Source organism: Paenalcaligenes sp. GW821-LYS-B07-1 (assembly GCF_058803365.1).
The window spans coordinates 2,056,435-2,517,807 of sequence record NZ_CM179516.1; the positions used below are offsets into that span (position 1 = coordinate 2,056,435).

The 461,373-nt window shown below is 49.5% G+C and carries 429 protein-coding genes, 10 tRNA genes, 1 other RNA gene, 6 pseudogenes and 1 riboswitch (1 of these 447 only partly in view); of the genes and pseudogenes, 163 read left to right on the plus strand and 283 right to left on the minus strand.

Translation table 11 applies throughout. The annotated features are described in order from the left end of the window. Window positions 1–318: 318 nt before the first annotated feature. The 3 genes from AC3QL0_RS09790 (at window position 319) to AC3QL0_RS09800 (ending at window position 2,287) form a co-directional block, all read left to right on the plus strand. Window positions 319–1,242 carry a phage exclusion protein Lit family protein gene (locus AC3QL0_RS09790; RefSeq protein WP_493008313.1) on the plus strand — a complete coding sequence of 308 codons (924 nt, stop codon included), beginning with the start codon at window positions 319–321 and terminating at the stop codon, window positions 1,240–1,242. Between the two features lie 19 nt (window positions 1,243–1,261). Continuing rightward, window positions 1,262–1,768, plus strand: coding sequence for a GIY-YIG nuclease family protein (locus AC3QL0_RS09795; RefSeq protein WP_493008314.1), 507 nt, complete (start codon window positions 1,262–1,264; stop codon window positions 1,766–1,768). 132 nt (window positions 1,769–1,900) lie between these two features. Beyond that, complete coding sequence (locus tag AC3QL0_RS09800; protein WP_493008315.1) at window positions 1,901–2,287, plus strand: hypothetical protein; 387 nt, start codon at window positions 1,901–1,903, stop codon at window positions 2,285–2,287. A 65-nt stretch (window positions 2,288–2,352) separates the two neighbouring features. On the opposite strand, the gene AC3QL0_RS09805 is transcribed toward AC3QL0_RS09800, so the two are convergent. Then, on the minus strand, window positions 2,353–2,595 hold the full coding sequence (locus AC3QL0_RS09805; RefSeq protein ID WP_493008316.1) for a DUF2274 domain-containing protein: 243 nt from the start codon (window positions 2,593–2,595) through the stop codon (window positions 2,353–2,355). After that, window positions 2,592–3,033, minus strand: a pseudogene (locus AC3QL0_RS09810) (TraB/TrbI/VirB10 family type IV secretion system protein); the annotation flags it as partial. The gene AC3QL0_RS09805 and the pseudogene AC3QL0_RS09810, both read right to left, overlap by 4 nt. Before the next feature lie 634 nt (window positions 3,034–3,667). On the opposite strand from AC3QL0_RS09810, the gene AC3QL0_RS09815 reads away from it, so the two are divergent. Continuing rightward, window positions 3,668–4,372 (plus strand): hypothetical protein, encoded by a 705-nt coding sequence (locus AC3QL0_RS09815; protein WP_493008317.1) that lies wholly within the window; start codon window positions 3,668–3,670, stop codon window positions 4,370–4,372. Window positions 4,373–4,408: 36 nt separating this feature from the next. Here the strand turns inward: AC3QL0_RS09815 and AC3QL0_RS09820 are convergent. The 6 genes and pseudogenes from AC3QL0_RS09820 to AC3QL0_RS09845 all read right to left on the minus strand — a co-directional run. After that, window positions 4,409–4,516, minus strand: a pseudogene (locus AC3QL0_RS09820) (DUF2958 domain-containing protein); the annotation flags it as partial. 95 nt (window positions 4,517–4,611) lie between these two features. After that, complete coding sequence (locus tag AC3QL0_RS09825; protein ID WP_493008318.1) at window positions 4,612–5,424, minus strand: HNH endonuclease family protein; 813 nt, start codon at window positions 5,422–5,424, stop codon at window positions 4,612–4,614. Further along, complete coding sequence (locus tag AC3QL0_RS09830; RefSeq protein ID WP_493008319.1) at window positions 5,421–7,142, minus strand: AAA family ATPase; 1,722 nt, start codon at window positions 7,140–7,142, stop codon at window positions 5,421–5,423. Before AC3QL0_RS09830 ends, AC3QL0_RS09825 begins: the two co-directional genes overlap by 4 nt. Before the next feature lie 2 nt (window positions 7,143–7,144). Beyond that, window positions 7,145–8,773: a restriction endonuclease subunit S gene (locus AC3QL0_RS09835; protein WP_493008320.1), complete on the minus strand. Its 1,629-nt coding sequence runs from the start codon at window positions 8,771–8,773 to the stop codon at window positions 7,145–7,147. Between the two features lie 99 nt (window positions 8,774–8,872). Next, window positions 8,873–10,288, minus strand: a complete 1,416-nt coding sequence (locus AC3QL0_RS09840; RefSeq protein ID WP_493008321.1) for a class I SAM-dependent DNA methyltransferase — start codon at window positions 10,286–10,288, stop codon at window positions 8,873–8,875. A 134-nt stretch (window positions 10,289–10,422) separates the two neighbouring features. After that, on the minus strand, window positions 10,423–10,743 hold the full coding sequence (locus tag AC3QL0_RS09845; RefSeq protein WP_493008322.1) for a helix-turn-helix domain-containing protein: 321 nt from the start codon (window positions 10,741–10,743) through the stop codon (window positions 10,423–10,425). Between the two features lie 456 nt (window positions 10,744–11,199). Here AC3QL0_RS09845 and AC3QL0_RS09850 point away from each other — a divergent pair. Next, window positions 11,200–11,567: pseudogene (locus tag AC3QL0_RS09850) on the plus strand (helix-turn-helix transcriptional regulator). 15 nt (window positions 11,568–11,582) lie between these two features. Here the strand turns inward: AC3QL0_RS09850 and AC3QL0_RS09855 are convergent. From AC3QL0_RS09855 to AC3QL0_RS09910, 12 genes are all read right to left on the minus strand, one after another. After that, on the minus strand, window positions 11,583–12,107 hold the full coding sequence (locus tag AC3QL0_RS09855) for a helix-turn-helix transcriptional regulator (protein ID WP_493008323.1): 525 nt from the start codon (window positions 12,105–12,107) through the stop codon (window positions 11,583–11,585). A gap of 4 nt (window positions 12,108–12,111) precedes the next feature. After that, the gene (locus AC3QL0_RS09860; protein ID WP_493008324.1) at window positions 12,112–12,387 is read right to left on the minus strand and encodes a hypothetical protein; all 276 of its coding nucleotides are present in this window, start codon (window positions 12,385–12,387) and stop codon (window positions 12,112–12,114) included. A 318-nt stretch (window positions 12,388–12,705) separates the two neighbouring features. Next, window positions 12,706–14,292: a glutamine-hydrolyzing GMP synthase gene (guaA, locus tag AC3QL0_RS09865; RefSeq protein ID WP_493008325.1), complete on the minus strand. Its 1,587-nt coding sequence runs from the start codon at window positions 14,290–14,292 to the stop codon at window positions 12,706–12,708. A 124-nt stretch (window positions 14,293–14,416) separates the two neighbouring features. Next, window positions 14,417–15,877, minus strand: a complete 1,461-nt coding sequence (gene guaB, locus AC3QL0_RS09870; protein ID WP_493008326.1) for an IMP dehydrogenase — start codon at window positions 15,875–15,877, stop codon at window positions 14,417–14,419. 41 nt (window positions 15,878–15,918) lie between these two features. Next, entirely contained in the window at window positions 15,919–20,007 is a 4,089-nt protein-coding gene (gene purL, locus AC3QL0_RS09875) for a phosphoribosylformylglycinamidine synthase (RefSeq protein WP_493008327.1), read from the minus strand. Window positions 20,008–20,065: 58 nt separating this feature from the next. After that, window positions 20,066–20,653 carry a transcription elongation factor GreB gene (gene greB / locus AC3QL0_RS09880; RefSeq protein WP_493008328.1) on the minus strand — a complete coding sequence of 196 codons (588 nt, stop codon included), beginning with the start codon at window positions 20,651–20,653 and terminating at the stop codon, window positions 20,066–20,068. A gap of 23 nt (window positions 20,654–20,676) precedes the next feature. Next, window positions 20,677–21,525 (minus strand): PHP domain-containing protein, encoded by an 849-nt coding sequence (locus AC3QL0_RS09885; RefSeq protein WP_493008329.1) that lies wholly within the window; start codon window positions 21,523–21,525, stop codon window positions 20,677–20,679. Between the two features lie 6 nt (window positions 21,526–21,531). Further along, complete coding sequence (locus AC3QL0_RS09890; RefSeq protein ID WP_493008330.1) at window positions 21,532–22,455, minus strand: alpha/beta fold hydrolase; 924 nt, start codon at window positions 22,453–22,455, stop codon at window positions 21,532–21,534. Window positions 22,456–22,522: 67 nt separating this feature from the next. Beyond that, window positions 22,523–24,898: a DNA internalization-related competence protein ComEC/Rec2 gene (locus AC3QL0_RS09895; RefSeq protein ID WP_493008331.1), complete on the minus strand. Its 2,376-nt coding sequence runs from the start codon at window positions 24,896–24,898 to the stop codon at window positions 22,523–22,525. Between the two features lie 257 nt (window positions 24,899–25,155). Beyond that, window positions 25,156–25,977, minus strand: coding sequence for a TatD family hydrolase (locus tag AC3QL0_RS09900; protein WP_493008332.1), 822 nt, complete (start codon window positions 25,975–25,977; stop codon window positions 25,156–25,158). A gap of 83 nt (window positions 25,978–26,060) precedes the next feature. After that, window positions 26,061–26,753, minus strand: coding sequence for an ABC transporter ATP-binding protein (locus tag AC3QL0_RS09905; protein ID WP_493008333.1), 693 nt, complete (start codon window positions 26,751–26,753; stop codon window positions 26,061–26,063). Next, window positions 26,746–28,020 carry a lipoprotein-releasing ABC transporter permease subunit gene (locus tag AC3QL0_RS09910; RefSeq protein ID WP_493008334.1) on the minus strand — a complete coding sequence of 425 codons (1,275 nt, stop codon included), beginning with the start codon at window positions 28,018–28,020 and terminating at the stop codon, window positions 26,746–26,748. Before AC3QL0_RS09910 ends, AC3QL0_RS09905 begins: the two co-directional genes overlap by 8 nt. Before the next feature lie 39 nt (window positions 28,021–28,059). Between AC3QL0_RS09910 and AC3QL0_RS09915 the strand changes: the two genes are divergently transcribed. Together AC3QL0_RS09915 and recJ are read left to right on the plus strand one after the other, a co-directional pair. Then, a complete protein-coding gene (locus tag AC3QL0_RS09915; RefSeq protein ID WP_493008335.1) occupies window positions 28,060–29,001 on the plus strand; it encodes a hypothetical protein in 942 nt (313 codons plus the stop codon). Continuing rightward, window positions 28,986–30,710: a single-stranded-DNA-specific exonuclease RecJ gene (gene recJ / locus AC3QL0_RS09920; RefSeq protein WP_493008336.1), complete on the plus strand. Its 1,725-nt coding sequence runs from the start codon at window positions 28,986–28,988 to the stop codon at window positions 30,708–30,710. The genes AC3QL0_RS09915 and recJ overlap by 16 nt, the downstream gene beginning before the upstream one ends. Here recJ and AC3QL0_RS09925 read toward each other — a convergent pair. Then, entirely contained in the window at window positions 30,707–31,621 is a 915-nt protein-coding gene (locus AC3QL0_RS09925) for a DMT family transporter (RefSeq protein WP_493008337.1), read from the minus strand. The genes recJ and AC3QL0_RS09925 overlap by 4 nt on opposite strands. Window positions 31,622–31,864: 243 nt before the next feature. Here AC3QL0_RS09925 and prfB point away from each other — a divergent pair. From prfB to lysS, 3 genes are all read left to right on the plus strand, one after another. Next, a protein-coding gene (prfB, locus tag AC3QL0_RS09930) for a peptide chain release factor 2 (protein WP_493010976.1) occupies window positions 31,865–32,969 on the plus strand; the annotation gives its coding sequence in 2 pieces (ribosomal slippage) (window positions 31,865–31,945 and window positions 31,947–32,969; 1,104 coding nt in all). A 4-nt stretch (window positions 32,970–32,973) separates the two neighbouring features. Then, window positions 32,974–33,729 carry an SDR family NAD(P)-dependent oxidoreductase gene (locus AC3QL0_RS09935; protein WP_493008338.1) on the plus strand — a complete coding sequence of 252 codons (756 nt, stop codon included), beginning with the start codon at window positions 32,974–32,976 and terminating at the stop codon, window positions 33,727–33,729. Between the two features lie 14 nt (window positions 33,730–33,743). Continuing rightward, window positions 33,744–35,258, plus strand: a complete 1,515-nt coding sequence (lysS, locus tag AC3QL0_RS09940) for a lysine--tRNA ligase (RefSeq protein ID WP_493008339.1) — start codon at window positions 33,744–33,746, stop codon at window positions 35,256–35,258. An 84-nt stretch (window positions 35,259–35,342) separates the two neighbouring features. Here lysS and AC3QL0_RS09945 read toward each other — a convergent pair whose 3' ends face one another. The 5 genes from AC3QL0_RS09945 to uvrB form a co-directional block, all read right to left on the minus strand. Further along, window positions 35,343–35,663 (minus strand): HesB/IscA family protein, encoded by a 321-nt coding sequence (locus AC3QL0_RS09945; RefSeq protein ID WP_135865514.1) that lies wholly within the window; start codon window positions 35,661–35,663, stop codon window positions 35,343–35,345. 8 nt (window positions 35,664–35,671) lie between these two features. Continuing rightward, a complete protein-coding gene (locus AC3QL0_RS09950; RefSeq protein WP_493008340.1) occupies window positions 35,672–36,055 on the minus strand; it encodes an iron-sulfur cluster assembly scaffold protein in 384 nt (127 codons plus the stop codon). A 13-nt stretch (window positions 36,056–36,068) separates the two neighbouring features. Next, the gene (locus AC3QL0_RS09955) at window positions 36,069–37,265 is read right to left on the minus strand and encodes an IscS subfamily cysteine desulfurase (protein WP_493008341.1); all 1,197 of its coding nucleotides are present in this window, start codon (window positions 37,263–37,265) and stop codon (window positions 36,069–36,071) included. Between the two features lies 1 nt (window position 37,266). Continuing rightward, on the minus strand, window positions 37,267–37,785 hold the full coding sequence (gene iscR, locus AC3QL0_RS09960) for a Fe-S cluster assembly transcriptional regulator IscR (protein ID WP_430223059.1): 519 nt from the start codon (window positions 37,783–37,785) through the stop codon (window positions 37,267–37,269). A gap of 147 nt (window positions 37,786–37,932) precedes the next feature. Next, window positions 37,933–39,960, minus strand: coding sequence for an excinuclease ABC subunit UvrB (gene uvrB / locus AC3QL0_RS09965; RefSeq protein WP_493008342.1), 2,028 nt, complete (start codon window positions 39,958–39,960; stop codon window positions 37,933–37,935). A gap of 139 nt (window positions 39,961–40,099) precedes the next feature. Between uvrB and lexA the strand changes: the two genes are divergently transcribed. Then, entirely contained in the window at window positions 40,100–40,753 is a 654-nt protein-coding gene (gene lexA, locus AC3QL0_RS09970; protein WP_493008343.1) for a transcriptional repressor LexA, read from the plus strand. A 67-nt stretch (window positions 40,754–40,820) separates the two neighbouring features. Here the strand turns inward: lexA and lon are convergent, their stop codons facing one another. The 4 genes from lon to tig form a co-directional block, all read right to left on the minus strand. After that, window positions 40,821–43,265, minus strand: a complete 2,445-nt coding sequence (gene lon, locus AC3QL0_RS09975; protein WP_493008344.1) for an endopeptidase La — start codon at window positions 43,263–43,265, stop codon at window positions 40,821–40,823. A 155-nt stretch (window positions 43,266–43,420) separates the two neighbouring features. Then, a complete protein-coding gene (clpX, locus tag AC3QL0_RS09980) occupies window positions 43,421–44,707 on the minus strand; it encodes an ATP-dependent Clp protease ATP-binding subunit ClpX (RefSeq protein ID WP_493008345.1) in 1,287 nt (428 codons plus the stop codon). 97 nt (window positions 44,708–44,804) lie between these two features. After that, window positions 44,805–45,467: an ATP-dependent Clp endopeptidase proteolytic subunit ClpP gene (gene clpP / locus AC3QL0_RS09985; protein WP_493008346.1), complete on the minus strand. Its 663-nt coding sequence runs from the start codon at window positions 45,465–45,467 to the stop codon at window positions 44,805–44,807. A gap of 4 nt (window positions 45,468–45,471) precedes the next feature. Further along, window positions 45,472–46,779 carry a trigger factor gene (gene tig / locus AC3QL0_RS09990; RefSeq protein WP_493008347.1) on the minus strand — a complete coding sequence of 436 codons (1,308 nt, stop codon included), beginning with the start codon at window positions 46,777–46,779 and terminating at the stop codon, window positions 45,472–45,474. A gap of 283 nt (window positions 46,780–47,062) precedes the next feature. On the opposite strand from tig, the gene AC3QL0_RS09995 reads away from it, so the two are divergent. Next, window positions 47,063–47,147 (plus strand) — tRNA-Leu (locus AC3QL0_RS09995). A 102-nt stretch (window positions 47,148–47,249) separates the two neighbouring features. Here AC3QL0_RS09995 and AC3QL0_RS10000 read toward each other — a convergent pair. The 4 genes from AC3QL0_RS10000 to AC3QL0_RS10015 form a co-directional block, all read right to left on the minus strand. Continuing rightward, window positions 47,250–47,810, minus strand: a complete 561-nt coding sequence (locus AC3QL0_RS10000) for a hypothetical protein (protein WP_493008348.1) — start codon at window positions 47,808–47,810, stop codon at window positions 47,250–47,252. A 324-nt stretch (window positions 47,811–48,134) separates the two neighbouring features. Beyond that, window positions 48,135–48,389 carry a hypothetical protein gene (locus AC3QL0_RS10005; RefSeq protein WP_493008349.1) on the minus strand — a complete coding sequence of 85 codons (255 nt, stop codon included), beginning with the start codon at window positions 48,387–48,389 and terminating at the stop codon, window positions 48,135–48,137. Window positions 48,390–48,788: 399 nt separating this feature from the next. Next, window positions 48,789–49,481: a YjjG family noncanonical pyrimidine nucleotidase gene (locus AC3QL0_RS10010; RefSeq protein ID WP_493008350.1), complete on the minus strand. Its 693-nt coding sequence runs from the start codon at window positions 49,479–49,481 to the stop codon at window positions 48,789–48,791. Window positions 49,482–49,630: 149 nt separating this feature from the next. After that, a complete protein-coding gene (locus tag AC3QL0_RS10015) occupies window positions 49,631–49,843 on the minus strand; it encodes a cold-shock protein (RefSeq protein WP_493008351.1) in 213 nt (70 codons plus the stop codon). 230 nt (window positions 49,844–50,073) lie between these two features. Here AC3QL0_RS10015 and AC3QL0_RS10020 point away from each other — a divergent pair, with 230 nt between their 5' ends. Beyond that, a complete protein-coding gene (locus AC3QL0_RS10020) occupies window positions 50,074–50,577 on the plus strand; it encodes a MaoC/PaaZ C-terminal domain-containing protein (protein ID WP_493008352.1) in 504 nt (167 codons plus the stop codon). 76 nt (window positions 50,578–50,653) lie between these two features. Here AC3QL0_RS10020 and AC3QL0_RS10025 read toward each other — a convergent pair whose 3' ends face one another. Continuing rightward, window positions 50,654–51,073 carry a GNAT family acetyltransferase gene (locus AC3QL0_RS10025; protein ID WP_493008353.1) on the minus strand — a complete coding sequence of 140 codons (420 nt, stop codon included), beginning with the start codon at window positions 51,071–51,073 and terminating at the stop codon, window positions 50,654–50,656. 121 nt (window positions 51,074–51,194) lie between these two features. Next, window positions 51,195–52,064 carry a LysR substrate-binding domain-containing protein gene (locus tag AC3QL0_RS10030; RefSeq protein ID WP_493008354.1) on the minus strand — a complete coding sequence of 290 codons (870 nt, stop codon included), beginning with the start codon at window positions 52,062–52,064 and terminating at the stop codon, window positions 51,195–51,197. Window positions 52,065–52,164: 100 nt separating this feature from the next. On the opposite strand from AC3QL0_RS10030, the gene AC3QL0_RS10035 reads away from it, so the two are divergent. Beyond that, the gene (locus AC3QL0_RS10035) at window positions 52,165–53,100 is read left to right on the plus strand and encodes an AEC family transporter (RefSeq protein WP_493008355.1); all 936 of its coding nucleotides are present in this window, start codon (window positions 52,165–52,167) and stop codon (window positions 53,098–53,100) included. 67 nt (window positions 53,101–53,167) lie between these two features. Beyond that, window positions 53,168–53,632 carry a GNAT family N-acetyltransferase gene (locus tag AC3QL0_RS10040; protein WP_493008356.1) on the plus strand — a complete coding sequence of 155 codons (465 nt, stop codon included), beginning with the start codon at window positions 53,168–53,170 and terminating at the stop codon, window positions 53,630–53,632. Window positions 53,633–53,683: 51 nt separating this feature from the next. On the opposite strand, the gene AC3QL0_RS10045 is transcribed toward AC3QL0_RS10040, so the two are convergent. The 3 genes from AC3QL0_RS10045 to AC3QL0_RS10055 form a co-directional block, all read right to left on the minus strand. Continuing rightward, a complete protein-coding gene (locus AC3QL0_RS10045; protein ID WP_493008357.1) occupies window positions 53,684–53,950 on the minus strand; it encodes a hypothetical protein in 267 nt (88 codons plus the stop codon). Window positions 53,951–54,055: 105 nt separating this feature from the next. Beyond that, a complete protein-coding gene (locus tag AC3QL0_RS10050; RefSeq protein WP_493008358.1) occupies window positions 54,056–54,478 on the minus strand; it encodes a GNAT family N-acetyltransferase in 423 nt (140 codons plus the stop codon). A 143-nt stretch (window positions 54,479–54,621) separates the two neighbouring features. Then, window positions 54,622–54,843, minus strand: coding sequence for a hypothetical protein (locus AC3QL0_RS10055; protein ID WP_493008359.1), 222 nt, complete (start codon window positions 54,841–54,843; stop codon window positions 54,622–54,624). A 440-nt stretch (window positions 54,844–55,283) separates the two neighbouring features. Between AC3QL0_RS10055 and AC3QL0_RS10060 the strand changes: the two genes are divergently transcribed. Both AC3QL0_RS10060 and AC3QL0_RS10065 read left to right on the plus strand, forming a co-directional pair. Further along, window positions 55,284–55,739, plus strand: coding sequence for a GFA family protein (locus AC3QL0_RS10060; protein ID WP_493008360.1), 456 nt, complete (start codon window positions 55,284–55,286; stop codon window positions 55,737–55,739). Window positions 55,740–55,748: 9 nt separating this feature from the next. Then, on the plus strand, window positions 55,749–55,997 hold the full coding sequence (locus AC3QL0_RS10065; RefSeq protein ID WP_493008361.1) for a hypothetical protein: 249 nt from the start codon (window positions 55,749–55,751) through the stop codon (window positions 55,995–55,997). Window positions 55,998–56,018: 21 nt separating this feature from the next. Here AC3QL0_RS10065 and AC3QL0_RS10070 read toward each other — a convergent pair whose 3' ends face one another. From AC3QL0_RS10070 to AC3QL0_RS10135, 14 genes are all read right to left on the minus strand, one after another. Next, window positions 56,019–56,519 (minus strand): DUF2514 family protein, encoded by a 501-nt coding sequence (locus AC3QL0_RS10070; RefSeq protein WP_493008362.1) that lies wholly within the window; start codon window positions 56,517–56,519, stop codon window positions 56,019–56,021. Then, on the minus strand, window positions 56,498–56,956 hold the full coding sequence (locus tag AC3QL0_RS10075; RefSeq protein ID WP_493008363.1) for a lysozyme: 459 nt from the start codon (window positions 56,954–56,956) through the stop codon (window positions 56,498–56,500). The genes AC3QL0_RS10070 and AC3QL0_RS10075 overlap by 22 nt, the downstream gene beginning before the upstream one ends. Continuing rightward, the gene (locus tag AC3QL0_RS10080; RefSeq protein WP_493008364.1) at window positions 56,940–57,161 is read right to left on the minus strand and encodes a hypothetical protein; all 222 of its coding nucleotides are present in this window, start codon (window positions 57,159–57,161) and stop codon (window positions 56,940–56,942) included. Before AC3QL0_RS10080 ends, AC3QL0_RS10075 begins: the two co-directional genes overlap by 17 nt. A 180-nt stretch (window positions 57,162–57,341) precedes the next feature. Then, window positions 57,342–58,433 (minus strand): hypothetical protein, encoded by a 1,092-nt coding sequence (locus AC3QL0_RS10085; RefSeq protein ID WP_493008365.1) that lies wholly within the window; start codon window positions 58,431–58,433, stop codon window positions 57,342–57,344. Next, window positions 58,434–62,975 (minus strand): host specificity factor TipJ family phage tail protein, encoded by a 4,542-nt coding sequence (locus AC3QL0_RS10090; RefSeq protein WP_493008366.1) that lies wholly within the window; start codon window positions 62,973–62,975, stop codon window positions 58,434–58,436. Beyond that, a complete protein-coding gene (locus AC3QL0_RS10095; RefSeq protein WP_493008367.1) occupies window positions 62,966–63,349 on the minus strand; it encodes a hypothetical protein in 384 nt (127 codons plus the stop codon). Before AC3QL0_RS10095 ends, AC3QL0_RS10090 begins: the two co-directional genes overlap by 10 nt. Continuing rightward, window positions 63,349–63,825 (minus strand): DUF1833 family protein, encoded by a 477-nt coding sequence (locus tag AC3QL0_RS10100; protein WP_493008368.1) that lies wholly within the window; start codon window positions 63,823–63,825, stop codon window positions 63,349–63,351. Before AC3QL0_RS10100 ends, AC3QL0_RS10095 begins: the two co-directional genes overlap by 1 nt. 48 nt (window positions 63,826–63,873) lie before the next feature. Further along, entirely contained in the window at window positions 63,874–64,224 is a 351-nt protein-coding gene (locus tag AC3QL0_RS10105) for a hypothetical protein (RefSeq protein WP_493008369.1), read from the minus strand. Next, window positions 64,224–65,153, minus strand: coding sequence for a phage tail tape measure C-terminal domain-containing protein (locus tag AC3QL0_RS10110; protein WP_493008370.1), 930 nt, complete (start codon window positions 65,151–65,153; stop codon window positions 64,224–64,226). Before AC3QL0_RS10110 ends, AC3QL0_RS10105 begins: the two co-directional genes overlap by 1 nt. A 45-nt stretch (window positions 65,154–65,198) precedes the next feature. Continuing rightward, entirely contained in the window at window positions 65,199–65,534 is a 336-nt protein-coding gene (locus AC3QL0_RS10115; RefSeq protein ID WP_493008371.1) for a hypothetical protein, read from the minus strand. 17 nt (window positions 65,535–65,551) lie between these two features. Next, window positions 65,552–65,965, minus strand: coding sequence for a phage-derived protein YdaY family protein (locus tag AC3QL0_RS10120; protein ID WP_493008372.1), 414 nt, complete (start codon window positions 65,963–65,965; stop codon window positions 65,552–65,554). A gap of 11 nt (window positions 65,966–65,976) precedes the next feature. Beyond that, window positions 65,977–66,438, minus strand: a complete 462-nt coding sequence (locus AC3QL0_RS10125; RefSeq protein ID WP_493008373.1) for a hypothetical protein — start codon at window positions 66,436–66,438, stop codon at window positions 65,977–65,979. A 374-nt stretch (window positions 66,439–66,812) separates the two neighbouring features. Beyond that, on the minus strand, window positions 66,813–67,040 hold the full coding sequence (locus tag AC3QL0_RS10130; RefSeq protein ID WP_493008374.1) for a hypothetical protein: 228 nt from the start codon (window positions 67,038–67,040) through the stop codon (window positions 66,813–66,815). Beyond that, window positions 67,037–67,414: a hypothetical protein gene (locus AC3QL0_RS10135; RefSeq protein WP_493008375.1), complete on the minus strand. Its 378-nt coding sequence runs from the start codon at window positions 67,412–67,414 to the stop codon at window positions 67,037–67,039. The genes AC3QL0_RS10130 and AC3QL0_RS10135 overlap by 4 nt, the downstream gene beginning before the upstream one ends. Before the next feature lie 820 nt (window positions 67,415–68,234). On the opposite strand from AC3QL0_RS10135, the gene AC3QL0_RS10140 reads away from it, so the two are divergent. After that, window positions 68,235–68,834 carry a tetratricopeptide repeat protein gene (locus AC3QL0_RS10140; RefSeq protein WP_493008376.1) on the plus strand — a complete coding sequence of 200 codons (600 nt, stop codon included), beginning with the start codon at window positions 68,235–68,237 and terminating at the stop codon, window positions 68,832–68,834. A gap of 57 nt (window positions 68,835–68,891) precedes the next feature. Here AC3QL0_RS10140 and AC3QL0_RS10145 read toward each other — a convergent pair whose 3' ends face one another. Both AC3QL0_RS10145 and AC3QL0_RS10150 read right to left on the minus strand, forming a co-directional pair. Next, window positions 68,892–69,227, minus strand: a complete 336-nt coding sequence (locus tag AC3QL0_RS10145) for a hypothetical protein (RefSeq protein WP_493008377.1) — start codon at window positions 69,225–69,227, stop codon at window positions 68,892–68,894. A 408-nt stretch (window positions 69,228–69,635) separates the two neighbouring features. Further along, window positions 69,636–69,845 carry a cold-shock protein gene (locus tag AC3QL0_RS10150; protein WP_135867011.1) on the minus strand — a complete coding sequence of 70 codons (210 nt, stop codon included), beginning with the start codon at window positions 69,843–69,845 and terminating at the stop codon, window positions 69,636–69,638. Window positions 69,846–70,213: 368 nt separating this feature from the next. Between AC3QL0_RS10150 and AC3QL0_RS10155 the strand changes: the two genes are divergently transcribed. The 4 genes from AC3QL0_RS10155 (at window position 70,214) to AC3QL0_RS10170 (ending at window position 72,508) form a co-directional block, all read left to right on the plus strand. After that, window positions 70,214–70,768: a hypothetical protein gene (locus tag AC3QL0_RS10155; RefSeq protein ID WP_493008378.1), complete on the plus strand. Its 555-nt coding sequence runs from the start codon at window positions 70,214–70,216 to the stop codon at window positions 70,766–70,768. Between the two features lie 114 nt (window positions 70,769–70,882). Beyond that, a complete protein-coding gene (locus tag AC3QL0_RS10160; RefSeq protein WP_493008379.1) occupies window positions 70,883–71,098 on the plus strand; it encodes a hypothetical protein in 216 nt (71 codons plus the stop codon). 76 nt (window positions 71,099–71,174) lie between these two features. Next, a complete protein-coding gene (locus tag AC3QL0_RS10165; RefSeq protein ID WP_493008380.1) occupies window positions 71,175–71,558 on the plus strand; it encodes a hypothetical protein in 384 nt (127 codons plus the stop codon). Between the two features lie 548 nt (window positions 71,559–72,106). Next, on the plus strand, window positions 72,107–72,508 hold the full coding sequence (locus AC3QL0_RS10170) for a pyrimidine dimer DNA glycosylase/endonuclease V (protein ID WP_493008381.1): 402 nt from the start codon (window positions 72,107–72,109) through the stop codon (window positions 72,506–72,508). A gap of 83 nt (window positions 72,509–72,591) precedes the next feature. Here AC3QL0_RS10170 and AC3QL0_RS10175 read toward each other — a convergent pair whose 3' ends face one another. Further along, window positions 72,592–73,635, minus strand: coding sequence for an NAD(P)/FAD-dependent oxidoreductase (locus AC3QL0_RS10175; protein ID WP_493008382.1), 1,044 nt, complete (start codon window positions 73,633–73,635; stop codon window positions 72,592–72,594). Window positions 73,636–73,797: 162 nt separating this feature from the next. Here AC3QL0_RS10175 and AC3QL0_RS10180 point away from each other — a divergent pair, with 162 nt between their 5' ends. Further along, window positions 73,798–74,334, plus strand: coding sequence for a P-loop NTPase family protein (locus AC3QL0_RS10180; RefSeq protein ID WP_493008383.1), 537 nt, complete (start codon window positions 73,798–73,800; stop codon window positions 74,332–74,334). Window positions 74,335–74,463: 129 nt separating this feature from the next. Here the strand turns inward: AC3QL0_RS10180 and AC3QL0_RS10185 are convergent, their stop codons facing one another. The 7 genes from AC3QL0_RS10185 to AC3QL0_RS10215 form a co-directional block, all read right to left on the minus strand. Continuing rightward, window positions 74,464–78,237 (minus strand): sulfotransferase, encoded by a 3,774-nt coding sequence (locus AC3QL0_RS10185; protein ID WP_493008384.1) that lies wholly within the window; start codon window positions 78,235–78,237, stop codon window positions 74,464–74,466. 113 nt (window positions 78,238–78,350) lie between these two features. Continuing rightward, on the minus strand, window positions 78,351–79,280 hold the full coding sequence (locus AC3QL0_RS10190) for a flagellin N-terminal helical domain-containing protein (RefSeq protein ID WP_493008385.1): 930 nt from the start codon (window positions 79,278–79,280) through the stop codon (window positions 78,351–78,353). Between the two features lie 833 nt (window positions 79,281–80,113). Next, entirely contained in the window at window positions 80,114–80,647 is a 534-nt protein-coding gene (locus AC3QL0_RS10195; RefSeq protein ID WP_168246798.1) for an AmiS/UreI family transporter, read from the minus strand. A 252-nt stretch (window positions 80,648–80,899) separates the two neighbouring features. Then, window positions 80,900–81,796: a hydroxymethylglutaryl-CoA lyase gene (locus tag AC3QL0_RS10200; protein ID WP_493008386.1), complete on the minus strand. Its 897-nt coding sequence runs from the start codon at window positions 81,794–81,796 to the stop codon at window positions 80,900–80,902. Window position 81,797: 1 nt separating this feature from the next. Then, window positions 81,798–83,180 carry a tripartite tricarboxylate transporter permease gene (locus AC3QL0_RS10205; RefSeq protein WP_493008387.1) on the minus strand — a complete coding sequence of 461 codons (1,383 nt, stop codon included), beginning with the start codon at window positions 83,178–83,180 and terminating at the stop codon, window positions 81,798–81,800. Between the two features lie 12 nt (window positions 83,181–83,192). Beyond that, on the minus strand, window positions 83,193–83,645 hold the full coding sequence (locus tag AC3QL0_RS10210) for a hypothetical protein (protein ID WP_493008388.1): 453 nt from the start codon (window positions 83,643–83,645) through the stop codon (window positions 83,193–83,195). Window positions 83,646–83,723: 78 nt separating this feature from the next. Next, window positions 83,724–85,010, minus strand: coding sequence for a hydroxymethylglutaryl-CoA reductase, degradative (locus AC3QL0_RS10215; RefSeq protein WP_493010977.1), 1,287 nt, complete (start codon window positions 85,008–85,010; stop codon window positions 83,724–83,726). A gap of 102 nt (window positions 85,011–85,112) precedes the next feature. Here AC3QL0_RS10215 and AC3QL0_RS10220 point away from each other — a divergent pair, with 102 nt between their 5' ends. Further along, window positions 85,113–86,492, plus strand: a complete 1,380-nt coding sequence (locus AC3QL0_RS10220; RefSeq protein ID WP_493008389.1) for an aminotransferase-like domain-containing protein — start codon at window positions 85,113–85,115, stop codon at window positions 86,490–86,492. Here AC3QL0_RS10220 and AC3QL0_RS10225 read toward each other — a convergent pair. The 22 genes from AC3QL0_RS10225 to AC3QL0_RS10330 all read right to left on the minus strand — a co-directional run bounded on the left by AC3QL0_RS10225 (window position 86,489) and on the right by AC3QL0_RS10330 (window position 106,385). After that, a complete protein-coding gene (locus AC3QL0_RS10225) occupies window positions 86,489–87,742 on the minus strand; it encodes a DUF445 domain-containing protein (protein WP_493010978.1) in 1,254 nt (417 codons plus the stop codon). The genes AC3QL0_RS10220 and AC3QL0_RS10225 overlap by 4 nt on opposite strands. 195 nt (window positions 87,743–87,937) lie before the next feature. Continuing rightward, window positions 87,938–88,399 carry a GNAT family N-acetyltransferase gene (locus AC3QL0_RS10230; RefSeq protein WP_493008390.1) on the minus strand — a complete coding sequence of 154 codons (462 nt, stop codon included), beginning with the start codon at window positions 88,397–88,399 and terminating at the stop codon, window positions 87,938–87,940. Between the two features lie 33 nt (window positions 88,400–88,432). After that, window positions 88,433–89,188: a phosphonate metabolism protein PhnP gene (phnP, locus tag AC3QL0_RS10235; RefSeq protein ID WP_493008391.1), complete on the minus strand. Its 756-nt coding sequence runs from the start codon at window positions 89,186–89,188 to the stop codon at window positions 88,433–88,435. Then, the gene (gene phnN, locus AC3QL0_RS10240) at window positions 89,185–89,781 is read right to left on the minus strand and encodes a phosphonate metabolism protein/1,5-bisphosphokinase (PRPP-forming) PhnN (protein WP_493008392.1); all 597 of its coding nucleotides are present in this window, start codon (window positions 89,779–89,781) and stop codon (window positions 89,185–89,187) included. The genes phnP and phnN overlap by 4 nt, the downstream gene beginning before the upstream one ends. Beyond that, window positions 89,781–90,926, minus strand: coding sequence for an alpha-D-ribose 1-methylphosphonate 5-triphosphate diphosphatase (locus tag AC3QL0_RS10245; protein ID WP_493008393.1), 1,146 nt, complete (start codon window positions 90,924–90,926; stop codon window positions 89,781–89,783). Before AC3QL0_RS10245 ends, phnN begins: the two co-directional genes overlap by 1 nt. Then, the gene (gene phnL / locus AC3QL0_RS10250) at window positions 90,916–91,620 is read right to left on the minus strand and encodes a phosphonate C-P lyase system protein PhnL (protein ID WP_493008394.1); all 705 of its coding nucleotides are present in this window, start codon (window positions 91,618–91,620) and stop codon (window positions 90,916–90,918) included. The genes AC3QL0_RS10245 and phnL overlap by 11 nt, the downstream gene beginning before the upstream one ends. Before the next feature lie 9 nt (window positions 91,621–91,629). Beyond that, the gene (gene phnK / locus AC3QL0_RS10255) at window positions 91,630–92,424 is read right to left on the minus strand and encodes a phosphonate C-P lyase system protein PhnK (RefSeq protein ID WP_493008395.1); all 795 of its coding nucleotides are present in this window, start codon (window positions 92,422–92,424) and stop codon (window positions 91,630–91,632) included. Continuing rightward, window positions 92,421–93,299: an alpha-D-ribose 1-methylphosphonate 5-phosphate C-P-lyase PhnJ gene (locus AC3QL0_RS10260; protein WP_493008396.1), complete on the minus strand. Its 879-nt coding sequence runs from the start codon at window positions 93,297–93,299 to the stop codon at window positions 92,421–92,423. The genes phnK and AC3QL0_RS10260 overlap by 4 nt, the downstream gene beginning before the upstream one ends. Continuing rightward, window positions 93,296–94,393 (minus strand): carbon-phosphorus lyase complex subunit, encoded by a 1,098-nt coding sequence (locus AC3QL0_RS10265; RefSeq protein WP_493008397.1) that lies wholly within the window; start codon window positions 94,391–94,393, stop codon window positions 93,296–93,298. Before AC3QL0_RS10265 ends, AC3QL0_RS10260 begins: the two co-directional genes overlap by 4 nt. 3 nt (window positions 94,394–94,396) lie before the next feature. Beyond that, the gene (gene phnH, locus AC3QL0_RS10270; protein WP_493008398.1) at window positions 94,397–94,990 is read right to left on the minus strand and encodes a phosphonate C-P lyase system protein PhnH; all 594 of its coding nucleotides are present in this window, start codon (window positions 94,988–94,990) and stop codon (window positions 94,397–94,399) included. Between the two features lies 1 nt (window position 94,991). Beyond that, entirely contained in the window at window positions 94,992–95,432 is a 441-nt protein-coding gene (gene phnG, locus AC3QL0_RS10275) for a phosphonate C-P lyase system protein PhnG (RefSeq protein WP_493008399.1), read from the minus strand. 22 nt (window positions 95,433–95,454) lie between these two features. After that, window positions 95,455–96,159, minus strand: coding sequence for a GntR family transcriptional regulator (locus AC3QL0_RS10280; protein ID WP_493008400.1), 705 nt, complete (start codon window positions 96,157–96,159; stop codon window positions 95,455–95,457). Between the two features lie 38 nt (window positions 96,160–96,197). After that, window positions 96,198–96,992: a phosphonate ABC transporter, permease protein PhnE gene (gene phnE / locus AC3QL0_RS10285; protein WP_493008401.1), complete on the minus strand. Its 795-nt coding sequence runs from the start codon at window positions 96,990–96,992 to the stop codon at window positions 96,198–96,200. A 17-nt stretch (window positions 96,993–97,009) separates the two neighbouring features. Next, window positions 97,010–97,984: a phosphonate ABC transporter substrate-binding protein gene (gene phnD / locus AC3QL0_RS10290; RefSeq protein ID WP_493008402.1), complete on the minus strand. Its 975-nt coding sequence runs from the start codon at window positions 97,982–97,984 to the stop codon at window positions 97,010–97,012. Window positions 97,985–98,009: 25 nt separating this feature from the next. Continuing rightward, window positions 98,010–98,837, minus strand: a complete 828-nt coding sequence (phnC, locus tag AC3QL0_RS10295; RefSeq protein ID WP_493008403.1) for a phosphonate ABC transporter ATP-binding protein — start codon at window positions 98,835–98,837, stop codon at window positions 98,010–98,012. Window positions 98,838–98,969: 132 nt separating this feature from the next. Beyond that, window positions 98,970–99,449 (minus strand): hypothetical protein, encoded by a 480-nt coding sequence (locus AC3QL0_RS10300; RefSeq protein WP_493008404.1) that lies wholly within the window; start codon window positions 99,447–99,449, stop codon window positions 98,970–98,972. 281 nt (window positions 99,450–99,730) lie between these two features. Next, window positions 99,731–101,278 carry a multicopper oxidase family protein gene (locus AC3QL0_RS10305; RefSeq protein WP_493008405.1) on the minus strand — a complete coding sequence of 516 codons (1,548 nt, stop codon included), beginning with the start codon at window positions 101,276–101,278 and terminating at the stop codon, window positions 99,731–99,733. A 556-nt stretch (window positions 101,279–101,834) separates the two neighbouring features. Continuing rightward, window positions 101,835–101,999 carry a hypothetical protein gene (locus AC3QL0_RS10310; protein WP_493008406.1) on the minus strand — a complete coding sequence of 55 codons (165 nt, stop codon included), beginning with the start codon at window positions 101,997–101,999 and terminating at the stop codon, window positions 101,835–101,837. 480 nt (window positions 102,000–102,479) lie between these two features. Further along, entirely contained in the window at window positions 102,480–102,911 is a 432-nt protein-coding gene (locus AC3QL0_RS10315) for a TOBE domain-containing protein (protein ID WP_493008407.1), read from the minus strand. A 99-nt stretch (window positions 102,912–103,010) separates the two neighbouring features. Beyond that, entirely contained in the window at window positions 103,011–105,287 is a 2,277-nt protein-coding gene (locus AC3QL0_RS10320) for an FdhF/YdeP family oxidoreductase (RefSeq protein ID WP_493008408.1), read from the minus strand. A gap of 238 nt (window positions 105,288–105,525) precedes the next feature. Continuing rightward, window positions 105,526–105,960 (minus strand): LptA/OstA family protein, encoded by a 435-nt coding sequence (locus AC3QL0_RS10325; RefSeq protein ID WP_493008409.1) that lies wholly within the window; start codon window positions 105,958–105,960, stop codon window positions 105,526–105,528. A 125-nt stretch (window positions 105,961–106,085) separates the two neighbouring features. Then, the gene (locus AC3QL0_RS10330) at window positions 106,086–106,385 is read right to left on the minus strand and encodes an I78 family peptidase inhibitor (protein WP_493008410.1); all 300 of its coding nucleotides are present in this window, start codon (window positions 106,383–106,385) and stop codon (window positions 106,086–106,088) included. 141 nt (window positions 106,386–106,526) lie between these two features. On the opposite strand from AC3QL0_RS10330, the gene AC3QL0_RS10335 reads away from it, so the two are divergent. After that, window positions 106,527–106,811 (plus strand): hypothetical protein, encoded by a 285-nt coding sequence (locus AC3QL0_RS10335; protein ID WP_493008411.1) that lies wholly within the window; start codon window positions 106,527–106,529, stop codon window positions 106,809–106,811. A 51-nt stretch (window positions 106,812–106,862) separates the two neighbouring features. Here AC3QL0_RS10335 and AC3QL0_RS10340 read toward each other — a convergent pair whose 3' ends face one another. From AC3QL0_RS10340 to AC3QL0_RS10355, 4 genes are all read right to left on the minus strand, one after another. Then, the gene (locus AC3QL0_RS10340; RefSeq protein WP_493008412.1) at window positions 106,863–107,282 is read right to left on the minus strand and encodes a DUF1090 domain-containing protein; all 420 of its coding nucleotides are present in this window, start codon (window positions 107,280–107,282) and stop codon (window positions 106,863–106,865) included. Between the two features lie 92 nt (window positions 107,283–107,374). Then, a complete protein-coding gene (locus AC3QL0_RS10345; RefSeq protein ID WP_493008413.1) occupies window positions 107,375–108,310 on the minus strand; it encodes a DNA/RNA non-specific endonuclease in 936 nt (311 codons plus the stop codon). 47 nt (window positions 108,311–108,357) lie between these two features. After that, window positions 108,358–108,681 carry a tetratricopeptide repeat protein gene (locus AC3QL0_RS10350; protein WP_493008414.1) on the minus strand — a complete coding sequence of 108 codons (324 nt, stop codon included), beginning with the start codon at window positions 108,679–108,681 and terminating at the stop codon, window positions 108,358–108,360. Between the two features lie 129 nt (window positions 108,682–108,810). Continuing rightward, window positions 108,811–109,464, minus strand: coding sequence for a pyridoxine/pyridoxamine 5'-phosphate oxidase (locus AC3QL0_RS10355; RefSeq protein ID WP_493008415.1), 654 nt, complete (start codon window positions 109,462–109,464; stop codon window positions 108,811–108,813). A 175-nt stretch (window positions 109,465–109,639) separates the two neighbouring features. Here AC3QL0_RS10355 and AC3QL0_RS10360 point away from each other — a divergent pair, with 175 nt between their 5' ends. The 3 genes from AC3QL0_RS10360 (at window position 109,640) to AC3QL0_RS10370 (ending at window position 113,120) form a co-directional block, all read left to right on the plus strand. Next, window positions 109,640–110,179, plus strand: coding sequence for a phosphatase PAP2 family protein (locus AC3QL0_RS10360; RefSeq protein ID WP_493008416.1), 540 nt, complete (start codon window positions 109,640–109,642; stop codon window positions 110,177–110,179). A gap of 95 nt (window positions 110,180–110,274) precedes the next feature. Next, complete coding sequence (gene prmB / locus AC3QL0_RS10365; protein WP_493008417.1) at window positions 110,275–111,195, plus strand: 50S ribosomal protein L3 N(5)-glutamine methyltransferase; 921 nt, start codon at window positions 110,275–110,277, stop codon at window positions 111,193–111,195. Continuing rightward, a complete protein-coding gene (locus tag AC3QL0_RS10370; RefSeq protein ID WP_493008418.1) occupies window positions 111,192–113,120 on the plus strand; it encodes an ABC-F family ATP-binding cassette domain-containing protein in 1,929 nt (642 codons plus the stop codon). Before prmB ends, AC3QL0_RS10370 begins: the two co-directional genes overlap by 4 nt. Window positions 113,121–113,189: 69 nt before the next feature. Here the strand turns inward: AC3QL0_RS10370 and AC3QL0_RS10375 are convergent, their stop codons facing one another. From AC3QL0_RS10375 to purN, 4 genes are all read right to left on the minus strand, one after another. Then, a complete protein-coding gene (locus AC3QL0_RS10375) occupies window positions 113,190–115,484 on the minus strand; it encodes a UvrD-helicase domain-containing protein (protein ID WP_493008419.1) in 2,295 nt (764 codons plus the stop codon). Continuing rightward, window positions 115,481–116,701 (minus strand): DesA family fatty acid desaturase, encoded by a 1,221-nt coding sequence (locus AC3QL0_RS10380; protein ID WP_493008420.1) that lies wholly within the window; start codon window positions 116,699–116,701, stop codon window positions 115,481–115,483. Before AC3QL0_RS10380 ends, AC3QL0_RS10375 begins: the two co-directional genes overlap by 4 nt. Window positions 116,702–116,799: 98 nt before the next feature. Then, on the minus strand, window positions 116,800–118,095 hold the full coding sequence (locus AC3QL0_RS10385) for an RsmB/NOP family class I SAM-dependent RNA methyltransferase (RefSeq protein WP_493008421.1): 1,296 nt from the start codon (window positions 118,093–118,095) through the stop codon (window positions 116,800–116,802). A gap of 28 nt (window positions 118,096–118,123) precedes the next feature. Then, complete coding sequence (gene purN / locus AC3QL0_RS10390; protein ID WP_493008422.1) at window positions 118,124–118,771, minus strand: phosphoribosylglycinamide formyltransferase; 648 nt, start codon at window positions 118,769–118,771, stop codon at window positions 118,124–118,126. A gap of 41 nt (window positions 118,772–118,812) precedes the next feature. Between purN and AC3QL0_RS10395 the strand changes: the two genes are divergently transcribed. The 5 genes from AC3QL0_RS10395 to dut are packed head-to-tail and all read left to right on the plus strand — an operon-like array spanning window position 118,813 to window position 124,818. Beyond that, the gene (locus AC3QL0_RS10395; RefSeq protein WP_493008423.1) at window positions 118,813–119,778 is read left to right on the plus strand and encodes a bifunctional riboflavin kinase/FAD synthetase; all 966 of its coding nucleotides are present in this window, start codon (window positions 118,813–118,815) and stop codon (window positions 119,776–119,778) included. Then, the gene (gene ileS / locus AC3QL0_RS10400; RefSeq protein ID WP_493008424.1) at window positions 119,768–122,611 is read left to right on the plus strand and encodes an isoleucine--tRNA ligase; all 2,844 of its coding nucleotides are present in this window, start codon (window positions 119,768–119,770) and stop codon (window positions 122,609–122,611) included. The genes AC3QL0_RS10395 and ileS overlap by 11 nt, the downstream gene beginning before the upstream one ends. Next, on the plus strand, window positions 122,604–123,143 hold the full coding sequence (gene lspA / locus AC3QL0_RS10405; RefSeq protein WP_493008425.1) for a signal peptidase II: 540 nt from the start codon (window positions 122,604–122,606) through the stop codon (window positions 123,141–123,143). The genes ileS and lspA overlap by 8 nt, the downstream gene beginning before the upstream one ends. A 19-nt stretch (window positions 123,144–123,162) precedes the next feature. After that, window positions 123,163–124,359, plus strand: coding sequence for a bifunctional phosphopantothenoylcysteine decarboxylase/phosphopantothenate--cysteine ligase CoaBC (coaBC, locus tag AC3QL0_RS10410; RefSeq protein ID WP_493008426.1), 1,197 nt, complete (start codon window positions 123,163–123,165; stop codon window positions 124,357–124,359). Window positions 124,360–124,368: 9 nt separating this feature from the next. Continuing rightward, window positions 124,369–124,818 (plus strand): dUTP diphosphatase, encoded by a 450-nt coding sequence (dut, locus tag AC3QL0_RS10415; protein WP_493008427.1) that lies wholly within the window; start codon window positions 124,369–124,371, stop codon window positions 124,816–124,818. A gap of 4 nt (window positions 124,819–124,822) precedes the next feature. On the opposite strand, the gene AC3QL0_RS10420 is transcribed toward dut, so the two are convergent. The 5 genes from AC3QL0_RS10420 to clpS form a co-directional block, all read right to left on the minus strand. After that, a complete protein-coding gene (locus AC3QL0_RS10420; protein ID WP_493008428.1) occupies window positions 124,823–125,443 on the minus strand; it encodes a PqiC family protein in 621 nt (206 codons plus the stop codon). Next, window positions 125,443–127,113: a PqiB family protein gene (locus AC3QL0_RS10425; RefSeq protein WP_493008429.1), complete on the minus strand. Its 1,671-nt coding sequence runs from the start codon at window positions 127,111–127,113 to the stop codon at window positions 125,443–125,445. Before AC3QL0_RS10425 ends, AC3QL0_RS10420 begins: the two co-directional genes overlap by 1 nt. A gap of 2 nt (window positions 127,114–127,115) precedes the next feature. Then, the gene (locus tag AC3QL0_RS10430) at window positions 127,116–128,381 is read right to left on the minus strand and encodes a paraquat-inducible protein A (RefSeq protein WP_493008430.1); all 1,266 of its coding nucleotides are present in this window, start codon (window positions 128,379–128,381) and stop codon (window positions 127,116–127,118) included. A gap of 16 nt (window positions 128,382–128,397) precedes the next feature. Further along, window positions 128,398–130,734 (minus strand): ATP-dependent Clp protease ATP-binding subunit ClpA, encoded by a 2,337-nt coding sequence (gene clpA, locus AC3QL0_RS10435; protein WP_493008431.1) that lies wholly within the window; start codon window positions 130,732–130,734, stop codon window positions 128,398–128,400. Between the two features lie 87 nt (window positions 130,735–130,821). Continuing rightward, window positions 130,822–131,145 (minus strand): ATP-dependent Clp protease adapter ClpS, encoded by a 324-nt coding sequence (clpS, locus tag AC3QL0_RS10440; RefSeq protein ID WP_493008432.1) that lies wholly within the window; start codon window positions 131,143–131,145, stop codon window positions 130,822–130,824. Window positions 131,146–131,302: 157 nt separating this feature from the next. On the opposite strand from clpS, the gene AC3QL0_RS10445 reads away from it, so the two are divergent. Together AC3QL0_RS10445 and AC3QL0_RS10450 are read left to right on the plus strand one after the other, a co-directional pair. Continuing rightward, complete coding sequence (locus tag AC3QL0_RS10445) at window positions 131,303–131,545, plus strand: cold-shock protein (RefSeq protein ID WP_430220234.1); 243 nt, start codon at window positions 131,303–131,305, stop codon at window positions 131,543–131,545. Between the two features lie 30 nt (window positions 131,546–131,575). Then, the gene (locus AC3QL0_RS10450; protein ID WP_493008433.1) at window positions 131,576–132,040 is read left to right on the plus strand and encodes a DUF192 domain-containing protein; all 465 of its coding nucleotides are present in this window, start codon (window positions 131,576–131,578) and stop codon (window positions 132,038–132,040) included. A gap of 109 nt (window positions 132,041–132,149) precedes the next feature. Here the strand turns inward: AC3QL0_RS10450 and sodB are convergent, their stop codons facing one another. Together sodB and xseA are read right to left on the minus strand one after the other, a co-directional pair. Next, complete coding sequence (gene sodB, locus AC3QL0_RS10455) at window positions 132,150–132,731, minus strand: superoxide dismutase [Fe] (protein ID WP_493008434.1); 582 nt, start codon at window positions 132,729–132,731, stop codon at window positions 132,150–132,152. A gap of 59 nt (window positions 132,732–132,790) precedes the next feature. After that, window positions 132,791–134,113, minus strand: a complete 1,323-nt coding sequence (gene xseA, locus AC3QL0_RS10460; protein ID WP_493008435.1) for an exodeoxyribonuclease VII large subunit — start codon at window positions 134,111–134,113, stop codon at window positions 132,791–132,793. Window positions 134,114–134,515: 402 nt separating this feature from the next. Here xseA and AC3QL0_RS10465 point away from each other — a divergent pair, with 402 nt between their 5' ends. From AC3QL0_RS10465 to rpsT, 9 genes are all read left to right on the plus strand, one after another. Continuing rightward, window positions 134,516–135,121 carry a MotA/TolQ/ExbB proton channel family protein gene (locus AC3QL0_RS10465; protein ID WP_493008436.1) on the plus strand — a complete coding sequence of 202 codons (606 nt, stop codon included), beginning with the start codon at window positions 134,516–134,518 and terminating at the stop codon, window positions 135,119–135,121. Next, window positions 135,118–135,525, plus strand: a complete 408-nt coding sequence (locus AC3QL0_RS10470) for an ExbD/TolR family protein (protein ID WP_493008437.1) — start codon at window positions 135,118–135,120, stop codon at window positions 135,523–135,525. The genes AC3QL0_RS10465 and AC3QL0_RS10470 overlap by 4 nt, the downstream gene beginning before the upstream one ends. Beyond that, window positions 135,522–136,565: a tetraacyldisaccharide 4'-kinase gene (gene lpxK / locus AC3QL0_RS10475; protein WP_493008438.1), complete on the plus strand. Its 1,044-nt coding sequence runs from the start codon at window positions 135,522–135,524 to the stop codon at window positions 136,563–136,565. The genes AC3QL0_RS10470 and lpxK overlap by 4 nt, the downstream gene beginning before the upstream one ends. A 70-nt stretch (window positions 136,566–136,635) precedes the next feature. Then, entirely contained in the window at window positions 136,636–136,818 is a 183-nt protein-coding gene (locus tag AC3QL0_RS10480) for a Trm112 family protein (protein WP_430220240.1), read from the plus strand. Continuing rightward, window positions 136,815–137,579 carry a 3-deoxy-manno-octulosonate cytidylyltransferase gene (gene kdsB / locus AC3QL0_RS10485; RefSeq protein WP_493008439.1) on the plus strand — a complete coding sequence of 255 codons (765 nt, stop codon included), beginning with the start codon at window positions 136,815–136,817 and terminating at the stop codon, window positions 137,577–137,579. Before AC3QL0_RS10480 ends, kdsB begins: the two co-directional genes overlap by 4 nt. An 87-nt stretch (window positions 137,580–137,666) precedes the next feature. After that, window positions 137,667–138,323 carry an adenylate kinase gene (gene adk / locus AC3QL0_RS10490; protein ID WP_493008440.1) on the plus strand — a complete coding sequence of 219 codons (657 nt, stop codon included), beginning with the start codon at window positions 137,667–137,669 and terminating at the stop codon, window positions 138,321–138,323. 70 nt (window positions 138,324–138,393) lie between these two features. Next, window positions 138,394–139,152 (plus strand): 3-hydroxyacyl-CoA dehydrogenase, encoded by a 759-nt coding sequence (locus AC3QL0_RS10495; RefSeq protein ID WP_135865487.1) that lies wholly within the window; start codon window positions 138,394–138,396, stop codon window positions 139,150–139,152. Continuing rightward, complete coding sequence (murJ, locus tag AC3QL0_RS10500) at window positions 139,152–140,705, plus strand: murein biosynthesis integral membrane protein MurJ (RefSeq protein WP_493008441.1); 1,554 nt, start codon at window positions 139,152–139,154, stop codon at window positions 140,703–140,705. Before AC3QL0_RS10495 ends, murJ begins: the two co-directional genes overlap by 1 nt. A 52-nt stretch (window positions 140,706–140,757) precedes the next feature. Beyond that, window positions 140,758–141,024 (plus strand): 30S ribosomal protein S20, encoded by a 267-nt coding sequence (gene rpsT, locus AC3QL0_RS10505; RefSeq protein ID WP_166407616.1) that lies wholly within the window; start codon window positions 140,758–140,760, stop codon window positions 141,022–141,024. Window positions 141,025–141,193: 169 nt separating this feature from the next. Here the strand turns inward: rpsT and AC3QL0_RS10510 are convergent, their stop codons facing one another. Further along, on the minus strand, window positions 141,194–141,484 hold the full coding sequence (locus AC3QL0_RS10510; RefSeq protein ID WP_493008442.1) for a DUF3579 domain-containing protein: 291 nt from the start codon (window positions 141,482–141,484) through the stop codon (window positions 141,194–141,196). Between the two features lie 196 nt (window positions 141,485–141,680). Here AC3QL0_RS10510 and argF point away from each other — a divergent pair, with 196 nt between their 5' ends. Continuing rightward, window positions 141,681–142,622, plus strand: a complete 942-nt coding sequence (gene argF, locus AC3QL0_RS10515; protein WP_135867135.1) for an ornithine carbamoyltransferase — start codon at window positions 141,681–141,683, stop codon at window positions 142,620–142,622. Between the two features lie 99 nt (window positions 142,623–142,721). Here the strand turns inward: argF and argG are convergent, their stop codons facing one another. Further along, complete coding sequence (argG, locus tag AC3QL0_RS10520; protein WP_493008443.1) at window positions 142,722–144,053, minus strand: argininosuccinate synthase; 1,332 nt, start codon at window positions 144,051–144,053, stop codon at window positions 142,722–142,724. Window positions 144,054–144,203: 150 nt separating this feature from the next. Here argG and AC3QL0_RS10525 point away from each other — a divergent pair, with 150 nt between their 5' ends. Next, window positions 144,204–144,701: a hypothetical protein gene (locus tag AC3QL0_RS10525; protein ID WP_493008444.1), complete on the plus strand. Its 498-nt coding sequence runs from the start codon at window positions 144,204–144,206 to the stop codon at window positions 144,699–144,701. 4 nt (window positions 144,702–144,705) lie between these two features. Here the strand turns inward: AC3QL0_RS10525 and AC3QL0_RS10530 are convergent, their stop codons facing one another. Beyond that, window positions 144,706–145,872, minus strand: coding sequence for an NAD(P)H-dependent flavin oxidoreductase (locus AC3QL0_RS10530; RefSeq protein ID WP_493008445.1), 1,167 nt, complete (start codon window positions 145,870–145,872; stop codon window positions 144,706–144,708). 24 nt (window positions 145,873–145,896) lie between these two features. Continuing rightward, entirely contained in the window at window positions 145,897–147,327 is a 1,431-nt protein-coding gene (hemN, locus tag AC3QL0_RS10535) for an oxygen-independent coproporphyrinogen III oxidase (protein WP_493008446.1), read from the minus strand. Window positions 147,328–147,531: 204 nt separating this feature from the next. Here hemN and AC3QL0_RS10540 point away from each other — a divergent pair, with 204 nt between their 5' ends. The 7 genes from AC3QL0_RS10540 to AC3QL0_RS10570 are packed head-to-tail and all read left to right on the plus strand — an operon-like array spanning window position 147,532 to window position 155,273. Beyond that, window positions 147,532–150,483 (plus strand): monovalent cation/H+ antiporter subunit A, encoded by a 2,952-nt coding sequence (locus AC3QL0_RS10540; protein ID WP_493008447.1) that lies wholly within the window; start codon window positions 147,532–147,534, stop codon window positions 150,481–150,483. Continuing rightward, on the plus strand, window positions 150,483–150,830 hold the full coding sequence (locus tag AC3QL0_RS10545) for a Na+/H+ antiporter subunit C (RefSeq protein ID WP_493008448.1): 348 nt from the start codon (window positions 150,483–150,485) through the stop codon (window positions 150,828–150,830). The genes AC3QL0_RS10540 and AC3QL0_RS10545 overlap by 1 nt, the downstream gene beginning before the upstream one ends. Then, window positions 150,830–152,461, plus strand: a complete 1,632-nt coding sequence (locus AC3QL0_RS10550; RefSeq protein ID WP_493008449.1) for a monovalent cation/H+ antiporter subunit D — start codon at window positions 150,830–150,832, stop codon at window positions 152,459–152,461. The genes AC3QL0_RS10545 and AC3QL0_RS10550 overlap by 1 nt, the downstream gene beginning before the upstream one ends. Then, the gene (locus AC3QL0_RS10555) at window positions 152,458–152,946 is read left to right on the plus strand and encodes a Na+/H+ antiporter subunit E (protein WP_493008450.1); all 489 of its coding nucleotides are present in this window, start codon (window positions 152,458–152,460) and stop codon (window positions 152,944–152,946) included. Before AC3QL0_RS10550 ends, AC3QL0_RS10555 begins: the two co-directional genes overlap by 4 nt. Continuing rightward, window positions 152,943–153,224, plus strand: coding sequence for a K+/H+ antiporter subunit F (locus AC3QL0_RS10560; protein ID WP_493008451.1), 282 nt, complete (start codon window positions 152,943–152,945; stop codon window positions 153,222–153,224). Before AC3QL0_RS10555 ends, AC3QL0_RS10560 begins: the two co-directional genes overlap by 4 nt. Next, window positions 153,221–153,622, plus strand: coding sequence for a monovalent cation/H(+) antiporter subunit G (gene mnhG / locus AC3QL0_RS10565; protein WP_493008452.1), 402 nt, complete (start codon window positions 153,221–153,223; stop codon window positions 153,620–153,622). Before AC3QL0_RS10560 ends, mnhG begins: the two co-directional genes overlap by 4 nt. Before the next feature lie 58 nt (window positions 153,623–153,680). Further along, window positions 153,681–155,273, plus strand: coding sequence for a TerC family protein (locus tag AC3QL0_RS10570; RefSeq protein ID WP_493008453.1), 1,593 nt, complete (start codon window positions 153,681–153,683; stop codon window positions 155,271–155,273). Here AC3QL0_RS10570 and AC3QL0_RS10575 read toward each other — a convergent pair. The 6 genes from AC3QL0_RS10575 to AC3QL0_RS10600 all read right to left on the minus strand — a co-directional run bounded on the left by AC3QL0_RS10575 (window position 155,258) and on the right by AC3QL0_RS10600 (window position 160,726). After that, complete coding sequence (locus tag AC3QL0_RS10575; RefSeq protein WP_493008454.1) at window positions 155,258–156,373, minus strand: sensor histidine kinase; 1,116 nt, start codon at window positions 156,371–156,373, stop codon at window positions 155,258–155,260. The genes AC3QL0_RS10570 and AC3QL0_RS10575 overlap by 16 nt on opposite strands. 40 nt (window positions 156,374–156,413) lie before the next feature. Beyond that, the gene (locus AC3QL0_RS10580) at window positions 156,414–157,085 is read right to left on the minus strand and encodes a response regulator (protein ID WP_493008455.1); all 672 of its coding nucleotides are present in this window, start codon (window positions 157,083–157,085) and stop codon (window positions 156,414–156,416) included. 111 nt (window positions 157,086–157,196) lie between these two features. Further along, a complete protein-coding gene (locus AC3QL0_RS10585; RefSeq protein ID WP_493008456.1) occupies window positions 157,197–157,682 on the minus strand; it encodes an ExbD/TolR family protein in 486 nt (161 codons plus the stop codon). A gap of 2 nt (window positions 157,683–157,684) precedes the next feature. Next, on the minus strand, window positions 157,685–158,701 hold the full coding sequence (locus tag AC3QL0_RS10590; protein ID WP_493010979.1) for a MotA/TolQ/ExbB proton channel family protein: 1,017 nt from the start codon (window positions 158,699–158,701) through the stop codon (window positions 157,685–157,687). Window positions 158,702–158,713: 12 nt separating this feature from the next. Beyond that, entirely contained in the window at window positions 158,714–159,520 is an 807-nt protein-coding gene (locus tag AC3QL0_RS10595) for an energy transducer TonB (RefSeq protein ID WP_493008457.1), read from the minus strand. A 144-nt stretch (window positions 159,521–159,664) separates the two neighbouring features. Further along, complete coding sequence (locus tag AC3QL0_RS10600; RefSeq protein ID WP_493008458.1) at window positions 159,665–160,726, minus strand: sulfate/molybdate ABC transporter ATP-binding protein; 1,062 nt, start codon at window positions 160,724–160,726, stop codon at window positions 159,665–159,667. Window positions 160,727–160,997: 271 nt separating this feature from the next. On the opposite strand from AC3QL0_RS10600, the gene AC3QL0_RS10605 reads away from it, so the two are divergent. Then, complete coding sequence (locus AC3QL0_RS10605) at window positions 160,998–161,771, plus strand: MipA/OmpV family protein (RefSeq protein ID WP_493008459.1); 774 nt, start codon at window positions 160,998–161,000, stop codon at window positions 161,769–161,771. A gap of 477 nt (window positions 161,772–162,248) precedes the next feature. Here the strand turns inward: AC3QL0_RS10605 and AC3QL0_RS10610 are convergent. From AC3QL0_RS10610 to AC3QL0_RS10645, 8 genes are all read right to left on the minus strand, one after another. Then, window positions 162,249–162,324 (minus strand) — tRNA-Val (locus tag AC3QL0_RS10610). A 343-nt stretch (window positions 162,325–162,667) separates the two neighbouring features. After that, window positions 162,668–162,743: transfer RNA gene (locus AC3QL0_RS10615), tRNA-Val, on the minus strand. Window positions 162,744–162,824: 81 nt separating this feature from the next. Continuing rightward, entirely contained in the window at window positions 162,825–163,097 is a 273-nt protein-coding gene (locus AC3QL0_RS10620) for an HU family DNA-binding protein (protein ID WP_135864891.1), read from the minus strand. A 297-nt stretch (window positions 163,098–163,394) separates the two neighbouring features. Further along, window positions 163,395–164,630 carry a cystathionine gamma-synthase family protein gene (locus tag AC3QL0_RS10625; protein ID WP_493008460.1) on the minus strand — a complete coding sequence of 412 codons (1,236 nt, stop codon included), beginning with the start codon at window positions 164,628–164,630 and terminating at the stop codon, window positions 163,395–163,397. Window positions 164,631–164,765: 135 nt separating this feature from the next. Beyond that, on the minus strand, window positions 164,766–165,515 hold the full coding sequence (gene rlmB, locus AC3QL0_RS10630; RefSeq protein WP_493008461.1) for a 23S rRNA (guanosine(2251)-2'-O)-methyltransferase RlmB: 750 nt from the start codon (window positions 165,513–165,515) through the stop codon (window positions 164,766–164,768). A gap of 14 nt (window positions 165,516–165,529) precedes the next feature. Next, window positions 165,530–167,950: a ribonuclease R gene (gene rnr / locus AC3QL0_RS10635; RefSeq protein ID WP_493010980.1), complete on the minus strand. Its 2,421-nt coding sequence runs from the start codon at window positions 167,948–167,950 to the stop codon at window positions 165,530–165,532. A gap of 258 nt (window positions 167,951–168,208) precedes the next feature. Continuing rightward, a tRNA-Leu gene (locus AC3QL0_RS10640) sits at window positions 168,209–168,293 on the minus strand. 77 nt (window positions 168,294–168,370) lie between these two features. Then, a tRNA-Leu gene (locus tag AC3QL0_RS10645) sits at window positions 168,371–168,455 on the minus strand. Window positions 168,456–168,565: 110 nt separating this feature from the next. On the opposite strand from AC3QL0_RS10645, the gene AC3QL0_RS10650 reads away from it, so the two are divergent. Both AC3QL0_RS10650 and AC3QL0_RS10655 read left to right on the plus strand, forming a co-directional pair. Then, a complete protein-coding gene (locus AC3QL0_RS10650) occupies window positions 168,566–169,363 on the plus strand; it encodes an RIO1 family regulatory kinase/ATPase domain-containing protein (RefSeq protein WP_493008462.1) in 798 nt (265 codons plus the stop codon). Window positions 169,364–169,416: 53 nt separating this feature from the next. After that, window positions 169,417–170,439 carry a PTS sugar transporter subunit IIC gene (locus tag AC3QL0_RS10655; RefSeq protein ID WP_493008463.1) on the plus strand — a complete coding sequence of 341 codons (1,023 nt, stop codon included), beginning with the start codon at window positions 169,417–169,419 and terminating at the stop codon, window positions 170,437–170,439. A 26-nt stretch (window positions 170,440–170,465) separates the two neighbouring features. Here the strand turns inward: AC3QL0_RS10655 and AC3QL0_RS10660 are convergent, their stop codons facing one another. Continuing rightward, window positions 170,466–171,254, minus strand: coding sequence for a siderophore-interacting protein (locus tag AC3QL0_RS10660; RefSeq protein ID WP_493008464.1), 789 nt, complete (start codon window positions 171,252–171,254; stop codon window positions 170,466–170,468). Between the two features lie 135 nt (window positions 171,255–171,389). On the opposite strand from AC3QL0_RS10660, the gene dtd reads away from it, so the two are divergent. The 4 genes from dtd to AC3QL0_RS10680 all read left to right on the plus strand — a co-directional run bounded on the left by dtd (window position 171,390) and on the right by AC3QL0_RS10680 (window position 174,561). Then, window positions 171,390–171,830 (plus strand): D-aminoacyl-tRNA deacylase, encoded by a 441-nt coding sequence (gene dtd, locus AC3QL0_RS10665; protein WP_135864901.1) that lies wholly within the window; start codon window positions 171,390–171,392, stop codon window positions 171,828–171,830. A gap of 11 nt (window positions 171,831–171,841) precedes the next feature. Further along, complete coding sequence (locus AC3QL0_RS10670) at window positions 171,842–172,249, plus strand: HIT domain-containing protein (protein WP_493008465.1); 408 nt, start codon at window positions 171,842–171,844, stop codon at window positions 172,247–172,249. Between the two features lie 383 nt (window positions 172,250–172,632). Further along, window positions 172,633–174,363: an FMN-binding glutamate synthase family protein gene (locus AC3QL0_RS10675; RefSeq protein WP_493008466.1), complete on the plus strand. Its 1,731-nt coding sequence runs from the start codon at window positions 172,633–172,635 to the stop codon at window positions 174,361–174,363. A gap of 121 nt (window positions 174,364–174,484) precedes the next feature. Then, window positions 174,485–174,561: transfer RNA gene (locus AC3QL0_RS10680), tRNA-Met, on the plus strand. Between the two features lie 173 nt (window positions 174,562–174,734). Here AC3QL0_RS10680 and AC3QL0_RS10685 read toward each other — a convergent pair. The 4 genes and pseudogenes from AC3QL0_RS10685 to AC3QL0_RS10700 all read right to left on the minus strand — a co-directional run. Further along, a pseudogene (locus AC3QL0_RS10685) lies at window positions 174,735–175,631 on the minus strand (tyrosine-type recombinase/integrase); the annotation flags it as partial. Beyond that, entirely contained in the window at window positions 175,514–175,840 is a 327-nt protein-coding gene (locus tag AC3QL0_RS10690) for a hypothetical protein (protein WP_493008467.1), read from the minus strand. The gene AC3QL0_RS10690 and the pseudogene AC3QL0_RS10685, both read right to left, overlap by 118 nt. Before the next feature lie 36 nt (window positions 175,841–175,876). Beyond that, window positions 175,877–176,131 (minus strand): hypothetical protein, encoded by a 255-nt coding sequence (locus AC3QL0_RS10695; RefSeq protein ID WP_493008468.1) that lies wholly within the window; start codon window positions 176,129–176,131, stop codon window positions 175,877–175,879. A gap of 17 nt (window positions 176,132–176,148) precedes the next feature. Further along, window positions 176,149–177,087: a phosphoadenosine phosphosulfate reductase domain-containing protein gene (locus tag AC3QL0_RS10700; protein ID WP_493008469.1), complete on the minus strand. Its 939-nt coding sequence runs from the start codon at window positions 177,085–177,087 to the stop codon at window positions 176,149–176,151. Window positions 177,088–177,160: 73 nt separating this feature from the next. On the opposite strand from AC3QL0_RS10700, the gene AC3QL0_RS10705 reads away from it, so the two are divergent. Then, complete coding sequence (locus AC3QL0_RS10705) at window positions 177,161–177,862, plus strand: hypothetical protein (protein WP_493008470.1); 702 nt, start codon at window positions 177,161–177,163, stop codon at window positions 177,860–177,862. 1 nt (window position 177,863) lies between these two features. Here the strand turns inward: AC3QL0_RS10705 and AC3QL0_RS10710 are convergent, their stop codons facing one another. The 4 genes from AC3QL0_RS10710 to AC3QL0_RS10725 all read right to left on the minus strand — a co-directional run bounded on the left by AC3QL0_RS10710 (window position 177,864) and on the right by AC3QL0_RS10725 (window position 181,995). Next, complete coding sequence (locus AC3QL0_RS10710; RefSeq protein WP_493008471.1) at window positions 177,864–178,217, minus strand: hypothetical protein; 354 nt, start codon at window positions 178,215–178,217, stop codon at window positions 177,864–177,866. A gap of 270 nt (window positions 178,218–178,487) precedes the next feature. After that, window positions 178,488–178,766, minus strand: coding sequence for a hypothetical protein (locus tag AC3QL0_RS10715; protein ID WP_493008472.1), 279 nt, complete (start codon window positions 178,764–178,766; stop codon window positions 178,488–178,490). Between the two features lie 622 nt (window positions 178,767–179,388). After that, window positions 179,389–179,832 carry a hypothetical protein gene (locus AC3QL0_RS10720; RefSeq protein WP_493008473.1) on the minus strand — a complete coding sequence of 148 codons (444 nt, stop codon included), beginning with the start codon at window positions 179,830–179,832 and terminating at the stop codon, window positions 179,389–179,391. 282 nt (window positions 179,833–180,114) lie between these two features. After that, the gene (locus tag AC3QL0_RS10725; RefSeq protein WP_493008474.1) at window positions 180,115–181,995 is read right to left on the minus strand and encodes an acyltransferase family protein; all 1,881 of its coding nucleotides are present in this window, start codon (window positions 181,993–181,995) and stop codon (window positions 180,115–180,117) included. Window positions 181,996–182,160: 165 nt separating this feature from the next. Between AC3QL0_RS10725 and AC3QL0_RS10730 the strand changes: the two genes are divergently transcribed. Together AC3QL0_RS10730 and AC3QL0_RS10735 are read left to right on the plus strand one after the other, a co-directional pair. Continuing rightward, on the plus strand, window positions 182,161–182,604 hold the full coding sequence (locus tag AC3QL0_RS10730; RefSeq protein ID WP_493008475.1) for a lysozyme: 444 nt from the start codon (window positions 182,161–182,163) through the stop codon (window positions 182,602–182,604). Next, the gene (locus tag AC3QL0_RS10735) at window positions 182,583–183,089 is read left to right on the plus strand and encodes a DUF2514 family protein (protein ID WP_493008476.1); all 507 of its coding nucleotides are present in this window, start codon (window positions 182,583–182,585) and stop codon (window positions 183,087–183,089) included. Before AC3QL0_RS10730 ends, AC3QL0_RS10735 begins: the two co-directional genes overlap by 22 nt. A gap of 158 nt (window positions 183,090–183,247) precedes the next feature. On the opposite strand, the gene AC3QL0_RS10740 is transcribed toward AC3QL0_RS10735, so the two are convergent. Then, complete coding sequence (locus tag AC3QL0_RS10740; RefSeq protein WP_493008477.1) at window positions 183,248–184,135, minus strand: DUF6236 family protein; 888 nt, start codon at window positions 184,133–184,135, stop codon at window positions 183,248–183,250. 592 nt (window positions 184,136–184,727) lie between these two features. On the opposite strand from AC3QL0_RS10740, the gene AC3QL0_RS10745 reads away from it, so the two are divergent. The 3 genes from AC3QL0_RS10745 (at window position 184,728) to AC3QL0_RS10755 (ending at window position 186,256) form a co-directional block, all read left to right on the plus strand. Then, a complete protein-coding gene (locus tag AC3QL0_RS10745) occupies window positions 184,728–185,237 on the plus strand; it encodes an SUKH-4 family immunity protein (protein ID WP_493008478.1) in 510 nt (169 codons plus the stop codon). Window positions 185,238–185,282: 45 nt separating this feature from the next. Continuing rightward, window positions 185,283–185,585 (plus strand): hypothetical protein, encoded by a 303-nt coding sequence (locus AC3QL0_RS10750; RefSeq protein WP_493008479.1) that lies wholly within the window; start codon window positions 185,283–185,285, stop codon window positions 185,583–185,585. A gap of 140 nt (window positions 185,586–185,725) precedes the next feature. Then, on the plus strand, window positions 185,726–186,256 hold the full coding sequence (locus AC3QL0_RS10755; protein ID WP_493008480.1) for a helix-turn-helix domain-containing protein: 531 nt from the start codon (window positions 185,726–185,728) through the stop codon (window positions 186,254–186,256). A 6-nt stretch (window positions 186,257–186,262) separates the two neighbouring features. Here AC3QL0_RS10755 and AC3QL0_RS10760 read toward each other — a convergent pair whose 3' ends face one another. From AC3QL0_RS10760 to AC3QL0_RS10775, 4 genes are all read right to left on the minus strand, one after another. After that, window positions 186,263–186,682 (minus strand): hypothetical protein, encoded by a 420-nt coding sequence (locus AC3QL0_RS10760; RefSeq protein ID WP_493008481.1) that lies wholly within the window; start codon window positions 186,680–186,682, stop codon window positions 186,263–186,265. Between the two features lie 14 nt (window positions 186,683–186,696). Further along, window positions 186,697–187,809, minus strand: coding sequence for an aminotransferase class V-fold PLP-dependent enzyme (locus AC3QL0_RS10765; protein ID WP_493008482.1), 1,113 nt, complete (start codon window positions 187,807–187,809; stop codon window positions 186,697–186,699). A gap of 19 nt (window positions 187,810–187,828) precedes the next feature. After that, window positions 187,829–189,127, minus strand: a complete 1,299-nt coding sequence (locus tag AC3QL0_RS10770) for an MFS transporter (protein ID WP_493008483.1) — start codon at window positions 189,125–189,127, stop codon at window positions 187,829–187,831. 243 nt (window positions 189,128–189,370) lie between these two features. Continuing rightward, window positions 189,371–190,708: an amidohydrolase gene (locus AC3QL0_RS10775; RefSeq protein WP_493008484.1), complete on the minus strand. Its 1,338-nt coding sequence runs from the start codon at window positions 190,706–190,708 to the stop codon at window positions 189,371–189,373. 257 nt (window positions 190,709–190,965) lie between these two features. Here AC3QL0_RS10775 and AC3QL0_RS10780 point away from each other — a divergent pair, with 257 nt between their 5' ends. Then, a complete protein-coding gene (locus tag AC3QL0_RS10780) occupies window positions 190,966–191,721 on the plus strand; it encodes a maleate cis-trans isomerase family protein (RefSeq protein WP_166407652.1) in 756 nt (251 codons plus the stop codon). A gap of 43 nt (window positions 191,722–191,764) precedes the next feature. Further along, entirely contained in the window at window positions 191,765–192,664 is a 900-nt protein-coding gene (locus tag AC3QL0_RS10785; RefSeq protein ID WP_493008485.1) for a LysR substrate-binding domain-containing protein, read from the plus strand. A 58-nt stretch (window positions 192,665–192,722) separates the two neighbouring features. Here the strand turns inward: AC3QL0_RS10785 and AC3QL0_RS10790 are convergent, their stop codons facing one another. From AC3QL0_RS10790 to AC3QL0_RS10800, 3 genes are all read right to left on the minus strand, one after another. Beyond that, window positions 192,723–193,277 (minus strand): flavin reductase family protein, encoded by a 555-nt coding sequence (locus AC3QL0_RS10790; RefSeq protein ID WP_493008486.1) that lies wholly within the window; start codon window positions 193,275–193,277, stop codon window positions 192,723–192,725. 194 nt (window positions 193,278–193,471) lie between these two features. Next, entirely contained in the window at window positions 193,472–196,291 is a 2,820-nt protein-coding gene (locus AC3QL0_RS10795) for a c-type cytochrome (protein ID WP_493008487.1), read from the minus strand. A 9-nt stretch (window positions 196,292–196,300) separates the two neighbouring features. Beyond that, window positions 196,301–196,771 carry a (2Fe-2S)-binding protein gene (locus AC3QL0_RS10800; RefSeq protein WP_493008488.1) on the minus strand — a complete coding sequence of 157 codons (471 nt, stop codon included), beginning with the start codon at window positions 196,769–196,771 and terminating at the stop codon, window positions 196,301–196,303. Between the two features lie 221 nt (window positions 196,772–196,992). Between AC3QL0_RS10800 and AC3QL0_RS10805 the strand changes: the two genes are divergently transcribed. The 4 genes from AC3QL0_RS10805 to AC3QL0_RS10820 are packed head-to-tail and all read left to right on the plus strand — an operon-like array spanning window position 196,993 to window position 201,761. Continuing rightward, window positions 196,993–199,269: a xanthine dehydrogenase family protein molybdopterin-binding subunit gene (locus tag AC3QL0_RS10805; RefSeq protein WP_493008489.1), complete on the plus strand. Its 2,277-nt coding sequence runs from the start codon at window positions 196,993–196,995 to the stop codon at window positions 199,267–199,269. Further along, window positions 199,266–200,096, plus strand: a complete 831-nt coding sequence (locus tag AC3QL0_RS10810; protein WP_493008490.1) for an alpha/beta fold hydrolase — start codon at window positions 199,266–199,268, stop codon at window positions 200,094–200,096. Before AC3QL0_RS10805 ends, AC3QL0_RS10810 begins: the two co-directional genes overlap by 4 nt. An 11-nt stretch (window positions 200,097–200,107) precedes the next feature. Beyond that, window positions 200,108–201,154 carry a 2,5-dihydroxypyridine 5,6-dioxygenase NicX family protein gene (locus AC3QL0_RS10815; protein ID WP_493008491.1) on the plus strand — a complete coding sequence of 349 codons (1,047 nt, stop codon included), beginning with the start codon at window positions 200,108–200,110 and terminating at the stop codon, window positions 201,152–201,154. Then, complete coding sequence (locus AC3QL0_RS10820; protein WP_493008492.1) at window positions 201,147–201,761, plus strand: isochorismatase family protein; 615 nt, start codon at window positions 201,147–201,149, stop codon at window positions 201,759–201,761. The genes AC3QL0_RS10815 and AC3QL0_RS10820 overlap by 8 nt, the downstream gene beginning before the upstream one ends. A 49-nt stretch (window positions 201,762–201,810) precedes the next feature. On the opposite strand, the gene AC3QL0_RS10825 is transcribed toward AC3QL0_RS10820, so the two are convergent. Continuing rightward, window positions 201,811–202,254 (minus strand): Lrp/AsnC family transcriptional regulator, encoded by a 444-nt coding sequence (locus AC3QL0_RS10825; RefSeq protein ID WP_493008493.1) that lies wholly within the window; start codon window positions 202,252–202,254, stop codon window positions 201,811–201,813. Window positions 202,255–202,376: 122 nt separating this feature from the next. Between AC3QL0_RS10825 and AC3QL0_RS10830 the strand changes: the two genes are divergently transcribed. Continuing rightward, window positions 202,377–203,267 (plus strand): DMT family transporter, encoded by an 891-nt coding sequence (locus AC3QL0_RS10830; RefSeq protein WP_493008494.1) that lies wholly within the window; start codon window positions 202,377–202,379, stop codon window positions 203,265–203,267. 79 nt (window positions 203,268–203,346) lie between these two features. Here the strand turns inward: AC3QL0_RS10830 and AC3QL0_RS10835 are convergent, their stop codons facing one another. Continuing rightward, window positions 203,347–204,660 carry an MFS transporter gene (locus AC3QL0_RS10835; RefSeq protein WP_493008495.1) on the minus strand — a complete coding sequence of 438 codons (1,314 nt, stop codon included), beginning with the start codon at window positions 204,658–204,660 and terminating at the stop codon, window positions 203,347–203,349. 62 nt (window positions 204,661–204,722) lie between these two features. Continuing rightward, window positions 204,723–205,877: an FAD-dependent monooxygenase gene (locus tag AC3QL0_RS10840; RefSeq protein WP_493008496.1), complete on the minus strand. Its 1,155-nt coding sequence runs from the start codon at window positions 205,875–205,877 to the stop codon at window positions 204,723–204,725. A gap of 214 nt (window positions 205,878–206,091) precedes the next feature. On the opposite strand from AC3QL0_RS10840, the gene AC3QL0_RS10845 reads away from it, so the two are divergent. Next, window positions 206,092–206,556: a MarR family winged helix-turn-helix transcriptional regulator gene (locus AC3QL0_RS10845; protein ID WP_493008497.1), complete on the plus strand. Its 465-nt coding sequence runs from the start codon at window positions 206,092–206,094 to the stop codon at window positions 206,554–206,556. Between the two features lie 273 nt (window positions 206,557–206,829). Further along, on the plus strand, window positions 206,830–207,312 hold the full coding sequence (bfr, locus tag AC3QL0_RS10850; RefSeq protein WP_493008498.1) for a bacterioferritin: 483 nt from the start codon (window positions 206,830–206,832) through the stop codon (window positions 207,310–207,312). Between the two features lie 70 nt (window positions 207,313–207,382). Here the strand turns inward: bfr and AC3QL0_RS10855 are convergent, their stop codons facing one another. From AC3QL0_RS10855 to AC3QL0_RS10865, 3 genes are all read right to left on the minus strand, one after another. Next, window positions 207,383–208,138 (minus strand): class I SAM-dependent methyltransferase, encoded by a 756-nt coding sequence (locus AC3QL0_RS10855; RefSeq protein ID WP_493008499.1) that lies wholly within the window; start codon window positions 208,136–208,138, stop codon window positions 207,383–207,385. A gap of 90 nt (window positions 208,139–208,228) precedes the next feature. Continuing rightward, the gene (locus tag AC3QL0_RS10860; RefSeq protein ID WP_493008500.1) at window positions 208,229–209,368 is read right to left on the minus strand and encodes an acyl-CoA dehydrogenase family protein; all 1,140 of its coding nucleotides are present in this window, start codon (window positions 209,366–209,368) and stop codon (window positions 208,229–208,231) included. Window positions 209,369–209,698: 330 nt separating this feature from the next. Further along, complete coding sequence (locus AC3QL0_RS10865; RefSeq protein WP_493008501.1) at window positions 209,699–210,388, minus strand: tellurite resistance TerB family protein; 690 nt, start codon at window positions 210,386–210,388, stop codon at window positions 209,699–209,701. A gap of 132 nt (window positions 210,389–210,520) precedes the next feature. On the opposite strand from AC3QL0_RS10865, the pseudogene AC3QL0_RS10870 reads away from it, so the two are divergent. Next, window positions 210,521–211,025, plus strand: a pseudogene (locus AC3QL0_RS10870) (SDR family oxidoreductase). Window positions 211,026–211,139: 114 nt separating this feature from the next. Here the strand turns inward: AC3QL0_RS10870 and AC3QL0_RS10875 are convergent. Continuing rightward, window positions 211,140–211,910 carry a class I SAM-dependent methyltransferase gene (locus tag AC3QL0_RS10875; RefSeq protein WP_493008502.1) on the minus strand — a complete coding sequence of 257 codons (771 nt, stop codon included), beginning with the start codon at window positions 211,908–211,910 and terminating at the stop codon, window positions 211,140–211,142. 162 nt (window positions 211,911–212,072) lie between these two features. On the opposite strand from AC3QL0_RS10875, the gene AC3QL0_RS10880 reads away from it, so the two are divergent. From AC3QL0_RS10880 to modD, 3 genes are all read left to right on the plus strand, one after another. Further along, window positions 212,073–212,420, plus strand: coding sequence for a two pore domain potassium channel family protein (locus tag AC3QL0_RS10880; protein WP_493008503.1), 348 nt, complete (start codon window positions 212,073–212,075; stop codon window positions 212,418–212,420). Between the two features lie 80 nt (window positions 212,421–212,500). Continuing rightward, window positions 212,501–212,857 carry a DUF6693 family protein gene (locus AC3QL0_RS10885; RefSeq protein WP_430222969.1) on the plus strand — a complete coding sequence of 119 codons (357 nt, stop codon included), beginning with the start codon at window positions 212,501–212,503 and terminating at the stop codon, window positions 212,855–212,857. A 55-nt stretch (window positions 212,858–212,912) separates the two neighbouring features. Next, window positions 212,913–213,776, plus strand: coding sequence for a ModD protein (gene modD / locus AC3QL0_RS10890; protein WP_493008504.1), 864 nt, complete (start codon window positions 212,913–212,915; stop codon window positions 213,774–213,776). A gap of 120 nt (window positions 213,777–213,896) precedes the next feature. Here the strand turns inward: modD and AC3QL0_RS10895 are convergent, their stop codons facing one another. The 20 genes from AC3QL0_RS10895 to AC3QL0_RS10990 all read right to left on the minus strand — a co-directional run bounded on the left by AC3QL0_RS10895 (window position 213,897) and on the right by AC3QL0_RS10990 (window position 237,276). Continuing rightward, a complete protein-coding gene (locus tag AC3QL0_RS10895) occupies window positions 213,897–215,900 on the minus strand; it encodes a DUF4139 domain-containing protein (RefSeq protein WP_493008505.1) in 2,004 nt (667 codons plus the stop codon). Between the two features lie 223 nt (window positions 215,901–216,123). Further along, window positions 216,124–216,487: a transfer-messenger RNA gene (gene ssrA, locus AC3QL0_RS10900) on the minus strand. Window positions 216,488–216,560: 73 nt separating this feature from the next. After that, a complete protein-coding gene (locus AC3QL0_RS10905; protein ID WP_493008506.1) occupies window positions 216,561–217,073 on the minus strand; it encodes a hypothetical protein in 513 nt (170 codons plus the stop codon). Between the two features lie 451 nt (window positions 217,074–217,524). Further along, on the minus strand, window positions 217,525–218,322 hold the full coding sequence (locus tag AC3QL0_RS10910; RefSeq protein ID WP_493008507.1) for a DeoR/GlpR family DNA-binding transcription regulator: 798 nt from the start codon (window positions 218,320–218,322) through the stop codon (window positions 217,525–217,527). A 240-nt stretch (window positions 218,323–218,562) separates the two neighbouring features. Then, window positions 218,563–219,834 (minus strand): N-carbamyl-l-glutamate amidohydrolase ErtE, encoded by a 1,272-nt coding sequence (gene ertE / locus AC3QL0_RS10915; RefSeq protein ID WP_493008508.1) that lies wholly within the window; start codon window positions 219,832–219,834, stop codon window positions 218,563–218,565. Further along, a complete protein-coding gene (gene ertD / locus AC3QL0_RS10920) occupies window positions 219,831–221,201 on the minus strand; it encodes a hydantoin-5-propionate amidohydrolase (RefSeq protein WP_493008509.1) in 1,371 nt (456 codons plus the stop codon). Before ertD ends, ertE begins: the two co-directional genes overlap by 4 nt. A gap of 27 nt (window positions 221,202–221,228) precedes the next feature. Further along, the gene (locus tag AC3QL0_RS10925) at window positions 221,229–222,596 is read right to left on the minus strand and encodes an amidohydrolase family protein (protein WP_493008510.1); all 1,368 of its coding nucleotides are present in this window, start codon (window positions 222,594–222,596) and stop codon (window positions 221,229–221,231) included. A gap of 87 nt (window positions 222,597–222,683) precedes the next feature. Next, complete coding sequence (locus AC3QL0_RS10930; protein WP_493008511.1) at window positions 222,684–223,589, minus strand: polysaccharide deacetylase family protein; 906 nt, start codon at window positions 223,587–223,589, stop codon at window positions 222,684–222,686. Next, window positions 223,576–224,106 (minus strand): ureidoglycolate lyase, encoded by a 531-nt coding sequence (locus AC3QL0_RS10935; RefSeq protein ID WP_493008512.1) that lies wholly within the window; start codon window positions 224,104–224,106, stop codon window positions 223,576–223,578. Before AC3QL0_RS10935 ends, AC3QL0_RS10930 begins: the two co-directional genes overlap by 14 nt. Then, on the minus strand, window positions 224,096–224,770 hold the full coding sequence (locus AC3QL0_RS10940; protein WP_493008513.1) for a GntR family transcriptional regulator: 675 nt from the start codon (window positions 224,768–224,770) through the stop codon (window positions 224,096–224,098). The genes AC3QL0_RS10935 and AC3QL0_RS10940 overlap by 11 nt, the downstream gene beginning before the upstream one ends. Window positions 224,771–224,859: 89 nt before the next feature. Beyond that, window positions 224,860–226,419, minus strand: coding sequence for an amidohydrolase family protein (locus tag AC3QL0_RS10945; RefSeq protein ID WP_493008514.1), 1,560 nt, complete (start codon window positions 226,417–226,419; stop codon window positions 224,860–224,862). Further along, a complete protein-coding gene (locus AC3QL0_RS10950; RefSeq protein WP_493008515.1) occupies window positions 226,416–228,014 on the minus strand; it encodes an ABC transporter substrate-binding protein in 1,599 nt (532 codons plus the stop codon). Before AC3QL0_RS10950 ends, AC3QL0_RS10945 begins: the two co-directional genes overlap by 4 nt. A 28-nt stretch (window positions 228,015–228,042) precedes the next feature. Beyond that, window positions 228,043–229,638 (minus strand): ABC transporter substrate-binding protein, encoded by a 1,596-nt coding sequence (locus AC3QL0_RS10955; protein ID WP_493008516.1) that lies wholly within the window; start codon window positions 229,636–229,638, stop codon window positions 228,043–228,045. Between the two features lie 22 nt (window positions 229,639–229,660). Further along, window positions 229,661–230,641 carry an oligopeptide/dipeptide ABC transporter ATP-binding protein gene (locus AC3QL0_RS10960; RefSeq protein ID WP_493008517.1) on the minus strand — a complete coding sequence of 327 codons (981 nt, stop codon included), beginning with the start codon at window positions 230,639–230,641 and terminating at the stop codon, window positions 229,661–229,663. Then, window positions 230,638–231,627 (minus strand): ABC transporter ATP-binding protein, encoded by a 990-nt coding sequence (locus tag AC3QL0_RS10965; protein WP_493008518.1) that lies wholly within the window; start codon window positions 231,625–231,627, stop codon window positions 230,638–230,640. The genes AC3QL0_RS10960 and AC3QL0_RS10965 overlap by 4 nt, the downstream gene beginning before the upstream one ends. A 1-nt stretch (window position 231,628) precedes the next feature. After that, on the minus strand, window positions 231,629–232,510 hold the full coding sequence (locus AC3QL0_RS10970) for an ABC transporter permease (protein WP_493008519.1): 882 nt from the start codon (window positions 232,508–232,510) through the stop codon (window positions 231,629–231,631). A 14-nt stretch (window positions 232,511–232,524) separates the two neighbouring features. Beyond that, on the minus strand, window positions 232,525–233,439 hold the full coding sequence (locus AC3QL0_RS10975; RefSeq protein ID WP_430220371.1) for an ABC transporter permease: 915 nt from the start codon (window positions 233,437–233,439) through the stop codon (window positions 232,525–232,527). Next, window positions 233,436–234,911 (minus strand): ABC transporter substrate-binding protein, encoded by a 1,476-nt coding sequence (locus tag AC3QL0_RS10980; protein WP_493008520.1) that lies wholly within the window; start codon window positions 234,909–234,911, stop codon window positions 233,436–233,438. Before AC3QL0_RS10980 ends, AC3QL0_RS10975 begins: the two co-directional genes overlap by 4 nt. A 274-nt stretch (window positions 234,912–235,185) precedes the next feature. After that, window positions 235,186–236,439: a polyamine aminopropyltransferase gene (speE, locus tag AC3QL0_RS10985; protein WP_493008521.1), complete on the minus strand. Its 1,254-nt coding sequence runs from the start codon at window positions 236,437–236,439 to the stop codon at window positions 235,186–235,188. Window positions 236,440–236,709: 270 nt separating this feature from the next. After that, a complete protein-coding gene (locus AC3QL0_RS10990) occupies window positions 236,710–237,276 on the minus strand; it encodes a TMEM165/GDT1 family protein (protein ID WP_493008522.1) in 567 nt (188 codons plus the stop codon). Between the two features lie 7 nt (window positions 237,277–237,283). Further along, window positions 237,284–237,454: riboswitch (yybP-ykoY riboswitch) on the minus strand. Window positions 237,455–237,607: 153 nt separating this feature from the next. Here AC3QL0_RS10990 and AC3QL0_RS10995 point away from each other — a divergent pair. Further along, on the plus strand, window positions 237,608–238,240 hold the full coding sequence (locus AC3QL0_RS10995) for an FMN-dependent NADH-azoreductase (RefSeq protein ID WP_493008523.1): 633 nt from the start codon (window positions 237,608–237,610) through the stop codon (window positions 238,238–238,240). Between the two features lie 75 nt (window positions 238,241–238,315). On the opposite strand, the gene AC3QL0_RS11000 is transcribed toward AC3QL0_RS10995, so the two are convergent. Then, entirely contained in the window at window positions 238,316–239,266 is a 951-nt protein-coding gene (locus AC3QL0_RS11000) for a DMT family transporter (protein WP_493008524.1), read from the minus strand. A 148-nt stretch (window positions 239,267–239,414) separates the two neighbouring features. Here AC3QL0_RS11000 and AC3QL0_RS11005 point away from each other — a divergent pair, with 148 nt between their 5' ends. After that, a complete protein-coding gene (locus tag AC3QL0_RS11005; RefSeq protein WP_135865670.1) occupies window positions 239,415–239,897 on the plus strand; it encodes an Lrp/AsnC family transcriptional regulator in 483 nt (160 codons plus the stop codon). Window positions 239,898–239,993: 96 nt separating this feature from the next. Here AC3QL0_RS11005 and ribA read toward each other — a convergent pair whose 3' ends face one another. Beyond that, window positions 239,994–240,596 (minus strand): GTP cyclohydrolase II, encoded by a 603-nt coding sequence (ribA, locus tag AC3QL0_RS11010; protein ID WP_430222942.1) that lies wholly within the window; start codon window positions 240,594–240,596, stop codon window positions 239,994–239,996. A gap of 228 nt (window positions 240,597–240,824) precedes the next feature. Here ribA and AC3QL0_RS11015 point away from each other — a divergent pair, with 228 nt between their 5' ends. After that, a complete protein-coding gene (locus tag AC3QL0_RS11015) occupies window positions 240,825–241,205 on the plus strand; it encodes a COG3650 family protein (RefSeq protein WP_493008525.1) in 381 nt (126 codons plus the stop codon). 82 nt (window positions 241,206–241,287) lie between these two features. Here the strand turns inward: AC3QL0_RS11015 and purB are convergent, their stop codons facing one another. Next, a complete protein-coding gene (purB, locus tag AC3QL0_RS11020; RefSeq protein WP_493008526.1) occupies window positions 241,288–242,664 on the minus strand; it encodes an adenylosuccinate lyase in 1,377 nt (458 codons plus the stop codon). 261 nt (window positions 242,665–242,925) lie between these two features. On the opposite strand from purB, the gene AC3QL0_RS11025 reads away from it, so the two are divergent. Continuing rightward, entirely contained in the window at window positions 242,926–243,540 is a 615-nt protein-coding gene (locus AC3QL0_RS11025; protein WP_493008527.1) for a glutathione S-transferase C-terminal domain-containing protein, read from the plus strand. 59 nt (window positions 243,541–243,599) lie between these two features. On the opposite strand, the gene AC3QL0_RS11030 is transcribed toward AC3QL0_RS11025, so the two are convergent. From AC3QL0_RS11030 to aroG, 3 genes are all read right to left on the minus strand, one after another. Continuing rightward, entirely contained in the window at window positions 243,600–244,616 is a 1,017-nt protein-coding gene (locus tag AC3QL0_RS11030) for a BMP family protein (RefSeq protein WP_493008528.1), read from the minus strand. Window positions 244,617–244,862: 246 nt separating this feature from the next. Further along, window positions 244,863–245,978, minus strand: a complete 1,116-nt coding sequence (gene mnmA / locus AC3QL0_RS11035) for a tRNA 2-thiouridine(34) synthase MnmA (RefSeq protein ID WP_493008529.1) — start codon at window positions 245,976–245,978, stop codon at window positions 244,863–244,865. A gap of 20 nt (window positions 245,979–245,998) precedes the next feature. Continuing rightward, complete coding sequence (gene aroG / locus AC3QL0_RS11040; RefSeq protein WP_430223726.1) at window positions 245,999–247,090, minus strand: 3-deoxy-7-phosphoheptulonate synthase AroG; 1,092 nt, start codon at window positions 247,088–247,090, stop codon at window positions 245,999–246,001. A gap of 417 nt (window positions 247,091–247,507) precedes the next feature. Between aroG and ehuB the strand changes: the two genes are divergently transcribed. From ehuB to ehuA, 4 genes are read left to right on the plus strand one after another with little or no spacing between them, the layout of a single operon-like run. Continuing rightward, complete coding sequence (gene ehuB, locus AC3QL0_RS11045; protein WP_493008530.1) at window positions 247,508–248,365, plus strand: ectoine/hydroxyectoine ABC transporter substrate-binding protein EhuB; 858 nt, start codon at window positions 247,508–247,510, stop codon at window positions 248,363–248,365. Window position 248,366: 1 nt separating this feature from the next. Further along, on the plus strand, window positions 248,367–249,038 hold the full coding sequence (gene ehuC / locus AC3QL0_RS11050; protein WP_493008531.1) for an ectoine/hydroxyectoine ABC transporter permease subunit EhuC: 672 nt from the start codon (window positions 248,367–248,369) through the stop codon (window positions 249,036–249,038). Continuing rightward, the gene (gene ehuD / locus AC3QL0_RS11055; protein WP_493008532.1) at window positions 249,038–249,730 is read left to right on the plus strand and encodes an ectoine/hydroxyectoine ABC transporter permease subunit EhuD; all 693 of its coding nucleotides are present in this window, start codon (window positions 249,038–249,040) and stop codon (window positions 249,728–249,730) included. Before ehuC ends, ehuD begins: the two co-directional genes overlap by 1 nt. Then, window positions 249,727–250,521, plus strand: a complete 795-nt coding sequence (gene ehuA / locus AC3QL0_RS11060; protein WP_493008533.1) for an ectoine/hydroxyectoine ABC transporter ATP-binding protein EhuA — start codon at window positions 249,727–249,729, stop codon at window positions 250,519–250,521. The genes ehuD and ehuA overlap by 4 nt, the downstream gene beginning before the upstream one ends. Before the next feature lie 74 nt (window positions 250,522–250,595). Here ehuA and thpD read toward each other — a convergent pair whose 3' ends face one another. The 7 genes from thpD to AC3QL0_RS11095 all read right to left on the minus strand — a co-directional run bounded on the left by thpD (window position 250,596) and on the right by AC3QL0_RS11095 (window position 256,835). Next, window positions 250,596–251,492 carry an ectoine hydroxylase gene (thpD, locus tag AC3QL0_RS11065; protein ID WP_493008534.1) on the minus strand — a complete coding sequence of 299 codons (897 nt, stop codon included), beginning with the start codon at window positions 251,490–251,492 and terminating at the stop codon, window positions 250,596–250,598. 21 nt (window positions 251,493–251,513) lie between these two features. Further along, entirely contained in the window at window positions 251,514–251,903 is a 390-nt protein-coding gene (locus AC3QL0_RS11070; protein WP_493008535.1) for an ectoine synthase, read from the minus strand. Window positions 251,904–251,927: 24 nt separating this feature from the next. Continuing rightward, entirely contained in the window at window positions 251,928–253,187 is a 1,260-nt protein-coding gene (gene ectB / locus AC3QL0_RS11075; protein ID WP_493008536.1) for a diaminobutyrate--2-oxoglutarate transaminase, read from the minus strand. A gap of 100 nt (window positions 253,188–253,287) precedes the next feature. After that, window positions 253,288–253,773, minus strand: coding sequence for a diaminobutyrate acetyltransferase (ectA, locus tag AC3QL0_RS11080; protein WP_493010981.1), 486 nt, complete (start codon window positions 253,771–253,773; stop codon window positions 253,288–253,290). Between the two features lie 80 nt (window positions 253,774–253,853). Next, window positions 253,854–254,381, minus strand: coding sequence for a MarR family winged helix-turn-helix transcriptional regulator (locus AC3QL0_RS11085; RefSeq protein WP_135865395.1), 528 nt, complete (start codon window positions 254,379–254,381; stop codon window positions 253,854–253,856). A gap of 151 nt (window positions 254,382–254,532) precedes the next feature. Continuing rightward, entirely contained in the window at window positions 254,533–255,996 is a 1,464-nt protein-coding gene (tldD, locus tag AC3QL0_RS11090; RefSeq protein ID WP_493008537.1) for a metalloprotease TldD, read from the minus strand. A gap of 29 nt (window positions 255,997–256,025) precedes the next feature. Next, window positions 256,026–256,835: a carbon-nitrogen hydrolase family protein gene (locus AC3QL0_RS11095; RefSeq protein WP_493008538.1), complete on the minus strand. Its 810-nt coding sequence runs from the start codon at window positions 256,833–256,835 to the stop codon at window positions 256,026–256,028. A gap of 151 nt (window positions 256,836–256,986) precedes the next feature. On the opposite strand from AC3QL0_RS11095, the gene AC3QL0_RS11100 reads away from it, so the two are divergent. Next, window positions 256,987–257,337: an H-NS histone family protein gene (locus AC3QL0_RS11100; RefSeq protein ID WP_493008539.1), complete on the plus strand. Its 351-nt coding sequence runs from the start codon at window positions 256,987–256,989 to the stop codon at window positions 257,335–257,337. Window positions 257,338–257,380: 43 nt separating this feature from the next. Here the strand turns inward: AC3QL0_RS11100 and AC3QL0_RS11105 are convergent, their stop codons facing one another. Next, complete coding sequence (locus AC3QL0_RS11105; protein WP_493008540.1) at window positions 257,381–258,010, minus strand: DUF4136 domain-containing protein; 630 nt, start codon at window positions 258,008–258,010, stop codon at window positions 257,381–257,383. Between the two features lie 178 nt (window positions 258,011–258,188). On the opposite strand from AC3QL0_RS11105, the gene pepN reads away from it, so the two are divergent. After that, a complete protein-coding gene (pepN, locus tag AC3QL0_RS11110) occupies window positions 258,189–260,882 on the plus strand; it encodes an aminopeptidase N (RefSeq protein ID WP_493008541.1) in 2,694 nt (897 codons plus the stop codon). 17 nt (window positions 260,883–260,899) lie between these two features. Beyond that, a complete protein-coding gene (locus tag AC3QL0_RS11115; protein ID WP_430222935.1) occupies window positions 260,900–261,910 on the plus strand; it encodes a class 1 fructose-bisphosphatase in 1,011 nt (336 codons plus the stop codon). Window positions 261,911–262,024: 114 nt separating this feature from the next. On the opposite strand, the gene AC3QL0_RS11120 is transcribed toward AC3QL0_RS11115, so the two are convergent. Beyond that, on the minus strand, window positions 262,025–263,011 hold the full coding sequence (locus tag AC3QL0_RS11120) for a quinone oxidoreductase family protein (protein ID WP_493008542.1): 987 nt from the start codon (window positions 263,009–263,011) through the stop codon (window positions 262,025–262,027). An 86-nt stretch (window positions 263,012–263,097) separates the two neighbouring features. Between AC3QL0_RS11120 and AC3QL0_RS11125 the strand changes: the two genes are divergently transcribed. After that, complete coding sequence (locus tag AC3QL0_RS11125; protein ID WP_493008543.1) at window positions 263,098–263,961, plus strand: DMT family transporter; 864 nt, start codon at window positions 263,098–263,100, stop codon at window positions 263,959–263,961. A gap of 3 nt (window positions 263,962–263,964) precedes the next feature. Here AC3QL0_RS11125 and AC3QL0_RS11130 read toward each other — a convergent pair whose 3' ends face one another. After that, the gene (locus AC3QL0_RS11130; RefSeq protein ID WP_493008544.1) at window positions 263,965–265,443 is read right to left on the minus strand and encodes a helicase HerA-like domain-containing protein; all 1,479 of its coding nucleotides are present in this window, start codon (window positions 265,441–265,443) and stop codon (window positions 263,965–263,967) included. A 140-nt stretch (window positions 265,444–265,583) separates the two neighbouring features. Between AC3QL0_RS11130 and AC3QL0_RS11135 the strand changes: the two genes are divergently transcribed. From AC3QL0_RS11135 to AC3QL0_RS11170, 8 genes are read left to right on the plus strand one after another with little or no spacing between them, the layout of a single operon-like run. After that, window positions 265,584–266,315: a YebC/PmpR family DNA-binding transcriptional regulator gene (locus AC3QL0_RS11135; protein ID WP_493008545.1), complete on the plus strand. Its 732-nt coding sequence runs from the start codon at window positions 265,584–265,586 to the stop codon at window positions 266,313–266,315. Between the two features lie 47 nt (window positions 266,316–266,362). Beyond that, the gene (gene purD, locus AC3QL0_RS11140; RefSeq protein ID WP_493008546.1) at window positions 266,363–267,655 is read left to right on the plus strand and encodes a phosphoribosylamine--glycine ligase; all 1,293 of its coding nucleotides are present in this window, start codon (window positions 266,363–266,365) and stop codon (window positions 267,653–267,655) included. Window positions 267,656–267,675: 20 nt separating this feature from the next. Next, window positions 267,676–268,593 carry an oxygen-dependent coproporphyrinogen oxidase gene (hemF, locus tag AC3QL0_RS11145; RefSeq protein WP_493008547.1) on the plus strand — a complete coding sequence of 306 codons (918 nt, stop codon included), beginning with the start codon at window positions 267,676–267,678 and terminating at the stop codon, window positions 268,591–268,593. Beyond that, window positions 268,572–269,198 (plus strand): nicotinate (nicotinamide) nucleotide adenylyltransferase, encoded by a 627-nt coding sequence (gene nadD, locus AC3QL0_RS11150; protein WP_493008548.1) that lies wholly within the window; start codon window positions 268,572–268,574, stop codon window positions 269,196–269,198. Before hemF ends, nadD begins: the two co-directional genes overlap by 22 nt. Continuing rightward, complete coding sequence (rsfS, locus tag AC3QL0_RS11155) at window positions 269,195–269,602, plus strand: ribosome silencing factor (RefSeq protein WP_430222932.1); 408 nt, start codon at window positions 269,195–269,197, stop codon at window positions 269,600–269,602. The genes nadD and rsfS overlap by 4 nt, the downstream gene beginning before the upstream one ends. Before the next feature lie 48 nt (window positions 269,603–269,650). Next, window positions 269,651–270,121 carry a 23S rRNA (pseudouridine(1915)-N(3))-methyltransferase RlmH gene (gene rlmH, locus AC3QL0_RS11160; RefSeq protein WP_135865592.1) on the plus strand — a complete coding sequence of 157 codons (471 nt, stop codon included), beginning with the start codon at window positions 269,651–269,653 and terminating at the stop codon, window positions 270,119–270,121. A gap of 9 nt (window positions 270,122–270,130) precedes the next feature. Next, the gene (gene pyk / locus AC3QL0_RS11165) at window positions 270,131–271,570 is read left to right on the plus strand and encodes a pyruvate kinase (protein WP_493008549.1); all 1,440 of its coding nucleotides are present in this window, start codon (window positions 270,131–270,133) and stop codon (window positions 271,568–271,570) included. 4 nt (window positions 271,571–271,574) lie between these two features. After that, window positions 271,575–272,192 (plus strand): Maf family protein, encoded by a 618-nt coding sequence (locus tag AC3QL0_RS11170; RefSeq protein WP_493008550.1) that lies wholly within the window; start codon window positions 271,575–271,577, stop codon window positions 272,190–272,192. Between the two features lie 99 nt (window positions 272,193–272,291). On the opposite strand, the gene AC3QL0_RS11175 is transcribed toward AC3QL0_RS11170, so the two are convergent. The 4 genes from AC3QL0_RS11175 to AC3QL0_RS11190 all read right to left on the minus strand — a co-directional run bounded on the left by AC3QL0_RS11175 (window position 272,292) and on the right by AC3QL0_RS11190 (window position 276,835). After that, a complete protein-coding gene (locus AC3QL0_RS11175; RefSeq protein WP_493008551.1) occupies window positions 272,292–273,671 on the minus strand; it encodes a YdgA family protein in 1,380 nt (459 codons plus the stop codon). Between the two features lie 183 nt (window positions 273,672–273,854). Beyond that, window positions 273,855–275,228, minus strand: a complete 1,374-nt coding sequence (locus AC3QL0_RS11180; RefSeq protein ID WP_493008552.1) for a YdgA family protein — start codon at window positions 275,226–275,228, stop codon at window positions 273,855–273,857. Window positions 275,229–275,390: 162 nt separating this feature from the next. Continuing rightward, the gene (gene ispH, locus AC3QL0_RS11185) at window positions 275,391–276,362 is read right to left on the minus strand and encodes a 4-hydroxy-3-methylbut-2-enyl diphosphate reductase (protein ID WP_493008553.1); all 972 of its coding nucleotides are present in this window, start codon (window positions 276,360–276,362) and stop codon (window positions 275,391–275,393) included. Then, entirely contained in the window at window positions 276,359–276,835 is a 477-nt protein-coding gene (locus tag AC3QL0_RS11190; RefSeq protein ID WP_493008554.1) for an FKBP-type peptidyl-prolyl cis-trans isomerase, read from the minus strand. The genes ispH and AC3QL0_RS11190 overlap by 4 nt, the downstream gene beginning before the upstream one ends. A gap of 54 nt (window positions 276,836–276,889) precedes the next feature. Between AC3QL0_RS11190 and radC the strand changes: the two genes are divergently transcribed. The 6 genes from radC to AC3QL0_RS11220 all read left to right on the plus strand — a co-directional run bounded on the left by radC (window position 276,890) and on the right by AC3QL0_RS11220 (window position 283,676). After that, entirely contained in the window at window positions 276,890–277,567 is a 678-nt protein-coding gene (gene radC / locus AC3QL0_RS11195) for a RadC family protein (RefSeq protein ID WP_493008555.1), read from the plus strand. A gap of 181 nt (window positions 277,568–277,748) precedes the next feature. Further along, on the plus strand, window positions 277,749–278,012 hold the full coding sequence (locus AC3QL0_RS11200) for a type B 50S ribosomal protein L31 (protein WP_135865579.1): 264 nt from the start codon (window positions 277,749–277,751) through the stop codon (window positions 278,010–278,012). Between the two features lie 114 nt (window positions 278,013–278,126). Then, entirely contained in the window at window positions 278,127–279,896 is a 1,770-nt protein-coding gene (locus AC3QL0_RS11205) for an ArnT family glycosyltransferase (RefSeq protein WP_493008556.1), read from the plus strand. A 63-nt stretch (window positions 279,897–279,959) separates the two neighbouring features. Then, complete coding sequence (locus AC3QL0_RS11210; RefSeq protein WP_493008557.1) at window positions 279,960–280,319, plus strand: RidA family protein; 360 nt, start codon at window positions 279,960–279,962, stop codon at window positions 280,317–280,319. 215 nt (window positions 280,320–280,534) lie between these two features. Further along, window positions 280,535–282,607 (plus strand): TonB-dependent hemoglobin/transferrin/lactoferrin family receptor, encoded by a 2,073-nt coding sequence (locus AC3QL0_RS11215; RefSeq protein ID WP_493008558.1) that lies wholly within the window; start codon window positions 280,535–280,537, stop codon window positions 282,605–282,607. Window positions 282,608–282,734: 127 nt separating this feature from the next. Then, on the plus strand, window positions 282,735–283,676 hold the full coding sequence (locus AC3QL0_RS11220; RefSeq protein ID WP_493008559.1) for a hypothetical protein: 942 nt from the start codon (window positions 282,735–282,737) through the stop codon (window positions 283,674–283,676). Between the two features lie 50 nt (window positions 283,677–283,726). Here the strand turns inward: AC3QL0_RS11220 and AC3QL0_RS11225 are convergent, their stop codons facing one another. The 3 genes from AC3QL0_RS11225 to AC3QL0_RS11235 all read right to left on the minus strand — a co-directional run bounded on the left by AC3QL0_RS11225 (window position 283,727) and on the right by AC3QL0_RS11235 (window position 288,236). After that, complete coding sequence (locus tag AC3QL0_RS11225) at window positions 283,727–284,911, minus strand: YncE family protein (RefSeq protein ID WP_493008560.1); 1,185 nt, start codon at window positions 284,909–284,911, stop codon at window positions 283,727–283,729. A 208-nt stretch (window positions 284,912–285,119) separates the two neighbouring features. Beyond that, a complete protein-coding gene (locus tag AC3QL0_RS11230; protein WP_135866811.1) occupies window positions 285,120–285,992 on the minus strand; it encodes a prohibitin family protein in 873 nt (290 codons plus the stop codon). Between the two features lie 270 nt (window positions 285,993–286,262). Next, complete coding sequence (locus AC3QL0_RS11235; RefSeq protein WP_493008561.1) at window positions 286,263–288,236, minus strand: ligand-gated channel protein; 1,974 nt, start codon at window positions 288,234–288,236, stop codon at window positions 286,263–286,265. Window positions 288,237–288,541: 305 nt separating this feature from the next. Between AC3QL0_RS11235 and AC3QL0_RS11240 the strand changes: the two genes are divergently transcribed. After that, window positions 288,542–290,632 carry a TonB-dependent receptor domain-containing protein gene (locus tag AC3QL0_RS11240; protein ID WP_493008562.1) on the plus strand — a complete coding sequence of 697 codons (2,091 nt, stop codon included), beginning with the start codon at window positions 288,542–288,544 and terminating at the stop codon, window positions 290,630–290,632. A gap of 117 nt (window positions 290,633–290,749) precedes the next feature. On the opposite strand, the gene AC3QL0_RS11245 is transcribed toward AC3QL0_RS11240, so the two are convergent. Next, window positions 290,750–292,003 carry a class I SAM-dependent methyltransferase gene (locus tag AC3QL0_RS11245; RefSeq protein ID WP_493008563.1) on the minus strand — a complete coding sequence of 418 codons (1,254 nt, stop codon included), beginning with the start codon at window positions 292,001–292,003 and terminating at the stop codon, window positions 290,750–290,752. Between the two features lie 193 nt (window positions 292,004–292,196). On the opposite strand from AC3QL0_RS11245, the gene AC3QL0_RS11250 reads away from it, so the two are divergent. The 3 genes from AC3QL0_RS11250 (at window position 292,197) to rpmG (ending at window position 294,020) form a co-directional block, all read left to right on the plus strand. Then, window positions 292,197–293,411 (plus strand): multidrug effflux MFS transporter, encoded by a 1,215-nt coding sequence (locus AC3QL0_RS11250; protein WP_493008564.1) that lies wholly within the window; start codon window positions 292,197–292,199, stop codon window positions 293,409–293,411. Between the two features lie 171 nt (window positions 293,412–293,582). Then, window positions 293,583–293,819 (plus strand): 50S ribosomal protein L28, encoded by a 237-nt coding sequence (gene rpmB, locus AC3QL0_RS11255; protein WP_135865095.1) that lies wholly within the window; start codon window positions 293,583–293,585, stop codon window positions 293,817–293,819. Between the two features lie 33 nt (window positions 293,820–293,852). Next, window positions 293,853–294,020 carry a 50S ribosomal protein L33 gene (rpmG, locus tag AC3QL0_RS11260; RefSeq protein WP_135865097.1) on the plus strand — a complete coding sequence of 56 codons (168 nt, stop codon included), beginning with the start codon at window positions 293,853–293,855 and terminating at the stop codon, window positions 294,018–294,020. A 103-nt stretch (window positions 294,021–294,123) separates the two neighbouring features. Here rpmG and AC3QL0_RS11265 read toward each other — a convergent pair whose 3' ends face one another. Then, complete coding sequence (locus AC3QL0_RS11265; RefSeq protein ID WP_493008565.1) at window positions 294,124–294,891, minus strand: AraC family transcriptional regulator; 768 nt, start codon at window positions 294,889–294,891, stop codon at window positions 294,124–294,126. 142 nt (window positions 294,892–295,033) lie between these two features. On the opposite strand from AC3QL0_RS11265, the gene AC3QL0_RS11270 reads away from it, so the two are divergent. The 12 genes from AC3QL0_RS11270 to AC3QL0_RS11325 all read left to right on the plus strand — a co-directional run bounded on the left by AC3QL0_RS11270 (window position 295,034) and on the right by AC3QL0_RS11325 (window position 307,328). Beyond that, entirely contained in the window at window positions 295,034–296,128 is a 1,095-nt protein-coding gene (locus tag AC3QL0_RS11270) for an MFS transporter (RefSeq protein WP_493008566.1), read from the plus strand. Window positions 296,129–296,245: 117 nt separating this feature from the next. Beyond that, complete coding sequence (leuS, locus tag AC3QL0_RS11275; RefSeq protein ID WP_493008567.1) at window positions 296,246–298,903, plus strand: leucine--tRNA ligase; 2,658 nt, start codon at window positions 296,246–296,248, stop codon at window positions 298,901–298,903. A 5-nt stretch (window positions 298,904–298,908) separates the two neighbouring features. Next, window positions 298,909–299,565 (plus strand): LPS-assembly lipoprotein LptE, encoded by a 657-nt coding sequence (locus AC3QL0_RS11280; protein ID WP_493008568.1) that lies wholly within the window; start codon window positions 298,909–298,911, stop codon window positions 299,563–299,565. Between the two features lies 1 nt (window position 299,566). Continuing rightward, complete coding sequence (gene holA / locus AC3QL0_RS11285) at window positions 299,567–300,631, plus strand: DNA polymerase III subunit delta (protein WP_493008569.1); 1,065 nt, start codon at window positions 299,567–299,569, stop codon at window positions 300,629–300,631. Window positions 300,632–300,753: 122 nt separating this feature from the next. Next, window positions 300,754–301,992, plus strand: a complete 1,239-nt coding sequence (locus AC3QL0_RS11290; RefSeq protein ID WP_493010982.1) for a glutamate-5-semialdehyde dehydrogenase — start codon at window positions 300,754–300,756, stop codon at window positions 301,990–301,992. 12 nt (window positions 301,993–302,004) lie between these two features. Then, window positions 302,005–302,421 carry a CopD family protein gene (locus AC3QL0_RS11295; RefSeq protein WP_493010983.1) on the plus strand — a complete coding sequence of 139 codons (417 nt, stop codon included), beginning with the start codon at window positions 302,005–302,007 and terminating at the stop codon, window positions 302,419–302,421. A gap of 9 nt (window positions 302,422–302,430) precedes the next feature. Beyond that, window positions 302,431–304,077 carry a THUMP domain-containing class I SAM-dependent RNA methyltransferase gene (locus AC3QL0_RS11300; RefSeq protein WP_493008570.1) on the plus strand — a complete coding sequence of 549 codons (1,647 nt, stop codon included), beginning with the start codon at window positions 302,431–302,433 and terminating at the stop codon, window positions 304,075–304,077. 102 nt (window positions 304,078–304,179) lie between these two features. Further along, the gene (locus tag AC3QL0_RS11305) at window positions 304,180–304,314 is read left to right on the plus strand and encodes a hypothetical protein (protein ID WP_278249020.1); all 135 of its coding nucleotides are present in this window, start codon (window positions 304,180–304,182) and stop codon (window positions 304,312–304,314) included. Between the two features lie 110 nt (window positions 304,315–304,424). Next, the gene (locus AC3QL0_RS11310) at window positions 304,425–304,964 is read left to right on the plus strand and encodes an RDD family protein (RefSeq protein ID WP_493008571.1); all 540 of its coding nucleotides are present in this window, start codon (window positions 304,425–304,427) and stop codon (window positions 304,962–304,964) included. A gap of 43 nt (window positions 304,965–305,007) precedes the next feature. Continuing rightward, on the plus strand, window positions 305,008–305,925 hold the full coding sequence (gene hslO, locus AC3QL0_RS11315) for an Hsp33 family molecular chaperone HslO (protein ID WP_493008572.1): 918 nt from the start codon (window positions 305,008–305,010) through the stop codon (window positions 305,923–305,925). A 31-nt stretch (window positions 305,926–305,956) separates the two neighbouring features. Next, a complete protein-coding gene (locus AC3QL0_RS11320; RefSeq protein ID WP_493008573.1) occupies window positions 305,957–306,307 on the plus strand; it encodes a diacylglycerol kinase in 351 nt (116 codons plus the stop codon). A 97-nt stretch (window positions 306,308–306,404) separates the two neighbouring features. Continuing rightward, the gene (locus tag AC3QL0_RS11325) at window positions 306,405–307,328 is read left to right on the plus strand and encodes a TadE/TadG family type IV pilus assembly protein (RefSeq protein WP_493008574.1); all 924 of its coding nucleotides are present in this window, start codon (window positions 306,405–306,407) and stop codon (window positions 307,326–307,328) included. On the opposite strand, the gene ftsB is transcribed toward AC3QL0_RS11325, so the two are convergent. The 6 genes from ftsB to AC3QL0_RS11355 form a co-directional block, all read right to left on the minus strand. Next, the gene (gene ftsB / locus AC3QL0_RS11330; RefSeq protein ID WP_430220434.1) at window positions 307,325–307,609 is read right to left on the minus strand and encodes a cell division protein FtsB; all 285 of its coding nucleotides are present in this window, start codon (window positions 307,607–307,609) and stop codon (window positions 307,325–307,327) included. The two genes, AC3QL0_RS11325 and ftsB, sit on opposite strands and share 4 nt — an antisense overlap. 50 nt (window positions 307,610–307,659) lie before the next feature. Further along, window positions 307,660–308,946, minus strand: coding sequence for a phosphopyruvate hydratase (gene eno / locus AC3QL0_RS11335; RefSeq protein ID WP_135862895.1), 1,287 nt, complete (start codon window positions 308,944–308,946; stop codon window positions 307,660–307,662). A gap of 196 nt (window positions 308,947–309,142) precedes the next feature. Further along, the gene (locus tag AC3QL0_RS11340; protein ID WP_493008575.1) at window positions 309,143–309,427 is read right to left on the minus strand and encodes a DUF1330 domain-containing protein; all 285 of its coding nucleotides are present in this window, start codon (window positions 309,425–309,427) and stop codon (window positions 309,143–309,145) included. Between the two features lie 15 nt (window positions 309,428–309,442). Next, on the minus strand, window positions 309,443–310,300 hold the full coding sequence (kdsA, locus tag AC3QL0_RS11345; protein ID WP_493008576.1) for a 3-deoxy-8-phosphooctulonate synthase: 858 nt from the start codon (window positions 310,298–310,300) through the stop codon (window positions 309,443–309,445). 90 nt (window positions 310,301–310,390) lie between these two features. Beyond that, window positions 310,391–312,028 (minus strand): CTP synthase, encoded by a 1,638-nt coding sequence (gene pyrG / locus AC3QL0_RS11350; RefSeq protein ID WP_493008577.1) that lies wholly within the window; start codon window positions 312,026–312,028, stop codon window positions 310,391–310,393. Between the two features lie 101 nt (window positions 312,029–312,129). Beyond that, window positions 312,130–313,935 (minus strand): M24 family metallopeptidase, encoded by a 1,806-nt coding sequence (locus AC3QL0_RS11355; protein ID WP_493008578.1) that lies wholly within the window; start codon window positions 313,933–313,935, stop codon window positions 312,130–312,132. A 226-nt stretch (window positions 313,936–314,161) separates the two neighbouring features. On the opposite strand from AC3QL0_RS11355, the gene AC3QL0_RS11360 reads away from it, so the two are divergent. Beyond that, entirely contained in the window at window positions 314,162–315,811 is a 1,650-nt protein-coding gene (locus AC3QL0_RS11360; protein WP_493008579.1) for an electron transfer flavoprotein-ubiquinone oxidoreductase, read from the plus strand. Between the two features lie 143 nt (window positions 315,812–315,954). On the opposite strand, the gene AC3QL0_RS11365 is transcribed toward AC3QL0_RS11360, so the two are convergent. The 4 genes from AC3QL0_RS11365 to AC3QL0_RS11380 form a co-directional block, all read right to left on the minus strand. Continuing rightward, window positions 315,955–316,836 (minus strand): DMT family transporter, encoded by an 882-nt coding sequence (locus AC3QL0_RS11365; RefSeq protein ID WP_493008580.1) that lies wholly within the window; start codon window positions 316,834–316,836, stop codon window positions 315,955–315,957. 1 nt (window position 316,837) lies between these two features. Beyond that, window positions 316,838–318,142 carry an MFS transporter gene (locus AC3QL0_RS11370; protein ID WP_493008581.1) on the minus strand — a complete coding sequence of 435 codons (1,305 nt, stop codon included), beginning with the start codon at window positions 318,140–318,142 and terminating at the stop codon, window positions 316,838–316,840. 103 nt (window positions 318,143–318,245) lie between these two features. Next, window positions 318,246–319,097, minus strand: coding sequence for an S-formylglutathione hydrolase (fghA, locus tag AC3QL0_RS11375; protein ID WP_493008582.1), 852 nt, complete (start codon window positions 319,095–319,097; stop codon window positions 318,246–318,248). 24 nt (window positions 319,098–319,121) lie between these two features. Beyond that, window positions 319,122–320,228: an S-(hydroxymethyl)glutathione dehydrogenase/class III alcohol dehydrogenase gene (locus AC3QL0_RS11380; protein WP_493010984.1), complete on the minus strand. Its 1,107-nt coding sequence runs from the start codon at window positions 320,226–320,228 to the stop codon at window positions 319,122–319,124. 352 nt (window positions 320,229–320,580) lie between these two features. Between AC3QL0_RS11380 and AC3QL0_RS11385 the strand changes: the two genes are divergently transcribed. Further along, entirely contained in the window at window positions 320,581–321,150 is a 570-nt protein-coding gene (locus AC3QL0_RS11385; protein WP_493010985.1) for a C40 family peptidase, read from the plus strand. Window positions 321,151–321,221: 71 nt separating this feature from the next. On the opposite strand, the gene AC3QL0_RS11390 is transcribed toward AC3QL0_RS11385, so the two are convergent. The 3 genes from AC3QL0_RS11390 to lptF all read right to left on the minus strand — a co-directional run bounded on the left by AC3QL0_RS11390 (window position 321,222) and on the right by lptF (window position 323,873). Beyond that, a complete protein-coding gene (locus tag AC3QL0_RS11390; protein ID WP_135862881.1) occupies window positions 321,222–321,554 on the minus strand; it encodes a DUF2325 domain-containing protein in 333 nt (110 codons plus the stop codon). A gap of 177 nt (window positions 321,555–321,731) precedes the next feature. Beyond that, complete coding sequence (locus tag AC3QL0_RS11395) at window positions 321,732–322,679, minus strand: CysB family HTH-type transcriptional regulator (RefSeq protein WP_493008583.1); 948 nt, start codon at window positions 322,677–322,679, stop codon at window positions 321,732–321,734. Window positions 322,680–322,769: 90 nt separating this feature from the next. After that, a complete protein-coding gene (lptF, locus tag AC3QL0_RS11400; protein WP_493008584.1) occupies window positions 322,770–323,873 on the minus strand; it encodes an LPS export ABC transporter permease LptF in 1,104 nt (367 codons plus the stop codon). A gap of 53 nt (window positions 323,874–323,926) precedes the next feature. On the opposite strand from lptF, the gene AC3QL0_RS11405 reads away from it, so the two are divergent. From AC3QL0_RS11405 to AC3QL0_RS11415, 3 genes are all read left to right on the plus strand, one after another. After that, the gene (locus tag AC3QL0_RS11405) at window positions 323,927–325,429 is read left to right on the plus strand and encodes a leucyl aminopeptidase (RefSeq protein ID WP_493008585.1); all 1,503 of its coding nucleotides are present in this window, start codon (window positions 323,927–323,929) and stop codon (window positions 325,427–325,429) included. Further along, entirely contained in the window at window positions 325,426–325,863 is a 438-nt protein-coding gene (locus AC3QL0_RS11410; protein WP_493008586.1) for a DNA polymerase III subunit chi, read from the plus strand. Before AC3QL0_RS11405 ends, AC3QL0_RS11410 begins: the two co-directional genes overlap by 4 nt. Window positions 325,864–325,932: 69 nt before the next feature. After that, complete coding sequence (locus AC3QL0_RS11415; protein WP_135861720.1) at window positions 325,933–326,643, plus strand: Bax inhibitor-1/YccA family protein; 711 nt, start codon at window positions 325,933–325,935, stop codon at window positions 326,641–326,643. A 619-nt stretch (window positions 326,644–327,262) separates the two neighbouring features. Here AC3QL0_RS11415 and rarD read toward each other — a convergent pair. The 19 genes from rarD to AC3QL0_RS11510 form a co-directional block, all read right to left on the minus strand. Next, window positions 327,263–328,168: an EamA family transporter RarD gene (rarD, locus tag AC3QL0_RS11420; protein ID WP_493008587.1), complete on the minus strand. Its 906-nt coding sequence runs from the start codon at window positions 328,166–328,168 to the stop codon at window positions 327,263–327,265. Beyond that, window positions 328,168–328,785 (minus strand): PIN domain-containing protein, encoded by a 618-nt coding sequence (locus AC3QL0_RS11425; protein WP_493008588.1) that lies wholly within the window; start codon window positions 328,783–328,785, stop codon window positions 328,168–328,170. The genes rarD and AC3QL0_RS11425 overlap by 1 nt, the downstream gene beginning before the upstream one ends. Then, a complete protein-coding gene (gene recO / locus AC3QL0_RS11430) occupies window positions 328,782–329,375 on the minus strand; it encodes a DNA repair protein RecO (RefSeq protein WP_493008589.1) in 594 nt (197 codons plus the stop codon). The genes AC3QL0_RS11425 and recO overlap by 4 nt, the downstream gene beginning before the upstream one ends. After that, the gene (era, locus tag AC3QL0_RS11435; protein ID WP_493008590.1) at window positions 329,368–330,261 is read right to left on the minus strand and encodes a GTPase Era; all 894 of its coding nucleotides are present in this window, start codon (window positions 330,259–330,261) and stop codon (window positions 329,368–329,370) included. Before era ends, recO begins: the two co-directional genes overlap by 8 nt. Next, a complete protein-coding gene (gene rnc, locus AC3QL0_RS11440) occupies window positions 330,258–331,016 on the minus strand; it encodes a ribonuclease III (RefSeq protein WP_493008591.1) in 759 nt (252 codons plus the stop codon). The genes era and rnc overlap by 4 nt, the downstream gene beginning before the upstream one ends. Further along, a complete protein-coding gene (lepB, locus tag AC3QL0_RS11445; protein ID WP_493008592.1) occupies window positions 331,016–331,900 on the minus strand; it encodes a signal peptidase I in 885 nt (294 codons plus the stop codon). Before lepB ends, rnc begins: the two co-directional genes overlap by 1 nt. Before the next feature lie 20 nt (window positions 331,901–331,920). Next, window positions 331,921–333,714 (minus strand): translation elongation factor 4, encoded by a 1,794-nt coding sequence (gene lepA, locus AC3QL0_RS11450; protein WP_493008593.1) that lies wholly within the window; start codon window positions 333,712–333,714, stop codon window positions 331,921–331,923. Between the two features lie 134 nt (window positions 333,715–333,848). Further along, a complete protein-coding gene (locus tag AC3QL0_RS11455; protein ID WP_493008594.1) occupies window positions 333,849–335,339 on the minus strand; it encodes a Do family serine endopeptidase in 1,491 nt (496 codons plus the stop codon). Between the two features lie 20 nt (window positions 335,340–335,359). Continuing rightward, the gene (locus AC3QL0_RS11460) at window positions 335,360–336,346 is read right to left on the minus strand and encodes a MucB/RseB C-terminal domain-containing protein (RefSeq protein WP_493008595.1); all 987 of its coding nucleotides are present in this window, start codon (window positions 336,344–336,346) and stop codon (window positions 335,360–335,362) included. 56 nt (window positions 336,347–336,402) lie between these two features. Then, window positions 336,403–336,900 carry a sigma-E factor negative regulatory protein gene (locus AC3QL0_RS11465; RefSeq protein ID WP_493008596.1) on the minus strand — a complete coding sequence of 166 codons (498 nt, stop codon included), beginning with the start codon at window positions 336,898–336,900 and terminating at the stop codon, window positions 336,403–336,405. Between the two features lie 12 nt (window positions 336,901–336,912). Then, on the minus strand, window positions 336,913–337,515 hold the full coding sequence (gene rpoE, locus AC3QL0_RS11470; protein WP_493008597.1) for an RNA polymerase sigma factor RpoE: 603 nt from the start codon (window positions 337,513–337,515) through the stop codon (window positions 336,913–336,915). Window positions 337,516–338,007: 492 nt separating this feature from the next. Then, on the minus strand, window positions 338,008–339,240 hold the full coding sequence (gene fabF, locus AC3QL0_RS11475; protein ID WP_493008598.1) for a beta-ketoacyl-ACP synthase II: 1,233 nt from the start codon (window positions 339,238–339,240) through the stop codon (window positions 338,008–338,010). A 147-nt stretch (window positions 339,241–339,387) separates the two neighbouring features. Next, complete coding sequence (acpP, locus tag AC3QL0_RS11480) at window positions 339,388–339,627, minus strand: acyl carrier protein (RefSeq protein ID WP_135861708.1); 240 nt, start codon at window positions 339,625–339,627, stop codon at window positions 339,388–339,390. Window positions 339,628–339,814: 187 nt separating this feature from the next. Further along, window positions 339,815–340,555: a 3-oxoacyl-ACP reductase FabG gene (gene fabG / locus AC3QL0_RS11485; RefSeq protein ID WP_493008599.1), complete on the minus strand. Its 741-nt coding sequence runs from the start codon at window positions 340,553–340,555 to the stop codon at window positions 339,815–339,817. A gap of 3 nt (window positions 340,556–340,558) precedes the next feature. After that, window positions 340,559–341,491: an ACP S-malonyltransferase gene (gene fabD / locus AC3QL0_RS11490; RefSeq protein WP_493008600.1), complete on the minus strand. Its 933-nt coding sequence runs from the start codon at window positions 341,489–341,491 to the stop codon at window positions 340,559–340,561. Between the two features lie 69 nt (window positions 341,492–341,560). Next, on the minus strand, window positions 341,561–342,535 hold the full coding sequence (locus tag AC3QL0_RS11495) for a beta-ketoacyl-ACP synthase III (RefSeq protein ID WP_493008601.1): 975 nt from the start codon (window positions 342,533–342,535) through the stop codon (window positions 341,561–341,563). Between the two features lie 21 nt (window positions 342,536–342,556). Continuing rightward, on the minus strand, window positions 342,557–343,639 hold the full coding sequence (gene plsX / locus AC3QL0_RS11500) for a phosphate acyltransferase PlsX (RefSeq protein WP_493008602.1): 1,083 nt from the start codon (window positions 343,637–343,639) through the stop codon (window positions 342,557–342,559). A gap of 42 nt (window positions 343,640–343,681) precedes the next feature. Beyond that, on the minus strand, window positions 343,682–343,864 hold the full coding sequence (gene rpmF / locus AC3QL0_RS11505) for a 50S ribosomal protein L32 (RefSeq protein WP_430220464.1): 183 nt from the start codon (window positions 343,862–343,864) through the stop codon (window positions 343,682–343,684). A gap of 73 nt (window positions 343,865–343,937) precedes the next feature. Continuing rightward, on the minus strand, window positions 343,938–344,456 hold the full coding sequence (locus AC3QL0_RS11510) for a YceD family protein (protein ID WP_493008603.1): 519 nt from the start codon (window positions 344,454–344,456) through the stop codon (window positions 343,938–343,940). A gap of 91 nt (window positions 344,457–344,547) precedes the next feature. Between AC3QL0_RS11510 and AC3QL0_RS11515 the strand changes: the two genes are divergently transcribed. Together AC3QL0_RS11515 and AC3QL0_RS11520 are read left to right on the plus strand one after the other, a co-directional pair. Then, on the plus strand, window positions 344,548–345,129 hold the full coding sequence (locus tag AC3QL0_RS11515; protein WP_493008604.1) for a Maf family nucleotide pyrophosphatase: 582 nt from the start codon (window positions 344,548–344,550) through the stop codon (window positions 345,127–345,129). Window positions 345,130–345,146: 17 nt separating this feature from the next. Next, entirely contained in the window at window positions 345,147–345,860 is a 714-nt protein-coding gene (locus tag AC3QL0_RS11520; RefSeq protein WP_493008605.1) for an SAM-dependent methyltransferase, read from the plus strand. A 14-nt stretch (window positions 345,861–345,874) separates the two neighbouring features. Here the strand turns inward: AC3QL0_RS11520 and AC3QL0_RS11525 are convergent, their stop codons facing one another. Then, on the minus strand, window positions 345,875–346,528 hold the full coding sequence (locus AC3QL0_RS11525) for an HAD family hydrolase (RefSeq protein WP_493008606.1): 654 nt from the start codon (window positions 346,526–346,528) through the stop codon (window positions 345,875–345,877). Further along, on the minus strand, window positions 346,525–347,493 hold the full coding sequence (locus AC3QL0_RS11530) for an RluA family pseudouridine synthase (RefSeq protein ID WP_493008607.1): 969 nt from the start codon (window positions 347,491–347,493) through the stop codon (window positions 346,525–346,527). Before AC3QL0_RS11530 ends, AC3QL0_RS11525 begins: the two co-directional genes overlap by 4 nt. Before the next feature lie 492 nt (window positions 347,494–347,985). Between AC3QL0_RS11530 and AC3QL0_RS11535 the strand changes: the two genes are divergently transcribed. Further along, window positions 347,986–351,252: an Rne/Rng family ribonuclease gene (locus tag AC3QL0_RS11535; RefSeq protein ID WP_493008608.1), complete on the plus strand. Its 3,267-nt coding sequence runs from the start codon at window positions 347,986–347,988 to the stop codon at window positions 351,250–351,252. Window positions 351,253–351,574: 322 nt separating this feature from the next. On the opposite strand, the gene accD is transcribed toward AC3QL0_RS11535, so the two are convergent. The 4 genes from accD to AC3QL0_RS11555 all read right to left on the minus strand — a co-directional run bounded on the left by accD (window position 351,575) and on the right by AC3QL0_RS11555 (window position 356,927). Further along, on the minus strand, window positions 351,575–352,450 hold the full coding sequence (gene accD, locus AC3QL0_RS11540; protein ID WP_493008609.1) for an acetyl-CoA carboxylase, carboxyltransferase subunit beta: 876 nt from the start codon (window positions 352,448–352,450) through the stop codon (window positions 351,575–351,577). A gap of 112 nt (window positions 352,451–352,562) precedes the next feature. Further along, the gene (gene trpA / locus AC3QL0_RS11545) at window positions 352,563–353,381 is read right to left on the minus strand and encodes a tryptophan synthase subunit alpha (RefSeq protein WP_493008610.1); all 819 of its coding nucleotides are present in this window, start codon (window positions 353,379–353,381) and stop codon (window positions 352,563–352,565) included. A 16-nt stretch (window positions 353,382–353,397) separates the two neighbouring features. Then, window positions 353,398–354,597, minus strand: a complete 1,200-nt coding sequence (gene trpB, locus AC3QL0_RS11550; RefSeq protein ID WP_135861724.1) for a tryptophan synthase subunit beta — start codon at window positions 354,595–354,597, stop codon at window positions 353,398–353,400. 86 nt (window positions 354,598–354,683) lie between these two features. After that, on the minus strand, window positions 354,684–356,927 hold the full coding sequence (locus AC3QL0_RS11555) for a RelA/SpoT family protein (RefSeq protein ID WP_493008611.1): 2,244 nt from the start codon (window positions 356,925–356,927) through the stop codon (window positions 354,684–354,686). 110 nt (window positions 356,928–357,037) lie between these two features. Between AC3QL0_RS11555 and AC3QL0_RS11560 the strand changes: the two genes are divergently transcribed. The 5 genes from AC3QL0_RS11560 (at window position 357,038) to nth (ending at window position 360,887) form a co-directional block, all read left to right on the plus strand. Further along, a complete protein-coding gene (locus AC3QL0_RS11560) occupies window positions 357,038–357,526 on the plus strand; it encodes a flavodoxin family protein (protein ID WP_493008612.1) in 489 nt (162 codons plus the stop codon). 241 nt (window positions 357,527–357,767) lie between these two features. Next, window positions 357,768–358,091, plus strand: coding sequence for a ferredoxin FdxA (gene fdxA / locus AC3QL0_RS11565; protein WP_135861693.1), 324 nt, complete (start codon window positions 357,768–357,770; stop codon window positions 358,089–358,091). 207 nt (window positions 358,092–358,298) lie between these two features. Then, the gene (locus tag AC3QL0_RS11570; protein WP_493008613.1) at window positions 358,299–359,537 is read left to right on the plus strand and encodes a polyhydroxyalkanoate depolymerase; all 1,239 of its coding nucleotides are present in this window, start codon (window positions 358,299–358,301) and stop codon (window positions 359,535–359,537) included. Window positions 359,538–359,596: 59 nt separating this feature from the next. Next, entirely contained in the window at window positions 359,597–360,238 is a 642-nt protein-coding gene (locus AC3QL0_RS11575) for an RnfABCDGE type electron transport complex subunit B (RefSeq protein ID WP_493008614.1), read from the plus strand. Between the two features lie 7 nt (window positions 360,239–360,245). Continuing rightward, window positions 360,246–360,887, plus strand: a complete 642-nt coding sequence (nth, locus tag AC3QL0_RS11580) for an endonuclease III (RefSeq protein WP_493008615.1) — start codon at window positions 360,246–360,248, stop codon at window positions 360,885–360,887. Between the two features lie 71 nt (window positions 360,888–360,958). Here the strand turns inward: nth and AC3QL0_RS11585 are convergent, their stop codons facing one another. From AC3QL0_RS11585 to AC3QL0_RS11600, 4 genes are all read right to left on the minus strand, one after another. Continuing rightward, window positions 360,959–361,732: an ABC transporter ATP-binding protein gene (locus tag AC3QL0_RS11585; RefSeq protein ID WP_493008616.1), complete on the minus strand. Its 774-nt coding sequence runs from the start codon at window positions 361,730–361,732 to the stop codon at window positions 360,959–360,961. Beyond that, window positions 361,732–363,582, minus strand: a complete 1,851-nt coding sequence (locus AC3QL0_RS11590) for a branched-chain amino acid ABC transporter ATP-binding protein/permease (protein ID WP_493008617.1) — start codon at window positions 363,580–363,582, stop codon at window positions 361,732–361,734. Before AC3QL0_RS11590 ends, AC3QL0_RS11585 begins: the two co-directional genes overlap by 1 nt. A 5-nt stretch (window positions 363,583–363,587) precedes the next feature. Then, a complete protein-coding gene (locus AC3QL0_RS11595) occupies window positions 363,588–364,625 on the minus strand; it encodes a branched-chain amino acid ABC transporter permease (RefSeq protein WP_493008618.1) in 1,038 nt (345 codons plus the stop codon). A 104-nt stretch (window positions 364,626–364,729) separates the two neighbouring features. Further along, window positions 364,730–365,896 carry an ABC transporter substrate-binding protein gene (locus AC3QL0_RS11600; RefSeq protein ID WP_493008619.1) on the minus strand — a complete coding sequence of 389 codons (1,167 nt, stop codon included), beginning with the start codon at window positions 365,894–365,896 and terminating at the stop codon, window positions 364,730–364,732. A 177-nt stretch (window positions 365,897–366,073) separates the two neighbouring features. On the opposite strand from AC3QL0_RS11600, the gene msrB reads away from it, so the two are divergent. From msrB to AC3QL0_RS11620, 4 genes are read left to right on the plus strand one after another with little or no spacing between them, the layout of a single operon-like run. Further along, window positions 366,074–366,478 carry a peptide-methionine (R)-S-oxide reductase MsrB gene (gene msrB / locus AC3QL0_RS11605; RefSeq protein ID WP_493008620.1) on the plus strand — a complete coding sequence of 135 codons (405 nt, stop codon included), beginning with the start codon at window positions 366,074–366,076 and terminating at the stop codon, window positions 366,476–366,478. Next, window positions 366,475–367,035 carry a septation protein A gene (locus AC3QL0_RS11610; protein WP_430220484.1) on the plus strand — a complete coding sequence of 187 codons (561 nt, stop codon included), beginning with the start codon at window positions 366,475–366,477 and terminating at the stop codon, window positions 367,033–367,035. The genes msrB and AC3QL0_RS11610 overlap by 4 nt, the downstream gene beginning before the upstream one ends. Before the next feature lie 18 nt (window positions 367,036–367,053). Then, window positions 367,054–367,320, plus strand: coding sequence for a BolA family protein (locus AC3QL0_RS11615; protein WP_493008621.1), 267 nt, complete (start codon window positions 367,054–367,056; stop codon window positions 367,318–367,320). A 12-nt stretch (window positions 367,321–367,332) separates the two neighbouring features. After that, the gene (locus tag AC3QL0_RS11620; protein ID WP_493008622.1) at window positions 367,333–368,109 is read left to right on the plus strand and encodes a peptidylprolyl isomerase; all 777 of its coding nucleotides are present in this window, start codon (window positions 367,333–367,335) and stop codon (window positions 368,107–368,109) included. Window positions 368,110–368,171: 62 nt separating this feature from the next. Here AC3QL0_RS11620 and ligA read toward each other — a convergent pair whose 3' ends face one another. The 3 genes from ligA to smc are packed head-to-tail and all read right to left on the minus strand — an operon-like array spanning window position 368,172 to window position 374,844. Then, entirely contained in the window at window positions 368,172–370,262 is a 2,091-nt protein-coding gene (gene ligA, locus AC3QL0_RS11625) for an NAD-dependent DNA ligase LigA (RefSeq protein WP_493008623.1), read from the minus strand. Continuing rightward, on the minus strand, window positions 370,259–371,287 hold the full coding sequence (locus AC3QL0_RS11630) for a cell division protein ZipA C-terminal FtsZ-binding domain-containing protein (RefSeq protein WP_493008624.1): 1,029 nt from the start codon (window positions 371,285–371,287) through the stop codon (window positions 370,259–370,261). Before AC3QL0_RS11630 ends, ligA begins: the two co-directional genes overlap by 4 nt. Before the next feature lie 38 nt (window positions 371,288–371,325). After that, window positions 371,326–374,844: a chromosome segregation protein SMC gene (gene smc / locus AC3QL0_RS11635; RefSeq protein WP_493008625.1), complete on the minus strand. Its 3,519-nt coding sequence runs from the start codon at window positions 374,842–374,844 to the stop codon at window positions 371,326–371,328. Between the two features lie 263 nt (window positions 374,845–375,107). Between smc and lplT the strand changes: the two genes are divergently transcribed. Further along, entirely contained in the window at window positions 375,108–376,427 is a 1,320-nt protein-coding gene (gene lplT / locus AC3QL0_RS11640) for a lysophospholipid transporter LplT (RefSeq protein WP_493008626.1), read from the plus strand. A gap of 12 nt (window positions 376,428–376,439) precedes the next feature. Here lplT and AC3QL0_RS11645 read toward each other — a convergent pair whose 3' ends face one another. From AC3QL0_RS11645 to tsaB, 3 genes are read right to left on the minus strand one after another with little or no spacing between them, the layout of a single operon-like run. After that, entirely contained in the window at window positions 376,440–377,369 is a 930-nt protein-coding gene (locus AC3QL0_RS11645) for a uracil-DNA glycosylase (RefSeq protein WP_493008627.1), read from the minus strand. Window positions 377,370–377,371: 2 nt separating this feature from the next. Further along, window positions 377,372–377,833, minus strand: coding sequence for a ribosomal protein S18-alanine N-acetyltransferase (rimI, locus tag AC3QL0_RS11650; protein WP_493008628.1), 462 nt, complete (start codon window positions 377,831–377,833; stop codon window positions 377,372–377,374). A gap of 20 nt (window positions 377,834–377,853) precedes the next feature. Beyond that, window positions 377,854–378,630, minus strand: coding sequence for a tRNA (adenosine(37)-N6)-threonylcarbamoyltransferase complex dimerization subunit type 1 TsaB (gene tsaB / locus AC3QL0_RS11655; RefSeq protein WP_493008629.1), 777 nt, complete (start codon window positions 378,628–378,630; stop codon window positions 377,854–377,856). A gap of 222 nt (window positions 378,631–378,852) precedes the next feature. On the opposite strand from tsaB, the gene ompR reads away from it, so the two are divergent. Together ompR and AC3QL0_RS11665 are read left to right on the plus strand one after the other, a co-directional pair. Next, a complete protein-coding gene (gene ompR / locus AC3QL0_RS11660; RefSeq protein ID WP_135861444.1) occupies window positions 378,853–379,590 on the plus strand; it encodes an osmolarity response regulator transcription factor OmpR in 738 nt (245 codons plus the stop codon). Between the two features lie 14 nt (window positions 379,591–379,604). Next, window positions 379,605–380,996, plus strand: a complete 1,392-nt coding sequence (locus AC3QL0_RS11665; protein WP_493008630.1) for a sensor histidine kinase — start codon at window positions 379,605–379,607, stop codon at window positions 380,994–380,996. A gap of 3 nt (window positions 380,997–380,999) precedes the next feature. Here AC3QL0_RS11665 and ispF read toward each other — a convergent pair whose 3' ends face one another. Together ispF and ispD are read right to left on the minus strand one after the other, a co-directional pair. Continuing rightward, window positions 381,000–381,479, minus strand: a complete 480-nt coding sequence (gene ispF, locus AC3QL0_RS11670; protein ID WP_493008631.1) for a 2-C-methyl-D-erythritol 2,4-cyclodiphosphate synthase — start codon at window positions 381,477–381,479, stop codon at window positions 381,000–381,002. 3 nt (window positions 381,480–381,482) lie between these two features. Continuing rightward, window positions 381,483–382,199, minus strand: coding sequence for a 2-C-methyl-D-erythritol 4-phosphate cytidylyltransferase (gene ispD / locus AC3QL0_RS11675; RefSeq protein ID WP_493008632.1), 717 nt, complete (start codon window positions 382,197–382,199; stop codon window positions 381,483–381,485). A 13-nt stretch (window positions 382,200–382,212) separates the two neighbouring features. Here ispD and mfd point away from each other — a divergent pair, with 13 nt between their 5' ends. After that, entirely contained in the window at window positions 382,213–385,686 is a 3,474-nt protein-coding gene (gene mfd / locus AC3QL0_RS11680; protein ID WP_493008633.1) for a transcription-repair coupling factor, read from the plus strand. 317 nt (window positions 385,687–386,003) lie between these two features. After that, window positions 386,004–386,855: a DMT family transporter gene (locus AC3QL0_RS11685; RefSeq protein WP_493008634.1), complete on the plus strand. Its 852-nt coding sequence runs from the start codon at window positions 386,004–386,006 to the stop codon at window positions 386,853–386,855. A 70-nt stretch (window positions 386,856–386,925) separates the two neighbouring features. Here the strand turns inward: AC3QL0_RS11685 and serB are convergent, their stop codons facing one another. From serB to rpsO, 25 genes are all read right to left on the minus strand, one after another. Continuing rightward, window positions 386,926–387,777 carry a phosphoserine phosphatase SerB gene (serB, locus tag AC3QL0_RS11690; RefSeq protein ID WP_493008635.1) on the minus strand — a complete coding sequence of 284 codons (852 nt, stop codon included), beginning with the start codon at window positions 387,775–387,777 and terminating at the stop codon, window positions 386,926–386,928. 102 nt (window positions 387,778–387,879) lie between these two features. Further along, a complete protein-coding gene (locus AC3QL0_RS11695) occupies window positions 387,880–388,431 on the minus strand; it encodes a DUF2818 family protein (RefSeq protein ID WP_493008636.1) in 552 nt (183 codons plus the stop codon). A gap of 10 nt (window positions 388,432–388,441) precedes the next feature. Next, the gene (gene nuoN, locus AC3QL0_RS11700) at window positions 388,442–389,932 is read right to left on the minus strand and encodes an NADH-quinone oxidoreductase subunit NuoN (RefSeq protein WP_493010986.1); all 1,491 of its coding nucleotides are present in this window, start codon (window positions 389,930–389,932) and stop codon (window positions 388,442–388,444) included. A gap of 9 nt (window positions 389,933–389,941) precedes the next feature. Beyond that, window positions 389,942–391,429 carry an NADH-quinone oxidoreductase subunit M gene (locus AC3QL0_RS11705; protein WP_168246776.1) on the minus strand — a complete coding sequence of 496 codons (1,488 nt, stop codon included), beginning with the start codon at window positions 391,427–391,429 and terminating at the stop codon, window positions 389,942–389,944. A gap of 11 nt (window positions 391,430–391,440) precedes the next feature. Continuing rightward, window positions 391,441–393,447: an NADH-quinone oxidoreductase subunit L gene (gene nuoL / locus AC3QL0_RS11710; RefSeq protein WP_493008637.1), complete on the minus strand. Its 2,007-nt coding sequence runs from the start codon at window positions 393,445–393,447 to the stop codon at window positions 391,441–391,443. 16 nt (window positions 393,448–393,463) lie between these two features. Then, window positions 393,464–393,772, minus strand: a complete 309-nt coding sequence (nuoK, locus tag AC3QL0_RS11715) for an NADH-quinone oxidoreductase subunit NuoK (protein WP_493010987.1) — start codon at window positions 393,770–393,772, stop codon at window positions 393,464–393,466. Continuing rightward, window positions 393,772–394,407, minus strand: a complete 636-nt coding sequence (locus AC3QL0_RS11720) for an NADH-quinone oxidoreductase subunit J (RefSeq protein ID WP_493008638.1) — start codon at window positions 394,405–394,407, stop codon at window positions 393,772–393,774. Before AC3QL0_RS11720 ends, nuoK begins: the two co-directional genes overlap by 1 nt. An 18-nt stretch (window positions 394,408–394,425) precedes the next feature. Then, complete coding sequence (nuoI, locus tag AC3QL0_RS11725) at window positions 394,426–394,914, minus strand: NADH-quinone oxidoreductase subunit NuoI (RefSeq protein ID WP_135861454.1); 489 nt, start codon at window positions 394,912–394,914, stop codon at window positions 394,426–394,428. A 20-nt stretch (window positions 394,915–394,934) separates the two neighbouring features. Continuing rightward, entirely contained in the window at window positions 394,935–396,008 is a 1,074-nt protein-coding gene (gene nuoH, locus AC3QL0_RS11730) for an NADH-quinone oxidoreductase subunit NuoH (RefSeq protein ID WP_493008639.1), read from the minus strand. Further along, window positions 396,009–398,339 carry an NADH-quinone oxidoreductase subunit NuoG gene (gene nuoG / locus AC3QL0_RS11735; protein WP_493008640.1) on the minus strand — a complete coding sequence of 777 codons (2,331 nt, stop codon included), beginning with the start codon at window positions 398,337–398,339 and terminating at the stop codon, window positions 396,009–396,011. Window positions 398,340–398,354: 15 nt separating this feature from the next. Next, entirely contained in the window at window positions 398,355–399,719 is a 1,365-nt protein-coding gene (gene nuoF / locus AC3QL0_RS11740; protein WP_493008641.1) for an NADH-quinone oxidoreductase subunit NuoF, read from the minus strand. After that, the gene (gene nuoE, locus AC3QL0_RS11745) at window positions 399,716–400,210 is read right to left on the minus strand and encodes an NADH-quinone oxidoreductase subunit NuoE (RefSeq protein WP_493010988.1); all 495 of its coding nucleotides are present in this window, start codon (window positions 400,208–400,210) and stop codon (window positions 399,716–399,718) included. Before nuoE ends, nuoF begins: the two co-directional genes overlap by 4 nt. 30 nt (window positions 400,211–400,240) lie before the next feature. Continuing rightward, complete coding sequence (locus AC3QL0_RS11750) at window positions 400,241–401,494, minus strand: NADH-quinone oxidoreductase subunit D (RefSeq protein ID WP_493008642.1); 1,254 nt, start codon at window positions 401,492–401,494, stop codon at window positions 400,241–400,243. Between the two features lie 5 nt (window positions 401,495–401,499). Further along, window positions 401,500–402,111 (minus strand): NADH-quinone oxidoreductase subunit C, encoded by a 612-nt coding sequence (locus tag AC3QL0_RS11755; RefSeq protein WP_430222885.1) that lies wholly within the window; start codon window positions 402,109–402,111, stop codon window positions 401,500–401,502. Between the two features lie 33 nt (window positions 402,112–402,144). Then, on the minus strand, window positions 402,145–402,621 hold the full coding sequence (locus AC3QL0_RS11760) for a NuoB/complex I 20 kDa subunit family protein (RefSeq protein WP_493008643.1): 477 nt from the start codon (window positions 402,619–402,621) through the stop codon (window positions 402,145–402,147). Between the two features lie 49 nt (window positions 402,622–402,670). Then, entirely contained in the window at window positions 402,671–403,030 is a 360-nt protein-coding gene (locus AC3QL0_RS11765) for an NADH-quinone oxidoreductase subunit A (protein ID WP_493008644.1), read from the minus strand. Between the two features lie 657 nt (window positions 403,031–403,687). Continuing rightward, entirely contained in the window at window positions 403,688–404,851 is a 1,164-nt protein-coding gene (locus tag AC3QL0_RS11770; protein ID WP_493008645.1) for a porin, read from the minus strand. 456 nt (window positions 404,852–405,307) lie between these two features. Then, window positions 405,308–405,392: transfer RNA gene (locus tag AC3QL0_RS11775), tRNA-Leu, on the minus strand. A 136-nt stretch (window positions 405,393–405,528) separates the two neighbouring features. Further along, window positions 405,529–406,020, minus strand: coding sequence for a preprotein translocase subunit SecG (gene secG, locus AC3QL0_RS11780; RefSeq protein ID WP_493008646.1), 492 nt, complete (start codon window positions 406,018–406,020; stop codon window positions 405,529–405,531). Between the two features lie 16 nt (window positions 406,021–406,036). After that, window positions 406,037–406,780 (minus strand): triose-phosphate isomerase, encoded by a 744-nt coding sequence (tpiA, locus tag AC3QL0_RS11785; RefSeq protein ID WP_493008647.1) that lies wholly within the window; start codon window positions 406,778–406,780, stop codon window positions 406,037–406,039. A gap of 136 nt (window positions 406,781–406,916) precedes the next feature. Further along, window positions 406,917–407,891: an NAD(P)H-quinone oxidoreductase gene (locus tag AC3QL0_RS11790; protein WP_493008648.1), complete on the minus strand. Its 975-nt coding sequence runs from the start codon at window positions 407,889–407,891 to the stop codon at window positions 406,917–406,919. 98 nt (window positions 407,892–407,989) lie between these two features. Next, a tRNA-Leu gene (locus AC3QL0_RS11795) sits at window positions 407,990–408,076 on the minus strand. 14 nt (window positions 408,077–408,090) lie between these two features. After that, window positions 408,091–408,180, minus strand: a tRNA-Ser gene (locus AC3QL0_RS11800). Window positions 408,181–408,404: 224 nt separating this feature from the next. Continuing rightward, a complete protein-coding gene (gene pnp, locus AC3QL0_RS11805; protein ID WP_493008649.1) occupies window positions 408,405–410,564 on the minus strand; it encodes a polyribonucleotide nucleotidyltransferase in 2,160 nt (719 codons plus the stop codon). Between the two features lie 92 nt (window positions 410,565–410,656). Continuing rightward, window positions 410,657–410,923: a 30S ribosomal protein S15 gene (rpsO, locus tag AC3QL0_RS11810; RefSeq protein ID WP_493008650.1), complete on the minus strand. Its 267-nt coding sequence runs from the start codon at window positions 410,921–410,923 to the stop codon at window positions 410,657–410,659. Window positions 410,924–411,097: 174 nt separating this feature from the next. Between rpsO and AC3QL0_RS11815 the strand changes: the two genes are divergently transcribed. Further along, the gene (locus AC3QL0_RS11815; protein WP_493008651.1) at window positions 411,098–411,607 is read left to right on the plus strand and encodes a hypothetical protein; all 510 of its coding nucleotides are present in this window, start codon (window positions 411,098–411,100) and stop codon (window positions 411,605–411,607) included. Here the strand turns inward: AC3QL0_RS11815 and pssA are convergent. From pssA to ilvB, 4 genes are all read right to left on the minus strand, one after another. Next, complete coding sequence (pssA, locus tag AC3QL0_RS11820; protein ID WP_493008653.1) at window positions 411,604–412,368, minus strand: CDP-diacylglycerol--serine O-phosphatidyltransferase; 765 nt, start codon at window positions 412,366–412,368, stop codon at window positions 411,604–411,606. The genes AC3QL0_RS11815 and pssA overlap by 4 nt on opposite strands. Window positions 412,369–412,520: 152 nt before the next feature. After that, window positions 412,521–413,537: a ketol-acid reductoisomerase gene (gene ilvC, locus AC3QL0_RS11825; RefSeq protein ID WP_430220515.1), complete on the minus strand. Its 1,017-nt coding sequence runs from the start codon at window positions 413,535–413,537 to the stop codon at window positions 412,521–412,523. A gap of 50 nt (window positions 413,538–413,587) precedes the next feature. Beyond that, window positions 413,588–414,079 carry an acetolactate synthase small subunit gene (gene ilvN, locus AC3QL0_RS11830; RefSeq protein WP_135861471.1) on the minus strand — a complete coding sequence of 164 codons (492 nt, stop codon included), beginning with the start codon at window positions 414,077–414,079 and terminating at the stop codon, window positions 413,588–413,590. Then, entirely contained in the window at window positions 414,076–415,812 is a 1,737-nt protein-coding gene (ilvB, locus tag AC3QL0_RS11835; RefSeq protein WP_493008654.1) for a biosynthetic-type acetolactate synthase large subunit, read from the minus strand. The genes ilvN and ilvB overlap by 4 nt, the downstream gene beginning before the upstream one ends. A 421-nt stretch (window positions 415,813–416,233) precedes the next feature. Between ilvB and AC3QL0_RS11840 the strand changes: the two genes are divergently transcribed. After that, the gene (locus AC3QL0_RS11840; protein ID WP_493008656.1) at window positions 416,234–418,498 is read left to right on the plus strand and encodes an FUSC family protein; all 2,265 of its coding nucleotides are present in this window, start codon (window positions 416,234–416,236) and stop codon (window positions 418,496–418,498) included. Here AC3QL0_RS11840 and AC3QL0_RS11845 read toward each other — a convergent pair. From AC3QL0_RS11845 to AC3QL0_RS11855, 3 genes are read right to left on the minus strand one after another with little or no spacing between them, the layout of a single operon-like run. Then, window positions 418,493–418,681 (minus strand): hypothetical protein, encoded by a 189-nt coding sequence (locus AC3QL0_RS11845; protein ID WP_493008657.1) that lies wholly within the window; start codon window positions 418,679–418,681, stop codon window positions 418,493–418,495. The two genes, AC3QL0_RS11840 and AC3QL0_RS11845, sit on opposite strands and share 6 nt — an antisense overlap. Before the next feature lie 31 nt (window positions 418,682–418,712). Beyond that, window positions 418,713–419,492: a peroxide stress protein YaaA gene (gene yaaA / locus AC3QL0_RS11850; protein ID WP_493008658.1), complete on the minus strand. Its 780-nt coding sequence runs from the start codon at window positions 419,490–419,492 to the stop codon at window positions 418,713–418,715. A gap of 18 nt (window positions 419,493–419,510) precedes the next feature. Beyond that, window positions 419,511–420,293, minus strand: coding sequence for a 3-hydroxybutyrate dehydrogenase (locus tag AC3QL0_RS11855; protein ID WP_493008659.1), 783 nt, complete (start codon window positions 420,291–420,293; stop codon window positions 419,511–419,513). A 170-nt stretch (window positions 420,294–420,463) separates the two neighbouring features. Between AC3QL0_RS11855 and AC3QL0_RS11860 the strand changes: the two genes are divergently transcribed. Continuing rightward, a tRNA-Ser gene (locus AC3QL0_RS11860) sits at window positions 420,464–420,553 on the plus strand. Between the two features lie 770 nt (window positions 420,554–421,323). Next, window positions 421,324–422,424, plus strand: coding sequence for a phosphoethanolamine transferase (locus AC3QL0_RS11865; RefSeq protein ID WP_493008660.1), 1,101 nt, complete (start codon window positions 421,324–421,326; stop codon window positions 422,422–422,424). A 20-nt stretch (window positions 422,425–422,444) separates the two neighbouring features. Here AC3QL0_RS11865 and AC3QL0_RS11870 read toward each other — a convergent pair whose 3' ends face one another. Next, on the minus strand, window positions 422,445–423,074 hold the full coding sequence (locus AC3QL0_RS11870) for a LysE family translocator (RefSeq protein ID WP_493008661.1): 630 nt from the start codon (window positions 423,072–423,074) through the stop codon (window positions 422,445–422,447). Window positions 423,075–423,339: 265 nt separating this feature from the next. Between AC3QL0_RS11870 and AC3QL0_RS11875 the strand changes: the two genes are divergently transcribed. Next, on the plus strand, window positions 423,340–424,587 hold the full coding sequence (locus AC3QL0_RS11875) for an NAD(P)/FAD-dependent oxidoreductase (RefSeq protein ID WP_493008662.1): 1,248 nt from the start codon (window positions 423,340–423,342) through the stop codon (window positions 424,585–424,587). A 165-nt stretch (window positions 424,588–424,752) separates the two neighbouring features. Continuing rightward, the gene (locus AC3QL0_RS11880; RefSeq protein WP_493008663.1) at window positions 424,753–425,097 is read left to right on the plus strand and encodes a hypothetical protein; all 345 of its coding nucleotides are present in this window, start codon (window positions 424,753–424,755) and stop codon (window positions 425,095–425,097) included. A gap of 126 nt (window positions 425,098–425,223) precedes the next feature. On the opposite strand, the gene serS is transcribed toward AC3QL0_RS11880, so the two are convergent. The 4 genes from serS to AC3QL0_RS11900 are packed head-to-tail and all read right to left on the minus strand — an operon-like array spanning window position 425,224 to window position 430,975. Beyond that, complete coding sequence (serS, locus tag AC3QL0_RS11885) at window positions 425,224–426,555, minus strand: serine--tRNA ligase (protein ID WP_493008664.1); 1,332 nt, start codon at window positions 426,553–426,555, stop codon at window positions 425,224–425,226. Window positions 426,556–426,603: 48 nt separating this feature from the next. Continuing rightward, window positions 426,604–427,956, minus strand: coding sequence for a replication-associated recombination protein A (locus tag AC3QL0_RS11890; protein WP_135863406.1), 1,353 nt, complete (start codon window positions 427,954–427,956; stop codon window positions 426,604–426,606). A gap of 12 nt (window positions 427,957–427,968) precedes the next feature. Next, the gene (gene lolA, locus AC3QL0_RS11895; RefSeq protein WP_430222868.1) at window positions 427,969–428,592 is read right to left on the minus strand and encodes an outer membrane lipoprotein periplasmic chaperone LolA; all 624 of its coding nucleotides are present in this window, start codon (window positions 428,590–428,592) and stop codon (window positions 427,969–427,971) included. Further along, entirely contained in the window at window positions 428,582–430,975 is a 2,394-nt protein-coding gene (locus AC3QL0_RS11900; RefSeq protein ID WP_493008665.1) for a DNA translocase FtsK, read from the minus strand. The genes lolA and AC3QL0_RS11900 overlap by 11 nt, the downstream gene beginning before the upstream one ends. 46 nt (window positions 430,976–431,021) lie before the next feature. On the opposite strand from AC3QL0_RS11900, the gene trxB reads away from it, so the two are divergent. Together trxB and AC3QL0_RS11910 are read left to right on the plus strand one after the other, a co-directional pair. Next, the gene (gene trxB, locus AC3QL0_RS11905; RefSeq protein ID WP_430220529.1) at window positions 431,022–431,981 is read left to right on the plus strand and encodes a thioredoxin-disulfide reductase; all 960 of its coding nucleotides are present in this window, start codon (window positions 431,022–431,024) and stop codon (window positions 431,979–431,981) included. Continuing rightward, window positions 431,968–432,690 (plus strand): Smr/MutS family protein, encoded by a 723-nt coding sequence (locus AC3QL0_RS11910; protein WP_493008666.1) that lies wholly within the window; start codon window positions 431,968–431,970, stop codon window positions 432,688–432,690. Before trxB ends, AC3QL0_RS11910 begins: the two co-directional genes overlap by 14 nt. A 204-nt stretch (window positions 432,691–432,894) precedes the next feature. On the opposite strand, the gene AC3QL0_RS11915 is transcribed toward AC3QL0_RS11910, so the two are convergent. Continuing rightward, window positions 432,895–433,182 carry a hypothetical protein gene (locus tag AC3QL0_RS11915; protein ID WP_493008667.1) on the minus strand — a complete coding sequence of 96 codons (288 nt, stop codon included), beginning with the start codon at window positions 433,180–433,182 and terminating at the stop codon, window positions 432,895–432,897. Between the two features lie 232 nt (window positions 433,183–433,414). On the opposite strand from AC3QL0_RS11915, the gene AC3QL0_RS11920 reads away from it, so the two are divergent. The 3 genes from AC3QL0_RS11920 to AC3QL0_RS11930 all read left to right on the plus strand — a co-directional run bounded on the left by AC3QL0_RS11920 (window position 433,415) and on the right by AC3QL0_RS11930 (window position 436,166). Then, complete coding sequence (locus tag AC3QL0_RS11920) at window positions 433,415–433,726, plus strand: DUF485 domain-containing protein (RefSeq protein WP_493008668.1); 312 nt, start codon at window positions 433,415–433,417, stop codon at window positions 433,724–433,726. Beyond that, on the plus strand, window positions 433,723–435,387 hold the full coding sequence (locus tag AC3QL0_RS11925) for a cation acetate symporter (protein WP_493008669.1): 1,665 nt from the start codon (window positions 433,723–433,725) through the stop codon (window positions 435,385–435,387). The genes AC3QL0_RS11920 and AC3QL0_RS11925 overlap by 4 nt, the downstream gene beginning before the upstream one ends. Before the next feature lie 119 nt (window positions 435,388–435,506). Then, window positions 435,507–436,166, plus strand: a complete 660-nt coding sequence (locus AC3QL0_RS11930; protein ID WP_493008670.1) for a response regulator — start codon at window positions 435,507–435,509, stop codon at window positions 436,164–436,166. Window positions 436,167–436,204: 38 nt separating this feature from the next. Here the strand turns inward: AC3QL0_RS11930 and AC3QL0_RS11935 are convergent, their stop codons facing one another. Continuing rightward, on the minus strand, window positions 436,205–439,636 hold the full coding sequence (locus AC3QL0_RS11935) for a PAS domain-containing hybrid sensor histidine kinase/response regulator (RefSeq protein ID WP_493008671.1): 3,432 nt from the start codon (window positions 439,634–439,636) through the stop codon (window positions 436,205–436,207). 88 nt (window positions 439,637–439,724) lie between these two features. Here AC3QL0_RS11935 and AC3QL0_RS11940 point away from each other — a divergent pair, with 88 nt between their 5' ends. From AC3QL0_RS11940 to AC3QL0_RS11955, 4 genes are all read left to right on the plus strand, one after another. Next, window positions 439,725–441,644, plus strand: a complete 1,920-nt coding sequence (locus tag AC3QL0_RS11940; RefSeq protein ID WP_493008672.1) for a DUF294 nucleotidyltransferase-like domain-containing protein — start codon at window positions 439,725–439,727, stop codon at window positions 441,642–441,644. A 170-nt stretch (window positions 441,645–441,814) separates the two neighbouring features. Then, on the plus strand, window positions 441,815–443,521 hold the full coding sequence (locus AC3QL0_RS11945) for a sulfate adenylyltransferase (RefSeq protein WP_493008673.1): 1,707 nt from the start codon (window positions 441,815–441,817) through the stop codon (window positions 443,519–443,521). Window positions 443,522–443,718: 197 nt separating this feature from the next. Continuing rightward, window positions 443,719–444,078 (plus strand): DUF805 domain-containing protein, encoded by a 360-nt coding sequence (locus tag AC3QL0_RS11950; RefSeq protein ID WP_493008674.1) that lies wholly within the window; start codon window positions 443,719–443,721, stop codon window positions 444,076–444,078. Between the two features lie 44 nt (window positions 444,079–444,122). Further along, window positions 444,123–445,658, plus strand: a complete 1,536-nt coding sequence (locus AC3QL0_RS11955) for an NAD(P)/FAD-dependent oxidoreductase (RefSeq protein ID WP_493008675.1) — start codon at window positions 444,123–444,125, stop codon at window positions 445,656–445,658. A gap of 88 nt (window positions 445,659–445,746) precedes the next feature. On the opposite strand, the gene icd is transcribed toward AC3QL0_RS11955, so the two are convergent. The 6 genes from icd to AC3QL0_RS11985 form a co-directional block, all read right to left on the minus strand. Beyond that, window positions 445,747–447,003, minus strand: coding sequence for an NADP-dependent isocitrate dehydrogenase (gene icd, locus AC3QL0_RS11960; RefSeq protein WP_493008676.1), 1,257 nt, complete (start codon window positions 447,001–447,003; stop codon window positions 445,747–445,749). Window positions 447,004–447,152: 149 nt separating this feature from the next. Continuing rightward, window positions 447,153–447,797, minus strand: a complete 645-nt coding sequence (bioD, locus tag AC3QL0_RS11965; RefSeq protein ID WP_493008677.1) for a dethiobiotin synthase — start codon at window positions 447,795–447,797, stop codon at window positions 447,153–447,155. Next, window positions 447,790–448,539, minus strand: a complete 750-nt coding sequence (locus AC3QL0_RS11970) for a methyltransferase domain-containing protein (RefSeq protein ID WP_493008678.1) — start codon at window positions 448,537–448,539, stop codon at window positions 447,790–447,792. The genes bioD and AC3QL0_RS11970 overlap by 8 nt, the downstream gene beginning before the upstream one ends. An 11-nt stretch (window positions 448,540–448,550) precedes the next feature. Then, the gene (locus AC3QL0_RS11975) at window positions 448,551–449,702 is read right to left on the minus strand and encodes an 8-amino-7-oxononanoate synthase (protein WP_493008679.1); all 1,152 of its coding nucleotides are present in this window, start codon (window positions 449,700–449,702) and stop codon (window positions 448,551–448,553) included. Further along, on the minus strand, window positions 449,699–450,997 hold the full coding sequence (bioA, locus tag AC3QL0_RS11980; protein WP_493008680.1) for an adenosylmethionine--8-amino-7-oxononanoate transaminase: 1,299 nt from the start codon (window positions 450,995–450,997) through the stop codon (window positions 449,699–449,701). The genes AC3QL0_RS11975 and bioA overlap by 4 nt, the downstream gene beginning before the upstream one ends. Window positions 450,998–451,000: 3 nt before the next feature. Continuing rightward, on the minus strand, window positions 451,001–451,696 hold the full coding sequence (locus AC3QL0_RS11985; RefSeq protein WP_493008681.1) for an alpha/beta fold hydrolase: 696 nt from the start codon (window positions 451,694–451,696) through the stop codon (window positions 451,001–451,003). Window positions 451,697–451,743: 47 nt separating this feature from the next. Here AC3QL0_RS11985 and AC3QL0_RS11990 point away from each other — a divergent pair, with 47 nt between their 5' ends. The 4 genes and pseudogenes from AC3QL0_RS11990 to AC3QL0_RS12005 all read left to right on the plus strand — a co-directional run. Further along, complete coding sequence (locus AC3QL0_RS11990; protein ID WP_493008682.1) at window positions 451,744–452,169, plus strand: DUF1841 family protein; 426 nt, start codon at window positions 451,744–451,746, stop codon at window positions 452,167–452,169. Window positions 452,170–452,187: 18 nt separating this feature from the next. Continuing rightward, window positions 452,188–453,051 (plus strand): AAA family ATPase, encoded by an 864-nt coding sequence (locus AC3QL0_RS11995; RefSeq protein WP_430220546.1) that lies wholly within the window; start codon window positions 452,188–452,190, stop codon window positions 453,049–453,051. Window positions 453,052–453,079: 28 nt separating this feature from the next. Next, window positions 453,080–454,261 carry a vWA domain-containing protein gene (locus AC3QL0_RS12000; RefSeq protein WP_493008683.1) on the plus strand — a complete coding sequence of 394 codons (1,182 nt, stop codon included), beginning with the start codon at window positions 453,080–453,082 and terminating at the stop codon, window positions 454,259–454,261. 182 nt (window positions 454,262–454,443) lie between these two features. Further along, window positions 454,444–457,194: pseudogene (locus AC3QL0_RS12005) on the plus strand (M16 family metallopeptidase); the annotation flags it as partial. A gap of 705 nt (window positions 457,195–457,899) precedes the next feature. Here AC3QL0_RS12005 and AC3QL0_RS12010 read toward each other — a convergent pair. After that, complete coding sequence (locus AC3QL0_RS12010; RefSeq protein WP_493008684.1) at window positions 457,900–459,102, minus strand: MFS transporter; 1,203 nt, start codon at window positions 459,100–459,102, stop codon at window positions 457,900–457,902. 386 nt (window positions 459,103–459,488) lie between these two features. Here AC3QL0_RS12010 and mgtA point away from each other — a divergent pair, with 386 nt between their 5' ends. Beyond that, window positions 459,489–461,373: the 5' portion of a magnesium-translocating P-type ATPase gene (gene mgtA, locus AC3QL0_RS12015; protein WP_493008685.1), read on the plus strand. The gene runs 806 nt beyond the window's last position; 1,885 of the gene's 2,691 nt are visible here — the first part of the coding sequence; its start codon is at window positions 459,489–459,491; the stop codon falls past the right edge of the window.

Sequence of the window (461,373 nt, forward strand, 5' to 3'; positions counted from 1 at the left end):
TTAAATACCTTTACAGATGCTGAGTAAATCGACAAGCGCAATAAAAGTCGAAATGAGCGAATTTTATCAAAGTAGATCAAGTAGAGCCTTGGGCTGACCTGATCGATCTGATCGATTCACATTTTCCAGAACGTGAAAGCGGTGTTCCGATCTTCCGATAAATTAAGCCGCCATAGATACGAAAATTACAAGTTCAGCATCTCAAAGAAAATGGATGAAACTATCAACTCAAAGCCATGATCTACACGCGCGACCAAAGCGAACTTCCTTGGACCCCATTATTCACACTGCCCTAGAGCCACAGAAGAAACAATCAGCATGACGAATGAGACATCTGAACGGACGATCATCCTTCACCTCCTGCGCGGAGCCGTACCAGAGCGAGCTGATGAAATCAGTAGACTTTGGAGCCAATATGGCCATGCCATCGAGGTAGCGCCAAGCAGCAAAGGCGTGACGATGAACGCCGATGCGAAACGCATCCAGTTTGACATGAAGACGATCGACTTCTTCTGGCTACTCGGCTTCAGTTCGTGGCATGCCATCGAGGTATACGCGCCGGCCTTGGTTTTAGCGACATCCAGCGGGATACAAGTCGAACAGGCCCTCTCTATCGATGAAGAACGCGGTCAATATGAATTCGACTATAAACAGCGCATCAATGCCGCGCGGGCACTCATCCAAGCCGAACAGACGGCCGATATCTCCTGGCCGGCAGACATTCCCCAGCCGAGCGCCGACCGAAACGGGCTGCAAAACATCCAGCACATGGCAGCCTTTGACCTAGTAGCACTAGCACTTGCATTCGCGCTGCTACATGAATTTCAGCACGTCATGTTCTGCGCGGATGAAAGTGCGCCATCCACGCTACCGGAAGAGGAGATCGCGTGCGATGCTTATGCCCGAACCTTCATGACGAGTGGAGTCGCCAACTATGCGACAAAGCACGAACACGATTTCACCCAAGCTCAGCAAAAGCGGGCGATGGGCACCGTTCTCGCCGCCGTCATTATTCATGCGATGACGCCGAGCCATGCACACTGGGGTAATCGCCAGTACCCACCAATTGCCCAACGTCTGACAGCGATGATACACGGCTACACTCTGGCACCCGACTCATCATTCTGGGCGTTTACGGCCTGTATGCTAATCGCCCTGATGCGGCAAGAAAACCGTTCGCTCGACATTGTCGCGTATTCGAACAAGGAAATGGTCGAGAAGCTACTCGACCAACTCGCTTGAAATCCAAGGAGAAAACAAGGTGCCAGTCTATTTCATTGGCGAAGATGAAAATGGTTGCTCTACCATCAAGATTGGGGTGGCTAAGAATATCGAGCAACGCAAGCGCAACCTTCAGACAGGCAATTCTACCGATCTGAAACTGCTAGGTTGGATCGAGGCAGCCAACGCCTTTCAGCTTGAGCGTGAGCTTCACCAAAATTTTAAATCGTCACATGTACGTGGTGAATGGTTCAATATCGAGCCTGCAGATATCTTACCCATGCTCATACGCGCTAGTCTCAACGGATTCGTCGCCAAAAATGCTGATGCCTTCCAGATCGTTGGATATGACCGTGATGCAGTGCCGGAGTATCTTGGCGTATGGGAATGGGGTGACCTTGAAATCAACGAATGCTGCCCCTTTTGCGGATGTTTATGCGGCATGAATTTTCAAGATGTGTCACAGATGTACCACTGCCTTAATTGTGACACGCTAACCGACTTCTCTGAACTGGACCCGCGCAACGAAGAGTTGAACGAGTTATGAATGAGAGTGACCTTAGTGCAAGCGAAAAATGGCTTAAAGCACAAGCCCCCCGGTTTTCGGCATCTTTCAGATCTTGATCGTCGCGCTACATTCGACTTCGCTTTTCTCTAGAGTCTTTTCGAGGAACGGATTATGGACAGCTTCGCACGTGCCGACCGAATCCGGGAACGAATCAATACATGGGCATCGGATGGAACGCTCGAAGCTGCTCTCTACTACGCGAAGCTTCTCTATTTTCGAAATCGTTACTTCGCCGACGGGGCTTTCACTTATCACTTCCAACACCTAAACCTTCGCCCCTCAGACCACCGCAACATCGTTGAAGCAGTTATAGGGGGCAATAACGAAGACCGTCGCGATAGGATGCTGGCTCTTCTTATGATCGTCTGGCGTCTTCGCAATAACCTCTTCCATGGTGCGAAGTGGGACTATGAGCTTCGCGACCAGCGCGAAAACTTCACTCATGCAAACGGTGTCTTGATGCGGATACCCGAACGTCATGGTCGGATCGATCATTGACGAAAGTCTGCTCCCCCACGCCCATTCTCAACGGCTTGGCCACCCTCCACCGATAAGCACTACCGTCAGCTTGGTTTCGGCTGCGGTCCCCTCCTCGCGTCGATTTTTTTGCCCCCCCTATCCCCTGCCATGAAGGCATCCAGCATGTAAGGGATCAGTTTTTCGGCATCGACCGCCTCCCCATATGCCTGCGCGTGCAGCGCCGCGTAGCGCTCAAGTTCTACTTTCAGGCTGGCCAGGCAGGTAAAGGTCAGCTTGACACTTTCAGTCTTGGGCAGCGGCCCCAGCCGCAGGTTGCGCGTCGTCATCGTGAAGCCCCCCTGTTGAAGAAAAATGGCTGGTACGGACGCAGCACCAGATCGCGGTTGACGATGATGCGAAACGGCAGGCCCGGCCGCTCGGTCAGCGTCGGCTGGATGTTCATGTTGCGCCGAGTGATCTCCTGGCCGACCTGATTGATGCTGTCTTGGGCTCTGTCGAGCGTGAGCGAAGACGTGTCGGGCAGGATGATCCAGTTCCACACTACCTGCACGCGGCTCTGTCCGTAGCTGACCTGGCTGTTGTATTTGCCCAGAATTCGCGAACCCTGCGGGATCAGCAGAAACTTGCCCGTGGCGATGTCATAGACCGGTTCCGGCCATGACCTGATACGGCGAAGCCGGCAGGGTCAGGTTGCCGGAATTGCGGCTTTCCGTGGTTCCAGCTTTCTGGAACGCCTCTTTCTGGTCTTGCCGATTCTGCACAGCGAGGAGGAACGGGAAGCGAAACGGGATGCGAGTTGCATGGTCTTTCTCCTGACGAAAAGGGTTTGCTGTTCAAACCGCACACCGGATCCCTAGATTCGGAGCCCAGCCTTTCAGCTGTTCTGTGCGGTTGGCACGAGGAACCCGGTTGGCCCTGTTGCCACCGTCTTTCCTGAGTTCATCGCCCACGACCGCGGGCTACAGTCGCGGACAAGGTGATGAGGTCAGGGAAGACGGCTGGACATGACAACCGCCCCTCGATGTGCCGACCGCACGCAAGCGAAGTGCGCAGGCCCGAAGCTGGAAGTCGGGCCGTAGGCGTCAACCGAGCAGAGCGAGGGAACGATGGAAGCCCGCCAATCGCGTAGCGAGGCTCGATGCGGAGCACGAGAGCGCGGCCGGCCGCTTTATGGCCGGCGACGCCCTAACGCTGTAGGTACCTGAAAACCTGATCGGCGATAAAGACTGGGGTAGCGACAAACCAGCCTTGGTCAAATACGCTGTGAAGCGTCTTCAACATCAGGGATAAACCGTAAGTGCACCGCAACCGGCAACTCCGCAGAAAATCTGCGAGAGCATCCTCAACGAGAAAAAGCAGTACAACATCGAGCACGAGATCCTGCCCAGCGAAAACGCAGTGGTAGATCGGTTGCTTTCGCGCGGCCTCGAATTGAAAGAGGCTTATGAAGAACTGCATGAGAAACCGCATAAGCATCCTCCTGCGCTCAAGGTCTTCCTGGGCTTGCTTCTGAGCACAGCAGCGTTTTGGAGTCCACAAAAAATCACGAAAGCACGCTCCGAACGCGACGACCTCGCCAATATCAATCAACAGATCGAGACGAAGGCTGCCGAGCTGGCGGAACTACTGGAGCGTCGTTCAGACTTGCACAACACTTCAGGTTTCAGCAGCAGCACGCACTATCACGTCTGCGATGTGATCGAAGCGACATGTGAAAAGAACTACCTGTTCCAGTCCTATATCAAGGAGCGTCTGGACGCCCTGACCGGGCAGTTCGACCTCAAGTACTGGCCGTCGTTGTGCGAACTACTCCAGGTGATCGCTTCCGATGCCGAACATGCCAACATGGAAGCCTCCGATCCCTTGACCGCAGCGGCCACCGCCGCCGCGCGCCCGTCGCGGGCAGACTTTTTCAAAGCCCTGTTTGCCTCCATCGAGGAAAACAGTGCGGAGAATTACGGCCAGCTTCCTAAGGGCTTCAAATTGACGGACAACACGCTCGCCTCGTTAGGCAACTGCGTGCTGGAATTCGGCTCAGATGACCTGGCCGATGGCGCATACGTCAAGCGACTCCACCAGCGCGAACGCAGCGTAGGAAAATGACTCACGCCGTCAGTCACAGACGTTGGAAAGAAGCCCGCCGGCGTCCGGCGTGAACAGCTTGATCACGGGATCCGGATCGAAGTCCGGCTTCTCCAAGGATTCGCAGCCGTTGTCCAGCAGCAGAATGCGTTGGTCGTCAGTAATGAGGCGCTTATGGCGATCTCCGGTTGCACGGGCGGAACTGCCCGGAACCGTCGCTGCTGCCTCAGGCTATGAGGATTAAAGTGCATCAACCCAAATCATGTTTCTAATAAGGTCTGAATCCATGGATGGCCAATGTCTCTTTCTCCACTCAATAGAAAGCGCATGTCGCCACTAAATGCGCCTTCGAAATGAATAGCTTTTAGTATTCGCGCAGCGGCCTTTTTGAACGCGGGTTCCTGCGCGGCATCTGACTGGGTCGCGATAAACAGCCCCTTTGCATCTTCGATGTCACTCAACAGCTTTACCGCTTCTGAATGTCTAAGCTTGCAAGTCGGCTCATGATGTAAATGGTAGATTTCTATCGAGCCATCTGCGCGTTGACGTTGCTCGAGGTCATCACTGGCAGCGCAAGGCTTGCCATTCTCTTTCTTGCATCCCAAGAGTCGCCAATCTCCGACTTCACAAGGATCAACCAAGAGAGGTCGCTCGCCAGTGATTACGCCAGCCGTGTAAACCCGATGCGTTTCATCCATGAGAGGGAACCTATCAGCTTTCCCTCCAGCAGTACCACCATCAACATCTTTACGACGGGAATTGCAGAAGGTGCAGGCATATCGGAAATTTGACTTGTCGAAAGCAAGCCAGCGGTAGCCTTTGTGCTCATTCGCCGCATCGCCTACCCGCCCTTTTGGTCGAAAATGATCAACGGCGTTATCAGATCGAGGCACTGATACCTCACAATACCAACACTTGTCATTGAACAGGTCAGCCAAGCCATTTTTTAATTCTCTCCATACCGACGCATAATCGTCCGGCTCCGCTCCATTTTCGACCGCGGCTTTTGCTACTGCAGCGCGCTCCAGCCAGCCGTCGGGCAATCTCAGTCGTGTCGGGTCAATGTACCTCATGGTTTGGGACCCGGCTCGTCGTGCTGCTCGGCAAGCAGTTCCCGAATGAGTCGCTGCCCTAACTCCTCGCGCTCTTCAGTCTCCATAGCTATTGACTCGCTGGCCAGCTTCTCAGGGTCATCCGATTCGAATTTGGCACGCATCGCTGCGCTTCTGAGACGGAGATAGCGCGAATACTCTTCGTCTGGATGAAAAAATCGGAACCCCAGGCGTTCTAACTTAGAGTTAATGTCGGACAAGGCTGCAAGCTCTTCCGTCGTAAGATGCTCTTTACCCGCGTACGTCCTTTGGCGCTCCAAAAGTAAATGCGTTGGTTGGTCAAGCGTCGAGGCGATGCCAAACATATCACTAGTTACAATTGCCGCATAACCTAAACCACGAGGATCAAGCTCTGGGTGTACGGCGATAATACGAGACGCTCCTGGTTCCCTCGACAATTGCAGAATCTGCACTTGCTCTCGCACAAGCTCAGCGATTGCCAATGGATTGTGAGTCGTTAGCAATATGTGGCTGTTATCCCGCTCCTCGTCGTTTTGCCCAGCAAAGGTTCGCAGATAGTTAAAATAATCCACTGCCCAACGCGGATTAAGATGAGTATCTGGCTCGTCGAGCAAGAAAAGACTTTCACTCTCGGCGGTAAATCGAAGTAACCCCAAGACAGTCAATAGTTGTTGCTCGCCCTCACTCAATTCACGGAACGTGACTGTGCCATCATTCTTCTGAAGACGTACGCGGATACGTACCTCGTCGATTAGTTGGGACACATGGGTGCTCTCCATGTCTCGGAAAAACTCGGCTGGACGCTGTTCGCCGACAAGCTTACGGAGCGAGGCGATATCTTTTACATATAAATATTTGAATTGAAGAACCTTATCACTCCAAAGAGATACTCGCTCCCGACGACTGATCTCAATTGGTGCTAGGGCGATAGCGTAGAGGCGATCAAGAAACGATGCGACAACTCCCTTAGCTCGCCAAAAGCGAACATCCCCATCATTTGATCTCCAAGGGGGCTCTCGAAGAACAAACATCACTGATTCGATGCCTTCATCTGGATCAATGCCTAAGTGTTCTGCTAAAAAGTTTCTGACGTCATCAGATTGCTGGATCAGGAACGCCAACAGGACAAACTGACTGTGCACTGGCATTGCATAAAAAAGCCGCTTCAGCCCCGGATCCTCGCCGCGCCTCAGCTTCTTATCGAATTCCTCCAAGTACGGGCGAAACACCTGATATAGCCTATCGCTTTCGCCCGAGTAATAAGCAAATACATAACGAGGCAAAAAGCCAAGTGCAGGGTCAAAAAAACTCTTTAGTGATAATTTTTTCCCTCTTAAGACAGAAGTATCCAATCCTCCCTCAGCGGATGTAATGAGCGAGCCCTGCCCCTTCGCCTCTGAATCTGTCGCCACATGAACAATGAGTGCCTCGCGCTGACGATCTGGATCCGCATCGATATTGATGTGCAAGGCGCTCGCGCCTGTTGAAATTCTGTATTCAAGGTTGAACGCGAATGCTGGCTTTCGCACACCCTGAATTAAATCACGAAAGATAGTCGCGAGCGCCTCAAGTACGTTTGATTTGCCGGTACCGTTCCACCCGATAACCACGGTAATCCAATGCCTCTGATCAAACTCAATCGACACATTTTTTAAGTTCTTAAACTGATGAGTAGGACTGTCCTTTGGGCTACCTATCGTAATTCTATCGAGGCGCATATTTACACCCCCTTCAAACGAATACGATCATAAATTTTACGGCCATGCTCGTCATTGACGGCTTCCGCCTCTAATTTCCCAGCCCTATCTAAATCGCGCAGTTCTGAGTAAAGTCGCTCAATCTCTTCCGTAGACGCTCCGGCACCGATACCACAGTGCTGAAAGGCCGCTTGCGCTGAAAGCCAGTCCTTCGCCTCAATCAAAACCTGCTCAATTCTTTTGCCCGCCCCCATAAATTCCTCCTGTTTCTGATCAGGGTTTTTCAGCTTTCTATCCCGAATTTTCCTGGGTCGTGCCAGCCACTCTTTATTAACTCGCTCCACCAGAGCAGATGCCGGCTCATCATGGACGTTCTGAGGCACCAATTTGCCATCGAAAGCCTTTGCTAGCAGTGCAGTGTCTAGTTTTTCCAGCAACTGAAAAGCACCAGAGTGACTAGCAATAGTGCGATCTAGCCATGCGAAAGCTCGTTCTATCCGACGAACAATCTCGACAGCTTCGTTAAATGGAGGCACCGGCAGCGGCAAGGCCGACACCTTTCGTTTGCTGATTGAAGCTAAATTCGTCGTTTGAGTGCCTTCATCAAAGAAGTATTGCTGCCCTCGCTCGTTAGCAAAATGAGAGACAAACTCCGGCGGCAGAGTTCCCTCGTTCAGGCGAATACGAAAAACATGATTTTGGTGAATGCATTCATCAATTTGACCGCTCCAGACCCAGCCCCGTCCCAATTTGTCACGATCGCCGCCCTCGTTCATTAGCACGTCACCTTGTACTAACAAAAGACGGAGTTTCTCCTCTGAAGTGACGAAAATTGTCTTGATCTCATCCAGATTCAACCATCCTCTCTGGACGTTGGCTACACGAAGATACGGAACTTCAACTAGTTCTTCTCGACCACTTCTACGCTTGCCGACTTGAATGCCACTTTGTATTTCGCTGATGTCGCCCAAGCGCTGCATCGCCCATCCCTTAGGAAGGCCAGAGCCACTATCTTCGTTATCACCACGCACATCCGCTGTTAGCTTTCCAGAGAAAGCCAATTCGAGTACCGCAGACTTATACATTGCCAATAGAGCGGGAACTTTTCCAAGTTCGCTACGGGCCCGTGCGGTGCGGGCAATTAGATTTCCGACCTTATCGACAATGCGTACTTGTTCCTGGAGAGGAGGCAGCAATAAGGAATGACTCCTTAAATATTCCGCAGGAACTCTTTGCTGACCGACCGCACCGGTCATTACTTTTCGTGCGTTACCCCGGAAGCTCTGTTGGCGAACGAAATACCACAGGAATTTCGGTAGGACTGCTCCTTTACTTCGGAAAACATGAAACTCGGTAGATCCAAATCCCACCCCATTGACTAGATCTGTAGCTACGGCTGCCTTTCCGTTCTCCATCGAGGGCGTTATTTTTGCAACAATTACGTCGTTCTCGATAAACTGTGTAAAGCCTTTATTGACTTCTCTAAGGGGGCGTTTTGTCGAACTTGCTATCGTTCCTGACGATTCGCTAACGGCCGCCATAGGAACAAATGTAACCATCTCATCTGGGGAAAGATTGACTGATTTTCGCGGATTGACCTCCGCAACATCATCGATATTTACTTTGACCCATCCACGCGGGAGTTTATCCATGCCACGCCTCCCTGCACGCATGACGGTGAATGTGCCCAAGCACGCAAAATTCCCGTGCGATCAAACTCTCATTCACTGTACAAACTAGAGTTACGGACATCATTCCTCAGCCTCCGAGGTCTCAGCCAATTCGTCAGCTATCGCCTCTATCTCGCTTAGCGCCGCGCGCAAGTGAAGTAGAATTGCTGAGGAAATTTCCTCGGGTTCAGGAAGCCCATCCTCGGGATCGATCTCTGTTTCGGCAAGCCAAGAGATATTCAGATTATCGGATTTTTCTGCGATGAGTTCTCGGCTAAAGGATCGCCAACGACTTCCCTCCCCCTGATCTTCACGCAACTTTGTTGCCTCAGGATCGATGCCATACGCGGCTTCAAACGCGGAAAAGTCTGCTGCTTGCAAGGGCCTTTTCTTTCCATATCTCGGGGCATCGTGGCGCATGTCGTAAATCCAAACGGCACGGGTATTCCCTGTGTCCTTTCGGCCGCGTTCGAAGAAAAGAACATTAGTCTTTACTCCCGCGCTATAAAATATCCCCGAAGGCAACCTTAGGATCGTATGAAGATTGCATCGATCCATAAGATCCTGGCGAATTTTTCTTCCCACTCCTTCTTCGAATAAAGCGTTATCCGGCAGTACGACTGCCGCGCGCCCACCCGGTTTAAGACCTAGGTATATATGCTGCAAGAAAGCAAGCTGTTTGTTAGTCGTCGTGTAGGCGATATCGTCTCGCTGCTTGCGGGCGCTTCCAGCCTTTGACCCAAAAGGCGGATTGGCAAGAATAACGTCTGCGGGAGAAAGTTCTTCTGCGTCCTTAGTAAGTGCATCACCAAGAATCAGGCGCGACTCAAGTCTATGAAGAAACGCATTCATGAGGCAAATGCGATACGTCCCCTTCTCAATCTCCACGCCTTCGTATCGTGGAGGCTTATTTTGGTACTTTTTCTCGCTAACCTGAGAACGTATGTAGTGGTCCGCTGAGATTAAGAAGCCTCCCGTACCGGTAGCCGGATCCTGTACGATCTCTCCCAATTGTGGCTTGACCAGCTTAACCATACAGTCCACCAGGGGACGTGGCGTAAAATACTGGCCCGCGCCAGATCGCGAATCCTGTGAGTTTTTTGCGAGCAGCCCCTCGTAAATTTCCCCCATTCCATCAAATGTTATTGAATGCCAGTCAAGCTTTGCAATTCCATCAATAACAGCTTTGAGATTTTCCGAATGCGAAAAAACGGTCGTTGGGAATGCATAAATTCTACGCACCTTCTCGCTCGGCGCGTGAGCGCCAAGATAAGTAAGCATCTCCCGATAATAATCTAGTAAATCGCCACCCTCGTATGCAACAAGGTCTCCCCAGCGCTTTCCCGCCGGGATAAGATTTTCTGTTTTATTTTCTTCTGCTATTTTCAGAAAAAGCAAATAGGTTAACTCGGAAACATATTCGTGATAACTAACCCCATCTCCTCGAAGGACGTGGCACAGTTCCCATATTTTTTGTACGATATTTTCGGTATTCATAAAAATCAGTCTTGATACTTCTAAGTAATCGGAATTCGGAGCATGTCAGCAACTTAAGGCTCGTTGCGTCTTTGCCCTGCCTGTGTCAGCACCGGGCCACTCAACAAACAGTGCTTGCAGCATCAAGGCAGATTTCAGGCTGCTACGGTGATGCCACGCGCAAGAGTTCTCCGAGCAGGAAGCACCACTATTTCCACGTGTTGATCCAGTGACACCAATGCCTGCATCAGACGCTCCAGGGAGATGTTCTGTAGCTTGAACCGGCGTACCTGGGACACCTTCGGCTGAGTCATTCCTGTGATCGCCGCCGCCTCCATTTGGCTCAAACCGCGCTGGTCGATCAGCTCGTTCAACTTAAGTGCAAGTGCGGCTTTGGCTGACAGCTCGTGTGCGTCGTCAAAGTGGACATTCACCGTCAAGTTGCTGGAATCTTGAGAACGGTCACTACGATTCATTGCTTTCTCCAAGCAGGCGAGCGCTGCAGTTGCTTGTCGATCAGCTTCCCTATGAAGCGATGACACAGCAACAACCGATTTGTCAATTCCGACATCCCTACCCCGCCTAGACAATTTTTGAGAGCACAGGGAGCACCTTTTAAGCAGTGCCCTATCATAATTATATCCGTTCAGAGATAGGCCGCAAGTGCCGAGCTTCCGCATCGGCGGCCTTAACAGCTCGATTGGACCGAACGGATCAGGCTCAGTGCGAGACTGCGCTGCGATACGTGGTTGCTGGTTAGATCGCACACGCATGCTCGTCCCTTGAGGCGGCTGGGCGCCAGGTGCGCAAAAAAGCCGTCAATTGCGGAGGAGCCGAAAATCAGGCGGGCATCCACGACTAGTCGAAGCGCTGAGCGCATGTATGTGCTCGGCGATAGTCACCATGCAGCAACCCAAACACCGGGGGCGGCTATGGCTTCCAACACAAAACAGACGGCGGCATCTGCGAAGTTTATCACCTCCTTACACGCCTCCGGCGAGGCACGGTATGAGGAACTTCCACAGTTCCCATCAGTACCGCTCCTACCTTTTCGCCACACAATTCGCCGCAACGAGTTAAAGCAAATTATCCCTTTGGCCGAGACCACGATCTATGAAATGAAGCACCGCGGCGAATTCCCGCGTCGTTTCAATCTGACGCCTCGTTGCGTCGTGTGGGACCTAGTCGAAGTGGAAGCCTGGATCGAAGAACGCAAACAAGCCCACGCGGCAGCAGTTCGAAACCCGATGTCCACCCACGAAAAACCCGCCCTGTTCGGACGGGTTTGAGCGAAGAATGATGCTGGCGATACGCCTCATCCGACCAGGGCCTGCAGTTCTTTAGATGCCGATCGCGGCAACCGCTGGCCCTCCTTCGCCACGTTGACCTGTAGGGCCACCCGCGCCACATCCAGCACGTCCTGGGCCAGCGAATAGCTGCCCTTGGCCTGCAACCAGGTCAGTACGTCGGCCAGGTGCCAAATCGACGCACTGCCCTCGTGCACCGGCGCAGGAAAGCTGCCCGGATGCGCCAGCATGAGCTTGCGCATGTTCTGCCGGGAAACACCCACGATATCGGCCACGTCGGTCAGCCCGACCAGATCGGGTGCAACTTCGATCAGCTTGGCCGTCGGTATGGCACTGCGCACGGCAACCAACGCACTACACACGGCAGCCAACGCGTCGGCTGCCTCGCGGGTGAACTCCAGCGCCAGCCGTCCCGGCTGGCCAATGCCCACCAAGGCATCGTCGCAGTCGGCTTCGCCCAAGCGCTCAACCAGCACGCCCGTGTCGCGGTCGTCGTCGGCAAGCCGATACTTCAAGGTGAAGGTGTATTCCATCGCACTACTCCTTGGCATCGTCACCAGCCTCGCGCTGCTTGCGATGCGTGGTGCAGTTGTCCACGACACGCCGCAGAGCGCGGGCGTGGTTGCCGGGGTTCTTTGGCATACTCCAAATCGACGTGATGCAGAACTCGCCGCAGCGGCATTCCTCGTCGTTGTACGGGCAGTAAATCCGCCCCCAAGCATGGCTGCCGCCTATTTCGACGCGCCAGCCCTGCCCTTCGGCATGTCTGAGAGCTTCCTCAACCTCTTTCTTCGGATGAGACGAACGGGCCATCAGTCATCTCCAGTATGGTGATGATTGAATAGGTTGTCAAGCGACAACCTATTCACCCTGTCAGACCATTGCGCTCAACGTCGGAACGACGACATTTTTCGGCATCAGCTTCGGCACATAGGTCTGCCCGTCAATCCAGGCATCGAAGTGAACGGGACGGTCTTAATCCGGTCCTTGGTTCTTACCGCCAGTTCCACCGCCACCCTGTTCTGCTGGCCGGCGATAGCTCCCGATAGTCGTCGTGACGTATCTTTTTTTGAAATCAACACGTTACGACAATTTTTCGAAAGCCCGCGATAGCCCCCGAAGAAACTGATTTCACTCCCACTCAATCGTCGCTGGAGGTTTGCTGCTTACATCATAGGTCACACGGTTGATACCGCGTACTTCGTTGATGATGCGGCCAGACACTCGTTTCAGCAGTGAGTATGGCAACTCTGCCCAGTCGGCTGTCATGAAGTCGGTGGTTTCTACGGCACGCAGTGCAACCACATATTCGTAGGTACGGGCATCGCCCATCACGCCCACGCTTTTCACTGGCAAAAATACCGTGAAAGCTTGGGAAGTCAGGTCGTACCAGTTTTTACCGGTGGCTTCGTCTACGGTGTTACGTAGTTCTTCGATGAAGATTGCATCAGCTTGGCGCAGCAAATCAGCGTATTCACGTTTGATTTCACCCAGGATACGCACGCCTAGGCCTGGGCCTGGGAATGGGTGGCGGTACACCATTTGTGGTGGCAAGCCCAATGCTACGCCCAGTTTACGCACTTCGTCTTTGAACAGTTCGCGCAGGGGCTCTAGCAGTTTCAGGTTCAGTGTTTCTGGCAGGCCGCCCACGTTGTGGTGCGATTTAATGCCGGTTGCTTTGCCGGATTTAGCAGCAGCGGATTCAATCACGTCTGGGTAGATGGTGCCTTGAGCTAACCAACGGGCGTTGCTGAGTTTCGCGGCTTCTTCTTGGAAGATTTCTACGAATTCACGACCAATGATTTTACGTTTAGCTTCTGGGTCAGTAACACCAGCCAGTTTGCCCAAGAATCGATCTGAGGCATCAATATGGATGATTTTCAGACCCATATTGTCAGCGAAGGTGCTCATTACCTGTGTGGCTTCGTTCAAGCGCAGCAGACCGTGGTCTACAAATACACAAGTCAGTTTTTCACCAATAGCACGGTGAATCAATGCAGCCGCGACCGAGGAATCCACACCGCCGGACAAGGCCAAGATAACTTCTTCGTCACCCACTTGTTCGCGGATGTTAGCAATGGCTTCTTCTACGTAGTCAGGCATGTTCCAGTCACCTACACAACCGCAGATGTCGCGCACAAAGCGTTGGAACAAGGCACCGCCTTGTACGGTATGGGTAACTTCTGGGTGGAACTGTACCGCGTAGAAATTACGTTCTTCGTCTGCCATACCAGCGATGGCGCAGGTAGGTGTGGAAGCCATCAGTTTGAAACCTGGAGGCAATGCGGTGACTTTGTCGCCGTGGCTCATCCATACTTTCAGCATGCCGTGCCCTTCTGGGGTGGCGAAGTCTTGGATGCCATCTAGCAATTTAGTGTGACCGTGTGCACGTACTTCGGCGTAACCGAATTCACGTTTGTCTGCACCTTCGGTAGTACCACCCAATTGGCGCGCCATGGCTTGCATACCGTAGCAAATACCCAGTACAGGTACGTTCATCTCGAATACGGCGGCAGGCACTTGCAAGGCGTCGTCGGCGTACACGGAAGCGTGGCTGCCAGACAGAATGATCCCTTTCAGACCCTCTTGCGAACGGATGAATTCGTCGCTCACATCGCCAGGGTGGATTTCGCAGTAAGCGCCCACTTCGCGCACGCGGCGTGCGATCAATTGGGTAACTTGTGAACCGTAATCAAGAATAAGTATGCGTTGATGCATGATGACTGATAGATAAATGGTGCTTGCTGTTAAGGGGTAACTCTACAGCCAGCGATAGAACGAATACGGCCACGTTGCTGTGCAACGCGGCCGTCTGAATTATAAACCGCAGCAGAATAATAAATTAGTCTGCACGGTAATTCGGTGCTTCTTTGGTGATCTGCACATCATGTACGTGAGATTCGCGTACACCGGCTGCCGTGATTTCCACGAACTCAGCTTTCGCATGCAGTTCGTCAATGGAAGCACAACCGCAGTAACCCAACGAGGCACGTACACCACCAACCAATTGGTGGATAATGGCAATCACGCTGCCTTTGTAAGGCACACGACCTTCAATACCTTCAGGTACCAGTTTGTCGGAGTTGCTGGAAGCATCTTGGAAGTAACGGTCAGCAGAGCCTTCCACCATCGCACCCAAGCTACCCATACCGCGGTAAGACTTGTAGGAACGACCTTGGAACAATACAACTTCGCCTGGTGCTTCTTCTGTACCGGCGAACATACCGCCCATCATGCACGTGGATGCACCTGCTGCCAAGGCTTTAGATACGTCACCCGAGAAGCGAATACCACCGTCAGCGATCAGAGGTACGCCTGTACCTTCCAATGCTTTAGCCACATCAGCAATCGCGCTGATTTGCGGTACTCCCACACCAGCCACGATACGTGTAGTGCAGATAGAGCCTGGGCCAATACCTACTTTCACACCGTCAGCTCCGGCTTCAACCAACGCACGAGCCGCTGCGGCTGTAGCGATGTTGCCACCAATCACTTGGATATGAGGGAAGTTCTGTTTAACCCAACGTACGCGATCGATTACACCTTTGGTGTGACCGTGTGCAGTATCCACAATGATGGCATCTACGCCAGCGCGGGACAGTTTTTCTACACGTTCGTCAGTATCGCCACCCACGCCTACCGCAGCACCTACGCGCAACTGACCGTGTTGGTCTTTAGCAGCCAGAGGGTGAGTGGTGTTTTTAACGATATCTTTAACAGTAGCCAAACCACGCAACTCGAACTGGTCGTTCACGATCAGCACGCGCTCTAGGCGGTGTTTGTGCATCAGTGCTTGGGCTTCATCCAGCGTGGCACCCTCTTTCATGGTCACCAGACGCTCTTGAGGCGTCATGACTTCACGAATAGGCAGCTCAAAACGATCTTCAAAGCGCAAGTCACGGTTGGTGACTATACCTACCAACTTGCCTTCTTTAACCACTGGCAAACCGGACACACCATGCTGACGTTGCAAATTGATTGCATCACGCACCGTCATTTCTGGTGTTACGGTAACAGGGTCGATCACAATACCGAACTCGTGACGTTTCACACGGGATACTTCACGTGCTTGTACATCCGCTGTCAGGTTTTTGTGGATGATCCCCATACCGCCCTCTTGTGCCATAGCAATGGCCAAGCCGGATTCGGTCACGGTGTCCATTGCGGCGGACACCAGTGGGATGTTCAGGGAAATGTCGCGGCTGAATCGTGCTGTCAACGACGCATCGCGAGGAAGAATTTCTGAATATGCAGGCACTAACAATACATCATCGAATGTTAGTGCTCGTTTGATAAGACGCATGCTTTTTACTCCGTCCAAAGCAAGATTATACGCTGTTGCCCTTAACCAATCCAGACCCTAGCGTTCTGGAAGAAACGCATCCAAGGACTAAACCCACCATTTGTTGCCTGTGCGCCACCCTGATCTTGCTCGCCCCAACTTTCTGGTGCCCACGACAACATGACGTTGCGCGTTACACGCTCTGGGTGAGGCATCAATACAGTGAAACGACCATCAGCAGTGGTAGCACCCGCCAAACCGTTGGGGCTGCCGTTGGGGTTGAACGGATATTGCTCTGTAGGCTTACCGTAGTTATCTGCATAATTGGCCACGGCCAATACGCTGCTGGCATCACCTTGTGAAGCAAAGTTAGCAAAGCCTTCACCGTGCGCTACAGCGATAGGCAGACGTGCGCCTTCCATACCTTTAAAGAAGATAGAAGGAGAATCAGCCACGCTCAATGTTGCCAAACGGGCTTCGTATTTCTCGGACAAGTTACGGGTAAATTTAGGCCACGCTTCCGCACCTGGAATCATAGGAGCCAAGGCAGCCATCATTTGACAACCGTTACATACGCCCAGTGCGAAGGTGTCTTCTCTGCCGAAGAAGCCAGCAAACTGGTCATTCAACATGGCGTTGAAACGGATGGTACGAGCCCAACCTTCACCCGCACCTAATACGTCACCGTAGCTGAAACCGCCGGCAGCGACTATACCTTTGAATTGCTCCAAGGTGACGCGACCGCTTAGCAAGTCAGTCATGTGTACGTCAGTCACATCAAAGCCGGCCGTATCAAAGGCCCATGCCATTTCTACTTGGCTGTTACACCCTTGCTCACGCATCACAGCGATACGTGGACGTGCACCGGTGTTAATGAATGGCGCAGCAACGTTTTCTTGTGGGTTGAATGGCACCACAGGGCTAATGCCTGGGTCTTTTGCATCGTTCCACAGCGCGAATTCTGCTTCAGCACTGGCTGGGTTATCACGCAAGTTCATGATGCGGCGTGTAACTTCGCTCCACTCTTTACCCAACTCGGCACGCGGTGCTTGGTATACGCAAGCACCATCGCGGAAGATTTCCACTTGGTCGCGGTCGTTCAAGCTACCCACTACGTGGGCGTAAGGGGACAAGCCTGCTTCACGCAAACGCTGCAACACGTTGTCGCGGTCAGCTTGTTTCACCTGAATCACAGCACCAATTTCTTCGTTGAACAGCGCTTTCAGTGTGAGTTCTTCGCGTTGAACCGCTACTTGTTCTGGACGGATTTTGTAGTCGCCCCAGTCAGCCGCATGCGGATCGATAGTCAGCATGTCTACGTTCAAGGACACACCTACGTGACCTGCAAACGCCATTTCGGCAACTGTCGCCAACAAACCGCCATCAGAACGGTCGTGGTACGCGTGTACCAAACCATCGTTGTACAAGGAACGTACAGCATGGAAGAACGCCAACATCAGTTCAGCGTTGTCCATATCAGGGGCTTCGTCGCCCACTTGGTTAAAGGCTTGCGCCAGTACGGATGTACCCATGCGCTGTTTACCCAAGCCCATATCCAGCAAGATCAAGCAGCTTTCGCCGATATCGGTACGCAACTGAGGTGTCAGTGTTTTACGTACATCGCCCACTTGCGCAAAGGCAGTCACGATCAGGGAAACTGGCGATACCACGTTGATGGACTCGCCGTCTTGTTCCCACGATGTACGCATAGACAAGGAGTCTTTACCTACAGGAATAGACAAGCCCAGTTTCTGACACCAGTGGCTTACAGCCTCTACGGTGTCAAACAGAGCAGCATCTTGACCGGCAGTACCGCAAGCGGCCATCCAGTTAGCAGACAACTTAACGTCTTTCATGCTGCTGACATCAGCAGCGGCCAAGTTAGACAAGGCTTCTGCTACGGCCATACGACCTGATGCTGCGGCATCTAACACAGCCACAGGTGTACGTTCCCCCATGGACATGGCTTCACCACGTACGCCTTCAAAGTCGGCCAAGGTAACCGCACAATCCGCCACGGGAATCTGCCATGGGCCAACCATCTGGTCGCGGCTGCACAGCCCGCCCACGGTACGGTCACCAATGGTGATCAGGAAGTTTTTGTTTGCTACTGTTGGGTGGCGCAATACGCGTGTTACTGCTTCCGCCAATGGGATCAATGGCAAATCTACAGGCTCTGTAGGCAACTCTACGTGCTCTACATCACGCAACATGCGTGGTGCTTTACCCAGAATCACGCTCATCGGTACATCAACAGGGCGCTCTGCTGCTGGTTTGATGTCAGCATCTACACCAGGTAGACCTTCGCCTACCACTACGCGCAATTGACGCTCTTCAGTCGCTACACCCACAACAGCCCATGGGCAACGTTCGCGGTCAGCAATAGCGGTAAAACGTTGCAAATCGGCTGGCGAAATCGCCAATACATAACGTTCTTGAGATTCGTTACTCCAGATCTCGGCTGGAGACAAACCGGACTCTTCCAACTGTACGTGGGTCAGATCAAAGATCGCACCACGCTCTGCATCGTTTACCAGCTCTGGGAAGGCGTTAGACAAACCACCTGCGCCCACGTCGTGGATAGCAATAATGGGGTTTTCAGCGCCTTGCTGCCAGCAGCGATCAATCACTTCTTGGGCACGGCGTTCCATTTCTGGGTTACCACGCTGTACAGAGTCGAAATCCAGCTCGGCCAAGTTCACACCGGAACTCATACTGGAAGCAGCGCCACCGCCCATACCAATACGCATACCTGGACCACCAATTTGCACTAACAAGGCCCCTACTGGCAGTGGGTCTTTGTGTGTTTGGCTAGCGTCGATAGAGCCTAGACCACCGGCGATCATGATGGGTTTGTGGTAACCCCAACGTACACCACCCGCGCTTTGTTCAAAGGTACGGAAGTAACCCAACAGGTTAGGACGGCCAAATTCGTTGTTGAATGCTGCGCCCCCAATAGGGCCTTCGATCATGATGTCCAAAGGTGAGGCAATACGGCTGCAATCACCGTGAGAGTCTTGTTCCCAAGGCTCTGGAAAATCAGCAAATTTCAGGTTAGAAACGGTAAAACCAGTCAAACCTGCTTTAGGTTTAGAACCACGACCGGTTGCACCTTCGTCACGGATTTCACCACCAGAACCAGTGGACGCGCCAGGGAACGGAGCAATCGCTGTAGGGTGGTTGTGTGTTTCCACTTTCATCAAGGTGTGCAGCGTAGTATCCATACGCTGGTATGTACCCTCGCCTTCAGAATCAGGCAACGTGGCACGGAACACTTGTGCTGGACCGCCTTCCATAATGGCGGCGTTATCCGAGTAAGCAACAACGGTTTTTTCTGGCTGCGCCGCGTGTGTGTCGCGGATCATGCCAAATAGTGTCTTGTCTTGTGGCTTGCCATCAATCACCCACTGGGCGTTGAAGATTTTGTGACGGCAATGTTCGCTGTTTGCTTGCGCAAACATCATTAGTTCTACGTCGGTAGGATTGCGTTTCAAGCCTACGAAAGCTTCCAGCAAGTACTCTACTTCGTCTTCAGACAGCGCCAAACCCATAGTACGGTTGGCTTCTTCCAGTGCAGCTTGGCCATTTGCCATCACGTCTACGTATTGCATGGCTTTGCCTTGCAACTCTACGAACAACTGCTCTGGTACAAAATTGACGTCTACAACAGTTTCCGTCATTTTGTCGTGCAGCATGGCTGAGATTTGAGCCAACTGCGCTTCATTAATGTTCTTGCTACCCAATAAACCACGCTCAGGAGTGATCACATAACGCACACCACGTTCAATGCGGCGCACACCTTGGATACCACAGTTACGGGCGATATCAGTGGCTTTACTGGCCCACGGAGAAATCGTGCCAATACGCGGAATGACTCGCAATACCAAAGCGTTTTTGGCTTGATCCTGTGCATCAAAACATGGACGAGAATCATCCAGCAACGCTTCCAACTGGCTCAGGTTTTGCTCATTTTGCGCACTGTCATCTGCCCAGACGTAGTGCTCATAAAAACCCTGTACATCAGCAACAGGGAGATCCAATGCCTTCAAGCGTTGCAGCAAGCGCTCGCGGCGGAAATCGGAAAGGAAAGAGGAGCCGGGATAATGCAAGAAAGAGTTCACGGTTCTGGTGGAGAAGTAAAAAGAAGACAAGAAATGTGACTATTTTAACCACAAGCGCGGGAAGAATCCCGCGCTTGTGGTTTTACGGTTAATGTCCTAGCTCGTCATCTGGCGGGGCTGGTTCCGTGGGATAGTGCACTTCCAGAATATCCAATTCTTCCTTGCCACCCGGTGTACGCAAAGTAATGGTGTCGCCCTCGCGCGCTTTGAGCAAAGCACGAGCCACTGGGGATATCCAACTAATTTTGCCGTTTAGCGGTTCGGCTTCATCTATACCCACAATGGTAATGGTGGTTTCTTCACCACTAAGGTTGGCATACACCACGGTTGCCCCAAAGAAAATTTGATCTTTATTGGGCTGCAACGCGGGATCCACCACTTCGGCAATTTGGATGCGCTTAGTCAAAAAACGAATACGCCTATCTATTTCGCGCAGGCGTTTTTTACCGTATAAGTAGTCGCCGTTTTCAGAGCGGTCGCCATTAGACGCAGCCCACGACACCACCTGCACCACTTCAGGGCGCTCTACGTTCATCAGGTGATTAAATTCACGGCGCAAGGCGCGGTAGCCCTCTACCGTAATGTAGTTCTTGGTACCAGCCGGTATGCTAACGGCGGGTGCTTCCAAGTCATCATCAATATCTTCTGTGTCTTCTTTAACGAAAGCTTTATTCATTTTCTGTACTCCACTTCAGCTGGCTAGCCCAGCCACTCATCCCATACGGTAGGCAAATCGGTGGGCGAAGGCGGCAACTTGCCTAAGTCCAAACGCCCTTCACCTGGCGCATGAAAATCCGAACCGCAGGAAATCTCAAACCCGTAATGGCGTGCTACCTGCGCATATTCCGCATATTGGTCGGCTCGGTGACTACCTGTGACCACCTCAATCCCTACACCGCCCAAGGCTTTGAACTCATCAAACAACGCCCCAAACTGCACTGGCGTAAATTCGTAGCGACCGGGGTGCGCAATAATCGCCTTACCTCCCGCCTCACGTATCCAGTTTACTGACTGCGCAAGCGTTGCCCATTGCATGGGCACATAGGCTGCTTTATGGTCGCCAAGATAACGTTTAAACACCTCACCCACGTTGGCGCAATGCCCTTCTTCCACCAGAAAACGAGCAAAGTGCGTACGACTAATGAGCGACGGATTAGACACATAACGCAAGGCACCTTCATAAGCATTAGGAATACCTAAACCACCTAGCTTTTGCCCTATTTCTTGCGCACGCTGCTCCCGCCCTGACCGTATATATGCCAACTCATCATTAAGCTGCATTTGGTGATCATCTACATTTAAACCCACGATGTGCACGGTACGCCCCGCCCACGTCACGGAAATTTCTACGCCGGGAATAAACTGCATACCCAAACGTGTGGCCTCGGCCCGCGCTTCTTCTAGCCCACTAAGCTCATCATGGTCGGTCAACGCCCACAACTGCACGCCATTGGCGGCCGCGCGTTGCGCTACTTCCTTGGGTGGCAACAAACCATCGGACGCTGTGGAATGGCAATGTAAGTCCACATTAAGTGTTTGGTTTCTCATGCCTTACTACCCTATCAAAAACTGTTCTACTATCGCGATTTGATCCGCATGACGCAACGTGGGCGCATGCCCTACTCCGGCCACTTCCACACTATGCGCAGCAGGATGCTTAGCAAGCATGTCTTGCACCGTATCAGCACTTAACAAATCAGACTCATGCCCGCGCATGATCAGCACCTGATGTGGCCAACTTTGGTACGACTGCCATAGCACCTGCTCAGCTAACTGCATAGCGGCTTCGGTTTGTGTAGTGAAAGGCAACGCGATACGTAAATCATAATGCTTAATCCATTCCCCCTCTGCTGTACACACAAAGGCAATACGCGTCATGTCTTCCCACTCAGCATCCGTATGCGGCCCGAAACCAGCCAAGGTTTGGCGCACGTAGGCTACGGCTTGCTCAAAGCTAGCAAACTGCACTGGAATACCGACGTAATCGCCAATGCGCTGTAAGCCTTCCCAGCTTAGAGCTGGCCCCACATCATTCAACACCAATTTACCTAGCGGGATTTGCTGCGATGCAGGCAGACTCAACGGGTGCGACAATCGCAGTTGAGCGGACACTGCCACGCTACCTGCCAACCCCATACCTATTAATCCGCCCATAGATGTACCCACCCAATCCAACGTAGTGGGTTTCAAGCGAGCAATTAAGGTCAGCATATCGGCCACGTACTGAGGAATAGCGTAATACGTAGGATCTAGCAGCCAATCGGACGCACCGCGCCCCACCACATCAGGACATACCACACGGTAATGGCTGGATAAGGCCTGCGCTAAGGCATCGAAATCTCTGCCGCTACGGGTCAAACCGTGCACACACAACAGAATATTGTGATTATCAGGATCACCCCATTCCCAATACGCCATACGATGCGTACCGGCAGGTGATGCGCACATCACATAATCCAAACGAGGTTCAGAGCTCATAGCAGAGTGGCTGTTCATGGGCAGGCTGCGCCAAAGTAGGAAAAGAGTAATGTCCATTCTACACGCATCATTGACTCTCTCTAAGCGTCTGATCGCAGGATGCTTGTAGTGTTGAACTTGGATGCTGCCAATAACGAGCACGTACTTGGCGCTGACACTGTACCTGTATACGCGAGCCTTCCGTTACGATGCGCACGGCCCCAGCATAATCGGTACGAATAAACACTGACTTAAATCGCTGCCAACGCCGTACCACTTCGGTATGCGGGTGCCCAAACCTATTTCCCCAACCAACTTGCGCGATCGCCCAAGTCGCCTGCATGGAAAGCACCCAATTTACTGATGATGAGGTACGGGAACCATGATGCCCAACGACCACCACATCATGTGGTTCCAGGCCCTGTTTTAACAACACTGCTTCTTGAGCCACGCCTATATCCCCCATTAGCAGCAGACTTTTCCCTTGCGCGCTACGTATACTCAATACGCAACTACGTGCATTGCTGTCTTTAGTCCTTAACGCCGACGCATCAGGCCACACAAAGCTAAAGCGCACACCATCCACCTGCCATGACACACCTTGTTGGCAGAGTTGTTGCGCAGTTGTAGGCAACAACGGCGATGGCACCCCGAGCAATGCCGCTTCACGCCCAAAATACGCTCGCGCAGAAAAGCTCGTATAAAGAGCCTGCACCTGGATGGCTTGCAGCACACTAAACGCACCGCCAGTATGATCTAAATCGTCGTGGGACAAGACCAGCCAATCTAGTGTAGTAATGCCTTTGGCCCGCAATAACGGCACAATCACTCTATCGCCCGCATCGTTTTGATAACTTAAACGCTGCCCCGTATCAAAAAGCAAAGCATGGCGACGTGTTTGCACCAACACCGCACCGCCTTGCCCTATATCCAAGACGTCCGCGCGCCACTCACCTTCAGTAATTGGTGTGCGCCCCCATAGCAAACACGGCAGTAATCCTATCCAGCCCCAATGTCTGCCAGGCAACCCCTTAGGCAAGAAGGCATACCCCATTCCTAACGCCGCTATCCCATACGTCCACCATGGTGCCCACGCTACGGCCATACTGGCAGCCGGAAGTTCACACAGCCACTCTGTGGGCCGCATCATAAGCTCCAACAATGCATGAGCTAACCACGCCACACCTTGTGCCACCGTAGAAAGACCCTCTATGGGCGCAACCAACATCAACAACAAGGACAGGGGTGTAATCACCATCCCTATAAGCGGAATGGCGTAGGCATTACTAACAGGCGAGATGAGTGAAATCTCATGAAACTGCCAGCCCAATGCAGGAAATAGCGCCAAGCTAATCACTACTTGCCATGCCGACACCTGCAGCACATAACTCACAAGGGCCACCCACCCTTGTTTAGGTTGCATAGCATGCCCCTGCCAGTGATAGCACAACAACAGTACGGTCACGGCCCCAAACGATAGCCAAAACCCACTGGCCACTACCGCCCATGGGTCTAACCACACCACCAAGACGGCGGCTAACGCTAAAGTTTGCGACGGTTGCCACGACACACTGGCTAAACGGGTACCTACCACCACCGCTAACATTAAAAAAGTACGTTGTGCAGGCACGCCCCAGCCAGCCACCGTGCAATACAAAGCCGCCACAAGCAATGCTACACACGCCGCTATTTTTTGAGCAGGCCAATATTCCGCCAATGCCACCCGTTTATATCGCAAGCGTCGCCAACACCACGACATAACAGTAGCTACCAGCACCGCCATCAGCGTGACATGCGAGCCGCTAATAGACACTAGGTGCGTAAGCCCCGCCCGGTTAAACACCAACCAGTCTTGGCTTTGTATGCTGTTTTGATCGCCCACACTCAACGCCAACAGCACACCGCCATAACGATAGGACTGTACATAGGGCAACATGGCTTTACGTAATTCATAACGCAGGCTTTGCGCCATCACCGACCACGATCGCTGCCACCACGAAAGCGTGAATAACAGCTTGGGTTCACCGCGCACGTTACCTAAGGCCCGAATCCCATGACTAAAACTGTATTGCTCGTAGTCAAAACCCTCTTCGTTCTGATAACCATGCGGTGTTTTGACCAGCATATTACTTTGCCAGACTTGCCCAGGCGACACAGTAGGGAAGTCAACACTCATAGGCTTGCCATAAGGCCCCGTCCACGCAGCGGCCGACCAACTCACCTGTATGGTGCTAGGCAATCCCTCTGGTTTGCTCTGACGTACTCGTGCGGTGAAATGTAGGCTACTAGGCGTTTGCTGCGGTAAACCTATAACCTCAAACTCTACACGCGAGACTCTGTTTTCATCTACCGCAGGTAAGACTTGCGCCAAGCGCTGGTGGCAGCCACGCTTACCCACCACACAGTTATAGCGACTGCCATCAACGGCACCATCACATAGGCAGATGCCGGTCTGCGCCAACACACCACACACCCCAGCACAACCAACAACCAGAGGCTATACAACAGCCAATCTGCCGGCAATTCAGAAAATGTGTGCACCCATATAGCGACGGCCACCATGGCCAGCACGGTAACTCGTCCAGAGAATTGTCGTTGTAGCAATCGCATTGGCGCTATGCAAAAGCTGTAGCCTACCGCCGGGCAGCGGCGACTAGGCTCCCGTATGAACCGTTATGTCAGTGCGATTATGTACGTAGGTACTGAGAACAGCGCGGCGCTTTACTGGGCTAATCGCGGCAAGACTTCCAGCACATTGTTTCCTGTCTGCTGGATAACAGTCTCTAGCGGCACAGCACGTAACTCTGCCAGCACTTGAGCCATACGCGCCAAGTGGGCTGGTTCATTACGCCGCACCAATGGGGAGTCATCCTCTTGCCCCGCTTTACCCAACCATGCTGGCGGAATATCGGGCGCATCAGTTTCCAGCACAATGGCCGTGAGCGGTAAATCGCTGGCCAAACGGCGTATTTGTTTGGCACGCTCAAACGTCATGGCTCCGCCAAAACCTAATTTAAAACCCAAATCCAGCAAAATTTCAGCCTGTTGCTGGCTACCATTAAACGCATGTGCTATACCGCGTAGCGTAGGGTGCTGACGCAGGTATTTAGTGATGACATCCACAGAGCGACGCACATGCAAGATCACCGGCAAGTGATAACGCGCTGCTAGCTTTACTTGTTGCCCATAAAAAGCCAACTGGCGCTCACGCATCTCAGGTGTACACAGCTCAGGCACGAAAAAATCTAGCCCTATTTCACCGATGCCCACAAAACAGGGATCCTCTAGGGCCTGCTGTACGGTTTCTTCTAATAATCTTAAGTCGCTCGGCTGTGCGCGCGGTACATATAGGGGATGTATACCTAGAGCGTAGTAAACGCCGTCGTGTTGCTGAGCCAAATCACGCACAGTCTGGAAGTTACTTGCCTCTACCGCTGGCACTACCACTTTTTGCACCCCTGCTGCCTGTGCTCGCCACCACACCTGGTCGCGGTCCGCGTCAAACTCTGGTGCATCCAAATGGCAATGACTATCTATCAGCATGGCTTTCCCCGTGATACGACCTACACAGTGCCATACATACAGAGTATTGATAACACCCTGTACGCATGCTTATGCGGTTTAGCTTATTGTAGATTGCCATCCACCATGTGCAACTGCCTATGCGCGAGGGACGCCAAGGCCACGTCGTGCGTCACGATCACAAAAGCCGTGCCCAACTCACGATTCACTTCCTGCAACAAGCCAAACATTTCATCAGCGGTGTGGCGATCTAAGTTACCCGTAGGTTCGTCAGCCAACACACATGCCGGGTTAGACACCAACGCACGTGCCAAGGCCACACGTTGGCGCTCACCGCCTGACAATTGCCCAGGGAAGTGATCCAAGCGCTCCCCCAAACCCACTCGTTCTAGCAACGCCTGCGCTTGTGCGCGTGCGTCATCGCGTTTCAAGCCACGCACAATCAACGGCATGGCAGCGTTATCCAACGCATGGAACTCGGGCAGCAGATGGTGAAACTGATACACAAACCCCAACGCCTGATTACGCAAGCGACTACGCTGCTTTTCGTTCATATTATCGGTAGCTTGGCCTTGTACCCATACTTGTCCTTTCGTGGGTTTATCCAGCAAACCCAGTATGTGCAACAGCGTACTTTTACCCGAGCCAGAGGCCCCCACAATAGCAACCATTTCACCCGCCTGCACTTGCAACGACACATCATGCAAAATGCTGATATCGCGACCCGCTTCGCTATAGCGCACGCCCAAGTCACGGGCCTCAATCACGGGAGTAGAAGACATTACAAAATCAGTCATGACGCAATACCTGTGCGGGTTGCAAACGCGAGGCACGCCAGCTGGGGTACAGCGTTGCCAAGAACGACAAAATCAACGAGGTCACCGCAATAATAACAATATCAGCCACTTGCGGATTAGAAGGTAAGGAGCTGATGAAATAGATCTGCTCAGGCAAGAACTGCAGGCCAATAAGGTTTTCAATAAAGGGAACGATGACATCTACGTTATAGGCGATCAACACACCTAACAGCACACCAAGACCCGTTCCCAAGAAACCAATTAAGCTGCCCTGCACCAAGAAGATACGAGCAATCTCACCGGGCGTTGCCCCTAACGTACGCAGAATAGCAATATCACTGCGCTTATCCTTTACCGCCATCACTAACGACGACAACAAGTTAAACGCCGCTACCGCCACAATCAGTGTCAAAATCAAGAACATCATGCGCTTCTCGGTTTGCACAGCCGCAAACCATGTACGGTTATTACGTGTCCAGTCGCTGGCAATCACGCCACTAGGCAGTTGCCCCTGCAGCTCTACTGCTACCTCTGGAGCTTTCTGCATATCCTTAATACGCAAACGCACGCCACTCACACCGCTGTCACGGAAAATACGCGCTGCATCTTGCACATTCACAAAAGCCAGCGACGCATCGTATTCATAGTGGCCTGATGAAAACAACCCCACTACCGTGAACTGGCGCATACGCGGCGAAAAACCAGCCGGAGAAATAGTGCCCTGAGGCGCCATCACCATTAAGGTATCGCCCTGCCCCACCCCCAGCGTATTTGCCAGTTTTTGCCCTAAAATAATGCCAAAACTGCCATCTTTTAAGGCATTCAAACTACCGGCATACAGTTGATCTGCCAGCTCAGAAACCTGCGTTTCCACACTAGGATCTATACCTCGAATCTGCGCACCACTCAATACGTTATTGCGCACCAACATGCCTTGCGCCCCCACGAATGGCGCAGCACCTTGTACGGCTGAATTCTGTTTTGCTTCTTTGGCAATATCGGGCCACATTTCCAGTACACGCTGATGCGGCTGCCCAGGATAAAACAACTCTATATGCGGCAAAACCGACAACATTCGATCACGCACCTGCGTTTGAAAGCCATTCATGACTGAAAGCACTACAATAAGAGCCGCAACCCCTAGAGCGATACCCGCCATGGAACTCGCTGCGATGAACGAAACGAACCTGTCCCCTCGCTGCCCTGTTCTACGCTTCGCTCGGGTTAATCCCGCATAGCGCGCTCCAACCCACCATTCAAACGACATAAATTTTGCCACCGCACGTGTATTAGACAGAAAACTTCTATGCAAATAGTACTCTCAGGTGCCCTGCCTGAACCACCCTACGCATCAAAACTTTTGCCTGAGCTGGAAAAAGCTGCCCCCACCCTGACTCATTGGCTTAATCAAAGCCAAAGCACAGTGCAGGTTCTGGATAGCAATCAAGAACGCTGTACTGCTCTGGAGTATTGGCAACTGCAACAGGCAGGATTCCAACCCAAACCCGCTCAGCATAGTAGCGCAGGTCTAGGGGTTTTGTGGATGCAATCGCAACAAAACCTAACTTTAGCGCCCGAAGCTGCTGTTTGGTTAGGCGAGCTGGTACATATCTCCCCCTCACGCGATGGTGCAGCGCTGATACCCGCCTCTGATCTCGCTATCACGCCAGAAGAAAGCGAAGCATTGTTCAGCAGTAGCGTGGCTTGGTTCGAAGACACTGGTTTTTCTGCTGAATACGTGAATACCCGCTATTGGCGCATTCAGCCGCCCGAAGATTTCCACGCACGTACGGTAAGTTCAGCCTTAGTCAGCCAAAGCGCTGTTAATCACTGGTGGGAACAAGATGCCGCAACGCGCCCATGGCGCAAGCTCGTGAATGAGTTGCAAATGTTCTGGTTCAACCACCCCGTTAACCAGCAACGTTCTGCCGAAGGCAAACTGCCCATCAATAGCTTATGGCTACAAGGTGGTGGTTCTGCAGAGCAATTCCAGAGCACACACGCCGCACCCTATCAGCTCTTTACAGACTTGGAAGACTCTTTACTGCAACAAGACTGGTCGCGTTGGCTAGAGGCTTGGCAGCTTTTAGAAAAAAATTGCTTTGCCCCTCTGCAACAGCAGCCACCTTCTATTGTGCTATGCGGTCAAAGCCGCTTGCTGAATGTAAACCCGCGCCCTGCTGGCTTTCTGCGTAAACTCTTTGCCTCCAAGCAAAATGATTGGAAGAAACAATGGTCATCCCAGTAATACAAGATCGTACGATCAACCCCGACTACGTCAACACACTTACCAGTGCAGGCACACACCCGCTGCTGGCAAAACTGATGGCGGCCAGAGGGGTGTCCAGCACAGAAGAACTTTCTACCGATTGGGCACAAATGCTTTCGCCAGCCCTGTTGCGCGACCTGCAACAGGCCGCGTGCTTTCTGGCCGATGCTATTGTCGCCAACAAACGACTGCTGGTCGTAGCGGATTACGACTGCGATGGTGCCACAGCATGTGCCGTAGCCGTACGAGCATTACGTATGATGGGCGCCACCGTTAGCTTCTTAGTACCGAATCGTTTTGAAACAGGCTACGGCCTATCGCCAGCCATTGTTGATCTAGCCTTAGTACACGAAGACGGCAAACCTGATGTACTGATCACCGTGGATAACGGAATTGCTAGCGTAAGCGGTGTGGAAGCAGCCAAAGCCGCTGGTATGGAAGTCATTATTACCGACCATCACTTACCCGGAGATGAACTACCTGATGCATCAGCCATCGTGAACCCCAACCACCCCGACTGCAATTTTGCCTCTAAGAATTTGGCAGGTGTGGGCGTGGTGTTTTATCTGATGTTGGGCTTGCGCGCTGAATTACGCCAACGCGGTGTGTTTGATGCCAAAACTCAGCCCCGCTTGAATCGCTTAAGCGATCTTGTTGCTTTGGGCACCGTCGCCGATGTGGTGCGCTTAGACAGCAATAACCGTTTACTGGTGAACCAAGGCTTGCAACAAATACGTTCCGGCATCATGCAACCCGGCATTGAAGCGCTATTTCGCGTTGCCGCACGTCATCCAGGATTAGCCAGCACCTTTGACTTGGGCTTTGCACTAGGCCCCCGTATTAATGCCGCAGGTCGTTTGGCAGATATGGCATTGGGCATACGCTGTTTGCTTAGCGACGATCCAGCTGAGGCCATGCTATTGGCACAAGAGCTGGAGGACATGAACCAAGATCGTCGCCAAATTGAACAACACATGCGCCAAGAAGCATTGGTTGCTGTGGAGCAGCACGTGAGCCACAACCCCGAGCAGCGAGCCAGCTTGTGCGTGTATCACCCAGACTGGCATCAAGGCGTAGTAGGCTTGGTAGCATCGAGGCTAAAAGAACAATTCTGGCGTCCCGTGCTAGCTTTTGCTCGCAGCGACGATGGCATCATGCTGAAAGGCTCGGGGCGTTCAGTACCCGATGTACACCTGCGTGATGTGTTGGATTTAGTCTCTAAACGCCAACCCGGCATCATTGCCCAATTCGGCGGCCACGCCATGGCGGCCGGCCTAAGCATCAAGGAAGAAAACTATGCAGAGTTCATGCTGCTCTTTGATGATGCCGTGCGTACCTTAAGCGGACGTGAGTACTTTGAACCCATCATTGAAACTGATGGCAGCCTGTCTCTTGACCACTACAGTGTAGAGACTGCCTACCTGTTGCAATCACAAGTATGGGGAGCCGGTTTCCCCGCCCCCTTGTTCCGTGACCGCTTTATTATTCGCCAGCAACGCTTGCTGAAAGACCGCCATCTGAAACTGCAAGTAGAACGTGGCACCCAAGTATTGGATGCCATCTGGTTTAATCACGATCAATTGCTAGATGGCGTTATTGAAGTGGTGTATAGCTTGGCCCCCAACACATGGAATGGCCAAACCTCATTGCAACTGATTGTGGAGTACGCTGCCAGCGTTAATCCTTAAGCAACGTTTCGTTTGCGGGATGCCAACATAATCCCACCCACAATCAGGGCAAATGCGATAGCGTGGAAGGTTTTAGGCAGCTCATTCAAGAACACTGTAGACAACAACGCCGCAAACAGGGGAATAAAGTTGGTAAAGAACCCGGCGGTTGCGGCGCCTGCGCGCTGCACCCCTTCCCCCCAGCAGTACAGGGCCACAATGGCAGGACCTATCGCCACATACGCCATCGCCCAATACAGTTCAGTGCCCCAGTGAATGTGCACATCAAAGGCAGCCCACTCGCCCCAGGCAAACAAGCCAGACCACACCGTTCCAAATGCCACTTGCGACATCAGTAAGGTGGCCCAGTTACGACGCACATCTTCAGGGTGTTTTTTAGCCAACAAGAGCCAGCTGTACAACGCCCATGCGATGGTGGATAGGATCATATAGAAATCCCCTATCACTAAACGCATAGACATGATCTGTGTCAGATCGCCACGCGTCAGAATAATCACCACACCACATAACGATACGAGGCCACCCAGCAACTGCCAGCGGTTCATCAATGCACCAAAAAATACGCGCCCGATCAGCAGCATCCAGATAGGCATGCTGGCCCCTACTAGGGTCACGTTGATGGGTGTAGAACTTTGCAATGCCATGTACTGCAAAGTGTTGTAAAGACCAATACTCAGCAGACCTAAAATGGAATAACGTTTCCACTCTTTCCATAATTGACTGCTAGGTCGCAAAACCGAATAACCAAACGGCAACAAAATAATCAGCGCAATAATCCAACGCACAAAATTCAGCGTCACCGGGGGAATCATGTCGCTCACGATACGCCCTACGATGGCATTGCCCGCCCAAAGCATGGTTGGAATAACAAGAAAAGCCACCGTGGCTGGGGTAAGTTTTGACTGACTCATTACGACATATATGCCCCATTATGTCTCCGTAATAGGGCTAATTTCTTATGGTTAAAAACTTAGTATAGTGAAAGCCACTTTTAAAAACGAATGATAATAATTCCTTAAAATCAGCTGAATGCACACAAAAAGCCGCACTCACCCTGCCCTTATATGATCTAACAGGTTAAAATTATTCCTTTTGACTGAATTTTGGGCATAGCACTAATCATGGCTATGCCACCACACAGGAAGTACATCGCTATGGAAGCCGAACGTCAAAACGCCATTGAATCGCACCTGGAAGATTACATCAGGCGCGAGGCTGAACTACGGAGGTATCTTTGACTACGATGAAAAAGCACACCGCTTAATCGTAGTTAATGCTGAGCTAGAAAGCCCAGACGTCTGGAACGACCCTCAACACGCCCAAGAACTTGGCCGTGAAAAGAAAAGCCTTGAAGGCGTGGTGACCGAACTGGACGAAATCCGTAGTGCGTTGCACGACAGCAAAGAGCTGTTTGACTTGGCCGCCATTGATGACGACGATGACACCCTGCAAGCCGTAGAAGAAGACATTGCCAGTGCCTGCGAACGTATTGAAGAGCTAGAGTTCCGCCGCATGTTCTCCAACCCTGCCGATCCGTCCAACTGCTTTATGGACATTCAGGCGGGTGCTGGCGGCACAGAAGCTCAAGACTGGGCCTCTATTTTGCTGCGCCAATACTTGCGCTACGCCGAACACAAAGGTTTCAAAGCTGAAGTCCTAGAGATTTCAGATGGTGAGGTAGCGGGTATTAAATCAGCTACCATCAAAATTGAAGGCGAATATGCTTACGGTTTGCTGCGCACCGAAACTGGCGTGCACCGTCTTGTACGTAAAAGCCCATTTGACTCCAACAATGGCCGTCACACCTCGTTCAGCAGCGTGTTCGTCTACCCCGAAGTAGACGACTCCTTTGAAATCGAAGTGAACCCTGCCGACTTGCGCGTAGACACCTACCGCGCCAGTGGTGCGGGTGGTCAGCACGTGAACAAAACCGACTCAGCAGTACGTTTGACTCACTTGCCTTCCGGTATTGTGGTGCAGTGTCAGAACGACCGTTCCCAGCACCGTAACCGTGCAGAAGCTATGCAAATGCTGCGCTCTAAGTTGTACGAAAAAGAGCTGCGTGAGCGTATGGCTGACCAGCAGAAACTGGAAGACGCCAAAAGCGATGTGGGTTGGGGTCACCAGATTCGCTCCTACGTGCTGGATCAAAGTCGTATTAAAGATTTGCGTACCAACTTGGAAGTATCCAACACACAAAAAGTGCTGGATGGCGACCTTGACCCCTTTATTCAGGCCAGCCTGAAGCAAGGTCTATAACACCATGAGTACACAGCGCGTTGTTATCATCACAGGCACATCAAAAGGCTTAGGTGCAGCAATGGCACAGCAAGTGCTAGACGCTAACACTACCCTCTTTGCGGTTGCCCGAGGTGATAACCCCTCTTTAGCCGCCCTTGCTGATCAGCAAGGAGCCACGCTGCATGCCTTGCAAGCAGACTTATCCTCTGCTGAGGGTGTACTGGCTACACAAGAGTGGTTACAACACACGCTGCCCCGCACTGCCCAGCACTATTGGCTGATCAATAACGCTGGCACTGTAGAACCAGTTGCACAAGCCAATCAGCTAAGCGATGCAATGGCTATACAACAAGCCCTGCAGTTAAATGTAGGCAGTGCCATCGCCTTATGTGCCACGCTGCTGTCCGCTACAGATGCCAGTGCTGCCGAACGCCGTATCTTGAACATTTCTTCAGGTGCCGGCAGACGCAGCGTCGCTGGCTGGGGCGTTTATGGAGCAACTAAAGCAGCGTTAGATTTCTACACACAAACTCTGGCGATGGAAAACCACCCTCGCCTGCGTTGCGTATCCCTCGCCCCCGGTGTCATTGATAGCCCAATGCAAAGTGTCATACGTCAACAGAAAGTCTCTGACTTTCCAGACCTACAACGCTTTCTTAACCTACATGCCGAGCAACAACTCAGCTCCCCAGAGGAAACGGCTGCACACATTCTGCGCCACATGGGTAGTGATGTGTTCGGCAGCACCCTCCTGGATGATATCCGTCGTTATTTGTAAAGTTTACTGAAACCATGACTCAACCTACTCCTGCCCCGCATGCCGACGAAAACCATTTGATTACCGAGCGTCGTGGCAAGCTTCAACAGCTTCGTGAAAATGGTGTGGCTTACCCCAACAATTTTCGCCCTGCCGACCAAGCCGACGCTTTGCACGCTAACTTCAGCGAGCACGAAAAAGAAGCACTGGCCGAATTGAAACACCCTGCATCCGTTGCTGGGCGCATGATGCTGAAGCGAGTAATGGGTAAGGCCAGTTTTGCCACGCTGCAAGACGGTAGCGGCCGCATCCAGATTTATCTGGATAAAAACTCGGTAGGCGAAGACGTTTACGAACAATTCAAAACTTGGGATATTGGTGACATGCTGGCCGTTGAAGGCATCATGTTCAAAACCAATAAAGGCGAACTCTCCATTCACGCCAGCAGCATTCGCCTGCTGGCCAAATCGTTGCGCCCCCTGCCCGATAAATTCCACGGCTTGGCTGACCAAGAACTGCGTTACCGCCAACGTTACGTTGACCTCATCATGAACGAAGAGGTACGTGGCACATTCTTGGCACGTAGCAAGATCATCAACAGCATCCGTCAGAACATGCTGCAAGAGCGTTTCCTTGAAGTGGAAACACCCATGCTGCACCCTATTCCAGGTGGCGCATCGGCTAAGCCTTTTGTGACGCACCACAATGCGCTAGACATGGAAATGTACCTGCGTATTGCACCAGAACTGTACTTAAAACGTCTGGTAGTGGGTGGCTTTGAGCGTGTATTCGAAATTAACCGCAACTTCCGTAACGAAGGGGTGAGCCCACGCCACAACCCTGAGTTCACCATGATGGAGTTCTACGCGGCTTACACCGACTACCGCTGGTTGATGGACTTCACTGAAGAACTGATCCGTAACGCAGCAATTGCTGCACACGGTACAGCCGTACTGACGTACCAAGACCAAGAGCTAGACCTGAGCAAACCGTTTGAGCGTTTGACCATTATCCAAGCCATTCAGAAGTACGCCGAAGGCTACCAAGAAAGCCAGTTGCAAGACATCGCTTTCTTACGCACCGAATTAAAACGCCTGAAAGTAGACGTAGACAACCCTCCTCTGGCAAACGCTGGTTTGGGTGCGCTGCAATTGGCACTGTTCGAAGAGGTCGCTGAGTCCAAACTGTGGAATCCTACTTACATCATCGACTACCCAGTTGAAGTGTCTCCATTGGCTCGTGCATCGGATTCCGAAGCAGGTATTACTGAGCGTTTTGAGTTGTTCATCACAGGTCGTGAAATTGCTAACGGCTTCTCAGAGTTGAACGATCCAGAAGACCAAGCACAACGCTTCCAAGCTCAAGTAGCCGCCAAAGATGCGGGTGACGAAGAAGCCATGTACTACGATGCCGACTACATCCGTGCGTTGGAATACGGTATGCCTCCTACAGGTGGTTGTGGTATCGGTATTGACCGTTTGGTAATGCTGCTGACAAACAGCCCAAGCATCCGTGACGTAATTCTGTTCCCGCACCTACGTCGCGAGTAATCCATGCTTCGCCAGCCTCGTGCTGGCAGCAATAAAAAAGGCTCAATGTTTTTCAACATTGAGCCTTTTTCTTATACGTAGCACTTAAATGGTGAAGGACTCACCGCAACCGCAACTTGCCGCTTCATTAGGATTATGAAACTTAAAGCTGCTACTTAAGCCTTCGCGTACAAAATCAATTTCCGTGCCATCAATAAACGGCAAAGCTTTAGGGTCTACGTACACCGTAATGCCGTGCTCTTCAAAGACTTGATCGCCTTCGTTGCCAGCACTCACGTAGTCCCACTTATAGGCCATGCCGGAGCACCCTGTTAGTCGTACGCTCAAACGCATCGCTTGCGCATCATTTTTGCTTAAATGATGGTTGATATGTTTAGCCGCACTTTCAGTTAATGTAATCGCCATTTTTTACCTCATTCACCCTGTGACGGTACAATTTTGCTACCCGCATCGCGTAGCACCTCTACAGCCAAAATTGCACTGTGCAACTTCACGGCTGGCAAATCCAAGGCCTGCATCAGCTCAGCGCTAGTTAAGGATGCCAATTGCTCTACAGGCTTACCTTCTGCCCATCTACAGGCATATTCTGCCGCAGCAATAGTGGCACCACAACCATAAGCTTGAAACCTAGCTTGTTGGATCACACCGCTTTCATCCACACCTAGCGACAACTTAATTGCCGCACCTTCTTTCACTGAGCCTGCCAGTGCACTACCCGCTTTTGCCGTCGCAATCGCTATCACACCCGCATGTTCGGGCTGTTTGAAATATGACTCTACCTGCGCGTTATACCGCATGATATCCCTTTACCTACGACACCAACGAGCTGCTTTGCTCGTGTTCCCAGAAGGGAGACAAGTTACGCAAACGCTCTACACTGTGGCGTATGGCCGCAATCGTAGTATCTACATCTTCTTTTGTAGTCTGACGCCCTAAGGAAATACGCAACGAGCTATGTGCTTGTTGATCCGTGCGACCTATAGCTTTCAACACAAAAGAAGGCTCTAAACTGGCGGATGTACAGGCTGAGCCGCTGGATAACGCCAAGCCAGACAAATCCATCATTAAGGCCTCGCCTTCTACCCCATCAAAGCTCACACTCAAGTTGTGAGGTACGCGTTGGGATAACGAACCATTAATGTAAATATTGGGTATAGCCTGCAAGCCCTGCAACAACTGCTGATGCAATTGCTGTATGCGTTGGCACTCTTCTTCACGTAGTTGCTCGGCCAGCTCAAATGCCGCGCCCATACCTACGATTTGGTGAGTCGCCAACGTACCAGAACGCATGCCACGTTCGTGTCCACCACCGTGCATTTGCGCCTCTAAACGTACTCGCGGTTTACGGCGCACATACAGCGCCCCCATACCTTTAGGGCCATACACCTTGTGTGCTGACATGGACAATAAATCGATGCCCATGGCGTCTACATCTATAGGTAGCTTACCTACCGCTTGAGCCGCATCCACATGCAACAACGTACCGTTTTCATGGCACAACGCGGAAATAGCCGCTACATCTTGCACCACACCAATTTCGTTGTTCACCAACATGATGCTGACCAACGTGGTGTCAGGACGTAAATGCGTGCGTAGTAACTCTATATCCAGCAAACCATCTGCCTGCACTGGCAAATAGCTCACTTCAAAACCTTGCTGCTCTAACGCATGACAAGTGTCTAACACAGCCTTGTGCTCGGTTTGCAGCGTAATGAGGTGTTTACCTTTGTTCTGATACGCTTGCATCACACCTTTGATGGCCAAGTTATCAGACTCGGTAGCTCCTGATGTCCACACAATATCGCGCGCCTGCGCACCGATGGCGTTAGCCACCTGAGTACGCGCACGCTCTACGGCTTCTTCTGCATCCCAACCATAGCTATGGCTGCTGGATGCTGCATTACCGTAACCGTCTTGCAACCAGTACATCATCTGCTCTAGCACACGCCCATCCAAAGGCGTGGTAGCCGCATAATCCAAATACAGTGGTCTAGATTGTTTCTGCACGTCAGCCACCAAAGTTGAAAACACTGGAAGCTACGGGTGTGCTAGTTTTTTGCACTGAAATGACTTCCTCGTCGTTATGAGCCGCTTCTTCTAGCTGACGCAAACGCTGCTGGTCTACTAAATCCTGTAGCGACACTGAATCTAAGTAGTCCACCATTTTACGGCTTAGGTTGGCCCAGAGGTCATGTGTCATACACTGACCTCGGCTACCACCGGCACCCAACTTGCAATTGCCTTTGCCCTTGCAGTTTGTGGCATCAACCGGCTCGTCTACCGCGAAAATAATGTCGGCAACCGTAATGTATCTAGCCAGCCTAGCCAGTGAATAACCACCACCAGGTCCGCGCGTACTTTCCACCAACTCATGGCGGCGCAGCTTTCCAAATAACTGCTCTAGATACGACAACGAAATATGCTGACGCTCACTAATTTTAGCCAAAGTGACTGGCCCACTTTGTTGTCGTAACGCCAGATCTATCATGGCCGTTACAGCAAAGCGGCCCTTTGTCGTCAAACGCATACTGAAACTCCTCAGCTTATGGCGGGCACGCTTATGGCTGTTTATACCCGACTGATTTAGTCCAGTATAGCAAACAACACAATCTAAAATAAGGGTTTTCCCACAACACAATACACCATTTCGTACCGTGAAAACAACGCGAATTATTTACAATCCCAATAGCGCTTTTTCTTTCAACTGACGCAACTGGTCACGTGCTTTCGCTGCTTGCTCAAACTCTAGATTCTTTGCGTGATCCATCATTTGTTTTTCCAGACGCTTGATTTCTTTGGCTAGTTTTTTCTCGTCACCCAGTACATCACTACCAATAATGCTGTATTCGGTTTCAACCACAGGCGCTGCCGACACACCATCAATCAGGTCGCGTACCGCTTTATTTACACCACGCGCCGTAATACCGTGCTCTAGGTTGAACGCCACTTGTTTTTCACGACGACGCTCTGTTTCGCTCATCGCTTTATGCATAGAGTCTGTAATTCTGTCTGCATACAAAATAGCGTGACCATTTAAGTTACGCGCCGCCCTACCAATGGTCTGAATCAAACTGCGCTCTGAGCGCAAGAAACCTTCTTTATCGGCATCCAGAATGGCGACTAAAGAGACCTCCGGGATATCCAAACCCTCGCGCAGTAAGTTAATGCCCACCAGAACATCGAACATACCTAAGCGCAAATCGCGGATAATTTCCACGCGCTCTACCGTATCAATATCAGAGTGCAAATAGCGCACCCGAACACCGTTTTCGGCCAAGTAATCGGTTAAGTCTTCCGACATGCGCTTGGTCAGCGTCGTGACTAAAATCCTTTCTTGAGCGGCAACACGCAGTTTAATCTCACCTAGCAGGTCATCCACCTGCGTAGTGGCTGGACGCACTTCTACCAACGGATCCACCAAGCCTGTAGGACGCACCACCTGCTCCACCACCGCATCCGCGTGCTCTTGCTCGTAGGCTGCTGGCGTTGCCGACACAAACACGGTTTGTGGCATGCGCTGCTCGAACTCTTCTAATTTCAACGGGCGGTTATCCAACGCTGATGGCAAGCGAAAGCCAAACTGCACTAGCGTTTGTTTACGAGAGCGGTCACCTCGGTACATACCCCCTATCTGCCCCATGGTGACGTGACTTTCATCAATAAACATCAAGGCATCTTTAGGCAGGTAGTCGATCAACGTAGGCGGCGGATCACCAGGAGCAGCCCCCGATAAGTGCCTGGAGTAGTTTTCAATGCCTTTACAAAAGCCCAACTCGTTCATCATTTCCAGATCAAAGCGCGTGCGCTGCTCTATACGCTGAGCCTCTACCAATTCGCCAGCTTTTACAAACTGATCCACTCGTTCACGCAGCTCGTCTTTGATGGTTTCCATCGCACGCAAAATAGTTTCGCGCGGTGTCACAAAGTGCGACCCGGGAAACACGGTATAGCGACGTACATCTTGCTGAATCTTGCCCGTCAGCGGATCAAACAACGCTAACGACTCGATTTCATCATCAAACATGGTGATACGTAGGGCTTGCTCCGCGTTCTCGGCGGGGAACACATCAATGACCTCGCCCCTTGCCCGGAAAATACCCCGCGCAAAATCAGCGTCGTTACGCTCGTACTGCATCGCTACCAACCGCGCTAATAGCTCTTGCCTAGGAACCGTATCCCCTACGCGCAAAGTCAGTACCATTGAGTGATAATCGCCGGGGTTACCAATACCGTAGATACTGGACACCGACGCCACAATGATAGTGTCGCGACGCTCTAACAAGCTTTTGGTGGCTGACAAACGCATCTGTTCTATATGTTCATTGATAGACGAGTCTTTCTCAATAAACATATCTCGTGATGGCACGTACGCTTCAGGCTGATAGTAATCGTAGTACGACACGAAGTATTCCACCGCATTACGGGGGAAAAATTCACGCATCTCGGCATACAACTGCGCCGCCAAGGTTTTGTTTGGCGCCATCACAATGGCCGGTCTGCCCGTGCGCGCAATCACGTTTGCCATGGTGTAGGTTTTACCTGACCCCGTCACCCCCAAGAGAGTCTGATACATCAAACCATCTTCTAGCCCCTCTACCAGCTTTTCAATAGCCGCAGGCTGATCGCCCGCTGGCGGGTACGGTTCGTACAGCGAAAAAGGGCTATCGGGGAAATTGACAAAACGCGGAGCAAACTCTGACATAGGATAGGTGACACGGAGTCCTGAAGAAACAGCCAGCACAAAAATGTGCCCAGATCAGCCCAAAGGCCCATACGGCTTGATTTTTCTTGTATTTTAACGCAAAATCATTGCTGTATAAATAAACAGCATCCAATATATCATGGCCGTCAAACTTACCATCAGGCAACAACAGGTGCTTGACATCATCCGTCAAGAGATACAGCGCACCGGTTTTCCTCCCACTAGAGCGGAAATCGCTCAGACGTTGGGCTTTAGGTCGGCCAATGCTGCCGAAGATCACCTTAAGGCCTTGGCAAAAAAAGGCGCCATTGAATTAACTGCTGGCGCATCGCGTGGTATTCGTCTTGTGCAAGACGACACCACCATGCCTACTGCCGCTAACGATCACGACATCGCCAGTAATAATTTGCAGCTGCCTATCATTGGTAGAGTAGCAGCAGGTAGCCCTATACTAGCTAGTGCTCATGTAGAACAAGAAATTGGTGTTGCCCCTAACCTATTTAGCCAAACGCCCGATTACTTGCTGCGCGTACGCGGCCTCAGTATGCGTGACATCGGCATCTTGGAAGGCGACCTGCTTGCCGTAAAGAAAACCACAGAAGCTCGCCATGGCCAAGTGATTGTGGCCCGCCTAGGTGACGATGTAACCGTTAAGCGCTTGCACATCGACGGTAAAACCATCAACCTGATGCCCGAGAACCCTGATTTCAACCCTATTCCTGTTTCCGACGAAGACAGCTTTAGTGTAGAAGGTATTGCTGTAGGCCTGATCCGTAATACACCCATACACTAATTACTTGTTTCACAGCGATAAAAAACAGCCCAGTGATTACTGGGCTGTTTTTATTGTGACACTAGACTTAGTGCGTAGTACTCAAACCACCTGTACCGCTAACCACTTTGTTAGCAACAGCGGCTTCCGCTGCCAATCTGGCAACTTCTTCATCACTTAATGGCACAGGCATTTTTTCCAATGCCACTTCCAGCACTCTATCAATCCAACGCACTGGAATAATCTCCAAGTGGTTTTTGACGTTATCTGGAATCTCAGCCAAGTCCTTCACGTTTTGCTCTGGAATCATGACAGTTTTGATACCACCACGCAGTGCTGCCAGCAGTTTCTCTTTCAAGCCACCGATTTCCAGCACTTCACCACGTAGAGTGATCTCGCCTGTCATGGCAACATCAGCACGGATAGGAATACCGGTCAACGACGACACAATGGCTGTAGTGATCGCAATACCCGCAGATGGACCATCCTTAGGTGTAGCACCATCAGGGAAGTGTACGTGCAAGTCACGTTTCTCAAAGGTGGTATCAGGAATACCCCACTTCTGAGCACGCGAGCGAACTACCGTACGAGCGGCTTCCACCGACTCTTTCATCACGTCACCAATAGAACCAGTACGCTGTATGTTACCTTTACCAGGCATGTCGGCAACCTCGATGGTTAGCAGATCGCCACCCACTTCAGTCCATGCCAAACCAGTCACCTGACCTACTTTGTTCTCGGTTTCGGCCACACCAAACGTATAACGACGTACGCCCAAGAACTCTTCTAAGTTTTCGGAGTTCACCACTACCGTTGTTGGTTTAGCATCTGATTTAGCTGCTTCCAAGAACTTACGCACTACCTTACGGCAGATTTTGCTGATTTCACGCTCTAACGAACGCACTCCAGCTTCACGTGTGTAGTAGCGAATCATGTCGCGCACAGCATCTTCAGTGACTTCTAACTCGCCATCTTTAACGCCGTTGTGTTTCACCAGCTTAGGAATCAAGTGGTCAAACGCAATACGTACTTTTTCGTCTTCGGTATAACCAGACAAACGAATCACTTCCATACGGTCTAACAACGCCGGTGGAATATTCAGTGTATTGCTGGTGGCCACGAACATCACGTCGGACAAATCGAAGTCCACTTCCAAGTAGTGATCTTGGAAAGTGTGGTTTTGTTCAGGATCTAACACTTCCAGCAATGCCGATGACGGATCGCCACGGAAATCCATTCCCAACTTGTCGATTTCATCCAGTAGGAACAGCGGGTTACGTACCCCTACTTTGGACATGTTCTGCAGCACTTTACCTGGCATGGAGCCAATGTAGGTACGACGGTGACCACGAATCTCGGCCTCGTCACGCACCCCACCTAGCGCCATACGCACGTACTTGCGGTTGGTTGCGCGAGCAATAGACTGACCCAACGAGGTTTTACCCACGCCTGGAGGCCCTACCAAACACAAGATAGGAGATTTCAGTTTGCTCACACGTTGTTGAACAGCCAAGTATTCAACAATGCGCTCTTTCACTTTTTCCAGACCGAAGTGATCGCTATCCAGCACTTCTTGAGCACTCACCAGCGAATTGCTGATGCGGCTCTTCTTGCGCCATGGCATACCTACCAAGGTATCCAGATAGTTACGCACTACGGTAGCCTCTGCCGACATAGGCGACATCAGCTTCAGTTTTTTCAGTTCAGCTTCCGCTTTCTTCTGTGCTTCTTTAGGCAGCTTGGCTTCTTCGATGCGTTTTTCCAGTTCTTCTAGATCAGCACCCTCTTCGCCCTCGCCTAACTCTTTCTGAATCGCTTTGACTTGCTCGTTCAGATAGTAGTCGCGCTGGCTTTTTTCCATCTGTTTCTTCACGCGGCCGCGAATGCGTTTTTCCACTTGAAGAATATCGATTTCAGATTCCAGCTGAGCCAACAGCGCTTCCAAACGACTGCCTACAGCAGCCATTTCCAGCATTTCCTGTTTCTGTTCCAGCTTCAGGCTCAAGTGAGCAGCCACGGTATCGGCCAGCCTACCTGGCTCTTCAATGCCAGTCAGAGAAGTCAGAATTTCTTGCGGGATCTTTTTATTCAGTTTGACGTACTGCTCAAACTGCGCCAACACAGCACGACGCAAAGCCTCGTGCTCTGATGCCGACGCTGCAGACTCGACTTCTGCAGCCACAACCTTAGCTTTGAAACACTCGTCGGTTTCCGTCACATCAACCGCACGTGCACGCTGCATACCTTCGACCAACACCTTTACGGTGCCATCGGGCAGTTTCAGCATTTGCAGAATGTTCGCTACACAACCTATTTCGTATAGGTCATCTTTGGAAGGCTCATCTTTGCTGGCAGTTTTCTGGGCAACCAACATAATGTGGTTACCATTTTCCATTGCCAATTCCAACGCCTTAATGGATCGTGGACGCCCCACGAACAGGGGAATCACCATATGCGGAAACACCACCACATCGCGCAACGGCAACAGCGGTAGCTCCATGGGTTCCGTAGTAAGAATCTGGCTCGCAGACATAGCAAATTCCTTTTAATAAGCCCGTCATCCGCAAAAGGGAAGCATGAAGCTTCCCTTTTTAGATGCACTTCTTAACTGTAAGGTTGCGGCTATTTTGAATATTTCAAGAGCCAAGGAAGCAATGAGTCTGTTATTTATAACAGAAAGTTTCCCAGTTAGGCGGCTGCAGTATCAGATGTTGCTGCCGTTTTTTCTTCCTCGCTGCGTTCCACCATGATGGGCTCACCTTTGCCACTCACAGCATCTGCTGTCAGTATCACTTTGCCCACATCAGGACGCGATGGCAACTCATACATTGTGTTCAACAGTGACTGTTCCACAATAGAGCGCAAACCACGAGCACCCGTCTTACGAGTAATCGCGCGTTTAGCAATAGCACGCAGTGCAGCATCTTCCACTTCCAAGCTCACGTCCTCCATCGCAAACAGTTGTTGGAACTGTTTAACCAAGGCATTACGTGGTTGAGTCAGAATTTGGATCAGGGAATCCTCATCCAACTCTTGCAAGGTTGTGACCACAGGCAACCTACCAACCAGCTCGGGAATAATACCGAACTTGATCAAGTCTTCTGGTTCTACTTCAGTAAACAGCTCGCCCACACCACGCTCGGATTTAGAGCTAACAGATGCAGAGAAACCAATACCAGATTTTTCTGTACGATCCAGAATGACTTTATCCAGACCAGCAAACGCACCACCCACAATAAACAGAATGTTTGTAGTGTCTACTTGCACGAAGTCTTGGTTAGGATGCTTACGACCACCTTGTGGCGGCACCGAGGCAACCGTACCTTCGATCAATTTCAGCAAAGCCTGCTGCACACCCTCACCCGATACGTCACGGGTAATGGATGGGTTGTCAGACTTACGAGAAATCTTGTCAATTTCATCAATGTAGACAATCGCTTGCTGCGCTTTTTCCACATCATACTCGCAGCTTTGTAGCAGTTTTTGGATGATATTTTCCACATCCTCACCCACATACCCAGCTTCGGTTAGTGTCGTAGCATCAGCCATCACAAACGGCACATTCAACATGCGCGCCAATGTTTGGGCCAGCAATGTTTTACCGGAGCCAGTAGGCCCGATCAGCAAAATATTACTCTTGGAAAGCTCTACACCATCATCAGTAGTACTCGCATAGCGAATACGTTTGTAGTGGTTGTATACCGCAACAGCCAAGCTACGTTTAGGAGACTCTTGACCAATCACATACTGATCAAGAAACCCGGTAATCTCTTTGGGTTTAGGAAGCTCAGTTTTGATGGCTTCCTTAGCTTTTTCCTGTGACTCTTCGTGAATAATGTCACTGCACAAGGTAATGCATTCATCACAAATGAATACTGAAGCAGGTCCAGCTATCAGCTTGCCGACTTCGCTCTGGCTCTTGTTGCAAAACGAACAATGCAGGACTTTGTCATCGGACGAGTGTTTATCGGACATAGGACTCTGTGAAAAATAGAGAGAAAAAGCGTTTTCCCTGCAAAACATCAAGTGCCCACGCTGCCAGCCACAAAGCTAGGCAGCGCGGTCACACCCATTAAGCCGTTTCGTCTGAACGGTGCGTAAAGACTTGATCAATCAGACCATAGTTTTTCGCTTCAGCAGCAGACATGAAACGATCACGCTCAGTATCCAGCGCAACTTGCTCAATGGTCTGGCCAGTATTTTTAGCCAGAATACCATTCAAACTATCACGCAGACTCAGGATCTCTTGCGCATGGATTTGAATATCCGATGCTTGACCCTGCGCACCGCCTGAAGGCTGATGAATCATGATGCGGGAATTAGGCAAGGCAAAGCGCTTGCCCTTTTCCCCCGCCGACAACAGGAAAGCACCCATGCTGGCTGCCATCCCAGTGCACAGCGTTGAAACCTGAGGTTTCACGAACTGCATGGTGTCATAAATGCCCATCCCTGCGTACACACCGCCACCAGGCGAGTTGATGTACAAAGAGATGTCTTTGTCTGGGTTTTCCGACTCCAAGAACAGCAGTTGCGCCACAATCAGGTTAGCGGACTGGTCATTAACCGGCCCAACCAAAAACACCAAGCGCTCACGCAACAAGCGTGAGTAGATATCGTAAGAACGCTCACCGCGACCAGACTGCTCTACAACCATAGGAATGTAGCCCAAACCGGACGGTGTTACTGAGTGCCCCCCATGCATCGAAGCATAGAAGTCGATAAAACTAGACGACATTTAGTTAGTTCCCCATGATTTCGTTGAATGGCACGCCCTCTTCTGTAACTTTAGCGTTAGAAAGTACGTGTTCAACCACGTTATCTTCCAGCACCACAGCTTCAATTTCGGCACGGCGTTGACGATCTGACAGGTAGTATGTCACAACCTGAGCAGGTTGTTCGTAGTTCTGTGCAAACTCTTCAATACGTGCGCGGACTTGCTCTGGTTTAGCTTGCAGTTCAGCAGCTTTAACCAATTCGGACAGCAACAGACCCAAACGTACACGACGCTCGGCTTCTTCTTTGAAGCTATCTTCAGGGATTGGGAAGTTCTCAGCATTAGGCAAACCACGTGCTTTCAACTCTTCACGAGTTGCAGCGATACGGTTTTGCACTTCTGCATCGATCAGTGCTTTAGGCAGTTCGAATGTAGAGGCACCAGCCAAGGCATCCATTACGCTTGCTTTGGTGCGAGCTTGCACGCGAGCTTTAACTTCACGCTCAACGTTGCTACGGATGTCAGCTTTCAGCGCTTCTACATCACCTTCGGCTTGACCCAGCATTTTTGCAAAGTCAGCGTTCAGTTCTGGCAGAACAGCTTCAGCAACTTCAGTTACTTTGATTTCGAATTGAGCTGTTTTACCAGCAACTTCTGTGCCACCGTAATCGGCTGGGAATGCCAGCGGGAAGGTTTTCTCTTCACCGGCTTTCATGCCTTGCACAGCTGTTTCGAACTCAGGCAACATACGGCCTTCGCCCAACACGAAGGAGAAACCTTCGGCGGTACCACCCTCAAAAGCCACGTCATCGATCGTGCCTTTGAAATCCAATGTAATACGATCGCCGTCTTGAGCAGCGCGATCTTCGCGAGCTTCAAACTGGGCGCGTTGTTTACGCAGGATATCGATAGTTGTTTGGATTTCTTCGTCGCCAACGTCTGCTGTGCTACGAGTGATTTCCAGTGCGGACAGATCAGGCACAGCCACTTCTGGGTACACTTCGAAAGTGGCGCTAAACGCCATAGTACCTTCAGCAGGCTCACCTTCTTTAGGTTCGATGCTAGGTGTACCAGCAACACGTACGTCTGCAGCTTTCAGAGCCGCATCCATCGCTTTACCTAATTCAGCATTGATCACATCGTAACGGACGCTAGGACCGTGGCTGCGCTCAATCATGGCTAGTGGTGCTTTACCGGGGCGGAAGCCCTGAATTTTTGCGGTACGCGCCACACGTTTAAGTTGTGCCTGGACTTCTTTTTCGACATCGGCCACAGAAACGACCAGATCGACACGGCGCTCCAAACCGGACAGAATTTCAACCTCGGGCTGCATTAGAGACCTATTTGAGTGAGTTAGTGAATGAAAATAATCGGTTATTTTACCGCAAAAGCCGCCATCAATAACCGGCCAACCCTCTATTCAATAGCAAGCATAGTACCTATGTCTAGCAATTTTTTAGGGTAAATCGAGTGATTGTACGCATAGAGAGCCATGCATACAATCTCCGGCCCTCCCCTTTACCCAGCATTTTTACTTACTTTTACTAGGTGTAGAGGCTAATGCAAAATAGCTTGCAAAAATTTTAAAGTCGCTCTATACTTCAATGCTTGTCTGTGCGAACGTGGCGGAATTGGTAGACGCACCAGGTTTAGGTTCTGGCGCCGAGAGGTGTGGGAGTTCGAGTCTCCCCGTTCGCACCAACAGATTGAAAAAGCATTGATTCTTTGGAGTCAGTGCTTTTTTTATTTCTGCCGTCTATCTGAAGCCCATTTTCCGATAGAAAAGCCACACAGCCCAATACCCTACTTACCGGCAATCGTAATAGTTATCTGGCTCTCAGAAACTGAGTATTCTTCTGCTAACGCACAGATTGCCTCGTTTAGCGTCAAACGTAGTGGTGGCCTATCTACCCACATCCCCTCATACTTTTCCTCGTCCAACATTCGTATGAGCTGGTCTTCACTAGTAAGCATCCTCTGTTGCGATGAAAAGCTGCCAAGCGCTGGTGAGTCTTCACAGCCAACCTCTAGTTTTCTCTTCACCTTATAGTGCAACCAGAGAGACAAGCCCCCGCTATCGCTCTCTTTACATTCAGCTTTAGATCCCAAGAAGATACTTGCCCTCTCCAACTCAGCCACCACTGAATCGCCCTGTTTCGTACTAAAGAACAGGTAACTCATCTCGGTGAACTCCAGTGGATCCAAGGCGGTATTTTGCAAATAACTAGGAAGGTTACGATTCACCTTCAGCTCAACCTCGCCTTCCCACCGTTCCAAATACCCACAGATCTCTGAGGGTTCACATACCACCATCAACCCTTTGAGCCCTTGTTTTCTCGCACCAATCGCCCAATAAAAACCCATGATGAAGCCCTAAAAAACAGCTAATGAATAATAGCTATATGCAACACAAACTCTCCTCTGTCCTTACTTTAAAAATTAGCAGCTTCCACTAGTGGATATGTCATTCTTGCCTACAAAATGTAAAGCTCTAATGCATAAACCATCAACTCCGCTGTAACAGCGCTAACTAGGTAATTAGTTTCCAAGTTCTTTACAACCACGTTACGGATAACAGTCGTATGGACGCAAAAAAACCTGCAAAAGGTAGCAACCTTTGCAGGTTTTGATTATTTCTTTGGCCCAGACCTAGCTGGAGCACCTACAGATATAAAAAAAGCTTGGCATCTAGCCAAGCTCATTTTCACGTACCCAAAACGGCTCTTTAGCCCCCTGCTTGTACTTTCGCAGTACTACCTTATGAATCGCTGCACGATGCTCATGGTAGGTATCCAAACAACTTTCTTCACCAACCCATTTTCCCGCTAACGCTTCCAATGCATTGAGGGACACATTGCCCAACACGCGTTCGCCCACATCTGTCAAAAAAGAAAATGCCACACCTGATGGGTTAATTCTGTACTCAGCAAACTCAATATCCATTTTGTCCTCTTGTAATTATGCCAATAAAAAACCTACGGATTTTTTATCTTGTTACAACGTAGGCGCCCGATACTGCCCGCCCTCTCAAAACGACTTGAACTTCTTTAGTCTGGCACGCGCTGGCCACATACACGTTTGCCCAATCCTTGCGTGCTATCCAGCTAAGTCTAGCAGCATAGCGTGGAAATATTACAGAATATATGCAACCAAACAATTACAGCGACTGTTTAACTAGCCGGTAGAGTGACGTAGATTTCGTCATTTCCCCTTGGGGAACATCACTCACAACACCCCAAAAACACACCTGTCACACCCATCCTCCTCTCAGCACTAACCCCTAGACTGAATCGCGCCCACATTACAACAAACCAATAACATCAGACGGGTAATGAGACGCTCTTACTTCGCCCCCACCAAGGCCACCAGCTCGGTTAAATGCGCAATTTCATAGGTAGGTTTCACCACTGACGTGTTCTGTTTCGTAGCGGGGTTAAACCAGCAACTTGATATAGCAAAGTTATTGCCGCCCAAAATATCCGCATCCAATCTATCACCAATAATCAGCGTAGAATCTTTGCTAAATGTCTTTGCCTGATTCACAGCAAAATCAAACAATCGTGTGTCGGGCTTAGCGTATCCGCATGCCTCCGACGATGCGATGAAGGAAATGTACGGCTGTAGCCCTGCACTCAACACTCGCTGACGCTGCACCTGCTCAAAGCCATTCGTAATCACCCCTACCTCACCTACAGCAGCAAGTGCCTTGCAGACTTCCACTGCGCCATCAATTAAGGCAACATGCTGCGTCAACCCTTGCAAATACAGGTGATTCGCTTCCTCTGCATCAATATCTAAGCCATGCTTTGCAAACGTACGAGCAAAGCGCTCAACTTTGAGCTGATCTCTAGAAACCAGGCCTTGCTCAAACCGCTTCCATAACCCGCTATCAATTTTCAGAAAATCCGCAAACACGGAGTCGGGGGATGCTGCCGCGCCAGACGTGTGTAGCATCTGCTTAAACGACCACTCGTTTGAGACAGCGAAATCAAAGAGTGTATCGTCGAGATCAAAAAGATAAAGGCGGTATTTCATCTAGCGCAATCGTCCGCAAAGTGCAGAAAAGACATAGAACAAATAGAATATAGTGCTTCAATCATCACTCGCAATAAAAAAGCGAGGCCTCAATATAGAAGACCTCGCTATCTTATTTTTCCATACCCACTCTAAGGGCGATAAGCCGTTTACAACAGTGTGATTTTTGTTGCACAAGGCCCTTTTTGACCTTGCCCAACCACATATGACACGCGTTGGTTTTCGCTTAGTGTGCTGTACGACTCATTACTTTGGATTTCGCTCTGATGTGCAAAAAGGTCCTTCCCTCCATTTTCCGGCATGATAAAACCAAAGCCTCTGTCGTTATCGAACCATTTCACAATACCAGTTTCTATTTTCAATGTATTTCCTAAATAGTGAGAGACATTTCCCTAACCCACTATGACAGAAATGCAATACTAAAGATACCCATGACACTGCTTTAAGCAGTAAAGCCACCATCCGGGTTCAGATCGGTATTTTGAGCAACTGCATCCTAAACCCAGCCCCCCCATCTAAGCACGGTTGACGCCAGCTAAAGCTTAAACCTACTATCTACCATATAGTTCACAACTAAACTAAGGGGACAACTGTGCTGGTACCTATAACCAAACCCAAAACTGGTGTATTTCGCTATCTGGAAGACTTCAAGGTTGGTGAGACAATAGAAACAGAGGCGTTTTCGCTGGATCGAGACATGATTGTCTCTTTTGCTGAGCAATACGATCCACAAGATATGCATATAGACGAAGAGCTAGCCAAAAACACTATCTTTGGCGAACTGGTGGGTAGCGGTTGGCAAACGCTGTTGATTACCTTAAAGCTGATTTTGAACTCCAAGCGCTTTGGTGACACCCCGCTGATTGGCGCAGGTTTTAAGGAAGTGCGCTTTCATCACCCCATGTATCCAGGCGATAGCCTGAAAGTGTGCGCCGAAATCATGGACATACGCCCCTCTAAGAACAAGGCCGATCGCGGTTTACTGGATATTCACGTCACCACTAAAACCACCACAGGTACTGTGCTCATTACCCAGACATGGACACTGGCCCTCCCTACTAAAGCCAGCGTCACCGTCTCAGCAGCCAGTCACTAATTTGTTCGCAGCCATACGCCGCACACAAAAAAGCCCGCTGGTTTATTAACCTACGGGCTCTGCATGGGATGGCTGGCTACTCATCCGCAATCAATCTACGCCCCAAACTCACCACATCGTCTGGCGTATAGCCCAGCTCTTTATAGAACTGAATCACCTGTGCATTGCTGCTACGTACCAATAAATTGATTTTTGGGCAGCCTCGTTCTATCAACAATTGCTCGGCTTCACGCATCAATTGCTTGCCATAAGATAGGCGCTGGTAATCAGGATCAACGGCTACGTAATACACCCAGCCACGATGCCCATCAAAGCCTACCATCGCCGTGGCAATCACCTTACCTTGTTCAACCCCCACCAGAAACAGCTCTGACTGAGCCGTCAACTTGCGAGCAATATCCTTACGAGGATCATTCCAAGGGCGCGTTAAGCCACAAGTTTCCCAAAGAGCAATCACCGCCGTTTCATCTGCCGATTGGTAAGAGCGAATATCCATAATATTTCCACAAAAAGAGTACAGCACTAAACACCACACCGTAGCAGCCTAATGCGTCACTCCTATGACGCCGATTCCCAGGCAACGTTGCAAACAAATGTTGGGCTGCACGCCTCCCTCTCTAACCACCCACACACTCCAAAAAACCTCGCAAACACGGGTTCTGGTTGGTAGGTGACCATGCCAACACCTGTTCAATCTGTGGCGCATTATCTAACGGTAGATACCGCAGCCCTGCTACCTGTGCTTTCTGCATAGACGCAGGTACTAACGCAATGCCAACGCCTTCTGCCACCAAACTCAATACTGTTTGCTGCAGCTGCACTTCAAAACGTATGTTGGGATTAAAGCCATTTTTCTGACAGTGCTTCACAATCGCGGCATACAGTGATGAAGCTGCATTTTCTGCGGCCACCACAAACGCCTCATTTTGCAGTTGTGTAATGGCAAGGCTAGACTCTGAAGCCAATGCGTGTGTACTGGCCAGCGCCACACACAACGGCTCAGCAACTACAGTTTGGGTATTCAACCCTTGCTCATCTTCCGATGGTAAGAGCACAGCCGCATCAATATCCCCTCTACGCACCTGCTCCAACAGATTGTTAGAGACCACCTCTCGCAGTTGTAAGGTAACGTCTGGCCAAGCTGCACTAAACAACCTCGTGTAACGCGGAATCACGCTGTAGGCCGCGCACATCGTAAAACCTATAGTCAACACGCCTGCCTCACCGGCGGCAACAGCTCTCGCATTATGAACCGCTTGTTCTAGGGCATTTAAGACATTTTTCGCATCCTGATAAAAGCGCTCTCCAGCTGAGGTAAGCGTGACATTACGCGAATTACGCTCTATCAACTTAACCCCAATACTTTGCTCTAACGCCGTCAACTGTCGGCTAAGCGGTGGTTGCGATATGTGCAGGCGAGCCGCTGCCTGCCCAAAGTGCAGAGTCTCGGCCAACATCACAAAATAGCGTAACGGTTTAACGTCCATAATTAATATAAAAAAGGTATTAATTAGTCAGAAAAATAGCATTGGTAAGCAACAATCTAAATTTCTACACTATACGCTTTAGCAGTCTCATCACCTACTTATGCTCTCCATTCTCGCTATTATTTTGCCCATTTTTGCCCTCATTGCTACAGGATGGTTAGCCCGTAAAGCCGGTGCATTAGGGCCTAGGGCAACAGGAGAGATTAATAATTTTGTGGTCTATCTAGCGCTACCTGCTCTATTGTTTGACATTGTTGCTAACGCTGATTGGCACACTCTGTGGCAACCAGAATTTGTAGCCACTTTTGGGATAGGCACTGCCCTACTGTTTGTCACTGCCTTATGCCTACAGCGGTTACGCGCAAAAAAACTCGCGGATGCCGCTATCGACGCATTAAATGCCTCATATGCCAACACGGGCTTCATGGGCATACCGTTAGCGTTGGCAGTGCTCGGGCCGCCTGCGTTAATCCCTGCATTGATTTCAACCATTCTGACCGTCTGCGTGCTGTTTGCCGTCGCCATTGTGGTCATTGAAGTGGGCTTACAACCCAATCGAAACATCACGCAGATGTTGCTCAATATAGTCAAACAACTCGCCCGCAACCCTTTACTGGTCGCACCTGTTGCCGGTGCTGTGGTGATGCTGTCGGGTATGCACCTTCCCGCCCCCATCAACAGTTTCTTGAAACTTCTGGGGGGTGCAGCATCCCCCTGCGCGCTGATTGCATTAGGGCTATTTCTGGCACAACGTCGCCGCTCTACTGGCACGTTGCAAGGGCTAAGCACCCTAATTGTGCTCAAGCTTGTTATACACCCTGTAGTCGTTTGGCTACTTGCGACGCAACTTTTTGACCTGCCAGAACCACTAGTGCATGCTGCGGTATTGTTAGCAGCCTTGCCCACTGGCACCGGACCATTCATGGTGACCCAGTACTATAAAAGAGATGGCAACCTGACTTCTGCTGCCATCCTAGTGTCTACCGTACTATCACTATTCAGCATCACCGCCTACTTGATACTAACGCGCCTCTAAGCCTGTAACCACTATGGCAACCCCACGTCAGACGCTACACTTTATGTAGATAAATAAAGGAGACCGCATGACTGAACTCATCCACACGCTGTGTTTTAGAACAGCGCACCCTGGCGATTTACCCGCCATTATTACGCTGCTTTCTGACGATCCATTAGGTGCCACTCGCGAAGGAAATGAACACGAAGCCGCCTACCATGCCGCCTTTATGGCCATACAAGCGCAAAGCGGTAACTCGCTGATCGTGGCCGAACATCAAGATCAAGTGATTGGCGTATTACAGCTCACTCTTATTCCTGGCTTATCACGTGGTGGCATGCTCAGAGCCCAAATAGAAAGTGTGCGTGTTAGCAGCCAGCATCGCGGGTTACGTGTGGGTAGAAAACTGTTGGAATATGCGATTGAGCAAGCACGCTCTGCTGGGTGCGGCATGGTGCAATTGACCAGCGATAAGCAACGGGCCGATGCACTGCGTTTTTATGAAGGCTTGGGATTTCAGCCCTCTCACGAAGGCTTCAAACTCATGCTGTAAAACACGTAGGCGTATTATCAACAGACAATGACATAGTCTACTACGCGCCCATTAGTTCATGGTGTACTCTTCTTCGGCCTCAATAATGACCAAATGCTCTTTTTCTATGATTACGGCTTTATTGGTGCGTATTTCAGCACCACGCCCGGTAATCACCACATTACCTTTAGCGTGGAACTCCATCGGCCTTACCATTTCCATTTCGTCAGCCTTAATCTCAATGGCACCTACTTGGGCCGCCAAATGATCTCTGGCCCCCTCTGCTGCAGTCAGCACAGGCCACAAGCCACACAACCCCACAACCACAACTTTCTTCATGCTAGGTCTTTAAGAAGGTCGAGCACATCGCTCACTCTCAATATTTAGCATATAGACATAGCGTTGATGTTAAGCATTGCAAGCAGGTAATACTGTGTATTTTACCTACGTGGCATCTTTGACTAGAAAGACTTCAGCGACTGTTTGTAAGGTTCCGAATTGCACGGCCCCTGCTTCGCTAAAGCCATTTCGTTTATGCCATGCTAAAGGCTCTGGTTCATCGGCTTGGGCTGAGGTCATCAATAACGTCGCTCCGGCATCACGCATTAACACTTCCCAATGCTGAAGCAACGCCACGCCCACACCACGACGCTGATGCTCAGGGCACACCCGAATCATATCCATGAAAGGAATTTTTCCCCAGAATAGGCTATATCGCAAAAAGCCTACTGGCTGTCCTTGCCACTCAGCAATGACATACTCGCTCTGTAACAGACAACGCTGTACCCAAGCGTCGGTTACCTCTGTGTCATGTGCCACCAGCCAATTCTGATGTGCTGTAGTTGCGATGGTCACAACTAACGTCATGTGATCCTTTACGTAAATATGCTTATGGAACCAGAATGCATCATAGCCCCAGCTCACGTAATCACGCTGACTTATTTTTAGAGTAGATTTTTCTCTACGCCGCGATGGTGACCCGCGCCAAGCAGACCACCCGGCTTTACAACTTACGCGTAAGACAGCTGAGCAGCGCGAATTGTGCGTTCCGCGAAGCGTTGTGCTTCCGCCAAAGCATCTTCAATACGACCAAATGCCCCACTAATTGCCATGTGCTCATGTGGAGCAGGGACAATTCTTGTCTCAACCTGACCGTTATCCAGAGTTCTAATCTCTACTTCGTACTTCCACCCCTCAGAGGATCCCTGAGCTACAACTGTCCACTCTTCCATATCATCCCCACGTATTATGTAATAGTCATACAACTCACAATTTGCCAAGTCTACCAGCACAATACGTTATTTTTTCTGTAGAGACGAAACTAAAAGAAACAGCTGTAATGCTTATCTCATAAGGTTTTGGGCAAAAAAAATCCCCGTATTCTCAAATCGAATCGGGGCAATAAATAAGCTGCATTTGTAGAGTTAGACTCTATATTACTATCTAGGTAGACCTTTACTCCTCATTCAACTGATGACTGCTTAATCATCATCTCTACCTTTGTAGAGGAATGGCAGAACAAAGGAAAAAAACACGGCTACCCAGTACACTGGTTTCATAAAATACATAATCATCCCACTTCAAAGAATGCCATTATTATACAAAACACAATGAGTAAAACTGTTAACAATCAATAATTTACACTTTAGTTACATTAACCCTCCATACTACCATGGTCACTCAAAATCAGCCTAAAAAAGACCTATATCAAGCCTCCTGCCACTGCGGCGCAGTTCGTTTCAGTGTAAAACTTAGTGACGGTTTGAATAGCGCCAGACGTTGTAATTGCTCCTACTGCTGCATGCGTGGTGCAGTGGCCGTATCTGCCAACTTAGACGACATTCACGTTCAGCAGGGCAAAGAGGCCTTAACGCTCTACCAATTCAACACCCACGAAGCCAAACACTACTTTTGCTCAACCTGTGGCATCTACACTTTTCATCAGCGACGCTCTAACCCTCATCAATATGGCGTGAATGTGGCTTGCCTAGAAGGTATGAGCCCCTTTGATTTTGCCGAAGTCCCTGTCAATGAAGGTAGGACGCACCCTAACGACAGACCGGCAGGTAGCTCCAATATTGCAGGCTGGTTACGCTACACCGCTAACTCTGACACCACTACCAACTAAGCCGCCCACATGAAAACCACCAGCTTAGCGAATAGTATTAAGTCAGGAACGCTTTCCTCTACGCAGCGATGGCTGGTCGCACTGATTCTGCTGCTGCCTGTCATCAATATATGCATGATTGGTTATTGGTTATATAACGGCCTGAGCCCTGCCACACGCGTAACGTTCTGGAAAAGCTTGCTGTTGCTCGCGGCGACAGGGTTCTTACTGTATATGCTGTTTTTACTGATCGTGGTGGGGATGCATAGGGAGATGTAACGTAGGCATGCTCCCAAGCCGTTACGGTCTAGCACCTATACGTACGCTGTTGTAACTTTGTTCGCACGCTAATCCGGCTGCTCTGCGTTTATCAGCCTCTGCTGCGTAGACTTCCGCCAACTCATCAAGCTCGCTAAGCAACTCGGTGAACATACTGAGGGCGGCATCGGCTGCCTGGCGCTGTATGGAAGCGCTGGCAATCGCGGTGTCTCTACGATAGCGGGTAACATAGTCGTCTGCTGCGCTGCGCACCCGCTCATCAGCAGCACGACGTTCAGTAGCAATAATTTCTTCCATTTGCGCTTGTATTTCACGTTCTCGCCGCTCCATTTCTTCCTGTAATTGATGCTCTACCTTACGAGCATTAGCCTCTGCCTGCCTCACGGCTACTTGATACTCCGTCTGCGCTTGCGTATAACCTGCTTGCTCACGTGCATGCCCGTATATCCCGATGGCTGCCCATAACACCAGCATCAACACAGCCCCTATTGCTATCTGAATCACCCCAGACTTGATAGACATATCTGCATCTCCGCTTGCCTGCGTCGCTCCAAACCGCGCAGCTTTTTACCTCCGGCATAGGTCCAGCGCAATAGCTCCCTACACGCACCAGCCACATCGCCTACCTGCAGTTTTCTAAGCAACGTAGATTGCGTATATGCCCCTGCACCAACGTTATATACAAAACTCGTCAAGGCAATACGAACCCCATCCGGTAAAGACATAGGTACCGAAGCATCTACAACCGTAAGAGCCTTGATGACCTCTTGCTCAGTCCAGGCATCGCACTGCCCAGGCGTGGCGACGTCACCTAACCTCACCCCGTGGGTATTGCCATCACAAATAGTAGGAATGCCGACCGGATCCACATAGGCAATAAGCGATCGCCCCTCCCACGCCGTAATCAGTCCTACTGCTGCCGCCAACACCCCTACCCCCAACTTAGTGTTTAGACTCATCTTTCTTCCTTACCTGCTTGCCACGTCCTTGGAGACATGCCTTGATACGCTGAATAGAGTTATGCAACTCCGGTATTTTGTTCACGATCAAAATCAGCACATACACCATCCACAAGGTCAGTACTATTTCTTCCAAGGTCCAGCCATAAATTAAAAAAGCCGATCCTGTAGTGATCGGCAGATGCATTGCATCGTTGTGCACCATTAATGCGTTCTCCTTTGCGGCCTGAAAATTGCCACCATAAAAAAACCACCCCTAAGGGTGGTTTTTGTCGTTAACACTCATTCCTATAGTTCTGAGGCAATAAAAAACCCCGAGCACTGTATCGGGGTCGGCAACTACCTTGTCTATAAGCATTCTTTTCATTTCACTTCTCAAACACTCTTAGTTACTCTCCAAAAGAGTAGTATATCGATGAGCTTCTATCATAAAAGGCATAGAAGCCACACCAGAAGAGACGATAAATTTATACCCTGCCACCATTCCCCCTTTACTTCGATTACGCACCACCAAAGTATCGAATGCAGCCACATCCAAATCCAATGTTCTAGTATGCCAAGCAGCATATGCCCCTGAAGTACTACTCCCGATATTTAACTCAAAAACACGTGTACCATTTCGCAATATAGACCATTCATTATCACTCGCACCTCGCTGCAACTCCATCGTGATGCGCACCCGCCCTCGTGTTCCCGCACGAAGGATCATGATATGGAAAAAATCCCAATCAGACTGTTCTTTGGTATATCCCACCACTTTACATAATCGATAAGTAGTGCCAGCTGTATATGCAGGCAAAATATTATCTAACGTTGGCATCCAATTCCCTGCTTTAGCCTGATTCGCTGCTCCACCAATAATTGGCGGAAACGTACCCGGCTTACCCTGAACCTCACCCCAACTTGGATTCCAGTTACCCGCCTTAGCCTGATTTGCTGCCCCGCCAATAACTGGCGGAAAAGTTGCAGGCTTACCCGTAATCTCCCCCCACGCATGGGCATGACTCTTTGCTGCATAATCGGCAGCATTCGTTGTTGCTGCTGAACCCAATCCTAAATTGACTCTAGCCTGCTCTGCAGTGGCTGAACCTGTACCGCCTTTATTAACCGGCACAACTGCGGAGAGTTGTGCCGGATCCAGTGCAGTTACCTTGAGTGTGACGTTAGCCGAACCATTAAAAGACACAGCAGCAGCTGTCGCGCCCCCTGATACTGCAATACTGCGCGCTGTCTTTAACTTTGCGGCTGAGCCCGAGGTGTTAATGGCATACTCAGTAGCCAAATCCCCCCATGCTGTACCGTTCCATTGCTCCCATTTTTTACTGCTGCTTGACCAACGTACCGTACCAGCAACCACATTGCTAGCGGCGCCCTGTGCGGGGTCAAACTGTTTTGAAATATCTTCCAAGCGCCCTTTCACTTCATTTAAAAAATTAGGGTATGTGCTTGATAATGTTGGTTTTGAATGATCTGCCATTTATCCATTTCCTTTAATTGCCCAAGATGCCGAACCGGACACTCGAGCTCCTGATTGATTGAAAAGATAGATCCGCATGCTTTGTGCATACAGACTAATTCGTCCGTTAGTTCTGCCTCCCTCTACTTGCACGGTAAATGCATTCGCCGTTGCCGACAGAATGCGTGCTCGCTGTGATGTTGCATGTCCGCTGATGACGTTCAACTGCACGTCCTGCCCAACACTTAGGCCGTGCGCTTGAGCTGTTACGGTCATGACTCCAGAACCGCTAACCGCATAAGTGCCTTCTTGCACTACATCCTTGAAGTCATACACGGCAATAACAGGGGTAGTACCCGCTGAGGTCAGGGTGATAGAGCTCACGTCTAGGAAAGTGACATTGAAATTAGCGACGGTGCCGTTTGCATCAGTCGCTTTACACTCCGTTTTGCCACCATCATTTTTAAGCTTGGTAGATAACTTGCAGCTCAGCCCCGTTAACTCATAGAGCCCGTGAGTACCCACTTGTTCTGCAAGTAAACTAAAGCGCACATAGCGGAAATTAGTGCCAAAGACCTCTGTCATCCCATCGAAAGGAGTCCAGCTTTCTCCGTCTAAGGACAATTCGGTTTTATGAGATAAGGTGACATTGCCTTCCAGCACTTTCCCGGTATAGGAAATCGTTGCTCTACTGGTAGATACCACCGTACCGAAATCGAACACCTCTCTATAAGAGCCCTTCGTTACTGTAGGTTGGATGTAAATGGGATACCCGGCATTCACCTGAGCCTGTGGTCCAGCCCAAGAGCGTGACGTAAAGTGTTTCTCCCACGTTTCATCGGTATTAACAGGCAATAGCACCCGCTGCCCATCAATAATGGCATGCTGCAACTCACCATGCAGCGTAGATACCTGCTCGCCTTTGAATACAAAATCAGGAGGCTCACTTACTGAGGCACCAATACTGACCGGAGTGGATTCATGGCCATCGGTATCAACAGTTGCTAACCAATATTGATACCTACCTGCAGCCAACTCAGACAAGCTGGTGAACGAGCCCGATTTTGTCCCAATCTCACGTCCCGTTTCCCAGTCATTACCTTCACGTACGCGTACGTGAGAGACTGGTAATGTGGTCATTTCCGGGAGTTCCCAATACAACAGGACATTGTTATCAATCACCTGCGCTCGTACATTCAAGGGAGGCTTAGGCGCCAGTTTGGTCACTGTTTTGGCAAACCCAGCTGACTCGTTACCTAGGTCATCAACCACTTTCACCATAAACTGCCTATCGCCTATCCAGTCGGCAGGCAACGTAATGGTCGTAGCCTTGGTCTGCTTGACGACCGAACCATAGCTCACTCGGTAGCAATCCAACCCAAACACTGGCTCTACCTCTGGCCAATCCAGCGTTACTGTGGCATTAGTCAAGCTAGTATCGGCAAACGCTACGGTCATATCCGTGATATCAGCTGGCGCTTCGACCACATAACTGGCCTGCGCCGAGGTTTCTGAATACAGACCTGCCGCGTTCAAGGTACGGATATACCACGTCGTCGGCTTTCCAACTTCACCTGGGTGAACCAAGCAGCTATTGGCATTGCCTCGGAACAAGTAGCCACCACCCCATCCTTGATCAGAAAGAGAAACCTCGTAGGCTTCTACCCAAGCACTTCCTCCTTCTGTCCAGGCCAAGCGCAACATATCCCCTTCTACCGTCAGCACAGGCTCTAGTGGAGCAGCCGGCGGATCAACCTTTGCTACTACCACATGCGATGCTGTTGCTGCCTTACCGCCTCCAGTTGGGGAAATAGGCGTAATGGCTACGCTAACCGTATCGCCACGCACAGCAGGCACAACCACATAACGAGCAAGCGTTTCTTCGGCCACAACCTCTGTGCCATTCACCTTAACGATGACATTGCAGCGGATTTCACTAGAAGGTGTCCAATTGATACGCAAATTGACGGCTCTAGAAGCCGCATCCGACACGGTTTCTACGAAACCCACACCAAACACCCAACCAGCAAGTAGCTCACCGTCTCGGGGCGGAGTATGTACATAAGGATTGAGTTCGCTCGCGTAATAGCCCGCGTCATCATCCACCGCAGAAAACCGTACTCCTTCATCCCCTATGGGCTGCACCTCAACGATTTTGAAGCGTCGTCCAGGCGTGGCATGTGGGTCAAAAAAGAAAGCCCAATCCATCGCAGGAATGCTCTCCCAACCCACAGTTCCAGGTAGGGGAAAACCATCGAGATCACTCACAATGGTGACTTCATCTGTCTCTCCATCACCCCCCTCTACCCGGACCATTTTCATGTTGCCCGCTGGGTCTCGAAGCAGCATGGTTCCTGTGCCAGTAGGAATATGTTGGGATAAACGCAGGTTTGTGCCATTGCAATCTAAGAGTCGGCCTGAATAGCCCCAAACCGTTAGGTCATGACTAAGCTCAACCACATCCCCACGAGATGCGACCCAACCTTCAATGTCTGTTTCCCAACTAATGCGGCGTCGGTGCCAAATCTGAGAGGCTGCAATCAAATTAGCCTCTCTACCGGCCATGCCTACATCTACGCATCCATCCAAATCCAGCTGCAATGGGTTCAATGCCGTAGTGGCTCCAGGTACCTTCACCCGGACCTCATCCATCTGATAATCCCGATCTTTATTCGTAAAGTTCAGAATAATTTCATCCGGTGTATTGTCATTGATGTAATTAACCCTGAATGAGCCGGCCTTGATATTAAAAGGCCCAAACATCGCTACAGAAGGCTGTTCAGCCGCATCCCACACCACACCCAACTTGCCACTTTGCCACGTAGGTGAAGCACGGCCACAACGAGCGATGATACGTAGCATGTCAGCACCAGATAACTTTCTATCCAGCACATAACTAAAGCGTAGGTTTTTCTCTTCGCACCACGCTGCCCATGCATTAATAGAAGCCGTATCTATTTGACTCATAGATAGCCCAGCACCATAAATGCGCCCAACCTTTGAACGCACCCTGCCTAATGCAAAAAACAAAAACCACCATGCTGGATTCTGCGTGTGCTTTTGCTCATAGACCGTGCCATTCCAAACGGGAGCTCTCGCTTTAGCCAAAGCACTAAAGCTATCAATGGCACCATGCAACTGGCTGGTAGCTTTAATACGTAATGCCACCCGTAATTGGTCGGTATAGTCAGCATCGTCCACCTGAAAAGCCAGAATCTGACTCACCGCCGTTTCATTGGATTTTCTGCCGTTACTGTCTTTGATATCTGCAGAAACTTTCCAGACCTGAATCTCATACTTCCCACGAGGCACAGACCAGGTGACACTTTTATAGGTAGCCGATTGCTTGGCACCTTTCATACGCGTTGTTGCCAACAACCCAGTTTCTAAGAGAGGATCTGGTGCCACGCCGCGCCAAGGCTTGCCTTTAGCATGAGGGTGTTCTACCCAGCTCCACAGGTACGTAACGTGAAAGTCATTCACCTCGCACACAACACGATCCCCTTCTTTATGGTCTGCAAAGTTTGTAGAGCCATACTCCACCTGCCGGCCTATGATATTTCTTAACGACCAATAATGCGTGGCGTAGCGAGAGCCGTATTCACCCGCATCTATCCATTGCTGTGTCCCCACGTGGCGATACTGAATATGGGTCTCAACTTCTACCTCAGCGAACGTACCGCTATCCGTCACATTGAAAAGCTGGGCTGCCAGTTCTACGGTAATGGACGTGACATCATCCTCAGTAGTACGACTATTTTTCACTCCTGACTTCAGTTCAAACCCCTCAATCGTGTCCACATTGCCAGGAAATAGTGTGAGCTTGCCATCCGAATCAGCGACCTGAATCTGTACATCCTTATAGTCAGTAATGGGGGTAGATCCGATCTTGAAATCCGACAGTTCCACACTACCTGCCTGCAATCCGAAGTGAAATAACTGGTTCAGGTACTGATCATTACCTATGCGCTCAACAAAATACTTTGCCCCTAGATCAGGGACTATTTTGTGTTCACCAAAGATCAACGCCATAGGCTCCCAGAGGCGCATGCTATTTCTACCGCCTGAAATAGAATACGTAGGGCTAGAGTCGTACTTCTGCCCACCACCAAAATTTGCCATGGTGGGAACAGGTGGCGGTAGTAACGCATTAATCAGCATGGAACCGCCGATCATGATCCCTGCTGTAAGGGCCTGAGCCGTAAAACCACTTACTAGCGACAAAGACCCCTCAAGCAGATAACCAGCTATATAAGGAGCGCTCAATACTAGTGCCAGCATAGCTACCGTACGCAGTACTTTCCCTCCACCACCGCCCCCATAAGCCACAGCCCTAATGATGATTTGGTCACCACTACGAGGAATCAGTTTTTTCCATAATGCCTGCGGAACTGAAACCCCATTATGGGTAACCTTAAAACCACCTCTGGGCACAGTAATACCCATACGTTGGCAATAAGCGCCCAACGTTTCTTTAGAAAAAAATGATGCAACAACGACTTGCCGCCCTCGATCATCAAATGGGCTAGGCAAAACCACCATAGGTGCACGAGCTATAGCCATTCGTAATACCCCTCAAGTTGAAAATTCCAGCGTGTCACATCCCGTAAACGCTGCCTGATTACTGCCCCCGCACTTTGGTCCGCATGCAGCACCCACCATTCATGAGCAATCCAACACATCACACCAATATGACAAACTCGCCCCCTACCTATAAACAACACAGGGCAGCCATCAACGGGATTAGCTATACGTTGCGCATAGCTATCGCGTAACTCCATGATTTGTAGTGCTTGCGCTCTGTATGTACGCGCATGCGTCGTAGGCAAACACACAGCTTTTGCAAACACCTCTTGCGCTACCCTCTCGGCAAGTGCGGCACAATCCCCGACCTCTGGTATATACCTCTCTCCTACATAGTGATCAGACCAGTGCATTAGTAGGCTCCCGGCGTCGTGAAAGGGTCATAACGCATCGTGACAGCAGGCAGTAGCAAGGTATTTTGAAAACCCAACTGACTACTCACCACTTGGTTATCTATGGAAATTCCCGACATATCCAAAGTCATGTCAAACTCCAGCACATCAGGGTAGGAGCGCAAAATTTGAATAATCCTGCACTTTGCGCCCTTACCACCTCGGCTGTACTCCAGCCACTGCGTTAACTCTCTTCCGATGTTGTCTACAGAGAGCGTTGCCTGAGGCACTTGTTCCGCTATGTCGTCAGGTAACGTGATATCAAAAGGGCAAGCAATAAACTCCTTGCCTTGCACTGTGATGTTCGCCGAGTCATTGACCACTCTAATGGACTCTTCCAACTCTGGATGTGTGATCTCTAGCAGAACTAAAAAGGGTTCTTCTGCACTGGTAGCGTATAAATTCCGCCTACCTGCTTCTGTGTATTTATGTGTCATAGGCATAAAAAAACCCGCTTTCGCGGGTACTTATCTCAGTCGTAGTCATCAGTGAATAATCTCCATCTGACATTGCCCTTTCCAGGCAACACCAGGTGTAGACCAACTCACCACTCCATTTACAATCCGTGCTTTACAACGGTTTTGGCTTATAGGGTCTTCGTACTCAAACCAGCCTGCACCACCATGTAGTTCATCGCGAACCCAGTGATCAAACTGTGTTTTTTCTGAGTTGTTCTTCACAAAAACCTGGACGGTACGTTTGATAACGCCTTTACTCCATCTGGCTCGCTGTTTGGCCATCCCATTGTCCATTTCTGTTCGTAGCACACCGTAGTTAGACTCTTCGGTAAAACCTTCATCTAACACACTGGCATACTCAGGAAATCTAGGTAACATCACATCACTCCTTTAAGCTGCCTAGAATAAGGCCCGTTACTTCTTAAGTCATTCAGCATGACATCCACCACCATTCTCCCCATTGAGTCTCTGCTTAGCTTAGGTTCAGAGGCGGTCACGGGCTGACTAGAGTTATTGGTAATCTGCATAGAAACGGCTGGAGGTGCCGCTGCTGCTGCATAAGCCATAGGAGCGGCAAAACTACTTGCTCCTACTGGGGAAGCAGAAAACATGACTGGGCTGGCTACCATTCCAAGTGCGAGTTGATTACTTGCTGCTGCTTGGCTTTTATATACATCGGGTAGAGGTGGTGCATAGTCCGTATTGGGAGTTGGACTCAAAAGCCCTTGAATCCCCGAACCTATCCAGCCAGCCAACGGCCCTGTAATAGATTGCTGAATCACGATTCGGATCATATCCTTAATAATGGAATCAGCTAGATCCTTAAAGTTGAGTTTTCCAGTAACTACGAAATTCAATAACGACTCCCCCATGCCGCGAAACAATTTCCCCATTGCCTCATCGACTTGCTTGGATACGTCTTCAGATTTTTTAGCATAATCCTCTAAATAGTTGATCATCGAATTAAAAAAGCCTTTCCCTCCTTCTTTAGCTTTTCCTTTTCTATCATCTAGACCAAAAGAAAGTTTATTACCTCCCTGACCGTCCAGACCTAGTCTTACATCACTAGAATCCCATCTCAGCTTTGAGTTTTCATCAAAAAAACCCTCCCACCTTCCACCACCATAACCATAGATAGAAGCACTCAATGAATCTAGAATTCCATAAGATTCTTTAAACTTATCACTTAAACCAATTACTGAATCACCAATAAGTTTATTTACCTTATCAACCCCTATACCGAAAAGACTCACTGAGCTTGAAGACTTTTTAAGCCCATCAATCAATCCATTTTCATTAACATTCATTATTACCTCATAATAAAAAAAGCCCAAATCATGGGCTTTATATAATCAATATCCATTTATCGTAGAAACAGCACCTATCCAATTAGATTCTACACTTTCCTGTTTTTTATACATCTTCGTAAACCCTGAGATAATCTCTCGATCTAACGAAAAAATAGCAAAATCAATTATAGATCTAGGTATAGGAGAGGGATGAGCCTCTAGCACAATAGAAATATCACCTACCGACAACGGAAAAGGATCACCGTAAGATGAATATTTTCTTGAAAGGCATGAAAGATTAAAAATATTAATAATGTGAGAAGTTAAATAATCACTTTCAACCCCACCACGCCTATCAACACCCTTAACCTCAACACCATCCACAGCACCTATGCTCAACTCCCACTTATATCTTTCTATAACTTTCCCACAATATCAGCACGCTCCTCTTGCAAGGATTCTGATATCTCTTTAGCTGCTCTAATGACGAACAAAAAGAAATCCACATTAGCAGATAGAACTCGCTCACCAAACTCTGCCGTGTATTCTCTATCTACTCCTGCACTATCTTTTACACCACGCCAACCCTTAATGATATATCTACTTAGCAGCTTACATTGGTAGGCATGCTCCGATATTTCATCATCTAAAACACCCACAAAATCCTCTTCAAATCTTGTATCGGCTTTACTTATTTGTCTGCGAACTCTGGCTAAAGCTATTTGATACTTATCATCATCCAAACTACGTACCAAAATATCTGAATCGTTATCAAACTTTACCCATTTCTCAGACAAACCAACTTCTATAGAGTCTGGTATCAGTAACATGCCTACTCCCTTTATGCTGACACAGTCAAAATAGGCTTCACCATCTCAGGCACAGCTTGTACACCCACGTCATAAGGCGCTTTTACCAAATCAGTATCAGTACCAAACTGCATGCCAGCAGCTAATACAGTACCAACAAAGTAGTCTTTGGCACCATTAGAGCGAGTGATACGAAAAGCGTATAAATCATGAGATTCTTCAGACTTCATCATCAAAATCTGTCCTGCATCATTTTCATCAAGCGCGCACACTACAGACAGAGTGATCGCTTCACGGTTCCCCTTAACTACAGATGTATTACCCGTGCAAAGATTAGAGAACTCACCTTTTTTACGGCGCATAACCAATTCACCCACAGATTCCAACTCACCTACAGTAGTAAAGCTCAGTGCGTTAAAGCCATCAGCGTTATAGGTTGTAGGTAGAGTTTTAGAAATACTCAAGCATGTTCCAGTAGAAGAATGTTTAGACATTTAAAATTCCTTAAAAAATAAAAATATGTAGTTTGGAAAATAAATTTTAATCAGACATAAACAAAAAACAAAAAAAACATGTCTTAATCTGATACCCATAAAAAAACCCCAGAAATGGGGTTAAAAATGGACGCAACTACACAGGCCTATTGTCACAAATTACGTAGCAAAAATCATCAAAACAGTGTCTCAATCTGATATTCACAAAGAAGTAAAAAAATCCCACCAAAAGGATTATTTCATTTTCTATAGACGCAACTGTACAGGCATATTGTCACAAAACCCGTACCAAAAATCACTATCATCATGTCATAAACTGAGACTATTAAAAAACAAAAAAAGCCCCAATCAGGGGCTTTATTAAAAAATTTACTCTACATCTTCCATATATAGTATGCAGATGTTTTACCATCTTTAATCATTGAAACCTGACCTGAATCACACAGGCTTCTCAAAACTCTCTCCACCCCTTTCCTTACTGCATGCCTATGTAATGTAGAAACTTCTTTCCCATTATTCACATACCTTACAATCTGAGCCATTCTAAAGTCTCTTCCTGGAAAGCATTCCATTAGCTCTATTACCTGCTCCGCATACTTCATGAGAACACCCTCCTTACTTTTTCCTTAAAATCATTTAATGCCAATTTATAATACAACAATGATATACCTATATTTTCGCTTGCCTTAATCGCTCTCATATCATCACAAAGATTTCTATATTTTTTTATTTTTGTATACTCAGAATGAATAATTTTCTTCTCATTTAAAGGAAGCTCTTTATACACACCCTCTACAACCCTTGCTCTTTTATAATTAACAGGTAAAGGTAGAAAAACCTCATCATCATCGTTAATCAAAGGAAAATCGCAAACTCCTGCATCTTCTTTTATTCTTTTAGGCCCAGGATAATCTCCTTCCCAGTGCATCCTAGACCAATTCCAAATTTCATCCTCTACCCATTGAGTATGTTTCATACTTACACCTCTAGAAAAACAATAGTTAAAACCAGCATCTCTTTCAACGTATGGTGCTACTACTGCTAGGCCTAATGCTCTAGGGCTACTGGCTATTCGTGCATACAAATCTAACAATCACCCAAAATAAATGTAGTAGTCTTTCCATCGAACCATCTAACGTTTGCCTATACCTACGAACACTCATATCTGCTTACCAATAGATATGGCCATAGATGGCCAAACCTGAACCTGTTAGGTCTTGAAAACCAGCATGGATCCACTTGGTGAATGCCCTAAGACGCAAGATGTCACGAAAACTCAACCCGAAACCTAGGCGTAGTGACGAACAAGAGCGATACGCCCCAAGTGAGAATGGCTAAACGCTGCAGCGGTACAGCGTTTGCCTTGACCAAGCTACTTATAGGAGTACAACTACCTAAGTAAGGTCTGTATTTTTATTCTCCCAAACTACTGTGTATTTGTACAGTATTTAGTTTTTTGTAGGCTATGTCTTGCATGTGCTTCTGCCAGAAAAATGGGCCGTCTTTCTTTGCATAACCCGCATGTTATGTGGAGTCTAGGTGACTTTACCAACTTCCAAATGCAGGGTGCAGTCTGCTACATTGAGGCCCACCCACAACTGAGAAAAGCACTTGATTAACGAGGCAAATGAAACTACTACCTCTGACTCCCTGTATGCACTCCCCTAGCTAGGGCAGATTAAGTGCCGTCACCAACTTGAGCAGTAGTTCCCATGTTGATGAACTCGTTATAATCTACGTTCTATCGCGCACCAGATAGAGACCACCGGAAAATATGCCTTGTTTAGAGTTCCCACATGAATACAAAAAGTAGACTGATAGCGATACTGTTGGCACTGATTTTGTATGCCAGCGTTGGAACCTATGTTTACGCTCAGCCCACGGCAACAGCAACATCCACTACGCCCAGCAGTAGCCAAACCCAATTTGACTTAGGGTTGCTGTATTACGGCGGTGATAACTTCCCTCAAAATTTCGTGAAAGCACGCACGCTCTTTGAGTTGGCAGCAGCACAAAACCATGCCGAGGCCCAATACATGCTGGGGCTGATGTATTTAAATGGTGAAGGCGTATCTCAAAGTTTTAGCCAAGCACTGCCATGGCTAGAAAAGGCAGCCGCGCAAGGGCATGCCAGCGCGCAATATAACGCTGCTATTTTGTACGATATGGGGGATGGTACTGAACAAGACTTGCACAAAGCGTTTGAACTTTACACCAAAGCAGCGGAACAAAGCTTCCCTGGGGCTCTCTTCAACCTCGCCACTATGTATGTCAAAGGTGAAGTGGTTCAGCAAGACCTAAAACGTGCGCAAGATCTATTCCTCAAAGCATGCGAGCAAGACGTGGCTGTAGGGTGTCAGGAATACGAAAGGCTACTGCTTAACACAGAAAACTAAGCCCTATACTCTTACGCTGTAGAGCTGTGTTCTAGCCAAGAGATCTTATGGTTGCCTTTATAGTGCAGACAACTCTCGTAAACAGGTGATTTTCCACTGCTTCGCGAACTCACTACTGAGTTGCTGCCTCTGCTTTGGGTTACTCACACGATCTGCGCTGTAAGCCTCTTGCACCATAATCTCAAACAGCAAAGATATATCTGGCTCGCCCGGTACCTGCACTTTCTCTAAGACAGCATTCTTGTCGGCTCCCGCCTGCCTGCCTTGCATAATAGACTCTGCGACGTCAGCGATAATGGTGCATTTTTCCTCGGTGGTCTGTGCTGACACGACTGCAGGTAACAATGCGCCACTGATCAAAGCCACTACTACCGCTATAAGCCTCATACTCATTCCACCTCTTTATATTTTGTAGTCGCCATCTCAACTACACTATAAGACTACCTCATCCTCATCGTGGCTCCTGCTCGCAATGCCGTATTCTACCGCTCTATGTGCCAACTCTACCCATGCTATGGCGAGTGAAAACATAGAACACTCGCAGGGCATAAAAAAGCACGCCATAAAGGCGTGCTTTTTAAGGAGTAGCTGATTATAACTTGCTAGATAATGGTTTATCTTTAGCCATGATTTTCTCCAGCATACCCAATATTACCTATGACAAGCACCGAATGTAGACAGCACTACACACATGGATTCTCTGCATAGCCCACTATTTTGGGCAGCAAAAAAGCCAGCACTACTTACATAGGTCTGGCTTTTAAATTCGATGATTACTAACGCCTGGGCGTTAGGCATGCATTAAATTTTTTGGATGTTCGTAGCGCAAGGACCTTTTTGGCCTTGACCAACTTCGAATGATACACGTTGGTTTTCGTCAAGAGACTTGTATCCTGCCCCTTGGATTTCGCTGTGGTGAGCAAAGAGATCTTTACCACCGTTTTCAGGTGTAATGAAGCCGTAGCCTTTCTCGTTATTGAACCACTTTACGATACCAGTTTCTGTTTTCAATGTCTTTCCTAAATGTACTCAGGGAAAAATATCCCTCCATAATCATGGCAGATAAGCAGAATGAACGAAAGCCCCTACACCTAAAAAACTACTACAAGCACTGTAAATGCTGGTATTTCGTGCACACAACGCAACAATTTTAATCACGATGCGAAACAGATTTACGTAGACATAATCCTGTAAAAAACGCTATCATTCTTAATGATGATGAGTCGGCATAGAACGACTACTGCATTTTCAGTCTCTGGCAATCAGTAGTCGCGCCTCAAAGAGGGCTTCCTTAGTGAAGCCCTCTTTGTATATACGCTCTTGTCAGGCAACTGCCCTGTACTTTATGGTGATAGTTTTATCCCTCAAGGCATACAAGAATGATGTTACGTGCCCTGCTCTTACTACTCTTGTTGTCTATCGACTCTCAGGTTAGCGCCCAACCGCCAACCACCTCGCATCAATACGACACAAACATCAATACCGCCGTCGTAACATCAATCTCTCCTAGTGCAAAAAGCAGCTGGATTACAGGCCACAGCGTAGATCCTTACACAGGGCAAAGCTTTCCTTACGCAAGCTTACAGTCATCTTCTACCACTCAACACAACCCCGCTATATTGACGCTGTTGTGTAGCCGATATCAGACCATCGTTAACTTGTACTGGGGGCAGCCTCTCCCTGGCGAACGCATGACAGTTCGCTACGGCACGACGCCTGCTAACGAAACAGTAGATGAAAGTTGGGAAGTTTCATCTGGTCAGCGCACGCTTATCTACCCGTCTGACGGCAATCAGCTCTTTGCCAGCCTACTTACCGCTTCCACCTTTACTATCGAAGCACAAGCAGAAAACGGCTCTCTGTGGGTAGCGAGTTTTGCTACGCAAGGGGCCGACGCTGCACTAAGCGATCTGGTTAAGGTCTGCGGAGAATAACTTCTCAACACCACACAAAAGGCTGTCTAAGTCGGCATGCCACACCAGAAACAGTGCGGTATAGTGACGGTTTATTCATCAAGCCACTATGGCTCACAGCGTAAAGGAATCACCATGAAAAAAACTTTGTCGGCGTTGGCTCTGGCACTACTTTGGGTCCCTACCGCACACGCTACTGATATACAAGAAGCCTTGGCCAACTGTTCCGCTATGGAAGACGGCACGAAGCGCTTAGCCTGTTTTGATCAGCTCGCCAAAGATTTTCAAGAAACGGTAGATGCAGGTGGTTCTGAAAACAAAACAGATCACAACACCTCGCCCAGCAAATAAACACTTTGCTCTACCGCACGTATAGCTCTTATTGATTGTACGTGCGTGCTGTCCAACCCGTAGGTCATCTCTTCTTATGCGACAACAATACCATTTTCGTCAGCAAGGCTCTGATGTCTTGATCTGGGACGTTAACAAACTGCTAGCCCTTACCCAACACCTGCCCATCGAAGAACTTCCTCTGGCACATATTACTGAGTTGGATGAAGCCTATTGGTATGACCTAGGTGGCGATAGCCCTACTTGCCGATCCATCGCCAACCATATGGCGCTCGTGCAAACCGCTGATCTAGCCTACCCCATTATTGTATGCCCAGAAGGTAAAGTGATTGATGGTATGCATAGGGCTGTTAAAGCACTGCTACTTCAACAGCACAGCATCAAAGCATATAGGCTAGCCATACTGCCCGAGCCTGATTATCGCAATGTATCGCCTAGCGACTTGCACTACGACGACTAAGGCGACATCTCCTTATGCCCAATAAAAAAGCTGCCTAGTGGCAGCTTTTTCGGTATAGGTACAGTTTCGTTCATTTTGTTCTCATCACATTACAACACTGTGCTGTATCGCCATGGTGATCCATAGCTACGATGCTTCACAGCATTAGTGTCTTTTTCTGCTGATTCTCACTATACCTACAAGGGTGAACACCGTCATCAGAACTACCACATCAAACGCAATGATATGCATCCACAATGACCACCAACCTGAGGATAGAAACATATTCCCTCCTAATAATACGAAAGTACAATCAATCCATGATTGAACTCTACCACCCATATTAAAAAAAATTTTGACAAATCACAATAAATCTCACAAAAAAAGTAACAAGAAATTGTTAATATTTCATAATTTTTTAATCAACACATAAATAGATGAACTTGTAACAAGAAAGCATCAAAAACGCATCACAAAAAGATCAAAAAGTAGAACAAAACATATAATTAATTAACACAACAAAAACAATACATCCGCATACAACTATTTACCATGCTAGGAACAGTGCTGTGACCCGTATCAACTGTGTACCCGTAGAAGAGCTCAGCGGCCCCCACTTGGTTGCCGAGTACCGAGAATTACCCCGTGTGTTTGCATTAGCTGAAAAATCCATAAAACGAACAAAGCTATTACAACCAGATACTTATACGCTTGGAAAAGGACATGTTCTCTTCTTTTACACACGACTAGGCTATCTACAGAAACGCCATGCTGCCCTCATTACCGAGATGAAAAAGCGAGGATACAACCCATCATTTACAGGGATAGAACGTGCAGATTTCCCTCTCATACCTGACTATTATTGGAATGACTGGACACCTACAGAGGATGCCCTAACCATCAACAGGCAGCGTATTCAAGAAAGAGAAAGAGCCTCTTTAGCCAAACAAAACAGCAAAAGAAAAGATTAAAATTAATAGCAACATTAGCTATATGGTTATAAAAAATAGTAGGATTTAAAATACCATTTTTTATGAACACTCATAGTTAAAAACTAAACACCCTTTATTATCTCTTCCGCTGACAAACGAGCCAAATAAGGTGACAAAATAATGCCCGGATGCGCCACTAAGGTATATAAATTAGTAAGATTTGATAGTTTCTTTCTATAAGGCATACCACCCTCTACAAGAGGCCGTCTCGCACCGGCCATACCGCGCAGCTCCAGACTAGGAGCAGGTGTAATTAACTGCTGCAATCGTGCTTTTACCCTTTGCACCAACGCCTCTAAACCTGCCTCTCCTTCTTCTGGGTAATCTGTCGCAATGACGATGCCCCCTTGTAAATCAGGTCTAAGCTCTAGGTCATTAGCACACACCAAGTGGCGTATCCCGACCTCATCAGCTTTCCACCGCATCAAAACGGCTGGCGCCTCATACACAGGCGCATCCACCCCCACATTTCTCAGCAATGTTTTGACCGCAGCCCCATTGGCGAGCAATACAGCCTGTGCTTGAATGTCACCCTGCGGGGTAGCAACACCTAGAACTGTGTCTCCTTGCACTAGTAGACGCTCTACAACCACGTTATAGCGTACCTCTGCACCCAACCCCTTAGCGGCATTCAAAAGTTGCTGAGTCAGCATAATAGGCTCTATCGCAAAGTCATCAGGTGCCCAAGCAGCATACTGAGGGAGAGTCGTCAGTTGAGGCTCTAACTGACGAATAGCATCCTGAGCTACTAGTGACATGGTGACACCCACCGCCTGCTGCTCCGCCACGAGTTGGTGAGTTTCTTCATCGTTTTCGCCCCAGACCAATGCACCACGCGCTGCATAGGGCAATGTGCCTAGCTCTTTTTCCAATGCAGCAAACTCACGCAAGGCTGTCTGTTTAAGCGCAAAAGCCTGAGGCGCCTCACTAGGCAACACGCTGGCAGTTCCTACCCAGCCATAAGACCACTGCGTGGCGCCTCTAGCAGGCTCGGCATGCTGCTCTAGCACTAGTACCTGAGCACCCGCTTTGGCCAGATTCCACGCTATACAAGCCCCCATAATCCCGCCACCTACCACCACAACTTTTGGAGCTGGATGTATCATGCTATGTATTCCTTTGTAGTCATCATTAACAATCTGGCTGGCATTCTAAGAAGCCTACCGTATCCGGTCAACGCCCTTTAGATAACACTCACGCTTATCTACCGCCAGCCCTCTGAGTTTGTTCATACGCGCACAACCACTCGCTGCTTTTTTACTGCTTTCATGACTCTTGCCCAGCTTGGCCCTCGCATCTGCATCATAGGCCCGTCAAACAGCGGAAAGTCTACGTTAGCCGTGGCTATCAGCCAGCAACAGCATATCCCGCTGACACACCTGGATCAGCTGTATCACCAACCTCACAGCAACTGGGTACCTAGACCCACCCACGAGTTTCTAGCCTTGCACGATGCAGCCATAGAAGCAGACCGCTGGATTATGGAAGGTAATTACTCAGTCAGCATGCCACAACGCTTAGAGCGTGCTACGGGGATCATTGTGATGGATATATCTACGGCGCTGAGTCTAGCTAGATACCTACGCCGATGCTTGTTTGAACCCGGACATATAGGTTCGTTAGAAGGTGCCCAAGACAGCATCAAGTGGAACATGATTAAACATCTGCTGATTGCCACACCTAAAAACAGAAAACGCTACCAGCAGCTTTATCAGGATTGGAATGGGCCTAAAGTGCTGCTTAATGGTGCACGCGATTTGCAGGCTATTTATAAGGAATGGGGGCTTGTACACCCCACGCTGTAAACGTCCATCCCTTACCACGATGCAACGTTACTACGTTGTACACTTCAGAGCGCATCCTTCAGGTTAGCACACCTCATACAACCCCCCCCCAGAGATATCTGAGGGCTTTTTACTATCAAACATGTAGCCTTATTTGGTTATGCGGCGTAGCACCCAGAACTCTCTGTAGTTAATACCATCGTCACACAGACTACCTTTGCGGATCACCTCAAAGCCCACTTGAGCAATGGTGGTCGCCTTGGCATCAAAATCTATCTCTTTCTGCCATGTGCTACGCATACCTTGGCTTTCCAGAAGCACAATGCCACCAGGTTTGCAGTAGCTGAGTAGTTTCTTGCCAAATTCTTTAAGTGGCACGCCTATCCACCGGTGTACCGCGCAAGCAATCACTAAATCAAACTTCTCTTTGCACACAAACTCATCAAAAGGCTGGCTACTCAGTTGAATGTGGTCATAGCCCATGTGTTTGGCAACGGCATTCCCTACATCCACACAACTCTGGCTGATATCAAACCCCATACCTGCGGACAACTGCGGCGCTAAGCCTACCAACAAGAAACCGTGGTTACACCCTATATCTAGAGCACGTGCATTTTTAGGAAGGTCTTTTTCCAGACCATAGATTTGCAATCGATGCATCGTAGGTCTAGAACCAGCCATCTTCAAGGTCTCAAAACCTTGATAAGGTAGGCCAAAGTCACCGAATGCCACTTGCAGTTTGTCATTGCGGTAGCCTGCCCACATGCGCTGAGTTTCTGCATGTATAGGAACTAACTTCGACAGTTCAGGATCAGTAGCCTCTGACAATCGAGTAATGAACTTTTGATTAGCCTGCACGCTATATGGCGAAAAAGGATGTATAGAGCTCGCTTGCCACAATAGCTCGCAACTTTGATCCACCTCGCCAGCTAAATACAAGCTGTCAGCCTTACGCATTAATGCCTCAGCATACAAAGGCCCTTGCGTAGGCTGTAATGCCTCAAGCGCTCGATCATGAACCGCCCAGGCGAGGTCCCATTGCTGATTCGCCGCATACAACTGGCCCTCTACCGAATACTGGCGTGCCGCTAATAAAGGATGAGTGCAATATGGTGTAGTGGCCAACTGCGCAATGGCTTGCTCAATGTGCTGCTGCTCAGGCACCGGATGCATAACCAGGGCTTCCCAATACAAACGACGAACCTCAGCACTACCAGGCAACCGTTCTAGCAACTGTAACGCCAAGGCATACGCTTCCCACCACACCCCTGCGCGCAACAGCACTTCCACACTGGTCAAATGAGTAGTCAACTCATCAGGCGCTATCTCTATCGCTGTTTCTAACTGAGGAATGGCTTTATATAAATGCCCAGACCAAGAGGATAGCTCAGCCCCCAAACGATGCAACTGCACGTCATAGGGATACTGCTGCAGCCATTCGTTAATTTGTTTTTTGGTAGCAACTAGCTCGCCAGACCACAAGGCCTCTCGAACCTCTTGCAACTGATCGTAGTGAGGGCCTGTACGTTTACGCGTGAAATAGCCTCTGGCCTTTAAATAGCTCTCAGCCAACGCCACATCGATACGCTGCAGTAAGGCGTAACTAAAGTCATGAATGTGATAAACCGTGTCTAACAAAAATGCCAATTGCATCAACTGCACAGTACTCATTGTTGCTAGACGATTTTCATCTGGCACTAACAAAATAGCCGCTTGATCCAACTCAGTATTTTCTGGTTGGTACACCACATCCGCTCTAGGTAACATGCTAGAACCGGACTGCATATGCACTAACTTATAGAATCTAAATCCGTTCTGTGCCGCCCAACTAGACAGCTCAGCAACAGAACTTTGCTGGTGATATACAGGCTGGAAATTAATACCTATCTGTATGGCCAAGGCTTGCGATAAACAACGCTGTCCATGCTGCAATATGTCTACGTTGTTGTGTTGAGCACTTAACACTAACCAATCTACGGACTCTAAACCGCCAATGGCATCCAGCGCAAAGGTATTGATAGGCAGCTTTGCCAACACCATGGCTGACTGACGCTGTCTGCCTAGTAACTGGGCCTCAGGCAACGGCTCAATAGTACTGTTGTACTGCGCATCTAAACACGCATATAAGGTGCCAGGCTGCCCTGCTCCCAAAGCGGCTTGCTTCACACATTGCAATTGTGGGTTTTGCTGCAACTCAGTTGGTATCGCCAAATCACCCGCAGGGTCAAACACCACCAAACCCACGGCTTTAGAAACAAGCAGCTCTGCTGTTTTCTCGTCGCGCAACAAGCAACCGCCGTTATCAACGACTGTTAGCGCCTTGGGTAAGGTCCAAGAGAACTCAGCAATCTCGGCCAGATTAGGTTTATCGGTTTTTAATACTGCAGGCAAAGCGCAGCTAACCGCCATAGGAACTGCTTTACGCGGAAACTGCTCCACAATGCTCTGATAGCCATCAACCAAGGGTTGCAGCTTGTCGATAAAGCGCTGACCAAAACCTACAAACTGGTCAGTTAACGGCATTGCAGAGGCAACAGACTTAATGGGGCCTACAGCTCCCACCATGGATGCATTCTCAGACGTGATTTCTTCGTAGGTTTTTTCTTGCTGCAAACCTAAGCCAGACAACAGATTATCCATTACCCCTTTGGGGTTACGTACCAACTCTTCATACTCAACTAAGTAGATAGGGTTAGGCAATACTTGTGCCCAGTGCTCCATCATTTTCTCAAAGCACGCAATTTGCTTACCTAAGGCATGCAAGTTATAGCTAGGACGTGTACCTGTTGTGACTTTGTATTGTTGAAAATACCCTGTCACACCTAGATCTAACACATCACGTACGCAGAAAATAATAGGTACGTTTGGCAGCCATAAGCCCAGCCAACCCAGATTCCACAAATCGTCAGGCAATGTACTGATTTTGATTGAATCCGTACCCAGTTTTTCTACATATCCTTCGGCCAACTCTCGGACTTTTTTTGGTGTTTGCTGCTTTAACCACTCCACGGAATCGGCATATCCCTCTTGGTGAGCTTGGCTATATTCAAATAGAAAATTGCTCTCGCCTGTTAGACTCACACCTTTCACACCACTAAACAGAGACTCTAGCAAGCTCTTACCTGAGCGCGACATACCCATAATGATAATTTGTGGGACATCAGGCAATCCAAACGGCGACAGAGTCTTAAAGACCTCTGGCGTAAAAAACCGCTGCCTAATGACTAGCTCATTTTCTTGCTCAGCCCCCACAGGGTCCAAGCTAGCATCCATCAATGAATTAGCACGGTGATAGTAGTCAAAAGCGCCCTCATCATCGCCTTTATCTAAGCATAGCTTCCCTAACGTCGCTAACGCTAACGCCTCTTCTAATGGAGGCAGTTCAGTTTTCTCTATATATTCCGTTAAAACATTAGCCGCAACGTCAGGATCATCCAACGACATTAAATTGGTTGACTTGATATACAAACGAACATTGCTAGGGTCTAGTTTCAAAGCTGCTTGGTAGGCATCCCGAGCCAATAAAGGCTCTGCCAATTGATTGTGAGCATCCCCTTTGAGCGACAATGCAATGCTATGGTTGGGTTGCTCTTTAAGCACCAGTTCTAGTGCCATTAATGCATCTGCTGGTTTTTCTGCTTTATTGAAGCATCGCGCCAAATCTACTAATAGCTCAACAGTTTGCCAGCCTGCCTCACGTGCGCATTCATAGGCTTTTATAGCCTCAGGAATCCGATCCAGCTTGTGCAACGTATAACCTTCTAAGGCCATAACCTGAGCATTCTCTGGATGTTTCTCACGCAATGCCAACAGCTGATTTCGGGCAGCGTCAAACTGAGTATTCTGCAGTAGCTTCATTACTGCTTTTACCGACTGATCGATGGGCGCTACAGTCAACGAACGCTTCTGCGCAGAACGAGCCATTACATACACTCCAATTACAAACAGCAAAAAAACAAAAAGGCGCTTTATTATCTATTGATAACAAAGCGCCAGGCGTGTCAGACAGCGTAGGTTTAGTACGCTAATTCATCTGATTAACGCAGCAGAGACAATACTGTCTGAGGTACTTGGTTAGCTTGCGCCAAGACCGATGTACCAGCTTGCTGCAGAATCTGAGCACGAGTCATGTTGGACACTTCAACTGCGTAATCAGCGTCTTCAATGCGTGAACGAGCTGAGGACAGGTTGTTCACTGTGTTGTTCAGGTTAGTGATAGTAGATTGGAAACGGTTCTGAATCGCACCCAAGCCACTACGTTGGCTATCAACTTTAGAGATAGCTGCATCAATTTCAGCCAACAGACCTTCTGCAACAGCTGCCTTCTCTTCACCTGCTGGTGTACCTGCAGCAGTACCTGAACCTGGAACAGCTGGAGTTGCCGCTGTGTAAGAAGCCAAGATACCTGTTGCACCTTTAGGATCTGTAGCTGCAGTAATGTCTTTCAAGCCAGTAGTAGTGAACAACTCGGAGGAGTTTGTTTCTGCCAGTTTGATAGTGATAGTTTCGTTATCGTGTGCACCAACCTGAATTTGCAGGTCTTGTACGCCTTTATCCAAAACTTTAACGCCGTTGAACTGAGTCTGCTCGGAAACACGGTTGATTTCCTGAACGCGAGCAACAACCTCTTCGTTGATGGAAACCAAGTCTTTTGCAGAGTTAGTACCAGTTGTAGCTTGAACTGTCAGTGTACGAATACGCTGCAAGTTTTCGTTGATTTCGTTCAACGCACCTTCAGTTGTCTGAGCAATAGAGATACCGTCGTTAGCGTTACGAGCAGCTTGTTTCAGACCGTTGATGTTGGCTGTGAAACGGTTAGCAACCGCTTGACCAGCAGCGTCGTCTTTTGCGCTGTTGATACGCAGACCGGAGGACAAACGCTCAATAGCGGTGCCCAGGGAGTTTTGGGATTTGGTCAGGTTGTTCTGAGAAACCAGCGCCAAGTAGTTAGTATTAATAACAGACATGAATGACTCCTGTTTGAGGAAAATTGCAGCACTTAACTGCTAGTTAATCAGGAAAGCCCTGTTTAGGTAGCGCCTTAACCATCACTGTAGTGGTGGGTGCTGCGCTATTTCCTGTATTAACTTGTTTACGACATACATCACTAAAGCTTTAGGGGGCATCACAAAAAATTTTGCTCCCATCACGTGATCAACCTGTTAAAACCCAGCCTGAGCACGCTGCTGTTGTGATAACGGCAGCCGTTTTTTTTTCTTAAGTGCTACTGAAAAATTCCTACCCACTTTAGGAGCATTCCTACAATGGAACTCTGCTCTGGGAAGACCGAGGCTTCTGTCATATTCATCGCACACGCTGGGGGACTGCAGGAATACTTTTTGTGATTTGAGACACCAAATCAAAAAAGTTTCCTCTCCGTCCCCTGATACTGAGAGAGTTACCGCCCTTTCTTTAGAGATGGGATTTTCTGTATGTGTAGCGGCCATAAAGCTTACCAACCTTGGGAGTTGAACATTTCCATGTCTCTACTACAGAAATATACTTAACCCCCAGTAGCGACCTATCTAAAGCTCGTGGCAAGCTATGAAGGGAAGGCGGAGGGAAGTGTTTTTTTATTTGGTGTACAAATTAAAAAATACTTTCGCAGCCTAAGACTACGGCAGATAGTTGTTGATAAGCGGGCTTTCACTCCCAACATAGACTGCTTCATCTTGCTATAGAGAGCCTATAACAACAGCACTCTCACCTCGATGAGCTGCTACATGAACATCATAAAAAAACAAAACGGGGAAGTTGACCCACTCAACTTCCCCGTGCAATCAGCCTGAACGTCCTACCTTTAAATAATGCCCCAGAAGTTCAACAACGCAGGCATCAACGCTGTCGTAATCCCTTGCGCTGCCGTCACCACACCTGTCAGCCTGCCTATAGGCAACTGGCACACTAACAGCAAAAAGAACATGAACCACAACACAGACCAGGCCAGCCAGCTAAACACCATCCAATAATCAAAGCCAGTCACCGCCGACAAGAAGGTCAAAATAGCTACGGGGATACCGATGAATGGCACCAATAGACAGAACCAGCCAAACGCTTTACCGTCTGCCCCCGTAAACGCATTGATGGCCAACCAGATATAGGTCAGCACAAACAATCCAGAATACGCAGCTGGTGCTAGGCTATCTCCTGTAGTGGTTGAACGCACCACCATGACTGTCAGCAACACCACACCCATAATGCCGGTAAATAGATTCACCACGGCGGCATCTTTAATGCCTATATGTTTGCTCGTATCCGTGGCGTAACTGTTATAGATCCGTACTCCGTTCACGAACAACGTAATGCCTACAAATACTAAATAGAATTGCAGCATGGCAGCATCCTTAAGGTCTTTATTGCTGGTTAATGTAAATACGTCTGCCTCAACACCAAGGTTTGGGTAAAGCATGTGCCCTGCGGTGAAACCGCGACTTTCTCTTTCCGGCATGATGCTACGAGCAAAACTACACTTTCGGTATAAGGGATTCCCTTGGCCACCTATCAGCATTCACAGATTGACTTTTACAAACAAAAAAAGCCCACAACATTGTTGTGGGCCTTCTGGTACTGCAAGCAGAATACTAGCTTATGCGGAGCAGGTTGCCTGTACAAATCTGGACTGATTTTGACGTCCCAACACTTGGCTAATGTACTGCCCTGCTTTGAGCATGGCTTCTTTATTAACGCCGGTTTGTAGACCTAAACCTTCTAACAAATACACCACATCTTCAGTCGCCACGTTGCCAGATGCACCTTTAGCATACGGGCAACCGCCCAAGCCTGCTACCGACGCATCAAAGCTACGCAAGCCTAAGTCTAGCGACGCATAGATGTTGGCAATCGCCATACCGTATGTGTCGTGGTAGTGGCCTGCCAACGCTGCGACGGGGATCACATCACTACAATGCTTTAAGACTGTACGAATGCGTTCTGGCGTACCCGTACCGATGGTGTCACCCAGTGATACTTCGTAGCAACCCATGTCGTACAGTTTTTTAGCCACGTAAGCGACTTTGGCTGGATCGGTTGGGCCATCGTAAGGGCAGTCCACAATGGTAGACACATAGCCACGCACTTTGATGCCCAGCTCTTTGGCTTGTGCAGCGATATCTGCAAAGCGTGCCAAGCTGTCTTCAATGGTGCTGTTGATATTCTTTTGCACAAAGCTCTCGGAAGCCGCTGTAAAGATAGACACCTCTTTACATTGCACAGCTACCGCTGCCTCAAAGCCTTTTTGATTGGGTGTGAGCAAGCTGAAGTCTATACCTTCGGGCTTTACCAGCCGTTGGTATAGTTCATCGCTTTGCACCATTTGCGGCACCCACTTAGGCGACACACACGCGCCCACTTCTATAGCTGGAAAACCGCACTCTACTAGATGCTCTAGAAAGGTCAGTCGTTGTTCCAAGGTGATGACGGCTTTCTCGTTTTGCAAGCCGTCTCTCGCGCCCACTTCAGTGAGTCTAACGTATGTATCGCTCATCTCATCCTACCAATGCCAATAAAGCCGGAACTGTCAAAATCGCCATGTAGTAACCCATGAACTGGCAGCCAGTATTAAAGCCAAAATGGCGTGATAGCATGCCGCCCACTAGACCCATGGTCAGAATAACCAACAGACCAAGAATACCACCTTCCCACAAACTGATGACCACAATCAGGCCAACAAAGGTAGCAATAATGGCTTCATGGCTAATGCGCTTGGACACGAACAGCGCGGCACGACGAGCATAGTTCATGGCAAATGGGTAGGCCACAATCGCAGCGATCAACACGGACAACATGCCGTAGCCCAGGAATTCCCATTGGCTTAACAAGTTGTGCAAGTTAAACGGCTCTACGCCATCGCCCCCAACGGTGTACACCGGTGGTGCGTTAAACAAGGGCGCTGCAGGGCCAGCCGCTACGGGACTCAGTGGCAAACCAAAAGCTACCAGCGGAATCAGCGCTTCGGCAATATAGGTGGATTCAGTCACACCGTTTTTAACGGCCAAGCTGGTGGTTAAACGTTGGTAGATTTGTTTGAAGCGCGATGCCACAAACTCACCCAGCGCTACTGTCATGGCTACAGGGCTGAACACAAAGGTCGCGCTGGAAATTACCGAGGTAATACCTGTCCATTTGATTTGCTGTTTATCCAGCACTTTGAATGGGCTAGGGAAGTAACCATCCCAGCTTTTCAGTTCTGGTGCGATAGACAACTGGTTTACGCGATCACGACGCATGTGTTTTTTACCTTGAGGGGAAAACACAGTGAACAGATCCGCAATCAATGGACCAATCGCAATACCTAAGAAGTAGCTCACCGACAATTTAACATCGAATTTTGCAGTGAAACTTTGCAGTGCAATGATCAAGCACACAAAAGGAATCAACAGCATGGTGGAAGCGACTTTACCTGGCGAGAACCATGTAATCAGAATGGCCGCAAAGGCAAAAATCCAGGGGGCGAATTTGGTGATGGTGCCGCCAAAGGGTGCCAACAAGGATGCAAACAGCATGGCGCTAGGTACGGCGATGAAAGCCGAGATAATCGCCCCGGAAATCATCTTACGCAACGCGATGTGCGGGGCCCCTAACTGACGCATGGCATTGGCATCCGATACCAGCGGTGTCGCCAAGGTGTCACCTGGAATACCCAGCAATGCCGTAGGAATCGCGTGCGTCATGTGCTTGGCAATGGCTGCCGACATCCAGAAGGTGAACACACCAACAGGAGGAGCACCCAACAAAATCACCAATAAGGTCAGCGGCGCTAAGGTAGTGGTTTCATCCGTACCGGAAATTAAACCGATGGCTGAAAACAGTACGGCACCCGCCAACCCAAAGGCAAAGGCATAGAGAAACTGCTCAATAAAAACTTCCATGTAAGCCTCCTATTATTGTTCTTTTTGTTTTTGAAGAAATGCGTCGTAGAGATTCAGCTCTTTTAGCTCTTGTTTGACGGACTCAGGTACCTGTGTCACATCACCCAACTCTCTACCCTCTTCTTTCCATTGAGCAACTAGGTGGTCAAACCACTCCATACTTTGCTCATCAGGTTGCAGGATTTCGCGTTTAGGGCTGAACATTTTGGCACATACAAAACCCGCCAACAAACATCCAAACAAGCCAAACAACATGCTGTACGCATGAGCTAAAGCCGGTTCAGATACGCGTGGCAGCAAGAACCAACGCCCTAAATAAAAGGTGGCTGTACTTAGCACAATACCGATCAGAATGGCCTTTACTAACTGGGCATAACTAACGGTATCACCCCAAACTTCTACCAGATCCCCTGGTACCTGCGTTTCCGTGGATGCAGACGTTGCGTCTGCACTGTTATTGTTCATGGTCTTCTCCACGATGACTCTCCTTAAAATGGCAGGCCGACCTTGTGAGCCGACCCACCAACAAGCACATATAGGCTATTAACGCGCGCGCAGTTGCTCCAACAACTCACGAGCACGGTCATTACGTACGTCTTTTTCTGCCACCATTTGCTCTACGATTTCGTCTACTTCGTGAGACTCTGCACCGGCAACCACGGCAATATTACGAGCATGCAGTGCCATGTGACCACGTTGGATACCTTCTGTTGCCAAAGCACGCATCGCAGCCATGTTCTGAGCCAAACCAACGGCTGCCACAATTTCACCCAATTCATTGGCGGACTTCACGCCCAACAATTTCAAGGACAACTGTGCCAGTGGGTGAGTTTTCGTTGCGCCACCTACCAGGCCTACAGCCATAGGCAATTCGATACGGCCTACCAAGTTGCCATTCTCGTCTTTACGCCATTGACTCAAGGAGGTGTAACGACCGTCTTTCACAGCGTAAGCATGAGCACCTGCTTCAACAGCACGCCAGTCATTACCAGTAGCCACGATCACAGGGTCAATACCGTTCATGATGCCTTTGTTATGAGTCGCTGCACGGTATGGGTCAATCGCTGCAAACTCATAAGCTTCCAACATACGATCAATCACTTCTTCGCCAGAGAAGGCTTCTTGTTTCAGCTGGTCTGGGCGCACGGTCATTTCAGCTGTCGCCAAACGCAAGTCAGCCAAGTTAGACAAGATACGCAGACGCACTTGGCCGCCTGTCAGTTTCTCTACCAACGGTGTCACGGTTTCAGCCATGGTGTTCACGGTGTTTGCACCCATGGCGTCACACACGTTCACGATCAAGTGCATCACCACCATTGGGCCTACTGCACTGTTCTCAAATACGTGTACTTCAATATCTTTACAACCACCGCCCAAGCTGATCAGGAACTTGTCTTTAGTGTTAGCCAGTTCGATGATCTGTTCACGGTTAGCCAACAAGGCTTCACGCGCTTTTTGTACGGACTCTACACCCACGATTTGTACTTGCGCACGCATCATAGGCTCTGTGCTGCTGGTACGGAACCCACCGTTATCACGTGCCAATTTTGCCATGTAGGACGCAGCAGCCACGATAGAAGGCTCTTCCACCACCATAGGGATCAAGCAATCACGGCCATTCACGGTGAAGTTAGCAGCAATACCCATAGGCAACTCAAATTTGCCCACGACGTTTTCAATCATGCTGCTAGCCAGTTGCATAGGCAGGGCGCCATCTTCAGCCAACAAGGCTTTTTCTGCTGCAGACAGGTCTGCTATTTTGCAGATTTCGTCCAGACGTTCCGCAACGGACAGGGAACGGAAATTAGGTAGTTTGGAATTCATAAGCAGCTCCGATCTTCTTGTTACTATTAACAGCCAGTAATGTAAGATGCAGAATATTGGCAAACAAGGTACAGTTTTTGCAGACAGATTTACGATCAGGGCTAGTGCATGGCGACGCAACACAAGCAGTTATACGAGAAAATCCATCAGACCCTGGCCTACCAAATTAAGTCCGGACTGTACAAGGACAACGAGAAACTACCCTCTATTCGAATACTGGCTGAACAGTACTCGGTCTCTAAGAACACCATCATCACCGTATTGGAAAAACTGGTAGATGATGGGCTGATTCACTCGCGTTCTCGATCCGGTTTTTTCATCACCGAACAGCTCTCAGAAAGCACGGCTCACTTCGCTACCATCGACATTGATGACATAGACGAGCTATGGCTAATGCGCCGCCAGCTAGAGAATTTTGGTGACGTATTACACGTGGGCGATGGCTATCCCAGCAAAGAGTGGTTTAGGGATTTACCCCTAAACCGTTTGTTGCAAAGCGCACTACAAGAAGAAAACGAAAAGCTGCTGCGCTACGGCAATAAGTACGGTTTTCTGCCCTTGCGTGAGAAGCTAGCGAAAACGCTGGGTACGCTCAAGATGAGCCTCACCCCTGACAATATTCTGCTGAATAACGGGGTGAATGATGCGATTGATTTAATCATCCGCTTCTTTGTACGTAGCAATACGCCGGTGCTGGTGGACTCCCCCGTGTATTACCCGCTACTCAAGAAGCTGCAGTTAGCACACTGCAAAATCATTGATATTCCACGCTTGGCCGATGGGCCAGATTGCCAAGTCTTAGAGGAACGCTTGCGGCAACACCCCAAAGCGATGTTCTTCACGCAAAGTATTGCGCACAACCCAACTGGCACTCATATCAGCGACGAGAAACTACAGCGCATTAATACACTCTGCGCTCAGTACAACTGCTTGCTGATTGAGAACGACATATTTTCTGCCTATACCCAAAGTAAGCGCCGTTTATGCTCGGGCAGTGATTTCAGCCACCATTTGTATGTGGGAGGTTTTTCTAAGATCATTAGCCCCTCAATTCGCGTTGGCTTTATCGTGGGCAATCACGAACTCATTAATAGACTGGCAGACTTCAAGGCCATCATCCATATTAATAGCTCTGAATACTCCGAGCGTTTTATTCATAGGATTCTGGCCAGCAAATCATACCCCCAACACTTACGCCATTTCACAAAACAGTTGAGCACCGTCTGCCAGAAAAGCCGTGATCACATAGAGGCGCTAGGCGGCGAGATTTTCCACTACTCGGATAACAGCTTGTATTTCTGGGTGCGTTTTCCCGGCTTACGCTTTGATAAAAAGACCATACGCAAGGGCATGGAAAAGAAGATTATTTTCGCGCCCGGGTATTTCTTTAGCCAAAATGGGGCTCAGTTTAGGGACTGGACGCGCATCAACAATCACATTGCGGCCAATCCCCAGTTCTTACAGACCATGAAAAACTTGCTGTCCTAGCCAGAGAATGCCGTCCACCACAGCACCAAGGCGTGCAACAGTAAACCAATCACACCACCGACTAAGGTGCCGCTAAAGCGTATGTATTGCAGGTCGCTCCCTACGCTTAACTCTAGTTCGCGCACTAAGTGTTTTTCATCCCAATTACGCACGGTACGGGTAATGTGTTCGGTGACGCCTGTACGCAAACTACCTGCCATGCTAGCCGCGCTTTCCAGTAAATGCTGGTTCAAAGCATCACGCAATGCGTCATCCGCCTGTAAGCGCTGCCCTAGCCCTTGAAATAGCGTTTCCAAATGCTGTGAAATGGTCGATTGCTCACTAGACAGGTCATTTTTCAGCAATTGCATAATGTCGCGCCACACGCTGTCCAAATACGCTTGTACGTGCTGATGCTCTAGTATTTGCTGCTTGATGTTATCTATCTGGCGAATGAGATCGGGATCGCTACCCAAGCGCTCTATATATTCCCCCACCCATGCCTCGTAATCACGACGCAGTGGGTGGTCTGGTTCTTGCAGCACATCCTGTAGCTCCGCGACCAACGCAGCCGCTAAACGTTCCGAAAGTCTTTTAGAAATATCCTCTACCGAGCTCACCACATCTACCATTTTCAGTAGTTTGGGCCATTCGCGCTCAGCATGCCGGGTCATCATTTTGGCGATACGAAGTTTGACATCACTACTGTCCAGATAGCCGCCCAACTGCCGCAAGCTTTCATCCAGCAACACTTGATGGCGACCGTCTTTAGTTAAGAGGCTCAGCACTTCATGTGCCGTACCCGCCATATTCCAGTTGGCTAGGCGCGACCGTAGTGCATCCAACAAGGCGGCCTTCACAGCACGTTCGTCCAATAAATCTAAGGCGGGTAATAAACTTTGGCGCGTCCAGCGGCTTAAGCGCTGCGCTTGTTCGGGTTGGCTTAGCCACTGCCCTATGCGCATTGCAGGGTCTAATGCTTTAAGCCTATCTAATAGCTGTTGTGGATCTAAGAAATGATCGCGCACAAAGACCGCCAAGCTCTGGCCTAAGTTGTCTTTCTTGCGCGGAATAATCGCAGTATGGGGGAAAGGAATACCTAAAGGATGTTTAAACAGCGCCACCACCGCAAACCAGTCTGCCAGTGCACCAACGGTTGCGGCTTCACAGAAAGCCCGCACCCATGCCCAAATACCCTGACCACCCATATGATGACTGAGTATGAAACCCGATAACGTACTGGCCAATAACGCCAATGCGATGATTTTCATACGTCGTAACTGCTGTACTTCCCTAGCCTGTTTACTCACGCTAGCACTCCCTGCTGTACTTCAAGCAGTCATACTACCACTACCTTTGTCACGATAAAACCGTGTAAGCCGCCCCTTGCAGTGCACTGTCGCCACCCTAAAAAAGCGGCGTTGCGACTCATTGCCGCATCGCCGCTTTCTACAACGTATTACCGCTTATTTAGCTAGATTTTCATTCACAACCACATAGCGCACAAACCCGCTGTGCGGTGTGTATTTATCGTATAGCCCTCTGGCACGGTAATTAGTTTCTTTGGTCAACCAATACAGACGTGCCCAACCTTGTTCGGTCATCTGTGCTTTCAACCAATCCAACATCGCTGCGCCTGTGCCTTTAGCTCGTACATCAGGCTTCACAAACATGTCTTGCAAGTAGCAAATAGGCTCTATGGCCCAGGTACTATCATGCAAGATGTAATTGGCCATACCTATCACCCCTTCTTTTGCACTGTCTGCCACAATGCACTGTACGGGGCTGTTTTCATCCATGATGCGCAACCATGTCTGCTGCGTTACCTCATCACTGATGTTGTTCTGATAGAAATCATGGTACCCAGCCCATAATTGGCGCCAAGCGGGGTAATCCTCGCTGGTAATTTTGCGTATATGCAATGACATAAAAAGTGCCCAATAAGAACAGTGAAAAAGGTGTTACACCGCAATCATACCGCTATCTTTTGCCAGCAAAACACTATCGCTTAAGGTTTCAGGGTTTTCCATCAACCAAGCGTCTACCTGATGGCTGATATGAGTGAGCACTAGGTGCTTTACGGTCAGTTGCTGACCGATGGCTAACGCCATATTGAGGTCATTATGATTGCGTGGGGGCGTGTCTTGCGGCGGATGTGAGCAATCCACAATGCAATAGTCCAACGCTAAGGTTTGCAGATACGCCAGACTGTCTGGCGGCAGCCCCACGGTATCGGTCAAATAGGCGATATGTTTACCCTCGTGGCTGAACACATAGCCCAAACAAGGCTTGGAATGCTGCAACGGAATAGCGGTGACCTGCATAGCACCCAATTGGCGTTGCTCAAACGCCGACCATGTCGCTGAAAAGTCCAAAATACCCGAATGCTTAAAAAGATCGGCAAACCCTTTTTCATCCTCTGGACCATATACAGGAATGCGGCAATTGACGCCCCAACGCAAATGCAAAAGACCTTGGGCGTGATCTGCATGGTAATGCGTTTGCAAAATGCCATTTAGGCTACCGGGAGGAAACAGCTCGGTAAGGTCCATGCGGCCAGAATCAATCAGCCAGCGCTGATCGCCGCATTCTATTACCGCGCTGCACGGACGCCTATACCAACTGTGATCTTGCTGCGCACGTACACAGGCGGGGCAATCACAGTTATAGACTGGCACCTGCGCCGAATCTCCCGTACCTAAAAACCGCAACTTCATCCCGCTTTCCTCATCACACTTTGCTTATGCCATTGCTGTAACTGTACTCGCAAATTGGCGACGGTTTGATCCAAGGCCTGCGAGTTATCCAGCATATACACATTATGTGCGGGATTCGCGCCTAAGCGGTGACGAAACTGTTGCTCCATTTGCTGATTGCGCTGCACACGCAAGGTGATGGCGTCTACCGATTCCCTACCCCGCAACTGTAAACGTTGCAGCAATAGTTCGGGGGCGACAGTGAGCCACACCAAAGAAGCCTGTTCATAGCGTTGTTTCACCTGCTCCCAATGCTCTCGGGAACCGTTCACCAGCACCAACTTCCCTGCCTGCAAATGCGTATCTAATTCAGAACGTATGCCATAAATCAGGCCATGAGCTTCCCAGCTCAACGCAAAAGCACCTTGCCGTTGTTGCTGGCGGAATACCTCGTGGCTGAGGTATTCCGCATAGGCATTGGCAGGGTTTTCCTCGCGCGTAACCGCACGCTTCATGATGACCCAATCCGGTGGTAAATCAGCTGCCAGCGCTGCCAGCACGCTGTCTTTACCACTACCGGACGGCCCAACCATGTAGACCAATTTTCCTTGCATTAGTACACCCTCTGACCTTGGCTAAATACTTGCTTCACAATGAACTGCTTGCCCAAGTCTTTGACTTGTATCAGGTCAGCCCGCTTACCTACCACGATCTCGCCACGGTCATGTAAGCCCACTGCAGTTGCAGGTGCCAAGCTTACGGTAGAAACTGCACGTGGCAAGCTATAACCCTGCTCCATCGTGGCTAACCCATGCACCGCTTGTAGCAAGCTGGAGGGGTAGTAATCGCTGGACAAAATATCCAAGACACCGTGGCGTGCTAATTCAGCAGCAGCAATATTGCCTGAATGCGAACCACCACGCACGATGTTCGGTGCCCCCATCAACACGTTCAACCCCAGCTTGTGGCTCAAGTCAGCCGCTTCACGTGTGGTGGGGAATTCAGCAATAGTCATACCAGCCGCAGCAGACTCATTTACATGATCAGCTGTAGCATCGTCGTGACTTGCCAACGCGATGCCTTTGCTTTGGCACATGCCCACAATGGACTTTCTAAACTCTTCGCTGTACTTGGCTGCGTTAGTCGTTTGCTTATGGATAAAGGCTTCCATTTCAGCATCGCTTAAATGGTATTTACCTTGGTAGTACTCACGGTATTTTTCTATCTTCACGAACTGACGTTGACCCGGTGTGTGATCCATCACCGACACCAGTCGCACCAACTCGTGATCCACCAACTCTTCAAACATTTGCAGTGTGAGTTCATGGCTCACTTCACAACGCAAATGCAGCAAATGATCTGAACGTGTTAGCCCATCACGCACACCCTGCCCAATGGCTTCAATCATCTTAGGCAACTGCGCTAAGCGCGTTTGTTTAGGACTCACATCGCCAATAGACAAGGCATCAAACACCGTTGTGATGCCTGAACTTACCAACTGGGCATCGTGCGCCAATACCGCTGCACTAGAAGGCCAATCCACACCGGGGCGTGGGTTCATATAGCGCTCTAGGTTATCGGTATGCAGCTCAATAAAACCTGGCATCAAGAAATCACCCTGCATATCTTGCGCCGCAGGTGACTGGCTTTGTGTAGTAGAAATATCGCGTATACGACCATTTTCTAGCACCACGCAGCCACGTATTACTTCATCTGCAAGCACGATCTGTGCATTATTCAGTATCTGCTCATGCAACATGGCTGGACTCCTGTACATTCAGTTCTACATAACGATCCATAACCGCTTCGCGAGCGATGGCATCGTGAAAGATTCCTACAATGGCCGAACCGGCCTGCTTGGCTTCATTGATGAGCGCCAACACCACCTGACGGTTTTTATCGTCTAAAGAAGCGGTAGGCTCATCCAACAGCAACAAAGGCCAGAACACCATAAAACCGCGTGCAATATTGACGCGCTGCTGCTCACCACCTGAGAAGGTGCCAGGCGCCAATGACCACAGGCGTTGAGGAATGTTCAAGCGGGTTAACAACTGCTCGGCTCGGGCTTGCGCTTGCTCGGTAGGTTCGCCGCGCAGCAAAGCCGGCTCCATCACCACATCCAAGCACGACACACGTGGAATCACCCGCAAGAATTGGCTCACATAACCAATGGTTTGTTTACGCAATTGCATGATCAGACGCGGATCTGCTTGTACCAGCTCCACCGTTTTATTCTGGTGATGCACCGCAATGCTGCCATGCTCGGCTTGGTAGTTACCATAAAGCGTGCGCATCAACGTAGACTTACCAGCACCGGACTGGCCAGCTAATACCACACACTCACCCGGCTGCACGGCAAAGCTCACATCATGCAAAACTTGCAGCACTACGCCTTGCTGTTGGTGCAAGGTGAACTGTTTAGACAAATGACTAACTTCAAGAATGGGACTCACAACTGGCTCCTAGGGCTGCAGAACAGAAGACACCAACAACTGGCTATAGGGGTGTTGTGGATCGTCCAGAATTTGATCGGTCAAACCACTTTCCACCACATGCGAGCGTCGCATCACCAACAATCTGTCTGCCAACAAACGGGCTACAGCTAAATCATGCGTGACAATTACTACCGCCAAATTAAGCTCACGCACCAAACGTCGTAGCATGTCCAACAAACGCGCTTGCACCGATACGTCCAAACCACCCGTTGGTTCATCCATAAACACCAAACGTGGGCCTGACACTAGGTTTCGTGCAATCTGTAAACGTTGCTGCATACCGCCAGAAAAGGTGCGCGGTAAATCATCAATTCGAGAGCCATCAATTTCTACGTTTTGCAGCCATTCCAAAGCACGAGCACGCAATTCGCTGTAGTTGCGTACGCCTTGAGCCATCAGACGTTCACCAATATTGGCACCCGCCGATACGCTCATACGCAAACCATCACGCGGATTCTGTTCTACAAAGCCCCATTGCGTACGCAGCAAGGTGCGGCGCTCGGCTTCGGTGCTGTCGTACAAGCTTTGTTGTGTGCCTTCTGGTGTAGAAAACAGCACTTGACCATCGGTAGGCGCACAACGACCAGACAACACGCTTAACAGCGTGGACTTACCGGAACCAGACTCCCCCACAATGCCCAATACTTCGCCGGGGTATAAATCGAAGGATACGTTTTGGCAGCCTTTCTCATGCCCAAACAATCGTGATACTTGGCGTGCCTGTAACAGTGGCACTGCCTCATTGTTTTGCAACCTTGTCATACCTGCTGCTCCTGCTCTGCCACACGCTGGGCACAATAATCCGTATCGGAACACACCAGTTCGCGCGTACCGTTGTCATCCACAATAATTTCGTCCAAGTAAGAGTCGTGGCTACCGCAAATCACGCAGCCGCCATCCCATGTAGGCAAACTAAAGGGGTGATCTTCAAAATCCAGACTCTGCACATCGGTATACGGTGGCAAAGCATAAATACGTTTTTCACGCCCAGCCCCAAACAGCATCAATGCAGGGCTTTGGTTCAATTTGGGGTTATCAAATTTAGGGATGGGTGACGGATCCATCACGTAACGGTCATCCACCAGCACGGGGTAGGCGTAGGCCGTCGCAATGTGGCCGTAGGTTGCGATATCTTCGTACAGCTTCACGTGCATCACACCGTAGTCGTTCAGTGCGTGCATGGTTTTGGTTTCCGTTTCCGAGGGCTCGATAAAGCGCAACGGCTCAGGGATAGGTACCTGAAACACCATGATCTGCCCTGCTTGCAGCGCGTACTCAGGAATACGGTGACGCGTCTGAATAATGGTGGCGGCTTGGGTTTGTTCCGTCGTGCTCACACCAGCAGTCGCCGCAAAGAAGCGACGAATAGATACCGCATTAGTGGTGTCATCTGCCCCTTGGTCAATCACTTTCAGCACATCATCTTGGCCCAAAATAGACGCAGTTACCTGAATACCGCCCGTACCCCAGCCGTACGGCAGCGGCATTTCACGGCCACCAAATGGCACTTGATAACCTGGGATAGCAATAGCTTTCAGCAAGGCACGACGAATCATGCGTTTACTTTGTTCGTCTAGGTAAGCGAAGTTGTAGCCTTCGCTTTGTGCCGCCATTTCTTGGGAAGTTAATGCATTCATGCTTCTTGCTCCTGCTTTGCCACGCCCGAAGCATCGGGTTTGTGCATTTTGCGAATCAGTTCCAACTCGGATTGGAAATCTACGTAGTGTGGCAATTTCAGGTGAGCCACAAACCCTGCTGCTTCAACGTTATCGCTGTGCATCAGCACAAACTCTTCTTGTTGCGCAGGCGAGAGAATTTCCTCACCTAACTCTTCACCACACAGTGCGCGATCTACTAGCGCCATGCTCATGGCTTTACGCTCGTTGTAGCCAAAGGCCAAACCGTAACCGCGAGTGAACTGAGGGGCTTGCTCGGCAGTACCAATAAACTGGTTCACCATTTCGCATTCCGTCACTTCCACATCGCCCACACATACGGCAAAACCCAGCTCTTCTGGCTCAATCCACAGCTCTACTTCGCCAATACGAATCTCGCCAGCAAAGGGGTGATTGCGGCCATAGCCACGCTGTGTGGAATACGCCAGCGCCATCATGAAACCTTCATCACCACGAGCCAGCATTTGCAAACGCTGTTGACGGTTGCTTGGGAAATCCAAGGGTTCACGTGTCACGTCCGGCACAATGGTGGTGCTGGATTGCTCAGTACGCATCAAGCCTTCTTGTTCTAGCCACGCCAATACCCGTGGGCAATGCCCTACTTCGGCTGTGCTGTCCTCGGATACCGCTGCAGTGGCAGAACGTGTTTCGTCCAGCAACGAAAAATCCAACAGGCGATGGGTGTAATCAAAGGTAGGGCCTAATATTTGCCCACCAGGCAGGTCTTTATAGGTGGCCGAAATACGGCGTTCAATCACCATGCCTGCGGTCTCTAGTGGCATGCTATTCATGAAACGTGGCAAGGTAGTGCGGTACGCACGCAGCAAGAAAATCGCTTCTAGCAAATCACCTGCGGCTTGTTTGATGGCCAATGCGGCCAGCTGACGGTCGTACAGCGAGGCCTCTGTCATGACTCGCGATACGGCGAATGGCATCTGCTCTTGAATTTGGCGCACGCTAAGTTCAGGAACCGCCGTGTCACCACGACGCTTTTGTGCCAACAGACGGTGCGCATGATCAATGGCTTTCTCGCCACCTTTAACTGCTACATACATGACTTACTCCTTAGTCTGCAGGCCAACGCGGGTGCTACGTGGCAACCCCATCATGTCCTGTCCCGCTACAAAACAAATATCTACGCCGCGTGGAAAGGCGGTAATGGCATCACGCTGTTGCCAAAACTCGGCGCTCATCGGCAACTGCACATCGCGACTATGCTGAATGCCCGGGCCCGACCACGTAGTAGCCATGCCGCTTTGTAAGGAAGGCACTTGTAAAAACACGGTGCAAGAAAATTCAGGATCTCTGTCTGTACCCACATCCAAACGGCTCAACACGGCTGTGTCATTGGCACCCATAAAGACGAATTGCGCCTCTTCAGGTTGCTCCACAATGGGGCACGCACAATGAAAAACCAGGTGTCGGCGCAAAGCTGCGGAATCCAACTCAGGGCTAATCCAAATAGGGGTATCGCTATCCAACAGCGTCAAGGCGCTGGCGTGACTGGCTGCATCCAAGGCCTCCATGCCATCCACCAAAGCGATGTGCTCTACCAAACCTGGTTCTGCCAGCGCTTGGGCAATGTGTCGGAAGCACTGCTGTGCTTGATGTACGGGATTACTGAATGCGGCTTGTAAGGAAGGTTGTGTCATCCTAGTCTCCTCGTACCATGGTGAAGAAATCGACTTTGGATGTAGCCACATCCTGTTGATGCGCATGACGCGCCTGTTGCTGCGCTTGCTCTAAAGGCTGAATCAGTGTGCTCAACCAATGTGCTTGTTGCTCGCCTTGCAATAAGGCATCCGCAATGGCGGCTAACTTTGCGACCAACATATTGCGACCCAGCACATAGCTGTAGCCTTCACAACCATTACTCAAACGCACTACGCAACGGCTAACGGTGGTTTCCCCGACGTTAAACGCCATACCGGTACCGCCTGCTCGGCCACGTACCATCACCATGCCGGTTTCGGGGGCGCGAATAAACTCGTGTGGTGTGGCTAACAACTGCTCTTGAAATGGCAGCAGAGCCTTACCTGCTCGTGACAACACTTTCATCCAGTGCTGTCGTGTACTTACTGTGTTCTGTTCCATTTTCTTCCTACTATCCTCATGCTCACATCACTACGTGATAACGGAAACGATCTGATCGGCTGACGGTGAACGCCAGCTCTATGGGGTGTCCATGTTGATCTCTAGACAAGGTTTCTACGGTCAATACCGGTTGATTCACGGCCATACGCAAGCGGGCAGCCTCATCTACGTTAGGCAAACGAGCGCCGATTGCACTGAACACACGCTCTAATTCGTGGCCATAACTGCGCAAGTGATCCCGCATAGAACCGCTTTGGTACTGCTCCAGCATCAGTTGGTGTCGCAATGCAAAACAATGACTAATCAAGCTCACTGCCTCACCTTCCAAAAACCGCAAAGTTTTGTATTCCAATACGGCATCACCGTCTTGCAGCGCCAAGTGCTCTACTTCTACAGCCGTTGCCAACCTTGAGCGTTTTGCCACTAAACACGTACGTACGTTGTGGCCATTCGCTTCAAACCAACTGCTGTACGCACTGCTCTGCGATAAAGGGTACGACAACAAACTTCCCAATATCTGCGCGCCTTTACCTTTGATACGCAAGATGCAAGACTCTTGTTCCAGCACCTGTAACGCACCACGCACGGTATGCCTGTTCACCTGGAATCGCTCTGCTAAGCGCATCTCACTAGGGAGAAAATCCCCTGGCTGATACCGTCCCAGCTCTGCTCGCAATACGGCCGCGATTTGCTGGTAAATGGGGCCATCCTGTCTAGACAAGTTCATGTAACGTAAAAGGCAGTTTCCTGCCTTCTCCTGTGTGATCAGGTAAACAAACGTCGGAGACGCTGCGAGATCATGTCAATCACACTCACCACAACGATGATGATCAACAAAATGGCGGCACTCTGCGTGAATTGAAAACCTCGAATGGCTTCCCACAGCATCACCCCAATCCCACCGGCCCCTACCATGCCTACTACCGTGGCAGAGCGCACATTGGACTCGAAGCGATACAACACATAGGAAATCCACAGAGGTAATACCTGCGGAATCACACCGTAAATAATTTCCTGTAAGGCGCTCGCACCACTGGCGCGTATACCTTCAATAGGTCCGTGATCAATGGCCTCAACCGCCTCTGCGAAAAGCTTTGCCAGCACACCGGTCGTGCCCATGAACAACGCTAACGCCCCTGCAAAAGGTCCCAAGCCCACTGCCACCACAAACAACATGGCAAATACCATCTCGTTAATGGAGCGCAATGCATCCATTAGTCGACGCACAGGTTGGTAAACCCACCAAGGCACAATATTGGAAGAAGACATCAGCCCTAACGGTACGCCGGCGATAACCGCCAGCACCGTACCCCACACTGCAATCTGTACCGTTACCAGCATTTCACGCAGGTAGTAGCTCAGATCCGTGAAGTCGGGGGGAAAGAAGTCTGCGGCAAACTGCTTCATGTTGTCCGCATCTTTCCAGAGCTTGAGAGGGGCCATCTCCGCCCCCTCCCAGGACCACGCTAGAAACGCTAGAAACAGTCCCCAGCCAAATAGACTCAGATACCAATTCTTTTTGGGCTTGAGTAATACTGTTTGCGAAACAAGTGTCGTCATGCTCTGTGTACCTGAAATTACGATTTAGCTTGGCTAGCTAAGGCTGCTAACTGATCATCTACCGCTTTCAGTTTTTCAGCTTTTTCGGCTTCGCTTAGACTGCTGTCGTTAGCAACTTGTGTACGTGTTTTGAACAGTTCCAACTGACGAATAGGAATCAACTGATCGTTGCTGGATTTTTCAAATTTGCCCCACGCCAAGTTTTCCAACACTTGTGCTTCTTCAGGTTTGTCACCGTAGTTTTCAAAGAAAGCAGTGATTTTTACTTTGGCATCTTCTGGCAAGTTGTTACGCCATACGATTGGATCCGCAGGGATCAATGGGGAGCGCCAGATCTCTTTAATTTGAGAGGCTTTTTCTGGATTCACAGCTTGTAGACGTACAGTAGCTTCCGTGTTGTTGGTGGCAACATCTACCTGTTTATTGGCTACCGACAACGCATTTACTTCGTGGTTGGCATTCAGCGTACGTTTGAAAATCTGTTTAGGATCAACGTTGTTCTGTGCAAACACGTAGTAGCTAGGTACCAAGAAACCCGATGTAGAGTTTGGGTCACCATTACCGAATGTCAGGCTGCCAGCATTTGCCAGCATGTCTTCTACGCTGTTGATTGGGCTGTCTTTGTGTGCAATCAACAAGCTGTAGTAGCCTTTAGTACCGTCAGCATTGGTAGTTTGGAAGATCACCTCACCGTTAGCGCGGTCAACTGCTTCCATCGCAGATTTATTGCCATACCAGGCCACATCTACTTTGTCGAAACGCATGCCTTGGATAATGCCGGCATAGTCAGAAGAGAAGAAAGCATTTACTTTGTAGCCAGTCTGCTCGGACATATCTTCCAAGAAGGGCTCCCACAGTTGCTTCAGGTTTTGAGAAGACTCTGTAGAGATAATGCCGAAGTTCAACTCTTTCACTTCTTCAGCAATAGCCGACCCCATGGCCAACGCACTAAACAAGGCCGTTGTAGCAAACGTTTTCACGATAGATTTCATGTTCATTTCCTGCGTACAGTAAAAATCAGGCAGCGACAAAATTCAAAAAAGGAGCACTCTCTTCTTCAGTGCTTTTTTCTGCGATAAAACTAGATTCCATGCTGGAACCGTAGAGTTTGTTTAAGAAGCTATTGCTCAGCTCAGATACCGGGCCGTCGAAGTGCTTCACGCCATCTTTAAGAGCGATGGCATGGCGGCAATATTTCACGGCGTAGTCGACCTGATGCAGCGTCACAATGACGGTTTTGCCGTCTTGTTGATTAATTCGACGCAGACTTTCCATCACTTTGCGTGCGGATTCAGGGTCTAGAGAAGCAATAGGTTCATCAGCCAAGATCACATCTGCCTGCTGACAGAGTGTGCGAGCAATGGCCACGCGCTGTTGTTGACCACCCGACAGAGTGGAAGCACGTCTGTATGCATGTTCCAGCAGGCCCACACGCTCCAACGCCTGCAACGCACGCTCTTTATCCTCTTGGCTAAATAAGCCCAGAGTGCCGCGCAGTCTGGGCATACGGCCCAAACAGCCTAAAAGCACGTTCTGCAGTACGCTTAAGCGTCCTACTAAATTGAATTGCTGGAATACGTAACCAATATTGGCGCGCAAACGGCGAACATCACGGCTTAAGATGCCGTTGCTCTGCATGGTTTGTCCCAGCACCTCTACGCGGCAATCCTGCCCGGAGTCTGCTTTGGTCAAACCTGCTAAATGGCGCAATAGTGTAGATTTCCCCGAGCCTGAAGCTCCAATCAGCGCCACCATGGCACCGCGGGGAATAGAGAGATCAAGAGCTGTTAGTACTTTCTTAGTATGAAAGGTCTTATTCAGCGCCTGTACCTGAATTGCCGACATTGTGGTTCATCCTTTTCTGGCAAGAAAAGTCTTGCAATGTCGACATGGTAGAGAGTGCGTATGTCAGGGGGGTTACGCTTTTATGACGTTTTTCTTAAATGCCATAAAAGCGCCCCCTATTTTGCTGCTGTCTTATACGTAGCTTAGGTTAACGATCACGTACGCTTTATCTTCTGTGTTGCTGTTCACTTGGCCAGCAGCGTCACGGTACTTAATATCCAATGGTTTAGCTTTGCCTTCACCACCTAAATAAAATTTTGATTGTTCGGCCAACTGACTTGTAGCGTAGGGGCTAGGGCCTACCACTACATCTACTGCGGATGACTGTGCATTAATCGTCACGCCCAGTTTTTCACCCTCTTTGTCTACGGCATCAATAGAAACGCTGACCACGCTCTGTATGTCGCTGAGGCAGTCATTCAGTTGTAAATCAAAGTTCAACTTATTACGAGCACTATAAGCGCTGTAGGTATGGTTAGCTGTTCCGCACCCCTGATTAACGATAGAACCCACAAAATCAATTCTTCCGTATTCCTGGCCTACTGCAGGTGTAGCACCCATAGTCATTAGTACAGTAGCCGCTATTGCTGAAAAATATGTTTTTGCTTTCATTTGATATACCCAGTTACTAAATAATGTGGTTCAAAAGATCACACCTGATGTCCATTTGTAATTTAGGGCCTATAACGCTAACTTCAAGACATGAACAAACGCCAAAACACCTTACAAATCAGGCTTATCCCTGATAGGAGTAGCTATTTTAGTAACTAAGAAACGACAAAAATCTAAGACAACTCCTAATAGCAATAGCATTGAAGAAACAATATGTAAGCAAATAGGGGTAAAAAAAAGCACGCCCTAAGGCGTGCAGTACTTCAGAAGGCTAAAACCGCTTATTCAACCAATAAATTAGCCATCATACCTAAGTCCTCATGTTCCAGAATATGGCAGTGAAACATACGCAAACCAGACATGTCTTGTTTCACCAAGAATGTCACCGTCTCGTACGGGCGCAAATTCACCGTGTCACGCCACGCTTTGAATGGCTCAGGCTGTTTTCTCCCATTACTTTCTCGTGCTGTCACCATGAACTGCGTGCCATGCAAATGGAAGGGGTGATCCATGTGAGAGTTATTAAAGATGCGCCACTCCTCCACATCGCCCACACGGCTACGTAGATCAACACGATCCATCTCAAAGCTCTTGCCATTCACGAGAAACATGTTTTTCATCATGCCATTAGACATACCCTGCCCCATGTTATGCGGCATCTCGTGCTCACTGAACTCCACATGCTTTGTTGCAACGGGCAACCCCAACTCGGCAAACGTCCTCAACCGGTCGGGCAGCGATACTGGTGCTTCTTTTTTCACACTAAGGTGCGCCAACGTTATATCGCTAGGATCGTCACGCATCATCATCTTCGACCTATCGTAGTAGCGACTAATCAGCTCAACCTGCATATCAGCTGGTGCCAGCAACAGCACTTCCACTCGTTCAGCAGGTGCTAAAAACAATGTATCAGTGGGAGGCTGAGCATGCTCTAACAAACCGCCATCCGTACCCAACAACTGCCACTGACATCCTGGTACGGCTAATTGCAAATAGCGAGCCGCACAGTTGTTCCAAATACGTATACGGGTTCGGGTACTCACGGTAATGGCTGGATCACGCTGTCCATTAATGAGCACAAACTGGCCTTCTCTACCATCCATCCAGTCCATCATCGTGTTCGGTGGGATGCCCACTTGCTGATCCAAACGTAAATCTGAAATCATCCAGTGCTGTTCAGTCAGATCTTTTAACGGATCATTTTTAGCTTTGACCACAAAGGTACCAGCCAAGCCTCGTGCCACTTGCATAGCAGTTTTACCGTGTGGATGCGGGTGATACCAATACGTGCCGGCACTACCCTCGGGTAGTCGGAACTTGTACACACGCTGTGCGCCTGGGGCCACACCATTCTGAGGATTACCATCTTGATCTGACGGCACAGGCATGCCATGCCAATGAATAGTAGAGGTTTCAGGCAGGTTATTGATGAACGTAATTTCTACTTCATCACCCTCATACGCCTCTATCTGAGGTCCAGGCAATTGACCGTTATACAGCCAAAACTCGGTAGGTTTGCGTGCAGCCACCGTCAGTGTGGTGGGCGCAGCCTCAATAGTGGCTTTAAACACGCCTGCTTGTGAGGCTTGATTCACGAGCTTAGGCAAAGCCTCAAGCGGTAACCCTGACGGCATGCGATCTACAGGCAGTAAATTTCGCCCTGATCCATGCATCATCATGCCATCCCTCATAGCGGGCATTGCGTTGCCTGCCCCCATTCGATGAGGCTGTCCCATCATTTCCTGATGGTTCATCATCTGTGCGCGTACTACAGGATGGGCCAGCAACAGGCTAGCAGCGGTTGCCTTCAATACATGTCTGCGTTTCATCTAAAACTCCTAGAGTCACCATGGCCTTCATGCCACGATGAAAAATACATAGATTTAATCTGGGAAAAGACAAACGCTATCGCGGGGGCGGTAGATCAGGGCAATAGAAAGCAGATACAGAAACCGGCCTAAGCACGGATGACTGCTCGTGGCTAAGGTTAAGCGGGAAGAAAGAAGCTGAAGACACAGCCCCTCTGTGCAAATTGCACATCATGCTAGTACATGCCTGTGCTTCGCATAAGGCGGCGTGCTCGTCCGGCGTGCAATCTGAACACGGCGCATCAGGACTTTGGTGTGAAGCGTGTGGCGATGCTAATGCAGGCTCAGCAGATAATGCTACAGCCGTTGGCACTCCCACAGCGGACAGCGCCAACATAATCCCCAAAAACACGCATACACAACGTCTCCAGAGAGACATCATGAAAGGTGCTTGAGAAGAACTATGAGAAATACGCACAATACCCTTTGGTAGCAATACGTTAAGGGATTAGTATAACGCGCTTCGCCTAGGCTGCTAACAAAACAGGCGCCATGCAGGCGCCTGTTCTAATGCGGATTAACGAGTATGGTCGTTAATCAATAAACCAAACATGGGTTGATGATTGGTAGTACGCACAGCTTGTGTAGAGGTTGTGCGACGTTTTTTCAGTCCCAAAGAAAGTGCGCTCACTTTACGTAGAGCGGAGGGACGAAATGTATTGAAAGAGATTTTTTTAATCATGATTCTTCTCCTTTGTACCCACTCAAACAACGGGTACATATAAAGCCTTGGGCAACAAAAAACCCTTAGCGTTTCGCTAAAAATATAAGCGTGAGCAGGAAAAGAGTCAGGCCAGAGTTAATGCGCAGTCTGGTCTGCAATACAGTCACAGTTAGCGCATGCCATCACTAGCCTGACCCAGCCCTATTCGAGGACCTGATAGTTCAGGCATGACGTGCTCCTGATGGATAGCATGTATGAGGACAAATACAACACCAAAACACGAGGTGTACTTGACATTATATCAAAAGATATTAACAAATCAACCAAACTCGCCCCACCACCACGAACAAGCCATTGATTTATCATTGCTTTACATTCTTTCCATATAAAGTGTGGCGTGACAAAAACAATACTGTCACGCCACACACTTTCTTAGCGCATCACCATTTCGTATACGCTTTCTGACCTATGGACAGACCAGAACCGCCGTCGTAATGCTTAGGCTTTTTTAGCCGCGACAATTACGCTGGATGCTTTGAAGATAGCAGTGACCGCCGAACCCACAGCAATGCCCAACTCATCTACGCTAGTATTCGTAATCACCGCACTGAGCGTAACGCCCTGCCCAGCGTTCATTTGTACTTCGGAATTCACTGCACCTTTATGCAGCGCCGTCACTGTGCCTTTGCATTGATTGCGCGCTGAGAACAGCAAATCATCCACATTGGTTGCCAAAGCAATAGACGATGCCTTAATCAGAGCAACCACGTTAGAACCTACTTTCAAGCCCAGACTTTTGGTGCTGTTATCGGTAATGATGGCAACCACATTAAGTGCGGGAGACACAGCAATGACAATCTCGTCATTCACTGCACCAGTATGAATCTCTTTAACGGTGCCAGACAATTTATTGCGGGTACTGATATTCATATACGCTCCTGATTAAGACCAATTTTTATCATACACCGCTTGGCACAGGTCGCACAGAAGGTCTGTCACCACTTGATGACACACCTTCTGGCGAATGAATTACGCCGATTTCACTAAGCGTATGGGCACGCCTTTTGAAGCGGGCGTATTGCTTTGTGGATCGTGATCGTACAACGGTACCAACGGGTTAGTTTCTGGGTAATATGCGGCACAACTACCATCAGGAAACGGATATGCCACAATCTGGAAGTTATTCACGCGGCGCTCCAATCCATCGGTAGAGTTAGTCACTAAGTCCACCCTATCACCGGACTTGAAACCTAATCGCGCAATCTCGTTCTCGTTAATAAACAGCACATCCCTCGCATTATGTATCCCTCTATAACGATCTGAGTGTGAGTACAGCGTCGTGTTGTACTGGTCATGACTGCGTACTGTAGACAGCCACAATACGTCAGGATCGGATTGCTGCGTATCTTCGCACAGCCCTTCGCTAATCAAAAAGTTAGCTTTACCTGTGCTAGTAGACCACACACGCTCACGCGCCGCAGAGGGCAAGTGAAAGCCACCAGGCTGTTGAATGCGCTGGTTATAGGCTTGAAACAATGCAGGAAAAACCGCCTCAATATCATCACGTATGCGTGAGTAATCAGCGATCAGATACTCCCATTTCACTTTGGACTTTGCCCCCAAGGACGCTTTGGCCATGCCAGCCACAATGGCGGGCTCACTACGCAAATGTTCCGATGCAGGCTCAAACGAACCCTTGGTTGCGTGCACCATGGACATGGAGTCTTCCACCGTCATGGCTTGCAAACCGGTTTCCTGCTCATCGCGCTCGGTGCGCCCTAAACAGGGCAGAATCAGGGCATCTTTACCATGTACTAAGTGACTGCGATTTAGCTTAGTAGAAATATGTACGGTGAGATTCAACTTGCGCATGGCCTCCTGCGTCTGATCCCAATCAGGAATCGCTACCGAGAAGTTTCCACCCAAGCCTATAAACACACGGCTTTCACCACGCACCATCGCTTCTAACGCCGACACCACGTTATGGCCTGGCTCACGAGGCGGCTCAAAACCGTAATGTGCCTGCAACCTATCCAAAAAATCTTTTGCGGGAATTTCGGTAATACCTACCGTACGATCGCCCTGCACATTAGAGTGGCCTCGCACCGGACAGATACCCGCCCCCTCTTTACCTACATTACCGCGCAACAACGCCAAGTTCGCCACCTGACGTACATTATGCGTACCGTGTCGGTGCTGAGTAATCCCCATGCCATACACTAAGATCGCGCTATTCGCCTTAGCATACGCCTCGGCAGCCACTTTCAAATCGGCTTGCGACAAACCAGACACCCGTTCTATATCTGCCCAATCAGTGCCTTCTACATCGGCAGCCATCTCTTCAAAGCCGCTGGTATGACCATTAATAAATGTCCAGTCCAATACGGCTGGTTGATTATTTGCTTTGGCCTGTTTATCCATCGCCAGCAAACATTTAATGATGCCTTTGATTGCCGCCACATCGCCACCCACTTTGACCTGAAACAGTCTTGAGGAAATTGGCGTGGAACTAAAGGTAGCCATTTCCACTGGATCTTGTGGTGCTTGAAAACGTTCTAGAGCTCGCTCTCTAAAGGGGTTAAATGACATGATGGTTGCGCCACGTCTGGCGGCATTACGCAATGATGTCATCATGCGTGGACTATTGGTGCCTGGGTTTTGACCAAAGATAAAAATGCATTCTGTTTTATCAAAATCCTCAAGCAGCACCGTACCTTTACCTACGCCTATAGACTGTGGCAAGCCTACGCTAGTAGGTTCGTGACACATATTGGAGCAGTCGGGAAAGTTATTGGTACCGTACTCACGTGCAAATAACTGGAACAGATACGCTGCTTCGTTTGACGCTCGACCCGAGGTATAGAACTCCGCCTGATTTGGGTTATCTAACGCCTGCAAATGCGATGCCACCAAAGCAAATGCCGCATCCCAACTCACAGCCTTATAACTGTCGCTTTGTGCGTCGTATTGCATGGGGTGCGTCAAACGCCCCACCATTTCCAAATCATAATCATCCCATGTCGCCAACTCGGTCACGGTATGCTGCGCAAAAAACTCGGGAGTGCACCGTTTTTTGGTGGACTCCCACGCAATCGCTTTACCACCGTTCTCACAGTACTCAAACTTGGATGTTTGTTTAGGGTCTGCCCACCCACAACCAGGGCAGTCAAAACCATCATGCTGATTCATCTTGGATAGAATCCGCATTCCTTCAGCGGGAATATCCTGCTTCAGTAATGCTGCTTCCATAGCTTTAAGCGCATCCCAGCCACCCGCTGGATGCTCATAGGGCTTGTAGGTGTCCATAACTACTCCGCGTTAAATTCAGAATTTAAATAGTGGAAGCTAGTGCTTGCTGTATATGTTTTTACGCATTGATTACAAAAATATCGTTCAATGCTTATCATTATTCCTTTCTAACATTGAATGAATTTCTATTGATCTCTTTAGCAATCTTTATTATTTATCTGTTTGTAAGCAAAAAAATAAGGCGTAGCAAATTGCTACGCCTTATTCATACTTAATATTTTGTTTTATAAGCTATTTATGTATCACATTCACTATTGTCGACTTGTGTCAGGTCTACATAATAGCCAGATTCGACTTTAGTATTTAGGCATACTTTTTTATCGGGATTCCACCAATAGGTTTCGCCTTGTGATGAGTTCATTGGTAAAAAACCCTCTTTATAGAGTTTAATCTCACCATCCATGGCTGTTTTGCCTTTCAAGATAGATGCATCAAACAGATCAGACTTAGCAGGCACTTTAATCTGCGCCTCATCTGTTGTAATTTCTGAGTTACCTTGGGTAATGACCACATTACCTTTAGCATGCAATAGCGTAGGCTCCAGCACCTCAATGCTGTCCGCTCTTACTTCTAAATCACCTACGCTATAACGCTGTGCCTCAGCCTGCGCACCTACTGGAAAACTGGCCATACATCCGGCCACTACAAGCATGTTACTCACCCACTTCATACAATCTCCTTGCTGCTGTAACGCCCAGAATACCATTTACCTTTACTACTACAACAGCAAAAATGGGCTTTTCTTCGTAACCACATTCAACCTTAACGCTTCATAGGCTGGGTCATACAGCTACATTAACCGCAGGCTAAACGCGTCACAAAGCCCTCGTCATTCACATAGATATTTAAACGCATAGGATTAAAATCCATGGTAACAGCCGAATAAGGATAAATCACACGCGTCATAGGTGGTAATGTTTCTGGATTTAAACTTAGTGCTGGCGTACCCACTAAATATTGGAAAGCAGGCGCAGCACATTCCTCACTTTGCAGTTGAGCCTCTTGCTCTGGCGTCAACGGCACCGTTTTACATGCTGCCAAAGCCAGCAATGGCATGGCGATAGCAATCACTTTTACTGTTTTTGCAATATTCATCCCTGCTCCTTGTTCAATTCTTTATATACAGTGGTAATGCTCTGCATTTTACACACCAACAGCACTACTACAGCCTTATTTCAACCTGCTAAAATGCCTTATTTCAAGCAGCAGGCCCTGCCCTGATTTTTCGGAATACTCATGAGTCAAACCACCTCCACCCAAGATCATCAAACGCTACTGGGCATTGCGCTCGCTGACCAAGCACTGTTGTCCGCACACTTAGCAATGTTTGCTGCCAAAACAGGCCAAGCACAAGAAACACTAAACCTGCTGTATGCCATTGCTGACGAAATCTCCGACCGCTATTCCTTACCTGATACCGCCAGAAAAACAATGAAATCCCGTATCAAGGAAACAATTGAATTATCAAGAGCGGTATTGGGCAAACAAGATGGTTCCGCCCCCAAGAAAACCACACACTAAGAAAAAAGGCCTGTAACCACAACGGTTACAGGCCTTTTTAACATGTACAGCTTAGCGTGAAGGATGACGCCCCTCTGCATGAGGCATAGATTGCAAGTCTTCCATCTCGGCTTGTAAGTCTGCTAATTTCTGGCGTTTACGCTCTAACTTACGCTGCAGTCGCTCTACTTTATCTACGCGCCCCTCAGCCTGCTTTTCCTGAATCTCTTCAAGAATATCGTCTATATCTTCTTGTTGATCATCAATTTCTTCTTGCAGGTCGCGCAACAAATACGCATCAGAGCAATGTGTTTGCACATTGGCTATGGCTCGTTCCAAACCGCGTTGGCGATGCACATTTCCATGCTGCTTGGCATAGTTCAGTTGTGTTTCCAACGACTGCATCTTACGATCACAGCCATAATTCTGCGCCGAAGCGGAATAGGCCAAACTGGATAGCACAACGACCATCGCCAATTGTAGTTTTTTCATTGCTTATATTCTCCCTCGATAAGGCACTCCTCTAGTGTGCCACATCCAGCATACTGCTAACTTAAGAGTGTGTTACCAAAGCTGAGCCTTCACTACTGGGAAGGTAGTACCTGAGGCAGTAAATGCAGCCCTGTTCGTTGTACAAACTCGGCATAACTAATGGGCGGGCCCACTTTAGTTTCCGGTTTATTCTCATGCCAATGCACCCATGAACGCCCTGTTGTGGCATCGTAAACCACTTTATACAGATGTGTAGGCACCACTACACGTCCATCCCCTACAACGTTTTGTTGGTTGGCATAGTAAGGCCCTGTGAACACGTAAACATCACCTTGTGCCCGGCTCACGTATTTGCGCGTATCACTTTCAATGCGGCTCCATGCTCCCGCATTATGGCGCTGATTCTGAGGCACCATATTGGCCAGCGAAAAGCTTTGTGCCATCGCATCGGCATCATGCATATCACCTGCTGGCGCCATATGACCGCGTGAATACCCTGAGCGTCTGTAATCATCAAGTTTGGCTCGCTCCACACGAGGTAAACGCGCCTCTTCGTAGAACCTATCCGTACGCGCCTGACCCTTGGCACGATTGATCATCTGCCTATTCAAGCGCTGTGCAACGAATACAGGGGTTTTAGTTTGCCCATTATGCAAAATCGCAAAAGCACTAAAACACAGCTCGCGCAGTTTCTCGCCATTGGGCACAATGGGGCGCGGCCCAGGAAACATCTGGGTACACTGAGAAAAAGAAGTCTGTACATGTTGCGAGACATTAGGTGTCTCTGGCGTGTAGTCAGCCTCCTCTACCGGTTGGAACATGGTCTGCAACTCAGCCCACTTTTGCACCAACTCGTCTTTAAGGTATCTGCCATCAGCATGCCAAAGCACACTACTGATACTGAATACAGCTATCGCTGTTAGGCTTACCGTGCGCCAAAACTTACTCAGCCCACCCTGACTTGCGTCCTGCGATGCGCGACGCTTAGGGGCGGCACGCGATACTCCTGATTTTTTCCGTTCTGCCATACTACCTGCTACTACTTTGCTACTGTAGCCCTACTCGGGCCATGTACTTATTCTGTCTTACGCAACTTATCTACACGGCGTAAAAAAACCTGCATGATTTTTTCGGCTTGCTTATCGCCTTTGGCTTGCGCCACCGATATGCCTTTTTCCCATGTCTGACTAGCAAGCTCTATATCGCCTGAATCTAAATAGGCTTGCCCTAGTATTTGCCATGCAGCCGAGTACTGTGGATCCTGTGTCACACATTGCTGTAAATGTTCTATAGCTAGGGCAGTATCCTGCTGATCCAAATACGCCTTACCCAAACCGAAACGCAACAAAGGCGTATCCATTCCTTTTTTCAGCATTGCTTCCAATGCATCGACATTCATAGCCTTACCTTTTTCATACATGCTGCGTAGTTATCCCCATCCGCTGTGCATAACGCTGGGGGAAACCGTTGAATGCATTGCGCCAACATAGCATCTATGCGGCTCTCAACTTGCCTGATCAGTTTCTGCTCACGGCCATAAACGCTCTTTTATCCAAACGTCGCCTGTAGGCTCTGAACGTCTGTAACGTAAACGCCCATGATTACGCTGGATATCGCCCTGCCAGAACTCCACCTCATGGGCTGCTACCCTATACACCACCCAATCCGGGTTGGATAACGTAGGATCTTGCTCCACTCGCTGTCGTTGCTGTGCTAGCCCATCAATTAGATCCTGCTCATTCAACAGCACATCACTTTGGCGTCCTAATAACGCACCTGCCCTGGAACCCACTGGACGCTCTTGAAAATCGCTTTGACATACCTGCGCAGACGCAGCGATCGCCTCACCTCGTATACGCACCTGCCTACCCAAAGGCTGCCAATAAAAGGTTAAGGCCACCTTATGGGTCGCCTCCACCTGTTGAGATTTAGGGCTGCGTCGCGTGGTAGCAAAGTACCAACCGTGCTCATCTAGATTTTTGAGGATCAAAACCCTAGCATCCGGCATACCCTGATCATCTACCGTAGAAAGCGTCATCGCATGCGCTTCTGCAATACCAACATCAATAGCAGCCTGCAGCCATTCTTTAAATAGCGGCAACGGCTGCTCCGGTGCATCGGCGATCACAAAAGATTGAAAAGGCCCTGCTAACGACTTTAGTCCGCGCAACACCTGCTGCATTGTGATTCCCCTGCTCTCGCTATACCTAGGACAACATAGTCCACCGTTATAGATTGTAACGAGATCATCGCAAAACAGGGGTAACGTAACATCTTGCAACATCCATCAAGCACCAGATTGTCTCATGCGTATAATTTAGGATTATTGCAGTTGCGTTACAAAAAGGTTGTTTGTTGTGGAAGCGTTTAATCAAAAACTATTTTTATGGATCAATGCCAGTGCTGATGCCCCGTTATGGCTTATAGACAGCGCACGTTTTTTAGCTGAATGGCCCTTGATCATCGCCGCATTGTTAGCGCTACTCACGTTACCAATGCATCCCAAACAAGCTCCCCTTATTATTCTGCGCGTAGGCTGCACGCTGGTTTTAGCCCTTACCGTCGCCTACCTGTTCCGCTACAACATGGAACACGCCCGCCCCTTTGTGATGGGTTTAGGACGCACCTTAACGGAACATGCGGCTACCTCATCCTTCCCTAGCATTCACATGACCTTAGTTTTAGCGACGGGATTCCCACTGCTTTTAATCAGCGTTACGCGCGCCACAGGTAGCATGATTCTCTTTATGTCAGCACTGGTAGCGTGGGCACGCATTTACTTAGGCGTGCACTTTCCCTTTGATATGTTGGGGGCACTGGTGGTCTCGCTATTGTCTGCACTGATTGTGCAACGCCTGCCACTAGAAAAGCTGTTACCCGCACGTTTTTCTTCCTGATCTATAGCCTAGAGCCAGTACAATAAGGCATTGTCAGTTTTAGCCTCACCCTTAGCTATAAGGGTGCATTGGCCTGCCCTATTCTAGGATCGATAGTGTCACATTCCTCTTTCACAGAACACTGCCATAACGCGGTAGACGAACTACGTACCCTGCGCGATGTATTACGCTGGTCAGTAAGTCAGTTCAATGCCCACCAACTCAGCTTCGGCCACGGTAGCGATAACGCGTGGGATGAAGCCGTGTATTTAGTGCTGTTCAGTCTGAACTTGCCTCCAGATACGCTAGAGCCTTTTCTTGACTGCCGCCTCACCAAGCAAGAACGTCAACGTTGCATAGACATGGTTGCACGTCGTTGCTCCGAACGTTTACCCGCAGCGTACCTGACTGGTGAAGCATGGCTGCAGGGCTATAAATTCAAAGTAGATCAGCGCTGCATCGTGCCACGCTCACCCATATCCGAACTACTGATGCAACAGCTCACCCCGTGGATAGAAGAGCCTGAAGACATCAGCAGTGTCTTGGATCTCTGCACTGGTAGTGGCTGTTTAGCCATCATTGCTGCAAACATGTTTGAGAACGCCTTGGTGGATGCAGTAGACCTATCACCCGATGCCTTGGCGATCGCTCAAGAGAACGTACAAGAGTACGAGCTAGAAGATCGCTTGCAGTTGTTTCAAGGCGACTTATACGAAGCCTTGCCTCCTAGCCGCTACCAGCTGATTATCAGCAATCCTCCCTACGTAAATGAAGACTCCATGCAAGCTCTACCTGAAGAGTACCTGCACGAGCCTAGACTAGCGCTCGCTGGTGGTGACGACGGCATGGTGTTGGTGCGTCGCATTATTGAGGGTGCAGCAGAACGCCTCACTGACAACGGTATTCTGGTACTAGAAATTGGTAACGAATATGCTAATTTCGTCGAAGCCTTCCCTCATTTAGACCCTGTATGGCTCAGCACTGAAAACGCAGAAGACCAAATTTTGCTACTGACCAAGGAGCAGTTGGAAGCGTGATCAGAGCCTCTAATCTTTCCCTACGTCGTGGCATCAAAGTCCTACTCGATCAAGCAGAATTCACCATACACCCTGGTGAGCGTGTTGGTGTTGTGGGTCGTAATGGTGCCGGAAAATCCACACTATTTGCGCTGCTCAAAGGCGAGCTGGATGCCGATAGCGGCCAACTAGACATGCCCGAAAGCTGGCGTATGGCCAGCGTAGAGCAAGAGATCAACGATAGAGATCGCCCTGCACGCGAATTTGTTATTGATGGCGACACGCACTTGCGTGAGCTGCAACAACAACGTGCCGACTGTAAAGAGTCTGAGGGTGAACGCATAGCCGAGCTGGAAGCCTTACTCATCGAAGCAGACGCATGGTCAGCGCCTTCTAGAGCAGAACAGCTGCTAGCTGGTTTAGGCTTTAAGCCCGATCAGTGGATGCGCCCTGTAGGCGAGTTCTCGGGTGGTTGGCAAATGCGTCTGGCGCTGGCCCGCGCACTGATGGCCCCATCTGATCTGCTGCTGCTGGATGAACCCACCAACCACTTGGATTTGGACGCCATGCTCTGGTTAGAGCGTTGGCTAAGCTCTTACCCTGGCACCGTGCTGATTATTTCTCACGATACCGAGTTTCTGGATGCCGTCGCACGCATTATTTTGCACTTCGATCACCAGAAGCTAGAGCGCTATCGTGGTACCTATCAAGACTTCCTGACTCAGCGTGCTGAAAAAGCACGCCAGCTTAGTATTGCGCATGAACGTCAAGGCCGTGAAACCGCCAAGCTACAAGCGTTTATTGACCGCTTCAAAGCTAAAGCCAGCAAAGCCAAACAAGCGCAAAGTCGTGTCAAAGCGTTGGCTCGTATGCAGTCGCTAGCACCGCTGAAAACTGACAGCACGCTAGACATACATCTACCAGAACCACAGTCCATGCCAGACCCGTTACTGCGACTAGTGGATGCCAACCTAGGCTATGCAGCCGAGCAGGCTGATAAAGCCCCACGCATCATCTTGAAGCAAATCAAGCTAGATGTACGCGGTGGTGCACGCATTGGTATTCTGGGTGTGAACGGCGCAGGTAAATCCACCCTGATCAAAACCCTAGCACAAGAGCTTAAGCCCTTGTCCGGCGAGCTGATTTGCTCCAGCCGTTTGGAGGTAGGTTACTTTGCCCAGCACCAGCTGGACATGATTGATGCGAACGCCTCCCCCATTCTGCATCTGCAACGCATTGCCCCCGAAGTACGCGAACAAGAGCTGCGTAACTACCTAGGTCGTTTTGGTTTTAGTGGCAACATGGCCATGGATACCACCGCCGGTTTCTCTGGGGGTGAAAAAGCTCGTTTAGCTTTGGCGCTCATCGTGTGGCGTAAACCTAACTTGTTGCTACTGGATGAACCAACCAACCACTTGGACGTAGAAACACGCGAGGCTCTTAGCCAAGCTCTAGCTGAGTACGAAGGTAGCGTCATTATTGTTTCGCACGATAGGCAACTTTTGCGTAGTACCGTTGATGACTTCTGGATTGTGGCTGATGGCCAAGTTCAAGAGTTCGATGGTGACTTAGAAGACTACCGCGAATGGCTACAGAAACGTCAGAGCTCATCCTCAAGCGCGGCAAATGAGCAAGGCGATGGTAGTGATACCCCTGCCGTAGATAGACGTCAGCAGCGTAAAAACGATGCACAAGAGCGCCAACGTATAGCCACCTTGCGAAAACCGCTGGAAAAACAGGTACAGAAGATCGAAGCCAATATGGAAAAACTGGCGACACGCATAGAAGAACTGGATGCGTTAATTGCCGACCCTGACTTCTATACCGACGCCTACAAGGCTCAACGCCCCGCCCTGCTTGCTGAGCATGGTGAGTGCAGCCAAAAGCACGCTAGTCTTGAAGAAGAATGGCTAGAACTGCAAGAGCAGATTGAAGCACTAGTCTAAAGCACACAAAAAAGCTTCACATAGATGTCCCATGTGAAGCTTTTTTCAAAACCACTCTAGCAGCAACAATCAGCCAGCAATAATCTCGATCTTAGCTATACCCAAAGCCAACGTTTTCATCCCCGCATCGCGGAACTGAATTTGCGCCTGCGCATCATTGCCACTACCGCTCAGATTCAAAATCGTGCCATCACCAAACTTCTGGTGACGCACCCCTTGCCCCACACGGAAATGCTTATCGCCCACTACTACGCCGCCACTAGCGCTAAAGTTTGGGGTGTTCATACGCATGCTACTGCCTTGCTGCCCTTGCCAGCTAGAGCCACGTCTAAATGCCCCACTACCCCAGCTAGCCCCCGAGGACGATGCACTTTCTTGCACGCGAACCTGAGGAGTCAGCCATTTCATGTGCTGTGCAGGCACTTCATCCAGGAAGCGAGAACGCATGGCATAGCGTGTTTGGCCATGCAACATACGGCTTTGCGCAAGCGTAATGTACAAACGCTTGCGTGCACGAGTAATAGCCACATACATCAAACGTCGCTCTTCCTCTAAACCGCCTGGCTCGCCAATGCTGTTGTCGTGCGGGAATAGGCCTTCTTCTAGGCCTGTCACAAACACAGCATCAAACTCCAAACCTTTAGCTGCGTGCGTAGTCATCAGCTGAATAGCGTCTTCACCGGTTTGCGCTTGATTATCACCCGCCTCTAACGAGGCGTGCGTCAAGAAAGCACCCAATGCTGACATAGGCGCTAGTGCTGGCAAGCCGCTTTCTGTTTCAGGCACTGAACCTGGTACGGCTTCTGGAATACGACCTGCTGGCGTACCAGCAAAGTTTTCTTCCTGCTCAAACACTGTTGCCGCGTTGACTAACTCTTGCAAGTTTTCCAGACGCTCGGCACCTTCTCTGTCAGCCTGATAATGCGTAAGCAAACCGCTTTCGTGTACCACCAGCTCAATCAGCTCAGGTAGCGAGATCACCTGTGCCTCACTAGCCAAACGGTGAATCAGCTCTACAAATGCCTGCAAGCTGCTAGCTGCTCTACCGCTCATGTACGGTACGGCCTGATACAGGCTAATACCGTACTGTCTGGCGTGATCGCCTAGCGTTTCCAGCGAACGAGCACCAATACCACGTGTAGGAAAATTCACTACGCGCAACCATGAAGTGTCGTCAAAGGGGTTATGTATGAGTCGCAGATACGCTAATACGTGTTTAATTTCCTGACGCTCAAAGAAGCGTTGGCCACCATATACTTTGTACGGAATACCGGAACTAAACAGATGATGCTCAAGCACCCTAGACTGCGCATTACTGCGGTACAGAATCGCAATTTGATCTCTGGCCCAGCCATCACGAATTAAGGCGCGGATCTCATCCACCACCCATTGCGCTTCCAAGGTATCAGAAGCCTGTTCTGACACCCTAATCTGTTCGCCCTCACCAGAATCCGTCCATAGGTTTTTACCTAGGCGATTCTTATTCTGGGAAATAAGCGCGTTCGCCGCATCCAGAATGTGTGCGCTAGATCGGTAGTTTTGCTCCAGACGGATCACATTACCATGCGCATACTGACGCTCGAAGTCGGCCATATTGCCAACGTTAGCACCGCGGAATGCATAGATGGACTGGTCGTCATCACCCACAGCAAAAATAGCAGCACCATCGCCCGCCAACAGTTGCAGCCATTTGTACTGCAAGCGGTTGGTATCCTGGAACTCATCCACCAAAATATGGCGGAAACGTCGCTGGTAATGCTTACGTACAGGCTCATTACGTTGCAGCAGCTCATAGGCGCGCAACAGCAATTCGGCGAAATCTACTACGCCTTCACGCTCACACTGCTCTTGGTATTGTCGGTACAAACCCACCAGCATTTTCTGGTGCGGATCAAACTCATCCAAATCGTCCGGCCTGAAGCCATCTTCTTTGCTAGAGTTGATAAAGCGCTGCACATCGCGAGGTGGATATTTTTCATCATCCACATTGCTCGCTTTAATCAGACGCTTGATCGCAGACAGTTGGTCTGCACTATCTAGAATTTGAAAGCTTTGTGGCAATCCGGCGTCGCGGTGATGCGCGCGCAGTAAACGATTGCACAAGCCGTGAAAGGTACCTACCCACATGCCACGCGTATCGATGGGCATCTGCGCTTGCAGACGTGTCAGCATCTCGCGAGCTGCTTTATTGGTAAAGGTTACCGCCATTAAAGCAAAAGGGCTTAGTTGCTGCGTTTGCATCAACCAAGCCATTCGGGTAGTCAGGACTCGCGTTTTTCCGCTGCCTGCTCCCGCCAACACTAAGGTATGGACGGGAGCTTGTGTGACTGCCTGTTGCTGTTGAGGGTTCAGGCCATGCATCATGCCGCGTAGCGGCGCAGACGCTGCGCAAATTGTTCCAAACTCTCAATACCGCTTTGCTGTGCACGCTGGCACCAGCCGCGCAAATCAGCCAACAACTGTTCACTGGATGCGGTGGAGCTTTCCCAAATGCGGGACAGTTCCATTTGCATACGCACCACGGTAGACAGGCGTGTATCTTCTTCCAACACGGTTTGCAACTGTGCGCGCTGTTCTGGATCCAGAACCTCGTCACCACGACCAATCCAGTCGCCGCAACGTTTCAGCAAGCTCCATTTGCAATTAGGATCAGCAGCATTTAAGGATGGTTTCAAACGCGCCAACTCTTCTTTAGCTGTATTGCTGATGATGTCAGCGTAACGAGCCAAAATTTCGTAACGGTGCGTAATGACACCCTGCAATGTAGACAAGCTAATGCTGTCTGCCAATGCGTTGCTTTCAGGTTCCAGTTTCAGCTTAGGAGCCACTTTTTTTACTTGTGCCAGCTTGAAGAACTTCAGCACGCTGATGTAGCACCAGCCCAAGTCAAACTCGTACCACTTGCTGGAGAACTTCGCAGAAGTACCATAAGCGTGGTGGTTATTGTGCAGCTCTTCGCCACCAATGATGATCCCGATTGGGAACACGTTGGTGCTGGTATCAGGGCTAGCAAAGTTACGGTAGCCCACAGCGTGACCCAAACCGTTCACTACACCAGCGGCCCAGAATGGAATCCATGCCATCTGTACTGCCCACACTGCCAAGCCTTCTAGGCCAAACAGCAGGATATCTATAACCAGCATGATCAAAATACCAAGCAGGTTATGTTTGGAGTACACATTGCGCTCCATCCAGTCATCCGGCGTGCCGTGACCAAAGCGTTTCAATGTTTCTTCGTTTGTCGCTTCCAAGCGATACAGTTCAGCACCGCGGAAAAACACCATACCCAAACCAAATACTACAGGCGAGTGAGGATCACCTTCGCGTTCGCAACGCGCGTGGTGTTTACGGTGAATAGCCACCCACTCTTTGGTAACCATACCAGTGGTCATCCAAAGCCAAAAACGGAAAAAGTGCATCACTGCCGGATGCAAATCCAAGCCACGGTGGGCCTGACTACGGTGAAGGAATACTGTCACCGACACAATAGTGATATGAGTAAGCACAAGGGTAATCAGTACAACTTGCCACCAAGACAATTGCAGAAACCCACCAGCCAGAAAATTCAGAAAATTTTGCATAGACCTTTTATAGATGATCCATGAAGATAAAGACACGAAAAGTGTAGCTCAGTTGAGGCCTATAAGACAGCAATATTTCAATTGCAATGTCAACCCCATTAAGAAGCGGCCGCCGTTCGCACGAGAACTGCTGCAAAAAAACCGTCCGTCCCATGCAGATCCGGACGCAGGCTTAAATAATCACCCTGCATGAGTAAATTAGGTATACGAGCTTTAAGCACCTCATTTACCGGCACCACTTGAAAGTCTGGACATGCCTGCAGGAAGGCCTGGATCTGTTGCTCATTTTCCTGCGGCAGCACACTACACGTAGCGTAGACCAGTCTACCACCCGGAGCCACGCACTTTGCTGCTCTTTGCAAGATCACTTGCTGTAGCTCAACATATTGCGTGATTTCTTCTGGTCGTAAACGCCATTTTAGATCAGGATTGCGGCGTAAAGTTCCCAAACCGCTACATGGCGCATCCACTAAAACGCGCTGCGCTTTGCCATAAAAACGCTGCAAACGTGCATCATCGTTTTCAGGAATCGCAATGCTATTCACGTTGTCGATACCACAACGTGCATATCTAGGCTTGGCGCGCTCTAAACGTGCCGCCGAAACGTCCATGGCATACAGCTTACCTGTGCCGCGCATCAACGCCCCTAACAACAAGCTTTTGCCCCCTGCCCCTGCACAAAAATCGATAATAATTTCATTGCGACGCGGAGCCACCAAGGCTGCCAAAATCTGGCTACCTTCATCTTGTACCTCTAGCTCACCTTTATCGAACTCAGGCCAATGACGCAACGTAGGACGCCCTTCCAAGCGTATGCCCCATGGTGAATAGCTCATCGCTTCAGGCTTAAACACAGCTCGCTCACCTTGCTGTAAGGCTTTCAGCATTTTTTTGCGATCTGCACGCAACGGATTCACACGTATATCAATGCTGGCCTCAACGTTGAGTGCGCCAGCTAGGGCTTCTGGATTGTCTTGCTTTTGCAGCTCTTCAGCCAACCAATCAGGCAAACTAAAACGTTGAGCAAAAGGCAGACTATCCTTATTAGCCGCATAGGCTTGTTGCAACCACTGTTGCTCCTCTGCCCCCAGCCCTTGGCTAACTGCTTCTAGACCGTGCAACTCTACCAATGCCAACAGAGCCATTCTACGGCCCTGCAACTCACCAGAATCAGCGGTCAGTTGCTCAAACAAACGCCACTGACGCACCAACGCAAACACAGCATCACTTAGCTCAGCTCTGTCGCGCCCACCTAACGATGGCTGGTTTTTCATCCATTGTGCCAACACGGCATCAGCAGGTTGCTGCCAGTCTTTCAGCAATGGCATCACTTCCTGCAATTGCTGGACGCGCTGAGGAACACGGATAAAACGAGAGGGAGAAACCTGAGACATAGCCACCTAACAGCAAATTACAACAAATTTAGATAAAAGCACGAGAGGACACGCCCGTGACCTGCACGCGCTTATCGTCCACGCATTGTACGCGGCCTTCCACCAACCAGTGCACCACTTCGGTATAGACCCTATGCTCTACTGGCAGCAAGCGTTCTGCCAGCTTTTGAGCGTCATCGCCCTCGCATACTGGCACAATACCCTGCGCAATGGTTGGGCCACTATCCAGTTCAGGGGTGACAAAGTGCACCGTGCACCCATGCCATTGCACGCCAGCATCTAGTGCTTGCTGATGCGTATGCAAACCTGGGAATAACGGTAGCAATGACGGGTGAACATTAATGAGACGACCCAGATAATGGCGCACAAAACCGGGGGTCAACACACGCATAAACCCGGCCAATAACACGTAATCCGGCGCATACACATCTATGGTTTCTTGCAGCACGGCATCAAAGTGTTCTCGGCTTTGGTATTCTGTATGGTTAATATAGTGGGTTGCGATACCTTTTTGCTCTGCCCACTGCAAGCCTTCAGAGTTTGCTCTGTGCGTGATCACGGCACAAACTTCTGCTGGCCAACTGTTGTGACGTATTGCGTCTACAATAGCCTGCATATTTGAACCGCGACCTGAGATTAAAATAACCAGCCTGCGCGCTGTTGCACTCTCTGTCAAAACCTTTCCTTTACTCAAACTGGCTTAACCTTCATCAAACCGTGAAATCCGCTTTATCCATTTATTGCACACTGCCACGCTTTGACTCATCGCGGCCCAGCGCCGTCACCATTGGCAACTTTGATGGTGTACACCTAGGTCATCAGGCCATACTGGAAAAGGTGCGCAGCGAAGCCGCCACTCGTGAACTTACCCCTACAGCCATCACATTCACCCCGCACCCTAGAGCTTATTTTGCTCAGCGGGGGAACAGACCAGAGTTGGCCCCTACCCAGATCAGCAGTCTGCGTGACAAGTTATCGTTGCTCGCATGCCACGGAATGGCGCAAATTGTACTGGCAAAATTCAATCATGCGTTCGCCGATATGCGCGCCGAGCAGTTTATACAACAACTTCTGGTAGACGGTCTAAACACGCGCTGGCTGTTGGTAGGTAAAGATTTCCGCTTTGGCCATCAACGCCAAGGTAATGTAGAACTGCTTATGGACTACGGAAAGCGCTTGGGCTTTGAGGTGCAAACCATCGAAGACATTGCCGACGCACAAGGCCACCGCATTTCCAGCAGTGAACTGCGCTCGTTACTGGCCGTCGGCAACATGACGCGTAGCGCCGAGTTGCTGGGTCAACCGTATCAACTGAGCGGCCATGTTATCCATGGTCAGAAACTCGGTCGCACGCTGAATTTTCCTACTCTAAACATTGCCGTACCTGAGCACTGTGCTGCGCGTTCAGGTATATATATTGTACGCGTACATGGTCTTGGCCCTAAGCCCTTAGCAGGCGTGGCTAGCCTTGGCGTACGCCCCACCGTCACCGATACGGGAGCGTTGTTGCTGGAAGTACATTTACTCGACATCAACATCGACGCTTACGGTAAACTGGTGAAGGTTGATTTCCTAAACTTTGTACGGGAAGAAGAAAAATTCCCTGATCTCCAAACTTTGACTGCTGCCATCGAAAATGATGCGCAACAGGCTCGCGAGTATTTTGTTGTCAATGGACTATAAAAACACCTTAAACCTGCCCAACACCCCCTTTCCAATGCGGGGAGACCTCCCTAAACGTGAACCCGGCTGGATTGCCGACTGGGAGGAGAAAAAAGTCTATGAGGCCATTCGTGCCGCCAGCAAAGGACGTCCGAAATTCGTATTGCACGATGGGCCTCCTTACGCCAACGGGTCTTTGCACCTGGGCCACGCTGCCAACAAAATTCTTAAAGATATTATTGTTAAAAGCCACAACATGGCTGGCTTCGATGCGCAATACGTACCAGGCTGGGATTGCCACGGTATGCCTATCGAAGTGCAAATTGAAAAGCTGTATGGCAAAAATCTGCCTGTAGCCGAAACACAAGCCAAAGCTCGCGCTTACGCGCTTGAGCAAATCGACCACCAACGCAAAGACTTCAAACGTCTGGGCGTATTGGGCGAATGGGATAACCCTTACCTGACCATGAACTACAGCAACGAAGCAGACGAACTGCGCGTGCTGTCCAGAATCATGCAAAAGGGGTTTGTATTCCGTGGCTTGAAACCAGTGAACTGGTGTTTCGACTGTCAATCCGCCTTGGCTGAGGCCGAAGTAGAATACGCCAACCGTACTGACCCCTCCATTTACGTAGCATTCCGCTTTGACCAGCCTGAGCTGGTTGCCAAAGCCTTCAAACTTTCTGCTGCGGTAGACGGTGCTATTGCTATCTGGACCACCACCCCGTGGACCATCCCGTCTAACCAAGCTCTGAACATTCACCCAGAAGAAGAATACGCTCTGGTGGAACTGGACGAAGCGCGCAGCACTGGTAAATACCTGCTGTTGGCTTCCGACTTGGTAGAAAGCTGCCTAACAAACTGGAAGCTGAGCGGCAAGATAGTGGCTCGCGCTATCGGTAGCGAATTGGAAGGCTTGGAGTTCCGTCATCCTCTGTACGACGTAGACCCTGGTTACGCACGCGTATCGCCTGCGTACTGTGCGGAATACGTAACCTTAGATTCCGGTACTGGCGTCGTGCACTCCGCACCTGCTTACGGTATTGATGACTTCCAAATCTGCAAAAAACACGGCTTAGACGACAAGGACATCATCAGCCCAGTCATGGGTAATGGCGTGTACGCCAGCACTCTGCCTTTGTTTGGCGGCATGATGATCTGGGACGCTAACCCTAAAATCGTTGAAGCACTGCAAGAAGCGGGTTCTTTGCTGAAATTTGAAAAGAACACGCACAGCTACATGCACTGCTGGCGCCACAAAACACCCATTATCTACCGCGCAACCAGCCAATGGTTTGCGGGTATGGATAAAGCCAACAGCACTGGCCGTACACTGCGCGAAATGGCACTAGAAGCCGTAGACGCTACTAAATTCTACCCATCTTGGGGCCATGCTCGTTTGCACGCCATGATTGCCAACCGCCCTGACTGGACACTATCCAGACAGCGTCAGTGGGGGGTACCTATGGCCTTCTTCGTGCACAAAGAAACAGGTGAGCTGCACCCACGCACACCTGAACTGATGGAAGAAATCGCCAAACTGGTTGAAGTAAAAGGTATAGAAGCTTGGCAAGAACTGGATATCAACACCTTCTTGGGTGAAGATGCGCAGTTCTACGAGAAAAACCGCGACACATTGGATGTCTGGTTTGACTCAGGCTCTACCCACGCTACCGTATTGGGCGGCGACCACGATGATCAAATCAAAGGTTCGCACTCTGACCAGTTAAGCTGGCCTGCTGACCTGTACTTGGAAGGCTCCGACCAACACCGCGGTTGGTTCCACTCTTCCCTGTTAACAGGTTGCATGCTCTATGGCCGCGCTCCTTACAAAGCCTTGCTGACCCACGGTTTCGTGGTAGATGGCGAAGGCCGTAAGATGAGTAAGTCCATCGGTAACATCATTCTGCCGCAAACCGTGGCCGATAAGATGGGCGCTGAAATTCTGCGTTTGTGGACGGCCTCTACTGATTACTCCGGTGAGCTATCCATTTCAGATGAAATTCTGAAACGCGTGGTAGAAAGCTACCGTCGTATTCGCAACACCTTGAAATTCTTGCTAGGTAACGTGGCTGATTTCGACATCACTAAAGATGGCGTTGATCTAGACAAGATGCTGGAAATCGACCGCTACGCGCTGGATATGACTGCCAGCATGCAAGCCGAAGTTCAAGCAAGCTACAAGGTGTACGAATTCCACCCTATCGTTTCTCGTTTGCAGATTTTCTGCTCCGAAGACTTGGGTGCATTCTATTTGGATATTCTGAAAGACCGTCTGTACACGGCCGCACCAACCAGCTTGGCACGCCGTTCTGCGCAGACTGCTATTTGGCATATCACGCATGCACTGCTGAAACTGATGGCCCCTATTCTGTCCTTTACCGCAGAAGAGGCTTGGAAAGACTTACATACCAACGAAGCTGCTCAGCCTCTGACCATCTTCACTGAGTTGTTCCATACTTTCCCAGAAATGGCTGACAACGATGCACTGAGCCAAAAATGGTTGCGTCTGCGTGCTATTCGCGCTGATGTGATGAAACACATTGAAGACCTGCGCAGTGCTGGCAAAATTGGTTCTTCTCTCGCTGCAGAGTTGGATATCTACGCTGACGCAACGGATTACCCAATTTTGGCAAGCTTGGGTGAAGATCTGCGCTTTGTCATGATGGTATCGCGCGCTTCCCTGCACCAAGCTGATGCGCTGCGTATCGAGGTATCTGCTAGCGAAGCCGAGAAGTGTGAACGTTGCTGGCACCACCGTGAAGACGTTGGTAGCCATACCGATCACCCCACTTTGTGCGGTCGTTGTGTAGAAAACCTATTCGGTGATGGCGAACCTAGACACTATGCCTGAGCCAGTAGCTAACAACCTCAGCAACCCCAGCAAGCCGGCAGATCGCCGGCTGTTCTGGGGTTGGCTTTTACTTGCTCTGGTCATCATCCTGATCGACCAGCAAAGCAAAAGCTATTTCAATCAAAACCTGCTCTATGCAGAACGCTGGCCGGTTTTTCCCTTTTTTGATTTCACTCTGCTTTACAACCCCGGTGCAGCATTTAGCTTCTTAGCGGGCGGCTCTGGTTGGCAGAAATGGTTCTTCTTAGGTATTGCCGCTGTAGCCTGCACACTGATTCTGTACTGGTTACGTCGCAACCCCGGTCAACGCACCTTCTGCGCATCACTTAGCCTTATTTTGGGTGGTGCATTGGGTAATGTAATCGACAGACTACTACACGGTCATGTGGTCGACTTCCTGTTGTTCCATTGGAAAGGCTGGTACTTTCCGGCATTCAACATAGCTGACGTCGCCATTACCTGCGGTGCTATTCTATTGTTGATTGACGAATTCCTTCGCGTTCGCAAGCAGCGTCAATCCCAAGACGACTAATCTTTCAGGACATGTAACCATGCGCGAGCTAACCCAGAAAAACCTGGTTTTTGGCCTCACCGGAGGCGTTGCCTGTTACAAAATTGCCGAGCTAGTACGCCGCAGTAAAGACTTGGGTGCAAACGTAGATGTGGTAATGACCACTGCCGCCGAGCAGTTCATTACCCCCGTTACCATGCAAGCACTGTCAGGGCGCCCTGTATTCAGCAGCCTGTGGGACCCTCGCCCTAACGACAACATGGCGCACATCCAACTTAGCCGCCAAGCTGATGCAATTTTGATTGCACCTGCTAGCACCGACTTTATCGCTAAGTTGGCGCACGGTTTTGCTGATGATCTGCTGAGCACCCTTTGCGTTGCGCGTGGGAACTGCCCACTACTGGTTGCTCCTGCCATGAATCGCGAAATGTGGGCCCACCCCGCTACGCAACGTAATATTCAACAGCTACGTGAAGACGGGGTCATCATCTTAGGGCCTGGTCATGGCGATCAAGCCTGCGGTGAGTTTGGCGATGGCCGCATGCTAGAACCTGATCAACTGCTTAGCGAGATACGCGCTTTCTTCCAGCCTAAAGTGCTGCAAGGCAAGAAAGTACTGATTACGGCTGGCCCTACCAGCGAAGCCATTGATCCTGTACGCGTCATCACCAACCGCTCCTCTGGGAAAATGGGTTATGCACTGGCCCAAGCTGCTAGAGAAGCTGGAGCAGACGTAGAGTTAGTCTCTGGCCCTGTAAACCTAGCTGCCCCCTACGCCGTACAACGCATTAGCGTAGAAAGCGCGCGTGACATGCACAAAGCCGTTATGCAACGAGCCGCACACAGCGATGTCTTTATCGCCGTTGCCGCAGTAGCTGATTGGCACGTCAGTAATGCCAGCGACCACAAGATCAAGAAAAACCAACAGCACGACAGTCCTCAGTTGGAGTTTGCTCCCAACCCCGACATCTTGGCTGAGGTGGCAGCACTCCCATCAGGGCCACTATGCGTAGGTTTCGCCGCAGAGACTGAGCAATTACTGACTTTTGCGGAAGAAAAACGTCGTCGTAAAAATATTCCGCTCTTGGTGGGCAACTTGGCACAACGTGCCATGCACGCCGATGACACCGAACTGGTCATTTTTGATGAACAAGGTCATGACGCTTGGCCTGCTACGGACAAGCTCACTGCTGCCCGCAAGCTAATACAGCGCATTGCCCTGCAACTGGAACACTAATTTTTGACTATGCAAACGGTTAATATCAAAATTTTGGATGAGCGCCTACGCTCCGAACTGCCTACGTATGCCACCCCAGGCTCAGCCGGTTTGGACTTACGCGCTTGCTTGGCACAACCCTTAGAATTAGCCCCTGGTGCCTGCGAACTGATTCCTACAGGCATGGCCATGCACATTGCTAACCCCGCTTACGCAGCCATGATCTTGCCCCGCTCTGGTTTGGGCCACAAACATGGTGTAGTGCTGGGGAATTTGGTGGGCTTAATTGATTCAGACTACCAAGGCCCATTGATGGTTTCCGTATGGAACCGCGGCCAAACCACCTTTACCATTAATCCTATGGAGCGCATTGCTCAAATGGTTGTGGTTCCGGTAGTTCAGCTGGATCTAAATATTGTTGAAGACTTTGAGGACAGTTCACGCGGCGCTGGCGGCTTTGGCAGCACTGGCCGCGCATAACTAATTAGTTCACACACTGCAGGCTTTGGATTTTTCCTCCGGCCTGCGGTGCACTCCCCTGCTGCATCTGCTGCATCATCACTTGGCTAAACTGCTGCACCAAATCTTGGTGAGCTTGCGCTAACCCCTCCACCCCCGGATCTGCTGGCTGCTGCAAACTAATGCGGCATAGGGTTGTAGTGCCTTGAAAATGCACCGGGCTCAAACGCCATGAATATTCTTGGCGTACAGATTCTCCATATTTAGACTCAAAGCGCTGTACGTCCACATCAATCCGCCAATAAGGAATTTTATCCTCTTGGCGACTGAGCTCTGCACTGGGTACACCTAAACTTTGCGTTAAATTCACGCTCAGCGCCTGCTGCAGCTCTTCACTCAGCGCTGCAGCCCACTGGTAGTCATTAAGCAGTTGCACCTCTTGTCCGGCCCCTAAGTCCAGCACAATCTGCTTTCTATCTAGCTGCGCAGGTACTTTTACCGTTTGCACAAATACCGCTTTATTAGCCATAGCCTGCGGTGCTGCAACTTGCTCCACCTGCACTAAGCTAAAGAAACGCGGTGTAGGCACAGAAGAGCAAGCTACCAAGAACAAGCACGATGCCATCAAGCCAAGTTTGGTTTTCATTAGCGGGACTCCGGTAACTTATCTGCTGCTCTGCCACGCCATAGCGATGAAGGCTGGCTTTGCAATTCCTCTACCAATCCATTCACAGATCGCAGAGTACGATTCATCTCTAACATCAATTGCTCAGCCCCTCCGGTTACAGGAGAGTTCTCCGACAACAGCATATTGGCGCGCTCTAACGCTTGCTGCGCTGCTCGTAAGGTGTCGGCTGCTACAGGCACCAAACCATTTTCCAAGCGCTTCGTTAGCTCAGTCAACTGACGCAAACTTGCATTCAAGGACTTCACAGTTTCATCCAGCGGTAAAGCTTCAAGCTTGTTCACGATAGATAATATCTGCTGCTGCAACCTATCAAAGTCGCCCTTGATAACGGGAATTTCCAATGGCGTACTATGTTCGTTGAACTCTACGCTCTCTGCACTCGGGAAGAAATCCAAGGCAATAAACTGTTGTCCAGTGAGCAGGTTTGCCGTTTGCATTTGAGCGCGTAAACCATTTTTAACAAGCGTAGAAATAAAACTGCGCACAGGCTCATCATCACCGGTCAGGTTCTTTTTAATGTGCTCATAAATAGACCCCAGACGCATTGGATAAATATCCCCACGCACTACCGTATAGAAACGTCGGTTATCAGAGTCCAGATCCATTTCAATACTGGTGACTCGCCCTAACTCCATACCTTGGAAGTCAATGGATGCACCTACTTTCAAACCACGTACGCTTTGGTATAGATGGAACTCTAGTTCAAATGGCTCACCATCGGGTCTTGCCTGCGCTTGAGCTTCACCCGCGTACAAGACAAACTCATCGCCCGACTTAGCTCTAGGCGCGTTTTCCTCATCACCCATGCTAAATGCAACACCACCCGATAACAGGGAAATCACCGACGCTGTACTCACCGCAAACCCATCTGCATTAAACGACATATTGATACCGCTGACGTTCCAGAATCGTGATGCTTGCGTAACAAACCTATCATTAGGCGCATTGATGAACACCTGAATGTTCACCCCCCTACCTTGGTCATCCAAACTGTAGCCTAACACTTGCCCCACATTGATCTCACGGAAATACACAGGCGAACCAATTTCTAGCGAACCCAACTCTGGTGCCAATAAGCTAAAACGTGTACCCGGGCTACTGCTACTGATTTCAGGCGGAACCTCCACCCCCACAAAGGAGGTTACGGCATCTGCTTTGGTATCCAGCTTAGACGGCGCATCTACACTAATAAACGCGCCAGACAAGATTGTCCCTAGACCTGAAACTCCACTAATACCTAAACGTGGCCGTACTACCCAGAATTTAGACTCTGCTTGAGTAATATACTCAGCACCCTCTTTATGTAGCTGTATGTGTACCAGCACCTGTTTACGATCAGGAGCCACACTCACACCCGTCACATTACCAACCACCACATCCTTGTAACGCAATTCAGTTTGGCCAGCTTGGATGCCTTCTGCGGCAATAAAACTCACAGTAATCACCGGACCAGTATTAATCCAGTGACGCACCAACACAGACGCCCCCACCACCAGCGCCACAATAGGTACTAGCCATATCCACGAGAATCGTCCCTTTTCACGCTGAATGCGTGTAGGCTCACGCACCGGCCTTGCTGTTGGCGATTCCTGCTGCGGCGCAGCGCTGTCCTGATCATCTGTTTGCATAGTTACTCTACCTTCAGATCGCTATTTCCCCGAATCGCTTTAACAGATCGCTGCTGTGCAGTACGGGCATCCCAGCCTACTCTAGGGTCAAAACTTAATGCTGATAGCATGGTCAACACCACTACCAAGCCAAAACTTAGGGCTGCTGACCCTGGGATAATTTGTGATAGCCCGGGGAAGTTGCCCATCGCCCCTAAAAGCAGCACCACAAACACATCCAACATGGACCATTGGCCAATAAACTCTACCAATTCATAGATACGAGTACGTTGTCGCTGGACTACACGCCCTTTCCACCGATGCGCGCCACATAACAGCACTACCAACGCCACAAACTTCGTAAAGGGCACCACGATACTCGCCGTGAAAACAATTAATGCCAGATCGGCAGAACCGCTTTCCCAAAGTTCAATCACACCACCTAAGATCGTGTGAGCTGACGACCCCATAGGCGTGGTCAACACCATAATAGGCAAAATATTTGCGGGCACATACAACAACATCGCCGTGACCAAAAATGCCCACGCTCGATTTTGCATATCCGGTTTACGCTTATGCAACGTAGCATTGCAACGCAGACATGGTGCATCTTCATCTGGCGTTTGCACTAAACCGCACGTACTACAACCGATAAAATCGTCAGAACTCATCGGCGCACTCGCTATCACCATGCCTTTTTCAGCTGCCATATTCCACAGCTTTTGCACGCTTAATCGCGAGGCCGAAGTATACACCAGCATTAGCACTGCATATGCCCAGAGGCCATAAGCAGGCTCTACCTGCGCCAAGCCTGCAAACTTCACCAACGCCACAATCATGGCCAAAAACACCACTGGCACTAATGACCAGTGTTGCAAGATACCAAGAACTCTCAACCCAAATGAGAAATCCAAAGGCAAACGCCCACTACGTATCACCAACAGCGCCCACAACCGGTATAACAGCATCAGCAAAGGAAATACCACGCCCAGCAATCCACCCATGATAGCGAGGGAGTAGTGTCCTTGCTGCCAACTTAAGGCTATAGCTTCGGGGAAGTTGGGGCTGATTCGATGCCCCTGTAACGTGATATGCACTACCGGCGCTATGTTGGCCGATAGAAATAAAATGATGGCGCCCAACACTAATGCCAACCACCCCGACACCGTCAGGGAGGAGGCTTTATCCAGCACGGAGGCGCATTGCCCGCACACTGCGGACTCACCTGCTTGCAAGTCCACGTCTGTGTGCAACGCATCGCATTGTGGGCATGCATGCAGATGATTCATGCTTATCGAAGGTTAGTTAGTCAATCAACTCTGCTTCGGTATCAGAAGGCTGGGCATGTTCTGAACGAGGCTTTTCTGTATCACCAAACTTCAGTATTACAGCACCTGTATCGTCCAGATCTACTTCTACCTGCCCACCATCACTCAAGCGACCAAACAGCAGTTCATCAGCCAAGGCTCTGCGTATGGTGTCTTGGATCAACCGTTGCATAGGTCTGGCACCCATTGCAGGATCAAAGCCATTGGCAGCCAGATGCTCACGCAACGCATCACTAAAGACCACATCCACTCGGCGCTCGTTTAACTGATGCTCAAGCTGCAGCAAGAACTTATCCACGACTTTCAGAATAACGTCACGAGACAGCGGTTTGAAGTTCACGATAGCATCTAGCCTATTGCGAAACTCAGGTGTAAACAGACGTTTGATGTCCGCCATTTCGTCACCGGCTGACTGGCTCTTCATAAACCCAATACTGGACTTACTGAGTGTTTCTGCACCAGCGTTGGTAGTCATAACCAAAATCACATTACGGAAATCAGCCTTGCGGCCATTGTTATCCGTTAAGGTACCGTGATCCATTACCTGCAGCAGAATATTGAAAATATCGGGATGCGCTTTTTCAATTTCATCCAGCAACAATACGCAATGCGGTTGTTTGGTTACCGCTTCGGTTAACAAACCACCCTGTTCAAAGCCTACATAGCCCGGCGGTGCACCGATCAGTCGTGACACAGCATGACGCTCCATGTACTCGGACATATCGAAGCGCAACAGCTCTATACCCAGGACAAAGGCCAACTGACGAGCCACCTCGGTCTTACCCACCCCAGTAGGGCCAGAGAACAAGAACGAACCAATAGGTTTATCAGGACGCCCCAAACCTGAACGCGACATTTTAATGGCGCTGGACAAAGCCTCAATCGCCGTGCCTTGCCCAAAGACCATGGATTTCAAATCACGCTCAAGCGTAGCCAGCTTGTGTTTGTCGTCCGTAGAAACGTTTTGAGGCGGTATACGTGCAATTTGGGCCACCGTTGCTTGTATGTCTTGCTTGCCTATGGTTTTTTTCTGACGCGACTTTGGTAGCAGACGCTGAGCAGCACCGGCCTCGTCAATCACGTCAATAGCCTTATCGGGTAAGAATCTATCAGTAATATGACGTGCCGACAACTCGGCCGCCGCTGCAATCGCCGCATTGGTGTAACGCACTCCGTGGTGCGCTTCAAAGTTGCCTTTTAAACCGCGCAAAATTTGCACCGTTTCGGCAACAGTAGGCTCTACCACGTCGATTTTCTGGAAACGTCGAGATAGCGCGTGGTCTTTTTCAAAAATCCCACGATATTCAGTATAGGTAGTAGCACCCATACATTTTAGTTTGCCAGACGACAAGGCTGGTTTTAATAAATTGGACGCATCTAAGGTACCACCTGATGCTGACCCCGCACCAATTAAGGTGTGAATTTCATCAATGAACAAAATGCCTTGTTTTTGTTCACTCAAATCTTTTAATACCGCTTTTAAACGTTGTTCAAAATCGCCACGATATTTAGTACCGGCTAATAAGGCACCCATATCCAACGAGTAAACAATAGCGTCTTCCAGTAAATCAGGTACTGAGCCCTGCACAATACGTAACGCCAAGCCTTCGGCAATGGCGGTTTTACCCACACCAGCCTCACCCACTAGCAAGGGATTATTTTTACGGCGACGACACAACACTTGAATAACACGCTCTACTTCTTTCTCGCGCCCAATCAGTGGGTCTATGCGCCCCAAACCTGCCTCTGCATTGAGGTTGGTGGTGTACAAATCCAAAGGAGATTTTTGGGCATCAGACGTACTACGCTGTGCACCAGCATCGGTAGGGCCACCAGTTTTGTTTGCTGCTTGCGCCGTAGGCTCAGTTGCTGCCCCCGACTTAGCAATACCGTGCGACAAGTAATTCACCACGTCTAAGCGGCTAATACCTTGTTGCTGTAAGTAATACACGGCATGAGAGTCTTTCTCGCCATACATCGCAACCAATACATTGGCACCGGTGACTTCGGTTTTGGTTTGCCCACTCGATGATACGTGCATGATGGCACGCTGGATGACTCGCTGAAAGCCTAAAGTAGGCTGCGTATCCACATCCCCTTCGCCAGGGTGTATAGGCGTATTTTCGGCAATAAATTTCTTTAGATTCTGCCGTAATGTCTCTAGGTTGGCGGCACAAGCACGCAGAACGTCGACTGCCGCGGCATTATCCAATAATGCCAATAACAGGTGTTCTACCGTGATGAATTCATGGCGTGCCGCACGGGCCTCGACAAAAGCCATATGTAAACTAACTTCAAGTTCTTCGGAGATCACGCTTCCTCCTGCACGGCAAAAATTAACACTGCATCAGACCTTATTCTATGACCAAACCAGCCTAAAGATAAACATCCATGATGTGCATCAAAGATCCGACACTGGTTCCATAATACATTGAAGTGGATGCTCATGTGCAACCGCTAGCTGTCTAACCATTTCCACGCGAGTGGCGGCAATATCTCGCGTATAGACCCCACAGATGCCACGTCCTTCATGATGAACTTTCAGCATGATACTTTCGGCTTCTGCGTTGGTCTTATGAAAAACTCTGCGCAACACAGCCACAACAAAATCCATGGGCGTGTAATCGTCATTCAACAATACAACCTGATACTTGGGAGGTGGTGCTAAATTAGCATGTTCTTTTTCCAGCACCGTTTCTTTCTGATTTTCTAAATGCGTAACCATAAAGCTAGGTAATTTCCATAATTGATTATTTATTAATTCTTAATCTACTATGCAACTATTCCAAGATTTGAATTAATATATCAACTTCTTGATTAGGTTCTCTGCCCGAATTATCGGGTATGTAGTATGTAATTTACTTGTTTGAGAGGCATTAGCAATGTCTGATTTAACCACATCAACTCCTTCTGAAGCACCCAAACTGTCTGGTACCGTCAAATGGTTCAACGATGCTAAGGGCTTCGGTTTCATTACCCCCGACAACGGCGGTGAAGACCTGTTTGCACACTTCTCATCGATCCAGATGAATGGCTTCAAAACCTTGAAAGAAGGCCAGAAAGTCCTTTTCGACATTGCGCAAGGCCCCAAAGGACAACAAGCGCTGAACATCACGGCAGCATAATGCTTCATCAACAATAATACATTTACTATTATGCAACATGACTACTCAGGGCGAAATCGCCCTGTTTTTTATTTCTTGCTTCTCGTCATTTGTTTATTACTAACTCAATCAGGCATATCTTTTGCCAAACAAACAAATCCAATTCAAGAAATTACAATTAATAACAAAACAATTAATGTTGAGATAGCTAATACACCAGAATCCAGTGCATTAGGATTAATGTATAGGGAAAATCTAGCTCCTGATAGCGGGATGCTATTTGTTTTTAACCAAGCGTCTTACCATTGCTTCTGGATGAAAAACACCTTAATCCCACTCAGTATTGCTTTCATTTCTTCTGAAGGCATCATTACTGATATTCTGGATATGGCTCCGCTAGACTTAACCTCACACTGCCCTTCCCATCCTGCTCTGTACGCCCTTGAAATGAATCAAGGCTGGTTTGCACAACAGCAGATCAAGGTAGGTGATAGCGTCACAGGCATCGCTCGCTAACACAGTCTGTCGCATAGCTATTGTATAACCTGCTAGCAACACTCAAACAAAAAGGCCCTGATCACAACATGACCAGGGCCTTTCTTGTTGGAGAAATGCTATGAAAGCATTAAGCAGCCAAGTTTTTTGCTGCAAAGTCCCAGTTCACCAAGTTCCAGAAATTTTCCAGGTACTTAGGACGAGCATTGCGGTAATCGATGTAGTAAGCGTGTTCCCATACGTCACAGGTCAGCAGCGCTACATCTGTAGTAGTCAATGTAGTACCAGCATTGCTAGTGTTTACGATGTCCAGGCTACCGTCGGCTTTTTTCACCAACCATGTCCAGCCGGAACCGAAGTTACCAGCAGCGGATTTGGTGAATGCATCTTTGAACGCCTCTACGCTACCCCATTTTGCATTGATAGCATCAGCCAATGCACCAGTAGGAGCGCCACCACCGTTGGGGGACAGGCTGTTCCAGTAGAAAGTGTGGTTCCATACCTGAGCAGCGTTGTTAAATACGCCACCGGAGGATTTTTTCACTACTTCCTCCAAAGAAGCGTTCTCAAACTCAGTGCCCGCAACCAGATTGTTCAGGTTAGTCACATAAGTTTGGTGGTGCTTGCCATAGTGATACTCCAGCGTTTCTTTGGAGATGTGTGGCTCCAGAGCGGACATATCGTATGGAAGAGATGGAAGAGTAAAAGCCATGATCTATTCCCTATTGATGTTATATAGAAAAAAGGGTGAAGATTCACCCGATTAGAAGCTCAAAACAGAACTCGAGTTTGTTTCACCTCGGCCTGCAAACTGCCTTGAGCCAGCTGAATATCAAGCTGTTCTTTATTGCTCAAGTCTAGCGCATTTTTAACAATTTGCCCTGCTTCATTGCGAACAATAGCATAGCCGCGCTCTAAAACATGCATTGGGCTTAATGCTTGCAGGGTTTGTTGTAAGGCTGTGACTCGCTGCTGCTGACGCTTCAATTCAGCAGGCATATACTGTATCAAACGGCTTTCCAATGTCGTCAATAACCGCTGCTGCCACTCTACTTTGGGTGCAGCCTGCTGCAACTGATTCACTATCTTAGTGACTCGCCAACGATTCGCTTCCTGTTGAGTTTGAACACTCTGCTTTAACCGGTGCTGCAACGCCTCTAAGCGCTGCTGCTGCTGACGCAATTTTTGCTCAGGTGATATCAAGCCTGCCCGCGTACGATCTAATCGCAACCACGCGCGTTCCAATATACGCCCCTGCCTATGCTGCAGCGCATTGAGTAGGCCTTGCAACTGCTGCATACACTGCACTTGGCTGTGTCCAGCAAGCTCAGCAGCCGCAGTAGGGGTAGGCGCCCGTAGATCGGCAACAAAATCAGCAATAGTGAAATCTGTTTCGTGCCCCACCCCACTAATAATAGGTATAGGCGCAGCAGCAATGAGTCTCGCTAAGGCTTCATCATTGAAACACCACAAGTCTTCCAAGCTACCACCACCCCGCACTAGCAACAAGGTATCCACTTCGTTGCGTTGCACCGCCGTTTCCAAGGCTTTGCACAAACTCGCTGCTGCCGCTTCGCCTTGCACCAACGCTGGGTAAATAATGACGTCAACATGCGGTAACCGGCGCTCCACAGCGGTGAGCACATCGCGCAATGCCGCCGCCCCCAACGATGTAATCACGCCCAATTTGCGCGGCATTGTAGGGATAGGCTTTTTACGCTCTGGATCAAATAACCCCTCATCTTGCAGCTTCTGTTTACGCTGCAAGAATGCCTCATGCAAATTACCCACCCCCGCTCTACGCATGGCCTCAACTTGCAGTTGAAAATCCCCTCGTGGCTCATAGAGGCTTGCTGCAGCCAAAAGCTCCACCTTCTCGCCAACTACCGGCGTAAAAGACACCATAGAGGCCCGGCCTCTGAACATCACCGCTTTTATCGCCGCCTGATCATCTTTAATGGTGAAGTACCAATGGCCAGACGCCGCACGCGTGAAGTTAGAGATCTCCCCTTTCACCCATACACGCGAAAAATACTCACCCAACACATTACTCACCTGACGAGCCAATGCTCCTACCGTAATCACGGATTCCATACCCTATCCTTTTTCACCAGAGCTTGACAGATGCATTTTTTTCCACATTTAGCTGCTATCGCATTATTTGCTTATATTGCACGCACATGACTCATCATTTGCAGAAGCCGCCACAATTACCACGAATAACTTATTGATATAAAACAAAAAACCCGAACTTAGAAAAAATGGGACTTTTTTAACCACTGAACTTCCAAGCCTTGCCAGAGCAGCCTTCAGCCACTCTTATACACATAATTATCCACAGATTTTGTGGATAGACACGCTAAGCCTCTGAACTCTCATCACTTCTTCATAAAACGCAGTAATCTACACCAAAACTCCCCCACCCCTATAGCGTCCCATTATAATAAAAAGTGTTTTGGGCTCCACCGCCCACCACCGCTACGCAGGAAAACTAACGTGTCTTCTATTCTGGCTGCTGCTGGCTGGCCTATTTGGCTACTAATTGCCACTTCCATTATCGGTCTAGCACTGATCTTCGAACGTAGCCTAGCTTTACGTCGTCGTTACTACCTGTCTGAACGCTCTATTCAGCGTGCATTTGATTTAGCCACCCAACCCATCGTGGCACAAAACCAGCTTAGCGAACTACAACAAGATAGCGGTTTTGGCATGTTAAGCGCGCAAATTCTCAGCCTGCAAAATCAACCACTAAGCACTCGCCAAGAAGCCGCTGAACAAGTAGGTCGAGATCTAGCTTTTAGACTACACCGTTACTTAGGTGCCTTAGCGACTGTTGCCGTGATTGCACCCTTACTTGGATTATTTGGCACAGTAATTGGCATGATTGAGCTCTTTGGCGCTTACCAACCCCAAGGCAGCGATCCATCGCAACTGGCACACGGCATTTCTATTGCCTTGTATAACACTGGCTTTGGTATTTTGATTGCTATTGTTGCCTTGATTGCTCATCGTTTCTTTAGCGCTCGCGCAGATTTTATTTTGCACCGTCTAGAATACGAAGCAAGCCGTCTTAACCGTCTGATTGAGTCGCGACAGTCATGAACTTCAAGCGCCGTTTTACCCCCTCAGCCTCTCCTATAGACATCAATCTCATCCCTTTGATTGATGTACTGCTGGTGGTGTTGATTTTCTTAACGGCAACCACGACATTTACGCAAATACAAAAATTGGACCTAAGCCTGCCTCAGGTCACCAACGCCACCGAACTAGAAAACAGCAACATTCTGGCCATTAGCCAGGACGGTCTTTACGCGTTAAATGGCCTAAGTATTGACGGCCATACAGCCCAAGCACTGGAAGTAGCACTACGCGATCTACCTATACATCAACCCTTATTGATTTACGCAGACAGCGCCACACCACATGCAGCAGTAGTACGCGTTTTGGAAGCTGCCCGGCGCTTACAACTAGGCAAAGTGAGCTTTGCCACACAGCCATCGCCATGAGCATTCATAGCTTCCTCGTTAAACGTATACACAAGGCATGGCAGCACAAAGGGTTACTTAGCACCCTGCTCCTGCCGCTGTCATGCATTACTAAACGCATCGTAGAACGTAAGCGGCGTCATTACCAACAGCATCCTGAAGACATCTACACCAGTCACACTCCTGTTATCGTCGTAGGTAATCTCATCATAGGTGGCGCTGGCAAAACCCCGGTTACCTTAGCTCTGATCGACATACTACGGGCCCACGGTTACCAGCCTGGCGTCATTAGCCGAGGATATGGCGTACGCATAGGGGAACAGGCCCACACTTCCGCACGCAGTACCGAAGCCAATTACTTAGGCGATGAACCCTCTCTGATCGCACGAGAAACTGGCGTTCCTGTGGCTGCACACCCTAAACGCGCCCAAGCGCTGCAAGCGTTAAATAATCAATTCCCTGATGTAGATGTAGTAATCGCCGACGACGGCCTGCAACATTTACAGCTAGGGCGTCAGGCGCAAATTATTGTGCAAGATGAACGTGGTCTAGGTAATGGTCGCCTGTTGCCGGCTGGCCCTTTGCGTGATTTACCCTCTCAACTGCAACACGCTGATCTGATTGTTACGCAACAAACCGGCACTGACATCACTACATCGTCTGAGTACATACAGGGTGTACCACACGTCACCATGCAGCTTTGGCCTAGCACATTTCGCAATTTAGAGACTGGTCAATGCATCACAACAGATGAAGCTCTTGCCTTATTTAACAGCAAGACAGTGAGTGCCGTAGCAGCTATAGGACAACCGCAGCGCTTTTTTGCCATGCTGAGAAAATTTGGGGTTAACCCTCAGTCCCCATTGTCTTTACCAGACCACTACGACTATAGTTACAGCCCTTTTGGGAAAATTGACGCAGATTTCATACTAATCACCCCAAAAGATGCCGTAAAATGTAAAAAGTTTGCTGATAAACGCATCTGGATCACCGAAGTTTCTGCTCTTTTTTCCAGAGCTGACTGGTACACCCCCCTGTTAGAAAAGCTGCAACGGCATTAATATGCTCATTACCAGCATTACTGCTGGGTTACTGTTTGATTACTTGTTTTGCTGTATAGCCGGAGCCCATATGGAACGCCGCCTCTTCGATATTCTGGTCTGCCCGCAATGTAAGGCCCAATTGCGGTTTCAACCTGAGGATCAGGAATTGATCTGTGATGCTGATCAATTGGCTTTTCCTGTACGTGACGGTATCCCCGTCATGCTGATCAACGAAGCCCGCTCTCTGGATACCCAGACTGATAACGCATGAGCTTTATCGCCGTTATCCCCGCTAGACTAGCTTCTACGCGACTACCCAACAAAGCACTGCTAGATATAGGCGGTAAAGCCATGGTGGTACGCACCGCCGAGCAAGCGCTTAAATCTGGTGCTAGCCGCGTTATCGTTGCCACCGACGCTGAAGAAATTGCACAGGTCACGCGTTCTGCGGGACTAGAAACTGTACTCACCAGCTCAGATCACCCTACCGGCACCGATCGCCTTTCAGAGGTTGTGCGCACACTTAATGTCGCGCCTGAGCAAATTGTGGTGAATGTACAAGGCGACGAGCCGCTGATTAACCCCTCTTTGATTGATCAGGTTGCACAAACCTTGGCACAGAACCCCAGTGCTAGCATCGCCACACTAGGCGTACCAATCACCGAGGCAGATACCTTATTCAACGCCAACACCGTCAAAATCGTGGTGGATCACACTGATCACGCCCTGTATTTTTCACGCGCCCCCATTCCTTGGGCTCGTGAGGCATTAGCCGATGGCGTACAACGTTTAGCTCCGGGGCTACCAGCCTTGCAGCACATAGGGCTTTACGCATACCGCACCAGTTTTCTGCAAGTATTTCCCACTCTGCCCCGTGGTAGTCTGGAGCAAATCGAATTACTGGAGCAATTGCGTGCACTTGAGCATGGCTATCGCATTGTTGTTAGTCGCTCCGCTCACCCTCCAGCTCCTGGCATCGATACCGCCGAGGACCTGGCAAAAGTACGGGATATCGTGAGGAATAGCCTATAGGCCTTCTGTTAGCGCATATTATTTAGTTTATTGCTGCAGTTATGCAGCTACCCACAATCAAAAAATCACTTTCCTCAGGAGGAACGTATGCGACTGATACTGCTCGGTCCACCCGGTGCCGGGAAAGGCACCCAGGCCACTTTCATCACTCAGGAATTCTCTATTCCTCAGATTTCCACGGGCGATATGCTTCGTGCAGCCGTTAAAGCCCAGACTCCATTAGGTCTGGAGGCCAAAGCGGTGATGGATGCCGGCAAACTAGTATCGGACGACATCATTATTGGTCTAGTACAAGACCGTCTTACTCAGAATGACTGTGCCAGCGGTTACCTGTTCGACGGCTTCCCACGTACGATCCCCCAAGCTGATGCGTTGAAAAATGCCGGAGTATCATTGGACTACGTCATCGAAATTGACGTGCCAAGCGAAGATATTATTGAGCGCATCAGTGGCCGTCGCGTACACCCAGCCAGCGGACGCTCTTACCACGTGCGATTCAACCCTCCAAAAACCGAAGGTGTGGACGATCTTACAGGCGAAGCACTGATTCAACGCGATGATGATTGCGAAGAAACGGTACGCAACCGTTTGGATGTATACGCTAATCAAACACGCCCCTTGGTTGATTATTATTCTAGCTGGGCAGAGTCTGGTGACGCCAAAGCGCCTAAATACCGTAAAATCTCTGGAGTAGGCTCGGTAGAGGAAATCAAGGCACGTATTCTGGCAGCCCTAAAAAGCTAAACCAGAGAACGTTACATTCATAAATCCGGCACTGGCAAGCCGGATTTTTTTGTAATTAACGGAGACTTTCATGCAGGTAAAAAATCATACTTTTGTTGTAACGGGCGGTGCATCGGGTCTGGGAGCAGGCACGGTCAGAAAGCTTTGCGCGCAAGGCGCCCGAGTAGTGATTGCAGACGTACAAGATGAGGCTGGCCAAGCACTAGCCAAAGAACTGAATCAGCACTTCGTGCATTGTGATGTGACCAACCCTGACGACGCTCAGCGTGTGATTGATAAAGCAGTAGAGCTGGGTAATTTCTATGGTCTTATCAACTGCGCCGGTATCGCTCCTGCATCACGCATTGTGGGGCGCGAAGGTGCACACGATTTAGCGCTGTTCCAAAAGGTAATTGGCATCAACCTAATCGGTACATTCAACATGAACCGCTTGGCTGCACAAGCCATGAGCAACAACGAGCCTCTGTCCACAAAAGAGCGCGGCGTGCTGATCAACACAGCCTCCGTAGCTGCATATGAAGGTCAAATAGGTCAAGCCGCTTATGCAGCCTCTAAAGGCGGCGTAGTGGGTATGACATTACCTATCGCACGCGACCTGGCAAAATTGGGTATTCGTTGTGTAACCATTGCCCCTGGTATTTTTGGCACTCCTATGATGTTTGGCTTCCCACAAGAAGTACAAGACTCATTGGCAGCCAGCGTACCTTTCCCATCCAGACTGGGCACCCCAGAAGACTACGCCAAACTGGCGCTGAGCATCATTGATAACGACATGATCAACGGCGAAACCATTCGCTTGGATGGCGCTATCCGTATGGCACCTCGCTAATGGGTTTACTTAAGTCAGCAGCAACGGTCAGCAGCTTTACGCTGCTGTCCCGCATTACCGGCCTCGCTCGCGACATCCTTATTGCGCGCTCATTCGGGGCCGGGCCACTTACAGACGCTTTTTGGGTGGCTTTCCGCATCCCCAACCTGTTGCGTAGGCTTTTTGCCGAAGGCGCGTTCTCGCAAGCTTTTGTTCCTATCCTAGGCAATGCGCGCAAGAACAGCAGCCACGACGAAGTTCGTACGTTACTGGATCAAGTTGCGCTTCTGCTGACGGCTATTTTGATGCTGGTCAGCCTGATAGGGATTCTGGCCGCCCCATGGGTAGTAAGCCTAATGGCGAGCGGTCTACGCGCCGCCGAACGCCAAACCGAATTTAATGCAGCCATTTGGATGACACGCATGATGTTCCCTTACATCTTGTGCATGTCCTTGGTCGCTTTTGCCTCAGGTGTACTAAACACTTGGAGCCGCTTTGCCGTACCCGCTTTTACACCCATTTTGCTGAATATCAGCATGATTGGTGCCAGCCTATTACTAGCCTCCTACTTTGCCACCCCCATTTACGCATTAGCCGTAGGGGTGATGATAGGTGGCGTGCTGCAACTACTAGTGCAATGGCATGCCCTGCATCGTCTGGGTTTATTGCCTCGCTTTAGCTTGAATCTACGCGCAGCATGGCAGAACAGTACCGTGCAGCACATTATGAAGCAAATGGTTCCAGCCATTGTGGGTGTATCAGTTGCTCAAATATCACTACTGATCAACACAAACATCGCAACGTGGCTTACCCCCGGGAGCGTCACCTGGCTGTCTTTTGCTGACCGCTTAATGGAATTTCCCACCGCATTACTTGGCGTGGCGTTAGGCACAGTACTGCTACCTAAGCTTTCCGCCGCTTACGCCGGTGACTCTACGCAACAGTATCAACAACTGCTAGATTGGGGCTTAAAGCTCATTATTCTGTTTGGCCTACCTTGTGCATTAGCCTTGGCTTTAGTTGCCGACGCCTTAGTCTCTAGCCTGTTTCACTATGGTGAATTTAGCAGTTACGACGTAGCTCAGACACGCACCGCTGTTGCCGCCTATTCCGTAGGTTTACTGGGCTTACTCGCAGTTAAAATTCTGGCCCCAGCATTCTATGCACGCCAAGATATACGTACACCGGTTAGAATAGCGATTGTGGTACTAATATTGACGCAACTATTGAACCTAGTCTTGGTGCCTATATTTGCTCATGCAGGCCTTGCCCTTTCCATTGGTATAGGCGCAAGCATCAATGCGCTGGTGCTACTGATCTTGCTTTACAAACGTGGACTATACAAACCCGGCCCAGGCTGGGGGCTGTTTATAGTACGCGTACTTCCCGCGTTGGCATTATTAGGCTTCGTATTGTGGGCAGGCTCCCACTACATAAGCTGGACTGAGTTAAATGCCCAACCCGCAATACGCTTGCTGTATCTGTTAGGGTTGATGCTGACATGCGCCATTAGCTATTTTGTACCCCTGCTACTGTGCGGATTCCGGCTCAGGCACTTTACAAGGCCCAATTAAGGCTTTAGAATATTAGTCTTTGCCAATTAAACTTACTAATCAATTTATATATATGGCTAATTCCGCACAAGCTCGCAAACGTGCCCGCCAAGCAGTGGCACGTAACAAACACAACTCCAGCATCCGCTCCATGCTGCGCACATCTATCAAACGTGTGCGTCAAGCTGTAGAAGCTGGCGATCAGACAGCTGCTAACGAAGTGCTGCGCAAAGCATCCAGCGTGATCGATCGCGTTGCTGACAAAAACATCATTCACAAAAACAAGGCCGCTCGTCATAAAAGCCGCCTGGCTGCTGCCGTTAAGGCAATGGCTGCCTAATGATTGAAAGTTGGGTTTAATTGGCAGCGACCTGGTCGTAAAAAAGGGTGCTTAAGCACCCTTTTTTTATTGCCAAATTCTTTATAAACCCAACTCACCTCTTTCCGTACTGTATAAAAGACTAGCGCCACTTTCTAATAAAAATAAAGGGCCACTTATTTCGGTCGGATCAATCCGTTGGCATGCCGGATGTTTTTAAATTATTGTCTTGCGCAAAGCCAACCACAAATTTCCATGCTAGTGGCTCTAGCTCCCTTAGACGCGCATCCACCACCACGCAACGCACCCCATCGATTAAACGAGGTACCACGTAGGGGGAATAAGTTAAGTGTCCGCCAGTTGCGCCTGCTGGTCTGAACTGTGACATCACACCGGCCAAACGCTCTGCCCAATCGCTGGGTCTAAAACGCTGACCTTCATTCGTTGTTCCGTGAATAGTAAGCTTGAGTTGCCCTGTCATGCTAATTCAAAATGCCCAATAGCCTTTAGCTTAATCATAAAAAATTTTCGTCATCGGCATTGTATCGCATTGCATGCAACACTACACCTTTATGCACACAATTTCATAAGTCATAGTTTTATACCTGTCACACACAGCAAATTTTGCTCAATAGTCGCTGACAGGGTAATATGTTTTCTTTTGCCTAGGGTTTTTTATGAGTACCACGGTTCAAGCAGCGCCGATACGGCATTTCCTACAGTTTAGTGATCTGAACAAAGAAGAAATCCTTTATCTTCTGCACCGAGCTCGCGTCATCAAAGACCACTTCAAAAATTACCAGCCTCATCACACACTGCACGACCGGACTCTGGCCATGGTGTTTGAGAAAGCCAGTACACGTACCCGTGTTTCATTTGAGGCCGGCATGTACCAGCTAGGCGGCGAAGTCATTAACCTGACAGCTAACGACTCGCAACTGGGCCGCTCTGAGCCCATTGAAGATACCGCACGTGTGATTTCACGCATGGTGGATATCGTGATGATCCGTACCTTCGAACAAAGCCGCCTAGAGCGTTTTGCCGAGTTCTCTCGTGTACCCGTGATCAACGGCCTCACCAACGAATTTCACCCCTGCCAGATCTTGGCTGACATCTTTACCTACATCGAACACCGCGGCAGCATTCAAGGCAAAACCGTGGCATGGATAGGCGATGGCAACAACATGGCTTACACCTGGCTGCAAGCAGCTGAACTGCTAGGCTTCAAGCTGCATATTTCTGCACCACAAGGCTACACACTGGACCAAAACCTGATTGGCACCCCAGACCCTGCCGTATTCCAAGAGTTTGCCGACCCCATGCAAGCCTGCAAAGGCGCAGACTTGGTCACCACAGACGTTTGGACCAGCATGGGCTTTGAAGCCGAAAACGAAGAGCGCCGCAAAGCGTTTGCCGACTGGTGTGTAGATAGCGAAATGATGGCTGAAGCCAATGCGGACGCCCTCTTCATGCACTGTCTGCCAGCTCACCGCGGCGAAGAGGTTAGCGCTGACGTGATTGATGGCGCCCAAAGCGTAGTATGGGATGAGGCCGAAAACCGCATGCACGTACAAAAAGCACTGATGGAGTTTTTACTTCTAGGCCAACTAGACGATTAAGACCCCACTTCAGCACACAAAAAAGCCACCCTGTAGGTGGCTTTTTTATTGCGTCAGCAGCAAAGATGAACAACCCCTGGTTGCCCATCCCTGTAATACTTAGTCTTTCAACTTAGGCATTTCAGCGCCAGAGCTGGAAGTCAGCAAGCCTGCATCAGCGTACGTGAACAGTTTGCCGCGTGTATCAACGATATCCATGTTGCGCATCGTCAACTGACCAATACGGTCACGTGGAGAGAAGGTACCATCACCCTCTTTTTCCATCGTCAAACGCTCTGGTTTGTAGGTCAGGTTAGGCGACTCTGTGTTCAGGATGGAGTAGTCATTACCGCGACGCAGCTCTAGCGTAACTTCGCCAGTTACCGCCTTAGCAACCCAACGCTGTGCGGATTCACGCAACATAATCGCTTGAGGATCGAACCAACGACCTTGGTACAACAAACGACCCAAGCGCAGACCGTTAATACGGTATTGCTCAATAGTGTCTTCGTTATGAATACCAGAGACCAAGCGCTCGTAAGCGATATGCAACAATGCCATACCTGGAGCCTCGTAAATACCACGGCTCTTCGCTTCAATAATACGGTTTTCGATCTGATCGCTCATACCCAAGCCGTGACGGCCACCAATGCGGTTGGCTTCCAGCATCAGCTCAACAGGGTTAGCAAATTCTTTGCCGTTCAGTGCTACAGGTTGGCCTTCTTCAAAGCGCACTGTAACCACTTCAGCTTTCACCTCAACGTCATCACGCCAGAATGCCACGCCCATGATAGGTTTCACAATCTTGATGCCACTGTTCAGGAATTCTAAGTCTTTAGCTTCGTGTGTAGCGCCCAGCATGTTGGAGTCGGTAGAGTATGCTTTTTCAGCAGACATTTTGTAGTCAAAGCCATGCTCTTGCATGTACTGAGACATTTCCGAACGGCCACCCAGTTCGTCGATGAACTGTTGATCCAACCATGGTTTGTAAATACGCAATTGTGGGTTAGTCAGCAAACCATAACGGTAGAAACGCTCGATGTCGTTACCTTTATAAGTACTGCCATCACCCCAGATGTTGACGTCGTCTTCTTTCATTGCCGCCACCAACATGGTGCCAGTTACTGCGCGACCAATAGGGGTAGTGTTGAAGTAGGTAACGCCAGCAGTGGAAACGTGGAATGCACCACTTTGCAATGCCGCAATCCCTTCGGCAACCAATTGCATACGACAATCCACCAAGCGAGCATCCTTGGCGCCGTAACTCATGGCAGCGCGCGGAATAGCATCGTAGTCCGACTCGTCAGGCTGACCCAGGTTTGCGGTGTAAGCATAAGGGATCGCGCCTTTGTTGCGCATCCACAGTAAAGCCGCGCTGGTGTCCAGACCACCAGAGAAGGCAATACCTACTTTTTGACCTACTGGAAGATTTTCAATAATAGTCGTTGTCATATGAAAGGACCGGTACGCTAAATAAACAATCTTCCATTATATCCCCCTAGCACACATACGTGGGCTTCTGCTTGCCGGAAGATGCGAAAACAGGCGATACACGGCATAATGTGCACTTGTCACAACTTTCACCGTTATTTCGATCACTCAATGAGCACCCTGTCGGCCTCCTGTACCCTGCAATCTTTTACTTTGCCGCAATTGCGTGCAGCCACCCAAGCGGGCGGCGTCACCAACGTCATTGTGAAAGGGCAAGGTGACGCATTCTTCATCCAGATCCAAATGCGCTCTGCCCAGACTGCTATTCTGATCACCAGCAAAAGTCGCCAGCCGCGACAGTTCCGCAATCCTGTGCAGGCTTTTGCCGTACTACGTGGAATCGGTATTATGACGGGGCAATTTGATGTCGCGCATTACTCCCCGGAGCAAAAGCAGACACCATCGCGCGTGTTGCGCAAAACCATTGAGACCCCAAAGCCTGCATCCCAACCCTGGGAAAGCTTTTTACAGAAAATGGCCAGCAGCCCTCAGGCCACATTTGATGACCCTAATTTCAAGCTGGACTCCACCCAAGCCCAGCAACTGTACGAGCGTGTTAGCCCTGCAGAGGCTACTACCGCTCCACACGAGACAGTAATAGCCAAATAGCAGCTTAGGCGTGCGCTGGTACACCTACACGTATAGCTTGCAGCAAATATTCCATCAGGTCACGCACAGAGCGAATTTGATCGCCAAATGGTAGTTTTTCCGAGCTACGGAAGAACAGACCACGATCAACGTCCCCTTCTAGTGCGTAGGCCAAACGCCTATCAATGCAAAACTGGCCACTGCGTGCAACACCGTCACGCAGACCACAATGCGCCAAACAATCAAAGCCCTCAGAGCATGCACGCTCTTGCGCAACCGCTTGCAGCTTGGACTCTTTATGCAAGTAAGAGTCCAACCAAGGAGTGCGCACAGCACGAGCCGGTAACCCCGCCACACTCATGAAGGTCACGATGTCTTCAGGCTTGGCTTGCGCCAATACTTGCTTGAAACGGATGTCAGCATCACCCTCTTCCGTTACTGCAAATGCCGTACCCAACTGAATCGCATCAGCCCCTTGCTCCAACAAGGTTTTGACCTGCTCTGGGTTGTTAATACCGCCTGCCACGATTAACGAGATGTTTTCTTTCTCTACATCCAGTTTTTTGAATACCTCACGTGTTTCTTCCAGCACGCGCGGGAAGGCATACATAGGGTCATTCATCTGTTCAATATCTGCCAGACCCAGGTGACCCGCTGCAAATTTTGGGTTCTCGATCACGATGGCATCTGGCAAACGGTTTTTACGCATCCATTTACGCAGCACCAATTGAATACCTCTGGCATCTGACAAAATTGGGATCAACGCGACGTTAGGATGATCAGCGGTAAGCTCTGGTAAGTCCAACGGTAAACCCGCGCCTACCACCACCGCATCCGCCCCACTTTCGCACGCTTGCTTCACATAGGCTGCGTACTGCGACACAGCGCGCATGATATTGACAGCCACTGCGCCACACTCTTTGGCGAGTGCCTTAGCTTTGCGAACCTCTCTATCTAGAGCCTCTAAGTTCACCATATCAATCAGGCTACTATCTTTGCTCTTGTGTGTGCGCGCCATCAAATCGGGATGATGGCGACGCAAGTCCACGCTAGAGATCGTTCCCATACCTCCTAACGCAGCCACGCTGCCTGCCAAACGGTGTGCCGACACACCGACCCCCATGCCGCCCTGAACTACAGGCAGTAATGCCTTACCCTTTAACCGTAACCGCTCAACAATGGTTTCTAACACAGGGAGTCCTTTAACTTTTAACAATCAAATAAGCCGCGAGTAAGTCGCGGTAGTACGTTTATGCAGGTGGGCATCAAACACCATGCTGATCCCTCGCACAAACAAACGCCCCGTGTCCGTGACACGCAGCATACGCTCATCAACAGTGATCAGCCCAGCGTCTTCAAACTGGCTCAAACGCTGCAGCTCATCACCAAAATACGCATCAAAATCTATACCATGACGCTGCGACACTAGCGCTTTGTCTACAGGCATACTGCACATCAGCTGCATAATCACTTCAGCACGCAGCTCATCATCGGCCGTCATCTGGATACCTCGACTAACGGGCAAACGATTTTCATCCAAACAGGCGTAGTACGCTTTTAAGGACCTATCGTTTTGCACGTGAGTGCCTTGCACTTTGCCTATAGCCGATACACCGAATGCCACCAAATCACTGTCTGCACGCGTGGTATAGCCTTGGAAATTTCTATGCAGACTTTGATCCAAGCGTGCGCGACTCAGTTCATCATCTGGCAATGCAAAGTGATCCAAACCTATGTAGTCATACCCGGCATCCAACAACCGCTGCGTAGCCATCAAGAAGATTTGCAGACGTGTTTCTGCGTCGGGCAAATCTTGCTCATTGATCAAACGCTGCGCCTTAAAACGCTGCGGCAAGTGCGCGTAGTTGTACAAGGCAATACGATCAGGACGCAGCGCAATCAACTGATCCAAGGTTGCACTGAAGCTTTGCACGCTTTGTTTTGGCAGGCCATAAATCAAATCGGTATTAATGGACTCAAAGCCTACCGCCCTACTGGTTTCTATCGCTTTAGCCACCATGTCATAAGGCTGAATGCGGTGAATAGCTTCTTGCACCGCCACGTCAAAATCCTGCACACCAAAACTGGTGCGGTTAAAACCTAAACCCGCCAAATGCGCCAGCATCTGGTCATCAATCGTGCGTGGATCAATTTCCACACTGATTTCCGCATCATCCGTAAAGTCGAAATGCTTTCTGACTTCTTGCATCAACAACGACATTTGATCGTTGGATAAAAACGTAGGTGAACCACCACCTAGGTGCAACTGACCCGTTTTGCGGTCGTCACCCAAATGAGGCACCACCATCGCCATTTCTCTAAACAAGTACTGTAAGTACTCTGCCGAACGCGATTTGTCTTGCGTGATGATTTTGTTGCACGCACAGAAATAGCACAGCGATGTACAGAAAGGCAGGTGGAAGTACAGCGACAAAGGCATCTGCTGTTTGCTGCTGGCTCGTGCCGCCAAGGCATTCAAATAATGCTGTTGGGCGAACTCTTCCAGAAAACGGTCTGCTGTAGGGTACGAGGTGTAGCGTGGGCCCGAACTATTGAAACGTCGGATTAGTGCTTCTGGAACTTGAAATGAAGCAGTAGCCTCGTTGATGGCACGCTGTTGTTGGGGTTGTGCCAGTGCAATATCCATGAAACTCTCCAGAAACCTACAAAATCTTTGCAACCATCAACTATTTTGACTGCAATAGGACAATTCCTCATTGACCTTTATCAAGCACGTTCAGGGCAATTTCATTTTTTTTAGCAGATTATGTGTGGAAATTACCAGTAATATCGTATTATTAGAACATCACCCTTTCTCCTGTTTTAAACATCTCGTCTTCCCCGGAGCCCGATGTCTTTGCTTGTCATCCTAGCCCTCCCTTTCGTTGGTGGGCTGATATCATCATTATTGTCTGCCGAATCCCGAAAACTTCAGGCTCCGCTTGCCGGGATGGTTGCCTTAACCTGTGCACTTTTCACTTTAGTCAATTTTCCGGCGATATCCCGTAATGAGGTGTTACTGTTCTCCTCTGACTGGATTCCTGCCTATAACATCTATTTCAATCTGCGCATGGATGGCCTTGCTTGGCTATTCAGCATCATCATCACTGGGATGGGCGCATTAATTGCGCTCTACGCTCACTACTACCTTTCAGCTCAAGAACCTGTACGGCGCTTCTTCGCGTTTTTGCAAATATTCATGGGTGCGATGCTAGGTGTGGTGTTATCTGGAAACGTCATACAGTTAGTGGTGTTCTGGGAACTGACTAGTTTGTCGTCCTTCATGCTGATTGCCTACTGGTACCACCGCCGTGATGCGCGTCGTGGTGCTCGAATGTCGTTGATCATTACTGGCGGCGGCGGTCTATGCTTGCTAGCTGGCGTGCTGATGATGGGGCAAGTTGCTGGCACCTACGACTTAGGTGAAATCCTAATTTCTGGCGATCGCATTCGCCAAAGCGCTTGGTACCCCTTCTTACTCTTGATGGTAGCAGCAGGTGCATTAAGTAAAAGTGCTCAATTTCCTTTCCATATTTGGCTACCTAGAGCGATGGCTGCACCTACGCCCGTTTCCGCGTACTTGCACTCTGCCACTATGGTTAAAGCTGGCGTGTTCGTCTTGGCTCGCTTTTGGCCAGTACTGTCAGGCACTACCGAATGGGCTGTTTTAATTGGAGGCTCAGGGCTAATCACTTTGCTGCTAGGAGCGTATCTCGCGACCTTCCAGCGCGATATGAAAGGGGTTTTAGCCTACTCCACCATCAGCCACTTAGGTTTAATTACCTTACTGCTGGGCATGAACAGTGCCATGGCACTGATTGCGGCGATTTTCCACATCATTAACCACGCCACCTTTAAAGCCTCGTTATTTATGGCAACTGGTATCGTGGATCATGAAACAGGTACACGTAATTTAAACAGGCTGTCTGGGCTGCGCTATGCCATGCCCATCACCGCATTATTGGCCAGCGTGGCTGCGGCAGCCATGGCGGGCGTACCCTTACTGAACGGCTTTCTCTCCAAAGAAATGTTCTTTGCCGAAGCGGTTGATACAGCTAACGGCAACTCATGGGATTACGTTATCCCGCTGATTGCGGTGATAGCCAGCGCCTTTAGCGTGGCCTATTCATTGCGTTTCATTGTGCAAGTATTCTTTGGCCCACCTGCCAAAAACTTGCCTCGCGAGCCACACGAACCGCCTATACAAATGCTGATCCCCAGCATCATCTTAGTGCTGATCTGTTTGGCTGTAGGGATACTTCCTGGCTATACCGTTGCACCATTCTTAGATGTAGCAGCTCACTCCATTCTGAATCTGCAAATGCCTGACTTCAGCCTGCGCATTTGGCACGGTTTCAACCTGCCTCTGGTGATGAGTATCATCGCTATGCTGGGCGGCGTCATGCTGGTGTTCTTGCTGGATAATTACCGACAAGGCCGCTCTGACCGCGCACCTATTTTGTACCGTATAGATGGTCAGCGCATTTTTGAAGCTTTTTTAGGTTGGACAGAAACCGCTGCTGACTTCATCATCGATAAAACATACTCTCCTCGATTACAACGACAAGTACTGTTGATCCTGTTGTCCACATTAGTGGTGACTGCCTTGCCGTTATTCCGTGGTACATGGTTTATTCCGCAACAATCTACGGTTATGGATCCACTCTTTGCGTTGATGTGGATCGCAGGTGCAGCCTGCGCAATTGGTGCTGCGTATCAAGCTAAATTTCACAGACCAGCCGCACTATTGCTATCTGGCGCAGCTGGTTTAATCACCAGTCTTACCTACGCATGGTTATCGGCACCTGACTTAGCACTCACCCAGTTGGCTGTTGAGGTGGTAACCGTAGTGCTGATTCTGCTTGGCCTTCGTTGGTTGCCTAAGCTTTTGCCTACTGACGAAGATGAGGTATCGGCGCTATCGCGTTTAAAAGCCCTACGTCGGCGTGGCCGAGACTTAACCATTGCTGTGTTGTCTGGTGCAGGTCTATCTGTATTGGCCTACACCATTATGACCAGACCACCTGTTGAGGATGGCGTATCGCCCTTCTTGGTACAGCAAGCGCTGCCGCTAGGTGGCGGTGCAAACGTGGTGAACGTTATTTTGGTCGACTTCCGTGGTTTTGATACTTTTGGTGAAATCACCGTATTGGGTATTGTGGCACTGAGCGTCTATGCCCTGCTGCGTCGATTCCGACCACCCGTTGAAACCATTACCACACCGCTTGAAATACGCCATAAATACGGCCAGCTCATACAGAACGCCGATGAACTGTCGCCACTAGAAACGGCAACATTTGAAGAGCCAGATCCTAATCAACGCGTACCCTATGGGGTAACGAAGGTTCCAGCCATATTGATGCGTATCTTGTTGCCTATTGCTGCTCTGATCTCCATTTACTTCTTACTACGCGGTCACAACTTGCCTGGTGGCGGTTTTGTGGGTGGCTTGATTATGGCAACAGCAATCCTGATTCAGTACATGGTGAACGGTATTGCATGGGTTGAGTCCCGCCCTCTGCTACATCCACAAACATGGATATCGCTGGGTATGCTGATCGCCGGTTTTGCTGCCATGTTGGTTTGGTGGTTTAACCGTCCCTTCTTGGCTGCACTAGAGTGGGACTTCACCCTGCCGTGGGTGGGTGAAGTCCACACCAACAGCGCCCTGCTCTTTGATATTGGCGTCTACATGCTGGTTGTAGGCTCTACCATCTTGATGTTGCTGGCATTGGCCCACCAGTCCCTGCGTTTCTACAGGAAACTGCCCGCTCCCCAAAACTCACTAAATACCGAAGAATAATGGAAATCGTTCTCTCTTTAGCTATAGGTATTTTGGCCGGCTCAGGCGTCTGGTTACTATTACGTCCCCGTACTTTCCAGGTCATCATGGGTCTTTCCCTGCTGTCCTATGCCGTTAACTTATTCATTTTTTCCATGGGGCGCATCACGCTCAATGCGCCTGCTGTGATTAGTACCGAACTGGGCTCAGACCCAAGCAACTACGCTGACCCTCTGCCACAAGCCTTAGTGCTGACAGCGATTGTGATCGGCTTTGCTACCACCGCCCTTTTTCTAGTAGTACTACTGGCCAACCGCGGTTTAAGCGGCACTGACCACGTAGACGGTCGTGAGGAAAACGAGCTGTGATGCTGTTGAAACACCTGCCTATTTTCCCCATTATCATTCCGCTGATTGCTGCCGGCTTGATGCTGCTGCGACAGGACAAATACCGTCGGTACAAAATAGCACTTAGCGTTATCTCTTTTACGTTGCAATTTCTGGTCGCCATACTGCTGCTCAACATGGCGGACGGTACCATCGAAACCTCATGGCCTGAGGGTGTAGGTGTCTACCTATTGGGTGACTGGCCCGCCCCATTTGGCATCGTTGTCGTAGTAGACCGTCTATCCGCTTTAATGTTGCTGCTCACGGCGGTATTAGGGGCTACAACATGGATTTACGCCACCGCGCGCTGGGACCGCTCAGGGGTGCACTTCCACCCACTGTTCCAGTTGCTGCTGATGGGCTTGAACGGCGCATTCCTGACAGGCGACCTGTTCAACCTGTTCGTATTCTTTGAAGTACTGCTAGCCGCTTCTTATGGCTTAATGTTGCATGGCTCTGGCCGCGCCCGTGTGAATGCTGGCTTACACTATATTGCCGTCAACCTGATTGCCTCTTTCCTGCTGTTGATTGCACTGGCGCTGATTTACGGCGTAACCGGCACATTGAACATGGCAGACTTAGCTGTCAAAGCCGGCCATCTATCAGGTCCAGACCGTTTGCTATTTGAAAGTGCTGCAGCCATTTTAGGTATAGCCTTCCTCATCAAAGCAGCCGCATGGCCTTTGAACTACTGGTTGATTGACGGGTATGCCAACAGCAGCCCACCCGTAGCAGGCATGTTCTCTATCATGACCAAGGTGGGTATTTACGCGCTGCTGCGTATAGGCACCTTGCTAGAACCCACGGGGGCACCCGCTGCCTTTGGTGGTGCTTGGATGTTCCCGGCTGGTATTGCCACGTTGATCTTTGGCGCTGTAGGTACTTTGGCGGCCCACGATACACAACGTATGGCGGGTTATTGTGTGATTCTGTCTTCTGGTACGCTGTTAGCCGCCTTGGGTATGCCTGGTGTAATCCTAACTGGCCCAGCCCTGTACTACATGATTAGCTCTGTATTAGGCTTAGGCGCCTTCTTTATGCTGCTAGAAATGGTGAACCGCGCCCAAAGTTTTGGTTCTGACTTTTTGGCGGCCAGTGCTGAGGCCTTTGCACTGGCCGACGACGAAGACGACGAAAACACCTCTGACGTCGTGGGTAGAGCCATTCCCGCTGCTCTGGTATTTTTGGGTATGAGCTTTATTGCCTGCGCCTTGATTATTATTGGCTTGCCGCCACTTTCAGGTTTTGTAGCCAAGTTCTCATTAATCTTGGCAGCGCTACAAGCCTCTAGCTACACACCAGACCCACTAAACGCGTGGATCTTTACAGCCACCGTATTGCTAGCTGGCTTTATTGGCATTATTGCCTTGTCACGTACTGGTATTCGCTTGTTCTGGAGCCACAATAACATCAGTGTCCCACGCTTGCGTCCTACCGAAGCATTACCCGTGACGGTACTAATCACTATCTGCGTATGGCTGAGTATTCAAGCTGGCCCCATCACCAGCTATCTGGAAGGCACAGCCCGTTATTTGGACCGCCCTAGCGCCTACATTAATGCCGTGCTCATGAAAAATGCGGATCGTCCTGTACACACAGGAGAGGCACCATGAGGAAAAAATTTAGCTTTTTGATTCTTCCTGTCTTTCTGCTGGTCTTTTGGCTACTGCTGAATAGCTCCATGTCACCCGGCAACATTGCCGTAGGTGCAGTACTGGCTATTTTGTTGTCTCTGGCGGCTATCCCATTCAGGCCCGTGCGCGCCAGCTTACGCCACCCCTTTATTGCTTTGCGCTTAATGGGGCATGTATTCGTTGATATTGTGAACTCCAATATCGATGTGGGAAAAATCGTACTCAAAGGTGATAAATCAGGTGCGACCCCTGGCTTTTTGGATATCCCTCTGACCATTACTGACCCGCATGGATTAAGCGCCCTAGCCTGCATCGTGACGTACACGCCTGGAACTGTATGGTCTGGTTTCAACGAGGAAAAGAATATTCTGACACTGCATGTGTTGGACCTCAAAGATGAACAGCAGTGGCTGGACACCATACAGAAACGCTATCAACAGCCGCTTATAGAGATTTTTGAATGAACAGTATCATTTATTGGTCTAGCCTTTTTGCTTTGGCTTGTTTTGTGATTGGCATGAGCGTTGCGGCCTATAGAGTATCTACCGGCCCTACCGCGTGCGACCGCGTGTTGGCGCTGGATACCATGTACGTCAACGGCATGCTGGCTCTTTTAGCGCTAGGCATGCGCTTTGACTCCCGCCTGTATTTTGATATTGCTTTACTGATTGCACTGTTTGGCTTTGTAGGCTCTGCGGCCATGGCCAAATTCTTGTTACGTGGTGAGGTGATTGAGCCATGAACGACATTCCACTCTGGATTAGCATCCCTACCGCCCTACTATTGATACTCAGCGGCATCATTACGCTCATAGGATCATTAGGGCTTATTCGCTTACGTCATTTCTTTAGCCGTATGCACGCCCCTACATTGGGTAACACCTTAGGCGTGTTTTTTATGCTGCTAGCAATGGTGTTGATGTATTCTTACCTAAGCGATCACGTAATTGTTCACCCGCTGCTGATTACGCTATTACTAGTAATCACCTCTCCAGTTACTGCTATTTTGCTGATGCGTGCAGCCATCAAACGCGAACTTAGCCAACGCACGGTTACTTATGCCCCCAACGAGCCCGGTCACATGGATTTACCGCATAAATCTCCTCCTATAGAGGAGCAGGATGCCGAACCCAAGCTCTAATGACATTATTGTCATATAAAGACCCTATTATTTTTCCTTTTTCTCTTCAATCAACATCATGGAATGGCTTGTAGACCCGAACATATGGGCGGGCTTAATTACCCTCGTCGTACTTGAAATAGTACTGGGTATAGACAACCTTATTTTTATTGCCATCTTGGCCGATAAACTGCCCCCGCATCAGCGGGACCGTGCACGTATTATCGGCCTCTCACTGGCTCTGGTGATGCGGTTCATCCTGCTTAGCGTCATCTCGTGGCTGGTCACTCTGAAAACCCCGCTATTTTCCATCGGCTCCTTCGGGTTCTCCGGACGCGACCTTATTTTGCTGATGGGCGGTATATTCTTGCTATTTAAAGCCACCAGCGAATTGCACGAGCGCCTAGAAGGCCCGCCAATAGTGCGTGAGAAAAACAAAGCCTATGCCAGCTTCGGTATAGTTGTGACGCAGATTGTTGTGCTGGATGCCATATTCTCGCTAGACGCCGTCATTACAGCGGTAGGTATGGTAGATCACCTGCCCGTCATGATGGCAGCCGTTATCATCTCTATTGGCTTGATGATGTGGGCTTCCAAGCCCCTAACACGTTTTGTGAACGCTCACCCGACGGTTGTGGTGTTATGTCTAAGCTTCTTGCTAATGATAGGTCTAGCCTTAGCTGCTGAGGGCTTAGGACTAACAATTCCTAAAGGCTATTTGTATGCCGCTATCGGTTTCTCTATTGTTATCGAGTTCTTCAATCAGCTAGCGCGTCGTAGCGTATTACGCCATCAGGCTCGCATTCCTATGCGTGATCGTACCGCTGACGCAGTAATGCGTTTGCTCAGCAGCAAACCTACTGACGACGAAAACGAAGGTACTGCCGATAGCCATACTGTACATGATCTTGTGGATTCCGCCTTCAAGGCTGAAGAGCGCAAAATGGTTAGCGGTGTATTAAACCTGAGTCAGCGCCCTATAAGCTCACTGATGACACCCAGAAACGAAATCACTTGGGTGAATACCGAAGACTCCGCCGAAAAAATCCGCCAATTGTTGCGTGATACACCACACAGTTTCTTGCCAGTCTGTAACGGTCAGTTAGATCAAATCATTGGTGTAGCCAAAAGCAAAGACTTGCTGGCCGACCTTAAAGACAACGATGTTGTCACTCAGTGGTCTGAATTGCGTGCGCCCATCATTGCTCATGAACACACTGATCCTTTAATGGTCATTCAAATGCTCAAACAGTCCAAAGGACAGTTTGTTTTGGTGGCTGACGAATATGGCACTATTGAAGGTCTGCTCACACCCATAGACATTCTAGAAGCGATTGCCGGCGAGTTTCCCGACGAGGACGAACAACCCGCAATACGTAAAGTGGATGACAATGAGTGGCTGGTAGAAGGTAGTATCGACTTGTTCCATTTGGCACAAGAACTGAATCTACCTAACCACTTAAGTATTGCCCGAAACTTCAACTCTGTTGCCAGCTTTATGCTGGAAAGCTTGGATGCTTTGCCTAAAGTTGGAGATGTTATTGAAAGCGAAGGCTTACGTTTCGAGATTGTGGAAATGATAGATCGACGTGTGGGTGAAGTACGTGTGAGTCGCATAGACACCGACGATCACACCGCAGATAACGACGAGTCTACTCAGTCTGCAGACTGAAAACGCTGACGTCGTAAGCGTGTACCAATACGGGGGCCCGGAAAGATCACCATGATCTGGGTTCCCGGAAAATGCGGTCTACTGTTCAGCTTGACCCATGCGCCGTGCACTACGGCAATTTCCCTAACAATCGCCAATCCTAAGCCTGCTCCACTGCCTTTGTGTGCTTGTGACGGTGCACGGTAAAAAGCCTCAAATACTTGCTGTGCATCTTGTTCTTGAATACCTACGCCATTGTCTTCCACGGCTAACGAAGGTGGGTTGGCATTAATGCGTATGGAAAGCTGGTTATTGCCTCCTACACCATAATTCAACGCATTATCTATAAGGTTAGATAGCAGCTCGCCCAGTAATATAGGGTCTGCGTCAATCCATACCGGCTGATCTGGAGCGATTAACTGCAGTTGCATACCCTTTTCGCGTGCATTCGCCAACCATTCCCCACCGGTATTTCTGGACCATTCGCATAAATCAAGACGCTCTAAGCTGTCTCTGGGGCTGGTAGAGGCATCTGCCTTGGCAAGTACCAGCAACTGCTCACCCAAACGAATCATGCGATCTGAGATGCGTTTAATACGCTCAGCACGTGTACGCACATCGAGTGGCAGATCTTGCGCCAGCATCAGCTCGGACTCTAATCGCAAGCTACTGAGCGGAGTACGAAACTGGTGAGCTGCATGGCCTATGAAGCGTTTCTGAGCCTGCAGCGTATCATCCAATTGCGCAAGCAAGGTATTCACGTGCAATACCAGTGGCAAGACTTCTTGAGGCACACCTGACACACTTAATGGGCTCAGGGTATCGTCTTCGTCACGCTCTGTGATTTGTTCTGCTAAGTCATGAATAGCTGCCAAACCGCTACGCACACCACGGACTAACACCCAGGTAAATAAACCCACCAAAATTAGTTGAGTTAGTGCCATCGTCCAGAAAATATCACGCAGCATCCACTCTTCAATCTGCATTTTCCGCGTGAGCACCCAGGTGACGGCTAAATCTAGAACCACCAACATGACAATGGGTGGCATCAAACGCACCACCAGATGTCGGGCCAAACTATTTTGCTGCCAGAATGCAGGAATGCCTTTTCGTTTCGTCATTGTCATGTGCGCTCCTGATCTACAGCACAGTCAGCCTTTTTTACTCGCTTTGCAATTCCAGAGAATAGCCAAACCCACGCACAGTTTGTATTTGCAAAGGTAAACCCTCTAGGCGTTTACGCAGACGGTACACATAGACTTCTACTGCATTCTCGCTAAAGTCAGCATCGTTCGCCGATAACGACGCTACTATCTGCTGTTTAGTCACTACCTTCCCTACTCTAGCCATCAGCATTTCTAACACGGAAAGCTCGCGCACGGATAAAGCTAAGCGTTGGTCGTGTACACGTAGCTCACGGCTCACCATATCAAATAATAATGGCCCCACTTCCAGCACAGATTGCGCTTGCCCTACACTGCGCCTAGCAAAGGCGCGTATGCGCGCCGCCAGCTCGGCCAGCTCAAAAGGCTTGACCACGTAATCATCAGCGCCCGCATCTAACCCGGCCACCCTATCCTCCAACTCATCACGAGCTGTCAGAATCAATACTGGTACAGTCATACCTTTTTGACGTATGGTACGCAACCAATCCAAACCGCTAATGTCCGGCAAATTCAAATCCAGAATCACCAGCTCATACTCCACTGCAGACAATGCCCCCAAGCCACCAGCGCCATCCGCATGCAAATCAACAGCATAACCTTGGCTCATCAAGTACTCCTGCAATGCAGGCCCTAAACTGACATCATCTTCTATAAGTAATAGACGCATACGCGGATTTCACAGTGATTCGTTGGTACTAAAAAGAAAAACCCCGCTGAGGCGTAAGCTTCAACGGGGTGAATGCTGCCGCTGCTCTGCGGCTTAACAGCATAACGGATTTTACGGCGTAGCGGTATTACCCGCTGGCTTATCCGTTGCCGCAGTTGATGCTGGAGTAGCTGCTCCTTGCTCTGCGCCTGGGCGAGTGACAAAGCCCAAACGTACCATTCCAGCAGCTTTGGCTTTGCTCATTACCTGAGCCAAGATTTCATAACGTGTTTCTTGATCGGCGCGAATACGAATTTCTGGCTGTGGCTTCTCTTGAGCATAAATAGCCAAGGTTTGTGTTAAGTCTTCCATTGCCACAGGATCATTGTTTAAGAACAATGCACCGTCTAACGTGACTGCCAAATCCAATGACTTGGCGTCTTTTTCCACTGGCTGAGCGGTAGCCTGTGGCAATTGCACTTTGATGCTATGCGTTAGCAACGGTGCGGTAATCAGAAAAATCACCAGCAGCACCAACATCACGTCAATCAGCGGCACCATATTAATTTCAGCTGCTGTCTGTGATGAGGAACGGCTATCAAAGCTTCCAAAAGACATGATTATTCACCCCCTGCAGGTACAGGTGCTACTGATGCGCCCACGCCTACAGGTTCATCAACACGTGGCGCTGTACCGATTGGACCACGACCATTAGCATCAGGCGCCTGTTGACCTGTAGTCAAGAAGGTAAACAGATCGTGAGCAAACGCATCCAACTTAGCCAAGTACACACGGTTTGTACGTACAAAGGCGTTGTATGCCAATACTGCTGGAATCGCTACAGCCAGACCTAAACCGGTCATGATCAATGCCTCACCCACAGGGCCTGCAATCTTGTTCAATGCGACTTCTTCGGACAGACCAATATTGATCAGTGCATGGTATACACCCCATACCGTACCGAACAGCCCCACAAACGGTGCAGTAGAACCCACAGACGCCAACAGCGTTAAGCCATTTTCCAGCCTAGCGGTTTCTTCATCAATGACTTTACGCATAATGCGCATCACAAATGAGTCTGTAGAGCCTTTTTCTTCCAGTTTCAACGCACCGTAACGCGCATGGTGGTTACGTGAATGAATAGCGTGGCTAGCCAAATGTGCGAATGGCTCGTTAGCACCATGCGTAGCAATTTCGTTTTCTACTTGTTCCAAGGAGCTGGCTGCCCAGAACTCACGCAGGAAGTTGTTAGAACGACGTTTTAAGCGGTAGGACACAAAGGCTTTAGCAAAAATCAAATACCAGCTCGCCAATGACATCACCAACAAAATTACAAATAGGGTTTTACCTACCATGTCACTTTGCGCGATGAAGTGCAGCATACCGGTAGAAGCGGCTTCTTGCGTCATCACTGGAACATCACCTGCACCAGCCAAAGCAGAGGCAAGCATTTCTGTTGTTTGAGACAACTCCACAGCCGCACCAACTAGCGGTTGCGCTGCCTGAGCCGCAGCATCTACTACAGGCTGGGCTACATTCTGTGTCTGTATTGCCGCATCAACAAGGGGTTGAGCATCTGCTGTCGCTGCGCTCACCTGCGCCAGTCCTAGCAGAGCAGCCTCAAGAAGCTCCTGCATCATATTTACGTCCTATAAAACAAAATCAAATGGGATATCGGCCATAGCACGATATGCCACGCCATTTTCGGTATAAGGTTTGAACTGCGCACGACGTACCGCACTAATAGCGGCATCATCCAATCGGCTATGCCCTGATGATGTTCGTACACTCACATCAAGCACTGAACCCTCGGTAGAGATCAGTACACGCACGATCACACGCCCCTGTTCACGGCGTCGTTCTGACGCACGCGGGTACACAGGTTGCGGTGGCGGCCCCAAGTAATTCACTTGGCTAATCACTCTAGGTCTATTCGGGTCTACAGTTTGTGCGGCTTGCTGACCACCAGCTTGTGTTGTGCTAGGGTTTTCAGTTGCCACGTTACGTGTAGCGGGTGCAGCCGGTTGCTCCACAGGTTCTGGCCTAGGTGTAGGCTCTGGACGGGGCTGTGGTCTTGGTTTAGGCTTTGGTTTGGGTTTAGGCTGAACAACTGGCTCAGGAATCACAGGGTCTTCCACTACAGGTTCTGGCTCAGGTTCCGGCTCTACTTCTTCTTCCGGCTCGGGCTCCGGCTCTTCTTCTACAATTTCTTCAGGCTCGGGCAGCTGTTCAATTTCCGCTTGTGCCAATTGGGGTTCGCCGGGATCAGGATCAGGAAACTCCAGTAAATCCACACCAACGATTTGTTCCATGGCTGGCTCGCCAACCATTTTAGGCTCATCACTCATGAACACGGTGGCCAATACACCTGCATGTAAACCCAGAGCTATAGCGAGCGCTGTGCCTTTGAGGATCCAGCGTGAGCTACCGGTATAAGAGGTGTGAAGCTGCTGCATAATCAATTCAGGAAATGTTAGCCCACAAAGTTGGGGAACCTGCTTAAAAGCAAAACGCCATAGTAACAGTAATGCTAACTATTCTCAATAACAGAATAAAGAAAAGCGAGATAAGCAAACCTCATCTCGCTCAATCAATATTAGTTAGGCTGGGAAAACTTTAAACTTCCGTGGCCTAGCAACCGCCTGCATGCCCTCTTTCAGTGCCAAACCCGCCCAGGTTAACTGATCAAACTCGGCTTCCCACGATTGATCTTGGTGCGGCAATTTTAATTCAGCACGTACCATCCCGCCCAAAGGAATCACACGATCTATTTGTACTGACACACCAGGCGCTGAAGTGGTATTTAGCAAATCAATGTCATGCGGCCGTACAAAACCCACTACATTCCCTTCTTTCTGGGTAGCGCCAAAATCCATAGAAAACTGGCCTAGATCAGGGTCGGCCTTAAAAGTACCAGACTGCACCACGCCAGGCAGACGGTTCGCCGCGCCCAAGAACTCATACACAAACGGAGAGGCAGGGTGCTCATACACCTCTTGCGGATTGCCCTGCTGCTCTACATGACCTTTGTTCAACACCACGATACGGTCAGCAACCTCGATGGCCTCTTCCTGATCGTGTGTCACAAACAGCGTACTGATATGTAACTCGTCGTGTAACCGCCGTAACCAACTACGCAGCTCTTTACGAACTTTTGCATCCAGTGCACCAAAAGGCTCATCTAACAACAGCACTTTAGGTTCAACAGCTAATGCTCTTGCCAACGCAATACGCTGGCGCTGACCTCCAGACAAAGCTGCCGGGTATCGATCACCTAACCAGTCCAGTTGCACCAGCTCAAGCAGGGCTTGCACACGACGTTTAATCTCTGCTTCATCCAAGCGCTCTTTACGCGGCTTCACACGCAAGCCAAACGCCACGTTATCAAACACCGTCATGTGTCTGAATAACGCATAATGCTGAAATACAAAACCTACTTGGCGCTCACGCGTCCCCACAGAAGCCATGTTCTGGCCATTGATTACCACCTGTCCAGCATCCGCATGCTCTAAACCCGCCACAATGCGCAACAACGTCGTTTTACCGCAGCCTGACGGCCCGAGTAAGGCCACCAGCTCGCCATCAGGGAAGTCCAGCGTCACATCGTGCAGTGCTGTAAATGAACCAAACTGTTTGCGTAAATTCCGTACTTCTATACTCATGAGTACATCTCGGTGAGCGTGATGATAAAAGCCAAGTCTATCAAGCCCCTTCATATACAAGAACGAATAAATGAATTTTTACTTATTACTTTTAATTATTTAAGAATATGCAAAACTGTCTTTTACAAAGAAAAAAACCTTAACACAACAAAGCGAATTACGAGTCGCTTTGCTGTATAAAACACGGTAAGATAAGGCCACTACGATCAGGGTGCGGCAACCCTTATAGGTAGCCCCCTGTCCATATTCATTGACCGTATTCGTTTCTATCATGTCTGTATTCTCATCTGCACGCAAAACACTGCTTTGCTCTACCGCAGCAATTACCTTAGGTTTACTTTCAACGGGGCTACACGCCAAAAACACCATTGGTGTAGGTGTAGGTTTTATCCCTAAATACGAAGGTTCCGAAGACTACCGCGCCTTACCCTCCCCCATCATTAACTATAAAAATGGTAATTTCTTTATCTCCCCTCGCGCCGGCCTTCCTAGCGCAGGCTGGGAGACTAAAATTACCCATGACTGGAGTGCCGGTGTATTTCTAGGTCTGGGGCTTGGCCGTCGTGCCAGCATGTCTTCCCATCTAACTGGTACAGACCGCATCAAGTTTCATGGCAATGCTGGCGTATTTACTGAATGGCGTCCAGGCAACTGGGCCCTAGGCGCTGCTTATTACCAAGCCTTGCACAACGGTTACGGCGGCGTAGCTGAGTTCCGTGGCTCATACCAAGTATGGTCTGTAGCAGGCACTACTTTCCGCATAGGCGCAAACACCGAATGGGCCAGCGGCGATTCCATGAAAACATTCTTTGGTGTGAAACAACATGAAGCCAACGCTAGCGGTGGTCGTCTGACTCGCTACAACCCTTCATCCGGTTTCAAATCCGCCTCCTTGTTTGGCACTTGGAACCAAGAGTTGAGCCAGAACTGGAATCTGATAGGTGTTTTGGGCTTTAAGCGCTTGCTAGGCGATGCTGCAGATAGCCCAATCGTTGAAGACAAAACCAGTGTGTTTGGTAGCGTAGGTGTAACCTACTCGTTCTAAGCCGTTAACTGCTTCTCTGTAGTACGAAGAAGTACATTAACTGCTATAGAAAAAAAGAGCCTCTTTATGGGGCTCTTTTTATGCCTACGTGACACAGCAGAATAACGTAGAACAGATGTCGCTCTAGCTACGGCCTTAAGATCATTGCCGCTGTGGAGACAGCGTATTTTGAATCCTCATTGATGGAGATTCGTTTACAGACGCCCATCACTCACACTACTCAGACAGCACTTATACCCCAAACCAAGCCCAGACATGTTTATAGCAGCTCAGAAGAACATTCCTATTAAACCAGCCATCCATACTCTGCATGGATTTTGGAGCTTGGCATAACAAGGCACTGATCTTGCAGTCTATACAATGACCATGAATAGCTAACTATCTCTTACGCAACAGAATAGAATGATAGAAAACAAAAAAGCCCTGACGCTTTCACGTTAGGGCTTCTCGTTGCAAGGTTTTTTCACATCAAACAAATGGTGGGTGCTGAGGGGATCGAACCCCCGACCTACGCCTTGTAAGGGCGCCGCTCTACCAGCTGAGCTAAGCACCCATTTGGTTTGCTGTGTACCGAACCAAGAACATAAGTATAAGATGCTTTTGCAAACTCTGTCAACAGTTATTTGATAAATTTACTAACATTTCTCTATACGTTTGTTTTCATCGCTTCAGGTCTATATGGCAAGCCTTGAAGTCATCTCCAAGCCCGCCCTACTTTAAAGTGAGCAACTAGAAGTCAGACGGCAACGGTAAAGTTGAATTCTACCTATACTACATAGCAGCTATGAGAAAGCAGCTTCAATGCTTGCGCAAAATCCCAAACGACAGAAAACAAAAAAGCCCTGACGCTTTCACGTTAGGGCTTCACTTTGCTTGGTTTTTCACATCAAATCAAATGGTGGGTGCTGAGGGGATCGAACCCCCGACCTACGCCTTGTAAGGGCGCCGCTCTACCAGCTGAGCTAAGCACCCATTTGGTTTGTTGTGTTCCGAACCAGAAACAGAAGTATAGGATCGTTTTTAAAACCTTGCAAGTACTTTTTGAAAGATTTATTAATTTACTGCATCTTTCAGTGCTTTACCTGGACGGAACTTAGGCACAACGGCTTTTTCGATCTCGATTGTTTCGCCTGTACGTGGGTTACGGCCTGTGCGAGCAGCGCGCTCGGACACAGCAAAAGTACCGAAACCAACCAGCGTTACGGTGTCCTTTTCTTTTAATGTGGTGGTAACCGCATCGATGAACGCATCCAATGCGCGTCCAGCATCTGCTTTGGACAGGTCAGCCTTGTTAGAAATGAAGTCGATAAGCTCGGTTTTGTTCATTTAAGGAATACCCCTGATGTTTGTAATTGCCGCCCACAAAATTCGGAACAGCTTAAGCTAAAAAATAGCCACGCCTTTCAAGTGCACATAGCGCCCTATTTTATTGAGCGCTGTACCTGACGGTTCATGATGTGTCTCGTAGCGAGCTAAGCCGTATTAAGCCTTTGAATCAGTACCCTGTCAAGCAATTAATGCTCTGTAACCCGCATATTTACTGATGTTTTCATATTTCTCGTATTCATGTAACGATTTTCAAGGCCAACCCTTAACTCTGATCCAAAAATATGCTAAAAGCCCTTAGCGCAGCTCTAAAGCCTGAGAAAAATCGCCCTCAAGATCGGCATAATCTTCAATTCCGATGGAAATTCGTAAAAGATTATCGGCAATTCCCATCAAAGCACGCTGCTCTGCACCCATCTCATAGTAGATGGTATGAGCCACAGGAAGCGTGAGGCTACGCGTATCACCCAAGTGCGTAGCCAAGGCCACTACCTGCAAGCGATTCAAGAAATCAAAGACATCAATATCAGCGGCCAGCTCTACGGCCAAAAGCGCCCCAAAATGCCCATCAAAGAGCTGCTGAGCACGCTCATGCTGAGGGTGAGAGTCTAGACCTGGGTACTTCACAGCTGTCACACGTGGATGCTGCGCTAAGAAATGCGCCAAACGATTGGCGTTATCACAGGCTTTTTGCATGCGTAGTGGCAAGGTCTCTGCCCCCACCGAGATACGATGCGCGGCGTCTGAGGATAAGGTAGCCCCCATATCGCGCAAACCTTTTTTCTTGATCTGGGTAAGCCCCCAAGACTGCGGATTGCCCTGTCTATAGACCGAGGCAATATTCGGGTAATCAGACCAATTAAACAGGCCTGTATCCGTTACCATGCCACCCAATGCCTGACCATGCCCTGCAATGTATTTGGACAGCGAGTTCATGACTAACGACGCCTCTACGCTGCGCCCTGTCAGCAACCACGGCGTGGAGAGCGTGTTATCCAACACATACAGCAAGCCCTCTTGCTGGCACCACCCACCTATACCCTGCAGGTCGGCAATTTGCGTCCCGGGGTTAGCAATGGTTTCCGTAAAAACCATGCGAGTATTGGATTTGCGGGCTGCACGTACATGCTCTACATCGGTAGCATCTACCAACGTGACTTCTACACCAAAACCCTGCAGTGTTAACAGCAGGCTGTTGGTATTGCCAAAAATATACTTACTGGAAATCAGGTGATCGCCTGCTTTAAGAAGGGTCAAGAAAATGGCGCTGAGCGCAGCCATGCCAGACGCAAAACTGACGCTTGCTGTGCCCTGCTCCATTTTGGTGACTTGTTTTTCTAGCGCCGCTGTAGTGGGCGTGCCTTGGCGAGCATAGCTAAACCCCGCCTTTCCTTGAAATACTGCCGCCAATTCTCGCGCATCAGAAAATGCATACTCAGTAGAGGGATGTAGCGGTTGATGTACTGCACCGCACTCACTACCTTGGCGGCGATCGGAATGTATTACTTCGGTTGTAAACCCATTTGCAGACATATATGTACTCAACAAGTACATGTAGGCACACCCTATGCCTACATGTGGACGTCATCAAACTATTCATTATGACGGCTTATCTGCATAGGGGAAGTTAGTTACTTATACATTATGGCTATATATGTATATAACCGGTTACGCCCCTACCTGACGCTGACGCACCGTTTCATACAAGCATACCGCGCTGGCCACACTCACGTTTAAGCTTTCTACAGAACCTAACATGGGGATAGAAACCAACTCATCACACGTTTCACGCACCAAGCGACGCATACCCTCACCTTCCGCCCCCATCACCCACGCCATCGCTGCACGCGCATCAACAGCATGTAAGCTGTGCGTAGCTTCGTCGTCTGTACCCACTAACCAAATGTCACGATCCTTAAGCTCACGCATGGTGCGCGCCAAGTTCGTTACCGTCAGATACGGTACTGTTTCTGCCGCCCCGCAGGCCACACGACGCACCGTAGCATTCAAGCCCACAGCGCGATCACGCGGCGCAATCACTGCATGACAACCTGCAGCGTCTGCAGTACGCAAACAGGCGCCCAAATTATGCGGATCTGTTACGCCATCCAATAACAATAAGAAGGCTTTTTCTTTACGGTCTTCTACCTGATCCAGCAGCTCGTCTAGATCCAACGCCAGTGCCACTTCTTTGGCCAATGCCACAACACCTTGATGGCGCACACCCTGGCTAATACCATCTAGGCGCTTTTTATCCACGAACATAACGCGAATGCCACGCCCTTGAGCCTGATCCACAAAGGCCTGCATGCGCTTATCACGCCGACCCTCTTCTACATAGAGTTCCTGAATAGACTCAAGCGCATGGCGCATGCGCGATTGTATGGCATGAAAACCCGCCAATACCTGCAATGACATACTGTTCCTTCTTACTAGCGTTTAACCCGCTTTTTTGCAGCGCGGGCTTTAATGTTTTTATCGCGTGCGGCTGCTTTGGCGGCTTTACGCGCTGTAGCTCGTCGCTCACTGGACGTGCCTTTTAAAGCTTTAGGTTTGGCTGGCGCCGCTTTTTTCTGTGGCTTACCACGAGCATTCTCGTTAGAAGGTGACATCAAAGCTTCGTAGCCCGTACCTTTCACCAAACGAAAATCAATGCGGCGCGCTTCAAGATCAACACGAGCAACCTGCACTTGCACAGCATCTGTCAGCTTATAACGTATGCCTGTACGCTCACCACGTAGATCGTGGCTAGCTTCGTTAAAGACAAAGTAATCTGCCCCTAACTCAGAGATATGCACCAAGCCTTCCACATACAGCGCATCCAGCGTGATAAACAAACCGAAGTTAGCAACGCCAGTGATCTTCCCGCTGAACTCTTCACCTATATGCTCTTTGACAAAGTAACATTTCAGCCAAGCCTGTACATCGTAAGACGCCTCATCAGCACGACGCTCACGCGCAGATAACATCACACCTAAGCGTTCCCACTTAGATTGCTCACGTTTGGACGCACTAAGTTTAGACTCGCCCGCCTCATCTGGTAGATCAGGCTCGTAAGGCTTGCCTTGCAAAATGCTCTTGATGACACGATGTGTCAGCAAGTCAGGGTAACGGCGAATAGGGGACGTAAAGTGCGTGTACAACTTATAGGCCAAACCAAAGTGCCCCAGCTTTTCAGGGCTGTAGACGGCTTGCTGCATAGAGCGCAAGCACATGGTTTGAATAATCTCGAAATCGCTACGACCACGCACACTTTGAATGAGCTTGGCGTAATCTTCAGTACCCGGCTCATCACCACCTTCTAAGTACAAGCCCAACGTACGCAAGAAATCACGCAACTTCTGCAGTTTTTCAGGCGTAGGCCCTTCGTGTACTCTATATAGACCTTGTCGGCGATGGCGACTCATGAAGTCAGCAGCACATGTGTTAGCCGCCAACATAAATTCTTCAATCAGCTTGTGTGCATCATTACGCACCAACGGCTCAATACGCTCGATGCGACCCAATGGGTTACATACGATTTTAGTTTCTACCGTATCAAACTCGATAGCACCCCGCACACGACGCTGCCCTGCCAACTTGCGGTACAACTCGTAAGCTGTATGCAATTGCGGCAAGACCTCAGCCATTTCTTGTGCCGCGGGACCATCAGGCTGTTGCAGCGCTCCCCACACCCCTGTGTAGGTAGTACGCGCATGCGAATGAATCACTGCTTCGTAAAACTGATAGGCCGTCACCGTACCGGCCGTGGCTCCCTCAGCAGGGATAATCATGTCGCACACCAACACCAAGCGATCAACGCCAGGATTCAACGAACAAATACCGTTGGACAGCGACTCCGGCAACATAGGAATCACACGACGCGGGAAGTACACACTGGTACCACGCTCAATCGCATCGCCATCAATACCATCGCCGGGGCGTACATAGTGGCTTACGTCAGCAATCGCCACCAACAAACGCCAACCCGCACGGGGGCGCTTGCCTTGACCTATATCTACTGACTCGCAGTACACGGCGTCATCAAAGTCGCGCGCATCTTCGCCATCAATAGTAATGAAAGGCAGATCACGTAAATCTACTCGACCCTTAAGGTCGTTAGGACGCACCTCGTCAGGCAACCGCTCTGCTTGGCGACGAGCGGCATCACTAAACTCAAAAGGCACATTGAACTTGCGCACAGCAATTTCAATTTCCATACCTGGATCATCGATCTCGCCCAGTACCTCTATCACTTTAGCCATAGGTTGCGTGTGGCGTGCTGGTTGTCTAGTGATCTCTACTACAACCACCTGCCCTGGCTTGGCATTTGCCAAGTCAGCAGGCGCCACATAAATATCGTGCTTGATGCGCTGATCTTCTGGCACCACGGTGTAATTGCCATGCTCCATCACCAAGCGCCCCACCAGTCTATTAGTATGACGCTCTAGCACCTCAACAATCACCGCTTCAGGCTTACCACGATACTCACCATCTGCACGCACCAACACACGGTCGCCATGCAGCACACGCAACATTTCGCGTTGTGACAAATAGAGATCCGGACCGCCCTCATCACGAATTAGAAAACCGAAACCATCTCGATGCCCCTGCACTACTCCCGCAATAAATTGCGAACGAGTATTCAGAGAAATATGACCAGAATCATCAATCATAATTTGCTCATCACGTTGCATTGCCGCTAAACGGCGCTCTGCACCCACAGGTAAAGGAAAACTCATGCCCAGTTTTTTTGCCAATGCGTTAACAGCAATGCCCTTTGGACATGTTCGCAAGAACTGCAAGAATTGTTCCCGACTGGGAATCTGAGGATCGAAATCAGGAGGCGGCGCGTAAGCACCTTGCTCTGACACAGACTCAGGGGCTTTACCCTGATGAGGAGTTTTTTGATTTTTTTTCAGCAAAAGGCTTCCCGTTCAAATTAAGCACTGGAAGGCGGATGCAGCGTATGTACTCACCCAGCTTCCTTGCGTTGAAGTCGCTCATCAAAGTGATAGCATACAATGGTTACCCAGCCTAGTCGGTGAAATTTGCATGGCAACCACCCACCCTCGGGATTTTAAATGCAAAAAAGCCGACTGTTATTTCAACAATCGGCTCTTTTTGGAATTTGGTGCCCAGAAGAGGACTCGAACCTCCACACCTTGCGGCACATGGACCTGAACCATGCGCGTCTACCAATTCCGCCACCTGGGCATTTTTACTACACTACCTCTTTGAAACTAAGCAAATTACATAACTATGTTATGCGGCCAAAAGACTAGTCTTTTGATTGGTGCCCAGGAGAGGACTCGAACCTCCACACCTTGCGGCACATGGACCTGAACCATGCGCGTCTACCAATTCCGCCACCTGGGCTTATCTTTGCTTTCTCAAAGAAGAAAAGATTATAGCAATGCAATTTACGTAAAGCAAGAACTATCCCCTAGGGGCATTCACAAATCTGTCACATCTTCTAAAATGAGCAAATGCTTACAAAAGACCACCCGCTTGCTCAGGCTTTAATTGCCCAGATAGAGCCATTAGTACCACAAAAGCCCATGAGGCCTATCGTACTGCATCACGACGACATCCCTTATGTCGTCAAATTTGCGCGCAAAGAGCCTAGCCGTAAGCTACGTGAAATTAGCAGCGCTTTATTTGGCTCTCTGCTTTTTAAAGTATGGATCAACCCACGCCAACTACGCTTGGGTGGCATTGCGTACGAAGCCAAACGTTTACAGGCACTGAAACAACACGGCATAGCGGTTCCTGAAGTCTTATTGCTGACTCCAGAGTACTTGGTCATGACTCACACAGGCGAGTCTGTGCAAAGCAAACTTTCCCAAACTCCAAAAAATGCGGCCCTATTACAAGGCGTGGTGGACTCATTAATTGAGTTACACACACACCATCAATGGCATGGTGGTGCACAAATACGCAACCTCACCGTCAAAGACCACAAAATTTATCGCATCGATTTTGAGGAAAACACCGGCAACGCTATGCCGCTGCATTTAGCGCAGGCTTATGATGTGTTGCTTTGTTTTAATTCTCTGCTGCACTACCTCAAAGACGACCTAGAGATGGGCAGCAATTTGTTAGCCTGTTATCTGCGTAAAGCCCCAAACGCACAGGTTTTACAAGCCCTGCAACAGGTAAATCGCCATCTACAACGATTACAACGTGTACTTCTGCCGCTGATGACGCGCAAACTTCGCCAAGGCAAAGACGTGCGCCGCACTGTATTTTTCGCACAAATACTGCAACAAGCGCTATCCCTCTAGCCCTGCCTTCCTATACACTTAGCAGATCTTATTTATACTCAAAGTGAGTTTATATGTCTGTAGCGGCTTTTTTACGGTCACGGAACATTGAGTTTTCCCTGCAACGATACGGTATCCAAACCCTGAACTACATGACCCTTGGGTTATTCAGCTCGCTGGTTATTGGACTGATTTTAAAAACCGTAGGCAATTGGATGGATTTACCTTGGCTGATAGAGGTAGGAGCCATGGCTCAATCCGGTATGGGGGCCGCTATTGGTGTAGGGATTGCCTACGGCCTACAAGCACCACCTATGGTGTTATTTGCCAGCGCCATCGTTGGCACCCTAGCCGTAAAAGTAGGCGGTGGCCCTGTAGGATGTTTTGTTGCTGTAGCGATTAGCACAGAGCTTAGCAAGCTAGTACATAAAAGCACGCCTATAGATATTATCGCTACGCCTGCCAGCGCTCTGATCAGTGGCGCGCTCATTGCATCGTGGGTAGCCCCGTGGCTAGGCGATATGATGCGCACCACCGGTGAAACCATTGAATGGGCCATTACTCTACAGCCTTTCTTTATGAGCATCATTATTGCTGTGGTTATGGGTATTATCCTGACCAGCCCAATGTCCAGTGCCGCACTCGCTATTTCACTACAACTAGGGGGACTAGCCGGCGGAGCCGCCACCATTGGTTGCTGCGCACAAATGGTAGGCTTCGCAGCGATGAGCTATAAAGAAAATGGCACATCAGGCTTATTGGGTATTGGTTTAGGCACCAGCATGTTGCAGCTACCTAATATAGTACGCAACCCGTTTATTTTGATCCCACCCGTTTTAGCCTCGGCTATTCTGGCCCCTATAGGCGCATTGGTTTTTGACATGCGCAATATTCCTACTGGATCAGGCATGGGCACCAGCGGTTTAGTAGGTCAAGTGGGTACATTAGAGGCGATGGGTTACAGCAGCTCGGTATGGATTTCTATTGCGCTGCTGCACTTCATTTTTCCAGCTGCACTATGCTTGTTGTTTGCCTGGCTAGGCAGACGTTTGGGCTGGATTAAAGCAGGCGACTTAACACTGCACACAGATAAATAAGTCACCCACCCTATACTGGCGTTGCGTTATTCGTCGCGACGCCAGTAGCTAGAAACTTTAACTCGGGATGCATCCAAGCCAAAATGCTGCATCAAGGCCTCACGCACAGGCCCCACTTGAGAGTACTCTACAGCACCCCACGCAAAACCTTCGCCTTGTTTAGTGGCTGTCAGCGACTGCAAGGTAGTGAGTATTTTTTGACGTGCCGCATCGCCGTTAGACTCCACCACCCAATGCACATCAATATCCGCTGCACTAGACAATGGCATTCGGGCGTCTTCATGGTTGATCGCCACAACAACACTTACTTTTGTGCCTTGTTTGAGTTCGCGTAGTCGGCGAGTGATCGCCGGCAATGCCGTTTCATCACCCACCAATACCTGCCAATCAAAAACAGTAGGGATCAACATTGAGCCGCGCGGGCCTGCCATTAACAGTCTATCGCCTTCTTTGGCTCGCTCTGCCCATGTGGATGCTACGCCTGTGCCGTGCAAGACAAAATCAATCACCATTTCGCAGGCTTGATTGTCATATGCCAGGGGGGTGTAGTCGCGCATAACCGGCTTAGCCTGACCTTCTTCAAATACTAAGCCACGCTCACCCACTTGCGGCACAGCCAACTCTTGCCCAGCCTGCTCCGAAAACAGCAGTTTTACGTGATCATCAAAGCCTGGGGAGTAAAAATCTTGCAGGTCATCACCCTGCAACGTGATACGCGCCATGTGCGGCGTAGGTCTAGTAATAGACTTTACCCACGCGCTGCGTACTTTAATAGGATGGATCTGTTTTTCTATGTGATACGATGATTCTTGCACAATAATATTCCTTACAAATCGCGGCACACACAATCTGCATGCTGCTGTCTCTTTCTAGTCCTTGATCGTGATCACAAATAGTAAACTATTCTCATTCTCGATTCAAACTTACCCTTACTTTGTGGAGCCTGCCTCATGTTAGCGCTGGTACAACGCGTTAAGTCAGCCAGCGTCACTATTGCTGACACCGAAGTAGCCCGCATTCAGGCTGGCATGATGGTATTAGTTTGCGCAGAACCCTCAGACACCCCAGAAACCGCAGACAACTTGCTAAATAAGCTGCTCAAATTGCGCATCTTTGATGATGAAGACGGCAAAATGAATCTTAGCTTGCAGCAAACCCAAGGCGGTCTCTTATTAGTAAGTCAGTTTACGCTGGCCGCAGACACGAGCCGAGGGAATCGCCCTAGCTTTATGCGCGCAGCGCCACCTGAATTAGGGCGCTTCCTTTTTACCTATTTGGTAGACAAAGCCAAAACCATGCATCACACCGTAGGCGCAGGCGTTTTTGGTGCCGACATGCAGGTAGCATTAGTCAATAACGGTCCCGTCACCCTTCCTTTGCATATTCAATAGGGCTTTCATTCATGTTTACGTTACACCCCACACTGGCTGCAGACACACTGGAAATTGGAGACCTGCCGCTGTGCAAAGTACTGCTCATGAATGATCAACACTACCCTTGGGTCATTCTGGTACCTAGACAAGCCGATATACGCGAGACCTTTGATCTTTCTAGCGCTGATCAACAACGCCTCTGGGAAGAGACCAACCTCGTCGCGCAGCGTATGCATACGTACTACCAAGCCAATAAAATGAATATCGCTACGCTGGGAAACATGGTGCCCCAATTGCACATGCACGTGATTGCTAGACACCACCAAGACCCTGCTTGGCCTAGCCCAGTTTGGGGTAAACAACCCGCTTTGCCTTACCCCCCTTCCAATCACCAAACCCTGCTCGACACACTGCGCAATCTTTTACTGAAATCCTGATTTTTTGCTGCATCGCAATAACAGTTTCTGTAATTATTTTTATAATTTCATAACTTTTTTTCCTGATTAGAGAAAAGAGCCACTTTGTAAAAATTGTACAGAGCCAGTGTCGTTTTAACGCTCTTCACACGGCGTGATGCCACCTCACAGCCATAGAAGTTTGCGTGGCTTTTACAAAACCCATAAAATCCATTGATAACAAACAGTTATACAGGAAGCATGCAACTTATTCGTATCGCTTTTGTCTATGCTTTACGTTGTACTGGCATTGCCAAGGGTAGACCCCCTGTCTTCCGTTAATCATTCCTGTATATACTTTATTTTCTGTACTTTAGTCTCACCAAAACCGCTGTAAATTTACTAGGAAGCTTGGAGCTTTTTTCATGCATCGCTTACTGACGCGCTACACCGCCCTTTACGTCGTATTTCTGGGCACCGTCGTGTTCACTATCTTGTCTATCACCAATACGGCATGGTGGCTTATTTTGGCCCTGCCATTTATTGGTCTATCCATCCTAGGTCTAGTCGACCTAAAACAAACGCGTCATGCCATCCGCAGAAACTACCCTGTGATTGGTAACTTGCGCTTCCTATTCGAATTCATCCGTCCGGAAATCCGCCAGTACTTTATTGAAGGTGACAACCAAGAGTCCCCCTTCTCTCGTGCTGAACGTTCTCTGGTGTACCAACGCGCTAAGCAACAAGAAGATAAGTTGCCCTTTGGTACGCAACAAGAAATCTACGGCAGTGGCTACGAGTGGATTAACCACTCTATGCAGCCCTGTCAGATCCCTGATAGCAATTTCCGCACACTGGTGGGCGGCCCTGATTGCACCAAGCCTTACTCCATGTCGGTATTTAATATCTCCGCCATGAGTTTTGGTGCGCTGTCAGCTAACGCCGTGATGGCGCTGAACAAAGGTGCCGTGATCGGTAACTTTGCTCATGACACCGGCGAAGGCGGTATCAGCCGCTACCACACTATGTATGGTGGTGACTTGGTATGGAACATTGGTTCCGGTTACTTCGGCTGTAGGGACGACAAAGGCAACTTCTCGCCTGAGCGTTTTGCTGAACGTGCTCGCCAAGACAACGTCAAAATGATTGAGATCAAGCTATCTCAAGGTGCTAAGCCTGGCCAAGGCGGTATTTTGCCCGGCGCCAAAGTAACACCTGAGATCGCTGCTGCACGTGAAGTACCGGTATGGCAAGATTGTTTGTCACCCGCCAAACACAGCGCCTTCTCTACGCCTGTTGAACTGCTAGAGTTCGTCGCCAAACTGCGCGAACTGTCTGGCGGTAAACCTGTGGGCTTCAAACTGACTATTGGCCACCCATGGGAATGGTTCGCTATCGCTAAAGCCATGTTGAAAACAGGTATCACACCTGATTTCATCGTGGTTGACGGTGCTGAAGGCGGTACAGGTGCTGCGCCAGTAGAGTTTATTGACCACGTGGGTACTCCACTGCGCGAATCCCTGCGTTTGGTGCATAACACACTGGTAGGTATTGGCCTGCGTGAACGTATCCGTATTGGCGCATCCGGTAAGATCATCAGTGCTTTTGATATGGCTCGTATCATGGCATTGGGTGCAGACTGGTGTAACAGCGCCCGTGGCTTTATGTTTGCTATCGGTTGTATCCAAGCCCTGACTTGCCACACTGGTCGTTGTCCAGTGGGTGTGACCACTCAAGATCCACGCAGACAAGAAGCGCTGGTAGTCTCTGATAAATCACGCCGTGCCGCTAACTACCACAACAACACACTAAAAGCGTTGGCAGACCTGCTGAAAGCCGCTGGTTTGCACCACCCTAACGAACTACGCCCACACCACATTGCTAAGCGTATTCCTAACGGTGAGATTCGCGTGTTGTCCGCCATGTTCCCTGATCTGGAAAAAGGCGAGCTGCTGGAAGGCAACTACCGACAAACTATTTTCCGTGTGGGTTGGCCTATGGCTCAAGCAGAGTCCTTTGAGCCTCTGTACAGCTTGAGTGCTGCATTGTCCGGCCTAGGTACTAAACACCGCCCTGCCAGCATGAATAGCAACGCAGAAGGCCCAACGGTAAAGCCTAGAAACATAGACGATAGCGCTAAAACTGAACAAGCTTAAGCAGTCAAAAGCCCCTTTACCTAGCTGAAGGGGCTTTTTTTATATCTTTTTTCTTCTTTTGTAATATTTCTTCAAAAAGTGCTTGCCAAGATGGAAGTCGTGGTGCTATATTAACGTTCTTGGCTCATTAGCTCAGCCGGTTAGAGCGACGGAATCATAATCCGCAGGTCCCCTGTTCGAATCAGGGATGAGCCACCAAGATTTTCATTGTTTATCAATGACCTAACGCCACCCTCGCCGGTGGCGTTTTGTATTTCTGGCGACCGTTGTGCCGTAAACGTGACGCGGTTCACATATTCGGCTAGGTGATCAGCACTCATATGAGCGTACCTTTTCACCATTTCCAGCGTTTCCCACCCTCCCAATTCTTTAAGCACAAATAGCGGTGTTCCGTTCTGGACATGCCAAGATGCCCATGTGTGCCTTAAATCGTGGAAGCGGAAGTTTTCTATACCTGCTCTTTCGCAAGCCCTACCAAACATCTTTGGATCAATCTGCGGCTGTGGCGCTCCATTTCTGGTGAATACCAGTTTTTCGTGTGTACCTATACGCCGCCTGATCGTAGCCACTGCCTCATCGTTAAGAGGGATTGACCGCGCTCTACCTGACTTAGCTCTGTCCGCTGTAACCCAAGCCACTTTTCTAGCAAGGTCAACATCAGCCCACTCAAGGGTTAATATCTCTCCTGACCGCATACCAGTGGACAATGCAAACAGCACCGCATCTTTCATCCAATCGCGCGGGATAGCTGCAACTAGGCTTGCGGCTTCCCTATGAGTGATCCATCGTATGCGTACTGACGGCTCTTCCTGCGGCCGCATCTTTGGTGCTGCTGCAATCCAGCCCCACTCAGCAGACAAAGAAAGTATCCGTCGAATAGTCGATAGATACCGGTTCCTTGTAGCTGCTGTTAGCTTGGTTCTGCCCTTGTATTTGTAAACCACATGGGTAGGCAGATTATCCATCACTTCATCTGCTGTTAAAGAGCACATAGAGCGACCTGCGAACTGGTCACGCCAATAAGCCACATGGCGTATCTTTGTTGCGTAATCACTCTGACCTTCTGATAGCTTCAAGAACCTAACAGCCGCCTCTTCAAAAGAACGCTTCTGTTGTTCCCCTAGCTTTTCTACTCGCCACATATCCGCTTTTAGGCGGTCGTGGTATTCTTGCGCCGCCCTACGGTCTTTCGTCCCAGTAGAGCGTCTAACTCTTTGGCCGCTTGGGGCTGCGATATCAACCCACCAGATGCCGTTACGCTGTCTAATCGACATGTTTTTTCTCCTGTGTCGTGCAGCGTCAGCCGTGTCACCTTGTACCGTGGCTGACTCATTTCTGCAAGAGTGGAAGGCCAGATTCTCCAAACGCGAGTGCCTGGTACTTGGAAGCCGATTTTCTGCCGCTGGTGAAACACCGTCTGATACGACACGCCTAATCGCTTCGCTGCCTCTTTAAGTGAAATGGCGTTTTCTGACATATTCACTCCAATAAAAAACCCCGCATTTGCGGGGTTTTAGTCTGTGTCTGTAGTGGGGGCGGCTTTGCTTAGCGCTTTGATAATGCCCGTTCGGTACTGTCCTAGTGATTGGTATGTGGCTGCGCTGGCATCGCAGCGGACGAAGGCTAGCGCTTCATTTATTACGGTTTGGCGGATAGCCAACTCTTTAGACAGCATGTCCATATCATCTGCATGCTGCTGTAGTGTGTGGAGGTGATGCTCTAGTAGAGCTTCTTTGCTCATGTCTTCGTATGCTTGTATCTGTGTCATGTAAATAGCTCCTATGCCTACTCACATAGGCCGTAGATAGACGAGCAGCTGGATGTGTCAGCAAAAACTCGTGTTAGATTGAATTGGCGACCGCCTCGGCTAGTCATAGACCACTCGACCATGCGGTCGATGCCGTAGTTCTCATGGGTGATAGCGTCAGACTCGTTGTATGTCGGGTCATTGACGACGGAGAAGAAGGTGCTGCAACCTCTTTTGCTGGCAAGGCTTACTAGACGCTCCCACTCACTGACACGCTCGATTTCTTCTGGCCAGCGTTGGGCTATGTGGTGCAGCTCGTCCTTGGCGCAGTTAATGCAAGGCATACATCCGACTCGCCCAGCACCTTGTAAATAGAGTGGATTTGGCTTGATACCCATCAGATGGTGGGCATCAAATACATCAGCTACTTTCCAGCGTAAGATCGGGCGGTAGTTAAATAGCCCGCCGCCCACCTCATCACATTCAGGTAGAAAACGTCTGGCACGGCTTTCGTCGGCACGCACTCCCTGCCATGACAAAACCATATTCTGAGCGCTCATCAGCGGCATCATTACCTGCTCAATAAGCGGGTTCACCTTTAGTTCTACTGTACAGAAACGGTGTTTGGTGTTGGGAAACCTGCCCTTCCATAAGCAAAGATCAAGAAATGGGATGCCGGTGGGGTGCAGCACAGCAAGGGCCTGCTCGACAATTGACTCTGCGATACCTTGCTCACGCCACTTTGTAGCCACGTACTGGCGCTTACCTTCAATTCGTTCGGAGAAGTCAGCTTTCACCCAGCGGATGGGAATGCCAGTTGCGTGTGAGAGGTAGTGCACATAGTCATAAGTGAGTGGGTGCTCATGGCCTGTATCTGCAAAGACTGCTTGCAGGTTAGGTACTTCCAGCGTGATGGCAAGCAACAGCAGGGCGGTACTATCCTTCCCGCCCGATACTAAGACGACGTTGTGTTGCATGTGGGTTCCAATGCGGTAGGCGCAAAAAGAAACGCACTAAGCTAAACTTGTGCGTCTATGGGAGGGAGGGGGTATGGAAAATAGACTGGTTGAAAAAACAAAAGAAATATTGCGTAAGCCGTGGACTCAATCAGGCTTAGTTGGCGCTTTTATCGCATTCCTAATCATGAGCGTTTATTACAGCGAGGATCGATGGGCATTACTTGGTGTCATCGGCACATGGGCAACCGGAACATTTGCTGCAATCATTGCTTGGATTCAATACAAAGATCAGAAACTAAAAAAAACACACATCAAAAATAGTGCATCTATGGAGATAAAAACAAAAAGTACAGCAATCTCTATAGGCTTAGACGGCCTTTGTATGAGCCTGACAGAATGGGCCGAGTCATTTCCTGAATCAGGAGGCTCAAAAATCACTTACCATGCCCTCCTAACAACTATTAACACCCTCTCTTTTTGGCCGGAGATACATTTAGAGCCCTACCAGAAAGAGCTTTTGTCACATGTCGAGATCCGAAATATTAATGAGCTAAACAAGGCAATCAAACAATTTCGCGCTGCATCTAAAGAGTGGCTAGCATTTTCTCTGGACACTCCATACCGTGATCAAAAGGCCTATCCCAGTTTGGCTTTCCAAATCAAAGCAGTAGTTAAGAGGCTAGAGGTCATTGCCCCTGATCTCGCAGAATCAACAAGACAAAATTTGGATAAAGCGCTGCTTGCACTAAACCGTATAAATAACGCTTACTCTATCGCTCCATCTCACTCTTAATCTACACCTGCAAAATAAGACTGTCCGCTTCTTCCTGAGTGAGTAGCGGAACAAGCCCACGCATCTTCTGCATATCAGAACGTGCAGCGTCTAGGTTCTGCTGTGTGAGCTGCGTCCCATACTCCAGCTTCTTAGCGAACTGACGGATGCCAGTTAGTTGCTCAGTTGAGCCACGACGAGTGCAGAACATTTCGAAGAAGTCTGCTATCCCGTCTATGGCTGGTGCGGCTTGGTAAGCAATGGATCCTGCTTTTTCTAAGTGATGAAGCACAGGCGTTCCATTCACTGCATCCATAGCACCTGTACGCTCTATCTCATCCAGCAGCCGCTCTACAGGATCAAGCACGTGCATCATTCGCACCATCATAGAAGCGGGCACTTCTGCCCTCTCCCGTGATGGTTTATGCCGCTGCGTCTTCTTCTCTAACCTATGTAATTCACGCGCTGTAGGCATAACAAACTTTGGTCGCATTATTGCTCCTGCCCCGGCCATGGATAGTCGCGACCGGGCTTCTGGGTTTTTCTGACGGGATCGTTTGCTCATAGCATCAATACTCCAGATAACTATGTGTAGGATGGGGTAAGCAGGCTGTGGCAAGGTGGTTGTAGTTGCCTGCTTAGCCGTTTACATTTCTACAGCTAGACCTTCGCTCAGCGCTTGTAGGTCCATATCCAACAGCCACTCGATAACCTTGCTGTCATGCACTCGGAAAGCCAGCGCCAGCGCATCTGCCAATCCTTTTGGGGATGTGTGGAAATGTTTTTCTTGACGCGTGGATGCACAGCTCACGCTAACTTCAATCTTTGAGCCATTAAACATATCAAGACATGCGCTTATGTCACTGCTGTAAAGATCAATCTCAGCCAGCAACTTGCGCCAGCGCTCACCGTAGTTTTTGTTCATAGTGGATTCCTAGTGCGCCTCAGCGCTGGATAGTAAATAGCCAGCACCATGCGGAGCCACATTTGCTGTGGCTCTGGCTGTGCCATTAAGGGAGGTGTACGCTAGTTCCGTACAACTGATTTGGTACCCTCATAGATAAGGGGAGCATGGGGCATGTTCCAAAATGGAATTAACCATCAAGAAAAGGAGCGATCCTCACCCCCCTGTTTGGCACGTCCGGCCTTTCGTTTGCTCGCCAGTAGGGTTGATGTGGTTTTGAACGGGCCGCGCTCTTTCTTGATGGGCTACCAGCGCTCAAGCGGATGTGTAACAATGGAAGACCTTAACAACCTACAAACTAGGGAGATTTCCATGAGTACCAAAATCGTTACTGAAGCTGACCGCAAGCGCACTCCGAGTCCCGCCCCGCCCAAGGGCATGTCCATTTCCAAAAAAGCCGCAAATGTGAGCAGAGAGCGTGGCCCGCATACCCACCACAAGAAAAATCCCGGAAAGCCTCAACGCTAGGAGCAGTTCGCCACCAGCATCTTTCTGCCGACTTGGTTGCTGATAAGCCAGCGCATGTCGAGTCAGGGGCGCTGGTGGCCTGTGGTTTGGCTGGCCGGGCCGGGTTACTGAATTCCTATTTGCAGCTGGGCCTTGCCTCCATTGCGGCGTCTATGGCATCGCGTATTGCCATATCCATGCTTTCGTGGTCGCTTGGAAAATTAACGCAATCACCATCAACAAATAAAACTACGGTTCCAGCGTCACGCTCTAGCTCTATGCGAATGTCGCAATCTAGTGGCAGCTTCTCACACTCCAATTCTACGGCTTTGCATACCTCGGCTTCTTTGCACAGCTGCTGTATCTCAGGGGATTGCAGTACGGCTCGCACAATTGCGCGCACATCTGATGCATTAGCTTCACCGTCAGGCTCAAGCCAAGGCGCAGAAATAGCATCAATACGCGCTCCACTCCCAGTAAGCAGGGTTAGGTGTAAACACGGGTTATAGACAGGTGGTTGGTATATCGGGGCTAAACCGATACTGAAACGCGCCAAACTGTGCCGACTGGAATTAACCAATCGGCAAACTCCCCTACTCTGGTAAAGGGATACAGATCACTATCTGCACCGTTTCTGCTTCCGGAATCCCGCAGCAAGACTAAGGAGATCTGCACAATTGCCCCTGTGCAGCCGCTCCGGCGCGGTACGGTTGGGGATGAAAAACACTTCAACGCCCTATTCCCTAAGACGCTCAAGTGTCCGGCCTCGTTAGAGGCTGGTATTTTCAGCATGACTTCGGCCTATTAATAGCAGGCAACAAAAAGCCGCAAATGCGGCTTGTTGGTGTTGTGTCTGCAGCATCTAATGCGATGCTGTGATTTCCCTTAGTTGCTGAAAGATATGTTGCCCAACCTTATCCGCTCCATAAGTAGAGAAGTGAGCTCGATCAGCGTACAAGGATAATTCCCCATCAATCTGTAAGCATTGTTTATCAACACACAGAGCATCGTTGGGATTGATGAAATAAAGCCAATCATCTTTATCTGCAAGCCTCTTCAACTGGCTGTTAAAGCCTTCAACATAATTTGTTTCGTTGATTGGGATTACATCGAGACACTCAGAGCTACCAAAGTACGTGCTATAGATAGTTTGATGGAATTTGTGTGCAATGCACTCCTGCGGAGAACTCCCTAAGAACCTATTACCAGAACCTATAAGAACGATCTTCTGCGCCCCTAGGTCCTGCTTCATAGCCTCCAACTCAGCTTCAAGCACCGACATAAAATCATCAATCGAATACTCAACAACAGAGTCATCAGCTCTATTTTTTAGTCCTTCAAGCGCCCAACTCCATGATTGCGCAATCACAAGAACAGGAGCCTCTTTACCTTTTAACCTCTCTAGCAACGCGCTGTATTGATCTTTGCAACTCTCGTCATGCGAGTATAAGTTTCTAGTGCTCAGGCATTGCGGGTGATAAAACATAGCCATCGCGGGCTCTTGCTCAGACACATAGCTATGGTATTGCGCATTAAAACTATCGCCATAGAAGACAAAATCGTACTTGCCATCGCCTGCATAATTAAAATCCAACCACTCTTGTGATTTAATGCCATCCCCACCCCTATCCAAGGCTTTTTTGGCCTGCTGTGAAAGATTAAATCTATCCTCAATCCCGTTTGTATAGAGCACATACGAAGAGGCACCCAAAACAGCAGCAAACGCAACAGCTAGTCCCCAGCTATAGTTCCGTCTTCCCTCTACTGCGTAGTACAAGACAAATGCAGATACAAGAACAATGCTTGCGTACTCAGTAAACAGCAGTTCCCAGCCCAGAAGAAAATTGAATACCAGGATAGGCCAGTGGACTAGGTATATTGAGTATGACCACAGACCAAGCTTGTTAATGATGTAGCCTGAAAGGACGGTATTTCTATTGTTAGCTAATATGCAAAGATAGGTGCCGACCACTGGAACTGCGGCAATATATCCAGGCCACGGCGTAGATGCATCGATGTTAAAAATAGCGCCAACGATCAAAATCAGGCCAAGCAATTCAAGTAAAAACCTTTGGCGATCTAATGCATTATTCAACGGGAACAAGAATGCCAGCCCACCGAAGAGCATTTCCCATGCTCTGGTATAGAACATGAAATAAGCAGTCTCAGGTTTTGTGTCGGTGATATAAATAGATGCCAACAGTGATGCAATAAGCATCACAATCACAGACGCCTTTAGCGCGCCAACTGATAAAAACCGTTTTAAGGCAAGCAGAGCTATTGGGTATAGCAAATAGAATTGCCACTCAACAGAAAGTGACCATGTGTGCAGAAAAAACTTTGTTGCTGACTCAGTATCGAAATAGCCGCTTTCTTGTTCATACGTGATATTCGATATAAAAAGAAGGCTGTCTCTTGCGTGCAATGCCATTGCTTTATATGCATCCGGGCCAACTGCCGCATACCCTAGCGAGAGCACAATTGCCACTGTCGACAGCAGAGCAGGAACAATCCTTTTCGCCCTGTTTATGATGAACTTCAAGAATGAAAAACTACCGCTTTCAATTCCTCTGAATATGATGGAAGTCATCAAGTAGCCAGAAATCACAAAGAACACATCCACGCCGGCAAACCCTCCCGGCATAGATTCTTGTGAAAAGTGAAAGAGCACAACCGAAAGAACAGCAACAGCGCGAAGTCCATTTATGTCTTCACGAAAGACTGCCTTTTGAGCAATAGTCATTGTTAGTATTTTTTAGAAGAAAGTAAACGCACTTAACTTAGAATTATTTAATACATTCTAAGCAAAAAACAGATCATTTTACCCCTTTGATCCTGCTTAGGTTTGAGCACTTGTGAAATGCCCATACCAAAGCGCCCACTTTCGTAGGCGTTTGTTAGCGTTTCTGTGATTGGTGGTGGAGTTATTGCCGCTGCTGTAGCTCTGGTTGCGGCTTGGGAAGGACGCTCGTTAGTGGCCTACGCTGATCCTATTGGTATTCCAACGATCTGCGAAGGCTACACGCATGGCGTGAAGATGGGGGATGTGGCCACACCAGAACGGTGCGACGCGCTGACAGAGCAAGAAGTGCGTAAAACTCTGTCTGTGGTGGATGGTTCTACTTCTAGGCAGTTACCAGATGGCGTACGTGTTGCGTTGGCCAGCTTCATCTACAACGTGGGTGCTGGTGCTTATGGCGGTTCTACCCTCTTACGTAAGCTAAAGGCGGGCGATCTGGCTGGCGCATGCCGTGAGCTGCCTCGCTGGTCATACGCTGGCGGCAAGAAACTTCGTGGCCTTGAACGGCGCAGACTAGCGGAGATACAGATATGTCTATCCGGCCTACAGTAATTACAGGTGCTGCTACCGCCCTACTCTCTGGCCTGCTGATTTGGCAGGTTCAGGGGCTACGGTACGAGAGCAGCATCGCCCAAATAGAGAAGCTGCATGCACAAGAATTATCTGAGCGCATGACTGCTGTTGCTCATGCTGAGGCACAAACCCGCAAGGTTGAGCATGATTTAACTAAGAGGATGGAGATCAGGGATTATGAAGCGCAAGAGAAGATTGCTGCCGTTGCTGATGCTGAACGCAGGGCTGCTGATGAGCGGGTGCGCAATGCCGCAGAAGAATATGCCACCAAGTATCGTAATGCCGCCGAACGCGCCACCGTTGCCGCAGAGCGCAAGGCCGCAGACACAGTCATCCGTATGTACGCCCAGTTGCTTGGAGAACTTGACGAACTGGCGGAAGGCTACGCAGCAGAAGCTGATAGACGCAGAATAGCAGGGCTAGCCTGTGAGGCATCGTATGACAGTTTTCGTTCTGTGAGGTAAGCATGAATAAACCAACCATCCTGCTTCACGGCCCATCTTGGTTTTACGGGTGCATTACCGTAGCAACCCATCTAGATAGGCTGGACTCCCTTTGGTTGCTATCCATACCAGCCCATATTGCACTAACCTTGCTGCTGGATGTCCGCCGTCAACTACGCTCAAAAACGTAACTCCTTATGCGCCAAAGCTGCATAGCGGTATGGATTCTTCTTATTTTCAGCAATCTTTTTACCTACACTTAGTGCAAAAGATATAGATGATGTTAAGGTGCCTGCAAACAAAGAAGCGACTTCACTCAATCCATAAGAGTGTGCAGCAACAACCCCAGCGCCTAATGCTGCTAAATCTCTCACGCTGATGGAGAAATTCCAATCAGAAAACAGTGATCCAAACTTCCATTCTTTATTAATCTTTATCAGATCAGCACAAGCTTGCTGGATTTTTTCCACCCTCCTATTGAGCGCAAGTTCTTTATCTGAACTATTTGCAACCTCCTCATAAAGAGATTCGATCTCATGCCTAAAGCGGTAAAGTTCAGGGAGTCGTTTTTCTTTAAACTCTAAGATCTCCGCCAAAGGAACATCGTTAGCAGGAACAGGAACGGCTTGATGCAAACAAACTAAAATATCACGACTATTAGGTATGTCTTTTCCAAACAGGTGAAGAGCATTCTCTCCTTGCGCTAGGGACCAACAGCCGGGTTGAGTTAGTTCATGTTCTCGAAGAGCATCTATATATCCCTTCAAAATCCCTTGAGCCACATCCCCTGAGAAGCCATATGTTGGCCTTTCTAGTACTCCTGTAGAAATCAGATACTCATAATCTGGAGACATTGCTGCACCAAAAAAAGGATTATCAGGCCAAACTAACTTATCCCAGAATAATAGCCATGTTCGTAGTTCAATAGGATCTAACTTAGTCGACATTCGGAATGACGTACCCTCTACTTGTGTCGGCGGACCTATTATTATCCCGCGCTCTCGCCTATCTTTCGGCACCCTCCCATAAAGGGGGTCATTTTCTTTTCTTCGTTTTGCTTCACCCATACCACCTCCCTAATAATATATGAAGGCTTTATAGCATAATCAAGGAGTCTTAAGGCTAGGGCCGTATTGAGCTAGTGACGCGGCAGCTTCTAGTGTGTCAAGAAAAGCTGCGCTAAATTGGATTGTGACGTGAATGTGCCTTAACACGGCACATTGCCACATATAAGCAGACATATTAAAATCAATTTAAGCATTGACTGACGCTACAAACCATTGATTTATATATCTATATATTTATCCTGCTTTATAGACTGCGGGAATCATAATCCGCAGCCCCCCCTGTTCGAATCAGGGATGAGCCACCAAGATAAAGAAAAACGGCCTACAGCAATGTAGGCCGTTTTTTTATGCTCCGCAATTATAGGGCCGCTCCGCAAATCTTCATTCGCACTCGACATACAGCCCGTAACCCAGAACAATGAAGCCACCCACACTACAGGGTGGCTTTTTTGTTTTCTGCAGCATGGGAACAAAACTTCATTGGCGGCATAAAGCCGTAGCAGATTAGAATCTGCCTACAGCACCAGCGGCCTTCCCACAAAAGCCCTGCATCATCACACACCAAAAACCAAACTCATCCAGCACAGCCACCATGCCCCTCTCATTCAAACAACGATTCTGCGCAGGATTACCACAAACGCCGCCAGAGTTAGACCTTCAACTTGATGCGTTTATTGTTTTCGAGAGCGAGTCTTTGCCGGATGATATAGATGCCGATGCCAAACAACTGCTGTTAGCCGAAGGGTTACCGGAAAGTGCACCACCCTTTCTGAGCTTTTCTACCTACTCTACTGACGACATAGAAAGTCTGCGCGCATTTGGCGATATCCCCGCATCGTTCTTTCCACTTGGGCAAACAGCCTATGGCGACCTGCTAGGCATAGATACTGATACCAAAGAGATCGTCTACTTTAATCATGACAATAATAATCAGCGGGTTTTTATTAACACCAGCTTGGCACAATTTCTAGAATGCTTGTGCGTCTATCAGGAAAACTTACATGCTGAAAAACGCACCTCTCCACTGGATGCCATTGAACAAATCGACCCGCCCGCCGCGCAACCAGACACTATGTGGCATACCGAGGCGCTATCTGATTAACGACTTGGGAATACAGTCCTCTAACCAATACCATCACAACACACCATGCTCAAAATCGTGTTGAAGTTTATCCCCTACGTGGTAGCACTACTCTGTGGCCTGCTTATTATTCCTTGGGTACTAGGCGTGCCAGGCAATTTCACACCTAGAACACAGTTAGGGTGGACGACCGGATTAATTGCAATGGTTGTCTATTTAGTGCTGTACCAAATCGCCAAATCCACCGCTAAGTTTTCCTCGCCCAACAAAACGAGCCTAACTACAAAAATAGATAGCTTATTGGTCATTGCCGCCTGCTGCGTACTTCCTGTTATAGCATTTGCTGTAGTGCTGTTAGTGTGTGAATAAACTCTACACCCCACTCTTGAGCCCAGACACTCGCAAGTCCCCATCAAACGCCACACCTTCACGTTCGTTGTAAACTCCTATCATTGAGATGTTTACTTATTCCCTTACTAGCAACTCACACCAGCAACGAACTTCTCCCCATGACCACCCTACGCATCCGCGAACTGCGAGAGCACAAAAAACTCTCTCTACGTAAGTTAGCTGAATTGGCCCAAGTGTCTCCTGGTTTAATTAGCCAAGTAGAACGTGGACTGACACAACCTAGTTTGGATACGTTGCGTCAAATCGCCAAGGCCTTGGACACCCCAATTTTCTCGCTGCTGGACGATAGTTTGCAGCAGGTATCTGTTGTGCGTGAGGCTGATCGTATGCGTCTGCAATCCGCCTCTGGCGTGCAGTACAGCCGTATTTCACCGGGATTGGGCAAGATTGAGATGCTGGAAGGTTTTTTGCCACCTGGCGGCGCGTCGGTTGGTGAGCGTTGGAGCCACCCAGCTGAGGAATGTGTAGTGGTGACGCAAGGCCGTTTATTGGTGGATGTGGATACACAAACACACTCTCTAGAGGTGGGGGATAGCTGTTATTTTGACTCCAGCCTACCCCACGCCTATCGCAACCCTTACAATGCCGATGTGCGATTTATCGTCGCCATCACACCACCTAGCTACTAAAGCGATTTAGCGACGCCAACCGCTATGCAATTGTGACTGGATCATATCCAGCTCTATTTCGTGGCAACGCTGTAATCGCTGCCAGCGCTCTTCACTCATGTCCTTGCTGCGCGTGGCCATCATTACTAGCACACAAGCTTGCTCATCTACCGCCTGTACCCATGCACTAATACGCGGGCTGCGCGTTTCCACACCACCCACCCAATAGCGTAATAAACCCTGCTCAGATAACACTTCTACGCTGACGTAAGTTTGCCCACCGTCAAATAAGGATGTGCCTACCACTACTCCCTCGGCGACCTCTTGGGTGTCAAAACAGCCTAGCGACCATTGCCCCAATAACTTTAGATCAGCCATAAAAGCCATCACTTCCGAAGCCGGCTTTTCTATACGACGACTAGCTTGATGTGCCCATGTTTTTTCCATTGCTGCTCCTTGCATTACCAGCCCGCCTGTAAGGTGTCACACAAACGCAGCACATCTTGTTCACGACACACATTACCAGGCGATAAGCGCAGCACTGCATCGCGGTGATCGCAATACAGCTCTTGCTCTCGCAGTGTATCCACTAAAGCCTTCGCTCGTGCTGCACTGCTCGCTTTCAGCATGACGCTACCGCCTCGTTCTGATACAGATAGCGGTGTTAACACCTGCCACCCTTGCTGTTTAGCACGTTCATAGATGATGCTAGTTAAGGCTTGGTTTTGTTCCCACAAACTGTGTACACCGGTATTTTGTACAAACTGCAGACCAGGTAACGATGCGATGCTGGCCAATGTGGATGGCGTGCCATGATCAAAACGGCGCGCATCGGGTGCGTAGTTAAACTGATCTAAGTTCCAATTGAAGGGGTTGTCTTGGCTAAACCAACCACGGAACTCTGGCTCACACTGCTCTATTAAGTCTGGCCGTACGTGCAGCAAGCTTGCACCTGCTACACCACACACCCACTTCAATGAGGCCGACAACGTAAAGGCAACATCGTTATGCACTTGAAAGGGTACTAAACCTGCTGCCTGCGTGAGATCCAACGCCATCAAGCTGCCATGATCACGCGCGCATTGCGCCATACGATCTACATCCACTCGATGCGACGAGGTTGAGCTTACCCATGTCACTAAGGCCAGCCCCACGGTGTCATCCCATGCCTTGATGAAATCATCGTCTGACACATAAGCCAACCCTGAACTTAGCGGCACAGTACGCAAGGTAAAACCCAATCGCTGCGACAGTTTCTGCAGCAAAAAGTGCAAGCTAGGGAAACAATCACCCGCTACCAATAACGTACGACCTTTAAGCACATGATTGGGCAAAGAACCCAAAATACTGTACAGCCCGCCCGTCACATTTTCGCTAAGGGCTATATCTTGTGGACGCGCACCAATAAGTTCCGCCCAACCATTAATAAACGCCTGCTTTTGGCCTAGCGCATAACCCCACTGCCCATCATCCAGCGCAGACCAGCTTTTAGTGAACTCATCCAACTGCGCTTGCATGGCGGCATGTTTGCCTTCAAACATACCAATGGAGTGATAGAGAAAATAACCTGACATTGTTGTAGATCCTTAGTAATCAATCAGCCAGCGCGCGGCCAGAGGTTTCCTGCACACTTCGTAATGCGATGATGCCCACCAGCGCTGCAGCCATGACATAGAAGGCTGGCGCCATGCTGGAACCGGTTTTCGTGCTAAGCCACGAAGCGATGAAGGGGGCGGTCGCGCCACCCAGAATGGTGGCGATGTTGAAACCCAGCGATACGCCGCTGTAGCGCACTCGGGTAGGGAACAATTCGGCATACAGCGGGTAGCCCACTGACTGCACAATAATGAAAGGGATGATGGAAATAGCCACTGCCACAGCAGCAATAGCAAAACTTCCCCACGATGCCACCCACATCGTGACTGGCACCAAAACCATATATCCTAATAAACCGATAGTGAGCAGCGGTTTACGCCCGAAACGATCGGACAACCCGCCCGCAAACGGCATGAGAAAAGCCGAGATCAATGTCACCAACGACACCAACCAAAACACCGCTGAAGCATCGTATTTCAAGGTACGGGTCAGGTGCGTACTCAAGTACACCACCCCTACATAGCCTGCAGCATTTTGCGCGAAGCCTATAGCAATCACCTGCATCAGCGGGCGGCTGTGTTCACGCAAAATGACCGAGATAGGAGAATGCTCTGGCCTATGCGCTTTAAGCAGCTCTTGAAAGCGTGGAGAATCCTCAATGCGCGAACGCGCCCACACACACAACAAAATTAGCGGTATGGACAGCAGAAAGGGAATACGCCACGCCCACTCTTGCATGGCCTCTTTACCAAATACCGTACTCACCAACCCCGCAACACCGGTGGCTAATGACAAGCCCAAGGTCGCCGCTGCCGGATTAAATGCACCGAAAAAACCGCGTTTATTCGCTGGCGAACACTCGGCTACATACGTCGCCGCACCGGTAATTTCACCACCCGCAAAAAATCCCTGCAGCAATCTACACAGTAGCAATAAGGCCGGCGCCATCAACCCCAAAGTAGCGAAGGTAGGCAGCATCCCCATCAATGCGCTGGCCACACCTATACCAATAATCGTGACCATCAAGGCTGCTGTACGGCCATGCCTATCCCCAAACCAACCAAAGAAAATACCACCCAGCGGTCTGGCCAAAAATGCACCACCAAAAATCGCTAAGGTAGAAAGCAATGCGGCGTTTTCATTTTCGCCTACAAAGAACAGCAAGCTTAACGTGACCGCTAAAACACCATAAAGCTGAAAGTCGTAATACTCGATCATCGTGCCCAAGCCCGCAGCACTTGCTGCCCGCCACGGTGACACCTCTGACCGCACAGGGTCTGTGTGTTGGTTCTGCATGCCTCATCCGTCCTGTCGCGCTTTTGCGCTTTATTGTTTAGTGTGACTAAACAAAGTATACGGAGGAATGCTTTAGCCCTCAACTACGCGTTTACACTAGGTATAGTGGTCAGCAACCATAAAAAGTCTGGAACTGCAGCCTACGCAGTCACCAGACATTTGAGCACCAGAACGCATCACACGATGCCGCTTTATGCCTGACTTAACTGTACATAAAGCGCATAGTGCAATGCGCTACTACTTCTATTTTGCAAGCTGACCTAATACCGTTAACGTCATAGCTTTAACACCGGTAGTAATGGTGGGCTCAGGTACAGGCGCAAAAAATGGCGAGTGCTGAGTAGGCACAGACTTACCCCCTGGTAAGCGTGACGCCTCTACCAATTTAGGATCTAGCGCACCAAGAAAGAAGAACAAACTAGGAATCCCTTCTTTACCATAAAGCGCAAAGTCCTCAGAAGGCGCGGCCATGGGGATACGTACAACAGTCTCTACAGGCAGTGCTTGCTGTAATATTTGCTCGGTCTGATCCACCAAGGCCTTGTCATTAATCGTTGGTGGCACATCACCACCAAACTTTATCTCTGGTTCTTCAGCTCCAGAAATTTGCGCAACCCCTTTAGCGGTACGCACGACACCGTCGTGGATGACCTTACGGGTTTCATCATTCGTGAATCGCATACTTGCCATCAACGTAGCCTGATTAGGAATCACGTTTCCAGCTTGCCCACTGTGCACCGCCCCCACCGTAAACACACCGAAGTCCCCGGGGTTTTTAGCACGGCTAATAACAGACTGAACGGTGGTAATAAACTGGGCAGCCTGAACAATGGGGTCTATTCCTGTATGCGGCATAGAGCCATGCGCACCCACACCGTGAAACACAATTTCAACTTGCGTGCTGCCAGTCAGTACAGGCCCTTCGGTAAGTCCGATAAGACCCGCTGCATCGCTCCACGTATGCAGCGCTATCGCGACATCTGGTTTGGTGAAACGCTTGAATAGACCATCATCGATCATCGCTTTAGCACCAGACAACGACTCTTCTGCCGGTTGCGCAATGAACATCAACGTACCCTGCCAGTTATCTTTCAAGCTGACTAATGTTTCAGCAGCACCCAACCATGTCGCCATATGAATATCATGCCCGCACGCATGCATGACTGCAGTTTCAGCACCGTTAAAGGTGGATACAGCATTACTGGAGTACGGTAAACCTGTGTTTTTTTGAACAGGTAAAGCATCCAATTCAGTACGAACCATCACCACCGGGCCAGCACCATTTCGGAAAATAGCCACCACACCAGTACCGCCAACCCCTTCCGTTACCTCAAAACCCAGGGATCGCATTTGTTCAGCCAACACCTTAGCGGTACGCGTTTCTTGAAACCCTAACTCTGGATGCTGGTGTAAATCTTTATAGATAGCCTCCCATTGCGGATAGTTCTGCGAAACCACTTGATCTATACGCAACCCAACATCGGTAATCGTTTCGTTCGCGTACACACTGCTAGGGCCCATCAGCGCCCAAGCCACACACACTGCACCCGTGGCTAGACGAGCCACATTCGATAAACGCATGTTTGTCTCCTTAACGTTAGCTACATATGATGGTCCATTCCCATCCCGTCTTTATTATCAGTAATATGCTTAGGCAGGGATGAACAAACCCACAAAAACTATGCCACTCGCCTTTTAGAGGCGTCAACCCAGCCCACCTAGCGAATTCCAACCCACCATCGCCATTTGCGATAGCACGTTGACCGAATGGCGCTTTACCCTTCTTCCCCACCCTCGCAAAATAGATGCATAACTATTCATCTAGTCGAGGACACAACATGAAAACCTACCGTATCGGACAAGTCGTTCCCAGTTCTAACACCACCATGGAAACTGAAATTCCAGCGATGCTGCAAGCACGCTATGCTGAGTTTCCTGACGAGCGTTTTACTTTCCACTCATCGCGTATGCGCATGATGAAAGTAACACCTGAAGAACTCAAAGCCATGGACATTGCTAGCGACCGCTGCGTGTTAGAGCTTAGCGACGCCCGCATGGATGTGATGGCCTACGCCTGCTTGGTTGCCATCATGGCTCAAGGCGATGGTTACCACCGCGTGTCACAAGAACGTCTGCAAAAAGTTGTCACCGACAACGGCGTGGATATTCCTGTGCTAAGTTCTGCAGGTGCCTTGGTTGAAACGTTGAAAGAGTTCAACTTCAACAAAGTGTCCATCATCACCCCTTACATGAAACCCCTGACGCAGCGTGTTGCGGATTACATCCGCGCTGAAGGCGTTGAAGTACTAGACACCATTAGCCTAGAAGTAGCCGATAACCTAGAAGTAGGTTTGCTGAACCCTGAAAACCTGCTGGAACACGTTAAACGCTTGGATTACAAAGACGCTGATGCAGTAGTGCTATCAGCTTGCGTGCAAATGCCATCACTTGCAGCCATTCAACGTGCGCAAGATATGATTGGCAAACCCGTACTGTCAGCTGCGGTATGTACGGTTTACCAAATGCTGAAAACACTGGGTCTGGAAACGCGTGTACCTAATGCTGGCCACATTTTGTCTGGCGTTAAACCCTAATCTCTGCCACTGAATACGGCGAAAAAACGCTATGATGTCATGCATGAAACTGGACTTGCTGACATTAAAGCTATTCGTTCGTGTTTTAGAGGAAGGGACCATCAGCAAGGCGGCAGAGCTGGAACATATCGCCAGCGCCGCCGTCAGTCGCCGTCTTGCTGATCTTGAGCATCACCTAGATACTCCCCTGCTTCATCGCACCAACAAAGGTATTAGCCCCACCCCTGCAGGGGTAGAGCTGTTGTACCGTGCGCGTGCGTTATTGAATAATGCGTATGATCTGGAAATGCGCTTACACGCCTACGCCAAGGGCCAACACGGCCAAGTCCACATCATGGCAAACACCTCGGCGGTCACGCAGTTTCTACCTGCTGTACTGGGGCAATTTGCACAGCAGTTTCCGCAAGTGCAATTGCAGCTAGAAGAAAAAAGTAGCTTGGATATTATCAATGCGCTGTCTGAAGGCAAAACCGAGATAGGCATCTTCACACGCCTCCCCTTTCAGGCAAGCATTGAAACCTTCACCTTTAGGCATGACGAGCTGGTAGCACTGGTGCCACAATCACACCCATTGGCTCAGTTCACTGAAATAGACTTTATCCAAACGCTGGATTACGCCCATATTTCACTGTTCGCAGGCACACATATTCATTATCAAATCAGTAAGATTGCGATGGAGCATAATCGTGCATTGTCCATCCAAACTGAAGTGTCCGGCTACGATGCCATGTGTTTGCTGATTAATGCCGGTATAGGTATTGGGATTCTGCCGCGTGAAAGTACGCAGATTTACCATATACCCAATACCCGCACCATTGCGTTACGCGATGCTTGGCGCTCACGCGAATTGCTAGTAGGCGTACGTAAACAAAGTGAGCTATCACCCAGCGCGGCTAGTCTGCTGGCGCTACTATTAGCCGAAGCGCCCACTCAAGCGCAGTAATGCGGCACAACCACCGCTTGTACGACGCTTCACAACACAACTCATGACGCACACTTTCCTAACGTGGTCGGTACAGACCAAATAATGTGTCGTCGGTGATTTCGTAATAGTCTTTGGGGCCGCCGCCTCGTAAAACAGGATGCGCCGAGGCGCAATGATAAACGCCATCCTTTATGTGCTCGGTAGCAATGTGCACGGCCACCACCTCACCCAACACCATCCACGAACCGGCACCCACACCATCGCTGCCTGTTAGCTCAAAATGCTGTGATACCTTGCACTCTAACGACACAGGGCTTTCAGTCACATAAGGAGCCGCCACCCGCTCGCCCAGCTGTGGAGTTAAACCCGTTAGATCGAACTCATTCACCGGCTGCTCAATACTGCTTAGATTTACCTGCTCAGCTAAAGATCGCGTTGCCAAGTTCCATGTAAACACACCCGTTTCTATGGCATTACGCGCGCTGTCTTTATAGCCTACGCTCGCAAACCCAATAATAGGCGGACGGTAGTTAAACATAGTGCAGAAACTATAAGGCGCTAAATTGAACACACCTTCTACTGACTGCGTACCTATCCAGCCAATCACACGCGGGCCCACAATAGAACTCATGGGGTCATGCTTTAAGCCATGGCCCAATTTGGGTTCATAAAAATGTTTATGTTGCACCTTCGTTTTATCCTCACGATGACGTTGCACCATCACACAATCTACCACAACGGTGCAACGACACAGCTCCCCTCTTAACCTTCGGTAATGACACTACCGAAAACGCACCTCAGCACTATTCTAAAAGCGCCAGATTGTTATAAATGCCCTGGTTGCTGCCTGATGCTTTCCACCTTAGTTTGAATATTTTCCCAAGGCTTTTTATCCGGTGCGTATTGCTTACGTAAGTAGTGCAGTAAGTCTTCCATTTGCTGATTGTTTAAGCTGTGTTTGAAGGCAGGCATGTTTCCTAAAGCGGGGGAAGACGGCCTTGTGATACCGTGCAGAATCACCTGAATTAAGTTATCGGGCGAGTCACTTTGCATAGACGTATTCACTGCCAACGACGGCCGCGCTCCAAATAGTGCTGGCCCAGATTGGCTGTCGTGGCACACCATACAAGCGCCTTCATAAATACTTCTTCCTGGCATCAGCCATACATCTGTTAGCTGTGTTTGTGCTTGCTGCTCAGCCTGCTGAATTTGTACGGTTGCTGCCGCCGTTTGCGGTTCAGCCGCTACAGCAGGCTCAGCACGCCCTTGTAGATTCAATAGGTAGTGAGACATCGCTCGAACATCGTATTCAGGCAGTTCAGCTAACCCTTCAATAATAGGGCCCATCGGCCCTGCCGCCACACCGTGCTGTACAGACTGCCCCGTACGTAAATAGGTATAGAGCGCTTCTTCGGTCCACGGCACATCAGCCGTAGCCAAGGCATTTAACGCTGGCGCTTCCCAACCATCTACCTCGCCACCAGCCAGGAAATATTTACCTTTTTTCTCGCCACCCAAACTATTACGTGGCGAGTGACAGGCCATGCAATGCCCGCTGCTATTGACCAGGTATGCGCCTCGGTTCCAGAGCTCCGTTTGCCCTTCGTCGTACTGGTATGCCTGTCTATCGGTATGAAATAGCGTATTCCAGCCCGCCAACGCAGGCCTGAAATTAAATGGGAAACCTAGTTCATGCGGTTTATTGGGTGCATGCACTGGCTCTTGCGTCATCAGGTACGCGTACAAAGACTGCAAATCCTCATCACTTAGCTTGGCATACGAGGTGTAAGGGAAAGCTGGATATAAATGTGAGCCATCACGGTGAATACCATCACGCATGGCGCGCTCAAACGCTTTATATGACCATGTACCAATGCCCGTTTCTGGGTCTGGCGTAATGTTCGTCGTGAAGATTTTCCCAAACGGTGTGTCTAAAGCCAAACCACCCGCATTAGTTGCCTGACCATCCGCCGTATGACACACCATACAATCACCTGCCAGCGCCACCAAACGACCACGCTCTATGGCAACATCCGAAAAAATAGAGGTATCAATTCTAGGTACAGGCGGAATAGCGGGACGCCATGGCGAAGCAACCACCAGCAGCCCCGCTGCAGCACTTGCCGCGCCGGCCAACCACCCCAGCCAGCGCTTGGATGATTTGGCTTTTGCCTGAGTAGCTATAGCCCAACGCTGTGTCGCTAGCGACAAATCCAACGGCGCATGATGTAACCTGATCTGCGTCGCATCTTTAACTGCATTCGCAATGGCTGCAGCCGCTGGTAATTCTGCCGTGGCACTCCACGCCAAGGCCTGCCCCACCACGGCACTCTGATTGACCACCTGTATGTGGGTATTCATCGACTGAGGTGACGGTGTCTTGCTGCTAGCCGTATTCCCCTTCGCCCCTGACCCAGCGCTATGCCCTAGCAGCTTGCCTGCCCACTGAGAAATACGATGCTTAATCTGCGTCTGTTGCACATCACTTTGTGGGATGTGCTGATCACTATCAAACGCTACGGTCACTTTCTGGAGATTCAACTGCTGTGATTGCGGATCTAGCGCTAGCTCTACCGCCCACGCCGACCACACTGCCTGCGCCGGTTTTTGCTCGTAATCATACGCTTTGACATAAGCGAAGCCATAACCATGATTTTGCTTTTTAGGCGTGTAGGCGATGCCTTCATCATTCACCCAACCCGCTTGTTCGGCAGCACGCTGTATCAACCTACGGCCACGCTCATCCTGTACTTGCGACAGCCGCTCTTGTATAGGGTCTACTCCATGCACACGCAAGGACTCATCAAATTCGGATTCTGCCGCAAAGGTTAATGCTGCTGCATAATCTCGCTGCGCCCCAACGGGTGCCAACCACTGAGCATGGTTATAACGGCGATCACCCACATACTCAGTAGCCAGTTGTACACCCTGCTCGGACTTGGCTTGCCACCCCAACAACGTAGCAGCAACCGACGTACCTAAACCTGGCAGCACATTACTATCCCATGCTGCCCCCTCAGCCCCAAGAGAAACCAACTTAATGGTTTGCAATCCGGACTCTGCACGCACCACAACTGGTTGTGTTACCTGTAGCGCCAGCACAGCCGCTTGCACGGCCTCGTCATAAGCCTCGGTCAGGGGTTCTACACTCTGGTATATCTGTATGCGTTCTGCCGGCAATGATGTCAGCACCATCAACTCATCACGCAACTGATGCGGATACGCCGTGCTTAGCCATACATGCAAAACTTCGCGTTCATACTGTGCAACCGACCACGCTAAGCTGTTATCCACCGACGCATCCCAGCTATATCCGTCAGCGTCATCAAAAGAAGACGCTTGCGATGCTGCACCAACCCATGAGACACGCACCAAAGCTTTAGCTTGTTTAGCCGTCGTTTCTTGAGCCGCCAACACAGCTAAAAAATTTTGCTGTGCTACACACTTCACCACGCCGGGGACTTTTTGCGCAGCAGACCAATCCACGTCCAAATACAGACGCTGCTGACTCGCTAACACTGGTTGCTGCAAAAGTGAAAGCGGTGGATACACCACCGCCCCATACAACGCATGCTCTAACGCTGGTAGCGCTACTGCTCTTGCTTCTGCAGTGAGAGCTTGATTGCTTGGTACTACCGTATACATACTGCCACCCTACACCACTTGAGCCGCAGCACGCGCTGCTGCAAGAATTTCCATATGCGTGCCACAACGACAAAGGTTGTGACGTAGCTCGTTGCGTATTTCTTCTTCTGTTGGGTGCGCATTACGCAGTAGCAAGGCCTGTATGGTCATAATCATGCCGTTTAGGCAATACCCGCATTGCGCTGCTTGATGATCTATAAATGCCTGCTGCACAGGGTTCGGCTCACCCTCTGTCGCCAAACCTTCTAAGGTAGTAATGGCATAGCCCTGCACCGCTAAACAGGTGGTCACACAAGAGCGTGCCGCCACCCCATTCACCAATACCGTACAGGCACCACATTCACCCAAACCGCAACCAAACTTAGGGCTTTTCAATCCAAGATCATTACGCAATACGTACAGCAATGGTGTGTCAGGGCTGACCTGCACTTCACGCTCTTTATTATTCACTCTTAACCGCATTGAAACAGGAGTAGACATTGACACACCAAAAAAGTCTATACACTCTAAAAAAACAATAAACTAAAAAATTGCTTAAAATATAAACAATCTCAGTTCAAATGCATACTCAATAGCAGTAAGGGTTTATACCTAAAATAATTTTTATAAGCGCCACTGACAAAAGTTTTCCCTATAATCAATCTAAAGTGTACACGCTCTAATTTACAGAAATGAGCAACGTTTTCACCTCAGGAATATACATGCTTGAGCACTCCCCCAAGCTTCTGCAGAAAAATCTCTTTGAAAACAACGATAGTTTGTTGATTCTGCGCGCCCCCAGCTTGCCACCACAACCGGTAGCAGGCCAACCTGGAGTGGTCTCAACATACCTGCAAGCACATGACGATATTTTTGTCGCCATTACTGCCCAGCATATTTATGCCTTCAATGGTCACGTAGACCTAGGTACTGGCATACAAACAGCTTTGGGGCAGATCGTTGCCGATGAGCTCGATATACAGCCTCAGCAAATGCGTATGGTGCTTGGCCACACAGAGGCCTCCCCCAATCAAGGCCCTACCATTGCCAGCGCCTCTATACAGATCTCGGCCATCCCTCTGCGCAAAGCAGCTGCTCAAGCCAAACAGTTGCTGCTGCAGCATCAAGCCGAAAAGTGGCACACCGAAGCACATCTACTACACGTTATCAATGGCCACATACATGGGCCCAATGGCTTACAGATTTCGTATCACGATGCCGTAAAAGGTGTGCAGTTACGCGCCTATCTGGATCTAGACACTCAGACCAAACCGCGCGAGCTGCTTACTATAGTAGGAACATCTACACCACGCGTGGATATCCCCAAAAAAGCAGTTGGGCAATTCACCTACGTACACGACGTTGAAGTACCTGGCATGTGGCATGCACGAGTCGTGCGTCCTCCCTATGCGGGTCGTGATAGTGGTGATTTTATTGGCCACAGTTTGGAGTCTATTGATGCCTCTTCTATTCAGCATCTAGCCTCTGATGTACTGATCGTGCAAGAAGGAGATTTTGTTGCTGTCGTTGCTCAACGGGAAGAACACGCCATTCAAGCAGCCCGCGAAGTTAAGGTACATTGGCGCACACCCACTGCCCTGCCACCCCTACATGATTTAGGGGCCGCTATTAAGGCCCACCCACACACCCCGCGCCTATTAAAAGACAACACCGACGAGCACACCGCACCTCACCCCGCTGGCAGTATCACCCTACAAAATGAGTATGTGTGGCCGTTCCAATTGCATGCCTCTATTGGCCCCTCATGCGCTGTTGCAGATTACACCCCCCAACGTTCGCGCCTGTGGTCAGGCACACAAAACCCGCACATGCTGCGCACCCAGTTGTCTGAACTATTTGAGTTAGAAGAAGGCAGCATTGAAATTATTCGCCATGAAGCCTCGGGCTGTTACGGGCGCAACTGCGCAGATGATGTATGCGCCGATGCGCTACTGATCTCTAAGCTCACGAATAGACCCATACGCGTACAACTGAGTCGTGAGCAAGAGCATGCTTGGGAACCCAAAGGCGCCGCACAACTGATGCTCAATACCGCATCCGTCAGCCCTGATGGGGAACTCCTGCACTATGACTTTGCCACGCACTACCCCTCTAATGACTCCCCCTTGTTGGCCGCACTACTGATTGGCAAACTCGCCCCCAATCCACGCACCTTGCAAATGGGTGACCGTACTGCCGTGCCGCCCTACCAATATCCAAGCCAACACATTGTCTGCAATGACACGCCACCTATAGTTAGAGCCTCGTGGTTACGGGGCGTTTCCGCCCTACCTAACAGCTTTGCTCACGAATGCATGATTGATGAATTAGCCACCGCAGTGGGGCACGATCAAGTCGCCTTCAGAATCAAGCATCTGCATAACGATAGCCGCGCTCAAGAACTACTGACTACTGTTGCTAAAAAAGCCCAGTGGCTACCCCATCAACACGGCTCACGCGGAAAGGCGGACAGCGAGGGCTGGATGCATGGTCGTGGTGTAGGTTATGCACGTTATATACATAGCCGCTTTCCTGGTTTTGGTGCCGCATGGGCAGCATGGATTCTAGACCTTAAAGTACATGCACAAAGCGGCAAGATTGTCATTAAACACATCGTTGTGGGGCAAGACACCGGACAGATGGTCAACCCTGCTGGTGTACGTCATCAACTGCATGGCAACGTTATTCAATCGCTCAGTCGCAGCCTGTATGAGTCCGTGACATTCAATGCACAAGGCTCAACCACACTTGAGTGGGGGGCGTATCCCATTCTGAAGTTCACCGACCTTCCCCCTATAGACATCATTTTGATGGATAGGCAAAACGAAGATCCATTAGGAGCTGGCGAATCTGGCTCATTACCTTGTGCACCTGCCATTGCGAACGCACTTTTTGACGCTACCAACATTCGCTTTTACGAAGCACCTTTCACGCCGCAGCGTGTTAGCCAGCGCCTACAGTCATCACTCACAAATTCTAGAGGAGCAAACACACAATGAGCACCTATCTCTATGGCGGCAACGTGCATGCCAATGGCATTAGACAACACTATCTACGCTATGGCATTCCTACTGATGCCGCACAACAGAAGCGCGAAGCCATCATTATTATTCCGGGCATTACCAGCCCTGCCGTGACATGGGGTTTTGTAGCTGAACGCTTTGGTCAGTACTTCGACACCTACGTATTGGATGTGCGTGGCCGTGGCCTAAGCTCTGCTGAAGATGGGCTGGATTACGGCCTTACTGCGCAGGCTGAAGACGTGATTGCCTTTGCTAAAGCACTAGGCTTGAGTCGCTACAGTCTGGTAGGCCACTCTATGGGTGGACGCATTGGTGCCCGCGCTGCAGCCTTGCACCCTACCGCTGTGACACGCTTAGTCATGGTAGACCCACCCGTTTCTGGCCCAGATCGCCGCCCCTACCCCGCAAAACTACCGTGGTATGTGGACTCTATGGCCATGGCTCGCAAAGGCTGCAATGCCGATGATATGCGTGCATTCTGCCCTACATGGACAGAAGAACAATTGCAGTTACGTGCCCAATGGCTACACACCTGCAACGAAAGCGCCATCATCCAAAGTTTCAATGACTTCCAGAACGATGACGTGCACCAGAACTTTGCTGCATTGACGTTGCCCACCATGCTTATGATCGCCGAACGCGGTGATGTGGTGCGTCCAGAAGATGCGGAAGAAATTCAAGGTCTAATCAAAAACCTCACCATTAGCCATGTTGCCAATGCTGGCCACATGATTCCTTGGGATAACGAAGAAGGCTTCTACCAAGCCTTTGGCGATTTCCTGGGCGCAACCCTTAACCCATAACGAGACTCAACATGGCCGTAAGTGACTATCAACTTATCAATGCTTGGCTAGAAGTCCTGACACTGTCCAAGCTGGAAAAAAACCAAGTCGTTACCATTTTGACCAGTAACGCTACCAACGAACAAACCATGCGCTGCGCCACCATTGCCGCACAAATGAAAGGCGCCATTGTTAATCGCTTGGACTTGCCGCCCGTCAACGCTGAAAAAGCCTTGAGCAGAGACTCACTGTCTTACTTGGGTACCACGCCTATCACCAACAACCCTGCCGCTATCGCCAACCTTAAAGCCAGCGACTTGGTGTTGGATCTGATGACACTGCTGTTCTCGCCAGAACAAAGTGAAATACTCGAAACAGGCACAAAAATCTTGCTCGCCGTTGAACCGCCAGAAATTCTGGTGCGTACCGTTCCTAGCGCACAAGATCGCACCCGCGTATTAAAAGCTGCCAAGCTCATTGAGCAAGCCAAAGCCATGCGCGTAACCTCTCCCGGCGGCACCAACCTGTATTGCCCTATTGGTGATTTCCCCGCCATTAGCGAATACGGTTTTGTAGACGAACCCGGTCGTTGGGATCATTGGCCCAGCGGTTTTGTGCTGACCTGGCCAAATGAAGGCGGCGCTACCGGCACGATTGTTATCGACAAAGGCGACATTTTATTGCCGCAGAAGAAATACGCATCTGAACCTATTACGTTGACAGTAGAAAACGGCTATGCCACCAAAATTGAAGGCGGCATTGACGCTGAACTATTAAACGAATACATGCACAGCTTCAAAGACCCCGAAGGTTTTGCTATTTCACACATTGGCTGGGGACTGCAACCACGAGCCTACTGGTCCACCCTTGAGCTGTACGACAAAGAGCAAACTATAGGCATGGACGCCCGTGCGTTTGAAGGCAACTTCTTGTTCTCATTAGGACCAAACAACGAAGCAGGCGGCGATCGTACTACAGCCTGCCACATTGATATTCCTTTGCGCCGCTGCGATGTCTATTTGGATGACTTGTGCGTCGTGAAAGCCGGCAAAGTTCAGGATGGAGAAAACCATGAGTAGTAATGATGTGTACGCCAAGCAAGGCTTTGGCGCGACGCTAGAACCTGTAGCCCCGTTTGGTTTGTTGATTATTGACTTGGTTAATGGTTTTGCTGACCCTGAGGTATTTGGCGGCGGGAACATCCTACAGGCCATTGAAAAAACCCAAGAGTTGCTTGCTATTGCCCGTGAGAAAAACTGGCCTGTCGCACACACGCGTATTGTGTTTGCCGACGATCAGTCTGATAACAACATTTTCAGCATCAAAGTACCCAGCATGCTGACCTTGTTAGAAGATGCAGAAATCAGCCATATTGTGCCTGAACTTACCCCAGTAGCAGGCGAACTGGTAGTACGGAAAACGGTGCCTTCTGCATTTTTTGGCACATCGCTGGCCGCATGGTTAACCCAACGTGGTGTGCAAACGCTAGTCGTAGCCGGAGCTGTGACCAGTGGCTGCGTGCGCGCGTCTGTTGTTGACGCCATGCAACTAGGCTTTAGACCCCTAGTCGTCTCAGATTGCGTGGGCGACCGAGCCATTGATCCGCACAACGCTAACCTGTTCGACATGAAACAGAAGTACGCCTACGTGGCTACACTGGAAGAAACCAAAGCGTTACTGGGTTAAGCCCATCTACTCAGGCGCACAAAAAAGCCCAGGGCAATCGCTCTGGGCTTTAGTGTCTAGGCAAAGGCAAACGTCGTGCCACCAATTGCGATTTCACAATCGAGCTGTTCGTTTCAGCCTTATCCCGAACACCCTCTAGAATAAAATCCAGATGCTCAATAGAGCGCAAGCACAACCGCGCAATAAAACAATCGTCGCCCGTCACCTTATCGCATTCAATTAATTCCGGAATAGCCTCTAGCAACTTCTGCACAGCCTGCAGTTTGCCCGGCAGCGGTTTGACGCGAACTATTGCCTGTAACGAATAGCCCAACGCGTGCAAATCCACCTCTAGAGTGAAGCCCCGGATCACTCCCCTCTCTTCCAAGCGACGCAACCTATCAGAAGCACCTGGCGCTGAGAGCCCGATGTGATCAGCCAGCGTCTTAACAGGCATGCGCGCATCCGCTTGCAAGAGCGCAATAATGTGGCGGTCAATATCATCCAAAGCCATTAAGATATTTCTCCATTTTTATCTTTTTAAAAAAGATCTTTTATCTATTCTATCTTCTTTATAGGGGATGAAATATTGTAAATTCTCTATAAACTGAACACTGTTACACAACGGGAGGTTCAATGAAGGACAACATGCGCGGCACCATCGAAATGACTACGGCCATGGTGATTTCCGGCACCATAGGCTGGCTGGTCGTATTATCTGGGCGACCAGTCACTGAGGTAGTGTTCTGGCGCTGCCTATTTGCTACGGCAACCTTACTGCCCGTTTGTGCCGCAATGGGGCTACTGCGACGCGGGCAAATCACGCATCAGCAACTACTGCTAGCCGCATTAGGTGGCGTAGCCATCGTCGCCAATTGGCTATTACTGTTTGCCGCCTATTCGCGCGCATCCATTTCTATTGCCACAGCGGTCTACAACACGCAGCCGTTTATGCTGGTAGGACTGGGCGCCCTGCTGTTACGCGAAGAACTCACACGCTCCAAAGTGGGCTGGCTGGTGCTATCGTTTGGTGGCGTACTGTTGATTGTTCTGGCACGCCCCGATGCGGATATGGGTGGCAGCAATTACCTAACCGGTATTCTGATGTCTCTGGGGGCGGCGTTTTGTTATGCCGTAGCTGCGATGATTACCAAAAAACTCAAAGGCATACCGCCTCACCTCATTGCCTTGATACAAGTACTGGTAGGTACGCTGCTGTTACTACCCTTTGCGTTTAGCAGTTACGATGTGATTGCTCCCGCCAGTTGGGCCTACTTAGTCACACTCGGCATTGTGCATACTGGGATCATGTACATTTTGCTGTACGGCGCCATACAACGTTTACCCACGTCGTTGACTGGAGCACTCTCGTTTATTTATCCGGTTGTTGCATTTCTTGTGGATGCTCTAGTCTTTGGACACCGTTTACATCCCTTACAGATACTAGGCATCACTGCTATTTTGTTGGCCGCTGCCGGCATGGTGCTAGGATGGAAATGGCCTAAATTCACTGCACAACAGCACTGATGCACAACTTACGTCGCTGAGTCATAAAAAAGCCCAAAGCAATTGCCTTGGGCTTTTTTATTTCATCACCACAAACTGATTAGCGATTCACTACCTTAGCGGGAAAGGCCAAGGCCAACAACCCACTACCTACCAAACACACCGAGAAGAACCACAATGCAGCATGGCTGGTACCGGTTAAGTCTGTCGCCACCCCAATTAAGGAGTTACTGACCAAACCAGCGATGTTTGCCAAGGAACATGCCAGCGCAAAACCGGTTGCCGCCGCTGTACCTTTAAGGAAAGTGGCAGGCACGCTAAAGAATACCGGCACCGCCCCCAACAACACACCAGAAGCAATGGTGAACATCAACACCGTTAACACCAAGTTATCAGAAACAAAGGTACTGGTTGCCAACGCCACTGCACCCACCAACAGCGGAATGCACAAGTGCCAACGTCGCTCGCGATGACGGTCAGAACTTGCACCAATCGCCAACATACCAATTACCCCAGCAATACTAGGAATAGCCGACAACAAACCAATATGGAAGGTATCTACGACGCCAGTATTGCGAATGAAAGTAGGCATCCAGAAACCAATCGCATACGCCCCTAACAAAATAGAGAAGTCTATAGCCCCTAGCATCCAGATTTTGACGTTAAAAAAGCCATCCTTAAAACTGGTTTTTACCCCTTTGCCTTCTTTATCGTCGTTTTCCAAATCTTTACGCAGCAGCTCCTTTTCTTCTGCAGTCAACCACTTGGCTTTGTCGTAATGATTAGGTAATGCCCAGAACGTCAGGATACCCAACAAGATACTTGGCACCGCCTCAATCATGAACAACCACTGCCAACCACGGAAATCATACAGTCCATCGAAATGGTGCATGATCCAACCAGAAATTGGGCCACCGATCACGCTGGATAATGGCAAACCAATCATGAACAACGCAATAATTTTTCCGCGTCGGTACGTAGGAAACCACGTAGTTAAGTAGTACAGCACCCCAGGCAAAAAGCCTGCTTCTGCAGCACCCAGCAAGAACCTAATGGTGTAGAACTGAGCCGGTGTACTGACCAACATAGTCAGACCTGACAAAATCCCCCACGAGATCATGATGCGAGCAATCCAGACTCGCGCCCCCACCTTTTCCAAAGCCAAGTTACTGGGCACTTCAAACAGAATATAGCCCACGAAGAACAGGCCCGCACCCAGCCCATAAACGGTCTCACTGAATTGCAGATCTTCCAACATCTGCAACTTAGCAAAGCCCACATTAATCCTATCCAGATAAGCAGCTAAATAACAAAAACATAAAAATGGAATCAACTTCCACGTTATCTTTTTATATAAATCACTGTTATTTTTATCAATATTTTTTGCGAAAACTGTAGCAGTTTCTGTGTGCATTATTTGTCCCCTAATGCTGCAAAATCATGAACGCATTCCCCTAGAGGAATGCGTGTATTTTTTTATTGAGGCTGTAAATCAGCTACTTTCAGTGGGTCAGCGTAGACATCGTAGCCATACACCCATGCTGGATCCTCCTGTTGCAGCAAGAATGTATTGCCGTTAGAAACCGCTTGTACTTTGGTGGCACGTTCTTTGCGTGTGCCTTCGTACAACGAGAACGCGGTAGCGTAATCTTCAACGCCAGTTTCTTCCAAACATCTGGCCAAAATAGCGGCATCTTCAATAGCCATGCATGCACCTTGCGCCATGTGTGGTCGCATAGGGTGACACGCATCGCCCAGCATCACTAAACGGCCGCGGCTCCATAGCGGCAGCGGGTTACGGTTCAGTAATGGCCATTTCGTAATGTTCTCTGTAGAACGAATCAGGTTCTGAACAGTAGAGTGATAACCATCGAAAGCTTGCAGCATTTCTTCTTGGCTACTGTCTACGAATGGTCCTTTGAAATCCCACGCCTCATGCGGCACACCTGTCACAAAGTAGTATTCGTCACGCTTACCGGTGGTGTAGTACACCATCATGTGGCTATCAGGGCGCCACCACTTCACACAAGGTTCAAACTCATCGGCAAACTTACGTAAGCTTTCACCACGAATCAATGCACGGTGAGCCACCCAACCACTGTAGGTAGGCACTTCAGCACCCAACAGCGTTTCACGCACTTTGGAGTGAATACCATCTGCGCCAATGACTAAGTCAGCATGTATTTCGGTACCGTCTTTAAAGGTCAGACGCACATAGCCATCTTCTTCTTGCAACGACTCTAAGCGTTTGCCGTAATGCACTGAGCCTGGTTTCAAACTATTGATTTGCAGCTCATGCATATCACCACGGTGAATAGTGATGTAGGCCGCGCCGTATTCTTTCTTAGCAAACTCGCCCAAAGGGATACGCGACAAGTAGTCACCGCTCACACCATCACGACTAAACCAGAAGTCAGGGTGAGAACCCATGTCTTCCAATTGCTTTTCCAAACCAATTCTTCTGAAGATACGCATGGCATTAGGGCCGATGTGAATGCCTGCCCCCAAACGGGAGAACGCATCCGCTTGCTCGAAAAGCTCTACATCCAACCCTGCCTTTTGCAACAATGCCGCCGCCGCTGCACCACCAATGCCAGCGCCCACAATCGCTATGCCAACTTTTTTAACCATTTGATATGTACTCCAATAACTATCTATGCTTCAAACATCCACATTTAAAGTGTACACACTATTTATATTGATTTAAATCAAATGATATTAGGGGTTTTCTCTAATAAAATCACACCTTTTAAAGCGCACACACTTTTTATGAGTTGTGTTAGCACACCCCTAGGCAACGCGCTATACTTAGCCTCTGTCTTACTCCAACACCAAAAAAATGCAGATGGCAGAAGAAAATCAACCTACAGATACCCGCGCTGACTATGACGTTACGGAGCAAATCGGCCACTTATTACGTCGAGCCACGCAACGGCATACTGCAATTTTCCAGAACAATATTGGCGACCCACAGCTCACCGCCATACAGTTCGTAACGCTCTGCGCACTGTACGACCGTGGGCCCAGCTCACAAATAGAACTGGTAGAAGCAACGGCAGTAGACCAAGCCACTATCCGAGGCATCATTAATAGGCTTAAAGCGCGTGAGCTGGTACTGCTATCCACCAGTGACGACGACAAACGAAAAGTGATTATTAGCCTAAGTGCTGAAGGCTTAGCCCTGATTCAATCTCTGATTCCTAAAGCCCAGCGAATCAGCCAATTAACCGTCGAACGACTAAATCCTGCAGAGCAAGTTGCCATCATTTACCTACTGAAAAAAATGAGTGACGACGAAGAGATCAGCTAACACGCTCTTGTTCATCGCGCTACAACTTGTCTCTAGATGTAGAGACCAATGCAAAAAGGCCTCCTATACGGAGGCCTTTTTGCTGACATTATGACTACTATTTCAACACCATAGACTAGGCATGACCAAGCAGCATTGCCCTTGTAAATAATTCCAACACCTTTGTTTCTTATCAACGATTAGTCACACCTTCACCCTGCCCATGTTTCCTCAATCCGGCGGATCAATCTATACTGCTAGTATTGTCAAACAAATCATCGTTTTGGAGCGTATATGCAAGGCCACCCGGAAATCATCGCATGTTTGAATGAACTGCTGCGTGGCGAGCTGGCTGCTCGTGATCAGTATTTTGTACACTCACGCCAGTACGAGGATCAGGGTTTTCTGAAACTGTACGAGCGTATTAACCATGAAATGGAAGAAGAAACGCAACACGCCGATGCGATTTTGCGCCGTATTCTGTTCTTGGGTGGCAAAGCCGACATGCGCCCTCATGCATTCACTCCTGGCGATACCGTAGAACAGATGCTGCAAAAGGATCTGGATACCGAATACAGTGTGCGTGACAACCTGAAAGCCGCCATGGCTCTGTGCGAAAACTTAGGTGACTTCAATAGTCGCGACATTTTGCTGGCACAATTGCGCGACACCGAAGAAGACCACACATACTGGTTGGAAAAACAACTGAACCTGATCAAGCAAGTAGGTTTGCAAAACTACCTGCAAGCCAAAATGGGTACAGAAGCTCAAGGCTAATCGCCCCACGGTGCTTGTCTATATAAGCACCCGTGCAAACATAGGCCACACTCACCTAGCGGCGTGTGGCCTAGTTTTTTGTCCCTTCCACACTGATCAGTTCATCACTGCTTTGCGGTGCTCGACCATACTCGTAGCCACCTGACACCACCACATTCGTGAAACCTGCTAACTGCAGCGCCATGCGGATTTCGCTTGGGCTCCACCACCGCAACACGAACTCCTCCAGCTCTGTACGTTGCAACTGACCGTTTTCCCATAATTCGTAACGGTGCAACTCTGTACTGACTTGGTTGGCGTAATCTATGTTCAACGGTGTACTAGCAAGTGTCACTATACTGCCCTCGCCCACCTGCCATTTACGCATTGATGGTTGGCTAGTAAAGATAGCTTGAGCGGCATCCAGATCCAGCATCAGTCTACCGCCTACGTTCAATTGCTGATAGAAATTACCCAGCACCGTACAGGCCGTCTCAAAAGAGTCTATAAGCTGAAATGTGCCTGCAGGAATAACGATGGCATCAAAGCGCGGCGCTGACTGGTAACTCGCAAAGTCGCTATGCACTAATTCAGCGTTTAACTGGTGCTGCTGCAGTGTAGAACGGGCGACCTCTAGCATGTGCGATGAGGCATCGTAGCCCACCACTGTTTTATTGGCTTGCAACAATGGAACGAGAAACCTGCCGTTACCCACGCCAGGCTCCAAGATAGGGCCATTCACGTCACGCAAACGCTCTAGGTAATACGCCACGTCGCCAAAAGACACTCCTACAGGCTTATCGGTTTCATAGACTAGCGTAGACAACTGTCCGTACTTATTCTTCATTACGTTTTTACACCTAACGCTCACGCCTACGTCACCGTAGGCGTGATGATTACATTACAGAAAGCCGGAATTATATCCTTTCGCTGTGCCTTAGCGCCCATTCATCAGTGATCTACCGATGAGCATACGTTGAATATCGTTTGCCCCCTCGTAGATCTGCGATACCCGCACATCACGGTAGATGCGTTCTACGGCATAGCTTTTGGTGTAACCACTGCCACCGTGAACTTGTATCGCGTCTGAACATATTTTGGCCGCTGCCTCAGACGCAAATACTTTCGCCATGGAAGCCTCGGTTAAACATGGTCTGCCGGCATCTTTAAGCTGGGCGGCACGCCACACCATTAACCGCGCCGCATCCAACTGAATGGCCATATCAGCCAAACGAAAATTAACCGCTTGATGCTCGATGATGGGCTTACCAAAAGTGATACGTTCGCGTGCATAGGCTGTAGCAGCCTCAAGCGCAGCACGCGCCATACCCACGGACTGTGCGGCAATACCTATTCTGCCTTCTTCTAAATTCGACAGCGCAATGCGATAGCCATCGCCCTCTTTACCCACCAAAGCGTCTAACGGTACACGGCAATTTTCAAAGACGATCTGAGCGGTATCTGAGGCATTCTGCCCCATTTTCTCTTCAATGCTAGACACGATATAACCGGGTGTAGAAGTAGGCACCAAAAAGCATGAAATACCTTTTTTACCGGCCGTTTTGTCTGTGACCGCAAAAACAATCGCCACATCTGCATTTTTCCCCGACGTAATAAACTGCTTTACGCCATTCAACACCCAACTATCACCATCCTTTACTGCAGTAGTCAGCAAAGCGGAAGCATCAGAACCTGCTTGCGGTTCAGTCAAACAAAAACACCCTAGTTTTTGACCACTGGCTAACGGTCTGAGCCATGTTCTTTTTTGTTCGTCTGACCCATACTTATACGGTATGCCGCACACTAACGAATTTTGTACAGACACAATAGTAGAGGTGGAGCCATCGCCAGCAGCAATTTCTTCCAGCACCAACACTAAGGTCATGTAGTCCATACCAGCACCACCTAGCTCCTCTGGAATGGCTACCCCTAATGCTCCTAATGCTCCTAACCCATCAAGCGCTGATTTAGGGAACGTATGATCACGATCCCACTGTGCTGCAAAAGGGGTTATTTTCTGGTGTACAAACTCACGAATGGAATCTCGAACCATTTCGTGTTCGGGCGTTAGAAGCATAATTTAACCTTTACTCTGTATTCAAAATTAAAAAACACCGGCGCAATTTCTTGCTGAACAACATAACAGTGTTGCATTAACAAAGTAATGAATCTAGCTAGTAGATACCACAAGGTTATCCACCACTATTGTTGATAAGGTTGGGGATACCGTTTTAACAGCCAGCCCTAAGCCACGAATCATAAGGCTTTACTATAGCCTGAGCAGTTTTTATACACATGTAGCGCAACAGCCTTGGTTGCGCTTGGTAACACATCACATTGCTTCGACAATAAAAAAGAGGACAAGGAAATCACTTCCTTGCCCTCACAGTCCGCTATGCATTAGTCGTTACGCGGTCACTTGCAAAGCGGTTTGCTCCAAATGCTCTTTCAAACCTGGCTCTAACTGTAGCTGTCTTGATAGCTCATCCAAATAGGCTTTTTCCATAAAGGAGTCGGCGGAGGTGATCAACACACTGACTAAGTACACCTCGGCTTTTTCTTCGGGAGTAGTCGCTAATTTCGCAATCGCAGAAGGGTCAGCTGGGCCTTCTAACTGCGTTGTGATCCATTGTTGCTCTGCCGCCCCTGCGGGTAGTTTTGCAAACTCAGCATCCAATAACGCTTGCTCTTCTTGATTGATGTGGCCATCTGCTTTGGCGGCAGAAATCATTGCTGCCAACACCAAACGGCTTTGGTGCTCCAACACGGGGGCGGGTAATTGTTCAAACTGGCTTGGTGTGGTTGGCGCTGATGTCTCAGCAGGTTGGCCACCTTTTTGCTTCCAGTCACCATAAGCACGGTAGGCTAACGCACCTATCGCGGCCACTCCACCGTACATAGCCACTTTACCACCTACTTTTCTAAACTTCTTATTGCCTAATAACAGCGCCAATGCACCACCTGACAATGCCCCACCCGCAAAGCTCTTCACCGAAAAAGGATTAGCTGATGCATCGTCATTCTTAGGGGTGGTAACTGATTTAGTATAAGCCTGAGCAGATTGCATCAATTGCTGCAAAACATTCTGTAGCGACATAAGGCTTGTACTCCAAAAAAACCGTAAGAAGTAATTGGATAAGCATTATGGGATTTAGTTCAACTACCTCTAGGGTTTTTACTCTGGTTGTGGCCTAGGCATGGCAAGACCTAAACGTAGTTAGGCTATGACGTGTGCTTCACGTATCAACAGCAGCATGACAAAGCGGCGTCCCTAGTAGAGCACTGCGATGCTCACGCCGGCAAAGCTGTTGCCATACAAGCCGATAGCAATGTGCCTAGCGATATGGAGTCTGTATTTCACAGTGCGCAGCAGCTTTCCCCCTTGTATGGGTTAGTCAACAACGTAGGTATAACCAGCCAAATACAGCCCTTTCACCTTATCGATGAGACCACACTACGCCGCCTCCAAAGCAGCCATTGAGACTTTCACGGTAGGGCTTGCTAAAGAAGTTGCCACACAAAACATTCGTGTGAATGCCGTTTCACCCGGTATTACCCATACGGATATTCATACTTTATCAGGCGAGCCAGATAGAGCTCATTGCCTTGCGTCTAGAATACCTATGCAGCGCTCTGCACACGCTACAGAGATCGCTGAAGCCGCATTATGGCTGCTGTTGCCCGCTTCGTCGTATGTGACGGGGACGGTAATTCCGGTGGCGGGTGGGTTATAAGCATTTATCCCCATAAACTGTGCATAAGGTTGGGGATTGTTGGGTAACAGCTTGCTGCGACCCAACAAATGCGCGCTCCTTAGGTACATGGAGCAATTTTTATACAGTTACTCATCATGCCTGAGCTCGGCAGCAAAATAGTCCTGTAGACATGGTGAAGCTACCTTCAGACTCGTAGTACAACGCTTCATGCACTTGCTTAGGCGCACCTTGCTGTAAGGCACGTATTGCTTGTACGTTCAGATCTGGCGTACGCATGCGTGTCACCCAACTGCTGAACTCTAAACGTACTGGCCATGCTTGCTTGTCTTGTACTTCAAAGCCAGCGGCTGCCAACATGCGTCGCCATTCTGTTTCTGCGTAATCACGCACATGCGAGGTGTCGCGCAACAACTCAATGGTTTGGAAATGCGTGTCTACCAATGGGTTTTCGTAACCCAACACATCAATCACCAACAAGATGCCGCCAGGTTTCAGCACGCGCTTAGCCTCAGACAAAGCAGTTGGTACATCACCCCAATGGTGCGCGCTGTATCGCGTGGCCACCACATCAAACGAGGCATCGGCAAAAGGCAAACTCTCCACTAAGGTTTGCAAGGTTTCAATGTTGTTGAAATCACGTTGTTTAGCGGCCTCTGCTACAACCTCCAACATACTAGGTGAGGCATCAGTCGCCACCACTTTAGAGAGCACTGGAGCCAACGCAAAGCTCAAGTGCCCTGCTCCACAGCCCAGATCCAATCCCACGCTAGAGGCTGGCATATGCTGTGCTACATACGCTGCGGCAGTTTTCAGATCGTCGCCTTGAGCGTGTACGGCACTGCTCAAATAAGCACTAGCCTGTGAGTCAAACTGGTTAACAACAGATTCACTATGGGTACGCATATTCATTCTCCTGATAAACAATGCCTACCCTACCAGCTCTGTAAACCAGTACAAGACTATTTCTGATACTGGTATAAAAAACACCTGTAAAGCACTTTTCCCTACTTGCCGTACCACACGGGGTACACTCTCGCTGTTTATATCGGTATTTTCTTGGAGAGTATGGCGATGTATGAAAGAAAAGGAAGCCCTCTTTTGACCAGAAAGGACTTTCTGAAACGCATGCTTTGGCATATATGCATTGCGCTGCTATTAATTTTAGTAGTATTTATGTTTGGTGTACTAGGACAAGTAGCCGTAGAAGATATCTCTTTGCACGACGCTTTTCTGAATACTGCTCTTTTGCTGGGCGGCATAGGTACACACAGCATGCCTCAAAGCATTGCCGGAAAGCTATTTATTGCTATTTATGGTTTTATTACCGGGTTACTTTTCCTTGCTTCTATAGGTGTAATTCTTGCTCCAGTAGCGCATAGAATTATGCATAAATTTCATTTAGATGAAGATTAAGATTACAGCTGCTTGAATAGCGCATCCTTTTTACATTTTATTTTAGTTATCACCCGCACACTATTCGTAAAGAAATCACCATGAATCCACAATTCAGCACCTTGCAATTAAAATCTGAGCTCACCATCACCGAAATCATTGGTCACGGCATTATCTGGATTTTGCTGAGTATTGTGACCTTTGGCTTGGCGCTGTTTGTGTTTCCCTACTACATGCAGAAATTCATTATTAGCCAAACCTATGCCTACGATCAGCAAGGAAATCGCGTAGGCAGATTGGTATGCACTATCGACTTGGCCAGCATTATTGGCAATATTGTGTTGTGGGCCATTATTAGTGTGCTGACGCTGGGCTTGGGATATTTGATTTTCATGTACAAAATCAATGCCCACTGCATGAGCCACACCAAGCTGGTAGATAGCAATCTGGTGTACTAAGCGCTATTTAGATTACTCTATAGCGTTAACCCTTTTACTGTTGAGGTAGCCGCTTATGAGTCTAGCCCCTGTATATTTTGACAACGCCATGTTGGAAGACTGGCTTCAGGAAGACATAGGCTACCTAGACCTCACCAGCACCCTGCTGCAATTGGGAGACAAGCCTGCCCGCATTACGTGGCGTACACGTGGTGCCACGGTCAGCGCTTGCACCGAAGAGGTAGTACGCCTACTGCAGTCGCGTCAGGTGACACACATCAAGCACTTACCCAGCGCTCAACACGCCGCCGATGGTGACATGTTGGTAGAAGCTGAAGGCCCTGCTCAGGCTTTATTGGATGTCTGGAAAGTTGGCCAAAACCTGCTGGAATATGCCTGTTCGGTTGCTCTGCGTACCCATCAACTGGTGGAAGCCGTTAAACAACTTAACCCCCACGTGGGCATACTGACTACCCGTAAACACCCACCGGGTTTGCGACGCATCGCAGTGAAATCCACGATGGCTGGCGGTGCCTGGCCGCATCGGTTAGGGCTATCTGAAACCATCTTAGTTTTCCCCCAACACCGCGCGCTCTTGGCTGAAAATGGTTGGGCTGAGGTCAAAGAAAAACTACGCCAAAACGCCAACGGCTTGGCGGAAAAGAAAGTGGTGATAGAAGCAGCAACGTTAGAGGAAGCACTACTGGCTGTAGAGGCGGGTGCGGATGTCATCCAATTCGATAAGGTCGCGCCTGCACAATTACGCGAATGGTGCACTCCTCTACGTGAGCGCTACCCATCGTTAAAACTATTGGCAGCTGGCGGCATCAACAAAACGAATGCAGCAGACTATGCCAACTGTGGTGTTGATGGGCTGGTGACCAGTAGCTTGTACTACGGCCCACCCGCCGATATTAGTGTGAGTATGCAGAAAATCTAACCTGCCTCTTGTGAGGTTGCCGTCCATACCAATGCTCTAACGATTACGTATGCAACATGCGTACCTGATGCAATACCTCACACATGAAAAAGGGCTGTCACTGACAGCCCTTTTTAACATTTAGAGTTTACTGATTGCCTCTCGGAATCGCAGGCGCGCCTCTAGCCATTGCTGATTCTGTTCTTCTGACAACTTACGCAGTTCAGCAATGCGGTCTTCTAGAGCTTCTAGCTGTTGAGAAAAACGTTGCCCCAGATTGCTTTGGTCACTCACTGCCCCAAGGTTCTCGCGTACACGAGCTTGTTCTTCAACCTGCTCCTCCAACAGCGACTGCGTGTGTTGCCAATCTTGTTGTGCAAGGCTTTGTTTTTCACGCAACGCAAGCAGCTCAGGCATTGCCGCTTTCCATTTAGCATTCAACCCGCCTTGGTTCCAGTTGTACAACACACTTTCACTCACGTCATCCAGTCGCAACTCTTCCGCATCTAAACGACTAAAGGTGGCTTGTACTTGCAAGGTTTTACCTGCTGGTACAGTCAGTCGTAGTCTATAGCTCTGGCTAGTTTGCTCGGTTTTGGCTGCGCTGGTGAACTCCCAACCTTCCTGACGAGGGATGTCGATAATAATCTGGCGCTCTTCTTGCACTGCACCCTGTACGTTATACGTCCATAGCTGGCTTTGCTTCCATGTACTTAAGGCTACGCCATTCGCCACTTGTGTTTGTGTGATCTCACGAGCAGTTGTGTACTCTTGCTGAATTTGTACTTTGTTATCTCTAGCAAAATAAATCAGCCGTGCTTCACCACTAGGCAAACCGCTAAGTTGCGCATCGCCTATGTGGCCTAGCTGACGATCAAACACTGTGATGATGCCTGGAGGCAGGCTGCTATCTAACGTGTTCTTCAGATAAATAGCGGCACTAGGATGAGGGCTGCTTTGATTCTGAAAGTAAACGGACACATCCTCGGCTTGTACCTGCTGGTCTTGGAAAGGCACTGAAATAGTTTGGCCACTGGCTGCCGTAACAGGATCCGGAATGGTAAAACGCACGACGGTTTGGCCTTCATCCGTAATTGCTGCCGTACCACCGGCAACCCCAGCAGAATTTGCTCTTCCCCGTTCCAGCATTCTTTCTTCTCTCACCACCGCTGACTGTACCGACCGCTTCGCCATCATGGGGGCTGCAACAGGTGCAGGCGCATAATCCGCAAAGCTTGCTGAATAATTATCAGGTTCGGGGGCGGTACTACTGCCTACCGCGATGGGGAGCTCTGGACGTGTATGCCAGTACTGCTGCAACAATGCCTGCTGATACACCACTGGAGAACCAGAGCTAAGGGTCAGGCTGATATTGTCCCAATTCTCGCCCGTTGTATTCTCCACCACGGCCCAAGCTTGAAGTCTGGCTTTATTATCCTTGTCTAACAAAAGCCTATACGTGGTTTTCCAAATAGGGGCAGCTATCAAGTAGCGCAGTTCCAGCTCTTTTGCTTTGGTAGGGGCCAAAGACAGGTGCAATTCGCGACTGTTATCGTTGGTCTGCCGTGCCAGAATTTGGCTAGCTTGCTGCAATTGCTCTTGAATACGAGCATCCAGTACCTGCAAGCTGCTGTCTGGGCCTAGCTCTACCGTTTGCACTTGCCCTTCGGGACTAAGCAACGATAAGGAATATACGGTTTTTTTCTCTTGTTCTTGCGCATCTACGCCTAGCAAGGTGCCTCGAATGCTGCGCCCTTGCGAATAGGCCTGCACCTCTACACCACGCAAACTGCTGGCCAACGCATGAATAGAACTAAGGCTATATTCGTTAAACGGTAGCCCCGCCAAACTGCTGTCTAGAGGCGCTTGTCCCGCTAGCGTTAAGCTTTGAATACGTTGCTCAGCATCCGTAATCAGCAGAGTTTTGAGCACATCATCAACTTGGCTCAGGGGCACGGTTACGCTGACTGGACCTTGCTCAGGAATAGCGACTTGCCTCACTACCTCGGCAATACCTGCCGTAGACAAACTGATTTCACGTATGGAGTCTGCCCATGTTGCTCCACCCCACAAGCAAAGGCTAAGAGTAAGGCTAAGACGAGTAGTAACACCAAGCCTAGCAACAGACAAAGGTAGAGCAGACATAAACATATTCCTAGTAAAAACAGTACGAGAATTATGTAGTATTGACCTGCCTTGTGTGGCATTGCAAGGTAAGCAAAGCTAACAATGGTGAATGAGAGGGAACAAGCGCTTCAGATCAGTGTGAAATCGGTGTGAAACGATCACGAAAAACCAGAAATATTTGCTAGATTGTGCTTTTCCAAAAACAAAAAGGGCACACTTTTCAGTGTGCCCTTCTGTTTACTGGTGGAGCCGGCGGGAATTGAACCCGCGTCCGCAAGCCCTCTACAGGCAGTTCTACATGTTTAGTTGATATATTTTAGAATTTAACCTCGGATTATGCCCATCAACAGGCCTTTCCTTGGCGATTCGCTTAGATTTAAAACTTGGTTGAGCGAACCAACCAAATTCGATTTCTTGTAAGTGACGCTGCTGTTAGTTGCCTAACCTAACCCAAGAACAAATTAGTGCAGCGGCAAAGCCGCTTAAGCGGCTAGTGCGAAACGCTCTTCGTTTGCGTTTAAAGTTTTCCAGTGGATTTACGAGCTTACTGGTGCTCGACATGCCCTGCTCTGCTTCGCGACCCACGTCGAAGCCAGATCGGCCCCAAATGTTCGTTTATGCAGTTCTTCCTAGTATACATGCTTAAACCAGTTGAGGCCAAACTCTGCAACAATATTTTTACTCTATTGCCACACTACTATCTTGCCAATCCAGACTCATCATTTCCCATGCGTCATCATCTTTACGGTAACGCACATTGGCAGTAAATACGGCTTTGTCGCTACGGCCTGTTTCTATGATGACCCGGTCTGCGGGCGCTTGAATGATGAACTCACACTCTCTGACCATTTTGGAATCATGCGTAGGAACAAACGCAAACGCTAAGGTCATGGTGGATTTGCTGGCATCACGCACTAGAATTTGTGTTGCTTTATACGCCTCTAATACATCGGTACAGCGCGTTTCTTGTACAGCTAAGGCGCGTTCTTGTTGTGCTTCTGGGCTGTCGTAATACATGTTGTACCAAAACACACAGAGCAATAACGCCAGCGCTGCAACACCACCGTGCATCCAGGCACGTTTACGTTGTTCAGCATTTATATCGGCCACACCGAACAGGATACCGCCAGAGCGTATCAAAACATAGATAGAGTACAACCCTATCGCACCCGCCACTATTAGACCAATCATAAATCACCAAAATTCAAAAAAGGAATCGTAGCCGGTAGTTTACCTGTGTCTCTGTCTGTACCACCACCATCGCTATTTATTCTCGCGTTTCTTGCGCCAGCGCAAATAGTCTTACCCAATATTGGGGTGATTGTTGCGATAATACTTAAAAATAGTTACAACTCTTTTAGATGTCAAACGTTAACGAAAGCAAAGTTTTCTGATGTAATACAAACATCTACCAATGCAACGTTATGTAGACATTTGTAGCCCCCGCAGACCTTATGTAGCACCTTAGTATTTATTGCTCCACCTTGGAAACACTGTTAAATATTTTGGGGAACATCATGATGGATCTTATTCACCTGAGCACAGATCTACTCCCAGTTATTCTGATTGCATCGGGTTCCACAATCGTTCTGGTCTTACTGCTCAGCCGGGATTACTGACCTATAGGTCAACTGTGTTTTCCTTACGCACACACACTAGCATCGGCTACCTGTACAGCAACATTTGCTTGCTTCATCGCATCAGCTAGCCACACTGGTAAGGCTTCATTACAAATGAAGCCATCAAACGCTATTGCTTTACATACCCTGATATTAGCTTTAGCGTCTTGCAGCACTTGAGAAGATAAAGCGATGACTTTATCTGTTAGCTCCATGACTCCCTGCTTTAACGCTACGTCGCTGAGGTCCTCTTGCATGACGGTGCCCTCGTCATCAAACGCATGTACGCTCATAAACGCAATATCGTAGTGAAACATGCGCACGATACTCATGACTAAATCGCCGTGAGCGATAAACATGTCGCGTTTAGCCATGCGTTTTACGGAACCACCAGGGATAATCGCTTCGATCACAGGACTAGCACTTAGACGCTGCGCAATGTCTAAGTTATTGCTGACTACCCTACAACGTTTCTGACTGGCTAATAATGCCGATGCAACGGCATTACTTTCTTCACCAGAGTCTAGATAAACCGTCATGCCTGACTGTATATGATTAACCGCCAGTTCCGCCAAATGACGTAATGAGCAAGTGCGCTCGGAGGGTAACTGCTGAAAGGTCTTCGCGGCCATCATGGCACCGCCATGACAACGCTCTACCAAGCCACGCTCAGCCAAATAACTAAAATCACGACGGATAGTTTGCTGCGAAGTATTAAAATGCGCAGCCAATGCCTCTATCGTTACGTAACCGCGGTGTTGAATCATCTCCAAGATGCGAGTACGACGAAGATTTAACGAAGGAGGAACAGCAGGCAACATAACAAACCCAGATCTTCAAAATTAGTAGGCCTATCACTACCTACCTCTTGGCTTAATTCTCTACAGAATAGCACCTGGGTTTTGCTTTAACTTCATCAATCAAGCGCCAACATCCCGCACTCTTTAGGTAAATGCCCTCAGAATCAGCGCCTTGAACGCCAATAACGGCCCTGAGAAACGTAAATACTCAGAGCCGCTCTGGTTGACCTCTATACGGAATTTGGCTAGGTTTTGGCGTTCTCACCCTAGAATTTTCTGATCTAACGCTAGTATGCTTTGCGTCAACACCCTCAATCCTGCCTCTAGTTCGTCTAGCTTTATGCCCTCCTCTGGGCAATGACTACGACCATTCAAGCAAGGAATGAACACCATACCTGCGGGGGCAATCGCGGCCAAATACACGGCGTCATGACCGGCACCGCTGGGTAAACGTAGCGAGTTATAGCCCAACACTACTGCTGAGTGCTCGATAACATCCACCACCTGTGGTGCAAACTGTGTAGGTTTGCCATAACTTACCGATTCAGTCTGCAGTTGTAGACCTAATGCCTGCAGATCTGGCTGCAATGCGGTAAACAGTTGCTCGCCATACTGTGCTAAAACCTCCCCATCATTACTACGTATTTCCAACATGAGCTCCACTTTACCGGGTACGGCATTTGAGGAGTTCGGTGTGACAGCAAGGTACCCTACTGTAGACACCACGTAGCGCTGATCTGAGTTCATCTGGCTTGCTTTATGATAGGTGGCCTGTATCAGCATAGCCGCCCCCACCAACGCATCTTTACGGTGTGTCATAGGCGTAGTGCCAGAGTGATCTGGCTGCCCTGTCACCACAACCCTAAAGCGTCGTATTCCTACTAGATCCGTCACCACACCAATAGGAATATGCTGCCTTTCTAATACCGGCCCTTGCTCTATATGCAGCTCTACAAATGCATGCAGATCGCCTGCTTGATACAGTGGTACATCTAGTTTGTCTGGCGCCCCACCAACTAAGGCTATAGCCTCCGCTAACGTACCACCAGCCGGGGCTCGTTGTGCCAACATATCGGTACTCAACGCCCCCACCATTGCACGACTGCCTACGCATGACACACCAAAGTCACTGGGTTCCTCAGACAAGAAATCCACCACCTCAAACGGGTGATCCAGTTGCTCACCACAGTCATGCAAGGCTTTAGCTACTTCAATGCCTGCAAGCACACCAATGATGCCGTCATACCTACCACCATCAAACACGGTATCGCAATGTGAGCCCGTCATAATCGCTTTGGCCTGGGGCTGCTTGCCTTCTAGGCGTCCGATTAAATTTCCGCCGCTGTCTATACGTACAGACAATCCAGCCTGTTGCATTTGCTCGGTCAGCCATTGCCGTGAAGCAATAAAACGGGGGCTGAATGCGCGACGCGTCCACGGGCGCTCTGGGTCGGTAAAGGTAGATAGCGTCTCTAAACGTTGCCATAGCCGTTGGCTGCTTAGTGCTTGTAGGGCGGCATGTTGACTGCTCATGACACAGCTCCAGCACGGTGTGGTCGTATGAACTGACCATCGCCTGCCTGATTACAAATTTTGCGGCCATCCCAGACCAATTGCCCGCGCAAGAACGTCGCAGCAACCTTCACCATAAACTCACGGCCCTCAAACGAGCTCCATGTAACTGCCGATAAACTCGTCGATGGATCAAAGGCATAACGCTCTTGATCAAGAATAACGAAGTCAGCATCGGCACCAGGGTTCAAATGCCCTTTACGATGTTCTAACAAGAAATGCTTCGCTGGCCCTTCGCACAACAATTGCACCACCATCGTGGGGGATAAACCGTGCTCTATACACCCTGTCCACAACGCCGGCAGCAAGGTTTCCAGACCTGGACCACCTGAAGAGTTCTTGAACACATTAGGATTAGACTTACGCTCTAAGCCCCAACTCACGTGATCGGACGACACAAACGTACACTCGCCATTTCCAATGTGCGTCCACAGCTTTTCTACCTCAGCTTTAGGGCGTATAGGCGGGTAATGCTTGGTCAATGCACCAAAGCGCTTGGTGTGTTCTTCATGGTTCAGCATTAAATACTGCACGCAGGTTTCTATACTGGCCGCTGTGCCCGCACGCTTATACATGTTGCACAGCTCAAAGCCTCGTGACAACGATACGTGTACCGCATGAGCACGAGCTCCCGTCAACGCACCCAGCTCATAAATCGTTGCCGTAGCCAGGTTCTCTACCAACGGCGGGTGTGCACGTAAAAACGCATCCCAACCGGTATCACCTTCCTCGGTCATTCGCAGAATATTTTTACGGGTAATTTCCTGATTTTGATTATGCACCCCGCAGGCCAAGCCCGAAGGAGCAATCAATCGGAAGGCCTCATAGAGCACGTCTTCTTCTACACGAGGAAAACGATTAGGGCTGGCCTCAAACGTCGAGAACTTAAACGCGCATGCTCCACCTTCGATCAGCCCTGGAATAGCTTCTAACCCATACTCATTATTTAAGGTGGCGTACGCCGCCACATCCACATGACTGTCTTGTTCAATAAGCTGTATTTTTCTATCTAGCTGAGGACGTGAGGCCACGGGCTCTGGATCGTCGTAAGGCATTTCTACCATCGTCGTCACACCTCCTGCCGCTGCAGCCCTAGAGGCCATACCTATACCCTCTTGATTCGCTTGGCTGCCGGAATGCACCTGACCATCTAACACACCGGGGATTACCCACCTGCCACGCGCATCGATAAACTCGCGTGCAGACGGCACGTTATTAGCCTCGCCAATAGCAACTACTTTGCCCTCACGTATTGCAAACCAGCCATCAAAACGAATGCGATCCGCACCCACAATATTGCCCTGTACCACTACATCAAAATCACTCATGTCTGTCTCCTGATTAGTATGTTTGGCTTAGCGTGGTGCGCGTAATGAAGGCAAAGCGGCATTGCTGGCTAGCAAGCGCTCCCATGCTTGTGCAGTCGCTTGTTCAGCCTGTTCCAATACGTCTGACTCATTCATGCTCAAGACCTTTCCGTCGCGCATCAGGAACTTCCCACCCACCATGACCGAATCCACCACACCGGGGTCGGCATAGTGCACGATGTTGGATACGATTTGATTCACTGGACGCATACGCGCATGTTCCAAGCTAATAAAGGTCAGGTCTGCCAACTTGCCTTCCTCTATAGAACCTAGCTCGTTCAAACGGCCTAAGGCCTTTGCCCCATTACGTGTGGCGCAATCGAGGATTTCTTGTGGTTGAGGTGTCACGCCACCGCCTGCGCTGCCTCTATGCACCACAATGCCGAACTGCATCGCTTTGAACATGTCTTCGGTCATGTTGTCGGTACCAAAGGCGATATTCACGCCCTGTTTCATGGCATACCCCACCTTCACTTGGTGTGGGCCACGTCGTGATGAGTTTGCAGGGCAATGTGCCATGTGTACGCCTTGGCGAGCCAAAATATCTATGTCTTCTTCTGTGCAATGCGACCAATGCGCTGCTGTCAAATCGGTGTCCAACCACCCGTTATCCAACAAATACCCCACTGATGTTTTTCCAGTCAGTTGATGTATTTGTTTAAGCTCGGCACGCGACTGCGCTAAATGCACATTACGCTTTACACCATGCTTATGAGCAATGGCCAATAGCTCTTTCAGCATCCATGGCGAACAATTATCGGGCGCATGCGATGCCACCTGGCAATGAATACGCCCACCCTCTGCACCGTGGTACCTCTCAATCAGCGCTTCGGTTCTGTCTAAATATTGCTGCCCCCAATCTCGATCGTAGTGATACTCACCCGTCGCCATTTTGAGGTTATGTGCATCGGCTCCCAACTCACTAAACACCACGCGCAATCCGGTATTCACGACCGCATCAGCATAGCTGCCTACAAATCGGCTGGAATCGCTCACCGTTGTGGTGCCAGAGCGCAAGGCTTCCAATGCCCCTAACCTCGCCATAGCGGCACGTTCCTCGGGGGTCATGATGAAGGTAATAGGTCCCATATAGCCATAAATCACCTCCCCCATGTAGTCCTCGATCGTGCCGCGCATCACCGTTAACACCAAGTGCGTGTGTGAGTTAATAAACCCTGGCAACAGTGCTTTACCAGTGGCGTCCACGCGTTCTACGTTGGGGTAGCGCGCCAAAATATCGTCAGACTTACCTACCGCAGCGATCTTTCCGTCTACCACGGCTACCGCGCCGTCATTAATAATGCTGCCCTGCTGATCACACTGGACTAAGGTTGCCCCATGAATTACGTATGCCATGTCTGTCTCCTTTTTTAGGGCGCAAAACGCCCTCCCGCCTTTTTTGGGATATCAATGCTTCAAAAAAATCAGTACCGCTAGGAAAGATTAGGAAGGGGGATGTACCGCCATCCAATGTCGTGCAATGTCTGCACGCCTACATACCCACACCTCAGGTTTAGTGGCGATGTAATCCAGAAAGCGCGCCAAACCCGCTGCACGGCCAGCATGCCCAGCCACACGCAAGTGCAGCCCTACCGACATCATGCGTGGCGTGTGCGCAGATTCCTCATACAGAAAATCAAACGCATCACGTAATGCCGTATAAAAATCCGACCCCGATGCTAAGGCACCACGCATAAACTTGGTGTCATTATTCACTAAGCTATAAGGCACTACCAAATGTGGTTGCTGCTGCACCGTTACCCAATAGGGCAAATCATCGTTATAAGCATCGGAGTCATATAACAACCCGCCCTGTTCTACGACAAGGCGTCTGGTATTTGGACTAGGACCATAACGGCAATACCACCCCTCTGCATCCCTACCCAAACTTTGCTGTATTAACGCCAATGCCTGCTGAATACGAGCACGCTCATCTTCCGCCGATAAGCCTTGATGGTGTTCCCAGCGCAGGCCATGCGCGCATACGTCGTAGCCACGCTCATTAATACGTTCACACGCTTGAGGATGTCTGGCCAACGCTTGTGCACAGGCCATTACCGTAGCAGTCATGCCGCGATCTGCCAGTATCCTATCCAAACGCCAAAACCCTACACGGCTGCCATACTCAAACATGGACTCAGCGGCTAAATCACGCTGGCCTGCCACACCTGCACCACCCTCCGTTAATGCAGACTCTGTAATGGTGTCGCCATCTAGAACGGAAAGCTCCGCTCCTTCTTCGAAGTTCAAACAAAAATTAATCGCTAACCGTGCGCCACCTGGCCACTGTGCTTGCGGTGGCTGCGCGCCGTAGCCTATAAAGTCCCGAACAACCTCATGCTCGTTCATTTACTTTTTCCTCCCGCAACAAGCCCGACTGGTCATGGATTTCTATGGGCTGCGCCAAATCCATAAACACGTCGTCCTCACCTTTACCTGTCAGGCTCATCACCACAATAAAGTCGGCTTCATCATCCAGAATAGTCAGGCCGTGATGCCACACATTGCGGGCATAACACACCCCCTGACCGGGGCCTGCAGCAAATACTTTCAAGGTAGATAAATCTGGGCTGCCATCCCCTTGTGCTGCACACACCACCACCAAATGACGAAATTCGCGTGTAGGCAAAAAGGTTTGTGCAGAATACGGATGGCGCTCTAAGTGACGTACCAACATCGGTAAATCTCTACGTCCTTTCACACGACGCAACCACAAGCTGGGCGAGGTCAAATCGCATGCTCGGTCAAACGCCTCTGGCACATAATGCCTGCCCGGCACCCCACCGTATTCAATCACCCGACCATAAGGGCGAAACACCTCTGCGGATAAGGGCTCTACTTGTACTGCTCGCAATTTATCTGTCATGTTGTACGCCCACTCCAAAAGCAGCTAAAAACCCATCCCGTATATTATCCAAGTGCTTCAGCACACTGGTGTGCACGGCTTCGCGATTGCGATCAATCATGGCCTGTACGATGCTCAAGTGTTCATCATCGGCATGATCACCACGCCCAGGCACTCGTTCAATATTGGACACGCGTATACGTTTTCTGGCCTGCTCAATCACATCAGCCAATGAACGATTACTACAAAACTCGGTGATCAGATCGTGCACGTCATCCCCCTTGCGCCAACTTTCTGGACCACCTTGATCCATCACGTGCGGGTTGCTTAGCTCCTCCTTCAAGTTATGTAAGCGTTGTTGCGGAATACGCTCTACGGCCAGCATGGCGGCTTCGGGCTCTAGTAAACGCCTGATATACAGCAGCTCTAGAACTTCGCCCACACCGATTTCCCGCACCACCATTGCACCATTGGCCAAACGCACCAGATAGCCCTCCCCTAACAGCCTGCTCAATGCGCTGCGTAGTGGAGTGCGTGACACACTCAATGCCTCAGACAACCGGCGTTCATCCAACACATCACCCGGAACGAGTTCGCGATTTTCTATCCAGTTCAACACATCGCGATAAGTACGTTCCGTAGCGCTTACGGTTGCCGTCGGCACAATTTTGGTTTTTTCACTCACTACTTTCTCTCTTTTTCTTGAGGTCCCATCTACACTGGGAAATTATTCTGATCTGTCTCTGTCAGCCCCACGTGCCTTGATTCTCCTACTCAATCAATGGCTCGATAAGGCCAGTGTTTTTTTCCACAATCCGCACAGTAGTGCGCATAAAACTTCTGCACATGCGGCAACAATGCCTCGGACAACGCATGACGCTCTTGTTCTGCCTGTGTGAGCGGTTGCTTGAGTTGCTCGGCCAAGGTCTGTAGCACAGCTTGCTGATCCACATTCACGAAACGCTTGCCCGCATAAATAACCTGACCATTCACCACCACGGTATCCACTGCTTCACGCTGTGCTCGATGAATAACCGCATCCACCACACTCGTTACTGGATCCAAATACGGATAGCGCAGCATCGCATCGTTAATAAGCACCACATCAGCAGCCTTCCCTACTGCCAACACACCGATTTCTGATGCAAACGGCGTGCTGTTTGCGCCCCCTTGCGTTGCCATCTGTAAGACATCTTCTGCACTAGGTACATCGTTGTTATCCATGCCAGCCACTCGGTGTAAATGCTTCACCAACCGCATTTCTTGCAGCATGTCACGATCTTCATTGATGCCCGCTTCGTCTATACCCAAGGCAACCGAAATACCCCGTTTATGGAATTGTCTCCAGGGGGCAATGCCACTGCGCAAACGCAAGTTAGAGCTCGCATTAGTGCAGATGCCTACACCACGTTCAGCGAGTAAGTCTAGCTCGTCTTCCTCTAGCCATACGCCATGACCCAACGTCATCCGTGGACTCAGCAAACCGAACTTATCCAGATACTTGACGGCAGAGCCTCCGGTGCGGCGTCGAGCATACTCCCACTGATAGCGGCTTTCCAACAAGTGCATATGCATACATGCATGGTGCATTTCCGAGCAAGCAGCAACACGTTCCAACGCCTGATCTGAACACCAATGCAAGTTTACTGGCGCTAGCTGTATACGTGCCAAAGGATGTTGTTTATAACGCTGAAGCAGGGTTTCAAAAAGCCTGAAGTTATCGTCCAATGGCATCTGCTGCGCGTGCGACCACTGTCGGAATGAATCCGCCAACCCCGCCGGTAGCCGTTGTGCAAATTGCTCGTCAGCCTCATACACCAAACGGTTTTGATCCCGTATGCCATAGGAGTATGACACTCGCATACCTAGCTTGGTATAAGCACCTATGACCTTATCGGCGTACTTACCTATCTGGCTAATGGGCGGCAACACCCGACCATGCAAGTGCTGTACAGTCGTCACACCAGATGCCACCAGTTCAAAGGCGGAATACAAAGTATCCAGCTCAATATCTACGGTTCGGGCCCGTATACGATGCGCCAGCCATAACTCCAACGGCAGATCTGGCGACCCTAGCTGAAAAGGCGTCATACCCACATGATGATGCCCATTCACAAGCCCAGGAATCACCACATGGCTACCATCGCCCACTACAGGAACCTCTGGATAACGTGCGCGTAATTGCTCCCAAGAGCCCAGGGCGACAATGCGCCCTGACTCTTGGTACAGCGCAGCATTTTCCAGTAGCTCCACCTGATTGCGACCCGTTACCTTACAAATAATGTAACGTCCGCGCACCAATGAGGCTGATGAAAAAGTCTGTGCATTCGTCATTTTTTCTTAACCGTTTCCAAATGCCATGCCAACCCGAAAGAGGAAGGAGTCCAGCTTTTCACTCTCGGCCCCACTGCTGTCACTTCGTAACGCAGTGCCACGGGATAACTATTGAACTCACCATACAGCTGATGGTTCAACTGCTTAAGCTCGGCATCCAGTTCTTCTAACGTGGTCAACGAGATAAGCGTGTCCCATTCCGCATCTATCTTCGGTAAGTTCCAGTACCCCTGAATCAAACCACCTTTCTCTTGGCTAATAATCCCCACACGTAGCGCTGGAATCACCGAAGGACGTGGCGCGCCAGCATCTAAGTACAAGTGCGCTCCGTAATTGGTTTCCCACTGCTGTGGACTAGAGGCATAACGCGGTCTAAACGCACCAAATTCCATCGGTGTGACTTCTGTTTTGAAACCCGCCGCACGCAAGTAACCATCCACCAAATCCATGATTTCCGGTGCTTCTGGCATCGCATTAGTACGTACCGACCACAATTTCACTGGTGTACCGTCATAGCCAATTTTCTTGAGTAGCTCGGCAGCACGTTGCGGATCGTATTTGTAGGGCTCAAGCGCAGGGTCATAGCCTAGTGAACCTTCTGTCCAATACGCCGTAGCCAAGCGCTCTGCCGTGCCTTCTGGATAGATGCTTTTCATGATGGCATCCATATCGATAGCTCGTACCAACGCCTCGCGGAAGTCTTGCTGATGACACAGCATTTCTTCCTGCCAGCATCCATAGAACGACAACCCACCTTTGGATGAACCACGATTGGTCAGAATATCCAGCTTGGCCGCCCTGGCATCAATCACCTGCCGAGGGTCGATAAACGCCATATCTGCTTCGCCGGCACGCACCATGGATAGACGAGTGCTGGCCTGACTACGTGGAATCAAACGCAATTCAGCAAATTCAGGAATACGTTCTGGGTCCCAGTACGACTCATTGGCGGTCAACAGCATATCCACGCCACGATTGAACTCGGCGAACTTCCATGGCCCAGTACCTATAGGCCCCTCTATCATCTCAAACCCCTCTGCGGTGGGCTTATAGTTGTGGCGAGGTAGTATGCGGATGTCTCCATCGCGCGCGCTGAGCACAGCCATAAACGACGGGTCTGGCTCTTTTAAAACAATTTTGACGGTGTGATCATCTACAGCCGTCACACTGTCTATGACTTGCAGCAAGCGGCAGAACGTACAAATGGCATCTTTGGCCACATAACGTTCGCCCAAACTAAAGACCACGTCGTCTGCCGTAAAAGGTTTTCCATCATGCCACTGCACATTAGGGCGCAAGTGAATGGTGAACACTTTGGCGCCGTCTTCCATTTCCCACGACTCAGCCAGTCCGCGCTCGGCTGCCAACTGACCATTCGGAGCAGTACCAATCAGTGGCTCATTGGTATGGCCGGTATATTGCAAATCCTGAGTAGAGGTTTTGCCCATATCCAGCATTTCTCTACCAAAGTTGGGAACCACTACCGTCAGCGTACCTCCTGGAGCAGCCACGGCTGGCGCGGCTTGCATCAAGGCGCCTAGCGTTAAGACCGTCGCCCCTAAGAGCTTGCTCAACATAGTTAGATGTGTATTCATTTGTCTCTTCCGTATCGTTGATTTTGATTTATTTCGCATCATTGCGACGTACGGTTTCAAGGTGCCAAGCAAATCCATAAGGCGTAGGCGCCCAGCTCTGTACTCGCGGTCCGGCTACTGCTACCTGGTTACGCATCACGACGGGGTGAAAGCTGTATTCGCTGTACACCTGACGATTCAGATCGCGCAAGGCAGTGTCTAGTTCGTCCAATGAGGTCAACGTGGTTAAGTGATCCCATTGCTGATCCATCCACGGCATATTCCAGTAGCTTTGGATTAACCCTCCTTTTTCATGGCTGATCATGCCTACTTTCAGGTTAGGCATAATGGTGGGACGCGGCCCTGCACCGTTCAAATACAGGTGAGCCGCATAGTTGGTTTCCCAACGTTGTGGGCTAGATGCATAACGCGGCCTAAAGGCACCAAACTCCATAGGCGTGACTTCGGTTTTGAACCCTGCCGCACGTAGATAACCATCCACCAACTCGATGATTTCTGGTGCTTCAGGCATGGCATTGGTACGTACTGACCACAACTTTACGGGCGTACCGGTATAACCAATTTCTTTGAGTAGTTCTGCCGCACGTGCTGGGTCATAGGCATAGGGTTTAAGATCAGGATCCTCACCCAATGAGCCTTCGGTCCAATACACCGTCGTTAACCTTTCTCCGGTGCCTTCGGGGTAAATGCTCTTGATGATGGCATCCATATCAATGGCCTTCACCATGGCCTCTCTAAAAGCTTGTTGGTGGCACAGCATTTGTTCTTGCCAACATCCATAGAAAGACAAGGTCCCCAATGCCGAGCCTTTTGCGACTAGCACATTGAGCCCTGCATTTTTAGCCTCTATCACCTGACGCGGATCCACAAAAGCCATATCAGCTTCACCCGCACGAACCATGGCTAAACGAGTGCTAGGTTGACTACGAGGCACCAGCAGTAAGGTTTCAAAATCAGGCACACGCTCTGCGTCCCAGTAGTCGGTATTGGCTGTCAGCTGCATTTCCATACCGCGCTCAAAAGACTTGAACTTCCACGGCCCCGTACCTATAGGTTGGCCTACCATCTCGTAGCCCCCCTCTACTTTCTGATAACCATGACGTGGCAGCATACGTATGTCGCCATCACGCGCCGTTAACACCGCCAGAAAAGCAGGGTCTGACTCTTTAAGTGTGATTTTTACCGTGTGGTCATCCACCGCCTCTACGGTCTCGATTTGCTCTAGCTGTTTGCAAAATGTGCACACCGCATCGTTGGCGACAAAACGCTCGCCCAAGCTAAACACCACGTCATCAGCCGTAAAAGGTTTGCCATCGTGCCAAGTCACCCCTTCACGTAAATTCAACGTGTAGGTGCGAGCATCCTCACTCATAGACCAGCTTTTTGCTAAGCCACGTTCTGCCGATAACTTCCCTTCTACATCAGCCCCAATCAACGGCTCATGTATATGGCCGGTATATTGCAAATCTTGGGTAGAGGTTTTACCCAGGTCTAGCACTTCACGGCCAAAGTTGGGCACTACAACCGTTAAGGTACCTTCGGGGGCAGCCTGCACACCTGCTGCACTTAACGAAAGGCCCGCAAAGAACAGCGCTGTAGATAGTTTTTTAAGTTTCATTGTCATGTTGTCTCCTACACCATACTGATTAGGACAATGCCTTGTCCTGCGCACCGCAACGGTGGCAAGCCACCTCGTAACCTGTAGCAATAGGCAAAAGTTCTGGACGCTCTTCCCAGCACTTAGCCATTACTACCGAACATCGCTCTGCAAACATGCAGCCTGCTTTAGCCACGCCCGGGGGCGGACTGTTGTGTAGAGGTGCTGCCGAAGTGATATCCCCCGGTTTACGTATACGAGCCGCTTCAATCAATCGTGCGGTATAGGGGTGTTGCGGCGCCTTAAAGATGGCTTCGGATTCCCCCTGCTCTACGATTCGCCCCTTGTACATCACCACCACACGTGTCGCCAGAAAACGTACTGTCGCCAAATCGTGCGAGATCAGCACATACCCCATGCCTAATGACTGTTGCAGGTCTTTAAGCAAATTCATGATCTGGGCTCGTACGGATACATCCAGCGCAGACACTGGCTCATCCAAAACAATGGCACGCGGCCGCAGCGCCACGGCACGAGCAATGGCAATACGCTGACGCTGACCGCCACTGAACTCATGCGGAAAGTTGTTAGCTGCCGCTTTTTCTAGCCCTACTTCGTCCAAGCTCTGAAATATCGCTTTATCAATGTGCTCCTTATCAAAGCCATTGATACGCATAGGCTCAGCGATGATGTCGTACACCCGCATACGAGGGTTTAACGAACTCCATGGGTCTTGAAAAACAGCCTGCACACCAGAGCGATAACGTCGACGTAACTCAGCATTGGCACCTGCTAGGTTTTCACCTTCGAAATACACTTCTCCGGCGCTGAGGTCCTCCAACCCCAACAGCATTTTGGCCGTCGTACTTTTACCGCAACCCGACTCACCTACTACTGCCACAGTTTCTTTACTGGCCACCGAAAGCGACATCTCTTCTACTGCACGGATTTCTGCCCCCTTCGTAAACACCCCTTTTCGACGGTAGGTTTTTTGTAGTTTTCTACCTTCCAGCAATGCAACCTGAGTCATAGCGCCTCCTCGTACAACCAGCAACTTACTTTTCTATTCCCTATTTGCACCTGCTTTGGCCGCTCTTTACGACAACGATCTGTCGCCTGCGGACAGCGTGGTGCAAAGGCACACCCTGGTAATGGAGCAAACACCGATGGCGGCTGCCCTTCAATAGAGAACAAGCGCTCTTCACGGCTAGAGACATCCGGCACAGATTTCAACAAGGCTTGGGTATAGGGATGCAAAGGCTTATCAAACAACTCGCCGGTTTCCGCCAGTTCCACAATGCGCCCGGCATACATCACGGCCACTTTGTCGCACATACGGGTTACCACCCCAAAGTCGTGTGTTACCAGCAGCACACCCAATCCGGCCTCATTCTGCAGTTGCTTTAGTAACGCCAAAAACTCTTCTTGAACGGTCACATCCAGCGCTGTGGTAGGTTCATCCGCAATGATGACTTGCGGATTACCAGCCATCGCCATCGCCCCCACCACACGCTGTCGCATCCCTCCACTGAAATGGTGTGGGTAAGCTTTCAGCCCTTGCGCAGGGTTAGGAATACGCACTTTTTCTAGCAGCTCACACGCCGCAGTATGTAGTGCCTCACCTTGCAGTTGTCGGTGCAGAATCAGTGCCTCATTCATTTGCTCACCAATAGTGAGCACCGGATTTAAGGCACGCATAGGGTCCTGCAAAATCATGGCTATATGTTTGCCACGATAGGAGCGCAGTTCGTCATCGCTCATTTTCAGCAAGTCATTGCCATTGAACAGTGCCTTACCGCCCGTGACTTTAGATGCAGGCTGCGGGTTCAAACGCAGCACCGACAAACAGGTCAAACTTTTACCTGAGCCAGACTCCCCCACCAGCCCTAAGGTCTGGCCGGCGTACAGCTCAAAACTAACGTCATTCACCGCATAGCCCACACCACGTTTGCTATAGAGTCGAGTCTGCAAGTTTTCTACCGCCAATACTGGCGCTGATTTATGTTGTGTAGTCATGTCAGATATTCCGCAATTGAGGATCAAGCACGTCACGCACCCAATCGCCTACGATGTTGTAGGAGAACACCACAAACAAAATGGCTAACCCAGGCATTGTGGAAATCCACCATGCTGACTCTACGTAATCCAAACCTTCAGCAACCATCCCGCCCCATGTAGGTGTAGGGGGTGGCACACCAGCGCCCAAGAAGGTCAGCGATGCTTCCACGATAATGGCCCAGCCCACCTGAAGCGTCGCCAACACCAACAAGGTGTTCGCTACGTTAGGCAAGATATGTTTGAACACAATACGGAAACCTCCCGCACCCGCTACTCTGGCCAAGAGCACAAAGTCTCTATCTTTAAGTGCTAGCACATCGCCACGTACCAAGCGTGCAAAACGTGCCCATAACACCAAGGCCAATACAATCACCACCACCCAGAAGCTAGGGCCTACAGTAACGGCCAATACCAGTGCCAACAGAATGCTAGGGAAAGCCAAGAAACCATCGGCGGTACGCATAATCAAGGCATCAACCCAACCACCGCGATAACCCGCTAATAACCCCAAGCCAGTTCCCAATGCGCCACCCAAAATGATGGTGACGATGGCAATACTAAGAGAGACCTGCGTACCTAAAATGATGCGGCTCAATACGTCACGCCCTAAGCGATCAGTCCCCAAGGGATAAGTCCAATCCCCCCCTTCCAAAAACACAGGTGCACGTAATGCGGCGGCGGGATTAATCGCTAATGGATCGTGCAACACCAAATGGTCTGCAAAAATAGCCACCAGCATGGTGATCAACACCATCAGCAACCCTATCCACGGCGCTTTGCTTTGTCGTACCTGCGTCACCATCTTACGCAGACGGCCCACAGGTGCAGTTTTTTGAGTCATAGAGGCTTGCACAATCAGCTCCTTACGCGGGGATCAATCAGGCCATAAGCCATATCCACCAGAAAGTTGATACCCACAATTAAAACGGTGTAGACCAGAACAGAAAGCTGCAACACAGGGAAATCGCGCCACAACGTAGACTCATAGGCCAAATACCCCAGCCCAGGCCACCCAAACACCACCTCAATTACCACGCCTGATGCAATGATGACGCCGTACATAAAGCCGATAAACGTCACCACAGGAATCAACGCATTACGTAAGGCGTGCTTCCACACCACTTTGTTTTCTTTCAAGCCTTTGGCTCGCGCCAACTTCACAAACTCAGCACCCAATACTTCCAGCATGGAGGAACGTAACAAGCGCACAATCCCCGCACTGATACTCCACCCCAAAACTAAGCTAGGCAGCACAAAGTGTTTCCACGACCCCGCTCCCGAACTGGGTAACCACCTCAGGTGCACGGCAAAAATCAGGATCAACATCACACTGAGCCAGAATGCCGGTGTGGATTGCCCTAACAAGGCAAAACTCATGCTGAACTTATCCCACCCTTTTCCTCTATTTGTCGCCGCCAACACCCCTAACGGGATACTGATGACGATGGCTACCACCAACCCTGCTGTTGCCAGAATGAGCGTGCGTCCTATACGTTCAAACACCAGCTCAGTAGCAGGAGCACCGGTACGGATGGAGCGACCAAAGTCCCCTTGTAAGGCATCACCCAAAAATATGAGGTACTGCTGCGCCAGCGGTTTATCCAAACCCATGCGTTCTATGTATTCCGTACGCTCTGCTGGCGTAGAATCCGCCGGCAGCACCAAGTCGGCGGGGCTACCTGATGATCTCGCCAACACAAAAATAATGAGGCTGGTCATCAATACCGTCATGAACGCCTGAAACAGACGAACCAGAATCAACTTAATCATCGTCGCTCCCCTTCTGTCGTGAAGCTTGAAGGTGACACATCCGCATCGCGTATCTGTACACCACTTAGATCTATGCCACCGCTAGGATGGGGCGTGAACCCGGTCACACGAGGCGACCAGCCCACCATGTTATCCATGGCAAACAATGAGAAAAACGGTAGCTCGGCCTGCACTTTATGTTGAATACGGGCATAGGCTTGCTGCCGTTTCTGCGCATCCACCTCGCCTCGTACACCATCAATCAAGCTATCCATTTCTGCGCAGGCATAGCCACCAGCGTTAAAGCCACCTTGACTATGCAGTTCACGCACCAACAACGTATCCAGATGCGGTCTGGCTGGTGTGCCTTGCAAGCAGATATCCCAACCACCACGCAAGTACATATACGGCCACCATGGCGGGTCGTCATAACCGGTAAATTGCACCGTCAGACCTATCGCACGCAGGTCATTGCCTACTTGCTCAGCCACCTGTGAAAACGGTGCGGTATTGGTGGTCACCATACGAAATACGTGTTCGCTACTGACACCCGCTTCTTTCAACAGCTGACGAGCACGGTCTGGGTCATAAGCGATCGTTGGTGTAGTGACAAAAGCAGGATCAGAGGCTGCCAACATGCCATCCACTACCTCACCTGTACCCCCCGTCACCGCTTGCATCAGCGCTTCACGGTTAATGGCGTGTGCTAATGCCAGACGTACTTTGGGAGTAGTCAGCGCACCCTTTTTGCAGTTGAAATACATCACACTGCGATGCTTGGAAGCAGTCAAAGCGGAATGTAGTAAGCCCTCAGCGGCCAACGCCTCGGCAGCCGACGACGGAACGCTTTCTACAATATCAATATCGCCCTGACGGATTCTGGCTACACGCTGTTCTATACCGGGTGCAAACTCTAAGCGCACCTCATCCACTTCAGGAGCAGCATGCACACCTTGATAGCCCTCAAAACGGCTAAGCAGCACATGACTACCACGTTGCCATGTTTGTAGACACAAAGGTCCTGTGCCACAGGGCTGATCATAGGTGTCGTCTACGATGTAGGTTCGCCATGCCAGATTGGGCAAAAACGCCGCATTGGGCCGTTTAAGCACAAACTCCAGCTCATGCTCACTCAGCACATTGACAGCCTCAATGTCTTGATAATCACGAGTGAGCAAACTATCTGTGCCACCGTTAAACAAACGCGTGAAATTCCATGCCACTTTATGCGCATTGCACGCATTGCCATTGTGAAATTTCAGCCCTTTGCGTAGCTGAAATGTATAGCGACACAAGTCATCCGACACGCTCCAGCTTTGCGCCAGGTCGGGCGCCAACTTGCCATCAAAATCCTGCTTCAATAAACCTTGGCAGGTGAGGCGCAAAATAGCCGTAGAACTACTTGAGTCTGAGTTAAACCCATTGGGTACCAACGCTATGGTTTCGTGCTTTAGCAATACCCTCAAACGGCGTGCTTTTTTGTCTCTTTCCATCCTTACTCCCCATCGCACTTTTATGTATTTTCTTGGTATACCAAGATTACACCAAAAAAATTTGGACAGGAAAATAAAACGGATCAGGAAAACCCTTATCGCTTATACAGCATTGATAAATAATAGATTTTCACAAACCATAACATCGCAAAACCCGCAAAAATCACGCATAAAAAAACGCCTGAAACGGCATTACCGTCTTCAGGCGTTTCTTAACTACTGTATTTTTAGGTATGACTACCTATCACAAGATAGTCACCCAACCTACTGCTTGCTACTCGCTTACCACCAGTTCTGGAACCAGATTTTTGTAGTAGTTAGGTAAAGCAAACAATGCACCATGAATCTCGCTGTTGTAGTACTGCAGATCAGTGATATCACGATCAACCAAGCGCTGCTCAATCACCTCTGCTGCCACCGCTTTAGGTGCCAAACTGTCTGACACAACGACTAACCCCCAGTACGAACCGTACAAAGGAATATGCAAACCAAAGGGGCTAACTTGCTCAAACACACTACCCAACTTGCTGAGCATGCTGCGGATTTGTTCTGGTTCGTAGAATGGCGCACCGATGTGTAGCACTACTGCGCCACCGGGTTTTAGCACTGCTTTGCAGGACTCAAAGAACTCTGTGGTGTACAGCGGGCCTGCAGGCGTTTCTGGATCAGTAAGATCTAACAGCACCACGTCAAAACGCTGATCTGTAGTACGCACGAACTCAGCACCATCACCCACCAATATATGGGCACGCGGGCTATCTAAAGAGCCACGGTTAATGTTGCGTAGGTGCTTACGAGCTACCTCAATAACATCACCATCTAAGTCAACAAGCGTTGCCTGTTGCACCGTGTCGTGTTTCAGGACCTCTTCTAATGCACCGCCATCACCACCACCAATAATCAGCACAGAACGTGGTTCTGGGTGACTAAGCATTGCTGGGTGCACCAGCGCTTCATGATAGAAGAACTCGTCGTTTTCTGAGGTCATCAAACAGCCATCCAAACGCAGGGTTGCACCTAGCTCAGGAGACTGTAATAACTCTAAGTATTGATATTGGGTTTGTTTAGCCAATAAACGCTCTGGAAAACGGAAACCATACACTGCGTGTTGGTTCAGGTTTTCTAGCAACAACTCACCACTACCCACGGGGCCATGCTCATCACCACGCAATAGATTATTGCGTTGTACTTGGCCAGGTTTGAAGGCTTCGATAAGGCCATCAATCAACATTTGCGCTTTAGCGGAATTATCAGCACTAAAGTTGCAGACATACACATCCAATGTCACACCAGCGCGTTCAGGCCACGTATGCAAGGCTAGATGGGATTCTGCTAATAGCAATGTTCCGGTTACACCACCAGGCTCGCCCTGATACTCAGGAAACGTCACCCATTTCTCACCAACAATGGTGAGCGTGGAAAGCTCTGTCAGTTGACGACACAAAGCGGCTAACACATTCTCGTCTACGAAGAATGCACGGTCACCAGCGCACTGGTACAAATCTGCTGTAAGGTGCAGGCCTTGCATAAGACAATCGCTCCTTGGGGAAAGGAATCCAACCCGAAGATAGGGTTGAAAAAAGGCCGAAGCCAGCCGCTAGATCGCTAACATTGGCTTCACGTGAAAAACACATCACTATACAACAACATATAGCGAAATAAATATAAGTTTATTCAAAAGAAACCACTTAACAGCAATTACATTCTTTTCCGTTGGGAATAGGATGCAATAACCGTAAATAAGCTTCAGATATCACAAGATAGGGGAAGCAATTCCCCCATTCTCTTTAAGGTTGTTTTAGCCCTGTATCGCGCTGTATAGGGCGATTACACCCAAAATCAAAAACACACAGGCGGCTACCGCATGCACCATTTTGACGGGTAAACGCTCAGCCAATTTTTGACCAATAAAAATAGCGGGTACATTAGCAATCATCATGCCTAATGTTGTGCCAATCACGACCGACCAGAAGGCTTCGTACTGAGCGGCCAACGCCACAGTCGCCAATTGAGTTTTATCACCCATTTCAGCCAAAAAGAAGGTACAGACAGTAGTAATGAATACGCCATGCTTGGCAGTAATACGAGTATCCTCATCCAGCTTATCGGGGATCAGCATCCAACCAGCCATCAGCAAAAATGAAATGGCCAAAATCCATGTCAGAACTTGAGGATTCAATGCGTCGGATAACCAGGCCCCCAGACCACCAGCTAAACCATGGTTCAGCAATGTCGCTACCAACACACCGGCAATAATAGGAAGAGGTCGTTTGAATCGTGCGGCAAGAATAAATGCCAAGAGTTGGGTTTTATCACCGATTTCGGCTAAGGCCACAATACCGGTAGAAACAAGAAAAGCCTGCATGATACATATTCCTGGCCGGATTTAGGACGATTGACTACGCCACCCCTCCGGCCATTCCGGGGATGGTGTAGTCAAAGGTCTTGCCAGGCTATATGCTGCACATGCCATGCAAGTGAACTTGCAAGTGTGTTGACATGCACCTCTAGAAGAAGAGCGGCTACTCCCCAATGACGAGCGTCATCATAGCAGCTATTGCCGACAAAGACCAACCTTCATCAGAGGCCTCTCATTGTTGTAATAACAGCAACTTCTAATTGCTATTGCAGACATAAATTATCAATTAGAAAAATTGCATAATGAAACCATCGATCATTTATTGGTTTCCTACATCATGCAAACATTGCTACACATAGACTCCAGCATCAACGGCGAACAATCGGTATCGCGCCAACTTAGTGCATTCATCGTTCAGCAATGGCTAGAGCGCCACCCTGACACTCGCGTGGATTACCTAGACCTCGCTGTCTCGGCACCCAATCATTTGAGCAAAATTGCGACTGGTTTCCGCACGCCTGATATGCCTGCCGCTCTGTTGGAAGAAGCCGTGCATGAAGACACCGTGTCAGAGCAGTTGGTTAGCCAATTCTTAGCTGCTGATGTGATCGTTTTAGGAGCCCCCTTTTATAACTTCACCATCGCTAGCCAGCTTAAAGCCTGGGTAGATAGAATTTTGCAGCCTAGACGCACCTTCCACTACACCGCAAACGGCCCCGAAGGTTTGGCGGGCGGGAAGAAAGTGATTGTGGCCTCTTCGCGTGGTGGCGTGTATTCCACGTCTGAGCAAGGCATGGCCATGGAACACCAAGAAAGCTTCTTACGCGTTATTTTCGGTTTCGTAGGCATTACCGATGTACAGTTCGTGCATGCAGAAGGTACTGCAATGGGTGCTGATGCCGCAGCGAATGCTTTGCAAGCCGCTAAAGAGCAAAGCCTATTTGTCTTGGACAGCATGGCTACTGCTTAATCGGCCCCTTCTACCATCAAAAAGCCTTAGATTCACACCTAAGGCTTTTTTTATGCACCGCCACATTGCCACCTATTATGCGGTGTGGCGGCTATGCCCTCTACGCATGGCAACAGCAGCCAGCAACATGGCTGCAAACACTAAACTTAGCCCAATTACAAACAGCGTCGACAAGGTATTTCCTAGCAATAATACCGACGCCACAATCCCTATGATCGGCACACCCAACGTAAAGTTAGACATACCAAATGTACTGATGCGGCGTCCATACTCAGCAGAAATAACAAAGCATGCAGACGTGGCAATAGGTCCTATAAAAAACAGCAACTCTACTAACCGTTGATCAAACGTAATAACCGAGGGAGAGCCTTCCAGCACAAAGGCAAACGCCGCCAAGGGAACTGTTGCCAAAAGCATCTGCCAAGGAGCCAAAGCCAACGGTGATGCTGACCAACTATGCTGTTTCACATGCAAGATTACCACTGCCCAACAGATAGCCCCTATCAGCAAAAACGCAGACCCCATTACCGCGCCAGGCGCCTGCCAATCCATTTCCCAAGGAGAGCAAATGGCCGCGATACCTGCCAACCCCACAATCAGTGCTAGCAATTGCAGCCGCGTGGGGGCCTGTTTGAACAACAACCAACTGGCTAACACTCCCCACAAAGGTGTGGTGTAGGCCAGCAGTACAGCCCTACTCGTATCCACATGCGTCATCGCGATCATGCCCAGGCCTGTGAAGGTCATCATCTGCAACAACCCTACACTGGCCACTATAGGCCAATCAGCACGCGTAGGCAGCCTAAAAACGCCACGCACCACAGCCACTACAAACAAGCATACGGCCGCACTACCAAAGCGTAAGGCTGCCAACCACAAAGGGGGCACTACATCCAATGCCAGTTTTGTGGCTGGCCAGCTTAGCCCCCATAAAACCACCATGAGCAATAACCATGCTACGGTCCCTGCCCCAGCTAATGGTGTAGCAGTTTTAGAAGATAAAAGACTAGGATGCGCAGTGCTCATAACTACAGCTAAACGGTTGATTAATAAAGCGATAAACAAGCGAATAGTCTACCTATAAGCATGCGAAATTAATCTTCTCATTTTCTTCAATTAGCCGTAATATCAGTATATTTATCCCTATATGATATAAATTCAGGAACAATTAACCTTGAACGATATAGTGCTAGACAAAGCCAGCCTGCGCATACTGGATGAGCTACAAAAAAATGCTGAATTAAGTAATGCCGAATTAGCCGAGCGTGTAGGGTTATCGGCCTCGCCATGCTGGCGTCGTGTAGCAGACCTTAAGCAAGCTGGTGTGCTGAGAGGCTCTGTATCGTTAGTAGATCCGCTAAAACTTGGGTTAGCGGTAAACGTATTTGTGCACGTCACCCTTAAAAACCAAGATAAAAAATCTCTGGAAGTCTTTACCGATGCCATCAGTCAACGCCCCGAGGTGATGGAATGCTACTTAATGAGTGGTGATGCTGACTTCATGCTGCGTGTGGTCATCCAAGATTTACAGCGTTTCCAAGCGCTATTGCTAGAATGCTTAACACAAATACCTAGCGTTGCCAGCATCCGCTCTAGCTTTGCCTTAAGCCAAGTGAAATACACCACCGCCTTGCCTACTGAACACTTGCGTGGCTAGCTTTTGGCCGCATAGCACTGCAATGCTTTGGGAATACTTATCAGCCATAAAAAAGCCCTGTACTAGACAGGGCTTTTAAGGCAATGCATGCACTGCTTATTCTGTGGTGGCGTCAGATGCCAGTAAGTGGCCTAGTTTTTCAGCCTTAGTTTGCAAGTACCCACTATTAAACGGGTTACTCACGATCTGATGCGGTACGCGCTCTACTACGTTATAACCCAGCTCTTCCAATGCTTTGGTTTTGCGAGGGTTATTGGTCATCACGCGCAGATCTTTAATGCCGAAATGATCCAACATGGGTTTGCAAATATCGTAGCGACGCATGTCGGCCTCAAAGCCCAGCTGCTCATTCGCTTGCACGGTATCAGCACCCTGATCTTGCAACTGGTAAGCACGGATTTTGTTTACCAAACCAATGCCCCTACCCTCTTGTCGCAGATACAGCACAGCACCACGTCCGGCTTCGGCTACGCGTTCTAGCGCTTTACGCAACTGAGGACCGCAATCACAGCGTTGGCTAAACAAAGCATCACCTGTCAAACACTCAGAATGCACACGCACCAACACAGGCTCTGGTGTACTAATGTCACCAAAAGCGATCAACAAGTGTTCTTTATTCGTTTGATCATCAACAAATACATGCAGATCAAACACGCCCCACGGCATGGGTAATTTACTGGAAGTAATATGGTTCAACAAAACAGGAAACCCGCAAAAAGACGTGTAGGCGAACTATTCTACCCAGCCCTACGTCATAGAAATGCCAAGCTATAAGAATACCATTCTTACCCTTTCATCGCACTGCAGTATTGTATCTTCTAGCCTTTAGATAGAGCATTCACACTTTTTTGCGGTTCTAGGCTTGGCGTGCTCACCACGTACTGCGTATGATACGCAGCAACTACTCTTTTTATGGAGCATGCTCTAATGAAACTCTTGTCTTTATGTGTAGCTGGCACGGCATTACTACTCAGTGCTTGCTCTACTACCGCCCCTGACATCATCGACCCTCGTACGTTCAGAGCACAAGGTAATGAGCCCGGTTGGCATATAGACCTTCAAAACGGCCATGCGAATATCTCGCTGGATTATGGCGACATTCGCTATTCCAGTTCTGCCGTGCAAAAACCCATGGGCTCCACCCAAACACGCTACACAGGTCAAGGCCCTAACGGTGACTGGACATTAACTGTCATCAAGCAAGAGTGCTCTGACACCATGAGCGATGAAGAGTACGAATACACAAGTATCCTCAACACTGAGGGACGTACCCTACGCGGCTGCGGTAAATATTTACCGCAGCCTTAAATGCAATAAGCCCTGTACTAGACAGGGCTTATTTTTTAGCCTTGGCAACGCTTTAAGCTGCAACTAGGCTTATACGCTGACTTTACGCCAGTTTTGCCAACTTCTCGGCAATACCAATGTAGGTACGCGGAGTCAGTGCCAGCAATTGCTGTTTAGGCTCTTCGGGCAACTCTAGACCTTCAATGAACGTGCGCAACGCTGCTTCGGTAATACCGGCACCGCGTGTCAGCTCTTTCAAGCGCTCGTAAGGCTGTGGCAAACCAAATCTACGCATAACGGTTTGTACCGGCTCAGCCAACACTTCCCAACATGCATCGATGTCAGCATCAATTGCTTTAGCATTCAGTTCCAATTTGCCCAAACCACGCAGGCACGAATCGTACGCCACGATGCTGTAGCCTAAACCTACGCCCAAGTTACGCAATACAGTGGAGTCGGTCAGGTCACGCTGCCAACGGGATACTGGCAATTTCTCAGACAAGTGGCGCAACACCGCATTCGCCAAGCCTAAGTTACCTTCGGAGTTTTCAAAGTCGATGGGGTTAACTTTGTGCGGCATCGTGGAAGAGCCAATCTCACCTGCTTTCAATTTTTGTTTGAAATAACCCAGCGAGATGTAACCCCAAATATCACGGTTGAAATCCAGCAAAATGGTATTCGCACGGCCAATAGCATCAAACAATGCTGCCATCCAATCGTGAGGCTCTATCTGAATGGTTAGTGGGTTTTGTGTCAGGCCCAACGATGCCAATACCTTGGCACTGAACGCTGCCCAGTCTGTTTCAGGGTAAGCAGATAAGTGCGCGTTGTAGTTACCGGTAGCACCATTCATTTTAGCCAAAGGCTCAACTGCTTCTATCGCAGCAATAGCACGTTGCAGACGGTAAGCGACGTTAGCAAATTCTTTACCCATCGTGGATGGGCTAGCTGGCTGACCGTGTGTACGAGACAGCAAAGGCTGATCCGCAAACTGGTGTGCATAGCCGCTAATGGAAGCATGCACTTGTTTCAGTGTAGGCACAATCACCTGCTCACGGGCGCGTGTCAGCATCAATGCATGCGAGGTGTTGTTAATATCTTCAGACGTACATGCAAAGTGGATGAATTCTGCTGCTTTTTCCAAGTTGGCGTCACCCGCTACTTGCTCTTTCAGCCAGTACTCTACTGCTTTCACGTCGTGGTTAGTAGTGCGCTCGATTTCCTTGATGCGTGTCGCATCGGCTTCGGAAAAATCACGTACCAGTTTCAGCAGTTTTTCTTGTGTTTCAGCACCAAAAGCAGGCAGCTCGGCAAACCCAGCTTGTGACAATGCGATCAACCACGCAATCTCTACCTCAACACGGTGCGCCATAAAAGCAGCTTCGGACAACAAGCCACGTAAAGCATTACAGCGAGAGCCGTAGCGCCCATCCAAAGGAGAAAGCGCATTCAGCGCAGAAAGATGATCAGCAATTTGCATGGTGTGATGTCAAAGAAAAATAGCAAAACGCTATTCTACCATTGCCTGAGCGTTGCTTTATCTACTCATCCCACAACCACCCATTTGACCTACCCGAAAGCGCCGACATTCACAAGACGAACTACGTTGGGGGTGCTTTTCTAGACATATAAACCACACTCTCCATTACTTACTCGATGCTGTATGCCCAGACAGGTGATTTAACATGTTTTCGCGTCCCTTCCTGCTATACTTTTCTCGGATTAGATTGATGTAATACCTATGAAACTTCTCGGTTCTCTAACAAGCCCCTATACCCGCAAAGTTCGGGTAGTGATGGCAGAAAAAAAATTGGATCATGAGCTCATACTGGAAAACGTATGGTCAGCTGACTCCGACATTAGTCGTTATAACCCCCTAGGCAAAATTCCTTGCCTGTTGGCTGACGACGATAGCTCCCTGTTCGATTCACGCGTAATCGTTGAATACCTGGATACGCTTTCCCCCGTTGGTAGACTGATTCCTCAATCAGGTCGTGAGCGTGCGGCTACCAAATGCTGGGAAGCTATTGCTGACGGTCTGCTTGATGCAGCCGTAGCTATTCATATAGAACGCAACCGTCGCCCGCCCGAACTGTACTACGCAGATTGGGTTACCCGACAAGAAGGTAAAATTCATGCTGCACTTGAGCACATGAACACCGCATTAGGCGAGCAGCCATTTTGCACAGGCATCAGCTTCACCTTAGCTGATATTGCTGTAGGCTGTGCATTGGGTTTTCTGGATCTTCGACTGCCCAGCATCAACTGGCGTGAGTCCTTCCCGAACCTAGATAGGCTGCACGAGAAACTGTTAGAACGTCCATCGTTCTCCAGCACAGTTCCTCCGCAAGGCTAAACAAAAAACCCGCATCACGCGGGTTTTTTGTTGAGTAATAACTGAACTATCCAGCCTCGCTAAATCGTAAACTCCACGCCGTCAAACTCAGCCGTAACCGTAATATTCCCCGCCAGAATATCTTGCTGATAAGCCATGATTCTGTCTCTTACTGCGTCTGGCGTATCAGCTGCCATAATCAACCTGACCGCTTCTGGCTGTTGCAAGCCTACCTTGATAATTTTATCGGCCTCAAACCTACCAAGACTTAAATCCGAACACGCATCAAACACGCCTATACCCACATCGGCCCATGCGGAAGCGATAAACACGTCAGGGTCCTGAGCCACCCAATCAATTACATTACCGATTTCTTTGATACCCAGCTCCCTACATGCCTCGGTAGTACCACTACGGCCTTTATTCAACATCGTATAAATAATATCGGCCCCAGCTCGAGCCTGGGCTTGTGTCACCTTTTCCGCCAACACCACATCATCTTGCGTACCCGAAAAATTCGTTAATAGTCGTACATCAGGATTCGCATACTTAACCCCTGCTGCATACGAAGCACGAGCCCGTAACCCTGGTGGAACACGTATGCCTGACTGATGTGCCACCACTCCTGTTTTTGTCATCAGAGCAGCATAAGCACCCGCCAACCACGCAGACTCCTCTTGATAAACATCGTAGCTACTAATGTTCTCTGTTGTTACCGCGCCCTGCGTCAGCGCAAATAACATTTCCGGAAACTCTTTCGCAACGGTCATCACAGCCTCAGTGTTTTGCCCACCATGAGCAATCAGTAAGTCAGGCTTATAGTGTTGCGCTAACTCACGCAAAGCTGCTATTTGTGCTTGGGGTTCGTTAGCTACCCTATCCTTATAGTGCGTTGAGATTGGTAATTGCTGTTGTGCTTTTTGCAGCCCTTGGTAACCAGCTTGCATGAAGCCATTGTCATCAATATAGCCACAAAACAGGGCTGCCACTACAAGCTTATTATTTGCAAAAACACGTGAACTCAATAATGGGGAAGCGAGTACACCCACGCCCGCAGTAGCTGCCAATAACCATTGGCGACGGGTAATATCAACCATAACGAAGTCTCCTGTTTTAGTTTTAGTTTTAGCCAAAGCTAGTTTTGGCACTTCTACTGTACCGGAAACCCTAAAACAGCACTCCTTAAAGTCTCAAATATTATTTATATTAATTTCAATATACAGAAAATAAGCTTCCTAGTAAGTACGCCTCTCTTTTCACACACAACAAACTCAGTCCTTCAAGAATCGATAGATGAAAAAAAAGCACTGTCTGCACAGTGCTTTTTTAATGCTGCCGGATACTTAACTAATCAAGCCCCCACCCAAACATACATCGCCGTCATACATCACCACCGATTGACCGGGAGTGACGGCCCACTGTGGTTCTGTGAATTCCAGCGACAACGTTTGGCTATCGCCTTGCATCAACATGCATTCGGCATCTGGTTGTCTGTAGCGTGTTTTAGCTGCGTACATACCTTTGGCAGGTGCTTCCCCGGAAATCCAGCTCACATGATCTGCTTTTAACTGGCGATCCAACAACCACGGGTGATCGTGTCCTTGCACCACATAAAGGGTGTTGTTCTCCAAATCTTTGCGCGCGGCGTACCATGCATCAGCCGTACCATCTGCATTCTGATGGCCTTTGATGCCTCCTATACCCAAGCCCTTACGTTGCCCGAAAGTATAGAAAGCCAACCCTACGTGCTGTCCCAAGACCTGCCCTTCTGGGGTTTTGATAGGGCCTGGGGCTGTAGGTAGATAGCGATTCAAAAACTCTCTGAAAGGACGCTCACCAATAAAACAAATACCGGTAGAGTCTTTTTTCTTAGCATTTGGCAATTGCAATTCTTCAGCAATACGACGCACCTCAGTTTTAGGCAGTTCGCCTAAGGGGAACAAGGTACGCGACAATTGCGCTTGATTTAGCCTATGCAAGAAATAGCTTTGGTCTTTGCTGCTATCTAAGCCTTTCAACAACTGGTACTGCGTACGGCCAGCTTCCTCAACCGCTCGCACACGAGCGTAATGCCCAGTCGCGATGAGGTCTGCCCCTAGGGACATTGCATGATCCAAAAACGCTTTGAACTTGATTTCCGCATTACACAGCACATCGGGATTAGGTGTGCGACCAGCCGAGTATTCACGCAAAAACTCTGCAAATACTCGGTCTTTATATTCCGCAGCAAAGTTTACCGCTTCAATATCAACGCCAACCAGGTCTGCTACGCTGGCGGCGTCTAGCCAATCTTGCCTAGACGAGCAATATTCAGAATCGTCATCGTCTTCCCAATTTTTCATGAAAAGGCCGATCACTTCATAGCCCTGCTGCTTCAGCAGCCAAGCACTTACCGAGGAGTCCACACCACCGGACATCCCCACTACTACACGACCTTTTTTCATGGATGAATGCTGCATAACACCTTACCGTTTCCTATTTAGGCTGTTGCTCCAGCCTCTTGTTTGGCTGCCAATACGCTACGACGTGTACGACGTGCTTGTGCCAAACGCTCCATCACTGCAATGGAACTTTCCCAACCAATACAACCATCGGTAATACTTTTACCGTAGGTCAACTCTTGGCCCTCTACCAAATCTTGACGGCCTTCCACCAAGTGACTTTCTACCATCACACCAAAGATACGCTCATCGCCATTTTCGATTTGTTCGCAAATCTCGTTAATAACTTCAGGCTGACGACGGTAATCTTTGTTGCTATTCGCATGGCTAGCATCAATCATAATACGAGCACGCAAACCATTGGATTCCATTTCTTGGCTAGTTTTTTCTACGCTTTCTGCATCGTAGTTAGCCGTTTTCCCACCACGCAAAATGATGTGGCAATCTTGGTTACCCGTTGTAGACACAATGGCAGAGTGACCGCCTTTGGTCACTGACAAGAAATGGTGTGGCGATGCCGCTGCTTTAATAGCATCTACAGCAATACGTGTGCTGCCACCTGTACCATTTTTGAAACCTACTGGGCAGGACAAACCAGAAGACAGCTCGCGGTGAACCTGACTTTCTGTAGTACGAGCACCAATCGCCCCCCACGACACCAAATCAGCAATGTACTGCGGAGTGATCATATCCAAGAACTCACAACCAGCCGGCAACCCTAGCGAGTTCACCTCTAACAACAACTCACGTGCGGTGCGCAGGCCTTGGTTGATGTTGAAGCTACCATCCATATTTGGATCATTGATCAAGCCTTTCCAACCTACAGTGGTACGAGGCTTCTCAAAGTACACACGCATGATGATCAGCAAATCATCTTTGAAACGTTGCTGTTCCACTTGCAAACGACGAGCGTAGTCCATAGCGGCTGCGGTGTCGTGAATGGAGCAAGGCCCAATCACTACTACCAATCGGTCATCTTTGTCATGCAAGATGTCGTGAACCTCACGGCGTGTTTTGTGCACGGTAGAGGCCACTTCAGTGGAACATGGGAACTCGCGCATGACATGGGCAGGCGGGCAAAGTTCTTTAATTTCTTTAATACGCAGATCATCTGTATTGTGCGACACGATTTCACTCCATTGAACAGTGCCGGTAGCAAATAAATGCGGCACAAAAAAAGCCGCCTTTTTTGCTGGCGGCTTTTTTAAGGATTTCGTTTACTAGTTTGCGTGTGTAGCAGACATCCTTCCTAGCGCCAGCGGCCTCGGAAAAGCAAAAAAGTAAGCGAAAAAATAAGATTTCTGTAAAAGCATTCAATCATGCTAGCACAAAGAAAAATGCACTACAACGATAAATTGAACAAAGCGCAACACCCATCTGCAGAAAAGTTTACGCGCCAGCGCGTGGTTCATTTACGTACGCTATGTCAACCCTAATTATTATCTATACATACAATTTGAACTGAAATCATTTTTTACTGTACGATTGCAGTGGAAACTATTTGCATATCTTGCTTGATCTGCATGAACACTCACAAGGAGTTTGCAATGAAACGTCCTCTCTTTCGCTCAGCATTGGCTCTATCGCTTGTTTTAGGCAGCACTGCCCTACTTCCCGCACACGCGGTCAGCCTGGAAGATCTACAAAAACGCGGCACTGTACGTATTGCCATCGCCAATGAAATCCCCTACGGCTACATGGACATGAATGGTGAGGCCAAAGGTCCTGGCCCCGAAGTTGCCGCCGCCATCATGAAAAACTTAGGTGTAGAACGTGTTGAGTGGGTAACCACCAACTTCGGTTCCCTTATTCCTGGCTTGCAAGCGAATCGCTTTGATATGGTGGCTGCCGAGATGGCCATTCTGCCTGAGCGCTGCAAACAAGTGCTGTACTCCAACCCCAATAGCTCGTATGGCGAAGGCTTGCTAGTTGCTAAAGGCAACCCAAAAGACGTGCATACCTATGAAGAGTTTGCCAAGGGTGATCACACTATTGCCATCATGGCTGGTGCCGATCAATTAGAAATGATGCAAGCCTTAGGTGTGGATGAAAGTCATTTGGTGACCCTAGCCAATAATGCAGATGCCATCTCTGCCGTCTCTACGGGACGCGCCGATGCCTACGCCGCCACCAGTTTAACCGTCAGTGAGCTCGCGTCTAAAAGCGATAAAGTCGAGCCAGCAGCCGAATTTAAAGACCCTATTATCAATGGCGAACCAGTGCGTAGCTGGGGAGGCTTTGCCTTTGCCCAAGATTCAGAAAGTCTACGTGATGCCGTGAATGATGAACTACGCTCATTTAAAAGCACGCCAGAATGGCAAGATATACTCTCGCGTTATGGTTTCAGCGACACTGACATGAGCCAATCTAACGAGCGCACTACTGAACAATTGTGCGCTGGCTGAAATGGATTGGATTAGTTATTTGCCCCCGTTACTTGAAGGGGCTTGGGTTACGGTACAGCTAACACTGTACTCCAGTGTATTGGGGCTGATCTTTGCCTTTGCTTTTGGGCTGGGCAAGCTCTCCTCAAACTGGGTGGTGAAAAGCGTTTCCATCGCCTTTATAGAAATATTCCGAGGCACCTCGCTACTGGTGCAATTATTCTGGCTCTATTTCGCTCTACCCGTACTAGGCGATTATCTAGGCATGGATCTACGGCTGCCTGCCGTGGTAGCCGGTACCTTAGCCCTATCGTTGAATATAGGTGCTTACGGTGCTGAAGTCGTGCGTGGCGCCATACAAGCTGTGCCCCCTACGCAATTAGAAGCCGCTCTCTCCTTAGACTTCACCCCACGTCAAACCTTATGGCGTATTAGCGTACCCCAAGCCATCCCAGAAATGATGCCCAGCTTTGGCAACTTGGCAGTTCAAAACCTTAAAGATACAGCTTTAGTATCCCTGATTAGTTTGGGCGACCTCGTGTTCAGAGCCGAACAAATACGCAATTTCACTCAAGACAGCACCACCATCTACAGCCTATTGCTATTGATGTATTTCGGCATGGCCTTGGTCTTAACCGCAGGTATCAAGCTAGTAGAGCGCTACGTTTCGCGTTGGCGTCAGGGGGAACTCTAATGTTATTTGGTTATACCTGGAACACCAGCTCCAACTGGGCTTTTGCTGAATCTATTTTGCCCATTCTGCTACAAGGAATGGTGGTTACACTACAAGCCACTCTATTAGGCTTTGTTGTCGCAGCGTTGTTAGGGCTGGTGCTCGCTGGCCTGAAAAGCGCCCCCTTTAAGTGGATATCATGGCCCGCCACCTTACTTACAGAATTCATACGCGACACCCCTTTATTGGTGCAACTATTCTTTCTGTATTACGTACTGCCTGATTACGGCCTAGTATTACCGGCCTTTCTAACGGGCGCCTTAGCGTTGGGCTTGCAGTACAGCGCTTATACCGCCGAAGTCTATAGAGCAGGCATTCAATCGCTGGCTAAAGGCCAACTAGAAGCGGCTCGTGCGCTGGATATTACACCACTACGCACCTTTATCATTGTGGTGTTACCCCAAGCAATCCCTAGGGTGATTCCCGCCTTAGGTAATTATCTGGTTTCTATTATGAAAGACGTGCCGGTGCTATCGGTAGTATCAGTACTAGAAATGTTGAACGTCGCAAAAATCATCGGTGATCGCACGTTTAACTATCTGATCCCCCTCTCTATGGTGGGAGGCCTATACCTGTTGATGACGTTGGTAGCCTCATGGTTGATACGGCTACTGGATCAACGTTTACCAAAAGAAGGAATTCCACTGAAATGACTATCTCTACCCCCGACCCCGAAGACATCATACGATTCGAAGGTGTCAGCAAACGCTTTGGCGACCACACCGTATTGGACCAATTAGACTTTACAGTCAAGCGCGGCGAGAAGGTCACCATCATTGGTCCCTCTGGTTCAGGCAAGTCCACCGTCTTGCGCATACTGATGACGCTAGAAAACATACAAAATGGCGTGATCTGGGTAGCTGGCAAACCCTTATGGCATCAACTACAAAATGATCAGTTGCAACCCGCCAGTGACCATCACCTACGAGAGATGCGCAAAGAAATGGGGATGGTGTTCCAGCAGTTCAACCTCTTCCCGCACATGACCGTTAAACGCAATATCACTGAAGCGCCAAGACATGTATTAGGTCTTAGTAAAGAGAAAGCGGACAAACGTGCTGAGGAGTATTTAGAGCTTGTTGGGTTATCTGACCATGCCCATAAGTTTCCTTGCCAGTTGTCAGGCGGGCAACAGCAACGCGTGGCTATTGCTAGAGCCTTAGCGATGCGCCCTAACATCATGCTGTTTGATGAGCCTACATCAGCCCTAGACCCTGAGTTAGTGGGTGAGGTACTTAACGTGATTCAGCGCCTGAGCACCAAGCATGATCTGACTATTTTATTGGTCACGCACGAAATGCAGTTTGCCAAAGAGGTCTCGGATCGTGTGTGCTTTTTCGATCAAGGGAAAATGGTAGAAGAAGGCCCGCCAGAGCAAATATTTGGCACGCCACAGCAAGCTAGAACACAAGAATTTTTAAGCAGCTTTTTGCAGCACGCTTAATCTCTTATCACGCCCCCACAAACATGACAGACCCGGGAAACGGGCCTGTCATGTTTTCTACATTATACTGACGGCTACCTCAATGGCTGCACATGCTCTCTAGCCGCCACGTACTCAGGGCGTGGCGCCAACCCATACTTGGGTTGACGTAGCTGATTTTCCACGCTGTTATACACCACGAATACATTGGCACGCGGCCACGGCGATAAATTACCCGCCGAGGCATGCAGCGTATTGCAATCAAAGAACACTACCGAACCGGCTTTGGCCTCCACCGCCTGCAGCCCGCCTTGATCCGTAAGCAAACGCAGACTCAGCTCATCTGGTACGCCTACCTCTTGCTGACGCAAAGAGGTTTTGTAGTTTTCCTCTGGTGTTTCTCCTTGGCAACTCACAAACTGCCTATGAGATTGCGGAATCAACATCAAAGGCCCATTACACGCCGTATTATCCGTCAGCATTACCGAGCAGCTAACTGCTCGCATAGCAGGCATACCGTCTTCTACATGCCAGGTTTCAAAGTCAGAGTGCCAGTAGAACTCTTTGCCATTTAGGGCTGGCTTCAAGTTAATACGTGATTGATGCACATACACCTCCGACCCCAAAATCTGCTTAGCCACATTCAGCACCCTAGGGTCTCGAATCATCTGCCCTACAGTCTCGGCCAAATAATGCACACCAAATACGGATCGCAATATCTGGCTATCCGGCTCTCGCACACACTCAGGACGTCTGCGTATTTGAGGATCACTTTCTAACTGCTGCAAAGTTTGCCAAAGCTGCTGCACCTCATCAGCGTCAAACAACCCATCCAGAACTAGAAACCCCTGTTCTTCGTAGCACTGCAATTGTTGCGCTGTCAGCCCCTGTGCATACTCACCTTGCTCATACACCACTGGCTCTTGACGCACAATCAGTGCACCACCACGGTCCGTTCGTGACACATAAGGATCTGCTACCAACACATTCATCACATCACCTCCTCTGACTACTTAGGAAGACTGCAAGGGATACACCCCTTTTTCATCGTGCACTTCCTGACCCGTAAGGGGTGGATTAAACACACAAATTACCCGCAGCGGTTTTTCACCACCGCGCAACCAGTGCTCGTCATGCTCATTCAAGGCGTACACCACACCATCGTGCAGCGCGTATTTCTTGCCGTCTTTGATGGTTTCTATTTCCCCATCACCCTCTATGCACCACACGGCTTCCAAGTGATTCTGATAATGAATGTGCGTTTCAGTACCCGGAAAAATTACCGTTTCATGAAAAGAGAATCCCATACCGTCTTTGCTGAGCAAAACGCGTCGGCTTACCCAGTTGTCAGTACGAACCTCATCAGCGCTGCCTTTCACATCCTCTACATTTCTCACAATCATGTTGTGTCTCCTTAGGTTAGTGGGTTAGGACAGCGCGGCAGTCACGCTGTTTTCAAGAATGGCCAAGCCTTGCTGCAATACATCATGCTCAATAGTGAGAGCCGGCAATACCTTCACCACTTCGTCTTGCGCACCGGCTGTTTCAATCACCAAGCCGCGCTCAAAACATCCTTGTGTAATGCGTTCAGCCAAACCATTAGGTGTACACACCAAGCCTTGTATCAGCCCACGTCCACGTACACTCAATCCCGCTTCGGGATGACTCTGCACGATGTTTTCCAAGAAATCTGCCACACGCTCAGCCTTTCGCTGTGTTTGCTGCACAAACAGCCCATCAGACCAGTAGTGCTCTAAGGCATGGGTAGCCCCAACAAACGCTAAGTTGTTCCCTCTAAAAGTGCCGCTGTGCGCCCCTGGTTTCCACACATCCAACTCAGGCTTCAACAGTAGCAACGACATAGGTAAACCAAAACCCGATAGCGATTTGGATAACGTAATCATGTCTGGCTCTATGCCCATACCATCGAAACTAAAGAAGTTACCGGTACGGCCGCAGCCCACTTGAATGTCATCAATGATCAATAACATATCGTGCTGCTTGCACAAACTCGCTAGCTCTTGCAGCCACGCTTTGGTCGCTACATTGACACCGCCCTCCCCTTGTACGGTTTCCACAATCACCGCCGCTGGCTTATCTAAACCACTGCTAGGATCGGTGAGCATGCGCTCGAAGTAGGCTAGCGTATTCACATCGGGGCCCAAGTAACCGTCATAAGGCAAAAAGGTCACATTACCCAGTGCCACACCGGCAGCCTCACGGAATTTTCTATTGGCTGTCACCGCCAGCGAACCACTACTCACCCCATGAAAGCCATGCGTGAATGACACCACATTGCTTCTACCTTTGACTTGTCGTGCCAGTTTTAACGCTGCCTCCACCACGTTGGTTCCTGTAGGTCCGGTAAATTGCAGCACATAGTCCCATCCACGAGGCTGCAATAAATGGCGCTCTACCGCTTGCATGAACGCTCGTTTGGCACTGGTTGCCATATCCAAACCGTGCAATACGCCATCAGCGGCAATGTAGTCGATAATTTTCTGTTTCAGAAAAGGGTTGTTATGGCCGTAATTCAGCGTGCCAGCACCGCTAAAAAAGTCCACATACTGTTTGCCTTGCTCATCAAAGAGTATGGAACCTTTTGCTTTGCTAAATACCACCGGAAAAGACCGTACATAACCACGTACCTCGGACTCCATCGTTTCAAAAATTTTAAGATCGGTCACAAGTTCGTTCTCCTTTTTTTGGGTGCATGCTTCCCTCCCACCTGATAGCCAGGTAGGTCTACACACACCGTGATAAAACGTCACCCTCTAACGGGGTGCCTTAGATTGCTGTACGCGTTGGCAAGGGGCCAATGCGCAGCAGCGGTTCTTCTGCATGTTGCTGTGGTCCAAAATGCTCTGTACCAAACCAAGCCTCTTCATTGAGGTCAGTGGAGTAATGCTCTGCTACCCGTGCAAACATGGCACGAGAAGCTGGGTTATCCGGACTAACCGTCGTTTCCACGTACTGAATACGCGCAAGTGCAGCCCGCCGCAGCAACCGTTTGAGCATACGTATGCCCAATGCGTGACCACGACACTGCTCATGCACGGCAACTTGCCATACAAACAGCACATCGGATTTAGAGGGAGGAATGTAGGCAGACACAAATCCGACGATACGGCCCTGCTGCTCTGCTACTAGACTGGTTTGCGAAAAATGCGTGGTGAGAAGAAGATAGGCGTACAGTGAATTTACGTCCAAAGGTGGACACGCCTGGATGAGTTGATGAATGCGTGCCCCGTCTTTCTCTGACGGGGCACGCAGAACAAAATCTGCGTCTGTCTCCGCCGATTTAGCCGGCGATGCCGGCTTGGCTGATGTTACGAATGTTGTAGTGGTATCACTCACACGACCAACCCGGATTCGGGAGGAACACCCCCGACCGGGACCTCCAGAATTGGTGTGATGGAATCCAATGGCTCAGAGGCCACTTCAGGATCCGAATCAATTAAGTGAACAATGCGCTCTAATGACAAGGTAATAGTCGCCCTTTCTTGCTCAGGCAAATCATTGAGCGCATCCGCTAATTTTTTCTGTAATGGAGAAGGTGTGTCTTTCGCTAACTGAATACCTTCTTCAGTAGGGGTGACATACACGATACGACGGTCTTCTTTACCGCGTTCGCGTCGGATTAGATTTTTGTCTTCCAATCTATCCAGAATGCCAACAACCGTACTAGGGCTGACATGCATTTCACGACTAATAGCCGTTGCCGTCAGTGGCGCCTTATCAATAACCGCACGTAAACAGATCAACTGCGGAGCAGTGATTTTGTTATACGCCGACAATTGACGTGAGTGCAGTGCAATAGAACGAGTAATCATGCGCAGTGCACGTAGAATGCGCAAATCGTATCCATCTTCAGTCTTCATTGACAACACATAACCCAAAACAAAAAATAGTTTGAACTGAAATAATATGACTTCTAATAATTTTAGTCAAATGCTACCGTCTAAACGGTTCAAAAAAATGCCGAACATGTAGGTGCTCGGCATTCTCTACTGCACAGACCAAGCGCTATTGTTAGCCGCCGGTACCGCCAACGGTCAGACCATCAATACGCAGGGTTGGCATGCCCACACCCACCGGGACGCTTTGCCCTTCTTTACCGCAAGTACCCACGCCAGAATCCAGTGCCATGTTATTACCAATCATGCTGACTTTATTCATGGCATCAAAACCGTTACCAATCAGCGTTGCTCCCTTAACTGGGCACACCAACTTACCGTTTTCAATGAGCCACGCTTCAGAAGTAGAGAATACAAACCGGCCGCTGGTGATATCAACTTGGCCACCACCAAAGTTAGACGCGTAAATACCATTTTTCACCGACGCAATAATTTCATCGTGCTCATGCTGACCGCTAAGCATGTAAGTATTGGTCATGCGAGGCATAGGCACGTGTGCGTAAGACTCACGTCTACCATTACCCGTCAACGGCGCATTCATAAAGCGCGCATTGCGACTGTCTTGCATATAGCCTTTTAAGATACCGTCTTCAATCAGCACTGTTCGCTGCGTGGGGTTACCTTCGTCGTCCACATTTAGCGAACCACGTCTATCTGCCAAGGTACCATCATCAATAACAGTCACGCCTGATGCTGCTACTTTCTCGCCAATACGGCCCGAGAACATGCTGGAGCCTTTGTGGTTGAAGTCCCCCTCTAGACCGTGACCTACTGCCTCATGCAGTAAGATACCGGGCCAGCCCGAACCCAACACTACCGTCATCTGCCCTGCTGGTGCAGCCACAGCCTCTAACGAGCGCATGGCAGAACCCACTGCTTGCTCTACGTATTGATCAATAATTTCATCTGAGAAGTACGCTAAACCAAAACGGCCACCGCCACCGGATGAGCCCATTTCGCGTCTACCGTCACGTTCAACCACTACGTTCAGCGATAAGCGCACCAAAGGACGAACGTCAGCCACCAAGCGACCATCACTGCCTGCGATGAGCACCACATCGTACTCAGCACCCAAACTGGCCATCACTTGAATCACTGCAGAGTCTGCTGCCCGAGCACGCTTTTCTACGCGCTCTAATAAGGCCACTTTTTCAGCCGCACTCATGGTGAGCAGAGGATCTTGTGCTGGGTACAACAACGCTGGAGCCTTAGCTGGCGCCACATAGCCCTTTACACGTTTGTTTTGACCTTGACGGCCAATGCTACGCACAACACGAGCAGAAGACAGCAATGCATCTGGACTTAAGGTATCAGAATATGCAAACGCGGTTTTCTCTCCGGACAGCGCACGAACACCCACGCCCTGTTCAATAGAGAAGCTACCCGCCTTAACAATGCCCTCTTCCAGACTCCAACCTTCGCTGCGCGTATATTGAAAATACAAATCGGCATAGTCCACTTTATGCTCAAAGATTTCGGACAACGCTTGATCCAGAGTTGCTTCGTTTAACCCCCAGGGTTCCAACAAAACAGATCGGGCAATTCCTAACGCTTCAGTGGTCGGATTACTCGGTTTCATATATGCTGCACTTCCTTTAAACAACTTGATTACATAACACGGTGTGTCAACGCTGGCAGGTTGTCCCGTATTTGTCGTAAATAATCTAGGTCAAGTACGCCAGAAACACATCCCGGCCCCTCACCCAATACATTTTGCACCTCACCCCACGGAGTAATCAACATGGAATGCCCCCATGTGCGACGGCCATTTTCGTGTTTTCCGCCCTGAGCTGGTGCCAATACATAGCATTGATTTTCTATAGCACGCGCACGCAGCAAAATCTCCCAATGCGCCTGTCCAGTAGTATAGGTAAAAGCAGAGGGTATCACTAATAATTGTATGTCGCCCATCGCCCTGAACAACTCAGGAAAACGCAGGTCATAACACACCGCCACGCCTACCCTGCCAAACGGCGCTTCAAACACATGAGGCTCCGGTTTTCCAGGCCTAATAGAAATCGCTTCGTTATAGGATTCAGCGCCTTTACTAAAACTAAATAAGTGTATTTTGTCGTAGCGCGTAATTCGTTGACCATCCGGGCCATAAACCAATAATGAATTGTAAATACGATTTGGATCATCCGTTTCTATAGGTAATGTTCCGGCTATTATCCAAATAGCATATTTTTGAGATATTTCATGTAGAAAATTCTGAATTTTCCCATTGCCATCTGACTCTTTCAGCGCAAGTTTGTCACGGTCCTTATGCCCCATAAAGCAGAAGTACTCAGGCAGTGAGACCAATTGGCAACCAGACTCCGCTGCTTCGCGAATCAACTTTTCGGCTTGGTACAAATTATCATCTAGTAAAGATGATGAAACCATTTGCAAAGCAGCTACTTGAAATGAAGAAAGCATGACTACGGGTTTCCTAAACGAAAACAAATTAAGTATTTACAGGGCTCAAAAAAAAACTATAATTTCATACTAGTGCAAAAATCTCAGAATTAAAAAAGCCTCATTTTAAGATTGCACTATATTCAAATCCCTAACTAACAAAGGAACTATAATGCCACAAGAGTCCTACACTGCCGAAAAGCAAAAAATCGAGAAAGAAATTCTCAAGCTACAGCGCCAAATGCGCACACTGCAAACACGTCAGCGTCGCCCTGTAATCAACTCCATCATCCGTTCTATGGTGGATTACGATATTACATTGGAAGAAATCACCGAAGCTTATAGCCGTCGCGGTACACGCAGCGCTACAGCGGGTGAAAGCGCAAATAAAAGCGCACTGCCACCAAAGTTTCATAATCCTGCAACAGGTGAGACTTGGACTGGCCGTGGTCGCCCACCACGTTGGATTACTGACGCTGAAGCAGCCGGTAAAAGCCGAGACAGCTTTTTGATTAAAGATTAAATCAAATTTAGCTGTCTAGCTTTTCCAACGCGCAAGTATTCATTTACTTGCGCTTTATTTTTACCTCTCGCACCTGACCATTACTACCAGGAAAATCTTCAAATATCGCCTGGGCTAAACTGGCCATTTCAGCCAATAAACCACGACCATCATCGTCGGTTACGGCCATAGCGCGATACACCTCTTTATTGTCTTGTGTAGTATCCAGAATCAGCACACTCAAGCTGTACTCTTTATACTCAACAGGCACATTCACTACGCGCGGGCTGTAATAAATACCACCGCCCCAGCCACCATAGTAGCCCATATAGCCACCCCAACCTGGCCAGAAAGGCCCCCAGCCATCCACATAAGGATCGGCAAATCGTTGCGCCCACCCTTTTTTGTTTTGATCGCTGTAGTCTAAATGCACAATAAAGCGCGCATTTTCAGCACCCTCTACCAAACCAGTAGGCCCCATTGCGGCACGCACCGTGTCAGCAATAGACTCGTATTCTATTTTGCCCGCTTGCGCTGGACCAGGTTCAATACGATAAGTTTGTCCCATCGTATTTTCCGGCCAGAACTCAAAGGTAGACACCTTGGCTGACCATGTATTTGCACAACCCGTCAAAAGCAGGCCTGCAAATACCCAGATCAGGGAGCGCATTCCACTAAAAATCCGTTTGCCCATTTTCAGCCTCTTTTAATGTAAATGGTTCCTAAAAAACCAGCACAAAATTAGCAAATTCTCATCACGCACATCATACCGTCAAAATACAACCGAATGCGGTTACAGTTAGCAATACTGAAGAACTTACCTATTCGCACTACAATTAAGGCTGACTCACACCTGTTTCACTTCATCCGTCATGCGTACTGAAATCAGCCCTACTATTAATCGCCACGATTGGAAGGCTTTTGCGTTCCACATCCCAGATATCAGCCTGACGCTGGAACTGGATAACGATCTCACTACAGTCACCACACAATTCACTGCCTCTATGCTGCAAGCAGGCCCTCAGGTCTTGGAATTGCACGGTGAAGAACTGACACTGGTCAGCCTTAAGGTGAACGGCCAGCTTTGTGATGCATCGCGTTATTCGCTAGATGCTCAAATGCTGCGCATCCCTCTGGACACCATACAGAGTGAGATCGAAATTATCAGCCAATGTTCCCCATCGCAAAACAGCGCCTTGATGGGGTTATATGTATCCAGCCAACAGCTATTCACACAATGTGAACCTGAAGGCTTTAGACGTATCACGTGGTTTGCAGACCGCCCTGACGTGATGTCACGTTATCGCGTAACCCTGATTGGCGACGCTACCCGTTACCCCATGATGCTGTCTAATGGCAACCTGATTGACTCTCAGTCGTTGCCTGACGGTCGCCAGCAAGTGGTATGGGAAGACCCTTTTCCAAAACCCTCTTATTTATTTGCCGTCGTTGCCGGCAACTTTGATTGCCGCGAGAAACGCCTCAACACAATCTCTGGTCGTGAAGTGCTATTGCAAGTGTATAGCGACCCCGGTGATGGCGATAAAACCGCCTGGGCACTAGAAAGCCTAGAGCGCTCACTGCGTTGGGACGAACAACGTTTTGGCCTAGAGCTGGACCTAGATCGTTACATGGTAGTCGCTGCCCGTGATTTCAATATGGGTGCTATGGAAAATAAAGGGCTGAATGTTTTTAACTCTGCCTATGTATTAGCTGACCCACAAACCACTACGGATGCTAGCTATAGAGATATAGAGGCAGTCATTGGTCACGAATACTTCCATAACTGGACAGGTAACCGTGTAACCTGCCGCGATTGGTTCCAACTTTCACTGAAAGAAGGTCTGACTGTTTTCCGTGAACAAGAGTTTTCGGCAGATATGTTGGCTGCGGGTTTAGACAGTGAAGAAGCCGCCAGCGCCAAAGCTGTCAAACGCATTGATGATGTGTGTACCTTGCGCGTTGCCCAATTCAGCGAAGACCGCGGCCCAATGGCCCACCCTATTCGCCCAGAGAGCTACGAAGAAATCAGCAACTTCTATACCGCTACCATTTATGAAAAAGGCGCAGAAGTGATTCGCATGCAGCACACGCTGTTAGGTGAAGAAGATTTCCAAGCGGGTATTAAAGAGTATTTCCATCGTCATGACGGCCAAGCAGTTACCTGCGATGACTTCATCGCGGCTATGGACTCGGTATATAGCCGTACGCACCCCGGCAAAAACTTAGAGGTATTCCGCCGTTGGTATCAACAAGCCGGCACACCTACCGTTTCGGTACAAGAGCACTACAACGCTGATACACGCCAATACCGTCTACAACTGCGTCAGCATAACCCTGCCGTAGGTATAGAGCGCTTGAACGCTGCAGAGACGCCAAAACTGCCTTTGCTGATCCCTATCAAGATGGCTTTGTTAGATCAACAAGGTAACGACTTAAGCGTAGAGCTGAATGGAAAGCGTCATACTGAGTTCTTGCTAGAGCTGGATAAAGAAGAACAAAGCTGGACCTTTGAGCACGTGGAAAGCCAACCTGTGTTGTCCATACTGCGTGACTTCTCCGCCCCCGTACAACTGCAACACGAACAAAGCCTAGACACCTTAAAACTGCTGGCACGTTTTGACAGCAATAGTTTTGGTCGCTGGGAAGCGGCACAACAACTGGCCCGCATGGCTCTGCTAGAGCTGTCTACTGACACCTCTGCACCGCTGACACACGCAAGCGTACAAGCTGTTGTGCAAGTATGGGAAGAGCTGCTGCAAGATCACAACCTGTCGCCTGCTTACTTGGCTCGTATTTTGTCACTGCCGTCTGTACGCGAACTGCAAACTTTACAAGACCCAATGCGCCCCTTGGACTTGGCACAGGCGCGTCATCGTCTACAGGTTCATTTAGGTGAACGCTTGGCCTCCTTGTGGCAGCAACGCTTTACGCAACATCAATTGCCACAACAGCAGCCGTACTCGCCTGATGCCTTGTCTGCCGGCCACAGAGCATTGAAAAATCTTGCTTTGCATTACCTGTGCGCAACAACCGATGCCCAAGCCTTGTCCGCTGCACAGCAGCAGTACGACAACGCCAACAACATGACAGACTCTCTAGCGGCATTGCAAGCTATAGTCTATTATGCGAAACCTTCGGCCAGTAAACCCTATCTAGATAGCTTTTACTCCAAATGGCAGCACAATCCCTTGGTGGTAGACCGCTGGTTTAGCGTACAAGCCTGCTCTCCACAAACGGACGTTTCCGCCTTGCGTGCATTGATGCAGCACCCGGCATTCACGCTGCGTAATCCTAACCGTGCCCGCTCCCTGATTTTCCAATTCTGCTTGAATAACAGCACCGCCATACATCAAGTAGAAGGCTACGAGTTCTGGGCCGAGCAAGTAATTGCTTTGGATGCGCTGAATCCTGAAATTGCTGCGCGCCTTGCACGTGCTTTTGACAACTGGGCGCACTATGCTGAGCCCCAACGCCATGCCTTGCATACCGCCTTTTTGCGACTGCAAGAGCAGGCACAATCTGCCAATGTGACTGAGATCGTTGGCAAAGCACTAAATATCTGATCCCTCGGAGCACTACGTTGAAAAAAAACCTGACTCAATATCTGATTGAACAAGAACGTCAGACCCAAAGCGTTCCTACTGAACTGCGTCTACTGATTGAAACCATCGCCCGCACCTGCAAAGCTATTGCTCAAGCAGTCAACAAAGGTGCTTTGGGCAATGTGCTGGGTAGCCAAGATACCGAAAACGTACAAGGTGAAATCCAGAAAAAACTGGATGTAATTTCCAATCAAATGCTGCTGGATGCCAACGAGTGGATCGGTTGCTTGGCAGGCATGGCATCAGAAGAAATGGAATTGCCTCACCCTATTCCTGCGCACTACCCTACGGGTGACTATCTGCTATTGTTCGATCCTCTGGATGGTTCTTCCAACATCGACGTCAACGTATCCATCGGTACTATTTTTTCTATTTTGCGTCAGCCTGAAGCCGCTAAAGGCCGTGTTGCCACTGAGCAAGACTTCTTGCAAGCTGGCACACAACAAGTGGCTGCCGGGTACGCCGTCTACGGCCCACAAACCATGCTGATCTTGTCTATTGGCCAAGGCGTAGTTGGCTTTACGCTAGACCGTGAAACAGGCTCGTGGTTGTTGACGCAAGAAAGCATCCGTATCCCTGAAGAAACTCAAGAATTCGCCATCAACATGTCGAATATGCGTCACTGGGAGGCCCCTGTAAAACGCTACATCGATGAGTGCTTGGCTGGTAAAGAAGGCCCACTGGGTAAAAACTACAATACCCGCTGGATTGCTTCCATGGTGGCTGATGTACATCGCATTCTGAACCGGGGCGGTATTTTCATGTACCCACGCGACCACCGTGAGTCCGTGCGTCATGGCAAACTGCGTTTGATGTACGAAGCTAACCCTATGAGCTTCTTGGTAGAACAAGCTGGTGGCGCATCGGTAGATGGCAGCCGTCGTATTCTGGATCTGCAACCTGAACATCTACACCAACGTACTGGTGTAATTTTGGGTTCCAAGAAAGAAGTTGAGCGCTTGCAAAAATACCACCAAGAAGCCAACTAATAATGCTTCATGGTCAGTAAGCTCATCACGCTGCATTCATAGCTATAACGTGAGGCAGCTTATAAAAAAAGCCGGATGTCTTAAGAACATCCGGCTTTTTTGTACGTTGTTGGTTTAGTCCAGCGTCAAAATGGTAGAACCTACTGTTTTACGTGATGCCAATGCCTCATGTGCTTTAGCTACGTCACGCAGTGGGAAGCGCTGACCAATATCCACCTTGATATTGCCAGCCAAAATCTGCGCAAACAAATCATCTGCTGCTGCCTGCATTGTTTCTAGTGTAGGCACAAAGCTCGCCAAGATAGGACGTGTCACATACAACGAGCCATGCTGCGCCAACACACCTAGATTCACCCCTGTTACCGCCCCTGAGGCATTACCAAAGCTCACCATCAGGCCTCGAGGGCGCAAGCACTTCAATGAAGTTTCCCACGTAGCTTTACCCACGCCGTCGTACACTACAGGAACCATTGCACCATCGGTAAGTTCGCGTACACGCTGAACTACATCTTCAGTACTGTAGTTGATCGTTGCCCACGCACCATTGTCTTTGGCCATCTGCATTTTTTCAGCGCTAGATGCCGTACCAATCACACGCACACCCATGGCATTTGCCCATTGGCATGCCAAAGAGCCTACGCCACCGGCTGCAGCGTGAAACAAAATAGTGTCGCCTTTTTTCACGTCGTACACTTGGCGCAGCAAATACTGAACGGTTAGCCCTTTCAACATAATGGCCGCACCTTCCTCAAAGCTAATACCCTCAGGCAGTCGCACAACGCGATCAGCGGGGATATTACGAGCTTCGGCATAGGCACCCAGCGGTCCCTGCCCATACGCAACCCTATCACCGACTTTGACGTGGTGTACATCTTTACCAACAGCTTCAACAATACCAGCGGCTTCAAAACCCAAGCCATGAGGCAATGGGCTAGGATACAAACCATCACGGAAATAAATATCAATAAAATTGAGACCTATGGCTTTGTGGCGAATGCATACTTCATTATCGGCTGGAGCTGGTAGTGGTACGGATACCCACTTCAACACCTCTGGACCACCATTTTTCTCTATACGTATTGCGTTGACTTCTGTTCCCATGACGAACTCCTTCTGTCTCTACGTTATGATTTAAGCATCAGTAACTGTTCAACCCTTAAATCTACCCTGTTCACCTATATTCGACAATGACCCATCAACGCGCCTTACTTCAGAGCCATCTGGCCGCTGTACTTTTTGGTCTTACCGGTATTTTTGGGGAGTTGATCAAAAGCGATCCCATCATGATCACCACCTTCCGCGCTTTTTTTGCGGCAATACTGCTGTTTTTGATCATTCGCTCTCAAGGTAGACGATTAAGTGAGGGGTTGAATAAAAAAGATGCAGGCATGTTATTGCTGGCCTCTATTATGTTGGCCATACACTGGGTCAGTTTCTTTATTGCTGTCAAAACAGGCGGCATTGCAATCGCTACCTTAGGGTTTGCCAGTTTCCCTGCCTTCATCACGCTTAGCGAATGGTTAGTGCTGCGTGAGCGCGTTCGTACTGATGAATGGTTGATTCTGGGATTGGTCTCATTCGGGTTGATTTTGGTGACCCCAGAATTCGATTTAGCCGCCGAAGCCACTATAGGTTTACTGTGGGCGGTCTTGTCAGGCTTTACCTTCGCCCTCTTTACGATCATCAATAGGCGTACAGCTTCACACATGCCCGCACTACAAGTAGCCTATTGGGAAAACCTCTTTGTCACGCTCTTGTGCTTACCCTTTGCGTTGCCCTACTTGGGACAACCCAGCGCCGCGGACTGGTTCTGGATGGCCATGCTAGGGATATTCTGCACAGCACTTTCGCACTACTTACTGGTATCTAGCCTAACGCGTATTAACGCTCGTAGCGCTGGCATCATCATTGCATTAGAACCCATTTACGCCATCGCTTTTGCGGCCTTGCTATTTGCCCAATATCCTAGCATTCAGGCCATCTTGGGCGGGACTATTATTGTGGGTGCCATAGTTTGGTCAGGCATGCGCAAACAGCCTGACCAAAGCTAAGTCTTATTTACTGCGTAACAACGAGCCCAGCACACCACGTAAAAACTTCGTGGCACCGCGTCTGGCCTCTGTTTTGATGGTGGCTTGTACCAAACCATCTTTACGACCACCTCTAGGCCCAGTAGAGCCAAATAGGAAATCATTCAGCATACCCACCACCCCTGAGTTCTTTTCAGTGGATTCTTGAGCTTGCTGAGCGGCTTCTTGCTCTTGCTTTGCCAAGACCTCATACGCCGACTCTCTATCAATGCTAGTGTCGTACTTCAGGCCAAATAACGAAGCAGCCAGAATTTGCTTTTTCTCGGCATCAGACGCTGGGCCAATACGACTGCCTGGCGCATACATCCATACACGCTCAGTCGGTGTAGGAATCCCTTTAGCATCCAGCATAGAAACCAACGCCTCGCCCACCCCTAGCTCGGTAATGGCCGCTTCAATATCTAACCCTTGATTAGGGCGCATGGTTTGTGCCGCAGTTTTCACTGCTTTCTGATCACGTGGCGTATAAGCACGCAAGGCGTGCTGCACTCTATGACCTAACTGCCCCAACACCGCCTCAGGGATATCCAACGGGTTTTGGGTCACAAAATAAATACCCACCCCTTTGGAACGAACCAAACGCACCACTTGTTCAATTTTTTCTACCAGCGCTTTGGGCGCTTCATTGAATAGCAAGTGCGCTTCGTCAAAGAAAAACACAAACTTAGGCTTATCCAAGTCACCCACTTCAGGCAAACGCTCGTATAACTCTGCTAGCATCCATAGCAGAAATACAGAATACAAACGGGGCGACTGTATCAAACGGTCAGCCATCAGCACATTGACCATGCCCTTGCCTTGCGCATCAGTGCGGATCCAATCGGCGATGTCCAGAGCAGGTTCACCAAAAAACTGCTCAGCACCTTCACTTTCTAATCGCAATAACGCACGTTGAATTGCGCCCACTGACGCGGCAGATACATTCCCGTACTTAGCGCGCAGTTCGGTGGCTCGCTTGGTCACGTGATTCAACATGGCACGCAGGTCTTTCATGTCCAACAATAGTTGGCCTTCATCATCTGCTAGCCGGAAGGCAATATTCAAAATACCTTCTTGAGTGTCATTCAGCTCTAGGATACGGGCCAACAACATAGGGCCCATGTCAGAAACGGTGGCACGTATAGCGTGACCTGACTGTCCAAATACATCCCAAAACACCACTGAGTTCGCCGAGAACTCGGGAGTGGGCAGCCCCAACTCTTGTAATCTGGCTTCCAGTTTGGGATTGGACTCACCTTTCATTGCAATACCGCTTAAGTCGCCTTTTACATCGGCCACAAAAACAGCAGTGCCTTGACGGGAAAAAGCCTCAGCCATCAACTGTAGACTAATAGTTTTCCCTGTACCCGTCGCGCCGGTAATACAGCCGTGCCGATTTGCCATACGCGGCAACAGCACAACCTCAGCCGCCTTTCCTCGTGCAAGATTGATTGTTTCTGCCATGACTCTGTCCCAGATAAAAAATAGCCTGCTATATACTACAGGTACCTGATGCTGCCAGTGTAGTGCAGGCGAAGTTTTGCGCACAGGTTAAAATAGTAATCTGAAACGAAATTTTCTAATTTTTAAATTGGTACGAAGTTATGGCCGGACATAGTAAATGGGCGAATATTCAGCACCGCAAAGGGCGTCAAGATGCCAGACGCGGCAAGCTGTGGACTAAAATCATCCGTGAAGTCACCGTTGCAGCACGCGAAGGTGGGCCTGACCCCGACTCCAATCCCCGTCTACGTTTGGCCGCTGAAAAAGCTGCTGCGGCAAATATGCCTAAAGACAACGTTAACCGTGCTATTCAGCGTGGTGCTGGTGGTGCTGATGGCGCTAATTTCGAAGAAGTACGATTTGAAGGTTATGGTATTGGTGGCGCGGCAGTTATTGTGGACTGCATGACCGATAATCGTCAGCGCACAGTATCCGATGTGCGTCACGCTTTCAGCAAACATGGCGGAAATCTGGGTATTGATGGCTCAGTTGTGTTCCAATTCCAACACTGTGGGCAGTTTCTCTTTGCCCCAGGTGCCGATGAAGACAAAATTATGGAAGTCGGCCTAGAAGCCGGAGCAGATGACATCATGACCGATGAAGAAGGTCTGATCGAGGTTGTTTGCACCCCATCCAACTACGCAGCCGTCAATCAGGCCTTTAACGATGCAGGCCTGAAGCCTGAAGTCAGTGACGTCATCATGAAAGCATTAAGCGAAACTGAGCTGGAAGGTGATGACGCTGCAAAAATGCAAAAAATGCTAGATGCCCTTGAGGGTCTAGACGACGTGCAAGAGGTTTACACCACTGCCGTCATGGATGAAACCGAATAATCCTGTTAACCCTGTGGGGCGTCTAGCCCCTTTTTCTTTGAAATCCTATGAAGTTACTCGTCATTGGCGGCGGGGGCCGTGAACATGCCTTGGCCTGGCGCCTCGCCCAATCACAACGTGTCAGCACGGTGTTTGTTGCCCCTGGTAATGGGGGCACGGCAACTGCCGAACGTCTACAAAACGTACCTATTACCGATGTAGATCAGTTGGTAGAATTTGCCCGCAACGAAGACATTGCACTGGCCGTTGTTGGCCCTGAGGCCCCTCTGGCGGCTGGTGTAGTAGATGCTTTTCGTGCCGCAGGGCTAAAAATCTTTGGTGCCACCAAAGCAGCAGCGCAGCTAGAAAGCTCCAAAGACTACGCCAAAGCATTCATGGTACGTCATCAGATCCCTACGGCTGAATACCAAACCTTTACCGATCTGGAAGCCGCTAAAGCGTACGTACGCGAAAAAGGCGCTCCTATTGTTGTGAAAGCTGACGGCTTGGCAGCAGGTAAGGGCGTAATCGTCGCCATGACTGAAGACGAAGCACTGACAGCCATCGACGATATGCTGGGCGGCGGCATGTTTGGTAATGCGGGTGCACGTGTGGTGATCGAAGAATTCCTCACTGGTGAAGAAGCTAGCTTCATCATCATGTGTGATGGCAAAAACGTTCTGCCATTGGCCACTAGCCAAGACCACAAACGTCTGAAAGACGGTGACGAAGGCCCGAACACTGGCGGTATGGGTGCGTACTCCCCTGCCCCTATCGTTTCGCCCACCTTGCATAACCGCATCATGCGCGAAGTCATCCTGCCATCCATCCAAGGTATGGCAAAAGACGGTATTCCTTACACTGGTTTCCTATACGCTGGTCTGATGATTGGCGATGGTCCAGACAGCACACGTACGCTGAAAGTTCTGGAATACAACTGCCGTCTGGGCGATCCTGAAGCGCAACCTATCATGATGCGTATCAAGAACGACTTTAGCGAAGTGTTGGAACAAGCTATTTCAGGCGAGCTGGATACGGCCAACATTGACTGGGATCGCCGCACCGCACTAGGCGTCGTCATGGCTGCTGCCAACTACCCAGAAAACCCACGCAAAGGCGATGTCATCCAACAATTGCCAGAAGACACCGACAACTGCATGGTATTTCACGCAGGTACCGAATTGGTCGACGGCCAATTGCTGACGTCTGGTGGCCGAGTACTGTGCGTAACGGCATTGGGTGATTCCATTCGCCGTGCTCAAGACAAAGCCTATGCAGCGGCTGCTCAAATCCAATTTGATGGTAAACAGTTCCGCAGCGATATTGGCTGGCGCGCCATCCCTAGTACCGACGAGTCCTAAGCCGTAAAAGAGGATATTGCATGAACCATTCCGTCGCCGACGTCCGTGAGTATTTCTTGGACCTACAACAGCGTATTGTTAAACATCTGGAACTTGCCGATGGCTGCAAGTTCCAAGCTGATCAGTGGGAACGTGAAGAAGGAGGCGGCGGTCTGTCGCGTTACTTGGAAGCAGGTAATCTGTTCGAACGTGGTGCAGTATTGTTTAGCCATGTCAAAGGTAAAACACTGCCCCCGTCTGCCACAGCACAGCGCCCTGAACTGGCAGGACGTCCATGGGAAGCCATGGGTGTGTCATTGGTTCTGCACCCTCATAACCCCTACGTCCCCACCACCCACATGAATGTGCGTTTGTTCATTGCCGAATCTAGGCATGAAAGTGAACCAACCATATTCTGGTTTGGTGGCGGTCTAGACCTCACCCCCTATTACGCTTTTGAAGAAGATGCCCGTCATTTTCATCAAAAGTGTGCCGATGCCCTAGCGCCATTTGGTGAGCAGAAATACCCCGCCTATAAAACATGGTGTGATGAGTATTTCTACCTGAAACACCGTGACGAAACTCGTGGCATTGGTGGTATTTTCTTTGATGACTTGAACGAAGAAGGCTTTGATCGTAGTTTTGAACTGGTCAAATCTGTAGGCGATCATTTCCTTAAAGCGTACATTCCTATTGTGGAACAACGCCGTCACCTCAGCTACGGTGAACGTGAACGCGACTTCCAAGCATACCGACGTGGTCGCTACGTGGAGTTCAACTTGGTATTCGACCGAGGCACCTTGTTTGGACTGCAATCGGGCGGTCGTACCGAATCCATCCTACTTTCCATGCCACCTATAGTGAAATGGCGTTACCAATGGGCTCCGGAAGCTGACTCTCCAGAAGCCAAACTGGCCGATTTTCTGAAACCACGCGAATGGCTGAGCAACAACACATAGGATTACTCGGTGGCAGTTTTGATCCTGTACACCGAGCCCACATCGCTCTGGCAGAACGTGCACTGGCAGAGCTAAAACTGGATACTCTGCAGCTAATACCTGCTGCCAACCCATGGCAGCGTGCGCCATTAGCGGCAACCCCTGAACAACGTGTACACATGCTGGAATTAGCCTGTGCACACAACCCAAAACTACACATTAACCGTAGTGAAATTAACCGCGGCGGTGCAACATATACGATTGACACCTTGCGACAGCTGCCCAAAGGACCGGTATACTACTGGATATTGGGCGCTGATCAATTACAGAACTTCTGCAGCTGGAATCACTGGCAAGAAATTCTGGAACATGTTGAGCTGGCTGTAGCCAAGCGCCCCGGGTCCTCTTACAACACACCAGCAGCCTTGGCTGCGGAACTGCAACAACAACACAAAACCCTGCATCAGCTGAACCTTCCTCCTATGGATATTTCAGCCAGTCACATTCGCCACATACTGGCACTACACCAAGATCCTACCGATTTTCTGGATCCTGCCGTGGCTCATTACATACAGGCTGAGGGGCTTTATCGCCAAACGGCCAACTCAACAGATACTGATTTATGAAAGATTTAGAAAAACAGCAACGCGTTGTGATCGACGCTTTGGAAGATGTCAAAGCACAAGACATTCGCGTCTTTGACAGCACCCACCTGACAGGCTTGTTTGATCGTGTGGTCATCGCTAGCGGTACCTCTAACCGTCAAACCCGTTCTATGGCCAGCCATATCATTGCAAAAGCCAAGAAAAACGGCATGGAAGTTCTCGCTCACGAAGGTGAAGACACCGGTGAATGGGTGCTGATAGACTTGGGCGATATCGTGGTGCATTGTATGCAGCCTACTATTCGCCAGTACTACAACCTGGAAGAAATCTGGGGTGACAAACCTGTGGCCGTGACTCTACTACCAGAATCCACACGTCCCGTACTGCACGAACCCTTCCAGCACGATCAGTCTGACGAAGACTAATCCCTACTCTTGGAGCATCCCTAGCGGATGCTCCAGCCATATTCGCTCATGAAAATCCATGTTATTGCTGTAGGCACGCGTATGCCAGCCTGGGTAGAACAGGCTTGGGACGACTATGCGCGCCGCATGCCTGCTGACTACGCTGTCGTACTCAAAGAAATCAAACCCGAACCTCGCACCAGTGGCAAAACGCCTGCTCAAATGATGCAAGCCGAAGCCAAACGCATACAAGCCGCTATCCCTGAACGAGCATGGTGCATTGCGCTGGACGAACGCGGTAAAGACCTCACTACCGAACACCTCAAAACTCAACTGGAAACCTGGCGTGATAAGACAGGCGATATAGCGCTTATCATTGGCGGCCCCGATGGTTTAGACCCTAGCTTTAAGGCACAATGTCAGCAGCAGATACGCATCTCGTCGCTGACATTACCACACCCTATGGTGCGCATCCTGCTGGTAGAACAACTCTACCGAGCATGGTCCATGCTCACTGGTCATCCCTATCATCGCAGTTGAGGAGCGCTTGTGTCTAAACGTCGTACCAAAATTGTTGCCACCCTAGGGCCTGCTTCAGAGTCCGCAACCATTATTGAACAACTGATTCTGGCTGGCATGGATGTAGCCCGCCTAAATTTTTCACACGGCAGCGCAGACGACCATCGACGCAAAGCCAAACTGGTGCGCGAGATTGCGACACGACATCAACGCTATGTCGCCATTATGGGCGATTTGCAAGGCCCAAAAATTCGTATCGCTCGCTTTGCTAATACCCGAGTAGAGCTGACAAATGGCCAAGCCTTTGTACTGTCTAACGATCACCCTGCCGACGCCGGTAATGAAAATATCGTAGGCATTGATTACCCGCCACTCGTGCAGGATTGCGCCCCCGGCGACGAATTACTGTTGGATGACGGCAGAATCATTCTGCAGGTAGATAAAGTCGAAAACAATGCGGTCTACACCACCGTAACAGCGGGTGGTGAGCTATCCAACCATAAAGGCATTAACCGACGTGGCGGTGGTATTTCGGCCCCTAGCCTCACCGACAAAGACCGTGCTGACATTCTGCTGGCAGCCGAGCTAGAGGTAGACTACATCGCTGTGTCCTTTCCTCGCTATGGCCGCGATATGCAACAAGCACGCGAGCTAGTACAACAAGCTGGCAGCAACGCATGGATCATTGCCAAGATTGAGCGCGCTGAAGCCGTTACCGATGACGAAGCCCTGGATGACATTATCTCTGCCAGTGATGGCGTGATGGTAGCCCGTGGTGACTTAGGTGTTGAGGTAGGCGATGCTCGCTTGGTAGGCATTCAAAAACGCATCATTCAACATACTCGCACCCTGAACAAACTGGTCATTACTGCTACACAGATGATGGAATCTATGGTGAGCAGCCCCATCCCAACACGAGCCGAAGTATCTGACGTCGCAAATGCCGTGCTGGATCACACGGATGCGGTAATGCTGTCGGGTGAAAGCGCCGCCGGTAAATACCCAGTAGAGGCCGTAGCAGCAATGGCACGCATTTGTGTTGGCGCCGAGCAAGAGCCAGTCAACAAACGCTCACAACATCGTTTATGGGAACGCTTTGACCGCTGCGACGACACCATTGCTCTCTCTGCCATGTACGCTGCTAACCACTTCCCTGGCATCAAGGCCATCATCAGCCTAAGTGAAAGCGGTAGAACACCGTTAATCATGTCTCGCATACGTTCTAGCGTGCCCATTTTCTGCTTCACCCGACACATATCCACCCAAAACCGTGCAGCCCTATTCAGAGGTGTCTACAGCATGCCTTTTGATGCTGCTGCCTACGCCCCTGAAGCCGTCAATCAAGCAGCCATCAACTGCTTGCTTGAACACCATATTGTGCAATCAGGAGACTGGGTGATTTTGACGCAAGGCGATCTGTACCACCCGCAAAGTGGCACGAACGGCATGCAAATACTGCAAGTACACTAACCGCATGTATAAACTCGCACACCCTTTACTACTGGCCTCTGCCAGCCCTAGACGGCACGAACTGCTGCAACAAGCAGGTATTGCTCATAAAGTGGTTGATATCCCCTCGCCCCCGGGTGAGGATGAGCCACACTACGCCAACGAGTCCCCCCTAGACTATGTTTGCCGTACCGCTCAAGAAAAAGCGCAACGCGCTACGGTACACTTACGTGCACAACAACTCCTCGTTCCAGGGCAAGCTATTTTGTGTGCCGACACCACGGTAGAGTTGCAAGGCGAGATCTTAGGTAAACCAGACAGCCCTGAACACGCCGCCAGCATACTGGCTCGTCTATCTAGCCACACCCATCAGGTACATACCGCTGTTGTGCTAGTGCATGGCCAATTAGAGTTTCGTAGCATTTCTACCAGCCACGTACGCTTTAAAACACTCTCTACTGATGAAATCCGCGCCTACTGCGCGAGCGGCGATTGCATGGGTAAAGCTGGTGCTTATGGTATACAAGGCTTAGCAGCAACGTTCGTAGAGCATTTAGACGGTAGTTACAGTGGCGTGATGGGTTTGCCCCTGTACGAAACAGCTCAGTTGCTGCAAGAAGCAGGCCTAGTGTCTTTTGACTAACTAACTTGATCGCTAACTGACTACGCAACGCCGTAATCAAGTCCAAAAAAACCTGCTGAATATTCATCAGCAGGTTTTTTTACCTTCAGTAGCAATGGCTTATTTCAACACTTTACCCAAGTCAGCCCCTCTTAGCAGTCTAGAGAACTCCCCAAAGCTCATTGTTTTACCGTTCATTATCACACTACCATTTGCGGCGTTATAGTTCAGCGCCATAGTCGCATTGCTTCCGTCATACTGAATCAAACCCAACTTGGCATATTGTTGCGCCCCTTTATTAAAGATTCTATCTACCATAGTACGCATCACGGCTTCTGTGGGTTTCACAATTGAACCCACCATCCCCCTAGACAATGACGCGTTCAACGACAGATCTTTAATCATGGGCCAAGGTGCTGTTTCATCTTCTATAGGCTGAAAAGCGATCATGGCTGTGACCTCACTTACACCACCACTATTTTTCCAAGCTAAGGGGTTAATGGATACCTCAGGATAAGTTTTCAGCAAATCCTGCGCATAACGTTTAAGTACTTCAGGATTATCCTTGAACTCTACTCTGGCTTGCCTCCACGCTCGCTCTGCTTGTAGATCGACGTTTTTCAACTCAATGCCTAGGGTGATACCACCAAAATCATAACCATTAAGCTGTATCGCCTTTAGATCATAGTTAACCGCTGCATGGCTTATGAGTTTATCGCTCCATGTTCCTGACATTTGAACAGTCGAATTATCCATTACCACGGCAAAACTTTCTGTAGTGGAACTGAACTCAAAACGTTTACTGCCACTTTCATACTGCCCAGAAACTACGCCATTCTCTTGCTCTGTGCGCTCTACCCTCAAGTGAATACCATCAAAGCGCAAATTTCTGCCTGGAAACGTATCGGTGATCCTCAATTTGTCTACGTCCAGCGAACCATTCACTGAGCTCAGGTCTTTACTCACATCCACATAAAGGTAGGCCACTGAGGTTTCCATCGTTGTGCCTTTAGCAGACTCTACTTTCACGGGTGCAAAAGTGATGTGGCTTTTAACAGAGCCATTAAACCCTACTTGGCTATCAGCCTTAACCGGCACCTCTCCATTAGCTGCCTGATACCACTCAGTACCTTCTGCTTCGTTCATCACGATAATCTGGCTGTAATTCAGCATCGGAGACAACATACCTGCCGATAACGCCGCGATGGGGAATGGACCATGACTGTACTGCGCAGCAAAGCGCATTTCACTGCTCCGCTTCTCTGTGCTCACTTTCAACGCATATACCGCTGACGATGAAAACACACCGCGTTCATAACTGACTTGTTCCAAGCGCACAGATTCGTTGTCATTGGTGATTTGCTGCGCCAGTTTCTCGTTCACGGATACCAAACGCTTTACAATCATGGCTTCTGTCTTGGTACCTATATACCAACTCGCCCCCACATACACGGCACCCAATACAACTACTGCACCTAGGACTATTTTCTTTTTACTCATAACTCACCTTGATGAAGTGCACCTATTAATCGTCATTACACTGTCGTCTTATCACGCCAGATCACTCTCTGTCTGGCTGCGCGGGGCGCGCTCATTCACTCGTCCACATCCCACGCTAAGCCCATAAAAAAAACCTGCTGGAAAACTTACCAGCAGGTTTTTTAAGCATCTGTATTGAACAGATTACATCAACAACTCACCCAAACCGGATTCCATCAACAGCATAAAGAACTCTTCAAAGCTCATTGTTTTGCCGTTCAACACCACTGTACCGTCAGCGGAGTTATATTTCAGATCCATTTTGGTGGTTTTACCGTCGTAGCTCACCAAGCCCATGCCTGCGTATTCTTTGGAACCTTCGTCAAACGCCATGTCGATCATGGAGCGCATGAAACCTTCCTCGGAACCGAAAATGGCGCTAACCATGCTACGAGAAAAAGAAGCATCAATAGTCAGGTTGCTCACAGAAGCCAATGGGTCTTCTTCATCCACGGCAGGCTGCAAAGCCACCAAAGCGTTAACTACGCTCTCGCCACCTGTGTTTTTCCAAGAAGCAGGTTTGATGCTGATTTCTGGTTTGCTTTCCAACAAGCGCAGCAAGTAAGTTTCAGCAACTTCTGGGTTGTCATCCAACTCATCGCTTACTTCACCCAATTCTTGCAGTGTTTTGATATCGATGTTTTTCAGACCAAAACCGAAATCAAAACTACCGTAGTCGCCGCCATTGATCTGCAATTTGCTCAGGCCGTAGTTCACAGTGGCTTCGTTCAGCATTGTGCCAGTTTGAACGCCTTCACCATCAAAGCTCAGGTTATCCAACACTACCACTACGTCTTCACCCGCTGCACTGTACTCAGTACGTTTCACTGCACCTTTATACGTGCTAGAAACTACCTCATCTTTATCGGTGCTTGCAGCCTCTACAGTGATTTCGCTCAGCAGCATGCGTTCGCCTTTAGCGGCTTCGCTGATACCGACCCATGCCAAATCAGTAACGCTATCTGTGCTGACGTAGTTTTTGCCAATGTTCAAGTACATGTTAGCCAAAGAAGTCTCTATCAACACACCGCGTTTGGACTCTACTTTGATAGGAGCAAACACCAGGTGGCTTTTTACAGCACCGCTAAATTTCACTTGGCTGTCGGCTTTAACTGGCACTTCGCCGTTAGCCACTTTGTACCACTCAGCGCCATCAGCTTCGTTCATCAAGATGGTCTGGCTGTAGCTCAGCATTGGCGAGAAAATACCCGAAGACAGTGCGGCCATAGGGAATGGACCGTGGCTGTACTTGTCAGCAAAGCGGAACTCTCCTTCTTTACCGTTCAGCCTTACTTTCAGAGCATACACAGCAGACGAGGAAAACACGCCACGCTCGTAGCTGATTTTTTCCATGCGCATGTAGTCGGAGCCAGCCACTTGTTGAGCCAGCTTAGCATTGCCTTTCTCCAGTTGTTCAGTGATGACTTGTTCTGTTTTGGAACCTACATACCAGCTTGCGCCTACGTATGCCGCACCCAATACGACCACCGCACCTACGACTATTTTAGTTTTACTCATTGATCACCTTGATGGAGCAATAATTTAGATTAAAGATTCAAAACTTGTATCATCATAACGAAATTCCAGTATAAACCCTGATGTTTTCTGCCATGATTTGAGTTATTTAACACTTTGAAACCATGACCCAATCAGAGCAACATCTTGAAACCTAAAATTTCGTTACTTGGTTTCGATTTTTCGGGACAACTCTCGAGGCAGAGGGAAAGAAATGGTTTCTTCCACGCCATCTAAGGTACGCACCGAACGAGCACCTAGTTCTTGTAGACGATCCAACACTTTAGCGACTAGTTCTTCAGGAGCCGACGCACCAGCAGTCACACCAATACGCTTGCTGCCATCCAGCCACTCAGGTTGAATCATTGCCGGATCATCCAGCAAGTAAGCACGCGCACCCTTGCGCTCTGCCACTTCACGTAAGCGATTAGAGTTGGAACTGTTCACACTGCCCACCACCAAAACCACATCACATTGCGGTGCCATAAACTTCACGGCATCTTGGCGGTTCTGTGTGGCGTAACAAATATCGCTTTTCTTAGGTTCCACAATATTTGGGAAGCGTTCACGCAGAGCCTGAGCCACTTGTGCGGCATCATCCACCGACAAAGTGGTTTGCGTCACAAATGCCAAGTTATCAGGATTGGTGACTTCTAAGCTCAGCACATCCTCTACCGTTTCCACTAGGTACATGCCGCTATCCGCTTGACCCAATGTGCCCTCGACCTCAGGGTGCCCCTTGTGACCAATCATGATGATCTCGCGACCATCTTTACGCATACGAGAGACTTCCACGTGCACTTTGGTCACTAATGGACAGGTAGCATCAAATACTTTCAGCCCACGCTTCTCGGCCTCTTCACGCACTTGCAACGACACACCGTGGGCAGAAAACACCACGATAGAACCAGCAGGCGCTTCATCCAATTCAGCAATGAAAATCGCACCTTTGTTACGCAAGTTTTCTACCACGTAGCGGTTATGCACAATTTCATGACGCACATAGATAGGACGGCCATGTAATTCTAAGGCGCGTTCCACAATATCAATGGCTCTATCTACCCCAGCACAAAAGCCACGCGGCTGTGCCAAGACTATATCTAGTTCAGTCAGTGACTCGTGTTGTGTAGTAGTCATAACACCCCCAAAATCTTTGCATCCAGACGGATTTTTGCCCCCGCCAAGGGGTGATTAAAGTCAAACAAAGCAGCATGTTCATCCAGCTGCTTCAAGACGCCAGAATAGCGCATGCCATTAACCGCTTTGAACTCCACCATATCGCCAGGCGCAAAGTGTTCGTCTTGCGCGACATTCTCGGCCAGCATTTCGCGGCTAATCCATTGCAACAAGGCCGGATTACGCTCGCCATAGGCGTCTTCTGGCGCTAAGTCAGCATGCAAGGTTGCGCCCTCAGGCTTACCTAGCAACACGGCCTCCAACCCTGCAGACCATTGTCCCACCCCCATCTGCAAAGTAGCTGGGTGGCCATCAAAGGTATTGGCGAACATGGTTCCCGCTGCGGGACCCGACATTATCTGAATGCAATAGTGCAGTGTCAGGTAAGAGTCCTCACGGACAATCACATCACTGGCATCGGTTTGAGTGTCCAAGGCCTGTCATCCTATCTGTAATTCAACAATCAACCTGCTATTTTAGTGCTACTCATGGCATCAAGCGTCAAATCCTTAAATAATTTACGGCCTAGAGAGCGACTATTGCGTCACGGCGCCACCACACTCTCTGATGCTGAGTTGCTCGCCATTGTACTTCGCACCGGCTCACGGCAGGGAAATGTGCTGCACTTGGCCCACGCGCTCTTACAGCACTTCCATGGTTTCCACGGGCTGTTAGCGAGTACAGCAGATCAATTACAAACGCTACACGGCATAGGTCAGGCCAAAAGCTGCGAGGTCTTAGCCATTAGTGAAATTAGCCGACGTGCCTTACAAGAACAGTTACAGCGCGGCCCCACCCTTAATCAACCGCAAACCGTCAAACAATATTGCATCGCCCGTATAGGCCATCAACCTATAGAGCATTGCCTGGCTCTCTATCTAGATAACCAGTTGCAGCTCATCACCGCTGAAGAAATAGCTAAAGGCACGATCAATCAAGCCTCGATCTACCCCAGAGAGCTCGTACGCGCAGCGTTACAACACCATGCCTGCGCCATCATCTTGGCACACAACCATCCCTCTGGTATTAGCACGCCCAGCCAAGCTGACATCTCATTGACGCAACATTTAAAACAAGCCCTGCAACTGGTAGACATCCAGTTAGTGGATCACTTAATTATTACCCCTGGATACGCCACATCCATGGCTGAAAACCATCTGCTGTAACAAACTAGCCATCACCGTAAAACAACATCCTGCATTTCTTATTCGGTATAAAATGCTTTTTTTGTTGGCTGTACTTTATTAAAAAAGCAGTCAATGCTAGAATTTTGTGATTATTTAGGGCACGTGGCAGATCATTTTATACATCTGTTGGCGATCCGTTTACGAACAACAGGAAGGCATCATGAAAAAAGGCATCCACCCAGAATACCGCGACGTTGTATTCCTGGATCAACAAACAGGTAATAGCTTCATCTCTCGTTCCACCGTTAACACACGTGACACGATCGAACGCGATGGCAAAACATACCCACTGTTTAAGTGTGACGTAACATCCGAGTCCCACCCATTCTACACAGGTGCTCAAACTCGTATCGTTGAAACTGGCCGCGTTGAACAGTTCCGCGCCCGTTTTGCTCGCACAGCCGGCACACGCAAAAGCAGCTAATCTGCTTTGCATGGGTAAAAAAGGCAGCCACGGCTGCCTTTTTTTATGTCCTGCACATACACTTCTACGCCTCCGCTATAATTCTTGTCACGAATCATTCATTCCGCCTGACTTGTGCATACCTCACAACCATACTCCCCCGCGCGCTTAACCTCACCCGGTGCCGCCAAGCTCCCTCGCAGCATTCTGATTGCTGTAGGCCTGATCTATATACTTTCGGGGCTGATTTTCCGTGATCCATGGAAAACCGATGATGTGATTGGTTTAGCCACAATGCTAACCGCCATGAACAACGATGGCGTGCTATCAGTATTGCTACCTCAGGTTGGCAGTCTAGCCTATGCAGAAAATGGTCCACTTGTTACCTGGGTGGGTTTAGCGTGCATGAAGCTATTCGCCCCCTTTTTTGCGCTGTTCACCACCGAACTAAATAGTCTGATTCTTGCCTCTCGCGTACCCAACCTGTTGTGGTTTGGTCTGATGAGTTATTGCGTGTGGCACGGCACCTTGCGTTTAGCCAAACGCCGAGAGGCCCAACCCCTACCTCTCCCCTTTGGCGGCGAACCCACTCCTGCTGAATATGGCCGCATGTTGGCAGATGCTGCCTTGCTGTTCCTGATTGCGACGGTCGGTATTTTATGGCGTATGCACGAAACCTCACATGTGCCTGCCATCATGGCATTTCAAGCACTGGCATTTTTTGCCTTAAGCTTGCAACTTTACAGACCCGCAGCAGGTACCTTGTTGTTGGGCATTGCTTTGGCTTGCGCCCTGTTAACACGAGGTGCGGTAGGTGCCACGCCTATTTTGCTGGCCAGTCTGTTATTACCTATATTTCATAGTCCTTTCCGCTCTATTTTCAAATGGCAGATCGTGGCTATTTTGCTTGGGGCCGCCTTATTTTTACTCTGGTGGTTTCCTGCTTGCGCTTTCAGCTTGTACTGGACTCAACAATGGCTGTTATGGAATCAATCCAGCTTTAGCTGGCCTAGCGTAATTGACCTGTACAAGCCTCTGCGTGATTTACTGTGGTTCTTATGGCCCACGTGGCCCATGGCACTACTTGCCGTGTGGAACTGGAGACACTGGCTACGCGCACCACATTTGCTGTTGCCCGGCTGCTTGTTTATTACCGCTCTACTAACACTACTGGTACAAGCTAATCCATCTGAGCCAGAACTGGCTCTGTTAGCAATTCCTAGCGCTGTACTCGCCGCCTTTGCGCTCCCTACATTACGACGCAGCATTATCAACACGTTAGACTGGTTTGCCGTCATGTGTTTCTCACTGACCGCTGCAACTGTCTGGTTGGGTTGGGTGGCACAACAAAGCGGCTGGCCACCAAAAATCGCAAAAAACATTGCACGCCAAACAGTAGGGTTTGAAACCTTTATTTCTGTACCCGCCTTAACACTAGCTGTTCTAGGTTCTCTGGGCTGGATTGCCTTGGTTGTATGGCGCACTCGTCGCCACCCGCCTGGTCTATGGCGTGGTACGGTGTTGTCGGCTGGCGGTCTATTGGTAACATGGTTGCTGTTAGTCACGCTGTGGCTGCCATCACTGGATTACGCGCGCAGTTACCGCAGTGTATCCAATGAACTCTCTACCGCCTTACAAGCCCATCAAGCAGCAACAGAATGCGTACGAGGGCAAGGTGTAGGCCTAGGGCAACGCGCCTCATTTTATGCCTTCAGCAATATAGATCTGGCATTTGACCAACGTTGTGATTTGATTCTTCAGCAGTTAAACCGCCGTGATCTCGAGAAAGGTGAGCTGCCCCCACCTAACAACACCGAAGTACTCTGGGTAGGCCATAGAGGTGGTGATAGACACGAGGCATTCCGCCTGTTGCGCCTATTACCTGCTACTGGCAATACACAGTAAATCACCCGTGCGGCCATACTATAATGGGCTGCACTTTTTCATTTGTATTGAGGAGAACAATCGATGATCACCCGTTTGCATAGCAATGCTCGCATGAGCCAAGTCGTTAGCTTTCCCCTGAGTGGTGAAATGGTTGTTTTGGCTGGTCAAGTCGCCAAAACCCAACGTAATGGTGATACGGCTGCTCAAGCCAAAGAAATTCTGGCAAATATTGATCAGTTGTTGGCTGACGCTGGCACCGACAAAACAGCCGTAGTTTCTGCCTACGTATGGCTAACAGACATGGCTGACTTTGCTGCTTTCAACGCTGTATGGGATGCATGGGTTCCAGCAGGTCACGCCCCTGCTCGCGCTTGCGTAGAAGCCAAACTAGCTGCACCAGAACTGACTGTAGAAATTCAAGTCATTGCAGTGAAGAGCTAATAGCACTCACCGCCATTACATCTCGTGATGGCGGCCTTCTTCTTCCGTCCTCCGGTATCTCCTAACCCCCTTTAGTCTCTCACCACACCACCATTTGTGGGGAATACGCACATCACAACACCTTAATTGAGAATAGTTATCATTAATGATAGAATCCACAAGATTTACATTTCATAATAATCATTATTATTCTTATTAACATTACAAGGTAGTTTATGTTGTACTCCACTTCGGTTCTTGCCACGACCGATAGCTCTAAGTCACACCCCCAACTTGCTAAACAATTACTAAAGCACTCACTGCTGTTTGCAGCATTATTTAGCATTCAAAGTAGCGCCACACTGTGGGCTCAAACCGCCGTCCAGTTAGACAAGATCGTTGTATCGTCTAGCCAGCGCGAGCAACAGGCCATTGATGCGCTGGATAACGTGTCCGGTTTAGACCAACACGATATCAACCTGCTCAATGCCTCCAGCCCTGCTACATTGCTGAATCAAATTCCTGGCGTGAATGCAGCGAATACCGGTGATGATCCAGGCACCGTCGTGAATATTCGTGGCTTGCAAGAATATGGTCGAGTGGTGGTAACCATTGATGGTGTACGACAAGATTTTGGTAGACCTAGCCACGCCGGTAATGGTTCGTTCTACATTGACCCTGACATGCTTAAAGCCGTCACCGTAATACGTGGGCCTGTTGCTGGCGTTTACGGCTCAGGCGGTATCGGTGGTTCCATCAGCTTTGAAACCATTGATGGTCGTGACTACCTTGAAGACGATGAAGATGTTGCCGTTGGCGTTAAAGGCGGCTACGAAAGTAATGGTAAAGGCTGGGTCGCCCGCACTATTGGTGCTGTGCGCGTCACAGACAATGCAGAAATTTTGGTCAGCACCGTGAATCGTGGCCGTGACGACCAAAAAGACGGCGATGGCAATAAGATTCTGTATAGCGACCAAAACCAGAACTCTCAGTTGGTGAAAGCCAGCTACCGTCCAGCCCCCGGCCACGAAATTAAAGCAGGGTGGTTACGCTATGGTAGTGGCTACAAAAGCAGCCGCTCTGCCGGCTCTAGCAGCCCTACCCTAAGTGTGGATGACACCGATACCGACACCTACACCGCCAACCTGCGCTACAGCTTCAACAGCCCAACCAATCCACTCATTAACTTACAGGCCGAACTCTACCGCAGCGCTACGACTAGCGATCAAAGTCGCGTTACCGACGGCGATAGCCGTGAGTATCGTGTACGCACCAACGGCTGGGCGTTAAAAAACCGTTCAACTATTGCTGCTGGCAGCTGGAATCACACCCTAAACTACGGTGGTGATGGTTTTGAGATCAAAGGTAGATCTGACCACGAAAACTTTGGTTCCGGCGACAGCAAAGCCTTTGGTGTGTATGGCCAATGGGAGGCGGATTACAACCAATGGATTCAAGTGATTGGTGCACTTCGCTATGACCGCTTCAAACTGCGTGGTCAAGATACAGATCAAGTCACCCACAGCTTCACCAAAGATCGCGTTTCACCACGACTGACCTTAGGCATCACACCTATAGAAGGCGTCACTACCTACATTACGTATGCAGAAGGCTTTAGAGCACCATCTTTAGCTGAGGCTTTCCGCGTGGGTGGTCACGGCTCCCGACTAGAGTACCTACCCAACTTCAACTTAAAACCTGAAAGCGCGTCTACTGTAGAGCTGGGTGTAAACCTCAAACACAACGCTGTCTTCATGCCTAATGATGCGCTGCGTACCAAGCTGTCGTTCTACCACACACGTGTGCGTGACTACATTGATCGTGAACAGTTCAAAGTGGGCAAACAAAGCTATAGCCAATACCAGAACGTAGGCAACGTAACCCTGAAAGGGATTGAGCTAGACAGCAGCTACGACACCGGTAACTTCTACGCAGGTTTGAATGGCTCGCTGGCCACTGCAGATACCTATAGTGGCCGTCCACTGAATAACGCACCACTCAAACGTGTAGTATTTACCGTAGGCGCGCGCGCGTTAGACAACGATTTGGACTACGGCGTACGCTGGTCATCCACCGCGTCTACCGAGCGCTCTTCAGAAACAGCACCTCGTGCAGCAGGGTATAGCTTGCTTGACCTGTACGCCTCATGGCAGATCAACAAACAAGTGAGCGTGAACTTCGGCATTGATAACCTGCTAAACAAAGCTTACACCGACCCACAAGCCGGTTACGCTACAACTAACCCTAGCTCATGGCAAGGCACTGGCCGTAACGTCAAACTGAACGTAGGCTGGCGCTTTGGCAACTAAACGCTGAATATAGTCAGTTAGCCTTTGAGGCTCTTTTCTTGACAAAAACAGGTCGCAGATTTAAAACCTTCTTCTTTCCGCGACCTGTTTTTTTAATCTTGGCACAGTAGCTGCCCTATTTCCCACTATGCAAATCACATCCCTACAGTTGGGCGTTGATATCGCCACCAGCTTGGCCATTCTTGCATCCGCGATTACCTTCTTGATTAATCAGCGGCTGAAGAACAGAGAGACAAAGCGTAGACAGCTAGATGAGTCTGTACGCGCTGTCACTGTGAATGAGTTTCAAGCAGCGCTGGGCACGCTCTCTACGCTATACATCAAGCAGATTGTGATGCAGGCCTCACCACTGCATAACGCGACCAGTCGTGGCACAGAAAAGCTATCTGCCATGCTGGAAAACCGTCCTGAATACCTAGACACGTTAAAGCTGTCACTCAAAAACACTTCGAGCAACATTAGTGATTTCTTCCACACAATTTGTGCCTACAACTATCAAATCACGCCGTTACTAGACAGCATTGAGGATGGACAAAAGCAGATTACTGAGTTCAGAGAGGGGTTAGCACAATTAATGCATAGCTATAACCACCTAAACGCCAGCCATATGGCGTTGCTGGATGAGGTTTGTACCTTAGCCACTTACTGCCACGAGCACCCTATTGAGTCAGCAGATCAAGATGTTTTGCGCCAAATGGTACTCTCGATTTTGACAGATACCGACTATAGGCAGTGGGTAGATTCTTTCATCCCTGCGGGTAAAGAAGACCTGTATTGGCAGCACATTAGTAAAAAAGACTTTGGAGAACACGCCAGCTTGCTCTCTCAAGTACACACGAATTTGCTACAGCACTTCTATACAGATCCCAATCTGATGAAGGCTCAAGTGCTGGGAATTGCCTACCACGCTACTAGCCAAGCACGACAACACTGTAAAGATTTTCTTATTAAGATGTCGGCGTTGAACTACTGGTTGATACGTAAAGGTGGCAGCGATGAAACGCTAGAAGACGTGATTGAACGCTACCGTAGCCCGGATGTTTTTGCTGCGACGACTGAAATACGTTAATCAAAAATAAGGCCCCGCGTGGGAGTTCACGATCGGGGCCTTTACTTACATCAACGAACAGGCAAGTTCACTTTGAGTAAACGCTCTTTAGCACCCGCTACAAAATCACCTGTAGACGAGTTAGGGCTATACACTTCTTTCAGCCCCACAAACAACTGGTTGTTATCGCTATCCAAAGCCATTTCATTAGGCAGTGGCCCTATCGTAAATTGACGGCTCACTTGGTAGTCTTTGCCGTTGATCACACTAATAGTACCCGCACGGAAATTCGCCACATATGCTTGGTCGCGAATAGGGTCGTAACTGATGCTGATACTGCCACGGCCAGTGCGCACAAACGCCAATTGTTTGCCAGTTTTCAAATCAAACACATACACGCCATCATCCTCGCCTTCAGAGCGGAAGATATTGTGCGCTGCAAATACGCGGTTATTGGCACTGTCTACCGCCAAACCCAGAATATTAGTAATAGCTGGATCAGCTTTTGTCACATCCACTGAGCCCACTACTTTGCGACTAATAGGATCAATCTTGTTGATGAATTGCCCAGCGGTGTACAGCATTTTCTCTGCTGGGTCGTAAGACAAGGCATAACCTGTAGAAGGATATGCACCTTCCACTTCACCGATTACTTCTAAGCTTTGTGGATCCACCACCAACAACTTATGTGTTTTCTGTTTGCCGGTTTGTTCTGAGCTAGTAGAGCTGTACACCACAAACAGAGCATTCGCTTCTGGCACATACACCATGTGGCGCAAACCTTCGGTACCTTCAAAACCTTCAGGTTGTACTTTCAAGCGCTCGCCAGTTTGCTCTAACTCACCCGTTACCACATTGATGCGGCTGATACGCAAAGGCTTGTTCTTACCGTGTCCGACGAACAGCTTATGATTGGCAGTATCTTGTGCCAATGAAAAAGACTGGTGAGGCATCGCTGTTTTCCAACGAGGCTCCATAGTCTGTATATCAAACGCATACACAAAGCCCAAATCGTCACTCGCTTTGGCTCTATCTATCACAGCAGTCATCACCAGCGAGTTTTCAGGATTCACCTGCACTTCATACAAACCTTCACCAGCATCCTGCAAATACCCCACTTGCAACGCATACTCTGGGCCAGGCATCGGTGCGGGAGTTACCGCCAATGCTGGTTGAGAAAAAACACCACATAACACAAATGCTGTGCTACACAACCATTGACGCGGCAGACTACGCACGGATGATGCGACAAACATAAACTTCCTTTAGCTATATCAAAAATCCAGGTACATACACCTCTATCAAATATTATAAATGATAATAATTCTCATAACCATGCTTTTTTAATAATCACTTACGCTACATCCTGCATCCATAAAAAATGGGAGTAATGCCACGCCTTAACGTTTGCATTACTCCCACCTACTCACACCCACACAGTAGGTGCGATTACTCTGTTACCGCTTATCTCACACCAATAAATGGCAAGGCAGAGCCTGGTACTTGTGTAGTTGGCAAGGCGCCATCCCATTTTTCTGCAGCAATCAAATCCACCAAGCCACGGTTCGCGGCCAACGCACGGCCACGAGCTTCAATCGCTTCCGCTTCTGCATCACCGCGCATACGGATGGAGTCTGCTTCAGCCTTAGCATGTTCACGTTGTGCATCAGCTTCTGCTCTGGCTTGCACTACACGAATGTTGGCTTGAATTTCTGCAGTTTGTTCTTGCTGGCGTGTGGTTTCAATTTGCACCTGCGCCAACATACGCTGCTCAATAGACTGTTCGTAGGCTTTAGAGAAACCTACCTCTTCCACTTGCACACCCACCACTTGCACAGGCGCGTCACGCATCACGGCAGACACTGCTTGCACAGTTTCTACGCCTAGCTTCTCACGTTCCTGAATAGCACGTGCCGCTGTGAATTTACCGAATACGTTTTTAGCCGCATCCGGAGTACGACGTTCAATCACACGAGCCTGTAAGTTTTCCAGCGTGCCGTACTCACTGTACAAGTCAGCCACACGATCAACAGGTACACGATAGGTAACGGAAACCTTCATATTGGCGGGCTGCTGGTCAAATGAGTAGGCTTCCAGTGGCATGGTTACGTTGTGATCACGTACAGAAATAAAGCGCACAGAATCCAATATTGGAGTCTTAAACCCTAGACCTGGTTCAGCCACATTCACAATTTTCCCGTTACGCAGCACTACACCACGCTCACCCTGGTCCACCTGAAAGAAGGCATCAAAGGCTACCAACATCACAACGACAAACAACACTGCCACCACACCGAGAAAGCCCAACACCTTCCCAGATTTCGCCTGGATACTCATTATCAATCCCTACTTACTTATGTTTTTTATTAAAAACGGCCCATAAACCCTTGGCCAACAAATAGGCTACTACCGCAGCCCCTATAACAATGAAGACTGTTTTCATACTCCACCTATAACGCAAAAAAACGTCCCGCTGCGATCATACGAAGCTCACACCTATATGACAAGCCGCTTTTGCAGAAAATAACGCTTACTGCTCAGCTTACAAATTAAAACAAAAAGGCATGCAAACTCTGCATGCCTTTTGTTGTCTTGGCCTTGTCGTACTTAGAAACGTACGCCTAAACCTAACCAGTAACGGCGACCATCTTCTACGTACTCATAGTCATCATAGGTCACTTGTTTATCAAACACGTTATAAATACCGGCGTACAAATCTACGTTTTTGTTCAACTTGTAGCTCGCACCCAGATCCACAAAGGTGTAGGACGGTGCTCTGAAATCAGACGATGAAGCGGTCAACACCGGCTGGCTTTCTTTACCACGGTAGTTCAAGCGCGCCCATGTATTGATTTGCTCTGTTGGCGTCCAATCCACACTCACGCTCGCCATATGTTTAGGCAATTGGTTCAGAGGCTGACCTTCGTTAGGACCGCTCTTCTGTTTGGAGTGGGTGAAGGTATACGTACCTTTCAGAGTCCAGTCCTCAGCCATATCCCAGCTGAAGTTGGTTTCAATACCACGAGTAATCGCTTTATCTACGTTCTCGTAAGTGGTGGGGTCTGAACCAAACTGATTAGGACCATCTGTACATTTGGTAGCTGGACACGCTACACGGGTGATCTTGTCTTTGAAATCATTATTAAACAGAGTCGCACCAGCGGAGAAACCTTCCAAGGTGTCATACATCACCGACAACTCTTGAGATACCGATTTCTCAGCTTTCAAGTCCGGGTTACCGTACATGTTGCCACCACGGCTAACCTGTCCCCAACCTGCTACAGTTTGACGCAGGTCTGGGGCACGGAAACCAGTGGATACACCACCTTTTACTGTCCAGAAATCATTCACAGACCACACGCCATAAATACGTGGACTGAAGTGCTCGCCAAAGTTTTCATCGTGATCAAAGCGCAAGCCACCAGTCAGCGCAAAGCTGTTGGTTAAGCTCCATTCGTCTTCTACAAACAATGCCCACTGTGTACGATCAATTTTCTGGATGCCGGTCTTCAACTGGTTACCGGTTTTATCGGTCAGTTTCTGGTACTGATACATACCACCTACTGTCAGCAGGTGATCACCCAGCGGAACTACCCACGACGTACGAGCATCGGTGTTTTTGATGCGCATAGAGCGAGACTTATTGTTGAAGTCCTCTTGCTGCACATAGCTATCCGATGTAGCAAAACCCCAGTCACCATTATGTGTCAGCGAGGCCTTCTCACCACGGTAATCGGTTTCAGAGCTGCTAGGGCAACCGTTACGACCGCAAGGCGTTGTTGGGTCTACAGTTTTGCCCAGTGTGTTGTTGTACTGCTGGCGTTTAGAACTGCCTTCCAATACAAAACTGTGATTGGCTGATGGCGTAAAGCTCAGCTTCGCACCCACTTCGTAGGCATTACGTTTGCGGTAACCGTTGTAGATATTATCTTCGTCACGGTGTGTGTACTGACCGTACATTTGCAAGCCTAGCAAGCCCTCTTGAATAGGGCCGCCTACCGTAAAGTTACCTTGGTTGATATCGCCTGAACGGCTGTGCGATTGCAAAGTAGTATCCAAACGGATAGAACCGCCCCACTGCTCTGGTACTTTACGAGTAATGATGTTGATCACCCCCCCCATGGCATCAGAGCCGTACAACGACGACATAGGGCCACGCACCACTTCAATACGCTCAATCTCTGACAACGGTGGAGTCCAACCGCCCTCTACACCTGAAGAATCCGAGTTAGTACGTGTTTCAGTAGAGCTTTGACGTTTACCGTCAATCAAGATCAGCGTGTATTTAGAGCTCATACCGCGAATGCTGATATCGCGTCTATCACCACCACCGGTCACGATCACGCCAGGCACATCCTGCAGCGCATCGTAAGCATCACGATAAAACTTGTTTTCCAAGTCTTCACGGGTGATCACAGAAATGGAAGCCGGTGCTTCCTTAATATCCTGCTCAAAACCAGTAGCCGTCACCACGACGGAATTCAGTTGAACAGTACGGTTTTCTTGAGCCACAGCTCCGCTGGCAACAAATACACCAGCCACAAGTAGCGGCAAACGCTTGACGGTAAATATAGATTTCATTGACCACTTCCAATTTTTTTCTGTGTTTAGCCTTTGCTGTTGGCCTTCTGCTCTTCTGGCAGCGTTTCTCTTACAGCGGAACTAATGATACCCATTCTCATTACCAATTCAAATCAAGAACTTAGTATTCGTAACAATAATGAGAATAATTCGTAAATTAGTAGTGGAAAAGAGACGATAGCCCTCCCACCTTAAAGGAGATAAAAAACAACTGTGAATGAAAACGATTTGCATTTGTATTTTCATGTTAATAGAATCTGGGTCACAAATTAATACAGAAATCTATCAACAGGGAAGTTAATCAAATGTCACACCCTACTCTTGCTCTCACACCCAACACCGTGAGGCAACTGCTTCGTTTCGCCCTATTAGGAGCCACCGCATTAGGCACTACCCAGCTCTATGCCCAAACAGCGATAGCAGAAACCGAGGAGACTAAGCAGGAAGCAACCGTCAGCCAGTTAAACAACATTGTGGTGACAGCCACAGGTACCGACGTTGATATTAAAGACGCCCCAGCCAGTATCAGCGTGATTACCCGCGAGGAAATTGAGCGCAAACCTGTATCGTCACTTGCTGAAATACTGAGCACCCTACCCGGCGTGACCGGCGGTTATGCCTCTACTGGCGCACAATCCAAGATCAAATTGCGCGGCCTGCCCGAGGCCTACACTCTGATTCTGGTGGATGGTAAGCGCCAAGGCTCTTCTGCCCATACCAACTATCGTCCAGACTTAGGCCAGCAAGATATAGACTGGATCACCCCCGAAATGATTGAGCGCATCGAAGTGGTGCGTGGCCCTATGTCGTCGTTGTACGGCTCTGACGCCATGGGTGGTGTGATCAATATCATCACCAGAAAAACCTCTAAAGTGTGGAGCGGTAGTGCTTCTAGCGACTACAGCAAACCCGACAGTTCCAAACGTGGTGATGAATTTAAACTGGGCATGAACTTAAGCGGCCCTATCAGTGAAAGTCTAGGTCTACGTGTGGGCGGTAGTGTGTCTCGTCGTTCGGCCGACGATCTAGCAGGTGGCTCTTCCGGTAGCCGTAAACAAAATGCCAACGTATTGTTGAACTGGGACATCACAGACAACCAATCCATTTCTGTTGAAGCAGCGCAAGGTGTACAGCGCTCACTGGCGTCCTCTGAAACCAATGCTAATGGCAACCCTGTAGTCAATGCATGGGGTTCATCCAAACTGGTACACACTTACTACGGCTTAAGTCATAACGGTACCTATGGCCAGTACTCATCAAAACTGAACCTTTACCACAATAAATACGAAAATAAAGGTAGCTCGGTTGGTAGCAACTCCAGCGAAACTGTTTTTGATGGCAGCGTGGATATTCCCTACACGCTGGGCGTAGATGGTCTACTCACCACCGGCTTCCAATGGAAACGCGAAGAATTGGATAACGCCGATACTATTGGCGGCTCTAGCGGTGTAGTCACGAATAGCTCGTCAAAACTCAATCGCAACAACTGGTCTGCCTTTGCAGAAAGCCAATCGTACTTGTTAGATAACCTGACCATGACCATGGGCTTACGTTTAGACCATGACTCAAAGTTCGGCTCGCACTGGTCTCCTCGTGGCTATCTGGTGTATCACCCAACGTCCAACTGGACTGTTAAAGGTGGTGTATCCCGAGGCTTCCGCGCCCCCAACCTGAAAGAAAGCTCTCCTAATGCTGCCACGCAATCTGGTGGTAACGGTTGCCGAGGCCTAGCCGGTATGGGCTGGAACTCTAGCAGCACCAACGCGGATGGATCTCGCGGTTGCTACATGATTGGTAATGCCAACTTATCACCCGAAACCAGCACCAACTACGAGCTGAACATTGGCTACGACTATGAAGGTTGGGCCGCTGAAGCCACGTACTTCCATACCGACTTCAAAAATAAAATTGACTACCAGCCATTGGGCTACATTAATGGTTACTGGCTAACTCGCATGGAAAATGCACAAAAAGCCAGAACACGAGGTTTGGAAGCCAGCGTCAGAATGCCTATCCTGCCTAATTTGAGCTGGAACACCAACCTGACACGCATGTTCGAATCCAAGAACCTGACCACAGGCAACGATTTGTTGGTAGTACCTAAAATGACCGTGAACTCCAATATCAATTGGCGCATCACGGACAAATGGTCCACCAACTTCAGCGCTCAATACATTGGTAAGCAGTTAACCATGCCAGCCCCTGGTGCTCGTGGTGGCCCAACCTTCGCGGGTGGCTACACTACATTTGACTGGACCACGCACTACAACGTCAGCAAAGACCTGACCTTGCGCGCTGGCGTGCTGAACCTAACCGGTAAGAGCACGTTAGAAGGTGACAACAACTACGACAACGGCGACCGCGTCTACTTTGTTGGTCTAACCACTCGCTTCTAAACTCAAGCACGTAAAAAAAGCCCCATCTTGGTTATCCCAAGTGGGGCTTTTTTGATGCATTGCCTTGCACTATATCCACTACCCTTCCACTGTACGCAATAGAAGAAAGGTTACTGATTACTTGTAGATATAGTCTCTACGCCATGGGTATGCCAAATCAGCTGGATTATCCAACTCATCGGCTCGCCCTGTAGGCGTATGTTGCGCCAACACCTGATGCAGAGCAATCCAGCCGTGCTCAAACCCCATCGCACATCCTGCCAAATACACACGGTATGCACGCAATGATTTCAAGCCCTGCTCACCCGCTAAAATCGTACTGGCTTCATTTAGTTGCTCTTCTAGCGCACTACTCCATGCCCACAATGTTCGGGCGTAATGTGGGCGTAGGTTTTCTACGTCTAGATCTTCTAAGCCACCTTCTGCTAAATAACGCAGCACATAACTAATGTGAGTAAGCTCACCACCGGGGAAAATGTATTTCTCGATGAAATCGCCCATACCTGCACCGAGCTGATCGTGCTCTACCCCACCCGAGGTAATACCATGATTCAGTATCAGGCCGCCGGGCTTTAACAAGCTGCGCAACGTGGAAAAGTAGCCGCCCAACTGCGCCCTACCCACGTGTTCAAACATGCCCACGGACGCTATCTTATCGAACTGTCTGGAACCTACCAACTTGCGGTAGTCCAACAGCTCCATACGTACCCTGCCACCCAAGCCCTTTTGTTCTATCAGCTTGTTTACGTACGCATGCTGGTTCTTAGATAAGGTAATACCTGTGGCATCTACATCGTAATGTTCCGCTGCCCACAACAGTAGACCACCCCAGCCAGCCCCCACATCTAGAAATTGCTCTCCAGACTGCAATTTCAATTTGCGGCAAATATGATCCAGCTTTGCTTCTTGTGCTTGTGCTAACGTGAAATCCTGCTCTTTATAGTAAGCACACGAATACACACGCCGTGGATCTAGCCACAATCCATAAAAATCATCGGATAAATCGTAGTGAAACTGTATCTGCTTGGCATCGCGCTCAAGCGTGTGTCGCCAAATGGAACGTAAGCGACTGATTAACCCTGTGAATGCACCAGCTTTAGCTTGATTAATAGGGGTATCAGGCAAAATAGCTGCCGCAGCTATCATCAGATCACGAATGGAGCCTTTGAAATCAAAGGTACCTTCCACATATGCCTCACCCAGGCTGCCAACCTGCCCCGCCGATAACAACGCTAAAGTGGCCATATCTTTCACATGCAGAGCCAACTGTGCGTCTTCTGGCCCCACTCTGCTGCCATCTGGCAACGTAAGATTAACCACCACTGGCAACTTTGCCAGTTTTGACTCAACCATCTCTGAAATAGAGCTCAAACCCGCCTCCCAAGTTCTGTGTTTAACTGAAGAATGCGTTACGCCTGCTACCTCTATGGCGCCTCGAACACTACAGCCTCGTGCTACACTTGGCCGCAGCATTTATGCAGAATTACTGTAGCACCTAACTCTGCTTTTGTGCTCTCATTCATTGGTATCTATTTCTCTCTCTCCCCCCCTCAAGCCTACCTACATGCCTGCAGCATCATCTCGATCAAGTCTCAACAAAAACATACCTAAGTGGTTGATATTACTAGGATTGCTTACAGCCCTTGGTCCCCTAGCCATTGACATGTATTTACCCGCATTTCCTTCTATTGCGCGTGACTTGAACACCACGGAAGGCGATGTAGAACGCACACTTGCTAGCTATCTGATTGGCATTGCCTGTGCACAACTAATCTATGGCCCCGTAGCCGATAGATTTGGCAGAAAAATCCCTTTGGTTTTTGGGGTTACCCTGTTTTCTCTAGCATCATTTGGCTGCGCCCTCAGCACATCCATCGAGGAACTCAGCATGTGGCGCATCGTACAGGCCTTTGGCGGTGCAGCCGGTATGGCTATCCCACGCGCCATTATTCGCGACAAATTTGAAACCCGTGATGCCGCCAAGGCACTCTCCATGATTATGCTCGTGATGGGAGCCATGCCTATCTTGGCACCCATTATTGGTGGGCAGTTACTACGTTTGGGCAGTTGGTCACTAATTTTTGTACTGATGGGCGTTGCCAGCCTGTGCCTATGCATTGCGACTATTGTTAGCCTGAAAGAAAGCCTGACACCTGATCGAGTCAACCCACTACGCCCTGGATTCATCGTACGTACCTATGTAGAGCTATTAGGTGATCGTAGCTTTATCTTCTACAGCCTTGCTGCGGCCCTGGGTTCAGCCAGCATGTTCGCCTACATCAGCGGCTCAGCGCGTGTCTTTATCAGTCAGATGAATATAGACCCCGCCTATTTTGGTCTGCTGTTTGGCTTGAATGCGCTGTCATTCATCATTGCATCGCAATTCAGCGCACGGTTACTGAGCCGCTATACACCATCACAGTTGTTGTTGGCTGCCGAAAACACATTAGTGGGCTTTATTTTTATTTCACTTGCTCTCACGCTGGTGGGCTGGATCAATTTGTATAGCCTCATGTTCTGCTTGATGGGCTTTATGGCGAGCTTGGGCTTCATCTACCCCAACGCTTCAGCCCTAGCCCTCAATAAACAAGGGCACCGCTTAGGCATTGCTTCTGCCTGCATGGGCACACTGCAAATGATGGGCGGTGCATTAGCAGGTTTGTCCATGAGCCTCTGGCATAGCGAAAATGTGCTCCCAATGGTGAGCGTATTGGCGTGCTGTGCCTCTTTGTCGTGGCTTTCAAGCCGCATCGCTCACAGACTCAATCCCGAAACTTGATTTAGCAGCTTTATTCATATTAGAATATTCTGCTTTAGAACGATTTTATTAGTCCTGCAGTTTTTGTTTGGGCTTTGAAGTGCTTAAACCGCGTTACTAACAGTTCAGCATCTCTTATTTTTGACTGGCTTATGGTGCGGTAGCCGAATTAGACTCTTAAGGGGTATTACCATGGCACGCGTATGCCGAGTTACCGGAAAAGGCCCAATGTCGGGCAACAATGTTTCACACGCTAACAACAAAACTAGACGTCGTTTTCTTCCAAACCTGCAATCCCGTCGTTTCTGGGTTGAAAGTGAAAACCGTTGGGTTCGTCTGCGTCTCTCCACTCAAGCTGTTCGTCTGATCGACAAAAACGGCATTGATGCTGTATTGGCAGATTTGCGCGCTCGTGGCGAACGCGTTTAAGCGTTAGCCTGCACTGATTAAAAGGAGCCCATCATGGCCAAAGGCATTCGTGAGAAAATCAAACTGGAATCCACAGCGGGTACCGGTCACTTCTACACAACAACTAAAAACAAACGTAATACACCAGAAAAAATGGTGATCAAAAAGTTTGATCCAGTTGTACGTAAACACGTAGAGTACAAAGAAACACGACTGAAATAAGTCTGTTTCGGTACGGTTCACCCCGTATCCGTGAGCTACTACGGCACAAAAAAGCTCTGTTTTTACAGGGCTTTTTTTGCGTCTATCACTTTGATCACCACACCTACCCTTTCAGAAACTCTCTGGGCGTACTACCTAACATCCCCTTAAAAAATGCCACGAAAGCGCTTTCACTCTGAAAGCCCAACATCGTCGCGGTATAGCCGTAGCTTTTACCAATAGCCAATAGCTCTATAGCGCGCATCACCCGCCACTGCTGTCGCCACTGCTGATAGCTCATGCCGGTTTCTTTACTAAAAATACGGCTGATGGTTCTAGCACTAGCCCCCACCTCACGCTCCAGTTCCTGCAACTCAGGTGGTAAACGCTCCGGCTGATCCACAAGCACCTTCAACCGTCTATCGCGTGGCAAAGGCAATACCGTAGGCTGCCTAGACGCCTCACGCATCTCGTACAAACACAAACCCAACAAATGTGCATAGTACCCCTCTGACCAATCTTGATCAAAAGCCGCCTGTGCCATAGGCTCTAGCACCGCCTCTAACAACGGACTCACCGTTATCACGCACACCTCTGCACCCAGCGCATAGCTCAACTCAGCAGAGAAATACAACGAGCGATAATCCACCACTTCTTTCATTACTGCCCTGTGGGCCGTTGACGGCGGAATCCACGCCGCACGCGACGGAGGCAACAAGCACACCTGATCCGCCAAGGTTATACGTATGCAGCCCTTACGCGCATAGAGCAACTGCCCTCGCCTGTGCTGATGCACACCCGAGTCATGCTGACCCAAAGTAGCCGCTATACCTACCACAGCAGCCTTATGCGCATCCGCATCAAAAAAATCATCCGCTTGCAACCAGGCCATTTGTCTTATTTCATTTATAAATTGTCATTAAAGCGATAATAGGACAAACCAAAAATGCTCACAATACGGTCATTACTTTTTATTCACACAAAAAATGAAGACCACAAACAAAGCCCCCCTCGCGCTATTGATTGTGTTGCTAATGTTTCCACAACTAGCACAAACACTGTATAGCCCCGCCCTCACCGACTTTAGCAAGACCTTTAACGTGCCTGCCGAAGCCGCCTCGCAAGCCATGACTGTGTATTTTCTAGCATTTGCTGCTGGCGTTATGCTGTGGGGCTTCGTGAGTGACAGGATTGGCCGCCGACCAGCTATGCTGGCAGCCTTGTTGTTATACAGCGCCGCCACAATCGCCGCCTTAATGGTGAGTTCTTTCACCCAGTTATTACTAACACAAGCCGTCGCTGCTATAGGCGCTGCCGCCGGCTCAGTCGTCAGCCAAACCATTTTACGCGACCACTACAAAGGCCCAGAGCTGGCCAAAGTTTTTTCATTGGTAGGGATGGCATTAGCACTTAGCCCCGCCATTGGTTTATTTACAGGCGCTGGACTAACACGCTGGTTCGGCTACAGTGGCGTGATGATCAGTCTGCTTACTTTGGCCATAGTACTTGTCAGTTGGAGTGGTGTGTCACTCACTGAAAGCCGCCCAGTAAATCAAGCCAGAGTCTCGTTTTATAAAACGCTACGCACAATGTTGATAGACCTAAACATTTGGCGCTCCGCCTTATTAGTCGCCGCTTTTAATATCGCCTTGCTTAGCTATTACTCTATTGGTCCATTCTTGTTTCAACGCGCCGGCTTAGACGCGGCCCTGTATGGGTATAGCGGCGCCGCTTTAGCCGCAGGTTCCGCCCTAGGAGCATGGCTAAATCGACAACTCTTGCAGCGTAATTACACCAGCAACCAACTACAAGCTCTAGCCGCTTTCTTAGTTGTTGCAGGTGGTGCTGGCGTACTCGCCCTACAGCAATCGCTGTGGCTCTTAGCACCTATGACAGTAGTCGTCATTGCCTTTGGCATGGCTATCCCCAATGTGTTGGGTCAAGCCCTCACGGCCTACGCCGGGCAGTTAGGCAGCGCCGGTGCAGTATTCGGGCTGATGTATTACCTATTAATAGGGTTTGGTTTATTACTCACAGGTTGGTATCAAGCGTTGGGCCACACCATTTTGCTATGCGGCCTGCTCTGCTGCCTATTATGTGGTTGGCCACGCCGCGCCTTTAGCCGCTAACAGGGGACCTATCGGGTATTAGCACAACAAAAGCGCACATATCTGGTCACTCCCCCTGTCCACCTTGACAATGCAGCATATAATGAGGGTTTGCCCACCATTTTTTTGGTCATATACATGCAGGAACGTTATAGTCACACCGAAGTCGAGCATCGCGCCCAGGAAAACTGGCAATCACGCGATGCATACCGTGTCAGTGAACATGCCACGAATGCTGATGGATCGCTAAAGCCCAAGTTTTATGCGTGCTCCATGCTACCTTACCCCAGCGGTAAGCTACACATGGGCCACGTACGTAACTACACCATCAACGACGTAATGGCTCGCCAACTACGTATGCGTGGCTATAACGTGCTAATGCCTATGGGCTGGGATGCTTTTGGTATGCCCGCTGAAAACGCGGCCATCAAATCTAAAGTCCCGCCCGCAAAATGGACATACGACAACATCGCTTACATGAAGAAGCAGATGCAGTCCATGGGCTTAGCCATAGACTGGTCCCGCGAAATGTGTGCGTGCGACCCAGACTACTACAAGTGGAACCAATGGCTGTTCCTGAAAATGCTGGAAAAAGGCATTGCCTACCGCAAAACTCAGGTAGTGAACTGGGACCCTGTAGATCAAACCGTACTCGCTAACGAGCAAGTGATTGATGGTCGTGGCTGGCGCTCTGGTGCTCCCGTTGAAAAACGTGAGATCCCTGGCTACTATCTGCGCATTACCGATTACGCTGAAGAATTGCTGGATCACGTACAACACAAACTGCCAGGCTGGCCTGAGCGCGTACGTCTGATGCAAGAAAACTGGATTGGTAAGAGTGAAGGTGTTCGCTTTGCATTCACACACGATATCAAAGGCGACGATGGCAAACTGATCCAAGATGGCCGCATGTATGTATTTACTACACGCGTTGACACCATCATGGGCGTCACTTTCTGCGCGGTGGCTCCTGAGCACCCGCTGGCTAGCCATGCCGCACGCAACAACCCAGAGCTAACTGCCTTTATTGAGCAATGCAAACTGGGCGGCACATCCGAAGTGGATATTGCCAACCGTGAAAAAGAAGGTATGCCTACAGGCCTGTTCGTGACGCATCCATTAACTGGCGAACAAGTCGCCATTTGGGTGGGTAACTACGTTTTGATGAGCTACGGTGACGGCGCTGTTATGGGCGTACCAGCTCACGACGAACGCGACTTTGCTTTCGCTCTGAAATACGATCTGCCTATCAAGCAAGTTATTGCCGTAGAAGGCAAAGAATATAGCACCACTCAATGGGACGACTGGTATGGCGACAAGCAACAAGGCCAAACCATTGAGTCGGGCAAATACAATGGCTTAAACCATAAAGCTGCTGTAGATGCGATTGCTGCTGACCTGAATGCAAAAGGCTTGGGTGAGAAACAAACCACCTACCGTCTGCGCGACTGGGGTATTTCCCGTCAGCGTTACTGGGGTACACCTATCCCTATCATTCACTGTGAATCCTGCGGCCCCGTACCCGTACCAGAGAAAGATCTGCCCGTCGTACTGCCTGAGCACCTGATTCCTGATGGTAGCGGCAACCCGCTGAACAAAGACGAAGCCTTCCTGAAATGTGCTTGCCCATCCTGCGGCAAACCAGCACGTCGCGAAACCGACACCATGGATACCTTCGTGGACTCTTCCTGGTACTTCATGCGCTATGCATCGGCTAAAAACCCTGAAGCAATGGTAGATGCTCGCAATGATTACTGGATGCCTATGGACCAGTACATCGGTGGTATCGAGCACGCCGTATTGCACTTGCTGTACGCACGCTTCTGGACCAAAGTCATGCGTGACTTGGGCATGATCAACTTTGATGAGCCCTTTACCAAGTTGCTGTGCCAAGGGATGGTCTTGAACCATATTTATTCTCGCCGCACTGAAAAAGGTGGTATTGAGTACTTCTGGCCTGAAGACGTAGAAGACATACACGACGCCAAAGGCGCAGTGATTGGTGCCAAACTGAAATCTGACGGCTCTGCTGTGGATTACGGTGGTATTGGCACCATGTCCAAATCCAAAAACAACGGTGTAGACCCACAATCGCTGATTGACAGCATGGGTGCTGATACAGCCCGTTTGTTTGTGATGTTTGCTAGCCCTCCAGAGCAAACACTAGAGTGGGCCGACTCCGGTGTAGACGGTGCTAACCGCTTCTTGCGCAGACTTTGGTCGTTCGTACACAAACACAACGCCAACTTGCGTACAGGGTTGCAACAACCAGTTGACGCAGTTGGCCTTAGCTCTGCTGCGAAAAAACTGCGTTTAGAAGTGCACGGTCTGCTGAAACAAATTGAGTACGATTACCAGCGCATCCAGTACAACACTGTGGTTTCTGGCTGCATGAAAATGCTGAACACGCTGGAAGACGCCACATTGGAAGACACTGCAGCTGATCACAGCGCTCTGGCTGAAACCACCTCTGTCTTGTTGCGTGTACTCTACCCCGTCGTGCCACACATTTGCTGGTTACTCTGGAATGAGCTGGGCTACGCTGCCCAACACGGCGACTTGCTGGATACCGCTTGGCCTTCCGTTGATGAGAAAGCACTGATTGCTGACGAAATCGAATTGCCATTACAGGTAAATGGCAAATTGCGTGGCAACATCACTGTTGCTAACGGCGCCAGCAAAACAGACATAGAACAATTGGCTGCAGCACATCCTGCTGTTGCTAAGTTCCTAGAAGGCCGTGAGCCCAAGCGCATCATTGTGGTGCCTGGTCGTATGGTCAACGTTGTAGGATAACCCTCATGGCAAACCTTCACTCCATGTCGTTTTTTTCTGCCAGACAACGCGTCCTCTGGGTGGGGGTTTGCTTAATGGCGGTCATGCTGCTTAGCGCGTGTGGTTTTAAGCTAAAAGGCGCAACTCCGCTACCGTTTCAGGTGATGTACACCAACATCCCTGAAAACTCAGCGTTCGGCTCTCAGCTTAGACGTGTACTGCAAGCCAATACACCCGGCTTGCAGTTCGTTAACGACCCCGCTCAAGCACAGGCTCAACTGATTCAGTTAAGCAACCAACGCCTCACACGTGAACTGGCGCTGGATCCTAAGGGTCAAGTAGAGGAATACGAACTGACCGTTAGACTGCAGTATCAGTTAAGCGATGCTAGTGGCCACTTAATTATTCCTCCTACTATTTTGCAAACCGTACGTGACATGCCGTACAACCCTGATGCCGTACAGGCCAAACAGGGTGAGATCGCCACGTTGTTTGCGAGCATGGAGCAATCGCTCATCGACCGACTGGTACGTCGTTTGACGGCCCCCGATGTGGCTGAACGCTTCAACAATCCGGACGATTTACCGTTGGCACCTGAGCTACTGGCTGATCCTAACCAGCCACAACAGTTGCCACCAGAAGAACTTCTGCTGAACAATATCCCAACCACTGAGGTGTTCTAGTATGGGGCAAACGCTAGATGCTGATGGCCTGCAGCGACTGCTGCAGGCGTCAGCAACGCCGTTAGCGCAATGCTTTGTACTCTGTGGCGATGAAATCCTGCTACAGGTAGAAAGTGCTGATACCATCCGTGCACGAGCTCGCGAACAAGGCTACGTGGAACGCCACCGCTTTGACATGGATGGACGCAGCGACTGGGCCCCGGTATTTGCTACCACACAGACCGTTTCCTTGTTTGGCGACAAGCAGCTAATAGAAATCAGCATCCCCACCGGTAAACCAGGTAAGGCTGGCGGCGACGCCATACAAGAACTCAGCACGCAGTTAGCGAATCAACAGTTACCTGACTCGCTCTTTATTTTGCAACTCCCCCGCTTGGATCGCGCCACCCGTAATAGCAAATGGGCTCAAGCCTTGGCGAACCAAGCCGTATGGGTAGATGTTCCTTTGGTAGAACGTCGTGCATTGCCTAACTGGATACAGCAACGCTTAAAACGACAACAGCAACACGCCGAGCCTGAAGCACTGGAATGGCTGGCCGAAAAAGTGGAAGGCAACCTACTAGCAGCCTTTCAAGAAATCGCTAAATTGGGGCTGTTATACCCAGAAGGCGCTCTCAGTATAGAAAATGTACAAACGGCTGTACTGAACGTTGCCCGCTACAACATTTTCGATTTACGAGACGCCATGCTTGCCGGCCAAGCTCAACGTGCACTGACCATTTTGCGCGGCTTGCAAGGTGAAGGTGAAGCCCTACCCTTAGTGCTGTGGGCTGTAGGTGATGAGATACGTTTACTCGCACGCCTAGCCGCTTTACAAGCCAGTGGCGGCGACGTCTCTGCTGCCATGCGTACGAACCGAGTTTTTGGCCCCCGCGAACAACTGTTGCGCCAAAGTTTACAACGCACACCGGCTCGCGCGTGGCCACAAGCATTGAAACACGCTCACGAAATAGACAGGCTGATTAAAGGGCTGGCTCCTGCCGATTTATTGGATGATGCATGGGAAGAAATGGCCCGTCTCACCCTACGCATTGCCTTGGCCGGACAACGCGCCACACGCCCCTAACGCACACTGTCATACTACGATATAGTAACGAGTAGGCACCCGCCTAATCTTTAGTGAATCACACGTTTATGTCTGCCCATACCTCTACCTCTTCCGCTCAGCAGTCTACTCTGCAAGAGCACATGAACCTATTGGGACAACAAGCCCGACTCGCCGCCCGTTTGATGCGCAGCGCTTCCGGTAGCGCCAAAGCGTTAGCATTGCGCAGCATGGCGGATGCCATCCAAGAGCAAAAAGCCCAGTTGCAAGCTGCTAATGCATTGGATATAGCTGCAGCACAAGAGCGTGGTTTGGAGCACGCTATGCTGGAACGCTTAAAGCTGTCTGACCGCGCCTTGGAAATCATGGCTACTGGCTTGCGTCAAATTGCTGACATGCCAGACCCAGTAGGTACGGTAGGCCCTAGCACTACACGCCCTAATGGCATGCAGGTAGCCCAAATGCGTGTGCCTCTAGGTGTTATTGGCATCATTTACGAATCACGCCCCAACGTCACTATTGATGCGGCTGCTTTGTGTTTGAAATCAGGCAATGCCACTATCTTGCGTGGCGGCAGTGAAGCCTTCCACTCCAACGTTGCCCTAGGGAAAATCATTCGCCACGGTCTAGACGTCGCAGGCCTACCAGCCGACGCAGTACAAGTGGTAGACACCACAGACCGCGCTGCGGTAGGCATGATGGTGCGCCTCACTGATTACATTGACGTGATCGTTCCTCGCGGTGGTAAAGGCTTGATTCAACGCCTGAACGAAGAAGCCAAAGTACCGTTGATCAAGCACTTAGATGGTAATTGCCATCTATACTTAGACAAAGCAGCCGATCCCGCTAAAGCGCTGCCTATAGTGATCAATGCTAAAACCTATCGCTATGGTATTTGCGGCACTACAGAAACCCTGCTGGTGCACAGTGATGTAGCGCCTGCCCTATTACCTGATATCGCTAAAGCCCTGTCTGATAAAGGCGTGGAGTTACGTGGTTGCGAACGCACCTGTGCCCTCATTAGCCAAGCTATTCCAGCCACCGAAGAAGACTGGGAAACCGAATTCTTGGCACCTATTTTGGCCGTGCGCATTGTAGATTCACTTGACGAAGCAATGGAACATATCAACCGCTACAGTTCCGAGCACACAGAATCTATCGTCACCGAAGATCTGCACGCTGCACGACGCTTCCAACGTGAAGTAGATTCCAGTTCAGTTTATGTGAATCTGCCCACCTGTTTTGCAGATGGTTTTGAGTATGGTCTGGGTGCCGAAATTGGCATTTCCACCAACCGTCTGCATGCGCGTGGCCCTGTAGGCCTAGAAGGCCTAACCACACAAAAATGGGTACTAATGGGGGATGGCCAGCTTCGTGGCTAAACGCGCATGTTAATGCTCTGGACTAAAGTTTTTCATATTCTTTTTGTGATGTCCTGGTTTGCGGGGCTGTTTTACCTGCCCCGCATTTATGTGAACCTTGCACAATCACAAGAGCCCGCCGCCACTACCGTGCTGCTGGGTATGGCTAAACGCTTATACCGTTTCATGTTCCCGCTGGCCGTGCTAACCATTGCCACCGGTCTTGTACTATTTCTGTATTACGGCATAGGTACCGGCCAAGGCTGGATTCATGCCAAGCTGCTGTTAGTCGCCATACTGGTGATTTACCACTTCTGGTGTGGGCGACTGTTGCAACACTTTCAAGCGGGTACTAATCGTCATTCGCACGTGTACTACCGCTGGTTCAACGAAATTCCTGTACTGCTACTACTGCTGGTGCTGATACTCGTTGTACTAAAACCTTTTTGATCTTCCTACATGTCAGAACAAGACAAACCCAAAAAAACGCTGTCACTTAAGAAAACCGCTACGGTCGACGTAGACCCAGCTGCGCCTCCGAAACTGCGCAGCGGCGCACGCGCCAAAGTGGCATTGAACAGACTGCGTCAACAAGCTGCGGATGCACCAGCTCAAGAAGAGCCTACACGCCCAGCATCGCGCTTCGCCGCAAGCAAACGTCCAGCAGGCCGCTCTAGCAGTGGCCCACAAGGTGACAGAGACCGTTCAGACCGTCCTCGCCGCCCCGCAGCAGCCGGTGAACAACGAGATCGCTCCGAGCGTCCCAATCGTCGCCCTACTGAGGGAGCCCCCTTCAGCCGCAATGATCGCAACGAGGAACGCCCTCAACGACGATCCGCTGCTTACGATGCCCCAGCACGTACACGCAATGATGATGAGCGCCCAGCTAGACGCCCTCACCCGCGCGATGATGCTCCTCGCTCAGGCGGTAGTTTCCGACGCAAACCTGAGTCTGGCTTCTCTACCACTCAACAATTTCCTGTGTTTGCTCCTTGCCCACAAGGCATGGAAGAAGTGTTAGAAGCTGAATTACAGGCATTGGGCTATGAAAACGCCAAATTAGGTAAAGGTGGCTGTCATTTCACCACCGACTGGCAAGGCGTACTAAAAGCCAACTTATATTCCCGTATCGCTACACGCATTTTGATACAGCTGGCCAAGGCCCCTGTACATAACGAAGACGATATTTATGCTTTGGCGCACGCTACACCATGGGAACAATGGTTTGGCCCAGATGACACCTTACGTGTAGACACCTCAGCCATTCGCAGCCCTATGCAAAGCTTGCAGTTCTGCAACCTGCGCACCAAAGATGCTATTTGTGATCGCTTACGTGAACGCGAAGGCGCTCGCCCCAGCATTGATACCGTACGCCCAGACGCTAAAGTACATCTATTTTTAGATGCCACCAGCGCTACGCTGTACCTGGATACCAGTGGCGAGTCCTTATTCAAACGCGGCTGGCGTCACAACAAAGGCGAAGCGCCTTTACGTGAAAACTTGGCTGCTGGCCTCTTAGCACTGTCAGACTGGGATCCCTCTGCTCCATTAATGGACCCATTCTGCGGTAGCGGCACCATCTTAATTGAGGCTGCATGGATTGCCTTGGGAGCCCCTCCCGGTATCTGGCGTCCTTTCCACTTTGAACGTCTGCGCATACACGATGACCGTATGTGGCGCGATCTCAAAGAAGATGCCCGCTCGCGTATTGCCCCTAAGCTGGAAGCTCCATTAGTAGGTTACGACCTAGACCCAGCCGTTATTGACGCTGCCAAACGCAACTTAGAACGCGCTCACCTTACCCCTGACACGGTACGTTTCGAGGTAGGTAATGCCTTAGAAGCTCTGCCTATAGCCGAGGAAGGCTGGCTGATCAGTAACCCCCCTTACGGTGAGCGTTTAGAAGGCAACCAAGAAGCCTTCTGGCGCGATTGGTCTGCCTGGTTGAAGCAGCACTACGCTGGCTGGAACATCAACGTCATTACTAGCGACCTTACTCTGCCTAACCAAATGCGCCTCAAGCCCAAACGCCGTATTCCGCTGTATAACGGCTCGCTGGAATGTCGCTTGTTCTCGTTTGAAATGGTCGCTGCTGGGTATCGGTAACAAAGCATAGCGGTTGTACAACAACTGCTCTCATAAGACTTGAGCAAAGTTAAGGGTTAACCCTATAATAGGGTTAACCCTTAACCAACTGTGAGTACTATCATGACTCATTACAACGCTCAAGCTGCTATGTCCGACGAACTGGAACGCCAACTGCTAAACGAAGCAATGGCAGAGCAAATGCGTTTTCGCCCATTGTTGGCATTGAAAAACCTGTTCCGATTCTTCTTCAAGTAATCAGAATATGGATGTTTGGGTGACAGTAAATTGCTATTGTCACCACACTCCCTTTAGTGCCATATTTGCGGGATAATAGTGTCTTTACGCTTATTAGGTTACACCGTGTAATGGCCTCCTCAGCAGTACCCGTTTCGCTTCCTGTTCCTAGCCGTCGCCGTCTCTTTGCCTCCATGATGTACGAAAGCATTTTGCTTTTCGGTATCGTTTTCTTGGTTGGCTTAATCTTTGACTACGCGACCAAGAGCTACCACGCTCTGTATTTGCGGCATAGTCGGCAATTCCTCATATTCCTCGCTATTGGCCTCTATTTCATGTTGGCATGGCGTCGTGCGGGCCAGACTCTCCCCATGAAAACATGGTATATCAGGCTGGAAACCAAACAAGGTACCAAACCTGGCTATGTACAGCTGCTGCTACGCTACCTCTTGATGTGGCCCATTCCTTTGGCTTGCGCGCTGCTTGTACAGTACTTGTCCACGCTAACCGGTTACGCCTCCACCGATCTTCTTATTGTTGCCGCTCCTTTCAGTATTTTTGTATGGAGCTGGTTCGACAAAGATGGGCTTTTCATGCATGACCGCCTAGCCGGTACGCGCTTGGTAGACCTTCAAGCCCGAATCACCAAACAACAAGGCAAGACCGCCTAACCTCACGCGTATTCACCTGTTTTACCCCATTCTGAGCATTTTCATGAACGACGAGTTAAAAAAATATCTATTTGCCGACCGTAGCACCAGAGTACAAACCGTCTATGTAGAAGAAGCCTGGCAAACAGGCTTGGAGCACCAAACCCTACCTGCTGCTGTACGCACTCTGCTAGGCGAACTGACCGCGGCCGCTATTTTGCTGGCCAGTAACCTAAAGTTCGACGGCTCGTTAGTATTGCAAGTTCAAGGGGATGGCCCCGTAGCGTTGCTCGTTGTTGAATGCACTGCCGACCTGAATATCCGTGCCACAGCCTCGTTGCGTGAAGATGCGGTCATTGCCGACCAAGCCACCATGCAAGAACTGATTAACCAAACAGGCCAAGGGCGTTTCATTGTGGTGCTGGACCCATCCGCCCACAACCCTCACATGCAACCCTACCAAGGTATTGTGCCGTTGACTGGCGAAAGCATTGCCCAAGCCTTGGAAGACTACATGCTGCACTCTGAGCAGCTAGACACCCGCATTTGGTTAAATGCCTCAGACCATCGCTTAGTAGGTCTGCTGCTACAAAAACTGCCTGGCCAAGGCGGTACACCTGCTGAAGCCAACGTAGACCAAAGCTGGGAACGTGCCCTGCACTTAGCTGCCACCATACAACCCGAAGAATTACGCGACTTACACCCACAAACTCTGATTCATAGACTGTTCTGGGAAGAGGAACTACTAGAACTAGAAGGCCTGTCCATACAATGGCATTGCCCTTGTTCCAGAGAAAAAGTCGCCAATATGCTGCATATGCTAGGCAAAGCAGAAGTCGAAGATATACTGCAAGAACGCGACGTAGTAGAGATATCTTGCAACTTCTGCGGCAAACCCTACCAGTTTGACCCCGTAGATTGCGCCAGCCTTTTCATTGATAATCCAGATAATCTACTGTCTGGCGATAAAACTCTGCATTAATATGAATTCTCCTTATAAAAGTAGCGGCGGTATGCAACGCGTACTAAAAGCCTTTATGTATTCAATACAAGGTTTGCGCGCCGCTTTTCAATATGAAGCCGCCTTTAGACAAGAGCTTTTCTTAGCCATTATTTTGCTGCCCACGGCATTTTTCTTGGGCCGCAACATCACCGAAGTCTTTCTTCTATGCGCCTGCATTGTCATCGTCCTGATTGTTGAACTGATCAACAGCGCTATAGAAGCACTGGCAGATAGCATCAGCCTAGAACACAACCCTTTGCTGGGTAGAGCCAAAGACTTAGGCAGTGCTGCCGTACTACTAAGCCTTATCCTAACTGCCGCATGGTGGTTATATGTGGTGTGTGACCGCTTCTTTTTCTAAGCAGTTTTAGCCAAGGCTAAAACCCGCCCCCGCATCCCTGAAGCGTGCTCTTTGCAGGAATACTGAATAGGCTTTTGTCTATTTAATTATTCCTGCCATGTCCTCCCTACTTTCCCCATCCATCAAACAATCTGGTGCCAGCAGCGTAGAGTTTCTGCTTATGGCAACGGTACTCTGTACCCTGCTTGTAGTGGGCTACGACGCCACTCGCGCATGGATGCTGCATCAGGTATTACTGCTAGCCCTTCAAGAAAGCAACAGAGCGGGCATTACGCTTAATCTGCAACTCAAGGCAATGCAGCAACAGTTTGATCGTACGGCTGCCACGTGGTGGGGCTCTGAACAACGTCAACAACACTATTACCAACGCTTCTCATCGCGTTATGGCTTTGATGCATGGAGGCTTTGGCAGTTATCACCCAGCGATCAAGACTTCGCTCAACACGAAGACAAAATCCTGACGCGACGCAGCAGCACAGGCTACAAACACATCAATACACAGCATCAGTTAGTACAACACCTGAATAACAAAGGTCGCCATACCCAGCAAAGCATCTTTGGTGCCAACACACTGCACACACAGTTAATCTTTTGGTATGAACCGTCCTTAGCATTTAGCCGCGCTCTGGTGCGTTTACTGTGGCCTACTGATACCAACGCCTATCTACAACAAGGTAAGGCGCAAGGACTAGTGCCTATACGTCTGCATGCCAGCCTACCTATGCAAAGCCATCCTATTCAATGGCCGCTATCTGAACATAGCCCTATACAGCGTGTCAGTAGCACAGCAATAGGCTCACTCGCGTGGTACCCAGAGCTGCCGCGCAGCTTTATGTCTGCTGAGCAACAAAACACTCCACCCACACCGGGGAAAGGAACAGGAGCAGAAGCACCTCCCTCTACACCCTCATCACCTGAATCCACCATAGATGAGCCCACGCTCACGCCTTCCGAGCCTACGGAATCCGGTGATTTATTGTCAGGAGAAACGACCTGTGAAGGAGCTACGTGCTGCTATTAAGGCGTATTGTCTGGCGGCAGGATTTGCACATAGATTTCATTATTGTGCAGCAAACCCAACTCTGATCTGGCACGCTCTTCAATCGCTTGCGTACCGCTTTTAAGATCTTGTACTTCAGCTAATAGCGCATTGTTACGCGCTTGTAGCGCAGCATTAATTTCTTGCTGCTCTTCTAACCTAGCCTGCATATCATGCACCCGCTCCCAGCCACTCTTACCAAACCACAACGCATATTGCGTAACGAGGTTCAGCACAATCAGAATAAGCAGAAGCAGGCGCATGGGTGTTTCCTATAAGGGGAATGAGAGTGTACCTCATCCCCTTGTGGCGCTTAACGTAAGTTGTAGAAAGCGCTACGGCCTGGGTAGGACGCTACATCAGCCAGCTCTTCTTCGATACGCAGCAACTGATTGTACTTAGCCATACGATCGGAACGAGACAAGGAGCCTGTTTTGATCTGCATAGCGTTAGTCGCTACAGCGATATCAGCAATGGTGGAGTCTTCAGTTTCACCGGAACGGTGGGAAATCACCGCAGTGTAACCATGACGTTTTGCCATTTCGATAGCAGCAAAAGTTTCTGTCAGTGTACCGATCTGGTTGATTTTGATCAGGATAGAGTTTGCCACACCCAGATCAATACCTTCTTTCAGGATTTTGGTGTTGGTCACGAACAAATCATCACCTACCAACTGCACTTTTTTGCCCAGTTGGTTAGTCAGGATTTTCCAACCTTCCCAGTCGTCTTCAGCCATACCATCTTCGATAGAGATGATAGGGTACTTGTCGCACCAGCTTTCCAACAGGTTAACGAACTCTTGTGCTGTCAGCGATACGCCGCCTTCGCCTGCCAGATGATATTTACCATCACGGAAGAACTCGGAGCTTGCACAATCCAGACCCAAAGCGATTTGTGAACCAGCTTCGTAGCCAGCATCGTTGATCGCTTGCAGAATCATTTGGATAGCTGCTTCGTGGTTAGCGACGTTAGGAGCAAAACCACCCTCGTCACCCACCGCTGTAGACATGCCTTGTTTGTCGATGATTTTTTTCAGTGCGTGGAATACTTCAGCACCCATGCGCAATGCATCACGGAAACTACGAGCACCTATAGGCAGAATCATGAATTCTTGCATATCCAAGGTGTTGTTAGCGTGTGCACCACCGTTGATTACGTTCATCATCGGTACAGGCATTTGCATTGGGCCGCTACCACCGAAGTAACGGTACAAGGACAAACCTGAATCGTCTGCAGCAGCACGTGCTACAGCCATACTGGCAGCCAACATGGCGTTAGCACCCAAACGGCTTTTATCTTCAGTACCATCCAAGTCGATCAGAGTACGGTCGATAAATGTTTGCTCTTGCGCATCCAAACCGATCAACGCTTCAGAAATCTCTGTGTTCAGGTTTTCAACAGCGCGCAATACGCCTTTACCCAAATAACGGCTAGCATCGCCATCACGCAGTTCCAGAGCTTCACGCGCACCGGTAGAGGCGCCTGAAGGTACGGAGGCACGCCCCATAGCACCAGATTCTAGTAATACGTCACATTCAACGGTTGGGTTGCCACGTGAATCCAGAATTTCACGGCCGATAATATCTACGATAGCACTCATGTTTTGACAGTCCTGCTTTGGTGTTAGCGATAACGCTGATAAAAACGAACCGGATCTGTTGCTGTTGCCACAAATCCGGCAAGAATGTTCATGCTGGTATAAGAATTATAAAGTACCTGACCCACCTAACTCTTTATGGTGTGTATGTATTAAAAGTACCTACTCAGTCAGTTTCTTTCATCTTATAGTGGGATGATTACACCCCTTGCACCACGTACATGGTCATGTGGGCAATATTCTCACGAGCCTGACGCGCAGCCAGGTATTCAGGTGAGTTATAGAAAGCTTCTGCAGCTTCCATCGTTTCAAACTCAATCACTACTGTACGCCTAGGGGCATTGCCTTCCAAGGCCAGAGTTTCCCCACCACGCGCCAACAGCTTTACATTATGCGTTTTCATCGCATGGGTAGAAAGCTGTTGATAGACTTTATAGCGTTCCGGATCCGTTACATCCACATTGGCAATAATATACGCTGCCATGTTGTCTCCTAGGTGTTACTTCCAATTTTCTTCTAGCAAGCCGCCATCCTGCTTCACAATCTGATCAATCTCTTTCAGACTACGCAGCAATGCAGGCATCAAATGTAGGGGCACGGCATTAGGGCCGTCAGAGAGGGCCTTGCTTGGATCTGGGTGTGTTTCCATAAACAACCCAGACACACCTACCGCTACCGCAGCACGTGCCAATACAGGAACGAACTCGCTTTGTCCACCTGATTTGCTGCCTTGCCCACCCGGTAACTGTACCGAGTGCGTCGCATCAAATACCACCGGACATTCTGTTTCGCGCATGATCGCTAACGAACGCATGTCAGATACTAGGTTGTTATACCCAAACGATGCCCCACGCTCGCACACCATGATGGTGTCGCCATCGCCGCCCACTTCAAGGGCAGCTGCACGCGCTTTTTCTACCACATGCACCATGTCATGTGGTGCCAGAAACTGGCCCTTTTTGATATTGACCGGCTTTAAGGTCGCGGCACAAGCTTGAATGAAGTCTGTTTGGCGACACAAAAATGCAGGCGTTTGCAGCACATCCACAATAGCAGCCACATCGTCCACTTGATCTTTATCGTGTACGTCAGTTAGTACAGGTACGCCGTAGTGTGCACGTACATCCGCTAGAATCTGCAAACCTTCTTGCATACCTGGACCACGAAACGAACTGCCGGAGCTGCGGTTCGCTTTATCAAACGAACTTTTATAAATGAATGGAATCCCCAATTCATCTGCGATTTCTTTCAGCACACCGGCGGTATCAAACGCCATTTGACGTGACTCAATCACACATGGACCAGCGATCAGGAAGAAAGGCCTATTGAGACCAACCTGAAAACCACATAATTCCATAGCAGCTCCTGATAAACAAAACTTTACTCACCAGACATAGTCCAGTGACGTCTGTTAGCTCGCCATGCAAGCTAACAGACACATACCGCCTTAGCGTGAATTTGCCAAAGCAGCCTTAACAAAACTGATGAACAGCGGGTGACCATCGCGCGGTGTAGAGGTGAACTCTGGGTGGAACTGCACACCCATGAACCATGGATGAGTTGGAATTTCCATGATTTCAGGCAAGTTCTCAGTAGGAGTACGTGCACTGATCACCAAACCAGCCTCTTCCAGTCTAGGCACATAAGCGTTGTTCACTTCGTAGCGGTGACGGTGACGCTCGTTAACCTCTGGGCCATAGATGCTAGCAGCACGAGTACCCTCTTTTACTGGGCAACGTTGTGCGCCTTTACGCATGGTGCCACCCAAGTCATCTTCTTGACTACGGTGCTCTACCTTGCCATCGCGATCTTGCCATTCGGTAATCAATGCTACTACCGGGTGCGCTGCGGAAGGATCGAACTCCGTACTGTTAGCACCACCCAAACCAGCCACATGACGAGCAAACTCGATCACAGCCAATTGCATACCCAAACAAATACCCAAGTAAGGCACCTTGTTTTCACGGGCATAACGAATAGCCGTAATTTTGCCTTCTGTACCACGTTTACCGAAACCACCAGGTACCAGAATGGCACTCAGGCCTTCCAAGCACGCTGTGCCATCACGCTCGATGTCTTCGGAGTCGATGTACTGAATTTTAACTTTGGTGCGTGTGTGAATACCTGCGTGAATCAACGCCTCGCTTAGCGATTTGTAGGACTCTGTCAGCTCAACATACTTACCTACCATACCGATGGTAATTTCGTGCTCTGGGTGCTCCAACGCATCCACCAAGTTGTCCCACATGGTCAAATCAGCAGGTGGCGGAGAAATTGCCAACGCATCACATACCAACTGATCCAAACCTTGTTTGTGCAACATGGCAGGAATCTTGTAGATGGAGGTAGCATCCCATACGGAAATCACAGCATCCAAAGGCACGTTAGAGAACATGGAAATCTTCGCGCGCTCATCAGGCGGAATTTCTCGGTCTGCACGGCACAACAATGCATTAGGGAACAAACCAATTTCACGCAGCTTCTGTACAGAGTGCTGAGTAGGTTTAGTTTTCAGTTCGCCAGCGGATTGAATGAATGGCACCAGAGTCAGGTGCACCAAAGCGGTGTGGTTACGTCCCAGACGCAAGCCCATCTGACGCACAGCTTCCAAGAACGGCAAGGACTCAATATCCCCTACAGTGCCGCCAATTTCAACAATCGCAACATCGGCCTCACCGTTGTAGGCCGCTTTGGCGCCACGCATGATGAAGTCTTGAATTTCATTGGTGATGTGAGGAATAACCTGAACGGTTTTACCCAAGTAATCGCCACGACGCTCTTTGCGCAGAACGGATTCATAGATCTTACCGGTGGTGAAGTTATTCACCTTGCGCATTTTGGTAGAGATGAATCGTTCGTAGTGTCCTAAGTCCAAATCAGTTTCCGCACCGTCTTCGGTCACGAAGACTTCGCCGTGCTGGAAAGGGCTCATGGTGCCTGGGTCCACGTTGATATAAGGATCCAGCTTGAGCATGGTGACACGCAAACCGCGAGATTCGAGTAGCGCGGCCAGTGATGCCGCAGCAATGCCTTTACCCAGAGAGGAGACTACCCCCCCTGTTACAAATACATATTTGGTGGTCATTTCGATAGACGCCTGAGGGTTAGATCAGGCTATAGCGGGAAATTTGGATTATAACGGCAACCATGGGTCAGGTGAAACAAACTGACCCGGCTGCACCTGTTTTACAACAAGGCTTGTGTCTGCTGTTGCAGCCACTCTAAAGCCTCGCCTTGCAAGAGCGGAGACAAGCGATCACGCACCTCAGCGTGGTACGTATTTAGCCACTGCACCTCCTCTTGCGTTAATAAAGAACGTTCGATACAACGCGTATCGATGGGGCATAGCGTTAGGGTCTCAAAGCGTAGGAAATCGCCAAACTCAGTACTAAACGCAGGCTGCGCCACCACTAAGTTTTCTATACGAATACCCCACTGCCCTGCCCTATACAAACCAGGCTCATTGGAAGTCACCATACCTTGCTGCATGGCTACAGGTTTGGCTGGTCTACCGCGCCATGAAATAGACTGTGGACCTTCGTGCACGTTCAGGAAATAGCCTACACCATGCCCTGTTCCATGCCCAAACTCTAGACCTTCACGCCACAACGGCAATCGCGCCAAAACATCCAGTTGTTGACCCGTAACCCCTATAGGAAAAACAGCCTGAGACAACTGGATCATGCCTTTCAGTACGAGGGTGAAATCCCGTTTTTCAGCGGTGCTAATCTGCCCTACCGGCACAACTCGCGTGATGTCAGTCGTACCGCCCCAGTACTGGCCGCCGGAATCTATCAGCAACAAACCATTGCCTTGTATCCAGGCAAAGCTTTTTTCTGTGGCTTGGTAATGCGGCATAGCACCGTTAGGTCCAAATGCCGCAATAGTGCCAAAGCTTGGGCTCACAAAACCAGGCTTCGCTGCACGTCTGGCAGTGAGCTCTACATCCACGTCAATCTCTGACACTGGACGCTCACGCACAGTGCGCTCAAACCAGGCAAAAAACTCGCACAATGCAGCACCATCTTGCTCCATGGCATCACGTATATGAGCAATCGCTTGCTCACCTTTGATGGCCTTCAAACTTTGCGATGGATTCAATGCTTGCAGCCATTGCGCTTGAGGTGCAGCCAATAATGTCCCTACTGTGACGCGCTGCGGGTCCACCAAGATAGAAATATCGTCGGGTAAATGTGCGAGGTCATCTGCTACTTGGGTGTAATCACGTAGTTCAACACCATCAGCACGTAATGCTTTGACTAGTTCTGGCGGCACTTTCCCCGCAGCTACATACAAAATAGCACGATCAGCATCTAGCCAGAAATGCGCTAAAAACACAGGGTTATACGGTACATCGCCACCGCGTAAATTCAGCAACCATGCGATGTCATCTAGGCTGGAAATTAAGTGCCCTTCTACTGCTAATGCCTGCATCTGTTCACGCACCTGCAACAACTTCTGTGTACGCGACTCAATAGCGTATTCCAATGCATGCTCATACACAGGCGCATGGGGCAAAATTGGACGCTCAGCCCAAATCTGGCCCGGTAAATCCAGCGAGGTTTCTAAACTCAAACCGCTGTCATGAATACGGCTCCAGCTATCAAAGCCCTGCATAGACAGCACATTGCCATCTATAGCAACCACATCACCTTCTGCCAAGTGCGCTTCCACCCAAGGTAGTGGGTCCAACACGCCCGTATCGCCTTGACGCATCAATGCAATGCCTGAGTCACGCAGATCGCTCTCGGCTTGTACCCAGTAACGACTATCCGTCCAAAGACCGGCAAAACTCTGAGTGACCAACAAACTACCTGCTGAGCCACCAAAACCGCTCAGCCACGCTCGCGCTTGCCAGTGTTCTGGCAAATACTCAGACAAATGGGGATCAGCAGAAGGGATAAAACATGCCTGCACAGTTGCCTGCTGCATCACGGCACGTAGCGCCTGAATACGGTCACTAATAGAGTTGGAAGCCTTGAGTTTATTCATTTTCCTGACAATCTTGTGCGCTCTGGTAACGAAGTAATCTATGCGTTACGCTTAAACCAACAGTATAGCGTTCTAAAACAAACTGTTTGACGATTCTGAAGTTGCTTTTAGTCCCGCAAACGGCTGCCTACCCTATAATTGGCAGCATCTTAATACTTTTGTTGCCTCAACCCGTACTTTGGCACGAACGTTGCAACACTATACCTATATCCGGAGGACCTCTTACATGTCTGAACGCGAATCGATGGAATACGATGTGGTAATCGTAGGCGGTGGGCCTGCTGGCTTAGCCACTGCTATCCGCATCAAACAACGTGCTGCCACAGCCAACCAAGACATCAGCGTTTGCGTGTTGGAAAAAGGGGCAGAAATCGGTGCCCACATCCTATCCGGCGCGGTGATGGACCCTCAAGCCCTGACCGAGCTGATTCCAGACTGGAAAGATAAAGGCGCACCCTTAAATATAGAAGTCAACGCAGACAAGTTTGTTTTCTTGGACGAAAAAGGCGCCAAAGAAACCCCCATGTGGATGCTGCCTGACTGTTTTAAAAACCATGGCAACTACATCGTACGACTGGGTGATGTCACCAAATGGTTGGGCGAACAAGCAGAAGCACTGGGTGTGGATATTTTCCCAGGTTTTGCCGCTGCCACCCTGCTTTACACCGAAGACGGCTCAGCCGTTCGCGGCGTGATCACCGGCGATATGGGTGTAGCCCGCGACGGCACGCACACCGCACATTACCAACCCGGCATGGAACTGCTGGCGAAATACACCATTTTCGCGGAAGGTTCTCGTGGTCACCTAGGCCGTCAACTCATCGAGAAATACAAACTTGATGAAGGTAAAAACGCACAAAGCTACGGTATCGGCATTAAAGAGATGTGGGAAGTTGATCCTTCCCAATCCCAACCCGGCCTAGTAATGCACCTGGCTGGCTGGCCATTGGATTCCGACACCTATGGTGGCGCTTTCTTGTACCACTTGGATAACAACATTGTTGTTGTAGGTTTAGTCGTAGGCTTGGATTACGCTAACCCATGGCTGTCACCGTTTGAAGAATTCCAACGCTTCAAAACACACCCCTACGTACGCTCCACTTTTGAAGGTGGCAAACGTTTGGCCTACGGTGCACGTGCCCTGACTGCTGGCGGTCTGTTGTCCTTGCCCAAACTGGTATTCCCAGGTGGCGCACTGGTTGGCTGTGAAGCAGGTTTCTTGAATGCCTCACGCATCAAGGGAAGCCACGCAGCGATCAAATCCGGCATGATGGCTGCTGATGCCATCGTTGATGCTCTGAGCAACAACCGTGAATACGATGAGCTTAGCGCCTACCCTGCAGCATTTGAAGACTCATGGTTGCACTCTGAGCTGAACAAAGCACGTAACTTTAAGCTGTGGTTCAAAAAAGGCCGCACTATGGGTACGTTGATGACAGGTATAGAGCAGTTGGTGCTGAAAGGCAAAATGCCATGGTCATTGCGTAATACCAAACCTGACCACGCGTTCCTGCAACCAGCCGCATCGTGTCAGCGCATTGAGTATCCAAAACCAGATGGCAAACTCACCTTTGACCGTCTAAGCTCTGTCTTTATTTCTAACACCAACCACGAAGAAGACGAGCCTATTCACCTGACACTTAAAGATGCCGCGATTCCAGTTAAACTAAATTTAGCAACCTACGCAGGCCCAGAGGCACGCTACTGTCCTGCTGGTGTGTACGAGTTCATCAAAAATGACTCCGGTGAAGACCAACTACAAATCAATGCACAAAACTGCGTGCACTGTAAAACCTGTGATATTAAAGACCCTTCCCAAAATATCGTTTGGGTACCACCGCAAGGCGGTGAAGGGCCTGTTTATAACGGGATGTAAGACCCTTTTGTCCTAGACTTCGGTACTAAACGCTACGACAAATACCTGGGGGCGGTGAAGGTGGATAAATAATCCACACTCACCGCCCCCTGTTTTATGAACCATCACACCATAACCATAGCTATCACTGTATGGTCTAGGGTTTAGACTTTCTTGCGACCCGGTAGGTTAATCACCACTAAACCGGTTACCACCAAGACCACACCCAGCTTCGTTAAGGTATCGGGCACTTCACCCAAAACCACCCACGCCAACAAAATAGCTAACACGGGCACACCCAAGCTAGACATACCAGCAACAGTAGCAGACACGCGCTGAATCACGCTTAGCCATAACAACCACCCCATACCCGAAGCCAGCGCCCCCATGTACAGCAAACCTATCACTAGCTCAGGGCCAACCACCCACGGCTGTTGTGGCACGAGCATGCCCATAGGGATGGTAATAATCGCCCCCATAAGCAGTTGCCATACCGTCAGGTTAATAATGTTAGGTTGGTATTTTTCGAACATCACTTTGGACCATACCGCACCAATACCCCAGCACGCACCTGCCAACAACGCCAGCAACGAGCTTGCCATACCGCCCATGCCTTGCCATGGCTTCAACACCATCAACAAACCCACCAAACCAAACCCTAGTGCGATTAGGTACTTGGCATCAGGCTTATTACCCATGATGCGCCATGAGAAAAACACCACCCAAAATGGCATGGTATACGCCAGTAGTACCACCTGCCCCGCCCCGCCACTCATCAGTGCGAACTGAGCCAACACTTGGAAGCCTACCGTTTGCATCACAGCTATACCCAAGCACAGCCAAAATGGTGGCATGCTAAAAGGAATACGCCTCCAGCACTGCACCGCAAATAAAAAGAAAAATGCGATGACATAACGTGTAGCCACCAAATCAATGGGGCCTATGAGCTTGGTCATGGACTTCATTACAATCCAGCTCACCCCCCACAGCACTATCGTTAGCCCCATCAATAACAGGGCATTACGGCTTGACTCACTTTGTTCCAACCTATTCTCCCGCATGCGTGGCTTGTCGCACACCACGCACAAAATCTACTTTTCTCAACCACATCAACGCAACAATAAAAAACAATCCTGTACACAGTAAGGCCAAGCGTTGATTGCCTTGGCTTACCCACGCCACAATGCCATATGACAATGGCCCCACTACCGCTGCTAGCTGTACCGCAAAGCTCCACAGCGCATAAAACTCACCTTGCCTACCGTGTGGCGTTAAGGCACCTACCATCGCTCTACCGGCACTTTGGCTACTACCTATACATACGCCTGCCAGTGCTGCCGCTATCCAAAAGCCTACCGTCGATGTGGTCGCACTTGCCACAAGCACCATCACCAGCCATCCCACCAAAGTGAAGGTCAGTGCTATTTTGTGGCCGATGGCATCTTGCACCGAACCAAAAGTAAGTGCACCAACTGCCGCCGCAATATTGACAGTAAAAATCAACATCATGGTCTGGCCCATGTTAAAGCCCATGACCTGCGTGGCATACACTGACGATAACGTAATCACTACCGAAATACCCGCTTGATAGCAGACGCAACAACACAGCAATCTATAGAGATCAGGAAAATGCTCGCGGCTTTCTTTGTATGCATGCTGGATATGCGCAAACCAATGCCGTGATGCCACGACATCTGTTGCTGCGGCAGGTTCTTTTAACCACAAAAAAGCAGGTATGGCCGCCACACTAAACACAACTGCCGTCAACACCATCACCCACGGCACATACTGTGACGCTACCCAACCTTTGTCCTCGCCTATCACCACAAGCGCCAGTGACAGCCCCAAGGTCAACATGCCTCCAAAATAGCCAAAGCCCCAGCCCCAACCTGACACCCTGCCCAATGCTTCAGGCTTGGCAATGGTAGGCAAAAAAGAAGCCACCACCGCTTCGCCCACGCAGTAGCAATAGTTGGACAGCACTAAAAACACCATTGCCCACAACAACGTTCCCTGACTTGCACCCGCCAGAAATAACGTACCTACTACGCACCCAACGGTGCTTGCGAACAATAAAAACCGTTTCCGACCACGCCTATCAACCCATGCACCCAATGCGGGCATGCTCAGCATGATCAATAAATAAGACAAAGATAGCGTGGTTGTCCACGCCAAAGTGCTCCATGCAGCACCTTCAGCCACTACACCCACAAAATACGCACCAAATACCGAAGTCAGCACAACGGTGGTGTAACCCGAGTTGGCAAAGTCATACATCGCCCATGCCCAGAACTCGCGCTTTCTCACCTGCGGCTGTAGGGTATGCGCCAAGCGCCCTGTGGTGTTTTGCATGCCTGCTCGTTGTATGTGAAGTAATGAGTGACTATATTGCCTGAAAACAGAACACCCTGTTGGCCACAACATCATGCCAACAGGGTGTTTAGCCTGCATACAATCAGGTTAAGCGTTCAGCGTGAAAACGCAAATGATCATCCATAAAGGTGGCAATAAAATAATAGCCATGATCATAGCCAGCATGCCGGCGTAAAGTCAGAGGTTGGCCTACTTCCTGGCAGGCTGCCTCGAACTCTTCTGGGTAGAGTTGCTCAACCAGAAACTGATCACTTAACCCCTGATCTACCAAGATTCCAGCAGGGAAAGGTTGTTGAGACTGGCGCATCAATGCCGACGCATCATACTGTTCCCACGTAGCACGGTCCTTACCCAAATAGCCGTTAAACGCTTTATATCCCCACGGGCACTTTGTTGGTGCCGCTATAGGAGCAAATGCGGATACACTGCGGTATTTTTCAGGATGACGTAGCGCCAATACCAAAGCACCATGCCCACCCATAGAGTGACCAAAAATTCCTACCTTGCTGGCATCACCCGACAACTGCGTTGTGACGATAGTAAATAGCTCGTCTGTCACATAGCTTTCCATACGGTAATGCGTAGACCATGGTGCTTGCGTAGCATCCACATAGAAACCAGCTCCTGTACCAAAATCCCAATGATCTGCCTCTCCTGGTACCTCGGCCCCACGAGGACTAGTATCAGGTGTTACCAACATCACGCCCAACTGTGCAGCCAACCGTTGGGCTGCACCTTTGATCATGAAGGTTTCTTCAGTGCAAGTCAGCCCGGCCAAATAAAACAGCACCGGCACCTTACCCTGTTTGGCTTGTGGCGGCTCAAACACTGAGAACCGCATAGGTAGCCCAATTGCTTGGGAAGCATGTTTATAAAAGCGTTGCACCCCATCAAAACAACGATGCTCGCTAATTACTTCAAGCTCTACCGACATAAGGCCACATCCTCCAACTACGAATTAGTACACCACGACTGAACGAATAGACTCTCCACGCTTCATTAAATCAAAGCCCTCGTTGATTTGATCCAACGACAACTTATGCGTGATCAAGTCATCAATATTCAGCTTACCTTCCATGTACCAATCTACCAATTTAGGTACATCAGTACGACCACGAGCACCACCAAACGCGGAACCTTTCCATACGCGGCCAGTAACCAACTGGAATGGACGAGTAGAGATTTCCGCACCAGCTTCCGCCACACCAATAATGATGGACTGGCCCCAACCACGGTGGCAACACTCCAATGCTTGACGCATGACTTTGGTGTTACCGATACACTCGAACGAGTAATCTGCACCGCCATCAGTCAATTGGATAATGTGATCCACAACGTTTTCTACTTCATTAGGATTAATGAAATGGGTCATGCCGAACTGTCTAGCCATCGCTTCACGCTCAGGGTTCAGGTCTACACCGATAATCTTATCGGCACCTACCATTTTGGCACCCTGAATCACGTTCAGACCAATACCACCCAAACCAAATACCACCACATTGGCACCGGCTTCTACATTGGCCGTAAACAGTACCGCGCCCACGCCAGTCGTTACACCACAACCTATATAACAAACCTTATCAAAAGGCGCGTCAGGACGAATTTTTGCCAGTGCAATTTCTGGCACTACGATATGGTTCGCAAACGTCGACGTACCCATGTAGTGGAAAATAGGTTTCCCATCAATAGAAAAACGCGATGTGCTGTCTGGCATTAAACCTTTACCTTGCGTGGCGCGGATGGCTGTACACAAGTTTGTTTTGCGTGACAAACAGGATTTGCACTGACGGCACTCAGGGGTATACAGCGGCACCACATGATCGCCAGCCTTCAACGATGTCACACCAGGGCCAGTTTCTAATACCACGCCTGCACCTTCGTGACCCAAAATAGCGGGGAACAAACCCTCAGGATCAGCGCCCGACAAGGTGTAGTAGTCTGTATGGCAAATACCAGTGGCTTTAATTTCCACCAATACTTCGCCTGCTTTAGGGCCTTCCAAGGTGACTTCTTCGATCGTAAGAGGCTCTCCAGCTTTCCAGGCTACGGCTGCGCGTGTTTTCATCATTTTTAACTCCCAATGTAATGCTAATGTCAGCTGTTCAGGCAGTCTATTCTGCCCCCGCCTCTAGCACAAGCCCTATAGCCAGCCTACGAAAAAGGCTTTTTACTGCGCGTTGTCAACGCACTGAAATTTTTATTACGTAATATCTCATTACTAACTGATCTCAAACTACGGTTTACTCGCCCAGAATCTTTGGCTAAACTCTTTTTTCGTTGCTTGTTCAAGTTGCTGCACCCCACCAATTGCGGTAAGCCATAACAATACAGCCATCATGTCTACTAAAAATAATAGAACCTTTCAAATTCGCTCACTTCTTCCTAATCGTGTACTTGGTGCCGCTGCTGTAGGCGCTATGGTATTGCTGAGCGGATGTGCAACCCAACAATCCACCCCCGGCGATCAGGCCAGCCTAGACGAATTATTTGTCAGTCTGAGCGCTACGGATAGCCAACGTTACCGCACTCAATCAGATCCACTGGGTGCCTACCTAAAGAACCGAGCGCAAAGCGATATTTATCTTGCCGAACGCCAAGAGCAGCCCAGCACTAGCGATTTTGCTGAAGCCGCTTTAGATTTTCTAGGTACTAAATATCGTTACGGTGGTTCCGTTCCCGAAACCGGTTTTGATTGCAGTGGCTTGGTGGGCTACGCCGCTGAAAAGTCTCTAGGTCTGAAACTTCCCAGACAATCAGCTGAAATTGCTAAAGAAGGCGAATCCGTTAGACGCAACGAATTACAAAAAGGCGACTTGGTCTTTTTTAATACACGCGGCGCTCGCTTCTCTCATGTAGGCATTTATATCGGCAACAATAAATTTGTACACGCTCCTCGCACTGGTGCTGTGGTTCGTGTAGAAGACATGAGCGTATCGTACTGGACTAAACGTTATAACGGCGCACGCCGCCTTACCGCCAGTAACTAACTTGTTAGAACACTAAAAAGCCAGCTCGATTGAGCTGGCTTTTTTGTTTCCGGAGCAAACCTTGTCAGAACTTAATGCGTCTTCCCGCTGTACGGGCATGACTCACAAAAGCCGCCCTGCGTAAGCGCCAACTTCATGCTACATACAGAGCGCCTACAAGCAACCACTTTCACACCAGAGCGTTGTGCTGCGGCTCTAAAAGTTTTCATTACGTTGTGACCTAAGAAGTCCGTCAAAAGAATCAGCAACTCTGTGCCTGAAGGCAGTTGTAAGGTCTTTTTTTGATGAGAGGGGTCTCTACCACTAATGTGTTGTTTGATCTTAATATTGTGCAGGTTGAGCAGGTCTGGAATGTTCCCCAACCTATCTGCACCCACCACCACGGCTGTTACCTGATTAGACATGCTTACTCCTTAAAATTGAAAACATGATAAACGATAATCATTATCATTAAGATTGTCAATCTTGAGTATGTAAGCACCGTTACACACTGCCATTATTTCGCTATAAACATATAAAAAACCCCTGGTGTATGTACATCAGGGGTTTATCTTATGCAGCCTCATCGCGAAAGCTCGCTCTTATACTGAACTTTCGCCATCCAAAGCATCTTGCACTACATCACGTGTGAGTGCTGGCGCCAACATCTCTAGCAACACATATACATAATCGCGCAAGAAAGACCCTGCCTTCACCGCTACACGAGTTTGATGCTTGCCAAACAAGTGCCCTGCAGACAACCCCACCAAACCTTTGTCACGACGCGGATCAAACGCAACGCCAGCAATAATCCCAATACCCAAGCCTACATCCACGTAGGTTTTAATCACGTCGGCATCTAATGCTTCCAACACGATATCAGGGGTGAGATTTTCATTGGCAAATGCCTCATCTATAGAACGTCTACCCGAGAACGCATGGTCGTACGTCACGATGGGGTACTTAGCCAGCAACTTCAGATTCAGATTCTTAGACGCTGGTGTAGGCAGTTCGGCCAATTCATGATCAGGCCTTACTACAATAGTGTGTTCCCACTCATATACTGGCAATGCGACCAACCCAGGCGTTTTAGACAGTGTTTCAGTCGCAATCGCCACATCGGCCTGCTCATGCAACACCATAGACGCCAAGTGCGCAGGACTGCCCTCTGCCAAGGATAAATGCACCTTAGGAAAACGTTTTCTGAAAGCAGGAATCACCTTGGGCAGTAAATAACGAGCTTGGGCGTGGGTACATGCGATCACCAACGTACCTTCGTCGTCACGCGCAAAGTCATCACTGACTTTTTTCAGATTATCCACTTCGAGCATGATGCGCTCGATGATCTTGGCAACGTCGGCACCCGGACGAGTAAGTCCTTTAATGCGTTTGCCATGTCGTTCGAAAATTTTGATGCCCAGTTCATCTTCAAGCTCAATAATGGCTTTGGATACACCTGGTTGTGAGGTATAGAGTGAACGAGCCGCTTCAGTCAAATTGTACTGACGGCGTATTGTCTCCCGCACGAATCGGAATTGTTGAAGATTCATAGTAAGCCCCTGTTGTTAGCTTATTATATGGAATAAGGAATGGGCTTAATATTAATTATAGTAATATACTTAGAGTCTACAACTAGAAGCCTATGACTGCTTCGGGCGCTTAATACGCATTTTTTTCCAGAACAAAAATACCACTAATAGGCTAAATGCAGCGTGCACTAATAGCGTACCTACCGGGAAGCTCAAACTACCGCTGGCAATCCAACCACGCGACAAGTTGATTAAGTTCATATAGAGCAATGCCAGCAAACCGGCAAGTAAGATATTGCCCGACCGCCCTAAACGCGGATTTACAGCCCCCAAGGGAATTGCCAATAACGCCAAGTTTAAGGCTGCCAACGGCAAGGCTGAACGCCACATCACTTGCGATCGAGCCCTATTCGTATCGTCGCCTAACAACTGTGCGGTAGGCCGTGCCTTAATTTGTTGTTCAGCCCGTGCTCGTATCTGCTCGCTACTGGTACCCTGCTCATCTCGGTTTTCTAAGCGCACACCGTAGTTCTCAAACTCTGTGATACGGAACCAAGGTGTTTTAGGCTTCATGTCATAACGGTAGCCTTCATTCAGCACCAAGAAACGGTCGCCATTATCTTCGTTTTGCACATGTGCGCTTTTAGCCGTAATCACGCTAAACCACTGCGGATCAATCACACGCGCCACCACCTTACCTAGTTCCTCACCCTCACCCAATGGTTCTTCAGTAAAAAACACGCGGGCACCATCTTCTACTTCGATGAATTCACCGGGAGATACTTTGCTAAGGTCAGAGCGCAACTCAAAGCGTTGGCGGTATTCGGATATTTGCAGGTACGCCCAAGGGGATGCAAAAAATGTTAGTACCGCGATCAACAGGGCAATAGGAATCGCACAGGACAGCACCGGGCTAATCCAGCTACGTAATGACAACCCACTGGCAAACCACACCACCATCTCAGACTCTCTGAAACTGCGCGTGATAGTCGTTAGTACGGCAATGAATAGTGAGACAGATAAAATCACTGGCAATGCCGTGATGGAAGAGAACAGCGCCATGCCCAGCACCACGTCGGCACCAATACTGCCACCAGCCGCCTCGCCTACTAGCCTAACCAGCAGTACACTAAGCCATACCACTAGCAAAGTGGATAGCACAACACCTGCGTGGCTCAGGATTTCGGATATAGAACTACGTTTGAACAAAAACATGGGACAATAAGCAGGTTAATGCGACAACAGGCCTGTACTCATAGGAAAATCGTATGGAATTTAGCACACAAAGTTCAGCTTCTTTACATCAGATCAAAACTTCAGCTTTAGCGATCGGTGTATTTACCAATCAGGTTCTTACCCCCGCTGCGGACGTTATTGATCGCGCCTCTAATGGTGCTATCCGTAAAGTCCTCAAAAGCGAGTTTAGCGCAAAGTCTGGCTCACACTTGGTATTGCGTAATCTAGAGGGCATCAAAGCAGAGCGTATCGTACTGGTTGGCCTGGGTGATCAAGAAAAATACCAAGCCGCACAGCACAAAACTGCTGAAAGCACTTTTGCCCAGTACTGCATCCAAGCAAAACTGAGTGAAGCTGTATCCACACTAGCCGGAGTAGATTGCAACGGCACCACACTGCGTCAACGCAGCAGTGGCGCAGCACAAGCTGTTCTGGCCGCCAGCTACCGTTTTGATGCCACACTGAGCACCAAAGCAGAAGCTCTGAAACTTACCAAATACCTACAGTGGGTACCTCGCACGCTGGTTAGCGAGTCCAAAGCTGGTTTGGATGAAGGCTCCGCCATCGGTAAAGGGGTTAATTTTACCCGTTTGCTGGCCGATCTGCCGCCCAATATCTGCACACCCACCTATTTAGCTGAGCAAGCCAAGCAATTAGGCAAAACTTACCCCTCTTTGAAAGTGGAAGTGCTACAACGCAAACAGATGGAAGCGTTGAAAATGGGCTCTTTCCTTTCCGTGGCTAAAGGCTCTGTAGAACCACCAGTCTTTATCATCATCAAACACAAACCCACCAAAAAAGCAGCGGCTGAATCTGCACCACTGGTATTGGTAGGTAAAGGTCTGACATTTGATGCGGGCGGTATTTCTCTGAAACCTGCTGCCAACATGGATGAAATGAAATACGACATGGGTGGTGCAGCCAGCGTTATGGGCAGCATGATGGCCGTAGCTGAGTTGAACGTTGATCACGAAGTGATTGGCGTGATCGCATCGTGCGAAAACTTGCCTAGCGGAGCCGCCAACAAACCTGGCGATGTCGTAACCAGCATGGCAGGCAAAACCATCGAAATCCTGAACACCGACGCAGAAGGTCGTTTGGTATTGTGCGATGCGCTGACCTATGTTGAACGCTTCAAGCCGGCTGCCGTCGTAGACATCGCTACGCTGACTGGTGCTTGCGTTGTAGCGCTGGGTCATATCAACAGCGGTTTATTTAGCCCTGACGATAGCCTTGCCGAAGAACTGCTGAATGCCGCTAAACAAAGTGGTGACAGCGCATGGCGCATGCCTTTGGATGAACGCTACCAAGAACAGCTGAAATCCAACTTTGCAGACATCGCTAACATTGGCGGCCCTGCTGCGGGTTCCGTCACTGCTGCATGCTTCTTGCAACGCTTTACTTCTGCATACCCATGGGCTCACTTGGATGTGGCCGGTACAGCATGGCGCAGTGGTAAAGATAAAGGCGCTACAGGCCGCCCTGTACCTCTGTTGGTACAGTTTGTGCTGGATCGTTGCCAACAGGCCAAATGACTCGCGTAGATTTCGCCTTTGATGCCAGAGACCGGCTACGCACCGCTTGCGATGTTATTCGCAAGCATTACGTGCGTGGCCGACGTGTCATCGTTTATCTAAACGATGACCGTGCTCTGGCACGCTTTGAACACTTGCTGTGGGGCTTTGAGCCCACGGCGTTTATCCCGCATGTACGTGCTGAAGATCCTTTAGCTAGCACCACACCGGTGATTCTCTGCCACACAGACCCCGACCCTTCTCTTAGTCAAGCAGGTAGTGAACCGGCATGGCTAATCAACCTCGCTGCCTCCTGCCCACCTAACAGTGAGCAATTCACCCGCATTCTTGAAATTGTGTCTGATGAGCACAAAGATAAAGAAACCGCGCGGAACCGTTGGCGCTGGTACCAATCTAAAGGGTATGACCTACATGCGCACAGCTTGCAACGCTAAAAATCTTGCGTGTTCAGGTAGTTGTCAGTTAATCTTTAGCCATTTCCCGTATTTTCTAAAGGATGCGTCATGAGCGACTTTCGTCAATCAAGCCTGCCTGAGCATTCCGGCTCAAGGGCTTCGCAGTCAGCACTGGCTCAAAACCGTGTACTGCGCAACACCTACTTGCTGCTGGCTCTCTCCATGGTTCCCACCATTCTGGGTGCCTTGATTGGCCTGCGCACTGGCATTAACCAAATCATGGGCAGCAGCCCAGGCATGAGCGCCGTAGTATTCCTAGTGGGTGCTTTCGGCCTGATGTTCATGGTAGAACGTAACAAAAACAGCTCATTGGGTATTGTGTTCCTGATGGCCTTCACCTTCTTCATGGGCTTGATGCTGTCTCGCTTGCTAGGCTTTGTGCTGGGCATGCAAAACGGCTCACAACTGATCATGATGGCGTTTGGTGGTACTGCCGCTGTGTTTGCCGTAATGGCCAGCGTTGCCGCCACAGCCAAACGTGATTTCAGCGGTATGCAGAAGTTTCTGTTTATCGGTGCAGTGATCCTGATCTTGGCTGCTCTGGGCAACATCTTCTTTCAGATGACAGCCCTAACCTTGGTGATCTCCACCATGGCTATCGGTATCTTCTCTGCTTTCTTGCTGATCGACCTGCAACGCATTATGCGTGGCGGCGAAACCAACTACATCAGCGCAACCTTGGCGGTATATCTGGATGTGTACAACATCTTCAGTAACCTGCTGGTGCTGTTGGGTATTACGGGTGGCAACAACGACTAATCATCGTTGAAACTCACCATAGGGGCTATGACTAGCCTCTAGAAAACCCTCCCGTAAAACGGAGGGTTTTTTCATGCACGATGGATACGTATCAACATATTCACCACTGGCTGCAGTAGCTAGCACTGCGAAAAGTATTTTTTAATTTGTACACCAAATAAAAAAAACTTTCCTCCGTTTTCCCTTCATCGCTTGCCACGGTTTTTAGTGTGGTTGCTGTTGAAGATGGTGAGTACTTCTATGGCCAACGAAAGAGGCATGCTTACCAATTTCTGAAGATGCCTACTTACCCTGTATGCTGATAATCTCGGCTCTTTCTGCCTTCATCAAACTAACTAAGCTGTATTTTCTGATGGTACAGCTGACATTACAGGCAGTCTAAAAGTTTGCTTTTCAACTGAATCAAGCCACGCCAACACCCTGCAAGAAAGGGCTGTAAACCTAGCCACATTCAAAAGAATCGGGGGACGGAGAGGAAACTTTTTTGATTTGGTGTCTCAAATCACAAAAAGTATTCCTGCAGTCCCCTGCGCATGCGATGAATACCGCATCAACCTACTGCCTGCCCTAGCCTAAGGCGACCGCCCCGGCCTGTGGCCGTGTAACTCATGCGCTGCAACTACTTCCCTGTAGCCTCTTTAGATCTCTGATCTTTACGCCACGCCAAGAAGCCCTCTACAGCCACCAATAGCACCGCCAGCCAAATAGGTATGTAGGTGTACCACTCATGACTTTGTACAGGCTCTCCTAGCAGCAAGAAAGCCACCCAGAACAGCAATACAGGTTCCACATAACCCAAGATGCCAAATAAGCCCAAGGGCAGCAGCCGACTTGCCGTTAAATAGCCCAACAATGCCAAGGCGCTAATGGCACCAAAAATGGGCACCTGCCAATACAAGCGGGCATACTCACCAAACTTCTGTGCCACGCTAATATCTTGGGTATACAGAATATAAAAGGAAGGAATCAGCAGAAAGCCGAAATCAAAGAATAGCGAGCTTAGTGATCCCACCTTCAAATAACGTCGAATCACAAAGTACGGCGGATAACCAAATGCCACCAATGCCGTTGCCCATGAAAACGAATATGTGCGCAGCAACTCGTGCAACACCCCTACAAAAGCTAACGCCACAGCAATACGCTGCAACGTACTAAGTTGCTCTTTGTAGAAGATTCGCCCCGTTAGCACCATCATCAAAGGCAATAGAAAGTAGCCCATTGAGACTTCCAATGCTTTGCCGTGCAATGGTGCCCAAACAAACACCCACATTTGCAGGCCGAACAAAATAGCGCATATTACTTGCAAGACCATATAGCGCACGTCGCTAAACATACGCCGTATCATCAGCCCTACTTCTGCCCAGCGCTTTAAACGCGTGATGAAGACAGCTAGCACAGGAAAGCCCAACAATACGCGCCAAGCAAAAATCTCTGTACCTTCAAGTGGTCGCAGCAGCGTTGCATAGTAATACAGTAGCGCAAACAAAACGGATGCGCCTACCGACAACCCTACCCCTTTTTTCATTACTCACCTATGAGAATCTGTTGCTCATAACAGCGGTTAAAGCGATATAAACGCTCACGCTTTAGTAACGCACTCACACTCAATAACGGCTTATCCGGTGCTCGCACCGCAGCCGGCATAGCCTCTAGCAAGGGCAATAGCAACTGCGCATGTTCTGCCCACAGCCCTTCTAAAAACAGATCTGGTGCCCACAACCCTAACCCTAAGCGTCGCAGCTCGGATTTATTAAAATCTTTGAGATTTTTAGTTAATACACCCACGGAGCGTCCAGCAAAACTTTCTTGTGCTGCTCTGGCTGCCGCTATGACGTGCCAGTCTTTGGGATCACTGTAGCGTAAGCCTTCTTTGAAGAGCTGTACATTACCTTGATCCGCCAACGGGAACTCTAACTGCCACGCATCCCAATCCAGTTGTAGCTGCGCCTCAGGCACTTCCCACAGCCTAGATGCATTACGTCGCCACTCGTCGGCAATGACAGGGCTCCATACAGGTTGAAACACTTGTGCTCGTGCCAACCCCAAACAAAGGTAGCGCAACACATTGGAAATCATGACACATGCATCCAACACCACCACAGGTGTTGACTCAGTGGTTGTTAATAGGTTTTCTGTAGTCATGACTGCAAATGCAGTAGATCCATCATCACCCCGCGTGTACGAAGGGGGCGTCCTAACAACTCATCTAATCGCTCACGCAGTACGGTACGTAAAAATGGCTCTTGCTCTGCATCATCAAAATCTGGGTACTGCTGATCTAAGCCGTAACCTGTTTCTTGAAGCAAGATCCATTCAAACTTTCGCAAGGCCAATGAGGCCTGTTTAGGATTTCGTACTAGCTGCGTTAATGCCTGCTCATAGGCTTCAAACAGTACATCGTGTGGGTCTTCTTTAGGTAATAAACGCAGCAACAACTCGTTCATATACCAGACCGACATCATGGCTCGCCCAGAGAGTACATGTAAACCTGCGCACTCGGCATGGGTCAGGGTTTTAACTTCATTCGCCCCAGACCAACCCACTTGCAATGGTTGAAAAACAGACAATACAGCACGTAATGCTGAATAGGGGCGCTTGGCCCCTTTGGCTACCAACGACACCGTTCCGTATCGTTGAGTAAAAACCTGTATTAATAATGAAGTTTCACGCCAGGCCATACTGTGCAGCACATACGCCCGTTCATGCTGCACACGCTGACGCTGTTTACTCATACCCCAGCTCGCGCAGCGATGCCTCCCTGTCAGACCAGCCTTTGCGTACTTTCACGTACACATTCAAAAATACAGGCTTTTCCAACATGCGCTCTATATCCTGACGTGCTTCACTAGCGATACGCTTCATGTGCTCACCACCCGCCCCCAAAAGGATGGGTTTGTGGCCTTCACGCTCTACCAGCACGCAAGCGGCAATACGCGCTCCTTTTTCGTTTTCTTCCCACTCTTCGATCATGACGGTACAGCTGTATGGCAGCTCGTCACCCACCAAACGGAAAATTTTCTCGCGCATCAACTCTGCTGCGATGAACTTCATAGAACGATCGGTAAGCGTATCCTCTTCGAACATAGGCTCACCTTCAGGCAGGTGTGCTGCTACTTCGTCTAGAAGTACATCTAACTGCAAACCTTTGGCTGCACTCAACGGAACCACTGCGGTGTAGCTAAATTTCTGGCTAACCTGTGCGATAAACGGCAGTAAGTCAGCCTTGTTTTTCAGCATATCAACTTTGTTGATGACCAAAATCACTTTGGCATTTTTAGGCAGCAAAGGGATCAACTGCTCATCGCCCGGTGTCCACTTACCAGCCTCTACTACCTGAATCACTACGTCCACATCAGCCAAGGCTTGTGTCACTACGCGGTTCATCATACGGTTCATGGCACCACCGTGGCGTGTTTGAAAGCCCGGTGTGTCCACAAACACAAACTGCGCATCATCACGTGTGAGCACGCTATGAATACGATGACGCGTGGTTTGCGCTTTACGCGAAACAATAGAAACTTTGGCGCCAACCAGAGCATTCGTTAACGTAGACTTGCCCACGTTGGGACGCCCAACTACGGCGATAAAACCGCAACGAAAGTCTTGCGTAGTGTTCATGACTGCTCCTGACTGACAGCAACCGGCAGGCTCAACTGCGGATTACGGCTGCGTTTTTGACGTCCTGCCTTGTTATCTAAGTAGGCGGACACGTGTTCTATGGCCTGCACAGCGGCGGCTTGTTCGGCAGCGCGTCTGCTGCTGCCGCTAGCCATAATCGTGATATCCAGTTTTTCTATATGGCACTGCACATCAAAAGTTTGATTGTGTGCAGCACCATGTGTAGCGACTACGGTGTATAACGGCAATGCCAATCTATGGCCTTGCAGCAGTTCTTGCAACAAGGTTTTAGGATCTTTACCCAAGGTCTTGGGGTCTATATCCACCATGATGTCTTCAAACTGCCCTGTAATCACTTTAGCAGCTTGATCAAAACCACCATCCAGATAGACGGCACCAAAAATTGCTTCTAATGCGTCGGACAAAATAGAAGGACGTCTGAAACCACCGCTTTTCAGCTCCCCTTCTCCTAAGCGCAAGTATTCGGACAACTCAAGCTTTTGAGCAATGTCAGCCAACGTAGATTGTTTCACCAAGTTGGCGCGCAATCGGGATAGGTCGCCTTCATCAATTTTCTGAAAACGTTTGAACAGCAGCGATGCCACCACAAAGTTCAGCACCGAGTCGCCTAGAAACTCTAGGCGCTCGTTATGCTTCGCACTATGGCTACGATGCGTCAGAGCCTGTTCAAGCAGCGCTTGATCAGAGAACTGATAGTTAATCCGCTGTTCTAGCTTTTGCAAGCGTGCTGCCATTATTGAAATCTTCCTATACGGCCAAACTCACCGAAGTTCATCCAGATCAGGAAGGCTCGGCCCACAATGTTTTCGTCTGGCACAAAACCCCAATAGCGACTGTCTTGGCTGTTATCGCGGTTGTCACCCATCACGAAGTAATTACCTTCGGGTACGGTACAACGCAGACCAGCTGGGAAGTACTCACAACGATCGCGATAAGGAAAGTCAACGATAGGTCGGTAATACTGAGGTGCACGTTTGTCTAACAAAATATCGTGCTTTACCTTACCCAATTGTTCTACGTATTTACCGGTATAGCGGCTGTGATCTGGTTCAAAATAATCACCATCCCGTACTTCACTGACTTTATTGCCATTGATGTACAACGACTTATCGCGATACTCCACTACATCACCGGGCAAGCCAACTACACGCTTGATGTAATCGGTCTCTGGCTCTACAGGGTAACGGAATACCAATACATCACCACGCTCCGGGGAACCGGTATCGATAATTTTTGTATTTAGTACGGGCAATCTAATACCGTACTCGTATTTATTCACCAGAATAAAGTCGCCATTTTGCAAAGTGGGCAACATAGAGCCTGATGGTATACGGAAAGGTTCAAAAATGAACGATCGCAAAATAAATACAAACAAGATGACGGGGAAAAAGCTCACACCATACTCTACCCACCATGGCATTTTCATGGCTTTGGCATAAGCATCTTTACGCAGCTTTTCGATTTCTGCTGCATCCACGCCTGGCAAATCAGGAATGGACGACATGGCCTCGCGTGCGCGCTGACGGCGTTTTGCAGACAAGGAAAACTTGTTCCATGCCCACACCACACCGGTCAGCAATAACAAAATGAATAAAATCAGGGAAAAATCCCAGCGCATGGTTAGTAATCCTTTGTCTGTTACTTTTCGTCAACTTGCAGAATTGCCAAGAACGCCTCTTGAGGAATCTCTACGTTCCCCACTTGCTTCATGCGTTTTTTACCTGCTTTCTGTTTTTCTAGCAGTTTTTTCTTACGGGAAATATCACCACCGTAACACTTAGCCAACACGTTTTTACGCAAGGCTTTCACGTTTTCACGGGAAATAATTTCCGCACCAATCGCTGCTTGAATCGCAATATCAAACATCTGACGTGGAATCAGGCTACGCATCTTAGAGACTACTTCACGGCCACGGAAACGCGCATTCGCACGGTGCACAATGACCGACAACGCATCGACTCTGTCGCCGTTAATCAGTACGTCTACTTTCACCACATCAGCCGAACGGTACTCGATGAACTCGTAGTCCATGGAAGCATAACCACGCGAGACTGATTTCAACCTGTCGAAGAAATCCAGAACGATTTCCGCCAAGGGCATTTCGTAAACCAAGCTTACTTGGCGCCCTAAATACGTCATGTTCTTCTGTACACCACGCTTGTTGTTACAGAGCGTCATTACAGGACCTACGTAGTCTTGTGGCATCAACAGTGACACCTCAACGATAGGCTCACGTATTTCAGCAATATGCCCCACTTCTGGCATGCGTGATGGGCTTTCAATCATCAAGACTTCGCCATCGTTACGCTGAACTTCGTACACAACCGATGGAGCGGTTGTAATGATGTCCATATCGAACTCGCGCTCTAAGCGCTCTTGCACAATTTCCATATGCAACAGCCCCAAGAAACCGCATCGGAAACCAAAGCCCAACGCTTGGGAAACTTCGGGTTCAAACATCAACGAAGCATCGTTTAACTTCAGTTTTTCCAACGAATCACGTAGCTGATCGTATTCACTGCTTTCCACAGGGTACAAACCAGCGAATACCTGAGGTTTCACTTCTACAAAGCCAGGCAATGGGGCACTTGCAGGTTTACCTGCATGCGTCACCGTATCACCAACTTTGGCATGCTCTAACTCTTTCATGCCCGTGATAATGAAACCTACCTCACCCGCTGACAATACGTCACGTGGTGTAGATTTGGGTGTAAACACACCGATCTGATCTGCATGATGAGTCGCAGCGGTAGACATCAACAGTACTTTGTCCTTTTGTCTGAGCGTGCCGTTCACAATACGGACCAGCATCACTACGCCAACGTAGTTATCAAACCAGGAGTCAATAATCAATGCCTGCAATGGTGCTTCAGGATCACCTGTAGGTGCCGGAATCTTGTGTACCACTGCTTCTAAAATATCCTCTATGCCCATGCCTGTTTTAGCACTGGCAGGAATAGCCTCGGAAGCGTCAATACCGATGACGTCTTCTACTTCTTGACGGGCTGCTTCCGGATCTGCAGAGGGCAAATCCATTTTATTCAGCACTGGAATAACTTCCAAATCTTGCTCAAGAGCGGTATAGCAAGTTGCTACCGTTTGCGCTTCTACACCTTGTGATGCATCAACGACTAGTAGCGCGCCTTCACACGCGGATAACGATCGGGAAACTTCATAGGAGAAGTCAACGTGCCCGGGGGTATCAATCAGGTTCAGATTGTAGACCTTGCCGTCTCTAGCTTTGTAGTGCAAGGCAGCCGTCTGGGCTTTGATCGTAATCCCCCGCTCACGTTCAATATCCATGGAGTCCAAAACCTGTGTGGACATTTCACGATCTTCCAGGCCACCACAACGTTGGATCAGTCTGTCTGCCAACGTGGATTTACCATGATCAATGTGAGCAATAATGGAGAAGTTGCGAATATGGTCCATAGGCCCAAAAACAAAAAAACAGCGGTTAAAGAAATGCTGCCTGAAACACTAAATGACTTTGTGTCACGGCAAAAAAGGGGGGCGCTCAGGGCGCCCCCATCTGCATAACAGTTATTTTACCTTTTTACGGCACATTATTCTTCTGGCGTGATTAATACCCATTGTGAGTTGCTGTCGCGCACCACCAACACTGCGGCAGCCTTGCCTTTAGCAAGTGCTTTTACCACTTTGTTGTACTGCGAAGGGCTATCAATATCTTGGTCGTTGATGCGAACAATCACATCACCTTCCATGATACCTGTTTCAGCCGCAGCACCCGATGCTTCGGACACAACCACTCCTGCTTCCAGACCCTGCTGCTCTGCTTCAGCTTTGCTCATTGCTTTCACGCTTAAGCCTAAGCTGTCTACATTGCTAGGAGTTGGTGTACTGCTATCATTCGTTGCTGGCGTACCAGGGATTTCTTCCACTGTAGCTTTCACCGTCATGGATTTACCTTTGCGCCATACTTCCACAGGTACTTCAGTACCTGGTTTTACAGCGCCCACAATACGCGGCAAGTCACTCATCTGTTCAACGCGTCTGTCACCAAACTTCAGAATCACGTCACCAGAACGAATACCTGCTTTTGCTGCTGGACCATCAGGCTCTACTGCACTAACCAGTGCACCTTTACCGTCTTCTAAGCCCAAAGCTTTAGCAACACCTTCATCGACTTGAGTGATTTGTACACCAATGCGACCGCGAGTGACTTTACCGTGCTCTTTAAGTTGAGCAACAACCTGCATCACTTCGTCAATAGGAATGGCTAAGGAAATACCCATGAAGCCACCACTACGGGAAACGATCTGGGAGTTTATCCCCACCACTTCACCATGCAGGTTCAGCAAAGGACCACCAGAGTTCCCAGGGTTCACAGCGACGTCTGTTTGAATGAAAGGCAGGTAATCACCCGTATCACGGTTAATTGCACTGACCACACCCACTGTCACGGTAGAGTCCAAACCAAATGGTGAACCAATCGCTACCACCCATTCACCTTTTTTCAAGGCACCAGGATCACCAATCACCAATGGTGGCAAAGACTTCGCTTCAATTTTGATCAACGCTACATCTGTACGCTCATCGCGACCAACTATAGTGGCTTTGTACTCTTTGCCATCAGTCATGGTCACAAAAATATCGTTAGCATCCGCAACCACGTGGTTGTTCGTCAGAATATAGCCATCATCCGAGATGATGAAACCTGACCCTACACCGCGAGGTACAACACGCTCACGCTGCTGCGGCACCGCCTGTCTAGGGCCTCCACGCTGCTGCGGAGGAGCCATTCCGGGAGGCGCCATATCAGGACCAAAGAACCAACGGAACAAATCGTAAGGATCACCTTCGCCACCTGCACCTTGGTACACGGGCACCACTTCTGTAGTACGAATATTGACCACAGACTTCTCTGTTTTTTCTACGATACTGGAGAAATCAGGCAGACTGATTGTGGGAACGGGACGCGACTCTTCAGCTTGCGCAAAAGCCTGCGGCGTCACCATTGCCACTGCCAGCCCAGTTGCTACAGCAGCCAAAGGAGCGGCCAATTTTTGGTATCCAGAACGAATGACTTGCATCATTAACTCCTATTGCATGAGCGTCAATTTTTTTTGTTAAATGGCACATATTCCACGTTTGCTGCCAAATCGCGCAATGTACTCAACGGGACTTCGCCCGTAGCAGTGACCCAATACTCTGCCACTTGCGTACGGTATAAGTTCATACTGCCATGGCTAGACCCATGATCTTCTTTCATGTATGAACCGTGGTTAGTCACTGGCTCAATAAACACTGAAATAGCAGCCAGTCCATCAGACATCACCAATTGCACTACTTTTCTGGTGGCCCTCATGGAACGTACCACTTGTGTCACTGGTTCAAAACCATTGGGATAAGGAATAGCCCATCCCTCGGACGCCAAATCAATGTTTTCCATATAGGCATTCAGGGTGCGCCAGCCATCGGTATTGAAAGCCGACTCTAAACCCGACATAGGCATACGACTGCCATAAGCAATATTGGCAAAAGCAATCTGATTGATCACATCACCGTTGGCATTCAACGTTTCAGCCTGTAGCAACAACGAGTTGGCTACATCTGCGCAAAAGCGATAGCCATAGCGCAATGCATCTTTAGGCTGCAACTCATACACACGACACTCACGGCCTGCGATGCGCTGCACTTCATCAATAACGCTTGCTGAATAGTATGTAGGTAGGTTTTCCACGCCACCCAATAAGATGGCAGGGAAACGATCTGGTCTACGCTTTTCCACAACGATCAATTTGCGCTCAGGTATAAGGCACAACACTTCATCGTTATGACGTAGATACTCACGCGGCGTACCATCTAACAACTCTAAACGCTCCCGCTCGCCAGTGCCATCTACCATATGCACTACATTGATAGCTTGCGTAGAACCATCTTGGGTGTAGGTAACAACACCAGCGTAATCCAGATTACGAGCAGCCTGCTGAATATCTTGCAAAAAGAGGAAACTCTCTGGCGTAGATACACCCGGCTCTAGTGCCGCGTGCGCTGCCTGCGGCAAAAATGAAAGGCCCAACACAGCAGAATAGAGCAACATGCCCATACCACGCGCTGTACGTCCTGATCTGGCAGAAAAAACCCAGCCCCTCATCATTACTGCAATGCTCCTTGATCATAGGACACCTGACGTACAGGCCCCAAACCAGACATATCGCGGTGAGCGTCCATGTAATCCCACCATACATCATCTGCGGCAATAGCCAACACTGGTTCAGATGGAGTGTCACTCAGCATACTGGTTGGTGTAGCCACCCATGCAACGGCCGCTACTGCAGCGGCAGCCGCCAAGCTAGATAGCCCCACACTGACCGACTTTCTAAAGCGTTTGTGCTGTGGAGCAAACACTATTGGCTCTTCATCAATAGCCTTAGAGAGTCGTGCATAAAATTTATCTGAAGGGGTAAGCGCTAGTTCTTCGCTGCGTAACACATCACCAATCAAGTGATAGGTATCCCAGATTTGTCGCCCGTACGGCGTATCTAGTTCATCAGCGCGAACTTCCCCATCGCCATCCACCCAAGCAGAAACCGTGGCTTCCCAACTAGCCGCTTCAGCTTCCTTTGTAATGATCAACTGTGAATTCTTCACCATGACGTATTCCTTCTACCAACCTCGATCTGTACTACCCGCTTCCCGCACTGGGCGCAATTCATTGGCAATTGCTTCCCTTGCACGGAAGATCCGTGAACGCACCGTACCAATAGGACAGCTCATGGTTTGAGCAATATCCTCGTAGCTCATGCCTTCTATCTCACGCAGAACAATGGCCGTACGCAACTCTTCAGGTAAGGCTGAAATTGCTGCATTAACCGTCTCTACAACCTGCTTGCTCACCATTTCAGACTCAGGGGTGCTGATGTCTGTTAGGTTATCAATTTGGTCAAAAGTTTCACCTTCGTCGTTTTCTGCTGGATTAATTAACAAAGGTCTACGATTTGCCGACGCTTGCCAGTTGCGTGCCGTATTAATAGCAATACGATATAGCCATGTATAAAACGCACTTTCGCCACGAAACTGGGCGAGTGCTCTGTAGGCTTTGATAAATGTTTCCTGCGTTACATCCTCGACCTCAGCCGGGTCACGCACCATCCGTGACAACAAACGCATGATGCGACGCTGATACTTCAGCACCAACAAATCAAACGCACGTTTATCGCCTTGTTGTACCCGCTTAACTAGATCAGCATCGACATCACGTTCGCTCATGTCGCATCCTTTGATGTGGCTATGTGTCCAAGCATCAAATCTCGGTTCAACTTTTTATTTAAAGCGCGCCATAACTCAGGACTACAGGTAGAACGCCAAACACTGAAACAGCCACGTTCGGGCTTTGCATCGTACTTACTCAGAGAAAAACTCAATACTATCCACCACGGTGTTCGCCATATTTTCTGCAGGGAACCTATACAGTCTTCCGTATGGTGTTGTCGCTGCAGCTGCAATTGCCACTGCGTACCCTGCCACCCCATCTCTACTATATGGGCATCATTTTCACGCAAACAATAGCCATATACCATAGCAGCAGCCAAAAACGCTGCCACTAGGGCATACTCTACCGCAGCAACCTGACACACAACAGTGAATACACAATAGGACACAAAAACAGGCAATAAAAAACCCGAGCACCACACCCAGACCGGAGTCTGGGATGCAATAGCTCGGGTTTTAGAAATAACCGACGTTGCCCGTGGCACGGTGTTAGGCGAGACGCTTCACAATCATCGAACCGTTGGTTCCACCGAAACCGAAAGAGTTCGACAACGCAACATCAATCTTCATCTCACGCGCTACATTCGCGCAGTAATCCAGATCACAAGCAGGATCTTGATTAAAGATATTGATAGTAGGCGGAGAAATTTGGTTGTACACGGCCAAAGTTGTGAACACCGCCTCAATACCACCCGCAGCACCTAATAGGTGACCGGTCATGGATTTAGTAGAATTCACCACTAGTTTCTTAGCGTGATCACCAAAAGCCAGCTTGATCGCATCGCTTTCGTTGAGATCACCCAGAGGTGTGGACGTACCGTGAGCATTCACATAATCCACAGCAGACGCATCTAAGCCAGCATTACGCAACGCATTTTGCATACCGCGTTTAGGACCGTCTTTGTCTGGAGTAGTGATATGGTGAGCATCAGAGCTCATACCGTAACCCACAAACTCACCATAAATGCGAGCACCACGACGACGTGCATGCTCGTACTCTTCAAGCACTAACACACCAGCACCCTCACCCAGCACAAAACCATCACGATCACGATCCCATGGGCGAGAAGCCGTTGTAGGATCATCGTTGCGTGTGGACAGTGCACGCATGGCAGCAAAGCCGCCAATACCCAGTGGGGACACTGTGGACTCAGCACCACCAGCCACCATCACATCAGCATCACCGTACTCGATTAAACGAGCGGCATCACCAATGGAGTGCAAGCCTGTTGTACATGCAGACACTACCGCATAGCTTGGGCCTTTAGCACCCAAGATAATAGATAGCTGACCTGAAATCAGGTTAATCAAAGAACCTGGCACAAAGAACGGCGAAATACGTCGTGCACCACGTTCTAAATAATCTTTTTGTGTATCTTCAATGCGGGGCAAGCCACCGATACCGGAGCTCACGATAATACCGATACGTTCGGCGTTTTCCTCGCTAAGCTCTAACCCGGAGTCTTTCCATGCCTGCATACCTGCTGCCACACCATAATGGATAAAGGTATCCATTTGCTTGGCTTCTTTAGCAGTCATGTATTCGGTAACGTCAAAATTCTTAACTTCACCTGCAATCTGAGCATTGATTTCGGATGCATCAAAACGGCTAATGCGCCCAATACCGGAACGACCGTTAGTGATGTTATCCCATGCAGTAGCAATATCGTTGCCGACCGGGGAGATAATGCCCAGTCCAGTAATCACGACACGTCGCTTCACGGATGACTCCTAAAAACAAAAAAAGCGGTCTGGCCAGAACATCATTGATGTTCTGAGCTGGTTACCAGTACAGAACTGCTCAGCGATGTCCGCCAAAAACCGCCTAAGCGGGGCAAGCAGCTACCTGCCCACACCCTTGATTGTAAATTACTGCTTGCTGTTAGCGTTGATGTAGTCAACAGCTTGCTGAACCGTCGTGATTTTCTCAGCTTCTTCGTCTGGGATTTCGGTTTCGAATTCATCTTCGAGCGCCATCACGAGCTCGACCATGTCGAGCGAGTCGGCACCGAGGTCGTCAAGAAAAGAAGATTCGTTCTTGATCTCGGCTTCGTTAACGCCAAGTTGTTCAGCGACTATCTTCTTGACGCGCTGTTCGATGCTTTCCATGCGGATTCTCCAATTTGGGGATTGCTACCCACGAATTATAGTCAAACACTATGTAAATGTGGGTGTAGGCTATGATAAAAAAATGGCAGCACTAGTAGTGAATAATCAAAATACTGCTTCGATATCTACTAGCACGCCCCTTACAAATCAAATAATTTTACCTTAGAACTGAGAACTTCCAAGCTCTTTACATGTACATTCCGCCATTTACATGGATTGTAGTCCCTGTAATGTAGGCTGCATGCGGGCTAGCAAGGAAGCTCACAGCGTGGGCAATATCTTCTGGAGCACCTAAACGGCCCAGAGGAATTTGGCTACGTAGTGCATCAGTTTGTGTTTCACTCAGCACTTTAGTCATATCGGTCTCAATGAAACCTGGCGCTACGCAATTCACCGTAATATTACGACTGCCAAGCTCCCTTGCCAAGGCTCGGGACATTCCTGCCACACCTGCTTTAGCTGCAGCATAATTTGCTTGACCTGCGTTGCCAGAGTAACCCACCACCGATGTGATATTGATGATGCGACCCCAACGTGCTTTAACCATAGGTTTGATTACCGCACGACTCAAACGGAAGACCGCTTTCAGGTTGGTGTCCATCACTACATCGTAATCTTCATCTTTCATGCGCATGGTGAGGTTATCACGCGTAATACCGGCGTTATTCACCAGAATATGCGGGCCGCCATACTGCTCAGTCAGCTCTGCAATCAAAGCCTCGCAAGCTTGAGCATCATTCACATCCAACACCACGCCACGACCACCGCCAGCAGCTAGGTTATCGCTAATCGTTTTAGCACCAGCCTCGGATGTAGCTGTACCAATAACAATAGCGCCTTGCGCTTGCAGTTGCTCGGCAATCGCTTTACCCAAGCCACGGGTTGCCCCAGTGACCAGTGCTACTTTGGATTCTAACAATGCACTCATGATTTATCCTTTTAATGTCGCAATAGCCTGAGCCAGCGAATCGGGGTCGTTCACAGACAGCACTTCCAAGTCACGATCAATACGTTTAATCAGACCAGCCAGCACTTTACCTGGACCGCATTCCACCACATGGGTAATACCCATGGCTTTCATTTTCTGAATAGTTTCTACCCAACGTACAGCGTGCCATGCTTGGCGCACCAACGCAGAACGAATAGCCACAACATCTGCCGGCTCTTCTACATCTACGTTGTTAATCACAGGCACAGAAGGCGCTTGCATGACCACATCAGCCAGAGCACCTTCCAATACGTTTGCTGCAGGCTCTAGCAAGCTAGAGTGGAAAGGAGCGGAAACAGGCAGCAGCAGCGCACGTTTAGCGCCTTTTGCTTTAGCCAACTCACACGCACGCTCCACTGCCGCTTTATGACCAGCGATCACAACTTGTGCAGGAGCATTGAAGTTAACGGCCTCTACCACTTCAGACTGAGCCGCTTCAGCACATACCTCACGTACCGTATCGTCATCCAAGCCCAAAATAGCAGCCATCGCACCCACACCTACGGGCACAGCATCTTGCATGGCGTTAGCACGCACACGCACCAGACGCACAGCATCGGCCAAGCTGAACACGCCAGCTGCTGCCAATGCAGAATATTCTCCCAAACTGTGGCCAGCCATTACTGCTGGCACTGGACCACCCTCTTCTACCCACGCTCTGTACATCGCCAAGGAGGCGCTTAACATGGCAGGTTGAGTATTGGTAGTCAGGTTTAAATCTTCTGCAGGACCTTCTGCGATCAAGGCACTCAATGACTGCCCTAGCGCCAGATCCGCTTCTGCCATAACCGCTTGCACGGCAGCGTTATCACGCCACGCGTCTAGCATGCCCACAGTTTGCGAACCTTGTCCGGGAAAAACCAAAGCAAATTTCATAGTTGTTTGTCGTAGAGAGTAGTTATTCACTGCGCATACAGCACGCCGTACGCGCATCTTATTATAGGTTTACATGCGCACCAGCACAGAACCCCACGTAAAACCACCGCCCACGCCTTGTAGCAAGGCCAGTTTACCCGGCACTAGACGGCCATCTTTACGAGCCACGTCTAACGCCAACGGTACACTGGCAGCAGAGGTATTCGCATGCTTGTCCAGTGTCACAACTATTTTATCGTCCGACACACCCAACTTGCGACCTAAGAAGCTCAGGATACGCAGGTTTGCTTGGTGAGGGATCATGTAATCAATTTCTTCTAGCGTCACACCCGCTTCTTCGCACACTTGATGTGCAGATTGGGTTAACGCGTTCACGGCAAATTTAAATACTGCTTGCCCATCCATGCGCAAGAAAGGATCGCCCACAACTTCACCGTAGGAGACATTACCCGCTGCGCTCAAAATAGGCATTTTGGTACCATCGGCATGCAGTTTAGCCGCCAAGATACCGGGTTCTTCACTAGCGCTTAGTACAACTGCACCCGCACCATCACCGAACAACACGCAGGTACTGCGGTCATTCCAATCGAGGATACTAGAGAATGTTTCTGCGCCAATCACCAATACGTTTTTAGCCCTACCTGCTTTGATATAAACCTCGGCAGTAGTCAACGCATAAATAAAACCACTACATACAGCTTGCACATCAAAGGCAGCTGCATTTACGGCTTCAATATTGGCTTGCACCAGACAAGCGGTGCTCGGAAATACAAAATCAGGTGTAGAAGTGGCCAACACGATTAGATCGATGTCTGCAGCTTGAACCCCAGCATCTTCTAAAGCAGCCTTAGCTGCTAATGTTGCCAACTCGCTGGTTTTTACGCCCCGTTCCGCCAAGTGACGCTGCTGTATACCAGTGCGCTCACGTATCCACTGATCGGATGTTTCCACGCCGCGGGTAGCCAGATCGGCCGCCAAATCATCGTTGGAAACCACCTTGGGAGGCAGATAGCTACCTGACCCAATTATTTTGGCATAGGGCATATACATAAATTCCTGAATACGTTACTGAGGACTTACCGTAGATGAGTGTACCTCAAGAACAGGCTCATCCATCTTGTCTTCATTTGAACACTGTAGACGTGCAATTGCTGCAGTCGTCCCTTCCAATAAACCGTTTTTCACGGCTTGGCGTGCTCTTTCTAACGCATAGCCATAGGCATAAGCATCTGCCGAGCCATGGCTTTTAATAACAATACCGCGCAAACCCAGCAAGGCCGCGCCATTGTATTGCCGGTTATCAACTCGTTTACCCAAACGTTTCAATACCGGTTTGGCAACTAGACCTGCAGTCATGCTCAGTGCATCACGCGTAAATTCTTCACGCAGCATACTGGCTACCATTTTAGCCAGCCCTTCCATGGACTTCAGAACCACATTCCCAACAAAACCATCACAGACCACGATATCCACACTACCTTTACAGATATCGTCACCTTCCACGTTACCTTGGAAGTTCAGTCCGCTATGGCGTAGCAACTCTGCCGCTTGTTTCACGACATCATTGCCTTTAATTACTTCTTCACCAATATTTAGCAGCCCCACGGTAGGACGCTCGCGCCCCTCTACAGCGGCTACCAATGCTGTACCCATGATTGCAAACTGCAATAAGTGCTCTGCACTACAGTCTACGTTAGCACCCAAATCCAATACAGTGGTTGCCCCACCTTTGGAGTTTGGAATAGGCGCCGCGATAGCAGGCCTATCAATGCCTTCTAGGGTTTTCAGCACATATCGGCTGATTGCCATCCACGCACCCGTATTCCCTGCAGAGATGCAGGCACCAGCCAAACCGTCTTTAACGGCCTGAGCAGCTACGCGCATGGAGGAATCTTTTTTACGACGCAAGGCCACCTCGACAGAGTCGTCCATAGTGACGACTTCTGAAGCAGGCAGGATTTGATACCAGTCATCTGACCGGTTACCTTCAGCGGCAAGCTGAGCTTTGATAGCGTCAGCATCACCCACTAGTAGGCATAGAGTATCCGAGTGCCGTTGCGAAAACTGCATGGCAGCAGGAATAGTTACAGGTAAACCTGTATCCCCGCCCATGCAGTCAATGGCGATACGTATTGTTTTTTGTGACATCAAGCGCGCAAACTAGGTGATTGCGAAGCACTCAACAACGCATTAATCGTCGTTTTTAGTATTCAGAACTTTACGGCCACGGTATACGCCGTTAGGGCTGATGTGGTGACGCAAGTGCATTTCACCTGTAGTTGGCTCGATAGCCGTTGCTGGCCCAGCCAACGAATCGTGTGAACGACGCATGCCACGACGTGAAGGGCTCTTTTTGTTTTGCTGAACAGCCATGATGACTCCTGTATACAGGGCAAACCATAAAAAGGCGGCCTACCCTACAAAAAAAATAAATACAAAAAATGAGCTAAGACTTTTTAAGCTTGCCCAACACTGCAAATGGATTGGGTTTCTCTGTTTCCAGCCCAGACGCATCCTCTTCGGACAACGCTCTAGGTAAAGACGGACATACATCATGGCGCGGAATATATGGCAACGCCAAAATGACCTCGTCTTCAATCAATCCAAACAAATCCAGATTTAGTGACGCCAAGACACGATCAGGTGTCTCTACATCATCCTCATCCTCATCCAGTTCGGCTTCCGTGTTCACCACTTCAAAAAGGGTGTCCACCACCACTGGACATTCGTAATCTTGCAGACAACGTTGACACTGCAAGAACATGGAACCGTTCACACTCAAACGAATAAAACGGCGTTCTGTCGTGTCTACACTACCCGAAGCAGACCAATTAAACACCTGGCCCCGCTGCGGCACAAGACCTTCTATGGCGCGAGCAAGCTTTTCTGCAGCTATCTGCCCCGTTCTAGTCTCGTGTTGTTGTGTAAATGTAAAGGTATCCAGAAGGTATTGCTCGGTACTCACAATGGCCTCCGGCATTCCAATAGTAAGGAAAACGTTAGATAATACAGTGCGTAGAGCAGAACCGTCAAACTTTTCACACCAAAAATCACTTATGCGTCTGATTCTGGCATCCAGTTCCCCCTATCGTCGCGAGATGCTTCAGCGACTCGCTCTGAACTTCGACATTATCGCACCAAACATAGACGAAACACCACTATCAAGCGAACTTCCCGATGCCTTAGCATTGCGCCTTGCCAAAGAAAAAGCACTAGCCGTCGCTCAACAGCATCCTGATGCTGTAGTTATAGGCTGTGACCAAGTTGCGACGTTAGGTACATTACCTATAGGTAAAGCAGGTTCGCACGACAAGGCTTTTGCACAACTACAGCAACTGAGCGGGAAAACTATTGTGTTTCACAGTGCTCTCTGCGTTGTTCACCGCGACACTATACTGATTGATAACGTGCCTACACATTGCGCATTTCGCACGCTAAGCAATGATGAGATTACACATTACTTACTGCACGACAAACCTTACGACACCGCCGGCAGCGCCAAAGCCGAAAGCCTAGGTATCGCACTGATGGATAGCATGCAGTCTGACGACCCCACCGCCATTATTGGCTTGCCACTGATACGCTTGAACCAATTTCTGCGCCAAGTAGGCATCAACCCCCTTAACCCCACACGCTAACTTACTGGGAACTTATTGTGACTACAGGTCAACTTCACCTCATCCCCGTCGGTTTAGGCGACAGCCCCATACAAAATTGGCTGCCGGCACAAACCCAGCAGCTTGCTCAATCGCTGACTATTTATATTGCAGAAAACGCTAAAACCGCCCGCGCTTTTCTGAAGCAAGTAGAAACCACCACGCCCATACAAGAAATCACCATTCACACACTAGATAAGCGCGGCACCTCTGCACAACAAATTCGTGAATGGCTGCAACCACTAAAAGACGGTGCAAATATAGGCTTGGTATCCGAGGCTGGCTGCCCTGCCGTAGCCGACCCTGGCGCTACGGTAGTTGCCGCAGCACACACTATGGGCATTGAAGTCGTACCCCACGTAGGGCCCTCCTCTATTCTGCTGGGCCTAATGGCCAGCGGCTTAGACGGGCAGCAATTCGCATTTCATGGCTACCCACCAGTGAATGCCGCTGAACGCAGCAAAACACTGAAAGACTGGGAAGCCAACTCGCGCAAACACCACCAGACCCAGCTATTTATTGAAACCCCTTACCGAAACGAAGCGGTATTCAGCGCCCTATTAAGCACTCTACAACCCACCACTCGTTTGTGTATAGGTCGTGCCCTAACCACAGCCGATCAATGGATCTGCACACGCACTGTTGCGCAGTGGGCCAAAGCAAGCCCACCCGAGTTCAACAAACAACCTACTATCTTTTTGTTTCTAGCCTAGGCTTACAGCCAGCCTTAGACACGCGCCAATAACAGATCACGCATAGCGGCTACCTTATCAACCTGAAAAGTAGGGGCCGCTTTGCTAAGCGTATCAGGATCATGCGCACCGTAACTAACGGCTAGACTATCCATACCCGCATTTTGCGCCATATGCACATCATGCGTGGTATCACCCACCATAATCACCTGATCCACAGGCAGTTGCATTTCATCCAACAGCTCATGCAACATTTGCGGATGCGGTTTACTTTGTGTTTCGTCCGCACAGCGTGTGGCGTAGAAGTACTTATCCAACCCCACATTAACCAGCAATCTATCCAAGCCGGCACGACTTTTACCTGTAGCCACCGCCAGCAGCACATCACGCTCTTTAAGCTCATCCATCATGCTTTGCATGCCATCGAACAATTTCAACTGTAAATCACGTTGGAAAAAATGGTGACGGTAACGCTCGATAAAATCAGGCATCTGTTCAGCATTCAGGTCTGGCACCACTCTATATAGAGCAGCCTCTAACGATAGGCCAATCACCCAGCTTGCAATAGCACCACTAGGCACTGGCAGACCCAGATCAGCACTCGCCAACTGAATAGCCGTCACAATGGCGTGGGTAGAATCCATCACCGTACCATCCCAATCGAACACCACTGCACGGTACTGCTTCATTCTGCTTTCTCCAAAATTTTCATAATTGCCAAGCATTCAGCAGGCAATGGCGCTTCCAGCTCTAACAACTCACCCGACACTGGATGCGCCATCTCTACCCTACCTGCATGCAAGAACATACGCTTAAAGCCCAATCTAGAAAAATGCTCACGCACCTCATCTGAGCCATACTTATCATCGCCCACCAACGGGAAACCGGCGTTAGCCAAGTGCACACGAATCTGGTGAGTGCGCCCTGTACGCAAATCAGCCTCAACCAGACTATAGCGCCCAAAGCGTTTCAATAAATTGACAATGGTATGCGAAGGCTTTCCTTCAGGGTCTACACGCACACGCCGCTCACCAGACGCCGTCATCCAGCGCAACAAAGGTTCACGCAAGTGCTGCCTATCATTTACCCAATCACCCGTCACCAGCGCTTGATAGTGTTTGCGCACTACACCTTCGCGGAACATGTCGTGCAAACGCACCAACGCTTTACGGCTCTTTGCAATCACCAGCAAACCCGAGGTGTCTCTATCCAGCCTGTGCGCCAACTCCAAAACGCGCTCTTCTGGACGTGCTGCACGCAGTTGCTCGATCACACCAAACGACACACCACTACCGCCATGAACCGCCACACCCTCCGGCTTATCTATCACAAGGATATCGCGATCTTCAAACACGATAGGAAACACCGCTGGAGGAACCGGTCTAGGTGCATCAGCTTGTGGCAAACGCATGGGGGGCACACGCAACACATCGCCCGTTTCTAACCTGTACTCGCTGCTTACCCGCCCTTTATTCACACGCACTTGCCCACTACGTATAGCGCGGTAAATATGGCTTTTGGGAACACCTTTACAAAGGCGCAGCAGATAATTATCAACGCGCTGACCCGCTTCCTCCGCTTCAATTTCTACGAAACGGACGGCTACAACGCCTTTTTCACTATCTAATGGTTTGCTCATGCACAAAAGAGGCATATAATCGCCTCAGCCTATGAAAACTGTGACACCGTCATACGTAGAGATGCAAAGGGTGCGTCTCCGTAGACGACAAAGGTCTAATTGTACTGCCTTAGTGCCAGTTTTCGGGGTCATTTAGTCGCCGGGGCGAGCTCACTGTTCCTGCAAGCACAGAATCTGCATGGCAAACATGACTGCTTGTGTCCCGCGTGCGGCACTGAATTATCTGCGAAAAAGTCGTCGCTCTTTAGAATTTAGCACCAGACACGAGCAAAACCCGGGTCTGGCCATTGTTCCAGCAAATATTTTTTGTCAACCACACACACGTGATCCTGACCATCCTGCTGCCTGAACCTCGCTCATACATGGGCTCATCGCCCCCACGACAGATTATGGTGGGCACGGCCTGATTTATCTTGGCCCTAGCCCCCTTGCAGTGACAGTGCTACACACTGAGTGACCCGCGGTCGTGCGTTAGAAATAGCGCACCATGACTACGGAGAATTACTCATGAAACGCATGTTGTTCAATGCAACGCATCAAGAAGAATTACGCGTTGCCATTGTCGACGGTCAGAAACTGATCGACCTCGATATAGAAGCCGCCGGACGCGAACAGCGTAAAGGCAACATCTACAAAGGGGTGATCACCCGCATTGAACCCGGTCTGGAAGCTTGCTTTGTCAGCTACGGGGAAGAGCGTCACGGTTTTCTGCCCTTCAAAGAAGTTGCCCGCACCTACTTTAAGGAAGGTGTAGACGTACGTACAGCCCGCATTCAAGATGCACTGCACGAAGGCCAAGAACTGATCATCCAAGTAGAGAAAGAAGAACGTGGTAACAAGGGCGCTGCCCTAACCACCTTTATCTCTCTGGCTGGCCGTTACTTGGTCTTGATGCCTAACAATCCTCGCGGAGGCGGTGTTTCCCGTCGCGTGGAAGGCGAAGATCGTCAAGAGCTGCGCGAAGCCATCGACCAACTGTCTATTCCTGGCGGTATGAGCATCATTGCTCGCACAGCCGGTATTGGCCGTAGCGTGGAAGAGCTGCAATGGGATTTAAACTACCTACTGCAACTCTGGACCGCTATTGACACAGCCGCACGCGATAACCGTGCTCCCATCCTGATTTATTTGGAATCCAGTTTAGTAATCCGCGCAATCCGCGATTACTACTCCCAAGATATCGGCGAAATCCTGATCGATACCGATGACATTTACGAGCAAGCCACTGCCTTTATGAGCGTAGTGATGCCCGATAATGTACAGCGCGTTAAACGCTATCGTGATGACATCCCGCTGTTCTCTCGCTTTCAAATTGAAAACCAAATCGAAACCGCGTACTCACGTACCGTACAGTTACCATCCGGTGGCGCTGTGGTTATCGACCACACCGAAGCTCTAGTTGCTATCGACGTGAACTCGGCGCGCTCCACTCGTGGCGCAGACATCGAAGAAACCGCACTGCGTACCAACCAGGAAGCTGCTGATGAAGTTGCTCGCCAGTTGCGTTTGCGTGACTTAGGCGGTCTGATCGTTATCGACTTTATCGATATGGAAGACAGCAAAAACCAGCGTGCTGTTGAGCAACGTCTGCGTGATGCGCTACACCTGGATCGCGCTCGTGTACAAATGGGTAAAATTTCGCGCTTTGGCTTGATGGAACTATCCCGTCAACGCCTACGCCCAGCCCTGAACGAAGGCTCGCATATCACTTGCCCACGCTGCACAGGTACTGGCGTAATTCGCGATGCCGAATCCAGCGCTCTGCACGTACTACGTCTGCTGCAAGAAGAGGCCATGAAAGAAGGCACAGCCGCCATCAACGCCCAAGTGCCTGTTGATGTGGCCACCTACTTGCTGAACGAAAAACGTGCTGATGTTTCCAAAATCGAATCTCGCTTGAACATCAAGCTGACATTGATTCCAAACAAAAACCTGGAAACACCTCACCATATTATCGAACGCTTGCGCCACGATGACGCACGCCTTGATGATGTAGTGTCTAGCTACGAGCAAGTACAGCAAGCTGAACAAACCACAACACAACCTGCTACACGCACACCAGAAGCCAAGAGTCGCCCCGAAGCACTGGTTAAAGGCATTAGACCAGCCCAACCAGCACCAACACCCGCCCCTGTTGCTAAAGCAGCACCAAGCTTCTGGAAACGTCTGGCCACATGGTTGTTTGGTGAAAAAGCACCAGAGCCCGATGTCAGCACTGGTAAGAATGCTAAAAAATCAGGCCGTCGTCCAGCAAATGCGTCCACTAAAGGTGGCGAGCGCAATCCTGAACAGCAACGCCAGCGTCAACGTCAACGTCGCTCATCCCGACCAAACAGCGATGAGCGCGCCGACAAAACGGTAAGCACCACAGCGAACAACAACCCTCAAGGTCGCCGCAACGCACCTAAAGAGGAGAAAAACGACGAGCAGTTGGCAACACCAGTAGCTGCCGTCAGCGCACAAGCTGCCGACCAAACCTCTGGCGAAACCTCTACAGGATCTCGTCGCCGTCGCGGTAGCCGCGGTCGCCGTCGTGACAACAACGCTGAAGCAAACAAAGCTAACGAGCAAGATCTGGGTCTGCAAGAAGGTACAACTACCGAAGCTGAAGCCCCTGCTGCCCCTAGCCCAGTAGCCGCTAAAGACACCACACAAGACGCTACCGCCAATGCAGATAGCATTGATAACGAAGAAGGTGTAGAAGGCGATGGTAGCGATACCGAACGCCGCCGCAGCCGTCGTCGTCGCAGCCGTCGTGGTCGTCGTGGTACAGAGCAAAACGCTAACAGCACAGATGCCGTTGAAAGCGAAGATAACATTGCTACGGATGATGAGACTGTGGTGACTTATGTACCACATCAAACACCAAGCTTTGATGCCAACGCACTGATAGAAGCACCACAAGACGAGGCTGCTGCCGAGAACGTAGCCGCTACTCAAGTTGAACAACCTAGTGACAACAGTCCTGCAATCGTTACTACACAACAAACTGAGTTGCCTTTGGCTACAGAAGTCACTGACACAACAGTTACCGCTGAACCTGTTGAAGCACAACAAGCAACGCCTGTTACTGTAGCTGAGCTAGCACAATCATCTGGTCTGACCATGATTGAAACTCGAGCGGAAAGCCTAGCTAATGCAGCCAACGCACAAACCGAGGTTGAGCCCGCTCCTACACGCGCTCCACGCACTCGTAAAACTACTGCTGCTGTTGCCGCTGAACCATTGGTACAGATCGAAACGCAAGCTGATGCTCCTGCTGCAGAACTTAACATTGAACCAGCCTCCCCTATCGCTGACGACGTTGCTCCTGCAGTTGCTGACGCCTATGTTGCGACAGAAACCGTAACAACGACTGAGGCCCCTGCGGCTGCTGAGTCTGTAGCTGAAGTAGCAGAACACGCTACTGATGCAGTAGAGCCTACATCTGCAGAGGTAGCACCTGTAGAAGAAAGCCATACAGCGATAGAGTCTGCTCAAACTGAAGCCACTGAGGTAGAAAGCTCAGCCATCGTTGCTGAAGCTGCTACTGCCGTTGCTGAAGTACACGTAGAAGAACAACAAGTTGCTGTAACAGAGACTGCCTCTATTACACACAACAACGTTGCTCTGGATACACAGTTAGAACAAGCTGGCCTACAGTTGGTAGAGACATCTGCCTCCACCAGCTTTAGTTACCAAGCGGCTCCCGTAAAACTGGGTCGCCCACGTAAATCCGCTGCACAAACCTCTGCTGCAGAACCATTGGAACAGGTTGAGACCAGCCACTCCTAAGCCGTAGCACGCTGTACAAAAAACCCTCTTTGCAAAACAAAGAGGGTTTTTTATTGGCTATGGCATGACCGTGTACTCATGCATCCTGGAAATAGTGCCGAAGCTAGGCCAACCCATCGCTCGTAGCGGACACAACTCAACGCATACCCTCTTCCATACTGCTACGGCTGCCCCACCAACCCTGAACACGCAAGAAACCTAACCACCAAATACAAAAAGGGCTGAGAAGCTCAGAATCGTGTGCTACACGCATTCTTCACTTACCCAACCCTTTGGTGTATAGCGGAGCATTATCGCCCTGCTACGACATTCTTAATGGCGTTTACGCCTTATGCACAGCTTCTGCTGGTTGACGTGTCAACAAAGCAATCAAACTAGCAATTTCGTTTTGCATCTCACGTCTATCCACAACCATATCGATAGCGCCTTTTTGCATCAAGAACTCAGCACGCTGGAAGCCCTCGGGCAATTTCTCACGTACAGTTTGCTCAATCACGCGTGGACCAGCAAAACCGATCAAGGCATTAGGCTCAGCCATCACCACGTCGCCCATAAAGGCAAAACTGGCCGATACACCACCCATGGTTGGGTCAGTTAGAACGCTAATGAATGGTAAACCTGCTTCAGACAACTTGCACAACATAGCATTCGTTTTAGCCATCTGCATCAACGAGAACAAGCTCTCTTGCATACGCGCACCACCCGAGGCAGTCACACACACAAACGCAGAACGAGACTCAATAGCCGCCTGAACACCGCGCACGAAACGCTCACCCACTACCGACCCCATGGAACCTGCCATGAAATCGAAGTTAAATACAGCAGCTACTGCTGGCACACCCAATATCGTACCTTGCATAACCACCATCGCTTCGCTTTCGCCTGTATCACGGGTAGCTTGAGTAATACGATCAGGGTATTTTTTGGAGTCGCGGAATTTCAGCGGATCCATTGGACGGGTATTAGAACCGATCTCTACCCTACCGTCTGCATCCAGCAGCACGTCGATACGATCGCGTGCATTGATACGCATATGGTGTGAGCACTTAGGACATACATGCGATGTGGCCTGCAAGTCTTCTTTGTACAGCACTACCTCACACGATGGGCATTTCACCCATAGCCCTTCGGGAACCCGACGACTACTTTCGTTGTTACGATTAATGCGTGGAGGCAGAATTTTCTGGAGCCAACTCATGGTGTGATCCTGATAGTAGACGACGCCGCTCACGCCGCCAGCAAATTTTTAACAACATGCACGAATGCAAAAACACAAGTGCATGATTCTATACGGAGAAGCCCTTGTTACGCTAGTTCAATGCTTGTCGAACTTGTGCTAACCACTGTGACGCCGCCTGAATAGCTTGATCATCACTGTTGTTTTGGGCGTAAGCTGCCTCCATGGTTTCAATCAGCTTGCTACCGATTACCACAGCATCCGCACACTCCCCTACTCGCTTGGCACTTTCGGCATCGCGTATACCAAAACCTACGCCTACAGGAATATGTACGTGCTTGCGAATAACTTCCAACTGGCGCGCTACGGCATCGGTGTCCAAACTACCAGAACCGGTCACACCTTTTAGAGACACATAATACACATAACCCCTTGCTACCTTAGCGGTGCTTTGCATACGCGCTTCAGTAGAAGTAGGGGCTAATAGGAAAATTGGGTCTACACCTGCTTTGCTCAGCATGCCAGCAAACTCTTGGCATTCTTCTGGTGGGTAATCCACGGTCAACACACCATCCACACCGGCTTCGCCGGCGGCTTGCGCAAAACGCTCTTGCCCCATGGCTTCTATAGGATTGGCATAGCCCATCAAGACTATAGGTGTGGTGTTATCTTGTTGACGGAACTCTCGCACCATATCCAACACCATGCTCAGGCTAACGCCACGTGCTACTGCACGTTCTGCTGCTCGTTGGATAACGGGGCCATCGGCCATAGGATCAGAGAAAGGCACGCCCATCTCAATTACATCTGCACCTGCCTTAACCAGCGCATGCATCAAAGGGACCGTTACAGTCACAGAAGGATCACCGGCAGTGATATAAGGAATCAAGGCTGCGCGGCCTTCCAACTTCGCAAAACAATTGGCCAGGCGTATATTTTTTGTTTCTGACATAGTTAAATCCCGAACCTTACAGGGTGATACCGCTGAACTCAGCAACGGTATGCATATCTTTATCACCTCGGCCGGACAAGCTGACCAGAATGATTTTGTCGGACGACAGTGTAGGCGCCATACGTGCGGCACATGCCAACGCATGTGAGGACTCAAGAGCAGGCATAATGCCCTCTACACGGCAACAATGGTGAAAAGCCTGCAATGCTTCGTCGTCATTCACAATTTGATAGTTAGCTCGACCACTGTCTTTCAACCACGCATGCTCAGGCCCCACACCAGGATAATCCAAACCAGCCGAGATAGAATGCGTTGCTTGAATTTGACCAGCAGCATCTTGCAGCACATAGGTACGGTTACCATGTAACACACCCACGGTGCCAGCATTTAAGGACGCTGCATGTTCGGGGGTATCAATACCACGACCACCAGCCTCTACACCAACTAACTTTACATCGTCGTAGTTGATGTAAGGATAAAAAATCCCCATGGCGTTAGAACCACCACCTACCGCAGCCACCACGTAGTCAGGCTGACGACCCGCATCTACTGGCATCTGCTCAATACACTCTTCGCCAATCACGCTCTGGAAATCGCGAACCATCATAGGATAAGGGTGTGGACCAGCCACAGTACCGATAATGTAGAAGGTATTTTCTACGTTAGTTACCCAATCGCGCATGGCTTCATTCAGCGCATCTTTAAGCGTACGGGAACCAGACTCCACAGGCACCACCGTTGCGCCCAACAATTTCATGCGGTAGACGTTGGCAGCTTGTCTGCGCACATCTTCGCTACCCATGTACACCACACACTCCAAACCATAGCGTGCAGCAACAGTTGCTGTCGCGACGCCGTGCTGTCCGGCACCTGTTTCGGCAATGATGCGTGTTTTGCCCATACGCTTGGCCAACAAAATTTGGCCAATACAGTTGTTTACCTTGTGTGCTCCGGTGTGGTTCAAGTCTTCGCGTTTAAACCAAATCTGCGCACCACCAAGCTCTTCCGACCATCGACGTGCGTGATACACAGGAGACGGACGTCCTACAAAGTGCTTAAGCTCGTAAGCAAACTCCCGTTGGAACTCGGGATCTTCTTTGTAACGGTCGTAGGCCTCGCGCAATTCATCCAGCGCATGTACCAATGTTTCAGAGACGAAAGAACCACCAAACTTGCCAAAATGGCCGGTGCTGTCAGGTAAGGTATACGATTTCAAGAGTTTACTCGCTTTTATCAGAACCACAGCAATACGAGCCTGCTCCAGACTCGTAGCCAAACAATTATTCTACCAGTACAACCGCACTATTGCCGCACCGCATCTACACCAGGAATCTCATTCAGGGCCGTTAGAGCACGTTGAATCTGCTCGCCACTGTTTACCTCTACAGTAAAGACCATTTGGCTAAGCGATCGGCGGCTTTGCGTATTCACTCCCACTACGTTTAAACGCAGGCGAGCAAACACTTCGGATACATCTCTAAGCAGGTTAGGATTTTCTTGTGCTTGTATAAAGAGATCGACGGGATACAGCGCTTCTCCAGTTGCTCCCCATGTCACATCTATCACACGCTCAGGTTGTGTCGCTGACAACCCCAAAAAAGAGTGGCAATCACGCCGGTGTATAGACACACCACGCCCACGAGTCACAAACCCTACGATCTCATCGGGTGGAGCAGGACGGCAGCAACGGGCTAACTGCGTGAGCAAAGAATCTACGCCCACCACCAACACACCACTTTTCCCGGTACGCGTCACACTGGACGTCGCGCTATTGAACACACGCGATGGGTTCTCTTCTTGCGCAGCCGCGTCTGAAGGCTGTTTAAATGCCTGTTCTATTTGACGCAGACTAAACTCATCTTTAGCGACCGCGACGTATAAGTCATCAGCCTGAGCAAAACCCAAGCGTTGGGCCAACGACTCTAAATTCGTGGCTGTTTTGCCCAAACGCTGTAATTCTTTTTCGACCATAGTCTGGCCTTGGCTCATGCGCTGCTGCAGCTCTATCGCATTAAACCAAGCTCGCACTTTGGCTCTAGAACGAGGGCTGGCCAAGAAACCTAACTGTGGATTTAACCAATCACGCGATGGCCCGCCCGATTTGGCAGCAATAATTTCTACGGTTTGCCCAGTTTGCAGGCGTGTCAGCAGCGGCACCATCAGCCCATCGACTTTGGCACCACGGCAGCGGTGACCCAAATCAGTGTGCAAGTAATAAGCAAAATCAACCGGGGTCGCCCCCACAGGAAGCTCAATCACACGCGCTTGAGGCGTTAACACATAGACATGCTCTGCCTGCAGACTTTCAGCAGCAGGTGTGGCCTCTACCACCGTAGCAGCATCTGCAGTAGGCGTGCTTTTATCCCACGCTAACAACTGGCGCATCCATGCGATTTTTTGCTCATCAGCTGTCGCAGCCACCTTACCGCCTGCTGCACCCGCTTCTTTATAGCGCCAGTGCGCAGCCATCCCGTACTCAGCAAACTCATGCATTTCCTGTGTACGAATCTGTACTTCAAAGCAACGCCCTTGTTCATCTGCCACTACTGTGTGCAGCGAACGGTAGCCATTGGGCTTAGGACGGGAAATGTAATCATCAAACTCAGCCGGTACAGGCGTCCACATAGCGTGAATCAAGGCTAAGGCAGCATAGCAACTACGCTCGTCATCCACAATCACACGCAATGCACGCAAATCGAATAGCTGATCAAAGTCCAGATGCTTATTACGCATCTTGTTCCAAATACTATAGATGTGTTTTGGCCTGCCATATACTTCGGCATCCACACCTTCTGCTTTGAGCGCTTCGGACAGCTGTTGCACTACATTGGTGATGAAAACCTCACGCTCAGTGCGTTTTTCTTCCAACTGTTTTGCTATTTGCTTATACACGTCAGGCTTGAGAAAACGGAAAGCGAAGTCTTCCATTTCCCACTTCACCTGCCAAATCCCCAGCCTATTTGCCAAGGGTGTATATAACTCCATGGTCTCTTTAGCAAAGGCTTCAGGACAGGGAGTTTTGCTGATGGCATACCAGCTTAACGACTGCAGCCTAGAAGCTAGGCGCAGCAGCACAATACGCAAGTCAACGGCCATCGCCAGCAACATGCGTCGTTTCATTTCTTTTTGATCGCTACCTGGCACACCTACATCGCCAGACTGCGCTGTCAACGCACCTAATCGGTATAAGGCTCGTGTGCCTTGCACCAGTTTGGCCACTTCAGGGCCAAACTCCCGTGATAGGGTTTCGGGACGGGTGTTGTTCTCGTTGTCTTCCAGCTCAGGCATTACGGCCAACAAGGCGCTGGCTCGCGTTACCGCATCGGACCCCAGCCCTACCAATACCGTCACCATCATAGCCGCGTGGCTATCTAAAGGCTCTCCAGTGCTGGCGATACGCCCTGGTAGCACCTTGACCACCTTATCCCTAGCCGCAGTTACCAGCTTCTTCCCAGCCTCATCCAAATCTGCCGTGCAGGATTCTAACCACACAGCATCAGATAATAGATCGTGAGTATCAGCAGAAGGGAGTAACGGGGAGTGCATAAAATGGGGCCAATGTTCAGAAGCACACTTAAGACCCATATACTAGCGTGGATACCGTTTCACTGCGAGACCCCTTGATGTTATATAGCCCTAAAAAAAAGACATTACTGATGGTCTGGCACTCTAGAACAGGTGCCAGTCAACAAGCCATGCAAGCCGCTTATGATGCCGCACAACGTGCCCTACATGCGCTTGAAAGCACCAGCAGCGTTCAGGTACGTAGCGTGCCTGCCGCTGAAGTCACTACTGCAGACTTTCTACTCGCCGATGCCTACCTGTTTTGTGCTCCAGAGAATCTGGCTAGTCTGAGCGGCACAATGAAGGAATGCTTTGATAGGCTGTACTACTCATTACTAGAGCAACTTAATGGTCGCCCTTATACCGCAATCATTAGCGCTGGCACAGATGGGCAGAGCGCTTTAAAACAATTACAACGCATTTGTACTGGGTGGCGATTAGAGCAAGCCTGTGACCCCGTCATCATTCTCATGAACGCCAGCAGCACTGACGAAATTTTGGCACCCAAACAATTAACAAGTGCACAGCTCGCTTCTGCTGAGCGTTGCGGAGAGAACCTAGCAGCCCTACTGTGCTTATAATGGCGGATGCTCTGAATCTTCTGACCCAGAGCAAAGACATGCTTAGACAGATACATTACGCTTGCAAGTAATTTATAGCTATGTACTTACTACCCATAATCTAGGTATGTTGCGCGGGGTTTTGCAGGCTTATTGCAAAATTTTCGTTAAAATCGATTCATTAACCTTAAGACACCACAAAATAAGGCGCTTTTATCGCCCGGTGTCCAGTTTCGCTTTCTCTAGCCGGAGTCTCATTAACATGACCCACGTTGTCACCGAAAACTGTATCAAATGCAAATACACTGACTGTGTTGATGTCTGTCCGGTAGACTGTTTCCGTGAAGGTCCGAACTTCTTGGTAATTGATCCTGATGAGTGTATTGACTGTGCTGTCTGTATCCCAGAATGCCCGGCCAACGCCATTTTTGCAGAAGAAGACGTACCCGAAGACCAAGTGAAGTTTATTGCTCTGAACGCCGAGCTCAGCCCTGAGTTTGGTATGATCAACCGTTCCAAAAAGCCTTTGGAAGACGCCGACGAATGGAATGGCGTTGAAGGAAAACTGGAGCATTTAGAGCGATAAACTGTTGTTTGAAAACAGCTTTTAAGCCCCCAAAAGAAGCCATAGGCTTCTTTTTTTGCCTCTAATATTGCTGCAATGCAGCACAAGGATAATACTAAGTATCACAGCAGATAAGCTTCGCATACACTGGCAACTTATCGCTCTGCGGACCAGCCACAAGGCCCGTATAGTACACAAGCGTTTCACCTCAATAAAAAAGAATATCCTATGCTTTACGACCTACATGAATGGCAAAGGTCCATACTGGCTCCACTGGTGAACCTCTCCAGTCAGGGCTCTGAGTTGTTTTCCAGCCCTTATAGCCCTTGGTCCTACACCCCCGTCTCGCGTCAAATTGCCGCAGGCTATGAATTACTTTATAGACTGGGCAAAGAATATGAGAAGCCTCAATGGCAGATCCCCGAGGTCAAGGTAGGCAATAAGCTAGTAGCAGTGAGCGAAACCACCGTTTTGCGTCTGCCTTTTTGCCAGTTGGTACATTTTGAGCGCGAAGGCATTACCGAGCCCGCGCCTAAAATGTTGGTGGTAGCCCCCATGTCGGGCCACCACGCCACGCTATTGCGCGATACTGTACGCACCCTTCTGCGTGATCACGATGTATATGTAACGGATTGGATAGACGCCCGCATGGTGCCACTGTCTGCCGGTTCATTCCATTTAAATGACTACGTGCACTACGTACAGCACTTTTTACACGAACTAGGCCCAGACACCCATGTCATCGCTGTGTGCCAACCTACAGTTCCAGTATTGGCTGCCGTATCGCTGATGGCTGCTGCCCGCGACGCCAGCCAACCTCGTAGCATGATCTTGATGGGCGGCCCTATTGACCCTCGTCAGTCTCCAACAGCAGTGAACTCGTTAGCGACTACCAAGCCATACTCATGGTTTGAGAACAACCTGATTCACCGTGTACCGCCCCGCTACGCAGGTGTAGGTCGTAAGGTGTACCCAGGTTTCTTGCAGCACACTGGGTTTATTTCCATGAACCCTGACAGACACATGATGTCTCACTACGAGTTCTATCAACACCTGCTTAAGGGTGACGATGAAGACGCCGAAGCACACCGTCGTTTCTATGATGAATACAACGCTGTCATGGACATGAGTGCTGAGTTCTATCTGGACACCATCAAAACAGTATTCCAAGACTACGCTTTACCACGTGGTCTATGGGAAGTAGATAACGTTGCTGTACAACCAGAAAAAATCCAAAATTTACACCTACTCACCATTGAGGGCGAATTGGATGATATTTCTGGCTTGGGCCAAACTCGTGCTGCGCAAAAATTATGCTCTGGCTTGAATGAAGCGCATAAGCAACACTACACTGTGAGTGGCGCAGGACATTACGGTATATTTTCCGGTCGTCGCTGGCGTAATCAGGTATATCCTAAAATACGTGACTTCGTAAAAGCCGCTGAGGCTCACGCCAAAAGCGTCTGACCTTCTATCCTTTCTATGCCACACACTTCCAGGGGCCTAAGGGCCCCTGATTGATGTTTATGACCGATCAAATTCTCGTCCTTACTGAGCGTATTAATGCGCTGCTGCCACAAACCCAATGCACTCGCTGCGGCTACGACGCCTGTTTGCCTTATGCCGAAGCCATTGCCCAGAAAGGCGAAGCCATTAACCGTTGCCCTCCGGGCGGTGAATCGGGCATACAACAATTAGCCGAACTTACAGGCCAAGCTGTGCAAGCGCTCAACCCCGAATGTGGCACACACGAGGCCCCAACGGTGGCGTGGATTGATGAAAAACACTGCATAGGCTGTACGCTCTGTATTCAAGCCTGTCCGGTGGATGCCATTCTCGGTGCTAACAAACGCATGCATACCGTGATCAGCGACCGCTGCACTGGCTGTGACCTGTGTTTAGCCCCCTGTCCGGTAGACTGCATCACCATGTTGCCCGCCAACCGCGAATGGACACCTGAGCTCGCCACAGAAGCCAAACAACACTACGAAACTCGTAGTAGACGCCTGCAGCACAAACACGATGAGTCAGGTTCTATGGCTAGCAGACTACTAGCCAACAAACCCAAGGTCGCACTGGAAGCGGACGACCCTGAGCGTCGCAAAGCCAGTATTGCCCAAGCTTTGGCACAAGCCCGGGCACGCCGCGCCCAGCAACCTACTTCGTGAGTGCTGCATGAATAACGCTATTCGTACTGAGATTTTCACGCGCTTACAAGCGGCGAACCCTCACCCCACTACAGAGCTGGAATACGAAAGCACGTTTCAGTTGTTGATTGCGGTAATTTTGTCTGCACAAGCGACAGATGTGTCGGTAAATATTGCAACTCGGCGCTTCTTCCCTACTCACGGTACCCCTGCAGGTATTTTAGAGCTGGGTGAAGAAGGCTTGATGGACAAGATCAAAACTATTGGCCTCTTCAGAACCAAAGCCAAGAATGTGATCCGCACCTGTGAGCTCTTACTGGAAAAATACCAAGGCGAAGTTCCCGCAGACCGAGACAGCTTAGAAGCCTTACCTGGCGTAGGTAGAAAAACAGCCAACGTTGTACTGAATACCGCATTTGGCTTTCCCACCATTGCCGTGGACACCCATATTTTCCGCGTCAGCAATCGTACTGGTATCGCTAAAGGCAAAAACGTGGTGGAAGTGGAGCAGCGTTTAGAGCGACTCATTCCTAAGCAGTTTTTGCTGGACGCACACCATTGGTTGATTCTGCATGGTCGCTATATTTGCGTGGCCCGTAAACCTAAGTGCCCACAGTGCGGTATTTCGGATTTGTGTGAGTTTAAGGATAAGACGCCAGTTGGGAAATAAAGATCATCACAAAGCAAAAACCCTCCATTTTAGTGGAGGGTTTTTACATTTAAACAGCCACTACAAGCCGTTTACTGTTCCTGCTTATCCTGCCCTAAACCTAAGTAGCTTTCGATAATTCTAGGATCACCACTAAGCTCACGAGCAGGCCCTTGCATAATAAGCTCAGAGGTTTCCAGCACATAACCGTAATCAGCCACCTGTAATGCTGCCCTAGCGTTTTGCTCTACCAGCAAAATGGATACCCCGGTAGAGCGCAAACGGCTAATAATCTTAAAGATTTCACGCACCACACGCGGAGCCAAACCCAGACTAGGCTCATCCAGCATCAAGACCGTAGGTCTGGCCATCAAGGCACGCCCTACTGCCAGCATTTGACGCTCACCACCGGACAAAGTGCCTGCTTGCTGTGTACGACGCTCTTTCAAGCGTGGAAACAGTTCGTAGACCTCATCCATAATGCCGCGCCAGTTGGCTACTTTTTGCCGGTGTAGCCTAAAACCACCCAACAACAAGTTGTCTTCCACCGACATGCTGCTGAAAAGCTCTCGACGCTCAGGCACTAAGGATAAACCTTCAGCAACACGGCGCTCTACGCTCCATGCTGAAATGTCTTTGCCTTGTAGCAGTACATTACCCGTGCTGCGGCCATTGGTAGGCAGCGCCCCCATGATGGCATTCAACATGGTGGACTTACCCGCACCATTAGCACCGATCACTGTGACAATGCTGCCTTTCTCTAGCTGTATAGATGCATTATTCAATGCACCTACTTTACCGTAGCGTGCTGACAGCCCTTGCACTTCCAGCAACACAGAGGCTTTTTCCTGATTATTGGCAGTCATTACACGCCCTCCCCGTTGTCTTGCTGAGACTCGTCATCAAAGTCTAGGTCTTCATCCAAGCCGCCCAAGTAGGCCTGCAGTACCGCTGGGTTCTGCTGCACTTCTTGAGGAGTACCCTCGGCAATACGTGTACCGAAATCCATTACCACTAGGTGATCGGTCAAACGCATAACGAAGTCCATATCGTGCTCTACCAGCAAGATACTCATGCCTTCATCGCGCAGTTGCGACAACACACGAGCTAACTCTTGCTTTTCCAGATAGCGCAAACCCGCTGCTGGTTCATCCAGCAACAGCAATACTGGGTCGGCGGCCAATGCACGAGCAATTTCCAGAATACGCTGTTGGCCCAACGCCAAGTTACCAGCCTCTTCGTACAGGTAGTCACCCAAGCCCACACGAATCAACTGTTTCTTAGCATCGTGTAATAACTCTGCTTCACTGCGTCTATCCCAGTGCAACAAGGCAGACAAAATACCTACGCGACGACGCAAGTGAGCACCCAGTGCTACGTTTTCTAGCACGGTCATGTCAGGAATCAACTGCACGTGTTGGAACGTTCTGGCCATACCCAACCTAGCGATATCTCTAGCGCGCAGTTTTTCGATGGCTTTACCCGCAAAACGTACCACGCCACCACTCAGCGGCAACACGCCACTGATCAGGTTAAAGGTCGTACTTTTACCAGCACCGTTAGGGCCAATCAAACCCATGATCTCGCCCGCTTTGAGTTTGAAGCTGATATCGTTTACCGCTACCAAGCCACCAAACTGTTTACGCGCTTTATCCACTTCCAGCACCAAAGAACCACGCGCTGGCTTAGCACGTTGCGGCAAAGGCTCTGCTTGGCGCTGCAACGCGTGCTGCACATCAGCCACTACCTGTGCTTTATTACGTGTACCGGTAATACGTTGCCATGCGGCGGACAGGTACGGCCAAAGACCGCCTGTAGCGTACTGCAACACGAAGATCATCAAGACACCAAACACGATCAATTCGAAGTTGGTATCCATGGCAAAGAACTTAGGCAGCCAGTTCTGAATTTGATCTTTTAGCGTCAAAATCACGGTGGAGCCTAATACAGCACCCCACACGCTACCCGCGCCACCAACCACAGCCATAAACAGGTATTCAATGCTGTAGTTCAAACCAAAGGGGCTAGGGCTCACGGCACGTTGGAAGTGCGCATACAGCCAACCCGAGATACACGCCAACACGGCGGCGTATACAAAGATGATGGTTTTGTACGCAGGCATGTTCACGCCAAAGGATTCCGCCATGTGTTTACCATGACGCAATGCACGAATCGCACGACCTGGACGGGAGTACAGCAAGTTATGTGTGAGCCACAATGCCAGCAGTAGAATCGCCCAGATCAGATAGTAGATATGTCTATCTGCCCCCAAGCTCATGCCAAACAGGCTTAACGGCTGAATGCCTGAAATCCCATCGTGCTGACCCAAGAAGCTCAAATTACCAAACAGGTAGTACAACGACAGTGACCAAGCAATGGTACCCAACGGCAAGTAGTGGCCCGACAAGCGCAGCGTGATCATGCCGATCAACGCAGAGAACACTAAGGTCAGCGCAATGGCTACCCACAAGCTCACCCATGGCGACAAACCTAAACGGGTAGTCATGTATGCGGTAGTGTAAGCACCAATCCCCACGAACGCAGCTTGACCAAATGAGGTCAACCCACCCACACCTGTCAACAACAACAGACCCAGCACGACCAAACTGCTTAGGCCTATGTAATTCATTTGCGTGACCCAGAATGGTGGCACAGCCCCTATCAACGGGAACACGGCCAACAACAGCACCACGACAGCTAATAACACTCTATTCATGATGCTTAATCCTCATCCTCTACACCACGCGAACTAAAGGAACGCCACAACAGCACGGGGATAATCATGGTGAACACGATCACTTCCTTGTAAGCACTGGCCCAGAAAGAGGCAAACGCTTCCAGCACACCAACAAAAATCGCCCCAATAGCTGTCAGAGGATAGCTTCCCAAGCCCCCAACAATAGCGGCCACAAAGCCTTTCAGACCGATCAAGAAACCTGTGTCGTAATAAATAGTGGTCACTGGTGCAATCAACATGCCCGAGAACGCACCAATGGCAGCAGCCAAGCCGAAACTCAAGCGGCCAGCCATGATGGTGCTAATACCTACTAAACGAGCACCACGACGGTTCACAGCGGTTGCACGCAATGCTCGGCCATACAACGTACGACCGAAGAAAATCCATAGCCCAGTAATCAATACTGCGCATGACAACAATACGAAGATGGTTTGTGCTGACCAGCTCATATCACCCAGCATTACTTGGCCTTCCAAGAACGCCGGTGTACGCCACCCCTCTGCACCAAAGAACACCAGCCCCAGTCCGGTTAACGCGAAGTGCACTGCTACCGATGTGATCAACAGCACCAATACGCTGGACTCGGACAAGCGCTGATACACCAAACGGTGCAGCATAGGCCCTAAAGGCACCACAATGGCCAAGGAGTACAACACAGACAACCATAACGGAATAGTGCCGCCCACCATGTAGGGGCTCAACAAATACAGCGCAACAGGCAATACCAACGTCCACGCTATAGTGCGCCAAAAACCCTCAAAGGTTTTATTACGTATTGCACTAAACAGTTCTAGCAAAAACACCAGTACGCCGGCTATCAATAGCAGCTTCAGCGTGCCAGGCTCCCGCCCGTTAATAATGAAAGCCAACGTTAAAGCCCCATAGGTGACGAACTCGCCTTGTGGGATAAAAATAACGCGGGTTACGGTAAAGACCAGAACCAACGCCAACCCCAACAATGCGTAAATCGCACCGTTAAGCAGCCCGTCCTGCAATAAAATCAGAACTATCGTGCTGTCCATAGCCTTACACCATTAGTACAGGAATTTTCAATCATAACTACACCAAAACGGCAGGAGCATACGCCCCTGCCGTTAGTTCAGAAGCCTACAAATCTGTATTGTTATTACAGATCAGGCTGGTAAGTCCATTTGCCATCAACTACTTTCACCATGACGCGAGCACGCTCATCCAAACCGGAGTGATCGGTTTCTGTCATGTTGAAAACACCCTGAGAGGCGGACAAGTCTGTAACCGCTTCGATTGCGTCACGCAATGCTTGGCGGAACTCCACTGTGCCGGGCTTAGCACCGCTTTCCAGCGCAACAGGAATAGCAGCCACTACCAATTGCCCTGCATCCCACATGTGACCACCAAAGGTGTTTGTGGTACCTGCACCGTATTTACCTTCGTAAACGGTCTGGTAGGCTTTAGCAGAAATTTTTGCTGGGTGATCATCAGGCAACTGGTCCACCACTAGCAGTGGGCCACTTGGCAAAATGATACCTTCACAGTCACGGCCACATACGCGCAATACGTCGTTGTTAGCAGAACCATGTGTGTGGTAGATCTGGCCAGCAAAGCCACGGTTTTTCAACTCACGCTGAGGCAACGCTACTGGAGTACCAGCAGCACCGATCAGCACAGCATCAGGTTTGCTTGCCAATAGTTTCAGGATTTGACCTGTCACACTGGTGTCATTGCGGTTGTAACGCTCAGCAGATACTACAGAAATACCTTTGGCTTCAGCTGCTTTACGCATTACATCTAACCAACCATCGCCGTACGCATCGTTAAAACCAATAAAGCCCAAGGTTTTAACACCTTGTTTTTCCATGGTGGCAGCCAAACCCTCAGCCATCAACAAGTCGTTTTGTGGAGTTTTAAATACCCACTTACGCGCACCTTCCATGGGTTCAATGATGCTGGCATTAGCGGCCACACTGATCATCGGCACTTGGTTTTCTGCTACCACGTCAATCATGGCTAACGAACCTGGAGTGGCAGAGGTACCCAACACCACATCCACGTTATCTTCCGTTACCAATTTACGTGTATTACGTACTGCTTGCGTAGTGTCAGTGGCATCATCCAGCACCACGTACACCACTTTTTCACCTGCCACTTCAGTAGGCAACAAGCTCACGGTATCGCGCTCAGGAATACCCAGCGATGCTGCTGGACCTGTAGAAGATACAGTAACGCCCACCTTAACTTGAGCCGAAGCAGCCAAAGGAAATGCTAGGGCAATCGCCCCTGCCACCATTGCACGACGCAATACTCTATACGACATCTCAGCCCCCTTTGCGTGACTAAATTAGACGGAATTGTTATATAAAAAACGGTTGATTATATCGTGATCATTACAATTTATCGCCTAGTAAATACCATGCAAGCTTATACGACACTACAATTACGCATACACTATGCGCTATAGTTTTGGCCGCTAGTCTCCCACAAGGTATTCGATGTGAACAAAATACGTAAAACGTCAGAGCAATGGCGTGCTCAACTTTCTCCTGAAGCTTTTTATGTGACGCGCGAACACGGTACAGAGCGCCCTTATAGTGGTCAGTACTGGAGTACCACCACACCGGGAATTTATCGCTGCGTAGGTTGTCATACTCCTTTATTTGCTTCCGACACAAAATTTGATGCAGGTTGCGGTTGGCCCAGTTACTTTGATGCCATTAATCCCGAGAACGTACGTGAAGAAGCCGATTACTCACACGGCATGGTACGTACCGAGATTCTTTGCAATATTTGTGATGCACATTTGGGACACGTATTCCCAGATGGCCCTCCTCCCACTGGTCTACGCTACTGCATCAATTCGGTTGCTTTGACTTTTGAGCCCGAGTCCGACTTATCATGAAAAAACTCCTGTTTGACCTGTTTCCTCTAATTCTGTTTTTCATTGCATTTCGAATGTTCGATTTGTATGTGGCAACAGGTGTAACCATGGCCGCCGTCGCGGTGCAAATCATTTGGCTGAAAATTCGTCAACGCACAATTGAAGCCATGCACTGGATTAATCTGGCGATCATCATGGTATTTGGTGGTGCAACTTTATTGTTTCAAAATGATGCCTTCATCAAATGGAAACCTACCGTACTGTATTGGATTTTCGCTGGCGTACTATTGGGTAGTCGTTTGTTCTTGCAACGCAACCTGATGCAAAAACTGATGGGCGCACAAGTCTCACTCCCTACGGCGATCTGGGACAAACTCAATTACAGTTGGGTGCTCTTTTTTATTGCATCTGGCGCACTGAATCTTTACATTGCTTTTTCAGGCCAGTTTACTGAAGAGCAGTGGGTAAGTTTTAAAGCCTTCGGGCTATTAGGTTTGTTGGTGGTTTTTGCTATTGGCCAATCCATTTGGTTGTCCAAACATATCAAAACACCAGCAGCCAACGATGACCACGTTTAACAGGGCCATTTGATCGTTATGAACGTTACTGAACGCATAGAAGAACTCACCCGCCGTCTGGCTGATCTTGAAGCCACACACTTGGAAGTCATTGACGAGTCTCACCTGCACGCCGGGCATGCAGGCGCTAAGGGCGGTGCTTCGCACTTTAGACTGATCATAAGTTCACCAAAATTTACGGGGCTAAATACACTAGCACGTCACCGCCTTGTGTATGATCGGGTATCAGACCTTATGCCTCATCCTATTCACGCGCTATCCATACAGGCTAGCACTAACTCTTAAGAAAGGATCCACATGAAACGATTTGCCGCACTTATGTTGTCCTGCGCAATGGCTGCTCCTTTGTACGCACAAACCGCAGCAACCGTTAATGGCAAGCCCATTTCACAAAAATCCGTGGACGACTTCATCGCTCTGCTGATCGAACAAGGTGCTCAAGATAGCCCAGAGCTGCGTGAGCAAGTGAAGCAAGAAATTATTGGTCGTACCATTATGGTGCAAGCAGCAGAAGCGGCTGGCGTAGCCAACCAACCAGCTGTTAGCCAAGAAATCGAACTGGCTAAACAAGGCATCATGATTCGTGCCTTGATGTCTGACTACCTGAAGAAAAACCCCGTCACTGACGCTCAGGTATCTGCAGAATACGAAGTTTTGAAAAAACAAGAAGCTGGCAAGCAGGAATACCGTGTACGCCACATCTTGTTGGATAACGAAGAGCAAGCAAAAACAGTATTGGCTGACCTAAAAGCCAAGAAAACCAACTTTGCTGATGCCGCTAAACAGTACTCCAAAGATCCAGGCTCCGCTAGCCGTGGTGGCGATTTGGGTTGGGCTGCTTCGTCCAGCTACGTAGCACCATTCGCTAACGCCGTGGATAGCCAGAAAAAAGGCGAGCTGAGCGCTGCTCCTGTGCAATCCGATTTCGGTTGGCACATTCTGGTGGTTGAAGACAGCCGCCCTATCACATTCCCTGAACTGAACGATGTGAAAGATCAGATCGCGGAAATGATGCGCCAAACCAAACTGGAAGAGTTCCAACAGTCCTTGCTGAAAGGCGCAAAAGTTGAGTAATACTTTTACGTTATGGGTAAAAAAAGCTGGCCTAGGCCAGCTTTTTTTATGGGCTATCTCTTTTACAGCATACCCAATAAGGCTTTAAGACCTTCTTCATCCAATATTGTTACGCCTAGCTCTTCAGCTTTACGCAACTTGCTACCAGCCTCTTCACCAGCCACCACGTACGCTGTTTTAGCGGAAACTGATCCACTCACCTTGCCACCCGCGCCTAAGATATGACGAGTCGCTTCGTCACGCGTCCACGTAGGCATCGTGCCTGTCAGTACAAAGGTTTGACCACTTAAGCTTTGCGAACGCTGTCTGCCCTCTGTGGGTGCCTCTGGCAATCGCACACTAACACCCGCATCCAACAAGCTTTGTACAGCTTCACGGTTGTGTGGTTCAGAAAAGAAGTGAGTAATGGATGCAGCCACTACTGGCCCAACAGCCGACACCTCTAATAGCTCCTCTTCCGAGGCTGCCATAATGCGATCCAAGGACCCAAAATGCTTGGCCAAGTCACGAGCTGTTGTCTCGCCCACGTGTCGAATCCCCAAGGCATACAACAAACGCTCTAGCTCAGGGTTTCGAGCTTCATTTACAGCCTTAATAACATTCGCAGCTGACTTCTGCCCCATACGCGGCAACAGCAGTAACTCTTCTAGCTTTAAGGTGTACAGATCAGCTAGGGTTTTCACACGCTCACTGTCTACTAGCTGTTCGATGAGCTTCTCACCAATGCCATCCATATCTAACGCTTTACGCGATACCGCATGGGCAATGGTTTGCTTACGTTGAGCCGCACACACCAAACCACCAGTACAACGAGCAATGGCTTCGTCTTCTACGCGCTCAATGGCAGAGCCACACACCGGGCATTCATTGGGCATCACAAAAGCCGTAGTGCCTATAGGACGCAGTTCAATCAGTGATCGTACAATCTCAGGAATAACATCGCCCGCGCGTCGAATTACCACATGATCGCCCACACGTACATCTTTACGACGAATTTCATCTTCGTTATGCAGTGTGGCATTAGTCACCGTCACGCCGCCCACAAAGATAGGCTTCAGACGTGCTACAGGCGTAATCGCCCCCGTACGTCCTACTTGCACATCAATACCCAAAACCTCGGTTTGAGCCTCCTCAGCCGGGAATTTATGTGCGATAGCAAAACGCGGAGCTCTGGCCACAAAACCAAGCACGCGCTGCTGATCCAAATAGTTAACCTTGTACACCACCCCATCGATATCAAAGGGTAAGTGTGCACGTTGCTCGCCAGTTTGCTGGTAATAGGCCAACAAGCCCTTTACCCCTTTTACAACTTCGTGATTACGGTTAACGGGCAAGCCCAGTTGGCGCAACCACTGCAGCATTTCTGCTTGCGTTGCATACGGTTCGGCAAATTCGTGCTGTAGCTGTGACAACAAATCTTGTTGTGGACTAGGAGTTTGCACACTGATCTCGCCCCAACCATAGGCATAGAAACGCAAACGTCGCTGAGCCGTAATACGAGGGTCTAACTGACGCAAACTACCTGCAGCAGCGTTTCTAGGGTTCACAAACACCTTATCGCGCTTACGCAGTTGCTCTTGATTCAGAGCCTCGAAATCTTCCTTGTTCATCAGCACTTCACCACGCACTTCTAGCACAGCAGGCCAACTGCCTTCTTTACCTAATAAGCGTAGTGGTACGGACTGTATAGTGCGTATATTGCTGCTGATGTCTTCACCTGTTGCTCCGTCACCGCGTGTAGAGGCTTGCACCAATACACCGTCTTCATAACGTAAGCTCACAGCCAAACCATCAAACTTATATTCGGCGTTATATTCCACCTGTTCACCAGGTCGTAGCAGCCCCGCCGATTGCAAGGTGTCGCTGACACGCTTATCAAAAGCTGTCAGCTCGTCTTCATCAAACGCATTAGCCAAGGACAACATGGGTACTGCATGTCTAACGGTAGCAAAACCATTAGCAGGCGCCGCCCCCACGCGCTGCGAGGGGGAGTCTGGTGAAATCCATTCTGGGTGTGCTGCCTCAATCGCCTGCAACTCGCGCATTAATACGTCATAGTCTGCATCGGTCACACTTGGCGCATCCAGCACATAATATCTATAGTTGTGCTGGTTAATTTCCTGCCTTAACTTCTCAAGACGCTGCTTAGTCACGCAAAAACCCTCGCTGTACGCGACTCACCCGCCACAAACCCTGCTTCTTCCAATTGCTGATACATGGTGTAAAGCTGTTCATCAATCTGTTGATCACTCTGTTCTGAAAAAACTCTACCTTGCTCATCCAGCAATTGCCCGCCCAAACGGGCTGCCAAGTCACGGCCCACACTGGCCATGCGGCTAAAGGCTTGGGTATCCATGGGGCTATTTGGTACATCCAGCACCAAATCCAGCCGCTCCACGCTTGCAGACTGCACATCTTCTACGGCTTGGCCATCAAACAAAACGGTAAAACGGGGAATGCCCGAATCCGCTAGCCACGCCATTTGTCGGCCATAGCTCAAGAAGCCAGCCTCGCCTAAGGTATTCAATACTCGCTGTACATTGACGGGGCCTTCTAAGCGCACCACCAAACTCACCACAGCATCTAAGCCTGCACACAGCGCATCTAATTGTTGCGCTTGCTGTACCACCAGATGTTGCTCTGGGCCTTCCAAACTGGCATCAAAGTGCTGTGCCACGTTTTGTGCAGCAGACCACAAGTTAGACCATTCAATATCACTCAACGGCCCAGTACGGTTCGCCAACAAAATCGCCAACTGCATGGACACATACTGCTCGGATTCAGCCAAACGAGTGTGATGATTACCTTCTTCGGTAATGGCAAAAAAACGAATGGGCTTACTGAGGTTACGCAAACAACTTTGCAAGACTTGCGATAATTCGCCGCCTTGTACAGGATGATTAAAGCTAATGTCGATAACGGCTTCGCAGGTAGGATCCACTTCATCTACCTGTACATCGTCTTGAGAGCTTTTCAGGCTATCTGCAATGCGCACAGTAGGCTCTTTACGCACTGGCGCCGTACCACCCAACTGCCCCATCAGCGGATCACTTTCAGCTTCTGGCAACTTGGATTGCATCTGGCGACGGACACGCTGATCTTGCCACCAGTTAAACACCAGTACAAGAAGAAGAATGAGAGCACCAGCCGAAATCAGTCCAATTTGTAAATCACTCATCACGCCATCCGTATCCGAAAAATTCGTTAACCTGCCCGTTACGCTTCAGCCATCTGAATCGCAGACTCCACGTCTACGGCCACGATACGTGAAACACCCTGCTCTTGCATGGTAACCCCAACCAACTGCTTTGCCATATGCATGGCTATTTTATTGTGAGAAATAAATAAAAACTGCGTTTGGTCACTCATGCTGCTTACCAAACGCGCATAACGTTCAGTATTCGCATCATCCAATGGCGCATCTACCTCGTCTAGCAAGCAGAATGGTGCCGGATTCAACTTAAACAGCGCAAACACCAGCGCTGTTGCCGTTAACGCTTTCTCACCACCAGACAATAAGTGAATCGTGCTATTACGTTTACCTGGCGGTTGCGCCATCACCATCACACCTGCGTCTAGCACCTCATCGCCCGTCATGATGAGTTTGGCTTCCCCACCCCCAAACAATCTAGGGAATAGCTCACCAAAGTGTCCGTTCACTACATTAAAGGTGCCAAGCAGTAGTTCTCGAATTTCTTTATCAATTTTACGGATGGCATTTTCCAGCGTCTCAATCGCTTGTGTCAAATCCTCATGCTGTCCATCCAGATAGGTTTTACGTTCCTTTGCAGTTGCCAGCTCTTCTAGCGCCGCCAAGTTCACTGCGCCCAACGCATCTATCTGCCTAGAGACACGCTGCACCTCAGACTGTAACCAGCCCAGACGATGCCATTGCTCCGGTTTTTCTTGTAGCAACTCACGCAACGCTTGCCTATCTACTTTTCGCTCGTCCAGCATTTCGGTGAACTGTTCCACCGACAACCTAGCTGCCTGTTCTTGCAACTGCAGCTCGGTCACTTTTTGACGTAACGGCTCTACTACCTGCTCCAATCTGGCGCGCTCAGACTCCGCTGTTTTCAAGCTGCTTGCCACATGTTCTAGACGGGTACGAGCCACCGACAAATGCTCTTCTCTTTCGGCACGCAACATCAACGCCTCTTGCAGGCTTTCTTGTGCTGCGTCCACATCCATCACTGTTAGCTCACCTTGTAAGCCAGAAAGCTCTGCCTCAGCACGTTCCAATTGCTCCCTAGCCAAACGCTGGGTACGAGACAACTCTTCATAGCGTGCCTGTAATAGACGCTCTTGGTGGCGAATCTCTTGGCTTTGATGTTCTCTATCGCGCCACTGCTGACGAATCTCCTGCAGCTCAGCGCTGACTCGTTCCAACAGTTCTTCTTGATCTTCCAACTGCTCTTGCAGCACCTCCCGTTGTGCTTGCAGCTCTTCGGCCTGTAGCTCGGAATCCTCCAAACTCGCCATTAACTCTTCTTCAGACTGCCCTAACTCTAGCAGCTCTTGCGACAAGCGTTGCAGCCTATCGCTACTTTGCTCAGCCTCTTGGCGCAGTCTGGCGTGCTCTAACTGCACGGTGTGCAACCGCTCGGTAAGTTCGCCCACGCGTAAACGCAAGCTAGGTAGCTGTTGCGAAACCTGCTGCCAGCCTTGATGTGCTTTTTGCTCGCTTTCTTTGTATTGCTCTAAATCTAGCTGGCTCGCTCGCAGTTGCTTTTGCAGGTTCACAATTTCTTGCTGACGCGCCAAAATCCCTGCTTGTGCATCATCAGGGGCATAAAACCGCACAGAGTATTGATCCAACAAATGCCCTTCTGGGCATACCAATACCTGACCTTGCGCTAGGTTCGCAACCTTATCCCACGCTTGCTCTAAGCTATCGCACACCACTATATGACCCAGCCATGCTTGCAATAACTGCTGCAGTGCCGGGTTAGGCAAACGTAGTTTCGCTAACAAACTGCTAGCCTGTGCCGTTCCTGTAGGTGCCAAGGCTGGCAAACTGTAAAACTCTACTCTGGCAGGTGGCTCTGAGCTCAGTACCGATTTCAGAGCTTTCAGATCCGCCACCGAGACAGCACCTACGCGCTCGCGCAGCACTGCCTCCACCGCCGTTTCCCAACCCGGCTCTATACCTAATTGCTGCCACAAGCGACTGCCACTAGCTAAACCATGCTTTTCTAACCACGGCTCTAATTTATCTTGGCGTTGCACATCTTCTTGTAGCTGAACCAATGCATTGAGCCGCGCTTCTAGTCGTGCATGCGCTGCTTGGTGTTGCTGCAACGTTTGCTGCGCCTGAGTACGTGCTGCTTCATGACGAGGCAATACACTTTCTTGTTCTTGCAACGCGTGCTGTGCACTGGCCAACTGCTGTGATTGCAACTGCTTTTCACCGTCCAAACGCTGCAACGCATGATCGTCCGGCCCTTGATGGTCTGAACGTTCTTTTTCCAGGCGTTCTTTGCGCAGCAATAACTGTTGGCGCTGCCGTTGCATATCTTGTGCAGCTTGTGCTCGCACCGCCTGACTTTGCTCTATACGCGCTAGCTGCTGGCGCAAACCGTCACGCTTTGCCGATAACTCTTGCAATTGCGCTTCGCGTTCAGGCAATAAACCTTGAGCATGCTCAGTTGCTGCTTCGGCTTCCGCTACACGTATAGCAGCCTCTTCCTGCTGGGCAGCTAACTCTTCCAACTCGGCGGCGCAGTATTCTTGCTGTTCTTGCCACTCTTGTTGTTGCGCCCCTAACTGTGAGCGTCGGCTCTGCATACGGTTACGCGTGTCTTGTACGTGACGTATTTCGGCCTCTAGACTGCTAACCCGTGTACCCGCTTCATACACAGCTGCTTGCGCTTTATGTACTGCATCGCCCTCATCAAAATGCGACTGACGCAGGGTTTCCAGTTGCGCCTCTAAGGTGCGCAATCCACCTATAGCTGCTTCCACTTCAGTTTGGGCTTGCTCTATCGCTACGCTTTTCTTTTGCTGATCGTCTTTGGCACTGCTTTCGCGCTGCAGCCATAATAAATGCTGCTTGAGCTCACCTTCTTCTTGTAGCGATTTATAGTGCATCGCCACTTCAGCTTGTTTGTGTAAGCGCTCTAGCTGATCCTCTAACTCGCCCATAATGTCATCAAGACGGGTCAAGTTCTCACGCGTATCAGACAGCCGGCTTTCGGTTTCTTTGCGTCGCTCTTTATAGCGGGACACACCGGCGGCCTCTTCCAGATACACACGCAGTTCTTCGGGCTTGGCTTCAATCAGCCTATTGATCATGCCCTGACCAATAATGGCGTAGCCTCGGGCGCCCAGACCTGTCCCCAGAAAGATATCGTGAATATCTCGACGGCGCACTTGCTGGTTATTAATGAAATAACTGCTAGTGCCATCGCGTGTTAACACACGACCTACCGAAATTTCGGTATAGGTATTCCACTGCCCGCCAACCCGGCCCTCACTATTATCGAAGACCAGCTCTACCGAAGCTCGTGCAGACGGCTTTCTATTTCCACTACCGTTAAAAATAACGTCTTGCATAGACTCGCCCCTCAATTCTGAGGCCCGAGTCTCACCCAACACCCAACGTACGGCGTCGATAATATTGGATTTTCCACAGCCATTTGGCCCTACTACCCCTACCAACTGGCTAGGAGTAGGAATAACGGTAGGGTCAACAAACGACTTGAATCCGGCAAGTTTTATTTGAGTTAAACGCACAAGTTCAGCAAACAAGCGTTAGCGAAAAGCTAGCAACATCACCGAACTGGCACTGATTCACCAATTATCGCGTGATGCTAAAAGCCAAAAACGTAATGATACCGCACACAGCGCCCGCGCCAAATTCTACTCATCAAAATATTGATACTGATATATCATTTGGCTCTTTGGCTTCAATTTTGCATCATACCGCGCCTAGTATGACCTACAGGGCTAAGCGCATGCCTTACAATGATAGTTAAGGCTACCAATAAGGAAAAATTTTGAAACGAGGTTTTTATCTAGTCATGGGCGCACAAGCGTTGTCGTCCATTGCCGACAACGCCTTGCTGATTGCAGCATTTGCCCTGATTGCTGATCTGCACGGTCCTAGTTGGATGCTTCCCATGATGAAGTGGTGGTTTGCTTTAGCCTATGTGGTGCTAGCAGCCTTTGTTGGAGCATTTGCGGACGCCTACCCAAAAGGGCGCGTCATGTTTATCACCAACTCGGTCAAAATTCTAGGCTGTGGCCTGATGTTTGCCTATCAGTTCATCTCCAACGATACGGCCACACAGCTTTTCACTATTTTCTTTGCCTACACCTTAGTCGGTATTGGTGCTGCCGCTTACTCCCCTGCCAAGTACGGGATTGTGACCGAAATGCTGCCCCCACAAGACTTAGTGAAAGGCAACAGTTGGATTGAGGGGCTCACCGTCTTGTCTATTATTGTTGGTACGGTGTTAGGCGGTGTACTGATCACCCCTGAGGTATATCACCACCTTCAAAAGCTCCCTGGTATCACAGCTATTGCCCAGAACCGTGCTGAAATTGCAATCCTCGTCATTGGCTGTATTTATATTGCCGCAGCACTGTGCAACTTACTGATCCCTAACACCAATATTCAATATCCAAAACAAAAAACCAATCCTATCGCCTTACTGCGTGATTTCCGTTTTTACGTATTAGTGTTATGGCGTGATAAGTTGGGCCAGATTTCGCTTGCAGTGACCACTTTATTCTGGGGTGCTGGTGCCACCTTGCAATTGATCGTTATTGAATGGGGCGCGCAGCATTTGGGCTACACCTTGGATGAAGCCACCATTCTGATGGGCGTTGCAGCACTAGGTACCGTAATTGGTGCGGTCTGTGCAGGTCAAATTCCACTGCGTCACTCGCTAAAAGTACTGCCTATGGGCGTGGTCATGGGCTTGGTTGTGTTGTTGATGCCTGTGGTCTATTCACCGTGGGCTGTTTACACCTTGCTACTCATGATTGGTGCCTTGTCTGGCTTCTTTGTGGTGCCCATGAACGCCTTGCTACAACACCGTGGTCACGTCCTACTGTCAGCAGGTCACTCCATTGCTGTGCAAAACTTCAATGAACAATTAAACATTTTGTTGATGCTGGCTATCTACAGCTTGATGCTGTGGCTGAACCTGCCTATCAACGTGATTATTGTGATCTTTGGTTTACTAGTGGCCAGCCTAATGCTGCTGTTCATTCGCTGGAGCCGTTATAACCATAACAAGTTCCCGCAACTGCGCCGACAAATTGGTCAGAAAGGCCATGGCCGAGCACTAAGCCGCCACCGTTGCCAATAAGAGAGTTGAGTTTTAGCCCTGTTGATTCAGGGCTTTAACTAGCGCCAAATCGCGCCACGCATTCGCTTTATGCTGTGGACGCAACAATAATGCGGCAGGGTGATACGTCACGATTAACGGAATAGCTTTGCCCTGCGGTGATTGCCAGTGATGTACCTTCTCGCGCAGCTCTTCTATATCGCTGTTATTGTTTAGCAGCTGATTCGCAGCCATTTGCCCCAGCACCAACATAAACTCTGGCTGCACTAACTCTATCTGCTTTAGCGTATAAGGGCTGCACGCCGTAATCTCGTCAGCCTCCGGCATGCGGTTATTTAAGGGTCGACATTTCACCAAATGAGTGATGAAACAGTGCTCTGCTTCACCTAAACCTACGCTAGTTAGCATAGCTTGCAACAACTCGCCAGCCTGGCCATCAAAAGCAACACCGTGCCTATCGTCTACATCGCCAGGGGCATCAGCAATCACCAACCATCGCGCCTGAGCATCCCCTTTGCCAAATACTGCCTGTGAACGCATTTGGTGAAGGCCACACGCCTGACACTGCTGCACGGCTTCTTGCAAGGCAGAAAAGGTATTAGGAATTTCAGTAGGCGCACTTGTCACCGCAACTGTGGAATCATCCTCAGTTCGTGTGTTTTGACGTATGCCTGCTGCTTGGCGCAAAGCCTGTATCGCGGCTTTCAAACCACTTTCAGTTTGAGGTGTTGGTGCTAGTGCTGGTGCCGAAGGAATACTAGCCTCTAACTGAACTGCAGCTTGCTCTACTGAAGGAACAGACTTATTAACTATTGGTGCGGCCACTGCTGTAGCGGACGCAGTTTGGGACGTTTCTAGACTCGCCCCTAAACGGTGCAGATGGGTACGCTCCATCCCCAACTCTTGTAGCCAAGCGAGTTGCACTGAATTCAATACCACGCGCGGTGAAGCCGAAACGTCCATAACTACTCTACGCCCAAATCTTTTTGCAGCAACAATGCGTCTTCGCGCTGCTGTTCATCTAATGGATAGTAATTCTTACGCATGCCGATCTGACAATAACCTCGGGCAGCATAAAACACTTGTGCTTGTTGGTTAGAACGTCTGACTTCCAATAGTAGCGCTTCACGCCCTTTTTGGCGCGCCAACTGTTCGCCAGCCTCAAGTAAGGCAGAACCTACACCTTGTGATTGCCACGCTGGGTCTACGCCTATTAGCAGCAACTCGCCCACATCTGGCCCCATCATGATAACCATGAAGCCCACAACCACTGTATCGACTTCGGCCACGAACATGGCATGACAGGCTAGGTAGCTATCTCGGAAATTCGCTTCACTCCAGGGAAACTGTTGGACCTGCGCTTCAATGCTTGCTACCACTGCCACATCTGCCAGTTTCATTTCTCGAATGATTACTGCATGGGTCATGTTCAGCATCCTTGTCATGATCACGCTGGGCGCCATACTGCAGCCGGGTTGCCACCCAAGCCCTGCTCTCGTTCTGCAGTAGTAAAAGCAACTTTATCGCGCACGTAACTAGGAGCAGCTAATTCGGCGGCAATACCTTCGCCAGCCAGAAATGCGCGTAGCCCCAAGTACGCTACAGCCTCAACATCCGGTTTAGCTGCGTCTCCTAGCTGTATACTAGGCATAGCTTGCAGATTGGCAGCGAGCTCAGGAAATGCTACCAATGCATCTCCGCTCACGCGAATAGTACCGATTTCATTTTCTTGTGTACGTATATGCATCAACCAATCTGGTAGAACCTGAGCATCAATTAGTAACGAATTGTAACAACACAACCAAGTTTTAGCCTTTCCTTCATATCTATACGCTGCCACATAGAGCTCTTGCATCCGTGCATCTAAGGCAACCACCTCAAGTTGGTCTGGTACTTTTTCCAGTGCTTCCGCCACTGCTAAGAGCGATGGGACTGGTAGCACAGGGCAACCCAAAGCAAAGGCCAACCCCTGCGTCACACCACAGGCAACACGTAATCCTGTAAAGCCTCCAGGGCCTTGCCCAAAGGCGATTGCTGAGATTTCATGCCGTTTTACGCCTGCTTCGGCTAGCACTTCCTCTACCATGGGCAACAGAAATTCTGCGTGCTCACTACTGCCTTCGTGACGACGTACGTAGAGCTGCGTTGTTTCACCTTGCTGGCTTAACAAAGCGACGCCACAGACTGATGTTGATGTTTCTAAAGCCAAAATATGTACTTGCATAGCGCTATTTTACGTCTTTTCTGTCATTAACAAAGAACTACAAAACAATTACGAGAGGGGCTTTACAAGCACTGTTACATCTATAAAATTGCACTCTAGCGGCCTTAGAAAACACGGCGTTTCGCGATGGTCTTCCCCTAACATTTCGTACCCACCAGTCTGAGTCGGTTAACTCCCTGAAACAGTCTCGATGCGAACAACACGGAGCCAGTCACCTTCATTATGAATACACAAGCACAACAACCTTTATCTCGCAAAATTCTTGTCGTTGACGATGACCCTCGACTGCGCGATCTACTACGCCGTTACCTTTCGGAACAAGGTTTCAATGTTTTTGTTGCTGAGGATGGCAAAGAAATGTCCAAACTCTGGCAGCGCGAGCACTTTGATCTGCTGGTACTAGACCTAATGCTTCCTGGTGAAGATGGCCTGTCAATTTGTCGTCGCTTACGTGGTGGGCATGATAACACGCCCATCATTATGCTTACGGCCAAAGCCGAGGAAATTGACCGTATTGTAGGTTTGGAAATGGGCGCTGATGACTACCTCATCAAACCCTTTAATCCACGCGAATTGCTAGCTCGAGTTAACGCTATTTTGCGTAGACGTGGCACTGAAGAACACCCAGGCGCCCCTAGTCAAGAAAATGAATCCATCGAGTTCGGCCCTTACACATTGAACCTCTCTACACGCACGCTAACTAAAGGCGAAGAAGTAGTACCTATTACTACAGGTGAGTTCTCTGTACTTAAGGTGTTTGCTCGTCATCCTAAAATCCCTCTGTCACGCGACAAGCTAATGGAATTGGCCCGCGGTCGTGAATACGAAGCTTTCGACCGCAGTCTGGATGTACAGATTTCCCGTTTGCGTAAACTCATAGAGCCTAACCCATCTAAACCCATCTTTATCCAGACAGTCTGGGGGCTAGGCTATGTATTTATACCGGATGGTGGAAACTGATCTAGACTTGAGGTATGTATACTTCACCACCGCCATCGTCCCCACAAGCCAGATCGCAACAGCGATCTGGTTTTTCTCTTGGCCTATTCAGTCGTTCCTTCCTACTGCTTGCTGCACTGATGCTCATCAGTCTAGGCGCGTGGCTGCAAGTATTTTTCAGTATGGAAGAAGGCCCTAGGGCCAGACAGATGGCTCAGCGGGTTACAACAGCCGTTAGTATCACACGCTCTGCATTGATGTATGCCCCACCGCATGTGCGACCTGCACTGCTGTTGGACCTGGCGACCAAAGAAGGCTTACGAGTACAGCCACGGGACAGCAATGACACCTTAGAACCCCTGCAACGCTCCAATTACTGGCAAGAAGTATACCGGGAGATTCGTGCAGGCCTAGGTAGCCAAACGCTGGTAATGTGGTCGGTGAACCAAATGCCTGGCATTTGGGTATCTTTTGATATCAATGACGATAAATACTGGCTGGTCTTTGACCGCGAACAATTAAGCCTTACTGCTGGCCCTGAGTGGCTAGGGTGGGCCATTACCGCATTGTTGCTAGCCTTGATTGGTGCTGCCGTCAGTGTGCGCTTTGTGAACCATCCTTTGGCACGACTAGCTAAAGTGGCTCAACAATTAGCTCGCGGAGAAACTCCCTCCCCATTACCTGAACGTGGCCCCAACGAAATTCGTGAGCTAAACGTCGCCTTTAACCGTATGGCTCGCGATATACGTCAGGCCGAAGCTGACCGAGAAATTATGTTGGCTGGTATCTCACATGACTTGCGTACTCCCTTGGCGCGTATGCGCCTAGAGATTGAGCTTAGTAATGTCAGCGATGAAACGCGTCATGCTATTGACGAAGACTTGGCTCAAATCGATCACAGCATCGGTCAGTTGATGGAGTACGCTAGACCAGCAGGCGCTGTGCCTGAAGAAGGCATTGATGTGTCTCACGCTTTGCAAGAGCTCATTGATAGAGAACGTTCTCACACTGAAAGTTTGGGTGGCACACTCACAGCAGAAATCGAAACTGCTCTCTTTGCCCGCATTCAAGCCAACGACTTGAAACGTATTGTCAGTAACTTGATTGAAAATGCTAGACGCTATGGTCGTAGCCCCTTAACCAATCAAGCCAACATACACCTGACTGCCTCAACACGAGGCAACAGTATAGAAGTTACGGTAGAAGACCAAGGGGTAGGGATTGAACCACATGAGGTACAACGCTTATTGCGCCCGTTCTCTCGTGGTGAAACCGCCAGAACCGGCGTTAGTGGTGCCGGTTTGGGATTATCTATTGTAGAGCGCTTGCTTGGCCACGTTAGCGGCACCTTGGAGCTGATATCTCATCCGCCCCAAGGTTTGTTAGTACGCATCACTATTCCACGCTTAAAACGCAGTCCGTCTTAAGCATTAATCACGCCACAGCAGCACGGCTACTGTGGCGGCTATACCTTCCTTACGGCCTAAGTAACCCAATTCTTCGTTGGTTTTTGCTTTGATATTGACACGGTCTGTTTCCAATGACAGATCGGCAGCAATATTGGCCACCATAGCCGCAGCGTGCGGACCAATCTTAGGTGCTTGAGCATGTACGGTGGCATCCACGTTGACTACTTTCCAACCTAAAGCTGCTACCAACGCCATCGCATCACGCAATAATACTCGGCTGTCTGCCCCTTTATAACGCGGATCAGTATCTGGGAAATGCCTACCTATATCCCCCAACGCTGCAGCTCCCAGCAGGGCATCTGTCACGGCGTGCAGCAATACATCGGCATCTGAGTGCCCTGCTAAACCGTGCGTATGGGGAATGGTGACACCACCAATAATCAAATTACGCCCTTCTACCAGAGCGTGTACGTCAAAACCTTGTCCTACACGAATATCCATGGCTTATAACCACCTATCCATCAACCCAAAATCTTCTGGCCACGTGACTTTCAAATTACGTTTAGAGCCTGCTATCAGCAAAGGTTCTACACCTTGCAATTCCACCGCAGATGCTTCATCTGTAATAGTTGCACCTTGTTGATGCGCTTTTTGTAAGCACGCTAACAAGAAGTTGGCTTTGAACATTTGCGGAGTCTGCGCCAACCATAGGCCTTCGCGATCTACTGTTTGCTCACTGCGAGCCAGTTGGTCTCCTTGCAACGGCGCTTGGCGTTTTACCGTATCGGTAACAGGCCACGCTAGCAACCCACCTTGATCCTGCTCTAAACACGTAGAAATCAGGCGATCTAAATCTTCTACTGGCACACCGGGACGCGCTGCATCGTGTACCAATGCCCATGTTTCATCATCGGCTTTTAAATCTTCTAGCGCTTGGCGTACAGTTTGATCTCGAGTATCACCACCACAATGACGCCACACAGTGCGCTCCAAACCATGTAAACAAGATTCCACCCAAGTGTCTTCCCTGCTTACAATAACCCTTATCTGACTAATGCGTGGTTCACGCAATAGCGCTTGTACAGTACGGCGCAACATAGGTTCACCACCTATCAAAGCGTATTGTTTAGGCACTGTGGCTGACAACAACACCGAACCAGCACGGCGAGCCCGCGTACCTACGCCTGCTGCCGGTACAATTGCAATAATTTTTTTACTCATATAATCCCTTACCATGAGCTCCCTGACTTCATCCAACACCTCTGCCGCTCTGTCTTTACCCAGCACTGGCGAGTTGCTGAAATCGCTGAAGCCAGGGCAACGCTATACCCAGTCTTTACCACCTGGTTCTGGCGATGCTTGTCTGCTGGCTGATCTAGCCCAGCGTAGTGCACGCCCCCTAGTCATTCTATGTGCCAACCCGTTGGATGCATCACGACTGGCCGACGAACTACCCTTATTCATTCCCAGTTTAAACATACGTCAGTTTCCTGACTGGGAAACTCTGCCCTATGATGGTTTTTCGCCGCATGAAGCCTTAGTGTCTTTGCGATTGCAAACCATGCATGCCCTGCAGCAAAAAACCGTCGATGTACTGACTGTACCGGTTAGCACTGCATTGTACCGTTTGGCACCACCTTCCTTTTTAGCCGCTTATACATTCTCGTTTAAGCAAGGCAGCAAACTGGATGAAAACCAACTGCGCGAACAGATGGTGCTAGCTAATTATAATCACGTCACCCAAGTTACCGCACCCGGTGAATTCTGCGTGCGTGGTGGATTGATTGATATCTTCCCCATGGGCTCAGCTCTGCCCTACCGTTTGGACTTATTTGACGACGAAATAGAATCCATACGTGCCTTCGATGCCGATACCCAGCGTAGTCTGTATCCAGTGCCTGAAGTACAGTTGCTGCCTGGGCGAGAATTCCCTATGGATGAGGCAGCCCGCAATCTGTTTCGTAGTCGCTTTAGAGAGGTGTTCGAGGGAGATCCTTCTAGAGCCCTGCCCTATAAAGACATAGGCAATGGCATTGCTTTTGCCGGCGTGGAATACTACCTACCACTGTTTTTTGACGAAACCGCCACACTATTTGATTACCTAAGTGATCAGGCTCTAGTGGTAACACATGGTGATCTGCCGCAAGCAATTGAGCACTTTCACACCGACACCCATAGCCGCTACACCTTCTTGAATGCCGACAGAGAACGCCCAGTACTGACTCCCCATGCGTTATTCCTGAATGAAACCGAGTTGTACTCACGACTCAAAGAGTACCCAAGGCTGAGCCTACAAACCGGTGCTCCTCACCCGGATTTCGAGGCTTTGCCCGAAGTTGCTGTGAACCGCCGCTCTGAAGACCCCGTTGCAGCACTACGTAGAGAGATCACAGACCCCAAACGTCGCACTGTGCTGTGCGCAGACTCGGCTGGTAGACGCGAAACCTTGGGGCAAATGCTGCAAGAATTTGGCGTACACGTGCCATCCATTCCCTCAGACCTGCAAGACTTCCTACAATCAGATGCCCATTTTGCACTGGTAGTAGCGCCGCTTTCCCAAGGCTTTGCCTTGCAGGAAGCAGCCATTAGCATCCTCACCGAAAACGATTTATACCCTACCCAAGCGCGCGCTCAACGTCGCCGTGGCAAACAAGAAAAAACCACAGATGTGGAAGCCATGGTGCGCGACTTGTCCGAGCTGCGTGAGGGCGATCCCGTTGTACACAGTGAGCACGGCATTGGACGCTATTGCGGCTTGATAGAGATGGATCTGGGCGAAGGCCCGATGGAACTGCTGCATCTTGAGTACGCAAAAGAAGCCACCCTGTATGTACCCGTCTCGCAACTGCACCTGATTTCGCGTTATAGCGGCACAGACGCAGACTCAGCCCCCTTGCACCAATTGGGCTCAGGACAGTGGGAGAAAGCACGCCGCCGAGCCGCCAAACAAGCACGTGACACCGCAGCCGAACTGCTAGATCTGTACGCCAAACGAGCTTTACGCACTGGTAATCAGTACAAACTGCCCTTTAGCGACTACGAAGAATTTTCTGCAGGCTTCGGTTTTGAGGCCACACCCGATCAACAAGGTGCTATTGATGCTGTGTTGGACGACATGCGCTCTAGCCGCCCAATGGATAGGCTGATCTGCGGTGATGTAGGGTTTGGTAAGACTGAAGTAGCTTTACGCGCAGCATTTCTCGCCGTAGCAAATGGCATGCAAGTCGCCTTGCTGTGCCCCACCACTCTATTGGCAGAACAACACGCACAAACCTTTACCGACCGTTTTGCCGACTGGCCAGTACGCGTAGCAGAGCTATCGCGCTTCCGCTCTGGCAAAGAAAGCAAACAAGCTATTGATGGTTTAGCGTCTGGGCAAGTGGATATCGTCATTGGCACACACAAGATTTTGTCATCCAGTGTGCAATTTAAAAATCTAGGCTTGGTCATTATTGATGAAGAGCACCGTTTTGGTGTGCGTCAAAAAGAAGCGCTTAAAGCTTTACGTGCCGAGGTGGATATACTCACGCTAACCGCTACACCAATCCCCCGTACGCTGGGGATGTCACTGGAAGGTATACGCGACTTTTCTGTCATCGCCACAGCACCACAAAAACGTTTAGCCATTAAAACCTTCGTACGCCGTGAAGACGGTAGCACCATACGCGAAGCTTTATTACGCGAACTGAAGCGTGGTGGTCAGGTGTACTTCTTGCATAACGAAGTAGAAACCATTCAGAACCGTAGAGCCCGTCTAGAAGAGTTAGTACCTGAAGCACGTATAGGTGTCGCACATGGCCAAATGCCAGAGCGCGAACTAGAAAGCGTGATGAAAGACTTCTACCAAAAACGCTTTAATGTCTTGTTGTGCACCACGATTATCGAAACCGGTATTGACGTACCAAGTGCGAACACCATCGTTATCCACCGGGCCGACCGTCTGGGCTTGGCGCAGCTACACCAGCTACGTGGCCGCGTAGGACGCTCCCACCATCAAGCCTATGCCTACCTGCTCACCCCGGGTGAAGACGCCATTACCAGCAACGCTAAGAAGCGCTTGGAGGCCATTCAAGCCATGGAAGAGCTGGGCTCTGGTTTCTTCTTAGCCATGAACGATTTAGAAATTCGTGGTGCAGGCGAAGTGTTGGGTGAACATCAGTCTGGCAATATCCAAGAAATTGGTTTTTCCATGTACACCGATATGCTGAATACGGCTGTCAAAGCCTTGAAGGCTGGCGAAGAGCCTGATTTAGACAGCCCATTTACTAGTGGCTGCGAAGTGAACTTGCGCGCCTCTGCACTGTTGCCTGCCGATTATTGTCCTGATGTACATGCCCGCTTAGGCTTATACAAAAAACTATCACATGCAGCAGATAACGATGAATTGAACAGCCTGCAAGAAGAACTGATAGACCGTTACGGCCCCCTGCCTGAAGCAGCACAGACCTTGATGGCCGTACATCGCATTCGTTTAGTCGCCGAGGCATTAGGCATTACCAAAGTAGATGTGACTGCTGATTACGCCAATATTCAGTTTTCCAGCAAACCTAATGTTGATCCTATTACCTTGATTGAACTGGTACAGAAAAACAAACACATACGTTTTTCCGGCCCTGACAAACTGAAGGTAGAAATGCCCGCTGACGTAGATTGGAAGCAACGATCACAACAGGTTCTCACCTTACTACAACGTATAGGTAGAGCCTAAAAACAACGTTAAACTACTTGCCCACGCAAAAAACACTCGTTATAGTGGGCAGGTACAGTTCACTTTACAGAACCCATTCATGTCATTAACTACACACCACTCTACTCGCGCTTGCCCTACTTGGGCGGCTGGTGTGCGCGTGAATGCGGCTAATCCTCCCCCTCCCTCATCTATAGCACCCCCAGTGATGTCTAGCGTAGTTGTAGCTCGCGTCGTAGCAGTAGTCTAACGACCACATCACGTCTTCTCGACTTTCACCTATCGCCTACAAGGCGACTGATTGTTGACGCATATAGTTTCTATTAGATGAGAACATCATGTCATTTTTTAATCCAGCATGGTCAGCACATGCTGCCATGGGTTTATTTGTCTTGTTATGGGGCAGTGCCGCCCTTTTCACCCGCTGGGGCCTAGATTACGCCTCTCCTACGGTCTTATTGCTATTGCGGTTTTCGTTAGCCATGGGCGCTTTATTGCTTTTAGGCTTACGTAGACCCATCTGGCCTGCTAAAGGGACTAGGCTGCAAGTTGCTAGTACCGGATTGCTGTTAGTAGGTGGCTACTCAATCTGCTATTTCCAATCCATGGCACACGGTATTACCCCTGGTCTCCTGGCGACACTATTAGGTACGCAGCCGGTGCTTACGTTGCTACTGACTGAGCGCAAATTCTCGGTGTGGCGATTAAGCGGTTTACTACTCTCTATGGCCGGTTTAGCGCTAGTAGTATGGCAAGGTGCCTCCGTAGTGAATATCTCCACGCTAGGCTTGATTTACGGCTTAGGAGCACTAGCCTGCATCACCTTTGGTTCGCTCAAACAAAAGCGTATTCAACAAGCCCCCGATGCCGTGTTACCACTGCAGTATGTGATGACCCTGCTTTTGTGTGTCGTGGTACTACCTTTTGAGACCCAAACACTTCATCTGGACTGGGGTTTACTCATTCCATTGCTCTGGCTAGGTTTAGTCATTTCTGTAGCTGCACAATTACTGCTGTATCGCATGATACGTTCTGGCAACCTCGTCAACATCACTAGTTTGTTTTACCTAGTGCCTGTTGTCACGGTGATTATGGACTACGTGTTTCTTGGCAATGCTCTACCCGCTTTAGCACTGGTGGGAATGGTGGCTATTCTTGCTGGTTTGGCTCTGGTATTTAGAAAAGCCTAAACGCTGTTCGCCACAAAAAAGCCTGCATGCTCATCACATGCAGGCTTTTTTCATGACTAGCGAAGGCTATTTAGAAACTCAGTCTAAACCAGTTAATAATGCCGTCTAGCGGTGCATGATTCAACGCATAGCGCGCTTGCTCTTGCACTACTGGTTTTGCTCTGTATGCCACTGAGTAATACGCCTTGGCCATCATTTTCAAATCGTTAGCACCATCACCAACAGCAATGATCTGCTCTGGTGTAGCGTTTAGCTCTGCAGCCAAACGTGCTACGTGATCTGCCTTGGCTTGTGCATCCAAAATATCACCCAATACACGCCCCGTCAGCTTGCCATCACGTACTTCCAGCGTATTGGCATAAGCTTCATCAATACCCAAACGAGCCTTCAGCTTTTCAGTAAAGAAAGTGAAGCCACCTGACACCAACAAAGTGCGTACACCGTGTTTTTTAGCTTCGCCTACTAAGCGCTCAGCGCCTGCATTCAGATTCAAACGCTGTTCGTACACCTGCTGCAATGCAGACTCAGGCACACCTTCCAACAACGCCACACGTCGAATCAGGCTCTCAGAGAAATCTTTAATCTCGCCTCGCATCGCGGCTTCAGTGATCGCGGACACTTGCTCTTTACGGCCTACTGCGGCGGCAATTTCATCAATACACTCGATATTAATGAGCGTGGAATCCATATCCATTGCCAAAATACGGCACTCGCGCAGTAGTTGGATGTTGTCCAAGAAAGCGAAATCTATACCTTTACGTTCGCACTCAGCTTGCACTACCTCTTTGCAACTTGCGTCTGCTTGCAACAGACGCACTACGGTAGGACCAAGCTCCTGCACGCCATTTGCGCTAACCAAAGCGGCGATTTTCTCTATAGCAACAGGATTAAGACATGGAGACTGAAGAATCAGATGTGACATGATACGTACGCACAAAAAGAAAACCCTTTGCCCACACTACCAAACCGAATCAAGAGGCATAGTAGTAGTTCAAAGGGTTACAACACGGAAAGAAATAACGTATTAGTACAGACCGTCTGCTGCCATGGCTGCTACACCACGGCGTCGTTTCACCAAGTAGCGGAACACAAAGCCTGGATAGCCTAACACCACGTACAAACACAGGCCAATGGCATAGAACTCCCAGCGCTGTGGAAAAACGTTACCTTGACTGGCTTCAAAGGCAAAGCCCAGAACCCCCATCAACACAAACAGTATGACAAACTCTATAAGACGTGTAATCACACCTTTTTCAATAGCAGGCTGACTGCGTAACCAGAAACCTGGCAACCACATCAACACCGCAAACACCACAACCACTGCTGCTACTGTTAACAGAAGCACAGTGCTGCTATTGAAAAAAGCACGGGAAATATAGTAATGCGAGGCATAGGCAGCGGCAGCAACCAGTGCTGCCATCACCACACAGCGCAACAGCCTGATGGCTGTCGAACCTTCTGCCTCGCCTACGTGACGCCAAGGCATACAGAACAGGGGACGTTGAACAATAAAGGGAAGATTAGCCGTCACAAACGCTAGTGCAATCAAAACCCAAACTGCCGTGCCCTGTCCCATACATTACCTCTTAGTAGAAAACCAACGAATCACGGATAACTTGCACACACAGTGCCAGCAAGCCGCTGGGCAGTATACCGTAAACCAGCACCAACAAACCATTCAGAGACAGGATGCCGCCAGTTACCCAACCCAAAGACAATGGTTCTGCATTTTTCTCTTCTGGTTCGTCAAAGTAAGCCACTTTAACAACGCGCAGGTAGTAGAACGCACCAATCAAAGACATCAATACCGCTACGATCGCTACGCTGATGTAACCAGCACCAATCACTGCTTGCAAGATAGCCAGTTTAGCGTAGAAGCCAGCCAGCGGAGGAATACCTGCCAACGAGAACATGGACAGCAACAGTACAAACGCCAAGACTGGGTGACGACGGTTCAAACCTTTAAAGTCATCAATGTTTTCACATTCGAAACCTTGGCGGCTCAGCACCAGCATCAGACCAAACGTGCTCAGCGTAGTCAGTACATAGATCACAGCGTAGAACAAAGAAGCACCGTAAGCGTCTTCGTTCACCAAGCCATCTGCACCTACACCAGCCATGAAGCCCAAGAAGATGAAACCCATGTGCGACACAGTGGAGAACGCCAACATACGCTTGAAGTTGGTCTGCATGATCGCTGTCAGGTTACCGATAATCAGCGAAGCAATCGCCAACAACATCAGCATTGGCTGCCAATCAATAGCAATACCGTGCAGTGCTTCGATCAACAGACGCAGAGCCATTGCGACAGCTGCCAATTTTGGCGCAGCAGCAATCACCAGCGCTACCGTTGTAGGAGCACCTTGATACACGTCAGGTGTCCACATATGGAAAGGTGCTGCAGTCAGTTTGAAACCCAAACCAGCCACGATAAACACCACGCCAAACACCAGTGTCAGATGGTTCGCTTCACCTGTGGAAATCGCAGCAGCGATTTGACCCAGATTCAACGTGCCAGTTGCACCGTAGATCATGGACATACCGTACAAGAAGATACCGGAAGCCAATGCGCCCAGCACAAAGTACTTCATGGCTGCTTCGACGGAAGTCTGGTGTTCGCGACGCAATGCTACCAATGCGTACAACGCAAAGGACATCAGCTCTAGGCCCAAGTAAGCCATTAACAAGCTGCCAGCAGAGATCATCAGCATCTGACCCAACAACGCCATTAAGGTCAGCGTGTAGAGTTCACCACCGTTTTGCAGCAGACCACGATCTTCAGCGTAACCACGCCCATAGATCAACGTAACCGCTACAGCGATGTAAGACACAAACTTCAGGAAGTGGGACAGTGGATCAACCACATACAAACCACTGAAAGAAGTGCCGTACATGTCGGCATTCCACTGCCACAACGTGACACAAGCCACGATCACCAGTGAAACCAGCGACAGCACAAACGTGCTGTGGCGGTTTTCACCTTTATTAAAAGCATCGAACAGCAGTACCAGCGCTGCTGAGATCAGCAACACAATTTCAGGTAGCGCTAACGCGAAATCAAATGAATTTTCCATAATCTTCCAGGCCTACAGTTTCGATACAGACACATGCTGCAACAGTGCATCAACCGAAACGTGCATGACTTCTGTGAACGGTTTTGGATACACACCCATGTACAACACAGCAATTGCCATCACAGCCATGATGAAGAACTCACGACCACTTAGGTCAGGCATGCTGCGCACGTTGTCATTGGTGATGGGGCCGTACGCTACGCGTTTCAGCAACCACAGCGAATAGGAAGCACCGGTAATCAGAGCCGTAGCAGTCAACAGACCAATCCAGAAGTTGTACTGCACAGCACCCATGATCACGGTGAACTCACCGATAAAGCCACTGGTACCAGGCAAGCCGGCGTTAGCCATGGAGAACAGTACGAAGAAGGTCACAAAACGTGGCATTACGCTCACTACACCACCGTAGTCAGAGATTTCACGTGAGTGCAAACGGTCGTACAGCACACCAATACACAGGAACATCGCGCCAGACACGAAACCGTGGGAAATCATCTGCATGATCGCGCCTTCCATACCGGTGGCGTTGAAGATGAAGAAACCCAGCGTCACGAAACCCATGTGCGCAACGGAAGAATACGCCACCAGTTTTTTCATGTCTTTCTGAACAATCGCTACCAGACCAATGTAGATCACGGCAACCAGAGACAGAGTAATCATGAAACCAGACAGAGTGTGCGATGCATCAGGAGCAATAGGCAACGAGAAACGCAAGAAGCCGTATGCACCCAATTTCAACATGATTGCTGCCAGCACAACGGAACCACCTGTAGGCGCTTCCACGTGAGCATCAGGCAACCATGTGTGTACAGGCCACATTGGAACTTTCACAGCAAATGCCATGAACAATGCCAAGAAGATCAAGATTTGCGGTTTGATTGGCAAGGCCACATCGTGCCACGTTTTGATATCAAAACTGCCACCGGATACGTTCCACAGATAGATGAACGCTACCAGGGTCAACAAAGAACCCAGCAAGGTGTACAGGAAGAACTTGAACGATGCGTACACTCGACGTGGACCACCCCATACCCCGATGATGATGTACATAGGGATCAAGGTAGCTTCGAAGAAGATGTAGAACAGCATACCGTCGGCAGCTGCAAACACACCAATCATCAAACCGGACAAGATCAGGAACGCACCCATATATTGGGCTACGCGATCCTTAATGACTTCCCAACCAGCCAACACCACAATAATAGTGATGAAAGCAGTCAGCAAAACGAACCACAACGAAATACCATCCACACCTAAGTGGTAGTTGACGGAAAACGTCTGGATCCAGGGAGTCAGCTCTACAAACTGCAGATCAGCTGTACTGGGGTCGAACCCCGTGTACAGCGGAATTGTTACCAGAAAACTCGCAATCGCACCAATCAGCGCCAAAGTACGCGTGAAGTTGGCACGGTCATCGCGCCCCAGTGCCAGCACCAGAAGGCCGGCAACGATAGGCACAAAGATTGAGAGCGATAACCAGGGAAATGTTGAAGACACCATATCGCTTGCCATTATTTAACCGTCAGCACAAAGAATGTCAGGAGCACCACAATACCGATGATCATGGCAAAAGCGTAGTGGTAGATGAAACCGGATTGGATACGGCGAGATACCGCAGCCACCCAACCTACTACACGAGCGCTACCGTTGACGATCAGACCGTCAATCAGACCTGCATCTGCCCCTTTCCAGAGACCAGTACCCAAACAACGAGCACCGCGAGCAATGACCTGTTCGTTGAACCAGTCCACGTAGTATTTGTTTTCCATGACCTTGTTGATAAACGCTGTGTTGCGTTTAATCGCGGCCGGCACAGCTGGGTTAATCAAGTAGCAATACCATGCTACGACCATACCCGCTACCACCAGGAAGAATGGCACTGTCACAAAACCGTGCAAAGCGTATGCCATCCAGCCTTGCCACCCGGAAGCCAACTCAACAATTGCTGGGTGTTCTTCTGGATGAACGGTGATGATGTTGTCAAAGAAACTACCGTACAGCAGTGGATCCACAAACCAGATACCTGTGATGATGGATGGCACAGCCAACAACAGCAAAGGTACAGTCACGACCCATGGGGACTCGTGAGGATTGCCTTCCAGCGCATGGTGATCGCCCAACGCTTCTTTAGAAGGATTGCGGAAGTTTTCTTTACCGTGGAATACCAGGAAGTACAGACGGAAAGAGTACAGCGATGTCACAAACACGCCAATCAGCACACTGTAGTACGCAAAGTTTGCACCCCACAAACCAGCTTCAGCGGCAGCATGTGCTGCTTCAATGATGCTTTCTTTGGAGTAGAAACCAGAGAAGAACGGTGTACCAACCAATGCCAACGTACCGATCAAGAATGTGATCCATGTGATAGGCATGTATTTACGCAGCCCACCCATTGCACGGATATCTTGATTGTGATGCATACCGATAATCACAGAACCTGCACCCAAGAACAGCAACGCTTTAAAGAAGGCGTGTGTCATCAAGTGGAAGATCGCTACGGAGTATGTCGATGCACCCAGTGCCACAGTCATGTAACCCAACTGGGACAATGTGGAATACGCCACAACACGTTTAATATCGTTTTGGATAATGCCCAGCGCACCCAAGAACAACGCACCAATCGCACCGATCACAATGATCAGAGACAACGCTGTGGTGGAATGTTCGTACACAGGTGAGAAACGAGCCACCATGAAGATACCAGCTGTCACCATCGTCGCCGCGTGAATCAACGCGGAAATAGGTGTAGGACCTTCCATGGAGTCAGGCAACCAAGAGTGCAGAGGTACCTGAGCAGATTTACCCATAGCACCTACGAACAGCGCAATACATGCCACTGTCAGCAATTGCCAGTCAGTACCTGGAAATTTCATGGTGCTCAGTTGTGCTACATGCGCGAACACATCGTCGTAACGCATGCTACCTGTGTAGGCGTACAGCAAACCAATACCCAGCACAAAACCGAAGTCACCAACACGGTTCACCAAGAAGGCTTTCATGTTTGCGAAAATCGCAGTTTTACGCTCGTACCAGAAACCGATCAACAGGTAAGAGACCAGACCCACTGCTTCCCAACCGAAGAACAACTGCAACATGTTGTTAGACATGACCAGCATCAACATTGAGAAAGTAAACAGCGAGATGTAAGAGAAGAAACGCTGGTAGCCTGGGTCTTCAGCCATATACCCGATGGTGTAAATGTGCACCATCAGAGATACGGAAGTAACCACAACCATCATCAGTGCAGTTAAGCGGTCAATCAGGAAACCGATTTCCCAGCTTACGTTACCAATAGTGGCCCATGTGTACACAGCACCGTTGTAGGTTTGACCATCAATGGTCTGCATCAACACCATCACCGAACCGATGAAGGAAATTAACACACCCAAAATGGTGATACTGTGTGCCGCTTTCTTGCCGATAAAACGGCCCAGAAAGCCGGTACCAAAAAGACCAGCCACCATGGCCCCGACCAGGGGAGCCAATGCAATAAGTAAATAAAGACTTGGTGAGTTCATAGTATGTGCGATCCCATCAACCCTTGAGCTGGTCAAGTTTGTTTACGCTAATCGATTGCAAGTTACGGAACAGCAATACCAGAATTGCCAGACCTATAGCTGCTTCAGCAGCTGCAACGGTTAACACAAAGAAAACAAAAATCTGCCCTGCAACATCACCTGACCAGGTAGAAAATGCAACGAAGTTTATGTTCGCGGAAAGCAGGATCAGCTCGACGGACATCAAGAGGATCAGCAGATTGCGGCGATTGAAGAAGAAACCCAACAAACCGATAGTAAACAGGACGGCACCTAAAACCAGATAGTGCGTCAACCCTAGTGTCATCATTGTTTATCTCCAGCGCTGTTAGTTTCTGAAGCAGCAGATGCTTGTTCCACTTGTGCAGTCATACTTACCAGACGCAGACGGTCTTCAGCACGTACTTTGACTTGTTTGGAAGAAACTGTGCGCTTCACATCGGAACGGCGACGCAGTGTCAACGCAATAGCGGCTACCATACCTACCAGCAGGATTACCCCACCCACCTGTACAGCCATCACATACTCGGTGTACATCAGCACACCCAGCACTTTAGTGTTGTTGTAGTTTTCAGGCATTACAGCAGCCTCAGGTGCTTCCACCCAAGCGCGCAACAATACAATCGCCATTTCGGCAATCATGATCAGACCCACGATGGAGCCCACTGGCATGTAGGCCTTGAAGTGCTCTGTCACAGATGGCATACGCACATCCAGCAACATGATCACAAACAAGAACATCACCATTACGGCACCAACGTAAACCACGAGGAGCAACAGGCCCAAGAACTCGGCCCCCATCGAGATCCACAGCATTGCTGCCGTAAAAAATGTCAAAATCAAATGCAGCACGGCTGTCACTGGGCTGCGTGCCGTGACTACACGGAACCCAGCGATGACAAGAACCAGCGCCAGCACGTAAAACAGAATCGTTGAAAACATGAGTATTCTGCTCCTGTCTTAGCGGTAAGGCGCATCAGCGGCACGTCGCTCAGCAATTTCGGACTCGTAACGGTCACCTACTGCCAACAACATTTCTTTTGTGAAGTACAAATCGCCACGTTTCTCACCATGGTATTCGTGGATGTGTGTTTCCACGATGGAGTCAACTGGGCAACTTTCTTCACAAAAACCGCAGAAAATGCATTTAGTTAAATCGATGTCGTAACGTGTAGTACGACGTGTACCATCGGCACGCTCGTCTGATTCGATAGAGATGGCCAAGGCTGGGCAAACTGCTTCGCATAATTTACAGGCAATGCAGCGCTCCTCACCATTGGGGTAGCGGCGCAATGCGTGCAAGCCACGAAAACGCGCCGAGGTAGGCGTTTTTTCCTGTGGATAATGCAGCGTAATTTTGCGGCGGAAAAAGTAACGCCCAGTCAGACGCATCCCTTTCAGCATCTCGGACAGCATCAGGCTGCCAAAAAAATCTTTAATCGCTTCCATAATTATTTAGCCCCCGAGCCTTATTGCCAGATGTTCCAGGGTGTCTGCATCCAGATCGCGACTACCAGCAGCCAGATACCTGTCAGCGGAATAAACACTTTCCAGCCCAAACGCATGATTTGGTCATAGCGGTAACGTGGGAATGTCGCACGGAACCAAATGAACATCGACACAACAACAAAGGTTTTCAGACCCAGCCACAACCAGCCTGGAATCCAGGTAAAGGGTGCAAAGTCAACGATTGGCAACCAGCCGCCCAAGAACATGATGGATGCCAGAGCCGACAACAAGATCATGTTGGCATATTCGCCCAGGAAGAATAGAGCAAAACCCATACCTGAGTACTCTACCATTGGGCCCGCAACAAGCTCGGACTCACCTTCCACCACGTCAAATGGGTGACGGTTGGTTTCTGCCACAGCAGAAATCACGTAAACCACAAACAATGGCAATAGCGGCAACCAGTTCCATGACAGGAAGTTCAAACCGCTATCAGCAAACATACCTCGATCTTGGCTCAAAACGATTTCGCTCAGGTTCAATGTGCCGGATACCAACAAGACAGTAATCAGCACAAAACCAATCGCCAACTCGTAAGACAACACCTGAGCAGCTGCACGCAGACCACCCAACAATGCATACTTAGAGTTAGAAGCCCAACCTGCCACAATCACGCCGTACACCCCCAGAGACGTAATCGCCAAGATGTACAACAAGCCTGCGTTAATGTTTGCCAAGACCACTTCTGGACCAAATGGAATCACCGCCCATGCTGCCAAAGCAGGCATCAACGTTACCACTGGCCCCAATAGAAACAGCACTTTATTGGCCTTGCTAGGCACAATAACTTCTTTGGTCAATAGTTTGAACACGTCAGCAAAAGGTTGCAACAAACCACCTGGACCCACGCGGTTTGGACCTTTACGAGAGTGCATAAAACCAATCATCTTACGTTCCCAGTATGTCAGGTAGGCTACGCAGATGATGATCGGCAAAGCGATACATACGATTTTGATCAGTGTCCACACCACATACCATGCGGTAGGACCAATCAAACCTTCGCCGAAGTTTTGAATAGTAGTCAGCAGTTCCATTTAGACACGCTCCACTGTCAGTTGACCGAAGCTGCTTCCCAACGATGCAGTTTCTGCAAACGCGGTCGCAATACGTACGCAACCCGATGCCACCGTGTCATCCAATTGAACTGGCAAGACGGTTTCACCTTGAGCAGAACGTACACGTACACTTTCACCGTCAGCCAGCGACATTTTTTCAAGTGTGACAGCATTCATGCGCGCTGTAGGCAACGCACTTGCAGGTGTTTGTTGCAATGGTTCAGCACGGCGTACCAACGCATCTGTACGGTAAATAGGTACATCAGTGACGCGCTCTAGACCTTCAGCAGCAGCAATCAATGCTGGTTTAGCATTGATTGTGTTGTTCAGGCGGGACTCAATACCTGCTGCCAGTACGGTGTCGCGAACGGACTCGGAAGTCTCGTCATCAAAACCATCCAACTGGAACAAGTTACCCAACACACGTAGTACTTTCCAACCAGGGCGAGTTTCACCCAGAGGAGCCGCAGCACCTTTGAAGCTCTGTACACGACCTTCAGCGTTCACGAAAGAACCTGAAGTTTCTGTAAATGGAGCAATTGGCAACATCACATCAGCCCACTCTTCCGCAGCACTGCGAAATGGTGTCAATGCAACGGACAACGCTGCTGCTTTCAGTGTTTCCACTGCGCGTGCACCGTAGTCGCTATCAAAAGCTGGCTCTGTGTGCAGTACAAAGTAAGCACGCAGGCTTTGCGCCAACATTTGCTCAGCCGTCAATGCACCGTTTGCAGGCACAGCGTTAGCCAAGTAACCACCAACAGTGTTACCACCAGTAGTCAACCATCCCAATGTTGCTTTAGCTGCTGTAGCTGCTGCAGCGGCATTCGCTGCAATGACGCTAGCTTGATCGCTAGACACTACAACGTTACCCAAGAACACAGCCACTTTCTCACCAGAGCTCAAGCTCTCAGCAATGCGTCGTGCTTCTGCGCTAACTTGAACGCCAGCCAACTCAGCAGGAACGGCTACACCAGCAGCCTCAGACAATGCTACAGCCACCTCAGCCACTGCGTTAGCAATTTGGCTAGGTGCAACCGTCATACGCTGGTGGATATGCGCAAAATGCGGATCATCAGCAGCGGAGTCGATGAAGGACACTTGCGCACCTGCTTTCACTGCTTGACGTAGACGTTGTGCCATCAATGGGTGATCTTTACGCAGGAAGGAACCGACGACCAGAACACGATCCAACTCGTTCAACTGAGTCAATGGCATACCCAACCATGGAGTACCTGCCAATGCTTGATCCAAACGTGCGTCAATCTGGCGCAAACGGAAGTCAATGTTCTCTGAACCCAGAGCACGCATCAAACGTGCCAACAAGGCCAACTCTTCCGTTGTAGCTGTTGGACTACCCAAACCGCCAATTTGATCTGCACCGAATTTTTCACGTATCGCATTCATCGCGGCCACTACGTGTTGTAGTGCATCGCTCCAAGATGCTTCACGCCATGTACCGTCACTACCACGAATCATTGGGTGTGTCAGACGGTCTTCGGTGTACAAACCTGTGTAAGAGAAACGATCACGGTCGCTGATCCAGCACTCGTTTACTGCTTCATTCTCAAAAGGTACTACGCGCAACACGCGGTCCATTTTGGACTGAACAACTAGGTTTGCACCCATACTGTCGTGTGGACTTACGGAATGGCGACGCGCTAATTCCCATGTGCGTGCTTTGAAGTGGAACGGTTTAGACAACAGCGCGCCAACTGGGCACACGTCAATCATGTTACCGGACAACTCGGACTCTACAGCACGGCCCACGAACGTTGTAATTTCCGCGTGTTCGCCACGATTCAACATACCCACCTCTTGCAGACCAGCGATTTCTTCGCCAGTACGCACACAGCGTGTACAGTGAATGCAACGTTGCATAGCCTCTGTGGAGATCAGTGGCCCCATTTCTTTGGCCACGACCACACGTTTTTCTTCCTGATAACGGGATTCAGAGCCGCCATACCCTACGGCCAAATCCTGCAACTGACACTCACCGCCCTGGTCACAAACCGGGCAATCCAATGGGTGATTAATCAGCAGGAATTCCATCACGCTTTTCTGCGCGGCGATGGCTTTTTCCGAACGTGTACGTACCACCATACCGTTTGTCACTGGTGTCGCACACGCAGGCAAAGGTTTAGGGGCTTTTTCAACATCAACCAAACACATACGGCAGTTAGCCGCAATGCTTAGTTTTTTGTGATAACAGAAGTGCGGCACATACACCCCAGCGTCCTGTGCAGCCTGGATAACCATGCTGCCTTCAGGAGCTTCTAGTTTGATGCCGTCGATGGTGAGTTCTACCATTAGTTCGTCCTGAGCCTACAAATATTTGGGCACCACACAGTCACTGTGCTCGATGTGGTGTGCGAACTCGTCGCGGAAATGTTTGATGAAGCTGCGTACTGGCATAGCCGCCGCATCCCCCAACGCACAAATCGTACGACCCATGATGTTTTGGGCGATTTCGTCCAACATATCCAGATCTTCAGGTCTACCCTTGCCGTTCTCGATACGATGAACCATGCGCCACAACCAACCTGTACCTTCACGGCACGGTGTACATTGACCACAGCTTTCGTGCTGATAGAAGTACGACAAACGCAGTAGGCTCTTCACCATGCAACGAGTGTCATCCATGACGATTACCGCGCCAGAACCCAGCATAGAGCCTGCTTTGGCAATGGAGTCATAGTCCATGTTTGTGGCCATCATGATGTCTGCTGGCAATACCGGCGCAGACGATCCACCAGGAATCACCGCTTTCAGCTTGCGACCTTCGCGCATGCCACCAGCCAATTCCAACAGCGTTGAGAATGGTGTGCCCAATGGGATTTCATAATTACCAGGACGTTGAACGTCACCAGAAATTGAGAAAATCTTTGTACCACCAGCGTTAGGCAAGCCAATTTCTTGGTATGCCTGTCCACTGTTACGGATAATCCAAGGCACTGATGCAAAGGTTTCCGTATTGTTAATAGTGGTTGGTTTGCCATACAAACCGAAGCTTGCAGGGAATGGTGGTTTAAAGCGTGGCTGACCTTTTTTACCTTCTAAGGATTCCAGCAAAGCTGTTTCTTCACCGCAGATGTATGCGCCATAACCGTGGAACGCATGCAACTGGAAGTTAAAGTCGGTGCCAAACAGTTTGTCACCCAAGAAACCAGCTTTACGCGCTTGCTCCAACGCTTCTTCAAAGCGTTGATAGACTTCAAAAATTTCACCGTGGATGTAGTTGTAGCCAACACTAATGCCCATGGCATACGCAGCAATGGCCATGCCTTCAATCACGATATGTGGATTGAAGCGCAACAAGTCACGGTCTTTAAATGTACCGGGCTCACCCTCGTCAGAGTTACAAACCAAGTATTTTTGACCTGGTAATGTACGAGGCATGAAGCTCCACTTCAGGCCTGTAGGGAAACCTGCACCGCCACGACCACGCAAAGCGGACGCTTTCACTTCAGCAATAACTTCATCTGGCGTCATGCTGGTTACGACTTTACGCAGAGCTTCATAGCCACCACGCTTAACGTAATCTTCCAAACCCCAGTTTGTACCGTCTAGGTCTGCCAACATTTGAGGCTGGATATGGCGGCCATGAAAAATCATGCTGCGCGATAAATCATTAGCTGGATCGGGGGTTAAACCCTGAGCCAATTTTTTCAAGATATCAGGTGCGCTCATGCAGACTCTCCCTGTTTTCTGAGCTCATCCAACATGGCGTCAATACGCTCAGCTTCCATACGCACACACATATGCTGGTTATTCACCAGCATCACAGGCGCATCACCACAGGAGCCCATGCATTCGCCTGAAATCACAGTGAACAAGCCGTCTGCTGTTGTTTCACCGTACTCCACACCCAATTTTTCTTTTAGGTACTCACCAGACTTCACACCATCACGCAAGGCGCAAGGCAGGTTAGTGCATACAGAAATGGTGTAACGGCCAGCAGGACGCGTCTGGAACATGTTGTAGAAGGTGGCTACTTCCTGTACCGCAATCGCGGGTACACCTAAGTAGTTCGCCACATCTTCAATTACCTCGGTAGACACCCAACCCAACTCCTGCTGGGCAATCGCCAAGGAGGCCATAATGGCTGAGCGTTTTTGGTCATCGGGGAACTTCAACAGTTCCTTGTCGATGCTTTGATAAGCTTTTTCGGAAAGCAGCATAGTTTGATTCCGTTCTTCCATGGTGATGCCTTAGCGGTCGATCTCGCCGAACACGATATCCTGTGTACCAATGATCGTGACAGCGTCAGCAATCATATGGCCACGGGACATTTCGTCCAACGACTGCAAGTGCACAAAACCAGGTGCACGAATCTTCATACGGTAAGGCTTGTTACCACCATCTGACACCAAATAAATCCCGAACTCACCTTTAGGATGCTCAACACCAGCGTAAACCTCGCCTGATGGAACGTGCATACCTTCGGAGAACAATTTAAAGTGGTGGATCAAATCTTCCATACCTGTCTTCATGCGTTCGCGTGAAGGAGGTGCCACTTTATGGTTGTCGGTAATCACTGGACCTGGGTTGTTACGCAACCACTGGATACACTGGCGAATGATGCGGTTACTTTCACGCATTTCAGCCATACGAACTAAGTAACGGTCGTAACAGTCACCATTAGTACCCACAGGAATATCGAACTCCATGCGGTCGTATACTTCATAAGGCTGTGTCTTGCGTGTATCCCACTCCACACCAGAGCCACGCAGCATAGGGCCAGTAAATCCCAGCGCTTTAGCGCGTTCTGGAGTCACAATACCCACGTCTACCAAACGCTGTTTCCAAATACGGTTATCCGTCAGCAAGGTGTCGTATTCGTCAACACATGCAGGGAAGCGATCAGTAAAGTCTTCCAAGAAATCCAACAACGAGCCTGACCTAGCTTCGTTCATGGCTTTCAATTCTTTTTCGCTGCGGTATTTATTGCCCTGGTACAAAGCCATAGTATCTGGCAGGTCGCGATACACACCACCTGGACGGTAGTATGCAGCGTGCAAACGTGCACCAGATACAGCTTCGTATGCATCCATCAAGTCTTCGCGTTCACGGAACGCGTACAAGAACACCGCCATAGCACCCACGTCTAGCGCGTGAGAACCTACGGACATCAGGTGGTTCAGGATACGGGTAATTTCGTCGAACATCACGCGGATGTACTGAGCACGTAGAGGAACTTCAACCCCAACCAAACGCTCTACTGCCATGCAGTAAGCGTGCTCATTCACCATCATAGACACGTAGTCCAAGCGATCCATATATGGCAATGCTTGCAAGAACGTGCGGTGCTCAGCCAATTTCTCTGTCGCGCGGTGCAACAGACCAATATGTGGGTCAGCGCGTTGAATAACTTCGCCGTCCAATTCAAGCACCAGACGCAACACACCGTGTGCGGCAGGGTGTTGAGGACCAAAGTTTAGCGTGTAATTCTGAATTTCTGCCATGGTACTTAGCGCCCCACTCCGTAATCGTCTTCGCGAACCACACGTGGAATAATTTCACGCGGCTCAATAGTGACAGGCTGATAGATAACCCGTTTCTGTTCTGCGTCGTAGCGCATTTCCACATAGCCGGAGATAGGGAAATCTTTGCGGAAGGGGTGACCGATAAAGCCGTAATCGGTAAGAATGCGGCGCAGATCAGGGTGACCTTCAAACACAATACCGTACAAATCGAAGGCTTCACGTTCGAACCAGTTCACTGTAGGCCATACGTGGAACAGTGTAGGTAAAACGGGGAAGTCATCACCAGGCACAAAGCAGCGTACTCGCATGCGGCAGTTATGTTTAACTGACAGCAAGTGAATCACTACTGCAAAGCGATGTGGGAACAAGGAGGGATCAAAGTCGTAAGTGGGAGCACGCCATGCTGAGTAATCCATACCGCAGAGATCCATACAGATTTCAAAAGACAAATCTTTATGGTCACGTAGAGTGGTACAGGTTTGCACCCAATCGCTAACTGGCACTTCAAGTGTCAGCTCGTTGCGATCCAGTGTCAGCGCAGCTTCTTCACCAAATACGGCGAGAATGTTTTTTTGTAGCGTTTCTAGTCGTGTCATGATGTACGTACCTAGCTAAAACAGACCCGACGCTTAACGCGCGATGGTGTTGGTTAAACGAATTTTGTTCTGCACCTGCAGCAGGCCATAGACCAGCGCTTCAGCAGTTGGCGGACAGCCCGGCACATACACATCCACCGGAACAACACGATCACAACCACGAACAACTGAGTACGAGTAGTGATAGTAGCCACCGCCGTTGGCACAGGACCCCATGGAAACCACCCAACGTGGCTCAGCCATCTGGTCGTACACCTTGCGCAAGGCAGGCGCCATTTTGTTGCACAAAGTACCAGCTACGATCATCACGTCAGACTGACGGGGGCTAGGACGGAAAATGATACCGAATTGGTCTAAGTCATAACGGGCAGCACCCGCATGCATCATCTCTACCGCACAACAGGCCAGCCCGAATGTCATCGGCCACATGGAACCTGTTTTCGCCCAGTTCAGCAACTTGTCTGCACTGGTAGTAATAAAACCTTCTTTCAAAATGCCGTCTATAGCCATAGTTTTTTGCCTTTAGCAGACGCCTACCCAGCGGGCATGCGCAGTATGCTTATTCCCAATCCAGGGCGCCTTTTTTCCATTCGTACAAAAAGCCCACTGTCAAAATGCCTAGGAATACTAGTACAGACCAGAAACCCACCATCCCAATGACTCCATTAGCAACAGCCCAAGGGAACAAGAAGGCAATTTCCAGATCAAACATAATGAACAAAATGGCGATCAGGTAATAGCGAATATCCACCTTCATGCGGGAGTCGCCGAAGGCTTCAAAACCACACTCGTATGGTGATAGCTTTTCATCGTAAGGACGATTCGGCCCCAAAATGCGACCAGTCGCTAACAATGCCCCACCAATACCCGTCGCAACTAGGACAAATAGCAAGATGGGGAAATAATTCTGCAGATTCATGCAACACACCCATTCACAGTAAGTAAACCCTTGGATTGTAGCATTTTCATCTAGTCTTTGAGGCTATAACCCTTAGCCCGACTCAAATTAGACCAACTAGACGCTTTTTTATAAAAAAAAGGCTTATCAGCACTACCTTTTAGCGCGCTGTACCAATATTACAACTATGTTGCCCTCCCCCAACTCAAACCATTACAAAAGGTGCCAGCTGACTTTTAGCTTAAAGAAATAAGGGTTTAGGGGCTTTTTTTGGGAATAAAAATAGAAAATTCAGACCTCTATCGGTAGCATGAGCACACCAATAAATCATGAGCTCAAAACGACCTCAACATCTCTAATTACCGTTAGAAAAATATCCTCAACCGATATAGATCACGAACAACAACAACAACAACAACAACAACAACACACGAGGCCAATTCAACCCCTGGGATAACACAAGCACCAGTAGAGCCCAACCAACAAGCCAGGCGCCCTACACCACCAGCAAACAACCCCGCACCCAAGAGAAGAGCACTACACCAAGCAGAAGCTCAACCACAAAAATCTCAGGCATAAAAAAAGCCGCTCCGAAGAGCGGCTTTTCAATGCCTAAGCATTTCGCTTCGGCCTGCCTAAGCAGGCCATCATGATACATGGCTAAGCCATGCGGCATGATTAGAAGCGGTGACGCAGACCTACGATAGCCTGTGTAGCGCGTACATCTTTGAATGCGTAGCCAGTACCGTATGTACCAACTGCGTAAACGTTTGTACGTTTGGACAGGTTGTATGTGTAGCCCAAGCTGAACAGGTTTTGGGATTTTTTACCCTCGCCATCAGCGTAACCTTCAAACCAGTTGTTGTCGCTAACGCGGGACATTGCCCAACCAGCCATTACTTTACCAGCAGCGCCAACAGGTGCACTTACGCCAACTGCAAAGTTGTTGGTTTTGTAATCTTTCATGCTACCGCCAATGCCTTGGAAATCACCATTAGCATCAACTGAACCAAAACCCACAGCCTCATTAATGCTGTCGTTGTAACCACGAGCAGTCAAAGTACCGTTACGCTCTTGACCCCAAGCCAGGTGCAGTTTTACAACTTCAAAGTCGTAGCTACCAGCCAAGTTCCAAGCTTGTACGGATTTATCCCATGCAGAAGCCTTCAGGTTGTCGTAAGACACTGCAACAGCTACTGGGCCGTTAGCGTAACGCAGACCAGTTGTTACCAGTTTAGCGTTTTTGTCTTTAGGGTTGCCGTTAAGGCCGTTGTTTTTGATGTTCCACTGTTGATCGCCATTCACGTTGAAGGAGTAACCAACAGCGAAGTCAAAACCATTGAAGTTAGGTGTTGCGTATACAACTGTGTTGTCTGCGCGAACAGTTGCTGCGGAGGTAAATGTTTTACCAATTGCAGCCAATTCCATGGAATCGCCAAATGGGCTAGCGATGTCAGCAATGAAGCGGGAAGCTACGTTTTGTTGACGACCGAAAACCAAGGAACCCCAGCTGTCGCCAGCCAGACCCAGAGTTGCTTCACGACCGAACAAACGGTTGCCTTGAGCGGAGTTACCGTTGGACAGTGTGAAACCGCTTTCCAATGTGAAAACAGCACGCAGACCATCGCCCAGATCTTCGCTACCGCGCAGACCCCAACGGTTACCGGACTGAACGCCGTCGTAGAAACCTGTGCGAGTTGCTTTAACGTCTGAGGTTTTGTTTTTGAACTGTGTGTAACCCAAGCCTGTATCAACGATACCGTACAGAGTTACGGAAGTTTCTGCCTGAGCAACGCCAGCGAAACCGGCCATCAAAGCAGCAGCGAGCAGAGTCTTTTTCATGTATGAAATCTCCGTGGATTTTTTGAGTAAATCAGAGCAGCCACTCACAACATGTAGGTGCTACTGCTCTTTCTAACTCCGCAATGGGAAGTTAGAGCTATTGCATCAAAATTCCGCCGCGTTGACTATTGTTTGATGTGATTACCCTGCATAAAGTCACTTTTCTGTAGCCTATACACGACAAAAACGTCACTTCCATACAACAAAACAGGGTTTGCACCTACCCAACTCAAATCCCCTTTCAGCCCAAATAAACTTAAAGCAAAAATCCAACATGTAGCCGTAAGTAATTGATTTATAAACAAGTGAAGAATTAAAAAACACACCACCACTTTCACTCAAACACGCACTTAGTGACCCCAACACCACCCCTAGAACCAACCAAATAGCCTCTCGCACACCCACGCTACAAAAAACGGGCACAAAAAAGCCGGGCTAACCCGGCTTCAATGTTTTTGGTGTCGATGGCGAGACTCGAACTCGCACAGCTTGCGCCACTACCCCCTCAAGATAGCGTGTCTACCAATTCCACCACATCGACATCTAGAAAGATCGTTATTCTAGCATGATCCCCCACGGGCACAAGTACTTTTGCAGCATAAGTGCATCTATTGCCCCACAAACAAAAAGGCCGATCCATGATCGGCCTTTTATTTACAGAAAGCAACCACAGATGGTTACTCTGCCGCAGCTGGCTCTTTTGCTTCTTCTGTAGAAATAGCAGGCGCAGCCTCAACCGCTGGCTCTACTTTATTTTCAGCAGCAGGCTCAACCACTTGCGGCACACTTGCCGCCGGAGCCGGTACAGTCGGAACTACTGGCACGCTCACATCTGGCGCAGCAGGTGTAGTAGGCGCTGGAGCTGACATACCTGGAATGATGGACTCAAAGCCCTGCATCACACCCGATTCGATTTCGGCTTTAGCGGAAGGTTTGTAAACCACCCACGCCAAACCCGCAGTAGAAACAAAAAACACAATAGCGGCATACTTAGTCGTGCGCGACAAGAAGTTAGCAGCACCAGCAGCGCCAAATACGCTACCAGCTGAGCCACTACCAAAAGACGAACCCATGTCCGCCCCTTTACCTTGTTGCAACAACACCAAACCAATAATAGTCAGTGAAGACAATACCTGCACTGCCTGCAAGACTGGTTGAATCCATTCCATGTGATCACTCCGTGGCTTATATCGCCGCTATCGCTAAAAATTCTTCGGCCTTAAGTGCCGCACCACCCACCAATGCACCATCTATATCAGGCATGGCGAACAAACTCTTTGCATTTGCTGCATTGACGCTGCCGCCATACAACACACGCACTTCTTCAGCACCGCTGTTACGCAAGCACTCGCGTATAAACGCATGCACAGCCTGAGCCTGCTCCGGCGTTGCACTTTTCCCTGTACCTATAGCCCAGACTGGTTCATATGCTACAACCACTCGCCTCACGACATCAGCACCTAAATCCAGCAAAGGCTGCAACTGTCGCAAGACTACATTATGTGCCTCGCCAGCTTCGTGTTCAGCATCACTTTCACCCACACAAAACACTGGTGTAATGCCACAAGACAATGCTTGCATTGCTTTATCAGCTACCAACTGATCTGATTCAGCATGGCGTTGTCGGCGTTCAGAATGCCCCACCAACGCCCACTTACAGGCAAAATCTTGCAGCATAGCTGCTGATACTTCGCCAGTGTATGCACCTTGCTGCTGATCGCTAACGTCTTGTGCGCCCCATGAGACCAAAGAACCCGCAAGAACTTCTTGCACTTGAGCCAAATAAGGAAACGGCACACAGACTGCCAGCTCACAGGATTGGCTTGGTCGATAATGCGCTAACGCCTGCAACAGCACCATACTGCCGCCCAGCGAGGCATTCATTTTCCAGTTACCAATAATAAGAGGAGAGCGAGTTGTAGTTGTCATTGACCTCTAGTACCTGAAGGCCAAAGGCCATCACAAATAAAACAACCGATAATTGTAGCGTGTTGCCCAGATTTACGCTTAAAAATTGTGCGCTTTTCGCATCGTCATATTGACTAGCCCCTAATAACGCCATTCTTTATGCGCGCAGGATGATTTTCCCCACCTGCTCACCGGCATCCATCATGGCATGCGCTTGTGCTGCATTGGCCATATCAAACACCGCATGCACCTTAACGTTGACAGCACCACTCTCTAGTAATGGCCACACTTGCTCACGCACCTGTTTGGCCAGATCAGCCTTAAAGTGCTGATCTCGAGCACGCAGAGTTGAGCCCGTTAGCGTCAATCTACGCAACATCATTTGCGCAAAATTAACCTCACCTTTAGGTGCACCCTGCAAGGCTATAACCACAATACGGCCATCATCTGCTAGACAACGTATATCTCTATTTATATAGTCGCCAGCCACCATATCCAGAATCACATCCACACCACGATTATTCGTAGACTCGCGAACAACCTCTTCAAACACCTGCGTTTTGTAATTAATACCGGTGGCACCTAGCGCATTAATAATGGCTACACGTTCATCACTACCTGCCGTAGCAAAGACACGATGCCCTTTAGCAACTGCCAATTGTATGGCCATGACCCCAATACCGCTTGCACCACCATGCACAAGCAAGGACTCACCATCCGCCAAAGCACCGCGATTAAAGATATTGCTCCATACCGTAAACGCCGTTTCGGGTATACCAGCAGCATGGATAGGATCTATACCTTTAGGGATAGGCAAGCAATGCATCGCATCTACCACACAGTATTGTGCGTACCCACCACCTGACAGTAGCGCGCACACACAATCACCCAGTGCGTACCCACTACCTTCCACATCGCCACCCACGATTTCCCCAGAAACCTCTAAGCCCGGTATATCAGAAGCCCCCGCAGGCGCAGGATACATACCCTTACGCTGCATCACATCCGGCCTATTCACGCCAGCTGCGATCACACGCAACAACAACTGCCCTGCCGTAGGTTCTGGCATAGGCCTATCAACCCAGCGCAATACCTCAGGACCACCTGGTTGGGAGATTTCTATGGCTTTCATGATATTCACTATCCTTATACATAGATCTACAGAGAGGTCTATTATGACTCGAACAGAATCAAAAGGATAATAGAAGAGCCCGAAGGCATGTGAGATGTTGGTGCATCCACCCGGAATCGAACCGGGACGATCGTTTGATCGAGAGATTTTAAGTCTCTTGCGTCTACCTATTCCGCCATGGATGCCACACAAACTTGTTTGGCGGAAGCGGTGAGATTCGAACTCACGGATGAGTTACCCCATCGCTGGTTTTCAAGACCAGTCCATTCAACCACTCTGGCACGCTTCCAAGTTTGATTTACCGATATTGAGCCAATAAGATTAGCTCAAAGCAGCAAAGAAGAAAACTATACCGTAAATTTAACGATTTGTATACGCAGAAAGCCGCAAAATCCCCTCTAATTCCCTAGTGAGCCACTAATCTACCAACCGCATAAAAAAATCCCGGTAAGCATAAATGCTCAATCCGGGATTTTTGCGCTGTGCGGCTAGCTTACGCTAGCACACAAAGACTTATTCAGCGGCTGTATCAGCCTCTGGCGCCGCAGGAGCTGCTTCACCACCCTGAGCCTCAATGCCACCCAAAGCTTTGACAGACAGACGCAGACGGCCTTTATCATCAGCTTCTATAACTTTGAATTTCACAACCTGACCAACTTTCAATACATCATTCACGTTGGCGATACGGTAGTTAGCAATCTCAGAGATATGCAACAAACCATCTTTACCTGGCAGAACTTGCACAATCGCACCGAAATCCAGAATACGCAGTACTGGGCCTTCGTATTCTTGACCCACTTCTACTTCTGCTGTGATTTCTTTGATGCGACGCTCAGCTTCTTGTGCTTTCTCTAGGTCAGCGCTAGAAATTGTGATTGTGCCATCATCACCGATATCGATCTGTGTACCAGTTTCTTCGGTCAGCGTACGGATAGTCGCGCCACCTTTACCAATCACATCACGGATTTTTTCTGGGTTGATTTTTACCGTCAACATACGAGGAGCGAATGCAGACAATTCTGTACGCGCACCTTCCAAGGATGTTTTCATCAGACCCAAGATATGCAGTCGGCCTTCGCGAGCTTGAGCCAATGCCACATTCATGATTTCGGTAGTGATACCTTGGATTTTGATATCCATTTGCAGCGCAGTAATACCATGCTCGGTACCGGCCACTTTGAAGTCCATATCGCCTAGGTGATCTTCATCGCCCAGAATATCGGTCAACACAGCAAACTTACCGCCTTCTTTGATCAGACCCATAGCTACACCAGCTACGTGATCAGCCATAGGCACACCAGCATCCATCATGGCCAAAGAGCCACCACATACTGTTGCCATGGAAGAGGAGCCATTGGACTCTGTCACTTCAGACACAATACGCAAGGAGTATTGAAACTCATCTGCAGGAGGAATCATGTGAGCCAAAGCACGTTTAGCCAAACGACCGTGACCTATTTCACGACGCTTAGGAGCACCAAAACGGCCTGTTTCGCCTGTAGCAAACGGAGGGAAGTTGTAGTGCAGCATGAAACGATCACGGTATTCACCCATGATGGAATCAATAACCTGCTCGTCTTGACGTGTTCCCAGTGTTGCTACCACCAAAGCCTGTGTCTCACCACGAGTGAACAACACGCTACCGTGCGCACGTGGTAATACACCAGTACGAATAGCGATAGGACGAACGGTACGTGTATCACGACCATCGATACGTGGCTCACCATTCAAAATTTGGCTACGTACGATCTGGCTTTCCAGATCAAACAAGATGTTATCCACACCAACTGAATCAGGTGCAGGCTCACCTTTTTCTTCAGCAGTTGCAGCCAACGAATCCTTAACGGATTTGCTGATCTCGCGCAGACGCAATGTACGAGCTTGTTTTTCACGGATTTGGTAAGCCGCTTTCAACTCTTCAAAAGCCGCTTCGCGCACTGCACTGATCAATGCTTCATTAGCTGGCTCAGGCTGCCAATCCCATTCTGGCTTACCTGCTTCTTCTACCAACTCATGAATCGCGTTGATCACGTTTTGCATTTCGCTGTGACCAAATGCGATCGCGCCCAGCATAACGTCTTCAGACAACTGTTGAGCATCGGACTCAACCATCAACACAGCAGCTTCAGTACCAGCAACTACCAAGTCCAGTTTGGACTGTGCAGACTGCTCTGTAGTTGGGTTTAATACATATTGACCATCTACGTAACCCACACGAGCAGCACCAGCAGGACCATTAAATGGAATACCGGAGATAGCCAATGCAGCGGAAGCACCAATCAGAGCTGGGATCACAGGATCAATCTCAGGATTGACCGACAGCGCATGAATAATAATTTGAACTTCGTTGTAGAACCCTTCTGGGAACAACGGACGCAGAGGACGGTCGATCAAGCGGGAGGTCAATGTCTCACGCTCAGAAGGCTTACCTTCGCGTTTAAAGAAACCACCGGGGATGCGCCCAGCAGCGTATGTTTTTTCTACATAATCCACGGTCAAAGGAAAGAAGTCCTGACCTGGTTTAGCGTTTTTGGCACCAACAACAGTTGCCAAAATTACAGTATCTTCCATCGAAACAACCACGGCACCTGACGCCTGCCGTGCAATTTCACCTGTTTCCAGCACAACTTCATGTGTGCCGTACTGAAATTTCTTTGTGACTTTATTGAACATTCACTACGTTCCTTACAATAAAAAACCGTGCGTACTGCGAGCGGTTTCTCGCAGCATGCACGGTTATTTCGTGCGGGGCATGCCCCGGCATATTACTTACGCAGACCGAGTTTTTCGATCAGTGCGCGGTAAGCATCTGGCTTACGATCTTTCAAGTAATCCAACAGCTTACGGCGACGGCTAACCATACGCAGCAGACCACGACGGGAGTGGTGATCTTTAACGTGGGTTTTGAAGTGCTCTGTCAGGTGAGAGATACGTGCGGAAAGCAATGCAACCTGCACTTCTGGAGAACCGGTGTCGCCGGCTTTACGTTGGTATTCCGAAACGATTTCGGTTTTTTTAACTTCTACTGTCATAACATTATCCTCAAATAACTTGCGATAGAGCCGAGGAGCCCTATCGTGTCATCAGCAAAAACACTTTGCTTACGCAAAACAATCTGGAATTATATAGCAAAACACCCAGGTACGTAAGATTCTTCAATTACACAGCCCCGTAATCAGGCACTGCCGCCACAGGAAGTACGAAAAATGCCACGCTTTACTATCCTATCCTGCATTACTTTTGCCAGCCTATTGATGGCAGGCTGCACCAGTCTAAGCAACATACCACCCGGCACCGCGTTGGACACAGCCATTAACGAATACGGCACCCCCACTCAACGCTGCAATAACGTCAAACCTGAACTAGTGAACTGGTCCACCCAGCCAATGGGTTACTACGCGTGGACAGCAGAGGTGGATGAACAAAACACCATTCTATCCATGCAGCAGATGCTTTCAGATGAGGGCTTTAGGCAACTAGACCAACATGACTGGAATGCCGCCATGATTGCCTGTTGGTATGGCCCACCCGCAGTAGATGAGTTTGCCCGATGGAAAGGTGTTACCTACCGCACCTGGTCATACCGTTATAAGCAAGGCGGCGCATTTAATTCGCTGATGTATATGTACTTCAACAAAGAGGGCCAGTTGGTTCACCACCACCCTGGCCCTGATCCTCGTGATATCAACGACGGTATATTTCGCGGTATGGATTAACTATCCTCTCGGCGCTGCTCAATCAGCCTACGCGCACGATGCCAGCGCCATGCCATCACCACCCAACCCGACAAGCCGTACAGCACAAACAAGCCAAACAGCACTACTGGTGGATCGGAAGAGACAAACACAAACAGCAACACCAGCAACAACATTCCCCAGAACGGCACACTTTTGCTCAGCGCAAATGTTTTACCACTATAAAAAGGGGCATTGGAGACCATGGCAACGCCAGCGTAAATCGTCAGAACAAAGGCACTCCACTGCAATACATGCGTAGAGATCGGCAGTTTATTATCCACCGACAACCACACAAAGCCAGCAATGAGCGCCGCCGCCGCAGGACTAGGCAAGCCCTGAAAGAAGCGTTTATCTACAACAGCGATATTGGTATTGAAACGCGCCAAGCGCAATGCTGCACCCGCAACAAACACGAATGCCGCCAACCACCCCCATCGGCCCAAATCTTGCAGTGCCCACACATACATCACCAATGCAGGTGCCACACCAAAAGAGGTTAAATCAGCCATGGAGTCATACTGCTCACCAAAAGCGGACTGCGTGTTAGTCAGGCGCGCAACGCGTCCATCCATACCATCAAAAACCATCGCCAAGAAGATAGCTATAGCAGCCACTTCAAACCGCCCATTCATGGCCTGCACGACGGCATAAAACCCAGCGAATAAGTTCGCGGTAGTAAACGCGTTAGGTAAAAGGTAAATACTGCGACGACGTAATTCGTCTGTATTGCGACCGGGCATAATTCAAGCTGAAGGTAAGAAACCAAAGAAACCACTTAAAAGCAGCTGGGTAAGAATGAGATATTAGCAGCTTATGGGCAATTACAAAAAACAAAAAGGCTGGCACAGGGAGATCCCTAGGCCAGCCTTATGGCGTTAATCACGCCACATGCTTAGTTTTTGGATTTATCAACCAATTTGTTGGCTGCAATCCAAGGCATCATTGCACGCAGTTGTTCGCCCACACGCTCAATCTGAGACTCAGCATTGATACGACGACGCGATGTCAATGTTGGGGCACCAGCAGTGTGCTCCAAGATGAAGTTTTTAGCGTAAACACCGTTTTGGATGTCAGCCAGAACTTCACGCATTGCTTTACGTGTTTCGTCAGTAATGATCTTAGGACCTGTTTCGTACTCACCGTACTCCGCGTTGTTGGAGATGGAGTAGTTCATGTTGGCGATACCGCCTTCGTAGATCAGATCAACGATCAACTTCAGTTCGTGCAAGCACTCGAAGTAAGCCATTTCTGGCGCGTAACCAGCTTCAACCAATGTATCGAAACCAGCTTTGATCAGCTCAACAGCACCACCACACAGAACAGCTTGCTCACCGAACAAGTCAGTTTCTGTTTCTTCACGGAAGTTTGTTTCGATGATACCAGCACGACCACCACCGTTTGCGCTAGCGTAGGACAGAGCCACGTCACGTGCTGCACCAGTTTTGTCTTGGTATACAGCGATCAGGTGAGGAACACCACCACCTTGGCGGTATGTACCACGCACTGTGTGGCCTGGAGCTTTAGGAGCAACCATGATCACGTCGATGTCGTCACGTGGCACAACTTGACCGTAGTGAACGTTAAAGCCGTGAGCAAATGCCAGAGCTGCGCCTGGGCGAATGTTTTCAGCAACTTGTGTACGGTAAACTTCAGCGATGTTCTCGTCAGGCAACAAGATCATTACTACGTCAGCGATTTTAACGGCTTCAGCCACTTCCATCACTTTCAGGCCAGCGCCTTCAGCTTTGCTCCAAGAAGCACCGCCTTTACGCAAACCAACAACCACATTCACGCCAGACTCATGCAGGTTCAGTGCGTGAGCGTGGCCTTGTGAACCGTAACCGATAATGGTAACTGTACGACCCTTGATCAAGGAAAGGTCACAATCTTTGTCGTAAAAAACTTTCATGGAATCTGCTCCAAATTTTTGTCGCCTTGTGGCGTTTTAATTTAATAAAGTTAAACCTTCAAAACCCGTTCACCACGGCTGATACCTGACACACCGGTTCGTACCGTTTCCAAAATGGAACTGCGATCCAATGCATTGATGAAGGCAGAGATTTTCTCCTGCACCCCAGTCAGTTCAATCGTGTAGGTTTTGTCAGTCACATCAATGATGCTGCCACGGAAAATGTCAGCCATACGTTTGATTTCTTCGCGCTCTTTACCTACTGCACGCACTTTGATGAGCATGAGTTCACGCTCAACGTGTGGGCCTTCGGAAAGATCCACTACCTTCACCACATCAACGAGGCGATTCAGGTGTTTGGTAATTTGCTCAATCACCTCATCGGGACCTATGGTCACAATCGTCATCCTAGACAACGTTGCATCTTCCGTAGGTGCCACAGTCAAGGTTTCAATGTTGTAGCCACGCGCAGAAAACAGACCAACCACACGCGACAATGCGCCGGGTTCGTTCTCAAGCAGGATGGAAATCACGTGTTTCATAATTCCTCTCCTTTCAGATCTTCTGCACACAACAACATTTCCGTTAAACCTTTACCCGCCTTAACCATTGGCCAGACGTTTTCTGTTTTATCGGTGATGAAGTCCATGAATACCAAGCGGTTTTTATGTTTAGTGAAAGCCTCTTGAATAGCCGGTTTCACATCCGCAGGTTTATCAATACGCATACCAACGTGGCCGTAGCTTTCAACCAGTTTCACGAAGTCAGGCAACGCATCCATGTAGGATTCCGAATAACGAGAGCCGTAATCGATTTCCTGCCACTGACGCACCATACCCAGACTGCGGTTGTTCAAGCACAGCAACTTAGGTGTCATACGATATTGCAGACATGTGGACAGTTCTTGGATGTTCATCTGAATAGATGCTTCACCAGTAATCACCGCTACATCTGCATCAGGGTTAGCCATCTGTACGCCCATAGCGTAAGGCAGGCCCACACCCATCGTACCCAAGCCACCCGAGTTCAACCAACGACGTGGTTTATTGAAACGGTAGTATTGTGCCGCCCACATTTGGTGCTGACCCACATCAGAAGTCACGAAAGCGTCACCGCCCGTTACTTCCCATAGAGCCTCCACCACTGACTGAGGTTTAATAACTTCGTCAGAAGGTTTGTAGACTAGGCATTTCTTCTCGCGCCAAACGTTGATCTGCTTCCACCATTGTTCCAGAGCTGTTTTGCTCTTAGTGGATGAGGAGCGAACTTGTGCGTACTGTTCGTTGAACTCTTGCAGAACTTCCTTAACGCTGCCCACGATAGGCACATCCACTTTCACACGTTTGGAAATGGAGGAAGGATCAATATCAATGTGAACAATTTTGCGAGGGACTTGCATGAAGTGACGAGGATTCGCAATTACGCGGTCATCGAAACGTGCGCCCACAGCAATTAACACATCACTGTGCTGCATAGCCATGTTTGCTTCATACGTACCGTGCATACCTGGCATACCTACATACTGATCGCTATTACCTGGGTAAGCACCCAGAGCCATCAGCGTGGTAGTACAAGGCGCACCACAAAGCTCGACTAATTGTTTAACTTCTTCGGATGCATTATCCAAGATAGCGCCGCCGCCCACGTAGATCATGGGACGCTCAGCTGCTGCCAGCATTTGCACCGCTTTTTTGATCTGCCCCTGATGCCCTTTGGATACAGGCATGTAGGAACGCATTTTGACCTCGCCACGCTTAGGCGTGTAGCGTGCCATTGCTGCAGTAATATCTTTGGGAATATCGACCAACACAGGACCTGGACGGCCTGTAGTCGCGATATAGAAAGCTTTGCGAATAGTATCTGCTAGCTCTTTTACGTCACGCACCAAAAAGTTGTGCTTAACGCAAGGGCGCGTAATACCAATAGCATCACATTCTTGAAAAGCATCTTCGCCTATAGACTGAGAACCAACTTGGCCACTGATCACCACCATAGGGATGGAGTCCATGTAGGCCGTTGCAATACCTGTTACAGCATTAGTCAGACCTGGGCCGCTGGTAACCAGCGCTACACCAACCTTGTTGGAGGAGCGTGAATAGGCATCCGCCGCGTGCACAGCAGCTTGCTCGTGACGCACCAAAATGTGGCGGAATTTGTCCTGCTTGAAAATTGCATCGTAGATATATAGTACGGCACCACCTGGATAGCCGAAAACGTGTTCTACGCCTTCGTCAGCCAGCGTGCGCACGACTATATCTGCGCCATTGAGTTCCATTATGAAATTCCTTTCAGTCTTGCACTAACTCCCCGACTGGCACTTAAGCCGGAGTCTCAGCCAAATACAGCAACATGATCTGGCGCTTTATGACCCACGGGACCACGCCACCCAGACACACTACTGCTTGACCTGCACTCTTTCGGAAAGTAGCACTTGCGTACAAACGCGATAGCATGAAATGGAAGTCCTGGCATCACACGCTTGTGGCGCGGCCAGCAACAAATAAAAAGGCGCAAAAAAACGGGTTGATGACCCGTGCAAAGAGCCCTACTGTCTCAGCGGATGAGCTGAGGCATCAGGTACTTTACCCTGTTGCCAAATGTCAATCAACTGCAATTGTTGGTAAACCGCAAATTATCTTCACCCACAGTATGGGTTGGGCATCTTATACTGGTGAATCTGTACGTAGAATCACAACATGAGCACCACTTTTTTTCCTCAATTACAGCGCTTTCTTTACAGCCACTACTTGTTAGGCGGGCTACGGCAAGCTGCGGGAATTTTATTGCCCGTTATTGTGTTAGGGGGTGGTTTTCAGTTGTATGGCATGGGGATTATTGCCTCCATGGGCGCGCTATGTGTAGCCGTCATTGACCAGCCTGGCGGCCCCAAGCGCTACCGCACTAACGAAATGTTGGGCGGCATTGCTCTAGGCACCATTACCGTCGCCTTAACCACCTTTGCTGCAGGGTCAATGTGGGGCACGTGGATATTAGTCCCCATACTGTGCTTCTTCTTTTCCATGCTCAATGTGTATGGACCACGCGGCGGCTTGATTGGCTTTGCCTGCTTACTGTTGATGACACTTAGTCTGCGCGAGCCCACCTCTGGCGACACCGTACTACTACACACCTTATTCTCTTTTACTGGCGGCCTTTTTTACTTTGCCTTTAGCTTACTCTTTAGGCATTTATTATGGCTGGGTGAAGAGCGCCGTACCTTGTCTATGGCCTTGCACGCCACAGCCAAATACATGCTAGCTCGATCCAAGTTCTATGATGTGAACTCAGATTTGGATGCGACCTATAGAGACCTCATCAAAGCACAGTCCAGTATGGCCGAGCTTCAACAATCAGCTCGCGACATGGTGCTGCGTGAACTGCCTAAAGGCATAAAAAGTCGTGGCGACCAATACCGCACCACATTGCTGGTGTTGTACACCAACATGGTGTCGTTGCTAGATACTTTAGTTGCCACCCATACCGACTACCACACCCTGCGACGCAAACTAGGCGAAAGTGATTTCATGGAGTTTGCTCATGATGCACTACAGAAGCAGTCAGCAGAGGTGGTACGTATTGCGTTGAACGTATCCCGCCGCAAAAAAACCGTGCAACGCATCAGCGTTAAAGCGGAAATACGCGCGATGGAATATGAACTAGAGCGCTACAAACAAAAAGGTATGCAACAACAAGACCCCGAGCTATATGGTTTGTTGCTGCAAGTTCTGCGTCGCTTACGTGTGGCCAAGCAAACCATTGACCATATGGCGGCCAACACCAAACGTACTGGGACAGATATTCCCCTGGATCAGTATTTGGACAAATCCTTAAGCCGTTTCTTGTCGCGCGAAGAAATACATCTAGGTTTATTCCGTAGCAACCTACGCCTGAGCTCATCTAGCTTCCGCTATGCCATTCGTGTGACGGTAGCCTCTATTTTGGCTCTGGCTGTGCCGGCATTAGTAGCTCAGTTCATGAACACTTCGGAGTCGTTAAACTCCTTAGCCAATCAAAGTAACTGGATCATCCTAACCATTCTAGTGATTCTTAAGCCTGGCTTTGCACAGACCAAACAGCGCAATACGTGGCGTCTAGGTGGAACGGCTTTAGGGTGCTTGTTGACCTTTATTTTATTTAGTGTCACCGACAATAAAGAGTTCTACTTTATTGCCCTGTTGCTCGCTTATGTCATGGGCAAGAGCTTGGTGCAACTGCACTATTTGTTATCAGCAGCCTTTTTGACTATCTCCGCACTGATCTCATTTCAGTTCTTATACGCCAGTAGCACCTTCGTCATCAGTGAGCGCTTTATAGACACGCTGATTGGGTGTGCCATTGCTCTGCTATGTAGTTACGTACTGCCTAAGTGGGAAGCCAGCTCTATGAGCAGTTTCGCCCGCGAGTCACTGCAAGCCAACCGACACTATCTAACCACTGGATTGCAATACGCCGAGCTAAATCGTCAGTATCAACAAACCGTACAACAACAGGCAAGCAACCCTGATAGCGAACCTGTAGATGCCGCACTGGTCGCACAACTGGCCGAGGCTGATACTCAATGGCAACTGGCTAAGCGTCAGGTCTATATTTCGTTTGATAACTTTGCGTCTGGCTTTTATCGCATGATGGATGAGCCTGCCAGTCGCCAATGGAATGTCGCGCTATTCAATAACCTGCTGATTCAAAACCACGTGCTGGCATCACAAATCAGTGCCAGTATTCCCCTGCTGGCCACATTGGAAAGCATTCCACCCGGCATAGACGAAGCCATTACCGCCATTCAAGGCATTTTGCATGATAAAACAGTAGAAAATACCAGCCCCACACTGGAAACAGAAGGTGAGTTAGCAATGCTGGCATACCCGTTACGCCAAATGATCAAAGCTTCGCAATTAATACAACAAGACATGAAAGGGTTGGACATGACAGAACACACCCAACCCTTACTCACCGCATCATAATCCCAAGTACGCCTTGCGAATGACGGGGTGTCCTTCTAATTCGACAGCGGTGCCTTCCAGCACCAACCTGCCGTTTTCCAACACATACGTACGATCGCTAACCTGCAATACCTGTTTGATATTTTGCTCTACCAGCAGCACAGGTAAGCCCGTATCAGCCACCTTGCGTATGGCTTTCATCACCTCTTTCACATACAGGGGTGACAAGCCAATGCTAGGCTTGTTCAGGACGTCTGAACACCAATTTAGTGTCTGATGACAGCTCTGGCTGATACTCATAGCCTGCCGTATCAAAACCTTTCAGGCCTTCTACCGTATCCACACCGTTATCAATGGCATAACGCATCATCAAACCACGTGCTTTTTTGGCATAAAAACTGATGATTTTCCACGCACCATTTTTTTGGTCTTGGAATACACACTGCACCACTGGCAAACCAGCGGCTTTAAGATCCACTGCTTTAAAGTACTCTTCTGAAGCCAAGTTCACCAATACCTTATCACCAGAACCTTCTGTGGCCTGCTTCGCTAAATAACGGCCAATGGTATCGCCCCAGAACGCATACAAATTGGCGCCTTGCGGGTTCTGTAAACGCGTACCCATTTCCAATCGGTAAGGCTGCATCAAATCTAGTGGGCGCAATGCACCATACAACCCACTTAATAACAACAGGTGCTGTTGTGCCCATTCCAACTGCTTGTCAGAAAGCTCGTCAGCACGCAAACCTTCATACACATCACCATTGAACGCCAAAATCGCTTGTCTGGCATTTTGCAACGTAAATGTAGGCTCCCACTGCGCATAGCGTTCAGCATTTAAGCGGGCCAAATCTTTGCTAATGCTCATCAAGCTCGCGATATCATCCTCGCTTTTGCCGCGCATGATCTCAATCAGTTCTTTGGCTTGTGACACAAACATAGGTTGTGTGTGCAACGTTGTACGAACTGGTGAGTCATAGTCCAGCTTTTTTGCTGGAGAAAGTACAAACAACATAAATATCTCTCACAAAACTTAACGGGCTGTCCAACCACCGTCCAAAGTCAACGTAGTACCGGTCATTTGGTCTGCGGAATCTGTACACAAAAATACGGCTGCACCCGCCAATTGCTCAGGCGTCACAAACTGTAGTGATGGCTGCTTCTCTGCTAACAAGGCTTTGGCTGCCGTTTCAATATCGGTTTGGTTAGCTTTAGCCATGGCTTCAATTTGCTTTTCCACCAACGGGGTACGCACCCAGCCAGGGCAAATGGCATTACACGTAATCCCTTTACCTGCATTTTCCAGCGCGATGACTTTGCTTAAACCAACCACACCATGCTTAGCAGCTACATAAGCAGATTTATGCACAGAGGCCACTAAGCCGTGAGCAGAAGCGATATTAATGATGCGCCCCCAGCCTTTTTCTTGCATCGCTGGCAACGCCGCTGCACTGGTATGAAACACCGCAGACAAGTTCAACCCAATAATGGCATCCCAACGCTCTACAGGAAACTCTTCTACCGCATCGGTATGTTGGATACCCGCGTTATTCACCAAAATATCTACACTACCCATTTGCGCTTGCGCCTCTTTGATCAGCTCACGCGCGCCCTCAGCTGTACTCAAATCGGCTGACAAGTAAATGGCTTTCACATCGCTTTGCAATTCTATGTTGATGCGCAGCTTTTCAATGGCCGCCTGATCACCAAAGCCATTCAGCACTATGTTGGCCCCTTGTGCCGCCAGCCCTTGCGCTATAGCCAACCCAATGCCACTGGTTGACCCTGTCACCACAGCCGTTTTTCCACTTAACATACGTGCTCCTTTAAGCGTTCGAAATCCTATACATATCTCAGAATTCTACACACAAATCCTACTTCTCTGTTTTGAGCCTACAAGAATAGATCTACAGTAAGCCCGTTTCGCACAAGTAGCCAAATGCATAAAACCCTGCTAGAATTCTTTTCTTGTCTTAGGATACCAGCGGGCAGGTGGCAGAGTGGTCGAATGCGCCGGACTCGAAATTCGGTATACGTGCAAACGTATCGTGAGTTCGAATCTCACCCTGCCCGCCAAGACATTGCAGTACTAAAAAACACCCCAAAACTGATGAACGTCAGCTTTGGGGTGTTTTTTATTGCGTTTTCCTTTTAGCACAACATACTGTTCCCGCCCCTCAACAATATCAACCATACGCCCCACTTAGGAAAGAGGGCTCGCTGGTTGCCCCACTCTCTCTGCCCCAGCTTTATTATTGCTACAAAAAACAGCAATATCCGTCATGCTTTATCGCTAATACTGCGAATTTTATGACACTACCATTAAAATTCTTAAATAGAGAGATCAGAGTGGGCCAAATAATTCATAGGCCTGGCAAATACTATATTTAGAAAATAACAATTCCCCTATTACCTAAAATATCTTATACAAAACTATTTTTTCAGTTGTTGCATTAGCTTTATTATTCTTCACCTCTAAACTGATGCTATCTAGCGCTGGTTTAGACACCAAGGGAAGAAGTGTCTTTCTATTGATGTCCTTGATTGTTATCTTGAACTCATCAAAGAAATTCTTCTGGTTTCTGGTCTTCCCTGCAGCATTGATACATGCTCTCTATGCGCCTATAGGCTTAATTTTTGGCCCAGTTTCTTATCAATATGCCGCATCTATATTTTCTACCGATCTTATAGAAACATCAGAGTTTTTTAGCCAAATCCCTCTGAAGAACTACCTGTACCCCCCACTTATTATTGGAGGAATCCTACTCTTTAGATTTATAACGACTAGGTTTGGGATTGATTTCTATAAGAACAAAACACTGCTGTGCATTATTATTATTTTTGCCATGCTGAGGCAAACTCCGTTGCAATTCATTAACTCTATAGTTGAGTCATCGGCAAAGGTAAAAAGTGAACTATCAGAGTTAAGCAACTTCAGCCTAGAAAACGCATGGCCAGAGTCTGTACTAAAAGATTCAGAGTTTGATAACTACATTCTGGTCATAGGCGAAAGCGCCAGACGCGACTACCTTCACGCCTACGGCTATCCCATCAGCAACACCCCATTCATGAGTAATGCCAATGGCACGCTTGTTGACGGCTTAACTGCGGGTGGCCCGAATACCGTCAGCTCACTACGTCTTATGCTCACTCACCCAGACACCGATCACTGGGAACCTAATTACGGACTTAATATTATTGACCTAGCTAAGTCGGCTGGCATCAAAACTTATTGGATTTCTAACCAACCCTACATTGGTGAGTTCGATACGCCTATTTCTGCCATTGCTAAACGCAGCGATTCTACGTTCTTCACTAAGTACTCTAGCATGGTGCAAAAAACCACCAGTGACTTTGACTTACTTGCTGAGGTAGCCAAGGTCGTCACGCAAAACCCAAACGAGAAAAAACTGATTGTGGTGCACCTCTACGGTTCACACCCTAAAGCGTGCGAACGTATTAGTGATTACAGGAAGATTACCACTACAGAAAGTAGTAGGTATGAGCACATCAATTGCTATATCTCATCCATGCATAAAACAGATGACATCTTGCAGTCTATCCACAACCTAATGAAAACCGAGCACTCCATTCACCATGCTACGTATTCCATGCTCTACTTTTCTGATCACGGCTTATCTCATGAGGAACGTAAAAAAGACAGTGGGATTCTATTGGTCAGCAGCATAGGAAATAGAGAAGACTATGACATTCCGTTATTTGTAACCTCATCCAGTGATCACGAAAGACGCGAGTGCAGCGCCTTTAAATCAGGTTTGAATTTCGTGAATGGATTAGCTACATGGATGGGAATAGAAAATAGCCGCTTATCGTCTAGTTATAGTTTGTTTGATTGTATAGACGACCCCGATAACTACGGTTTGCAAAACAGGCTGAACACGCCATCACGCGCACCGGATCCCGCCATCGATATACGGGATAAATAAACTTACCCAATATAGGCTGGCTATGGTTTCGCAATCAACAGACGTAATCCCAAGGCCACAAACACACCGCCAGCCAGCCTATCTAGCCATACGCCTGCGCGTGGGCGTCGATTTAACCATTGCCCCACGCTACCCGCAAAAAAACCTAACGCAACAAATAACACAACGGATTGCACCGTAAAGATTACCCCCAACACAGCCATCTGTAGACTGACGTTACCTTGCTGCGGCTGTACAAACTGCGGCAAAAAAGCCAGAAAAAACATAATCACTTTTGGGTTGATAGCATTTGCCACCAAGCCTTTAAGAAATAGCTCTTGCATCGATGGCTGCACATCAGCCGCCACAGCACGCACCTGCCCACTACTACGCAACGCTTGTATACCTAGCCACAGCAAGTACAAGCCTCCAGCAATTTTTAATATCGTAAATGCTGTAGGCGATGCCATGATTAAAGCGCTTACGCCTAGTACCGCTAACACGGTATGGCTAATACACCCTAATGCACAGCCTAAACCGAACATCATCCCGTAGCGTCGCCCTTTAGACATACCCACGCCCAATACCATTAAATTATCAGGGCCGGGAGATGCCGTCACTGCTAAAGCAGTTAGCAGAAAAGCCCAGAACTGGTCTACGGAAAGTGGCATGAAACCATCCTTGAAAAATAAACCCTGAAACAGGATAAGAGAGTGCAAGCATCACTGTAAGACCTGTTCCGTCTACCTGTCCATAAGCAACTATGTAATAACATGGAGGCGCCATTACGTAGGATAAAAACTCCTTACTCTATCGCTACAGCCAGATTTAATGCGTGTAAAATGACACAGAAGCTCAATATTGCAGCGTTTGGAAACGATTATGACTTTCCTTTCGGCTGCTCTCTTTTTTAGTGGCTAATGGACTAATTACTTCATGAAAAAAGAAACCATCGTAATCGGTGCTGGCATGGTGGGTACATCCATCGCTTGGCATTTGAACCAACGTGGCCATGCCGTAACTCTGGTAGACCGTAAAGCGCCTGGCGAAGAAACCTCCTATGGCAATGCTGGGTTAATTCAGCGTGAAGCTATTTATCCCCATAGCTTTCCTCGCGAGCTTTCCGAAATTCTGCGTATTCTGCCTAACCAAAGCACCGACATACGTTATAGACCCGGCGCGATGCTGCACTATGCCAGCCCGCTGATGCAGTATTGGAAGAACTCTGCCCCTGAACGCTTTGAAAAAATCGTTAAAGAGTGGGCAACACTGATTGAACATTGCACTACTGAGCATGAACGTATGTTCACTGCTGCTGGTGCTGAAAACCTAGTGCGTAAAGTGGGTTGGATTCAAACTCACCGTAGCCACAAAAGCTGGCAAGAAGGTTTGCACGCTGCTGAAAAAGCCAAACACCACGGTGTTGAGTTCAAATCTTTAGATCGCGAAGCGCTGCAAGCAGAAGAGCCTAGCCTGAACGCCTCGGTGTATGCCGGTGCTATTCATTGGCTTAACTCATGGCAAGTGGTTAACCCCAGCGCACTGGTGAAAGCCTACGCCAAAAACTTTACGGATAATGGCGGCACGCTACAACAAAGTGAAATCCAAGCTATTCGCCGTGAAGGCGACGAATGGATAGTTTCTACCTCTGACGGCACACTACGCGCCGCTAACTTAGTTGTGGCTGCTGGTCCATGGTCTGCTCAACTGCTGCAACCCTTGGGCTATAACTTCCCACTGTTCCCGTTGCGCGGTCATCACCGCCACTACAAACTGGCTGAAGGCGCTGTGTTGAACCACAGCCTCATCGACAATGACAAAGGCTTTGTGCTGGGTCCAATGCAAGCCGGTGTACGTCTGACTACAGGCGCTGAGTTTGCACTAATGACTGACCCGGTGCGCACAGACCAAATCACTGAAGACGAGAAACTGGCACGTGAGATCATGCCAGCACTGCGTGAAGGCATTGAACCACAGCCGTGGTTTGGCTCTAGACCTTGCATGCCTGACATGAAACCAGTGATTGGCTCTGCTCATGCACACCAACAGTTATGGTTCGCATTTGGCCACGCACACCAAGGCTTCACTTTGGGACCTGCAACCGGCAGATTAGTCGCTGAAATGATGGAAGGCGACACACCTTACATTGATCCCCAGCCTTTCCGCTCCGATCGATTTGCGTAATATCAACAATTGCGCATACAAAAACGACCCGCCTCCTGCGGGTCTTTTTTTATTAAGGGAAAACCAGAATTTTCATCATACATACCAGGTATATAGTAGTTTTAACGGTCCTGTATAAATACTGATCAGTCCATGCCTATACCTTACTTCTTATAGGAGGTTGTCATGTATATCCGCACTCTACAATGGTCGATGGATATCAACGGTGATGGGAAATTCAGCATGTGGGAGATTTGGGAAACCTTACGTTGGGCTTTCCAAATCCCTGGCAATTTGATCTTGGAGGCCATAGGCCAATTTCCTGCGCTAGCCACACTTTTACACGTGCAAGCATCAGCCAGCACAGGTTACGACAGCTTAAATACTGTACCTACCAAGGCACTCACCCTACTGTTTTGGATCTGTCTGTTCTTATGGCTAGTATCGCGCAGCAATAAGCCTGCAGCCCAAGCCAAACCTCGTACGCTGCTACTTCCTTTACCTAAAGACTACCCAGTCACCATGAAGTAAGCACGTAAAAAAACCAGGCTTAGCCTGGTTTTTTTATTGCTATCTTACCTACATCTCACTAGCCGTAAATAACGGTAGCGCGTAGAGATAAGCCAAAGGCCGCTATGACAGAGCGGCCTTTGCTATTTAGGCAGATGCCAAGACCTCTGCACCACCCATGTATGGGCGCAGCGCCTCTGGTACACGCAGTGAGCCGTCTTCTTGCTGGTAGTTTTCCAAAATAGCGACCAATGCACGACCTACCGCCAAACCGGAACCGTTCAATGTATGTACGTACTCTGGCCTGCCTTTTTCTTGACGGAAACGTGCTTGCAAACGACGGGCTTGGAAAGCTTCACAGTTAGACACTGAGGAAATTTCACGCCAAGTGTTTTGTGCTGGCAACCAGACTTCTAAGTCGTAGGTTTTGGCGGCTGAAAAGCCCATATCTCCGGTACACAATGCGACTACACGGTATGCCAAGCCCAGACGTTGCAGAATAGTTTCTGCATGGCCACGCATGGCTTCCAGCGCTTCGTACGAATGCTCTGGATGCACCACTTGCACCATTTCCACTTTATCAAATTGGTGCTGGCGAATAATGCCGCGCATATCTCTACCACCACTACCTGCTTCAGAACGGAAGCATGGTGTATGAGCCGTTAACTTCAATGGCAAATCTTGCTCATTCAGAATCTCATCACGCACCGAACCGGTCAGTGTGATTTCAGATGTAGAGATCAAGTACAAATCTTCTGCCGAGTTTTCTTCGTCATCGCTCTCTTGACCTCCTTTGGTGACCCAGAACATGTCGTCTTTGAACTTAGGCAATTGGCCTGTACCGTACAACGTAGAACCGTTCACAATGTACGGTGTGTAGCATTCGGTGTAGCCGTGCTCTTGTGTTTGCACATCTAGCATGAATTGCGCCAAGGCACGGTGCAAGCGAGCAATATTACCGCGCAGCATCATGAAACGTGCACCAGACAGCTTACGAGCAGACTCAAAGTCCAAACCAATGCGCTCACCGATTTCTACGTGGTCTTTAGCGGGGAAAGCGAAAGGTGCAGGAATGGCATCTGGTGCGGAATTACCAGGAACCCAACGGCTAACCTCTACGTTTTGTTCTTCTGATTCACCCACAGGTGTGCTGCTGTGTGGCAAGTTAGGAATACTTTCCAACCAACCTGTTAGCTCAGACTGCACAGCAGCCAACTGTTGCTCCAGCTCTTGTAGCTTTTGTGGAATCTGTTTGGATTCGTCCATCACGGCGGAAGCATCTTCACCCTTAGCTTTCAGTTGGCCTATTTGTTTAGCCAATGCATTGCGACGTGCTTGCAAAGACTCTGTTTCCACCTGTACGGATTTACGTTTGGCTTCTAAGCCATTAAAACGGTCTGTATCAAAGGCTACACCACGCGTTGCCAAAGCAGCGACAACAGCGGGTAGATCTTTACGCAATAAGGTGATATCTAACATGGATGAAGAAGTACCATTAAAAAATTCGTTGGCTACATTGTAGCGAATTTATTTGTTTTTTTTCTGACGCGCTTCAGCGTCCCACGCTTTTAACTGTGCCAGTTTCTGACCAATTTTGATTTCCAAGCCTCGGTCGGTAGGCTGATAAAAACGTGGCTGCATACCATCAGGGAAATAACGCTCGCCTGCAGCATAACCATTAGGCTCATCGTGTGCATACCTATACTCGCTACCATGCCCTAACTCTTTCATCAGCTTCGTAGGGGCATTACGCAAATGCATAGGCACCGGTGCACTACCTTTATCCATCACAAAGCGACGCGCTTGGTTATAGGCCATGTAGCCCGCATTGCTCTTTGGTGCGATCGCCAAATACAACAGCGCTTGTGCCAACGCTAGTTCACCTTCTGGTGAACCTAAGCGTTCATAGGTAGCCGCCGCATCATTAGCAATCTGCATAGCCCGTGGATCAGCCAACCCTATGTCTTCCCACGCAATACGCACAATACGACGCGACAAGTATTTAGGATCTACACCACCATCCAGCATGCGGCAAAACCAATACAAAGACGCATCGGGGTCCGAGCCACGTACCGACTTATGCAATGCACTGATCTGGTCGTAAAAGGCATCGCCACCTTTATCGAAACGTCGCAGATTTTGCGACATGGCGGTTTCTAGCCATTCCTCATCAACAGCTAAACGCCCTGCTCCATTGGCAGACTCTGCCACCACTTCCATGGTGTTCAATAATCGTCTGGCATCTCCATCCGCCCATGTACACAGTTGCTCTCGGGCTGCTTCAGTAAAACTCAGTTGCCCGCCGTAGCGCTCTTCTTCGTTCAACACGATGAGTGCTCTATCGAACAACGACTGCAGGTCTTCCAGCGCTAAGGACTGCAGTACATACACACGAGCACGCGACAGCAACGCCGAGTTCACTTCAAATGATGGGTTTTCGGTGGTAGCGCCAATAAAGGTGAAAAGCCCACTTTCTACATACGGCAAGAAAGCATCTTGCTGAGACTTGTTAAAGCGGTGCACCTCGTCTACAAACAGAATGGTACGCCTACCTTGAGCTTGTGCAACCTGCGCTTTAGTGACGGCCTCACGTATGTCTTTGACACCGCCCAAGACAGCAGAAATCGCTAAGAATTGTGCATCAAAACCTTGCGCCATCATGCGCGCCAACGTGGTTTTACCTACGCCAGGAGGCCCCCAGAAAATCATGGAGTGTGGTCGGCCAGACTCAAAGGCTACGCGCAATGGCTTACCTGGCCCAACGAGGTCTTGCTGCCCTGCCACCTGATCTAAGGTGTTGGGGCGCATGCGTTCGGCTAATGGCGCATACACACTAGGCGCTGCGCCGCCGGATTCGGAAGAAAATAGATCTGTACTCATGAGCCTATTGCATCACGGCATACGTACCAGATCCACCCCTGCTGGTACCTCGAAATGAAAACGCTCTGCCGCAATGTTCTCTTGTGGCTGCAGGGTTTTCAAACTAATACGTGTGGTCTGACCAAAGGTGTCACGCAGTTCCAGCTTGGCAGGCAAGTTATCTTTGAAACCTATATCCACATACTCAAAACCAGCATCGGATGTGCGAGGCTGCGCACGCAACCATTGCATACCATCACGGTCGGCTAAATCAGTCAGGTTAAAGGCGTCATCAATACGGCGGGAGCCAAATAGAATGGCGGCAGGTGATGTGCCAATGGCGTCATCTACCCCACGCTGCGTAACTTGCATCAGGTCTGGATCGTATTGATACACAAACTGACCATCAGACAACACCAACTGCTCGTAGGGGCGTAAAACTTCCCAACGGAATTGACCTTGCCTATGGAACGCAAACTCACCATCTTGAGTGGCTTGCGGCTCGCCCTGCGCACCAAACACCTGTTGGCTAAATTCACCTGTAGCGGCTTGTACGTTTTTCACGAAAGAGCGCAGTTGTATGCTAGCGGTCTCGGCCCAAGCCATCGCACTTGCACTGCTTAACACTACCGCTACCATCAAAGATTTAATTGTCATCGTCATCCGCTGCGCCTCCTGTTGGCGCCAATATTTCACGATTACCGTTGGGTTGCATGGCAGACACCACGCCCGCCATTTCCATCTGCTCTAACAAGCGTGCAGCGCGGTTGTAGCCAATGCGCAAATGACGTTGTACAGAAGAAATAGAGGCTCGGCGATTTTTCAACACAATCGCCACGGCTTGATCATACAAGGGATCAGACTCGGCATCGACCATGCCGGTAATGGCATTCACACCATCACCTGTTTCGCCTGGCTGTATACCATCTAAGATGCCATCTTCGTAATTTGGTTCACCACCATGCTCTTTCAGATGATCCACCACGCGATGTACTTCATCATCGTGTACAAAAGCACCGTGTACACGCACTGGCAAGCCTGTACCTGGCGGCATGTACAACATATCACCTTGGCCTAACAGCGTTTCTGCACCCATTTGATCCAGAATCGTGCGAGAGTCTACTCGTGACGACACTTGGAAAGAAATACGGGTAGGAATATTGGCTTTAATCAAGCCAGTGATCACATCCACGCTAGGACGCTGGGTAGCCAAAATCAAGTGAATACCGGCTGCACGGGCTTTTTGTGCTAAGCGAGCAATCAGTTCTTCGATTTTCTTACCCGCCACCATCATCAAGTCGGCCAACTCATCAATCACCACTACGATGAATGGCAAGGTGCTAAGTGGCTCTGGGGCGTCAGGTGTCAACGAGAAAGGATTAGGAATAACGTCGTCTTTCTTTTGCGCTTCACGTATCTTGGCATTAAAACCAGCCAAGTTACGTACACCCAACTTACTCATCAGACGGTAACGGCGCTCCATCTCGTTCACACACCAGTTCAGCGCATTTGCAGCCTGACGCATGTCGGTAACCACAGGTGCTAACAGGTGCGGGATACCTTCGTAAACGCTCATTTCCAGCATTTTGGGGTCAATCAGAATCAGCTTGACCTCGTCTGCCGTTGCTTTATATAGCAAAGACAGAATCATGGCGTTAATCCCAACGGACTTACCTGAGCCAGTCGTACCCGCCACCAGCAAGTGCGGCATTCTCGCCAGATCAGCCACTACTGGGTTACCTGCAATATCTTTACCCAACACCATCGTCAGCAACGATGCGCTGTTGTGATAGGTTTGTGAACCAATGATTTCCTCTAAACGCACCATTTGGCGTTTAGGATTAGGCAGCTCCAGCCCCATCAGATTTTTACCGGGGATGGTTTCCACCACACGAATGTTCACAAGACTAAGTGAACGGGCCAAGTCTTTGCCCAAGTTCACGATCTGGCTACCTTTCACACCAGTGGCTGGCTCAATTTCATAGCGCGTAATTACAGGACCTGACTGCGCACTGACCACGGTAACGGTCACACCAAAGTCAGAGAGTTTTTTCTCGATTAAGCGCGAGGTGTATTCCAAGGTTTCGGCAGAAACAGTTTCTTGGTTTTCATCAGCAGGGTCTAACAAACTGACCTCAGGCAATACACCATCACCGCTGCTAGTACCCGTTGCTTTAGGCACAGGTGCGACAAACAGTTTTTGCTGTTTTTCTTGCTGCACACGCTCAGACTTAGGCACCGATGTAATAGCAGGTTCAATACGTACAGGCGTATCGTGCACCAGTTTTTCTTGCTTGGTCGCTACGGCCTCTTTACGCTCAGCGCTTTTCACTTCGCCCATACGGCGGTCTTCGCGAGCCGCTTTGAACTCTAACAAACGGGTAAAGACTTTCTCTACTACCCAACCCACTTTCTCGGCCACATGTAGCCATGAAAAGCCTAAGAACAAGCTAGAGCCTACTAAAATAGCGCCCAACAATAATAATGTAGTGCCCGGACTTCCTAGTGTCACCACCAAGAAATTCGCCAGCATCTGGCCTATAGGGCCGCCTGCATCAGCAGGCAATTGTGCTATTTCACCCCATGCTTGAAAGTGCATTGCCTCAAATGCCATGCTGCCCAGTAGCAATAAGGTAAAACCTACACCTACCTCCCAGCGCACTCGTGGCAGAGATTCTGGGGCTTTCACTTGTTGCGGCATCATCATGTGTGTCAATCGGTAAAATGCCACACCAATGCGTTGTACTAACAACACCACCCATAACCAAGCGCTAAAACCAAACAGGTAATACAAGCCATCAGCCACATTCGCGCCGAAGGTGCCACCTTTATTCTGTATCACGCCTGCATGCACAGATTGCGACCAGCCGGGGTCCAGCGGACTCCATGTGGCCAGCACTAAGCCTAGCCAGGCGGCCAATAAGACAAAAACAATCCAACGCGCTTCACGCGCTAACGAAGTCAACCTCAGTTGTAATGGAGAGGGACCATTTCGTACGTTTTTGGATGAACGAGTAGAGGATGCGGGTAATCTTGCCATGGACTCATTATAATTGGCTGGTTATTGATTTTCTGGAATTTCTGTCATGTCGACTGTCAAACATGCAAAAGTGCTCATTTTAGGCTCTGGCCCTGCTGGTTACACTGCTGCGATTTACGCAGCCCGTGCCAACCTGAACCCTGTATTGATCACAGGGATGGAGCAAGGCGGCCAACTGATGACCACCACTGATGTGGAAAACTGGCCTGCTGATGCCGCTGGCGTTCAAGGCCCCGATTTGATGGCCCGATTCCAGCAGCATGCCGAGCGCTTCGAAACCGAAATGGTATTCGACCAAATCACTTCTGTTGATTTGAGCAAACGCCCCTTCACTCTGAATGGCGACAGCGGCGCTGTGTACACATGCGACTCCCTGATCATCAGCACTGGTGCTTCGGCCATGTACTTGGGTCTGGAATCCGAACAGGCTTTCATGGGCCGCGGTGTATCTGGCTGCGCCACATGTGACGGCTTCTTCTACAAAAACCAAGACGTTATCGTCGTAGGTGGTGGTAATACTGCCGTAGAAGAAGCCCTGTACCTGTCGAACATTTGCAAAACCGTGACTGTTGTACACCGTCGTGACACATTCCGTGCAGAACCTATCCTAACGGATAGACTGATGGAGCGTGTGAAAAATGGCAACATCCGTCTAAAACTGTTCAGCACACTGGAAGAAGTGCTAGGCGACAACAGCGGCGTCACCGGTGTTCGTTTGCGCAACACACAAACTGGCGATACCGAAACATTGGATGTGATGGGTGCATTTATTGCGATTGGTCACCACCCCAACACTGAAATTTTCAAAGGCCAAGTAGACATGGAAAACGGTTATATCCGCACCCGTATGGGTCACGGCGGTATGGCCACCATGACTTCCGTACCGGGCGTGTTTGCCGCAGGCGACGTACAAGACGACGTCTACCGTCAAGCCATTACTAGCGCAGGTGCTGGTTGCATGGCAGCTTTGGATGCTCAACGCTGGTTGGAGAATGAAGGCCAATAAAAAGCCGGCAGGTGGGCTGGCAGCGTTACGCGTATTGCGTCAACAACACAAAGCAGGCTCTCGCGCCAAGGCGCAAGAGCCTGCTTGCCCACCTGATGCTGCCCCCGGTTCATTCTCTACTCTGCTGCACACCACTCAGCCTACGGCATCAGGCTTAACGGCCGCCGATAAGGCTCTTTTTAAACACGAAACCCGTAATGACACACCGCTGGTAGCCGCAGAACGCCACCACATCCCAGTGGACTCAGTTGTCGATAAAGCTCAACAGCAACAACGCCTGTTGCATGCCACCGGCCCAGATCTGCAAACATCCTTACCGCTCATGTCATCAGACCACTATATACCCGCATGGTTAGAGTCTGACCCCTGTGAGTACTCTAGCCCCGCCTGTGGTACCGATGTACTGCGCTATTTGAAGCAAGATAGGTGGATGATTATGGCCAACCTAGACTTGCACGGTGCTCGCTTGGATGAGGCTAGGTTAATGGTGACAGAATTCATACAAGAATGTTTAGAGCACAGACTGAAGTGCATACGTATAGTGCATGGCGTGGGCTATGGCTCTAATCGTGAGGCTGGCCCTATTTTGCTGCCAGTAGTACGACGCTGGCTAAGCCAAATGCAAGACGTGCTTGCCTATGTAGAATGCAGCCCCCGCGAAGGCGGTAAAGGCGCTGTCAAAGTTTTGCTACGCACCAGACGTCATTAAGCAAAAAGGCCAGCGGAAGAATCCACTGGCCTTTTTGCATTTTCTAGTTTTTATAGATACTGCTTTATTAAAATACCACCTAAGTGGTTGCCCTTTTTTTGGGCTGCTTTGGTCTCCTCACCTGCATGAAATGTATTGTGCATGAGTTTATGACCTAAAGCACTTAGGGAATGCACTGATAGGAAGCCAAAAAAAGTCGTTTCCTTATCCGGAAGCCGCTCTTTGTAGTGTTGCCGATGCAAAATTCTGATTTACATACGACACCGCAAATAATAAAGGATCAGCCACTACACCTCGCTGCTGAGCCCACCCACTGTATTTCTCCCACACCCTCAACACATCGGCTTGCTGCACCATAGACCAGGTGTTTTTTTGCTGTATGTCATAGAGCACAGGCAACCCTACCACTTGCCCACTGGCTTGCACAATAATGTGGTGCACATGCTGCTCTAAATAACAAATGAGCCGTGCGTTTTCTGATAATGTATTCACTACAGCCCTCCTTATATGACACACCATAACCATGCGGTTAGTCTCTAGCATTCTATGCAGTTAATAAGACGCTTTCTTTACAGACATGCACGGTTTGCCACATACAACCAAAGTCGCCTATTACCAAATAAAGTCTCGTTCTATATTGAACGACATAGAACGCAATAAAGCGTCAAACCTGGCCACCTGGTCAGGATAGATGTACAAACATCCATCCATTAGGAGACAAAGCATGGCATCACCCAACGATGTTGTATCGGCGGTGTTGCAGCATCCTGCCTATCAGGAATTGCTGCGGCGGAGGACCCGCTTAAGCTTTATATTTTTCCTCATCACCTTGGTGATTTATGCCGGGTTCATTTTGACTTTGGCTTTTGATCCCACACTATTCGGATCACCAGTAGGTTCCCTCACTATCTCTATCGGCATTATGACCGCCATTTTTGTGGCCATCAGTGCGGTAGTGCTTATTGCTATCTACGTCTACATTTCCAACAAGATCTTTGATCCTCTGCTGGCAAAAATCGTGAGGGATGTCACATGAAGAAAAGCCTGATTCCCCTCACCCTGCTACTCAGCGTGCTGAGTACACCCGCCATGGCGGCTCAAGGGTCTACCAGTACGTCTGCCATCGTCATGTTCCTGATCTTTATTGCAGGGACGATGGTTATTACTTGGTGGGCAGCTAAACGCACACGTACTACATCCGACTTCTATACCGCCGGTGGTGGCCTAACGGGTTTCCAAAACGGGTTGGCGATTGCCGGTGACTACCTCTCCGCAGCCTCCTTCTTGGGTATTGCCGGTATGGTGTACGTGTCCGGTTTTGATGGCATCATTTACGCCATCGGCTTCTTGTTTGGTTGGCCAGTAGTGATGTTCTTGGTAGCTGAACGCTTACGTAACTTAGGGCGCTATAACTTTGCAGACGTAACTTCGTTCCGTTTGTCCCAAACCCCTATGCGTATTCTGGCTGCTAGCGCATCCTTGCTGATCATTGCCTTGTACCTGATCGCTCAGATGGTAGGTGCAGGTAAATTGATCGTGCTGCTGTTTGGTCTGGACTACAACGTCGCCGTGGTTATCGTGGGCGCGCTGATGATGATTTACGTAGCCTTTGGCGGCATGACAGCCACCACATGGGTACAGATCATTAAAGCCGTACTGATGCTGTTCGGTGCCACACTGATGACTATTCTGGTTCTGGCTGCATTTAGCTGGGATATTGACTCCATCTTGGCACGAGCTGTAGAAGTTCACCCTGATGGTGCAAAAATCTTGGCCCCTGGTTCTCAGGTAAGTAGCAACCCATTGAACGCCTTGTCGCTGGGTATTGGTCTGGCCTTCGGTACCGCGGGTTTGCCACACATCTTGATGCGCTTCTTTACCGTGGCTGATGCCAAAGAAGCTCGTAAATCTGTGATCTACGCCAGTAGCTTCATCGGTTACTTCTACCTGCTGACTTTCATCATCGGTTTTGGTGCTATTGCTCTGTTGTGGCAACACCCTGAGTACTTCAACACCGGCCCTGATGGTAAGTTCAACATGCTGACCAACTTGATTGGCGGTACCAACATGGTAGCGGTGCACTTGGCGAACGCAGTGGGCGGTAACCTTCTGCTGGGCTTCTTGGCTGCTGTAACCTTCGCGACGATTGTGGCAGTGGTAGCAGGCTTGGCGCTGGCTGGTGCTGCAGCGATTTCCCACGACTTGTACGCCAACGTGATTGCCAAAGGCCGTGCCACAGAGCGTGACCAGATGCGTATTTCCCGTATATCTACCATCGTGTTAGGTGTGCTGGCGATCTTGCTGGGCATTATTTTCGAGAACCAAAACGTGGCATTTATGGTGGGCTTGGCCTTCGCGATTGCAGCGAGTGCTAACTTCCCAGTACTGGTGCTATCCATTTCTTGGCGCGGTTGTACCACTCGTGGCGCCACCATCGGCGGCTTCTTGGGCCTGATCGTAGCCACAGGTTGGGTTGTACTGAGCTCTACCGTATGGGTGGATGTGTTTGGCTTCGCTACACCTATTACACCGTTCCCTAACCCCGGCATTCTGTCTATCCCATTAGCATTCATTGCTATCTGGTTCTTCTCTGTAACCGATACCAGCGAACGAGCTAAGAAAGAAAAAGCCGCGTTTGATGCACTGACTGTACGCAGTCAAACCGGTATAGGTGCTTCGGCAGCTTCCCAGCACTAATCCCTAAAGCAGGCATTGTGCACTGTCAAGCAGGGTACTTCGGTACCCTGCTTTTTTCTGTAAATCTGTTATCTTTAGTTATGCACAATACCTCAACTTCCTTATGGCAGCACACTGGTATGAACGAACTACTCATTGCCGATGACCACCCTTTATTTCGTGAAGCCTTACGTGGTGTAGTTGCCAATCTGTTTCCTGGCACTACCATTCACGAGGCAGATCGTATTTCTGCACTCTATGAGCTGGTAGAACAAACACCTGATGCCGACCTTTTGCTGCTGGATTTAAATATCCCCGGTGCGATTGGTTTTAGTGCTTTAGTACACTTGCGAGCCAACTTCCCCTCTTTACCTATCGTGGTCGTGTCTGCACACGAAGATCCACACCTGATTCGCCGCGCGTTAGACCACGGTGCTATGGGCTATATTCCTAAGTCCGTAGATACCAGTACGCTTAGCGCAGCATTACAAGAAATTCTGAATGGTGGCTCATGGGCACCAGAATTAGGCCATGCTATTCCTGGCATTGATGCCGATGAAAAGCATGCTGCGGCCCAACTACGCGAACTAACCCCACAACAATTTAGAGTGTTGCAGATGGTGGGAACAGGCCAACTCAACAAACAAATTGCACATGAGCTAGGTGTGTCAGAAGCCACCATCAAAGCGCACATGACGGCTATCTTGCGTAAGCTAGGCGCATCGAATAGAACACAAGCAGTATTGATTGCCAATAAACTGGGCTTACAAGAGAAAGAACAGTCATTGATGAGCGAGTAAAGCAACGTACCTGATAAACAGGTACGCCGCTTCATCGTTTACGAGGCAGTCACCCGCCCCATTTGAGCCGACAAGAAAGCCCGTAGCGATGCGGGTTTCACCGGCTTGGTCAGTACAGGATAGCCTTTTTTCTTAGCAGCCGTTTTAAGCTCATCGCTACCATCAGCCGTCAGCAACACACCAGGAATACCGGGTGCTTCGTTACTAAGCACTTCCAGTGCCTCTAAGCCATTTAACCTATCGTGCAAGTGATAGTCTGCCAATAGCACATGCGGATCTTGAGCCATGCATTCCAGCGCTTGATCAACAGTAGTCGCCATAATACCTTGCACACCCCAGCGACTCAGCAGCTCTTCCATGCCTGAAATAATATCTGGGTCATTATCTAGACAAAGTACACGCAGCCCTTTCAGGGGTTGGTTAGTACTACCCTCAGACACTACTGTTTGTGCTTGCGGTGCAGGCGCTTCGGCCCGTGGTACTGAAATCGCAAATACACTGCCTTTACCCACTTCAGAAGCCGCATCCAACCCATGGCCCAACAGCAACGAGATACGCTGACAAATGGATAAGCCTAACCCCAAGCCCCTGCCATCCCAATCAAAGGGCTGCTCATAACGGTGGAACTCAGCATAGATTTGCTTCACGTGTTGTTGAGGAATACCTTGCCCGGAGTCCCACACTTGAAACACTACCGCGTCACCACGGCATCTGGCTCCCACTAAAATTCGGCCTTCTTTGGTGTAGCGTAAGGCATTGGCCAAGAAATTTTGTAATACTCGACGTAATAAACGTGGATCACTACGCACATACACATTAGGGGCATGCACACGCAGTTTTAGCCCTCTGCGCAACGCCATAGGTGCGTATTGATCTGCCAAATGATTCAGCAGTTTGGCAACGTTAATCACCTCGATCTCGGGCTTCAGCACGCCGGCATCTAGCCTAGAAATATCCAATAACCCTTCAAGCAGGTCTTCTGCAGTACGCAAAGCGGTATCAATGCGTTCCGCTAGTCGTGGCATCTCGTCCACCTCGTCGGTTTCGCGCAAGGCTGAGGCAAAGAGACGTGCAGCATTAATAGGCTGCAATACGTCATGACTGACTGCTGTCAGGAATCGTGTACGTGATTCTTGTGCCGTTTCGGCTTCACGTGTGCGCTCTGCGACACGTTGCTCCAGGGTTTCGTTAATGTCGCGCAACTCACGCTCTACTTTCACATAATGCGAGATATCGCTGTAGCTGGTCACATAGCCACCACCCGGCAACGGACGCCCACGCAACTCTATGACCTTATCGTTCAGCGTGCGTTGACTAACATAAGACGAACCGTTGCGCATAAAGGTGATGCGCCTCTGTATGGCCTCGTCCATATCATGCGTTCCGCCACTGATCTTGCCCCGCTCGGCATTAAAGCGCAGTAGATCTTCTACCGGTCGGCCCACATACAGCATTCCTACTGGAAAGCGAAATAGCTGCTGATAGTTTTGATTCCACGCCACTAAACGCATTTGCGCATCGACCACGCTCACGCCTTGGTCAATGTTTTCTAGGGTGCTCATCAAGATATCGCGATTAAAGCGTAAGGCTTGACCCGCTTCGTCCAGCACGGCGACGACTGTTGCAAGCTCCATCCCCGAACCACGTAAAGCACTGGTTATGGCCAACCTAGCAGAGGCCGCACCCACCACCGCAGCTAAGAGTAGTTCAGTGAAATGTACCCATTCACTGTCGGCCCGCAAGTCAGGCGATAGGGTTTGATTACGCTGCAAAGCACGGTCTCTAAAGGCGCGATTTGCCATTTTTTCGCCTGTGATACGCTCTGCCAAAACCAGCAAATCGTTCACCAACAAGTTACCGTATTGCTGAGCAGCCAGTTTCTGGCGTTGTGCATAAGGGTCTAAAAAGGGCTCAGCACGTAGGCGTTCACCTAAGCCTGGCCTACGACGCAAAGACACCCACAGGAAAGCACTCACGTTACAAAACAACGACCAGAACGTGCCATGGGTGAGTGGATCCCACTCACCTAAGCCAAACAACTGCGTAGGACGTAACCAGCTTAAACCCCAAGGCCCTTCGTACAGCCATCTATCGCTAAACCATCCCGCCTCGGTCAGTACCGGCAGGAACAAGGTGTAAGTCCAGAAGGCAAAGCCCAGAATTAACCCCGCTTCCACCCCCTGCCTACTTGCACCACGCCAATACAAACCACCAATCAAACTCGGTGCAAACTGCGCCACCGCAGCAAAGGCCAACAAGCCGTAGGCTGCCAAGGCCGTGTCCGTGTTGCTAAGCATGTAATAACCATAGGCTGCTCCAGCTAAGGCCATAATCGCCAAACGGCGAATCCACAGCACGGTAGACGCCACGTTACCTTGCTCGTATTGCACCCATCCCCGGCGCAACATCAGCGGCATCACCAAGTCATTACTGATCATCGTGGCCAACGCCACACTGGTCACTATCACCATCCCAGTAGCAGCAGAGAACCCTCCTATGTACACCATCAATGCCAAACCCAACTGGTTTTCAGACAGCGGTAACAGCAACATAAAACTATCAGGCGCCATGCCATCCGCCCCCAGCATGTTCGCCCCCACAGCGGCTATAGGCAGTACCATCAGACTGATGATGACAAGATACGCGCCGAACAACCATCGAGCACGGCGGATGTCTGACACGTCACCGCACTCCACAATGGCAACGTGAAACTGGCGCGGTAAACAGAGAATAGCGGCAAAGGCCAACAAGGTTTGGCCTAAAAACCCTACGGGTGGCGCATTCACCAATAGCTCGTGAATGGCATCATGCATATTCAGTTCATTGCCGCCAAACCAACTGACCGCAAACAAACCCACGGCTAACAGTGCGACCAGTTTTACCAGTGACTCAAATGCCACCGCCAGCATTAAACCAGGGCGGTGCTCAGTCGCATCCACCTGACGGGTTCCAAACAGAATAGAAAATAGCGCCATCAAAATGGCCACATACAATGCCGGATCACCCAACATGCTGGTATACATGTCAGTGTCTGTCAGTACGCGCAAACTCAATGCTACCGCTTTGTATTGCAATGCCAAGTACGGCACAGCCGCCACCGTCGCAATAAAGGCAACCAGCGCTGCCAAGCGTTGAGAACGCCCGAAGCGGCTAGCGATAAAGTCAGCAATGGAAACCGTGTTTTGTGACTGTGCCACCAAGGCCAAGCGTTCAACAATGCGCCAACCAAAAAGCAGCATGAGCATGGGGCCTAAATAGATAGGCAAGAAACCCACGCCATAACGCATCGCTGAGCCTACCGCGCCATAGAACGTCCACGACGAACAGTACACGGCCAAGGCAAAGCTGTAGACCACAGGCCGCAGCCATGGTCGTTGTGGGTACAGTGGACGGCGGTCTCCAATCCACGCAATGGCAAATAACAACGCCGCATACACCAGCGACGCCAAGACCACCCATGCAGGTTCCATCAAACTTGTCTCCTACTTTGGTATTAGTTGTTCTCAGGATCCAAAGTCAACGGCAATAATAGTGCTATACAGCTAGGGGGGTTATATCATGCACCACCACGCGCCGGACTCCATCCCCTCCTCGTTATCCGAGGAGCAACAATTTATTATTCAGGCCCTACGGCCTCATGCGCCTTTTAACCAGATGCAGCTGCCTCATCTGCATTACTTGGTTGCGCACTTTACTCAACACCACTTTACACCCGGTAGTATTGTACTTTCCCCTGAAATGGGTCAAGTTCAGCACTGGTTTTTGCTTATAGAGGGTACCATTTGCGCCCAGCGTTCCGCCACCCCTGACGATCAGACATTCTATTTAGGTAGCGGCGATAGTTTTCCGTTGGTCGCGTTACAAGAAGAACGTGCCACACGTACCCACTATATTGCACAAAGTGCCTGCACCTGTGTGTTACTTCCTCGTGATGCCTTTAATCACTTGCTGCAACAGTCAGAACCTTTCAGATTGTTTATGCGCGAAGGCAGTGCCGTGCTGCTGGATAAACTACGCAAACAAGCACGTTTATACCACTGGCAAGAACAACACCCTGACACTAGCTTAAATACTCCGCTGGCTCATTTTGTACAGCGAGCCCCCATCACCTGCACAACTGAACAAAGCTTGGGTTATGTGGTGGGATTAATGCATGAACACAATGTCAGCAGTGTTGCTATTACGAATGCAGCACAACACCTACTAGGGATTTTTACCCTTAGAGATTTACGGCGTGTATTCAGTCAAAACCTAGCTGAGCGTGATCAACCCATAGGTCAGTTAATGACGATGGACCCTTACCATCTCAGCCCTAGGCATACGGCTTACGATGCTGCCATGCTGATGATCCAGAACAATATTGGTCACCTGTGTGTCTGCGATAACCAGAAACTGGTGGGCGTGCTATCTGAGCGCGACTTATTTGATTTACAGCGCATTAACCTAGTGCAGTTATCTCGTGCATTGCGCCACGCTGAAAACCTTCAGGATCTGCGCCAATTACGTCAACGTATCCCTCACCTAGTACAAGCCATGCTGGCCAACAAAGCCAGTGCGCCACAAGTTACGCACTTAATTACACAACTCAATGATCACAGCACCCTGCGCATCATTGAACTCATACTGGCCAACGCCCCTTCTACACTGCCTCGTTTTTGTTGGTTGTCATTTGGTAGCGAAGGACGGCACGAGCAAACGCTGCTGACAGATCAAGACAACGGCTTGATGTTCTATACGCCTGAAGGAATGACGGAAGATGCATGTAGACAGTTGCTTTTACCTGTTGCCAGACGCATCAATGAAGCGCTGGACAGCTGTGGCCTGACACTCTGCACTGGCAACATTATGGCCAGCAATCCAGCGTTGTGTTTATCGGCGGAAGAGTGGCTGCATAAGTTTCGCCACATCATTTTGCAACCTGATCCTGAACACCTTTTGCAAGGCAGCATCTTCTTTGATTTACGTGTACTGTGGGGAGATCAAACCGGTTTTGATGCCCTACTACCCGAACTGTTAGCACTGATCTCTGACAGCCCCCAATTTCAGCGCATGATGGCCAACAATGCCCTGCGCTACCGTTTACCGCTACACAACCCTTTGCAACGGCTAGGCCGTTTCCTACAGACGCATGAACCTAGTGTAGATTTGAAAGCGGGTGCACTGAGCCCCTTTGTGGATAGCGTACGTATTTTTGCGTTAAGCAACGGCATCAGTGAAGCCTCTACCCTAGAACGACTGCACCAACTAGGTGCGCACGGCATCTTCACCACAAATGATGCAAATGCTTTTCATGATGCCTACAGCTATCTACAATTGTTACGCTTACAGCTGCATCTGCGCCAAACGCAGCAGAGTCAGCCTCTCAACAATCAGCTCCCCACAGCCGAGCTGAATCCTCTTGAGCGCCGCATGTTGCGGGAGTCCCTGCGTCAAGCCAAACATTTGCAGGATTTACTCCGCCATCGCTATCAGCTATAAAAAAAACAGGCACTCTAACTAAAGGTGTATTTACGAAAGTGCAAATTCGCTTTAAAACAGAATTTGCTTTTGATTATTTTCAAACCACATTGTGACCACGGCCTAGCCGCCACACATTACAAAAGAACCGCTTTGCTGGTGTAAGCCAGACGAAGCAGTCAGGAGGAAACATGGAGCAGACACTGAATTTCGACCGCTATCCCCAACAACCTCACGGTGGGAAGCTAGTTAATCAGGTAGTACCCGCAGACAAAGTACAAGCCGAGATTGAACGCGCACGCAAGTTGCCATCCATTCGCGTCGACTTGGAAGCTGTGATCACCATCGAAATGATCACTACTGGTGTGCTGTCACCCAATAAAGGCTTCATGAACGAAGAAGACTATAAGTCTGTTCTGACTTCTGGTCGTCTAGCGAACGGCGTCATCTGGCCTGTACCACTGAGCTTTGCGCCTACTGGTGATCGCAACAAAGAAATTATCAAAAGCCTGTCCGTAGGCGGTGAAGTTGCGCTAACCGATAGCCGTAACGAGCCTGTTGCTATTCTGAGCATCGAAGATATTTTCGACTACGACAAAGAAGAGCGCGCTCGCCAACTGTTTGGCACTACGGACCGTAACCACCCAGGCGTAGACTCCATCTACCGTCGTATGGGTGATATTTCTCTGGGTGGTACATTGCACCTGTTGCAACGTGTGGATTGGGGCCCGTTTGAGAAACTGCGCCGTGAACCTAAAGACACCTGGCACCTGTTCTACGAAGAGAAAAAATTCAATTCGGTTGCCGGTTTCATTACCGGTGCTAACCCTCTGCACCGTGGCCACGAGTACATTCACCGTAACGCCCTAGAAGGCGTTGATGGCTTATTCTTGCAACCATTGGTAGAAATGGCAAAACGCGAATACGTGCGCCACGAATACCGCATGCTGGCTTACCGTAACGTGCTGGATACGTACTATCCAAAAGACCGTGCAATCTTATCGCCACTGCGTGTGACCTATATTTTTGCCGGCCCACGCGAAACTATTTTGCATGCCTTGATCATGAAAAACTATGGGTGTACACATGCCCTGATTGGTCGTGACCACGCCGGTATTGGTAGCTACTACGACAAGTACGCCAGCCATAGTATTTTCGATCAGTTCAGCCCCAAAGAAATGGGCATTGATGTGCGCCTGTTCCACGAGGTGTTCTACTGCACACGCTGTGCTAGCCACGCCACCAGCGAAACCTGCCCACACGATGATCGCTTCAAGCTGACCATCTCTGGTACTGGTATTCGTGAAATGCTGCGTTACGGCATCATGCCTCCTAAAGAAATTTGCCGTCCAGAGTCCGTACTGTCGGCGATGCAAGGTGTACAACCTAAAGGCTTGGGCGAGGATGGCGAAGCTATTCAGCCTGTAGGCAAAGTCATTCAAGGTATGTTCCCGTACTACACCAAGTACACCCGTTTGGGCGGTATGCTGCGTAAAGAACCGTTGGATCCAGCAAAACTGACCGTACGCGATCTGGAGATTGCTAGTCACGACGCCAGACACCACGCCGGTGACGTCTATGCGGGTGTGTACAGCGAATACAGCGCTGTCGTCGACCACAACCGCAGTATGCAACCTTCATGGATTGAAGATGCTCGCCAAGCACTGCGTTTCCAACAAGAACGCATTATCAGCGATTTGGAAGAGAAACTGGAACAAGCCCCAGACGAGGCATCCGACGAGTTCATGTACCAAGACAAGGTGGAAGTCGAGCGCGAGCTGGAATCCGCACGCAATCTGTTGGCCGATATCCCATCGGTTATTTGCCGAGAGCGTCTGGAAACTCGCACGTGGAACGTGCTGCCATACAAACGCTATCGTGGGGCAGACAAAGAGTAATGCTGTAGTTCTACAACTTGCCTACTCTACCGCCATGCTTTTGCATGGCGGTTTTTTTGTCTCTAGGGTTTATACCTAAAACGCAAATACATATAAAACCATATGATATATTTATTTGGCAATAAAAATGAAAACCAGCGCTACATAAGGTGCATTACCCGTCGTTTTACCCATCATCCAAAGGAGTTCAACCCATCATGCATGCCTATTTACAAGCCTTGCTGCACTACGCCACATTTCAAGGCCGTACCTCTAGAAAAGGATATTGGCTATTTCTTCTCATACATCTACTTATTCTGCTGGTGCTGTCTTTCGCAGAACGCTACTTTGCTCTCGCCAACCCTGAGATAGGTTTTGGCTGGATTACGACGATCTACGCACTGGCCACCCTACTGCCAGTACTCGCCCTGCAAGTGCGCCGATTGCATGATGCCAACCACGCAGGCTGGTGGGCATGGCTCAATCTGTTACCCGTCATCGGTCAGTTAGCTCTACTGGCGTTTGCCTTACTTAAAGGCTCAGCTGATCAAAACCGCTATGGCCCAGCCACGCTGTAAGGCATATCGCCACACGCTTCCTACTACCTTTCTGTGAGACCAACATGACTGTCAACCGACGAGACTTTATACGTAAGAGCGCCACCCTATCCGGAGTAGGCCTACTTAGTGCTCTTTCCTCTTCATTGCATGCTCAATCCACTGCAACAGCCCCTCCAACAACCGCCACCACAACGCTACCCAAACCCACCCTATTACCCGATGCTAAAGCCGTTCCTAGTAAGCTGGGTTTAGACTCCCGCATTTGGACTTGGCACCGAGATGCCACCACCAATGACTCAATGCCTGCCAACTACTACGAAGCCACCCTACCAGCATGGGACAGCTTCCCTGCGCTACAAGGTGATCAGGTATGTGATGTAGTGGTTATTGGCGGTGGACTACTCGGTGCCTCTACAGCCTTGCATCTTTCACAAGCAGGTTTAGACGTAGTACTACTGGAAAAATACAATGTAGGTTCTGGTGCCTCAGGCCGTAATGGTGGTCAGCTCACGCCTGGTATAGCGCGTTGGGAAGCCGAAACCATGATGGAAAATCTGCCGCCTGAAGAGGCTCAGCGCTTGTGGCGTTTCGCTTCCATAGAGGCCATGAACTTGATTGATGAGCTGTCTGATCGTTATGGCTTTGAATGCGATCGCAAACGTCAACACCTCACAGCCGCAGTGCACCCCGGCCATATGGGGGCCTTAGTTTCTAGCGCAGATGCTAGACGTTCTCTAGGTGACAGAGCCGTCAAAATCATAGGGCCACAAGAACTTAAAGAATATGTGCAATCCGACATTTACCATGGTGCCGCCCTTGACACTATTGGTGGCCAAGTACAGCCATTAGCACTGCTGCGCGGCATGGTGTATGGCTTAGTACAAAACGGCGGCAAGATTCATGAAAACAGTGCCGTAACCGAAATTATCGAAGAAGGAGACGGCACACGTGTCGTCACAGAACACGGCGCGGTCAAGGCACGTAAAGCAGTGGTGTTAGGGGTGCACTATGAAGCCCCCCAGTTCTTAGAAAAAGGCGGCACCACCATCCCCTTCTACACCTACGTCGCCGTAACACCGAGCTTGCCCATGGATATCAGCCAATTGCTACCAGGCGATTTACCTGTATACGACACGCAACTGCAAATTGATTACTACCGTGCCGTACGCAACAACCGACTGCTATTTGGTGGTCAAGGTACGGGGAACTCATGGTCGCCCCGCGACGTGAATAATTACCTGTTGGACCGCATTCAAACCGTCTTCCCCCAATGGGAAAAGCCTGAGTTGGAATACTCATGGGGTGGCATTAGCGACATCACCTTAAATGGTGCCGTAGATAGTCGTAAAAGCAATGCAAAAGCTCCCGTCTATGCCGTGCATGGTTGGAGTGGCCACGGCGTTGCACAAACCGTTCGCATCGGTAAATCCATTAGCGACGACATCACAGGACGTAATGATGACTTCGCTATGCTGACGCGCATCCACCATGATGAAATCCCATTTAACGATTACATAGGCCCTGTAGCGATTCCTTTAGTGAAAGGTGCCTTAACAGTACAAAGCCTGATTAATCCTGCGGATATGGTGTCGTTTTAAGCTGCCTGCATACGCCCATAAAAAAACCGGCACGCTATGCGTGCCGGTTTTCTCTGTACTGAAACCCTGAAAAGGGAGTCAAACAGAATTACATGTTCGAGATCATGACGTCGCCGAAGCCAGAGCAAGAAACTTGTGTTGCACCTTCCATCAAACGAGCAAAGTCGTAAGTGACTTTTTTGGAGTTGATGGATTTTTCCATGCTGGAAATAATCAGGTCAGCAGCTTCTGTCCAGCCCATGTGACGCAGCATCATTTCTGCGGACAAGATAACGGAACCTGGGTTCACGTAGTCTTTGCCTGCGTACTTAGGTGCTGTACCGTGGGTTGCTTCGAACATTGCAACGGAGTCAGACAAGTTAGCGCCTGGAGCGATACCGATACCACCCACTTGAGCAGCCAAAGCGTCGGAAACGTAGTCACCGTTCAAGTTCAATGTAGCAATAACATCGTACTCGGCAGGACGCAGCAAGATTTGCTGCAAGAATGCGTCAGCGATGGAATCCTTAACAATGATTTCTTTACCTGTTTTAGGATTCTTGAATTTGCACCATGGACCACCGTCGATCAACTCAGCGCCAAACTCGTTACGTGCCAGTTCGTAAGCCCAATCACGGAAGCCACCTTCGGTGAACTTCATGATGTTGCCTTTGTGAACGATAGTCACGGAGGAACGATCGTTGTCGATAGCGTACTGAATAGCTTTGCGAACCAAACGCTGTGTACCTTCTTTGGACACAGGTTTCACACCAATACCGGATGTATTAGGGAAACGGATTTTGTTCACGCCCAATTCGTTTTGCAAGAATGCAATCAGTTTTTTGGCGTTAGCGGATTCAGCTTCGAATTCGATACCAGCGTAGATATCTTCGGAGTTCTCACGGAAGATAACCATGTTGGTTTTTTCTGGCTCACGCACAGGTGAAGGCACGCCAGTGAAATAGCGTACTGGGCGCAAACAAACGTACAGATCCAATTGCTGACGCAGAGCAACGTTCAAAGAACGAATACCACCGCCAACAGGTGTGGTCAGAGGACCTTTGATGGAAACAACGTAGTCTTTAACTGCTTCCATTGTTTCTTCTGGCAGCCAAACATCAGGGCCGTACACGCGTGTGGATTTTTCACCAGCGTACACTTCCATCCAATGGATTTTGCGTTTGCCACCGTATGCTTTAGCAACGGCTGCATCAACGACCTTGATCATGACGGGCGAAATATCTACACCAGTACCATCACCTTCGATAAAAGGGATAATTGGCTGATCTGGTACGTTGAGAGAAAAGTCGGCATTAACCGTGATTTTCTGTCCCTCTGAGGGGACCTTGATGTGCTGATAGGACATGAGTGCTCCAAAGTAGAAAACAGGCGAATGTGAAAAACCCGATGGTCGTCTCGCCCCAGTCTTATATAAGAGTTTAGCCCAAATCTGGCCCAAACATGAAAAAGACGTGAGTTTGGATCAAATTCTCTCTGCCATTGTAGTGGACAGCACTACAATTCCACCACTGGAACCTCAAGAAATCGGGCCTCAGGATGCTGCTGCTGTACGTAGTTTCTTAAGTACTGCAGCGTGTCTTGGGCAATACGTTCGTCTTCGTGGTCATGAATATGGTTGTAAGCAACAGCCTCTACCGCTAGTTGGCGCTGCGCTATAGCCTGCAAACTCAGTAACGTATGGCTAATGCTGCCCAAACGCCCTGTGGTCACCAGAATAATGGGCCACTGTTTTTGCTGTACGTAGTCTAACGTCAGCAAATCATCCTTAAGCGGCACTAACAGCCCGCCAGCACCTTCCACCAGCACACGGTCGTAACGCTGCTCCAAATACTGGGTCGCGTGAGCAATGGCGTCCACATCCACCACCTTGCCATCCAACCGTGCTGCCAGGTGAGGGGATGCGGGATATGAAAACACCTGCGGCATCGTCCAGCCTTGGTAATCGTCTTCGATTAACCCCATGCCCATCAAGCTACGGTGCTGCACAATATCTTCAGAAATATGCGGGTTACCCGTTTGCACCAGTTTCTGGGTAATAACGTTGAACCCTTCGCGCAGCCATTGCCCTGCGATATAGCCGGTGGTGACTGTTTTACCAATGTTGGTATCTATGCCGCCTACAAAATAGGTTTTAGCCATGTTTTTTCCTGGCAATCAAATAAATAGGGTGATAGGTGAGCGACACAGCGTCATCGCCTTCGCCACGACCATACTGTTGTACATACTGCGCCATAAATATTCGCAAACGTGCTTTGTTCCACTGCCACTGCCCTGCTCCGGTCACGCCGGTGTGCTGCAAATGCTTGAGCACATCCCACGGCGAATCGAACCACAAACACTGTTGTTCTTGCTGCACCAGTAGCACATCAAACTCCGCTGACAATAAACGCTGCCATGCCTGTGCACTGTAATACTGCAAACCTTGTCCAGTCAGTTGGCGTATTTCTCTATACTGCTCTGGCCCAAAGGTAGACAACACCACATGGCCACCCACGCTCAAACTCGCATGCAAACGTTGCAAAAGGCGGGGCACATCCACCAACCACTGCAGAGAGGCCGCAGACACTACCGCATTTATACCTGAGGGCAACGCTAAGGTTTCTATATCGCCCTCAGCGTATTGCACCTCTACCTCATCAGGTAATAGGGTTTGCAATGCCTCGCGAGGTAGATACAAATCATTTAGTACTACTTGCTGTAACTGCGGCCAACCACGTAAATACTGTGTGAATCCACCTTGGCCACAGCCTATTTCTAGTACACGCTGTGGCACCGCCACAAACTGTTCAGCGTACTGCCACAGTTGTTTAGCCATCTGCTGCTGTACCTGTGCATGCTGCGTGTACTGCGCCCCCGCTTTTCTAAAGCGCTGCCGTATCATGGCCTTATCCATTACAGGCATGCTAGCAGCCGCTCGAAGTCTGCATCGGGTACATCGGCCGTCAGCGAAATGCGTAGTCGTGCTTGATTCACTGGCACGGTAGGAGGGCGTACCGCCATCACCCACAAGCCTTGCTCTTGCAACTGGCGGGCTTTTTCCAAAGCAGCCTCATTACTGCCCAGCACCACCGGCACAATATGTGAGGCCGATACATGCTGATCGTACTGCTGCGCCACACGCTCACGTAGACGTAAAGTCAGATGATTCAATCTGTCACGCCTGTCTTGCAGTGACGCCATGCGCTGCAGCACAAAGTGCGTCCACGCCATGTTCAGGGGTGGCAACGCCGTACTAAAAATAAAGGGACGCATGTGATTGATGAGGAAATCGCGCACCACCTGTGAACACAACACATAGCCACCTACCGAGTGCAGTGCTTTACCGAAAGTACCCACCAAAAAATCAATATCTTGCACGCACTGCTGCTCTTCGGCACAGCCTAATCCTGTTTCGCCACGTACCCCTACTGCATGCGCTTCATCCACATACAATGCCACGTGTGGATAACGTTTTTTGATCTGTACCAGCGCCTGCAAATCAGCAAGATCACCATCCATGCTAAAAATGCTTTCAGTCACGATCAGCACACGTGCATAGTCGTTGTGATGCGCCTCTAGCAACTGTTCTACATGCTGCAAATCATTATGCTTATAGCGCAGCAGCTTGGCAGGGCTTAAGCGCAAACCATCAATCATGCTGGCGTGCACTAACTTGTCGGCCAACACCAAGGTTTGCTTGTCAGTGATGGCTGACAATATTCCCAAGTTCATGTGGTAGCCGCTACCGAACACCAACGCTGCCTCACGCCCAAACACCGTGGCTAAGGTTTGCTCTAATGCCGCATGAGTAGAGAATGACCCCGTTAACAATCGCGACGACGACGCTGACAAGGCCGAGTCCACCTCATTGAGCTGCGCATAAAACTGCTGTTTTAAGCTGTGATCGGACGCTAATCCCAAATAGTCGTTAGACGCTAAGTTGCACCACTGCTGCCCGTGTCTACGCAGTTGAGTATCATGATGCTCAAAGCTATTTAGCTGACGTAACGTGCCTTGCTGACGCTGTTTTTCTTGTGCAACGACAAAGTGCTGCTGCCAACTCATTGCTCCACCCCTACTTGCCGTACTACGGCCAACAGTTCAGTAGTAAGCGTGCGCAACTCATCGTCGCTAATCACATAGGGTGGCATGATGTACACCAAACGCCCAAAGGGTCGTACCCAAATGCCACGTTTTACAAATTCTTTTTGCAAGGCCCCCATGTCTACAGGCTCTTGCATTTCGATCACGCCTATCGTGCCCAGCACGCGCACATCACGCACCCATGACCACGATTTAGCGGGCGCTAGCAATTGGCTCAACTGAGCCTCAATATGCCGCACTGTGCCCTGCCAATCTTGCGATAACAACAGTTGGGTAGAACTACGTGCCACCGCACAGGCCAGCGGATTCCCCATAAAGGTAGGGCCGTGCATAAACACGCCTGGCGAGCCACTGGACAACACTTCGGCTACCTTCGCTGTGGCCAGTACCGCCGATAAGGTCATGTACCCACCTGTTAAGCCTTTACCAATGCACATGATATCTGGCTGCACATTAGCGTGTTCCCACGCAAACATTTTTCCTGTGCGACCAAAGCCCGTAGCGATCTCATCAAAAATCAGCAATACACCGTACTGTTCACACAGGCGTTTCAGCTCCACCAAATACTGGGGATGATAAAAACGCATGCCGCCCGCGCCTTGCACAATAGGCTCTATGATGAAGGCCGCCATCTCATGATGATTGGTCGCAAATAGTTGCTCCAACTCATGGATATCCGCGTCATCCCATTCGTCATAGAAACCACTTTCAGGGGCCGACACAAATAAACGTGTGGGTAGACTAGTCCCGAAAATTTGGTGCATACCGGTTACAGGATCGCACACCGACATCGCATTCCACGTATCACCGTGGTAACCCTGCCGTATGGTGGCAATATTTTGCTTTTGTGTTTTACCCTGTACCGCCCAATACTGCACCGCCATTTTTAAGGCGACTTCTACTGCTACGGAACCTGAATCAGCATAAAAAATCCGGTCCATCGTAGGTGGTGCAATCTGCAACAAGAGCTTACCTAGCTCAATCGCTGGATCATGGGTGAAACCACCAAACATCACATGCGACATTTTCTGTAATTGATCGCTGGCGGCTTGATTCAACACGGGATGGTTATAACCATGAATGGCACACCACCACGATGACATACCATCAATTAAGGCGGTGCCATCCTCTAATACAATGGTTGAACCCTGCGCATGACTAACCTTATAGACCGGCAACGGGTTCACGGCTGAGGTGTAGGGGTGCCACAGATGCTCTCTATCAAAAGCATCTGCGCTCATAGTGTGGTGACTCACTGTCTACTCTCCGGGGAATAGCTCACACAACGCCGCTACTAATTGTGGCGCATGTGTGTAAGGCAAAAAGTGACTGGCATCCGCCCATTGGAATACCTGTGATGACGCAGACAGTAACGCTAAGCGCTGCGCAACGTCAGCAGGAACTAATGCATCCTGCCCTGCAAAAAAATGATACTGAGGAACCGACAACGACGCCAATACTGAACGCGTATCCAGTTCAGCCAACAGACGCAACTGCTGGGTACTTGCTGGTACATCTACGCTATGTTCAAAGCTGCTTCGTAGTTGTCCCACATAGTCTTTAGCTTGAGCATCGCCCTGACACACCAATGCAGCAAAGCGCAAGCGTGATTTATCAGGCTGCACACTATAACGCTGCTCAAAGGCACGAAAGTCTTCTACCGGCATGCCACACGGCCAATCGTCAGCCGCACAAAAACGCGGATTTGACGCCAGCGTTACTAAAGCACAGCCCCATTCTTGGGCTAACAATGTCGCCACTTGGCCGCCTAGCGACCACCCCACTACCACACTGGGCGTTTGCGGAGGCGTTAATGTAGAAAGATAGGACTTCCACGACTGGTTTTGCGGGAGATCTACAAGGGAGACACTGTGCCCCTTTGCCTGCAAACCGCTGTATAACCGTTGTAGTGGAAAAGCCCCCAGACCAAAGCCGGGCAATAATACGAAATTCATGGCGTAAAATAATACCAGATACGATACTGCACTGAGACTAGATACGCATGTTCAACCCTAGCCGCGAACAGGTACGACAGTTTTTTGTCGAAGCCTGGAAGAAAGACCAAAACAACGGTGTACTCACCCCCATCGAAATTATTGCAGTGGATTGGGTACGTGAGCACCCCGAATACCACGACCTGCTGCGTAACCCCGATGCGCTACAAGCGGACTTCACTGTAGAAGAAGGGCAAACCAACCCATTTCTACACTTGTCCATGCACTTGGCCATACATGAGCAGCTATCCATTGATCAGCCCCCAGGCATCAAAGCTGCTTACAATCGCCTGTTGCAGCAGCGTAGCCCGCATGAAGCGGTGCACTGCATTATGGATGCCCTAGGTGAAATCATCTGGGAAGCCCAGCGCTTGAATAAGCCGCTTGATAACGAGCGCTATATCGAGCTGATTAACCGTTACAGCACCCGCTAACCCTTTTTCTTGTTTGCCATGTCTGCTTCTGATACTTCTGCCCGCTTTTCCAGTACCGATCAGTATATTGCTACCGATGACCTCAGCATGGCGGTGAATGCCGCGTTAGCGCTGCAACGACCTTTGCTGATTAAAGGTGAGCCTGGCACTGGTAAAACACACTTGGCAGAAGAGGTAGCCAAGTCCCTAGGTCGCCCCCTGCTGCAGTGGCACATTAAGTCGTCCACCAAAGCGCAACAAGGCTTGTACGAATACGATGCGGTATCGCGTTTACGTGATTCGCAGTTGGGAGACCCTCGTGTGCATGACATTGCCCACTACATTGTGAAGGGTGTGTTGTGGCAAGCCTTTGAAAGCGATGTACCAACGGTAGTGCTGATTGATGAAATAGACAAAGCAGACATCGAGTTCCCCAATGACTTGTTGCGTGAACTGGATCAGATGAGCTTTCATGTGTACGAAACACAGCAAACCGTCACAGCGCGCCATCGCCCCCTGATTATCATCACCTCGAATAATGAGAAAGAGCTGCCAGATGCTTTCTTGCGCCGCTGTTTCTTCCACTACATTCGCTTCCCTGACCGCGACACCTTGCAGCAAATTGTGCAGTTGCACTTTCCACAGCTAAAAAGCGAACTGCTGAATCAAGCGATGGATGTGTTCTTTGCCTTGCGCGACACTCCCGGTTTGAAAAAGAAACCCTCTACCTCTGAGTTTCTAGATTGGATCAATCTGCTGCTGCACGAAGGCATTACCCCTGAGCAACTGCAAGCGGCTGCCCAGCAACCCGGCCAAAATGCAGTAATGATGGCGGGTGCTTTACTGAAAAACGAACAAGACCTCACCCTGCTGAATCGCTTAGGGCGACTGCTGCGATCCTAAGATCACAGTCTAGGCTTTAGCTGCTGCCATGTTCATCGACTTCTTTTATCATCTGCGTGCTCATCAACTACCGGTATCCTTAAGTGAATACTTAACGTTGTTGGATGCGTTGCGCCAACCGGTCATGCCCACTCGTGTGGAAGACTTTTACCGCTTGGCACGGCTGATTCTGATTAAAGACGAGAGTCTCTACGACAAATACGACAGGGCTTTCGCACAGTTTTACGAACAGCATCAGATGAAGTTAGAGACTGACCCAGATGCCAGCCAAATTCCTCTTGATTGGCTGATTAAAAACTTTGAACGGCACCTTAGCGCAGAAGATCGTGCGGCGATACAGAAGCACGGCTGGGACAAGCTGATGGAGCTATTCAAAGAGCGTTTAGCTGAACAAACTGAACGACACGCTGGGGGCAATAAATGGATCGGCACAGGCGGTAGTTCACCCTTTGGTCATGGTGGCTATCACCCTGAAGGCATACGCGTAGGAGGCCCATCAGCAGGCAATAGAACTGCCGTTAAAGTCTGGGAACAACGTGAGTTTAAAGACTACGATGACCAACAAGAGTTGGGTACGCGTAACTTTAAAATGGCACTGCGCCGCTTGCGTAGGTTTGCCCGTGACGGCCAACAAAACGAGCTGGATCTGGAAAACACCATACGCCAGACGGCTCACAATGCTGGTCTGTTGGATATTCAAATGCGGGCCGAGCGTCATAATGCCGTCAAAGTGCTGATGCTATTAGACGTGGGCGGCAGCATGGATGACCACATCGCTCTTGTACAGGAATTATTTTCTGCTGCTCGCAGCGAATTCAAGCACCTGCATGCTTACTACTTTCATAACTGCCCCTATGAAGGGTTGTGGACGCAGAATCACCGTCGCCACCAAGAGCGTATTCCTACTATGGATATACTGCACCGTTACGGCGATGACTGGACACTGATTTTCGTAGGTGATGCCACCATGAGCCCGTATGAAATCATGATGCCAGGTGGTAGCGTAGAACACTACAACGACGAAAGTGGTGCGGTTTGGATTCAGCGCTTGCTGGATCAATGGCCTCATGCCGCGTGGCTAAACCCTGAACCACAACGCTATTGGTCGTACCATCAATCCATACTGACTATTCAGAAACTTATGGGTGGACGCATGTACGACCTTAGCTTGCACGGTTTAGAAAGCGCCATGCAGAACCTCGCTAGATAAGGTTAACTTTCGCTAACATCTCTGAATGTCGTCCAACATCACTGCTCTACACGGTGCAGTGGTTTTGGTTGCGTTTTCTCACGATTACGACTGTTTCGCATTCTAGTATCTCCCTGTACAGTAGAGACCTTAGCTTACACGAGCATTCTGTTGCCATTCATGTTCAACAAGGGAATCCACACATGCTGTCCATCCGAGTTTCACGCATAACTGCCGGACTTGGGCTAGCGCTGTTTAGCCTGATGCCAGTCAGCGTTTATGCCCTACCAGAAGGTGTAGTTCAAGGAGCCAGTGTAGAAGGCGTTACCGAATACCGATTAGAAAATGGTTTACGCGTACTATTGGCTGCCGACACCTCCAGACCAAATATCACAGTCAATATGACCTATTTGGTAGGCTCTCGCCAGGAAAACTATGGCCAAACGGGGATGGCCCACCTGTTGGAGCACATGCTGTTTCGCGGCACCCCTACGCTACCTAATGCCTTAGCAGAATTCTCCAAACGCGGCTTGGCTGCCAACGGCACCACGTCGGGTGATAGAACCAACTATTACGCTAGCTTCGCCGCTAACGACGATACCTTGAAATGGTATTTGGAATGGCAAGCGGATGTGATGGTGAATGCCACCATTTCCAGAAGTGATCTGGATGCCGAAATGACGGTGGTACGTAATGAAATGGAACGCGGCGAAAACAGCCCATTCCGTATTCTGATGCAGCAAATGCAAGCCGCTGCCTTCCAATGGCATAACTACGGTAAATCGACCATTGGTGCTCGTTCTGACGTAGAGAACGTAGACGTGGTCCAGCTTAAGGCTTTCTACAAAGAGTACTACCAGCCTGATAACGCCATCTTAATCGTGAGCGGTAAATTCGATGCTGATCAAACACTAGCGCAAATTGCCGAAAGCTTTGGGGCCATTCCCAAACCCACTCGCCAACTACCGCCAGAATATACAGTAGAGCCCGTGCAAGATGGCACACGCTCTGTTTCCTTGCGTCGCCAAGGCGGCTCGCCTATCGTAGCAGCTCTGTACCACATTCCAGCCGAAGCTGATCCAGAGTACATCCCTGTCAGCATAGGCGTAGGCATCTTGGGTGACACGCCATCTGGCCGCTTGTACAAAGCGATGATAGATCAGAACTTAGCCACCAGCGTGTTTGGTTTTGCAGCAGGTATGCATGACCCTGGTTACGCCTTCTTTGCGGCTGAACTGCAAGGTGAAATGAACCAAGAACAAGCTCTGCAAGTTTTGGATCAAACCGTCACCAATGTGCACGAGCAACCCTTCACCGATGAAGAGGTAAACCGTATCCGTAACCAATGGCTAAATGGTTGGTCTAGCGTTTATGCAGACCCTGCACAATTGGCTTCTGCCTTGTCAGAAAATGCCGCCATTGGTGATTGGAGATTGTTCTTCATTAGCCGCGATCGCGTAGAACAACTGAAAACAGCGGATGTACAAACCGCCGTAGAACGTTGGTTGGTGGCTGACAACCGCACCAATGGCCAATATATTCCTACTGAAGCACCTAAACGCGCCCCTCAAGCCGAAGTCATCGATATTGAGTCGCTGGTGAGCGATTACAAAGGTAAAGAGCTGGTACAAGAAACCGCCAGCTTTGATGTATCGCCGGCAAATATCGATGCACAAACTCAGCGCCCCGTACTGACACTAAATGAAGGCTTAGGCACCGTACAACTAGCACTATTGCCTAAAGCCACGCGTGGTGACCGTGTAGAAGCTGTATTGAGTTTGCAGTTTGGCGACGCCGAAAGCCTTAAAGGCAAACGTGCTATTGGCTCTACCGTTGCTAGCTTACTCAGCTACGGCACGCAACAACGCAGTCGTCAGGAAATCGCAGACCGTTTCACTGAGCTACAAGCCGATGTAGGCTTTAGCGGTCAAAGCACGGGCATCACCATCAGCATTTCTACGTTGGGCGAGAACTTGCCTGCGGTAGTTAAACTGGTGCTGGAAATATTGCGTAGCGCTAGCCTGCCCGCCGACGAATTGGAAAAATACAAAACCCAATTAGTCACGGCTTACCAAAACGCCATGACCGAGCCTACTGAATTGGCAGCCCAAGCCTTGGCACAGCATGAAAACATCTGGCCTAAAGACGATATCCGTTATGTGCCCACGCTGGCAGAAAGCTTGGAAGAAACCAAAGCATTAACTCATCAAGACGTGTTGTCGTTCTATGAACAGTTCTACGGTACTGGCAGCATTCGCTTCAGTGCAGCGGGTAGCTTTAACCCTGAAACCGTGCAGCAAGTACTAGTAGAAGGCTTGAACCAATGGAAAGCCGCACCGGCTTACAGCCGTCCAGAAACGCCTTACCACGACGTCAAAGCCGAAGAGTTCTTCATCAATACCCCTGATAAAGCCAACGCGTTCTACATGGCCAAACAAAACATGCCATTGCAAGACACAGATGCAGACTTCCCTGCCCTGTACCTTGCCAATTACATGCTGGGGCAATCTGAGACCTCCAGATTGTGGAACCGAGTACGTGTGCAAGATGGCTTGTCTTACGATGTACGTAGCATGCTGAACACCTCATCCTACGAGCCTAATGCTAATTGGATTTTCTACGCCATACATGCACCTGAAAACTCTGGCAAAGTTGCCGCCGCCATTCAGGAAGAAATCCAGAAAGTTCTGCAAGATGGCTTTACCGAGGAAGAAGTAACACAAGCGGTAGATGCCATGCTGAAGTACCGTGAGCTATCACGCAGCCGCGATGCTATCTTGGCCAACACATGGTCTAGATATCTGGATCAGAACCGCAGCTTTGCTTGGTCTGCTGAGATTGATGAAGCGCTGAAAAAGCTGGATGCTAAACAGGTGAATGACACACTGAGAAAGTATCTGGATCCTAAAGCGCTCAGCATTGCTATTGCGGCTGACCAAAGCAAGCAACAAGCTACAGGCGATGCAGCACCTAGCGCTACTGTTCCACCTAAAGCGCCAGAGGATCTGCCTCACCCGGTAGAAAACGCCGCACCACAAAGTGATGCTGAAACGGCCACGGTCAGCGAACCTCAAGCAGCCAACGATGCAACACCGGCTGCTAGCGAGTCACACACCGCCAGTGCTGTGGAGCCAGCGATTGTAAGCGCAGAACCTCTTGTAGCCAATGAGCCGTCTGTAGCGGATAAAGCAGAATCCGTGACCGTCAGTGGGCCACAAGCAAGCCATGATGCAGCACCTGTTGCGAGTGACTTGCAAACAACCAGCACTACAGAGTCAAGCACAGCAAGCGAAGCTCAGGTAGCCAGCAATGTCGAGTCCCCAACGGTAAGCGCAGAAGCACCAGTAGTGAACGATGCCGCACCTGCAGTGCCAAATGTGGAGCCCGTGGCGGCAAGTGAAGAGCTGGTAGCAAGCAACACTGAGCCAGCTACTACCAACACTGAAAAGCAGTCTATGACCAACGCTGTAGCACCCGTTGTAGAGCCAGCAGCCAGCAAGCCTGCTGTAGCAGATCATGCTGCCGTTGTTCCTAGCACCGCCCCCGTAGTAGATGCGATTGAGGATAGCGAGCCAGAAGAAGCGCAGGTCGCTAGCAATCCATAATGACCTGCTTAATCATGCCCCCAGCCTGCAACGCTGTAGACTGGGGGCATTTTTTTAGCATGCCACACTAGATTGCTTACGCAGTTGCACCGTTCCTATCACTGCCATTACCAGCACTGCTGCCCCAGCCCACCACAATACGGCAATGCCCGCACTGGCTCCTGCCTCATCCACTAAACGCCCCGACCAGCTAGCCCCTAGCGCTACACCACTGTTTAATCCCGCCAATAACCATGTCATACCTTCTGTAATTTGCGAGGCAGTTAAGCTACGTTCCACCAGCGACATGGCCACAATCATGGTGGGAGCAAAACACAATCCAGCCACGACTACTGTCGCGCTTAACCCCAACACACTGTCTACCCAGAAAAATGGCAAGGTACTCGCCGCAATCGCTACACCCCCCCATGCCAGTTGCGTAGGCAAGGGTGTAGCAAACGACCTTGCGCCAAACACCAAACCCGCCACACACGAACCCACCGCATAGGCAGACAACACTACACTGGCTGCGGCAGGTTGACCTTGTTGCTCAGCGAAGGCAACACTCACAATATCCACCGTTCCCACCATTACCCCCATCGCCACCATCAACAGCGTTAATAGCGGAACAGCTGGTGTGGATAACAATAACGACCGCCCTGCGATGGTATTCGACGCTACTACCCTAGGCTCTGTAGCCTGCTGCCGTATCAACGCTATAGCACCTAGTGTCAGCATCAACAGCGCCAACAACACCCCCGCTTGTGCAAACAACAAGACACTCAGCCCCACCGACAGCGGTGGCCCCACAATAAAGCTCACCTCATCCAACACCGTTTCCAACGAGTAAGCAGTTTGCAATGATGACTGCCCTGCCAAGCGCGCTGTCCATCTGGCACGTATTAAGGCAGAAACACTGGGCATGAATCCCAGCAACGCGGCCCCCACAAACAACACGCCATCGTGCAATGGCCACCATGTTCCTGCCACCAGCACTACACCACCACTCACACATACAACCGTGATACGTGGCACTACATAACCTTGCCCTTTGCTATCTACCCAGCGCGACGTCTGTGGCGATAACAAGGCATAAGCCAGCACAAACGTTGCCGAGACAGCGCCCGCTAACGCATAGCTATCACGCCACTGCACCAACAACGTAATGATGCCTATACCCATCATGGGCAAGGCTAATCGGGCAACTAACCCAGCCCATACAAACGCCCTCACCTCGGGGCTATTGAGTAGTGTTTTGTACTGCGCGTACACCGACATTCTCCTGATTCGCCAGTTTCTACTGGCATTAACATACACATCGTATGTATAAATCTTATATACATACGCGATGTATGTAAATAAAAAAAGAAGGCCATAGCGCTCATCATGGCTAGCTCACCACAGCATGGTTATACCAAGGTATAGCCACACCACCTCTTAGTTTGATCAGTGCATACACACGTAGTCTGGTTTACGCGCGCTAGGCATCGCATAATACTTTCTGTCTATTTCTTAGCTGAATCAGGCATGAAGCCACCTACAACGCATTCATCCTATTGTCTTAACAACCATGGCAGAAACAACGCCATGCGGTTCCCCCTGCCGAGCTAAACACACGGCGCTCATGAGCCGCTGCCTGTTGTGTCATGGCAGAGGTCTCACCCATGACTTTCTTTGCTTTTGCTCTCTCACGTGTCACGCCTAAGCAGGCTGCTCAAACACGTACATTGCGCGCGCAAAGTGAAGCCCCGCAAACCTTGCACACCACCTTGAAAAATGTAGGCGCACACCCACACGGTTTATTGCTTGCTGATGTAGCAGAACGTCAGCAACGAGACGGTTTAAATGTCATTGCACATGAGCAAACACCTTCGGCACTGCGACAGTTTCTGAGCACCTTTAAAAACCCATTTATTGTGGTGCTGTTGGTATTAGCAGGGATTAGTGCCATCACAGATATTTGGTTGCCCTGGCAAGCCGGCCACGCCGCTGCGCCTGCCAGCATGATCATTATCTTGACCATGGTTTTAGCCAGTGCGGTAATGCGCTTTATTCAGGAATACCGCTCTACCCGCGCTGCTGCAGCCTTAAAAGCCATGGTGCATACCACCGCCACAGTGACACGTCGTAGTGCGGTGCAAGCCAGACCGCACACACAGGAATTGCCTATAGAGCAATTGGTAGAAGGTGACTTAATTAGCTTACGGGCTGGCGACATGATTCCTGCCGATGTACGGCTAGTAGAGTCACGTGATTTATTTGTCAGCCAAGCAATGCTCACGGGTGAATCTATACCAGTAGAAAAACAGCATACCTCACAACCTTTTGCCACCGATGCAAACAACCTATTGGATACACCTAACATTGGTTTTATGGGCACTAACGTCGTGAGTGGCACCGCCACTGCCGTAGTGCTAGCAACGGGAAAGCGCAGCTATTTTGGATCGCTAGCGCACTCCATTGTAGGTACCCGCTCACAAACTGCTTTTGACCGTGGCGTGAACAGCGTGAGCTGGTTATTGATACGTTTTATGCTGGTCATGGTGCCTTTGGTCTTTGTGATCAATGGCGTGAGCAAAGGTGATTGGGTAGAGGCCTTTATGTTTGCCTTGGCCGTAGCGGTGGGGCTAACCCCTGAAATGCTGCCCATGATTGTGAGCGCCAATTTGGCCAAAGGCGCACTAGCCATGGCTAAACGTAAGGTAGTGGTTAAACGCTTAAATGCCATTCAGAACTTTGGCGCCATGGATGTCTTGTGTACAGATAAAACCGGCACCCTCACCCAAGACAAAGTGATCTTGGCTAAACATGTCAGTACCACAGGTATCAATGATGCCACCGTATTGCAACTGGCCTGGTTAAACAGCTACAACCAAAGTGGCGTACCTAACCTCATTGATCAAGCTGTACTACGTTTTGCAGAAACGTCCCCTAAACATCTAGACGCACTGCAGCAGTGGCAAAAGGTAGATGAAATGCCTTTTGACTTTGTACGTAGACGATTATCGGTAGTCGTTGCCAACGCATCGGGCACACACCAATTGATTTGCAAAGGTGCAGTTGAAGAGATGCTGGCGGTATCTACCCACATCGTGCATGAGCAACAAACCATTGCACTTACCGATGCTCGCCGCATTAGCTTACTGACGATGGCCCGTGCCTACCACCAAGACGGTTTTAGGGTGGTGGTAATTGCCACACGAGACATTACGGATGAGCAACGCTGTGAGCAATACAGCACCAGCGATGAACATAGTTTGGTCATACGTGGTCTGTTGATTTTTCTAGATCCACCCAAAGACAGTGCCAACGCAGCCATGCAAGCGTTGCACGCTCATGGGGTGAGCGTCAAAGTACTAACAGGCGATAACGACATCATCACAGGTCGTATCTGTAAAGAAGTAGGCTTGGCCCCTGGTGTGGCCTTGATGGGTAGTGAAATTGATTTGTTAGACGATGTAGCGCTGCGCCAAAAAGTAGAAGAGCGCACCGTATTTGCCAAACTTACACCGCTACAAAAGTCGCGCATACTCAAGGCCCTACAAGCCA

Bases quoted from the DNA above. Each gene is read 5' to 3' on its own strand.
- AC3QL0_RS09790 (WP_493008313.1), top strand. From the start codon at position 319: ATGACGAATGAGACATCTGAACGGACGATCATCCTTCACCTCCTGCGC.
- AC3QL0_RS09800 (WP_493008315.1), top strand. From the start codon at position 1,901: ATGGACAGCTTCGCACGTGCCGACCGAATCCGGGAACGAATCAATACA.
- AC3QL0_RS09805 (WP_493008316.1), bottom strand. From the start codon at position 2,595: ATGACGACGCGCAACCTGCGGCTGGGGCCGCTGCCCAAGACTGAAAGT.
- AC3QL0_RS09825 (WP_493008318.1), bottom strand. From the start codon at position 5,424: ATGAGGTACATTGACCCGACACGACTGAGATTGCCCGACGGCTGGCTG.
- AC3QL0_RS09830 (WP_493008319.1), bottom strand. From the start codon at position 7,142: ATGCGCCTCGATAGAATTACGATAGGTAGCCCAAAGGACAGTCCTACT.
- AC3QL0_RS09835 (WP_493008320.1), bottom strand. From the start codon at position 8,773: ATGGATAAACTCCCGCGTGGATGGGTCAAAGTAAATATCGATGATGTT.
- AC3QL0_RS09840 (WP_493008321.1), bottom strand. From the start codon at position 10,288: ATGAATACCGAAAATATCGTACAAAAAATATGGGAACTGTGCCACGTC.
- AC3QL0_RS09845 (WP_493008322.1), bottom strand. From the start codon at position 10,743: ATGAATCGTAGTGACCGTTCTCAAGATTCCAGCAACTTGACGGTGAAT.
- AC3QL0_RS09855 (WP_493008323.1), bottom strand. From the start codon at position 12,107: ATGGAATACACCTTCACCTTGAAGTATCGGCTTGCCGACGACGACCGC.
- AC3QL0_RS09860 (WP_493008324.1), bottom strand. From the start codon at position 12,387: ATGGCCCGTTCGTCTCATCCGAAGAAAGAGGTTGAGGAAGCTCTCAGA.
- guaA (WP_493008325.1), bottom strand. From the start codon at position 14,292: ATGCATCAACGCATACTTATTCTTGATTACGGTTCACAAGTTACCCAA.
- guaB (WP_493008326.1), bottom strand. From the start codon at position 15,877: ATGCGTCTTATCAAACGAGCACTAACATTCGATGATGTATTGTTAGTG.
- greB (WP_493008328.1), bottom strand. From the start codon at position 20,653: ATGAATAAAGCTTTCGTTAAAGAAGACACAGAAGATATTGATGATGAC.
- AC3QL0_RS09885 (WP_493008329.1), bottom strand. From the start codon at position 21,525: ATGAGAAACCAAACACTTAATGTGGACTTACATTGCCATTCCACAGCG.
- AC3QL0_RS09890 (WP_493008330.1), bottom strand. From the start codon at position 22,455: ATGAGCTCTGAACCTCGTTTGGATTATGTGATGTGCGCATCACCTGCC.
- AC3QL0_RS09900 (WP_493008332.1), bottom strand. From the start codon at position 25,977: ATGCTGATAGATAGTCATTGCCATTTGGATGCACCAGAGTTTGACGCG.
- AC3QL0_RS09905 (WP_493008333.1), bottom strand. From the start codon at position 26,753: ATGACTGATTTTGTAATGTCTTCTACTCCCGTGATTGAGGCCCGTGAC.
- AC3QL0_RS09910 (WP_493008334.1), bottom strand. From the start codon at position 28,020: ATGTCGTTTGAATGGTGGGTTGGAGCGCGCTATGCGGGATTAACCCGA.
- AC3QL0_RS09915 (WP_493008335.1), top strand. From the start codon at position 28,060: ATGCAAATAGTACTCTCAGGTGCCCTGCCTGAACCACCCTACGCATCA.
- recJ (WP_493008336.1), top strand. From the start codon at position 28,986: ATGGTCATCCCAGTAATACAAGATCGTACGATCAACCCCGACTACGTC.
- AC3QL0_RS09925 (WP_493008337.1), bottom strand. From the start codon at position 31,621: ATGAGTCAGTCAAAACTTACCCCAGCCACGGTGGCTTTTCTTGTTATT.
- AC3QL0_RS09935 (WP_493008338.1), top strand. From the start codon at position 32,974: ATGAGTACACAGCGCGTTGTTATCATCACAGGCACATCAAAAGGCTTA.
- lysS (WP_493008339.1), top strand. From the start codon at position 33,744: ATGACTCAACCTACTCCTGCCCCGCATGCCGACGAAAACCATTTGATT.
- AC3QL0_RS09945 (WP_135865514.1), bottom strand. From the start codon at position 35,663: ATGGCGATTACATTAACTGAAAGTGCGGCTAAACATATCAACCATCAT.
- AC3QL0_RS09950 (WP_493008340.1), bottom strand. From the start codon at position 36,055: ATGCGGTATAACGCGCAGGTAGAGTCATATTTCAAACAGCCCGAACAT.
- iscR (WP_430223059.1), bottom strand. From the start codon at position 37,785: ATGCGTTTGACGACAAAGGGCCGCTTTGCTGTAACGGCCATGATAGAT.
- uvrB (WP_493008342.1), bottom strand. From the start codon at position 39,960: ATGTCAGAGTTTGCTCCGCGTTTTGTCAATTTCCCCGATAGCCCTTTT.
- lexA (WP_493008343.1), top strand. From the start codon at position 40,100: ATGGCCGTCAAACTTACCATCAGGCAACAACAGGTGCTTGACATCATC.
- lon (WP_493008344.1), bottom strand. From the start codon at position 43,265: ATGTCTGCGAGCCAGATTCTTACTACGGAACCCATGGAGCTACCGCTG.
- clpX (WP_493008345.1), bottom strand. From the start codon at position 44,707: ATGTCCGATAAACACTCGTCCGATGACAAAGTCCTGCATTGTTCGTTT.
- clpP (WP_493008346.1), bottom strand. From the start codon at position 45,467: ATGTCGTCTAGTTTTATCGACTTCTATGCTTCGATGCATGGGGGGCAC.
- tig (WP_493008347.1), bottom strand. From the start codon at position 46,779: ATGCAGCCCGAGGTTGAAATTCTGTCCGGTTTGGAGCGCCGTGTCGAT.
- AC3QL0_RS10000 (WP_493008348.1), bottom strand. From the start codon at position 47,810: ATGGGTTTTTATTGGGCGATTGGTGCGAGAAAACAAGGGCTCAAAGGG.
- AC3QL0_RS10005 (WP_493008349.1), bottom strand. From the start codon at position 48,389: ATGGATATTGAGTTTGCTGAGTACAGAATTAACCCATCAGGTGTGGCA.
- AC3QL0_RS10010 (WP_493008350.1), bottom strand. From the start codon at position 49,481: ATGAAATACCGCCTTTATCTTTTTGATCTCGACGATACACTCTTTGAT.
- AC3QL0_RS10025 (WP_493008353.1), bottom strand. From the start codon at position 51,073: ATGGATATTCGCTCTTACCAATCGGCAGATGAAACGGCGGTGATTGCT.
- AC3QL0_RS10030 (WP_493008354.1), bottom strand. From the start codon at position 52,064: ATGGACGTTAAACCGTTACGCTATTTTGTGATGTTGGCCGAGACTCTG.
- AC3QL0_RS10035 (WP_493008355.1), top strand. From the start codon at position 52,165: ATGCTCTCCATTCTCGCTATTATTTTGCCCATTTTTGCCCTCATTGCT.
- AC3QL0_RS10040 (WP_493008356.1), top strand. From the start codon at position 53,168: ATGACTGAACTCATCCACACGCTGTGTTTTAGAACAGCGCACCCTGGC.
- AC3QL0_RS10045 (WP_493008357.1), bottom strand. From the start codon at position 53,950: ATGAAGAAAGTTGTGGTTGTGGGGTTGTGTGGCTTGTGGCCTGTGCTG.
- AC3QL0_RS10050 (WP_493008358.1), bottom strand. From the start codon at position 54,478: ATGACGTTAGTTGTGACCATCGCAACTACAGCACATCAGAATTGGCTG.
- AC3QL0_RS10055 (WP_493008359.1), bottom strand. From the start codon at position 54,843: ATGGAAGAGTGGACAGTTGTAGCTCAGGGATCCTCTGAGGGGTGGAAG.
- AC3QL0_RS10060 (WP_493008360.1), top strand. From the start codon at position 55,284: ATGGTCACTCAAAATCAGCCTAAAAAAGACCTATATCAAGCCTCCTGC.
- AC3QL0_RS10065 (WP_493008361.1), top strand. From the start codon at position 55,749: ATGAAAACCACCAGCTTAGCGAATAGTATTAAGTCAGGAACGCTTTCC.
- AC3QL0_RS10070 (WP_493008362.1), bottom strand. From the start codon at position 56,519: ATGTCTATCAAGTCTGGGGTGATTCAGATAGCAATAGGGGCTGTGTTG.
- AC3QL0_RS10075 (WP_493008363.1), bottom strand. From the start codon at position 56,956: ATGAGTCTAAACACTAAGTTGGGGGTAGGGGTGTTGGCGGCAGCAGTA.
- AC3QL0_RS10080 (WP_493008364.1), bottom strand. From the start codon at position 57,161: ATGGTGCACAACGATGCAATGCATCTGCCGATCACTACAGGATCGGCT.
- AC3QL0_RS10085 (WP_493008365.1), bottom strand. From the start codon at position 58,433: ATGGCAGATCATTCAAAACCAACATTATCAAGCACATACCCTAATTTT.
- AC3QL0_RS10090 (WP_493008366.1), bottom strand. From the start codon at position 62,975: ATGGCTATAGCTCGTGCACCTATGGTGGTTTTGCCTAGCCCATTTGAT.
- AC3QL0_RS10095 (WP_493008367.1), bottom strand. From the start codon at position 63,349: ATGCACTGGTCTGATCACTATGTAGGAGAGAGGTATATACCAGAGGTC.
- AC3QL0_RS10100 (WP_493008368.1), bottom strand. From the start codon at position 63,825: ATGACACATAAATACACAGAAGCAGGTAGGCGGAATTTATACGCTACC.
- AC3QL0_RS10105 (WP_493008369.1), bottom strand. From the start codon at position 64,224: ATGTTACCTAGATTTCCTGAGTATGCCAGTGTGTTAGATGAAGGTTTT.
- AC3QL0_RS10110 (WP_493008370.1), bottom strand. From the start codon at position 65,153: ATGAATGTTAATGAAAATGGATTGATTGATGGGCTTAAAAAGTCTTCA.
- AC3QL0_RS10120 (WP_493008372.1), bottom strand. From the start codon at position 65,965: ATGTTACTGATACCAGACTCTATAGAAGTTGGTTTGTCTGAGAAATGG.
- AC3QL0_RS10125 (WP_493008373.1), bottom strand. From the start codon at position 66,438: ATGTCTAAACATTCTTCTACTGGAACATGCTTGAGTATTTCTAAAACT.
- AC3QL0_RS10130 (WP_493008374.1), bottom strand. From the start codon at position 67,040: ATGAAGTATGCGGAGCAGGTAATAGAGCTAATGGAATGCTTTCCAGGA.
- AC3QL0_RS10135 (WP_493008375.1), bottom strand. From the start codon at position 67,414: ATGAAACATACTCAATGGGTAGAGGATGAAATTTGGAATTGGTCTAGG.
- AC3QL0_RS10140 (WP_493008376.1), top strand. From the start codon at position 68,235: ATGAATACAAAAAGTAGACTGATAGCGATACTGTTGGCACTGATTTTG.
- AC3QL0_RS10145 (WP_493008377.1), bottom strand. From the start codon at position 69,227: ATGAGTATGAGGCTTATAGCGGTAGTAGTGGCTTTGATCAGTGGCGCA.
- AC3QL0_RS10155 (WP_493008378.1), top strand. From the start codon at position 70,214: ATGATGTTACGTGCCCTGCTCTTACTACTCTTGTTGTCTATCGACTCT.
- AC3QL0_RS10160 (WP_493008379.1), top strand. From the start codon at position 70,883: ATGAAAAAAACTTTGTCGGCGTTGGCTCTGGCACTACTTTGGGTCCCT.
- AC3QL0_RS10165 (WP_493008380.1), top strand. From the start codon at position 71,175: ATGCGACAACAATACCATTTTCGTCAGCAAGGCTCTGATGTCTTGATC.
- AC3QL0_RS10175 (WP_493008382.1), bottom strand. From the start codon at position 73,635: ATGATACATCCAGCTCCAAAAGTTGTGGTGGTAGGTGGCGGGATTATG.
- AC3QL0_RS10180 (WP_493008383.1), top strand. From the start codon at position 73,798: ATGACTCTTGCCCAGCTTGGCCCTCGCATCTGCATCATAGGCCCGTCA.
- AC3QL0_RS10185 (WP_493008384.1), bottom strand. From the start codon at position 78,237: ATGGCTCGTTCTGCGCAGAAGCGTTCGTTGACTGTAGCGCCCATCGAT.
- AC3QL0_RS10190 (WP_493008385.1), bottom strand. From the start codon at position 79,280: ATGTCTGTTATTAATACTAACTACTTGGCGCTGGTTTCTCAGAACAAC.
- AC3QL0_RS10195 (WP_168246798.1), bottom strand. From the start codon at position 80,647: ATGCTGCAATTCTATTTAGTATTTGTAGGCATTACGTTGTTCGTGAAC.
- AC3QL0_RS10200 (WP_493008386.1), bottom strand. From the start codon at position 81,796: ATGAGCGATACATACGTTAGACTCACTGAAGTGGGCGCGAGAGACGGC.
- AC3QL0_RS10205 (WP_493008387.1), bottom strand. From the start codon at position 83,180: ATGGAAGTTTTTATTGAGCAGTTTCTCTATGCCTTTGCCTTTGGGTTG.
- AC3QL0_RS10210 (WP_493008388.1), bottom strand. From the start codon at position 83,645: ATGAACAATAACAGTGCAGACGCAACGTCTGCATCCACGGAAACGCAG.
- AC3QL0_RS10220 (WP_493008389.1), top strand. From the start codon at position 85,113: ATGGCGACGCAACACAAGCAGTTATACGAGAAAATCCATCAGACCCTG.
- AC3QL0_RS10225 (WP_493010978.1), bottom strand. From the start codon at position 87,742: ATGAAAATCATCGCATTGGCGTTATTGGCCAGTACGTTATCGGGTTTC.
- AC3QL0_RS10230 (WP_493008390.1), bottom strand. From the start codon at position 88,399: ATGTCATTGCATATACGCAAAATTACCAGCGAGGATTACCCCGCTTGG.
- phnP (WP_493008391.1), bottom strand. From the start codon at position 89,188: ATGAAGTTGCGGTTTTTAGGTACGGGAGATTCGGCGCAGGTGCCAGTC.
- phnN (WP_493008392.1), bottom strand. From the start codon at position 89,781: ATGCAAGGAAAATTGGTCTACATGGTTGGGCCGTCCGGTAGTGGTAAA.
- AC3QL0_RS10245 (WP_493008393.1), bottom strand. From the start codon at position 90,926: ATGTTGCATGAGCAGATACTGAATAATGCACAGATCGTGCTTGCAGAT.
- phnK (WP_493008395.1), bottom strand. From the start codon at position 92,424: ATGACAAGGTTGCAAAACAATGAGGCAGTGCCACTGTTACAGGCACGC.
- AC3QL0_RS10260 (WP_493008396.1), bottom strand. From the start codon at position 93,299: ATGAATGCATTAACTTCCCAAGAAATGGCGGCACAAAGCGAAGGCTAC.
- AC3QL0_RS10265 (WP_493008397.1), bottom strand. From the start codon at position 94,393: ATGTATGTAGCAGTTAAAGGTGGCGAGAAAGCCATTGATCATGCGCAC.
- phnH (WP_493008398.1), bottom strand. From the start codon at position 94,990: ATGACACAACCTTCCTTACAAGCCGCATTCAGTAATCCCGTACATCAA.
- phnG (WP_493008399.1), bottom strand. From the start codon at position 95,432: ATGGAACAGAACACAGTAAGTACACGACAGCACTGGATGAAAGTGTTG.
- AC3QL0_RS10280 (WP_493008400.1), bottom strand. From the start codon at position 96,159: ATGAACTTGTCTAGACAGGATGGCCCCATTTACCAGCAAATCGCGGCC.
- phnE (WP_493008401.1), bottom strand. From the start codon at position 96,992: ATGACGACACTTGTTTCGCAAACAGTATTACTCAAGCCCAAAAAGAAT.
- phnD (WP_493008402.1), bottom strand. From the start codon at position 97,984: ATGAAATCTATCGTGAAAACGTTTGCTACAACGGCCTTGTTTAGTGCG.
- phnC (WP_493008403.1), bottom strand. From the start codon at position 98,837: ATGTCGGCAATTCAGGTACAGGCGCTGAATAAGACCTTTCATACTAAG.
- AC3QL0_RS10300 (WP_493008404.1), bottom strand. From the start codon at position 99,449: ATGAAAGCAAAAACATATTTTTCAGCAATAGCGGCTACTGTACTAATG.
- AC3QL0_RS10305 (WP_493008405.1), bottom strand. From the start codon at position 101,278: ATGAAACGCAGACATGTATTGAAGGCAACCGCTGCTAGCCTGTTGCTG.
- AC3QL0_RS10310 (WP_493008406.1), bottom strand. From the start codon at position 101,999: ATGATTAAAAAAATCTCTTTCAATACATTTCGTCCCTCCGCTCTACGT.
- AC3QL0_RS10315 (WP_493008407.1), bottom strand. From the start codon at position 102,911: ATGAATATCAGTACCCGCAATAAATTGTCTGGCACCGTTAAAGAGATT.
- AC3QL0_RS10320 (WP_493008408.1), bottom strand. From the start codon at position 105,287: ATGGACACCTACAAGCCCTATGAGCATCCAGCGGGTGGCTGGGATGCG.
- AC3QL0_RS10325 (WP_493008409.1), bottom strand. From the start codon at position 105,960: ATGAAGTGGGTGAGTAACATGCTTGTAGTGGCCGGATGTATGGCCAGT.
- AC3QL0_RS10330 (WP_493008410.1), bottom strand. From the start codon at position 106,385: ATGAATATTGCAAAAACAGTAAAAGTGATTGCTATCGCCATGCCATTG.
- AC3QL0_RS10335 (WP_493008411.1), top strand. From the start codon at position 106,527: ATGAGTCAAACCACCTCCACCCAAGATCATCAAACGCTACTGGGCATT.
- AC3QL0_RS10340 (WP_493008412.1), bottom strand. From the start codon at position 107,282: ATGAAAAAACTACAATTGGCGATGGTCGTTGTGCTATCCAGTTTGGCC.
- AC3QL0_RS10345 (WP_493008413.1), bottom strand. From the start codon at position 108,310: ATGGCAGAACGGAAAAAATCAGGAGTATCGCGTGCCGCCCCTAAGCGT.
- AC3QL0_RS10350 (WP_493008414.1), bottom strand. From the start codon at position 108,681: ATGAATGTCGATGCATTGGAAGCAATGCTGAAAAAAGGAATGGATACG.
- AC3QL0_RS10355 (WP_493008415.1), bottom strand. From the start codon at position 109,464: ATGCAGCAGGTGTTGCGCGGACTAAAGTCGTTAGCAGGGCCTTTTCAA.
- AC3QL0_RS10375 (WP_493008419.1), bottom strand. From the start codon at position 115,484: ATGATGCATGGCCTGAACCCTCAACAGCAACAGGCAGTCACACAAGCT.
- AC3QL0_RS10380 (WP_493008420.1), bottom strand. From the start codon at position 116,701: ATGCAAAATTTTCTGAATTTTCTGGCTGGTGGGTTTCTGCAATTGTCT.
- AC3QL0_RS10385 (WP_493008421.1), bottom strand. From the start codon at position 118,095: ATGTCTCAGGTTTCTCCCTCTCGTTTTATCCGTGTTCCTCAGCGCGTC.
- ileS (WP_493008424.1), top strand. From the start codon at position 119,768: ATGGACTATAAAAACACCTTAAACCTGCCCAACACCCCCTTTCCAATG.
- lspA (WP_493008425.1), top strand. From the start codon at position 122,604: ATGCCTGAGCCAGTAGCTAACAACCTCAGCAACCCCAGCAAGCCGGCA.
- coaBC (WP_493008426.1), top strand. From the start codon at position 123,163: ATGCGCGAGCTAACCCAGAAAAACCTGGTTTTTGGCCTCACCGGAGGC.
- dut (WP_493008427.1), top strand. From the start codon at position 124,369: ATGCAAACGGTTAATATCAAAATTTTGGATGAGCGCCTACGCTCCGAA.
- AC3QL0_RS10420 (WP_493008428.1), bottom strand. From the start codon at position 125,443: ATGAAAACCAAACTTGGCTTGATGGCATCGTGCTTGTTCTTGGTAGCT.
- AC3QL0_RS10425 (WP_493008429.1), bottom strand. From the start codon at position 127,113: ATGCAAACAGATGATCAGGACAGCGCTGCGCCGCAGCAGGAATCGCCA.
- AC3QL0_RS10430 (WP_493008430.1), bottom strand. From the start codon at position 128,381: ATGAATCATCTGCATGCATGCCCACAATGCGATGCGTTGCACACAGAC.
- clpS (WP_493008432.1), bottom strand. From the start codon at position 131,145: ATGGTTACGCATTTAGAAAATCAGAAAGAAACGGTGCTGGAAAAAGAA.
- AC3QL0_RS10445 (WP_430220234.1), top strand. From the start codon at position 131,303: ATGTCTGATTTAACCACATCAACTCCTTCTGAAGCACCCAAACTGTCT.
- AC3QL0_RS10450 (WP_493008433.1), top strand. From the start codon at position 131,576: ATGCAACATGACTACTCAGGGCGAAATCGCCCTGTTTTTTATTTCTTG.
- sodB (WP_493008434.1), bottom strand. From the start codon at position 132,731: ATGGCTTTTACTCTTCCATCTCTTCCATACGATATGTCCGCTCTGGAG.
- xseA (WP_493008435.1), bottom strand. From the start codon at position 134,113: ATGGAATCCGTGATTACGGTAGGAGCATTGGCTCGTCAGGTGAGTAAT.
- AC3QL0_RS10470 (WP_493008437.1), top strand. From the start codon at position 135,118: ATGAACTTCAAGCGCCGTTTTACCCCCTCAGCCTCTCCTATAGACATC.
- lpxK (WP_493008438.1), top strand. From the start codon at position 135,522: ATGAGCATTCATAGCTTCCTCGTTAAACGTATACACAAGGCATGGCAG.
- AC3QL0_RS10480 (WP_430220240.1), top strand. From the start codon at position 136,636: ATGGAACGCCGCCTCTTCGATATTCTGGTCTGCCCGCAATGTAAGGCC.
- kdsB (WP_493008439.1), top strand. From the start codon at position 136,815: ATGAGCTTTATCGCCGTTATCCCCGCTAGACTAGCTTCTACGCGACTA.
- adk (WP_493008440.1), top strand. From the start codon at position 137,667: ATGCGACTGATACTGCTCGGTCCACCCGGTGCCGGGAAAGGCACCCAG.
- AC3QL0_RS10495 (WP_135865487.1), top strand. From the start codon at position 138,394: ATGCAGGTAAAAAATCATACTTTTGTTGTAACGGGCGGTGCATCGGGT.
- murJ (WP_493008441.1), top strand. From the start codon at position 139,152: ATGGGTTTACTTAAGTCAGCAGCAACGGTCAGCAGCTTTACGCTGCTG.
- rpsT (WP_166407616.1), top strand. From the start codon at position 140,758: ATGGCTAATTCCGCACAAGCTCGCAAACGTGCCCGCCAAGCAGTGGCA.
- AC3QL0_RS10510 (WP_493008442.1), bottom strand. From the start codon at position 141,484: ATGACAGGGCAACTCAAGCTTACTATTCACGGAACAACGAATGAAGGT.
- argF (WP_135867135.1), top strand. From the start codon at position 141,681: ATGAGTACCACGGTTCAAGCAGCGCCGATACGGCATTTCCTACAGTTT.
- argG (WP_493008443.1), bottom strand. From the start codon at position 144,053: ATGACAACGACTATTATTGAAAATCTTCCAGTAGGTCAAAAAGTAGGT.
- AC3QL0_RS10525 (WP_493008444.1), top strand. From the start codon at position 144,204: ATGAGCACCCTGTCGGCCTCCTGTACCCTGCAATCTTTTACTTTGCCG.
- hemN (WP_493008446.1), bottom strand. From the start codon at position 147,327: ATGGATATTGCACTGGCACAACCCCAACAACAGCGTGCCATCAACGAG.
- AC3QL0_RS10540 (WP_493008447.1), top strand. From the start codon at position 147,532: ATGTCTTTGCTTGTCATCCTAGCCCTCCCTTTCGTTGGTGGGCTGATA.
- AC3QL0_RS10545 (WP_493008448.1), top strand. From the start codon at position 150,483: ATGGAAATCGTTCTCTCTTTAGCTATAGGTATTTTGGCCGGCTCAGGC.
- AC3QL0_RS10550 (WP_493008449.1), top strand. From the start codon at position 150,830: ATGCTGTTGAAACACCTGCCTATTTTCCCCATTATCATTCCGCTGATT.
- AC3QL0_RS10555 (WP_493008450.1), top strand. From the start codon at position 152,458: ATGAGGAAAAAATTTAGCTTTTTGATTCTTCCTGTCTTTCTGCTGGTC.
- AC3QL0_RS10560 (WP_493008451.1), top strand. From the start codon at position 152,943: ATGAACAGTATCATTTATTGGTCTAGCCTTTTTGCTTTGGCTTGTTTT.
- mnhG (WP_493008452.1), top strand. From the start codon at position 153,221: ATGAACGACATTCCACTCTGGATTAGCATCCCTACCGCCCTACTATTG.
- AC3QL0_RS10570 (WP_493008453.1), top strand. From the start codon at position 153,681: ATGGAATGGCTTGTAGACCCGAACATATGGGCGGGCTTAATTACCCTC.
- AC3QL0_RS10575 (WP_493008454.1), bottom strand. From the start codon at position 156,373: ATGACGAAACGAAAAGGCATTCCTGCATTCTGGCAGCAAAATAGTTTG.
- AC3QL0_RS10580 (WP_493008455.1), bottom strand. From the start codon at position 157,085: ATGCGTCTATTACTTATAGAAGATGATGTCAGTTTAGGGCCTGCATTG.
- AC3QL0_RS10585 (WP_493008456.1), bottom strand. From the start codon at position 157,682: ATGTCTTTTGGAAGCTTTGATAGCCGTTCCTCATCACAGACAGCAGCT.
- AC3QL0_RS10590 (WP_493010979.1), bottom strand. From the start codon at position 158,701: ATGCAGGAGCTTCTTGAGGCTGCTCTGCTAGGACTGGCGCAGGTGAGC.
- AC3QL0_RS10595 (WP_493008457.1), bottom strand. From the start codon at position 159,520: ATGCAGCAGCTTCACACCTCTTATACCGGTAGCTCACGCTGGATCCTC.
- AC3QL0_RS10600 (WP_493008458.1), bottom strand. From the start codon at position 160,726: ATGAGTATAGAAGTACGGAATTTACGCAAACAGTTTGGTTCATTTACA.
- AC3QL0_RS10605 (WP_493008459.1), top strand. From the start codon at position 160,998: ATGTCTGTATTCTCATCTGCACGCAAAACACTGCTTTGCTCTACCGCA.
- AC3QL0_RS10620 (WP_135864891.1), bottom strand. From the start codon at position 163,097: ATGAACAAAACCGAGCTTATCGACTTCATTTCTAACAAGGCTGACCTG.
- AC3QL0_RS10625 (WP_493008460.1), bottom strand. From the start codon at position 164,630: ATGTCTGCAAATGGGTTTACAACCGAAGTAATACATTCCGATCGCCGC.
- rlmB (WP_493008461.1), bottom strand. From the start codon at position 165,515: ATGTCATTGCAGGTATTGGCGGGTTTTCATGCCATACAATCGCGCATG.
- AC3QL0_RS10650 (WP_493008462.1), top strand. From the start codon at position 168,566: ATGCTTACAAAAGACCACCCGCTTGCTCAGGCTTTAATTGCCCAGATA.
- AC3QL0_RS10655 (WP_493008463.1), top strand. From the start codon at position 169,417: ATGTCTGTAGCGGCTTTTTTACGGTCACGGAACATTGAGTTTTCCCTG.
- dtd (WP_135864901.1), top strand. From the start codon at position 171,390: ATGTTAGCGCTGGTACAACGCGTTAAGTCAGCCAGCGTCACTATTGCT.
- AC3QL0_RS10670 (WP_493008465.1), top strand. From the start codon at position 171,842: ATGTTTACGTTACACCCCACACTGGCTGCAGACACACTGGAAATTGGA.
- AC3QL0_RS10675 (WP_493008466.1), top strand. From the start codon at position 172,633: ATGCATCGCTTACTGACGCGCTACACCGCCCTTTACGTCGTATTTCTG.
- AC3QL0_RS10690 (WP_493008467.1), bottom strand. From the start codon at position 175,840: ATGTCAGAAAACGCCATTTCACTTAAAGAGGCAGCGAAGCGATTAGGC.
- AC3QL0_RS10695 (WP_493008468.1), bottom strand. From the start codon at position 176,131: ATGACACAGATACAAGCATACGAAGACATGAGCAAAGAAGCTCTACTA.
- AC3QL0_RS10700 (WP_493008469.1), bottom strand. From the start codon at position 177,087: ATGCAACACAACGTCGTCTTAGTATCGGGCGGGAAGGATAGTACCGCC.
- AC3QL0_RS10705 (WP_493008470.1), top strand. From the start codon at position 177,161: ATGGAAAATAGACTGGTTGAAAAAACAAAAGAAATATTGCGTAAGCCG.
- AC3QL0_RS10710 (WP_493008471.1), bottom strand. From the start codon at position 178,217: ATGATGCACGTGCTTGATCCTGTAGAGCGGCTGCTGGATGAGATAGAG.
- AC3QL0_RS10715 (WP_493008472.1), bottom strand. From the start codon at position 178,766: ATGAACAAAAACTACGGTGAGCGCTGGCGCAAGTTGCTGGCTGAGATT.
- AC3QL0_RS10725 (WP_493008474.1), bottom strand. From the start codon at position 181,995: ATGACTATTGCTCAAAAGGCAGTCTTTCGTGAAGACATAAATGGACTT.
- AC3QL0_RS10735 (WP_493008476.1), top strand. From the start codon at position 182,583: ATGTCTATCCGGCCTACAGTAATTACAGGTGCTGCTACCGCCCTACTC.
- AC3QL0_RS10740 (WP_493008477.1), bottom strand. From the start codon at position 184,135: ATGGGTGAAGCAAAACGAAGAAAAGAAAATGACCCCCTTTATGGGAGG.
- AC3QL0_RS10745 (WP_493008478.1), top strand. From the start codon at position 184,728: ATGCCCCTCTCATTCAAACAACGATTCTGCGCAGGATTACCACAAACG.
- AC3QL0_RS10750 (WP_493008479.1), top strand. From the start codon at position 185,283: ATGCTCAAAATCGTGTTGAAGTTTATCCCCTACGTGGTAGCACTACTC.
- AC3QL0_RS10755 (WP_493008480.1), top strand. From the start codon at position 185,726: ATGACCACCCTACGCATCCGCGAACTGCGAGAGCACAAAAAACTCTCT.
- AC3QL0_RS10760 (WP_493008481.1), bottom strand. From the start codon at position 186,682: ATGGAAAAAACATGGGCACATCAAGCTAGTCGTCGTATAGAAAAGCCG.
- AC3QL0_RS10765 (WP_493008482.1), bottom strand. From the start codon at position 187,809: ATGTCAGGTTATTTTCTCTATCACTCCATTGGTATGTTTGAAGGCAAA.
- AC3QL0_RS10770 (WP_493008483.1), bottom strand. From the start codon at position 189,127: ATGCAGAACCAACACACAGACCCTGTGCGGTCAGAGGTGTCACCGTGG.
- AC3QL0_RS10775 (WP_493008484.1), bottom strand. From the start codon at position 190,708: ATGCGTTTATCGAATGTGGCTCGTCTAGCCACGGGTGCAGTGTGTGTG.
- AC3QL0_RS10780 (WP_166407652.1), top strand. From the start codon at position 190,966: ATGAAAACCTACCGTATCGGACAAGTCGTTCCCAGTTCTAACACCACC.
- AC3QL0_RS10785 (WP_493008485.1), top strand. From the start codon at position 191,765: ATGAAACTGGACTTGCTGACATTAAAGCTATTCGTTCGTGTTTTAGAG.
- AC3QL0_RS10790 (WP_493008486.1), bottom strand. From the start codon at position 193,277: ATGAGTTCTATTGTGGGCCCGCGTGTGATTGGCTGGATAGGTACGCAG.
- AC3QL0_RS10795 (WP_493008487.1), bottom strand. From the start codon at position 196,291: ATGTATACGGTAGTACCAAGCAATCAAGCTCTCACTGCAGAAGCAAGA.
- AC3QL0_RS10800 (WP_493008488.1), bottom strand. From the start codon at position 196,771: ATGTCTACTCCTGTTTCAATGCGGTTAAGAGTGAATAATAAAGAGCGT.
- AC3QL0_RS10805 (WP_493008489.1), top strand. From the start codon at position 196,993: ATGCTTGAGCACTCCCCCAAGCTTCTGCAGAAAAATCTCTTTGAAAAC.
- AC3QL0_RS10810 (WP_493008490.1), top strand. From the start codon at position 199,266: ATGAGCACCTATCTCTATGGCGGCAACGTGCATGCCAATGGCATTAGA.
- AC3QL0_RS10815 (WP_493008491.1), top strand. From the start codon at position 200,108: ATGGCCGTAAGTGACTATCAACTTATCAATGCTTGGCTAGAAGTCCTG.
- AC3QL0_RS10820 (WP_493008492.1), top strand. From the start codon at position 201,147: ATGAGTAGTAATGATGTGTACGCCAAGCAAGGCTTTGGCGCGACGCTA.
- AC3QL0_RS10825 (WP_493008493.1), bottom strand. From the start codon at position 202,254: ATGGCTTTGGATGATATTGACCGCCACATTATTGCGCTCTTGCAAGCG.
- AC3QL0_RS10830 (WP_493008494.1), top strand. From the start codon at position 202,377: ATGAAGGACAACATGCGCGGCACCATCGAAATGACTACGGCCATGGTG.
- AC3QL0_RS10835 (WP_493008495.1), bottom strand. From the start codon at position 204,660: ATGCACACAGAAACTGCTACAGTTTTCGCAAAAAATATTGATAAAAAT.
- AC3QL0_RS10840 (WP_493008496.1), bottom strand. From the start codon at position 205,877: ATGGTTAAAAAAGTTGGCATAGCGATTGTGGGCGCTGGCATTGGTGGT.
- AC3QL0_RS10845 (WP_493008497.1), top strand. From the start codon at position 206,092: ATGGCAGAAGAAAATCAACCTACAGATACCCGCGCTGACTATGACGTT.
- bfr (WP_493008498.1), top strand. From the start codon at position 206,830: ATGCAAGGCCACCCGGAAATCATCGCATGTTTGAATGAACTGCTGCGT.
- AC3QL0_RS10855 (WP_493008499.1), bottom strand. From the start codon at position 208,138: ATGAAGAATAAGTACGGACAGTTGTCTACGCTAGTCTATGAAACCGAT.
- AC3QL0_RS10860 (WP_493008500.1), bottom strand. From the start codon at position 209,368: ATGCTTCTAACGCCCGAACACGAAATGGTTCGAGATTCCATTCGTGAG.
- AC3QL0_RS10865 (WP_493008501.1), bottom strand. From the start codon at position 210,388: ATGTCGCTACAGAATGTTTTGCAGCAATTGATGCAATCTGCTCAGGCT.
- AC3QL0_RS10875 (WP_493008502.1), bottom strand. From the start codon at position 211,910: ATGCGTACCCATAGTGAATCTGTTGTTAACCAGTTTGACTCACAGGCT.
- AC3QL0_RS10880 (WP_493008503.1), top strand. From the start codon at position 212,073: ATGGCGATGTATGAAAGAAAAGGAAGCCCTCTTTTGACCAGAAAGGAC.
- AC3QL0_RS10885 (WP_430222969.1), top strand. From the start codon at position 212,501: ATGAATCCACAATTCAGCACCTTGCAATTAAAATCTGAGCTCACCATC.
- modD (WP_493008504.1), top strand. From the start codon at position 212,913: ATGAGTCTAGCCCCTGTATATTTTGACAACGCCATGTTGGAAGACTGG.
- AC3QL0_RS10895 (WP_493008505.1), bottom strand. From the start codon at position 215,900: ATGTCTGCTCTACCTTTGTCTGTTGCTAGGCTTGGTGTTACTACTCGT.
- AC3QL0_RS10905 (WP_493008506.1), bottom strand. From the start codon at position 217,073: ATGATTGGTCTAATAGTGGCGGGTGCGATAGGGTTGTACTCTATCTAT.
- AC3QL0_RS10910 (WP_493008507.1), bottom strand. From the start codon at position 218,322: ATGTTGCCTGCTGTTCCTCCTTCGTTAAATCTTCGTCGTACTCGCATC.
- ertE (WP_493008508.1), bottom strand. From the start codon at position 219,834: ATGAGCAGTCAACATGCCGCCCTACAAGCACTAAGCAGCCAACGGCTA.
- ertD (WP_493008509.1), bottom strand. From the start codon at position 221,201: ATGAGTGATTTTGATGTAGTGGTACAGGGCAATATTGTGGGTGCGGAT.
- AC3QL0_RS10925 (WP_493008510.1), bottom strand. From the start codon at position 222,596: ATGGCATACGTAATTCATGGGGCAACCTTAGTCCAGTGTGATCAGCAG.
- AC3QL0_RS10930 (WP_493008511.1), bottom strand. From the start codon at position 223,589: ATGAACGAGCATGAGGTTGTTCGGGACTTTATAGGCTACGGCGCGCAG.
- AC3QL0_RS10935 (WP_493008512.1), bottom strand. From the start codon at position 224,106: ATGACAGATAAATTGCGAGCAGTACAAGTAGAGCCCTTATCCGCAGAG.
- AC3QL0_RS10945 (WP_493008514.1), bottom strand. From the start codon at position 226,419: ATGACGAATGCACAGACTTTTTCATCAGCCTCATTGGTGCGCGGACGT.
- AC3QL0_RS10950 (WP_493008515.1), bottom strand. From the start codon at position 228,014: ATGAATACACATCTAACTATGTTGAGCAAGCTCTTAGGGGCGACGGTC.
- AC3QL0_RS10955 (WP_493008516.1), bottom strand. From the start codon at position 229,638: ATGACAATGAAACTTAAAAAACTATCTACAGCGCTGTTCTTTGCGGGC.
- AC3QL0_RS10960 (WP_493008517.1), bottom strand. From the start codon at position 230,641: ATGACTCAGGTTGCATTGCTGGAAGGTAGAAAACTACAAAAAACCTAC.
- AC3QL0_RS10965 (WP_493008518.1), bottom strand. From the start codon at position 231,627: ATGACTACACAACATAAATCAGCGCCAGTATTGGCGGTAGAAAACTTG.
- AC3QL0_RS10970 (WP_493008519.1), bottom strand. From the start codon at position 232,510: ATGACTCAAAAAACTGCACCTGTGGGCCGTCTGCGTAAGATGGTGACG.
- AC3QL0_RS10975 (WP_430220371.1), bottom strand. From the start codon at position 233,439: ATGATTAAGTTGATTCTGGTTCGTCTGTTTCAGGCGTTCATGACGGTA.
- AC3QL0_RS10980 (WP_493008520.1), bottom strand. From the start codon at position 234,911: ATGGAAAGAGACAAAAAAGCACGCCGTTTGAGGGTATTGCTAAAGCAC.
- speE (WP_493008521.1), bottom strand. From the start codon at position 236,439: ATGCAAGGCCTGCACCTTACAGCAGATTTGTACCAGTGCGCTGGTGAC.
- AC3QL0_RS10990 (WP_493008522.1), bottom strand. From the start codon at position 237,276: ATGCAGGCTTTTCTTGTTTCTACCGGTATTGTGGCCTTAGCCGAAATC.
- AC3QL0_RS10995 (WP_493008523.1), top strand. From the start codon at position 237,608: ATGCAAACATTGCTACACATAGACTCCAGCATCAACGGCGAACAATCG.
- AC3QL0_RS11000 (WP_493008524.1), bottom strand. From the start codon at position 239,266: ATGAGCACTGCGCATCCTAGTCTTTTATCTTCTAAAACTGCTACACCA.
- AC3QL0_RS11015 (WP_493008525.1), top strand. From the start codon at position 240,825: ATGAAACTCTTGTCTTTATGTGTAGCTGGCACGGCATTACTACTCAGT.
- purB (WP_493008526.1), bottom strand. From the start codon at position 242,664: ATGCAAATTGCTGATCATCTTTCTGCGCTGAATGCGCTTTCTCCTTTG.
- AC3QL0_RS11025 (WP_493008527.1), top strand. From the start codon at position 242,926: ATGAAACTTCTCGGTTCTCTAACAAGCCCCTATACCCGCAAAGTTCGG.
- AC3QL0_RS11030 (WP_493008528.1), bottom strand. From the start codon at position 244,616: ATGGTTGATATTACCCGTCGCCAATGGTTATTGGCAGCTACTGCGGGC.
- mnmA (WP_493008529.1), bottom strand. From the start codon at position 245,978: ATGCAGCATTCATCCATGAAAAAAGGTCGTGTAGTAGTGGGGATGTCC.
- ehuB (WP_493008530.1), top strand. From the start codon at position 247,508: ATGAAACGTCCTCTCTTTCGCTCAGCATTGGCTCTATCGCTTGTTTTA.
- ehuC (WP_493008531.1), top strand. From the start codon at position 248,367: ATGGATTGGATTAGTTATTTGCCCCCGTTACTTGAAGGGGCTTGGGTT.
- ehuD (WP_493008532.1), top strand. From the start codon at position 249,038: ATGTTATTTGGTTATACCTGGAACACCAGCTCCAACTGGGCTTTTGCT.
- ehuA (WP_493008533.1), top strand. From the start codon at position 249,727: ATGACTATCTCTACCCCCGACCCCGAAGACATCATACGATTCGAAGGT.
- thpD (WP_493008534.1), bottom strand. From the start codon at position 251,492: ATGAATGTGTTGGTAGCAGATCCTTATGTGTCACGAACGGACCGTGGT.
- AC3QL0_RS11070 (WP_493008535.1), bottom strand. From the start codon at position 251,903: ATGATTGTGAGAAATGTAGAGGATGTGAAAGGCAGCGCTGATGAGGTT.
- AC3QL0_RS11085 (WP_135865395.1), bottom strand. From the start codon at position 254,381: ATGAAGACTGAAGATGGATACGATTTGCGCATTCTACGTGCACTGCGC.
- tldD (WP_493008537.1), bottom strand. From the start codon at position 255,996: ATGAAACCGAGTAATCCGACCACTGAAGCGTTAGGAATTGCCCGATCT.
- AC3QL0_RS11095 (WP_493008538.1), bottom strand. From the start codon at position 256,835: ATGCTTTCTTCATTTCAAGTAGCTGCTTTGCAAATGGTTTCATCATCT.
- AC3QL0_RS11100 (WP_493008539.1), top strand. From the start codon at position 256,987: ATGCCACAAGAGTCCTACACTGCCGAAAAGCAAAAAATCGAGAAAGAA.
- AC3QL0_RS11105 (WP_493008540.1), bottom strand. From the start codon at position 258,010: ATGGGCAAACGGATTTTTAGTGGAATGCGCTCCCTGATCTGGGTATTT.
- pepN (WP_493008541.1), top strand. From the start codon at position 258,189: ATGCGTACTGAAATCAGCCCTACTATTAATCGCCACGATTGGAAGGCT.
- AC3QL0_RS11120 (WP_493008542.1), bottom strand. From the start codon at position 263,011: ATGGGAACAGAAGTCAACGCAATACGTATAGAGAAAAATGGTGGTCCA.
- AC3QL0_RS11125 (WP_493008543.1), top strand. From the start codon at position 263,098: ATGACCCATCAACGCGCCTTACTTCAGAGCCATCTGGCCGCTGTACTT.
- AC3QL0_RS11130 (WP_493008544.1), bottom strand. From the start codon at position 265,443: ATGGCAGAAACAATCAATCTTGCACGAGGAAAGGCGGCTGAGGTTGTG.
- AC3QL0_RS11135 (WP_493008545.1), top strand. From the start codon at position 265,584: ATGGCCGGACATAGTAAATGGGCGAATATTCAGCACCGCAAAGGGCGT.
- purD (WP_493008546.1), top strand. From the start codon at position 266,363: ATGAAGTTACTCGTCATTGGCGGCGGGGGCCGTGAACATGCCTTGGCC.
- hemF (WP_493008547.1), top strand. From the start codon at position 267,676: ATGAACCATTCCGTCGCCGACGTCCGTGAGTATTTCTTGGACCTACAA.
- nadD (WP_493008548.1), top strand. From the start codon at position 268,572: ATGGCTGAGCAACAACACATAGGATTACTCGGTGGCAGTTTTGATCCT.
- rsfS (WP_430222932.1), top strand. From the start codon at position 269,195: ATGAAAGATTTAGAAAAACAGCAACGCGTTGTGATCGACGCTTTGGAA.
- rlmH (WP_135865592.1), top strand. From the start codon at position 269,651: ATGAAAATCCATGTTATTGCTGTAGGCACGCGTATGCCAGCCTGGGTA.
- AC3QL0_RS11170 (WP_493008550.1), top strand. From the start codon at position 271,575: ATGTATAAACTCGCACACCCTTTACTACTGGCCTCTGCCAGCCCTAGA.
- AC3QL0_RS11175 (WP_493008551.1), bottom strand. From the start codon at position 273,671: ATGAGTAAAAAGAAAATAGTCCTAGGTGCAGTAGTTGTATTGGGTGCC.
- AC3QL0_RS11180 (WP_493008552.1), bottom strand. From the start codon at position 275,228: ATGAGTAAAACTAAAATAGTCGTAGGTGCGGTGGTCGTATTGGGTGCG.
- ispH (WP_493008553.1), bottom strand. From the start codon at position 276,362: ATGACTACTACACAACACGAGTCACTGACTGAACTAGATATAGTCTTG.
- radC (WP_493008555.1), top strand. From the start codon at position 276,890: ATGGCATCAAGCGTCAAATCCTTAAATAATTTACGGCCTAGAGAGCGA.
- AC3QL0_RS11200 (WP_135865579.1), top strand. From the start codon at position 277,749: ATGAAAAAAGGCATCCACCCAGAATACCGCGACGTTGTATTCCTGGAT.
- AC3QL0_RS11210 (WP_493008557.1), top strand. From the start codon at position 279,960: ATGATCACCCGTTTGCATAGCAATGCTCGCATGAGCCAAGTCGTTAGC.
- AC3QL0_RS11215 (WP_493008558.1), top strand. From the start codon at position 280,535: ATGTTGTACTCCACTTCGGTTCTTGCCACGACCGATAGCTCTAAGTCA.
- AC3QL0_RS11220 (WP_493008559.1), top strand. From the start codon at position 282,735: ATGCAAATCACATCCCTACAGTTGGGCGTTGATATCGCCACCAGCTTG.
- AC3QL0_RS11225 (WP_493008560.1), bottom strand. From the start codon at position 284,911: ATGTTTGTCGCATCATCCGTGCGTAGTCTGCCGCGTCAATGGTTGTGT.
- AC3QL0_RS11230 (WP_135866811.1), bottom strand. From the start codon at position 285,992: ATGAGTATCCAGGCGAAATCTGGGAAGGTGTTGGGCTTTCTCGGTGTG.
- AC3QL0_RS11235 (WP_493008561.1), bottom strand. From the start codon at position 288,236: ATGAAATCTATATTTACCGTCAAGCGTTTGCCGCTACTTGTGGCTGGT.
- AC3QL0_RS11240 (WP_493008562.1), top strand. From the start codon at position 288,542: ATGTCACACCCTACTCTTGCTCTCACACCCAACACCGTGAGGCAACTG.
- AC3QL0_RS11250 (WP_493008564.1), top strand. From the start codon at position 292,197: ATGCCTGCAGCATCATCTCGATCAAGTCTCAACAAAAACATACCTAAG.
- rpmB (WP_135865095.1), top strand. From the start codon at position 293,583: ATGGCACGCGTATGCCGAGTTACCGGAAAAGGCCCAATGTCGGGCAAC.
- rpmG (WP_135865097.1), top strand. From the start codon at position 293,853: ATGGCCAAAGGCATTCGTGAGAAAATCAAACTGGAATCCACAGCGGGT.
- AC3QL0_RS11265 (WP_493008565.1), bottom strand. From the start codon at position 294,891: ATGGCCTGGTTGCAAGCGGATGATTTTTTTGATGCGGATGCGCATAAG.
- AC3QL0_RS11270 (WP_493008566.1), top strand. From the start codon at position 295,034: ATGTTTCCACAACTAGCACAAACACTGTATAGCCCCGCCCTCACCGAC.
- leuS (WP_493008567.1), top strand. From the start codon at position 296,246: ATGCAGGAACGTTATAGTCACACCGAAGTCGAGCATCGCGCCCAGGAA.
- AC3QL0_RS11280 (WP_493008568.1), top strand. From the start codon at position 298,909: ATGGCAAACCTTCACTCCATGTCGTTTTTTTCTGCCAGACAACGCGTC.
- holA (WP_493008569.1), top strand. From the start codon at position 299,567: ATGGGGCAAACGCTAGATGCTGATGGCCTGCAGCGACTGCTGCAGGCG.
- AC3QL0_RS11290 (WP_493010982.1), top strand. From the start codon at position 300,754: ATGAACCTATTGGGACAACAAGCCCGACTCGCCGCCCGTTTGATGCGC.
- AC3QL0_RS11295 (WP_493010983.1), top strand. From the start codon at position 302,005: ATGCTCTGGACTAAAGTTTTTCATATTCTTTTTGTGATGTCCTGGTTT.
- AC3QL0_RS11300 (WP_493008570.1), top strand. From the start codon at position 302,431: ATGTCAGAACAAGACAAACCCAAAAAAACGCTGTCACTTAAGAAAACC.
- AC3QL0_RS11305 (WP_278249020.1), top strand. From the start codon at position 304,180: ATGACTCATTACAACGCTCAAGCTGCTATGTCCGACGAACTGGAACGC.
- AC3QL0_RS11310 (WP_493008571.1), top strand. From the start codon at position 304,425: ATGGCCTCCTCAGCAGTACCCGTTTCGCTTCCTGTTCCTAGCCGTCGC.
- hslO (WP_493008572.1), top strand. From the start codon at position 305,008: ATGAACGACGAGTTAAAAAAATATCTATTTGCCGACCGTAGCACCAGA.
- AC3QL0_RS11320 (WP_493008573.1), top strand. From the start codon at position 305,957: ATGCAACGCGTACTAAAAGCCTTTATGTATTCAATACAAGGTTTGCGC.
- AC3QL0_RS11325 (WP_493008574.1), top strand. From the start codon at position 306,405: ATGTCCTCCCTACTTTCCCCATCCATCAAACAATCTGGTGCCAGCAGC.
- ftsB (WP_430220434.1), bottom strand. From the start codon at position 307,609: ATGCGCCTGCTTCTGCTTATTCTGATTGTGCTGAACCTCGTTACGCAA.
- eno (WP_135862895.1), bottom strand. From the start codon at position 308,946: ATGAGTGCTATCGTAGATATTATCGGCCGTGAAATTCTGGATTCACGT.
- AC3QL0_RS11340 (WP_493008575.1), bottom strand. From the start codon at position 309,427: ATGGCAGCGTATATTATTGCCAATGTGGATGTAACGGATCCGGAACGC.
- kdsA (WP_493008576.1), bottom strand. From the start codon at position 310,300: ATGGAATTATGTGGTTTTCAGGTTGGTCTCAATAGGCCTTTCTTCCTG.
- pyrG (WP_493008577.1), bottom strand. From the start codon at position 312,028: ATGACCACCAAATATGTATTTGTAACAGGGGGGGTAGTCTCCTCTCTG.
- AC3QL0_RS11355 (WP_493008578.1), bottom strand. From the start codon at position 313,935: ATGAATAAACTCAAGGCTTCCAACTCTATTAGTGACCGTATTCAGGCG.
- AC3QL0_RS11360 (WP_493008579.1), top strand. From the start codon at position 314,162: ATGTCTGAACGCGAATCGATGGAATACGATGTGGTAATCGTAGGCGGT.
- AC3QL0_RS11370 (WP_493008581.1), bottom strand. From the start codon at position 318,142: ATGCAAAACACCACAGGGCGCTTGGCGCATACCCTACAGCCGCAGGTG.
- fghA (WP_493008582.1), bottom strand. From the start codon at position 319,097: ATGTCGGTAGAGCTTGAAGTAATTAGCGAGCATCGTTGTTTTGATGGG.
- AC3QL0_RS11380 (WP_493010984.1), bottom strand. From the start codon at position 320,228: ATGAAAACACGCGCAGCCGTAGCCTGGAAAGCTGGAGAGCCTCTTACG.
- AC3QL0_RS11385 (WP_493010985.1), top strand. From the start codon at position 320,581: ATGGTATTGCTGAGCGGATGTGCAACCCAACAATCCACCCCCGGCGAT.
- AC3QL0_RS11390 (WP_135862881.1), bottom strand. From the start codon at position 321,554: ATGTCTAATCAGGTAACAGCCGTGGTGGTGGGTGCAGATAGGTTGGGG.
- AC3QL0_RS11395 (WP_493008583.1), bottom strand. From the start codon at position 322,679: ATGAATCTTCAACAATTCCGATTCGTGCGGGAGACAATACGCCGTCAG.
- lptF (WP_493008584.1), bottom strand. From the start codon at position 323,873: ATGTTTTTGTTCAAACGTAGTTCTATATCCGAAATCCTGAGCCACGCA.
- AC3QL0_RS11405 (WP_493008585.1), top strand. From the start codon at position 323,927: ATGGAATTTAGCACACAAAGTTCAGCTTCTTTACATCAGATCAAAACT.
- AC3QL0_RS11410 (WP_493008586.1), top strand. From the start codon at position 325,426: ATGACTCGCGTAGATTTCGCCTTTGATGCCAGAGACCGGCTACGCACC.
- AC3QL0_RS11415 (WP_135861720.1), top strand. From the start codon at position 325,933: ATGAGCGACTTTCGTCAATCAAGCCTGCCTGAGCATTCCGGCTCAAGG.
- rarD (WP_493008587.1), bottom strand. From the start codon at position 328,168: ATGAAAAAAGGGGTAGGGTTGTCGGTAGGCGCATCCGTTTTGTTTGCG.
- AC3QL0_RS11425 (WP_493008588.1), bottom strand. From the start codon at position 328,785: ATGACTACAGAAAACCTATTAACAACCACTGAGTCAACACCTGTGGTG.
- recO (WP_493008589.1), bottom strand. From the start codon at position 329,375: ATGAGTAAACAGCGTCAGCGTGTGCAGCATGAACGGGCGTATGTGCTG.
- era (WP_493008590.1), bottom strand. From the start codon at position 330,261: ATGAACACTACGCAAGACTTTCGTTGCGGTTTTATCGCCGTAGTTGGG.
- rnc (WP_493008591.1), bottom strand. From the start codon at position 331,016: ATGGCAGCACGCTTGCAAAAGCTAGAACAGCGGATTAACTATCAGTTC.
- lepB (WP_493008592.1), bottom strand. From the start codon at position 331,900: ATGCGCTGGGATTTTTCCCTGATTTTATTCATTTTGTTATTGCTGACC.
- lepA (WP_493008593.1), bottom strand. From the start codon at position 333,714: ATGGACCATATTCGCAACTTCTCCATTATTGCTCACATTGATCATGGT.
- AC3QL0_RS11455 (WP_493008594.1), bottom strand. From the start codon at position 335,339: ATGATGCAAGTCATTCGTTCTGGATACCAAAAATTGGCCGCTCCTTTG.
- AC3QL0_RS11460 (WP_493008595.1), bottom strand. From the start codon at position 336,346: ATGTTGCTCTATTCTGCTGTGTTGGGCCTTTCATTTTTGCCGCAGGCA.
- AC3QL0_RS11465 (WP_493008596.1), bottom strand. From the start codon at position 336,900: ATGGTGAAGAATTCACAGTTGATCATTACAAAGGAAGCTGAAGCGGCT.
- rpoE (WP_493008597.1), bottom strand. From the start codon at position 337,515: ATGAGCGAACGTGATGTCGATGCTGATCTAGTTAAGCGGGTACAACAA.
- acpP (WP_135861708.1), bottom strand. From the start codon at position 339,627: ATGGAAAGCATCGAACAGCGCGTCAAGAAGATAGTCGCTGAACAACTT.
- fabG (WP_493008599.1), bottom strand. From the start codon at position 340,555: ATGAGTGCATTGTTAGAATCCAAAGTAGCACTGGTCACTGGGGCAACC.
- fabD (WP_493008600.1), bottom strand. From the start codon at position 341,491: ATGAAATTTGCTTTGGTTTTTCCCGGACAAGGTTCGCAAACTGTGGGC.
- AC3QL0_RS11495 (WP_493008601.1), bottom strand. From the start codon at position 342,535: ATGCCCTATGCCAAAATAATTGGGTCAGGTAGCTATCTGCCTCCCAAG.
- plsX (WP_493008602.1), bottom strand. From the start codon at position 343,639: ATGTCACAAAAAACAATACGTATCGCCATTGACTGCATGGGCGGGGAT.
- rpmF (WP_430220464.1), bottom strand. From the start codon at position 343,864: ATGGCTGTTCAGCAAAACAAAAAGAGCCCTTCACGTCGTGGCATGCGT.
- AC3QL0_RS11515 (WP_493008604.1), top strand. From the start codon at position 344,548: ATGCGTCTGATTCTGGCATCCAGTTCCCCCTATCGTCGCGAGATGCTT.
- AC3QL0_RS11525 (WP_493008606.1), bottom strand. From the start codon at position 346,528: ATGAAGCAGTACCGTGCAGTGGTGTTCGATTGGGATGGTACGGTGATG.
- AC3QL0_RS11530 (WP_493008607.1), bottom strand. From the start codon at position 347,493: ATGCCTCTTTTGTGCATGAGCAAACCATTAGATAGTGAAAAAGGCGTT.
- AC3QL0_RS11535 (WP_493008608.1), top strand. From the start codon at position 347,986: ATGAAACGCATGTTGTTCAATGCAACGCATCAAGAAGAATTACGCGTT.
- accD (WP_493008609.1), bottom strand. From the start codon at position 352,450: ATGAGTTGGCTCCAGAAAATTCTGCCTCCACGCATTAATCGTAACAAC.
- trpA (WP_493008610.1), bottom strand. From the start codon at position 353,381: ATGTCAGAAACAAAAAATATACGCCTGGCCAATTGTTTTGCGAAGTTG.
- AC3QL0_RS11555 (WP_493008611.1), bottom strand. From the start codon at position 356,927: ATGCACTCCCCGTTACTCCCTTCTGCTGATACTCACGATCTATTATCT.
- AC3QL0_RS11560 (WP_493008612.1), top strand. From the start codon at position 357,038: ATGGTCTGGCACTCTAGAACAGGTGCCAGTCAACAAGCCATGCAAGCC.
- fdxA (WP_135861693.1), top strand. From the start codon at position 357,768: ATGACCCACGTTGTCACCGAAAACTGTATCAAATGCAAATACACTGAC.
- AC3QL0_RS11570 (WP_493008613.1), top strand. From the start codon at position 358,299: ATGCTTTACGACCTACATGAATGGCAAAGGTCCATACTGGCTCCACTG.
- AC3QL0_RS11575 (WP_493008614.1), top strand. From the start codon at position 359,597: ATGACCGATCAAATTCTCGTCCTTACTGAGCGTATTAATGCGCTGCTG.
- nth (WP_493008615.1), top strand. From the start codon at position 360,246: ATGAATAACGCTATTCGTACTGAGATTTTCACGCGCTTACAAGCGGCG.
- AC3QL0_RS11585 (WP_493008616.1), bottom strand. From the start codon at position 361,732: ATGACTGCCAATAATCAGGAAAAAGCCTCTGTGTTGCTGGAAGTGCAA.
- AC3QL0_RS11590 (WP_493008617.1), bottom strand. From the start codon at position 363,582: ATGAATAGAGTGTTATTAGCTGTCGTGGTGCTGTTGTTGGCCGTGTTC.
- AC3QL0_RS11595 (WP_493008618.1), bottom strand. From the start codon at position 364,625: ATGGACAGCACGATAGTTCTGATTTTATTGCAGGACGGGCTGCTTAAC.
- AC3QL0_RS11600 (WP_493008619.1), bottom strand. From the start codon at position 365,896: ATGTCGTATAGAGTATTGCGTCGTGCAATGGTGGCAGGGGCGATTGCC.
- AC3QL0_RS11610 (WP_430220484.1), top strand. From the start codon at position 366,475: ATGAAAAAACTCCTGTTTGACCTGTTTCCTCTAATTCTGTTTTTCATT.
- AC3QL0_RS11615 (WP_493008621.1), top strand. From the start codon at position 367,054: ATGAACGTTACTGAACGCATAGAAGAACTCACCCGCCGTCTGGCTGAT.
- AC3QL0_RS11620 (WP_493008622.1), top strand. From the start codon at position 367,333: ATGAAACGATTTGCCGCACTTATGTTGTCCTGCGCAATGGCTGCTCCT.
- AC3QL0_RS11630 (WP_493008624.1), bottom strand. From the start codon at position 371,287: ATGAGTGATTTACAAATTGGACTGATTTCGGCTGGTGCTCTCATTCTT.
- AC3QL0_RS11645 (WP_493008627.1), bottom strand. From the start codon at position 377,369: ATGGACGTTTCGGCTTCACCGCGCGTGGTATTGAATTCAGTGCAACTC.
- rimI (WP_493008628.1), bottom strand. From the start codon at position 377,833: ATGACCCATGCAGTAATCATTCGAGAAATGAAACTGGCAGATGTGGCA.
- tsaB (WP_493008629.1), bottom strand. From the start codon at position 378,630: ATGCAAGTACATATTTTGGCTTTAGAAACATCAACATCAGTCTGTGGC.
- ompR (WP_135861444.1), top strand. From the start codon at position 378,853: ATGAATACACAAGCACAACAACCTTTATCTCGCAAAATTCTTGTCGTT.
- AC3QL0_RS11665 (WP_493008630.1), top strand. From the start codon at position 379,605: ATGTATACTTCACCACCGCCATCGTCCCCACAAGCCAGATCGCAACAG.
- ispF (WP_493008631.1), bottom strand. From the start codon at position 381,479: ATGGATATTCGTGTAGGACAAGGTTTTGACGTACACGCTCTGGTAGAA.
- ispD (WP_493008632.1), bottom strand. From the start codon at position 382,199: ATGAGTAAAAAAATTATTGCAATTGTACCGGCAGCAGGCGTAGGTACG.
- mfd (WP_493008633.1), top strand. From the start codon at position 382,213: ATGAGCTCCCTGACTTCATCCAACACCTCTGCCGCTCTGTCTTTACCC.
- AC3QL0_RS11685 (WP_493008634.1), top strand. From the start codon at position 386,004: ATGTCATTTTTTAATCCAGCATGGTCAGCACATGCTGCCATGGGTTTA.
- serB (WP_493008635.1), bottom strand. From the start codon at position 387,777: ATGTCACATCTGATTCTTCAGTCTCCATGTCTTAATCCTGTTGCTATA.
- AC3QL0_RS11695 (WP_493008636.1), bottom strand. From the start codon at position 388,431: ATGGGACAGGGCACGGCAGTTTGGGTTTTGATTGCACTAGCGTTTGTG.
- AC3QL0_RS11705 (WP_168246776.1), bottom strand. From the start codon at position 391,429: ATGGTGTCTTCAACATTTCCCTGGTTATCGCTCTCAATCTTTGTGCCT.
- nuoL (WP_493008637.1), bottom strand. From the start codon at position 393,447: ATGAACTCACCAAGTCTTTATTTACTTATTGCATTGGCTCCCCTGGTC.
- nuoK (WP_493010987.1), bottom strand. From the start codon at position 393,772: ATGACACTAGGGTTGACGCACTATCTGGTTTTAGGTGCCGTCCTGTTT.
- AC3QL0_RS11720 (WP_493008638.1), bottom strand. From the start codon at position 394,407: ATGTTTTCAACGATTCTGTTTTACGTGCTGGCGCTGGTTCTTGTCATC.
- nuoI (WP_135861454.1), bottom strand. From the start codon at position 394,914: ATGGAAGCGATTAAAGATTTTTTTGGCAGCCTGATGCTGTCCGAGATG.
- nuoH (WP_493008639.1), bottom strand. From the start codon at position 396,008: ATGGAACTGCTGACTACTATTCAAAACTTCGGCGAAGGTTTGATTGGT.
- nuoG (WP_493008640.1), bottom strand. From the start codon at position 398,339: ATGGTAGAACTCACCATCGACGGCATCAAACTAGAAGCTCCTGAAGGC.
- nuoF (WP_493008641.1), bottom strand. From the start codon at position 399,719: ATGAGCGCACCTGATATCTTGAAAAAATTGGCTCAGGGTTTAACCCCC.
- nuoE (WP_493010988.1), bottom strand. From the start codon at position 400,210: ATGCTGCTTTCCGAAAAAGCTTATCAAAGCATCGACAAGGAACTGTTG.
- AC3QL0_RS11750 (WP_493008642.1), bottom strand. From the start codon at position 401,494: ATGGCAGAAATTCAGAATTACACGCTAAACTTTGGTCCTCAACACCCT.
- AC3QL0_RS11755 (WP_430222885.1), bottom strand. From the start codon at position 402,111: ATGACACGACTAGAAACGCTACAAAAAAACATTCTCGCCGTATTTGGT.
- AC3QL0_RS11760 (WP_493008643.1), bottom strand. From the start codon at position 402,621: ATGGCTATAGACGGCATTTTGAAAGAAGGTTTTATTACTACCAGTGCA.
- AC3QL0_RS11765 (WP_493008644.1), bottom strand. From the start codon at position 403,030: ATGAATCTGCAGAATTATTTCCCCATCTTGCTATTTGTCCTAGTTGCG.
- AC3QL0_RS11770 (WP_493008645.1), bottom strand. From the start codon at position 404,851: ATGAAAAAGACTCTGCTCGCTGCTGCTTTGATGGCCGGTTTCGCTGGC.
- secG (WP_493008646.1), bottom strand. From the start codon at position 406,020: ATGGAATGGATTCAACCAGTCTTGCAGGCAGTGCAGGTATTGTCTTCA.
- tpiA (WP_493008647.1), bottom strand. From the start codon at position 406,780: ATGACAACTACAACTCGCTCTCCTCTTATTATTGGTAACTGGAAAATG.
- AC3QL0_RS11790 (WP_493008648.1), bottom strand. From the start codon at position 407,891: ATGAAAGCCATAGAAATCTCCCAACCAGGTGGTCCTGAGGTATTGCGC.
- pnp (WP_493008649.1), bottom strand. From the start codon at position 410,564: ATGTTCAATAAAGTCACAAAGAAATTTCAGTACGGCACACATGAAGTT.
- rpsO (WP_493008650.1), bottom strand. From the start codon at position 410,923: ATGACAGTAGAAGTTAAAAAAACCGAAATCGTTTCGGAATACCAACGT.
- AC3QL0_RS11815 (WP_493008651.1), top strand. From the start codon at position 411,098: ATGCCACGCTTTACTATCCTATCCTGCATTACTTTTGCCAGCCTATTG.
- pssA (WP_493008653.1), bottom strand. From the start codon at position 412,368: ATGCCCGGTCGCAATACAGACGAATTACGTCGTCGCAGTATTTACCTT.
- ilvC (WP_430220515.1), bottom strand. From the start codon at position 413,537: ATGAAAGTTTTTTACGACAAAGATTGTGACCTTTCCTTGATCAAGGGT.
- ilvN (WP_135861471.1), bottom strand. From the start codon at position 414,079: ATGAAACACGTGATTTCCATCCTGCTTGAGAACGAACCCGGCGCATTG.
- ilvB (WP_493008654.1), bottom strand. From the start codon at position 415,812: ATGGAACTCAATGGCGCAGATATAGTCGTGCGCACGCTGGCTGACGAA.
- AC3QL0_RS11840 (WP_493008656.1), top strand. From the start codon at position 416,234: ATGAGCACCACTTTTTTTCCTCAATTACAGCGCTTTCTTTACAGCCAC.
- yaaA (WP_493008658.1), bottom strand. From the start codon at position 419,492: ATGTTGTTTGTACTTTCTCCAGCAAAAAAGCTGGACTATGACTCACCA.
- AC3QL0_RS11855 (WP_493008659.1), bottom strand. From the start codon at position 420,293: ATGTTAAGTGGAAAAACGGCTGTGGTGACAGGGTCAACCAGTGGCATT.
- AC3QL0_RS11865 (WP_493008660.1), top strand. From the start codon at position 421,324: ATGCTGAGGCAAACTCCGTTGCAATTCATTAACTCTATAGTTGAGTCA.
- AC3QL0_RS11870 (WP_493008661.1), bottom strand. From the start codon at position 423,074: ATGCCACTTTCCGTAGACCAGTTCTGGGCTTTTCTGCTAACTGCTTTA.
- AC3QL0_RS11875 (WP_493008662.1), top strand. From the start codon at position 423,340: ATGAAAAAAGAAACCATCGTAATCGGTGCTGGCATGGTGGGTACATCC.
- AC3QL0_RS11880 (WP_493008663.1), top strand. From the start codon at position 424,753: ATGTATATCCGCACTCTACAATGGTCGATGGATATCAACGGTGATGGG.
- serS (WP_493008664.1), bottom strand. From the start codon at position 426,555: ATGTTAGATATCACCTTATTGCGTAAAGATCTACCCGCTGTTGTCGCT.
- AC3QL0_RS11890 (WP_135863406.1), bottom strand. From the start codon at position 427,956: ATGAGTACAGATCTATTTTCTTCCGAATCCGGCGGCGCAGCGCCTAGT.
- lolA (WP_430222868.1), bottom strand. From the start codon at position 428,592: ATGACAATTAAATCTTTGATGGTAGCGGTAGTGTTAAGCAGTGCAAGT.
- AC3QL0_RS11900 (WP_493008665.1), bottom strand. From the start codon at position 430,975: ATGGCAAGATTACCCGCATCCTCTACTCGTTCATCCAAAAACGTACGA.
- trxB (WP_430220529.1), top strand. From the start codon at position 431,022: ATGTCGACTGTCAAACATGCAAAAGTGCTCATTTTAGGCTCTGGCCCT.
- AC3QL0_RS11910 (WP_493008666.1), top strand. From the start codon at position 431,968: ATGAAGGCCAATAAAAAGCCGGCAGGTGGGCTGGCAGCGTTACGCGTA.
- AC3QL0_RS11920 (WP_493008668.1), top strand. From the start codon at position 433,415: ATGGCATCACCCAACGATGTTGTATCGGCGGTGTTGCAGCATCCTGCC.
- AC3QL0_RS11925 (WP_493008669.1), top strand. From the start codon at position 433,723: ATGAAGAAAAGCCTGATTCCCCTCACCCTGCTACTCAGCGTGCTGAGT.
- AC3QL0_RS11930 (WP_493008670.1), top strand. From the start codon at position 435,507: ATGAACGAACTACTCATTGCCGATGACCACCCTTTATTTCGTGAAGCC.
- AC3QL0_RS11935 (WP_493008671.1), bottom strand. From the start codon at position 439,636: ATGGAACCTGCATGGGTGGTCTTGGCGTCGCTGGTGTATGCGGCGTTG.
- AC3QL0_RS11940 (WP_493008672.1), top strand. From the start codon at position 439,725: ATGCACCACCACGCGCCGGACTCCATCCCCTCCTCGTTATCCGAGGAG.
- AC3QL0_RS11945 (WP_493008673.1), top strand. From the start codon at position 441,815: ATGGAGCAGACACTGAATTTCGACCGCTATCCCCAACAACCTCACGGT.
- AC3QL0_RS11950 (WP_493008674.1), top strand. From the start codon at position 443,719: ATGCATGCCTATTTACAAGCCTTGCTGCACTACGCCACATTTCAAGGC.
- AC3QL0_RS11955 (WP_493008675.1), top strand. From the start codon at position 444,123: ATGACTGTCAACCGACGAGACTTTATACGTAAGAGCGCCACCCTATCC.
- icd (WP_493008676.1), bottom strand. From the start codon at position 447,003: ATGTCCTATCAGCACATCAAGGTCCCCTCAGAGGGACAGAAAATCACG.
- bioD (WP_493008677.1), bottom strand. From the start codon at position 447,797: ATGGCTAAAACCTATTTTGTAGGCGGCATAGATACCAACATTGGTAAA.
- AC3QL0_RS11970 (WP_493008678.1), bottom strand. From the start codon at position 448,539: ATGATACGGCAGCGCTTTAGAAAAGCGGGGGCGCAGTACACGCAGCAT.
- AC3QL0_RS11975 (WP_493008679.1), bottom strand. From the start codon at position 449,702: ATGAGTTGGCAGCAGCACTTTGTCGTTGCACAAGAAAAACAGCGTCAG.
- AC3QL0_RS11985 (WP_493008681.1), bottom strand. From the start codon at position 451,696: ATGAATTTCGTATTATTGCCCGGCTTTGGTCTGGGGGCTTTTCCACTA.
- AC3QL0_RS11990 (WP_493008682.1), top strand. From the start codon at position 451,744: ATGTTCAACCCTAGCCGCGAACAGGTACGACAGTTTTTTGTCGAAGCC.
- AC3QL0_RS11995 (WP_430220546.1), top strand. From the start codon at position 452,188: ATGTCTGCTTCTGATACTTCTGCCCGCTTTTCCAGTACCGATCAGTAT.
- AC3QL0_RS12000 (WP_493008683.1), top strand. From the start codon at position 453,080: ATGTTCATCGACTTCTTTTATCATCTGCGTGCTCATCAACTACCGGTA.
- AC3QL0_RS12010 (WP_493008684.1), bottom strand. From the start codon at position 459,102: ATGTCGGTGTACGCGCAGTACAAAACACTACTCAATAGCCCCGAGGTG.